Origin of the sequence: Streptomyces sp. NBC_01216 (assembly GCF_035994945.1) — a bacterium.
Classification (GTDB): domain Bacteria; phylum Actinomycetota; class Actinomycetes; order Streptomycetales; family Streptomycetaceae; genus Streptomyces.
Genome location: NZ_CP108677.1, coordinates 6,499,650 through 6,953,879 on the forward strand (window position 1 = coordinate 6,499,650; position 454,230 = coordinate 6,953,879).

The 454,230-nt window shown below is 72.6% G+C and carries 414 protein-coding genes, 1 tRNA gene, 3 rRNA genes, 15 pseudogenes and 1 riboswitch (2 of these 434 running past the window's edge); of the genes and pseudogenes, 264 read left to right on the plus strand and 169 right to left on the minus strand.

Annotated elements, in window-relative coordinates:
- On the minus strand, window positions 1-2,240 hold the 5' portion of the coding sequence (locus OG393_RS29405; protein ID WP_327377714.1) for an FAD-binding and (Fe-S)-binding domain-containing protein. It extends 685 nt beyond the left edge of the window; the window shows 2,240 of its 2,925 coding nt (coding positions 1-2,240); the start codon lies at window positions 2,238-2,240; its stop codon lies beyond the left edge, outside the window.
- Window positions 2,241-2,277: 37 nt separating this feature from the next.
- Window positions 2,278-2,799: a MarR family winged helix-turn-helix transcriptional regulator gene (locus OG393_RS29410; protein WP_327377715.1), complete on the minus strand. Its 522-nt coding sequence runs from the start codon at window positions 2,797-2,799 to the stop codon at window positions 2,278-2,280.
- 95 nt (window positions 2,800-2,894) lie between these two features.
- Between OG393_RS29410 and OG393_RS29415 the strand changes: the two genes are divergently transcribed.
- Window positions 2,895-4,820, plus strand: a complete 1,926-nt coding sequence (locus OG393_RS29415; protein ID WP_327377716.1) for an ABC transporter ATP-binding protein — start codon at window positions 2,895-2,897, stop codon at window positions 4,818-4,820.
- Between the two features lie 288 nt (window positions 4,821-5,108).
- Window positions 5,109-5,960 (plus strand): endolytic transglycosylase MltG, encoded by an 852-nt coding sequence (gene mltG / locus OG393_RS29420; protein WP_327377717.1) that lies wholly within the window; start codon window positions 5,109-5,111, stop codon window positions 5,958-5,960.
- A gap of 121 nt (window positions 5,961-6,081) precedes the next feature.
- On the opposite strand, the gene OG393_RS29425 is transcribed toward mltG, so the two are convergent.
- The gene (locus OG393_RS29425) at window positions 6,082-7,281 is read right to left on the minus strand and encodes an NAD(P)-binding domain-containing protein (protein ID WP_327377718.1); all 1,200 of its coding nucleotides are present in this window, start codon (window positions 7,279-7,281) and stop codon (window positions 6,082-6,084) included.
- A 161-nt stretch (window positions 7,282-7,442) separates the two neighbouring features.
- Between OG393_RS29425 and OG393_RS29430 the strand changes: the two genes are divergently transcribed.
- Both OG393_RS29430 and OG393_RS29435 read left to right on the plus strand, forming a co-directional pair.
- The gene (locus OG393_RS29430) at window positions 7,443-9,278 is read left to right on the plus strand and encodes a hypothetical protein (protein WP_327377719.1); all 1,836 of its coding nucleotides are present in this window, start codon (window positions 7,443-7,445) and stop codon (window positions 9,276-9,278) included.
- Between the two features lie 98 nt (window positions 9,279-9,376).
- Window positions 9,377-9,796, plus strand: coding sequence for a YjbQ family protein (locus OG393_RS29435; RefSeq protein ID WP_327377720.1), 420 nt, complete (start codon window positions 9,377-9,379; stop codon window positions 9,794-9,796).
- 194 nt (window positions 9,797-9,990) lie between these two features.
- Here OG393_RS29435 and OG393_RS29440 read toward each other — a convergent pair whose 3' ends face one another.
- Window positions 9,991-10,509: a LysR family transcriptional regulator gene (locus OG393_RS29440; protein ID WP_327377721.1), complete on the minus strand. Its 519-nt coding sequence runs from the start codon at window positions 10,507-10,509 to the stop codon at window positions 9,991-9,993.
- Between the two features lie 96 nt (window positions 10,510-10,605).
- Between OG393_RS29440 and OG393_RS29445 the strand changes: the two genes are divergently transcribed.
- A complete protein-coding gene (locus tag OG393_RS29445) occupies window positions 10,606-11,478 on the plus strand; it encodes a PhzF family phenazine biosynthesis isomerase (protein WP_327377722.1) in 873 nt (290 codons plus the stop codon).
- A 167-nt stretch (window positions 11,479-11,645) separates the two neighbouring features.
- Here the strand turns inward: OG393_RS29445 and OG393_RS29450 are convergent, their stop codons facing one another.
- A complete protein-coding gene (locus OG393_RS29450; protein ID WP_327378590.1) occupies window positions 11,646-11,798 on the minus strand; it encodes a DUF5958 family protein in 153 nt (50 codons plus the stop codon).
- A gap of 34 nt (window positions 11,799-11,832) precedes the next feature.
- Window positions 11,833-12,033 (minus strand): annotated as a pseudogene (locus OG393_RS35550) (DUF5958 family protein); the annotation flags it as partial.
- Window positions 12,034-12,331: 298 nt separating this feature from the next.
- Between OG393_RS35550 and OG393_RS29455 the strand changes: the two are divergent.
- Entirely contained in the window at window positions 12,332-12,454 is a 123-nt protein-coding gene (locus tag OG393_RS29455) for a hypothetical protein (RefSeq protein WP_327377723.1), read from the plus strand.
- Window positions 12,455-12,499: 45 nt separating this feature from the next.
- Here the strand turns inward: OG393_RS29455 and OG393_RS29460 are convergent, their stop codons facing one another.
- Window positions 12,500-13,189: a hypothetical protein gene (locus OG393_RS29460; RefSeq protein ID WP_327377724.1), complete on the minus strand. Its 690-nt coding sequence runs from the start codon at window positions 13,187-13,189 to the stop codon at window positions 12,500-12,502.
- A 139-nt stretch (window positions 13,190-13,328) separates the two neighbouring features.
- On the opposite strand from OG393_RS29460, the gene OG393_RS29465 reads away from it, so the two are divergent.
- Window positions 13,329-14,435 (plus strand): GlxA family transcriptional regulator, encoded by a 1,107-nt coding sequence (locus OG393_RS29465; RefSeq protein WP_327377725.1) that lies wholly within the window; start codon window positions 13,329-13,331, stop codon window positions 14,433-14,435.
- Window positions 14,436-14,783: 348 nt separating this feature from the next.
- Here OG393_RS29465 and OG393_RS29470 read toward each other — a convergent pair whose 3' ends face one another.
- Both OG393_RS29470 and OG393_RS29475 read right to left on the minus strand, forming a co-directional pair.
- Window positions 14,784-17,975, minus strand: a complete 3,192-nt coding sequence (locus OG393_RS29470; protein WP_327378591.1) for a M28 family peptidase — start codon at window positions 17,973-17,975, stop codon at window positions 14,784-14,786.
- A gap of 151 nt (window positions 17,976-18,126) precedes the next feature.
- The gene (locus tag OG393_RS29475; protein WP_327377726.1) at window positions 18,127-19,593 is read right to left on the minus strand and encodes a helix-turn-helix transcriptional regulator; all 1,467 of its coding nucleotides are present in this window, start codon (window positions 19,591-19,593) and stop codon (window positions 18,127-18,129) included.
- 282 nt (window positions 19,594-19,875) lie between these two features.
- Between OG393_RS29475 and OG393_RS29480 the strand changes: the two genes are divergently transcribed.
- The 9 genes and pseudogenes from OG393_RS29480 (at window position 19,876) to OG393_RS29515 (ending at window position 29,978) form a co-directional block, all read left to right on the plus strand.
- A complete protein-coding gene (locus OG393_RS29480) occupies window positions 19,876-20,490 on the plus strand; it encodes a DUF998 domain-containing protein (protein ID WP_327377727.1) in 615 nt (204 codons plus the stop codon).
- Window positions 20,491-20,672: 182 nt separating this feature from the next.
- On the plus strand, window positions 20,673-22,937 hold the full coding sequence (locus tag OG393_RS29485; RefSeq protein ID WP_327377728.1) for an FUSC family protein: 2,265 nt from the start codon (window positions 20,673-20,675) through the stop codon (window positions 22,935-22,937).
- A 66-nt stretch (window positions 22,938-23,003) separates the two neighbouring features.
- Window positions 23,004-23,345: pseudogene (locus OG393_RS29490) on the plus strand (GNAT family N-acetyltransferase); the annotation flags it as partial.
- A gap of 614 nt (window positions 23,346-23,959) precedes the next feature.
- Entirely contained in the window at window positions 23,960-24,295 is a 336-nt protein-coding gene (locus OG393_RS35555) for a hypothetical protein (protein ID WP_442817439.1), read from the plus strand.
- A 280-nt stretch (window positions 24,296-24,575) separates the two neighbouring features.
- Window positions 24,576-25,538 carry a universal stress protein gene (locus OG393_RS29495; protein WP_327377729.1) on the plus strand — a complete coding sequence of 321 codons (963 nt, stop codon included), beginning with the start codon at window positions 24,576-24,578 and terminating at the stop codon, window positions 25,536-25,538.
- Window positions 25,539-25,813: 275 nt separating this feature from the next.
- Window positions 25,814-25,975, plus strand: coding sequence for a hypothetical protein (locus OG393_RS29500; protein WP_327377730.1), 162 nt, complete (start codon window positions 25,814-25,816; stop codon window positions 25,973-25,975).
- Window positions 25,976-26,054: 79 nt separating this feature from the next.
- Window positions 26,055-26,564 carry a flavodoxin domain-containing protein gene (locus OG393_RS29505; RefSeq protein WP_327377731.1) on the plus strand — a complete coding sequence of 170 codons (510 nt, stop codon included), beginning with the start codon at window positions 26,055-26,057 and terminating at the stop codon, window positions 26,562-26,564.
- 97 nt (window positions 26,565-26,661) lie between these two features.
- Window positions 26,662-27,504, plus strand: a complete 843-nt coding sequence (locus OG393_RS29510) for an HAD family hydrolase (protein ID WP_442817440.1) — start codon at window positions 26,662-26,664, stop codon at window positions 27,502-27,504.
- Window positions 27,501-29,978, plus strand: coding sequence for a glycoside hydrolase family 65 protein (locus tag OG393_RS29515; protein WP_327377733.1), 2,478 nt, complete (start codon window positions 27,501-27,503; stop codon window positions 29,976-29,978). The genes OG393_RS29510 and OG393_RS29515 overlap by 4 nt, the downstream gene beginning before the upstream one ends.
- Here OG393_RS29515 and OG393_RS29520 read toward each other — a convergent pair.
- Complete coding sequence (locus tag OG393_RS29520) at window positions 29,912-30,916, minus strand: Acg family FMN-binding oxidoreductase (RefSeq protein WP_327377734.1); 1,005 nt, start codon at window positions 30,914-30,916, stop codon at window positions 29,912-29,914. The genes OG393_RS29515 and OG393_RS29520 overlap by 67 nt on opposite strands.
- 350 nt (window positions 30,917-31,266) lie before the next feature.
- Between OG393_RS29520 and OG393_RS29525 the strand changes: the two genes are divergently transcribed.
- Window positions 31,267-33,027 (plus strand): sensor histidine kinase, encoded by a 1,761-nt coding sequence (locus OG393_RS29525; protein WP_327377735.1) that lies wholly within the window; start codon window positions 31,267-31,269, stop codon window positions 33,025-33,027.
- Window positions 33,028-33,117: 90 nt separating this feature from the next.
- On the opposite strand, the gene OG393_RS29530 is transcribed toward OG393_RS29525, so the two are convergent.
- Together OG393_RS29530 and OG393_RS29535 are read right to left on the minus strand one after the other, a co-directional pair.
- A complete protein-coding gene (locus OG393_RS29530; RefSeq protein WP_327377736.1) occupies window positions 33,118-33,807 on the minus strand; it encodes a response regulator transcription factor in 690 nt (229 codons plus the stop codon).
- 373 nt (window positions 33,808-34,180) lie between these two features.
- The gene (locus tag OG393_RS29535; RefSeq protein ID WP_327377737.1) at window positions 34,181-34,978 is read right to left on the minus strand and encodes an N-formylglutamate amidohydrolase; all 798 of its coding nucleotides are present in this window, start codon (window positions 34,976-34,978) and stop codon (window positions 34,181-34,183) included.
- 501 nt (window positions 34,979-35,479) lie between these two features.
- Here OG393_RS29535 and OG393_RS29540 point away from each other — a divergent pair.
- Entirely contained in the window at window positions 35,480-37,582 is a 2,103-nt protein-coding gene (locus OG393_RS29540; protein ID WP_327377738.1) for a sigma-70 family RNA polymerase sigma factor, read from the plus strand.
- A 168-nt stretch (window positions 37,583-37,750) separates the two neighbouring features.
- On the plus strand, window positions 37,751-38,701 hold the full coding sequence (locus OG393_RS29545) for an aldo/keto reductase (RefSeq protein WP_327377739.1): 951 nt from the start codon (window positions 37,751-37,753) through the stop codon (window positions 38,699-38,701).
- A gap of 107 nt (window positions 38,702-38,808) precedes the next feature.
- Here OG393_RS29545 and OG393_RS29550 read toward each other — a convergent pair whose 3' ends face one another.
- Together OG393_RS29550 and OG393_RS29555 are read right to left on the minus strand one after the other, a co-directional pair.
- Complete coding sequence (locus tag OG393_RS29550) at window positions 38,809-39,852, minus strand: serine hydrolase domain-containing protein (protein ID WP_327377740.1); 1,044 nt, start codon at window positions 39,850-39,852, stop codon at window positions 38,809-38,811.
- Window positions 39,853-39,945: 93 nt separating this feature from the next.
- Window positions 39,946-40,728 carry a beta-glucanase gene (locus OG393_RS29555; RefSeq protein WP_327377741.1) on the minus strand — a complete coding sequence of 261 codons (783 nt, stop codon included), beginning with the start codon at window positions 40,726-40,728 and terminating at the stop codon, window positions 39,946-39,948.
- Between the two features lie 324 nt (window positions 40,729-41,052).
- Here OG393_RS29555 and OG393_RS29560 point away from each other — a divergent pair.
- Window positions 41,053-41,852 (plus strand): annotated as a pseudogene (locus tag OG393_RS29560) (MBL fold metallo-hydrolase).
- A 74-nt stretch (window positions 41,853-41,926) separates the two neighbouring features.
- On the opposite strand, the gene OG393_RS29565 reads toward OG393_RS29560, so the two are convergent.
- A complete protein-coding gene (locus tag OG393_RS29565) occupies window positions 41,927-42,205 on the minus strand; it encodes a metal-sensitive transcriptional regulator (protein ID WP_327377742.1) in 279 nt (92 codons plus the stop codon).
- Window positions 42,206-42,277: 72 nt separating this feature from the next.
- Here OG393_RS29565 and OG393_RS29570 point away from each other — a divergent pair, with 72 nt between their 5' ends.
- Window positions 42,278-42,859 carry a rhodanese-like domain-containing protein gene (locus OG393_RS29570; protein ID WP_327377743.1) on the plus strand — a complete coding sequence of 194 codons (582 nt, stop codon included), beginning with the start codon at window positions 42,278-42,280 and terminating at the stop codon, window positions 42,857-42,859.
- A 32-nt stretch (window positions 42,860-42,891) separates the two neighbouring features.
- Here OG393_RS29570 and OG393_RS29575 read toward each other — a convergent pair whose 3' ends face one another.
- Complete coding sequence (locus tag OG393_RS29575; protein WP_327377744.1) at window positions 42,892-43,323, minus strand: PPOX class F420-dependent oxidoreductase; 432 nt, start codon at window positions 43,321-43,323, stop codon at window positions 42,892-42,894.
- 118 nt (window positions 43,324-43,441) lie between these two features.
- Here OG393_RS29575 and OG393_RS29580 point away from each other — a divergent pair, with 118 nt between their 5' ends.
- Together OG393_RS29580 and OG393_RS29585 are read left to right on the plus strand one after the other, a co-directional pair.
- The gene (locus tag OG393_RS29580) at window positions 43,442-43,801 is read left to right on the plus strand and encodes an ArsR/SmtB family transcription factor (protein ID WP_327377745.1); all 360 of its coding nucleotides are present in this window, start codon (window positions 43,442-43,444) and stop codon (window positions 43,799-43,801) included.
- Between the two features lie 115 nt (window positions 43,802-43,916).
- Window positions 43,917-45,275 (plus strand): MFS transporter, encoded by a 1,359-nt coding sequence (locus OG393_RS29585; protein WP_327377746.1) that lies wholly within the window; start codon window positions 43,917-43,919, stop codon window positions 45,273-45,275.
- Here OG393_RS29585 and OG393_RS29590 read toward each other — a convergent pair.
- The 5 genes from OG393_RS29590 to OG393_RS29610 all read right to left on the minus strand — a co-directional run bounded on the left by OG393_RS29590 (window position 45,238) and on the right by OG393_RS29610 (window position 52,733).
- Window positions 45,238-48,318 carry an alpha-mannosidase gene (locus OG393_RS29590; protein WP_327377747.1) on the minus strand — a complete coding sequence of 1,027 codons (3,081 nt, stop codon included), beginning with the start codon at window positions 48,316-48,318 and terminating at the stop codon, window positions 45,238-45,240. The two genes, OG393_RS29585 and OG393_RS29590, sit on opposite strands and share 38 nt — an antisense overlap.
- Window positions 48,319-48,348: 30 nt before the next feature.
- Window positions 48,349-49,644, minus strand: a complete 1,296-nt coding sequence (locus OG393_RS29595; RefSeq protein ID WP_327377748.1) for a glycoside hydrolase 5 family protein — start codon at window positions 49,642-49,644, stop codon at window positions 48,349-48,351.
- Window positions 49,645-49,664: 20 nt separating this feature from the next.
- A complete protein-coding gene (locus tag OG393_RS29600) occupies window positions 49,665-50,507 on the minus strand; it encodes a carbohydrate ABC transporter permease (RefSeq protein WP_327377749.1) in 843 nt (280 codons plus the stop codon).
- A 4-nt stretch (window positions 50,508-50,511) separates the two neighbouring features.
- Window positions 50,512-51,384, minus strand: coding sequence for a carbohydrate ABC transporter permease (locus tag OG393_RS29605; RefSeq protein ID WP_327377750.1), 873 nt, complete (start codon window positions 51,382-51,384; stop codon window positions 50,512-50,514).
- A gap of 65 nt (window positions 51,385-51,449) precedes the next feature.
- A complete protein-coding gene (locus OG393_RS29610) occupies window positions 51,450-52,733 on the minus strand; it encodes an ABC transporter substrate-binding protein (RefSeq protein WP_327377751.1) in 1,284 nt (427 codons plus the stop codon).
- A 123-nt stretch (window positions 52,734-52,856) separates the two neighbouring features.
- On the opposite strand from OG393_RS29610, the gene OG393_RS29615 reads away from it, so the two are divergent.
- From OG393_RS29615 to OG393_RS29625, 3 genes are all read left to right on the plus strand, one after another.
- On the plus strand, window positions 52,857-53,897 hold the full coding sequence (locus tag OG393_RS29615; protein WP_327377752.1) for a LacI family DNA-binding transcriptional regulator: 1,041 nt from the start codon (window positions 52,857-52,859) through the stop codon (window positions 53,895-53,897).
- A 193-nt stretch (window positions 53,898-54,090) separates the two neighbouring features.
- Window positions 54,091-56,544: an endo-beta-N-acetylglucosaminidase gene (locus OG393_RS29620; protein WP_327377753.1), complete on the plus strand. Its 2,454-nt coding sequence runs from the start codon at window positions 54,091-54,093 to the stop codon at window positions 56,542-56,544.
- Between the two features lie 320 nt (window positions 56,545-56,864).
- Window positions 56,865-57,650 (plus strand): HAD-IIA family hydrolase, encoded by a 786-nt coding sequence (locus OG393_RS29625; protein WP_327377754.1) that lies wholly within the window; start codon window positions 56,865-56,867, stop codon window positions 57,648-57,650.
- A gap of 61 nt (window positions 57,651-57,711) precedes the next feature.
- On the opposite strand, the gene OG393_RS29630 is transcribed toward OG393_RS29625, so the two are convergent.
- Complete coding sequence (locus tag OG393_RS29630) at window positions 57,712-59,466, minus strand: serine/threonine-protein kinase (protein ID WP_327377755.1); 1,755 nt, start codon at window positions 59,464-59,466, stop codon at window positions 57,712-57,714.
- Window positions 59,467-60,102: 636 nt separating this feature from the next.
- Window positions 60,103-60,609 (minus strand): Lrp/AsnC family transcriptional regulator, encoded by a 507-nt coding sequence (locus OG393_RS29635; RefSeq protein WP_327377756.1) that lies wholly within the window; start codon window positions 60,607-60,609, stop codon window positions 60,103-60,105.
- Window positions 60,610-60,917: 308 nt separating this feature from the next.
- Between OG393_RS29635 and OG393_RS29640 the strand changes: the two genes are divergently transcribed.
- Together OG393_RS29640 and OG393_RS29645 are read left to right on the plus strand one after the other, a co-directional pair.
- Window positions 60,918-62,426: an FUSC family protein gene (locus OG393_RS29640; protein WP_327378592.1), complete on the plus strand. Its 1,509-nt coding sequence runs from the start codon at window positions 60,918-60,920 to the stop codon at window positions 62,424-62,426.
- A 115-nt stretch (window positions 62,427-62,541) separates the two neighbouring features.
- Window positions 62,542-63,588, plus strand: a complete 1,047-nt coding sequence (locus tag OG393_RS29645) for a lactonase family protein (protein WP_327377757.1) — start codon at window positions 62,542-62,544, stop codon at window positions 63,586-63,588.
- Window positions 63,589-63,729: 141 nt separating this feature from the next.
- Here the strand turns inward: OG393_RS29645 and OG393_RS29650 are convergent, their stop codons facing one another.
- Both OG393_RS29650 and OG393_RS29655 read right to left on the minus strand, forming a co-directional pair.
- Window positions 63,730-64,653, minus strand: coding sequence for a sirohydrochlorin chelatase (locus tag OG393_RS29650; RefSeq protein WP_327377758.1), 924 nt, complete (start codon window positions 64,651-64,653; stop codon window positions 63,730-63,732).
- An 87-nt stretch (window positions 64,654-64,740) separates the two neighbouring features.
- On the minus strand, window positions 64,741-65,751 hold the full coding sequence (locus OG393_RS29655; RefSeq protein ID WP_327377759.1) for an N-acetylglucosamine kinase: 1,011 nt from the start codon (window positions 65,749-65,751) through the stop codon (window positions 64,741-64,743).
- Between the two features lie 217 nt (window positions 65,752-65,968).
- Here OG393_RS29655 and OG393_RS29660 point away from each other — a divergent pair, with 217 nt between their 5' ends.
- Window positions 65,969-66,646 carry a uracil-DNA glycosylase gene (locus OG393_RS29660; protein ID WP_327377760.1) on the plus strand — a complete coding sequence of 226 codons (678 nt, stop codon included), beginning with the start codon at window positions 65,969-65,971 and terminating at the stop codon, window positions 66,644-66,646.
- Window positions 66,647-66,828: 182 nt separating this feature from the next.
- Here the strand turns inward: OG393_RS29660 and OG393_RS29665 are convergent, their stop codons facing one another.
- Together OG393_RS29665 and OG393_RS29670 are read right to left on the minus strand one after the other, a co-directional pair.
- Window positions 66,829-67,914: a WD40/YVTN/BNR-like repeat-containing protein gene (locus OG393_RS29665; protein ID WP_327377761.1), complete on the minus strand. Its 1,086-nt coding sequence runs from the start codon at window positions 67,912-67,914 to the stop codon at window positions 66,829-66,831.
- Window positions 67,915-68,045: 131 nt separating this feature from the next.
- On the minus strand, window positions 68,046-69,128 hold the full coding sequence (locus OG393_RS29670) for an NADH:flavin oxidoreductase/NADH oxidase (protein WP_327377762.1): 1,083 nt from the start codon (window positions 69,126-69,128) through the stop codon (window positions 68,046-68,048).
- Window positions 69,129-69,257: 129 nt separating this feature from the next.
- Between OG393_RS29670 and OG393_RS29675 the strand changes: the two genes are divergently transcribed.
- The 3 genes from OG393_RS29675 (at window position 69,258) to OG393_RS29685 (ending at window position 71,512) form a co-directional block, all read left to right on the plus strand.
- Window positions 69,258-69,632, plus strand: coding sequence for an ArsR/SmtB family transcription factor (locus OG393_RS29675; protein WP_327377763.1), 375 nt, complete (start codon window positions 69,258-69,260; stop codon window positions 69,630-69,632).
- A 247-nt stretch (window positions 69,633-69,879) separates the two neighbouring features.
- Window positions 69,880-70,872 carry a helix-turn-helix domain-containing protein gene (locus tag OG393_RS29680; protein ID WP_327377764.1) on the plus strand — a complete coding sequence of 331 codons (993 nt, stop codon included), beginning with the start codon at window positions 69,880-69,882 and terminating at the stop codon, window positions 70,870-70,872.
- A gap of 142 nt (window positions 70,873-71,014) precedes the next feature.
- Entirely contained in the window at window positions 71,015-71,512 is a 498-nt protein-coding gene (locus OG393_RS29685; RefSeq protein ID WP_327377765.1) for an RICIN domain-containing protein, read from the plus strand.
- 90 nt (window positions 71,513-71,602) lie between these two features.
- On the opposite strand, the gene OG393_RS29690 is transcribed toward OG393_RS29685, so the two are convergent.
- From OG393_RS29690 to OG393_RS29710, 5 genes are all read right to left on the minus strand, one after another.
- On the minus strand, window positions 71,603-72,958 hold the full coding sequence (locus OG393_RS29690) for an FAD-dependent oxidoreductase (RefSeq protein WP_327377766.1): 1,356 nt from the start codon (window positions 72,956-72,958) through the stop codon (window positions 71,603-71,605).
- Between the two features lie 339 nt (window positions 72,959-73,297).
- Window positions 73,298-73,930: a TetR/AcrR family transcriptional regulator gene (locus OG393_RS29695; RefSeq protein ID WP_327377767.1), complete on the minus strand. Its 633-nt coding sequence runs from the start codon at window positions 73,928-73,930 to the stop codon at window positions 73,298-73,300.
- 129 nt (window positions 73,931-74,059) lie between these two features.
- Window positions 74,060-74,713 carry a phosphatase PAP2 family protein gene (locus OG393_RS29700; RefSeq protein ID WP_327377768.1) on the minus strand — a complete coding sequence of 218 codons (654 nt, stop codon included), beginning with the start codon at window positions 74,711-74,713 and terminating at the stop codon, window positions 74,060-74,062.
- Window positions 74,714-74,778: 65 nt separating this feature from the next.
- The gene (locus OG393_RS29705; RefSeq protein WP_327377769.1) at window positions 74,779-75,714 is read right to left on the minus strand and encodes a M56 family metallopeptidase; all 936 of its coding nucleotides are present in this window, start codon (window positions 75,712-75,714) and stop codon (window positions 74,779-74,781) included.
- 146 nt (window positions 75,715-75,860) lie between these two features.
- The gene (locus OG393_RS29710; RefSeq protein WP_442817375.1) at window positions 75,861-76,448 is read right to left on the minus strand and encodes a DUF5134 domain-containing protein; all 588 of its coding nucleotides are present in this window, start codon (window positions 76,446-76,448) and stop codon (window positions 75,861-75,863) included.
- Window positions 76,449-76,623: 175 nt separating this feature from the next.
- Here OG393_RS29710 and OG393_RS29715 point away from each other — a divergent pair, with 175 nt between their 5' ends.
- Entirely contained in the window at window positions 76,624-77,175 is a 552-nt protein-coding gene (locus tag OG393_RS29715) for a GNAT family N-acetyltransferase (protein WP_327377770.1), read from the plus strand.
- 36 nt (window positions 77,176-77,211) lie between these two features.
- Here OG393_RS29715 and OG393_RS29720 read toward each other — a convergent pair whose 3' ends face one another.
- Window positions 77,212-77,895, minus strand: a complete 684-nt coding sequence (locus OG393_RS29720) for a glycerophosphodiester phosphodiesterase (protein ID WP_327377771.1) — start codon at window positions 77,893-77,895, stop codon at window positions 77,212-77,214.
- Window positions 77,896-78,277: 382 nt separating this feature from the next.
- On the opposite strand from OG393_RS29720, the gene OG393_RS29725 reads away from it, so the two are divergent.
- The 5 genes and pseudogenes from OG393_RS29725 to OG393_RS29745 all read left to right on the plus strand — a co-directional run bounded on the left by OG393_RS29725 (window position 78,278) and on the right by OG393_RS29745 (window position 82,949).
- Window positions 78,278-79,684: a DUF6421 family protein gene (locus OG393_RS29725; protein ID WP_327377772.1), complete on the plus strand. Its 1,407-nt coding sequence runs from the start codon at window positions 78,278-78,280 to the stop codon at window positions 79,682-79,684.
- Between the two features lie 26 nt (window positions 79,685-79,710).
- Window positions 79,711-80,469 (plus strand): SDR family NAD(P)-dependent oxidoreductase, encoded by a 759-nt coding sequence (locus OG393_RS29730; RefSeq protein WP_327377773.1) that lies wholly within the window; start codon window positions 79,711-79,713, stop codon window positions 80,467-80,469.
- Window positions 80,448-81,545, plus strand: a complete 1,098-nt coding sequence (locus OG393_RS29735) for a threonine aldolase family protein (RefSeq protein WP_327377774.1) — start codon at window positions 80,448-80,450, stop codon at window positions 81,543-81,545. Before OG393_RS29730 ends, OG393_RS29735 begins: the two co-directional genes overlap by 22 nt.
- 85 nt (window positions 81,546-81,630) lie before the next feature.
- Window positions 81,631-82,229 (plus strand): annotated as a pseudogene (locus OG393_RS29740) (transglutaminase-like domain-containing protein).
- 27 nt (window positions 82,230-82,256) lie between these two features.
- Window positions 82,257-82,949 carry a B3/B4 domain-containing protein gene (locus OG393_RS29745; RefSeq protein ID WP_327377775.1) on the plus strand — a complete coding sequence of 231 codons (693 nt, stop codon included), beginning with the start codon at window positions 82,257-82,259 and terminating at the stop codon, window positions 82,947-82,949.
- A 24-nt stretch (window positions 82,950-82,973) separates the two neighbouring features.
- On the opposite strand, the gene OG393_RS29750 is transcribed toward OG393_RS29745, so the two are convergent.
- Complete coding sequence (locus OG393_RS29750) at window positions 82,974-83,696, minus strand: lysophospholipid acyltransferase family protein (protein WP_327377776.1); 723 nt, start codon at window positions 83,694-83,696, stop codon at window positions 82,974-82,976.
- 223 nt (window positions 83,697-83,919) lie between these two features.
- Between OG393_RS29750 and OG393_RS29755 the strand changes: the two genes are divergently transcribed.
- The 6 genes from OG393_RS29755 (at window position 83,920) to OG393_RS29780 (ending at window position 90,340) form a co-directional block, all read left to right on the plus strand.
- Complete coding sequence (locus OG393_RS29755) at window positions 83,920-84,327, plus strand: TlpA family protein disulfide reductase (RefSeq protein WP_327377777.1); 408 nt, start codon at window positions 83,920-83,922, stop codon at window positions 84,325-84,327.
- Between the two features lie 197 nt (window positions 84,328-84,524).
- Window positions 84,525-85,040: a flavin reductase family protein gene (locus OG393_RS29760; RefSeq protein ID WP_327377778.1), complete on the plus strand. Its 516-nt coding sequence runs from the start codon at window positions 84,525-84,527 to the stop codon at window positions 85,038-85,040.
- A 359-nt stretch (window positions 85,041-85,399) separates the two neighbouring features.
- Complete coding sequence (locus OG393_RS29765; protein ID WP_327377779.1) at window positions 85,400-86,185, plus strand: electron transfer flavoprotein subunit beta/FixA family protein; 786 nt, start codon at window positions 85,400-85,402, stop codon at window positions 86,183-86,185.
- A 61-nt stretch (window positions 86,186-86,246) separates the two neighbouring features.
- A complete protein-coding gene (locus OG393_RS29770; protein WP_327377780.1) occupies window positions 86,247-87,209 on the plus strand; it encodes an electron transfer flavoprotein subunit alpha/FixB family protein in 963 nt (320 codons plus the stop codon).
- A 154-nt stretch (window positions 87,210-87,363) separates the two neighbouring features.
- Window positions 87,364-88,680 carry a DUF6986 family protein gene (locus tag OG393_RS29775; protein WP_327377781.1) on the plus strand — a complete coding sequence of 439 codons (1,317 nt, stop codon included), beginning with the start codon at window positions 87,364-87,366 and terminating at the stop codon, window positions 88,678-88,680.
- A 115-nt stretch (window positions 88,681-88,795) separates the two neighbouring features.
- Window positions 88,796-90,340: a protein kinase domain-containing protein gene (locus tag OG393_RS29780; RefSeq protein ID WP_327377782.1), complete on the plus strand. Its 1,545-nt coding sequence runs from the start codon at window positions 88,796-88,798 to the stop codon at window positions 90,338-90,340.
- Between the two features lie 201 nt (window positions 90,341-90,541).
- On the opposite strand, the gene OG393_RS29785 is transcribed toward OG393_RS29780, so the two are convergent.
- Entirely contained in the window at window positions 90,542-91,525 is a 984-nt protein-coding gene (locus OG393_RS29785) for a LacI family DNA-binding transcriptional regulator (protein ID WP_327378594.1), read from the minus strand.
- Window positions 91,526-91,728: 203 nt separating this feature from the next.
- Here OG393_RS29785 and OG393_RS29790 point away from each other — a divergent pair, with 203 nt between their 5' ends.
- Window positions 91,729-92,694, plus strand: coding sequence for an ROK family protein (locus OG393_RS29790; protein ID WP_327377783.1), 966 nt, complete (start codon window positions 91,729-91,731; stop codon window positions 92,692-92,694).
- 278 nt (window positions 92,695-92,972) lie between these two features.
- Here the strand turns inward: OG393_RS29790 and OG393_RS29795 are convergent, their stop codons facing one another.
- Entirely contained in the window at window positions 92,973-93,152 is a 180-nt protein-coding gene (locus OG393_RS29795; protein WP_327377784.1) for a hypothetical protein, read from the minus strand.
- 517 nt (window positions 93,153-93,669) lie between these two features.
- Between OG393_RS29795 and OG393_RS29800 the strand changes: the two genes are divergently transcribed.
- Window positions 93,670-94,713: an NUDIX hydrolase gene (locus OG393_RS29800; protein WP_327378595.1), complete on the plus strand. Its 1,044-nt coding sequence runs from the start codon at window positions 93,670-93,672 to the stop codon at window positions 94,711-94,713.
- A 129-nt stretch (window positions 94,714-94,842) separates the two neighbouring features.
- Here OG393_RS29800 and OG393_RS29805 read toward each other — a convergent pair whose 3' ends face one another.
- On the minus strand, window positions 94,843-96,207 hold the full coding sequence (locus OG393_RS29805) for a dipeptidase (RefSeq protein WP_327377785.1): 1,365 nt from the start codon (window positions 96,205-96,207) through the stop codon (window positions 94,843-94,845).
- 160 nt (window positions 96,208-96,367) lie between these two features.
- Between OG393_RS29805 and OG393_RS29810 the strand changes: the two genes are divergently transcribed.
- Complete coding sequence (locus OG393_RS29810; protein ID WP_442817376.1) at window positions 96,368-97,786, plus strand: geranylgeranyl reductase family protein; 1,419 nt, start codon at window positions 96,368-96,370, stop codon at window positions 97,784-97,786.
- 78 nt (window positions 97,787-97,864) lie between these two features.
- Here OG393_RS29810 and OG393_RS29815 read toward each other — a convergent pair whose 3' ends face one another.
- Entirely contained in the window at window positions 97,865-98,317 is a 453-nt protein-coding gene (locus OG393_RS29815) for a nitroreductase family deazaflavin-dependent oxidoreductase (protein ID WP_327377786.1), read from the minus strand.
- Between the two features lie 151 nt (window positions 98,318-98,468).
- On the opposite strand from OG393_RS29815, the gene OG393_RS29820 reads away from it, so the two are divergent.
- Window positions 98,469-99,164, plus strand: a complete 696-nt coding sequence (locus OG393_RS29820; protein WP_327377787.1) for a TetR/AcrR family transcriptional regulator — start codon at window positions 98,469-98,471, stop codon at window positions 99,162-99,164.
- 52 nt (window positions 99,165-99,216) lie between these two features.
- Here OG393_RS29820 and OG393_RS29825 read toward each other — a convergent pair whose 3' ends face one another.
- The gene (locus OG393_RS29825) at window positions 99,217-99,957 is read right to left on the minus strand and encodes a maleylpyruvate isomerase family mycothiol-dependent enzyme (RefSeq protein ID WP_327378597.1); all 741 of its coding nucleotides are present in this window, start codon (window positions 99,955-99,957) and stop codon (window positions 99,217-99,219) included.
- A gap of 175 nt (window positions 99,958-100,132) precedes the next feature.
- Complete coding sequence (locus OG393_RS29830; protein WP_327377788.1) at window positions 100,133-101,353, minus strand: MFS transporter; 1,221 nt, start codon at window positions 101,351-101,353, stop codon at window positions 100,133-100,135.
- A gap of 280 nt (window positions 101,354-101,633) precedes the next feature.
- On the opposite strand from OG393_RS29830, the gene OG393_RS29835 reads away from it, so the two are divergent.
- Window positions 101,634-102,860, plus strand: a complete 1,227-nt coding sequence (locus OG393_RS29835; RefSeq protein ID WP_327377789.1) for an ROK family protein — start codon at window positions 101,634-101,636, stop codon at window positions 102,858-102,860.
- 366 nt (window positions 102,861-103,226) lie between these two features.
- Window positions 103,227-103,991 carry an SAM-dependent methyltransferase gene (locus tag OG393_RS29840; protein WP_327377790.1) on the plus strand — a complete coding sequence of 255 codons (765 nt, stop codon included), beginning with the start codon at window positions 103,227-103,229 and terminating at the stop codon, window positions 103,989-103,991.
- 194 nt (window positions 103,992-104,185) lie between these two features.
- Here the strand turns inward: OG393_RS29840 and OG393_RS29845 are convergent, their stop codons facing one another.
- The gene (locus OG393_RS29845) at window positions 104,186-104,794 is read right to left on the minus strand and encodes an ATP-binding protein (protein WP_327377791.1); all 609 of its coding nucleotides are present in this window, start codon (window positions 104,792-104,794) and stop codon (window positions 104,186-104,188) included.
- 187 nt (window positions 104,795-104,981) lie between these two features.
- Entirely contained in the window at window positions 104,982-105,302 is a 321-nt protein-coding gene (locus OG393_RS29850; RefSeq protein ID WP_327377792.1) for a hypothetical protein, read from the minus strand.
- A 173-nt stretch (window positions 105,303-105,475) separates the two neighbouring features.
- On the opposite strand from OG393_RS29850, the gene OG393_RS29855 reads away from it, so the two are divergent.
- Window positions 105,476-106,702, plus strand: coding sequence for a PLP-dependent cysteine synthase family protein (locus OG393_RS29855; RefSeq protein ID WP_327377793.1), 1,227 nt, complete (start codon window positions 105,476-105,478; stop codon window positions 106,700-106,702).
- Here OG393_RS29855 and OG393_RS29860 read toward each other — a convergent pair.
- From OG393_RS29860 to OG393_RS29870, 3 genes are read right to left on the minus strand one after another with little or no spacing between them, the layout of a single operon-like run.
- Window positions 106,662-107,162 (minus strand): SRPBCC family protein, encoded by a 501-nt coding sequence (locus OG393_RS29860; RefSeq protein ID WP_327377794.1) that lies wholly within the window; start codon window positions 107,160-107,162, stop codon window positions 106,662-106,664. The genes OG393_RS29855 and OG393_RS29860 overlap by 41 nt on opposite strands.
- 54 nt (window positions 107,163-107,216) lie before the next feature.
- Window positions 107,217-107,723 (minus strand): SRPBCC family protein, encoded by a 507-nt coding sequence (locus tag OG393_RS29865; protein ID WP_327377795.1) that lies wholly within the window; start codon window positions 107,721-107,723, stop codon window positions 107,217-107,219.
- A complete protein-coding gene (locus tag OG393_RS29870) occupies window positions 107,720-108,565 on the minus strand; it encodes a DeoR/GlpR family DNA-binding transcription regulator (protein ID WP_327377796.1) in 846 nt (281 codons plus the stop codon). The genes OG393_RS29865 and OG393_RS29870 overlap by 4 nt, the downstream gene beginning before the upstream one ends.
- Window positions 108,566-108,701: 136 nt before the next feature.
- On the opposite strand from OG393_RS29870, the gene OG393_RS29875 reads away from it, so the two are divergent.
- On the plus strand, window positions 108,702-111,203 hold the full coding sequence (locus OG393_RS29875) for a hypothetical protein (RefSeq protein WP_327377797.1): 2,502 nt from the start codon (window positions 108,702-108,704) through the stop codon (window positions 111,201-111,203).
- Here OG393_RS29875 and OG393_RS29880 read toward each other — a convergent pair.
- The 4 genes from OG393_RS29880 to OG393_RS29895 form a co-directional block, all read right to left on the minus strand.
- Window positions 111,173-113,617, minus strand: a complete 2,445-nt coding sequence (locus OG393_RS29880) for a right-handed parallel beta-helix repeat-containing protein (RefSeq protein WP_327377798.1) — start codon at window positions 113,615-113,617, stop codon at window positions 111,173-111,175. The two genes, OG393_RS29875 and OG393_RS29880, sit on opposite strands and share 31 nt — an antisense overlap.
- 82 nt (window positions 113,618-113,699) lie before the next feature.
- Window positions 113,700-114,317, minus strand: a complete 618-nt coding sequence (locus OG393_RS29885; protein ID WP_327377799.1) for an Rv1733c family protein — start codon at window positions 114,315-114,317, stop codon at window positions 113,700-113,702.
- A gap of 159 nt (window positions 114,318-114,476) precedes the next feature.
- On the minus strand, window positions 114,477-115,301 hold the full coding sequence (locus OG393_RS29890) for an MOSC domain-containing protein (protein ID WP_327377800.1): 825 nt from the start codon (window positions 115,299-115,301) through the stop codon (window positions 114,477-114,479).
- A gap of 33 nt (window positions 115,302-115,334) precedes the next feature.
- Window positions 115,335-115,805: a DUF6643 family protein gene (locus OG393_RS29895; protein WP_327377801.1), complete on the minus strand. Its 471-nt coding sequence runs from the start codon at window positions 115,803-115,805 to the stop codon at window positions 115,335-115,337.
- 237 nt (window positions 115,806-116,042) lie between these two features.
- Between OG393_RS29895 and OG393_RS29900 the strand changes: the two genes are divergently transcribed.
- The gene (locus tag OG393_RS29900; RefSeq protein WP_327377802.1) at window positions 116,043-117,308 is read left to right on the plus strand and encodes a TerD family protein; all 1,266 of its coding nucleotides are present in this window, start codon (window positions 116,043-116,045) and stop codon (window positions 117,306-117,308) included.
- Window positions 117,309-117,360: 52 nt separating this feature from the next.
- Here OG393_RS29900 and OG393_RS29905 read toward each other — a convergent pair whose 3' ends face one another.
- On the minus strand, window positions 117,361-118,590 hold the full coding sequence (locus tag OG393_RS29905) for a glycosyltransferase (protein ID WP_327377803.1): 1,230 nt from the start codon (window positions 118,588-118,590) through the stop codon (window positions 117,361-117,363).
- Between the two features lie 58 nt (window positions 118,591-118,648).
- Here OG393_RS29905 and OG393_RS29910 point away from each other — a divergent pair, with 58 nt between their 5' ends.
- From OG393_RS29910 to OG393_RS29935, 6 genes are all read left to right on the plus strand, one after another.
- The gene (locus OG393_RS29910; RefSeq protein WP_327377804.1) at window positions 118,649-119,434 is read left to right on the plus strand and encodes a glutamate racemase; all 786 of its coding nucleotides are present in this window, start codon (window positions 118,649-118,651) and stop codon (window positions 119,432-119,434) included.
- An 80-nt stretch (window positions 119,435-119,514) separates the two neighbouring features.
- Window positions 119,515-120,081, plus strand: coding sequence for a hypothetical protein (locus OG393_RS29915; protein ID WP_327377805.1), 567 nt, complete (start codon window positions 119,515-119,517; stop codon window positions 120,079-120,081).
- 332 nt (window positions 120,082-120,413) lie between these two features.
- Entirely contained in the window at window positions 120,414-122,006 is a 1,593-nt protein-coding gene (gene lnt / locus OG393_RS29920; RefSeq protein ID WP_327377806.1) for an apolipoprotein N-acyltransferase, read from the plus strand.
- 64 nt (window positions 122,007-122,070) lie between these two features.
- Window positions 122,071-122,598, plus strand: a complete 528-nt coding sequence (locus OG393_RS29925) for an NUDIX hydrolase (RefSeq protein ID WP_327377807.1) — start codon at window positions 122,071-122,073, stop codon at window positions 122,596-122,598.
- 70 nt (window positions 122,599-122,668) lie between these two features.
- The gene (locus OG393_RS29930; protein WP_442817441.1) at window positions 122,669-123,496 is read left to right on the plus strand and encodes a 3-hydroxybutyrate dehydrogenase; all 828 of its coding nucleotides are present in this window, start codon (window positions 122,669-122,671) and stop codon (window positions 123,494-123,496) included.
- Window positions 123,497-123,689: 193 nt separating this feature from the next.
- Window positions 123,690-125,579, plus strand: a complete 1,890-nt coding sequence (locus OG393_RS29935; RefSeq protein WP_327377809.1) for a helix-turn-helix domain-containing protein — start codon at window positions 123,690-123,692, stop codon at window positions 125,577-125,579.
- A 49-nt stretch (window positions 125,580-125,628) separates the two neighbouring features.
- On the opposite strand, the gene OG393_RS29940 is transcribed toward OG393_RS29935, so the two are convergent.
- From OG393_RS29940 to OG393_RS29965, 6 genes are all read right to left on the minus strand, one after another.
- Window positions 125,629-127,002, minus strand: a complete 1,374-nt coding sequence (locus OG393_RS29940; RefSeq protein WP_327377810.1) for an MFS transporter — start codon at window positions 127,000-127,002, stop codon at window positions 125,629-125,631.
- Window positions 127,003-127,590: 588 nt separating this feature from the next.
- On the minus strand, window positions 127,591-127,941 hold the full coding sequence (locus OG393_RS29945) for a transposase (protein ID WP_327377811.1): 351 nt from the start codon (window positions 127,939-127,941) through the stop codon (window positions 127,591-127,593).
- Between the two features lie 217 nt (window positions 127,942-128,158).
- Entirely contained in the window at window positions 128,159-130,816 is a 2,658-nt protein-coding gene (locus tag OG393_RS29950) for a hypothetical protein (RefSeq protein WP_327377812.1), read from the minus strand.
- Window positions 130,813-131,733, minus strand: a complete 921-nt coding sequence (locus OG393_RS29955) for a carbohydrate ABC transporter permease (RefSeq protein ID WP_327377813.1) — start codon at window positions 131,731-131,733, stop codon at window positions 130,813-130,815. Before OG393_RS29955 ends, OG393_RS29950 begins: the two co-directional genes overlap by 4 nt.
- Complete coding sequence (locus tag OG393_RS29960) at window positions 131,730-132,620, minus strand: carbohydrate ABC transporter permease (RefSeq protein ID WP_327377814.1); 891 nt, start codon at window positions 132,618-132,620, stop codon at window positions 131,730-131,732. The genes OG393_RS29955 and OG393_RS29960 overlap by 4 nt, the downstream gene beginning before the upstream one ends.
- A 54-nt stretch (window positions 132,621-132,674) precedes the next feature.
- Window positions 132,675-133,958, minus strand: coding sequence for an ABC transporter substrate-binding protein (locus tag OG393_RS29965; RefSeq protein ID WP_327377815.1), 1,284 nt, complete (start codon window positions 133,956-133,958; stop codon window positions 132,675-132,677).
- 168 nt (window positions 133,959-134,126) lie between these two features.
- Between OG393_RS29965 and OG393_RS29970 the strand changes: the two genes are divergently transcribed.
- Both OG393_RS29970 and OG393_RS29975 read left to right on the plus strand, forming a co-directional pair.
- Window positions 134,127-135,149, plus strand: a complete 1,023-nt coding sequence (locus tag OG393_RS29970; protein ID WP_327377816.1) for a LacI family DNA-binding transcriptional regulator — start codon at window positions 134,127-134,129, stop codon at window positions 135,147-135,149.
- 351 nt (window positions 135,150-135,500) lie between these two features.
- On the plus strand, window positions 135,501-138,353 hold the full coding sequence (locus OG393_RS29975) for a discoidin domain-containing protein (RefSeq protein WP_327377817.1): 2,853 nt from the start codon (window positions 135,501-135,503) through the stop codon (window positions 138,351-138,353).
- Between the two features lie 191 nt (window positions 138,354-138,544).
- Here OG393_RS29975 and OG393_RS29980 read toward each other — a convergent pair whose 3' ends face one another.
- Entirely contained in the window at window positions 138,545-138,895 is a 351-nt protein-coding gene (locus OG393_RS29980) for a hypothetical protein (RefSeq protein ID WP_327377818.1), read from the minus strand.
- A gap of 172 nt (window positions 138,896-139,067) precedes the next feature.
- Here OG393_RS29980 and OG393_RS29985 point away from each other — a divergent pair, with 172 nt between their 5' ends.
- Complete coding sequence (locus OG393_RS29985; protein WP_327377819.1) at window positions 139,068-140,327, plus strand: AGE family epimerase/isomerase; 1,260 nt, start codon at window positions 139,068-139,070, stop codon at window positions 140,325-140,327.
- A 110-nt stretch (window positions 140,328-140,437) separates the two neighbouring features.
- Window positions 140,438-141,388, plus strand: a complete 951-nt coding sequence (locus tag OG393_RS29990; protein WP_327377820.1) for a carbohydrate kinase family protein — start codon at window positions 140,438-140,440, stop codon at window positions 141,386-141,388.
- Between the two features lie 56 nt (window positions 141,389-141,444).
- Here OG393_RS29990 and OG393_RS29995 read toward each other — a convergent pair.
- A pseudogene (locus tag OG393_RS29995) lies at window positions 141,445-141,597 on the minus strand (IS6 family transposase); the annotation flags it as partial.
- A 987-nt stretch (window positions 141,598-142,584) separates the two neighbouring features.
- Between OG393_RS29995 and OG393_RS30000 the strand changes: the two are divergent.
- Genes OG393_RS30000 through OG393_RS30040 form a run of 9 tightly spaced genes read left to right on the plus strand, consistent with a single transcriptional unit; the run spans window position 142,585 to window position 150,562 of the window.
- Window positions 142,585-143,436: a fumarylacetoacetate hydrolase family protein gene (locus OG393_RS30000; protein WP_327377821.1), complete on the plus strand. Its 852-nt coding sequence runs from the start codon at window positions 142,585-142,587 to the stop codon at window positions 143,434-143,436.
- Window positions 143,437-143,447: 11 nt separating this feature from the next.
- Window positions 143,448-144,773, plus strand: a complete 1,326-nt coding sequence (locus tag OG393_RS30005; RefSeq protein ID WP_327377822.1) for an L-fuconate dehydratase — start codon at window positions 143,448-143,450, stop codon at window positions 144,771-144,773.
- On the plus strand, window positions 144,770-145,531 hold the full coding sequence (locus OG393_RS30010) for an SDR family NAD(P)-dependent oxidoreductase (RefSeq protein ID WP_327377823.1): 762 nt from the start codon (window positions 144,770-144,772) through the stop codon (window positions 145,529-145,531). Before OG393_RS30005 ends, OG393_RS30010 begins: the two co-directional genes overlap by 4 nt.
- The gene (locus OG393_RS30015) at window positions 145,531-146,526 is read left to right on the plus strand and encodes an aldo/keto reductase (RefSeq protein ID WP_327377824.1); all 996 of its coding nucleotides are present in this window, start codon (window positions 145,531-145,533) and stop codon (window positions 146,524-146,526) included. Before OG393_RS30010 ends, OG393_RS30015 begins: the two co-directional genes overlap by 1 nt.
- Window positions 146,526-147,263 (plus strand): (Fe-S)-binding protein, encoded by a 738-nt coding sequence (locus tag OG393_RS30020; protein WP_327377825.1) that lies wholly within the window; start codon window positions 146,526-146,528, stop codon window positions 147,261-147,263. Before OG393_RS30015 ends, OG393_RS30020 begins: the two co-directional genes overlap by 1 nt.
- On the plus strand, window positions 147,263-148,723 hold the full coding sequence (locus tag OG393_RS30025) for a LutB/LldF family L-lactate oxidation iron-sulfur protein (RefSeq protein WP_327377826.1): 1,461 nt from the start codon (window positions 147,263-147,265) through the stop codon (window positions 148,721-148,723). Before OG393_RS30020 ends, OG393_RS30025 begins: the two co-directional genes overlap by 1 nt.
- The gene (locus tag OG393_RS30030; protein ID WP_327377827.1) at window positions 148,720-149,355 is read left to right on the plus strand and encodes a LutC/YkgG family protein; all 636 of its coding nucleotides are present in this window, start codon (window positions 148,720-148,722) and stop codon (window positions 149,353-149,355) included. The genes OG393_RS30025 and OG393_RS30030 overlap by 4 nt, the downstream gene beginning before the upstream one ends.
- Window positions 149,352-149,663, plus strand: coding sequence for an L-rhamnose mutarotase (locus OG393_RS30035; RefSeq protein ID WP_327377828.1), 312 nt, complete (start codon window positions 149,352-149,354; stop codon window positions 149,661-149,663). Before OG393_RS30030 ends, OG393_RS30035 begins: the two co-directional genes overlap by 4 nt.
- Window positions 149,660-150,562, plus strand: coding sequence for an amidohydrolase family protein (locus OG393_RS30040; protein WP_327377829.1), 903 nt, complete (start codon window positions 149,660-149,662; stop codon window positions 150,560-150,562). Before OG393_RS30035 ends, OG393_RS30040 begins: the two co-directional genes overlap by 4 nt.
- Before the next feature lie 2 nt (window positions 150,563-150,564).
- Here the strand turns inward: OG393_RS30040 and OG393_RS30045 are convergent, their stop codons facing one another.
- Together OG393_RS30045 and OG393_RS30050 are read right to left on the minus strand one after the other, a co-directional pair.
- On the minus strand, window positions 150,565-151,572 hold the full coding sequence (locus tag OG393_RS30045; protein WP_327377830.1) for a DDE-type integrase/transposase/recombinase: 1,008 nt from the start codon (window positions 151,570-151,572) through the stop codon (window positions 150,565-150,567).
- A 37-nt stretch (window positions 151,573-151,609) separates the two neighbouring features.
- On the minus strand, window positions 151,610-151,885 hold the full coding sequence (locus tag OG393_RS30050; RefSeq protein ID WP_327377831.1) for a hypothetical protein: 276 nt from the start codon (window positions 151,883-151,885) through the stop codon (window positions 151,610-151,612).
- 442 nt (window positions 151,886-152,327) lie between these two features.
- Here OG393_RS30050 and OG393_RS30055 point away from each other — a divergent pair, with 442 nt between their 5' ends.
- Together OG393_RS30055 and OG393_RS30060 are read left to right on the plus strand one after the other, a co-directional pair.
- Complete coding sequence (locus OG393_RS30055) at window positions 152,328-153,023, plus strand: FadR/GntR family transcriptional regulator (RefSeq protein WP_327377832.1); 696 nt, start codon at window positions 152,328-152,330, stop codon at window positions 153,021-153,023.
- Window positions 153,024-153,454: 431 nt separating this feature from the next.
- Window positions 153,455-153,709: a transposase gene (locus OG393_RS30060; protein ID WP_327377833.1), complete on the plus strand. Its 255-nt coding sequence runs from the start codon at window positions 153,455-153,457 to the stop codon at window positions 153,707-153,709.
- Between the two features lie 768 nt (window positions 153,710-154,477).
- Here OG393_RS30060 and OG393_RS30065 read toward each other — a convergent pair.
- A pseudogene (locus OG393_RS30065) lies at window positions 154,478-155,437 on the minus strand (chitinase); the annotation flags it as partial.
- A 216-nt stretch (window positions 155,438-155,653) separates the two neighbouring features.
- Window positions 155,654-156,202: pseudogene (locus OG393_RS30070) on the minus strand (carbohydrate binding domain-containing protein); the annotation flags it as partial.
- 182 nt (window positions 156,203-156,384) lie between these two features.
- On the opposite strand from OG393_RS30070, the gene OG393_RS30075 reads away from it, so the two are divergent.
- From OG393_RS30075 to OG393_RS30095, 5 genes are all read left to right on the plus strand, one after another.
- Complete coding sequence (locus tag OG393_RS30075) at window positions 156,385-156,735, plus strand: hypothetical protein (protein WP_327377834.1); 351 nt, start codon at window positions 156,385-156,387, stop codon at window positions 156,733-156,735.
- A 165-nt stretch (window positions 156,736-156,900) separates the two neighbouring features.
- Window positions 156,901-157,977 carry a zinc-dependent alcohol dehydrogenase family protein gene (locus OG393_RS30080; protein WP_327378598.1) on the plus strand — a complete coding sequence of 359 codons (1,077 nt, stop codon included), beginning with the start codon at window positions 156,901-156,903 and terminating at the stop codon, window positions 157,975-157,977.
- Window positions 157,974-158,660: a helix-turn-helix domain-containing protein gene (locus OG393_RS30085; protein WP_327377835.1), complete on the plus strand. Its 687-nt coding sequence runs from the start codon at window positions 157,974-157,976 to the stop codon at window positions 158,658-158,660. The genes OG393_RS30080 and OG393_RS30085 overlap by 4 nt, the downstream gene beginning before the upstream one ends.
- 278 nt (window positions 158,661-158,938) lie before the next feature.
- Window positions 158,939-159,307: a rhodanese-like domain-containing protein gene (locus OG393_RS30090; protein ID WP_327378599.1), complete on the plus strand. Its 369-nt coding sequence runs from the start codon at window positions 158,939-158,941 to the stop codon at window positions 159,305-159,307.
- Between the two features lie 106 nt (window positions 159,308-159,413).
- On the plus strand, window positions 159,414-160,307 hold the full coding sequence (locus tag OG393_RS30095; RefSeq protein WP_327377836.1) for a potassium channel family protein: 894 nt from the start codon (window positions 159,414-159,416) through the stop codon (window positions 160,305-160,307).
- A gap of 54 nt (window positions 160,308-160,361) precedes the next feature.
- On the opposite strand, the gene OG393_RS30100 is transcribed toward OG393_RS30095, so the two are convergent.
- Window positions 160,362-162,746 carry a phosphoketolase family protein gene (locus tag OG393_RS30100; RefSeq protein ID WP_327378600.1) on the minus strand — a complete coding sequence of 795 codons (2,385 nt, stop codon included), beginning with the start codon at window positions 162,744-162,746 and terminating at the stop codon, window positions 160,362-160,364.
- Between the two features lie 392 nt (window positions 162,747-163,138).
- Between OG393_RS30100 and OG393_RS30105 the strand changes: the two genes are divergently transcribed.
- Entirely contained in the window at window positions 163,139-163,459 is a 321-nt protein-coding gene (locus tag OG393_RS30105; protein ID WP_327377837.1) for an STAS domain-containing protein, read from the plus strand.
- A 175-nt stretch (window positions 163,460-163,634) separates the two neighbouring features.
- Here OG393_RS30105 and OG393_RS30110 read toward each other — a convergent pair whose 3' ends face one another.
- Together OG393_RS30110 and OG393_RS30115 are read right to left on the minus strand one after the other, a co-directional pair.
- On the minus strand, window positions 163,635-166,481 hold the full coding sequence (locus OG393_RS30110; RefSeq protein ID WP_327377838.1) for a DUF6493 family protein: 2,847 nt from the start codon (window positions 166,479-166,481) through the stop codon (window positions 163,635-163,637).
- A gap of 296 nt (window positions 166,482-166,777) precedes the next feature.
- Window positions 166,778-168,286 (minus strand): SulP family inorganic anion transporter, encoded by a 1,509-nt coding sequence (locus OG393_RS30115; protein WP_327377839.1) that lies wholly within the window; start codon window positions 168,284-168,286, stop codon window positions 166,778-166,780.
- Window positions 168,287-168,686: 400 nt separating this feature from the next.
- On the opposite strand from OG393_RS30115, the gene OG393_RS30120 reads away from it, so the two are divergent.
- Window positions 168,687-169,112, plus strand: a complete 426-nt coding sequence (locus OG393_RS30120; protein WP_327377840.1) for a MerR family transcriptional regulator — start codon at window positions 168,687-168,689, stop codon at window positions 169,110-169,112.
- 204 nt (window positions 169,113-169,316) lie between these two features.
- A complete protein-coding gene (locus tag OG393_RS30125; protein WP_327377841.1) occupies window positions 169,317-171,218 on the plus strand; it encodes a choice-of-anchor A family protein in 1,902 nt (633 codons plus the stop codon).
- Window positions 171,219-171,305: 87 nt separating this feature from the next.
- Here the strand turns inward: OG393_RS30125 and OG393_RS30130 are convergent, their stop codons facing one another.
- Both OG393_RS30130 and OG393_RS30135 read right to left on the minus strand, forming a co-directional pair.
- A complete protein-coding gene (locus tag OG393_RS30130) occupies window positions 171,306-171,815 on the minus strand; it encodes a nucleotide triphosphate diphosphatase NUDT15 (RefSeq protein ID WP_327377842.1) in 510 nt (169 codons plus the stop codon).
- Window positions 171,816-172,267: 452 nt separating this feature from the next.
- Window positions 172,268-172,483: a 4-oxalocrotonate tautomerase family protein gene (locus OG393_RS30135; protein ID WP_327377843.1), complete on the minus strand. Its 216-nt coding sequence runs from the start codon at window positions 172,481-172,483 to the stop codon at window positions 172,268-172,270.
- Between the two features lie 196 nt (window positions 172,484-172,679).
- On the opposite strand from OG393_RS30135, the gene OG393_RS30140 reads away from it, so the two are divergent.
- Together OG393_RS30140 and OG393_RS30145 are read left to right on the plus strand one after the other, a co-directional pair.
- On the plus strand, window positions 172,680-173,564 hold the full coding sequence (locus tag OG393_RS30140; protein WP_327377844.1) for a helix-turn-helix transcriptional regulator: 885 nt from the start codon (window positions 172,680-172,682) through the stop codon (window positions 173,562-173,564).
- Window positions 173,565-173,970: 406 nt separating this feature from the next.
- Window positions 173,971-175,389, plus strand: a complete 1,419-nt coding sequence (locus OG393_RS30145) for a DEAD/DEAH box helicase (protein ID WP_442817377.1) — start codon at window positions 173,971-173,973, stop codon at window positions 175,387-175,389.
- A gap of 44 nt (window positions 175,390-175,433) precedes the next feature.
- Here the strand turns inward: OG393_RS30145 and OG393_RS30150 are convergent, their stop codons facing one another.
- Both OG393_RS30150 and OG393_RS30155 read right to left on the minus strand, forming a co-directional pair.
- A complete protein-coding gene (locus tag OG393_RS30150; protein ID WP_327377845.1) occupies window positions 175,434-176,231 on the minus strand; it encodes a hypothetical protein in 798 nt (265 codons plus the stop codon).
- Window positions 176,228-177,886 (minus strand): serine/threonine-protein kinase, encoded by a 1,659-nt coding sequence (locus tag OG393_RS30155; protein ID WP_327377846.1) that lies wholly within the window; start codon window positions 177,884-177,886, stop codon window positions 176,228-176,230. The genes OG393_RS30150 and OG393_RS30155 overlap by 4 nt, the downstream gene beginning before the upstream one ends.
- Window positions 177,887-178,213: 327 nt before the next feature.
- Between OG393_RS30155 and OG393_RS35560 the strand changes: the two genes are divergently transcribed.
- The gene (locus OG393_RS35560; RefSeq protein WP_442817378.1) at window positions 178,214-178,585 is read left to right on the plus strand and encodes a phospholipase domain-containing protein; all 372 of its coding nucleotides are present in this window, start codon (window positions 178,214-178,216) and stop codon (window positions 178,583-178,585) included.
- Here OG393_RS35560 and OG393_RS30165 read toward each other — a convergent pair.
- Window positions 178,551-179,354: a DeoR/GlpR family DNA-binding transcription regulator gene (locus OG393_RS30165; protein ID WP_327377847.1), complete on the minus strand. Its 804-nt coding sequence runs from the start codon at window positions 179,352-179,354 to the stop codon at window positions 178,551-178,553. The genes OG393_RS35560 and OG393_RS30165 overlap by 35 nt on opposite strands.
- 438 nt (window positions 179,355-179,792) lie before the next feature.
- On the opposite strand from OG393_RS30165, the gene OG393_RS30170 reads away from it, so the two are divergent.
- A complete protein-coding gene (locus OG393_RS30170; protein WP_327377848.1) occupies window positions 179,793-180,803 on the plus strand; it encodes an SIS domain-containing protein in 1,011 nt (336 codons plus the stop codon).
- Window positions 180,803-181,657, plus strand: a complete 855-nt coding sequence (locus OG393_RS30175) for a class II fructose-bisphosphate aldolase (RefSeq protein WP_327377849.1) — start codon at window positions 180,803-180,805, stop codon at window positions 181,655-181,657. Before OG393_RS30170 ends, OG393_RS30175 begins: the two co-directional genes overlap by 1 nt.
- On the opposite strand, the gene OG393_RS30180 is transcribed toward OG393_RS30175, so the two are convergent.
- A complete protein-coding gene (locus tag OG393_RS30180) occupies window positions 181,644-183,389 on the minus strand; it encodes a VanW family protein (RefSeq protein ID WP_327377850.1) in 1,746 nt (581 codons plus the stop codon). The genes OG393_RS30175 and OG393_RS30180 overlap by 14 nt on opposite strands.
- Window positions 183,390-183,764: 375 nt before the next feature.
- Between OG393_RS30180 and OG393_RS30185 the strand changes: the two genes are divergently transcribed.
- Complete coding sequence (locus OG393_RS30185) at window positions 183,765-184,793, plus strand: LacI family DNA-binding transcriptional regulator (protein WP_327377851.1); 1,029 nt, start codon at window positions 183,765-183,767, stop codon at window positions 184,791-184,793.
- A gap of 72 nt (window positions 184,794-184,865) precedes the next feature.
- Here the strand turns inward: OG393_RS30185 and xylA are convergent, their stop codons facing one another.
- Window positions 184,866-186,035, minus strand: coding sequence for a xylose isomerase (xylA, locus tag OG393_RS30190; protein WP_327377853.1), 1,170 nt, complete (start codon window positions 186,033-186,035; stop codon window positions 184,866-184,868).
- Window positions 186,036-186,208: 173 nt separating this feature from the next.
- Between xylA and xylB the strand changes: the two genes are divergently transcribed.
- The 5 genes from xylB (at window position 186,209) to OG393_RS30215 (ending at window position 193,250) form a co-directional block, all read left to right on the plus strand.
- Window positions 186,209-187,735: a xylulokinase gene (gene xylB, locus OG393_RS30195; protein WP_327377854.1), complete on the plus strand. Its 1,527-nt coding sequence runs from the start codon at window positions 186,209-186,211 to the stop codon at window positions 187,733-187,735.
- Between the two features lie 186 nt (window positions 187,736-187,921).
- Window positions 187,922-188,941 (plus strand): phosphatase PAP2 family protein, encoded by a 1,020-nt coding sequence (locus OG393_RS30200; RefSeq protein ID WP_327377855.1) that lies wholly within the window; start codon window positions 187,922-187,924, stop codon window positions 188,939-188,941.
- Window positions 188,942-188,986: 45 nt separating this feature from the next.
- A complete protein-coding gene (locus tag OG393_RS30205; RefSeq protein WP_327377856.1) occupies window positions 188,987-191,209 on the plus strand; it encodes an NADP-dependent isocitrate dehydrogenase in 2,223 nt (740 codons plus the stop codon).
- 93 nt (window positions 191,210-191,302) lie between these two features.
- A complete protein-coding gene (locus tag OG393_RS30210) occupies window positions 191,303-191,593 on the plus strand; it encodes a hypothetical protein (protein ID WP_327377857.1) in 291 nt (96 codons plus the stop codon).
- A gap of 97 nt (window positions 191,594-191,690) precedes the next feature.
- Window positions 191,691-193,250, plus strand: a complete 1,560-nt coding sequence (locus OG393_RS30215) for a sigma-70 family RNA polymerase sigma factor (protein WP_327377858.1) — start codon at window positions 191,691-191,693, stop codon at window positions 193,248-193,250.
- A gap of 71 nt (window positions 193,251-193,321) precedes the next feature.
- On the opposite strand, the gene OG393_RS30220 is transcribed toward OG393_RS30215, so the two are convergent.
- The 3 genes from OG393_RS30220 to OG393_RS30230 form a co-directional block, all read right to left on the minus strand.
- A complete protein-coding gene (locus OG393_RS30220) occupies window positions 193,322-194,191 on the minus strand; it encodes a CAP domain-containing protein (protein ID WP_327377859.1) in 870 nt (289 codons plus the stop codon).
- Window positions 194,192-194,355: 164 nt separating this feature from the next.
- Complete coding sequence (locus tag OG393_RS30225; RefSeq protein ID WP_327377861.1) at window positions 194,356-195,225, minus strand: universal stress protein; 870 nt, start codon at window positions 195,223-195,225, stop codon at window positions 194,356-194,358.
- Window positions 195,226-195,498: 273 nt separating this feature from the next.
- Window positions 195,499-196,536 carry an NAD-dependent epimerase/dehydratase family protein gene (locus OG393_RS30230; RefSeq protein ID WP_327377862.1) on the minus strand — a complete coding sequence of 346 codons (1,038 nt, stop codon included), beginning with the start codon at window positions 196,534-196,536 and terminating at the stop codon, window positions 195,499-195,501.
- Window positions 196,537-196,675: 139 nt separating this feature from the next.
- Between OG393_RS30230 and OG393_RS30235 the strand changes: the two genes are divergently transcribed.
- On the plus strand, window positions 196,676-196,918 hold the full coding sequence (locus OG393_RS30235) for a DUF5133 domain-containing protein (protein ID WP_327377863.1): 243 nt from the start codon (window positions 196,676-196,678) through the stop codon (window positions 196,916-196,918).
- A gap of 217 nt (window positions 196,919-197,135) precedes the next feature.
- Window positions 197,136-199,250, plus strand: coding sequence for an NAD-dependent DNA ligase LigA (gene ligA, locus OG393_RS30240; RefSeq protein ID WP_327377864.1), 2,115 nt, complete (start codon window positions 197,136-197,138; stop codon window positions 199,248-199,250).
- A 77-nt stretch (window positions 199,251-199,327) separates the two neighbouring features.
- Here the strand turns inward: ligA and OG393_RS30245 are convergent, their stop codons facing one another.
- A complete protein-coding gene (locus OG393_RS30245; RefSeq protein ID WP_327377865.1) occupies window positions 199,328-200,653 on the minus strand; it encodes a D-alanyl-D-alanine carboxypeptidase family protein in 1,326 nt (441 codons plus the stop codon).
- Window positions 200,654-201,368: 715 nt separating this feature from the next.
- Between OG393_RS30245 and OG393_RS30250 the strand changes: the two are divergent.
- Together OG393_RS30250 and OG393_RS30255 are read left to right on the plus strand one after the other, a co-directional pair.
- Window positions 201,369-201,820: pseudogene (locus tag OG393_RS30250) on the plus strand (CGNR zinc finger domain-containing protein).
- An 89-nt stretch (window positions 201,821-201,909) separates the two neighbouring features.
- On the plus strand, window positions 201,910-203,133 hold the full coding sequence (locus tag OG393_RS30255; protein ID WP_327377866.1) for a cytochrome P450 family protein: 1,224 nt from the start codon (window positions 201,910-201,912) through the stop codon (window positions 203,131-203,133).
- Window positions 203,134-203,137: 4 nt separating this feature from the next.
- Here the strand turns inward: OG393_RS30255 and OG393_RS30260 are convergent, their stop codons facing one another.
- From OG393_RS30260 to OG393_RS30280, 5 genes are all read right to left on the minus strand, one after another.
- Complete coding sequence (locus OG393_RS30260) at window positions 203,138-203,383, minus strand: hypothetical protein (protein WP_327377867.1); 246 nt, start codon at window positions 203,381-203,383, stop codon at window positions 203,138-203,140.
- Between the two features lie 41 nt (window positions 203,384-203,424).
- On the minus strand, window positions 203,425-203,892 hold the full coding sequence (locus OG393_RS30265; protein WP_327378602.1) for an NUDIX domain-containing protein: 468 nt from the start codon (window positions 203,890-203,892) through the stop codon (window positions 203,425-203,427).
- A gap of 507 nt (window positions 203,893-204,399) precedes the next feature.
- A complete protein-coding gene (locus OG393_RS30270) occupies window positions 204,400-205,134 on the minus strand; it encodes a D-Ala-D-Ala carboxypeptidase family metallohydrolase (RefSeq protein WP_327377868.1) in 735 nt (244 codons plus the stop codon).
- A 257-nt stretch (window positions 205,135-205,391) separates the two neighbouring features.
- Window positions 205,392-206,054, minus strand: coding sequence for a response regulator transcription factor (locus tag OG393_RS30275; protein WP_327377869.1), 663 nt, complete (start codon window positions 206,052-206,054; stop codon window positions 205,392-205,394).
- Complete coding sequence (locus OG393_RS30280; protein ID WP_327377870.1) at window positions 206,051-207,229, minus strand: sensor histidine kinase; 1,179 nt, start codon at window positions 207,227-207,229, stop codon at window positions 206,051-206,053. Before OG393_RS30280 ends, OG393_RS30275 begins: the two co-directional genes overlap by 4 nt.
- A gap of 207 nt (window positions 207,230-207,436) precedes the next feature.
- On the opposite strand from OG393_RS30280, the gene OG393_RS30285 reads away from it, so the two are divergent.
- Window positions 207,437-208,357: an ATP-binding cassette domain-containing protein gene (locus OG393_RS30285; RefSeq protein ID WP_327377871.1), complete on the plus strand. Its 921-nt coding sequence runs from the start codon at window positions 207,437-207,439 to the stop codon at window positions 208,355-208,357.
- Entirely contained in the window at window positions 208,354-209,208 is an 855-nt protein-coding gene (locus OG393_RS30290) for an ABC transporter permease (RefSeq protein ID WP_327377872.1), read from the plus strand. Before OG393_RS30285 ends, OG393_RS30290 begins: the two co-directional genes overlap by 4 nt.
- A gap of 226 nt (window positions 209,209-209,434) precedes the next feature.
- Here the strand turns inward: OG393_RS30290 and OG393_RS30295 are convergent, their stop codons facing one another.
- The 3 genes from OG393_RS30295 to OG393_RS30305 form a co-directional block, all read right to left on the minus strand.
- Window positions 209,435-210,667: an NAD(P)/FAD-dependent oxidoreductase gene (locus OG393_RS30295; protein WP_327377873.1), complete on the minus strand. Its 1,233-nt coding sequence runs from the start codon at window positions 210,665-210,667 to the stop codon at window positions 209,435-209,437.
- Window positions 210,667-212,055 carry an FAD-dependent oxidoreductase gene (locus OG393_RS30300; RefSeq protein ID WP_327378603.1) on the minus strand — a complete coding sequence of 463 codons (1,389 nt, stop codon included), beginning with the start codon at window positions 212,053-212,055 and terminating at the stop codon, window positions 210,667-210,669. The genes OG393_RS30295 and OG393_RS30300 overlap by 1 nt, the downstream gene beginning before the upstream one ends.
- A 92-nt stretch (window positions 212,056-212,147) precedes the next feature.
- Entirely contained in the window at window positions 212,148-213,602 is a 1,455-nt protein-coding gene (locus tag OG393_RS30305; RefSeq protein ID WP_327377874.1) for an FGGY family carbohydrate kinase, read from the minus strand.
- 303 nt (window positions 213,603-213,905) lie between these two features.
- On the opposite strand from OG393_RS30305, the gene OG393_RS30310 reads away from it, so the two are divergent.
- Together OG393_RS30310 and OG393_RS30315 are read left to right on the plus strand one after the other, a co-directional pair.
- Window positions 213,906-214,880 (plus strand): hypothetical protein, encoded by a 975-nt coding sequence (locus OG393_RS30310; RefSeq protein WP_327377875.1) that lies wholly within the window; start codon window positions 213,906-213,908, stop codon window positions 214,878-214,880.
- Between the two features lie 63 nt (window positions 214,881-214,943).
- Window positions 214,944-216,473 (plus strand): amino acid permease, encoded by a 1,530-nt coding sequence (locus OG393_RS30315; RefSeq protein WP_327377876.1) that lies wholly within the window; start codon window positions 214,944-214,946, stop codon window positions 216,471-216,473.
- Between the two features lie 76 nt (window positions 216,474-216,549).
- Here OG393_RS30315 and OG393_RS30320 read toward each other — a convergent pair whose 3' ends face one another.
- Window positions 216,550-217,302: a GntR family transcriptional regulator gene (locus tag OG393_RS30320; protein ID WP_327377877.1), complete on the minus strand. Its 753-nt coding sequence runs from the start codon at window positions 217,300-217,302 to the stop codon at window positions 216,550-216,552.
- A gap of 175 nt (window positions 217,303-217,477) precedes the next feature.
- Between OG393_RS30320 and OG393_RS30325 the strand changes: the two genes are divergently transcribed.
- Window positions 217,478-218,815, plus strand: a complete 1,338-nt coding sequence (locus OG393_RS30325) for a DUF2252 domain-containing protein (protein WP_327377878.1) — start codon at window positions 217,478-217,480, stop codon at window positions 218,813-218,815.
- 311 nt (window positions 218,816-219,126) lie between these two features.
- Here OG393_RS30325 and OG393_RS30330 read toward each other — a convergent pair whose 3' ends face one another.
- The 10 genes from OG393_RS30330 to dhaK all read right to left on the minus strand — a co-directional run bounded on the left by OG393_RS30330 (window position 219,127) and on the right by dhaK (window position 228,691).
- Window positions 219,127-220,518 (minus strand): FAD-dependent oxidoreductase, encoded by a 1,392-nt coding sequence (locus OG393_RS30330; protein WP_327377879.1) that lies wholly within the window; start codon window positions 220,516-220,518, stop codon window positions 219,127-219,129.
- Window positions 220,519-220,617: 99 nt separating this feature from the next.
- Window positions 220,618-221,151: a PadR family transcriptional regulator gene (locus OG393_RS30335; RefSeq protein ID WP_327377880.1), complete on the minus strand. Its 534-nt coding sequence runs from the start codon at window positions 221,149-221,151 to the stop codon at window positions 220,618-220,620.
- A 109-nt stretch (window positions 221,152-221,260) separates the two neighbouring features.
- Window positions 221,261-223,285, minus strand: coding sequence for an NADPH-dependent 2,4-dienoyl-CoA reductase (locus OG393_RS30340; protein WP_327377881.1), 2,025 nt, complete (start codon window positions 223,283-223,285; stop codon window positions 221,261-221,263).
- A 309-nt stretch (window positions 223,286-223,594) separates the two neighbouring features.
- Window positions 223,595-224,443: an ATP-binding cassette domain-containing protein gene (locus tag OG393_RS30345; protein ID WP_327377882.1), complete on the minus strand. Its 849-nt coding sequence runs from the start codon at window positions 224,441-224,443 to the stop codon at window positions 223,595-223,597.
- Window positions 224,440-225,189: a cobalt ECF transporter T component CbiQ gene (gene cbiQ, locus OG393_RS30350; RefSeq protein WP_327377883.1), complete on the minus strand. Its 750-nt coding sequence runs from the start codon at window positions 225,187-225,189 to the stop codon at window positions 224,440-224,442. Before cbiQ ends, OG393_RS30345 begins: the two co-directional genes overlap by 4 nt.
- A gap of 6 nt (window positions 225,190-225,195) precedes the next feature.
- On the minus strand, window positions 225,196-225,558 hold the full coding sequence (locus OG393_RS30355) for an energy-coupling factor ABC transporter substrate-binding protein (protein WP_327377884.1): 363 nt from the start codon (window positions 225,556-225,558) through the stop codon (window positions 225,196-225,198).
- A complete protein-coding gene (locus OG393_RS30360) occupies window positions 225,555-226,256 on the minus strand; it encodes an energy-coupling factor ABC transporter permease (RefSeq protein WP_327377885.1) in 702 nt (233 codons plus the stop codon). The genes OG393_RS30355 and OG393_RS30360 overlap by 4 nt, the downstream gene beginning before the upstream one ends.
- A gap of 29 nt (window positions 226,257-226,285) precedes the next feature.
- Window positions 226,286-226,491, minus strand: a riboswitch (cobalamin riboswitch).
- An 87-nt stretch (window positions 226,492-226,578) separates the two neighbouring features.
- Complete coding sequence (locus tag OG393_RS30365) at window positions 226,579-226,983, minus strand: PTS-dependent dihydroxyacetone kinase phosphotransferase subunit DhaM (protein ID WP_327377886.1); 405 nt, start codon at window positions 226,981-226,983, stop codon at window positions 226,579-226,581.
- Entirely contained in the window at window positions 226,980-227,639 is a 660-nt protein-coding gene (gene dhaL / locus OG393_RS30370) for a dihydroxyacetone kinase subunit DhaL (protein ID WP_327377887.1), read from the minus strand. Before dhaL ends, OG393_RS30365 begins: the two co-directional genes overlap by 4 nt.
- Window positions 227,640-227,704: 65 nt before the next feature.
- Complete coding sequence (gene dhaK, locus OG393_RS30375) at window positions 227,705-228,691, minus strand: dihydroxyacetone kinase subunit DhaK (RefSeq protein WP_327378604.1); 987 nt, start codon at window positions 228,689-228,691, stop codon at window positions 227,705-227,707.
- A 481-nt stretch (window positions 228,692-229,172) separates the two neighbouring features.
- Between dhaK and OG393_RS30380 the strand changes: the two genes are divergently transcribed.
- Both OG393_RS30380 and OG393_RS30385 read left to right on the plus strand, forming a co-directional pair.
- Window positions 229,173-229,631: an SsgA family sporulation/cell division regulator gene (locus tag OG393_RS30380; RefSeq protein WP_327377888.1), complete on the plus strand. Its 459-nt coding sequence runs from the start codon at window positions 229,173-229,175 to the stop codon at window positions 229,629-229,631.
- A 173-nt stretch (window positions 229,632-229,804) separates the two neighbouring features.
- Entirely contained in the window at window positions 229,805-230,080 is a 276-nt protein-coding gene (locus tag OG393_RS30385) for an isoamylase early set domain-containing protein (protein WP_327377889.1), read from the plus strand.
- A 421-nt stretch (window positions 230,081-230,501) separates the two neighbouring features.
- On the opposite strand, the gene OG393_RS30390 is transcribed toward OG393_RS30385, so the two are convergent.
- Complete coding sequence (locus OG393_RS30390) at window positions 230,502-231,590, minus strand: mechanosensitive ion channel family protein (protein ID WP_327377890.1); 1,089 nt, start codon at window positions 231,588-231,590, stop codon at window positions 230,502-230,504.
- Window positions 231,591-231,967: 377 nt separating this feature from the next.
- Here OG393_RS30390 and OG393_RS30395 point away from each other — a divergent pair, with 377 nt between their 5' ends.
- The 3 genes from OG393_RS30395 to OG393_RS30405 all read left to right on the plus strand — a co-directional run bounded on the left by OG393_RS30395 (window position 231,968) and on the right by OG393_RS30405 (window position 235,904).
- Window positions 231,968-232,924: an alpha/beta hydrolase gene (locus OG393_RS30395; RefSeq protein ID WP_327377891.1), complete on the plus strand. Its 957-nt coding sequence runs from the start codon at window positions 231,968-231,970 to the stop codon at window positions 232,922-232,924.
- Window positions 232,921-234,225: an MFS transporter gene (locus tag OG393_RS30400; RefSeq protein WP_327377892.1), complete on the plus strand. Its 1,305-nt coding sequence runs from the start codon at window positions 232,921-232,923 to the stop codon at window positions 234,223-234,225. The genes OG393_RS30395 and OG393_RS30400 overlap by 4 nt, the downstream gene beginning before the upstream one ends.
- Before the next feature lie 386 nt (window positions 234,226-234,611).
- Window positions 234,612-235,904, plus strand: a complete 1,293-nt coding sequence (locus OG393_RS30405) for a glycosyl hydrolase family 8 (RefSeq protein ID WP_327377893.1) — start codon at window positions 234,612-234,614, stop codon at window positions 235,902-235,904.
- Window positions 235,905-236,049: 145 nt separating this feature from the next.
- Here the strand turns inward: OG393_RS30405 and OG393_RS30410 are convergent, their stop codons facing one another.
- Window positions 236,050-237,177 (minus strand): PP2C family protein-serine/threonine phosphatase, encoded by a 1,128-nt coding sequence (locus tag OG393_RS30410; protein WP_327377894.1) that lies wholly within the window; start codon window positions 237,175-237,177, stop codon window positions 236,050-236,052.
- An 83-nt stretch (window positions 237,178-237,260) separates the two neighbouring features.
- A complete protein-coding gene (locus tag OG393_RS30415; RefSeq protein WP_327377895.1) occupies window positions 237,261-238,013 on the minus strand; it encodes a GntR family transcriptional regulator in 753 nt (250 codons plus the stop codon).
- A gap of 264 nt (window positions 238,014-238,277) precedes the next feature.
- Between OG393_RS30415 and OG393_RS30420 the strand changes: the two genes are divergently transcribed.
- From OG393_RS30420 to OG393_RS30440, 5 genes are read left to right on the plus strand one after another with little or no spacing between them, the layout of a single operon-like run.
- Window positions 238,278-239,429: an ABC transporter substrate-binding protein gene (locus tag OG393_RS30420; RefSeq protein WP_442817379.1), complete on the plus strand. Its 1,152-nt coding sequence runs from the start codon at window positions 238,278-238,280 to the stop codon at window positions 239,427-239,429.
- Window positions 239,429-240,328, plus strand: a complete 900-nt coding sequence (locus OG393_RS30425) for an ABC transporter permease (RefSeq protein WP_327377896.1) — start codon at window positions 239,429-239,431, stop codon at window positions 240,326-240,328. The genes OG393_RS30420 and OG393_RS30425 overlap by 1 nt, the downstream gene beginning before the upstream one ends.
- Entirely contained in the window at window positions 240,316-241,320 is a 1,005-nt protein-coding gene (locus OG393_RS30430; protein ID WP_327377897.1) for an ABC transporter permease, read from the plus strand. Before OG393_RS30425 ends, OG393_RS30430 begins: the two co-directional genes overlap by 13 nt.
- A 2-nt stretch (window positions 241,321-241,322) precedes the next feature.
- Entirely contained in the window at window positions 241,323-242,408 is a 1,086-nt protein-coding gene (locus OG393_RS30435; RefSeq protein ID WP_327377898.1) for an ABC transporter ATP-binding protein, read from the plus strand.
- On the plus strand, window positions 242,405-243,199 hold the full coding sequence (locus OG393_RS30440; protein WP_327377899.1) for an HAD family hydrolase: 795 nt from the start codon (window positions 242,405-242,407) through the stop codon (window positions 243,197-243,199). The genes OG393_RS30435 and OG393_RS30440 overlap by 4 nt, the downstream gene beginning before the upstream one ends.
- Window positions 243,200-243,293: 94 nt before the next feature.
- Here OG393_RS30440 and OG393_RS30445 read toward each other — a convergent pair whose 3' ends face one another.
- Entirely contained in the window at window positions 243,294-244,631 is a 1,338-nt protein-coding gene (locus tag OG393_RS30445; RefSeq protein ID WP_327377901.1) for a hypothetical protein, read from the minus strand.
- Between the two features lie 240 nt (window positions 244,632-244,871).
- Entirely contained in the window at window positions 244,872-245,417 is a 546-nt protein-coding gene (locus OG393_RS30450; protein WP_327377902.1) for an EF-hand domain-containing protein, read from the minus strand.
- A gap of 294 nt (window positions 245,418-245,711) precedes the next feature.
- On the opposite strand from OG393_RS30450, the gene OG393_RS30455 reads away from it, so the two are divergent.
- On the plus strand, window positions 245,712-246,011 hold the full coding sequence (locus OG393_RS30455) for a DUF1876 domain-containing protein (RefSeq protein ID WP_327377903.1): 300 nt from the start codon (window positions 245,712-245,714) through the stop codon (window positions 246,009-246,011).
- A gap of 86 nt (window positions 246,012-246,097) precedes the next feature.
- Here the strand turns inward: OG393_RS30455 and OG393_RS30460 are convergent, their stop codons facing one another.
- From OG393_RS30460 to OG393_RS30475, 4 genes are all read right to left on the minus strand, one after another.
- Window positions 246,098-246,769, minus strand: coding sequence for a CBS domain-containing protein (locus OG393_RS30460; protein ID WP_327377904.1), 672 nt, complete (start codon window positions 246,767-246,769; stop codon window positions 246,098-246,100).
- A 167-nt stretch (window positions 246,770-246,936) separates the two neighbouring features.
- On the minus strand, window positions 246,937-248,181 hold the full coding sequence (locus OG393_RS30465; protein WP_327377905.1) for a glycoside hydrolase family 64 protein: 1,245 nt from the start codon (window positions 248,179-248,181) through the stop codon (window positions 246,937-246,939).
- A 407-nt stretch (window positions 248,182-248,588) separates the two neighbouring features.
- On the minus strand, window positions 248,589-249,092 hold the full coding sequence (locus OG393_RS30470; protein WP_327377906.1) for an FBP domain-containing protein: 504 nt from the start codon (window positions 249,090-249,092) through the stop codon (window positions 248,589-248,591).
- 242 nt (window positions 249,093-249,334) lie between these two features.
- Window positions 249,335-250,753, minus strand: coding sequence for a DUF6777 domain-containing protein (locus tag OG393_RS30475; protein ID WP_327377907.1), 1,419 nt, complete (start codon window positions 250,751-250,753; stop codon window positions 249,335-249,337).
- 85 nt (window positions 250,754-250,838) lie between these two features.
- Here OG393_RS30475 and OG393_RS30480 point away from each other — a divergent pair, with 85 nt between their 5' ends.
- Complete coding sequence (locus tag OG393_RS30480) at window positions 250,839-252,176, plus strand: streptophobe family protein (RefSeq protein WP_327377908.1); 1,338 nt, start codon at window positions 250,839-250,841, stop codon at window positions 252,174-252,176.
- 22 nt (window positions 252,177-252,198) lie between these two features.
- Here the strand turns inward: OG393_RS30480 and OG393_RS30485 are convergent, their stop codons facing one another.
- The 3 genes from OG393_RS30485 to OG393_RS30495 all read right to left on the minus strand — a co-directional run bounded on the left by OG393_RS30485 (window position 252,199) and on the right by OG393_RS30495 (window position 256,362).
- Window positions 252,199-253,188, minus strand: a complete 990-nt coding sequence (locus tag OG393_RS30485) for a serine/threonine-protein kinase (protein WP_327377909.1) — start codon at window positions 253,186-253,188, stop codon at window positions 252,199-252,201.
- On the minus strand, window positions 253,188-253,874 hold the full coding sequence (locus OG393_RS30490; protein WP_327377910.1) for a hypothetical protein: 687 nt from the start codon (window positions 253,872-253,874) through the stop codon (window positions 253,188-253,190). Before OG393_RS30490 ends, OG393_RS30485 begins: the two co-directional genes overlap by 1 nt.
- 61 nt (window positions 253,875-253,935) lie before the next feature.
- Complete coding sequence (locus OG393_RS30495; protein ID WP_327377911.1) at window positions 253,936-256,362, minus strand: FHA domain-containing protein; 2,427 nt, start codon at window positions 256,360-256,362, stop codon at window positions 253,936-253,938.
- A gap of 88 nt (window positions 256,363-256,450) precedes the next feature.
- Here OG393_RS30495 and OG393_RS30500 point away from each other — a divergent pair, with 88 nt between their 5' ends.
- Complete coding sequence (locus OG393_RS30500; RefSeq protein ID WP_327377912.1) at window positions 256,451-257,179, plus strand: TetR/AcrR family transcriptional regulator; 729 nt, start codon at window positions 256,451-256,453, stop codon at window positions 257,177-257,179.
- Between the two features lie 314 nt (window positions 257,180-257,493).
- Entirely contained in the window at window positions 257,494-258,885 is a 1,392-nt protein-coding gene (locus tag OG393_RS30505) for an NADP-dependent succinic semialdehyde dehydrogenase (RefSeq protein ID WP_327377913.1), read from the plus strand.
- Between the two features lie 75 nt (window positions 258,886-258,960).
- Here OG393_RS30505 and OG393_RS30510 read toward each other — a convergent pair whose 3' ends face one another.
- Window positions 258,961-259,974, minus strand: a complete 1,014-nt coding sequence (locus OG393_RS30510) for a PHP domain-containing protein (RefSeq protein ID WP_327377914.1) — start codon at window positions 259,972-259,974, stop codon at window positions 258,961-258,963.
- A 100-nt stretch (window positions 259,975-260,074) separates the two neighbouring features.
- On the minus strand, window positions 260,075-262,174 hold the full coding sequence (locus tag OG393_RS30515) for a SpoIIE family protein phosphatase (protein ID WP_327377915.1): 2,100 nt from the start codon (window positions 262,172-262,174) through the stop codon (window positions 260,075-260,077).
- Window positions 262,175-262,441: 267 nt separating this feature from the next.
- Between OG393_RS30515 and OG393_RS30520 the strand changes: the two genes are divergently transcribed.
- Window positions 262,442-262,642 (plus strand): hypothetical protein, encoded by a 201-nt coding sequence (locus OG393_RS30520; RefSeq protein ID WP_327377916.1) that lies wholly within the window; start codon window positions 262,442-262,444, stop codon window positions 262,640-262,642.
- Between the two features lie 180 nt (window positions 262,643-262,822).
- On the plus strand, window positions 262,823-264,001 hold the full coding sequence (locus OG393_RS30525; protein ID WP_327377917.1) for an acyl-CoA dehydrogenase family protein: 1,179 nt from the start codon (window positions 262,823-262,825) through the stop codon (window positions 263,999-264,001).
- Between the two features lie 19 nt (window positions 264,002-264,020).
- On the opposite strand, the gene OG393_RS30530 is transcribed toward OG393_RS30525, so the two are convergent.
- Entirely contained in the window at window positions 264,021-264,695 is a 675-nt protein-coding gene (locus OG393_RS30530; RefSeq protein WP_327377918.1) for a DMT family transporter, read from the minus strand.
- Between the two features lie 343 nt (window positions 264,696-265,038).
- Window positions 265,039-266,340, minus strand: coding sequence for an MFS transporter (locus OG393_RS30535; protein ID WP_442817380.1), 1,302 nt, complete (start codon window positions 266,338-266,340; stop codon window positions 265,039-265,041).
- 152 nt (window positions 266,341-266,492) lie between these two features.
- Between OG393_RS30535 and OG393_RS30540 the strand changes: the two genes are divergently transcribed.
- The 9 genes and pseudogenes from OG393_RS30540 (at window position 266,493) to OG393_RS30580 (ending at window position 275,608) form a co-directional block, all read left to right on the plus strand.
- On the plus strand, window positions 266,493-267,527 hold the full coding sequence (locus OG393_RS30540) for an ABC transporter substrate-binding protein (RefSeq protein WP_327377920.1): 1,035 nt from the start codon (window positions 266,493-266,495) through the stop codon (window positions 267,525-267,527).
- Entirely contained in the window at window positions 267,517-268,662 is a 1,146-nt protein-coding gene (locus OG393_RS30545; RefSeq protein ID WP_327377921.1) for a FecCD family ABC transporter permease, read from the plus strand. Before OG393_RS30540 ends, OG393_RS30545 begins: the two co-directional genes overlap by 11 nt.
- Entirely contained in the window at window positions 268,659-269,456 is a 798-nt protein-coding gene (locus tag OG393_RS30550; protein WP_327377922.1) for an ABC transporter ATP-binding protein, read from the plus strand. Before OG393_RS30545 ends, OG393_RS30550 begins: the two co-directional genes overlap by 4 nt.
- A gap of 61 nt (window positions 269,457-269,517) precedes the next feature.
- A complete protein-coding gene (locus OG393_RS30555) occupies window positions 269,518-270,348 on the plus strand; it encodes a Rossmann-like domain-containing protein (protein ID WP_327377923.1) in 831 nt (276 codons plus the stop codon).
- The gene (locus tag OG393_RS30560; RefSeq protein ID WP_327377924.1) at window positions 270,345-271,433 is read left to right on the plus strand and encodes a GHMP family kinase ATP-binding protein; all 1,089 of its coding nucleotides are present in this window, start codon (window positions 270,345-270,347) and stop codon (window positions 271,431-271,433) included. Before OG393_RS30555 ends, OG393_RS30560 begins: the two co-directional genes overlap by 4 nt.
- A complete protein-coding gene (locus OG393_RS30565) occupies window positions 271,354-272,469 on the plus strand; it encodes a pyridoxal-phosphate dependent enzyme (protein WP_327377925.1) in 1,116 nt (371 codons plus the stop codon). Before OG393_RS30560 ends, OG393_RS30565 begins: the two co-directional genes overlap by 80 nt.
- Window positions 272,470-272,551: 82 nt before the next feature.
- A pseudogene (locus OG393_RS30570) lies at window positions 272,552-273,042 on the plus strand (oxygenase MpaB family protein).
- Window positions 273,036-273,374, plus strand: a complete 339-nt coding sequence (locus tag OG393_RS30575; protein ID WP_327377926.1) for a hypothetical protein — start codon at window positions 273,036-273,038, stop codon at window positions 273,372-273,374. The pseudogene OG393_RS30570 and the gene OG393_RS30575 overlap by 7 nt, the downstream one beginning before the upstream one ends.
- Window positions 273,356-275,608 carry a serine/threonine-protein kinase gene (locus OG393_RS30580; RefSeq protein ID WP_327377927.1) on the plus strand — a complete coding sequence of 751 codons (2,253 nt, stop codon included), beginning with the start codon at window positions 273,356-273,358 and terminating at the stop codon, window positions 275,606-275,608. The genes OG393_RS30575 and OG393_RS30580 overlap by 19 nt, the downstream gene beginning before the upstream one ends.
- Before the next feature lie 47 nt (window positions 275,609-275,655).
- Here the strand turns inward: OG393_RS30580 and OG393_RS30585 are convergent, their stop codons facing one another.
- The gene (locus tag OG393_RS30585; RefSeq protein ID WP_327377928.1) at window positions 275,656-276,804 is read right to left on the minus strand and encodes an FAD-dependent monooxygenase; all 1,149 of its coding nucleotides are present in this window, start codon (window positions 276,802-276,804) and stop codon (window positions 275,656-275,658) included.
- Between the two features lie 171 nt (window positions 276,805-276,975).
- Between OG393_RS30585 and OG393_RS30590 the strand changes: the two genes are divergently transcribed.
- From OG393_RS30590 to OG393_RS30615, 6 genes are all read left to right on the plus strand, one after another.
- On the plus strand, window positions 276,976-277,779 hold the full coding sequence (locus OG393_RS30590) for a TetR family transcriptional regulator (RefSeq protein WP_327377929.1): 804 nt from the start codon (window positions 276,976-276,978) through the stop codon (window positions 277,777-277,779).
- A gap of 75 nt (window positions 277,780-277,854) precedes the next feature.
- Window positions 277,855-279,393: a phytoene desaturase family protein gene (locus OG393_RS30595; RefSeq protein ID WP_327377930.1), complete on the plus strand. Its 1,539-nt coding sequence runs from the start codon at window positions 277,855-277,857 to the stop codon at window positions 279,391-279,393.
- A 168-nt stretch (window positions 279,394-279,561) separates the two neighbouring features.
- A complete protein-coding gene (tdh, locus tag OG393_RS30600; protein ID WP_327377931.1) occupies window positions 279,562-280,596 on the plus strand; it encodes an L-threonine 3-dehydrogenase in 1,035 nt (344 codons plus the stop codon).
- A 98-nt stretch (window positions 280,597-280,694) separates the two neighbouring features.
- Complete coding sequence (locus OG393_RS30605) at window positions 280,695-281,894, plus strand: glycine C-acetyltransferase (RefSeq protein ID WP_327377934.1); 1,200 nt, start codon at window positions 280,695-280,697, stop codon at window positions 281,892-281,894.
- 5 nt (window positions 281,895-281,899) lie between these two features.
- Window positions 281,900-282,808, plus strand: a complete 909-nt coding sequence (locus OG393_RS30610; RefSeq protein ID WP_327377935.1) for a LysR family transcriptional regulator — start codon at window positions 281,900-281,902, stop codon at window positions 282,806-282,808.
- 364 nt (window positions 282,809-283,172) lie between these two features.
- Entirely contained in the window at window positions 283,173-283,367 is a 195-nt protein-coding gene (locus OG393_RS30615) for an alpha/beta fold hydrolase (protein ID WP_327377936.1), read from the plus strand.
- A gap of 128 nt (window positions 283,368-283,495) precedes the next feature.
- On the opposite strand, the gene OG393_RS30620 is transcribed toward OG393_RS30615, so the two are convergent.
- Window positions 283,496-285,292, minus strand: coding sequence for a serine hydrolase (locus OG393_RS30620; protein WP_327377937.1), 1,797 nt, complete (start codon window positions 285,290-285,292; stop codon window positions 283,496-283,498).
- Between the two features lie 167 nt (window positions 285,293-285,459).
- Between OG393_RS30620 and OG393_RS30625 the strand changes: the two genes are divergently transcribed.
- The 4 genes from OG393_RS30625 (at window position 285,460) to OG393_RS30640 (ending at window position 290,991) form a co-directional block, all read left to right on the plus strand.
- Complete coding sequence (locus OG393_RS30625; protein WP_327377938.1) at window positions 285,460-286,569, plus strand: NAD(P)H-dependent flavin oxidoreductase; 1,110 nt, start codon at window positions 285,460-285,462, stop codon at window positions 286,567-286,569.
- Window positions 286,566-288,131 carry an acyl-CoA synthetase gene (locus OG393_RS30630; protein ID WP_327377939.1) on the plus strand — a complete coding sequence of 522 codons (1,566 nt, stop codon included), beginning with the start codon at window positions 286,566-286,568 and terminating at the stop codon, window positions 288,129-288,131. The genes OG393_RS30625 and OG393_RS30630 overlap by 4 nt, the downstream gene beginning before the upstream one ends.
- A 165-nt stretch (window positions 288,132-288,296) precedes the next feature.
- Window positions 288,297-289,403 (plus strand): calcium:proton antiporter, encoded by a 1,107-nt coding sequence (locus OG393_RS30635; protein WP_442817381.1) that lies wholly within the window; start codon window positions 288,297-288,299, stop codon window positions 289,401-289,403.
- A gap of 85 nt (window positions 289,404-289,488) precedes the next feature.
- On the plus strand, window positions 289,489-290,991 hold the full coding sequence (locus OG393_RS30640) for a fatty acyl-CoA synthetase (protein WP_327377941.1): 1,503 nt from the start codon (window positions 289,489-289,491) through the stop codon (window positions 290,989-290,991).
- 106 nt (window positions 290,992-291,097) lie between these two features.
- Here OG393_RS30640 and OG393_RS30645 read toward each other — a convergent pair whose 3' ends face one another.
- Entirely contained in the window at window positions 291,098-291,478 is a 381-nt protein-coding gene (locus tag OG393_RS30645; protein ID WP_327377942.1) for a VOC family protein, read from the minus strand.
- 578 nt (window positions 291,479-292,056) lie between these two features.
- Window positions 292,057-292,578: pseudogene (locus OG393_RS30650) on the minus strand (phenylacetate--CoA ligase); the annotation flags it as partial.
- A 36-nt stretch (window positions 292,579-292,614) separates the two neighbouring features.
- On the opposite strand from OG393_RS30650, the gene OG393_RS30655 reads away from it, so the two are divergent.
- Entirely contained in the window at window positions 292,615-294,150 is a 1,536-nt protein-coding gene (locus OG393_RS30655; protein ID WP_327377943.1) for a recombinase family protein, read from the plus strand.
- Between the two features lie 774 nt (window positions 294,151-294,924).
- Here OG393_RS30655 and OG393_RS30660 read toward each other — a convergent pair.
- On the minus strand, window positions 294,925-295,389 hold the full coding sequence (locus tag OG393_RS30660) for a helix-turn-helix domain-containing protein (protein WP_327377944.1): 465 nt from the start codon (window positions 295,387-295,389) through the stop codon (window positions 294,925-294,927).
- Between the two features lie 201 nt (window positions 295,390-295,590).
- Between OG393_RS30660 and OG393_RS30665 the strand changes: the two genes are divergently transcribed.
- From OG393_RS30665 to OG393_RS30855, 39 genes are all read left to right on the plus strand, one after another.
- Window positions 295,591-295,830 (plus strand): helix-turn-helix transcriptional regulator, encoded by a 240-nt coding sequence (locus OG393_RS30665; RefSeq protein WP_327377945.1) that lies wholly within the window; start codon window positions 295,591-295,593, stop codon window positions 295,828-295,830.
- A complete protein-coding gene (locus OG393_RS30670; protein ID WP_327377946.1) occupies window positions 295,830-296,003 on the plus strand; it encodes a hypothetical protein in 174 nt (57 codons plus the stop codon). Before OG393_RS30665 ends, OG393_RS30670 begins: the two co-directional genes overlap by 1 nt.
- Before the next feature lie 258 nt (window positions 296,004-296,261).
- Complete coding sequence (locus OG393_RS30675) at window positions 296,262-296,558, plus strand: hypothetical protein (protein ID WP_327377947.1); 297 nt, start codon at window positions 296,262-296,264, stop codon at window positions 296,556-296,558.
- Window positions 296,555-296,944 carry a LuxR C-terminal-related transcriptional regulator gene (locus OG393_RS30680; protein ID WP_327377948.1) on the plus strand — a complete coding sequence of 130 codons (390 nt, stop codon included), beginning with the start codon at window positions 296,555-296,557 and terminating at the stop codon, window positions 296,942-296,944. The genes OG393_RS30675 and OG393_RS30680 overlap by 4 nt, the downstream gene beginning before the upstream one ends.
- Entirely contained in the window at window positions 296,941-297,474 is a 534-nt protein-coding gene (locus OG393_RS30685; RefSeq protein WP_327377949.1) for a hypothetical protein, read from the plus strand. Before OG393_RS30680 ends, OG393_RS30685 begins: the two co-directional genes overlap by 4 nt.
- Complete coding sequence (locus OG393_RS30690; protein WP_327377950.1) at window positions 297,474-297,677, plus strand: hypothetical protein; 204 nt, start codon at window positions 297,474-297,476, stop codon at window positions 297,675-297,677. Before OG393_RS30685 ends, OG393_RS30690 begins: the two co-directional genes overlap by 1 nt.
- Before the next feature lie 271 nt (window positions 297,678-297,948).
- Window positions 297,949-298,191, plus strand: a complete 243-nt coding sequence (locus OG393_RS30695; protein WP_327377951.1) for a hypothetical protein — start codon at window positions 297,949-297,951, stop codon at window positions 298,189-298,191.
- Complete coding sequence (locus OG393_RS30700) at window positions 298,188-298,670, plus strand: RusA family crossover junction endodeoxyribonuclease (protein WP_327377952.1); 483 nt, start codon at window positions 298,188-298,190, stop codon at window positions 298,668-298,670. Before OG393_RS30695 ends, OG393_RS30700 begins: the two co-directional genes overlap by 4 nt.
- Entirely contained in the window at window positions 298,667-299,176 is a 510-nt protein-coding gene (locus OG393_RS30705) for a hypothetical protein (RefSeq protein WP_327377953.1), read from the plus strand. The genes OG393_RS30700 and OG393_RS30705 overlap by 4 nt, the downstream gene beginning before the upstream one ends.
- A 63-nt stretch (window positions 299,177-299,239) precedes the next feature.
- Entirely contained in the window at window positions 299,240-300,478 is a 1,239-nt protein-coding gene (locus tag OG393_RS30710; RefSeq protein WP_327377954.1) for a hypothetical protein, read from the plus strand.
- A complete protein-coding gene (locus tag OG393_RS30715; RefSeq protein WP_327377955.1) occupies window positions 300,475-300,795 on the plus strand; it encodes a hypothetical protein in 321 nt (106 codons plus the stop codon). Before OG393_RS30710 ends, OG393_RS30715 begins: the two co-directional genes overlap by 4 nt.
- A 14-nt stretch (window positions 300,796-300,809) precedes the next feature.
- Complete coding sequence (locus tag OG393_RS30720) at window positions 300,810-301,235, plus strand: hypothetical protein (protein WP_327377956.1); 426 nt, start codon at window positions 300,810-300,812, stop codon at window positions 301,233-301,235.
- On the plus strand, window positions 301,232-301,567 hold the full coding sequence (locus OG393_RS30725; RefSeq protein ID WP_327377957.1) for a hypothetical protein: 336 nt from the start codon (window positions 301,232-301,234) through the stop codon (window positions 301,565-301,567). Before OG393_RS30720 ends, OG393_RS30725 begins: the two co-directional genes overlap by 4 nt.
- A complete protein-coding gene (locus tag OG393_RS30730; protein ID WP_327377958.1) occupies window positions 301,564-301,824 on the plus strand; it encodes a hypothetical protein in 261 nt (86 codons plus the stop codon). The genes OG393_RS30725 and OG393_RS30730 overlap by 4 nt, the downstream gene beginning before the upstream one ends.
- Window positions 301,821-302,024 carry a hypothetical protein gene (locus OG393_RS30735; RefSeq protein WP_327377959.1) on the plus strand — a complete coding sequence of 68 codons (204 nt, stop codon included), beginning with the start codon at window positions 301,821-301,823 and terminating at the stop codon, window positions 302,022-302,024. Before OG393_RS30730 ends, OG393_RS30735 begins: the two co-directional genes overlap by 4 nt.
- Window positions 302,021-302,278 carry a hypothetical protein gene (locus OG393_RS30740; RefSeq protein WP_327377960.1) on the plus strand — a complete coding sequence of 86 codons (258 nt, stop codon included), beginning with the start codon at window positions 302,021-302,023 and terminating at the stop codon, window positions 302,276-302,278. The genes OG393_RS30735 and OG393_RS30740 overlap by 4 nt, the downstream gene beginning before the upstream one ends.
- Complete coding sequence (locus OG393_RS30745) at window positions 302,275-302,553, plus strand: hypothetical protein (protein ID WP_327377961.1); 279 nt, start codon at window positions 302,275-302,277, stop codon at window positions 302,551-302,553. The genes OG393_RS30740 and OG393_RS30745 overlap by 4 nt, the downstream gene beginning before the upstream one ends.
- Entirely contained in the window at window positions 302,550-302,672 is a 123-nt protein-coding gene (locus OG393_RS30750) for a hypothetical protein (protein WP_327377962.1), read from the plus strand. The genes OG393_RS30745 and OG393_RS30750 overlap by 4 nt, the downstream gene beginning before the upstream one ends.
- Complete coding sequence (locus tag OG393_RS30755; protein WP_327377963.1) at window positions 302,669-303,055, plus strand: hypothetical protein; 387 nt, start codon at window positions 302,669-302,671, stop codon at window positions 303,053-303,055. Before OG393_RS30750 ends, OG393_RS30755 begins: the two co-directional genes overlap by 4 nt.
- 62 nt (window positions 303,056-303,117) lie before the next feature.
- Entirely contained in the window at window positions 303,118-303,897 is a 780-nt protein-coding gene (locus tag OG393_RS30760) for a VWA domain-containing protein (protein WP_327377964.1), read from the plus strand.
- Between the two features lie 126 nt (window positions 303,898-304,023).
- The gene (locus OG393_RS30765; protein ID WP_327377965.1) at window positions 304,024-304,896 is read left to right on the plus strand and encodes a WhiB family transcriptional regulator; all 873 of its coding nucleotides are present in this window, start codon (window positions 304,024-304,026) and stop codon (window positions 304,894-304,896) included.
- Window positions 304,893-305,684 (plus strand): hypothetical protein, encoded by a 792-nt coding sequence (locus OG393_RS30770; protein WP_327377966.1) that lies wholly within the window; start codon window positions 304,893-304,895, stop codon window positions 305,682-305,684. The genes OG393_RS30765 and OG393_RS30770 overlap by 4 nt, the downstream gene beginning before the upstream one ends.
- Window positions 305,681-306,433, plus strand: a complete 753-nt coding sequence (locus tag OG393_RS30775) for a WhiB family transcriptional regulator (RefSeq protein ID WP_327377967.1) — start codon at window positions 305,681-305,683, stop codon at window positions 306,431-306,433. The genes OG393_RS30770 and OG393_RS30775 overlap by 4 nt, the downstream gene beginning before the upstream one ends.
- Before the next feature lie 59 nt (window positions 306,434-306,492).
- Entirely contained in the window at window positions 306,493-306,969 is a 477-nt protein-coding gene (locus OG393_RS30780; RefSeq protein WP_327377968.1) for a hypothetical protein, read from the plus strand.
- Window positions 306,970-307,043: 74 nt separating this feature from the next.
- Window positions 307,044-308,153: a hypothetical protein gene (locus OG393_RS30785; protein ID WP_327377970.1), complete on the plus strand. Its 1,110-nt coding sequence runs from the start codon at window positions 307,044-307,046 to the stop codon at window positions 308,151-308,153.
- Window positions 308,150-308,284: a hypothetical protein gene (locus tag OG393_RS30790; protein WP_327377971.1), complete on the plus strand. Its 135-nt coding sequence runs from the start codon at window positions 308,150-308,152 to the stop codon at window positions 308,282-308,284. Before OG393_RS30785 ends, OG393_RS30790 begins: the two co-directional genes overlap by 4 nt.
- Window positions 308,281-308,736 carry a hypothetical protein gene (locus OG393_RS30795; RefSeq protein ID WP_327377972.1) on the plus strand — a complete coding sequence of 152 codons (456 nt, stop codon included), beginning with the start codon at window positions 308,281-308,283 and terminating at the stop codon, window positions 308,734-308,736. The genes OG393_RS30790 and OG393_RS30795 overlap by 4 nt, the downstream gene beginning before the upstream one ends.
- Complete coding sequence (locus tag OG393_RS30800) at window positions 308,733-308,957, plus strand: hypothetical protein (protein WP_327377973.1); 225 nt, start codon at window positions 308,733-308,735, stop codon at window positions 308,955-308,957. Before OG393_RS30795 ends, OG393_RS30800 begins: the two co-directional genes overlap by 4 nt.
- Complete coding sequence (locus OG393_RS30805; RefSeq protein ID WP_327377974.1) at window positions 308,954-309,091, plus strand: hypothetical protein; 138 nt, start codon at window positions 308,954-308,956, stop codon at window positions 309,089-309,091. The genes OG393_RS30800 and OG393_RS30805 overlap by 4 nt, the downstream gene beginning before the upstream one ends.
- On the plus strand, window positions 309,088-309,534 hold the full coding sequence (locus OG393_RS30810) for a hypothetical protein (RefSeq protein ID WP_327377975.1): 447 nt from the start codon (window positions 309,088-309,090) through the stop codon (window positions 309,532-309,534). The genes OG393_RS30805 and OG393_RS30810 overlap by 4 nt, the downstream gene beginning before the upstream one ends.
- Entirely contained in the window at window positions 309,531-309,866 is a 336-nt protein-coding gene (locus OG393_RS30815) for a hypothetical protein (RefSeq protein WP_327377976.1), read from the plus strand. The genes OG393_RS30810 and OG393_RS30815 overlap by 4 nt, the downstream gene beginning before the upstream one ends.
- Window positions 309,863-310,084, plus strand: coding sequence for a hypothetical protein (locus OG393_RS30820; RefSeq protein WP_327377977.1), 222 nt, complete (start codon window positions 309,863-309,865; stop codon window positions 310,082-310,084). Before OG393_RS30815 ends, OG393_RS30820 begins: the two co-directional genes overlap by 4 nt.
- Window positions 310,081-310,920 carry a hypothetical protein gene (locus tag OG393_RS30825; protein ID WP_327377978.1) on the plus strand — a complete coding sequence of 280 codons (840 nt, stop codon included), beginning with the start codon at window positions 310,081-310,083 and terminating at the stop codon, window positions 310,918-310,920. The genes OG393_RS30820 and OG393_RS30825 overlap by 4 nt, the downstream gene beginning before the upstream one ends.
- 2 nt (window positions 310,921-310,922) lie before the next feature.
- Window positions 310,923-311,141: a hypothetical protein gene (locus OG393_RS30830; protein WP_327377979.1), complete on the plus strand. Its 219-nt coding sequence runs from the start codon at window positions 310,923-310,925 to the stop codon at window positions 311,139-311,141.
- 205 nt (window positions 311,142-311,346) lie between these two features.
- Entirely contained in the window at window positions 311,347-311,604 is a 258-nt protein-coding gene (locus tag OG393_RS30835; protein WP_327377980.1) for a helix-turn-helix transcriptional regulator, read from the plus strand.
- Window positions 311,601-312,161: a hypothetical protein gene (locus OG393_RS30840; RefSeq protein ID WP_327377981.1), complete on the plus strand. Its 561-nt coding sequence runs from the start codon at window positions 311,601-311,603 to the stop codon at window positions 312,159-312,161. Before OG393_RS30835 ends, OG393_RS30840 begins: the two co-directional genes overlap by 4 nt.
- A gap of 3 nt (window positions 312,162-312,164) precedes the next feature.
- Window positions 312,165-312,791, plus strand: a complete 627-nt coding sequence (locus OG393_RS30845; protein ID WP_327377982.1) for a 3'-5' exoribonuclease domain-containing protein — start codon at window positions 312,165-312,167, stop codon at window positions 312,789-312,791.
- Window positions 312,788-313,015 carry a hypothetical protein gene (locus OG393_RS30850; protein ID WP_327377983.1) on the plus strand — a complete coding sequence of 76 codons (228 nt, stop codon included), beginning with the start codon at window positions 312,788-312,790 and terminating at the stop codon, window positions 313,013-313,015. Before OG393_RS30845 ends, OG393_RS30850 begins: the two co-directional genes overlap by 4 nt.
- On the plus strand, window positions 313,008-313,577 hold the full coding sequence (locus OG393_RS30855) for a hypothetical protein (RefSeq protein ID WP_327377984.1): 570 nt from the start codon (window positions 313,008-313,010) through the stop codon (window positions 313,575-313,577). The genes OG393_RS30850 and OG393_RS30855 overlap by 8 nt, the downstream gene beginning before the upstream one ends.
- A gap of 30 nt (window positions 313,578-313,607) precedes the next feature.
- Here the strand turns inward: OG393_RS30855 and OG393_RS30860 are convergent, their stop codons facing one another.
- Window positions 313,608-313,868 carry a hypothetical protein gene (locus OG393_RS30860; RefSeq protein WP_327377985.1) on the minus strand — a complete coding sequence of 87 codons (261 nt, stop codon included), beginning with the start codon at window positions 313,866-313,868 and terminating at the stop codon, window positions 313,608-313,610.
- Between the two features lie 162 nt (window positions 313,869-314,030).
- Between OG393_RS30860 and OG393_RS30865 the strand changes: the two genes are divergently transcribed.
- The 10 genes from OG393_RS30865 (at window position 314,031) to OG393_RS30910 (ending at window position 323,904) form a co-directional block, all read left to right on the plus strand.
- Window positions 314,031-314,300 (plus strand): hypothetical protein, encoded by a 270-nt coding sequence (locus OG393_RS30865; RefSeq protein ID WP_327377986.1) that lies wholly within the window; start codon window positions 314,031-314,033, stop codon window positions 314,298-314,300.
- Window positions 314,301-314,311: 11 nt separating this feature from the next.
- Window positions 314,312-314,578 (plus strand): hypothetical protein, encoded by a 267-nt coding sequence (locus tag OG393_RS30870; protein ID WP_327377987.1) that lies wholly within the window; start codon window positions 314,312-314,314, stop codon window positions 314,576-314,578.
- A 14-nt stretch (window positions 314,579-314,592) separates the two neighbouring features.
- The gene (locus OG393_RS30875) at window positions 314,593-315,705 is read left to right on the plus strand and encodes a DUF932 domain-containing protein (RefSeq protein WP_327377988.1); all 1,113 of its coding nucleotides are present in this window, start codon (window positions 314,593-314,595) and stop codon (window positions 315,703-315,705) included.
- Between the two features lie 89 nt (window positions 315,706-315,794).
- A tRNA-Ile gene (locus tag OG393_RS30880) sits at window positions 315,795-315,866 on the plus strand.
- Window positions 315,867-315,892: 26 nt separating this feature from the next.
- Window positions 315,893-316,375 (plus strand): hypothetical protein, encoded by a 483-nt coding sequence (locus OG393_RS30885; protein ID WP_327377989.1) that lies wholly within the window; start codon window positions 315,893-315,895, stop codon window positions 316,373-316,375.
- The gene (locus OG393_RS30890; RefSeq protein WP_327377990.1) at window positions 316,372-317,778 is read left to right on the plus strand and encodes a hypothetical protein; all 1,407 of its coding nucleotides are present in this window, start codon (window positions 316,372-316,374) and stop codon (window positions 317,776-317,778) included. Before OG393_RS30885 ends, OG393_RS30890 begins: the two co-directional genes overlap by 4 nt.
- A gap of 392 nt (window positions 317,779-318,170) precedes the next feature.
- On the plus strand, window positions 318,171-319,793 hold the full coding sequence (locus tag OG393_RS30895) for a TROVE domain-containing protein (RefSeq protein ID WP_327377991.1): 1,623 nt from the start codon (window positions 318,171-318,173) through the stop codon (window positions 319,791-319,793).
- A gap of 243 nt (window positions 319,794-320,036) precedes the next feature.
- Window positions 320,037-320,252 carry a hypothetical protein gene (locus tag OG393_RS30900; protein WP_327377992.1) on the plus strand — a complete coding sequence of 72 codons (216 nt, stop codon included), beginning with the start codon at window positions 320,037-320,039 and terminating at the stop codon, window positions 320,250-320,252.
- A 195-nt stretch (window positions 320,253-320,447) separates the two neighbouring features.
- On the plus strand, window positions 320,448-321,557 hold the full coding sequence (locus OG393_RS30905) for a hypothetical protein (protein ID WP_327377993.1): 1,110 nt from the start codon (window positions 320,448-320,450) through the stop codon (window positions 321,555-321,557).
- 91 nt (window positions 321,558-321,648) lie between these two features.
- On the plus strand, window positions 321,649-323,904 hold the full coding sequence (locus OG393_RS30910; RefSeq protein WP_327377994.1) for a hypothetical protein: 2,256 nt from the start codon (window positions 321,649-321,651) through the stop codon (window positions 323,902-323,904).
- Here the strand turns inward: OG393_RS30910 and OG393_RS30915 are convergent.
- The gene (locus OG393_RS30915; protein ID WP_327377995.1) at window positions 323,901-324,131 is read right to left on the minus strand and encodes a hypothetical protein; all 231 of its coding nucleotides are present in this window, start codon (window positions 324,129-324,131) and stop codon (window positions 323,901-323,903) included. The genes OG393_RS30910 and OG393_RS30915 overlap by 4 nt on opposite strands.
- Window positions 324,132-324,180: 49 nt before the next feature.
- Here OG393_RS30915 and OG393_RS30920 point away from each other — a divergent pair, with 49 nt between their 5' ends.
- The 27 genes from OG393_RS30920 to OG393_RS31050 all read left to right on the plus strand — a co-directional run bounded on the left by OG393_RS30920 (window position 324,181) and on the right by OG393_RS31050 (window position 345,174).
- Entirely contained in the window at window positions 324,181-324,540 is a 360-nt protein-coding gene (locus OG393_RS30920; RefSeq protein ID WP_327377996.1) for a holin, read from the plus strand.
- A complete protein-coding gene (locus OG393_RS30925; RefSeq protein WP_327377997.1) occupies window positions 324,537-324,734 on the plus strand; it encodes a hypothetical protein in 198 nt (65 codons plus the stop codon). The genes OG393_RS30920 and OG393_RS30925 overlap by 4 nt, the downstream gene beginning before the upstream one ends.
- Window positions 324,731-324,994 carry a hypothetical protein gene (locus OG393_RS30930; RefSeq protein ID WP_327377998.1) on the plus strand — a complete coding sequence of 88 codons (264 nt, stop codon included), beginning with the start codon at window positions 324,731-324,733 and terminating at the stop codon, window positions 324,992-324,994. Before OG393_RS30925 ends, OG393_RS30930 begins: the two co-directional genes overlap by 4 nt.
- A complete protein-coding gene (locus tag OG393_RS30935) occupies window positions 324,991-325,281 on the plus strand; it encodes a hypothetical protein (RefSeq protein WP_327377999.1) in 291 nt (96 codons plus the stop codon). The genes OG393_RS30930 and OG393_RS30935 overlap by 4 nt, the downstream gene beginning before the upstream one ends.
- 456 nt (window positions 325,282-325,737) lie before the next feature.
- Window positions 325,738-326,346, plus strand: a complete 609-nt coding sequence (locus OG393_RS30940) for a hypothetical protein (RefSeq protein ID WP_327378000.1) — start codon at window positions 325,738-325,740, stop codon at window positions 326,344-326,346.
- Window positions 326,347-326,349: 3 nt separating this feature from the next.
- Window positions 326,350-327,987: a terminase gene (locus OG393_RS30945; RefSeq protein ID WP_327378001.1), complete on the plus strand. Its 1,638-nt coding sequence runs from the start codon at window positions 326,350-326,352 to the stop codon at window positions 327,985-327,987.
- Between the two features lie 14 nt (window positions 327,988-328,001).
- Complete coding sequence (locus tag OG393_RS30950) at window positions 328,002-329,450, plus strand: phage portal protein (protein ID WP_327378002.1); 1,449 nt, start codon at window positions 328,002-328,004, stop codon at window positions 329,448-329,450.
- The gene (locus tag OG393_RS30955; RefSeq protein ID WP_327378003.1) at window positions 329,447-330,526 is read left to right on the plus strand and encodes a VG15 protein; all 1,080 of its coding nucleotides are present in this window, start codon (window positions 329,447-329,449) and stop codon (window positions 330,524-330,526) included. The genes OG393_RS30950 and OG393_RS30955 overlap by 4 nt, the downstream gene beginning before the upstream one ends.
- A gap of 70 nt (window positions 330,527-330,596) precedes the next feature.
- Window positions 330,597-331,289 (plus strand): hypothetical protein, encoded by a 693-nt coding sequence (locus OG393_RS30960; RefSeq protein WP_327378004.1) that lies wholly within the window; start codon window positions 330,597-330,599, stop codon window positions 331,287-331,289.
- Window positions 331,286-331,474, plus strand: coding sequence for a ribosomal-processing cysteine protease Prp (locus OG393_RS30965; protein ID WP_327378005.1), 189 nt, complete (start codon window positions 331,286-331,288; stop codon window positions 331,472-331,474). Before OG393_RS30960 ends, OG393_RS30965 begins: the two co-directional genes overlap by 4 nt.
- 2 nt (window positions 331,475-331,476) lie before the next feature.
- A complete protein-coding gene (locus OG393_RS30970) occupies window positions 331,477-332,808 on the plus strand; it encodes a hypothetical protein (RefSeq protein WP_327378006.1) in 1,332 nt (443 codons plus the stop codon).
- Between the two features lie 53 nt (window positions 332,809-332,861).
- On the plus strand, window positions 332,862-333,212 hold the full coding sequence (locus OG393_RS30975; RefSeq protein ID WP_327378007.1) for a hypothetical protein: 351 nt from the start codon (window positions 332,862-332,864) through the stop codon (window positions 333,210-333,212).
- A gap of 12 nt (window positions 333,213-333,224) precedes the next feature.
- Complete coding sequence (locus OG393_RS30980) at window positions 333,225-333,860, plus strand: hypothetical protein (protein WP_327378008.1); 636 nt, start codon at window positions 333,225-333,227, stop codon at window positions 333,858-333,860.
- Window positions 333,857-334,273, plus strand: coding sequence for a DUF6093 family protein (locus OG393_RS30985; RefSeq protein ID WP_327378009.1), 417 nt, complete (start codon window positions 333,857-333,859; stop codon window positions 334,271-334,273). Before OG393_RS30980 ends, OG393_RS30985 begins: the two co-directional genes overlap by 4 nt.
- Window positions 334,270-334,659: a hypothetical protein gene (locus OG393_RS30990; RefSeq protein ID WP_327378010.1), complete on the plus strand. Its 390-nt coding sequence runs from the start codon at window positions 334,270-334,272 to the stop codon at window positions 334,657-334,659. Before OG393_RS30985 ends, OG393_RS30990 begins: the two co-directional genes overlap by 4 nt.
- Window positions 334,656-335,057 carry a hypothetical protein gene (locus OG393_RS30995; protein ID WP_327378011.1) on the plus strand — a complete coding sequence of 134 codons (402 nt, stop codon included), beginning with the start codon at window positions 334,656-334,658 and terminating at the stop codon, window positions 335,055-335,057. Before OG393_RS30990 ends, OG393_RS30995 begins: the two co-directional genes overlap by 4 nt.
- A gap of 11 nt (window positions 335,058-335,068) precedes the next feature.
- A complete protein-coding gene (locus OG393_RS31000) occupies window positions 335,069-335,398 on the plus strand; it encodes a hypothetical protein (protein WP_327378012.1) in 330 nt (109 codons plus the stop codon).
- Window positions 335,399-335,474: 76 nt separating this feature from the next.
- Window positions 335,475-335,957: a phage tail tube protein gene (locus tag OG393_RS31005; protein ID WP_327378013.1), complete on the plus strand. Its 483-nt coding sequence runs from the start codon at window positions 335,475-335,477 to the stop codon at window positions 335,955-335,957.
- Window positions 335,957-336,472, plus strand: coding sequence for a hypothetical protein (locus OG393_RS31010; RefSeq protein ID WP_327378015.1), 516 nt, complete (start codon window positions 335,957-335,959; stop codon window positions 336,470-336,472). The genes OG393_RS31005 and OG393_RS31010 overlap by 1 nt, the downstream gene beginning before the upstream one ends.
- Window positions 336,473-336,924: 452 nt before the next feature.
- A complete protein-coding gene (locus OG393_RS31015; RefSeq protein WP_327378016.1) occupies window positions 336,925-339,753 on the plus strand; it encodes a phage tail tape measure protein in 2,829 nt (942 codons plus the stop codon).
- On the plus strand, window positions 339,750-341,222 hold the full coding sequence (locus OG393_RS31020) for a hypothetical protein (RefSeq protein WP_327378017.1): 1,473 nt from the start codon (window positions 339,750-339,752) through the stop codon (window positions 341,220-341,222). The genes OG393_RS31015 and OG393_RS31020 overlap by 4 nt, the downstream gene beginning before the upstream one ends.
- 3 nt (window positions 341,223-341,225) lie before the next feature.
- Complete coding sequence (locus OG393_RS31025) at window positions 341,226-342,305, plus strand: DUF5047 domain-containing protein (protein WP_327378018.1); 1,080 nt, start codon at window positions 341,226-341,228, stop codon at window positions 342,303-342,305.
- Entirely contained in the window at window positions 342,305-343,111 is an 807-nt protein-coding gene (locus OG393_RS31030; RefSeq protein WP_327378019.1) for a hypothetical protein, read from the plus strand. Before OG393_RS31025 ends, OG393_RS31030 begins: the two co-directional genes overlap by 1 nt.
- A complete protein-coding gene (locus tag OG393_RS31035) occupies window positions 343,108-343,608 on the plus strand; it encodes a hypothetical protein (protein ID WP_327378020.1) in 501 nt (166 codons plus the stop codon). The genes OG393_RS31030 and OG393_RS31035 overlap by 4 nt, the downstream gene beginning before the upstream one ends.
- A gap of 68 nt (window positions 343,609-343,676) precedes the next feature.
- Window positions 343,677-344,645 carry a peptidoglycan recognition protein family protein gene (locus OG393_RS31040; protein ID WP_327378021.1) on the plus strand — a complete coding sequence of 323 codons (969 nt, stop codon included), beginning with the start codon at window positions 343,677-343,679 and terminating at the stop codon, window positions 344,643-344,645.
- Window positions 344,642-344,869 carry a hypothetical protein gene (locus OG393_RS31045; RefSeq protein ID WP_327378022.1) on the plus strand — a complete coding sequence of 76 codons (228 nt, stop codon included), beginning with the start codon at window positions 344,642-344,644 and terminating at the stop codon, window positions 344,867-344,869. Before OG393_RS31040 ends, OG393_RS31045 begins: the two co-directional genes overlap by 4 nt.
- Complete coding sequence (locus OG393_RS31050; RefSeq protein WP_327378023.1) at window positions 344,866-345,174, plus strand: hypothetical protein; 309 nt, start codon at window positions 344,866-344,868, stop codon at window positions 345,172-345,174. The genes OG393_RS31045 and OG393_RS31050 overlap by 4 nt, the downstream gene beginning before the upstream one ends.
- A gap of 49 nt (window positions 345,175-345,223) precedes the next feature.
- Here OG393_RS31050 and OG393_RS31055 read toward each other — a convergent pair whose 3' ends face one another.
- Together OG393_RS31055 and OG393_RS31060 are read right to left on the minus strand one after the other, a co-directional pair.
- Window positions 345,224-345,952 carry a hypothetical protein gene (locus tag OG393_RS31055; protein ID WP_327378024.1) on the minus strand — a complete coding sequence of 243 codons (729 nt, stop codon included), beginning with the start codon at window positions 345,950-345,952 and terminating at the stop codon, window positions 345,224-345,226.
- 32 nt (window positions 345,953-345,984) lie between these two features.
- Window positions 345,985-346,539 carry a helix-turn-helix domain-containing protein gene (locus tag OG393_RS31060; RefSeq protein ID WP_327378025.1) on the minus strand — a complete coding sequence of 185 codons (555 nt, stop codon included), beginning with the start codon at window positions 346,537-346,539 and terminating at the stop codon, window positions 345,985-345,987.
- A 223-nt stretch (window positions 346,540-346,762) separates the two neighbouring features.
- Here OG393_RS31060 and OG393_RS31065 point away from each other — a divergent pair, with 223 nt between their 5' ends.
- From OG393_RS31065 to OG393_RS31080, 4 genes are all read left to right on the plus strand, one after another.
- Entirely contained in the window at window positions 346,763-347,413 is a 651-nt protein-coding gene (locus tag OG393_RS31065; protein ID WP_327378026.1) for an HAD family hydrolase, read from the plus strand.
- Between the two features lie 98 nt (window positions 347,414-347,511).
- Complete coding sequence (locus OG393_RS31070) at window positions 347,512-348,684, plus strand: helix-turn-helix domain-containing protein (RefSeq protein ID WP_327378027.1); 1,173 nt, start codon at window positions 347,512-347,514, stop codon at window positions 348,682-348,684.
- A gap of 380 nt (window positions 348,685-349,064) precedes the next feature.
- Window positions 349,065-349,451 (plus strand): DUF6415 family natural product biosynthesis protein, encoded by a 387-nt coding sequence (locus OG393_RS31075; protein WP_327378028.1) that lies wholly within the window; start codon window positions 349,065-349,067, stop codon window positions 349,449-349,451.
- Between the two features lie 240 nt (window positions 349,452-349,691).
- The gene (locus tag OG393_RS31080; RefSeq protein WP_327378029.1) at window positions 349,692-350,180 is read left to right on the plus strand and encodes a hypothetical protein; all 489 of its coding nucleotides are present in this window, start codon (window positions 349,692-349,694) and stop codon (window positions 350,178-350,180) included.
- 317 nt (window positions 350,181-350,497) lie between these two features.
- Here the strand turns inward: OG393_RS31080 and OG393_RS31085 are convergent, their stop codons facing one another.
- A complete protein-coding gene (locus OG393_RS31085; protein ID WP_327378030.1) occupies window positions 350,498-350,767 on the minus strand; it encodes a GntR family transcriptional regulator in 270 nt (89 codons plus the stop codon).
- A gap of 291 nt (window positions 350,768-351,058) precedes the next feature.
- Window positions 351,059-351,841: pseudogene (locus OG393_RS31090) on the minus strand (AMP-binding protein); the annotation flags it as partial.
- A gap of 222 nt (window positions 351,842-352,063) precedes the next feature.
- On the opposite strand from OG393_RS31090, the pseudogene OG393_RS31095 reads away from it, so the two are divergent.
- Window positions 352,064-352,837 (plus strand): annotated as a pseudogene (locus OG393_RS31095) (GNAT family N-acetyltransferase); the annotation flags it as partial.
- Window positions 352,838-352,909: 72 nt separating this feature from the next.
- Here the strand turns inward: OG393_RS31095 and OG393_RS31100 are convergent.
- On the minus strand, window positions 352,910-353,719 hold the full coding sequence (locus tag OG393_RS31100; protein WP_327378031.1) for a pentapeptide repeat-containing protein: 810 nt from the start codon (window positions 353,717-353,719) through the stop codon (window positions 352,910-352,912).
- Between the two features lie 75 nt (window positions 353,720-353,794).
- Window positions 353,795-355,420, minus strand: a complete 1,626-nt coding sequence (locus tag OG393_RS31105; RefSeq protein ID WP_327378032.1) for an acyl-CoA synthetase — start codon at window positions 355,418-355,420, stop codon at window positions 353,795-353,797.
- Between the two features lie 175 nt (window positions 355,421-355,595).
- Between OG393_RS31105 and OG393_RS31110 the strand changes: the two genes are divergently transcribed.
- From OG393_RS31110 to OG393_RS31140, 7 genes are all read left to right on the plus strand, one after another.
- On the plus strand, window positions 355,596-356,396 hold the full coding sequence (locus OG393_RS31110; protein ID WP_327378033.1) for a crotonase/enoyl-CoA hydratase family protein: 801 nt from the start codon (window positions 355,596-355,598) through the stop codon (window positions 356,394-356,396).
- Between the two features lie 61 nt (window positions 356,397-356,457).
- Window positions 356,458-357,414, plus strand: a complete 957-nt coding sequence (locus OG393_RS31115) for a Zn-ribbon domain-containing OB-fold protein (protein ID WP_327378034.1) — start codon at window positions 356,458-356,460, stop codon at window positions 357,412-357,414.
- Window positions 357,411-358,469: a thiolase domain-containing protein gene (locus OG393_RS31120; RefSeq protein ID WP_327378035.1), complete on the plus strand. Its 1,059-nt coding sequence runs from the start codon at window positions 357,411-357,413 to the stop codon at window positions 358,467-358,469. The genes OG393_RS31115 and OG393_RS31120 overlap by 4 nt, the downstream gene beginning before the upstream one ends.
- 121 nt (window positions 358,470-358,590) lie before the next feature.
- On the plus strand, window positions 358,591-359,757 hold the full coding sequence (locus OG393_RS31125) for a thiolase domain-containing protein (RefSeq protein WP_327378036.1): 1,167 nt from the start codon (window positions 358,591-358,593) through the stop codon (window positions 359,755-359,757).
- 77 nt (window positions 359,758-359,834) lie between these two features.
- On the plus strand, window positions 359,835-360,077 hold the full coding sequence (locus OG393_RS31130) for a DUF397 domain-containing protein (protein ID WP_327378037.1): 243 nt from the start codon (window positions 359,835-359,837) through the stop codon (window positions 360,075-360,077).
- 120 nt (window positions 360,078-360,197) lie between these two features.
- Complete coding sequence (locus OG393_RS31135) at window positions 360,198-360,374, plus strand: hypothetical protein (RefSeq protein WP_327378039.1); 177 nt, start codon at window positions 360,198-360,200, stop codon at window positions 360,372-360,374.
- A 333-nt stretch (window positions 360,375-360,707) separates the two neighbouring features.
- Window positions 360,708-360,866, plus strand: a complete 159-nt coding sequence (locus tag OG393_RS31140; protein WP_327378041.1) for a DUF6126 family protein — start codon at window positions 360,708-360,710, stop codon at window positions 360,864-360,866.
- Between the two features lie 196 nt (window positions 360,867-361,062).
- On the opposite strand, the pseudogene OG393_RS31145 reads toward OG393_RS31140, so the two are convergent.
- Window positions 361,063-361,508, minus strand: a pseudogene (locus OG393_RS31145) (VanW family protein); the annotation flags it as partial.
- Window positions 361,509-361,649: 141 nt separating this feature from the next.
- Here OG393_RS31145 and OG393_RS31150 point away from each other — a divergent pair.
- The 4 genes from OG393_RS31150 to OG393_RS31165 all read left to right on the plus strand — a co-directional run bounded on the left by OG393_RS31150 (window position 361,650) and on the right by OG393_RS31165 (window position 368,333).
- On the plus strand, window positions 361,650-362,480 hold the full coding sequence (locus OG393_RS31150) for an IclR family transcriptional regulator (RefSeq protein WP_327378042.1): 831 nt from the start codon (window positions 361,650-361,652) through the stop codon (window positions 362,478-362,480).
- 45 nt (window positions 362,481-362,525) lie between these two features.
- On the plus strand, window positions 362,526-362,846 hold the full coding sequence (locus OG393_RS31155; RefSeq protein WP_327378043.1) for a putative quinol monooxygenase: 321 nt from the start codon (window positions 362,526-362,528) through the stop codon (window positions 362,844-362,846).
- Window positions 362,847-363,090: 244 nt separating this feature from the next.
- On the plus strand, window positions 363,091-367,581 hold the full coding sequence (locus OG393_RS31160; protein WP_327378044.1) for an aminotransferase class I/II-fold pyridoxal phosphate-dependent enzyme: 4,491 nt from the start codon (window positions 363,091-363,093) through the stop codon (window positions 367,579-367,581).
- Complete coding sequence (locus tag OG393_RS31165) at window positions 367,581-368,333, plus strand: class I SAM-dependent methyltransferase (RefSeq protein WP_327378045.1); 753 nt, start codon at window positions 367,581-367,583, stop codon at window positions 368,331-368,333. The genes OG393_RS31160 and OG393_RS31165 overlap by 1 nt, the downstream gene beginning before the upstream one ends.
- Here OG393_RS31165 and OG393_RS31170 read toward each other — a convergent pair.
- The 10 genes from OG393_RS31170 to OG393_RS31215 all read right to left on the minus strand — a co-directional run bounded on the left by OG393_RS31170 (window position 368,308) and on the right by OG393_RS31215 (window position 381,413).
- Entirely contained in the window at window positions 368,308-369,570 is a 1,263-nt protein-coding gene (locus OG393_RS31170) for a beta-galactosidase (RefSeq protein ID WP_327378046.1), read from the minus strand. The two genes, OG393_RS31165 and OG393_RS31170, sit on opposite strands and share 26 nt — an antisense overlap.
- Window positions 369,567-370,670 (minus strand): glycosyltransferase family 4 protein, encoded by a 1,104-nt coding sequence (locus OG393_RS31175; protein ID WP_327378047.1) that lies wholly within the window; start codon window positions 370,668-370,670, stop codon window positions 369,567-369,569. Before OG393_RS31175 ends, OG393_RS31170 begins: the two co-directional genes overlap by 4 nt.
- On the minus strand, window positions 370,667-372,232 hold the full coding sequence (locus OG393_RS31180; RefSeq protein WP_327378048.1) for an ArnT family glycosyltransferase: 1,566 nt from the start codon (window positions 372,230-372,232) through the stop codon (window positions 370,667-370,669). Before OG393_RS31180 ends, OG393_RS31175 begins: the two co-directional genes overlap by 4 nt.
- The gene (locus tag OG393_RS31185; RefSeq protein ID WP_327378049.1) at window positions 372,229-373,080 is read right to left on the minus strand and encodes a PIG-L deacetylase family protein; all 852 of its coding nucleotides are present in this window, start codon (window positions 373,078-373,080) and stop codon (window positions 372,229-372,231) included. Before OG393_RS31185 ends, OG393_RS31180 begins: the two co-directional genes overlap by 4 nt.
- Entirely contained in the window at window positions 373,062-374,957 is a 1,896-nt protein-coding gene (locus OG393_RS31190; RefSeq protein ID WP_327378050.1) for a glycosyltransferase, read from the minus strand. The genes OG393_RS31185 and OG393_RS31190 overlap by 19 nt, the downstream gene beginning before the upstream one ends.
- A 5-nt stretch (window positions 374,958-374,962) precedes the next feature.
- Complete coding sequence (locus OG393_RS31195; RefSeq protein WP_327378051.1) at window positions 374,963-377,407, minus strand: lipopolysaccharide biosynthesis protein; 2,445 nt, start codon at window positions 377,405-377,407, stop codon at window positions 374,963-374,965.
- Window positions 377,404-379,017 (minus strand): glycosyltransferase family 4 protein, encoded by a 1,614-nt coding sequence (locus tag OG393_RS31200; protein ID WP_327378052.1) that lies wholly within the window; start codon window positions 379,015-379,017, stop codon window positions 377,404-377,406. The genes OG393_RS31195 and OG393_RS31200 overlap by 4 nt, the downstream gene beginning before the upstream one ends.
- Window positions 379,018-379,022: 5 nt before the next feature.
- Window positions 379,023-379,784 (minus strand): glycosyltransferase, encoded by a 762-nt coding sequence (locus OG393_RS31205; RefSeq protein ID WP_327378053.1) that lies wholly within the window; start codon window positions 379,782-379,784, stop codon window positions 379,023-379,025.
- Between the two features lie 172 nt (window positions 379,785-379,956).
- Complete coding sequence (locus tag OG393_RS31210) at window positions 379,957-380,154, minus strand: hypothetical protein (protein ID WP_327378054.1); 198 nt, start codon at window positions 380,152-380,154, stop codon at window positions 379,957-379,959.
- 491 nt (window positions 380,155-380,645) lie between these two features.
- Window positions 380,646-381,413, minus strand: a complete 768-nt coding sequence (locus OG393_RS31215; protein ID WP_327378055.1) for a glycosyltransferase — start codon at window positions 381,411-381,413, stop codon at window positions 380,646-380,648.
- A 228-nt stretch (window positions 381,414-381,641) separates the two neighbouring features.
- On the opposite strand from OG393_RS31215, the gene OG393_RS31220 reads away from it, so the two are divergent.
- Complete coding sequence (locus OG393_RS31220; RefSeq protein ID WP_327378056.1) at window positions 381,642-383,468, plus strand: glycoside hydrolase family 15 protein; 1,827 nt, start codon at window positions 381,642-381,644, stop codon at window positions 383,466-383,468.
- 217 nt (window positions 383,469-383,685) lie between these two features.
- The gene (locus tag OG393_RS31225) at window positions 383,686-384,084 is read left to right on the plus strand and encodes a hypothetical protein (RefSeq protein WP_327378057.1); all 399 of its coding nucleotides are present in this window, start codon (window positions 383,686-383,688) and stop codon (window positions 384,082-384,084) included.
- A 395-nt stretch (window positions 384,085-384,479) separates the two neighbouring features.
- Here OG393_RS31225 and OG393_RS31230 read toward each other — a convergent pair whose 3' ends face one another.
- The 6 genes and pseudogenes from OG393_RS31230 to OG393_RS31255 form a co-directional block, all read right to left on the minus strand.
- Window positions 384,480-384,836 carry an ArsR/SmtB family transcription factor gene (locus OG393_RS31230; RefSeq protein ID WP_327378058.1) on the minus strand — a complete coding sequence of 119 codons (357 nt, stop codon included), beginning with the start codon at window positions 384,834-384,836 and terminating at the stop codon, window positions 384,480-384,482.
- Between the two features lie 172 nt (window positions 384,837-385,008).
- Entirely contained in the window at window positions 385,009-385,230 is a 222-nt protein-coding gene (locus tag OG393_RS31235) for an alkylphosphonate utilization protein (RefSeq protein WP_327378059.1), read from the minus strand.
- A gap of 47 nt (window positions 385,231-385,277) precedes the next feature.
- On the minus strand, window positions 385,278-385,688 hold the full coding sequence (locus tag OG393_RS31240) for an STAS domain-containing protein (protein WP_327378060.1): 411 nt from the start codon (window positions 385,686-385,688) through the stop codon (window positions 385,278-385,280).
- Window positions 385,689-385,704: 16 nt separating this feature from the next.
- A pseudogene (locus OG393_RS31245) lies at window positions 385,705-385,824 on the minus strand (ATP-binding protein); the annotation flags it as partial.
- Window positions 385,825-385,938: 114 nt separating this feature from the next.
- Window positions 385,939-387,594: a SulP family inorganic anion transporter gene (locus tag OG393_RS31250; protein ID WP_327378606.1), complete on the minus strand. Its 1,656-nt coding sequence runs from the start codon at window positions 387,592-387,594 to the stop codon at window positions 385,939-385,941.
- A gap of 104 nt (window positions 387,595-387,698) precedes the next feature.
- A pseudogene (locus OG393_RS31255) lies at window positions 387,699-387,788 on the minus strand (transcriptional regulator); the annotation flags it as partial.
- Window positions 387,789-388,198: 410 nt separating this feature from the next.
- Between OG393_RS31255 and OG393_RS31260 the strand changes: the two are divergent.
- The 4 genes from OG393_RS31260 (at window position 388,199) to OG393_RS31275 (ending at window position 392,909) form a co-directional block, all read left to right on the plus strand.
- On the plus strand, window positions 388,199-388,609 hold the full coding sequence (locus tag OG393_RS31260) for an ACT domain-containing protein (protein ID WP_327378061.1): 411 nt from the start codon (window positions 388,199-388,201) through the stop codon (window positions 388,607-388,609).
- Between the two features lie 108 nt (window positions 388,610-388,717).
- Complete coding sequence (locus tag OG393_RS31265; RefSeq protein ID WP_327378062.1) at window positions 388,718-391,960, plus strand: ATP-binding protein; 3,243 nt, start codon at window positions 388,718-388,720, stop codon at window positions 391,958-391,960.
- Between the two features lie 66 nt (window positions 391,961-392,026).
- Window positions 392,027-392,527, plus strand: coding sequence for a hypothetical protein (locus OG393_RS31270; protein WP_327378063.1), 501 nt, complete (start codon window positions 392,027-392,029; stop codon window positions 392,525-392,527).
- A 16-nt stretch (window positions 392,528-392,543) separates the two neighbouring features.
- A complete protein-coding gene (locus OG393_RS31275) occupies window positions 392,544-392,909 on the plus strand; it encodes an RNA-binding S4 domain-containing protein (protein WP_327378064.1) in 366 nt (121 codons plus the stop codon).
- A 47-nt stretch (window positions 392,910-392,956) separates the two neighbouring features.
- Here the strand turns inward: OG393_RS31275 and OG393_RS31280 are convergent, their stop codons facing one another.
- Together OG393_RS31280 and OG393_RS31285 are read right to left on the minus strand one after the other, a co-directional pair.
- Window positions 392,957-395,155 carry a terpene synthase family protein gene (locus OG393_RS31280; protein WP_327378066.1) on the minus strand — a complete coding sequence of 733 codons (2,199 nt, stop codon included), beginning with the start codon at window positions 395,153-395,155 and terminating at the stop codon, window positions 392,957-392,959.
- Window positions 395,156-395,465: 310 nt separating this feature from the next.
- Entirely contained in the window at window positions 395,466-396,590 is a 1,125-nt protein-coding gene (locus OG393_RS31285) for an aminoglycoside phosphotransferase family protein (protein ID WP_327378067.1), read from the minus strand.
- 234 nt (window positions 396,591-396,824) lie between these two features.
- On the opposite strand from OG393_RS31285, the gene OG393_RS31290 reads away from it, so the two are divergent.
- The gene (locus tag OG393_RS31290) at window positions 396,825-398,318 is read left to right on the plus strand and encodes a DNA-binding protein NsdB (protein WP_327378068.1); all 1,494 of its coding nucleotides are present in this window, start codon (window positions 396,825-396,827) and stop codon (window positions 398,316-398,318) included.
- A gap of 237 nt (window positions 398,319-398,555) precedes the next feature.
- Here OG393_RS31290 and OG393_RS31295 read toward each other — a convergent pair whose 3' ends face one another.
- Window positions 398,556-399,995, minus strand: a complete 1,440-nt coding sequence (locus tag OG393_RS31295) for a PP2C family protein-serine/threonine phosphatase (protein ID WP_327378069.1) — start codon at window positions 399,993-399,995, stop codon at window positions 398,556-398,558.
- Window positions 399,996-400,192: 197 nt separating this feature from the next.
- On the opposite strand from OG393_RS31295, the gene OG393_RS31300 reads away from it, so the two are divergent.
- Complete coding sequence (locus OG393_RS31300; RefSeq protein ID WP_327378070.1) at window positions 400,193-402,070, plus strand: hypothetical protein; 1,878 nt, start codon at window positions 400,193-400,195, stop codon at window positions 402,068-402,070.
- Window positions 402,071-402,140: 70 nt separating this feature from the next.
- Window positions 402,141-402,653 carry a GNAT family N-acetyltransferase gene (locus OG393_RS31305; RefSeq protein ID WP_327378071.1) on the plus strand — a complete coding sequence of 171 codons (513 nt, stop codon included), beginning with the start codon at window positions 402,141-402,143 and terminating at the stop codon, window positions 402,651-402,653.
- A gap of 32 nt (window positions 402,654-402,685) precedes the next feature.
- Here the strand turns inward: OG393_RS31305 and OG393_RS31310 are convergent, their stop codons facing one another.
- From OG393_RS31310 to OG393_RS31325, 4 genes are all read right to left on the minus strand, one after another.
- The gene (locus OG393_RS31310) at window positions 402,686-403,264 is read right to left on the minus strand and encodes a YdeI/OmpD-associated family protein (RefSeq protein ID WP_327378072.1); all 579 of its coding nucleotides are present in this window, start codon (window positions 403,262-403,264) and stop codon (window positions 402,686-402,688) included.
- Between the two features lie 414 nt (window positions 403,265-403,678).
- On the minus strand, window positions 403,679-404,032 hold the full coding sequence (locus tag OG393_RS31315; protein WP_327378073.1) for a DUF805 domain-containing protein: 354 nt from the start codon (window positions 404,030-404,032) through the stop codon (window positions 403,679-403,681).
- 234 nt (window positions 404,033-404,266) lie between these two features.
- Window positions 404,267-404,710, minus strand: coding sequence for an SPW repeat protein (locus OG393_RS31320; protein WP_327378075.1), 444 nt, complete (start codon window positions 404,708-404,710; stop codon window positions 404,267-404,269).
- 246 nt (window positions 404,711-404,956) lie between these two features.
- Window positions 404,957-405,349 carry a VOC family protein gene (locus OG393_RS31325; protein ID WP_327378076.1) on the minus strand — a complete coding sequence of 131 codons (393 nt, stop codon included), beginning with the start codon at window positions 405,347-405,349 and terminating at the stop codon, window positions 404,957-404,959.
- Window positions 405,350-405,737: 388 nt separating this feature from the next.
- On the opposite strand from OG393_RS31325, the gene OG393_RS31330 reads away from it, so the two are divergent.
- Together OG393_RS31330 and OG393_RS31335 are read left to right on the plus strand one after the other, a co-directional pair.
- On the plus strand, window positions 405,738-406,109 hold the full coding sequence (locus tag OG393_RS31330) for a cupin domain-containing protein (RefSeq protein ID WP_327378077.1): 372 nt from the start codon (window positions 405,738-405,740) through the stop codon (window positions 406,107-406,109).
- A 246-nt stretch (window positions 406,110-406,355) separates the two neighbouring features.
- The gene (locus OG393_RS31335) at window positions 406,356-406,886 is read left to right on the plus strand and encodes a GNAT family N-acetyltransferase (RefSeq protein WP_327378078.1); all 531 of its coding nucleotides are present in this window, start codon (window positions 406,356-406,358) and stop codon (window positions 406,884-406,886) included.
- A 65-nt stretch (window positions 406,887-406,951) separates the two neighbouring features.
- Here OG393_RS31335 and OG393_RS31340 read toward each other — a convergent pair whose 3' ends face one another.
- On the minus strand, window positions 406,952-407,566 hold the full coding sequence (locus OG393_RS31340; RefSeq protein WP_327378607.1) for a type 1 glutamine amidotransferase domain-containing protein: 615 nt from the start codon (window positions 407,564-407,566) through the stop codon (window positions 406,952-406,954).
- A gap of 93 nt (window positions 407,567-407,659) precedes the next feature.
- Window positions 407,660-408,100 (minus strand): OsmC family protein, encoded by a 441-nt coding sequence (locus OG393_RS31345; protein ID WP_327378079.1) that lies wholly within the window; start codon window positions 408,098-408,100, stop codon window positions 407,660-407,662.
- 323 nt (window positions 408,101-408,423) lie between these two features.
- Between OG393_RS31345 and OG393_RS31350 the strand changes: the two genes are divergently transcribed.
- From OG393_RS31350 to OG393_RS31360, 3 genes are all read left to right on the plus strand, one after another.
- The gene (locus OG393_RS31350) at window positions 408,424-408,765 is read left to right on the plus strand and encodes a hypothetical protein (protein WP_327378080.1); all 342 of its coding nucleotides are present in this window, start codon (window positions 408,424-408,426) and stop codon (window positions 408,763-408,765) included.
- Between the two features lie 181 nt (window positions 408,766-408,946).
- Window positions 408,947-410,275, plus strand: a complete 1,329-nt coding sequence (locus OG393_RS31355) for a YncE family protein (RefSeq protein ID WP_327378081.1) — start codon at window positions 408,947-408,949, stop codon at window positions 410,273-410,275.
- Between the two features lie 75 nt (window positions 410,276-410,350).
- Entirely contained in the window at window positions 410,351-410,971 is a 621-nt protein-coding gene (locus tag OG393_RS31360; protein ID WP_327378082.1) for a hypothetical protein, read from the plus strand.
- Between the two features lie 94 nt (window positions 410,972-411,065).
- Here the strand turns inward: OG393_RS31360 and OG393_RS31365 are convergent, their stop codons facing one another.
- From OG393_RS31365 to OG393_RS31395, 7 genes are all read right to left on the minus strand, one after another.
- A complete protein-coding gene (locus OG393_RS31365; RefSeq protein WP_327378083.1) occupies window positions 411,066-411,890 on the minus strand; it encodes a hypothetical protein in 825 nt (274 codons plus the stop codon).
- Window positions 411,890-413,164, minus strand: coding sequence for a VWA domain-containing protein (locus tag OG393_RS31370; protein WP_327378085.1), 1,275 nt, complete (start codon window positions 413,162-413,164; stop codon window positions 411,890-411,892). Before OG393_RS31370 ends, OG393_RS31365 begins: the two co-directional genes overlap by 1 nt.
- Before the next feature lie 162 nt (window positions 413,165-413,326).
- Complete coding sequence (locus OG393_RS31375; RefSeq protein ID WP_442817382.1) at window positions 413,327-414,043, minus strand: flavodoxin family protein; 717 nt, start codon at window positions 414,041-414,043, stop codon at window positions 413,327-413,329.
- A 240-nt stretch (window positions 414,044-414,283) separates the two neighbouring features.
- Window positions 414,284-415,147, minus strand: a complete 864-nt coding sequence (locus OG393_RS31380; RefSeq protein WP_327378087.1) for an endonuclease I family protein — start codon at window positions 415,145-415,147, stop codon at window positions 414,284-414,286.
- A gap of 452 nt (window positions 415,148-415,599) precedes the next feature.
- The gene (locus OG393_RS31385; RefSeq protein WP_327378088.1) at window positions 415,600-416,268 is read right to left on the minus strand and encodes an endonuclease/exonuclease/phosphatase family protein; all 669 of its coding nucleotides are present in this window, start codon (window positions 416,266-416,268) and stop codon (window positions 415,600-415,602) included.
- A gap of 18 nt (window positions 416,269-416,286) precedes the next feature.
- Window positions 416,287-416,472 (minus strand): hypothetical protein, encoded by a 186-nt coding sequence (locus OG393_RS31390; RefSeq protein WP_327378090.1) that lies wholly within the window; start codon window positions 416,470-416,472, stop codon window positions 416,287-416,289.
- A 202-nt stretch (window positions 416,473-416,674) separates the two neighbouring features.
- Window positions 416,675-417,217, minus strand: a complete 543-nt coding sequence (locus OG393_RS31395; RefSeq protein ID WP_327378091.1) for a GNAT family N-acetyltransferase — start codon at window positions 417,215-417,217, stop codon at window positions 416,675-416,677.
- A gap of 241 nt (window positions 417,218-417,458) precedes the next feature.
- Between OG393_RS31395 and OG393_RS31400 the strand changes: the two genes are divergently transcribed.
- The 7 genes from OG393_RS31400 (at window position 417,459) to OG393_RS31430 (ending at window position 425,163) form a co-directional block, all read left to right on the plus strand.
- Window positions 417,459-418,679, plus strand: a complete 1,221-nt coding sequence (locus OG393_RS31400; protein ID WP_327378092.1) for an RNA ligase — start codon at window positions 417,459-417,461, stop codon at window positions 418,677-418,679.
- 3 nt (window positions 418,680-418,682) lie between these two features.
- Window positions 418,683-419,600: a phosphatase domain-containing protein gene (locus OG393_RS31405; RefSeq protein ID WP_327378093.1), complete on the plus strand. Its 918-nt coding sequence runs from the start codon at window positions 418,683-418,685 to the stop codon at window positions 419,598-419,600.
- Between the two features lie 279 nt (window positions 419,601-419,879).
- The gene (locus tag OG393_RS31410; protein WP_327378094.1) at window positions 419,880-420,992 is read left to right on the plus strand and encodes a CapA family protein; all 1,113 of its coding nucleotides are present in this window, start codon (window positions 419,880-419,882) and stop codon (window positions 420,990-420,992) included.
- Between the two features lie 53 nt (window positions 420,993-421,045).
- The gene (locus OG393_RS31415) at window positions 421,046-422,407 is read left to right on the plus strand and encodes a phosphoribosyltransferase family protein (RefSeq protein ID WP_327378095.1); all 1,362 of its coding nucleotides are present in this window, start codon (window positions 421,046-421,048) and stop codon (window positions 422,405-422,407) included.
- Window positions 422,408-422,569: 162 nt separating this feature from the next.
- Window positions 422,570-423,331: a hypothetical protein gene (locus OG393_RS31420; RefSeq protein WP_327378096.1), complete on the plus strand. Its 762-nt coding sequence runs from the start codon at window positions 422,570-422,572 to the stop codon at window positions 423,329-423,331.
- Between the two features lie 336 nt (window positions 423,332-423,667).
- A complete protein-coding gene (locus tag OG393_RS31425) occupies window positions 423,668-424,057 on the plus strand; it encodes a hypothetical protein (RefSeq protein WP_327378097.1) in 390 nt (129 codons plus the stop codon).
- Window positions 424,058-424,236: 179 nt separating this feature from the next.
- A complete protein-coding gene (locus OG393_RS31430) occupies window positions 424,237-425,163 on the plus strand; it encodes a glutaminase (protein ID WP_327378098.1) in 927 nt (308 codons plus the stop codon).
- Between the two features lie 50 nt (window positions 425,164-425,213).
- Here OG393_RS31430 and OG393_RS31435 read toward each other — a convergent pair whose 3' ends face one another.
- From OG393_RS31435 to OG393_RS31445, 3 genes are all read right to left on the minus strand, one after another.
- Window positions 425,214-425,885, minus strand: a complete 672-nt coding sequence (locus OG393_RS31435; protein WP_327378099.1) for a maltokinase N-terminal cap-like domain-containing protein — start codon at window positions 425,883-425,885, stop codon at window positions 425,214-425,216.
- Window positions 425,886-425,981: 96 nt separating this feature from the next.
- The gene (locus OG393_RS31440) at window positions 425,982-426,200 is read right to left on the minus strand and encodes a DUF6296 family protein (protein ID WP_327378101.1); all 219 of its coding nucleotides are present in this window, start codon (window positions 426,198-426,200) and stop codon (window positions 425,982-425,984) included.
- 135 nt (window positions 426,201-426,335) lie between these two features.
- Window positions 426,336-426,752 carry a DUF5997 family protein gene (locus OG393_RS31445; protein ID WP_327378102.1) on the minus strand — a complete coding sequence of 139 codons (417 nt, stop codon included), beginning with the start codon at window positions 426,750-426,752 and terminating at the stop codon, window positions 426,336-426,338.
- Between the two features lie 58 nt (window positions 426,753-426,810).
- On the opposite strand from OG393_RS31445, the gene OG393_RS31450 reads away from it, so the two are divergent.
- The 5 genes from OG393_RS31450 (at window position 426,811) to rrf (ending at window position 434,633) form a co-directional block, all read left to right on the plus strand.
- Window positions 426,811-427,626, plus strand: a complete 816-nt coding sequence (locus OG393_RS31450) for a LysR family substrate-binding domain-containing protein (RefSeq protein ID WP_327378103.1) — start codon at window positions 426,811-426,813, stop codon at window positions 427,624-427,626.
- Between the two features lie 174 nt (window positions 427,627-427,800).
- Entirely contained in the window at window positions 427,801-428,856 is a 1,056-nt protein-coding gene (locus OG393_RS31455) for an enoyl-CoA hydratase/isomerase family protein (protein ID WP_327378104.1), read from the plus strand.
- A 645-nt stretch (window positions 428,857-429,501) separates the two neighbouring features.
- Window positions 429,502-431,027, plus strand: a 16S ribosomal RNA gene (locus OG393_RS31460).
- A gap of 288 nt (window positions 431,028-431,315) precedes the next feature.
- A 23S ribosomal RNA gene (locus OG393_RS31465) occupies window positions 431,316-434,436 on the plus strand.
- Window positions 434,437-434,516: 80 nt separating this feature from the next.
- Window positions 434,517-434,633 (plus strand): 5S ribosomal RNA (gene rrf, locus OG393_RS31470).
- Together the 16S, 23S and 5S rRNA genes form the textbook arrangement of a ribosomal RNA operon.
- 234 nt (window positions 434,634-434,867) lie before the next feature.
- Here rrf and OG393_RS31475 read toward each other — a convergent pair.
- Entirely contained in the window at window positions 434,868-435,329 is a 462-nt protein-coding gene (locus tag OG393_RS31475) for an RrF2 family transcriptional regulator (protein ID WP_327378105.1), read from the minus strand.
- Between the two features lie 296 nt (window positions 435,330-435,625).
- On the opposite strand from OG393_RS31475, the gene OG393_RS31480 reads away from it, so the two are divergent.
- From OG393_RS31480 to OG393_RS31490, 3 genes are all read left to right on the plus strand, one after another.
- Window positions 435,626-438,433 carry an FAD/NAD(P)-binding protein gene (locus OG393_RS31480; protein WP_327378106.1) on the plus strand — a complete coding sequence of 936 codons (2,808 nt, stop codon included), beginning with the start codon at window positions 435,626-435,628 and terminating at the stop codon, window positions 438,431-438,433.
- Window positions 438,434-438,502: 69 nt separating this feature from the next.
- Window positions 438,503-438,682 (plus strand): hypothetical protein, encoded by a 180-nt coding sequence (locus OG393_RS31485; RefSeq protein WP_327378107.1) that lies wholly within the window; start codon window positions 438,503-438,505, stop codon window positions 438,680-438,682.
- Window positions 438,683-438,799: 117 nt separating this feature from the next.
- Window positions 438,800-439,420 carry an L-threonylcarbamoyladenylate synthase gene (locus OG393_RS31490; protein WP_327378108.1) on the plus strand — a complete coding sequence of 207 codons (621 nt, stop codon included), beginning with the start codon at window positions 438,800-438,802 and terminating at the stop codon, window positions 439,418-439,420.
- A gap of 649 nt (window positions 439,421-440,069) precedes the next feature.
- Here OG393_RS31490 and OG393_RS31495 read toward each other — a convergent pair.
- On the minus strand, window positions 440,070-440,771 hold the full coding sequence (locus tag OG393_RS31495) for a lysophospholipid acyltransferase family protein (protein ID WP_327378109.1): 702 nt from the start codon (window positions 440,769-440,771) through the stop codon (window positions 440,070-440,072).
- A gap of 167 nt (window positions 440,772-440,938) precedes the next feature.
- The gene (locus OG393_RS31500; protein WP_327378111.1) at window positions 440,939-441,685 is read right to left on the minus strand and encodes a hypothetical protein; all 747 of its coding nucleotides are present in this window, start codon (window positions 441,683-441,685) and stop codon (window positions 440,939-440,941) included.
- A gap of 432 nt (window positions 441,686-442,117) precedes the next feature.
- Here OG393_RS31500 and OG393_RS31505 point away from each other — a divergent pair, with 432 nt between their 5' ends.
- Window positions 442,118-444,118, plus strand: a complete 2,001-nt coding sequence (locus tag OG393_RS31505) for a galactose-binding domain-containing protein (protein ID WP_442817442.1) — start codon at window positions 442,118-442,120, stop codon at window positions 444,116-444,118.
- 186 nt (window positions 444,119-444,304) lie between these two features.
- Entirely contained in the window at window positions 444,305-444,937 is a 633-nt protein-coding gene (locus tag OG393_RS31510; RefSeq protein WP_327378113.1) for a TetR/AcrR family transcriptional regulator, read from the plus strand.
- A gap of 147 nt (window positions 444,938-445,084) precedes the next feature.
- Here the strand turns inward: OG393_RS31510 and OG393_RS31515 are convergent, their stop codons facing one another.
- From OG393_RS31515 to OG393_RS31525, 3 genes are all read right to left on the minus strand, one after another.
- A complete protein-coding gene (locus OG393_RS31515; RefSeq protein WP_327378114.1) occupies window positions 445,085-445,345 on the minus strand; it encodes a LapA family protein in 261 nt (86 codons plus the stop codon).
- A 223-nt stretch (window positions 445,346-445,568) separates the two neighbouring features.
- Complete coding sequence (locus OG393_RS31520; RefSeq protein ID WP_327378115.1) at window positions 445,569-448,661, minus strand: glycoside hydrolase family 3 protein; 3,093 nt, start codon at window positions 448,659-448,661, stop codon at window positions 445,569-445,571.
- Window positions 448,662-448,772: 111 nt separating this feature from the next.
- A complete protein-coding gene (locus OG393_RS31525; RefSeq protein ID WP_327378116.1) occupies window positions 448,773-449,753 on the minus strand; it encodes a LacI family DNA-binding transcriptional regulator in 981 nt (326 codons plus the stop codon).
- Between the two features lie 453 nt (window positions 449,754-450,206).
- On the opposite strand from OG393_RS31525, the gene OG393_RS31530 reads away from it, so the two are divergent.
- Window positions 450,207-450,410 carry a cold-shock protein gene (locus tag OG393_RS31530; RefSeq protein ID WP_147981444.1) on the plus strand — a complete coding sequence of 68 codons (204 nt, stop codon included), beginning with the start codon at window positions 450,207-450,209 and terminating at the stop codon, window positions 450,408-450,410.
- On the opposite strand, the gene OG393_RS31535 is transcribed toward OG393_RS31530, so the two are convergent.
- On the minus strand, window positions 450,397-450,558 hold the full coding sequence (locus tag OG393_RS31535; protein WP_327378117.1) for a hypothetical protein: 162 nt from the start codon (window positions 450,556-450,558) through the stop codon (window positions 450,397-450,399). The two genes, OG393_RS31530 and OG393_RS31535, sit on opposite strands and share 14 nt — an antisense overlap.
- Before the next feature lie 155 nt (window positions 450,559-450,713).
- On the opposite strand from OG393_RS31535, the gene OG393_RS31540 reads away from it, so the two are divergent.
- Entirely contained in the window at window positions 450,714-451,991 is a 1,278-nt protein-coding gene (locus tag OG393_RS31540; RefSeq protein WP_327378118.1) for a ricin-type beta-trefoil lectin domain protein, read from the plus strand.
- 167 nt (window positions 451,992-452,158) lie between these two features.
- Here the strand turns inward: OG393_RS31540 and OG393_RS31545 are convergent, their stop codons facing one another.
- Window positions 452,159-452,827, minus strand: a complete 669-nt coding sequence (locus OG393_RS31545; RefSeq protein ID WP_327378119.1) for a class I SAM-dependent methyltransferase — start codon at window positions 452,825-452,827, stop codon at window positions 452,159-452,161.
- A 236-nt stretch (window positions 452,828-453,063) separates the two neighbouring features.
- On the opposite strand from OG393_RS31545, the gene OG393_RS31550 reads away from it, so the two are divergent.
- The gene (locus tag OG393_RS31550) at window positions 453,064-453,513 is read left to right on the plus strand and encodes an ATP-binding protein (protein ID WP_327378120.1); all 450 of its coding nucleotides are present in this window, start codon (window positions 453,064-453,066) and stop codon (window positions 453,511-453,513) included.
- Between the two features lie 550 nt (window positions 453,514-454,063).
- Here the strand turns inward: OG393_RS31550 and OG393_RS31555 are convergent.
- A protein-coding gene (locus OG393_RS31555; protein ID WP_327378608.1) for an excinuclease ABC subunit UvrA crosses the window boundary here: on the minus strand, window positions 454,064-454,230 show its 3' end. 2,224 nt of this gene lie beyond the right edge of the window; the window shows 167 of its 2,391 coding nt (coding positions 2,225-2,391); the start codon falls outside the window, past its right edge; the stop codon is at window positions 454,064-454,066.

A 454,230-nucleotide genomic window follows, 5' to 3' on the forward strand; every position in this document is an offset into this window, starting at 1 on the left:
GTACCGGCGAAGACGCGGTTCACACACGCCGGGAAGTAGACGGCGCGGGCCGCGGGCCGGTGTGTGCGCGGCAGGCGGCGGGGGGCGGCGCCCGGGATCTCGGGCAGCCATTCCGGTACGAGGTCCGGACGCACGGCCCTGCGCGCGAGACCGGTGACCGATTCCAGGAGACGGTCGTCGATCCGGTCGGCGGCGGCGACCGCGAGCCGCGCGGAAGCCTCCACCACACGGAAGTTCCGGGCGGCCAGCGCGGCGATCCGCTCCTCGCGCGGCGTATGGCGCCGGTGCCGGAACTCCCGCATCAAAGCCCCGGTGTCGATGCCGACCGGGCAGGCCAGCTTGCACGTCGAGTCACCGGCACAGGTGTCCACCGCGTCGTAGCCGTACGCCTCCAGCAGGCTCGCCTCGACCGGGGATCCGTCCCGCTGTCGCATCATCTCCCGGCGCAGCACGATCCGCTGACGGGGTGTCGTCGTCAGATCCTGGCTGGGGCAGACGGGTTCGCAGAAGCCGCACTCGATGCACGGGTCCGCGATCGCCTCGATCTTCGGGATCGTCTTCAGCCCGCGCAGGTGCGCCTGCGGATCGCGGTCGAGGACGATCCGGGGGGCGAGCACCCCGTCCGGGTCGATCAGTTCCTTGGTCCGCCACATCAGCTCGGTCGCCTTCGGGCCCCACTCCAGCTCCAGGAACGGCGCGATGTTGCGGCCGGTGGCGTGTTCCGCCTTGAGCGAGCCGTCGTAGCGCTCCACGGTCAGCGTGCAGAAGTCGTCCATGAAGGCCGCGTACCGCTCGACGTCCGAGGGTTCGCCGGCGTCGAAGGCGAGGAGGAAATGCAGATTGCCGTGCGCCGCGTGCCCCGCCACCGCCGCGTCGAAGCCGTGCCGGGACTGGAGCTCCAGCAAGTCGGCGCAGGCATCGGCGAGCCGGGCCGGCGGCACCGCGAAGTCCTCGGTGATCAGTGTCGTGCCCGACGGGCGGGAGCCGCCCACGGCGGTCACGAACGCCTTGCGGGCCTTCCAGTAGCCGGCGATCTCCCCGGGGTCCCGGGTGAAGGCGTTGCGTACGGAGGCCACGGGCGCCACCAGGTCCAGCCGCTCCAGGAGTCGCGCCGCCACCTCCTCGCGGGCTTCCAGACCCGCGAGGTCCGGGGCCCGGAACTCCACCAGAAGGGCCGCGGTCTCCCGCGGCAGCTCCGCCCAGTCGGCGGGCACCCCGGCGACGCTGACGGACGCCCGCAGCGTGTTGCCGTCCATCAGCTCGACCGCCAGGGCTCCGGAGTCGGTGAAGTGCGGCACGGCGGCGGCAGCGGCGGGCAGCGAGGGGAAGAACAGCAGCGCCGTCGACACCATCCGGTCCAACGGCAGGGTGTCGAAGACGACCTCCGCGATGAAGCCGAGGGTTCCCTCCGATCCGACCATCAGGCCCCGCAGGATCTCCACCGGGGTGGCGCCGTCGAGGAAGGCGTCCAGACGGTAGCCGTTGGTGTTCTTGATGGCGTGCTTGGCGCGGACGCGGGCCGTCAGCTCCGCGTCGGCCTCGAGCTCGGACTTGAGCGCCCGCAGCCCCGCGCACAGGCGCGGCTCGGCGCGGGCCAGCTCCTCGTCGGCGGCCGGGTCCGCGGTGTCGACGACGGTGCCGCCGGGCAACACGAAGGTCAGCGCCGAGACGGTCCGGTAGGAGTTCCGGGTCGTGCCGGCCGTCATGCCCGAGGCGTTGTTGGCCACGACGCCGCCGATGGTGCAGGCCGCCGCACTCGCCGGATCGGGGCCCAGGACACGGCCGTACGGGGCGAGCGCCGCGTTGGCGCGGACGACGGTCGTGCCCGGACGGACACGCGCGCGGGCGCCGTCGTCGAGGACCTCGACCCCCACCCAGTGCCGGCGGACGTCGACCAGGATGTCCTCGCCCTGCGCCTGCCCGTTCAGACTGGTCCCGGCCGCCCGGAACACCACCTCGCGGCCCTTCCCGTGCGCGTACGAGAGGACCGCGGAGATGTCGTCGATGTCCTCCGCGACCACCACCACCTGCGGAACGAACCGGTAGGGACTGGCATCGGAGGCGTACCGCACCAGGTCGGAGACCTTCGAGAGCACCTTCTCGGGTCCGAGGACCGCGGCCAGTTCCTCGCGCAGGTGCCGTGGCGTGCCCCGGGACTGGAGGTCGGGGACCCGGTCGGGGGCCGGTCTGCGCTTCGTACCGGGACGCAGGGCCTGCGGGTTCGGCTCCAGCAGTGGCATGGCACGGCTCCCCTCGGCGCTCCCGGCGCCCGCGAGATCAGCAGCGGCGCTCCGGAAGCGGGTCGACCAGAGCGGACAGCAGACCTCCGAGCGCCTCGCGCTGGTCGACGGTCAATGGAGCAAGGATGTCCTCCGCGGCGGCCCGGCGCGCGCTCCGCAGCGCGCGCAGCGTGGCGCGCCCCTCGTCGGTGAGCTCGATCCGCACCACCCGGCGGTTGGCGGGGTCGGCGGCACGGCGCACCCGGCCGGCCGCTTCCAGCCCGTCGACCAGGCTCGTCACGGCCCGGGGGACGACCTCCAGCCGCGCGGCCAGATCGGCCATCCGGGGCGGCCGGTCGTAGTGCGCGACGGTGCGTAGCAGGCGGGACTGCGCCGGGGTGATGCCGACGGGCTCCAGATGCCGTTTCTGGATACGGTGCAGACGCCGGGTGAGGCGCAGCAGCTGCTCGGCCAGCAGGCCGTCGGCGTCGGAGTCGCGCGAACCCTCCGCGGCGCTCGTGCGGCCGTCCGTGTGGCGCGGGCGGTCCGGGGTGTCCCTGCCGGGAACCGGGGTGTTCATGCCGGGAACAATATCAGGACCCAGTTCATTGTGTACATAGGTAACAGTGAGCTAGGCTCTCATCCGTCATCCTGTCTCATCCCTCGTAGGAGCCCATGCACCCCCACGAACAGTCCACCTGGACACCCCCCGGCCGCGATCCCGCGCAGCCGAACGAGCCGGCGCAGGTGCGCCGCATCCTGAGGCTCTTCCGCCCGTACCGCGGCCGTCTCGCGCTGGTCGGCGTCCTCGTCGGAGCCTCGTCGCTGGTCTCGGTCGCCTCGCCGTTCCTCCTGAGGGAGATCCTGGACACCGCGATCCCGCAAGGGCGCACCGGGCTGCTCAGCCTCCTCGCCCTCGGCATGATCGCCACCGCCGTCGTGACCAGTGTCTTCGGCGTGCTCCAGACCCTGGTCTCCACCACGGTCGGCCAGCGCGTGATGCACGACCTGCGGACCGCCGTCTACACCCAGCTGCAGCGTATGCCGCTGGCCTTCTTCACCCGCACCCGCACCGGCGAGGTCCAGTCCCGCATCGCCAACGACATCGGCGGCATGCAGGCGACGGTCACCTCCACCGCCACCTCCCTCGTCTCCAACCTCACCGCGGTGGTCGCCACCGTCGTCGCCATGCTGGCCCTCGACTGGCGGCTCACGGTCGTCTCGCTGCTGCTCCTGCCGGTCTTCGTCTGGATCAGCCGCCGGGTGGGCCGCGAGCGCAAGACGATCACCACACAGCGGCAGAAGCAGATGGCGGCCATGGCCGCCACCGTCACCGAGTCCCTGTCGGTGAGCGGCATCCTGCTCGGCCGGACCATGGGCCGCGCCGACTCGCTGGCCCGCTCCTTCGCCGAGGAGTCCGAGCGTCTCGTCGACCTCGAGGTGCGTTCCTCGATGGCCGGCCGGTGGCGCATGTCCACGATCGGCATCGTCATGGCCGCCATGCCCGCCTTCATCTACTGGGCCGCCGGCCTCGCCCTCCAGTCGGGTGGACCCGCCATCTCGCTCGGCACCCTGGTCGCCTTCGTCTCGCTCCAGCAGGGCCTGTTCCGGCCCGCCGTGAGCCTGCTTTCCACCGGTGTCCAGATGCAGACGTCCCTCGCCCTCTTCCAGCGGATCTTCGAGTACCTCGACCTGCCCGTGGACATCACCGAGTCCGACGACCCGGTCCGGCTGGACAAGATCAACGGCGAGGTCGTTTTCGAGGACGTCGACTTCCACTACGACCCGGCGAGCCCCGGCGGGGCGACGCTCGCCTCCATCGACCTGACCGTACCGGCCGGCGGCAGCCTCGCCGTCGTCGGAGCCACCGGTTCCGGCAAGTCCACGCTCAGCTACCTCGTGCCCCGGCTGTACGACGTGACGGGCGGCCGGGTCCTGCTCGACGGTGTGGACGTCCGGGACCTTGACTTCGACACCCTCGCCCGAGCCGTGGGTGTCGTGTCCCAGGAGACGTACCTCTTCCACGCCTCCGTCGCCGACAACCTGCGCTTCGCCAAGCCGGAGGCCACCGGGCAGGAGATCGAGGCCGCCGCGCGCGCCGCGCAGATCCACGACCACATCGCCTCGCTGCCGGACGGGTACGACACGCTCGTCGGTGAGCGCGGCTACCGCTTCTCGGGAGGCGAGAAGCAGCGCCTCGCGATCGCCCGGACCATCCTGCGGGACCCGCCCGTGCTGATCCTCGACGAGGCGACCAGCGCACTGGACACCCGCACCGAGCATGCCGTCCAGCGCGCCATCGACGCGCTCTCCGCCGGGCGGACCACGATCACCATCGCGCACCGGCTCTCCACCGTCCGCGACGCCGACCAGATCGTGGTCCTGGAGTCCGGGCGGATCGCCGAACGCGGCACGCACGACCAGCTCCTCGCCGAGGACGGCCGCTACGCGGGCCTGGTGCGGCGCGATGCCGAGTCCGTGTCCGCGAGCTCCGCCGGCGCCGAGCCCGCCGCCGACGCTCCGCGCCCCGGAACCGGCGCCTCCCGCGACTCCGGAGGCGAACAGGCGAACGCGGGAGCGGCTGTTCCCCAGAACGTGTGATCGCACCGCCTGTCGTTGCCCAACTCCCTTACGAAGCAGGATGCTTACGTTGTGCAAGCGGCGGGCTGCAGACCGCGACTGCGCAGTCCCACTGATCCACATGTTCGAGGAGAAGCACCACCATGAACGTCATCACCCACCTGCTCGCCGGCGTCCTCCACTTCCTTGGCTGGCTCGTCTGACGCTGGCAGTGCCACGGCGCCGTCGGCCCCCCGTCCCAGGGGGCCGACGGCGCCGCCGCGTGTGTGGCGCCGGGGATTCGCGTGGCCACCGGGTTAGCGTGCGCCCATGACACCCCGGTCCCGGCAGCCCGAACACGGTCGCCGTCGCCCCCGGCTGACCCGCCGCGGGCGACTGGCCGTGCTGATCGCCACCTCGCTCGCCGCGGCCGCCGCGGTCACGGTCCCCCTGCTGCTCACGCGGGACGAACCGGCCGCCGAGAAGCAGCGGACGCTACTGATCCCGGAAGGCTGGCGGGCCGGCCAGGTGTACACGGCCGTCGACCGCTCCCTCGGCCTCGCCGCGGGCACCACCCGCGCGGCGGCGGACGTCGGCGCGCTCGCGTTGCCGGACGCCGCCGCCGGCAATCCGGAGGGCTACCTCTTCCCGGCCACCTATCCCCTGCCGGCCGGGACGACACCGCGGAGCCTGCTGGGATACATGGTCGCCACGGCGGACAGTCGCTTCGGCTCCGACCCCGTCGTCGCGGGCGCCCGCCGCAACGGGATGAGCGTCTACCAGACGGTGATCGTCGCCAGCATCGTGCAGGCCGAGGCGGACACCGCGGAGGATATGGCCAGGGTCTCCAGAGTCGTCCACAACCGGCTCGCCCGCGGCATGGCGCTCCAGATGGACTCGACCCTGAACTACGCTCTCGGCCGCTCCACCGTGGACACCACCCAGGCGGACACCAGGATCGCCGACCCCTACAACACCTACCAGCGCCCGGGGCTGCCGCCGACCCCGATCGGTAACCCGGGGGAGCAGGCGATGGCCGCGGCGATCGCGCCGGCGAAGGGGGACTGGCTGTACTTCGTGACGGTGAAGCCCGGTGACACGCGCTTCACCGCCGACTACGCCACGCACCAGACGAACGTCGCGGAGTTCAACGCCCGGCGGCGCGAGGCGAAGGCGCGCTGAGGGGCGGTCGGCCCGTCCGCCCGGTCCGCCGTGCCGGCGTCGGAACCGGCACGCGGGGGTGTTCTCGCGCGGCGGGATTCCCACCGGTCTCGGGCCGTCGCCGGACGGTGGCCCGGTGGCGTCAGCGGCCGGCCGTCTCCTCCTTCCGCGTCACGGCTCCTTCCGCGGCCAAGTCCCCCTCGCGGGCCTGTTCCCCGCCGGTGGGCCCCGGCTGCGGCGCACTTCCTGCCCGCAGCAGGCGGCGGATCTCCGTCACGGCGGCCCGGCCCGCCCGGTTGGCTCCGATGGTCGAGGCCGACGATCCGTAGCCGACCAGATGCACCCGCTCGTCGCGCACCACGCGTGTGCCCTCCACACGGATGCCGCCGCCGGGCTCTCGCAGCCTCAGCGGTGCCAGGTGGCCGATCGCCGCGCGGAATCCGGTCGCCCAGAGGATCACGTCGGCCCCGACGGTCCTGCCGTCGTTCCAGGTCACGCCCGTCGGGGTGATGCGGTCGAACATCGGGTCGCGGTCCAGGACGCCGCGCGCACGGGCCCGTCGGACCGCCTCACCGAGCGGGAGACCGGTCACGGAGACGACGCTCCGAGGCGGCAGTCCCCGCCGGACCCGGTCCTCCACCAGCGCGACGGCTGCCCGGCCCTCCGGTTCGCCGAACGGGCCTTCGCGGTACACCGGCTCGCGCCGGGTCACCCACGTGGTCCGCGCCGCTACCTCGGCTATCTCCATCAGGTGCTGGGTGCCGGACGCGCCACCACCGACCACGATCACCCGCAGACCCGCGAACGCCCCGGGGCCCGGGTAGTCGGCGGTGTGCAGCTGACGGCCGCGGAAGGTCTCCTGCCCCGGGTAGCGCGGCCAGAAGGGACGGTCCCAGGTGCCGGTGGCGTTGACGAGGGACCGGGTCCGGTAGACGCCCTCCGAGGTCTCGACGAGCAACCTGCCGCGCACGCCGTGGGTCCCGTCGCCGGCGTCACGGACCGCGGACACCTCCACGGGCCGGTGCACCCGCAGTCCGAAGTGTTCCTCGTACGAGGCGAAGTACGCGCCGATCACCTCCGAGGAGGGCCGGCCGCCCTCGGCGCCGGTCAGCTCCATGCCCGGCAGGGCGTGCATGCCGTGGACCTTTCCGTAGGTGAGGGAGGGCCAGCGGAACTGCCAGGCTCCCCCCGGGCGGGCGGCGTGGTCGAGGACGACGAAGTCCCGGTCGGGCAGCAGCCCGGTGCGCCGCAGATGGTAGGCGGCCGAAAGACCTGCCTGACCGGCTCCGATCACGGCCACGTCGATGTCCCGGCTTGTCGACTTCACTCCGAAAACGCTCACCACTCCATTGATACTGCAACCGCATTCCGAGCGGAGCGTGAGCGTGGCCCAGGCGGGCAGGCGCACACGTAGGGCGGCCGGGAACGCGCGCGGCGCGGCGCGCACGACCGGTCTAAGATCCACTGCGAATCGAACACACTTCCTTCCCTCGGGGGTCTCGCATGTCCGTGCCGGTGTTCTCGCCGAGCCGCAGATCGGCTCTTTCCGCGCTGGCCGGGGTGGCTGCCGGCGTCACCCTGCCGATCGCGTCGGCCACCGCGGCCCCGGCCGTGACCGTCGTGCCGGCGGGGTCGACGGCCGGCGCACCGGGAGAGGCGACCGGCCGACGCCTGCCGATGGCCGCCGACCCGGGCGATCCGTGGCACTTCTCCGCTCACCCGGCCGGCCCGTTGACCACCCGCGCACTCGCCGGGTCCCCCGCGGGCCTGGAGGTGTCGGACGCGCGAGGCGCGCTCGCCACTCTCACCACGGGCGCACGGACGGTCACGGTCCGCGGCCCCAAGCGGTGGTTCACGGAGCAGAAGAAGCCGTTCGCCGACGCCTTCGACCGGACCCTGTCAGGCGCGGGCTGGGGCCGCTCGCCCGGCGGGGGTGCCTGGACCACCGTCAACGGCGCCAAGGAGGACTACTACCTGGACGGCGGCCGTGGTGTCGTACGTCTCACCGAGACCGACAGCAGCCGCCACGTCCTGCTTCCCCAGGGGGAGGCGGTCGGCGACGTCGACGTCGCGGCCCGCTTCTCCTTCGACAAGCGGCCCACCGGGGCGCCCGTCTCACTTGCCCTCACCTTCGCCGCCCAGGCGGGCTCCGGCAGGCAGGGGCCGGTCAACAACCACTACCGTGCCCGCCTGCTGGTCACCCCCGCCGGTGACGTCCGGCTCGTACTCGAGAAGGAACGGGCGGACGTCACGAGCACCCTCAGTCCCGCGGTCACGGTCGGCACCGGTTTCGCGCCCTACGACCACTGGTGGGTGCGGGTGGAGAAGACCGGCTCCCTGCTGCGCGCCCGCGCCTGGCGCCACGGCACCGGCGAGCCGGTCGGCACCTGGCAGCACAGCATGCGCGACCCCGAGACCGACCCGGCCAAGGTCTTCGACGCGGGCACTCTCGGCGTCCGGGCGCTCGCCTCACGCGACGCCACGGTTCCGCTGCGGGCCCTGGTCTACGACTTCGACGTGGCCTCGGCCCGCTGGCCCGACCCGCCGGTGGTGGGCCACGACACGTGGGTGCGCGTGCTGCCCGAGCCCTTCGACGGCGAGTGGACCCCCGCGCTGGCCGAGCGGATCACCGCCTGGGCGGGCGACACCTCGCCGGACGCGCTCGCGTACGCCTCGATGTACCGGCCCTTCGCGCCCGCCGTGACCGACCCCGCGCTCCAGGAGGCGCAGGTGCTCGGCGAGTCGGGATACAGTCCGAGGGACGAGGCCGGGCTGCGATACGTGGGCTTCGACTTCCACGACTACATGCGACGGAGCTGGACCTTCCCCGCGAGCGGCGAGCAGGCGGAACCGGACGCCGTGGACGCGGCGAACGCCGACAACCCGCACAACCTCGACTGTTCGGGCTTCGTCCGGATGGTCTACGGGTACCACCTGGGCATCCCCATGGTCCTGCACCGGAACTTCGACGGCCGGAACCTGCCCCGCACCTCGAAGGACCAGGCCACGTACGGTCCCGGCGTCGTCGTGGCCAAGGGGACGGACGCGGCCCCCTCGCTCACCGGGCTACGCATCGGCGACGTGGTCTTCTTCGACGCCACGGGGGACGGGGACCCCGCCGATCCGGCGAGCAACGACGGCGTGATCGACCACACCGGCATCTACGTCGGGCCGGACCAGCACGGCGGGCTGCGCTTCGTCTCCAGCCGTCAGACGCCGAACGGGCCGACCATGGGGGACCTCGGCGCCAAGTCGATCCTCAACGGCGACCCGTGGGTCTCCGAGAACGACCGGGGCGACGTCTACACCGTCGGTCTGCGAGTCGTCCGGCGGTTCTGACCCGGCACCCGGCGGTTCCGACCCGGCACCCGGTGGTCCGGGCCGAGGAAGCACCGGTCCGGGGCGCGACCCGTGGACACGGACGGCAGGATGATCGTATGTCCACTTTCGCGACCCGTGTCCTCAGCCTGACCACCGGCACCGACGAGACCGTCACCGACCTGACGGCCGCCTGCGCGGACTTCCTGACCGAGGCGGCCCCGGGCCTCGACGGCCTGCTCAACCTGTTCGTCCCGCACGCCACGGCGGGCCTGGCCATCCTGGAGACGGGTGCGGGCAGCGACCGGGACCTCCTGGCGGCCCTCCACCTCCTCCTCCCGGCCGACGACCGCTGGCAACACCGCCACGGCACCCCGGGCCACGGCCGCGACCACGTCCTCCCGGCCCTGGTCCCCCCGCACGCCACGCTGCCGGTCCTGGCCGGCCGGCTGGAACTGGGCACCTGGCAGTCGATCTGCCTGGTCGACACCAACAGGGACAATGCCAACCGGCAGGTCCGCTTGTCGTTCCTCGGGTAGCGGCTACCGCGGACTGGGGCTGTAGGCGGGCGGGTTGGCCGGCCGTACCAGGTGGTAGCGGCCGGCCTCCCGTCTGTGGTGTGTGCCATCGTCGGCCTGCACCGGGTGCGGTTCATCTACCGGTTCACGCGTGAAGGGGGAGGCTCCTTCGAGGAGGTGCCGCCCGCCTACGACGAGACAGTCGGCTAGTCCGCTTACGGTACGCCGATGGCCCGGCGTGTGAGTGGCGGTTGTTCCAGCGGAGGTTGGCGGACACCAAGTTCGGGAGAGCAGACGAGGACCAGGGGTTCCCGGGCCAGCGGCGTGCAGTCGACGTCGCGGAACGTCGCCTCGTCCGCCAGCAGCAGGGCCATGTCCGGCTCGCCGGTGCGCGGCGCGGCGATGGCGGCGGCGGTGCCCATCGTCCTCAGGTCCACCTGGATCCGGGGGTGGCTGCGCCGGAGCGCGGCGATGACGCCCGGCAGGCGCGCGGAGACCAGCGTCTCGCCCGCCGAGAGCACCACGCGTCCGGTCACCTGTTCGCCCGCGCCCCCGGCCGCGGTGAGCACCCCCCCCCGCGGCAACCGGTCGAACAGGCGCAGGTCGAACTCATTCTCCAGCGTCCGCACGTGGGCGGTGACGGTGGACTGGACGCGGCGCAGACGCTCTGCGGCAGCGGTCAGGTTCTCGGTCCGGGCCACAGTGGCGCAAGTGCGCAGCAGCCGGGTGTCCACCCGCCCCCGACGATAGCCATCGGCATCGCTACAAACGATGAGTCCCATCGGTACTCATCGTTTGTAGCGATGCCTGCGGGGTGCGACGGTAGGGGCATGACCTTGAGGACGCGCCCGGAAATCCTGCGTTACACCGCTTTCACCACGGACCCCGCCGGCGGCAATCCGGCCGGCGTCGTGCTCGACGCGGCCGCCCTGGACGACGCCGCCATGCTTGCCACCTCGGCCGAGATCGGCTACTCGGAGACCGCGTTCGTCACCGCCGCGGACCGTGCCGCGCGCCGGTTCCGGCTGCGCTACTTCAGCCCGCTCGCCGAGGTCGCCTTCTGCGGCCACGCGACCGTCGCGACCGCGGTGGCCCTGGCCGAACGGATCGGCCCCGGTCCGCTCGTCTTCGACACGCCGGTGGGCGAGATCGCCCTGGACACCTCGGCAGGGCCCGAAGGCTCCGTGACGGCGACGCTCACCAGCGTCCCCACCCGCTCCCGACCGGCGACCGACAAGGAGATGGACGCCTCCCTCGCGGCCTTGCGCTGGTCCCCCGCAGACCTCGACCCCACACTTCCCCCGCACGTCGCCTTCGGCGGGAACGAGCACCTCGTCCTGGCCGTGGCCACCCGCGAGCGACTCGCGGCCCTCGACTACGACTTCGACTCCCTGGCCGAGGTGATGCATCGTCACGGCTGGACCACGCTCCAGCTGATCTGGCGTGAGGCCCCGGACCTCTTCCACGCCCGCGACCCCTTCCCGATCGGCGGTGTCGTCGAGGATCCGGCCACCGGTGCCGCGGCCGCCGCACTCGGCGGCTACCTGCGCACCCTCGGCGCCCTCCCGTCCTCCGGTGCCCTCACCATCCGTCAGGGGGAGGATCTGGGCCGACCGAGCCTGCTCCGGGTCGAGGCGTCCACCACCGACCCGCGCGCCCGGGTGAGCGGGCAGGCGGTGGCGATCACGGACGCACGGTACTGAGGCGCAGCGCCCGTACCAACGCCGCGGTCACCGGATGCGGGGCCGCGTTCCGTGGGCGAGCCGCCGGGGCGGCGCCTACGCCGCGACTGCGGCGGTCGTGTGTGGGGTGGCGGCGGTGCCCGCTGACGGTTCCCGGCGGGCGGTCAGGCCGGATCCGTGGGCGGCGGTCACGGCTGCTCGACTTCCGTCGGCGTGGAGCGCGGGCGGTGCCACGCGTGCGCGCAGGTGCCCTCGCAGTGCGTCCGTCTCCCGCGGGTGTCCGCCACGGCGAACACCGAGACGAGGACGCGGAACGTGGTCACATGTTCGTCGGTGGGCAGACGTGCGAAGCCGTAACGGCGGGTTCCTGCAGATCATCACCGCGGGATTGGTGGTGGGTTTCGTCCCGGACCTCGTCCCGCCCGCGCGGCCGTCCGGGGCGGTGATGTGCGCCTGCATCGCGTAGCCGCCGACCTGCAGCAACACCTTCCGCCGGTCCTCCGGGGACGGACCGGAGAACCAGGCCGCCCCCGTCGTCCGAGGTCCGGAGCTCCTGGGCGATCTCGTTGACGACATGCCCGGTCCGGGAAGTTCTGTCCACAGTGCCCCTCACGGTCGCGTCTTGATCACATCCGTGCCGGGGTGGAGACCGTATCTCGTGCGTGGAGCCTGCGAGTTCGGCCCACCGGGTCCCCGCACCGCGCGGTGGACTCCCCGGGGCATGAGGTGTCCTGCCCCGACGTGGCCGTACGTCGGGCACAGGGCGCCTGTTCGGACCGGTCGGGGGCGCCGACGTTCGTGGCGAACCGGTACGACAGCCGGAGATCCTGTGACCGTGTCCTGTCATCCTCGTTGACTGGGCATGATGACGGGTGTGACGGCTGAGCAGCTGGCCGGAAGAGACGCGGAGCTGTCCGAGCTGGCCGGTTCGTTGGGGCGGTTGTCCAACCGGCCCGAGCCGCGGGTGGTGTTCACGCAGTATGTCGAGGGGCTGTGATGCACCGCGCCGGCAGGCGCCCCCTTCGGCGCGGGCGTGCGGGCGTCAGGGGGCGCAGGCGGTGCGTTCCTCGACCGTCATCGCGCGGGAGCGGGCGATGAGCGAGTCGTTCTTCCCTGTGGGCGCGCTGAAGGTGCTGTTCTTGATGATGACGTGCCGGTATCTCTTCTTGGTGCCGCTCCTGATCTTGGTGTCCGACGTGAAGTCGAGCCGCAGATCCCCGGTGGCGGTTCCCATCTCCGCGGCCCTGCTGAACCAGCCGACGTTGCAGGCCGGAACCGGCAGGCTGTTCGTCTGCGAGACGGTGCTCGACCGTGTCCACGTCCTGGTGTACTTGGCGGTCACCGCGACCTCGGCCGCGCCCCAGACGGCCGACTTCACCGAGGTGCTCACCTCGAAGCTGTCCGAGCTCGTGACCGTGTCCGACCAGGCCAGTGTGTGAGTGACCGTCGTGGACGCGTAGTTGAGGACGCGGTCACCCACCGGGTGTTCCGGCCCGGGTGCGGCCTGGTACGCGGTCGGGGCGTAGCGCATCTTGCAGTCGATGTCTTCCCAGGGGATCGCCGGTCCGATCTCGTGCGCGTCGTAACATATCTGCAGGGCCTTCGCTGCCAGCGGGTCACCGGCATCCAGCGTCAGGGTACGGTTCTGTGCCGCTGCGGCCGGTGACACGGTCGGCCCGAGCATCCCCACCACGACCCCCGCCAGGATCGATGCTTTTCGAATGGTGTGCATGCGCGCGTAATTCCTTTCCGGATCGAGCAGTTGAAGAGGCAGTCCGGGCGTCGTACGCACCCACGGTGGCGGCGACGCGCCGACTCGACGATCATTCTGGAGCCCCGTCACCCCTGAACGTGAGCGCGAGAACAGGCACATGCCGCAAGAATCCTTCCAAGGTGCCGCGGGGCGCCGCCCGCACCGCGTGGCGGTCCTCGTGGACGAGAACACCAATCCGTTCGAACTGGGCTGCGCCACCGAACTCTTCGGTCTGCCGCGTCCCGAACTCGGTCGTGAACTCTATGAGTTCGCGCTCTGCACGCCAGGCGACCGCACGGTCATGCGCGGCCGCTTCTTCACTCTCACCGAGACGGCCGGCCTGGAAGCGGCCGAGGCCGCCGACACCCTGGTCGTCCCTAGCCGACCGGACGTCGCCCGCCCCCGCCACCCCGCCGTACTGGACGCCATACGCCGCGCCCACGCCCGCGGCGCCCGGCTGGTCTCCTTCTGTACCGGCGCGTTCGCCCTGGCCGAGGCAGGCGTACTCGACGGGCGCCGGGCTACGACGCACTGGCAGTGCGTGGAACTCCTGCGTTCCCACTATCCCGCCGTCCGCGTCGAACCCGACGTCCTCTTCGTCGACGACGGCAGCGTCCTCACCTCCGCGGGCAGCGCCGCCGCGCTCGACCTCGGCCTGCACATCATCCGCCGTGACCACGGCGCGGAGACCGCCAACACCATCAGCCGTCGACTCGTCTTCCCCGCCAACCGCGACGGCGGGCAGAAGCAGTTCATCGAGCGCCCCATGCCCGACCTGCCCGACGAATCCCTGGCCCCCCTGCTGGCCTGGGCGCAGGAGCGGCTGGACGCCCCGCTCACCGTCGCGGACCTCGCGGCCGAGGCGGCCGTCAGCACCACCACCCTGCACCGGCGCTTCCGTACCCAGCTGGGCACCACACCGCTCGCGTGGCTGACCGCGCAGCGCGTCACCCTCGCCCGCCGCCTCCTCGAACGGGGGGACACCCGCATCGACGCCGTCGCCCGTCACAGCGGACTGGGCACCCCCGCCAACCTCCGCACCCTGTTACGTCGAGAGACGGGACTCACCCCCTCTGCCTACCGGCAGCGCTTCGGCCCGGAGACCCACTTCACGACCGGCCCCGCACCCGCCACCTTCCGCGACGGCATCGCCGCCCCCGCCCCGCGGGCCACGGAGTCGCAGCCCGCACCCGCCCGGTCGCGCCCCACCGAATCGCGGGAATGAGGAGCCGTCCTCGCGCTCGCCGCTGCCGCGCCGCGGCTCACAGGTTCCTCCGGTGGCCTACGTCGCCTCTGTGCCGACCGTCCTCGTCCTCGGCGGCGGCGACGCCTACGGGGGCTCACGCCGGTCTGTCGGCCGCGCCGGATGAAGACGTACCAGCCGAACGGCGGCTGAGCGACGACCGGGAGGGCCATATAGGGAAGCGGTCCGCCGGGCCGGCCGCCTGCTTCCGGTGCTGACCGGCGTCGCCCGTGGGCCCGGCCGGCTCCCGTGCGGGGCACGAGCGCCGGCCGGACCGTGGGTGGGGCGTGTCCTCGTCAGGTGGTCAGGTGCCTTCTGTGGGACACCCCGTCACAGACGCTGCCAGAGCGCGGGTACGTTCGGCGGGTCCCAGCCCGGATAGGCCGTGTGGCCCTGGATGCACCGGTAGCGGACGCCCTCGTACGTCACCACGTCCCCGGCCGCGTAGGTGGCGCCGAGCCGCCAGGTGGTCTCACCGCCGCCGCCGGACACGGTCAGCGTGTAGGTGCTGGTGTGGGTGACCTCGCCCGCGCCGGACACCGTCAGGGTGTAGGTGCCGCCGACGGTGCCCGCCGCGACCTGCACGGTGGCCGTCGAGGACTGGCCGGAGGTCACTGAGGAGGGGGCGAACGACACGGTCACGCCGGACGGTGCGCCCGAGGCGGAAAGTCGCACGTTCTGCGGGTCGCCACTGGTGGTGGCGGTGGTCACGCCGACCGTGGCGGAGGAACCGGGCGTCACCGTGCCGGCCGAGGGGGAGACGGCGATCGAGAAGTCGTTCACCGGGGCCGGTGTCCCGCCGACGGCCGTCTTCCAGATGGTGTAGGCGATGCCGTCCGCGCTGCGGTTCAGCGCGGTGGCGTTGATGTTGTTCGTGGTGTCGCACGCGGAGTGGTAGCAGGGGTCGTAGGAACGGCCCGCGGTGCCGCCCCACTTGGCGGCCTCCGAGGAGGACTTCACCGCCGAGGCGCCGGTGGCGTAGCCGGACGTGGGGACGCCGACCCGCTGGAAGGAGTAGTCGTCCGAGCGGCCCCGTCCTTCGACGTTCTCCTGCGGGGCGAGTCCCAGCGAGTCCCAGTACGCCTTCATCGGTGCCGAGGCCGCCGAGTTCAGGTTGTTGATGAAGTAGCCGCCGTTGGTCGAGGCGACCATGTCGAAGTTGTAGTAGGCCCTGATCCGGGCGCGCTCGGTGCCGGAGAGTGTCCTGGCGTAGAAGTCGGATCCGTTCAGGCCCTGTTCCTCGTCGGTCCACCAGGCGAAGCGGACCCGGTTCTTCATGTTGGGGTCGGTCCGGGCCAGTGTCAGGGCTGTCTCGAGGAGCGCGGCGGAGCCGGAGCCGTTGTCGTTGATGCCGGGGCCCGCGGACACTCCGTCCAGGTGGGCGCCGAACATGTAGACGCCCGCGGCGTCGCCCTTCGGCCATTCGGCGATGAGGTTGTTACCGGCCCCCGCGGAGCAGCCCGAGGCGCAGGACTGTTCGGTGACGGTGTACCCGGCCGCCTGGAGTTTGCCCTTGACGTACGCGAGGGAGTCCCGGTAACCGGCCCCGGTGGAGCGGCGGTTACCGCCGTTCCGTGCGGCGATGGAGTACAGCTGGGACAGATGTGACTGCACGGCGGTCACGTCGACGTCCGGCGGAGTGGAAGGGTCGCCGCCCCCGCCGACGCGCAGGGTGTACTGCGCGGTGTGGGTCGTGCCGTCGCCGCGGCCCGTGACGGTGAGCGTGTAGGTGCCGGTGTCCGTACCGGCGGACGTCGAGACGGTCATGGTGGAGCTGCTGCCGGACGTGACCGTGGACGGGCTGAAGGAGACGTCCACGCCCGAGGGCGCGCCGGAGGCGGTGAGCGAGACCTGCTGGGCGCTGCCGGACGAGGTGCTGGTGTCGACGGTGGCGCGAACGGTCGAGCCGGGCCGGGCGTCGCCCGAGCTGGGGTTGAGGGCCAGCGAGAAGTCGTTCTGCTCCGCGGAGCAGGCCGGGTCGCCGGCCTGTGCGGGAACGGTGATCGCGTCCCAGGCGGCCTTCGTCCTGTCGAAGAGACGGCAGCTCGCGTCCAGGTTCTTCGCGGTGGTCAGGGTGGCCGTCCGGTAGCGCTTGTAGGTCATGCCGCTGGTCTTGAGCAGCATCGCGCCGTAGAAGATCCGACCGGCGTCCCGGATGCCGACTCCGGTGACACCGGAGCCGTTGCAGGTGGAGGAGGAGGGCTTCCCGCCCCCGGGGCTGGAGCCCTCCGCCAGCAGGTAGAACCAGTGGTTGAGCGGACCGGCCGCGGCGTGTTCCTCGGTGTTGGGGATCGAGGAGGAGTAGCAGGCGGGGTCGCCGAGCGCGCCGGGGTCGTACATGTTGCGAATCGGGCCGCGCCCCTGCAGGTCGATCTCCTCGCCGACCGTGTAGTCGGGGGTGTCGTAGGGTGCGGGCTGGTCGGCGTACGCCTCGGTGAGAGCGCCCATGATGTCGCCCGTGGCCTCGCCCAGGCCGCTCTCGTGGTTGGCCCCGCCGGGGGTGTTGGAGTCCAGGCCGTGGCCGAACTCGTGGCCGATCACGTCCATGCCCGCGATCCACTTGCCCGCGCTGTTGTGGCCGATGGTGACGGTGGATCCGTCCCAGTAGGCGTTGAGCTGGTTGAGGCCCACGCGCACCGGCCAGCTGCCGCCGTTGCCGTTGTGGCCGTTGCGGCCGAGCCAGTTCCTGAGCATGTCCGACTGTTTCTGGGCCGCGAACATGGCGTCGACGCAGCCGGTCTCCCGGCTGGAGGCGTTGCCCGTGCCCCAGTCGTCCGTGGGCTTGGTGAACAGCCCGCCGCTGTAGTCCGAGCACTGCAGGCCGGGGCGGGTGGTGTCGCGCAGGACGTACTGGCTGCCCGAGCGGGAGGTGTCGATGGTGAGCGGGTCGGGGCCGTTCCACTCGCTGTGGCCGGTGCCCGCGTGGACGTCGTCGTAGCTCCCGGCGACCTTGCCGGTGCGGGCGTCGACGAAGACGTGCAGCCTGCTGGGCACGTCGGCGGCCGTACGCCCTGTCACCACGGTCTCCCAGGCGAGCACGGCGCGGTCGTTCTCGACCCGGACCACGAGGCGCGGGGTGTCGGTGCTCGTCGTCCGGGCCAGTCGGCCGCGGCTTGTCTCGGCGGCCCGGGAGGCCGGAATCCTCGCCCGGGTGGGAACGGAGATCGTGGCCCGGGTGGCGGACTGGACCGAGCGGACTCTGCCGTCGTCGTCGGAGAGGACCACCGCGTCACCGCCCACGACGGGCAGGCCCTTGTAGGTCCGCTCGTAGGCGACCGCGTACAGGCCGTCGGTCCAGGGGATGACCTGGCGTCGGTCGTACTGCTCGTGGGGCCCCTTGGCGAGTGAGTCGACGCCGCTGCGCGCGGCCTGGTCGGCGGCGGCCACCGCCTTCGCGACCGGGCTCGGACTCGGTGCCGTGGGGGGTGCGGTGGCCGGCGCGGCCGTGGCGACGGACGCCGGCACCACGACCCCGAGGGTCACGGCCAGGGATACCCCGGCCACCGCCATCTTTCTCAGCATCATGGCTCCTTGTGAGAGGTGATGAAGCCACCCGGTGATGGTCATGGATATGACAAGTCCACCCAGGGGCGGGCGGGCCGGGTTCGCCCCCCGCCCGTGGGCACGTCGTGTCGCCGGGCTGGCCGAACCCTCACACTCGGCGGCCCTCGGGTCAACGCATCCGCAGGCGCTGTGCCGTGCTGTCAAAATCCGGCAAGCCGACCGCGGCGCCGAGGTCGCCCGTGTCGAGCAACCGCTCCCGGTACTGGCGGACTTCGGGTGTGGTGCCCCAGTCGGAGAGGAGCCTGCCGTGCAGCCCGCCCAGCTCGGCGCTCACCAGCAGCTCACGAGACCGCGTCGCCTCCGCGAGCACCGGGGACGCCAGGGCCACGGCGGCGCCCGGATCGCCCGCGCACGCCCAGCAGTCGGCCAGGCGCAGAGTGAGCAGCAGGTGTGTGTCGCGCATCACGGCCGGCAGTCGCGCGCGGGACCGCGCGATGGCGGTGGCCGCTCGCCGCGCCGTCGCGCGGTCGCCGGTCACCGCGGCGAGGTCCCGCAGCGCGCCGCCGACCGCCGACTCCAGCCGCATCTCGCCCTCGGCGCCGGCCAGCCAGGGTGCCTCCAGGTGGTCCCGCGGGCGCAGGCGGACGAACGCGCGCCGGGCCAGGGTGATGTGGCGACGGCACTCGGCGGCGTCGTGGCCGAGGGCGTGGCCCCGTGCCTGGTAGAGGTGGGACAGGGTCGTGACCCAGTGCCGTCCGGAGTCCACGGCGCCGATCGCCCTGGCGTATCCGAGCGTCGCGGCGGCATCCTCGTCGAGCCGCACCAGCGCGCAGGTGTCGCTCAGGAGTGTGGCGCGCGCCGGAGCGTCGTCGACGGCGTCCGCCCACCGCAGGCCGTGACCGAACCAGGCCATGCCGATGCTGCTCTGGCCGCGCCGCATCCGCAGGCGCCCGGCCACCTGGGCGTACTGGGCGGCGATGCGCAGGTGCCCGTAGGGCGTACGGCCGGTGGCGTCGACCGCCTCGGCCCATCGCATCACGGCCCGCAGCAGCCGCTCCGCGGTGACCACGCCGTCCATGGTGGCACGGTGCAGCGCCCCACGGATCACGCAGGCCAACGCGGCCGTGAGCACGTGCAGCAGATCCGCCTCCATGCCCGTCAGTCCGGCGAACGGGCGGTGCGCGGAAGTCAGTTCATCGAGCAGCGCCGATGCCACCGCCCGGTCGGGTACGGCGCAGCCGGCGGCGCCGTGCAGCGGGCACGCGAGCCCTTCGGTCGGCAGGGCGCACGGCCACGGCACGTGATCCCAGGTGTCCCGGTCGCCGGTGTCGGCACCGGGCGGTGCGGCGAACAGTCCCGGGGTGGTGGGGAGGTGCCGGGGTCCCGGGGGCGCCTCGCGCGGGGCCGCGGTGATCGCCGCCAGTTCGCCCCCGGTCTCCAGGACGGTGTCGAGCCGGCGCACCAGCCCCGCCGGCGGCTCGCGCAGTCCCGCTTCGAGGCGGCTGATCTGGCTGTGGTGGTAGCCCACCGTCCGGCCGAGCTGCTGCTGGGTGACGCCGGCGTTCCTGCGCCAGGATCGCAGCCGGCGCCCGAACTCCGCCCAGGACTCATCGGTTCGTGCTGAGGCGACAGCCATGTTCCCTCCCGGCGGAGGCCCCCGCCTCCGGCAGACGTTCCACCCGGACTTCGCACTGACGAGCTACGAGTTGATGTCCAGCACAGGACAGGCGCCGGGGCACGTCAATCGGATCGGCCAAAGACGAGACAGCTTGGTCTGTACCAAATCGGGTCGGGGTGCGACGAAACCGTCGCGCCCCCACGACAGCCGCACCGGCCGGGCCGACGCGCCGCGGCGCGCGACTTCCCGGCGCCCCTGCGGGGCACGCCGAGCGGGGCTCCTCCCCTTTACCGTGTTTCGATGTGTTCTGTTCCGAGATGGGCTCTGATCTCGTCGGGGTGCGCCCCCGTCCTGCTGGTCACAGGCTGGGTCTTCGCGGCGTTCCTGGAGGGGGCCGCCTACGACCCCGTCAGGCAGACCATCAGCGTCCTCGCGGCCTACGGCGCCGCGGGGTTCTGGGTGATGACGGCGGCACTCTTCGCCCTGGGGGTCTGCCATCTGATCACCGCCTGGGGCCTGCGCCCCGCAGCGAGACCAGGGAGGCTGGCGCTGGCCTGCGGGGGAGTGGCCGCCCTCGCGGTCGCGCTGAACCCGGCACCCAGCAGCGGGGGGTCCCTGCGCCACGGGGCGGTCGCCGCGACCGGCTTCGTCCTGCTGGCCGCGTGGCCGCTCCTCGCCGTGCCATCGGACCGCGGCGGGCCCTGGGCGCTTCGGCCCGCGCCCGCCCTCGCGGCAAGCGCGGTGATGGCTGTCGGCGCGGGCTGGTACCTCCTCGAAACTCAGGGTCACGGTGCCGCCGGCGTCGCCGAACGCTTCACGACCGGTGTCCAGGCCCTCTGGCCCTTCGTGGTCGTCGCCTCCTGCCTCCGCCACGCCGGCACGGCGCGGGCTCCGGAGCGACGCGGCCGGCCGTGACGGATGGGCGGGCATAACGGCAGCCGGGCGCCGAGGCCGGGGGCGAGGGTCCGAGAAGGCGAGAGGGCGGGGGCGCGCAGCGTCCCGCCGCGCGTTCGTGTCGCGGTCCGCGGGACCCGGCCGCTCTCGCGCCGACGGCCCGCACGGGTGCCGGGCCGTCGTCGTTGGCCGATCCTGGTGACATGGGTGCCAAGGCCGCCGGCCGCGACACCGGCGACGGGCGCACGAGACGCCCGCGCCGACCGTCCGCCGCCTTCCTCGCCGCGGGCCGCCGCTCGGCGCGTGTCACGCTCGCCGCCGGTGCCGGCTTCTACCTGTTCCTGTACGGGCTCGGACAGCCGGTCGCGGCCACCTACGCACTGTTCGCCGCGGTCGCGCTCGCCGGTCTGTCGCACATCCCGGGGACCGGACGGCAGCGTGCCGCCGTGCTGCTGCGGCTCGTCCCGGTGGCCTGGCTGCTGGTCGCCGCCGGCACGTTCCTCGCCGTACGGACCTGGAGCGCCGTGGCCGGGATGCTGGTCATCGGCTTCGCGCTGGCGTTCGTCGCCGTGGCCGGCCCCCGTCCGGCCGGCGCGGCTCCGGGACTCCAACTGCTCTACATCCTGCCGTCCTTCCCGCCCTACGCCCCCGACCAGACGGGCGAGCGGCTGATCGGCGCGACCGTCGGCATCCTGCTGCTGATCCTCGCCGAGGCATTCGTCCTCCCCGAACCGGCTCCCGTGCCGTACCGCGAGCTCACCGCCCGCGCGGCCGCCGTGGCGGAGCGGTGCACCGACGAGCTGACCAGCGCCCCCTACGTCCTGTCGCCGTCCACGGCGAGGGCCGCCGGGAACGCGGCCGAGGCACTCCGTCCCTCGCGAGTCCCGGAAGCGGAGCGCCCGGCCGGACCCGGGGTCCGCTCCCGCGGCCTGGCCCATGCCGGCCTCGCGGCACGCACCCTGTTGAACCGGCTGGTCCGGCTGCCCGCCCTCCCGCCGGGCCGCGCCCCCACCGAGCCGGGCCTGGCGCTGCTGCGCGCCGTCGGACGGTCCACCGCGGGCAGCGCCTCGCTGCTGTGGGGGAGCCCCCCGGCCGGGCCGGACGTCACGCCCGCCACGGAACGCGCCGCACTGGCCGCGGCGCCGACGCGAGCGGCCCTCCCGGTGGCACTGCACCGTCGGGCCGATCTCCTCGACCTGGCCGACGCCGCGTCGGCGCTCACTCGCGCCGCCGGACTCGCCGTGCGGGGCCGTGAGCGCGCGTCCGGACTGCCTCTCGGCCGGTTCTGGTACGCGCACATGCGAGCGCCCCGGCTCTGGTGGCGGCGGCTCGTGGGGCATGCCGGCAGCAGGTCGGTCTTCTTCCAGAACGCCGTGCGCATCAGCCTGGCGCTGGCCGCCGCCCGGGCCGTCGCCGGTCTGGACACCCTGCCGCACGGTTTCTGGGCGATGCTGGCGACCCTTTCGCTGACCCGCACCACACTGGTCGCGACCCGGAAGAGCACCCGGCAGGCCGTGACGGGGACGCTGATCGGTGCCCTGTTCACGGCAGGTGTCTTCGCACTCGTGGGGACGGACACCACTGTCTACGCCGTGGTCCTGCTTCCCGTGCTGCTGGTCACCTTCACCGTCGGGCCGGTCAAGGGCGTCGGCTGGGCCCAGGCACTCTTCGCGATCACGGTGGCCCTCGTCTTCGCGCAACTGGCACCGGCCACCTGGCGGCTCGCGGAGGCCCGGGTGCTGGACGTCGTGATCGGCAGCGTGATCGGCGCCGTCTTCGGCCTCCTCGCCTGGCCGCGCGGCGCGCAGGAGGAGGTGCGGCGCTCGGCGGCGGTACTCCTGCGGTCCGCCGCCGAAACCGTGATCATGACGAGTTCGGCGGTCGCCGCCGGCGGGGTGCGGGCCCCCGGTGCGCCGCCACCGGGCGCCCTGCTCCGGCACTCCCTGGTGCTCGCGGAATCGGCCTTCGCCCAGTACCAGAGCGAACCGATGAGCCCCCCATCGGCGACATCCCGTCCCGGAAGCCCGTCCGGAAGCCCGCCGGGACAGCCCGACTGGCAGGCCGTGCTGCTGGCCGGCCACCACACCCTGTGGGGTGCCGAGCGGGTCCTGGAGCCGGAGCCGGAGCCGGAGCCGCGCGGCGCCGCGGCGGCCGTCACCGTACCCCCGCTGGAACCCGCGGCCGCCGTCGCGCTGACCCGCCTCGGGGAACGCGTGGCAGGACGGATGCTGCTGCTGTCCGCCGCCCTTGACGCGCTCGGGTACGCCCCGTGGCCCGAGACTCCGGTCGGCCGCCCCGGACCCGGGACGACGGAAGTCGAGCCGGCCCCGACAGGAACCGGGTACCACACGGCCGACGCCTGGCTCCACTCGCTCCTCGCCGACCTGGAGCGGCTCGCGGGAGCGGCTCCGGCGCCCGCGTGCGAGGGCGCCGGGCCGGAGGCGGCCGGAGGGCCCGCCGACACCTGACCGGGGAACCCGCCGGGAGCCGCGCGCCGCCGTGGGACCGCGCGGCACGACAGGACGGAGACACGCATCCTCACGAGGGACGCCACCGCAGACGACTGGCCCCGGATCTGGCCCATCTGGCGGGAGATCGTCGCCGCCGGCGACACCTATACCTGGGACCGCGACACCGACGAGGAGACCGCGCGAGGGCTGTGGACCGGCGGCGCGGACCGCCGTGTGTTCGTCGTCGAGGACGCGGGCGCGGTGATCGCCTCCGCGTACCTGCGGCCCAACTACGGAGGGCCGGCCGGCCGTGTCGCCAATGCCGGCTTCATGGTCGATCCCGCCGCGGTCGGGCGCGGCGTCGGACGCGCCCTCGCCGAACACGTGCTGCGCGAGGCACGCGACGACGGCTACACGGCGATGGTGGGCGTCCTGACCCCGGGAGGCTTTCCCGACCCGACCCGACCCGACCCGACCCGACCTGACCCGGTCCGACGCGACCGCGTCCTGGTGTCCGGCGCCCCGGTCCGCCCACGGTCGGGGCCCGTAGCGTTCACCGGGTGGGGCGGCCGGCGCACCGTACGGCACCGTCGTCCGGGCCCCGCGTCGTGTGCGGGCCGGACGCCGACGGCGTAGGGGGAGTTCTTGCTGGGCCCGCAGCCCAGGAGGTGCGAAGGGCACGGCACCCCGACGACGCCGTGGCCGCGGCACGGGAGTGTCGGCTCGCGGCCAGGCGCCGCACTCGCGCCGAGCGGGCAGGAGTGCTTCCCTGAAGAGGAGGAAGGGCCCGGTGAAGAGGACGCGGAGGAGCGGCTACGAGCCGTGCACCGTGCGATCAGGATCCGCGAGAAGCGGATGGGTCCTTCCTCACACTGCCCCCACCACTCTCCGCTGTCCGCCCTCTCCTCGATCCCGACGACAGCGGTCGGGGCCCGATCGGGAGCCGTGCGCGGCCTTGGAAGACGGTGGAGGCCGTGGAGTCGGCCCTCGTCGTAGGAGTCGACGGTTCCGAGAGCAGCCTCACGGCGGTGGACTGGGCCGTGGACGAGGCCGTACGGCGCGGTCTGCCGTTACGGCTGGTCCACGCCTCGCCGTGGGAGCGTTACGAGGGGGTCGTCGCCCCTGGCGGGGAGCCTCCCCCGGGACAGGGTCCTCGCCGAGAACATCGTCGCCACCGCACGGGAGAGGGCCCGGCTCCGCTCCCCGGATGTCCGTACGCCGGACCATGGCCGAAGTCCCCGCTCGGCGGCTCCTGGTCGAACGCTCGGCCGAAGCGGACCTTCCGCGTCGTCGGGGCCCGACGACGCGGCGGCCTCATCGGCCTGGAACTCGGGTGCACCGCCCATCGCGTCCTCCACCAGGCGGCCTGCCCGTGATCCTCGTGCCGCGGCACCGCCCCGCCGGGAACGCCGGGAACGCCGGGAACGCCGGGAACGCCGAAGGCGACGCCGATACCCGGCTCCGAGTACAGGACGGAGCGCTCCCGTGCCCGAGCGCTCCGACACCCCGCCCTTACCACCGCGCCCGGGCGGGGCCGGCAGGGCCGTCAGAGCCGCGGAGGGGCCGAACGGCCCATGTCCCCGCCACCCGGTGCGATGGGAACGTGGAGGTGACGCCCCGCGTCCAGGGGGTGGGCCGACATCCGGGAGGTGCGCCATGAACGACGGATCGGGAGAGGTCGTCCTGGGCGTCGACCCGCGCGCGCAGTCCGTCCCCGCCCTGTTGTGGGCGGCCGACGAGGCCCTGCGCCGCGGGCGTCGGCTACGCCTGGTCGTCGCGGTCCCGGCGGCGCACGATCCGCTGGGCTACCCCGAGGCCGCCCACCGGAACGCGCTGCGGACGCGAGCCGAGATGGCGCTCGCGAACGCCGAGGACGTGGTCCACGCACTCCACCGCGCGCCGCGTCACACACCCCACCGGACCCCGGACCACGGCGGTCCGCCCACCACGACGGAACTCGCGGAAGGGACTCCGGCCGCCGTCCTGCTCTCCCGGGCGGCGCGCACGGATCTCCTGGTCGTCGGATCCCGCGCGTTCGGCCGGCCCGCCGAGATGTTCGGCGAGAGCTCTGTGGCCGTACCGGCCGGGGCGCGCGCCGACTGCCCCGTCGTCGTGGTCCGGGCCCCCGAGCGCACCACCGGTCCTCCTCCCTGCGTCGTCGTCGGCGTGGACGGCAGCGAGGCGGGCCGTGCCGCCGTCGGCTTCGCCTTCGCGCAGGCTGCCCTGCGCGGAGCCCGGCTGCGGGCCCTGTGGGTCTGGCCCCGGTCGGGCCTCGTGCACGAGAACGTCGCCCACGCACTCGCCGCGCGGGAGGATCTGCTCGCCGATTCGGTGGCGGAGTGGGCCGGGTTCCACCCGGACGTGGACGTCGTGGAGGAGGTGGCGCGGGGCCATCCCGTCGAGGAACTCACCCTGGCCTCGCGTGACGCGCTCGCGGTCGTCGTGGGGCGTCGTGGACGCGGCGGGTACGACGGCATGCGGCTCGGCTCCACGGCGCACGGGCTCCTGCGGCGCGCCGACTCTCCCGTGATCGTCGTTCCCGCCGGCATCAGTCCCGACCTGTCCGACCTCCCGGCGGCGGTCGGCCACCGCACGCGCCCGCTCGCCCGGTCCGCGTGACCGGCCCGATCCCGGCCCCAGGCGCACCTGGGGCCGTCCGGCCCACCCGCCGCGGCCCACCCGGCCCCGCGCCCGGGCCCCTTCGGCACTCGGGGCCGGAGGCCGCCGGGGGAGAAGGTGAGGGCAGACGGCACCACCAGGAGAGGAGGACCCGTCCTGGCCGGCGGCGCAGCGCGTCGGCGCGGCTTCGTACCCGACTTCGGCACGTGGTTCGGCAGCGAGATACCCGGGCTCCCCGGCCGGCGCCCCGCCACCGCGGCCCACTCCCGATCGAGGTGACCGGAGACGACGGTACTGACGTACTGCGCGCGGAACCGCCGGGAACGGACCCCGGCCATGACATCGGGATCACGGTGGACGGCGGCCTGATCACCGTCACTACCCTCCCGGTGAAGCGGATCGAGGGCACGAGCGGCGCGGACCGGCCGGAGCCGTGAGCCGGACCGGGGCCTGGCACCGGTGGGACGAGCGAGAACGCCCGTGAAAGACCACGCACTCGTACGAAGGAGCATCGCCATGAACCCCAAACGCGTACTGGTCGCCTACGGCAGCAAGCACGGCGCCACGGCCGGCATCGCCGACGAGATCGGCAGGACCCTGCGCGCGGACGGCCTCGACGCGGTCGTCCTGTCGGCCGCCGACGTCACCGATGTGAGCGGCTACGACGGTGTGGTGCTCGGCGGCGCGGTGTACGCCGGCCGATGGAACGGGAAGGCCCGGCGCTGCGCCCGCCGCAACGCGGAGCAGCTCAGGAACGTGCCGTTGTGGATGTTCAGCAGCGGACCGGTGGACCGGTCGGCCGAGGAGCGCGACATCGCGCCGCCGCCCGGCGTCGCACGCCGGATGAAGCGCCTCGGCGCACGCGAGCACGTCACCTTCGGAGGCGCCGTCACCGCCGACACTCCGGGCGTGATCGCGAGGTCCATGGTCCACGGGGGCAAAGGCGGGGACTTCCGCGACCCGGAGCGTATCCGGAGCTGGGCCCACCACATCGGCGCCGAACTCAGCTCACCGACCACGGCCTAGCGTGTCTGCCGCGGCCCGGGGCCGGGTGGCCGGCCCCGGGGCCGGTCCCCGGGTTGCGCCGCCCCGCATGTGCGCCACCCTGGACGGACCGGTGGTGATGCGCATGGAACCGCACAAGCTTCCCGCGGTGCGGGCGGTGCTCTTCGACACGGACGGCGTCCTGCTCGACACGGCCGTGTCGCACGCCGCAGCCTGGAAGAAGGCGTTCGACGCCTGCCTGGCCTCGCCGCTGCCGGGCCCTCCGCAGCCGGCGTTCGACGCCGAGGGCGAGTACCGGGCACTGGTCGACGGGAAGTCCCGTTTCGACGGTGCACGGGCCTTCCTGCGAGCCCGAGGCGTCGACCTGCCGGCCGGAACGCCCGGCGACCCGCCCGGCTGCGCCACCGTCTGGGCGGTCGCGGCGGCCAAGGACCGGGCTCTGGTGACGGCGCTGCGCGACGCCGAGGTCCCCGTCTTCGCCGACACCGTCCCCGCGCTGCGCGCGCTGCGCCGGGCCGGCCTGCGTCTCGCCGCCGTATCGGCATCCCGGCACGCGCGCTCGCTGCTCGCCTCGGCCGGACTCGTGCGGTGGTTCGACACGGTCCTGGACGGCGAGCAGGCCGCCCGTCTCGCGCTCCCCGGCAAGCCCGACCCCGCGCTGTTCCTGGCCGCCGCGCACCGTCTGGGTGTCGTCCCCGGCGACTCGGCGCTCGTGGAGGACGCGGTCGCGGGCGTGAAGGCGGGCCGCCGGGGCGGATTCGCCCTCGTCGTCGGGGTGGACCGCCGGGCGGCGCCGGGCACCGCCGCCGCGTTGCGCCACCACGGGGCAGGGGTCGTCGTCCGTGACCTCACCGACCTGGCCCGGCGGCTGGGAGCGTGCGACGCGGTGGGCTCGGGCCGTCGGGGCGCGAGTGGCGGCCGGAGCGAGGAGCAAGACGGCCGGGGTGGCGGTGCGGCATGAGCGACACCTCGTGGACCTGGGAGTACGCCGCCTACGAACCCGCGAGGGAACGCCTGACCGAGTCGCTCTGCACCCTGGGCAACGGACGTTTCGCCACCCGGGGCTCCGCACCCGAGACCGCGGCCGACGCGGTGCACTATCCGGGTACCTACGCCGCCGGCTGCTACGACCGGCTCACCTCGTCCGTGGCCGGACACCCGGTCGACAACGAGGACCTGGTCAACCTGCCCGACTGGACCCGGCTGCGCTACCGCTGCCTGCCGGACGACGGCCCGCCCGGCGCCTGGCTCACCCCGGACGACCCGGGGCTGTTCCGCCATCGTCTCGTCCTCGACCTGCGCACGGGGGTGCTCACCCGGCGCCTGCTCTACCGGCGACCGGACGGCCGCGGTCTCGGCGTCACCCACACCCGGATCGTGCACATGGGCAGTCCGCGCCTGGCGGCGCAGCAGACCGTGTTCCGGGCCTACGGATGGAGCGGCGCCGTCGAGGTCGAATCCCGCGTCGACGGGGACGTCACCAACGCCGGTGTGGAGCGCTACCGTGACCTCGACGGCCGTCATCTGACGGGACATCAGCCCGGATGCGAGGGCGACGGCATCGCCCGGCTCGGGTTCCGCACACGTTCGTCGGGGATCGCCTTCGGCCTCGCCGTACGGTCCGTCACCCGGCCCGGCGTTCCCGCCCGCGAGGCGGTCACGCCTACCGGCACGGTGCAGACCTTCCGCCTGCCGTTCTCCGGCCGGCGTCCGGTGATCGTCACCAAGACGGCCGCCCTGGCCACGTCACTGGACCGTCCCGCCGCCGCCCCGCTCGCGGCGGCCGTCGAGGAGCTCACCCGTGCGCCGTCCTTCCCCGGCCTGCTGGTCTCCCACCGCACGGCCTGGCGGCGGCTCTGGGCACAGGCGGAGTCCGAGATCCCCGGCGAGGCCGGACGAATCCTGCGCCTGCACCACTTCCACCTCCTCCAGACCCTGTCCCCGCACACCGCCGAGCTCGATGTCGGGGTGCCCGCCCGCGGCTTGCACGGGGAGGCGTACCGAGGCCACGTCTTCTGGGACGAGCTGTTCGTCCTTCCTCATGTCACCCTCCACTTCCCGGAGGTGGCGCGGGCTCTTCTCCTGTACCGGTACCGCAGGCTCCCCGCGGCTCGTGAGGCGGCGGCCCTGGCCGGCGCCGAGGGAGCCATGTACCCCTGGCAGAGCGGCAGTTCGGGGCGTGAGGAGACCCAGTCCCTGCACCTCAACCCGTACTCCGGACGCTGGCTGCCCGACCGTTCGCGGCTCCAGCGGCACGTCGGCTCGGCCGTCGCCCTGAACGTCTGGCGCTACGGCCGCGCGAGCGGCGACACGGGCTTCCTGCACGGCCCGGGTGCCGAGATCCTGCTGGAGGTCGCCCGGTACTGGGCGAGCGTGGCGGCCTTCGACGCGGACCACGAGCGGTATCGCGTCCGCGGTGTCGTCGGGCCGGACGAGTACCACGACGGCTATCCGGACGCGACCGAGCCCGGCATCGACGACAACGCCTACACCAACGTCACGGCGGCCTGGGTGCTGGCCCGGGGACTCGAACTGCTCGGTGAACTGCCCGCCGAGCGTCGTGCCGAACTGGCCGAGCGCCTGCGGCTCGACGACGGTGTCCTGGACCGCTGGCAGGACATCAGCCGCCGCATCTACGTGCCGTTCCATCAGGGCGTGATCAGCCAGTTCGAGGGATACGGGCGGCTCGCCGAACTGGACTGGAAATCCTACCGGCGCCGCTACCCCGACATCCGCAGGCTCGACCGCATCCTGGAGGCGGAGGGCGACACCGTCAACCGCTACCAGGCGTCGAAGCAGGCCGACGTGCTCATGCTGGGTTATCTCTTCCGACCCGCCCGGCTCCGGGAGCTGTTCGCGCGGCTCGGGCACCACCTCGACGACGACGTGTGGCGGGCGACCGTCGACTACTACCTCGACCGGACCTCTCACGGTTCGACGCTGAGCAGCCTGGTCCACGGATGGGTGCTCACCCGGCAACAGGGTCCGGCCGCCTGGCGGTACTGCGAGGAGGCCCTGCGCGCGGACGTCAACGACATCCAGGGCGGCACGACCGGTGAGGGGATCCACCTCGGTGCCATGGCCGGCACGCTCGACCTCGTGGAGCGCGGTCTCACCGGACTCGACCCGGACGGAGAGGGCCTGCGGGTGGACCCCGTCGCGCTGCCCGAGATCCCCTGGTTGTCCTACACGCTGTGCTTCCGCGGGATCGCGGGCATCCGGGTGCGGATGCGGCCCGGCCGCCTCGGGATCTCGGTGCCGGGCTCGCAGCGGGGGCCGCTCGTCGTCATCCTGCCCGGGGAGCGCCGCGTCACCGTGGCGGCCGGCGAGGAACGCTGGTTCCTGCTCTCACCCGGCCGAAGCCGCGGTCACTCCACGAACCGCAGCACTTCGGACACCGGCCTGCGGGGCGTGGCGGGCCCGGCCGGACCGTAGCCGATCCGGACGATCATCTGGACCCTGCCGGTCACCCTGACGGGGTCGCCGGCCTCGTCGCGCAGCTCGGTCCATTCCAGGGGCTGCGAGATCAGGGAGGTGGCGAGTCCGTCGAGCGTGGCCCGGAGCAGTACCCGCTGCATCGCCTGGCCGGCCCGCAGCCAGTCGGCCGGACCGTCCCCCTCCGTCCCGAGCAGGACGATCTGGGGCCGCTTCTCGAACACCGCGGCCTCCCGGTCGGCGACCCGGTGCAGCGCGTCGAAGTCGCGCACCGGCGCGCTCACGCCGAACTGCCGGGGACCGAAGGCGTACGCGGGGATGCCCTCGGTGACCGGCCCCTCGCCCGGCGAGCCGGTACGGGTCCACGCGGCGATCTCGCGCCGGATCGCGGAGTCCGCGGCCTCGAAGAGCGCGGAGTCGCGCACCAGCGAGAGCACCGTGTCGGTGTGCCACGGTCCGGGGACGACCAGCCTGCAGCCCTCCAGGAGCGCCGCGGCACTCAGTCCGTCGAGGACGGGGCCGGGTACCGGCTCGTCGGAGTACGGGAACCGGCTGCTGTGCCGTCGCCGCAGCGCCGTGTGCAACGCGTGCAGATCGGGGTCGGGGTCCGCCTGCGGGCCGGGGCCGCGGTGCAGCCGGATCTCCGCCAGCTCCCAGGGGTCGCCGGGATCGGGGAGCAGCCGGATCGTGGCGTCCCAGTGCCGCCAGGCCGCGGCCACACGAAGGTTGAACAGCGCCGCGCCGCACCCGAGGTGCAGGGCACGGTGGCCGGGATCGGACTCGGGCATCGCCCGCCCGGGGTCGCCGTACAGCCGGATCACGTCACCGCCCGGCCGGTGGACGAAACGCCACGGCTGCGCGTTGTGCATGGAGGGCGCCGTGACGGCGTCCTCGACCAGCGAGGTCACGGTGTCCGGGCCGAGATCGGTGGTGCCCACGGGATCGTCCTGTCTGTGCGGGACCACTCCGCTGCCGGCGGCACCGACGTGGTCAGGTGGCCCGGTGGCCCGGGATCGTCCTGACTCCATCGTCCGCCGGTCCGGGCCGCCGGGCGAGGGCCGAACGGCCCTGCGCCCGAGGAACGACCTGGGCCGCGCCAGGACTCCCCGCCGGACGGCCGCCCGGCCCACGTCGGGTTCGGCGCCGCGGAGTGCCGGCCGGTGCCCCCGGTCCCGGCCGGGAGCTCCCCGTGTGGGCGCGGCTCCGGGGGAAGCCACGGGGGTCCGGCCGTACGGTGGGACCGGGAGGCGGTGCGCGCGCTCCCTTGCCGAACCTGGCGGAGGAGTCCATGGAACAGGAGGCCGAGGACGGCGCGGTGACGGACACACCCCGACTGAGGCTGGACGAGCTCCTCGACGAACTCCAGGACCGGCTCGGGGAGGTGCGGGCCACCCGCGACCGGCTGAACGGGCTGCTGACGGCCGTCATGTCGCTCGGCGGCAAACTCGACCTGCCCGACGTCCTGCACGGAATCGTCGAGGCCGCCGTGACCCTCGTCGACGCGCGGTACGGAGCCTTGGGCGTGATCGGCGACGATCGGAAGCTGGCCGCGTTCCTTCCCGTCGGCATCAGCGACGAACTCCGTGCCCGGATCGGATCACTGCCCTCGGGCCACGGGCTGCTGGGCGAGCTGATCCGGCACCCCGAGCCCCTGCGTCTCGCGGACCTGTCCGACCACCCCGCCTCGTACGGCTTCCCGCCCCACCATCCGCCGATGCGCAGCTTCCTCGGGGTGCCCATCAGGGTCGGGAACGAGGTTTTCGGCAACCTCTATCTCACGGAGAAGCGCGGCGGTGCGCGTTTCGACCAGGAGGACGAGGCGGTCGTCCTCACTCTGGCGGTGGCGGCCGGAGTCGCCGTGGAGAACGCGCGGCTGTTCGCCGAGTCCCGGCTGCGTGAACGGTGGCTCGCCGCGAGCACGTCCTTCACCAGCGCGCTCCTGTCCGGATCGGAACAGGAACCGGTCCTCGAAGGGATGCTGGCGCAGGCTTTGGACATCACCGGCGCCGACACCGGCGTCTTCTACCGTGTCGGCCGCGGAGGGGAACTGCGCGGCTCGCTCGCGTCGGGGCAGGGCGCGGACGCCCATCGCGACATCGTCCTGGAGAGCAGCGGCGCCGCCCTCGCCGCGGCGGCGCTGGCCTCGGACGGTCCGGTCGTCGTACACGACATCGAGCACGACGAGCGGGTCACGAGGGAACCGGGCAGCTGGGAGGGCTTCGGCCCGGCCGTGGCCGTCACCGTCGGCACCCGGGAGCGGCTCAGCGGTGTGCTGATGCTGGCCCGTACGCGGGGCAGGCCGCCCTTCTCGCCGGTCGAGCTCGCGGGCCTCCCCGGTTTCGCCGGGCAGGTCGCGCTCGCGCTCGAACTGGCCGGCCGGCGGCGTGACGCCGAACAGATCGTGCTGCTGGAGGACCGGGACCGCATCGCCCGTGACCTGCACGACCTGGCCATCCAGCGGCTCTTCGCCACGGGAATGACCCTGCAGAGCGCCCAGCGTTTCGTGGACCACCCGGAGGTCGTCGACCGCATCGGACGCGCCGTCGACGACCTCGACACCACCATCAAGATCATTCGATCGGCCATCTTCGGCCTGCGCGGGGACGAGGCGGAGGGGCGGCCCCGCAAGCTGCGGGCACGCGTCGTCCGGGCCGTCGACGCGGCCAACGCCGCCCTGGGATTCGCCCCCGCCCTGCGCATGCAGGGGCTGCTCGACACGGACGTACCGCCCCAGGCGGCGGACGCGGCCCTCGCGGTGATCGGCGAGGGCCTGACGAACATCGCCCGGCACGCCCGTGCCCGCAGGGCGGACGTGGCGGTCGTCGTCTCCGACGGCGCCCTCACCGTGATGTTGAGCGACGACGGGGTCGGCCTTCCGGCGGGCGGCGGGAGACGAAGCGGGCTGCGGAACCTCGCCGAGCGTGCCGAGCGCCTGGGCGGGACCCTGACCCTCTCGCCGAACGAACCGGACGGCCGGGGCACCGTCCTGCGATGGTGCGTCCCACTGGGGGACGACACGACAGAGGAGGCCGGGCCGCGGGCACCCTGACCGAGAGCCGGGGCGTGCGGAGCACCGGCGGTCCGGCGGTCTCGGAGCGCGGGAGGAGAGGAGAGGCCGTCACGTTGGCGCCGCGGGGGCTCAGCCCGCGTCGTCGTGCTCGTGCGCCTGGGCGGCGATGACCGCCGCCTGTACCCGTCGTTCGACCCCGAGTTTGGCGAGCAGCCGCGAGATGTGGTTCTTGACCGTCTTCTCCGACAGGTAGAGGCGGTGGGCGATCTGGCGGTTGGTCATGCCCTCTCCGATGAGGTCCAGCACGTCGTGTTCCCGCTGCGTGAGGGCTGCGAGGAGTGCGTCCTCCGGCGGACTCGCGGGCTCCGGCTCCCGCAGGGAGCTCATCAGCCGGGCCGTGGTGGCGGGGTCGAGCATCGACTGTCCGGTCGCCACCGTACGGACCGCCGCCACCAGGTCCGACCCCTTGATCTGCTTGAGCACGTAACCCGCCGCCCCGGCCATGATCGCGTCGAGAAGGGCCTCCTCGTCGTCGAAGGAGGTGAGCATCAGGCAGGCCAGCCCCGGCATCCGTGACCGCAGTTCCCGGCACACCGAGATGCCGTCGCCATCGGGGAGCCGCACGTCGAGGATCGCCACGTCCGGCTCCAGGGCGGGCCCCCGGGCGAGCGCCTGCTCGGCCGTGGCCGCCTCGCCGACCACCGTCAGGTCCTCCTCGGCGTCGAGAAGGTCGCACAGGCCCCGGCGGACGACCTCGTGATCGTCCAGGAGGAAGACCCGCACGTGTGCGGCGGCGGAGAAGCCCGGTTCGTCGGACATGGAGGCCCCTGTGGTCGCGTTCCGGAGATGACCGGTATCCCCGACCAGTGTCTCAGGACCCGCGCGAACGCACCGTCGGACGGCTTCCTTCGGGGGGTGTGTCCCGCACGCCGCCACTCGGGGCGACGCACGGTGTTCCTTCGCGGCACCGGGTCATCCGCTGGTGACCCAGGGCATCGGCCCACGACGTCCGGTGACGGACGCGCGGACCGTGCTCAGAGCCTGTCGGGTGGCCTTCGGCCGGCAGGCGGACGCGGCCTGGTGCGTGCGATTCCAGGGCGCGGCGAGGTCACCGTAGGGGAGCCACCGGGGCAACACCGGCAGCGTGCGTGCCAGGGCGTGACCGCCCGGTCAGAGGCCACCCGGCAGGCTCTCAGCCGGTCACCCCGTCCACGAGCCGGGCCAGCGCGGTGGCCAGCGTGTCGAGCCCCGGACCCGGGGGGCCGCCCGGCTCCTCCATGTAGAGGTCACGGCGGAGTTCCACCATGAGCGCGGTGACGTTCGTGGCCGTCCCGTAGTACCGCAACGGCACGTACGTTCCCGCGAACGGGCTGTCCAGCCCGATTCCGCCGACGTCCGCGAACGCCCCGCGGGCCGCGCCGAGCAGCGCGGCGGGCGTGTGGAACGGGTCCGTCCCCAGGCAGACCGGCGGGCGCGGCCCGTCGCCGTGGAGCTCGTACGGCAGCGTCCTCGTCGGATACGAGTGCACATCGATGATCACGGCGCGCCCCACGGCGTCGAGCCGCTCCGCCACCGCGACCGCCATCGCCGCCGCGTAGGGATGGAAGTACCGCTCGATCAGCGGCCGCCCGTCGAAACCGGCCGGCCGGAGCGCCGCGCGGTGTGTGGTGCGCGTGTACACCGCCCCCATGCCGCGCGCGAGCATCTCCTCGCGCTCGTCCGGGAAACGCTCGGGGTCGACCACCAGGCGGGACAGCCGGTTGACGAACCGCCACGGCGTGAGACGCGCGGCCCGGGACGCCCGGTCGGCGATCTCCGCCGTGTGGGAGTCGGTGATGTGGTCCAGTTCCGTCGCGAGAGCCGGGTCGTCGAGCACGATCCCGGCCCGCACCTCCTCGGGTACGGCACGCGAGGAGTGCGGAACGTGGAGGATCACGGGCGACTCGGCGGAGCCCGGGTGGAGCCGGAAGGAAGGGGTGGTGTCCGTCATCTGCGTCCCTGCTGTGTGCCCGCGGCGAGGTGGGCTCCGCATCGACGGGTGCGCGCACGGGGAGCGGCGCACCCCACGTGGCGCCCGGGAAGCCTCATGATCTCCCGCGCCGTCGGTCAGGCGGGCGGGGAACCGGCCCGCCTCGCCCCGGGCCCGCCTCCCGTGTACCCGCAGCGGGGAAGGGACCGCGTCGGCGGGGCGGACGGTGTATCCGCACGGAGGATGAGTCAAACACGGGTGGTTCGCGGTGTTTCATGCGCTTCTCGAATGACGCGGATCGCCCCGAAGTCCCGATAACGGACTAACCCGGACCGTTTGCCTGTGGCATAGGCTCCGTGGCTTCGGGCGGGTATCGTCTCGGCCGCTCGGTCGGGATCCTTCGAGCCCGCGCCGGAGAAGTGCCGCGGAATCTTCGGCGTTTCCTGTTATCCGGGAGACGCCCTGCGGTCTCCCAGATGCCGGGCATCGACAACAGGCGGGACAGGCAGAGTGAATCAGGGCATGGGAACACAGCACGGGACGGATCTCGTAAGGGCGGCACAGAGCGGCGACCCGTGGGCTCAGGACCAGCTCATCGCCGCCTATCTGCCCCTCGTCTACAACATCGTCGGACGAGCCCTCAACGGTCACCAGGACGTCGACGACGTCGTGCAGGAGACGATGTTGCGGGCGCTCGACGGCCTGGGGGGCCTGCGCGCACCGGACAGTTTCCGGTCCTGGCTCGTCGCCATCACCATGAACGGGATACGCGGTCACTGGCACAAGCGGCGCACCGGCCTTCCCGCCGGCGCCCTCGACGACGCCCGTGACGTCCCTCACCCCGGGGCCGACTTCGTGGAACTCGCCGTCGTCCGGCTGCACCTGTCCGGGCAGCGGCGGGAGACCGCCGAGGCGACCCGCTGGCTGGAGCCGGACGACAGCGCCCTGCTGTCGCTGTGGTGGCTGGAGTGCGCGGGCGAGCTGACCCGCTACGAGCTGGCGGCAGCCCTCGAACTCTCCACGCAGCACACCGCGGTCCGTGTGCAGCGGATGAAGACACAGCTCGACACCGCCCGGGTCGTCGTGCGGGCCCTCGCGGAGAACCCGCTGTGCCCCGCCCTGGGGTCCGAGCTCGGCACCTGGGACGGCCGGCCCTCGGCCCTCTGGCGCAAGCGAATAGCCCGCCACGCCCGCGGCTGCGCGCACTGCCGGGGCCTGTGGAGCAACCTCGTCCCCGCCGAGGGGCTGCTGGCCGGACTGCTCCTCGTCCCCCCGGCGGCGCTGTTGCTCGCCACCGTCCGGGACGCCGCGGGCTCCGGACTCGCAGCGGCGTCCGCCGCGACCACCGCGTTCCCGGCACAGCACCACGGCACCGGATACGGGACGCCCGGTCCCTACGGGGCCACCGAGCCCTACGGTGCGCCGTACGAGGCATCCGGTACCTACGAGGCATCCGGCTCCTACGGGACGCCGGGCGGGTACGACACCTCCGGCGGGTACGACACCTCCGGCGGGTACGGGACGCCGAGCCCGTACGAGACGAACGGCGCCTACGGGACCACGCTGTCGCACGAGTCCGACCCCCTCCACGGAGCTCCCGCGCAGACGCCGTACGAGGCCGCGCCGTACCAGAGCGGCCCGGCCCACGCGGCGACCGCCCCCTACGACGTGAGCGCGCTCCGCGCCCCGTACGAGACGGCGGAGCCCTACGAGGCCGCGGGCCCCTCCGAGCCGACCGAGCCGTGGACCACGGGCGAGGAGAGCGTCGCCCAGGAGCCCGGAGCGTCGTACGGGCACCGGAGTGCCCCGGCGGGAGCGGGCGGTCGTGGCTCCCGAGGTGCCCGCCGGCGTCGGGAACAGGAGCGGCGACGCGGCCGGCGCAGGGCCGTCGTCGCCGCCGGCATGGCGGTCGTGGCCGTCACCGGCGGGTCGTTCTACCTGAGCGGGGGACCCGACGGGGACGGCGACACGCTGGACGCGAACCGCGCCGCCGCGCCCGGCCCCGACCTGCCCCTCGCACAGCAACCCACCACCATGCTGGAGACTCCTTCCGCCTCGGCGTCCGCGTCCGCGTCCGCGTCCGCGTCGGCGAGCGCCACCGCGAGCCCGTCCGCCACCCCCAGCCGCACGGCGAAAGCCACGCCGAAGAAGACCGCCGCGCCCCGCACCTCGTCGCCCGCGCCGAAGCCGAAGGCGACCACCACGGGGACCGGCACGGGCACCGGAACGAAGCCCGGGTCCGGCTCGGACTCGACCGCCGACCAGGTCATCAGCCTGGTCAACGCCGAGCGAGCCAAGGCCGGCTGCGCTCCCCTGACGGCGAACTCGCAGCTGACCAGGGCGGCTCAGGGGCACTCCGACGACATGGCCGCGCGTGGCTTCTTCGATCACACCAATCCCGACGGCAAGAGTCCGGGCGACCGGGTCACGGCCGCCGGCTATCCCTGGTCGACGTACGGCGAGAACATCGCCAAGGGCCAGCGGACCCCGGAGCAGGTGATGGAGGCGTGGATGAACAGCCCGGGCCACCGCGCCAACATCCTCAACTGCGCCTTCAAGGAGATCGGGGTCGGCATCCACGACGAGGGCGGCCCCTACTGGACGCAGGTCTTCGGCGCTCGCTGACGGAGAACGCGCCGCGGCCGGCCGGACCGGTGCGCCACGGCCCCGTGCCACCGCGCCCCGGCCGCGACGTCCGTGGCGCCGTGGTCCTGGCCGCGTCCGTCGCCCTTTCCCGGCGGCCGGGCGTGACCGGGCACTCCGCCGCCTCCGCCCCTGTGTCAGGGTGGGACCGTGACCACGAGTGAGAACCCCGACCGCCTCGTCCTCGGTTGCATGGGGCTGGGCGGAACCTGGGACCCGAGCCCCTACACGGCCGCCGACGTCGATGCCGCGGAGGGCGCCGTCGAGGCGGCCCTGGACAGTGGCATCACCGCGTTCGACCATGCCGACATCTACCGGCACGGGAAGTCCGAGGCCGTCTTCGGCGAGGTCCTGGCCCGGTCGGCCGGACTCCGGGAACGGATCACCCTCCAGACCAAATGCGGCATCCGGCTCGCCGACGGGGACCGGCCCGGCCGTTACGACCTGCGCGGCGCCACCCTCGTCCGCAAGGTCGAGGAGAGCCTGGCCCGTCTGCGTACCGACGTGCTGGACGTCCTGCTCCTGCACCGGCCCGACCCGCTCGCCGACCCGGCCGAGATCGGCGAGGCCCTGACCTCACTCCACCGTCAGGGCCTGGTACGCCGCTTCGGCGTGTCCAACATGAACGCCGCGCAGATCGCCCGGATCCAGGCCCACCTCGACCTGCCCCTGGTGGTCGACCAGTTGGAGATGAGCCTGCACCGGCGCGCCTGGTTGGAGGACGGCGTTCTCGTCAACACCCCGGAGTCTGCCGCCAACGGCTTTCCCTCCGGAACCGTGGAACACTGCCTGGCGCACGGGATCTCCCTCCAGGCGTGGGGGCCGCTCGCGCAGGGCCGCTACACCGGACGGGAGGAGAGCCCGGACGAGCGCGCCACCGCCGTGCTGGTGCGGAGGCTCGCGGAGGCGAGGGGTACGACGCCGGAAGCGGTGGTGCTGTGGTGGCTGCGCCGTCACCCGGCCCGCATCGTCCCCGTGATCGGCTCGTCGAACCCCGCGCGCATCCGTGCCTGCCGGGACGCGGCGCTCCGCGAACCGGACCTCGGCCACGAGGAGTGGTACCGGCTGTGGGTGACGGCGCGCGGAGCGGCGCTTCCGTAGCGACCGCGTGACGCCTCGGGCAGGGGGAGCGCCCGCCCTCCCTCCTGGGGACCGCGACCCCGCCCGCCCGGGGACCTGATTCGGCGGCCGGGGTGCGCGAGACCCGCTCAGGAGAAGGCGTACGAGCGGAAGCGGTCCCGCAGTGCCGCCACCGGCCGGCTTTCGCGGGTGAAGTAGAGCTTGTTGGTGAGGAGGACGGCCCACCGGCGCCGGGCGGGGGAGACCCACATCGCCGTGCCGGTGAAGCCGAAATGCGCCCAGACGTCCGGCCGGCCACCGCCACCAGGGACGGGATCGGGGTCGGGGTGCCAGAGGAGGCCACGGGCCGGGGCGAGCCGGCCGGTCCGTATCCGAAGCGACTCCGCGACCCACGGGCCGTCGAAAGCGGCCGGTCCGGGGGCGAGCGCGTGGCGGAGGAAGCGGGCGAGATCGCCGGCGGGGGCGAAGACGCCGGCTATGCCGCAGGCGCCGCCGAGCAGCCGGGTCGAGAAGTCGTGCACCGTCCCCTTCAGGTGCGCGCCGGCTCCGTCGTCGAACTCGGTGGGCGCGCAGCGGGCGGCGGCGTCGGCCGTCAGCGGGCCGTACCGGGTCTCGGACATGCCGAGGGGGGTCCAGACCCGGGACGCCGCGAGGTCGGCGAGCGTCCGGCCGGTGAGGTGCTCGGCGAGGTACCCGAGGACGAGCGCGGCCCGGTCCGTGTAGGCGACGGCCCGCCCCGGCGGGTGGCGCAGCGGCTCGGCCAGTACGCCCGCCCGGACGGCGGCCGGGTCGCCGCCGTAGTGGTGGCGGAGATTCGCGCGCAGGGGCAGGCCCGCGGTGTGCGTCATGAGGTGGTGCGCGGTGACCGCGCCGAGCGGTCGGCCCGCCGCCTCGGGCCAGAACGTGCCCAGCGGACGATGGAGTTCCAGACGGCCGGACCGGGCGAGTATCCCGGCGACGGACCAGACGGCGAGGATCTTCGTGAGACTGGCCAGATCGAAGAGGGTGTCGCTCCGCATCGGCTCGTCCGGGCAGGCGGGGTCGAGCACACCGGCCGCGCCGTCCGCCAGGACGCCCTCGGCGTCGCCGACGGACCAGACGGCTCCCGGGCACACCCGTGCCCGCACGGCGTCGCGGACCAGCGACTGGATCCGGTCGGTGTGGTGTCCCATGGCATCCCCCGGGTGCGGTCGGGCGGTCGGTGGCCCCGAAGGTGCCGGGCTCCGTCGGTATGCCCGGACCGAGCCCGAAGGATGCCTCGTCCGTCAGGGTCTGAACACCATCAGGCCGGATACCGTGCAGGACATCTCCGACACGTTCCGGTCCGGCGCCGGGTGGTACCGCCCCGCGCAGACCGAGAGGTTGACGATGAGGTGGGCGCGCCAGTCGCGGCCCACTCCGCGCCGGTCGGCGTGGGCGCGGACGCCGTTGACGCTCCACACCACCGACCGGGCGCCGAACTCGGTGCGCAGGTCCACCCATTCCCCCGGCCGGATCGAGGGGTGGCGGTAGTAGCGGTGTCCTCCCCGTACATGGTTGGACAGCTCCAGGAGGTCGGGGTTGTCCGGGTGGTACTCGAAGACGTCGATCTCCTGGCCGCCGTCCAGCCAGGTCCAGATCGCCGGCCAGGCTCCCATCTCCCTGGGGAGTCTCACCCGCGCCTCCAGCACGTCGCCCGCGCGGACCTGGAAGCCCTCGGCGCTGCCCTCCGTCGTCAGGAGGCCCGCGTCCCACTTCCCGTCGGGCCGCCGGGTCGCCCGGAAGACCCCCGAGCGGCTGTACGCCGGGTCCTCCACCAGGTAGTCCAGCTTGTTGTCGCCGGGGTTGGTGGGCCCGCCGCCGGGATAGGCCCAGGAGCGGCCCGCGACCCACTGGGTGGCGGAGCCGAAGTCCGCGACGAACACCGGCGTCGCGGAGGACGGAGCCGAGGGCGCGCGGGGCGGCGGCGGGGACGGCGACGGGTCCGGTGCCCGCGGCGGGGCGGGAACGGTGTCGCGCCCCTGCCCGCGGTGCCGTCGCCGCAGCCGGTCGATCAGATCCGAGAACATGGGCGAACTCCTCCGTGGGGGGTATGGGTCATCCGGAGGCGTTCTGCCCAGGGACGCGCCACTCATGCTGAATCGTTCACCATGTGTCGAGTTGTCGTCACACAGGAGTAGTCGTCGTACGAGAGGAGCGGCCGTGCGGACCGCGTTCCGTCGCCGCGGGGGTGGTCCGGACGCGGGCGCCGGGCCCGGTCGCCGCAGACGGCCCGAGGGGGGTGGGCCCTGCTCGCGAGGGGAGTCACCCACTCGTGTGGATACCCCCCAAGGGTATTGCTGTCACGGTGGAGTCAGGTGCCCCAAGGGGTCATCCTTTCGAAGGAGAGTGACGTGTTCTTTGTCGACAGCCTGGACACCGAGGGGCTCGGCAACCGGAGTTACCTCGCGGGAGGCGCCCGCGGTGCGGTGGTCGTGGACCCGCCCCGCGACATCGACCGTGTGATCGCTGAGGCGGCCCGGCGCGGCGTGCGGATCACGGCCGTCGCCGAGACCCATGTCCACAACGACTACACGTGACCGGTGGCCTGGAGCTCGCCCGGCTGACCGGGGCGCGCTACCTGGTGCCCGCCGCGGCCGATGTGGCCTACGCCCGGGTGTCGGTGGCCGACGGCGACCTGGAGCCCGTCGACGACGGACTCGCCCTGCGTGCCGTGGCCACCCCCGGTCACACCCCGCACCACACCACGTACGTCCTGGAGGAGGCCGGCCGTCCGGTGGCGGCCTTCACCGGCGGATCGCTCTCATCGGCGGCGTCGGCCGTCCCCGCCTGGTGGAACCGTGGCTGGCCGAGGACCTGGCCCGCGCCCAGTACGCCTCGGCGAACCGGCTGGCGGCCGAGCTGGACGACCAGGTGCGGGTCCTGCCCACGCACGGGTTCGGCAGCTTCTGCTCTCCGCCGTGACGGCGAGCGTGCGGGCGGGTGGATCGAGGGGAGCGTGCACCTTCCCGTCCACCGGATCCACCGGCACCTGGAGGACGTGCCGGAGGGCACCGTATGGGTGCACTGCGCGGGCGGCATGCGTGCCGCCATCGCCGCCTCCGTGCTCGCCGCCGCCGGACGTGACGTGGTGGCCGTCGACGACGGGTTCGGCGCCGCGGCCGAGGTCGGCCTCGTGCTCGTCACCCGGTGATCCGGCGGGTCTTCGGCAGCGTGCTGCTGGCGGTCGCCGTGGCCATGGGCGTCACGGCCCTGCTCCCAGTGCGGTCAGGCCAGCGAGAGGAAGAGCTTCTCCAGCCGGGCCCGCATCTGGGCGGAGTCCCGCATCTCCGGATCGTCGCCGTTCATGCACTGCTGGAGCCCGGTCGCGATGATCGAGAAGCCGGCCCGGTCGAGGGCGCGGGAGACCGCGGCGAGCTGGGTGACCACGTCCTCGCAGTCCCGGCCCTCCTCGACCATCCGGATGACGCCCGCGAGCTGGCCCTGCGCCCGCCTGAGCCTGTTGAGCGCCGACTTCAGCTCGTCGGCCGACATGTCGAGTTGCACGCTTCCTCCTGCTTCCATACCCCTATGGGTATCCTACCGTGGGGGTGAACCATCAATCGAAAGGCCCTGTTCGTGACCAGCCCGACCACCGCGACCACTCTGACGACCTCCCAGGCCACGAACCGGTTCGGCGAGTACGTCGTCATCGACGTCCGCACGCCCGGCGAGTACGCGGCGGGTCACGTGCCCGGCGCCCGCAACATCCCGCTCGACCGGATCGAGGAGGCCGCCGCCGCCCTGCGCGCCGCCGCCGAGCGCCAGCCGCTGCTGATCGTATGCGCCTCCGGTGCCCGTTCGAGTCGGGGCTGCGGCCGGCTGGCGGCCCTCGGTGTCCAGGCGGCGAGCCTCGACGGAGGCACCGCCGCGTGGGTGGCGGCCGGTCACCCGGTCGAGCGGCCGGCCGGGGTGCGGGCGGCCTGGCCCATGGACCGCCAGGTCCGTCTCGCCGCCGGGACGCTCGTCCTCCTCGGCTTCCTCGCCGGACTGGCGTGGCCGCCCGCCCACTGGCTCTCGGGCCTGGTGGCGGCCGGCCTGGTGTTCTCCGCCGTGACCGGCACCTGCGGCATGGCCGCCCTGCTGGGCCGGCTGCCGCACAACCGGGCGCCCCGGGGCGCGGTCACCTTCCGGGAGACCCTGGAGGGGCTGACCGCCTGACCTCTCGCCGATCCGACGTCGGCCCCGGAGGGTCAGCGCAGGCTCGCGCCGTAGACGCGGTCCACGGACAGTGTGAGCAGCACCCGGCGGTCGGAGACCATGACCGCGTGGTACTCGTCCCAGTCCGGGTGCTCCCCGGCCGCCTCGCGGTAGTAGTCCACCAGGGCCTGCACCTCGGGGCCCCGCGGATCGCTCCCCGGTCCGACGAGCGTCACCGTGCCCTCGGCGGTGGCCCATGACCGGCCGTCCGTGTCGGTCACCTCCAGGGCGGCACGCGGGTCGCGGCGGAGATTGGCGATCTTGGCGGTGCCCGCGGTCGTCGACACCCGGATCACCCCGGCGTCACGGTCGTAGGCCGGCAGCACGGGGGAGAGCTGGGGGCGTCCGTCGGACTTGATCGTCGCGAGGACGCCGAGACGGCTCCGGGCGAGCAGTGCGTGCGGGTCGAACCCTGTGTCGGTCATGTCCGCCCCAACCCGGTGCCGCCCACGCCCTATTCCGATTCCGCGCGATCTCCTGCCCGGGGGTGTCCGCGCGCCGCCGTCCGTCCGCCCGCCCGTGCCGGCTGCCTACGATGGCCCCATGGCCGAACGCGAGGGACCCCCAGGAGCGGGTGGTGCGCACCAGAGCACCCCGGGCAGCCGCGAGCTCACCGCGGCGGCGGGGGTGTTCGCGCTCCTCGCCGATCCCACCCGGCTGCATCTGGTCTGGCTGCTCACGCGCGGGGAGTCGGACGTGACGGCGCTCGCCGAGGCGTGCGGTGCCGCCCGGCCGGCCGTCAGCCAGCATCTGGCGAAACTGCGTCTCGCCGGACTCGTCCGGCACCGCAAGGACGGCCGGCGCGTCGTCTACACGCTTCCCGACGGTCATATGCGGCGCCTCGTCGTCGAGGCGATCAGCCACGCCGACCACCAGGTGAGCGGAGAGCCCTGGCACGACTGACGCTCCGTGCGCGGACGTCCGGCCCTGCCCCGACCCCATGGCATCAACATGTGCGCACGCATGCACGCGTCGGCTACGGTGAAGGCCACCGTGTTGCCCGACGAGGGCGGTCTCCATGCTGTCCGTGCTACGCCACCGAACCTACCGGCACCTCTTCGCGGCCCAGGCCGTCGCGCTGACCGGAACCGGCCTCGCCACCGTCGCGCTCGGCCTCCTCGCCTACGACCTGGCCGGAACGCGCGCCTCCGCGGTCCTCGGCACCGCGCTGGCCCTCAAGATGGTCGCGTACGTCACGATCTCGCCGCTCGCCGGCGCGCTCGCCCGGCGGGTGCCGCGCCGCGCCCTGCTGATCTCCATGGACCTGACCCGCGCCGCGATCGCCCTGCTCCTGCCCTTCGTCACCCAGGTCTGGCAGGTCTACGCCCTCATCCTCCTGCTCCAGGCCGCCTCGGCCGTGTTCACGCCGGTCTACCAGGCCACCCTGCCCGAGGTACTTCCCGACGAGGGCGACTACACCCGGGCCCTGTCGCTGTCCCGGCTCGCCTACGACCTGGAGAGCCTGTTCAGCCCGGTACTCGCCGCCGGGCTCCTGGCCTTCGTCCCCTACGAAAGACTCTTCGCCGGCACCGCGGCCGGCTTCCTCGCCTCGGGCGCGCTGGTCGTCTCGGTCCCGCTGCCGGCACCGCCGGCGCCCGGTGGCGCCACACCGGACGGGGCGCGCCCCGGCGGCGGCCCGTGCCGGACGTTCTCCGGCACCCGGCTCTTCCTCGTCACCCCGCGGCTGCGCGCACTCCTCGCCCTCGATCTCGTCGTCGCCGCCGGCGGCGCGGTCGTCCTCGTCGACACCGTCGCACTGGTCCGTGACACCCTCGGCCGCTCCGCCGGAGACGTCCCGATCGCCCTCGGAACCTACGGAGCCGGATCGATGGCCGCCGCCCTCCTCCTGCCGCCCCTGCTGGAACGCTACGGCGAGCGGCCCCTGATGCTGCCCGCGGCCTTCGCGGCCACCGCCGCCCTCGGGCTGTCGGCCGCCGCCGCGTCTTCCTGGCCCGCACTGCTTACCACCTGGTTCCTCATCGGCGCGGCCGGATCGGCGATCCTCACACCCGCCGGACGGCTGGTGCGCCGCTCGGCGGCGGGCCCCGGCCTGCCGGCCGCCTTCGCCGCGCGATTCTCCCTCTCGCACACCTGCTGGCTGCTCACCTACCCGCTCGCGGGCGCCCTCGCCGCCACCGCCGGTCCACGGGTTTCCGCAGCCGTGCTGACCGCCGTCGCCCTCGCCGCGTCCGCCGCCGCGGTGCGCCTGTGGCCGCGCACGGACCCGGACGGACCGCACCACCTCCATCCCGGCCTCGCGCCGGACCACCCGCACCTGGCCGGCGCGCACGGCGGCCACGCGCACGCCTACCGCCGGGACGACCTCCACCCGCGCGGGGTCACCGCGCCCTCCCGGGACCAGCGAAGCGGAGCGTGACCAGCTCGAACGGCCGCAGCCGAAGCCGCAGCCCCCCGTCGGTCACCCGCACCGTGCCGGCCGGGGGGTCCGCCAGAGGCCGTTCCAGGAGATCGCAGAGCTGCGCCCCGACCGGGTCGACTCCGGTGGTCAGCCGCACGTCGGCGCGCGCGCCCCGGGACTCGTACAACCGCACGACCAGGTCGCCGCCGCGGTCGTCGGCCAGTTTCACGGCGCTCACCACGACGCCTTCGTCATCCACCGCCACCAGCGGCTCGACGTCGGCGTCCCCGGGAACCCGGCGCTCCGGCAGGCCGATCCGGTACCCCTCGCGCACGGCGTCGCCCACCGACGCTCCCGGCACCAGCGCGTGCCGGAACCGGTGCACGCCCTGGTCGGTGTGCGGGTCGGGGAAGCGGGGCGCACGCAGCAGCGACATCCGCACCGTCGTCGTGGTGCCGCGGTCGCCGGGCCGTACCGCACGGGTCACGTCGTGGCCGTACGTCGACGCGGTGACCAGCGCCACCCCCCAGCCGGGCTCCTCCAGATGGACGAAGCGGTGGTTGCACGCCTCGAACTTCGCCGCCTCCCAGCTGGTGTTGGTGTGGGTCGGACGGTACAGGTGGCCGAACTGGGTCTCCGCGGCGTAGCGGTCGGTATGGAGGTCGAGCGGGAAGGCCACCTTGAGGAACTTCTCCGTCTCGCGCCAGTCCACCTCGATGTCCAGGTCGAGCCGCTTCGCGCCCGCGTCGAGCGTCAGGGTCTGCGCCACGCGGGAGGCGCCGAAGGAACGGATCACGCGCACCGCGGCCGACCGAGGGGAATCGGCGACGACGACCACCTCCTCGGCCTCCGTGAGGTCGGTGACCGTGTTGCGGTAGAACCGGTCGACGTCCCAGGCGTCCCACATGTTCGGGAAGTCGGGGTGGATCTGGAGCAGGTTGGCCGCCGCGCCCGGGGCGATCGTCTCGCGTCCGGCGGCGAGGTCGACCACCGACACGACCAGCCCCCGTTCGTCCACCGACACGCGAAGCAGCCCGTTGGACAGGACACGCCCCCCGTCGGGCCGCTCCGTCACCGAGCAGCCCCCGGACTCCCCGCTCGTCCTGTGGTCGTCCAGAGCCTCCGACACCGCCAGGGCGCCGCCCGCGGGAACGCCGGCGCGCGCGTGCGGTGCGGCGTTGAAGACCACGTCCCGCCCCGCCGTGGCGTCCCCGGCCAGTGCCCGCTGCGCCCGCTCGACGATCCCGGTGAGCTCCCCGGCGACATCCGCGTAGGTCCGCTCCGCCTCGCGGTGCACCCAGGCGATCGACGACCCGGGCAGGATGTCGTGGAACTGGTGGAGCAGCACCGTCTTCCAGAGGCGGTCCAGTGCCTCGTACGGATAGGGCGAGCCCGTCCGGACGGCCGCGGTGGCCGCCCACAGTTCGGCCTCGCGCAGCAGGTTCTCGCTCGCCCGGTTGCCCTGCTTCGTCCGGGCCTGGCTGGTCAGCGTCGCCCGGTGCAGCTCCAGGTACAGCTCGCCCACCCACACCGGCGCGTCCGGGTACTCGGCCTCGGCTCGGTCGAAGAACGCGGCCGGCCTCTCCCAGACGACCCGCGCCGACCCCTCCAGATCGCGCAGCCGTGCGGCCTTCGCGACCATCTCGCGGGTGGTCCCGCCGCCCCCGTCGCCCCAGCCGGTCGGCGCGAGCGAATGCCGGGCCCGCCCCTTCTCCTTGAAATTGCGCGCCGCGTGGGCGATCTCCCGGCCCTGCATGGAGCAGTTGTAGGTGTCGACCGGTGGGAAGTGGGTGAAGATCCGTGTGCCGTCGATGCCCTCCCACCAGAAGGTGTGGTGAGGGAAGGTGTTGACCTGGCTCCACGAGATCTTCTGCGTCAACAGCCACCGGCAGCCCGCCGCCCGGATGATCTGCGGCAGTCCGGCGGCGAAACCGAAGGTGTCCGGCAGCCAAGCCTCCTCGCTCTCGATCCCGAACTCCTCCAGGAAGAAGCGCTTCCCGTGCACGAACTGACGGGCCATCGCCTCCGAGGACGGCATGTTGGTGTCCGACTCGACCCACATGCCGCCGGCCGGGACGAAACGGCCCTGCGCGACCGCCTTCTTCACCCGCGCGTACACCTCCGGCCGGTGTTCCTTGATCCACGCGTACTGCTGTGCCTGCGACATGGTGTAGACGAACTCCGGATGGTCCTCCAGGAGGGCCGTCATGTTGGCGGTGGTCCGCGCCACCTTGCGGACCGTCTCGCGCAGCGGCCACAGCCAGGCCGAGTCGATGTGCGCGTGGCCGACCGCGCTGATCCGGTGTGCCGAGGGCTCGGCGGGGGAGGCGAGCACCCCGGCGAGCCGCTCTCGTGCCACGGCCGCCGTCCCGTTCACGTCCTGCAGGTCGAGAGCGTCCAGTGCCCCCTCGACCGCCCGCAGCAGATCCCAGCGGCGGGCGCCGTCCGGCGGCAGCTCCGCCATCAGGTCGCCGAGGACCTCCAGATCCATCACGAGCTGCCACACCGTCTCGTCGAAGACCGCCAGATCCGTCCGTTCCAGGCGGTACCGGGGCCTCGTCCCGGCCGTCGACCGGTCGCCGAGGTCCGTCGGCAGGAAGGGGTGGTAGTCCAGGATCACCGGATTGGAGGCGGCCTCGACGTGCAGCAGCACCTCCTCGCCGCCGGCCGCCGGCGAACCGATCCGCACCCACTGGTTGCGCGGGTGGAGGCCCTTCACAGGAGTGCCGTCACCCCGGTAGACCAGCCCCTCGCACTGGAAGCCGGGCATGTTCGCGTCGAATCCGAGGTCGATCAGCGCCTCCACGGTCCGCCCCGCCCATGCGTCGGGGACCCGGCCTGACACGGTGAGCCAGCTCGTGCCCCAGGGAGCCCCCCAGGCATCGCCGACGGCGATCGGGGTCCGCGGCGCGGCGAGGCCCTCGGCCACCGGTACCGGCTCGCCGGGCGCAGTCCAGATGCCGGCTTCCAGGGGCACCGACGCCGGATGGACCGCCGGGCGGATCCGTTCGTCGAGGACCCGCCTCAGCCGGGACTCGATCAGGCCGCGGTCGTCGTGCATGGCAGTCGCTCCCTCGCGTGGGTGTGCGGGTCAGGGCTTTCGTCGGACCGGGCCGAGTTCTGCGGCCGTGACCGTCCGGGTGATGCCGCGTGCGTTCAGATGCTCGCGGTCCGCGGCGCGCGCCGCCAGTACGACCGAGGGTCGTACTCCTGCCGCGGCGAGCCGCATGAACGCCTCGAAGAAGGCTCCGCCGGGAGCGCAGACGGAGCGTCCGGCCGCCCCGTCGGGCAGGTCCAGCACCAGGGCGGTGGTGCGCGGGGCGGCCGGACGGCCGGTCGTGCGGACCTCCGCCACCACCTCGGCGATCGCCCGACCGGCCGGCTTGGCGGCCTGGTCGTTCGTCAACAGGCCCAGGCCGTATTCCAGTTCGGGGAAGTCGGCGAGCGAGCGGTCGACGTCGTGGGAGCACCACCAGGTGATCCCCCACAGATCCGGGCAGTCCAGCGCCGCCGCCACCGTCGTACGGGCGAAGCCGGCGGCCCGCTCCGGCGGGATGTGCGGGGCCGGGGCCCCGACCTCCTGGAGCCACACCTGCCGCGCCGGGTCGTCGGCCCACGCCTTGGACAGCTCGATCAGGTACGCGGCGTGCTGTCCGGTGGCGACGGCGTCGGCGCCGTAGCGCTGGGCGGTGCCGTTGAACACCCAGGAGTGCACGGCGGTCGCCGCGCCCAGCCGCGCCGCGTGCCCGGGGGTGAACGGATGGTCGTCCAGGTACCAGGCCGCGTCGTACTCCGCGTGCAGATGCAGCCGGCCCGGCGCGCCCTCCTCGCAGGCTTCCAGCATCCGGCGTAGCCAGTGCGCGGCCTGAGCGGGTGTGATGCGGTCCGGGTCCGGATGCGGGTCGCCGGAGAACTGGTTGATCTCGTTGCCGAGTGTCATGCCGAGGAAGTTGGGCCGGTCGGCGAGGGCCGAGGCGAGGGTGCGCAGGTACGCGGCCTGGCTGTCGAGGACGTCGGGGTCGGTGAACAGGTTCCGCCGGTGCCAGCTCACCGTCCAGGAGGGCCGGAAGTCGAAGCTGGACAGATGGCCCTGGAGTCCGTCGACGGCGACGTCGAGCCCGCGTTCGCCCGCCGCGTCCGCCAGGAGTACCAGCTGCTCGACCGCGCGCGGCCGAATCAGGGAGCGGTTCGGCTGGAAGACCGGCCAGAGCGGGAAGACCCGGACGTGGTCGAGTCCGAGGGCCGCGACGGAGTCGAGATCGGCCCGGACGGTGTCCGGGTCGAAGTCGAGCCAGTGATGGAACCAGCCTTCGCTCGGTGTGTAGTTGACTCCGAACCGCGGGACCCGCGAGGGGGGCTCGGCCGGTGGCGGCGGGGAGGTGGGCATGCTCGGGTCCTTTCCGGAGGTCATCCCTTGACCGCGCCTTCTTCGACGCCCTTGAAGAAGAACCGCTGGAGCACGGCGAACACGGCGACGACGGGCAGGAAGGCGATCATGGTGCCGGCGGCGATGAGCCGCGGATTGGCGGTGAACGTCCCGTCGAGATAGCGCAGTCCGACGGTGAGGGTGTAGTGCTCGGGGTCGTTGAGGACGATGAGGGGCCACAGGAAGTCGTCCCAGGCGCCGATGAAGGTGAAGATCACGACCACACTGAGCATGCCCCGTACGTTCGGCAGCCCCACATGGATCAGGCGCTGCGGGACGTTGGCTCCGTCGATCAGGGCGGCGGCGTCAAGCTCCGGCGGAACGGCCCGGAAGGCGGTGTACATCAGCAGGACGTTGAGCATGGCGATCGCTCCGGGCAGGGCCACGCCGAGCAGGGTGTCGGACAGCCCCATCCCGCGGACGGTCACGTACTGGGAGACCAGGGTGACCTCGCCGGGCAGGACGAGCGTGGCCAGGAAGAGGCCGAGCAGCCACCGTGCCCCGCGGAAGCGCAGCCGGGACAGGGCGAAGCCGGCGAGGGTGGCGCCCACCACGTTGCCGACGACCGCCACCGAGGCCACCACCAGGGAGTTGGCGGCATACGTCCAGACGGGGACGGTGTCGGCGACGTCGGCGTAGTTGGCGAACGTCGGCTCCCGGGGCAGGAAGTCCGGCGTACGCGCGTACACGTCCTCGCCCGGGCCCTTGAACGAGGTCGACAACTGCCAGAGGAACGGGCCGACGGTGAGCAGCAGGACCAGCGCGAGCAGGAGGTAGCGCACCGTCCGCGCACCGGCCGATGGGGCGCCGAAGGTCCGGGACACGGGATCAGGCCGGCTTCCGGTCGAGCCGGGCGAGCAGCAGCATCGGGCCCAGAGTGATCACGAAGAGGACGAGGCTCAGCGCGGAGGCGTAGCCGAGATGGCCGGTGAAGCCGCGGCTGTACATCTGGATGAGCATGACCACCGACATGTCCCGGCCGCCCGGTCCGCCGGTGCCGTCGGACAGGACGTACAACTCGGAGAAGACCCGCAGCGCGGAGACCGAGACCAGCACGGCGACCAGCGTCATCGCGGGCCGGACGCCCGGCAGGGTGACGTGCAGGAACCGTCGGATCGCGGAGGCCCCGTCGACGGCGGCTGCCTCGTGGAGTTCGCGTCCGACGTTCCCGAGCGCGGACAGGTAGATGACCATGTAGTAGCCGAGTCCCTTCCACACCGTCAGCGCGATCGCGCTGAACAGCAGCAGCCAGCGGTCGGTGAGGAAGGGGACCGGACGGTCCGCGAGGCCGAGCTGTCCGAGGAGTCCGTTGACCAGACCGCGGTCGTCGAGCACCCAGCCCCAGATCAGTCCGACCACGACGGCCGAGGCGACGACCGGGGTGTAGAAGGCCGTGCGGAAGAACGCGATGCCCGGCAGCCTCCGTTCCACCAGGAGGGCCAACAGCAGGGGCAGCACGGTGAGCAGCGGCAGGCAGACCAGCAGGTAGACGATGCTGTTGACCAGGGCGTCGGCCAACTGTTCGTCGTCGAGGGCCCGTTCGTAGTTCTCCAGGCCGGTGAACCGGCCGCCGCCGAGAGGCCGGGCGTCGCTGAACGACAGGACCACGGTGTTGACGGCCGGCCACAGGTTGAAGACGGCGAGCCAGACGACGGCGGGCCCGGCGAGCAGCCACGGGGTGAACCAGCGCCGGTGGGTCATGGAGTGGGTGCCTTCCTGGCGGGGGCCTGCCGAGAGGGCGGCCGGTCGGGGCGGTGGCGGCGCGCTCAGTCCCGGAGCATCCGGTCCGCGCGGGCGACCGCGGTGTCCAGGGCCTCCTGGGACCCTGTCCGTCCGCTGAGGGCCAAAGCGATCTGCTGGTTGATCACCGTCTTGATCGCGTCGTTGGCCTGGACCGGCTCCAGCACCGTGGCCCGCGCGAGCGAGGCGAACGCGGTGACCTTGGCGTCGCCCGCGTTGGTGCCGTCGCTCCGGCTGAAGTAGGGGTCCTGGGCAGAGGCCCTCGTGGAGGGGAAGACGCTGGTGAGGCGGGCGAAGGCCGCCTGGTTCCCGGCGTTCGTCACCCAGCGGGCCAGGGCCAGCGCGGTCGCGCGGTTCCCGGAGTGGCTCGCCACCGACAGCCCCTGGACGTACAGCGGCGGCGTGCCCATCGCGGGGGAGGAGACGACCTTGGGCGCCAGGCTCGGGTTGTCCGTGGCCAGCGAGGTGATGTAGTTGCCGCCGGCGGTGGTCCAGGCGGCGGTGCCCGCGGTGAACAGCTTGGTGTTGCCCGCGTACGTCTCGGTCAGCACGTCCCGGGGGAGCAGCCCCTCGCGGAAGGCGGCCCGGTAGGTGTCGAGCAGCGCTGCGGCCTCGGGGGTGTTGAAGGTGAAGCGGGTGCCGTCCTCGGACATCAGCGGCACACCGGCGCCGGCGAAGTCCATGAGTCCGGGTTTGCGGCTCATCAGGTAGACCGACCCGTTCGACCGCTCCTTCACCGTCCTGGCGGCCGTGATCAACTGTCGCAGGTCGGCCGGCGGCTTCGCCGGGTCGAGTCCGTACCGCCGGAGCTGGTCCGCGTTCCAGTAGTTGACGTCGGTGTTGAGGTACCAGGGGTAGCCGTACACACCCTCCCGGCCGGTGAACCGGTAGGCGTCGGTGCCGCCCTTCACGTAGTCCGCCTCGAGCTTCGGGTCGGCGGCGCCCACGTCGAGCAGCAGGCGGCGCTTCACCAGGGGCAGGGCGAAGTCCGGCGGCAGGTTGACCACGTCGGGCAGGGTGCCGCCGGCCGCCTGGCTGAGGACCTTCTCCGAGTACCCCTCGCCCGGCTGGTCGAGCCACTCGACCTCGACTCCCGGGTGCTCCTTCTCGAAGGCGTCGAGCACGCCTTCCATGTACGCCGTGAACGTGGGCTTCAGCGCCCAGGTCTGCAGGGAGACCCTGCCGCGTATCTCACCGCCCCCGGAGGGGACGCCGCGGTCCGTGCCGTCGACGCCGCCCAGCCCGCAGCCCGCCAGCAGCGCCGCCGTGGCCACGGCGGCGGCCGTCCGCATCCAGTCAGTTCTTCGCATCGCAAGGTCTCCCGGTCTGTTCCGACGGACGAGGCAGCGCTACTAAACCGGTCTAGCGATCGGGGACTATGCTCCCGCTAGACTCCGCTGTCAAGGCACGGAACAGGACGGAAGGGGCCGCGCGTGGCCAGACCGACGATCGCCGACATCGCGCGGCGGGCCGGGGTGTCCAAGGGGGCGGTGTCCTTCGCGCTGAACGGACGGCCCGGCGTCAGCGAGGAGACCCGGGGGCGCATCCTGCGGGTCGCCGAGGAGATGAACTGGCGCCCGCACAGCGCCGCACGCGCCCTCGGCGGAGCGCGGGCCGGTGCCGTCGGGCTCGTCCTCGCCCGCCCCGCCAGGACCATCGGGATCGAGCCGTTCTTCAGTCAGCTGCTCAGCGGGCTCCAGGCCGCCCTCTCCGTCCACGGCACGGCCCTCCAGCTGCTCGTCGTCGAGGACACCGCCGCCGAGATCGAGGTCTACCGCCGCTGGACCTCCGAACACCGCGTGGACGGTTTCGTCCTGGTCGACCTCCAGGTCCGGGACCCGCGCATCGCGGTCCTGGAACACCTCGGTGTACCCGTCACCGTCCTCGGCGGCCCCGGCCGCCACGGCCGCCTCCCGTGCATCTGGGCCGACGACCGCGAGGCGATGGTGTCGATCGTCGAGTACCTCGCCGCGCTCGGACACCGGCGGATCGCCCACCTGGCCGGGCTGCCCGCCTTCCAGCACACCCAGCGCCGCATCCGCGCGGTGCGGGACAGCGCCCGACGGCTCGGCCTCACCGAGGCGCTCTCCCTGCCGACCGACTTCAGCGACGCCGAGGGAGCGGCCGCCACCCGGGCGCTCCTGGCCCGGAGGTCGCGGCCCACCGCGATCGTCTACGACAACGACGTGATGGCGGTGGCCGGTCTCGGCGTGGCCGGCGAGATGGGAGTGGACGTGCCCGGCGAGCTGTCCATCGTCTCCTTCGACGACTCGACGCTCACCCGTATCGTGCACCCCTCGCTCACCGCGCTCACCCGCGACACCTTCGCCCTCGGGGAACAGGTCGCCCGCTCCCTGCTCGCCCTGGTCGACGATCCGGCCACCGCGCGGGACGTCAGGAACCCGACCCCCCGGCTCACGGTCCGTGAGAGCACGGCGCCGCCACCCTTGACCCTGGCGGCTAAAACAGTTTAGCCTCCCCGGGCGAGACGACCGCCGCCGCACACCGCGCCCGCTCCCGGCCCCACCGGGAGCGGGCCGCCGTGTGCCGCTTGAGGCCCGAAGACCGGCACACGCCGTGGACCAGGCGTCGTGCCCCGTGCCATCCGCACCATCAGCACCTCCCGTACACCCAGCACCCTCACCTTCCGCTGGACCGGAGTTCCGGATGAGACGACACCTTCCACTGACACCGGGACGGGCCGCGATCGCCGCCGCGCTCGGCCTCGCCCTCCTCGCCCCCTTGCCGAGCGCCGCGGCGGCGGACCCGCCGCGCGCCCCGGCGCCACCCTCCGCGGCGGCCCCGGCCCGCGGGGACCAGCCCCACGCCTCCTACTGGCACCCCGACACCCTCCTGGACTGGGACCCCGGCACCGACCCCGACGCACCGTTCAACCGCTCCCGGGTCCCCCTGCGGACCCGCGTCTCCGATCCCGCGCTCCGGGCCAACGCCAACGCCCGCGCCGGCGAAGGCGGGATCACCGGCCTGGTCTCCTTCGGCCCCACCTCGGACAACCCCTCACAGGGCTCGGCCGACCCGGACTACTACGCCTTCGGGCACTGGCAGTACCTCGACAAGCTGGTGTTCTGGGGCGGCTCCGCGAGCGAGGGCCTGATCCTCGCCCCGAACGCGACCGTCATCGACGCCGCCCACCGCAACGGCGTCAAGGTCTACGGCACGGTCTTCTTCCCGCCCACCGCCTACGGCGGCCGGATCCAGTGGGTCCGCGACTTCGCCCGGAGGACGGGCTCCACCTTCCCCGTCGCCGACAAACTCGTCGAAGTCGCCCGCTACTACGGCTTCGACGGCTGGTTCGTCAACCAGGAGACCGCCGGTGGCGACGCCGCCCTCGCCACCGACCTGCGCGACGAGATGCGCTACGCGCGCGCCCTCGGCCCCGTCGACTTCATGTGGTACGACGCGATGACCGAGTCCGGCGCGGTGAGCTGGCAGGACGCCCTGACGTCCGCCAACGACTCCTTCCTCCAGGAAGGGACACGGCGCACCTCCGACTCGATGTTCCTCGACTTCGGTTGGAACGCCGCCGGCCTGGACTCCTCGCGGACCCTCGCCAGGAACCTCGGCCGCAGTGAGTACGAACTGTTCGCCGGCATCGACACCGAGGCGAACGGATACCGGACCTCCGTCCCCTGGAACGCGGTCTTCCCTCCGGGACGGCCTCACGTCACCTCGCTCGGCATCTACCGTCCCGAGTGGACGTACACCTCCTCGACGGACCGCGCCGACTCCCATGCCCGCGAGGCGCGCTTCTGGGACGGCCCGCACGGCGATCCGTCGGACACCACGACCGCCTCGGCCTGGAAGGGGCTCGCGCACTACGTCGCCGAGTCGTCCGCCGTCACCGCCAAGCCCTTCGTCACGTCCTTCGGCGCCGGCCAGGGCGACTTCCACCACTCCGCCGGTGTCCGTGTCGCCACCGGGGGCTGGAACAACCTCTCGCTCCAGGACGTGCCCCCCACCTACCGGTGGCTGGTCGAGTCCGACGGGACCGCCCTGCACCCCTCGATCGACTTCACCGACGCCTACGAGGGCGGCTCCTCGCTACGCCTGACCGGCAGACTCGACGCCGTCAACACCGTGCGGCTCTACCAGACGCGGCTCCCCGTGGCCGACGACACCCGGCTGTCCGTGGTCGTGAGGACCCCGGCCGCCGGCCCCACCCGCCTCAGCGCCGCCCTCGCCTTCACCGACGCCCCCACCACCTTCACGACGCTGGACCTCGGCTCCACCACGACGTCCGGCTGGGAACCCAAGACCCTCGACCTCTCGGCGTTCGCCGGACGGACCATCGCCCAGATCGGCCTGCGGGCATCGGGTTCCGACGCCTCCTACGACGTGAGGGTCGGCCAGATCGCCGTGTACGACGGGGCTGTGGACGTCACGGCCGCGCCGACCGCGTTCGGCGTCCTCGGCGCGACCGACGTGAGCCCCACCCGCAAGTCCCTGCGGCTGTCCTGGACGGCGCCCGCGGGGCCCGTGCACCACTACGAGGTGTACCGGCGCGACGCCGGCGGCCGCACCTTCCTGGGCGCCACCCCGAACGACGCGTACTTCGTCCCGGGCCTGGACCGCGTCGGCACCGAGACCAGCACGACCCTCGAGGTCGAGGCCGTCTCCGCCGAGTACGGCCGTTCGCCCGCCGCCACCACCTCGGTCGGCTGGTCCCCGGCCACCGAGACCAACCTGGCGCTGAACCGCCCCGCCACCGCCTCCGGCAGCTGCAACAGCGCCGAGACCCCGGACAAGGCGGTCAACGGCTCCGTCTCGGGCGGCGACGCCGACAAGTGGTGTACGACGACGAGCGCCAAGTGGCTGGAGGTCGATCTCGGTTCCGTCCGGGCCCTGAACCGCTTCGTCGTCCGCCACGCCGCCGCCGGCGGCGAGAACGACACCTGGAACACCCTGGACTTCACGGTGAAGGTACGCGCCTCGGCCGGTGAGCCGTGGGTCACCGCGGCGTCCGTCACCGGCAACACCGCCGCCGTCACGACGCATCCGGTCAGCGTCACCGCGCGCTTCCTGCGTCTGGAGGTGACGAGACCGACCCAGACCACCGACCCGGCCGCCCGGATCTACGAGTGGGAGGCGTGGGGGTCCTGAGAGCCTGTCGGGCGGCCCTCCGTCCGACAGGGCGCGCCCGCGCGCCGCACGCTTGACGCACGGGTACCAGGGAGGAGAATGCCGAGGGCAACGGACATCCCGGTCGAACCGCGTGCGGCGGCGGGGCCACGGCGCGCGTCACCGGTCCCCGGAGGCTCCCTTCGCGGCGTCGCGGGTGCGCGCGACAGGCCCGCGATCCGCTCCTGACGGCAGCTCCGCACGTGCCAGGGCGCAGCGCCGGGGCCGGGCCCCGCGCCCGGTCTTCCCGCGGACCCGCCGGGCCGACCCGCCCGGCTCACACCGGCAGGACCCGGAGGCCCATGAACTCCCCCGAAGCCGCCCTGATCGACATCGACGGTGTCCTCACCGTCTCCTGGAAGCCGATCCCCGGTGCCGTACGGGCCCTGGAGGCCCTGCGGGACCGGGGCGTTCCCTACGCCCTGGTCACCAACAACACGTCACGGACGCGCGCCTCGATCGCCGCGCGGCTGACCCGGGAGGGCTTTCCCGTCGCCGTGCGCGACGTCCTCACCGCGCCCGCCGCCACCGCCGCGTACCTGAGGGAACACCATCCGGAGGCCCGCTGTCTCCTGCTGAACACAGGTGACGTGCGCGAGGACCTCGAAGGCGTGCGCCTCGTCGGAGAGGACGACGCGCCCGATGTCGTCGTCCTCGGCGGCGCGGGAGCCGGCTTCACGTACGCCTCCCTCAACCTGGTCTTCCGCAGGCTCCGGGACGGCGCGCGCCTCGTCGCCATGCACCGCAACCTGTACTGGCGCACGGCCGACGGGCTCGACCTCGACACCGGAGCCTTCCTCCTGGGACTCGAGAGCGCGGCCCGCGTCGAGGCGATCGTCACCGGCAAGCCGGCCGCCGCCTTCTTCGCCGCGGCTCTGACCCATCTGAGGGTCACCGCGGACCGGACGCTCATGGTGGGCGACGACATCGTCTCGGACGTACTCGCCGCCCAGGGCAACGGGATCACCGGCGTCCTCGTCAGGACCGGAAAGTACCTGCCCGAGACCCACCGGGAGGCGGACGGGACCCCGGACCACGTGCTGGACTCCTTCGCCGACGTCCCCGGTCTGTTCGGCCGCCACGGCTGACGCGGCCGGTACCCGCCGGCCGGCCGGAACGGGCCGGGCCCGCGCGCCGCCCCCGGTCGGGTCACCTCTCCTGCGGGTAGCCGGCGATGACCTTGCCCTTGGGGTCCGCCTTCAGGTAGCCGGAGCCGTAGTCGTCGGACAGGTAGACGCTCATCCCCGCGCCGGTCTTGAAGACGGTCGACGGCGGGTTCACGACGAGGTAGCGACTGGTGGGGTTCTCGACGCCCAGCTCCTTTTCCGCCCGCTCCAGCAGTTCGGGCAGGGCGTCCCAGTCGAACTCCGCCAGATCGGCCGGCACCGTGCCGGTCATGACCGTGCCGCCGGAGCCCTCCCGCACGGCGACGTCCCCGCCCCGGTAGCTGAAGGAGTCGTAGCGCTTGGTGCTGCCCTCCACGAGTGCCTCGGCGATCACGTACTCGGGATACACGACGAAACGGGTGACCTTCGTGCCTCCCATGACCGGCTTCAGCTTCGCGACGGCGTCCTTGACGCCCTCGGCGGTGAGCAGATCCGTCTTCGCCGTCCTGTCGTCGGCCGTGTCCGCCGGCGCGTCCGGTGCCGGGGCGAGGGAGGAAGGGGACGAGGCGGCGGCGGACGGGCCGCGTGCGCCGGTGTCCCCGGAGTCCTTCCACCCGTCCCGGTTGAGGTATCCGACCGGAAGCGCCACCGCCAGCAGCACGGCCAGGACGAAGCCGAGGCGCGCGCCGGTCCGGCGCCGGCCACCCGGAACGGCGGTCGTGGTCGCGCCTGCCGCGAAGGGCGGTGGGGTGGTCCCACCCGCGGGGAAGGGTGGGGGAGGCGGCGTCACGGCCGGCCCGGACAGGGCGCCCGGAGCCTGTCCGGGGACGGGCGGTGCCAGAGGGAACGACGTGGCCACCGGGGCGGGCGCGCCGGGAGCCCCCCGGCCGTCCGCCTGGCCCGTCACGCCGCCGGTCCTGGGGTCCGCCGGCGTGGCTGTCGCGTCCTTGCGGATGCCGTGTCCGGTGGGCGCGACGGACTCCGCGACGGCGGACAGCGCGCGGTCGAGTTCCTCGGCCCGCGGGCGCGCGGCGGGGTCACGCACCAGCAGCGCGGCCAGCACGGTGCCGAGCGGTCCGGCCTGTCGGGGCGGCGGTACGTCTTCGGAGAGTACGGCCGCCAGTGTCGCCAGGGTGGTGGCCCGGCGCAGCGGATGCCGGCCCTCCACGGCGACGTACAGGAGCATGCCCAGGGACCACAGGTCACCGGCGGCCCCGCCCACACCGCCCCTGACCCGCTCCGGCGCCATGTAGTCGGGCGAACCGATGACGGAGCCCGTGGCCGTGAGGTTCGTCGACTCGCGGACGGCGGCGATCCCGAAGTCCGTGAGCACGGGGCGGCCGTCGGGGCGCAGCAGCACGTTGGCGGGCTTCACGTCCCGGTGCTCGATGCCCCGCTCGTGCGCGGCCCGCAGCGCCGACAGCAGGTCCCGGCCCAGCCGCGCCGCCTCCGACGGCGTCATGGTGCCGCGCTCCAGCCGGTCGTGCAGCGAGCCGCCGGTCACCAGCTCCATCACCAGCCAGGGGTACGTGCCCTCGCCGCCGTCCACGATGTGGTGGATCGTCACCACGTTCGGGTGGTCGAGCCGGGCCAGGGCCCTGGCCTCGCGCAGCACCCGTTCCCGGAGCGTGCGGGCGGCCTCCGGCTCGTACTCCGCCATGGCCGGGTCGGGCGGGCGGACCTCCTTCAGGGCCACCTCGCGGTGCAGCGCCAGGTCACGAGCCCGCCACACGGTGCCCATTCCGCCCCCGCCGAGCCGTTCCACCAGCTCGAAGCGGCCGTCGATCACTCTGCTCACGTACTCTCCCGCGTCCTGTCCTCGGCGTTCGCGAACGGGCCCGCCGATGCTTCCGGCCGCAGGCTCGTGGCCGTTCGGGCCGGCACGCGGGCGGGGGTGGGGCCACTGGGCCCCGGCCCCGTTCCCCGGGCCGGAGACGCCGAGCCCCCCGGCCCGCGTCCCGCACTGTAGGAGAAGCAGTATGGCGGTCTTCCGCGGCGATGGTGCGCCGGGTCCCGCGGGGTCGGTGCGCCGACCGGTACAGGTCGCGGAACAGCGTCATCTCCGCTCCGTGGCGGAGGAGTTCCCGGTCGACCCACCACACGACGTCCAGGAAGGGGGCCTCCGGACCGCCGCCGTGCGGACCGCCGCCGTGCGGATCGCCGCCGTGCCCCACGGTGTCGGGCGTCGTGCCGTCCGTGCACAGCAGGGCCTCCCGCCGGGACGCGGCCCCCGTGACGAAGGCCGGCAACGGCGGAGTCCGCGACGCCGCTGCCCGCGTAGTCGTCGCGGATCAGGTGACGCGTGCCGTTGGTGTGGTCGGCGCGCAGGAACAGCGGCTCGCTCAGGTGGCTCGGGCGCCGGGCACACCGTTCGGGCTTCGGCGGCCCGATTTCCGCGCGGGCGCCGGGCCCTCGGCCCGCCCGGTCCGGTACGTCAGGGCGTCGCCCCGGAGCGGTCCCGGGCGTTCCGAGCCGACGCGCGGCCCACCGACTCGACCAACGGCAACAGCCGGTACGGCACCCGCTCGCGCAGCGCCATCTCCGTCCGGGTGCGCACCACGCCGGGCAACCGGATCAGGTGCTGGATCACGTCCTCCAGGTGACCGTTGTCCCGCGCCACCACACGCGTCAGAAGATCGCCGCCACCGGTGATCGAGAACGCCTCGACGATCTCCGGTACGGCCGCGAGCGCGTCGCCCACCTCGTCCAGGTGTCCCTGGGTGACCTCGATGTGGACGAAAGCCAGGACGGGGTGGCCGAGCGCGGCCGGGGACAGGAACGGTCCCGTGCCGGCGATCACCCCGTCCCGCTCCAGCCGGTCCACGCGCGCCTGAACGGTGCCTCTGGCCACTCCGAGGATCCGCGCGTACTCGCGCACGCTGGTGCGCGGCCGCTCGAGGAGGAGGCGCAGGATACGGGTGTCGAGCTCGTCCACCGCCATGGTCCGTTGGCTCCCTTTCGGCTGAAATCTACCCGCGATGACTGTACCAATGGCACAGCTCTCAGTGGCCGAGTTGAGCCACTGACCGACGGATGCTTTCCTCGGTGACGAGTACGTAGACGGCGCCGCGCGAGCGCCGGACCGGCGACGAGGCCGGGACCGGACCGCGGCGCCTTTCCCATGTCCGAGGGCGGCCACAAGCAGGCCCGGGGCACGAGATGACGCGAAGAGGGTGTGTGTACGGCAGCGGGGGCGGGTCGACCGTCGTGAAGAAGGTCCGGGAGGCCGTCCGCCGACTGGTCAGGCTGGTGTTCGTGGCCCCGGACCCGGGCCGGGTCCGGCTGCGCGTCTCCTCACGCGCCGTCCTCGGCGTCGGCCTCGCCGTCGCGGCGGCCGAACTCGCGGGGCTTTCGCTGACCGCCTCCCTCACAGGCGGGCTGGCCGCGCTGCTCGCGCTCTTCACCGTGGGAGACCCCACCGTCCGGCGCCAGCTGGCCACCACCGCCCTGCTGCCGGCGGTGGGCTTCCCCGTCCTCGCCCTCGCCACCGCGCTGCACGGTGTGCCTCCGCTGCGGGACGCCTCCTGGCTGCTCGTGGTCTTCGCCGGGGTGTACGCCCGCCGCTGGGGCCCGCGCGGTCACGCGCTCGGGATCTTCGCGTTCATGATGTTCTTCGTCACCCAGTTCCTGCACGCGCTGCCCGCGCAGCTGCCGGAGCTGTACACCGCGGTGACGCTCGCCCTGCTCGCCGTCGGCGCCGTCCGCTTCGTCGTCTGGCGCGTCGAGCGCCACGTCCCGCCGCCCGCCGCACCCGCCCCGCTGTCCGGTAGCGGCCTCGCCCGCCCCACCACCCGACAGGCGTTCCAGGCCACCGTCGCCTGCGCCGTCGCCCTGGCCGCCGGGCAGCTCATCTCCCATGAGCGCTGGTACTGGGCCGTCGGCACCGCCTGGTGGATCTTCGTCAACACCGCCTCGCGCGGCGAGACGCTGGTCCGCGGCTTCCGCCGGGTGGTCGGTACCGTCACCGGTATCGCCGCGGGCTTCCTGATCGCCCTGCCACTGGCGGGGGCACCCGCGCCGACGGCCGCGCTGGTCGCCGTCTGCGTCTTCGGCATCTTCTACACGGCTCCGCTGTCGTACAGCTGGATGATGTTCTTCGTCACCGTGATGGCGGGCCTCCTGTACGGCCTGCTGGGCGTGCTGCACCCCGGGCTGCTGCTGCTCCGTTTCGAGGAGACCGCGGTCGGCGCCCTCGGCGCCGCCGTCGGCGTCGCCCTGCTGCCTGTCACCACGCACGCGGCCACCAACGCCTGGATCGAGCGGGCCGTGACCTGCGTCCACGCGTGCACCACCGTCGCGGCCCGCCGGCTCGCGGGCGACCCGGACGCCGATCCGGCCCCGCTCGCCGCCGAACTGGAGCTGCTGCTCGGCCGGGCGGGGATCTCGCTCGCCCCGCTGCTGCACCCGCTCAGCCCGCTGCGCGCGCGGAAGGCCCGCGCCCGGCACGTCCTCACCCTGCTCGAGGACTGCGCCCGTGAGATCCGGGGCCTCTCGGCGGTCGCCGCCGACCCCGAGGCATCCCACGACGCCCGGCTCGCCGCGGCCTCCTGGCGGGTCGAGGCGGCCGTGCACGCCCTGGTGCCGCCGGGCCGCTCCGGACGCCCGTCCGTCGGCGAGCGCCCCGGCGCTCCCGTCCCGCCGCACCATCCCGGCGCGGAGGCCGCCCTCGGCCACCTCCGCGGCCTGGAGCGCGCCCTCGTCGACCTGGCGGCCCCGCTCCGCACCTCACCCGACGCCCCGCTGGTCCGCGCCGCCTGACGATGCCCCGGGCCCTTCCCCGCCGCCCACCCGCCATTTGGTCTAGACCGCCTGCTACCGTCGGCCGGACTACGGAGCGCTCGACCGTGACCGCTCCGGCGGAAGGGGAGACACCATGGGCGACGCGGACGCGCGGGAACCGGCACGGGCCTTCATCGGCTCGTTCACCTCGGCGGGCGGCCGGGGCATCCTCACCGCCGACGTGGACCCGCGGACGGGCGCCCTGGCGGTGACCGGCGCCACCGCGACGCTCCCCGACCCCTCCTTCCTGGCCGTCGACGGGCCCGCGCTCTACGCCGTCTCCGAGGCCGAGGAAGGCGCCGTGGCCGCCTTCGACATCTCCGGAGCCGCGCCGGTCCCGCGCGGCGCCCCCACACCCGTCCGCGGCTCCGGCCCCACCCACCTCGCCGTCGCGGCCGGGCACGTCCTGACCGCCAACTACGGCTCGGGCAGCGTCACCGCCCTGCCGGTCAACGCCGACGGCACCCTGGCCGCCGCCGCCCACGTGGCCCGCCACCAGGGCTCCGGTCCCGTCGCCGACCGCCAGGGCTCCCCCCACGCCCACCAGGTGCTCCGCGACCCCGCCGACCGCTGGGTCACCGTCGTGGACCTCGGCACCGACTCGGTGCGGATCTACGCCCTCGACCCGGGCACCGGCACCCTCCGGGCCCACGGCGAGACCGCGCTGCGCCCCGGCACCGGGCCGCGCCACCTCGCCTTCCATCCGGCCGGCACGCACGCGTACGTGCTCAACGAGCTGGAGCCGACCCTCACCGTCTGCCGCTGGAACGCCGACGCCGGTGTCCTCGAACCACTCGACGAGATCCCCGTCGTGCCCGCCGGGACGACCGCGCCCAGCCATCCGTCCGCGGTCGTCGTCTCCCCGGACGGCCGCTTCCTCTGGGTGGCCGTGCGCGGCGACGACAGCCTCGCGGTCCTCGCCCTCGACCCGGCCGGCGCGAAGCCCGCGCCGGCCGGCACCGTTTCCTGCGGTGGTCGCTGGCCCCGTGACCTGGCGCTCGACCCGACCGGACGGTGGCTCTACGCGGCGAACGAGCGCTCCGGCGACGTCACGTGGTTCGGCATCGACCCGGACACCGGCCTGCCGCACCGGGCCGGCTCCGTCGACGCGCCGGCGGCCTCCTGCGTGGTCTTCGGCTGAGCCCGCGGGGTCCGGCCCGCGGCCCCCGGGCGGTCGCACGACCCGGCAACCCGCCCCCGGGCACACGGGAGGGCCCGCTCCCGGACACTTCCGGTGCGGACCCTCCCGTCTGCTTCGGCTGCCTGCGCGCCCGGCGCGCGGTCAGTGAGTCGGCGCCCCCTGGGCCTGCTGCGAGGCGAGGCCGAGCGCGGCGGCGTACTGGGAGAGCACCAGCTTGCCGATCGCCGGGTAGGCGCCGAGCGGCTCGGCGGCGGCGCAGCCGGCCTCCTTCGCGGCGGCGTCGAGCAGGCCGTCGGCCAGTTCGGGGCCGATCAGGTACGGCGCGAGCGCCAACTGCTCCGAACCGGAACCGCGCAGCTGCTCGGCGACCGCGGTGATCGAACCCTCCTGGTCGAGCGCGGCGGCGATCACGGGGACGGCCAGCCGCGCGGCCAGCAGCATGCCGGTGATGCCGGCGGCCTGGACCGCCTCCTCGCCGCCGACCGTGGCCAGCACGATGCCGTCGGCGGCGGTGGCGACGGTGAACAGGCGAGCGCGGTCGGCACGGGCCAGACCGGCCTCCGAGAGGCGGACGTGCAGGCCCTCGGCGAGCAGCGGGTGCGGGCCCAGTACATCGGTCAGCTCGGCGAGGTTGCCGCTGTCCATGACGGCCTGGCGGATCCGGCGTGTCAGGACGCTGTCGGGGCCGGCCAGCAGCGGGACCACGACCGCCGCCGGGCCCTCGGGGGCGCTGACCTCGCGCCCGGCGGCCACGGCCAGCTCGTAGCGCTCGGTGCGCACGGCCGCGGTCCTGACGAGCGCGGTCGTCAGCGAGGGGTACTCGGCGTCGTCACCGTCGAGGTAACCGATCACCGCCTCCAGGCCGGGCAGCTCGGAGCGGGCGATGCTCACGACCTCTTCGGCCAGTGAGCGTATGGCGGCGGACGGCTCACCGGGAACGGCGAGGACGAGTGCGGGAGCGCCCTCGGGCGCCGCCGCGGGTTCAGGGCGGCGGTGCCGTCCGGTTTGGCGGGGTCGCGGCATTCGTACAGGCAGGCCGGAAGCAGGCCCAGTGGGGGAGCTCATGGCGCCGCATGCTACTGGTTTTGCCCGCGGCGCAGTTCGGTGAGGTGCGACAGCGCGTTATCTGCACCGCTATGTCCGAACGGTCGTTTAACTGATGAGATGGAGTAGTCCCCGCTCCTGCGGCAGGCGGAGTGCACCGGCGGCGTGCGCCGAGGCGAGCAGGACCGCCCCCGCCAGCGGATCGCCGGCGGCGGGCACCACGCGCGCGCCCGGCCGCCGCTCGGCGAGGTCCTCGCGCAGCGGGGCGAGAAGGGCCTCGCCGATGCCGAACAGGCCACCGGTCAGCGCCACGTCGACGGTGCTCCCGGCCGGGCAGACGGCTTCGGCGGCGTCGGCGATGTGCCTCGCCGCCCGGGCCAGCACCTCGCCGGCGACCGGGTCGCCCTCGGACGCGCAGGCCGCCACTTCGGGGGCGAAGGAGGCCAGCACGGCGGGCCGGTCGGTCCGAGGGTAGAGCGCGCCGGGCAGACCGGCGGCCGGGCCGAACCGGGCCTCGGCGCGGCTGAGGAGCGCGGCCGAGCCGCCGCGGCGGCCGTCGTACGCGCGCATCGCCGCCTCCAGACCGGCCCGGCCGATCCACGCACCGCTGCCGCAGTCGCCGAGCAGATGGCCCCAGCCGTCGGCCCGGCGCCAGGTGGTCAGGTCCGTCCCGAGGGCGATCATGCCGGTGCCGCCCGCCACGACCGCTCCGGACCGCTGCCCGAGCGCCCCCGCGTACGCCGTGACCGCGTCGGCGGCCAGCACCAGCCTCCGGACGCCGAGCGCGCGCTCCAGCGCCCCGGGCAGCTCGGCCCGCAGCTCGGCTCCGAGCGTGGCCATCCCGGCGGCGCCGACCGCCACGGCCGCGACGGCGCCCTCCGCGAGCGCGGCCGGGTGCTCCGGGGACGGGGCCGTTCCGTCACGCAGGCTCGCGACGGCGGACAGCAGCCGACGTAGCAGCGGGGCCGCCTCGATGCCACCGGGTCCGGTCCGCACCGGCTCCCGGGAGCGCACCGTCCCCAGCACCCGTCCGGCGCGCGCCTCGGCCAAGGCGACCCGTATCCCGGAACCGCCCGAGTCGACTCCGACGACCAGCTCGCCGGGGTGCGCGGCGGTCACCGGGTACCGACGGCGGACGGGTGCCTGCGTGACCTCATGAACCGGCTCCGGAGGGTGAGGAGAAGGGCTGGGGAGGGGCGACGGCGTGCAGCCTACTGCGGGGGGCGTTCCCGGGGCGGCACCGCCGGGCCCTTCCCGGCTCCGCGGTCGGGCACGGGTGACTGTGGGGTCACGGCGGGTGCCCGACTGTCCGTGTAGGCCGGTAGGGTGACGGACCGTGGCAGCACGACCGTTGAGAGAACTTGTGGAGCCCGGCTGGGCCGAGGCGTTGGCGCCGGTGGCCGAACGCGTGGCGGCGATGGGCGAATTCCTGCGCGCGGAGATCGCGGCCGGCAGAACCTACCTCCCGGCCGGGCAGCACGTGCTGCGCGCCTTCCAGCAGCCGTTCGACGAGGTGCGGGTGCTGATCGTGGGCCAGGACCCCTACCCGACGCCGGGTATGGCCATCGGGCACAGCTTCGCCGTCGCTCCGGACGTGCGGCAGCTGCCGGGCAGTCTGGAGAACATCTACCGGGAGCTCCACACCGACCTGGGTCTCCCGCGTCCTTCGAACGGCGATCTGACCCCGTGGACCCGGCAGGGCGTCCTCCTGCTCAACCGTGCGCTCACCACGGCGCCGCGGAAGCCCGGGGCGCATCGGGGTGCCGGCTGGGAGGCCGTGACGGAGCAGGCCATCCGGGCGCTCGCCGCCCGGGGCAAGCCGCTCGTGTCCGTCCTCTGGGGGCGCGACGCCCGCAACGCGCGGCCGCTGCTCGGGGACCTGCCGGCCGTGGAGTCGGCGCACCCTTCCCCGATGTCGGCCGACCGGGGCTTCTTCGGCTCCCGCCCGTTCAGTCGCACCAACGAACTCCTGGTCCGGCAGGGTGCCCAGCCCGTCGACTGGCGTCTGCCGTAGCCGCCCGGCATGTAGCCGCCCGGCATCCGGAGGGGCCGGGAGCGTCCGGCATCCGGGTGCGCCACCGGCGCGCCTCCCTTGCTCCCGCCCCCGGGCGTCCCGGCAGGCTCCATGAGGCGGCCCCCGGGCGTCGGTCGCCCCAGGCCCGCCCCTTCGCCGGCGTCCGGGGCCCGCCGCCGGGATCAGGCGATCACGGCGGCCCGCACGCAGAGCACGTCCGGCAGGTGTGCGGCGAGCTGCTGCCAGGTGTCGCCGTCGTCCGCGCTCGCGTACACCTCGCCGTTGCGGTTGCCGAAGTAGATGCCCGCCGGGTCCCCGTCGTCCGCGCACATCGCGTCCCGCAGCACGGTGCCGTAGTGCTCCCCCTCGGGCAGCCCGGTGGAGAGCGGCTCCCAGCCGGCGCCCGCGTCGTTCGTGCGGTAGACACGGCAGCGACGCCCCGCGGGCACCCGGTCGGAGTCGGCGTTGATGGGGAAGACGTAGGCCGTGCCGGCGCGATGGGGGTGGGCCACGACGGCGAAGCCGAAGTCGGAGGGGAGCCCGGCCCCGATGTCGGTCCACCGGCCGCCCGCGTCGTCGCTGCGGAAGACACCCCAGTGGTTCTGGAGATAGAGCCGGTCCGGATCGTCGGCGTCCTGCGCGATCTTGTGCACGCACTGTCCGAACTCCGGGTCGGGGTCGGGCAGGAAGACCGCCGAGACACCGGTGTTGGAAGGCGCCCAGCTCTCTCCGCCGTCCCGCGAGCGGAACACGCCGGCCGTCGAGACCGCGACCGTCACCTGGTCGGGATCACGCCGGTCGGTGACGACCGTGTGCACGGCCTCACCGCCGCCGCCGGGTACCCACCGGTCCCGGGTCGGGTGCTCCCAGAGCGGGCGCACCAGTTCGAAGGACTCCCCGCCGTCCTCGGACCGGAACAACGCGGCCGGCTCCGTGCCCGCGTACACCACGTCGGGGGAGTGGGCCGGCGCCGGATGCAGCTGCCACACCCGCTCCAGCGAAGCCCCGGTGTCCCGGGGGAACTTGACCGCCGGGCGCGGGGGCTCGGTCCAGGTGGCCCCGAAGTCGTCGGAGTGGAACACCGAGGGACCCCAGTGGGCGCTGTCGCCCCCGACGAGCAGCCGCGGAGTGGGGCGCCGGGTGTCGATGCCGATCGAGTAGACCGCCTGCGCGTTGAACCGGGGTTCGCCGAACTCCCATCGGCCGGCGCGCCTGCGGCCGACGAACAGGCCCTTGCGGGTACCTACGGTGAGCAGTACGTCGGGCATGGCCGATCCCTCCAGGACGTCGTTGTCACGGATACGGGCCAGTCTGCCCCCGGCCACTGACAGTGGCGCCCGGAACGGCGTCCCCCCAGGTGGGGCGCGTGTGTCTCGCCCGGCCCGGGGGCGCCGGGGCCTCAGATCGCCCAGGCGTACTGCTCCGGGGTGTGCGTCGCTGAACCCAGCTCGCGCGCGGCCCGGCGCGCCCAGGAGGCGTCGCGCAGCAGCTCGCGGCCGAGCAGTACGGCGTCCGCCCGGCCGTCGGCGATGATCTTCTCGGCCTGCCGGCTGTCCGTGATGAGGCCCACGGCGGCGACGGGCAGCCCGGTCTCCGCCTTCACCCGGGTCGCGAACGGCACCTGGTAGCCGGGGCCGACCGGGATCCGGGCCGGGCCGCCGTTGCCGCCGCTCGACACGTCGAGGAGGTCGACCCCGTGCGCGCGCAGCAGCCGCGCGAAGCGGACGGTCTCGTCCGGGGTCCAGCCCTGTTCCTCCAGCCAGTCCGTGGCCGAGACGCGGAAGAAGAGCGGCAGCTCCGCGGGCCACACGGCGCGCACGGCGTCGACCACCTGGAGGGCGAAGCGGGTCCGGTTCTCGAAGGAGCCGCCGTACTCGTCCGTGCGGTGGTTGCTGTGCGGGGAGAGGAACTCCCCGATGAGATAGCCGTGCGCGCCGTGCACCTCGACGACCTCGAACCCGGCCGCCAGGGCGCGCCGGGCGGCGTCCGCGAAGTGGTCGACGATCTCCCGGATCCCCTCGGCGGTCAGCTCGGTCGGCACGGTGTGGCCCTCGGCGAACTCGAGGGGGCTGGGGCCGACGGGCTGCCAGCCGTGGCCGTCCTCGGGTACCGGGCCGCGGCCCTCCCAGGGTCGGCGGGTGGCCGCCTTCCGGCCCGCGTGACCGAGCTGGATCCCCGGCACGGTGCCGTGTTCCTTGAGGAAGGCCGTGATCCGGCGCAGCGCCGCGGCCTGGGTGTCGTTCCAGATGCCGAGGTCGGCGGGGCTGATCCGGCCTTCGGGGGAGACGGCCGTGGCCTCGACCAGGATCAGCCCGGTGCCGCCGGTGGCGCGGGAGGCGTAGTGGGCGAAGTGCCAGTCGCCGGAGACTCCCGTGTCCGGGCCGGTCGCGGCGGCCGAGTACTGGCACATCGGGGCCATCCACACGCGGTTCGGGATGGTCACTGACCGCAGGGTGTACGGCTCGAACAGGGCGACGCTCATGGAGGACTCCGTCTCAGGGGGCCTGATGGATGCTCGTACGATACTCGTCGTAGTACGGCGACTGTCAAACTACGAGGGATCTCGTACCATGGAGGGTCAGGACGCCCCGGACGAAGTGGAGCCGCCGCTGTGACGACCGCGACCAACCCCCGGGCCCTCGCCCACCCCGAGCGGGACGAGATCCGCCTGGAGGGTGTGCTGCACGCGCTTTCGGACGCGGTGCGACTGCGGATCGTCAGCGAGATGGCGCGCGAGGGAACCGAACTGAGCTGCTCCTTCTTCGACCTCCCGGTGACGAAGTCGACGACCACGCACCACTTCCGGGTGTTGCGTGAGAGCGGCGTCATCCAGCAGATCTACCGGGGCACGGCCAAACTGAACGCGCTGCGTCGCGACGATCTGGACGCGCTCTTCCCGGGCCTCCTGGGCAGCGTGCTGGAGGCCGCGTCCCGCCAGTCCGACCGCCTCGGCGACCCGTGGCCGCCCGCCCCCGGCTCCCGGTGACACGCGCCCGACACCGTCGGCCGGGACCCGACCACCGCCAGGAGGTCTTCCGTGTGCGGTCCGCCCGCCGACCGTGACGGGCACCGCGCGGGGCCGGCGGGCGGAGGGGCAGGGCCGCCCGGCCGATAATCGATCTTGTGGTGGTCGGAAGGGCGCGTCCGCGCACGAGAACCGGCAGGGGCCGGGGCGCGACCGTGATCGAGGTGCGGGGGTTGGTGTGGGTCTGCCGGGGACGTCGAACCATGACGTGGCGCGAGAGGACAGGTTCGACTGGTTCTGCGAGGCCGTGTCCAGCGAGGTCATGCCGGTGACGCTCAGCAGCCGGCACCCGGCCGGTTTCCGGGCCGGGATCACGGACGTGGACCTCGGCGTGCTCCGGCTGTCGTCCGTGGCCTGCTCACCGGTGCTCTCCCGGCGCACCCCGGCGCACATCCGGCGCGGCGACCCCGAGAACCTGCAGCTCGCGCTCATCACCCGAGGCGTGTTCAGGATCTCCCAGCGGGGCAGCGAATCCGTGATCTCCGGCGGGCTCGTCCTCACGGACACCTCCCGCCCGAGCGAGGGCGCCTGTGCCGACGGTCAGGTCGAGACGGTGATGCTGCAGATTCCCCGTGCGTCCCTCGCACTGCGACCGGACCGTGTGGACCGCCTCCTCGCGCGGAACCTGACCGCGGACACCGGCTCCGGCGCGATCCTCGCCGGCTTCCTGACGACCCTGCTCGCGCACGCCTCGCCCTGCGGCCCCCAGGAGCTGCGCGCGATGGGATCCGTAGCCCTCGAACTGGCCACCGCCTGTCTCGCGCAGCAGCTCGGCGACCCCGGGCTGGCGCCGGCCGAGGCACGTGCGCAGGAGGCACGGCAGCGTGTCCACCGCTTCATCGAGAACAACCTCGGCGACCCGGACCTGACACCCCAGGCGATCGCCGACCGGCACGGCATCTCCCTGCGCACCCTCCACACCCTCTTCGGAGACCAGCCGCTCACCGTCGCGGCGCACATCCGCCGGAGCCGCCTGGAGCGCGCCCACGCCGACCTCGCCCGCGCCGAGCTGGGCACTCACCCCGTCCAGGCGATAGCGGCACGCTGGGGCTTCTCCAGCGCCACCGCGTTCAGCCGGGCCTTCCGCGAAGCCTTCGGCCTCACCCCCACCGAACACCGCGCGCTCCACAGGGCCGCCCCCGCACGCGACGCACAGCAACCCCGCACGGCACGCACACCACCGGGCGCCGCCCGAACGTAGATTCACTTGCTGCCGGGGCCGCCGCCTCAGCGTGAGCGCGGCCACGGGGGTGTCAGCGCAGACGGGGGACCGGTTCCCCGGGGCGGCCTCCCGGCGTCAGCTCATGCCGGCCGCCAGGCCGGAGACCACGAAGGAACCGCACATGATTCGCAAGGTATCGTCGGCGCTCGTCGCCCTGATGGCCCTCATCGGCTTCAGCTTCCTCAGCACCGCTCCGGCCCAGGCGGCCGGGGGGACCCGTCTCTACAGCCTGGGTGCCTGCGCCACACCGGAAGGCAACAGCACGGCCAACGGCGCCGTCGTCACTCTGTGGTCCTGCACCGGAAGCCCGCTCCAGAACTGGCACTGGAGAGGAATGTTCCTCGTCCACGACGCGAGCGGCAAGTGTCTGACACCCCGCGGCAACGCCTCGGGTACCAACGGCGCCGTCCTGACCCTGTGGACCTGTGACTTCAACTCGCTTGAGAGCCCTCAGCGTTTCGACACCGGGTTCGACCAGTACAACGACCGCATGCGGACCCTGAACGGGACCAAGTGCATCACCCTCAAGGGCAACTCGCGCGCCAGCGGCACGTGGCTGACCCTGTGGACCTGCAACCCCGAGTGGAACCTGGCGCAGTCCTGGCAGATATCCCTGTAGTCCTGTCCCCAGCGCAGAGCGACGGGGGCGCGCGGCCCAGGACCGCGCGCCCCCGTCCTCGCGCCACCGGTCCGTGCACGGACGCCGCGGCTATCCGCCGCCGGCGCCGCCCGCCGCCGCCCGCAGGCCCGCCCAGTCCGGGATCTTCACCGGTCCCCGGCCCAGCGAACGGCCCAGCTCCGACTCGGCGCGCTCGATGGCCAGCCAGCCCGGCCAGGCGACCGGCTCGTGACCGAGGTCGCGCAAGGCGGCGAGCGGGTCGGCGGCCACCGGCCGGGCGGCGAGGGCGGGGGCGTCGGTCAGCAGCGCGTCCACCGTCTCCTTGGCGCACGAGCGATTGGTGCCGATCACGCCGGTGGGGCCGCGCTTGATCCAGCCCGCCACGTACTCGCCCAGGGACGGGACGCCGTCCCGCAGCACCCGGCCCGCGAGGTGCGGGACCGTGCCCCCGGTCTCGTCGAAGGGCAGCCCGGCAAGAGCGACCCCCCGGTACCCCACGGCCCGCAGGACCAGCTGTGCCTCGATCTCCTCGTACCGCCCCGTGCCCCGGACACTTCCGTCACCGGCCGGCTCGGTCCGCTCGAACCGCACCGCGGCGACCCGGCCGTCCTCGCCGAGCAGTTCCACCGGCCGCAGGAAGAACCGCAGCGTGAGACGGCGCTCACCGGCCGAGGGCGGCTCGGCCTGTGCCCATCCGCGGACGACCTCCAGATTCCTTCGGTTGGCGGCCGGCAGCCCCGAAGGGTCGACGAACGAGGGGTCCAGGGCCAGTTCGGCGGCGTCCACCCCGACCCGCACCCCCGAGAGGGAACCCAGCTCCCGCAGTTCCTTCGTGGTGAACCGGGCCTGGCCCGGACCGCGCCGCCCCACCATGTGCACCGCCCGCACGCGACTGGTGCCGAGTGCCGACAGCGCCCGCTGCGGCACGTCCGTCCCCCACAGCTCGTCCGGGGCGCGGGCGAGGATCCTGGTGACGTCCACCGCCACGTTCCCGGCCCCGATCACGACCGCCGAACGGGCGTCGAGGCCGAAACCGTCGGTCGCGGCGTCGGGGTGCGCGCTGTACCAGGACACGAACTCGGTGGCCGAGTGGCTGCCCGCCAGGTCCTCGCCGGGCACCCCGAGGCGCCGGTCCCGCGCCGCGCCCACGCAGTACACGACGGCGTGGTAGAGCCCGAGGAGCCGCGCGGGCGCCAGCCCGTGGGCACCGGCCTCCACGTTGCCGAGGAACCTGATCCGCTCGTCCTCCAGGACCGACCGGAGGTTCCGCTGGAGCGACTTGATCTTCTCGTGGTCGGGTGCGACACCGTAGCGCACCAGCCCGAACGGGCAGGGCAGCCGGTCCAGGACGTCCACCCGCACGTCGGGCACCCGCGACTGCCGGACCAGCGCCTGGGCGGTGTAGACCCCGCTGGGCCCGGACCCGACGACAGCGACACGAAGCACGCCCGCACCCCTTCCCGCCGCGGTGAGTTCCGCCGAGAGGCTTCCAGCATCGCACTCGGCGGCCTCCCGGGGGAGGGTCCGGACGGCGGCGACCACCCGTCGGGAGGACGGTGCCCGCGCCACCGTCCGGTGCCCCTCGCCCCTGAACGCCTGTCGGGTGGCCTCTGGCCCGGCGGTCACGCCCCGGCGCGCACACTGCCGGCGCTGCCGACAAGTCCCCGTCGCTCCGCTACAGCGGCACTCCATCCCGGCGCCTTGGAATCGCACGCACCGGACCGTGTCCGTCTGTCGACCGAAGACCACCCGACAGGCTCTGAGCGGCACGCGCGTCCGGGCGTCTCACTGCGACGGCGTGAACGGCGGGCCGTCGGGCGGGCCCCCGTCCGGAGGCGTGCCCAGCTCCCAGTCCAGTCCGTACCGCTGGAACAGTTCCGCGCGCAGCCGGCTCGCCGGCATCGGGGCCCCCGGCAACAGCACCCCGACGACGGCGCCCATCAGCAGCGCCCGCAGCAGCGGGTAGTCGGTGTCAGGGTCGGCCGATCCGTATCGCTCCATGGTGTCGCGCAGGAGTGCCGCGAGCCGCTGCTGTTCCGGGCACCGCACGAAACCCTCGGCCTGGAGGATCAGGGCCATGTGCGTGCGCATCAGTACGGGCCGGTCCACCGCCAGGCCGAGCACCGCGTCGATCGCCCGGGCCAGTCGTTCCCGGCCGTCCCGCGCACGCGGCTCGCGCTCCAGCGCCTCCTCCAGCGTCAGATGCATCAGCCGGTGCACCGCCGACTGGAGCAGTTGGCGCTTCCCCGGGAAGTAGTACGAGATCAGCCCGCGCGCCGCACCGGCCCGCTCCGCGATGTCCCCCAGGGTGGTCGCCTCGTAGCCACGCTCCGAGACGAGTTCGACGGTGGCCTGCAGCAGCCGCTCGCGCGAACGCCGTCGAAGCTCTTCATTGACCGATGCGCTACGCGGGGACATGCTGGACTCCTGCGTTGACTGGCTCCCGGCCAATATACTCAGCGCGGTCCGCTGTCGTGCCTTCGTGGCCGGCCGGCGGGGCTGCCGTCTGTTCTGGGCGACGCGGGGGATCGTCCAGAACAGGCGGTTTCACGCCGTTTCCCCCATTCTCCTCCGCGCCCCCTCCGGGGTCGTCCGGCGGTGGAGGAGGATCGCGACGGCGACGCACGTCCAGCCGAGCAGCCAGCCCGCGACCACGTCCGAGGGCCAGTGCACGCCCAGGTAGACCCGGGTCCAGCCGACCCCGAGCACCGACATCACGGCCGTCACCGCCACGGCGCCCCAGCCCCGCCAGGCGTCGCGCCAGTGCAGGGCGAGCACCCACAGCAGCAGCCCGCAGCAGACCGTCGCCGTCATGGCGTGCCCCGAGGGGAACGACGCGTAGTGCGCCGAGTCGACCGGATCCGGCCAGTTCGGCCGGGGACGTCCGACCGCCGCCTTCAGACCCTGCTCCAGCCCCGCCGCGAACACGGTGGTCACCGCCGGCCACAGGGCGAGGCGTCGCTCCCCGCGCCACCACAGCACCACCACCGCCACGGCGATCAGACCGCGCATCGTCCACGGGTCCCACACCCAGTCGGTGAGGATCCGGTTGGCATGGGTGAATCCGGGCATCACCACCGCGCTGCGATGCAGCGCCTCGCCGACCGAACGGTCCAGCGAGACCAGCGGCGACCAGCCCACGGCCACCAGGGCCAGCAGTAGCAGGGCCAGGGCACCGGAGAGCACGGCGGAGAAACGCATGCGCCGATCCTCGCCGATTCTCGCCGACCTGGCCGCCGAACGGGGCGAACCGTCGGCCGAGGCGGCTAACCGAGCGCCCGCAGCGCAGGCACGAAGGCGATGAGGAGCGGCACCACCGGCACCAGCGCCGCCGCCGCAGTCAACCGCAGCCGCCGTCCCGCCGTGAACCGCGGCGCCGCCCTCAGCAGCCGGTCCACCCGGCGGGGCAGATCCGCGTCCGGCGCGGGCCCCGGCCCGAACACCCCGCGGTCCTCGTTGAGTTCCACCAGGGCCAGCGCGATCGTCAGCCGTCCGAACCGCCGTGAGGCGACGTCGTCCGCGGCGAGTTCCACCAGGCGGTGCATCTCGTCCCGGAAGGCCGCGAAGACCGGGATTCCCGGGAAGCCCGCCGCGAGCGCCCCCGAGCAGTGCAGCAGCCAGTCGTGGCGCGCGCGGGCGTGTCCCTGCTCGTGCGCCAGGATGGCGTCCAGTTGGCTGCCCTTCAGCCGACGCAGCGCGGCCGTCGTGACGACCAGCCGCGGCGTGGCACCCGGCAGCCACCAGGCGTCCGAACGTTCGCCCTCCAGCACGACGAGCCGCTCCCCACCGGGCTCCTCGCCGGGCAACAGCGGGGAACGGCGCAGGAGTTCACCGCGGCGTCGGCGTCGGCGGGCCCTGGCCCGGCCGATCTCGCGGCCGAGCATCGCGCCCGTCCACAGGCCACCACAGGCGAGGACGACCGCGAGCGCGGCCGACCAGGGCTGATGCGTGCCCAGTTCGTATGCCTCCAGCACCCCGTGCGGCGCGGGCGCGAAGACACGGCCCCGTACGGCCTGCCAGGCCGCCGCCGCGCTGAACGTCATCGACAGCGCGAAACTCAGCAGCACCGCGGCCACCACGCACTGCCACACCCACAGCGCCACCACCGGCTCGCGCTCCGCCCAGTCCGACCGCGACAGCAGCCGAGGGGCCACGACGGCGGTCAGGACGCCGAGCGCGAGCAACGCGAGGGAGACCAACATGGCGCCAGCCTATGAGGGCCGTACGACGCGGGGGTATGCCCACGCGCGTCAAGTGACGTACGCCACGGCACCACCCGGGCCCGCGGCTACCCGGGCGCCGGGCCGGGCCCTCGGAGCCTGTCGGGTGGCCTTCGGCCGTCAGGCCCTCAGAGCGTCACCAGCATCGCCACCATCGCCAGCGCCATCGACAGGCGGCACACCAGGACGAGTTCGGCCCGCTCACTCCACCGCGGCGGCGTGGTGGCCACCCGTGCCGTCACAGCGGCCGCCGGTGCCGTCACGGGCACCAGGCGGGACCCCGCGCGCAGGACGTACGCGGTGTAGTAGACGAGCAGCGCGGCCGTCAGCGACGGGACCCCGCCGACGGCCCCGGCCGCGTGCCCCCCGTGTCCCGCGTGTCCGCCGCCGGCCATCGCCACGGCCATGTAGACCATCGCACCCGAGCCCACCAGATGGTGCAGATGGTGGCCGCCGCCGCGGGCGGCGGGCAGCCCGCGCAGCGCTGCGGCACCGAACACCGCGGCATACACCGCCCAGCCCCAGGCCGGTGGGGTGAGCACCGCGGCCGGCAGCGCCATCGACGCCATTCCGAAGGCCATCACGGCCTCGCTTCCCGCGGTCCGGCGTTCCCCGCCCGCCCGCCCGCGCCGGCGCAGCAGGCAGTAGGTCCCGCTCGTCGCGCACAGCGCCACCATCGTCCACGCCGGCCACACGGCCCATGCCGCTCCGTGCACCGCACACCTCCCGTTCGACGGCGCCACTCGGCTCCCGGTGCATGCCCGGCCTCGCGGGGGTGCACGCGAGCGCAGAGGCGCGCAGGGGCGTACGAGGGGGAGTGCGGCGCTCACGTTAGGCTCGGGGCGATCGCCTTCACCGATCGATCAGCGCCCCGAGGGGAGACCGAACACCATGGACACCGCCGCGCCCCAGGACACCGGCCGCATCACCTACCGCGACGCGGTCGAGGACGACATCCCTGTGCTCGTGCCGCTCGTCGAGTCGGCCTACCGCGGCGATTCCAGCCGTACCGGCTGGACCACGGAGGCGGACATCCTCCAGGGCCGGCGCACCGACGCGGAGGGCGTGCGTGCCGTCATCGCCACCGAGGGCAGCCGGATGATGGTGGTCGAGCGGGACGGGCAGGTCATCGCCTGCTGCCAGCTCGAGCACCGCGGTGAAGCGGCCTACTTCGGAATGTTCGCGGTCCGGCCGGCGCTCCAGGGCGGCGGGCTCGGCCGGCTCATCATCACGGAGGCGGAGCGACGGGTGCGCGAGGTCTGGGGCGTGCGCGAGATGCACATGACGGTGATCTCGGTGCGCGAGGAGCTGATCGCCTGGTACGAACGGCGCGGCTACCGCCGGACCGGCCGGATGAGCCCTTTCCCTTACGGTGACGAGCGTTTCGGCATCCCGCAGCGGGACGACCTCCGGTTCGAGCTCCTGGTGAAGGAACTGACGTAGGCCCATGGGCGGCGACTGCCGGGAGACGGACCGTCCTCAGGCGGTGAAGCGGCCGGTGCGGCGGATCTCCGGGTAGTCGGTCGTCGCGCCGTCGAGCTCCAGCGCCCGGGCCAGCCTCAGCTGCTCCTGGGTGTTCACCACCCATCCGATCACCCGCAGCCCCTCGGCGTGCGCCCGCTCGACGGTGTCCAGGGTCAGGTGCCGGATGTTGAGGACCAGGGTCCCGGCGCCGACCGCGAGGGCGCGCCGCACGACGTCGTCGCCCCAGCGGTCCGCCACCAGGGCCGTACGGACCCCGGGCACCAGACGGGCGGTCTCGGCGATCGCCTCGTCGTGGAAGGACAGGACCTCCACCCGCGCGGCCAGTCCGCGCCGGTTCAGTACGCCGGCGAGCGCCTGGGCCGCCGCCGCGTCCTTGATCTCCGCCTGGAGGGGTGCCCGCACCGCGTCCAGGACCTCCTCGAAGACCGGGACGCGCTCCCCGTCGCCGGCGTCCAGCTCTCGCAGCTCGGCGAGGGTCCGCGCGGCGATCGGGCCGCTCCCGTCGGTGGTGCGGTCGACGTCCGCGTCGTGCATGACGACGAGGGCGCCGTCCTTGCTCAGGTGGAGGTCCAGTTCGATGGCGTCCATCCCGGCCTGCTCCGCCCGGACGAACGAGCGCAGGGTGTTCTCGGGTTCGACGCCCATGACTCCGCGGTGACCGATGGTGAGGAAAGTCAAGATCCACTCGCTTCCGTCGATGTCCGGGACCTGGGCCCTCCGGGCGCCCGGTGCGGCTCGTGGCGCAGCCTAACGGCTGGACACGAAGAGGTCAGCGCACGTGCGGGTGTCGCGGGCGCGGGTCGCATCGGCGTGGACGCCCCCGCCGCCCGGGGTGGCGGGGGTGGGTGTTCCGGCGTGTTCCGTCGCTGCCCGAGTCGCCCTCGGGTCGCTCCGGCACCGGGCCAGGTCGGGGGATGCGTTGGCTTCGAAGCATCAGGACAGGAAAAACAGCGGTGATCAGGGGGGTGTCGCAGGATATTTTCTCTCGCCCCCTCTTGTGGGAGGGAAGCGTGGATGGTTACGGTGTCTTGACGCGAGGTTCTCCTGTGGAGGAAGAGGCATGACGGAAATTCTTGTGCAGGACGTGACCGGTGGGGAGATATCCGCCGCAGCGCCGGTGATCGACCACCCTGCCTGGCCCGAGCTCAAGGGTGCCGTGGAGGAGATCCGCCCCTGGCAGGACGCCGACGGCTCCATCGACTTCGACGCCGAGGGGGCCCCGCCCCGCGAGGTCGCCGCCCGCGCCGTCGACCGGGTCGCCCACGCGGTCGAGCGGCTCTCCCCGCTGCTCCCGCATGACGCCGCCTACCACCGCGCGCTCGTCGCCGACCTGCGCAAGTGGGCGGAGGACGGCTTCGGCGTGCCGGACTTCCTCGACTCGCTCCTGGCCTTCCAGCCGGCGGCCGGCCGCGCGGACGGGCTCCAGCACCTGGCGCTCTTCCCCATGTACACGCAGAACGGCAACCCGGACCGCAACTTCGAGGCCGTCGTGCTGCGCATGGTGTGGCCGGAGTGGCTCTCCGAGCTGGAGCGCACCCGCTACGACAACCCGCTGTTCTGTGGCATCACCTTCGAGGACTTCACCCCGGGGTACGACACCCACTCCGCGGTCCTCTTCCCCGAGACCATCGCCGTGCGCGAGGCTCCCGAGCGCTTCAGCTGGGGCGGGATCTTCTGCGACCGCGAGGCCGCCCGCTTCCGCAAGGTCACCGAGGCGGCCGTCGACATCCTCGGCATCGAGCTGCCCGAGGACATCGCCGCCATGGTCGACGACCAGAAGCGCTGCGAGCAGGCGTTCGTGCTGTGGGACATGGTCCACGACCGCACCCACAGCCACGGTGACCTGCCCTTCGACCCCTTCATGATCAAGCAGCGCCAGCCGTTCTGGATGTACGGTCTCGAGGAGCTGCGCTGCGACCTCACCGCCTTCAAGGAGGCCGTGAAGCTGGAGGCCGAGGGCAACGCCCACGGCCGCGACGTGCAGTACGCCGTCCTCTTCGACCGGATGTTCCGCTTCCCGGTCTCCGGCGACCGCAACCGCAACTACGACGGCCTGGGCGGCCAGCTCCTCTTCGCGTACCTCCACCGTCACGATGTGGTCCGCTGGACGGACAACACGCTGAAGATCGACTGGCAGCGTGCCCCCGAGGTCACCAACCAGCTCTGTGCCGAGATCGAGAAGCTGTACCGCGACGGCATCGACCGCCCCAAGCTGGTCCACTGGTTCGCCGCGTACGAACTGGTCTCCACCTACCTCGCCCCCCACCCCGGCTCCCGCTGGGCGAAGGGCCCGGACGCCCTGGACCTGAACCTCCCGCCCCGCAAGCTCGTCGACGACGTGCTTCCGGACGAGTTTCCGCTCAGCATGTTCTATGAGGCACTGTCCAAGAAGCTGAAGGGCGTGATCGCCTCCACCAAGGGCATCACCGCCACCGCAGCGTCCCAGGACGGGCAGGCTGCCGCGTGAACTCAGTCACGGAGGAGGCGACGAACATGAACGGCAACGGGAACGGCGGAGTGCTCGACGGGGCCGTCATCGCGGTCGCGGGAGCGGCCGGCCCCGCCGGCCGGGCGACCTTGATGCGCCTCGCCGAGGCCGGAGCGACGGTCGTCGCCGCGGACGCGGACCCCGCCCGTCTGGCCGAGGCGGTCGACGCCGCCCGCTACGCCCACGGCGGCGCCACCGTCATCGGCGACACCGTCGACCTCTTCGACCTGGGCGCGGCCCGCCAGTGGGCCGACAAGACGGAGAAGGAGTTCGGCCGGATCGACGGGCTCGTCCATCTCGTCGGCGGCTGGCGCGGCAGTTCCACCTTCGCGGAGACCGAGCTGGCCGACTGGGCCTTCCTCGAGAAGCTGCTGATCCGTACGGTCCAGTCCACCTCGCTCGCCTTCCACGCGCCGCTGCTCCGCAGCGACCGGGGCCGTTATGTGCTCATCAGCGCTTCGGGAGCCTCCAAGCCCACCGCCGGCAACGCCGCCTACTCGGCGGCCAAGGCGGCGGCCGAGGCATGGACCCTCGCGATGGGCGACGACTTCCGCAAGGCGGGGGGCGAGGGGGACATCAGCACGGCGGCTGCGATCCTGGTGGTCAAGGCACTGGTGCACGACGCGATGCGCGCCGAGCGCCCCCATGCGAAGTTCGCGGGCTTCACCGACGTCAAGGATCTGGCCGATGCCATCGCCGGCGTCTGGGACCGGCCCGCACAGGAAGTGAATGGACAGCGTCTGTGGCTGACCCCCAAGCCGTGACCCCGGTATCGCCCGCCCGCACCGACGCGCGTCGGCACCACGACCCGTCGGTGCGGGGCTTCGCCAGCGACAACTACGCCGGTGCCCATCCCGAGGTGCTCGCCGCCATCGCGCTGGCCAACGAGGGGCACCAGACCGCGTACGGCGAGGACGACTACACCGAGCACCTCCAGCGGATCATGCACAGCCACTTCGGACCGCACGCCGAGGCGTTCCCGGTCTTCAACGGCACCGGCGCGAACGTGACCGCCCTCCAGGCCCTTACCGACCGCTGGGGCGCGGTGATCTGCGCCGAGTCCGCGCACATCAACGTGGACGAGGGCGGCGCGCCCGAGCGGATGGGCGGTCTCAAACTGCTCACCGTGCCCACTCCGGACGGCAAGCTCACCCCCGAGCTCATCGACCGGCAGGCATGGGGCTGGGAGGACGAGCACCGGGCGATGCCCCAGGTGGTCTCCATCACCCAGAACACCGAACTGGGCACCGTCTACACCGTGGACGAGATCCGGGCGATCGTGGAGCACGCCCACGGCAAGGGCATGAAGGTCCATCTCGACGGGGCCCGGATAGCCAACGCCGCCGCCTCGCTGGACGTCCCCATGCGGGCGTTCACCAACGCGGCCGGCGTGGACGTCATCTCCTACGGTGGGACGAAGAACGGCATGCTCTTCGGCGAGGCCGTGGTCGTCCTCGACCCGGACGCCGTCAGCCATATGAAGCACCTGCGCAAGCTGTCCATGCAGCTGGCGTCCAAAATGCGCTTCGTCTCGGTGCAGTTGGAGGCGTTGCTCGCCAAGGACCTGTGGCTGCGCAACGCCCGGCACTCCAACGCGATGGCGCGGCGCCTCGCGGACGGCGTCCGGAGCGTGGACGGCGTGGAGATCCTCCACCCCGTCCAGGCCAACGCCGTCTTCGCCCGGCTGCCCCACGAGGTCAGCACCCGGCTCCAGAGGCGCTTCCGCTTCTACTTCTGGGACGAGGCCGCCGGCGACGTGCGGTGGATGTGCTCCTTCGACACCACGGAGGACGACGTCGACGCCTTCCTCCAGGCCCTCAAGGAGGAGATGGCGCGCTAGCGCCGGACACCTGAGTGGTGCATGAATACGCGTTCGGCCGGAAGTCCACTGACTCCCGGCCGGGCGTGTTCCCATGCTCCGGCTCATGCGACTCCTTCGGGAGAATCCTGACATTCATGCGTACTTGCCGGCATGTGAGGCCGTCGATCACGGGAGCCCGCGCGTGCACGCCATCGCGAAGAGCCTGGCCCTCGGTCATGGTGACGCATGTTCATACGTCAGGGCTGCTTTCGAGCTCATGCGGGACTCCATTCCGCACTCGCAGGACTCGGGAGAATCTCCGCGTCACCCGGCGGGCCTCGGACGTCCTGGACGCCCGCACCGGTGACTGCCACGCCAGGTCGATGGCCTGCGCCGCGCCGCTCCGGCCCGGGGTGTCCCGGCGGCGCTGTGCTGCCGGCGGCTCACGGACGAGGGTGGCTCGAACCGGTCGTCCACGGCCTGGTCGCGGTGAGGACGCCCGGACGGGGCGCGTGGGCGCGCCAGGACGTCCGGGGGAACAAGCCCGGCGCCGACGCCCGTTTCTCGCCCGGCCCGGAGCGGCCGACCTGGAACACCCGGCGGGAGTTCAGTGAACTGAACTATCCGGTGCTTTACACTGAACCGCACCCGGCTGTGCTGCGCGCCCCGCGCGCCGCCCGCGACCTGCCCCAGCTCGCGCGGACGCTCCCCGCCGCGCTCTGACCCGAACCGACCCGAAACGGCGGCCCCATGAGCCTCACACTCAGCGTCTCCGACGAGGTACGTGCCCTCGTCCCCGGCTTCACCCACCTCGCCGTCGAGGCGCGCGGACTGGCCAACGGCCCCAGTGACGGAACCAGCTCGGCCCTGCTCGACGAAGCGGCACGGAGTCTCGCCGCGCGGCTCGACGGGCGGGCCCCGGACCGGGACCCGCACATGGCCGCCTGGCGAGCGGCCTACACGGCTTTCGGCGCCAAACCCTCCCGCACCCGCAACTCCGCGGAAGCGCTGGCCCGGCGCGCCCTCGCGGACGGCGGACTGCCGAGGATCAACCGGCTCGTCGACGCGTACAACGCGATCAGCGTGGCCCGGCTGATCCCCGTCGGCGGCGAGGACCTCGACCGCATCGAGGGAGGCATGCGGCTCGTCCGCGCGACGGGGGACGAGCCGTTCCTGACCGTGGCCGGCGGCGAGGAGGTCGTGGAGCATCCGGAACCCGGAGAAGTCGTCTGGTGCGACGAGGCCGGCGTCACCTGCCGACGGTGGAACTGGCGCCAGGGACCACGCACCCGGATCGACGACACGACGGAGAACGCGCTCTTCCTGCTGGAGTCGCTGGCACCCATGACGCGGGACGAGCTGACGGCCGCCGGAGCGGGTCTCGCGGAGTCGCTGGAGAGACTGAGCCCCGGGGCGCGCATCACCGTCCGCGCCCCGGCGTGACGTTTCAGCCCGTCCGGCCGCCCGTCAGCCCGCTTCCTTGGCCTGGGCGGGGGTGGGAGCCGTCCCCCCGAGGTGCGCCGGTACCCACCAGGTGTCGCCCGCGTCCTTGGGGCGTACGGGGTAGGCGCGCTGCGCGGCCTCCAGGAGCTCCTGGACGCGTTCGCGCAGCCGCCGGGTGATCGCACCGGCGTACTGGTCGGCCGGTGCCTCGACGGGCTCCCCGACTCGGATGGTGACCGGGATGTGCTGGCGCTTGAAGTTCTTGGGGCGGCCCTTCGTCCAGACCCGCTGCGTGCCCCACAGCGCCATCGGGATCAGCGGGACCCCGGCCTCCTGGGCGAGCCGGGCCGCGCCGGACTTGAAGCTCTTGAGTGTGAAGGACTGGGAGATCGTCGCCTCGGGGAAGACACCGATGACCTCGCCGGCCCTCAGGGACTCCAGGGCGTGCTGGTAGGCGTGCTCCCCCTGGGTCCGGTCCACCGGGATGTGCTTCATCCCGCGCATCAGCGGTCCCGACACCTTGTGCCGGAACACCGACTCCTTGGCCATGAAGCGGACGAGGCGCTTCTGCGGCAGCGCGGCCAGACCCGTGAAGATGAAGTCCAGATAGCTGATGTGGTTACTGACGAGCACCGCTCCGCCCGAGCGGGGGATGTTCTCCGAACCCTGAGTGTCGATCTTCAGGTCGAGCGCCTTGAACATGGTCAGAGCGGCGCCGATGACCGGCCGATAGACGAGTTCTGCCATCTGAGAGGAACCCCTTCTTCAGTGCCTGGGGAGGGTTCTCCCGGCGGAAGTTACGCAGCCGTAGGTTTTGGCTTTGGGCCGATCGTGCCCCATACGGGCCCTGCTGACCAGTCCTGACGCTCGCCTACGGGGAGATTCTCGTCACCCCGTGTACCGGTGGCGGGAATCCGGCGGTGCCGTGGGACGCTGCACCCGGGGACGGAGTGCGGCGGGAGGCGGACACATGAACGAAGCGGGCGCGGGCGAGGTCACACGACGGCCGGCCGACAGCCCCGGGGCCGCGGGGCCGGACGGCGGCCGTGCCGCCCTCCCCGGGGCGCGGCCCGACCGGATCGGAGCCGAGCTGCTGGGCGCGCGACTGGGCGAGCGCGCCACCCTGGTGCAGTTCTCCACCGCCTTCTGCCAGCCCTGCCGCGCGACCCGCCGCACACTGGCCGAGGTGGCCGAGATGGTCGCGGGCGTGGGGCACGTGGAGATCGACGCCGAGGACCGACTGGATCTGGTGCGCGCCCTCGGTGTCGTCCGGACCCCCACCGTGCTGGTCCTCGACCGGGCCGGCCGGATCGTCCGCCGGGCCGCGGGCGCGCCCCGCAAGGCCGACGTCATCGCCGCGCTCGGCCGCGCCCTCTGACGCGGTGACACATCTCCCACATCCCGGTCCCCACTTGACTGCACCCGGCAACGATCGTCACCCTGACGGGGTGCCCCATGAACTCCTTCTCCACGGCCGGGTCCATGTGGACCTGGGCCGCAACGCGAGCGCGCGCTGTCCGGGTGTCTGAGAACCCACGGACCCCTCTCACGACGCCCCCGCAGAAGGACATCTCCATGACGGTTTCGCCCGAGCTCCGCACCGTGAGCGCCCCCCGGTCGGCCTCACCCGACCTGCTCCGCTCCGTCTTCCGCCGGCACGCCGCCGGTGTCGCGGTCATCACCGCCCAGGGCGACCGGCCCGTCGGCTTCACCGCGACCTCGCTGAACTCCGTCGCCGCCGACCCGCCGATGATCTCCTTCGGCGTGGGCACCCACTCCTCCAGCTGGCCGGTGGTCGCCGAGGCCGAGCACATCGGCGTCCACATACTCGGCGAGCATCAGCGGGAACTCGCCGCCACCTTCGCCCGCAGCGGCGCGGACCGGTTCGGGGCACCGACGCGCTGGAGCCCGGGGCCGGAGGACGTACCCGTGCTCGACGACGTGCTCGCCTGGCTGGTGTGCCGGGTGGTGGCCAGGGTCCCGGCCGGCGACCACCGCATCGTGATCGCCCAGGTCGTCGCCGGGGACCCCGGCGGAGTAGGGCGTCCGCTCCTCTACCACCAAGGTCGCTTCAACGCGCTGCGCGACTGAGAGCCCGTCGGGTGGCCTCTGACCTCGGGCGGTCACGCCCTGGCACGCACGGTGCCGGTGTTGCCGGGATGCCCGGGGCGGCTCCGTTACGGTTCCCTCCCGGCGCCTTGGAATCGCACGCACCAGGCCGTGTCCGCCTGTCGGTCGAAGGCCGCCCGACAGGTTCTGGGAGTTCCGCCCGCGGGGCGTTGGCAAGGTCACATGCCTGAGCGCTTGCTCAGAGGTCACGAACTGGGTGTACTGGCGAGTAATATTCGGGTCTGGGGCCATGGCCGCCCCGACCGGAAACCCGCCCTTCAGGCGCCTATGCTGCGAGCAACAAGGCAGCCCCGTTAGACCGATGCAGTAGGAGAGCCGGCGTGAGCTTGAGGATCGTTGTCTGTGTGAAGTACGTGCCCGACGCCACCGGCGACCGGCACTTCGCCGATGACCTGACCGTCGACCGCGACGACGTCGACGGCCTGCTGTCGGAGCTCGACGAGTACGCGGTCGAGCAGGCGCTCCAGATCGCCGAAGAGGCCGACGACGCCGAGGTCACCGTGCTCACCGTCGGCCCGGAGGACGCCAAGGACGCCCTGCGCAAGGCGCTGTCCATGGGCGCCGACAAGGCCGTCCACGTCGAGGACGACGATCTGCACGGCACCGACGCCATGGGTACCTCTCTCGTGCTCGCCAAGGCGATCGAGAAGACCGGCTATGACGTGGTCATCGCCGGTATGGCCTCCACGGACGGGACCATGGGTGTCCTGCCCGCGCTCCTCGCCGAGCGGCTCGGGGTCCCGCAGGTCACCCTGCTCTCCGAGGTCAAGGTCGAGGGCGGTGTCGTCACGGGCCGCCGCGACGGTGACACCGCCTCGGAGCAGCTGGAGGCCGCGCTTCCGGCCGTCGTGTCCGTGACGGACCAGTCGGGCGAGGCCCGCTACCCGTCCTTCAAGGGCATCATGGCCGCCAAGAAGAAGCCGGTGGAGTCCCTCGACCTGTCCGACCTCGACATCGAGGCCGGGGACGTGGGTCTGGAGGGTGCCTGGACGGCGGTCGACTCCGCCACCGAGCGCCCCGCGCGCACGGCGGGCACGATCGTCAAGGACGAGGGCGAGGGCGGCAAGCAGCTGGCCGAGTTCCTCGCGAGCCAGAAGTTCATCTGAGGCTCGCGCGAGCCCACCAGACCCTCCCCCCTTTTTTCCGTTCGCAGGAGATTGAAGTCCCATGGCTGAGATTCTCGTCTACGTCGACCACGTCGACGGAGCCGTCCGCAAGCCCACCCTGGAGCTGCTGACGCTGGCCCGCCGCCTGGGCGAGCCGGTCGCGGTCGCGCTCGGTGCCGGTGCCGAGACCACCGCCGCCACCCTCGGCGAGCACGGCGCGACCCGCGTCCTGACCGCCGACGCCCCCGAGTTCGCCGATTACCTGGTCGTCCCGAAGGTCGACGCGCTGCAGGCCGCGTACGACGCCGTGTCCCCGGCCGCCGTACTCGTTCCCTCCTCCGCCGAGGGCAAGGAGGTCGCGGCCCGCCTCGCGGTCCGTATCGGCTCCGGCATCATCACGGACGCCGTGGACCTGGAGGCCGGCGTGGAGGGCCCGGTCGCGACGCAGTCCGCGTTCGCCGCCTCCTTCACCACCAAGTCCCGCGTCTCCAAGGGCACCCCGGTCATCACGGTCAAGCCGAACTCGGCTGCCGTCGAGGCCGCCCCGGCCGCCGGCGCCGTCGAGACGCTCGCCGTCACCTTCTCGGCCCAGGCCACCGGTACCAAGGTGACCGCGCGGACCCCGCGTGAGTCGACCGGCCGCCCGGAGCTGACCGAGGCCGCGATCGTGGTCTCCGGCGGACGCGGTGTCAACGGTGCCGAGAACTTCTCGGTCATCGAGGCGCTCGCCGATTCCCTCGGCGCCGCCGTCGGCGCCTCGCGCGCCGCCGTCGACGCCGGCTGGTACCCGCACTCCAACCAGGTCGGCCAGACCGGCAAGTCGGTCTCGCCGCAGCTGTACATCGCCTCCGGCATCTCCGGCGCGATCCAGCACCGCGCGGGCATGCAGACCTCGAAGACCATCGTGGCCATCAACAAGGACGCCGAGGCCCCGATCTTCGACCTCGTCGACTACGGCGTCGTCGGAGACCTCTTCGACGTCGTCCCGCAGCTGACCGATGAGGTCAAGACCCGCAAGGGCTGACCTGCGCTTCTGACGGGCCCGGGGGCCGCACGGTGATCTCTCGCCGTGCGGCCCCCGGCCGTTTCGGACAACCATTGACGCGGGTCTCACCGGACTATAACTTCGCTATACGGATTGTTGATTCCGTGAAGCGGAAAAGAAGGAGGAGCTGGGAATGGGTCAGCAAGGTCGGCAGGAGAAGGTGGCCACAAGCCTCGCCGGGACGGTCAGTGAGGGCATCAGCGCCTCCCTCGCCCCCGTGGACGCCGAACTGGACCGCCGCTACCCGGGAGACCCCGGCACCCGTCAGCCCGTCCACACCGTCTACGTCCCCGGCAATCTCTTCGACGCCGGAACCATCCGCTCCTGGGGCGACCAGGCACTCACCGCGCTCGACGAGCACGCCCCCGACGCCGACGCCTTCGCGGCCGTCCTCGGCCTCTCCGACGCACTCGCGGCCGACGTCCATGCCCGAGTACGCGCCAAGCTGGAGCGCGAGCCGGTGGAAGACCTCCGGGTCGACTTCGAAGACGGCTACACGGGCCAGGACGAGGACCGCGACGCGGCCCGCGCCGCCCGGCTGATCGCCGAGGCCCACCGCGGCGGGACGACCCGGGACGGCGGCACCGCCGCCCCCTACATGGGCATCCGGATGAAGTGCATGGAGGCCGCCGTGCGCGACCGTGGCATCCGCACCACCGACATCTTCCTCACCGGTCTCGTCGAGAACGGCGGACTGCCCGACGGACTCGTCCTCACCCTCCCCAAGGTGACGTACCCCGAACAGGTCACCGCCTTCGTCCGTCTCCTGGAAGCCTTCGAGAAGGCCCACGGCCTCGACGCCGGCCGGCTCGGCTTCGAGATCCAGATCGAGACCAGCCAGTCCATCCTCGCCGCCGACGGGACCGCCGCCGTCGCCCGCATGATCGGCGCCGCCGAGGGCCGCGCGACCGGACTCCACTACGGCACCTTCGACTACAGCGCCTGTCTCGGCGTCTCCGCCGCCTACCAGGCCAGCGACCACCCCGCCGCCGACCACGCCAAGGCGATCATGCAGGTCGCGGCCGCCGGCACCGGCGTGCGGGTCTCCGACGGCTCCACCAACGTGCTGCCGGTCGGCTCCACCGCCCACGTCCACGAGGCATGGCGCCTCCACTACGGACTCACCCGCCGCGCCCTCGCCCGCGCCTACTACCAGGGCTGGGACATGCACCCGGGCCACATCCCCACCCGCTACGCGGCCGTCTTCGCCTTCTACCGCGAAGGCTTCGAGGCCGCCGCCAAGCGGCTGGCCGCCTACGCCAACCACGCCGGCGGCGACGTCATGGACGAGCCCGCCACCGCCAAGGCGCTCAGCTCCTACCTCCTGCGCGGCATCGACTGCGGGGCGCTCGACACCGCCGAGGTCGACGCCCTCACCGGCCTCACCCGAGCCGACCTCGACCGATTCGCCGCCCCGCGCCGAGGGGACCTCACGGCCACGACGCAGTGAGCGTCGGCCAGGCGCCCCGGACGGAGCGGGGAGCCACCCGTACGGACCCGACCGCCGGGTAACCTCTCGGTGTCCCCGTGCGCGGCGGGGACTCGACCGGGGGAACGGGGCAGGGATGTCGTCGGGGGAGAACGAGCGGCTCGCGGGCCGCTACAGAATCGTGCGCAGACTCGGCCGCGGTGGCATGGGCGTCGTCTGGCTCGCCGTGGACGAGGTCCTCGGCCGCGAGGTCGCGGTCAAGGAACTGCGCACGTTCACGGACGCCGCCGGCCCGGAACTGGACGAGCTGCGCGTCCGGCTGAGCCGCGAGGCCCGCGCCGCCGCCCGGGTCAGCCATCCGGGAGTCGTCGCCGTCCACGACGTGGCCGAGCACGAGGGCCGGCCCTTCGTCGTCATGGAACGCGTCGACGGACCCTCGCTGGACGACGTCCTCGCCGAGCGCGGAGTCCTCGATCCCCCCGAGGCGGCGCGGATCGGCGCGAACGTCCTGGAGGCCCTGGCCGCCGCCCACGCGGTCGGCGTGCTGCACCGGGACGTGAAGCCCGGCAACATCCTCCTCGACCGATCGGGGCGGGTGGCGCTCACCGACTTCGGTATCGCCGCTCTGGAGAACCCCGGCGACGGCTCGGCCACCCGTCTGACCCGCAGCGGCGAGATCATCGGCTCCCTGGACTACCTGGCACCGGAACGCGCCCAGGGCCGGGACGCCGTTCCGGCGTCGGACGTCTGGGCCGTGGGCGTCACCCTGTACGCGGCGGTGGAGGGCTCCACCCCCTTCCGGCGTCCCGCCGCCTGGTCGACCCTCAACGCGATCGTCACCGACCCCGTCCCCGGGCCGCGTCGAGCCGGACCGCTCACCGAGGTCCTGCTCCGGCTTCTGGCCAAGGACCCGGGATCGCGCCCCGACGCCTCGGAGGCCGCCCGCCTGCTGACGGCCGTGGCGCAAGCGCCCGGGCCGGAAGCGGCCCGCCACCCGGAACGTACGGTCGAGGCCACGGCCACGGACGCGCGCGTCACGTCCGTGCCGCCCGCCGGCGCCCCCGAGGCCGGACCGCCGCCCGCATCCCGTTCCGCCGGGCCGAGGGGCGGGCGGACCCGCGCGCGGGCGCTGCTCGCCGCGTCGGCGGCGGTCCTGGCGCTGGCCGGCGCGGGTGTCACCTACGGGATGCTGGACCGCGACTCCTCGGACCGTACGTCCGTCGCGGCGACGGACGGCTCCGAAGGTCCCGCCCGGACACGCGGCCCGAAGAGCGGCCCCGCCTCGCCCTCGGGGGCACCCGAGGGGACGCGGCCACCGTCGCCCGACGCCTCCACCGACCCGCAAGCCCCCTCCGGCGAGGCGCTCCCGCCCGGCGGAGCCTCGCCCTCCGCCCAGGGGTGCGCCACCGACGGCACTACGGCGACCTGCGAGGTCCTGCACACCGCGCCCTCCAGCCGCTACGACGGTACGGAGGCCGGCTCGCTCCACGCCGGCCCGCGTGCCTTCCAGTGCCAGGTGGGCCTGCCCCGCAGCGAGTCCTCCGGCGGAGACACCAGCGCCTGGTGGGCGCGGACCGACGTCGACGGCGGCGTCGTCTACGTCAATGCCGTCCATCTGAGAGGCGGGACCGCAGGCACGCCCGTTCCCGGCCTGCCGATGTGCGGACCGGGCCGGACCTGATCCGCCTCGCTGGGGCGTGCTGCCGAAGGTCCCGCCCGTCCTGCGAGCGGAAGACGCTGTTTTAGGAACAGGCCCCGGGCGCACCGGTCCGCCCGCGCACGACGGGCCGCCGTGCCGGCGACGGATGGAGCGGGCGGTACGGACACCGGGGCCGGAACGCGCTCGTCCGTCGACAGGCATCCCGGCCGGGGTCCTTCGGTCTCAACCGGCCGCGGGCGGGACCTCACCCGAGCCGCGTGCGATCAGCTTCGTCCCCAGCACCACCTGGGTCGTCGCCTCCTCGATGCCGTCCAGGCGGCGGAAGAGCCGCTCGGCCGCCGTGCGGCCGAGCGCCGCGGAGTCCTGGGCGATGACGGTGATGCCGAGCAGATCGGCCAGTTCGATGTCGTCGAACCCGACCAGGGCCACCGGGTGTGCGTGTCCGGCCAGGACGCGGACCGCGGTGACCGTGACCCGGTTGTTCCCGGCGAAGAGCGCGGTGATCGGCTCCGGTCCCCCGAGCATGGCCGTCACCGACTCGCGTATCCGGTCCGGGGCCGTGGGGCCGAGCGAGACCCAGGACTCGTCCACCGGGAGGCCCGCGTCCTCCATGGCCGCCCGGTAGCCCCGCAGCCGCTCCGCCGCGGTGTGGATGCGCGGCCGGTCGCCGACGAAGCCGATCCGGCGGTGGCCGTGGGCGACGAGATGTGCCACACCGGCGCGCGAGCCCCCGAAGCTGTCGGACAGGACGGCGTCCGCGTCGATCCCACCGGCGGGGCGGTCCACGAAGACGGTCGCGACGCCCGCCTTCATCTCCGGTTCCAGGTACCGGTGGTCGCTGCCGGCCGGGATGACGATGAGTCCGTCGACCCGTCGGGCGCACAGCGCGAGCGCCAACTCCTGCTCGCGGTCCGGGTCCTCGGCGCTGGAGCCGTTGATGAGCAGCGCCCCGTGGGCCCGGGCGACCTCCTCGACGGCGCGGCTGAGCGGCCCGTAGAAGGGGTCGGCGAGGTCCTCCAGAACGAGTCCCACGGAGGCGGTTCTGCCCTTGCGTAGCACGCGCGCGCTGTCGTTGCGACGGAAGCCGAGCGCGTCGATGGCCTCCTGCACGCGGCGTTCCGTGTCCACGGTGACCCCGGGCTCGCCGTTGACGACCCGGGAGACCGTCTTCAGTCCGACACCGGCCCGTGCGGCGACATCCTTCATCGTGGGCCGGATGCCGTAGCGGTGCTCGGAGCGGCGGGCGGTGTCGGCCACGGTGCGCAGATCCTCTGTGTCGTCGGGGCGGTCGCGGCGGATGCCGTCGTGATGTTGTCGAGCATAGGCCCTGGACAACGTTGTCAGAGCGCGGGAGACTGGAGGTCGCACCGATCGACCGCGCCAGCAAGCCCTCGGGAGACGCCATCCTCATGCGCCAGGACCTCACCGCCGGCCTCGTCGTCGCGCTGGACATCGGCGGAACCAAGATCGCCGGAGCGCTCGTGGACGACGGCGGCCGGATCAGGGTCCGGGCGTGGCGGTCGACGCCCGCGCGGGAGGACGCGGAGACGGTGATGCGGGCGGTGCGGTGTGTGCTCGACGAGCTGGCGGCCTCTCCGCTGTGGGGGGAGGCGTACGCGGTGGGCATCGGCAGCGCGGGCCCGGTCGACGCCTTCGCCGGGACGGTCAGTCCGGTCAACGTGCCGAGCTGGCGCGGCTTTCCACTGGTCGAGCGGGTCCGCCGGGCCACCGGCGGCCGGCCGGTCACGCTGGTCGGCGACGGCGTCGCCATGACGGCCGCCGAGTTGTGGAAGGGCGCCGCCCGCGGTCACGACAACGCGCTGTGTCTGGTGGTGTCCACCGGTGTCGGAGGTGGGCTGGTCCTGGGGGGCCGGGTTCACCCGGGTCCCACCGGCAACGCCGGACACATCGGCCATATCAGTGTGGATTTCGACGGTGACCTGTGCGCCTGCGGCGGGAGGGGCTGCGTGGAACGGATCGCCAGTGGTCCGCACATCGCGCGCCGGGCCCTGGAGAACGGCTGGCGGCCCGGCCCTGGTGGGGACGCCTCGGCGGTCGCGGTGGCCGAGGCGGCGCGGGGCGGCGACCCGGTGGCGCTCGCCTCCTTCGAGCGGGCGGCGCGGGCCCTGGCGGCTGCCATCGCGGCGACCGCCACACTGGTGGAGATCGACATCGCGGTCGTCGGCGGGGGCGTGTCCGGCGCCGGGGAGGTGCTGTTCGCCCCGCTCCGGCGCAGCCTGGCCGACTACGCGACGCTCTCGTTCCTCCGCGGACCGGAGGTGGTCCCGGCCCTCACGGGCACGGACGCGGGCCTGCTGGGCGCGGCGGCGTCGGTCGTGCGGCGGAGTCGCGCGGGGGAGCCGGTCGGAGGCTGAGGCCGCTGACCGACACCGGCGCCGTGCGTTCCCGGCGGGTGGTGGGGCCGGGGGCGCCCGGAACCCGGTCGTGCTGCGCCGCCGCGCGTCCGCCGGTGCCGCGTGTGGTCCCTCGGAGCCTGTCGGGTGGCCTCCGGCCGGGCGGTCGCGTCCTGGCACGCGCGCTGCCGGTGTTGCCGACATGCCCCGGTAGCTCCGCTGCAGCGGCATCCCGGCGCCTTGGAGTCGCATGCACCGGACCGCGTCCGCCTGTCGGCCGAAGGTCACCCGACAGGCTCTCAGCCGCCCGCCGACTCCGGTCTCCGCTGCCGCACGATCACCAGGAACGCGTCGGTCTCCAGGTCCATCACGACCTCCGCGGGAAGGCCCTCGTTCCGTCGGGCGTCGGCGAACTCCTCCGCCGGCCAGCTGCCGCGCGGGCCTCCCGCGGGAAACCTCTCCAATACCGTACGGTTCATCTCCGCACCCCCTTGCCTCGCCGCAAACAACGACGCTCCGTGCCGAAGTGTTACGCACGAAGACGCACGGACGTTCGCGCGGTGAGGCGGCTCACATCCGGGCGGGCCCGGCCGTGGGTCTCGGCCCTCCTGTACGAGATCCCCGCGTGGCCCGACCCGCCGGCCGGCTCGCTCCGGTTCCGCCGGGGGTCTTCACCTGCTGGTCTTCGAGGTCGGGTGAGTGGACGTGACCGTGTGTGGATGAGCGTCGTCACCAGGGTGATCATCGCGGGCATTGACCGTCCAGGCTCGACCGGAAACCTTTGGGCGTGAGGAAACCCACCCCGCATCACCAGGCCACGGACACGATCCGTGGGGCAGGGCGCGGCGCGAACGCGGGCTGCCAGGACACCCGGAACCGTTCGGGATGTCCGCGGTGACCAGGCATGGTCCAAAACTCACTCCTGCTCACTGATGAGGAACGGTTTCCGTGGCAGGGTGTTGCGGGCAAGCCACTGAGGGCTACCGATGAGGGGGAATCGTGATCGTCTGGGTCAACGGTGCGTTCGGCGCGGGGAAGTCCAGCACCGCGCGCGAGCTGGTCGATCTGATCCCGAACAGCACGCTGTACGACCCTGAGCTCACCGGCGGTGCGATGAGCCGGCTGTTGCCGCCGAAGCGGCTCGCCGAGGTCGACGACTTCCAGGATCTGCCGATATGGCGCCGCTCGGTCGTCGACACCGCCGCCGCCCTGCTCGCGGAGCTGGGCGGCGTCCTCGTGGTGCCGATGACGCTGCTCCGGCAGGAATACCGCGACGAGATCTTCGGCGGCCTCGCCGCCCGCCGCATCGAAGTGCGGCATGTGCTGCTGGCTCCCGAGGAAACGATCCTGCGTGAGCGGATACGGCGCCGGACACCGGACGGTTCGCCGGCGGGGGCCATCGAGGGCGTGCGCCGGTGGTCCTTCGACCGCGTACAGACCTACCGCACCGCCCTGGACGACTGGCTGCGCGCCGACGCCTATCGCGTCGACAACTCCGCGCTCACCCCGGAGGAGACGGCCCGGACCATCGCGCAGGCCGTCCGGGACGGGGCAGCTGCTCCCTGCGGCATCGTCCAGACTCCGGAACCCACGGGAGAGACGCTGGCCGCCGGTGTCCTCCTCTTCGACGAGCGGGACCGTTTTCTGCTCGTCGACCCCACCTACAAGCCGGGGTGGGAGTTCCCGGGCGGGGTCGTCGAACCGGGCGAGGCGCCGGCGCGGGCCGGGATGCGCGAGGTCGCCGAGGAGATAGGGCTCGAACTCGACTCCGTGCCCAGCCTGTTGGTCGTGGACTGGGAACAGCCCGTACCCCCCGGCTACGGCGGCCTTCGGCTTCTCTTCGACGGAGGCCGGCTTCCCGCCGGGGAGGCCGGCCGCCTTCTGCTGCCGGGCGCCGAACTGCGCGGCTGGCGCTTCGTCACCGAGGACGAGGCGGCGCACCTGCTCCCAGCCGTCCGCTACCGCCGCCTGCAATGGGCGCTGCGGGCCCGTGAACGCGGCACCGTGCTCAATCTGGAGGCAGGCGTGCCGGTCGGCTGACGTGGCCCCGCCGCCCCGCCGCCCCGCCGCCCCGCCGCCCCGCCGCCCCGCCGCGGCGGCCGGGCTCCGGGCCGGCCCGCCCGCGGCCCCGGCCCGCGGGCCGCGATTCCGGCGGTCACCGTCGCACGCTCAGCCCTGCCGGGAACGGGCGTAGTTGACCAGGAAATGTGCCTCGGCCACGGACAGCCGCTCGAGTTCCTCCGGAGAGACGGACTCGTTCACCGCGTGGATCTGCGCCTCCGGCTCGCTCAGCCCGATCAGCAGGATCTCCGCCTCCGGGTAGAGCGTCGCGAGCGTGTTGCACAGCGGGATCGATCCGCCCATGCCCGCGCTCTGCATCTCCTCGCCGGGGTATGCGACGCGCATGGCCTCGGCCATCGAGGTGTACGCCGGGCTCGTCACGTCCGCGCGGAACGCCTGGCCCTGGCCGACCTGCTCGAAGGAGACCCGCGCGTTCCACGGCGTGTGCTTCTCGATGTGCGCGTACAGCAGCTTCGTCGCCTCGGTGGCGTCCTGGCCCGGCGGCACCCGCAGGCTGATCTGGGCGCGGGCCGTCGACGGGATCGACGGGGTCGCACCCGCCACGGGGTGACAGTCGATGCCGACGACGGTGACGGCCGGGTGTGCCCAGACCCGGTCGGCGACGGTGCCGTCGCCGGGCAGGGTCACGCCGCTCAGGACCCTGGCGTCCTGACGGAAGTCGTCCTCCGGGTACTGGAGTCCGTCCCAGACGGCGTCCGCGGGGAGTCCGTCGATGACCGTCGAGCCGTCGGCGGCACGCAGGGAGTCCAGCACGCGGATCAGCGCCGCCAGCGCGTCGGGGGCCGCGCCGCCGAACTGGCCCGAGTGCAGGTTGCCTTCCAGGGTGTCGATCCGGACACGGATCATCGTCATACCGCGCAGCGTCGCGGTCACCGTGGGCAGACCCACCCGGAAGTTGCCGGTATCACCGATCACGATCGCGTCGGCGGTCAGCAGCTCGGGGTGGGCCTCGGCGTAGCGTTCCAGGCCGCCGGTGCCCTGTTCCTCCGAACCCTCGGCGATCACCTTGACCGTGACCGGCACCCCGCCGTTCGCCTTGAGCGCACGCAGCGCCAGCAGGTGCATGATGAAACCGCCCTTGCAGTCGGCCGCACCGCGTCCGTACCAGCGGCCGTCTCGCTCCGTCAGCCGGAAGGGCGGAGTGACCCACGCCGATTCGTCCAGCTTGGGCTGTACGTCGTAGTGCGCGTAGAGAAGGACGGTCGGTGCACCGGCGGGGCCGGGCAGCACGCCGTACACCGACTGCGAACCGTCGGGGGTGTCGAGCAGTGCCACGTCCTGGAAGTCCTCGGCCCGCAGCGCCTCGGCCACCCAGTTCGCCGCGGCCTCGCACTCGCTCCTCGGGGCGACCGCCTCGTCCGCGACCGACTCGAAGGCCACCAGCTCGGCGAGCTCCGCCTGGGCGCGGGGCATCAGGCCGGCGACGGTCTCTGCGATCGGATTCGCGGTCATGGGCACGCTCCTGGTGGGTGCGACGTTATGAGTGACGTCGCCGCATGTGTGTGGTGCGGCGAACGTACGGCCGATCCTACGGCGCGGGCCGCCGAAGATCGCGCCGTAGGATGCGGGGTAGAGCAGGGACGACCGGTCGGATCAGGAGCAGAAGCACATCGTGAGCAGCGAGAACGCAGACGCCGAAGAGGTATGCGCGGAAGCCGCGGAGATCGGGGCGGAGGCAGGGACTCCGGAGGGGTCCGGCACCGTCTGGGACGTGGTCGTGGTGGGGGCGGGGCCCGCGGGCGCGTCCGCGGCGTACGCGGCGGCCGTCGCCGGCCGCCGGGTCCTGCTCCTGGAGAAGGCCGAACTGCCCCGGTACAAGACATGCGGCGGAGGCGTCATCGGGCCTTCGCGCGACGCGCTTCCCCCCGGTTTCGAACTGCCGCTCCAGGACCGGGTCCATGCCGTCACCTTCTCCCTGAACGGCCGCTTCGCCCGCACCCGTCGCTCGCGCCGGATGCTCTTCGGGCTCATCAACCGGCCGGAGTTCGACGCCGGTCTGGTCGAGCAGGCGCAGAAGGCCGGCGCGGAGCTGCGTACCGGTGTGACGGTCTCGCGGGTGGAGCAGCACGGTCCGGTCGTCCCGGACCGGCGGACCGTCGCCGTGGTCCTGGCGGGCGGTGAGACGGTGCTCGCGCGGGCGGTCGTCGGCGCGGACGGCAGCGCCGGACGCATAGGGGCCCACGTCGGGGTCAAGCTCGATCAGGTGGATCTCGGACTTGAGGCCGAGATTCCGGTCCCGCCGTCGGTGGCGGAGGACTGGAAGGGGCGGGTCCTGATCGACTGGGGTCCGCTGCCCGGGAGTTACGGCTGGGTGTTCCCCAAGGGCGACACGCTCACCGTCGGCGTCATCTCGGCGCGCGGCGAGGGGGCGGCCACCAAGCGGTACCTGGAGGACTTCATCGCCCGCCTCGGCCTGGCGGGATTCGAACCGGCGGTCTCCTCCGGTCATCTGACGCGCTGCCGTAGTGACGACTCACCGCTGTCGCGCGGGCGGGTGCTGGTGTGCGGCGACGCGGCCGGGCTGCTGGAGCCGTGGACCCGCGAGGGCATCTCCTTCGCGCTGCGGTCGGGACGCCTGGCCGGTGAGTGGGCGGTTCGGATCGCCGAGGCGACCGACGCCGTGGACGCGCGGCGCCAGGCCCTGAACTACGCCTTCGCGATCAAGGCCGGCCTCGGTGTGGAGATGGCGGTGGGGCGTCGGATGCTCGCGCTGTTCGAGCGCAGGCCCGGCCTGCTGCACGCGACGCTCACCGGGCTGCGGCCGGCCTGGAACGCCTTCGCCGACATCACCCGTGGGGTGACCTCCCTGGGCGGCCTGGTGCGGTCGAGCGGCATGGCACGGCGGGCCCTCGACGTCCTGGACCGCCGGATGACCGCGGCCGACGGCCCCGCCTCGCGTGGCGCCTCGCCGGGGCCCGCGACCGAGGTGGCCCCGGAGCCGGCCGGTGCGGTCCCGGCCGCCGGACCCGCGAGGTCCACCGGTACGGCGGGGGCCCCGGCCGGAACGCCCGAGGCGCCCGACGCGCCCTGAGCACGTCCGGTCGTCAGGCGGTCGCCCCGTCCGCCCGGCTCGTCGCCCTCGCGGCGGCGGCCGGCCGGCGGGACGCGCTTATCCCGCGTGCGTGATGCGGAAGACCGGGTGGTCGGGGGCGGCGGCCAGGATCTCCTCGTCGGAGGACTTGGCGGTCACGCCCCGGAAGTACTGGTTGACCTCCCATCCCCAGCGTTCCAGATAGCTGCGGAGTACGGCCGTCTTGTCCTCGTCGGTGATCTCGACCGCCGTGAAGCAGTGGACCGTCCGTCCGACCCGAAGTTCACCGCCGCCGGCGGCGCGCATGTTGCGCACCCACTGCGAGTGGCCGCGGGCCGAGACCAGGTACCGCTCGCCCTGGTGCCGGTGCGGGTTGACGGGGACGCGCTGGATCCGGCCGCTCTTGCGGCCTACGACGGACAGCTCGGCCGTTCCGAGGAGACTGACGCCGTGCCGGGCCAGCACGCCGACGAGTCGGTTGAAGCGGACGGCGAAGGGGCCGGCCCGCAGGTAGTGCGGCTGAGACGACATGGAAGGCTCCTCGGCGGAGAACCGGTGGGCGGCGCTCTGTTTCGTGAGCACCGCTCTCGCTTGACAGCAGTCTGCATGGAGCCGCACCCTCCCGCAAGAGCGGTGCTCTCTTTTTGGTGCGGTGCTCCGAAAGAGTGGCACACTGAACGCCATGACCCGTGTCCAAGGAGCCCGCGCCCGCGCCCGTGTCGAGATCACCGCGGCCATCAAGGAGGAGGCCCGCACCCAGCTGGCGGCCGAGGGCGCCGCCAGGCTCTCGCTGCGAGCCGTCGCCCGCGAACTCGGCATGGTGTCCTCCGCTCTCTACCGGTACTTCCCCAGTCGGGACGACCTCCTCACCGCGCTCATCATCGACGCCTACGACGCCGTCGGGGCGGCCGCGGAACACGCCCTCGCCACCGCGGCCCCCCACGACCACCTCACCCGCTGGACCGCCGTCTGCCGCGCGGTCCGGACCTGGGCTCTCGGTCATCCCCACGAGTACGCCCTGATCTACGGTTCCCCGGTCCCCGGCTACACCGCGCCCGGGGACACCGTCGGACCCGCCTCTCGCGTCGGTCTCGCGCTGGTCGCCGTCGTCCGCGACGCGGTGGCCGCCGAAGCGGTCACCCCGCCCCCGCTGCCCGAGGGGCTGCGAGCCGAAGCCGAACGCCTGTCCGTCGGCGTCGCCCCGGATCTGCCACCCGCGCACGCCCTCGCGCTCGTCGCCGCCTGGTCCCAGCTCTTCGGCCTCGTCTCCTTCGAGCTCTTCGGCCAGTTCCACCGGCTGATCGAGGAACGCGAGACCTTCTTCGCCGAGGCGACGCGCCGGCTCGGCCGCGATGTCGGTCTGTCCTGCGGCGGCTGATCCGCGACGCCCCGCGCCACATGAGCGGGGTCGGGGCGGAGCGGCCCCGGAATCAGCCGATGGCGGAGTTCTCCCGCCACGTCCGCGCGAGGGAGGCGTCGCCCGTCACGGACACGGCCGTCGAGGGCAGGCGGTTCCACAGCGTCAGATAGAGCGGGCCGGCGGGCCCGCTCAGTTCACAGTCCGCCGCGCCCTCGCTGTTCCTCTCCGCGCGTGGCGCCTCCTGGGACAGCCGTACGGTCCAGACGTCGCCGGTGTCCGTCGTCCGCACCCGCAGCGTCCGCGGCTCGGGCGTCCGAACCCGGCTCCGGTCCCGGCCGTGGAAGCCGCGCAGCAGTTCGTCGATCCCGTCCGCGGCGAGCGGCGGGTCCACCGGGCCGAGCCGCCCGCCCGGCAGGGCGGACTCGGCGTCCGCGGCGTGGACCGTCGTCTCGTGGGCCTGGCGACGGGCCCAGAAGGCGAGTGCCGACGGTGTCGGCAGGAACGTCCAGCACTCCAGGGTGTCCGGGGCCTCGCGCAGGGCGGTGACGAGCAGGGCATGGCCCTCACGGAAGTGTGCGAGCAGCTCCGCGCCGTCGAGGTCGGGCTCGGCGCCTTCGGGCCGGTAGGAGGTATGCCCCTGGGTGACGAACCCCGTCGCCCAGCGGTGCACCGTCGTGGTGTGCCGGAGCAGGTCCCGCACCCGCCACCCCGGGCAGGTGCGTACCTCGGCGTCCGTCCCCGCCCGCGTGGCGGCGTCGGCCAGTGAACGGCCCGCGTGGTCCAGGGCTTCGACGTGCTCGTCCGGCTTCATGATCTCCGCGCTGTCCATGGAGCGGATTGTGCCAGCGTCGATCGGGACCGCGGGAGCCTTTCGCGGGACGGGTGTCGTCGCCCGTCCGCCGGCCGGGCGCGGACGGGGGTGCCGCGCGGCCGTGACGGGCGCTCCGTCCTGCCGTGGGGCGGTGTGCGGCGTGGGGCGCTGCCGATCAACTCGCCTCGGGGGAACTCGCGTTACGCGCCAGATACCCGGTCGCCGCGGCACCGGCGGCGAGCGCGGCGACGGTGGTCAGGGCGGCCGGCAGCGAGAACCATTCGGCGAGGAACCCGATGGACGGCGGTCCGAGGAGCATGCCGCCGTAGCCGAGGGTGGACGCGGCGGCCACTCCGCTCGGCCCGGCGAGCGCACCCGCGCGGGCCACCGCGACCGGAAAGATGTTGGCGAGACCGAGACCGGTCACGGCGAAACCGAGCAGAGCGACCCAGACGCTGGGGGCGAGCGCCGCCGCCAGCATGCCGACGGCCGCCGTCGCCCCGCCCGCGACCAGGGTGCGGGTCTGGCCGAGGCGTTCGAGCAGGGCGGTGCCCGAGAGCCGGCCCGCCGTCATCGCGAGGGCGAAGAGCGAGTAGCCGGCGGCGGCCACGCCGGGGTGCGCGTGCAGGTCCTGCGCCAGATGGAGGGCGCCCCAGTCCGCCAGGGCGCCTTCGCCGTACGCGGTGCACAGCGCGATCACGCCGAAGACGGCGACCGCGCCGCGCGCACCGGTCCCGCCCCGGGCGGCACCGGTGGACGGGACGCTCTTCGGGGCGCCGGGGGAGGGCTCACGGAGCAGGAGGGGGCCGGCGTAGGCCGTCAGGAGCAGGCCGAGCACGGTGAGTCCGAGCAGGTGGGCGGTGGGGGAGAGGCCACCGGCGACGAGCCCGCCCACGCCCGCGCCGAGCATACCGCCGAGGCTGAACGCCGCGTGGAAACCGGGCATCACGGGCCGGCGAAGAGCGGTGACGAGATCGACGGCGGCGCTGTTCATCGCGACGTTGATACCGCCGTAGGCCGATCCGAAGACCAGCAGTACGAGGCCGAGGGCGAGGGGGGAGTGGGTGAGGGCCGGCAGCGCGATCGAGAGACAGAGCAGCACGGCGGTGGCGACGGTGACGGCGTGGCTGCCGTAGCGGCGGCAGAGCCGGCCGGTGAGCGTCATGGTGACGACGGCACCGGCCGACACGCCGAGCAGCGCGAGTCCGAGGTCACCCGCGGAGGAGCCGGTCTGCTGCTTGACGGCGGGAATCCGGACCACCCAGCCGGCGAAGAGAAATCCGTCGAGGGCGAAGAAGAGGGTCAGGGCGGAGCGGAGGCGGGACAGGGAGGGGGAAGCGGTGTCTCCGCCGAGGCCCCCCGGTACGACCGTCCCTACTTTGTTTAGTAGCGGCACAAATTCAGGATAGGGGTGAGGAGCTCCGGATTTCAACCGAGGGTCGCCGGAGCTCGTGCCGGAGCCCCTGCCGGACTGTGACGGCCGAACCGCGACGGCCGGAACGAAGGCGGGTGACCTGGAGCGGACCGAAGGGGCGCGTGACGTGGGGCGGCCGGTGCGCCCGTCGAGCGCACCGGCGACGTGGAGCGGCCCCGCTCCGGTGTGTTCGCGCCACCTCGTCCCGCTCCGGCACCCGGCGCGGCCGGGCAGGCCCTCCGATCATGGGAGACTCGCCCCCATGAACGGCAAGGCGACGACGGCCCGGACACGTCTGGACAGGGGGCGCAGCGCGCTCGGACCCGCGCTGGAACTGGTGCACACGGGCCGGGCCCCGACGCGTGCCGTCCTCACCGCCGAACTGGGTGTCACCCGGGCCACCGCCGGCGCGGTCGCCGCCGAACTCGAGGCTCTCGGTCTCATCCGCGTCGACTCCAACCCCGGAGCCGCCGCCGGTTCCCAGGGGCGGCCCTCCCACCGCCTCACGGTCGACGAGAAGGGCCCCGTCGTCCTCGCGGCCCAGGTCCACCCCGACGGATTCCGCGCCGCGCTCGTCGGCCTGGGCGGCACGCTCGTCGCCACCGTGCCCGGCTGCGTGACCGTCTCGGCCGACCCGGCACAGGTCCTGGGAGCGGTGGTCGACGCGGGCGCGGAACTGCTGGCGGCGAGCGGGCGCCGCTGCGTCGGGGCCGGTCTGGCCGCGCCGTCGGCCGTCGCCGAACCCGAGGGGACCGCGCTCAATCCGCTCCACCTCGCGTGGCCGGCCGGCGCGCCGGTACGGGAGATCTTCGCCGAGCGGGTCCGTGCCGCCGGCATCGAAGGCCCCGCCTTCACGGGCAACGATGTCAACCTCGCCGCTCTCGCCGAGCACCGGCACGGCGCCGGACGCGGCGCCCGGGATCTGCTGTGCGTCGCGACCGGCCATCGGGGCGTCGGCGGCGCGCTCGTTCTGGACGGCCGCCTGCACACCGGCAGTTCGGGACTCGCGCTCGAGGTCGGCCATCTCACGGTCCACCCCGAGGGTCGTCCCTGTCACTGCGGCAGCCGCGGCTGCCTCGACGTCGAGACCGATCCGCTCGCCTTCCTGACGGTCGCCGGGCGCGCCCCGGGGCCGGAGGTGTCGCTGCTCCAGCAGGCCCGCGACCTCCTTCGGACCAGCCCCCACGATCCCGGCGTGCGCGCCGCCACCGAGGAGCTGATCGACCGTCTGGGCCTCGGTCTCGCGGGGCTGGTGAACATCCTGAATCCGGACCGGATCATCCTGGGCGGTCTGCACCGCGAACTCCTCGCCGCCGACCCCGAGCGCCTGCGCGCGGTCGTCGCCGACCGCAGCCTGTGGGGCCGCAGCGGCGGCGTCCCGATCCTGCCCTGCACCCTCGACCACAACAGCCTGGTCGGCGCGGCGGAGCTGGCCTGGCAGCCGGTGCTCGACGACCCGCTGGGCGCCCTCGGCAGACCACGCCCTTGAGGGTGTTCCGGTCGTCGCCGCGCGGCAGTTCCTCGATCACCCGCGTGCCCCGGCTTCCGGGGCGAACCGCGTGCGGAGTGCCTGCCGCCACCACGAACAGCTCGCCCGCCCGCACCGACACCGGCGTGCCGTCCCCGTCCGGCTCCGGGCGGCCGTCAAGGACCGGCGGAGCCTCGGCGGCCCCACGACTCTCCTTCTTGACCGGAGACTCGTCCACGCGCGGTACCTTCACGCAGGCCGCCCTCGCCATGCCCGCCCCGCGAGAGCTCGATCCGAGGTCAGCCGACGGCGTCGTGTCGGGCGAGGTGTGCCCGGCGGCGCCTACGTCGTCTGACGCGCCCCCGACGTGAGCTAGCGTTCGCCCCCATGACTGACAATGATCTTCCTCCGCGTCTCGGCAGTCTCACCTTCCACGGTCCGCTCTCCGAGGCTCGCGCCACCCGCATGATCGAGCGGGTCGCCGCCGCCTCGCCCACCTCCGTCCTGGACATCGGCAGCGGCTGGGGGGAGTTGCTGCTGCGCGTGCTGGAGGCCGTGCCGGGCGCCAGTGGCGTCGGCATCGACATCAATGCCGAAGATCTGGCCAGGGGAAGGGTGCTCGCCGAAGAACGCGGGCTCGCCGACCGTGCCGTGTTCGTCGAGGAGTCGGCGCTGGCCACCCCTCACGGGCCCGCCGACGCCGTGTTCTGCCTCGGCTCCGGCCAGGCGCTGTGTGACCCGGACCGGCCGTACGATCCGGCCGTCGTCCTGCGGGAACTGCGGCGTCTCGTCAATCCCGGTGGCCGGGTCGTGCTCGGTGAGGGGTTCTGGGAGCGACTGCCGACCGAAGCGGAGCTGGCCGGGATGTGGCCGGGTGCCCGGACCGACGACCACCTCCTCCTCGGGCCGCTGGTGGACCTGGCGATCGAGGCGGGCTTCCGCCCGCTGTGGATCGAGTCGGCCGACCGGGACGAGTGGGAGGCGTTCGAGTCCGGCTACCGCTACGACACCGAGCTCTGGCTGTCGTCCCACGCCGGCAGTCCGCGTGCCGACGAGACGCGCGAGGGCGTCGACCGTCAGCGTTCCGGCTGGCTCGACGGATACCGGAACGTGCTCGGCATGGTCTACCTGACCCTGGTCCCGGCGCACTGAGGCGGCGGCCCCGTCGGTCGCCGGACGCCGCTGATCTCGCGGTCGTCCCGCGGGGACACTCCGGTGCCGAGGGCGGCCCCGGCGGCCCGTGCGCTCACTCGCCGACGCGGGGCCCGGAGCGTGGGGTGCGGCCTCGCGCCCGCCTCGCTGCGGTCGCTCCGCGGTGAGCCCGCCGCGTCGTTCGCCCCCGGCGCTCAGCTCGCGAGGGCCGAGCGGGCCACGGCCGGCGCGCGGGACGGCGTCGCGGGGGTGCCGAGCGGAATGCCGTCCAGGCTCGGACCGTGGGCACCGCGGTACCGGGTGTGGCCGATGAAGGGGCCCTCGGTGGTCGCACCGTACACGGCGTGCGACCGGGACGGCATCGCGGCCGTGGGGACCAGGGCCGACAGGGTGAACCAGACGACCTTCCCGGTCTCCCCGTGCCGCCGGATGCCCCAGCTCTCGCTGACCGCCTCGATGATCGCCAGCCCGCGCCCCGAGGTGGCGAGGTCGTCGAAGGCATCGGGTGTCGAGCCCGTGGCCTCGGCCCCGCCGCCCACGGACGGCAGACGCGGGTCGTGGTCGTGGACGGAGACCGTGAGGCGGTCGAGCAGCAGCTCGATCTCGACGGTGCACCGCTTGTCCGGCTGGGCGTGTCGGTGGACGTTGGTCAGCAGCTCGGTGACACCGAGCGCCGCTTGGTCTATCAGGGCATCGAGATGCCAGTAGCGCAGATGCGCCGAAACGATTCTGCGGACCTGACCGATCCGCGACGGCAGGGCTTGGAGCTCCACTGTGCAGTGCCTGCTGGGCTCGCTGATCACGGCTGCGACTCCCCGAAGTAGTCCGGAAGAAGACGAAGGATCGGATCTTTCATGCGCTGCGCACGGCGGCTGCGGACTGGGCCACAGCGTCACCGCCGGTCAACCCTCAGTGAGGTGGTTCCAGCGTGAACCAGTCGTGACCGGCCCGCAACTCGCGGCGACCCGTCCCAGGTCACCCGACAGGCTCTCAGGGCCCTCCGGCCCGCCGCCCTCCGGCCGCCTTCTTCAGGGCGTCGAGGAAGCGGCCCGGGGCCGACTCCCGGGCACGCGGCGTGTCCATGGTCAGGCGATAGCGCGTGCCGTTCACCGTCGCCACCGTCGCGTCGGCCCCGGCGAACCACGGCCGGCCGGCCCGGACCGCGTCCACCGGGGCGCTGTCGATCTCGCTTCCGTAGCTGGTCAGCAGTGACAACCGGCCGTCCTCGATGCGGACCTCGCCCGCCCGGGTCAGCGACCGGGGCCAACGCTCGATCCGTACGCCCGTCGCGGTGAAATCGGGCTCCGACATGATCCCCGCCCCTTAGTGCCGTTTCCTCCTACCAGTGTGCCGGGCTCGCGCCGGGTGCACCAGAGGCCCTTCTGCAAGCGACGCCTATGGGCACCCAAAGTGAACGTTTGCGCAGGTGAGCGAGTTATCGTCAGCAGGGAGAACCTTGTGGCCCACGGCCTTGGAGAACGAGCATGAGCACCACCGAGAACAACGCGGCGACCGGTGCGCGGACCACCGCCACCCCGTCCACCGGCGCCACGCCCGCCACCGGCACGGCAGCCACCGCACCCCCCGCCGGTACCGCCCCGTCCGCCCGCGCGTCGGCGACCCTCGACGTCGACCGCAGCGACCCGGCGTACCGGACCTGGCTGAACGAAGCCGTCCGCAAGGTCCAGGCCGACGCCAACCGCTCGGCCGACACCCATCTGCTGCGCTTCCCTCTCCCGGAGAGCTGGGGGATCGACCTCTACCTCAAGGACGAGTCGACCCACCCCACCGGCAGTCTCAAGCACCGGCTTGCCCGTTCGCTCTTCCTCTACGGCCTGTGCAACGGCTGGATCAGGCCGGGCAAACCCGTCATCGAGGCGTCCAGCGGCTCCACGGCCGTCTCCGAGGCGTACTTCGCCAAGCTCATCGGCGTGCCGTTCATCGCCGTGATGCCCCGGACCACCAGCCCCGAGAAGTGCCGGCTGATCGAGTTCCACGGCGGCCGGTGCCACTTCGTCGACGACTCCCGCAAGATGTACGAGGAGTCCGCCGCCCTCGCGGCGCGGACCGGCGGTCACTACATGGACCAGTTCACCTACGCCGAGCGGGCCACCGACTGGCGGGGCAACAACAACATCGCCGAGTCGATGTACCAGCAGCTCCGGCTGGAGCGGTATCCCGAACCGGCGTGGATCGTCGCCACCGCCGGCACCGGCGGTACCTCCGCCACCATCGCGCGGTACGTCCACTACATGCAGCACGACACCCGCATCTGCGTCGCCGACCCCGAGAACTCCTGCTTCTTCGACGGCTGGACCCGGAACGACCCGCACGCCACCTCCGACTGCGGCTCGCGCATCGAGGGCATCGGCAGGCCCCGGATGGAGCCCAGCTTCGTCCCCGGCGCCATCGACCGCATGATGAAGGTCCCGGACGCCGCCAGTGTCGCCGCGGTCCGCGCCCTGGAGGCCGCGATCGGCCGCAAGGCCGGCGGTTCGACCGGCACCGGGCTCTGGAGCGCCCTGAAGATCGTGGGCGAGATGGTCGACCAGGGCCGCACCGGCAGCGTGGTGACCCTGATCTGCGACCCGGGCGACCGCTACCTCGACAAGTACTACTCCGACGCCTGGCTGACCGGACAGGGCCTGGACATCGCTCCGTACACCGCGACTATCGACCGCTTCCTGGCGACGGGTTCCTGGCCGGAATGAGCCTCCGGTCCAGCCGTCGCATCGCGTCGCGGAAGGACCAGCCGACGCCCGGCCGTGCCAGCCGCATCGCGAACAGGTACGCCGCCGGGCCGTCCACCGCCATCGTCCAGCGGACCCGGGTGCCCCGGCCGACGGGGGACAGGACCCACTCCTCCAGCATGGCCCGTACGCCCGGAGCGTTCGTCTCGTCCACCCGGTAGGCGTACCGGGTGTCCGGTTCGGCGGCCATGACCGTCTCCCGGAAGGAGATGCCGCCCCGCAGCCGGACCGTCCGGCCGGTGCCACCGTCGGTCGGACGGGCCGAGGCGACCGCCGTGAACCACGCGGGCCAGCTGCCCACCTCCTCGGCCAGCGAGCGGTAGACGGCGGCCGGCGGGGCCGCCAGTCCGGCCGAGAACACGAGGCGTCCGGGAGCGGACGAGGCGAAACCGAGCTCCACCTGCCTGAGTCGGCGCGTCATGACCGTTCCTCCCGAGCTGGATGCCGAAGTGCGCACACCATAGTCGGCGCTCCGTCAGATGCCCAGCAGTCCGTCCATCACCCGGCCGAACACCCGCCGTCCGACGAAGGAGACGACGGGATCGAGGAGGCCCGGCACCCCGCGCACCCGCAACTCCTCCACCCAGACCGCGTGTGAACCACCGCGCCCCGCCGCGTACACCTCGATCACGGCATGGCCCCGCACCACACGGCCGCGCTTCTCCAGCCGGCACACAGCCGGCCGCGACGGCGACCCCGGCCGCCCCGGCCCACCGGGCTCCGCCGGTTCCGCGAACCGCTCCGGTCCGCCCGGCTCCGCCACCGGCGGCTCCCAGCGCACGACCTCCATCGGATCGTCGAAGGCCAGTCGTCCGAGCCCGGTCCTGGCCACGAAACGGGTGCCCGGCGCCGTCGGCCCCGGGGTCAGCACCCGCGTCCGGGTCAGCGGGACCCGGCCGCCGTGCGACGGCCAGTCGGTGAGCCGCCGCCACGCCTCCCCGGCCGGAAGAGCGGTGACGCGCTCGATCCGGAAGACGCTCACCCGAGGTCTCCCCCGCCGGGCTCCGGGTCGCCGGCCACCACCAGTCCCGGCAGATGCTCCGCCATCTCCGCCCGGGTCCGCGCGGACAGCCCGGCGTCCGTCACGAGCGTGTCCACCTCCTCCAGTCGGGCGAACGAACTCAGCCCCACCGTGCCCCACTTGGTGTGGTCCGCGAGGACCACGACCCGGCGCGCCGAGCGCACCAGCCGCCGGTTGGTCTCCGCCTCCGCGAGGTTCGGCGTGGAGAGCCCCGCCTCCACCGAGATGCCGTGCACTCCGAGGAACAGCACGTCGAAGTGGAGGGCGCGGATCGCCTGGTCGGCCACCGGGCCCACCAGCGCGTCCGACGGGGTCCGCACCCCGCCCGTGAGGACCACCGTCGGCGCCCCCGCGCGGGACTCGCCCGACGCGTCCGGCCGGCGTGCCGCGTGGAAGACGTCGGCCACCCGCACCGAGTTGGTCACCACCGTCAGATCCGGCACGTCCAGGAGGTGCGCCGCCAACGCGAAGGTCGTCGTTCCGCCCGACAGCGCGATCGCCGTGCCCGGCGCGACCATCCGCGCCGCCGTCCGGGCGATCTCCTCCTTGGCGCCCAGCTCCAGCTCCGACTTGGCCTCGAAGCCCGGCTCGTGCGTGCTCGTCTCGACGACCGGCACCGCACCTCCGTGCACCTTCTCGACGACACCCTGACGTGCCAGCGCGTCCAGATCCCGGCGCACGGTCATGTCCGACACGTTCAGCCGACGCGTCAGCTCGTTGACCCGTACACCACCGCGCCGCCGCACCTCGTCCAGAATGAGGGCGCGCCGCTGCTCCGCGAGGAGATTCTGCTGGTCACTCACCACCGATGACGGTCCTTCCGATGGGGACTGTGGGAACGGCGCCGGAATTCCGCCGGAGGTCGTGCGCGGGCGCCCGGCCTTCCGCGATCCTGTTGCCTGCCGGAGAATCCTCCCATCCAGAGAGCGAGACACCGAAGTGTCCCCTGCCACACCTGCCCCGAGGAGCGGGGGTGCGGCGCTCGAGCTCCTCGTCCACGGTGTCGGCGGAGCCACGCCCCAGGACATGCTGGACGACCCCCGGACCGCGCGCGTGACCGGTGACGCCACCGCCGCCGTGTACCGCCGCCGCGACGACCTCGACGCCGAGGACCACCCCGACGGCGAGGACCACCCCGACGGCGACGCCGAACGCCCCGTTCCGGAGGCGTACTGCTGGTCCAACCTCACCTCGGGCAACGGAGCCCGTGCCCTGTGGCTGCTCCTCCTCCCCTTCATGGTCGTCAACCTCGCCCACTGGATGCGCCCGCCGGCGCCCGGACGCCCCGGCCTCCAGCGGCTGTACGGCGTCCTGGTGCGCCTCGTCGCCCTCACCCTGACCGTGCTCCTCACCGCCGCCGCCTGCGAGGTCGCCCTCGACCTGACGGCCTGGCAGTGCGCGGGCAGCACCGCATGCGCGGGGGACCGCTCGTGGCTGGGATTCCTCTCCGCCGAGCGGGGCGGCTGGTGGTCCCAGCCGGGACGCCGCCTCGCTCTCGCCGCCGTGGTGCCGGCCGCGCTCGTCAGCCTGCTCTGGTACCTGTCCAACCGGACCTGGAGCGCGTACGAGGCCCAGCGCCCGCCCACGACGTACGGCACACCCGGCGCCGAAGGCCCCGCCGCCGGGCAGGAGCCGTCCTGCGCCAGGCCCTGCGCCTGCTCCGGCCCCTGCCCCGCTCCCGAGCCCTGCCCCGCTCCCGAGGACGACTCCGCGGAGGCCGATCCGGCCGACGACGGCACCGGGACACCGGCCGGGCTCCGCCCCGCGCTGGGCCGCCCCGGCTTCTGGTACGGCCGCCGACTGGTCGCCCGGCTGCGTGCCGCCCACACCGCCCTCGGGTTCCTGACGGTCACCGCCGCCCTCACCGGCGCCGCCGCCCACCAGGACCGGGCCACGGCGCCCGGTTCCCTGCGCGAATCCCTCGGATGGACGCTCCAGTCGGCCGTCGTCGCCCTCGCTGCCGTCGTCCTGTGGGTCGTGTGCCGGCGAGGCCGCAGCGAGAATCGCCTCGACCTGCGGCTCGAGCGGGCCCTGGTCTCCTGGCTGCCCGGCACCTCCCTGCTGCTCCTCCTCCTCGCCGTCCTGCACGCCGGCTGGTCCCGGCCCGGCTGGCGCTCCGCCGGCACCCTGCCCGGAGACATGACCTTCGGTGTTCTGACGCTGGCCCAGGGCGGTCTCGTCGTCGCCCTCGGAGCGGTAGCCCTCCTGCTGCACCGGCGTCGGCCCGAGCCTCGCACCGCCCTGTACGGACTCGGCGGCCCCGCGGTCGCCATGCTCGCCTGCGCCCTCGGCGGAGTGATGTCCGGGGGTGTCGCCCAGCGCGTCGCCGACTGGCTGGACGGGCCCGCCACGCCGGGCATGGGCGATGGCTCCGCCATCGCCCCGCCCGTCCTGCTGAGCTGGCAGGCGTCCGTCATCCCCGTCCTGCTCGTCCTGTTGCTCGCGCCCGCCGGGTTCCTCGTCGTCCGCACCGCGCGCGCCGCACGGCGCCTCGGCCCCGTCGTCGAGGCCGCGTACGGACCGCGGACCGCGGACCCCGTACGAACCGCCCGCATCGCCGCGATCCGGGCCCGCGCCGCGCTCACCGACTCCGCGCCCCTGCTCGTCGGGCTGGTGTCCGGCGCCACCCTTCTCCTCGGCGCCGGTTCCGTCGCCGGGGCCTGGATCAGCGGAGCCGTGCCGGGACGGGCCTTCGAGGGGGCCCAGCCCGCGATCGCCTCCGCCGCCGACGCCGCCCAGTCCCTGGGCTCCTGGATGATCGGCTTCGGTTTCATACTGTTCGTCACCTGGGGCCGACGGGCGTACAAGGACGCCTCGGCGCGCCGGACCATCGGCATCCTGTGGGACGTCGGTACCTTCTGGCCCCGTGCCGCGCACCCCTTCGCCCCGCCCTGTTACGCCGAGCGGGCCGTTCCCGACCTGACCTGGCGGATGAGTTCCTGGACGGCGCGCACCGGCGGACGGCTCGTCATCTCCGGCCACTCCCAGGGCAGTGTCCTGGCGGCCGCCGCGGTCTGGCAGTTACCGCCCGCGACCCGCAAGAGGGTCGCCCTGCTGACGTACGGCTCACCGCTGGAACGCCTCTACGGACGCTGGTTCCCGGCCTACTTCGGCCCCGGACCACTGCGCGGCCTGCACCGTACGGTCCACTGTTGGAGCAACCTCCACCGGGCCACCGACCCGATCGGCGGCCCCGTCCGCGTGCCCGCCGACGGGGACCGCCCGGTCGTCGACCGGCCCGCCCTGCTCGATCCGGTCGCCTACGGGCGCACGCCCGCCCACCCACTGCCCGAGCCGATCAGGGGCCACTCCGACTACCAGGCCGATCCGGTGTTCGCCGCCGAGCGGTCCGCGCTGCTCGACCGGCTGCCGCCCGGCCTGCCCCGCCAGCGCGCCGGCGCCCCCTCCGATCAGGGGAGCTCGGGCAGGTCGTCCGGGTAGAGCAGGGTCAGGTCGTCGGTGCTCGCCTCGGTGAGCGAGGCGACTCGCCCGGCATGCCGTTCCACCATCGACTCGAACGTCTGCCGTGCGGTGCGGCCGTTGCCGAACGCGGGCCCCTTGGGCAGCTTGGTGAAGTAGGTGAGCAGTGCCTCGTCGGTGTCCGCGGCGAGCCGGTACTCGTGGTCGTCGGCCTGCTGCCGGACGATCCGCAGCAGTTCGTCCGGAACGTAGTCGCTGAAACTGATGGTCCGGGAGAACCGTGACGCGACACCGGGGTTGACGGTGAGGAAGCGCTGCATCTCGGTGGTGTAGCCCGCGACGATCACCACGACGGCGTCCCGGTGGTCCTCCATCAGCTTCACCAGGGTGTCGATCGCCTCACGTCCGAAGTCCCGCCCGGAGTCCTCGGGAGACAGCGCGTACGCCTCGTCGACGAACAGCACGCCGCCGCGCGCCCGGTCGAACGCCTCCTGGGTGCGGATGGCCGTCGAACCGATGTGCTCGCCCACCAGGTCGACCCGGGACACCTCGACGAGGTGTCCCCGCTCCAGCACTCCCAGGGAGGCGAGGATCTCTCCGTAGAGACGGGCCACGGTCGTCTTGCCGGTGCCGGGGTTGCCGGTGAAGACCAGATGGCGGCGCACGGAGGCGGCCTTGAGCCCGGCCTCCTGACGCCGTCGGCCGACCTCGATCATGTTGGTGAGCGTGCGGACCTCGTGCTTGACGCTCTCCAGGCCCACCAGCGCGTCCAGTTCGCCCAGCACGTCGACCGGGGAGCGGGACGGCGCGGGTTCCGGAGCGGCCGGGACCGGCGGGGCGGCCGTGGTGGGACGGGGCGCGGGCACCGTCCCGAGCAGACCGCCGGACCGTGTCGCCGTCACGACGGTGCCGCCGCCGGTGGCCGCCGGAGCCCGGCGCACCCCGCTCTCGTCGCTGGTGCAGTCCTCCACCACCGGTCCGCCGTCGGTGCCCTCGCCCGGGGAGCCGCCGTCGGCGAACTCGTAGCCGCCCCGGGCGCACCGCTCGGTCCGGCAGGCGCGCAGCGTCGTGCGGCAGCCGTCCATCACGTGGAATCCGTACCCGCCGCTTCCGGTGACCCGGCAGCCGACGAAGGAGCCCCGCCCCTCCGCCGAGACGTAGAAACCCGCTTCGGCCGGCGAGGTGACCGTGCACCGCTCGATCGAGGGGTCGGCGCCCTTGGTGACGATGACCCCGGTCTGTACCCCGTCGATGGTGCAGCCGGCGAGTGTGCCGCCGCTGCCGTGGTCCCGGAACCAGGCCCCCGTGGACGCCTCACGGATCCGGCAGTCGTCCAACTGGGCGGTCGCGCCGTCGCTCACCGACACCGCGGTGTTGCGGACCTGCCACAGGTCGCTGTCGACCACGTCGGCACGCGAGCCGCGGTCGAGTACGAACAGCGCGTCCGGCACGTCGTGCACCCGGCAGGAGTCGAGTACGACGGTGGCCCCGTCGCTGACCCAGACCGCGGGATAGTCGCCCGTGCTGTCGTGGATCTCGCACTGGTTGGCGTCCACCCGGGTTCCCGGGTCCCACACCGACAGGCCGTTGCGGCCGAAGCGGCGCACGGCCGAGCGGGTCAGCGTCAGCACCGAACGCGAGCGCAGGTCGATCGCGTTCTCGGGGATGTCGTGGATGTCGCAGTCGGAGAGGGTGAGGACCGCGTCCGTGTCCAACGTGACGCCGTCGGCCGAGGTGCGGTGCACGGTGGAGTCGGAGAGGTGGGCGGTGGCCCGTGCCGCGATCTGGAGCCCGGCGCCCTTGATCTCGTACACCTCGCAGCCGATGCCCTCCAGGCCGCTGCCCTCGCCGTTGACGGTGATTCCCGCGCCGGAGGCGTGGTGCACCCGGCAGCGCTCCAGGCGCGGGTGCGCACCGCCGCGGACCGAGATCCCGGACTGGCCCGCGGAGACCACCTCGCACTCCTCGAACACCCCGCCCGCGCCGTCGAGTACGGCGACGCCGACGCCCGCCGGGTTGTCGACGGTGCAGCGGCGGACGGTGGGGCGGGCGGCGCCACGGACCTCGATGCCGGCCGCCGAGCGGGTCACGATCCGCAGGTCGAGCAGTTCCGGGGTGCCCTCCTCGACGAGGAGGGCGGGCGCCGCCGCGTCCTGGCCCTCGACGTGCAGGTCCTGGACGGTGGCCGAGGCCCGGATGGTCAGCGGCACGCCGTCCACCGGCGCGATCCGGACCGACCCGATCCCTTCCTCGGGACCGCGCAGCGTGACGGCCCGCCGGATGACGAGGTTCTCCCGGTACGTTCCGGGCGCGACGACGAGGACGTCCCCGTCGGCGGCGGCCTCCAGGGCGGCGGCGAGGGAGGCGTACTCGCCCGTGCGGCGTCGCCACCGCGATGTGCCGGTGTGCGTCACCTGGACCGTGCCCTGTGCCATGGGTGTGCTCTGCCCCCGCCTCATGCGTCGTCGCTGATCCGATGCCCCACCGTAGCGCCCCCGGAGGTGCCTGGACGCCGGGTCAGCTGCCCGCGCCCGTACGTCCCCAGTCGGGACCGGCCCCGGCCCAGGCGCGGTCGAGACGCGCGTACCGCCGCTGTACCAGCCGGCGTACGACCAGCCGTCGGGCGGCCTCCACGAAGACGGCCGCCAGGGCCGTCGCGAGCAGACCCACGGAGATCGCGTGGGCACGTGCGGTGCCGGACGTCATGGGCGCCGTCGCGGGGCGCCCCGCGAGGTCGTTCCACAGGGGGAAGGTGTCGCCCGGGTCGGAGCGTTCGCGCGGGGCCGGGACCCTACCGGTCCTGGCGCCGCCGTCGGGAGCCGTCCAGCGGGCCACCACGGCGCGCCGCGACGGCGGCTCGCCCTCGGATCCGCCGTCCCGGACGTCGGACAACGGCGTGTCGGCGAGCCGCACCACCCGGGCCGTCGTCCGCTGCCGCTGTTCGTGCTGCGACCGTACGGCCTGTTGGAGCGAGGCGTCGGTACGGGCCCCGGCGGTCCAGCCGACCGCGGGCACGGCGAGCGCGAGCAGGGCGACGGCCGCGAACGCGACCCACGCCTCGATCAGGTCCGTTCTGCGGCGCAGGGGATTGTGTCTCCAGCGCCAGATACCGGTGACCGCGCGCACACGCTCCACCCCCTCACTTCGTCGGGTGTCCGCACCCGGTGCGTCCGCTTCCCCAACGAGTGTGCCCCGCAGGAGGGTTCCCCGCGCGCCGGGCGGGCCGGAACACGCCGCGACGACAGCCGCCGGAGCGAGAGAGGGCACGTGAGGGGTGGAGGGGTCGGCCCGGTGTCAGTCGAGGATCTTGACCTCGTCGCCTACCCGGACCGTCCCGAGGTGCTCGGGCACCAGGTTCTGGCCGAAGATGAGCCGGCTGCCGTCCTTGCGGTGCCGGGCGAGGGTGCGCAGCGGCTCCTTGCCGCGCGTGGTGGTCTCCTGGTCGGTGGTCGTCACCACGCAGCGCCCGCAGGACCGGGCGACGCGGAAGGAGACCTCCCCGACGGCGAGCCGGGTCCAGCCGTCCTCGGCCCAGGCGGGGGTGCCGTCGACGACGAGGTTCGGCCGGAAACGGTTCATCGGCAGCGGGCCCTCGTCGGCGTGGTCGCCCCGGGCGATGAGCGCGTTGAGCGCGTCGAGGGAGGACGTGGTGGTGATCAGGAGCGGGAAGCCGTCCGCGAAGCTGACCGTCTCGCCCGGCAGCGCGTACTCCGGGTCGACCGGCCGACGGCGTGCGGGTTCGTCCATATGGACCAGGCGCACCTCGGTCTCCAGGTAGGCGCTGAACCACGCGTCCGCCTCGGGACCGGCCGGGACCGCCTCCACCGGAGTCTCGAAGACCTCCACCCGGATCGTGGAAGACGGCCGCGGCACCTCGATCGTCAGCGGCTCGAGCCCGCGTGCGGACACCCTGAGCGCGCCATCCGGCAGCAGCGTGGCCGAAGCCGACGCCATCCGAGGGTGACGGCGTTGGGTCACGACCCTGCCCGACGCGTCCACGGCGGTCCAACGGCGGTCGCCGGCCAGTCCCCATGGCTGGACGTCCGCCTCGGCGGGCGCGAAGCCGCGCATCGCCTTGACCGGATGGATATGGAGGGAGCGCACGACGGGAGTGGACATGCCGTCATCCTGCCAGCCGCTCCGCGTGGCCGGTCAGTACCCCCCGCCCTGGTACGGCCGGTTGTACGGGTCGTCGTAGGGGGACTGCGCCGGGACGGGCCGAGAGGCCGCCGGACGCATCGACTCGTACCCCGTACTCATCGGGCGCTGCGGCTGCTGGCCGCCCGGGTAGCCGCGTGGAGCGGCCTGCTGCTGGGGGATGTAGGGGGCCGGAGCGTGCTGCAGCGGCACCGGGGCCATCTGCTGCATCGGCTGCGGATACCCGTACGAGCCGCCGCCGGTGTAGGCGGGCGAGGGGGGCGATGTCGGAGCCGCCGGGAGGGCGGGCAGGGAGGAGGGCAACGCCGGCAGGTAGCTGTTGCCGGTGTCGTACGCGGAGGGCACTCGGATCGGCGCGATCTGAGGCGTGCCCCGCTCCGCGACCAGGGAGTCGTAGATCGGGGTGTCGGGGAACGACGGCGCGGTGTGGTAACCGCCTCCGTAGGTGAAGCGGGGGGAGGTCATGGCACATAAGTTAAGCCCACGATGTGCTGGTTGGGGAGCCCGATAAGAGGGTTGTTTGACGGGTTCTGAGTGACCGTCGATCCGTAATGCGAGCGAACGTGACAAAAACGGTCGCCCGAAGTGGCGTCGATCTTGAAAACCCGAGCTGAGGAGGGGTTACCGGCGGGTTGACCCGAGCGCGTCCGGCATGACGGGCATTAGGTTGACGTAAAGAAATCCCGAGGCGACGGAGCCGTGATGGGGGCGATCATGTCCATGCTTAAAGGGGCCAATGTTCCGGTGCGGGCGCGCACCGTGCGCGTGGAATTGGTCCGGAGTTCAAGCGGAGGTGTCCCGGACGTCGACGCCTCGGCGCTACTCCTCGTGTCGGGGAAAGTGCGCTCCGACGCCGACTTCGTTTTCTACAACCAGCCGGCACACGCCTCGGGCGCCGTCCGGCACGAGGGTAAACGGACCACCGGAGATGTCGTGACCGACACGCTCCGGGTCGATCTGGACCGGGTCGAGCCGGAGGTCGAGCGGATCGTGCTCGCTGGATCGGCCGACGGCGGGGCCTTCGGACAGGTGCGGGGACTCCACGTCCGGGTGACGGACGAGGACGGCGGTGCCGAGATCGCCCGCTACGACAGCACGGACGCGACCGTGGAGACGGCGTTCGTCCTCGGCGAGCTCTACCGGCGGCAGGGTGCCTGGAAGTTCCGGGCGGTGGGACAGGGGTACGACTCCGGTCTGGAGGGCCTCGCGACCGACTTCGGCATCACGGTCGACGAGCCGCAGCGGCCCACGGCGCCCGAGGTCGCCCCGCCCGCCGCCCCCGCGCCCGTGGCCGCCCCGCCCGTGTCGTCCGCCGCCCCGCCACAGCCGGTACGGCTCACCAAGGTCACCCTCACGAAGGAGGCTCCGACGGTGTCCCTCGCCAAGCAGGGCGGCACCTCGGGCGCCATGCGCGTGCACCTCGACTGGCAGATGCGCAAGCAGTTCACCGGCTGGGGCGGCAAACTAGGCCGGGCCGTCGCCCAGCACGCGGACCTCGACCTCGACCTCTGTGCCCTGTACGAGCTGACGGACGGCCGCAAAGGCGTGGTCCAGGCCCTCGGCAACTCCTTCGGGTCGCTCCACCAGCCCCCCTACATCCATCTCGACGGCGACGACCGCACCGGAGCCTCCACGTCCGGCGAGAACCTCACCATCAACCTCGACCACAAGGACAAGCTCCGCCGGATTCTCGTCTTCGTCACCGTCTACGAAGGCGCCCGCAGCTTCGCCGACCTGCACGCCACCGTCACCCTGCAGCCCCAGCTAGGCGCGGCCGTCGACTTCTCCCTCGACGACTGCACCGTCCCGTCCACCGTCTGCGCGCTCGCCCTGCTCACCCGGGAGGACGGCGACCTCGTGGTGCGCCGGGAGGCCCGCTACCTCGTCCCGGCGCGTGGCGTCAGCCCGCAGCGGACCGTGGACCAGGCGTACGGCTGGGGCATGAACTGGACACCCGGACGGAAGTGAGCCGCACCTGTCCGGGGCCGCCACCCGGCCCCGGACGGCCGACGCGGTACCGCTACCGGTCGGGCGCGGCCTGGGGACGCCCGTAGGTGCGTCCCTTCCAGGCGGCGCCCCGGCCCCGGTAGTGCCGTCCGGCCGAGTCCACCGTCATGAGCAGATAGAGCAGCGCGGTGAGCGGCAGCGTCGGGGCCAGCGCGACCGGCTGCCCGTAGTAGCGGAGCATCGGCACGTACGTCCCCGCCATGACCGCCCAGGCCAGACCGCCCGCCACGGCCGCCGTCGCGTCCCCGCCCGCCAGCCCCGCCACCAGCGTGGCCGGCGGCGCCAGGTACACGAGGGCGAGCGCCACGACCGTGCCGAGCAGGAGAAGCGGATTGTGCCGGAGCTGGGCGTACGCCGACCGCGCCACCATGCCCCACAGATCGGCCAGGCGCGGGTAGGGGCGCACGCTGTCGACGCGTTCCGCCAGCCCCAGCCACACCCGCCCGCCGGCCCGCCGTACCGCCCGGGCCAGCGACACGTCGTCGATCACCGCCTGCCGGACCGCCTCCGGCACCCCGGCCCGGTCGGCGGTCTCCGTCCGCAGCAGCACACAGCCGCCCGCCGCGGCCGTCGCCCGCGGACGGCGGCCGTTGATCCAGCGGAAGGGATACAGCTGCGCGAAGAAGTAGACGAAGGCCGGCACGATCAGACGCTCCCAGACGGTCGCGACCCGCAGCCGCGCCATCTGTGACACCAGGTCGAACCCCTCGGAGGCCGCCGCCGTCACCAGCAGCCGCAGACTGTCCGGCTCGTGCGCGATGTCCGCGTCCGTCAGGAGCAGGAACTCCGGATCGCGCTTCCGCGCCAGGGCCATGCCGTGCCGCAGCGCCCACAGCTTCCCCGTCCAGCCGGGTTCCGGATCGCCCGGCGAGACGACCGTCAGAGGCAGCCCGCTGTAGCGCACGGCCAGCTCACCCGCGAGTTTCCCGGTGCCGTCGGTGCTGCCGTCGTCGACGAGCACGATCTCGGCCTCGCCCGGATAGTCCTGGGTCAGCAGCGACGGCAGGCTCAGCGGAAGCACCTCCGCCTCGTCCCGGGCCGGGACGACGACGGCCACCCGCGGCCAGGAACCGTCCCCGTACCCGTCCGGCGCCGGGCCCGCCGGACGGGTACGGCGTCCCCACCGGCGGTGACGCGTCACGCCGGGCAGCCGCTGGTCGGTACGCCAGAAGAAGCCCTGGCCCAGCAGCAGCCACACCCAGGCGGCCAGCGAACCCAACGCGATCCAGGCAGTGGCGCTCATTCGTCGCAGTCTGCCCCACATTGCCGGGCACGCAAGGGTGGTCGGCTAGGGTGACCGGGTGAAGATCGCGCTCATGGACTCCGGAATCGGCCTGCTCCCGGCGGCGGCGGCCGTGCGCCGCCTGCGGCCCGACGCGGACCTCGTCCTCTCCTCCGACCCCGACGGCATGCCCTGGGGCCCGCGGACTCCCGAGGACCTCACGGCACGCGCGCTCGTCGTCGCCCGTGCCGCCGCCGCCCTCGGACCTGACGCGCTGATCATCGCCTGCAACACCGCGACCGTGCACGCACTGCCCGCGCTCCGCGCCGCCCTCGAACCACGCATCCCGGTCATCGGCACGGTCCCCGCGATCAAGCCCGCCGCCTCCGCCGGCGGCGGACTCGCCATCTGGGCGACCCCGGGCACCACCGGAAGCCCGTACCAGCGTGACCTGATCCGCGACTTCGCGGAGGGCGCGATGGTCACCGAGGTGCCCTGCCCCGGGCTCGCCGACGCGGTGCAGTACGCCGACGCGGAAGGGATCAAGCGCGCCGTCGCCGCCGCGGCGGAACTCACCCCGGACGACGTCCGCACCCTCGTGCTCGGCTGCACTCACTACGAACTGGTCGCCGAGGAGATCCGAGCGGCGGTCCAGCCCCCCGGGCTGCCGCCGGTGGTTTTCCACGGCTCCGCCGGGGCAGTCGCCGCACAGGCCCTGCGCCGCATCGGCGCGGAGCCGGCACCGGACGCCGACGCGACCGGCGGCCTGACCGTGCTGTTGAGCGGCCGGACCGCCACTCTTCCGGAGGCAGCCCTGAGCTACGCCGAGGGCCGTCTGCTCGAGGCCGTGAGCCCCGCCCGCTGACGCCCGTCACGGCTTCCCGCGGGGGCACGGAAGGCCGCCGCGCGGCGCCGCCCCATCGGAACGTGAGTAGGCTGCACGACATGAGGGACGAATCCGCGCACCCCCGTATCCCGGAAGCCGGTGAGCCGGTGCCCGAGGTGTGGAGGGGCCGGGCCACCAACCGTCTGCAATGGGTGCCCGCCGCGGCCGGAGCCGCCTGCATGGCGCTGGGCGTCACCCTTGCCGTGGACGCCCCCTGGACGTCCGGCACCGCACCGCTTCTGATGGCCGTCATCGGCTGCGTCGCGGCGGGCCTGCTGGTGCTTTTCGGGACGCTCGCCTTCGTCCATGTCGAGGTACGGGTCGACGACCGCGCGATGGAGGTCCGCTGCGGCCATATGGGCCTGCCGCGCCGCCGCATCCCGCTCTCCCATGTGATCGGCGCCGACTTCGTACCGAAGGTCACCCCCCGCCAGTGGGGCGGCTGGGGCTACCGCTGGCGGCCCGAGAAGGGGACGGCGGTGGTCGTCCGCCGGGGAGAGGCCCTGTCGCTCCGGCTCGGCGACGGCCGTACCTTCACCGTGACCGTCGACGACGCGATGTCCGGCGTCCGGGTCATCCGCGAGCTGCTGAGCCGTTCGACCCCGACCGGGCCGACGAACGCCTGAGGGCCTGCCGGGTGGCCTTCGGCCGACAGCGCGCACGCCAGGGGCGTGCCCGCCCGGTCAGAGGCCACCCGGCAGGCCCTGAGGGACCTTCCGGTCGTCCTGGACCGGTCGGAGAGACCTCCGACGGGCTCCGAGCCGACGCGGGTCCCGGATGTCCGGGGGCCCGGACCGGTGGAGGCACCGTGCCGGGGCGACGCCCCTCACGGGGAGAACGCCCCCGGGCACTCCCGCCGCGGAGGCCGGGCCGATCACGGCCGGGACCGTACGTCCGGCACCGCGCGGCGCCCGACCGGACTCCTCCGGTCCGTGCCTGGCGCCGTAGACTCCGCCACGTGAGCACCACCATCACCCCTGTCGACGCCCCCGGCCCCGCCGCCTCGCGGGCCGGCCGCTTCGCCCCGCGGCGCCTCGTGCGACCGGGTGCGGCGGTACTCTCCGGGTTCCTGCTCTTCCTGAGCTTCCCGCCCCGGCCGCTGTGGTGGCTGGCGCTGCCGGCCTTCGGCCTGCTCGGCTGGACCTTGCGCGGCCGACGACCACGGGCGGGCTTCGGTCTCGGCTACCTCGCCGGTCTCGGCTTCCTGCTCCCGCTGCTCATCTGGACCGGCGAGGAGGTCGGGCCGGGGCCCTGGCTCGCGCTCTGCGCCGCCGAGGCGCTCTTCGTCGCGGCCTCCTGCCTCGGCATCGCGGCCGTCTCGCGGCTGCCCGGCTGGCCGGTGTTCGCCGCCGCGCTGTGGATCCTCGGCGAGGCGGCCCGCGCCCGTGTCCCCTTCGGCGGCTTCCCCTGGGGCAAGATCGCCTTCGGGCAGGCAGACGGGGTCTTCCTGCCGCTCGCCGCCGTCGGCGGCACCCCGGTACTCGGCTTCGCCGTCGCCCTCTGCGGCTTCGGCCTCTACGAGACCGTCCGGCGGATCCGCGCGTACCGGCGGACCGGCGCCGCGCCGCGCGGCGCGCTGGCCGTCGCCGCCCTCACGGTCCTCGTCCCGGTCACCGGTGCCGTCGCCGCCCTGCCCCTCGTCGACGACACGGCGGAGGACGGCACCGCGACCGTCGCCGCGGTCCAGGGCAACGTGCCCCGTCTGGGACTCGACTTCAACTCCCAGCGGCGGGCCGTGCTCGACAACCACGTCGCTCGCACGAAGGAGCTCGCGGCGGACGTGAAGGCGGGCCGGAAGCCCCAGCCCGACTTCGTCCTCTGGCCGGAGAACTCCTCCGACATCGACCCCTACGCCAATCCCGACGCCCAGGAGGTCATCGACGGGGCGGTCAGGGCGATCGGCGTGCCGACCGTGATCGGCGCCGTCGTCGCGCCCCCGACAGGTAAGCTGCGCAACACCCTCATCGAGTGGGACCCCGGGAAGGGCCCGGTCGCCACCTACGACAAGCGGCACGTCCAGCCCTTCGGCGAGTACATCCCGATGCGCTCCTTCGTCCGCGTCTTCAACAGCAACGTGGACCGTGTCAGCCGTGACTTCGGCCCCGGCACGAAGGTCGGTCTCTTCGGCCTCGCCGGTACCAAGGTCGGCCTCGCCACCTGCTACGAGGCCGCCTTCGACTGGGCCGTGCGGGACACCGTCACCCACGGCGCCCAGCTGATCTCCGTGCCCAGCAACAACGCCACCTTCGGACGCAGCGAGATGACCTACCAGCAGCTCGCCATGTCCCGGGTGCGTGCCGTCGAGCACAGCCGCACCGTGGTCGTGCCCGTCACCAGCGGCGTCAGCGCGATCATCGGTCCGGACGGCGAGATCGTACGGCGATCGGCGATGTTCACCCCTGACGTGCTGGTCGAGAAGGTGCCGCTGCGGTCCTCGCTCACCCCGGCGACGCGTCTCGGCACGCTCCCCGAGGCCCTCCTGGCGGCAGTCGCGGCGGCCGGCCTGGGCTGGTCGGCGCTTCGGGCCTTCCGCGCCCGCCGCGCCTCCTGAACCGTCGGCGAGCCTCGCCACCACCGCCCTGATCGTGTCACGGAACAGCGCTTAGGGTCGGGGCATGGGTACTCCTGACTTCATCCGCGAACTGCGGGCCACCGCGGGCCACCAGCTGCTCTTCCTGCCCGGGGTCAGCGCGGTGGTCTTCGACGACCGGGGGCGGGTCCTGCTCGGACGGCGGACCGACACCGGCATGTGGTCGATCATCGGCGGCATCGTCGAGCCGGGCGAGCAGCCCGCGGCCTGCGCCGTCCGTGAGGTGTACGAGGAGACCGCCGTACGCTGCGAGGTCGAGCGGGTCGTGCTCGTCCAGACCCTGAGGCGACCGGTCGTCTATCCCAACGGCGACCGGTGCCAGTTCATGGACGTGTCCTTCCGCTGCCGGGCGGTCGGCGGCGAAGCCAAGGTCAACGACGAGGAGTCGACAGAGGTCGCCTGGTTCGGACTGGACGCGCTCCCCGAGATGAAGCGCTTCTCGCTCTTCAGGATCGAACGGGCCCTCGCCGACGAACCCACATGGTTCGACACCATGCCCCCGGACCGAAGTGTGGGCTCGACGCACATCGGTGGGGGAGGGGCCGCTTCGTAGGGTGCGGAGCATGAGCGCCCTCACCCCCTCAGGCCCCGTACCCGCTCCGCCGGCGGCACCCTCGTCGACCGTGACGCGCGCGTCCGCGCCGTCCGGGGGGACCCGGCCCGGTCCCTCGCCCGCGGCCCGGACCGTCGCCCTCGACCTCACCGGACGTGTCGCCCTCGTCACCGGCGCCGCCGGCGGGATCGGCCACGCCTGCGCGCTGAGGCTCGCGGAGGCCGGAGCCCGGGTCAGAGCCGTCGACCGGGCGGCGGAGGGTCTGGAGACCCTGGCGGTGAGCGGCGCCGGACTCCCCGGGACGATCGAGCCGCGCCTCCTCGACCTCACCGATCTCGACGCGGCCGAGTCCGCCGCGGCCGGTGCCGACATCCTGGTGAACAACGCCGGCCTCCAACTGGTCCGCCCCATCGAGGAGTTCCCGCCGGAGGTCTTCCACACCGTCCTCACGGTCATGCTGGAAGCCCCGTTCCGGCTGATCCGGGGCGCGCTGCCGCACATGTACGCCCAGGGCTGGGGTCGCATCGTCAACCTCTCCTCCGTGCACGGTCTGCGGGCCTCGGCCTACAAGTCCGCCTATGTGGCCGCCAAACACGGCCTCGAAGGACTCTCCAAGACCGCCGCGCTGGAAGGCGCCTCCCACGGGGTCACCTCCAACTGTGTCAACCCCGGCTATGTGCGCACCCCCCTGGTCGAACGGCAGATCGCCGACCAGGCCGCCGCGCACTCGATCCCTCCGGAACGGGTTCTCACGGACGTCCTGCTCAAGGACTCGGCGCTCAAGCGACTCGTCGAACCCGAGGAGGTCGCCGAGGCCGTGCTCTACCTCTGCACCCCCCACGCCTCCTTCGTCACCGGCACCTCGCTCGTCCTCGACGGTGGCTGGACGGCCCACTGAGCGCCGCCACACCACCCCGGCCACCCCCCCACAGCGCGTCGACGGGCCCCGAGGAACGCCGCCGACGGCGATTCCTCGCCCGGACGGCAGCCGGGACCCGGGCCGGCTGACGTCCCACCGTGGGCCGGACGTCCCACCGCCGGTCGTCCACAGGGCTGGCGCGCTCACTCGTACGGCAGGTATCCCTTTGTCCATGTCCCAAGAACAGGCCGCCTACCTGGAGCTCCTCGCCCGCGGAGCCGCGGCGGAGGCGTACGACCGGCCCGTGCTCCTCGCCCGCGCCGACGGCGCGGGCCCCGAGGCGCTGGCCGAACTCGAACGAGCCAAGCGGCTCGCCCTGCGGGTGAGGGCCGAGCTGGAGGGACGACGGCGCCGCGAGGCCGAACTCTCCGCCCTCTTCGAGACCGCCCACGACCTGGCGGGACTACGGGACCTCGACGCCGTGCTCCGGGCCATCGTCCAGCGCGCCCGCTCCCTCCTCGGCACCGAGGTCGCCTACCTCAGCCTCAACGACCCCACCGCCGGCGACACCTACATGCGGGTCACCGAGGGCTCCGTCTCCGCCCGCTTCCAGCAGCTCCGTCTCGGCATGGGCGAGGGCCTCGGCGGACTCGTGGCACAGACCGCCCGCCCCTACGTCACGGACGACTACTTCCACGACGCCCGCTTCCAGCACACCCGCACCATCGACTCCGCGGTCGGCGACGAGGGACTCGTCGCCATTCTCGGCGTACCGCTGACACTCGGCAGCCAGGTCATCGGCGTGCTCTTCGCCGCCGACCGGCGCGCCCGGGTCTTCGAGCGCGAGCAGGTCGCCCTGCTGGGCTCCTTCGCCGCGCACGCCGCCGTCGCCATCGACACCGCCAACCTGCTCGCCGAGACCCGCTCGGCCCTGGCCGAGCTCGAGCGGGCCAACGACATCATCCGGGAGCACAGCGGGGTCATCGAGCGGGCCTCGGAGGTCCACGACCGGCTCACCGAACTGGTGCTGCGAGGCGGCGGAGTGCACGACGTGGCCGGCGCCGTGTCCGAAGTGCTCGACGGCACGGTCGCCTTCACGGAGGAGTGGACCGGCAGCGCCCGGCTCGCCGACGGGCACGCCCTCCGCGACGGCGACCGCTGGGTGGCGGCCGTCTCGGCCGGCGGTCAGACCCTGGGCGCCCTCGTCCTGTGCGGACAGCCGGACCTCGACCCGGTTGATCAGCGCACCCTGGAGCGAGCCGCCCTCGTGACCTCGCTGCTGCTGCTAGCCCGCCGCTCCGCCGGAGAGGCCGAGCAGCGGGTACGGGGCGAACTCCTCGACGACCTGCTCGACGCCCCCGACCGCGATCCCCACCTGCTGCGCGAACGCGCCGCGCGTCTGCGGACCGACGTCGACGCGCCTCAGGTCGTGCTCGCCGCCCGCATCGACCGGTCCGGAGCCTCGTCCGACGCCGACGCCGGTGGCCGGGAGTCCGCGGACCGCCGACGGCTCTGGTCGGCCGCCTCGCACCTGGCAGCAACCCGGCACGGGCTCGCCTCCGCCCGCGACGGCGGCACCGTCCTGCTGCTGCCGCTCGGCCCCGGGGAGTCCGCCGCCGAACTGGCCCGGCAGACCGCCCGGCACCTCGGCGACGCGGTCCGTGAGCCCGTGACGGTCGGTGCGTCCGCCCCCGTCCCGACACCCGCCGCCCGCCCGGCGCGGGTCTCCCTCGCCTACCAGGAGGCCCGCCGCTGCCTGGAGGCCCTGCGCCTGCTGCACCGCGAGGGCGACGGTGCCGGGGCCGAGGACCTCGGCTTCCTGGGGCTGCTGCTGGCCGACGGCCGGGACATCGTGGGCTTCGTGGAGCGCACGATCGGCGCGGTCGTCGACTACGACCGGCGCCGCGGCACGGAGCTGGTGCGCACGATGGACGCGTACTTCGCGAGCGGGATGAGCCCGGCCCGCACCAAGGACGAGCTTCACGTCCACGTGAACACGGTCGCCCAGCGCATCGAGCGGATCGGCCGGCTGCTCGGCGCGGACTGGCAGGCTCCCGCCCGCGCCCTGGAGATTCAGCTCGCCCTCCGGCTCCACGCCCTGTCGACGGCGACCGCCCGCTGAACGCGACGGGGCGCCGGGTGTCCGAGGACCCGGCGCCCCGTCGCCGGCGTCAGGCGCCTGCCCGTACGCCGGCGTGCTCGGCCCGGCCGGTATCCCCGGCGTCCTCGGACAGGTCGCGGTTGCGGGTCTCCCGGGCGCAGGCGACGGCGACCACCGTCAGCAGCGCGGCGGCGATCACATAGAGGGTGATGGGCGTCGAGGTGCCGTAGTCGGCGAGCAGCGCGGTCGCGATCAGCGGGGCGGGGGCGCCGGCGGCGACGGAGGAGAACTGGGCGCCGATGGAGGCACCGGAGTAGCGCATCCGGGTCGCGAACATCTCGGAGAAGAACGCGGCCTGCGGCGCGTACATCGCCCCGTGCAGGACCAGGCCGACGCTCACCGCGAGCAGCAGCCAGGCGAAGCTCCCCGAATCGATCAGCGCGAAGAACGGGTACATCCAGGCGCCGACGCCGATCGCGCCGATCAGATAGACCGGCCGTCGGCCGATCCGGTCGGACAGCGCGCCCCAGGCCGGGATGACGGCGAAGTGCACGGCGGAGGCGATGAGCACGGCGTTGAGCGCGGTCTGCTTGGAAAGACCCACCGAGGTCGTCGCGTAGACGAGGATGAACGCGGTGATCACGTAGTAGCTGATGTTCTCCGCCATCCGGGCGCCCATCGCGATCAGCACGTCACGCCAGTGGTGGCGCAGCACGGCGACCAGCGGCGTCTTCTCGGCCTGCCCGTGCGCTGCCTTGCGCCGCTCGGCGGCGGCGAGGGCGGCCTTGAACACGGGGGACTCGTCGACGGACAGGCGTATCCACAGGCCCACGACCACGAGCACACCGGAGAGCAGGAACGGCACGCGCCAGCCCCAGGAGAGGAACGCGGCGTCCGAGAGCAGCGCGGTCAGCGCGGAGAGCACGCCGGTCGCCAGGAGTTGGCCCGCCGGCGCCCCGGTCTGCGGCCAGGACGCCCAGAATCCGCGTCGTGCGGCGTCACCGTGTTCCGACACGAGCAGGACGGCCCCGCCCCACTCACCGCCGAGCGCGAACCCCTGCACCAGTCGCAGTGTGGTGAGGAGCAGCGGCGCGGCGGATCCGACGGTCGCGTGCGTCGGCAGCAGCCCGATGGCGAAGGTCGCCCCGCCCATCAGCAGCAGACTGAGTACCAGCAGTTTCTTGCGCCCCACCCGGTCGCCGAAGTGCCCGAACACCAGCGCGCCCAGCGGCCGGGCGGCGAATCCGACGGCATAGGTCAGGAACGACAGCAGGGTTCCGACCAGCGGGTCCGAACCGGGGAAGAACAGCTTGTTGAACACGAGGGCGGCGGCCGAACCGTAGAGGAAGAAGTCGTACCACTCGATGGTCGTGCCGATGAGACTGGCGGCGACGATCCGCTTGAGGGAACCGGGTGGCGTCGGGGAGGTTGTTGCGGCGGCCATGTGCACCACTTCCAGGCGGGGACGGGGACGATTCGATGTCGCCACACCGTAGGAAGTGGCTGGTCAGGGGCGTATGTGGTGAGACACCATAGTTCGGGTGTGCCGTGTGCGCCCAGCCTCCATGGCCTGCTGTTGCGACCCTGCCGAAGGCCCGAGAGGGGTCGGGAGAGGGGCTGTCCGGGTTGCGCTGATCGGGCACGTTTTGGTGGTGCGGTGCTGACTCCCGTGCTGACCACGCAGCGTTGAACGCCGACATCTGCGACAGACCGGTTCCGATGGATGCGCCAAGGTCGGTCGTGGGTTGCGATCCCCCATGTGTGACGCTGCCGGCCCCGCGGGTCGGATTGCCGTTCGCGGAGGCTGGTTCGAGTCGTATGATTTCCCGAATAGTTGCGCACAACTGGGGAGTGTGGCGCGGGGGATGTGCCTGCGCCCACCTGGGGCGCCGGCCCTTCGGTGGGGGTGCCGTGTATCTGGCCACGCTGACGGCTGAGAACTTCCGTGTCTTCGGTGCCCGGAGATCGCCCGAGGAAACGGGAGATCTCCGGTTACCGATGAAGGCGACCACCGCCTCCGGAGCGTTCTCGGTCACTTCACGCAGGGGGGCCTGCATCGCTTGAAGGCATCACGTTCCGTCTCCAGCTCCCGGATCCGCTTGTTCTTCTCCCCGATCTCCCGGCGCAGCCGCTCCAGCTCGGCCCGCTCTGCCTCCCGCACCCGACCGCTACCGCCCCCACCACTGGCGGCTGTCGGTTGTACGGGCCGGTCCGAGGACGTCGTCCCGTTGCGCCGCCACCGCGACACCCAGCTGTGCGGCGTGCCCGGGTTGATCCCGAGCTCCTCGGCGACGTCCCCGGCCGACCTCCCGGTCTCGACCACGATGCGCACCGCGCCCTCACGGAACTCGGCGTCGCACGGCGGCTTCTTCTTGGACCCCATGAATCCCAACTTCCGCTGCAGTCACGGGCTCCACGCTGCGAGGGGAAGGTCAGTCTTTCGATCGTGGACGACGCTGCGGTGAAGAGTGCGGCTGCGGCACGTCGAGCTCACGACGGTGGACAGTGCGCGGGCCGACTGGCGGGTGCTCAACCATCGCTCTCGCCACGACGGTGGGGGCATGTGGGCCGAAGCGGAGCTGCTGCGTCCGATCTGATGGTCAGCCGACGGGACTGCGGAGGCCGGTGAGGGTGCCGATCCCTTCGGCGGTCAACGTGTCCGGCAGTTCGTCCGGGCCGTCAGTGGCGAACGAGGGCGTTACGCCGAACACTGCGGACAGCACTGCTTCCGCACCGGATGCGCCCGCGATGCTGTCCCGGTTCGAGACACCGCGCTCGGCGACCCGAGCGCGCGGCCGCCCGTCGGGTCCGGTGACGATTTCCATGGCTTGGCCCCAGACCCCGCCTGAAGCGGCGGACGTCAGGTCGCGCAGCAGCGCGATCGCCCGGTCGCGGTAGCCCAGGCGGGCCAGGCCGTACGCGGTGACGCCGGGCCAGGCGCAGAACGCGCCGGCCGCGCCGTGGTCGGGACGGTCGGAAGTGGCGGCGGCCGGGTCGTCGGGGCTCAAGGCCCGCATCCAGCCGCCTACCAGGAGGCGTTCGGTAACGAAGTCCGCCATTTCGTGCCGCATTTCGTCGCTCAGATCGCGGTGCAGGGCCGCAGAGGTCAGGCCGAAGTCGAGGCAGTGCCCGATCGTGTCCGTCCCGTCGGGACGGCGTATCCGCCAGCGGCCCGCACCCGCGTACAGTTCCAGCACCGCCGCGGCCAAGACCTCGGCTTCCGCGTCGGCTCGTGCCCCGTCCTCCTGGCGGCCCCGCTGCCGGTACAGGCCCGCCATCGAACGGGTCATCCCGACGTAGGCGCCGTTGAAACCCGCTACGACTCCGGTATACGTGGGCACGCACTCCAGCAGGCTCCACGCGTCGTCGCCGAAGTCGGCGAGCACGCCTCCGGTGTCCGCCCTGCGTTTGTCGCGCCAGCCGAAGCCGAGTCGCTCCAGGTGTTCGAAGACCGTGGCCCCACCGGTCGATTCGTCGAGGAAGGCGACGTCACCGCTGGTGCAGACGTAGTGCTCGATGAGCCGGAACAGGGCGTAGTCGTTGGCGCTGTATGCGTTGCCCAGAGGGCCACCACTGCGCGCTTCGATCCCGAAGGAGTCCCGGTAGGGGCCGGAGAGGACGCGCAGCAGCCACGAGCGCAGTCCGGCAGGCTCCAGGAGGGCATACATCCGGCTCCATTCGCAGTGGTCCCAGAAATACGTCGTCGTCGGCCCCAGACGGGGGCCGCCAGTGAGGAACACCGGTTCGCCGGGCCGGATCCGAATGTTGCGCATGTACAGCACCTGCAGCGCACCGAGGTAGTACGTGTCCGCGAGCCCAGCGTCGTCGGTGGTGAGGACCGGAAGGTGCCCGGAGAAGTCCGGGTTTCCCGGGGTGAACATGTTGGCCCAGTGCCGCCGCCAGCCGTCCTCGCCCGCGAGCATCGTCGCTTCAAAGGACTCGGCCGCGGCCCGGGCATCGGCGGCGACGTCGTGCGCATCGGTTCCGTACGCGCAGGTGATACCGATGGTCACGCTCTGGCCGGGATCGATCCGGCAGGTCCAGGTGGCGCGGCCGCCGGGGCCTTCGGCCCGAAGGGCGGACGGCGCGTCGGTGAAGGCGTAGGCAGCGCGTGCCGCCGACCGGGTGTCCGCGATGGCGACCATGCCGTCTTTTGATGCGGACGTCCAGCGGCGCGACCGGGTCCAGTGTTCGGTTCGCGTGATCTCCTCGTCGTCGAGGCGGAGCACGACGCGGTCGGCTTCGATGTGCGCGCTGACGCGGTGCCACTCGCCGGCCGGGGCGGCTACGTCCGTGAACACGCGTTCCCCGGCGATGCCGAGCCACGGACAACCGTTCTCGACGCCGATCTGCAGCGAGTCCGGGTGGTTGCCGTGGGTCAGGACGGTTCCGGACTGGCTCTTGGTGTCGAGGCGAAGCTCGAAGGCGATCGTCATCCCGGGGCTCAGGGCGAAGGCGTCGAGGTTCGCCTCGTCGTCCGGCGTGAGCCGGATCGCCTCGTCGGCGCGCACGGCCACGCTGCCGTCGGCGCTGTCGACCGTCAGACCGCGAACCGTCGCCGCCACTCCGACCCGCGGTTCCGGTTCCCTGTCGGGGCTGACGTGCGCCGGGAGCGCGTCGTCCAGGAGCATCGGGCCGTGGTCTTCGTCGCGCTGGATCCCCGGGATACGGGGCTTGCCGAGCCGGAGTCGACGCGACGCGGGGGAGAGCAGATAGGACTCGCAGCGTCCGCCGGTGGTGGCGCGGATGCGCTCGAGCGTCATGAAGTCGTGGTGGTTGCCGTGGTTCCACGGCACGTCGTACAGCCAGCCGAAGCCGACCTCGGTATGCGCAACCATCGCGAACAGGTCCTGGGACAGTTCGACGGTCCTGGCCTCAGGGCTCTCATTGGTGACCGTGAGGCGCCACAGCAGCAGGTCCCGCGACAGCGCCATCCGGGTGTCGGTGCTCAGCAGGAGGCCGTCGCCGCGGTGCTCGCGCGTCACGCCCCAGGGCCTCCACAGGAACCGCTGGGCAGCCAAAGTCCGTCCGTCCAGTCGGAGTTCGCCCGTGTGATAGCCGAAGGTGAAGGGGGCGGCGACCAGCCAGGACAGGGAGGACAGGTCGTAGTCGACGTGGCCTTGGCCCTGCTGGTTGCGCAGCGACGGCAGGTGTGCAATCTCGTCGAGGCCGGCCCAGTGCCCGGCGATGTGGTCCAGGTCGGGAATGCCGGCGCGGGAGGCGGTGTCCTGGGGGTCGATGGGGGCGATGGTGGTCACTTGCTGGCTCCCGAGGTGAGTCCGGCGATGAACTGCTTCTGCAGGAAGAGGTATCCGGCGACGGGTATGACCGCGGCCAGGAGCATCACGCCGAACAGCTGTGCGTAGTTGGTGGAGAACTGGCCGAGCGACTGGTAGAGGCCGGTAGTGATGGTCTGTCCGTGCAGCGGACCGAGAATGAACTGCGGATTCATGAAGTCGTTCCAGATCCACAGCGACAGGAAGATCGTGACGGTCGCGGTGGCCGGGCGCAGCAGCGGCATGACGATCTTCCACCAGATCCGCAGCGTTCCGGCGCCGTCCACGGTCGCGGCCTCGATGATCTCGCCCGGGATGGATCGCAGGAATCCGGAGTAGACGAAGACCGCGAACGCCAGGTATCCGCCGCCGATGTTGGACAGGACCAGCCCTGCGTACGTGTGGTCCAGTTGCAGGAAGGTCAGGATCCGGATGGTGGGCAGGAGGATCACCGAGGGCGGGATCATCAGGCCGGCGCCGAACACGGCCAGGACGATCCGTTGGAGGAGTGCCGAGCGGCGGGACAGCCAGAAGCTGGACGCCGCGCCGATCGGGATGATCAGGATCACCGACGCGACGACCGTGACCAAAGAGTTGGCGAGGCCGATCTGGATGATGTGGTCGGGGCGGGACAGCGCGTCCGTCAGGTTCTGGATCGTCGGCGGTGCCGGCAGGGCGGTGGGATCCGAGACGATCTGGTCCTGCGGTTTGAAGGCGTTGACGACGGTGAGGTAGACGGGGCTGACGAAGGCCAAAGTCACCAGTGAGGCCGCGATGAGGTGGCCCTTCGTCGCCCACTTGCGGCGCTTGGCTCGCGGTGTGGAAGCGGCGCGGCCGGTGATTGGGCTCGGCGCGGGGCTCCGCGATGCGGTCGGCCGGTGCGAGGTCGATACGGTCACAGGTTTTCCTCCCGGCGGCGCAGCAGGCCGGTCACGGACAGCGCGATGATCGCGGAGAGGGCCAGGAACAGCATGGCCACCGTCGAGGCGTAGCCGAAGCGGTTGTCGGTGAAGGCGCACTTGATGATGTAGAGGGCTGTGGACTGTGTGGAGTCCGAGGGGCCGCCCGAGGTGAGCACCGCGATGATGTCGTACAGCTTCAGCATCGTGATCATCGAGATAGTGACGCTGATGGTCGTGCCCGGGGCCACCATCGGGAAGGTGATGTGCCGGAACTGCTGCCGGCGGCCGGCGCCGTCCACCCTCGCGGCCTGGTAGAGCTCGACCGGGATCGACTGCAGTGCCGCCAGGTGCACGACGGTGGTGAAGCCGGTCAGAACCCAGGTGGCGACCAGGCCGACCGAGAACATCGCCAGGTGCGGCGTGCCGAGCCAGGTGATCGGCCCGTCGGTGATCCCCGTGGAGGTCAGGACGTCGTTGAGGAGTCCGTCCTGGGCCAGGATGTAGCGCCACAAGAAGGCGACGATGACGCCGGACAGCACCTGCGGCAGGAAGGCGACGGTCCGCATCACCCGGTAGCTCAGCGACGTCTTGTTGAGGAGCATCGCGAACCCGATGCCCGCGGTATTGGCGACGATTGTCACCGCTGCGGTCAGCAGGAGGGTGAAGGTGAGACTGTCCGACAGTGCGCTGTCGTGCATCATTTCGGCGTAGTTGTCGAGGCCCACGAAGTGGGTCTGCGGATTGAGCGGGTTCTCGTCCGTCAGGCTCTTCCAGGCGCTCATGATCACCGGAACGACGATGAACAGGGCGTACAGGCCGAGCGCGAGAACGGCGATGCTACCGAGGGCCAGGTCGCCGCGGCGTGGGCGGGCTCGGGTGGTCATGGCGGGTCCCTTGTCGAAGTTCTACGGACATCCGGCCCGGCGCCGGTTCAGGGGCTACTTGGCGGCCTTGTCCCAGGCGGCGTCGAGCTTGGCGAGCTGTCCGTGGATGTCGTCGGAGGTGAACAGCGCCTGGCTGGCCGAGTAGAAGGCGTCGTTCAGTCCTGAGGGCATGGCGTCGTCGTTGGTCACCCAGCCGAAGGCCGGGACCTTCGTGTTCTGGTCGGTGACGTAGGTGTAAGAGTCCTTGTAGACCTGGCTGACGTTGACCTTGTAGTCGGCCAGGGTCTTGTTCTTGAGCATGGGCAACGCGCCGTCGCCCTCGATGAGGGCCTTGAGGTTCGCCGGGTTCGTCGACCATGCCTGGGCAAAGGCTGTCGCCTTTGCCGGGTCGGCTGTCTTGGCGCTGATCGCCATGGACCCACCCACCGAGAACGGCACGACGAGCGAACCGTCGTCGGTCGGGGTGAGGAAGGCGCCGAAGTCGTCGGTGTGGTCCTTCGGCACCGAGCCGAGGAACCAGCTGCCCATCATGTACATCGCGGCCTTGCCGGACGTGAAGTTCGTGATCGAGTCCGCGTACTTCACGCCCAGCGCGCCGTTCTGGAAGTAGCCTTCCTTGACCATCGTCCGGTACTTGGCCACAGCGGCCTCGACGTTGGCGTCGGTGAACTTGGCCTTGCCCGCGTAGCGGTCCTGCAGCCAGTTCGGGTTCTTGCCCAGCACGTCCGCGGACAGGATGCCGACCAGCGGCATGGACGCCGAGAACGGGTCGCCGCCGCCCAGCTCGATCGGGGTGATGCCGGCCGCCTTGAGCTTGGCGCACACCGCCATGAACTCCGACCACGTCTTGGGCGGCGCGGTGATGCCCGCCTGCGCGAACAGCTTCTTGTTGTAGAAGACCTCGGGGATGATCTGGGAGTTCGTGGGCGGGACGTATACCTCGCCCTTGTAGGCGTTGCCCATCGGCATCAGGAAGTTGGCGTTCACCCAGTTCTTGTCGTAGGGCTTGAGCAGCCCGTTCTGCGCGAACGTCGACGGGGTGATCGACTGCAGCAGGTCCGGGAACTGGCCGGAGGCAAGCAGCTGCTTCGCGTACGCGTCCCGGTCCGTGCCCGCGGCGACGATCTTCTTCACCGACACGCCGGGGACCTGCTTCTCGGCCTCGGTGATCGAGGTGTTCCAAAACCGCGCGTTCAGGTTCGGGGTCTCGAAGGTCAGGTAGGTCAGGTGGGTCAGGTCGCTGCCGCCCTTTCCACCATCATTGGATGCGGCGGAACATCCGGTGAGCAGGGTGAGGCCCGCGGCAACGCAGGCCGCGATCAGATGGGTGGGCCGCATAGAAGTCTCCTGGTGCGGGTGATGTGACCCGAGAGTGGAGCGGATCGGAGGGGATCGACGCCTGCACATCTTCGGGATAACGTTATCGCGAGGATAGTCCCGTGTTGCGGGAATGTGTCAAGAGTCGATCGGATAATGTTCGACCGCTACAGCGAGGAGTCACACCGGATGAGCCGACCAGCGGGTGGGAGCGGAGGCCGATCCAAGCGGCCGACCATGGTGGACGTCGCCCGCGAGGCCGGCGTGGCTCTGCGCACGGTATCCCGGGTGGTCAACAACGACCCGACGGTGGGCGCGGAGTACGCGGCCAAGGTCGAGGCCGCGATCGCAGCGCTCAACTACCGCCCGGACGAGCGGGCCCGGCAGCTGCGCACGGGCGTCACCGGCACGATCGGCGCGGCTGTTCGACGAATCGCCGAGGTCAACCCGGCCCTGGCCGCCATCGAGCACGCGGCCCGCATGTCGGGGCAGACCCTCCTGGCGGCCTCCACGGACTTCAACGAGGCCAGGGAACACGAGATTCTCGTCTCCATGTGTCGGCAGCGCCTCGACGGCATCATCGTCGAGCCGATCGGCGAGAACCACGCCTACCTGCAGCCGGAGCTCGAAGCGGGCATGCCCTTGGTCTCCATGGACCGGCCGATGGCCGGGATCTCAGCGGACTGCGTCATGTCGGACAACGCCGCGGGCATCGGCACGGCCTTCCATCACCTGTACCGGCACGGGCACCGCCGGATCGCCTACATCGGCGACAGCGAGCGCGTTTTCTCCGGCCGGGAGCGCGCCGCGGCCTTCCGGGCCGCGCTGGGCGCCCACGGCCGGCCCGCCGAGGGTCTGGTGCACCCCGGCGAGATCACCCCCGAACGCGTTGCCGCCACGCTGGAGGCCGCGTTGCACGGCCCGGAGCCGGCGACCGCGCTGGTCACCGGCACCATGGACACCACGCTGGCGGTGCTGCGGCACCTCGGCCCACAGGCGGCCTCCCGGCTGGGCATCGTCGCGTTCGACGAGGTGCCGCTCGCCGACCTCATCCAGCCCGCGCTCACCGTGGTCGCCCAGGAGACCTCCACCGTCGGCCGCACGGCCGTGGAACTGCTGCACGCGCGCATCGCCGATCCGGACCGCCCTGCGCAGACCGTGATCGTCCCGGTCACCCTAAAGGTCCGCGGCTCCGGCGAGGTGCCGGCCTGACCCTCGGGCCGGTCAGGATCGGGGACGATGTCTTGACAGACGGCCGAGGCAGCGGCCATCGTTCGCGATAACGTTATTTCAGCGCGGCCGTGATCCTCTCAGACGTCGGCGGTCGGCGGCTCTCGAGCCGCCGACCGCGTCATCACTGCCCGGATGTGCGCCGACGCAGCCACAACGTCCAGGTGCGCGCAGTCGCCTCTTCCGGCAGTCCCGCCCAGACACCTCCCCCTGATTCCCCGCCGAGGCACGATGCCGCGCTTCGCCTGACAGCGCGGCCCGAGCGCGACCTCGACAGCGGCCTCCCGACTGTCATGCTCCGCACCCGGATTCACCCATCTCAAAGGAGAGACGATGACGGACCACAGCGCAGGCTCATTGCCTCCGGACAGAAGAACAGTCCTCGCCGGTGCCGTCGTGGCAGCCGGCACCGCGGTGCTGACGGCGGGTCCCGCCGCGGCGCTGTCCGGGCCCGCGGACGAACGGCACCGCGGTACGACAGTGCTCCCGACCGCAAGGCAGCGCTGGTCGAAGCTTCAGGCGAAGCTGTCCGGCATCACCGGCCAGTGGACGGACCAGACGTACAGCGGCGCAATCACGACCAGGATGCCCAATACGGCGCTCCTCGGCAACGGCGATGTCGGCGTCACCTCCGGCGGCAGCATAGGCGTGAAGACGTTCCACATTTCCAAGGGCGACTTCTGGAACGGAAACGGCAAAATCCAGCCGCTCCCGATCGGCGGCATCACGCTGAAGTCGACGGCAGCGGGCAGCGACAACCTCGCGCTCGGGGCCAAAGCGACCGCGAGCAGCGCCCTCTTCTCGCCCGACCGTGCGGTCAACGGCCAGTGGGCCCCGGGCTACGAAGGCTGGGTCTCCACCGTCGGCAAGCCCCAGTGGATCGCCCTCGACCTGGGCTCCGAGCAGAAGATCGCACGGTACGTCATCCGCAACGACGAAGCCGCCCGCCCCGGCAACCAGGCATTCAACACCCAAGACCTCACCGTGCAGATCAGCCCGGACGGCAACACCTGGACCGACGTCGACATCGTCACCGGCAACACCGCCGCGGTGATCGGCCGGAACGTCGAAGCGTTCACCACGCGCTACCTGCGGCTTTACATCACCGAACCCACCCAGGGCACCACCGACGACTCGATCCGCAACCCCCGTGCACGCATAGGCCAGTTGGAGCTGTACACGCTGCCGAACACCCCACCGGATCCGGGCGCACCGAGCCGGGACGCCTTCCACGAAGTGCAGCGAATCCTCGATGCCCACATCACCACGTCCGTCGTGATGGGCGGCGCCACACTGGCGCTGGACACCTGGCTCGCGGCCGAGGACAACATCCTCGTCGTCACCGTGACCTCGAAGAGCACTTCACCGGTGGAGCTGGTGGCCCAGACATGGGCCCACGCAAACTCCCCCTCGTACCCGGCGACCGCCGGGGTCAGCGGTGACACGGCCTGGGCACAGCGGTCGACCGCCGCCGGTACCAACTGGGTGTCGACAGCCGCCTTGGGCACTCGGGTGTTGGGCGCCCACTCCGCGCAGGCCCCGACGGTGAAGGGTGCGACCGCGAGCACCGTGTTCACCCTGCGGCCCGGCCGGACCGTGACGATCGTGACGACCGTCGGCAGCGGCAAAGACGCCAGCGGGGTGCAGACGGACGCGGTCCGGGCAGCGGGCTCGCAGAACAGACGCACGCTTTCCACACTCGCAAGGAAGCACGCCCGATGGTGGAAGCGGTACTGGCTGGCGTCCGGCATCGACATCGGCAACCCGGTGCTGGAGAAGTACTACTACGCGGCCCAGTACTTCATCGGCTCCGCCAGCCGCCCGGGAAAGGTAGTCCCCGGCATCTTCGGTATCTGGACGACCACGGATCAGGCATCCTGGAACGGCGACATCCATCTGAACTACAACGCCGAGGCCCCGTTCTACGGGGTCTATTCCAGCAACCGCCCCGAACTCGCCCTCCCCTTCCACGACGTAATCCTCGACTACGTACCGGAAGCACAACGCCGGGCACAACACGACTTGGCCCGGGTGAATCGGGACTACGTCGCGCAGCGCTTCCCGAGCGGTGGCGTCCCGACGGGGGTGCTCTTCCCCGTGGGCATCGGACCGTTCGGGTCGACGACGGGCAACACTTACATGCAGCAGGTCGCCAACAGCCTCTTCGCGGCGACCCAGTTCTGCGCCTACTACGAGTACACGCGGGACATCGACTTCCTGCGGGACAAGGCGTATCCGTACCTCAAGCTGGTTGCGGCCTTCTTCGCGCACTGGCTGGAGTGGAACGCGGGCGCGGGGCAGTACGTGCTGTGGAGCGGGCCCCATGAGCTTTCGTGGGGGAAGAACTCCACCGCCGACATCGGCATGCTCAAGCAGACACTGACCACGCTGATCGAGGCGAGCCACGAACTGGGCATCGACTCGGCCGCACGGCGGGACTGGCAGAACATGCTCGACCACCTGCCGGCCCAGCCGACCAGCGTCTACCGGGGCGCCACCGTGTACTCCCTGGTGGAGCCCGGCTCGATGCAGGGCGGGGACACCCGGGACATCCGGCCGGGGGAAAACACGGTGAACCTCGAGTTCATTCACCCGGCCGAGGTGCTGGGGATCACCTCACCCGCCGCGGAGCGGAAGATCGCCATCGACACGGTGGACGTGATGAACTCGTGGCGTCAGTTCAACAGCTTCCCGAAGGTGTTCACGCAGGCCGCCCGCGTGGGATACCCCGCCGCATCGCTCATCGCGCACTTCGAGCAGACCATCCAGCCGCGGCTCGCGGCCAACCTGAGGATCGACGACGGGGGCCACGGCATCGAGAAGTCCGGTGCCACCGAGGCGATCAACAGCATGCTGGTGCAGAGCTTCCAGGGAACCATGATGCTCTTCCCGGTGTGGCCGACCGACCGGGACGCGAGCTTCCACGGGCTGCTCCAGCCGGGCGCCTTCGAGGTGTCGGCCGCGCTGCTGAACAAAACCGTGGCCTACGCCGAGATCACCAGCCGAGTCGGGGGCATTCTGCGCCTGACCAACCCCTGGGCGGACACCCGGCATCCCACCGTGACCGATCACCGCGGCTGCCGTGTCCGCTTCTCCCTGAAGGACGGAATCATCACGGTGAAGACGCGGGCCGGCGGCAGATACCTCTTCCGCGCGGCACACCCCACTTCGACGTCGGGCGGCTGACGCCCCGCCTGCCTCATCCGGCCGGATACCCGATCAGCGTGCAGCGTCGGGGACCGCGCGCCAGACAGGGGGTGGTTCCATACCGGTTCGACGGAACCACCCCCCGCCACAATCGTGGCTGTCGGGCAAGCCTGGGCCGAGATCCGCGCACGATCGCCCCGATCACGGAATCGTCCTGGATTCGGCTCTGTTCAGTGGTCGATGGTGGCGCTGAGTCTGCCCTTGTGATCACGAGGCATGAATAACGTCAACTCTCTTGCAGGTGTGGTGCCTTCCGGGTTGTCGAGGATGCGGCGGATGGCGGCGAGATGGTCCGGGTCACTGCTCGGACGCGGGATGTTCCGTGCCCCCGGTGTACGGGATGCACAAGTGCCGGTTGCCGGTGGCGATCCGGGTCGCGTCACGAATTGTGCAGTGCGCCGAATCCGCTGATCCGGGACACCGAGAAGGTCGGTGAGAACCAGGAACGGCACGGTGTCGGCGACGTCCCGAACGAGTTCCGCGTGCCCCTGCTGAACGACGGTGTCGAGGCGCGTGGGCACGGGTGGCATCCCGCGACCTGGGCAGGCCGATCAGCGCCGGGCGCGAGCCCGTCACCGCCCTCGGCGGGCGTGGCGCTCGCCGTCCACGCGCGACCTCGCGTTCTCGCTCACGAGACGCCGACACCGGAAGACGTCGTTGCCCCACCCCACCGGATCGACCTTGAGGAGCCCGATGACAGACGACGCCAAGTACCCTCCCCCGCAACCGGCCGCACCGAGGCTTGCGGGCCTGGTGGGTGACCCCGCCTGGCTCGCCGCCGAGCGGGCCAGGCTGCTGGACTTCGCCCGCGCCGCGCGTGTGCCCAACGGGTTCGGCTGGCTCGACGATCGCGGTGCCGTGCGGGACGACGGGTGTGTCCACACGTGGATCACCTGCCGCATGACCCACGTCTTCGCCCTCGCCCACCTCTGCGGCGACCCCGATGCGGCGAACCTGGTGGACCACGGGCTCGCCGCCCTGTCGGGACCGCTGTACGACCGCGAACACGGCGGCTGGTACACCGGGGCGGACGGCGACGGCCGGCCGCTCTCCACCGAGAAGTCCGCCTACACACACGCGTTCGTGGTCCTGGCGGCGGCCGGTGCCACGGCCGCCGGCCGACCGGGGGCCCGGGACCTGCTGACCCGATCGCTGAACACGATCGAGTGGCACTTCTGGAGCGAGGAGGAGGGCCGGCTCCTCGAGAGCTGGGACCTGCCCTGGCAACTGTGCGAGAACTACCGCGGAGCGAACGCCAACATGCACGCCGTCGAGGCGTTCCTGGCTGCAGGAGACGTCACCGGCGAACCCGTCTGGCATGCGCGAGCCCTGCGCATCGCCCGGCACGTGGTCCACGAACACGCCCGAGCCGCCCGATGGCGCATCGTCGAACACTTCGACGCCCATTGGACGCCGCAGTACGAGTACAACTGGGACCGGCCCGACGACCCGTTCCGGCCATTCGGATCCACCGTCGGGCACTGGTTCGAATGGGCCCGACTCCTGCTCGGCCTCCACGCCGGCATGCCGACCCCACCCGACTGGCTGCTCCACGACGCCGAGGCGCTCTTCGCCGCAGGCGTCCGCGAGGGCTGGAACGTCGACGGGGAACCGGGGTTCGTCTACACCGTGGACTGGGCCGGCGAGCCGGTCGTCGGAACCCGCATGCACTGGGTCCTCGCCGAGGCGATCGCGGCAGCCGCCGTCCTCCACCGCGTCACCGGCAACGACGAGTATCAGCACTGGTACCACACCTGGTGGGCACACGCGGACCAAGTCTTCGTCGACCGCGCCGACGGCAGTTGGCACCACGAGCTCACGCCCCGAAACACCCCCGCGGCGACCGTGTGGCCCGGCAAACCGGATATCTACCACGCACTCCAGGCCACACTCATTCCCCGACTCCCGCCGGCTCCCGCGATCGCCGAGGCACTGCGCCGGAGACTTTCGTGAACACCCGCAGGTCCCGCTCATGTGCAGGGGCCGGGCCCGCTGAGAAGGGGCAGGCTCACCTCACACGATGTGCACAGCCCACGCAGCAGAGACCCAGGAGTAGGCCGAGCATGTTCCTTGTCGTCGGAGAAGCCGTCGTGGACATCGTGAAGTCCGGCCAAGGAGACACCGCCGCCTACCCGGGCGGCAGCCCTGCCAACGTGGCGGTCGGCCTGGGCCGGCTGGGCAACCCGGTCTCACTGCTCACCCGGTACGGCCGCGACCCCTACGGAGAGATGCTCGCAGCCCACTTCGCCGACAGCTCGGTCACGCTGCTCGGGGACACCACCGCCGACGGCCTTCCCACCAGCACGGCGATCGCGCGGACGGACACCGCGGGTGCCGCCACGTACGAGTTCGTCATCTCCTGGGACCTGGCGCCGATACCGGAACCGGACGAGCTCCCTGACGGGGTCGTGTGCCTGCACACCGGCTCGATCGCGGCGGCCCTGGAACCGGGCGCGACCACCGTACGACGGCTTCTGAAGCAAGCCCGCGGGCGCTGCACCGTCTCGTACGATCCCAACTGTCGTCCGACGCTGATGGGAGAGCCCATGCGGGCACGGACACTGATCGAGCATCGGGCCGCGCTTGCCGACGTGGTCAAGGTCAGCGACGACGACCTCGACTGGCTCTACCCGGGACGGGACATCGAAGACGTCGCCCGGGAATGGCTCGAACGCGGACCAGCCCTGGTCGTGGTCACCCGAGGAGCCGCCGGCTCCTACGGCGTCTGCAGATCGGGGGGCGTCCACTGTCCGGCGCCCACCGTCGAGGTCGCCGACACCGTCGGCGCAGGCGACGCCTTCACAGCGGGGCTGCTCGACGCGCTGCGCCGACTCGACCTCCTCGGCGCGGGCAACGCATCCCGCCTGCGCCGTCTCGGTCCGGAAACCCTCATTGAACTGCTCGGTGAGGCATCCCTGGTCTCCGCACTCACGTGCGTCCGCCCGGGGGCCGACCCACCAACCGCACAGGAACTCGAGAGCCATCGGCACGGTGTTGTCAAGTTGTCGATGTGATGGTCGCTTGAGGGTGTGTCGGGTCGGGGTGGGGGTGGGTTTCGGGACCTGGGGCAGGCCGTGGTGGGTCGGCTGGCCGTGCCGGTGATGTGGTCCCGGAGTGTGAAGCGGAGTGCCATCTCGAAGTGGTAATGGGTGGCGGTCAGGAGATGGCGTCGGGGCCGGAAGTGGGGCGAGATGCCGCTGAGCGCGGACAGGAATCGTTGGGCGGCGCGGCGCGGCGTGAGCGGAAGTACTTCATTGCGCGATGACCTCCGCCGGGTAGCGGTGCCCCTTGTACGACGGCGACACGCTCTCCACGACAGGGCCTCCCAGCCACGACCCAACCCGAAGATCATCTCACCCCCACCGGTCAACGTGCCAGCACCGGTGAGTGAACCGGCCCCCCACCAGCCCTCATTCCGGAGGGAGGCCGGTCTGTGGTGCGGGCAATCCGGGCAGGTGACACCGGGACGCTCCTCCCGTGCAGTCGTCGGATGGCTTGCCGTACTGACCCTGGGCATTCAGCGGAATTGGGTGAACTGACGCCACGGTAGAAGCAAAGGTGCCTTGACCTGCGAGGATGCGAGTGTCTAGTCCGCATCCGATGTAAGAGTCAGGGCACCTTTCCGGTGGGCGAGCGTACAGGGTGGGACCGTCGGCTGCGTGTGCGGGCCGACGGCGAGGGGCTGGTCGGGCATGCCGGGGCGGTGCTGCTGCGCCGGTGCGCGGACCGGGTGGATGCTCGCCGTGAACCTGGCCGCCGACCTCGACGCGTGGGTCAGGCTCCTGGCCTGCCCAACGTCGGCGACCCGGCCGACGCCGCCGTCACCTGACGACCCGGCCCCGTTCCGACGAAGACCAGAACGGAGAAGGACCCGCACCACCCCGGGCCCGTGGAACCTGGCGCAGCCGCGGCGTCACGCGCCGGCCCACCCTGACCAGCAGGGGACCGCATCATGAGTCGGAGATCCGGCTGACAGTATGAGACATCGGATGAATCTGAAGCTGCCATCCGCGTTTCGCGTAGAGATTCGCCGCAGTCCTCCTCTCGAACTCTGCATCTCTGTTCTGAGTTTTCACAGGGTGCCAACAAACATCGGAGGATTTCTTGCGTCAGGCAGTCATGGCTCGTATGGTCGGAGCGGCTGCGGATTCATCCGATGTATTGGTCGATGGGGATCCTCGGCCTCTGGACCAGTGACAGGAGACACGGAATGAGGCTGCTGCGACTCGGGCCGCCGGGAGCGGAGGTGCCCGCAATCCTTGACGAGGACGGTACGGCGTACGCGCTCTCGGTTCTGACGGCGGACATCGACGGAGCGTTCCTCGCTTCCGGTGGAATCGACAGGGCTCGGGCGGCACTCGCCGCGGGGACACTGCCGGTCGTAGAGGCCGCTGGCCTGCGGACCGGCGCACCGGTCGCCCGCCCGGGCAAGGTGGTGTGCGTCGGCCTCAACTACCGCGACCATGCGGAGGAGACCGGGGTAGCCGTCCCCGAACGGCCGGTCGTCTTCATGAAGGACCCGTCCACCGTGGGCGGCCCCTACGACCGGGTGCTGATCCCGCGCGATTCGGTGAAGACCGACTGGGAGGTCGAGCTCGCCGTGGTCATCGGTCGCGAGGCCCGCTACCTGGCGAGCCCGGCCGATGTCATCCAGTACATCGCCGGCTTCGCGATCAGCAACGACGTCTCCGAGCGCGAGTTCCAGCTCGAGTACTCCGCGCAGTGGGACCTCGGCAAGTCCTGCGAGACCTTCAACCCGCTCGGCCCCTGGCTGGTTACCCCCGATGAGGTCGGCGACCCCCAGGCGCTCGGCCTGCGGCTGGCCGTCAATGGCGAGGTCTGCCAGAACGGCGATACCAAGAACATGATCTTCGATGTCGCCTACCTGGTCTGGTACCTCAGCCAGTACATGGTGCTTCGCCCCGGCGACGTCATCAACACCGGTACTCCCGCCGGCGTGGCCCTCGGCCTGCCCGGCACCCCCTACCTGCGCGAAGGGGACGTGGTCGAGCTGTCGATCGACGGCCTCGGCACCCAGCGCCAGACGTTCGCCAACGCGTGAAAGGCACCCCGTTGTCCGCAACCACAGCGCGGATCACCGCCGTCGACACCTACGACATCCGCTTCCCCACCTCGCGGGAGCTGGACGGGTCCGACGCGATGAACCCCGACCCCGACTACTCCGCCGCCTACGTCATCCTGCGCACCTCGGCGGGCGGCCACGAGGGCCACGGCCTCACCTTCACCATCGGCCGCGGCAACGACGTCCAGGTCGCCGCCATCGACGCGCTGCGCGACCACATCATCGGCCGTACGGTCGACGAACTGTGCGCCGACCCGGGCTCGCTCAGCCGTGACCTGATCGGCGACAGCCAACTGCGCTGGCTCGGCCCCGAGAAGGGCGTGATGCACATGGCCATAGGTGCCGTCGTCAACGCCGCCTGGGACCTCGCGGCCAAGCGCGAGGGCAAGCCGCTCTGGCAGCTGCTCGCCGACGCCGACCCCGCGTGGCTCGTCTCCCAGATCGACTTCCGCTACATCACAGACGCCCTGAACCCTGACGAGGCCCTGGCACTGCTGAGCAAGGGCAAGCAGGGTGCGGACGGCCGGGCCGCCGAGCTGCTTCGGCGCGGTTACCCCGCGTACACCACTTCGCCCGGCTGGCTTGGCTACTCCGACGAGAAGCTCACCCGGCTCGCCAAGGCGGCGGTGGCAGACGGGTTCACCCAGATCAAGCTGAAGGTCGGCGCCGACCTCGAGGACGACATCCGGCGCTGCCGTGCCGCCCGCCAGGCCGTCGGCCCGGACATCCGGATGGCGATCGACGCGAACCAGCGCTGGAACGTCGCCGAGGCGATCGAATGGACGAATGCCCTGGGCGAGTTCGATCCGTACTGGATCGAGGAGCCCACCAGCCCCGACGACGTGCTCGGGCACGCCGCCGTCCGGCAGGACGTGCACCCGATCAAGGTCGCCACCGGCGAGCACGTGCAGAACCGGATCGTCTTCAAGCAACTGCTCCAGGCCGGCGCCATCGACATCCTCCAGCTGGACTCCGCGCGCGTGGCGGGCGTCAACGAGAACCTGGCGATCCTGCTGCTGGCCGCCAAGTTCGACGTTCCGGTCTGCCCGCACGCCGGCGGCGTGGGCCTGTGCGAGCTGGTCCAGCATCTGTCGATGTTCGACTACGTCGCTCTCTCCGGCACTACCGAAGACCGGGTGATCGAGTTCGTCGACCACCTCCACCAGCACTTCCTCACCCCTGTGGTCATCAGCAGCGGCCACTACCAGGCACCCACCGAGCCAGGCTTCTCAGCCACCATGCACCAGGCCACCATCGACACCTTCACATACCCCGGCGGCGCCTTCTGGGCGGCCGACCTGGAGGAGCGCTCATGACCACCGACCTCGACGGACTCACTGCCCTGGTCACCGGCGGCGCCTCCGGCATAGGTCTGGCCACTGCCAAACTGCTCAGCGAGCGGGGAGCGGACGTCGCTGTCCTCGACCTCGACCCGAGCGGTGTCCACGTCCCGCTGCGCGGCTTCACCGCTGACGTCGCCGACGACCGCTCGGTGCGCACGGCCGTCGAGGGGGCGGCCGAGGCGCTCGGCGGGATCGACATCCTGGTCAACAACGCCGGAATCGGTGCCGCGGGCACCATCGAGGACAACCCGGACGAGCAATGGCACCACGTCCTGGACGTCAACGTGCTCGGCATCGTCCGCACCACCCGCACGGCGCTGCCCTACCTGCGCCGCTCCGGCCACGCCTCCGTGGTCAACACCTGCTCCATCGCCGCCACCGCGGGACTTCCCCAGCGCGCGTTGTATTCGGCGAGCAAGGGCGCCGTCCTCTCGCTTACCCTGGCCACGGCCGCAGACCACGTCCGTGAGGGTATCCGGGTCAACTGCGTCAACCCCGGCACCGTCGACACCTTGTGGGTCTCCCGACTGCTGGACGCCGCCGAGGACCCGGCCGCCGAACGCGCCGCCCTCAACGGCCGCCAGCCGACCGGACGGCTGGTCAGCGCCGAGGAAGTTGCCGCCGCAATCGCTTACCTCGCCTCCCCGGCTGCCGGCAGCATCACCGGCACCGCCCTCGCGGTCGACGGCGGCATGGCGGGCCTGCGCCTGCGACCGGAGCCGAAGCTGTGATGCTGCGCCACCACCGGCTCGGCCGCAGCACGGTTCAGGTCAGCGAGCTCGCCTTCGGCGCGGCCGGTATCGGCAACCTGTTCACCCCGGTGCCCGACGCACAGGCCGAACAGACCGTCGTCGCCGCCTGGGAGTCCGGTGTCCGGTACTTCGACACCGCCCCGCACTACGGCCTCGGCCTGTCCGAACGACGCCTCGGCCGCGTCTTGGGTGCCATGCCCCGGCACGAGTACGTGCTGTCCACCAAGGTCGGCCGCCTGCTGGAGCCAACCGCCGACGCGGATGGCGACGACCTGACCAACGGCTTCGCCGTCCCCGCGACCCACCACCGACGATGGGACTTCAGCGCCCAGGGTGTGCGTCGGTCTATCGAGGAGAGCCTGGACCGGCTCGACCTGGACCGGCTCGACATCGCCTACCTGCACGACCCGGACGACTACGCCGACCAGGCCCTGGACCAGGCATACCCGGAGCTGGAACGCCTGCGCGCGGAAGGTGTGCTCGGCGCCATCGGCGTGGGGATGAACCAGGCCGAACTGCTCAGCCGCTTCGTCCGCGACACTGACATCGACGCCGTCCTGCTAGCTGGCCGCTACAGCTTGCTCGACCAGAGCGGCCTCACCGAACTGCTACCGCTGGCCCACCGGCGTGGTGTCGGAGTCGTGATCGGCGGTGTCTTCAATTCCGGCCTGCTCGCCGACCCGCGTCCCGGCGCCACCTTCGACTACTCTGCGGCGCCGCCAGACCTGCTCGGCCGGGCCCTCGACCTCAGGGCCATCTGCGAGCAGCACGGCGTACCCCTGCGGGCCGCCGCTCTGCGCTTCCCGTTCGGACACCCGGCCGTCGCCAGCGTCCTGGTGGGCACTCGCAACGCGGCCGAGATGGAGGACGCCGGCGCCATGCTCCACCACCGCATCACGGACGCCCTGTGGGCCGATCTGAAGGACCGCGGGCTGCTGACCGCCGACACACCAACCCCTCTGGAGGCGGGCTGATGCGTATCGCCCTGTTCATCACCTGCTTCAACGACACGATGTTTCCCGGTACCGGCCGAGCCGTGGTGACCGTCCTGGAGCGCCTGGGCCACACGGTCGAGTTCCCGCAGGAGCAGACCTGCTGCGGTCAGATGCACTTCAACACCGGCTACCGCCCCGATGCCGTCCCCTTGGTGGCTCGCTTCGCCAGGACCTTCGCGGACTACGACGCCGTCGTCACGCCGTCCGCCTCCTGCGCCGGAATGGTCCGCGAGAACCACCCGCTGCTCGCGGCGGAGTACGCCCACGTCCAGCTCCAGCGGCAGGTCACCGAACTGGTGCCCCGGGTGTACGAGTTCATCGAATTTCTGACCCACGTCCTCGGGGTCACCGATGTGGGGGCGTTCTTCCCACACCGTGTCACCTACCACCCCACCTGCCACTCCCTGCGAGGACTGCGCCTCGGCGACCGGCCGCTGGAGCTGCTGCGGGCGGTCAAGGGCATCGACCTGGTCGACCTCCCGTCGGCCGACTCGTGCTGCGGCTTCGGCGGTACCTTCGCCATCAAGAACGCACATACCTCCGCCGCGATGCTCTCCGACAAGGCGGTCGGGGTGCAATCCACCGGAGCCGAGGTCCTGTGCGCCGCCGACAACTCCTGCCTGATGCACCTCGGCGGCGGACTGTCCCGGCAGGGCAGCAGCGTGCGCACCATGCACCTGGCCGAGATCCTCGCCGCTACCGAAGGGGCGGCGTGATGAGCAACCGCGGTGGCCGGGGCGTCGTCTGGCTCGACTCCCCGTCCTTTCCCGACGCCGCCCGCAGTGCGCTGAAGGACCAGCGACTGCGCGCCAACCTGAAGTGTGCCACCACCACCATCCGCGACAAGCGGATCGCCGTCGCCTCGGAACTCGACGACTGGGAGGACCTGCGCGAGGCCGCAGCCGCGATCAAGCAGCGGACCTCACGCCATCTCGACCACTACCTGGTGCAGCTGGAGGCATCCGTCACCGCCGCAGGCGGCGCTGTGCACTGGGCCTCCGACGCCGCCGAGGCCAACCGGATCGTCACCACACTCGTCCGGGCCACCGGCGAGCGCGAGGTGGTGAAGATCAAGTCCATGGCGACCCAGGAGATCGGCCTCAACGAAGCCCTCGCAGAGGCCGACATCACCGCGTACGAGACCGATCTCGCCGAACTCATTGTCCAACTCGGCGACGATCGCCCCTCCCACATCCTCGTCCCAGCGATCCACAAGAACCGCACCGAGATCCGCGACCTTTTCGCCGCAGAGATGGGCCGTTGGGGACAGCCAGCGCCTGACCGTCTGGGCGACGACCCGGCGGAGCTCGCCGACGCCGCACGCCGCCACCTGCGGGAGAAGTTCCTCTCCGCCAAGGTCGCCGTCTCCGGTGCCAACTTCGCGTGCGCCGACACCGGCACGGTCGTTGTAGTGGAGTCCGAGGGAAACGGCCGAATGTGCCTCACTCTGCCCGAGACGCTGATCACCGTCATGGGCATCGAGAAGGTGGTCCCCACCTGGTCGGATCTGGAGGTGTTCCTCCAACTGCTGCCCCGTTCCTCCACCGGCGAGCGGATGAACCCCTACACCTCCACCTGGACCGGCACCACCGAGGGTGACGGTCCCCGGGAGTTCCACCTGGTCCTGCTCGACAACGGCCGCAGCGACACTCTCGCCGACGAGGTCGGACGGCAGGTGCTGGCCTGCATCCGCTGCTCGGCCTGCCTCAACGTGTGCCCAGTCTTCGAACGCACCGGCGGCCACGCCTACGGCTCGGTCTACCCCGGGCCGATCGGTGCCGTCCTCACCCCGCAGCTGGTCGGCGTGGAGAACGCAGCCACCCTGCCGTTCGCCTCCACCCTGTGCGGGGCCTGCTACGACGCTTGCCCCGTGAAGATCAATATCCCGGAGGTGCTGGCCCACCTGCGAGCCAAGGTTGTCGAGGCCAAGCGGCTGCCCACCGCGGAGGCGATGGCGATGAAAGCCGCCGCCAGAGTGCTGGACTCCCCGCAGCTACTCGCTGCCGCGCAGACGGCGGCGAGCGTCGCCGGACGCGCCATCGCTCGGCACGGACGCATCGGCCGGCTGCCCGGCCCGCTGCACGGCTGGTCCGACACCCGCGACACCCCCGCGCCACCCGCCGAGTCCTTCCGCACCTGGTGGCGCGAGAACAAGGAGAAGGAGGGGGAGCGATGACCAGCCGAGAGGCCGTCCTCGGCCGCATCCGCGCCGCACTCGCCGACGTCCCGTCCGACGAGACCCCGGACGACGTACTCGTGCCCCGTGACTACCGGCGCAGCCACGTCCGGGCAGACGAGGACACCGTTGCCCTCTTCGCCGAACGCGTTGCCGACTATCGCGCCACTGCCACCCGTACCAACATGGCTGGCTTGCGCGACGCCATCGCCGTCGCGCTGACCATGCGGGGCACCGCAAGCCTGGCGCTACCGGACGCGTTCCCGATCGAGCTGCTGCCGACCGGCAGCTGGGAGTGGCACCCGGAGCCACTCGACATCGAGGCACTGGACGCCCTGGACGGCGCGATCACGCTCGCCGCCGCCGGCATCGCCGTCACCGGGACCATCGTCCTCGACACCGGTGCCGGCCAGGGCCGACGCGCCCTCACGCTCATCCCTGACTACCACCTCTGCGTCGTCCGCGCCGAACAGATCGCCGCCGACGTCCCCGACGCCCTCGCCCGCCTCGACCCGGCCCGGCCGCTGACCTTCATCTCCGGACCCTCAGCCACCAGCGACATCGAACTCGACCGGGTGGAGGGTGTGCACGGCCCCCGCACCCTGGACGTCATCATCGTGGAGACCTCATGAGAATCGCCCTGCATACCCGCGTCCGCCCCGACCGGATCGCCGAGTACGAGGCCGCCCACCACGAGGTACCCGCCGAACTCGCGGCCGCCAGTCGGGCCGCCGGCGTCACCTCCTGGACGATCTGGCGCAGCGGCTGCGAGCTGTTCCACCTGCTGGACTGCGAGGACTACGGCCGGCTGCTCGCCGAACTGGAACACCTGCCGATCAACATCGCCTGGCAAGCGCGGATGGGTGAACTCCTCGACGTGGTCCACGACTACTCGAAGGACGGTACCTCGGCCGGGCTGCCAGTGGTGTGGGAGCTGTGACGGCCCGGCTGATCATCGACGCGCACCACCATGTCTGGGACCTCGCCGTACGGCCGCAGCCCTGGATTGCCGGCGAGGCGCTGGCCCCGCTCGCCCGGTCCTTCATGGCCGCGGACCTAGCTCCCGAGGCCAGTGCGGCCGGGGTGGTCGGCACCGTCGTCGTCCAGACCGTCTGTGTGCCCGAGGAGACACCCGAATTGCTGGCGCTCGCGCACCGCAGCGACCTGATCGCCGGGGTCGTCGGCTGGACCGACCTCACCGCCCCGGACGTCGCCGACCGGATCGCCGAGCTGCGTGAGCTCCCGGGCGGGGAACGACTGGTGGGAATCCGCCACCAGGTGCAGGAGGAGCCGGACCCGAACTGGCTGCTGCGAGCGGACGTCCAGCGTGGGCTGACGGCCGTTGCCGAGGCCGGCCTCGCCTACGATCTCGTCGTCAAGCCGCAGCAGCTGCCCGCCGCCACGATCGCGGCCTCACAGCTCATTCCGCTGATTTTCGTCCTCGACCACTTCGGCAAGCCGCCGATCGCCACCGGCGCTCTCGAACCCTGGGCGGATGGCGTACGCCGTCTGGCCGAGCTGCCCAACACCGTCTGCAAGCTCTCCGGGCTGGTCAACGAGGCCGCCCCTGGCTGGCGGATCGAAGACCTCGTGCCGTACGCCGATACGATCCTGGAGGCATTCGGCTCTCAGCGGCTGCTGTTCGGCTCCGACTGGCCGGTCTGCACCCTGGAGGCCGGCTACGGGGAGGTTGTCCGCGTCGCGGAGCACCTCACGGACGCGCTCGGCCCCGCCGAGCAGGAGGCGATCTTCCACCGCAACGCGATCCGGGTCTACAGCCTGCAGGTACCTGCCTGCTACTCCGCCCGGAAGATTTCAAGTCCAGCGAGACGGTCGTGACGCTATGAGGTTTGTGGTGCGGGTTCGCGGCGCTTGGCCGGGTCGTTGTTCCACGCCTTTTGGGGTATCCGGGGTGGTCGGGGGCGACGGCCGAAGCGTTCGGGGTGGCGGGCGTATGCCCCGGCGAGGGTGACGGCCCGCTGGTCGCGGACCTCCTCGGCGGTTCCGAAGGGCACGCCGGCGGGCGTGTGCCAGCCGATGCCCGAATGCCGGTGCTCGTGGTTGCAGTACGCGATGAACGCCTCGAACCACTCGCGGGCATGGGCGAGCGAATCGAAGCGTTCGGGGTAGTCGGACATGTACTTCGTGCTCTTGAAATGGGCCTCGTTGGCAGGGTTGTCGTTGGAGGTCTTCGGCCGCGAGTGCGACCAGGCGACGCCGAGGTCGGTCGGCAGCTGGGAGACCCTCTTGGAGGTCATCGAGGTGCCGCGGTCGGCCTGCACGGTCTCGGGCACGATGCCGTTGCGGGCGATGGTCTCCCCGATCAAGTCCTCGGCCCGCGCCGCTGATTCGGCCGCCTCGACGGTATGGCCGACGATGTAGCGGCTGAAGATGTCGATGATGACGTAGGCGTGATACCAGACGTCCTTGACCGGTCCGGCTGCCTTGCTGATGTCCCAGGTGAACACCTGCGAGGACCCGGTGGCGACCCGCTCGGGCACTGTCTTCGCGGGGTGGGTGGCCTGGCGGCACCGCTCGCCTACCTGTCCCTTCTCGCGCAGGGTCCGGTACATCGTGGAGACGGAGCAGTGGTAGCGCCCGGCATCCAGCTCGCGGGCCCGGATCTGGGCGGGCGGCAGCTCGGCGTACTCGTCGCTGTTCATCAGCTCCTGTACCGCCGCCCGCTCCTTGGGCGTGAGGGCCGTGGGCTGGACCTGCCGCTTGCGGGGTTCACGCGGCGGCGGCGGACGCGGCCGACAGCAGTGGGTGGCCCTGGAGCGGCCGGTCAGCCGGCAGGCCGTCGTGAGACCGAGTTCGTCCTCGACGCCGGTGAACGCGTCGTCTACCACCGGGTCGGCGGCAGCGTTCAGTCCGCGCCCTCGGAGATCATTTCCAAGAGCGCGGAAGCTTTCCCATGACCTCCAGCGCGGCCTTGTTCCGGGCCAGTTCCCCCTCCAGCCGCTCGATTTGGCGGCGCAGCTTCTCGTTCTCCGCCTCGGCGCGGACTTCTTCGGCCTCGCCGGGCTGGTGCGCTTGTCGACCAGCTTCTCCAGCCCCGGCATCCCGCGCGGCCCGCCACTCCTTGACGTGCGAGTGGTACAGGCGCTCACGACGCAGGACCGCGCCCTTCTCGTTCCTCGGTGCGGCGTCGTACTCGGTCACGATCCGCAGCTTGTACTCGGACTGAAGGAACGACGCTTCGGCCTGGGGGCCGGATCGGACTCGACGGGGTTCGTGCTGGTCACGAGGGGATGGTTCTCCTGACGTGCCCTCTCAGGCTAACCCGACGAAGCGGGAGGTCTCACCCAAGGCTGACAGAGAGGGGCCTGACCGAGGACTTGGGAGATCCGATGTCCTGCCGCGCGGTGCGCGGCCACGTGACAACCAGCCGGTGAAGTGGCCATACCGTCCCAGGCCGTCTGCGGGCGCGGCTAGCACTCCCCGCCGTCCCACCGCTGAACAGCGCAAATACCGAAGTACGGCTGGAGTACTAGGGCCAGAGGTGTGACTTGGGCAGTGGCCGAAGGCGGCCGTGCAGCGGCGGACCGTACCGGGCATGGGTGGGTCTATGCTGTATTGATCGGACCATTGGAGGAACAGCGTTGTGCCAGTCACCGACGAGGCGATCGAGAAGATCAAGTCAATGATCGTCAGTGGTGAACTTCGCCCTGGCTCGCGCCTACCGAAGGAGGCCGACCTTGCCGAGCGGCTCGGTCTCTCCCGCAGCTCGCTGCGGGAGGCGGTGAAGGCCCTCTCGCTCATCCGGGTCCTCGATGTGCGCCAGGGTGACGGCACGTACGTGACAAGCCTGGAGCCCCATCTCCTGCTTGATGCGCTCGGCTTCATCGTCGACTTCCATCAGGACGACACGGTCCTGGAGTTCCTGGAGGTCCGCCGCATCCTGGAGCCCGCCGCCGCCGCGATGGCTGCCAGGATGATGTCCGACGACGACGTCGCCGCCCTGGGGGAGCTGCTGGGCAGCCTGGGTGACGACGCCTCCCTCGAGGAACTGATCGACAACGACCTCGCGTTCCATCGCGCGATCGCGGCCGGCTCGGGCAACACCGTGCTCTGCTCGTTGGCCGACGGCCTGTCCGGCCCGACCGCTCGGGCCCGGATATGGCGTGGACTCACGGAGAAGGACGCAGTCGCCCGGACCCGTCAGCAGCACCGCGCCATCTTCGACGCCATCGCCAACCGGCGGCCCGACCTCGCCCACGCCTGGGCCACCATTCACGTGGCCGGCGTCGAGCAGTGGCTGCGAGACACACTCGGTGCAGTCGGCTCCGCGCTCGGCTGACGCCACCGGGAACCCGACGCCGACCGGCCGCCCCGTTCCCAGGGAGAGCCAGTCCGACTGAGCTTGAGTGCGTTGTGGCAAACCGGATCGTGTTCGAGCGGCAGCAGGCGACTGTCTGGACTGAGGTTCGGGTGCGGCCGCGGGCATGAGAGAACGGGCCCCTTGGTAGTGACGCGGTTACGACACCAGCACGACCAAGGAAGCCCGTTGCCTGATCAGTCGAGCAGCACCACTGTGGCTGCGTCCACCGCGATCACCCCTGGGTGTGACTGCCACGTGCACCGGTTCGGTTCGATCGCTCCAGGGCTGCGGGCAGGCTGCTATCCGAGTGATATGACGGATGCGGAGTGGGCCGAGGTCCGCTCGGCGATGCCGGTGCCGGATTGGCTCCTCAAGCGGGGCGGGCGTCCGGAGTCGTACTGCCCCGCGAGATGCTCGACGCTGTGCGTTACCGGGTCGACAACGGTGTGAAGTGGACGGCTCTGCCGGTCGACTTCCCGTACTGGCGGGCGGTCTACGACTTCTTCCGCCGCTGGCGGGCCTGCGACTACGTGCGTGAACTGCACGAACGCCTGCGCCGCACGGCGAGGGAACGCTCAGGCCGCAGAAGAAGGGTCCGGTGCGGTTCAGCTTCACCGGGGGCGTGCCGTAGTCCTTTCCCGCCTTGCGGAGGGAGGCCGCGCTGACGACGGTCCCGGGGGAGGCGGCCAGCAATTCGTGAAAGAGGATGTCGGCCTCGGTGAGGAACCCTGACGGGGAGAATTCCAGGCGCAACCGTCACACGCACAGTCACCACTCCGACGGACTGCAATTTCCTGACGTTCCTCCGCGGATTCGCGGCCTGAACGAACTCGAACCAGCATCGCCCGCCACCCGTGCTGGTTGGGTGCTGACTTCACCGCCCTCGCACTCTTGATTCCGCAGGTCCTAGCCTCGATCGAATGAGTCGTCGTACCACTCGATGGTGGTGCCGATGAGACGGGCGGCCACGATCCGCGTGAGGGAACCGGGTGGCATCGGGGAGGTTGTTGCGGCGGCCATGTGCACCACTTCCAGGCAGGTACGGGGACGATTCGATGTCGCCACACCGTAGGAAGTGGCTGGTCAGGGGTGCATGTGGTGGGGCACCATGGTTCGTGAGGGTCAAGTGCGCTCAGCCGCCATGAGAGTCGCTCAGTCGCTCGTGGTCTCCGACCGGTCACGGCGAGCCGCGGGGGTCGGCCACGGGCGGGTGAACCGTCCCGGTTTCGAGTCCGGGTGGGCGGTGTCCGTGTCGGTGCCGCCGCTCGAACGGCAGGGGTCCGGGAACGGCCGATGATTCCGGGCCCCTGCCCGCTCGCGGGCCACACCCCGCCGGACGGGCCCGCGCTCCGGGGCCGTGGCTCGGAGCGCGGGGGTGTCGGCGACCCTCGGGTGAGGAGCGGTGCACCGGGACGCGAGGGTTCAGCGAAAGGTCAACGCCCCTGGAGGGACCTGACGTTGTCGCCGAAGGTCCAGCCCTTCGAGCCGTCCCAGTTGATCGACCAGGTCATGAGCCCCTTCAGCGCACCGCTGAAGGCGTTCCACGACTGGCCGACCAGGCTCGGCGTCATGTAGCCACCGCCCGCGCCCGTCTGGGCCGGCAGGCCGGGTACCTGCTTGTCGTAGGGGACCTTGATGGTGGTGCCCTGGATGGTGAGGCCGTTGTTCAGGCAGGTGGTCTGCGCGGTGAAGCCCTGCACGGTGCCGGCCTGGTAGGAGTCGCCGGAGCAGCCGTACATGCTGCCGTTGTAGTACTGCATGTTCAGCCACCACAGTCGGCCGTTGTCGACGTACTTCTTGATGATCGGCAGGTAGGAGCCCCAGATTGACCCGTAGGTGACGCTTCCGCCGGTGACGTAGGCGGTCTCGGGGGCCATGGTCAGTCCGAAGCCCGCGGGCATCTGGGCCAGCACGCCGTCGATGATGCGGATGAGGTTGGACTGCGAGGCGGACAGCGTGTCGATGTTGCCGCTTCCGGAGAGGCCGGTCTCGATGTCGATGTCGATCCCGTCGAAGTTGTACCTCTTGAGGATCGGGACGACGGTCGCCACGAAGCGGTCGGCGACGGCACTGGAGCTCAGGTCGATGCCTGCGGCGGCGCCGCCGATCGACATCAGGATGGTCGCCCCGGCCGCCTTGGCCTGGCACATCTCGGCGGGGGTGGAGACCTTGACGTTGGCGTCCATGCCGTCCTGCCACAGGACGGTGCCGTCCGAAAGGATCACCGGGAAGGCGGCGTTGATGACGTTGTAGCCGTGCGCGGCGATCCGGCTGTCCGTGATGGGGACCCAGCCCATGCCCGGGTGGACACCGTTCGCGGCGCCGTCCCAGTTCTCCCAGTAGCCCTGCAGGACCTTGCCGGACGGCTTGGACTTCGTGGGGCAGGTGTCGCCCGGCGGCGGGGTCGTCGGCGGCGGGCTGGTGGGGGGCTGGGTGGTAGGTGGTGCGGTGGTCGGCGGCGAAGTGGTGGGGGGCCCGGTGGTCGGCGGCGGGGTCGTCGTGGGCGGTGTGGTGGTCGGTGGTGCGGTGGTCGGGGTGGGGTCGCCGCCGGGGCCGGTGAGCTCCACCTCGTCCGCGTGGTACGCGGGCTGCCCGTACCAGCCGTGCAGGTAGACCGTCACCTGGGTGGTGTTCGCCCCCGTGGCGAAGTCGACGCTGAGCCGGCCGTACGAGGCGTTGTCCGGCGTCCAGGTGGACGTGGCGCCGGTGAGGCCGGTGCCGGTGGCACCCAGGTAGGCGTAGCTGCCCTGGACGTAGGCGCTCAGCGTGTACGAGGAGTTGGGGCGGACACTGACGGTCTGGGTGCACCGCGCGTTGTCCATGCCGGTCGGCACGGCCTTGAGCGCGGAGGCGCCGGAGTGGACCGGGCTGACGACGGTCGATCCGGAGCCGCCGGAGCAGCTCCAGCCGGAAAGTCCGTTCTCGAAACCGGAGTTGACCACCAGGTTGGTGGTGGCGGCCCCTGCCGTGGGGGTGCCCACCACGGCGACGCCGGCCCCGATGACGGCGGCGGCGCTGATTCCCGCGAGGGAGCGCGTCAGGACGGTCGACCCGCGCCGGGCGCGACCGGTCCGGTCGTCCACGCGGCGGGCGGGGTCGGGGGGACAGGGGCGGGAACCGCCCGGCGGGCGTGGAGTGCGCGGCCTCCGACGGAACATGTGGTGCTCCCTTTCCGCCGAGTGTCATGGGCATGACTGACTCATGAGGGCGCGACGCCCGGCTCTGGGTGAGGTGGGGACATGGGGAGTGTCGGACCGGATCGTAGGAGGGGCGACTCGGCGCGTCAATAGGTCTGGACCAATAGCGAGGTGTGTGGCCTGGTTCCCGACGACCCGGTGGCGTGGAACTGCAGCACGCGCTCAAGGAGCTGCCCGACGAGGTCCGGGACCCGCCGTATGTCGTTCCGACGTACGGCGTCCCGTTCACCGTGGTCCCCGGGTTCTTCACCGGCTGGGTCAGTCGGTTCACAGGCGACGCGACCGACATGTTCCCCTCGCCGCACGCTGAGCGCGGTGGCGGACATGATCACCGCGTCCCGGAGCGGCCCGCCGACGACCGGGACGCCCTGGTGGAAGCCTCGTCCGATGCCCTGGGCTCGGCGGTGACCGTGGAGGACGGCGCGCGGGTCTGGGAGACCCTCACCGGTCTGCTCGACCTGGAGACCGAGAGCTTCTCCATGCACATGCGGTGACGGCGTACGCGATCGCGCCCGTCTCGCGCCGTCCACCGTCCGGACCCCGGCGGGGGACCGTCCGGACCCCGGCGGGGGACCGTCCGGCCCATGCGCTCTGCCTCGCACGAGGTCAGGCTGAGGGTGTCCGGCAGTCCACGCGACGGGACCGGGAAGGGTGACGTGATGAAGGCACTCGTCTTCCACGGCCCGGGACAGACCTCCTGGGAGGATGTTCCGGACCCGAGCATCAAGGATGCCGCCGACGCCGTCGTGCGCGTCGATGCGGTCACCATCTGCGGCACCGATCTGCACATCGTCCGAGGAGACGTGCCCGAGGTGACCGCGGGGCGGGTGCTGGGCCACGAGGCGGTCGGCACCGTGGTCGAGACGGGAAGCGGCGTCCGCGGCGTCCGGCCCGGTGACCGGGTGCTGATCTCCTGCATATCCTCCTGCGGACGCTGCCGCTACTGCCGTGAGGGCCACTACGGACAGTGCCGCGGAGGCGGCGGCTGGGTCCTCGGGCACACCATCGACGGGACCCAGGCCGAGTACGTCCGGGTGCCCTTCGCGGACCTCTCCGTGTACCCGCTGCCCCAGTCCGTCGACAGCCACGACGCCCTGCTGCTCGCCGACATCTTCCCCACCGCCTACGAGGTGGGTGTGCTGAACGGCGGGGTCCGGCCGGGCGACACGGTCGTGGTGGTCGGCGCCGGACCCATCGGCCTCGCCGCCGTCACGACCGCGCGGCTCTACAGCCCCGGCCGCATCATCGCCGTGGACCTGGTCGACTCCCGGCTCGCGGCGGCCCGAACCCTCGGCGCGGACGCGACGGCGAAGGCGGACGAGGAACCCGAACGGCTCGTCGAGGACCTGACGGAAGGACTCGGCGCCGACGTCGTGATGGAGGCCGTCGGCGTCCCGGAGGCATTCGAGACCTGCACGCGGATGGTCCGCCCCGGCGGGCACGTCGCCAACATCGGAGTGCACGGCAAACCGGCCACGCTCCACCTCGAAGACCTGTGGATCAAGGACGTCACCCTCACCACCGGGCTCGTCGACACCTACTCGACCCCGATGCTCCTGAAGATGACGGCCGCCGGACGCCTCCCGTCCGCCGCGCTGATCACCCACCGCTTCGAGCTGGGGCAGATGGAGCAGGCGTACGACGTCTTCTCCCGAGCCGCGGAGACCGGGGCCCTCAAGGTGGCGCTGGGCGGCCCCCGGCACGACGAGATGACCATGTCGACCTCAGGGAAGTGAGCACCGTGCCCGGCACCACACCCCGGCCCATCGGCACCCACGACAGCGGACGTACGGACCTGGGCCGACGGATCGCGACCCGGCGGGAGGAGCTCGGTCTCTCCCGCGAGGAACTGGGGAGCCGCTCCGGCGTGGCCGCCTCGTACATCGCGTACCTGGAGGAACAGGCCGCCTCGCCGGCCGCCGGCTCGCTCCTGCGCGTGGCCCACGCCCTCGGGACCACCGTCGCCGACCTGAGCGGCGCGACGACCGAGCGACCGCCCGGCCGCGGGACGGCGGGGCGGGAGACGGGGCTCGTCGAGCTCGGCGAGGCGGAGTGCAGACGCCTGCTGTCCACGCACGGCATCGGCCGCGTCGCGCTCCTCACCCCCGAGGGCCCCGCCATCCTTCCGGTCAACTACGTCGTGGCCGGGGCCGACGTCGCCTTCCGGACCGAGGAGGGATCACCGCTCGCCCGCGCCGCCGGCACCGAGGTGGCCTTCGAGGTCGACCGCATCGACGACGCGATGAGCCAGGGCTGGAGCGTCCTGGTCGTGGGCGAGGCCGCCGGCGTCACCGACGGAGAGAGGCTCCGCGGTCTGGACGCCCTGGCCCCCTCCCCGCCCTGGGCGGGTGGCCACCGTACGCACTGGATGACGGTCACCTCCGTCCGGATCACCGGTCGCCGGGTGGTGCGGGGGTGACGGTCCCGACCGGACGGCGAAGGGCGCGCCCGGGTCCGCCCCGCGGGAGCGTCCTGCCGTGAGGGCGCGGGACCGGCCGCTTCCCGTGGGGCGTCCGGCCGGGGCGGACATCCGGCAACCGCATACCCCCCGGGGTAAGATGGTCAGTGGATGACATACCCCCAGGGGTAATGTGTGGGCCTCGTGGAACTTCCTCCCGTGCGCCGCCGCACCATCCTTGCCCGTCCCCCGAGCACCCGTGCGCCGAACACGGGCCGAACCGGAAGGCCAGAAGCATGATGTTCCCGTTCCGACGGAACGCCACCCCCCGCCTGGGCGTCGAAGAGGCCCGGCGCCTTACCGGCGGTGACGGGTCCGGCAGCGTCCTGCTGGACGTGCGCGAGACCTCCGAATGGAAGGCCGGTCACGCCCCGGGGGCCGTGCACGCCCCGCTGTCGGACCTCGCCGCCGGACTTCCGCTGCCCCAGGCGGCGAGGGACCGGAAGCTGATCGTGATCTGCCGCAGTGGAAACCGCTCGCGGCAGGCGGCCGGACTCCTGGTCGAGCGAGGCGTCGACGCCGTCGACGTCAGGGGTGGGATGCACGCGTGGGCGGGCGCCGGCTACCCGGTCGTCGACGAGCGAGGGAGGAACGGCTCGATCGCGTGACCTCGCGCGGTCCAGGCTCCCGTCGCCGGCCTCCGGGCGCCGCCTCCTGACGACGACACGCCTGATGCGAGAGGCTGTGCCCCGGACGCGCGAAGGAGAGTACGCGATGGACTGGCTGGTCACCGGCGTGGGCATGGCCCTCGTGCTGCTGATCCTGCGGGACGTCTTCCACACGCTGTGGCACCCCACCCGGCACGGAGGGCTGAGCAGGCTCGGCATGATGGCGCTGTGGCGGCTCTCCTCCCGGTCGGGCACGCGCCGGAGGGCCTCGGGGTTGGCCGGGCCGCTCGCCATGGTGTCCGTCGTCTCGCTGTGGACCCTGACCGTGGTCGCCGGATGGGCGCTCATCTACTGGCCCCACATGCCCGGGGCGTTCGTGTACGGCAACGGGCTGAGCCCCGCCGACCACGACGGGCTGCTCGACGCCCTGTACGTCTCCCTGGTCACGATCTCCACCCTCGGGCTCGGCGACATCGCGCCGACCGAAGGGTGGCTGCGGATCCTCGCGCCGATGGAGGGTCTCGTCGGCTTCGCCCTGCTCACCGCCACCGTCTCGTGGATCCTCGGCATCTATCCCGCGCTGGCCCGCAGGCGCGCGCTGGCCCTCAGGCTGTCCCATCTCGCGCGCGCCCGGCCCACGCGGGAGCAGCTGGACTCGGAGGCCGGCGCCGGGATTCTCGGCGGTCTCGCCACGGACATCGCCGGCGTGTCGGTGGATCTCCTCCAGTACGCGGAGTCCTACTACTTCCACGACGGTGACGACGCCACCTCCCTGGCCTGCCGGATCGGGTACGCCGCGGACCTCGCCGACCAGGCGGCGGGGGCCCGTCGCCCCGAGGTGAGGCTCAGCGCCTCGGTGCTGCGTGCCGCCCTCGACGACCTCGCGGCCATCCTCGACGAACGATTCCTCCGCACCGACGGGCCGCCCGCGCGGGTGTTCGACGCGTTCGCCCGTGACCACGGACGCGGCCCGGCGGCCGGGCTCCCGGCCGGGGGATAGCCCCCGGCCGGGACAGGGGCCCGCCGCCGGCGGACCCCTGTCGGCGCGGCGTACTCAGGCCGGCCAGGTCCAGTCCGTGATCTCGGGCAGGTCCGTGCCGTGCGCGCGGATCCACGCGTGGTGCCGCAGGCGCTGGTCGGCCATCTCCTGGCGCAGACCCGCGGCCCGGTCGGAGAGCCCCGGGACACGGTCGATCACGTCCATGACGAGCCGGAACCGGTCCAGGTCGTTGCGGACGACCATGTCGAAGGGGGTCGTCGTGGTGCCGGACTCCTTGTAGCCGCGCACATGCAGCTGAGGATGGCCGGCGCGGCGGTACGCGAGGCGGTGGATCAGCCAGGGGTAGCCGTGGTAGGCGAAGATCACCGGCCTGTCCCGGGTGAACAGGGAGTCGTACTCGGTGTCCGTCATCCCGTGCGGATGCTCCTCGCGCGGCATCAGCCGGGTCAGGTCCACCACGTTGACGACCCGCACCCCGAGGTCGGGCAGGCGGTCGCGCAGCAGCGCCGCCGCGGCCAGGATCTCCAGGGTCGGCACGTCCCCCGCGCAGGCCAGGACCACGTCGGGTTCCCGTGTCGCCCCGGCCGTTCCGGCCCACGCCCAGATCCCCGCGCCCCGCTCACAGTGGACGCGGGCCTCCTCGACCGGGAGCCAGTCGAAGGCGGGCTGTTTGCCCGCCACCACGACGTTCACCCGGTCGCGGCTGCGCAGCACGTGGTCGGCGACGGCGAGCAGCGTGTTCGCGTCCGGGGGCAGGTAGACGCGGACGACCTCCGGGCTCTTGTTCAGGATGTGGTCCACGAATCCGGGGTCCTGGTGGGAGAAGCCGTTGTGGTCCTGGCGCCAGACGTGAGACGTGAGGAGGTAGTTGAGGGAGGCGACGGGGGCCCGCCAGGGCAGGGCGCGGGCGGTCCGCAGCCACTTGACGTGCTGCCCGGCCATCGAGTCGACGATGTGTGCGAACGCCTCGTACGTGGAGAACAGTCCGTGGCGGCCCGTGAGAAGGTACCCCTCCAGCCAGCCCTGGCAGGTGTGCTCGGACAGGATCTCCATCACCCGCCCGGTGGGGGAGAGGTGCTCGTCGGTGTCGAGCCGCTCGGCCTGCCACGCCTTGCCGGTGGCCTCGTAGAGGGCGTCGAGCCGGTTCGACGCGGTCTCGTCGGGGCCCACGACGCGAAAGTCCCTGCGGTCCGCGGTGTCGGCCATCACCTGGGCGAGGAAGCCGCCGAGCACCTTCGTGGGTTCGTGGACCCCGCTGCCCGGCCGCGTGACCTCGACGGCGTGCTCGCCGAGATCGGGCAGCGGCAGCGAGCGCAGCAGCAGTCCGCCGTTGGCGTGCGGGGTGGCTCCCAGACGGCGGCGCCCCTCGGGGACGTGGGCCAGCACCTGGCCGGCCGGGCGGCCTTCCCGGTCGAAGAGCTCCTCGGGCCGGTACGAACGCAGCCACTCCTCCAGCAGCTTCAGGTGCTCGGGGTTCTCCCGCACACCCGAGAGAGGCACCTGGTGGGCCCGCCAGGTGCCCTCGACCGGGCGCCCGTCGACGGTGGCCGGTCCGGTCCATCCCTTGGGCGTCCGCAGCACGACGACGGGCCACCGGTGTCCGTCCGCCGCTCCGCGGCCGGCGCGCGCCTTCCGCTGGATCGTGCCGATCGTGTCGAGCGCCTCGTCCAGCGCCGCCGCCATCGCCTCGTGCACGGCGAACGGGTCGTCGCCCGTCACGTGGAGGGGCCGGTAGCCGTATCCGTACAGCAGGGAGTCCAGCTCCGGCTCGGGGATCCGGGACAGCAGGGCAGGGTTCGCGATCTTGTATCCGTTCAGGTGGAGGACGGGGAGGACCGCGCCGTCGTGCACCGGGTCGAGGAACTTGTTCGAGTGCCAGGACGCCGCGAGGGGCCCGGTCTCCGCCTCGCCGTCACCGATGACGCAGGCGACGAGGAGGCCGGGGTTGTCGAAGGCGGCGCCGTAGGCGTGGGACAGGCTGTACCCGAGTTCACCGCCCTCGTGGATCGATCCCGGGGTCTCGGGCGCCACGTGGCTGGGGACACCGCCGGGGAAGGAGAACTGCCGGAACAGGCGGGCCATCCCCTCCCGGTCGCGGCTCACGTCCGGGTAGGTCTCGCTGTAGCTGCCCTCCAGCCAGGAATTGGCCAGCACCGCCGGCCCGCCGTGTCCCGGGCCCCAGACGCACAAGGCGTCCAGCGCGCGGTCCTTCACGATCCGGTTCAGGTGCGTGTGGACGAGGTTGAGCCCCGGAGACGTGCCCCAGTGCCCGAGCAGCCGGGGCTTGATGTGCTCGGGCAGCAGCGGACGGTCCAGGAGGGGATTGTCGAGCAGATAGATCTGGCCGGCGGAGAGGTAGTTCGCCGCACGCCAGTGGGCGTCCAGATCGGCGATCGGGTACGTGGTCATGTGCTTCTCCTTCGTACGGCTGGGTCCCAGGCGCGAGGGGCACTCCCGCGTACCCTTCCGCCGGGCGCGTCCCGCCGGAAGGGGAAGACCGGCCCCGCCCGAGGGCCCATCGGCCCCATCCTCGGTGGCGGTGTGCCGGATTCCCGGGAGGCGCGGAGGGGCCGTAAGGGGCGGCACCCCGTGTCCGGGCGCCGGTCCCGGAGCCGGGCGTGCCGGGGCGTGACCGTCCGGACAGAGGCCGCCCACCGGCTCTCAGGGGATCGTCGGTTCGATCCGGAGTTCCGGGCCGCGGCGGAAAGGGACCTTCGGCCCACCTCTTGAGGGCCTGCGGCCCTTCAGCCGCGGTGCCCGCGTGCGATCTGGTGGGGACGGACAAGGGCGACGCACCTCGGTCCGCGAGGTGTTCACTGGGAGGACCTGCCATGACCACGACCCTGATCGCCCTGGAAGTCACCGGCCGCACGGAGTCCACGGCGGGCGCGGTGCTCAGCGGGGAGCTCGACATACACACGACGGCACATGTCGAGCCCGACCTGGTGGACCTGATCGGAACGGGTGCGCGGGAGATCGTCCTGGATCTGTCGGCACTCACCTTCTGCGACAGCTCGGGGATCGACCTCTTCGTGAAGATGCACCGCCGAGCAGGCGAAGCCGGATCCCGGCTTCGCCTGACCCGGGTGCCCGCACTCATCGGACATTCCTTCCACGTCCTGGGGGCCGACCGTGTCGTCGCCCTGAAGTGACTACCGACCGGGCGGACCGGCCGACTCACCGGGCGCCCACCCCGGCGCCTCCGCGACCGGACTCCGCCGGCGGGAGCCGCTCGCGGACCGCCGGCCGCCACGCGCGGACGCCCCCGGTCTCCCGGTGCCGAGCGGGGCGGCCGTCGTCTGCCGCCCCGAGCCGTCGGGGAACGGGTCAGGCTCCGGCTCCGAGCGCCCGGTGCAGGCGCCGCGCCTCGACCACCGTCCGTGACGAGCCGCGCCGGGCGGCCAGCTCGGCCAGCCCCGGCATCCCGGCCCGGACACCGCCGTGCTCGGCGCACTCCGCCGCCACGGCCAGCAGAGCGGCGAGCCCACGCGACGGCGTCCCGACGGCCAGCAGCGGCGGCAGCGCACTCGACAGCACCGACCAGACCGTGACCGGTGCCCCGGTCGCGGCCGTCTCCAGGGCCGCCGCGACACGGGCCGGTCCGACCTCGCCCCGCGCGATCAGCCCGGCCAGATCGGCCCCCAGCCCGGACGCGTCCAGCCGGCCCCGGGACGCGAGCGTGAGCAGCGCGTCCACCACCGCGAGCCGGTCCGGTGCCCGGCGCACACCGAGGCCATGGGCCAGGGCCAGCCGCGTCGCCGCCCCCGTGGGGCCCGGGGCCTGCGCGAGCAGCGGCAGCAGCCGGGTGACCGGCTGCTCCTCGTCCCCCGAGGCGGCCTCCGCCAGCGCCGGGACGAGATGGGCGGCCACTGCCTCCGGCTGCCCCGGGAGCATCGTCACCCAGTGGGCCGGGACCCTCGAACAGCGGAAGCGGTACGGCTTCGACGGCTCGTACTCCGCTCCCAGCCGGGGGAGTTCGGGCAGGAGGCCGGCGAGGTCCGCGCGTCCCGGCGACACGATCACGGTCAGCTCCGCGGCGGTCCCGCGCCAGCTCGGAACGGCCCGGCGTTCCCGCTCCGCCGTCCATGGGGGCAGCGGTCCCGCCGCCAGCCAGGCCGCCAGCCGCTCGCCCTCCGGCGTGCCGAGCGCCAGGGCCTCCGCCCGCGCGGCCTCCGGCGCCGCGGGATGTCGCAGCCGCAGCAGCGCCAGCCCCAGATCGGCCCGCCCGGCACGCGCACCGTGCTCCCGGAGGGTCCGCAGCCGCTCCAGGAGCTCCTCCGCCTCCAGTTCGCCGGACGCCCGGGTGGGTGTCGCCAGCAGCAGCGGCACCGGATCGCCCGCGAGCCGCTCCGCGACCTCGAACACCCAGTCGTGCCAGGCGGCACACAGCCGGGCGTCGACGCACCGTTCGTCCTCGCGTGCCGCGTGAGCCCGCCGCACCTGCTCCGGCGTCACCCGGCCCATCGCCGCCACCATCGGCACCAGCAGCGTGACCGTGGGGTCCGTCGGCACCGACGCCGGGTGGGGGAAGTCCTCCCGGTACCGGCGCGCCACGTCCTCCAGCGCCTCGGCCAGGGCTTTCCGGTCCCGGTGCGCGAACCGCATGAGTCCGTCCAGTGCCCACGCGAACGACGCGGGGTCGTCCGTACCCGCCGTCTCCCTCGCCGAAATCCGCCCGAACCTCATGGAGCGCCCGGCTCCCCGCACGTCCGCGATCACCGCGGCGGCGAACCCGGCGGCGAACTCGGACAGATCGGCGACGGGTGCCGGAATCGGCGAGGCGTCCGGGACCGGCGGCAGGGCGTCCCGACGTGGGACCCTCCCGCCGGAGCCCTCCTGCCTCGCGCCGGCGCCCGCTCCCGACGGGGGTCCCGAGCTGCCGCCCAGGTCGGAGTCCGGGCCCGCGCCCGCGTCCGGCGGCTCCGGACAGCCCAGCAGCCGTGCCGCGAGCGGCGTCACGCCGGGTCCGAGCGCGGCGGCGGCCGTGCCCAGCGCGGTCCGGGTGGCCTCGTCCGCGTGCTTCAGGTGACGCCCCGCCACCCGCACGGCCCGCTCCTGAAGCGTGGTGTCCGGGAAGGCGAAGGCATCGGCGGCCACCGGCAGCAGCTCGCCGGCGGCTTCCGGCTCGCGGGCCAGCGCCTTGTCGATCCAGGACAGCTGGGCCCGCACCAGCTTCTTCTCGGGGCGCGCCAGTACCCACCCGGACAGCTCCCGCAGGGCGTCGAGTCCCATCCCGCCCTCGTCCCACAGCCCGCGCAGCGTCTCCTGCGCGAGTCCGGCCACGGGAGACGGGCCCTCCGCCGCGACGCGGGTCCAGGCGCCGACGCGGGCCGCGTGCTCCTGCCCGGTGGGGTCCAGCGCCTTCAACAGCGCGAGACGGAAGCGCACATCGGGCGCCGGCGGCCGGGCGTGCGCCAGCCCGTCGACGGCGGCGTCGACGAGCACAGCGCGGTTCAGCACCCCCTCCACGGCGAGGCGGGCGAAGGTGGCGTCCCACTCCACCAGCGGATCCCGCCCGACGACCGACTCCCAGCCGAGCCGGTCCGCCACGCCCGGTCCCTCCAACAGGAGGGGCGCCCACACCGGGGTCATCGGGTCCTGGCGCAGCCAGGAGAGCATCGGCCGGTCGACCGGCCGTTCCCCCACAGCGCCGCCCGCGTGGTAGGTCACCCACCGCGCGCCGTTGGCGTCGGTCATGGCCGACCACACCGCGTCCACCCAGGCCACCGCCATGGCCTGGGTGACCGGGACCGGCCTGCCCGCCGACGCGGCCAGCCCCACGACCAGGCCGTACAGGGCGCCGGGCACCTCCGGGGCGGAGGCGACGCGCTCCGCGAGTCCGCCGCGGAACTCCGGCGTGCGGACCTCGAGGACCTCCCGCAGCAGCCCCAGGTCTCCGCGGAACACGCCGGGTGAGTCCCGCCCCAGCCACGCGGCGCACGCGGCGACGCCGGAGTGGCAGCCGGCACCGGCGAGGCTCAGCGCTCGGGCGACTCCGAAGTCCCAGCTGCCGGAGCCGTCCTTCCACCCCCGCTCGATCTCCCGCAGCGCGGGCAGGCAGGACCGCCGTTCCCCGTCGTCCATGCCGGCCAGCAGCGCCGGGACCGCCGCCGGATCCCCGGCGGCGACCGCCTTCAGCAGAGCCGCCCCCTTCTCGTTCCCCGTGCCGTTCACCGTCCGGTCCCCCTGACGAGGGGCGTCGTGCGTCGTGGCGTGCGGTCTGGGAGGGTGCCGGCGAGCGGGAGGACGGGCGCCACACGGTGGTGGGCCCCGTGTCCCGGGGCGGCGTACGACTCTGTGTTCGAGGACATGTGACCCACCGTAAGGTCTGCCTCGGACAGACCGCCGCGCGCCCCGGAAGCTCCTCGGCGCGGTGCCGCGCCTTGTCCCCGCCCCCGGGGCCGGGCAGGACCGGGCGGGCTACGCGAAGGACCCCGGCCGTGGGCCGGGGTCCTGTCGGGGGGAGGCGCTCAGTGGCTGGTCAGCTCGCCGCTGAGCTTTCCGTGGAGGTCGGCGCTGGGGGTGTTGAGGCCGGTGATCTCGACGGTCTTGCCGCGCTGCGCGTACTTGTTCTCGATCGCGTCGAGTGCGGCGACCGAGGAGGCGTCCCAGATGTGCGCGCCGGACAGGTCGATGACGACCCTGTCCGGATCGGTCGCGTAGTCGAACTGGCCGACGAGGTCGTTGGACGAGGCGAAGAACAGCTCGCCGGTCACCGAGTACACGACGGTGGTGTCGTCGGGGTCGACCACCGAGGTGACCTCGGCGAGGTGTGCGACACGCTTGGCGAACACGACCATCGCCGTGACCGAACCCACGACGACACCGATGGCGAGGTTGTGGGTGGCGACGACACAGGCGACGGTCACGAGCATGACGGTGATCTCGCCGACGGGCATCCGCTTGAGGGTCTTCGGCGCGATGGAGTGCCAGTCGAAGGTCGCGAAGGACACCATGATCATCACGGCGACCAGGGCGGCCATGGGGATGTCGGAGACCACCGGACCGAAGACGATGCACAGCACCATCAGGAACGCACCTGCCAGGAACGTGGACAGCCTCGTCCGGGCACCGGAGACCTTCACGTTGATCATGGTCTGGCCGATCATGGCGCAGCCGCCCATGCCGCCGAAGATGCCGGTGACGATGTTGGCGACACCCTGGCCGACGGACTCACGGGTCTTGTTCGAGTGGGTGTCGGTGATGTCGTCGACCAGCTTCGCGGTCATCAGCGACTCCATCAGTCCGACCAGCGCCATGGCGAGCGCGTACGGAGCGATGGTCGTCAGCGTGTCGAAGGTGAACGGCACGTCCGGCAGGCCGGGGACCGGCAGGGAGGAGGGCAGTTCACCCTTGTCGCCGACGGTCGGGACCGCGATCGCCGCACCCACCGTGATGACGGTGAGGATCACGATGGAGACCAGCGGCGCCGGCACCACCGTGGTGATCTTCGGGAAGAACACCATGAGCGCGAGACCGCCGGCGATCAGCGGATACACGGCCCACGGCACGTTCCGCATCTCGGGGACCTGGGCCATGAAGATCAGGATGGCGAGGGAGTTCACGAAGCCGACCATCACCGAGCGCGGGATGAACCGCATCAGCTTCGCGACCCCGAGAGCGCCCAGGATCACCTGGAACACGCCGGCCAGGATCACCGCGGCGATCAGGTACCCGAGGCCGTGCTCCCGGTTGAGCGGCGCGATCACGAGGGCGACGGCCCCGGTGGCCGCCGAGATCATCGCGCGGCGTCCGCCGACGACGGAGATGACGACGGCCATCGTGAAGGAGGCGAACAGACCGATCGCCGGATCGACGCCGGCGATGATCGAGAAGGAGATCGCCTCGGGGATCAGTGCCAGGGCGACGACCAGGCCCGCCAGGACCTCGGTGCGCCAGACCTTCGGGTCGGCGAGCCAGTCGGGTTTCAGGCCACGCAGCCGCGCGGCCGTGGAGACGGCGGAAGCAGAAGAGGACAAGGACAGGAACCTGTCGTGCTCGGGCACGCCCCTTCGGCAGGCCGGGGCGGGCGGGAAGACGCGGTGGGGCCGGGCCGGCACCCCGCGAGCGGCCCCGTCGGGACGGGACCGGAAGTCGTTGAGGAACGGGATCGAGCGGCTGCGCGGCGGCGCGACCCGCTCACGCCCGGGGGCGAAGCGTCACGGTGGGCAGACGGCGGCGCCGGGCGTCATGGGCTCGCGCACACGCCTCTCCTGCGGGATTCGGATCTTCGCCGGGGGCGGCATCGGCCCCGACACGGCAGTGACGAGTCGACATCGAGCCACCCTCGCCACGGGCAACTGTACCCTAACGTTAGAGTAGAGATCGGCGGGGCACCGGACGCGTCCCGCCGCGCGAGAAGGGCTGGGACCCACAGGCGTGGACGGAAAGCACATGCAGATCGGCGAGGTCGCCGCGCGGACCGAACTGTCCCTGCGCACCATCCGGCACTACGAGGAGACCGGACTCATCGTCCCCTCCGCCCGCTCCCAGGGCGGATTCCGTCTCTACACGGAGAACGACGTCCAGCGCCTGATGGTCATCCGCCGTATGAAGCCGCTCGGCTTCACCCTCGACCAGATGCGCGACCTGCTCGACGCGACCGACCGTCTCGACGACGCCGGCGCCGACATCGGCGCCGAGGAACACGACGCCCTGCTCGACCGGGTCCGCACCTACGAACGCGCCGCGGCGGAACAGGTCGACCGGCTGCACGTCCAGCTGACCCGTGCCGAGGACTTCGCCGCCACACTCCGTGCCCGCCTGGAGCAGGACGCCCCCGCCCCGACCGCCGCACGCGTCTGAACCGCCGCCGGCCCCGAGGTGACGGCGCCGCACCCGGGGGTGACGGACCGCGGGCCCTGCCGGCCGTCCGGGGAGCGGCCGGGTGTGCCACTACGCCGTCCGGAAGATCGTTTCCATGCCTTCCGGTGACTTTGATCACCGGAAGGCCCAACCGTGGATCATCTCGCGTGGTGGGCCGCGGACCGCGGCCCAAGACTCCCGGGCATGAGACATCACACCCCCCGGCACCGTACGCGTCCGCTCGGGCGGTCCGGCACCGCCGGGCTCGCCTGCGCGATGGCCCTCGCCGCCGCCCCCGTGCTCCTCCTCGGCCCGGGTGCGGCCTCCGCGGTCGCGGAACCCCTTCCCGGAGGGCTCGGCCCCTGTGTCCCCGGGGACTGCCCCGACCCCTTCCCGGGAATCAACAACGGCCCCATCGCGGGCCGTGACAACGCGATCAGTATCTTCGTCGGTGACGACTTCAGGGTCCGGGGCTCCGCCGCAGAGGCGGAGGGGCGCGTCGTCGTCCTGGACGCCTTCGACATGGACAAGGACGCGCAGGCGAGCCAGATCTACAACGTGGGCGAAGCCGGCGTCGGTTCCCGGGTGGCGCCGCCGGCCGGGTCGGACTGGCTGACCACCGGTGGCGACATCACCGTCGCGACGGGGCAGCGGCTGCTCGCCGAGGAAGGCGTCGTGCGCTACGCGGGCACCCTGACCGGAACGGTCGAGGCCACGCTCGCCGCCGACCCGGACGCCGCCGGACCTTACACCGCTCTGCGAGACCAGCTCACCGCGGCGAGCCGCTGCTACGCGCGCGTCGACGGCGCGCCGAGAACGCCCACGGGCACGGCTGTCAACCAGGACGGGCAGACCCTGTTCACCGGTGACGGAACCTCGCAACTCCAGGTATTCAACGTCGACTTCGACATGGCCGGATCGACCGGAGGGCAGGTGGGCGTCGCTTTCGCGGGCATCCCCGACGGCGCGACCATCCTCGTCAACGTCCTGGGAGCCGACCGTACGATCAACACCTACAGCGGCGGCATCGACGACTCGACCGACCCCCTCAACGCCTACCGCGAGCGGCTGTTGTGGAACTTCCCCGACGCCACCTCGGTCGAACTGGCCGGAACCGGACAGTTCCAGGGCAGCTTCCTCATCGGCGAACAGACGTCGACCACGACGGTCACCCTCCCCGGCGTCAACGGACGCTTCTTCACCACCGGTTCCCTCGTCCACACCAGCGCGGCGACCGGCGGTGGCGGCCAGGAGTTCCACGCCTACCCCTTCGACGGAGACCTGCCCGACTGCGACGACACCCCCGTACCCACCACGGGTGCGGTGTCGGTGACGAAGAGGGACGCGGACACGGGGGCGGCGCTCCCGGGAGCGACCTTCCGGCTGTGGGAGGAGACGAACGGGACGGCCGGTCTGCAGACGGGCGGGACGGACCCGGACACGCAGGTCGGGGCGGCCTGTACGACGGGTGCCGACGGGGTGTGCACGCGGACGGTGGAGACGGGCGCCTACTACTGGCAGGAGACCCAGGCCCCGGACGGGTACCGGCTTCCTGAACCGGCGGTCTTCGGGCCGCTGGTCCTGACCGACGGGAACGCCACCGAGGGCGTGTCGGTGACGGCGGTCAACAGCCGGTCCCCCATTCCCGAGGGAAACGGCTCCGTCAAGATCCTCAAGAGTGACGCGGACAGCCACCTCCCGCTGCGCGGCGCGACGTTCGAACTGTGGCAGGAGACCAACGGGCGGGACGGTCTGCAGACCGGCGCCGTTGATCCGGACACCCTGATCGGAACGCCATGCACGACGAACGTCGGGGGCCTGTGCTCCTTCGACGGCTTGGACGACGGCACGTACTACCTGAGGGAGACCGGTGTCCCCGACGGCTACGTCCTGCCGGCCGACCCGGTCGCGGGCCCGTACGTCATCGGCGAGAGCCAGCAGGTCGTCATCGTGCGCCTGGACAACAGCCGTGACGACGACCCCTGCGAGGACGAGGGCTACGGCGACGAGGGCTACGGAGATCACGGCTATGGAGATCAGGGCTACGGCGACGAGGGCTACGGCTCCTGCTCCGACGAGACGCGCCGGGAGCGTCACCGCGCCTGAACCGTCCGGCCGGTGACACGCCGCGCTCGCCGTCCGGAGGGACGGCGAGCGCGGTCGTGCGACGGCGGATGAGCCGGGTCGTGGCCGTCAGGCCGCGCCACCGCGCCGGGACAGCGGATAGCGGTGGAAGGGCTCGTCCACGATGGGCAGTTCGGGGTTCCACGCCTTGAGAGCCTGTGCGGAGGGCCGGAACATCGCCTCCGGCAGACGGTCCAGCGCCGTCCACTCCCAGCGCTCGATCTTGCCGGGCTCGGCCACGACCGGGGTGCCGTCGAAGGTCCCTACCACCGCCACCGCCGTCAGGCGGGTCAGGTCCGCCGCGGTGAGGGCGTCCAGGAGGATCGCGACGATCTCCACGTCGCCGACGTCGGCCACCAGCGTGGTCTCCTCCGCCAGTTCACGGACCGCCGCCTCCTCGATGGACTCGCCGGGATCGACCTTTCCTCCGGGCAGCTCCCACACCCCCGACGGGTGCAGCCCGAGCAGCACCCGCCCCGCACCGTCGGCCACGACCACCCCCGCGCCGAGCGAGGCTTGTGCCGTCGGCGGCCGGACGTTGCGGTCGGGTACGGACGGCTGCCGGCCAGGCGGTGTCATGTCATCTCCTCGTAGGGCGGATCATCCGGGGTGTCCGGGACCATTCACCGGAGCGTCCGGGACGCTCCATGCGGTGCCCGCACCCGGTCGCCGCTCCCGGGGTCTCAGCTCTCGTCGCCGCAGCCCTGGCAACGGGTGCCGGGAACCTTCGTCGCGAAGCACTTGCCGCACTTCACCGTTTCAGCCATGTCGGCCACCTCGCATCCTCATATGCCGTGTTCCTCACGAGCGCCGAGCGTAGCGCCGCGGAGACGGAAGTCGGGGGGAATCCGAGGAATCCGCACGGTGCCGGACCGGACCACACCCCGTCTCACCGTCCTCACCGCATCAGCACACCGCCCGTCATGCGGTGAGCCGGGCATCGGCTTGACGCGGCGGCCACGCCGCTCCCGGCCGTCGGCGGGAGCGCGGCGTGCGCCGGACGGTGCCGGGACCGTCGCGGGCGGCGTCGTTCACCCTCCGGCGGGCCGCTGGAGCATGCCGAGGGTCAGGACGTCGCCACCGATGCCCCAGCCCCCGTCCGTGACCTCCTCGACGAGGACCATGGTGGTGGCGCGGGCGCGCTCACCGTAGATCTCCACGTACAGGTCGGTGGTCCGCGCGACGATCTGTTCCTTCTGCTTCGCGTCGAGGGTTCCGGCCGGCACCTTGAAGTTGGCGAATGGCATGGCGGTTCTCTTCCTGTGGAGGTGAGGGTGACTCGTGACCGGGGGCGCCGTCCGGAGTGCGGAGAGTCGCCCGCCGCGCCGAGGGAGCCCCGTGTCCCTCCACGATCGACCGGTGTTCCGTCCCCGGCCAGGGCTGGACCTACCCGGGGGTCACCAACCCCTGGCTCGGACCCGCCACGCGCGTGAGGATGGGGGAGTGAACCTTCCCGAACTCGCCGCGTTCCTCAGATCAAGGCGCGACCGGATCCGGCCGGGGGACGTGGGCCTGCCCACCGGCCCCCGTCGCCGGGTGCCCGGACTGCGGCGTGAGGAGGTCGCGCAGCTGGCCGGCCTGTCGGCGGACTACTACACCGAACTCGAGCGCGGGCGAGGCGCTCAGCCCTCCTCACAGGTCGTGGCCGCACTCGTTCGGGCGCTACGCCTGAACCGAGACGAGCGCGACCACGTGTTCCGCCTCGCCGGCCGGCCGCTTCCCCCGTCGGCACACGGTCCGGCGGGTCTCGTCCAGGTCGCTCTGCTCAGCCTCCTGGACCGGCTCACCACCACTCCCGCCCAGGTCATCACCGACCTGCACGAAACCCTCGTGCAGAACGAGCCGGCCGCGGCTCTCGTCGGCCGTCAGCCGACGGTGCGCGGCCCGGAGGCGAGCTTCGTCCACCGCTGGTTCACCGACCCCGCCGCCCGTGCGCTCTACCCGCCCGATGAACACCCTTACCATTCGCGGGTCTTCGTGGCCGATCTCCAGGCGGTCGCCGGCCGCCGCGGCCACGACGCCGAAGTCGCCGGAATGGTGACCGTGCTGCGCCGTCGGAGCCAGGAGTTCGCCACTCTCTGGGACACGCGGGACATCGCCCTGCGCCGGAACGACCGCAAACGCATCGTCCATCCCGTCCTGGGGGTCATCGAACTCGACTGCCACAGCATGTTCAGCGAAGACGGACGCCAGCGCCTGCTGTGGTTCACCGCACCACCCGGGTCCGAAGGCGCCGCGCAGCTGGAACTGCTCTCCGTCATCGGCACCCAGGACATGACCAGCGGCGAGGACCCTCCGGGCAGGGACACCCGCCTGCACGCCACCTGACGCGTGGGGAGGTCCTTCCCGGGACGCGGCTCACCGGACGTCCCGCGCCGTCCGACGGCCCGGAGCGGGCGCGATCCGGGCCGTGCCGCACTTCGCGGGCCGGCGACGTGGTGACGCGCGCCGTCGTGCGTCGGCTGCCCCGCCCGCGCGACGAAGACCGGTGTCAGGGACCGGCTGCTACAGTCGATGTCTGTCGCAGTCGTGGTTCCCACAGGCTTCACGTGCCCAAGTGGTGACACCACCGGGCACTTCCGTCTCCCGGGTCCCACCCGGAGGACTCCGGACGGGCGGCCACCGCGACGACACCGGATCCACACCGCGTGAGGTCCCGTCGCGCCCCCGGGGGAAAGCGGCGCAGACGCGTCCGCCGCACCTCGCGGCACGCGGCCCGTCGAGGAAGGCACCCATGAACCGCTCGGACCGTACCGACGACGCCCCGGCGCCCGTTCCGTCGAGCGGCGCGTCCGGGGCGGCCACCGCCACCCCCGGCCTCCCTCCCGCCGAGCGCTTCGAGGCCATGGACCTGCCCGGCGCGGTCCGGACGACGCTGACCGGCCTCGGGGTGACCACTCCGTTTCCGATCCAGGCCGCCACCCTGCCGAACGCCCTCGCGGGCCGCGACGTCCTCGGCCGCGGGCGGACCGGATCGGGAAAGACGCTCGCCTTCGGCCTGGCCCTCCTCACCCGCACCGCCGGCCGGCGTGCCGACGCCAAGAAGCCACTGGCCCTGGTCCTCGTCCCGACCCGCGAGCTGGCCCAGCAGGTCACCGACGCGCTCACGCCCTACGCCGAGGCGCTGAGGCTGCGCATGGTCACCGTCGTCGGCGGGATGTCGATCGGCCGCCAGGCCGCCGCGCTGCGTACCGGGGCGGAGGTCCTGGTCGCCACCCCCGGCCGGCTCCTGGACCTCGTCGAGCGCCGGGACTGCCGCCTGGACCAGGTGGGCGTCGTCGTCCTCGACGAAGCCGACCGGATGGCCGACCTGGGCTTCCTGCCCCAGGTCACCACGTTGCTCGACCAGGTACGCCCCGACGGCCAGCGCCTGCTCTTCTCGGCGACCCTGGACCACGACGTCGACGACCTGGTCCGCAGCTACCTCCACGACCCGGTGGTCCACTCCGTGGATTCCACGGCCGGGGCGGTCGGCACGATGGAACACCACGTTCTGCACGTCCACGGACCCGACAAGTTCGCGACCGCCACCGAGATCGCCGCACGCGACGGGCGCGTGATCATGTTCCTGGACACCAAGCAGGCCGTCGACCGCTTCACCCGACACCTGCTGGGCTGTGGAGTGCGGGCGGCGGCGTTGCACGGCGGCAAGTCCCAGCCACAGCGCACCCACACCCTGGACCGGTTCAGGCGGGGCGAGACCACCGTGCTGGTCGCCACCAACGTCGCCGCGCGCGGCCTGCACATCGACGACCTCGACCTCGTCGTCAACGTCGACCCGCCCGCCGATCACAAGGACTATCTCCACCGTGGCGGCCGGACGGCCCGCGCGGGGGAGTCCGGGCGGGTCGTCACCCTGGCGCTGCCCGACCAGCGCCGGGACGTCGCCCGTGTACTGGCGGACGCCGGCGTCCGCCCACGGATCACGCAGGTCCGCTCCGGTGAGGCGGAACTGACCCGCATCACCGGAGCGCAGGCCCCGGCGAACGCCGCGGCCGGCAAGGACCGCCCCCAGCGCGGTGGCGCCGCCTTCCGCGGCATCGGCACCGTCCCCGGACGGCCCGGCCGCGCCAAGAACGAGTCGCGCCGGACGGCCGAGGCACGCCGGACGGCCGAGGCACGCAAGGCGGCACGCGTGCGGCGCGGCGGCTGAGCGGCGGTCCGGTGGACGAGGCGTCCGGCGTGGCACCGCACCGTTCAGGCGCACCGGTACACGAAGCGGCCGGTGGCCGTGGCCCCCGCGGGTGAGGTGATCACCAGGGTGGCCGCGGCCTGATGGGTGCCCCGGCCGTGGAAGGTCCACAGCAGGTGCAGTGTGGCCTCCCGCTGCCCCCGGGCGACCCGCTCCCGCAGCAGGCCGGACGTCGAGCCGTCGCTGCGGTCCCAGCGGTAGGTGATCGTGCCCGGCCGGCCGTTCGTCCGCACCACTCCCACGACGTCCGCCGTGGCGTCACAGGCCAGCGGCTCCCGCGGGGCCGTGACGGCCGTCTCACGCAGGGACAGGGGCGGGCCGAAACGCTGCCAGCCGAGGTAGCCCAGGACCGCCAGCAGCACGACGAGTGCCAGGGCGTAGCGGCGCAGCACCCGCAGTACCCCGGGGCGGCGGGGTGGCGGCGGGGCCGTGCCGGGGTCGGCACCGGGCAGGGTGCCGTGCCAGATCATGCGGGTCGTGAGGGACGGAGCGCCGCCGCTCCCGAGCGCGGCCGCCGTCACCCCCGGTCCGAACCGGAGGACTTCGCCCTCGACCCGGTCCGGGACGACCTCGCCGCCGGGTCCGCCCGGAGCGGCGTCCGCGTCCCGGTCCGGAACGGTCTCGTCCACGGGCCTTTCGAACCAGTGGCTGCCCAGCACCGTGGCGCTGTACTCGTCGGCGGGGGAACCCGGACCGGGCTCGGGCCCACCGGGTGCCGGGACCGGCACCGGGACCGGCGCCGCGCCGGGACCGCTGTGCCGTACCGTCTCGTCGGGGTCGTAGGGGACCCGGGGATCGTTCATGTCAGCGTGCACCGCCGGGTCAGGACCTGCTGCGAGGAACCGCCGTTCGCCGCGGCCGGGTCGGTCGTGGCGCGGACCCCCCAGTAACAGCCGCCGCGGAAGGCGTGGGTGAGGGTGAGCGTGTACCGGGTCGCTCCGCTGCGCCGGTAGGCAGCGGAGCCGTCGGCGGTGCCGAGGTCGCCCTTGACGTTCCCGGAGTACCAGGCGACGACCAGGGTGACCGGTCCGGGGCCGTCGGTGGTGACCGTGAACGTCGCCTCCGCGCTCCCGTCGCCGGTGTCACGCAGGCTGGTCACCGAGACCGACCGCACACCGACGGGCGCCGGCGACGACGGCGAGGCGGACGCGGTGCGATCCGTAGGCGGAACGGACGGTGACACCGTCGTGGGTGGCGCGCTCGTGGGCGGGGCGGTGGAGCCGGGCGGAGCCGTCGGCGTCGGGGTGTCCGGTGCGGGGACCGGGTCCGCCGTGCCGGACGCGGAGGCCGAGGTGTCCGGGGTCGTCGCGGTCGCCGTGGGCGTCGCGGATCCCGGGACCTCCGAGGACGGGACCGGGTCCGTCGGCGACGGCGGCTCGACGGGCCCGGCCGTGGTGACGGCGAACGCCCGGTCCGTCGTCCGGACCTCGGGCCCCGCACCGCCCGCGCGGGCCCCGAGCGTGATCAGCACGGCCAGTACGAGCGCCGCCGCACCCGCGAGGACCCCCTGCCGGCCCCGTCGGCCGAAGCGCCGGGGCGCCTCCGGCAGACGGGTCGTGGCGAGCGCCGTGGTGCCTTCGGCCGCGCTGCCCCCGGAGGGCAGCAGCAGCGGCAGCAGGGCGACCAGCGCGGCCAGCCTCCGCTTCCCGCGTTCCTCCCAGTCCGGTCCGTACCCGGCCGCGGCGGCCGTCTCCAGCTCGGTGACGAACTCCGCCGCGTCCCCCGGCCGTTCCTCCGGATGCTTCGCGAGACCACGCCGGATCAGCGGACGCAACGGCTCTGGGGCCGCCGCGTCGGGAACGGGCGCGTCGAGGTGCTGGAGTGCCAGTTCGGCGAAGTTCTCGCCGGAGTACGGCTTGCGTCCGGTCAGGCACTCGAAGAACGTCGCGGTCGCCGCGTACACGTCGGCCGCGGGGGAGGCGGGCTCGCCGTTCCACTGTTCCGGAGCCATGTAGGCGGGGGTGCCCGCGACGCCCGGCCGGCTGCCGTCGTCGACCGCGATGCCGAAGTCCACCAGCTTGGAGTGGCCGTCGGGCGAGACCAGGACGTTCTCGGGCTTGTAGTCGCGGTGCACGACTCCCGCCCGGTGCGCCGCGGCCAGACCGAGCAGAGACCCCTTCAGGACGACGAGCGCGGCCTCGGGTCCGGTCGATCCCTCCCGCGCCAGCAGCGCGCGCAGCGCGACGCCGTCGACGAGTTCCATGACGATCGCCGCGCCGCCCGGCGCCTCCACGTACTCGTACAGGCCGACGACGTACGGCGAGCGCAGGGCGCCCAGGAGCCGCGCCTCCGCGCGGAAGTCCCGCACGAAGGAGGCGTCCGTCCGCATCCGCTCACTGAGGTACTTGACCGCCACCGGGATGCCGGTCCCGTCGTGCACGGCGAGCACGACCCGTCCACTGCCGCCGGATCCGAGCTCCCGGGCCTCGGTGTAGCCCGGTACCGTCCATGCGCTCATCCCGCCCCCTCGGTGTCGTGGTCCGACCGCTCCCCTCTGGGGACAGTTTCCGGTCATCCGCGGTTCCCGTCCACGGCCCCGGCCCCGGTGACGCGGGCCGCGGAGCGCGCGGGAATCCTCGCACGGGCCCGTGGCCCGCCCGCCGACCGGCCCCCGGGCCGCGGCGCCGCCCTACGGCGGATCGGGGCGTGCGGGGCGCGAACGGCTCCGTTCACGTCCCGCACCACGCCCCCACGCGTCCAGGCCACGCGCCCGTCCCCTCCCTCACTGTTCTTTGGCCTGCCCGGACCACCGTTCCCCGGATATCCCCCAGAGGTGCACGGGCACATGACCGAAGCCAAGCGGCGCCGCTTCCCGCAGATCGCCGGCGCCACCGCCGCTCTCGCGGCCCTGAACACCGGCATCGCCCGGGCCGCCGCCATCCCGGCCGCCCGTACCTCCGGCACGCTCGCGTATTCCCGGGGGACGTACGAGCTGACGGTCACCGGACCCAACGGCTTCCTGCGCGGCTTCCGGGGACCCGGCACGACCGCGGGCCCCGAGGTGACGGCACGTCATGACGCGTTCTCCGGAGACCTGGTGCTCACGCTGACCAACCAGAGCGCCACGGACGTCCGCCTCACGGTCTCCCAGGCCGCCGCCTACGGCGGCCGATCGCCGGCCCTCAGACGGCGACGACCTCCACTCCGGCGTCCGTGAGCCGCCGCACCGCCTCCGCCGGGATCGTCGTGTCCGTCACCAGGACGTCCACCCGATCCGTCCCGCAGATGCGGGCGAAGGCCCGCCGCCCCATCTTCGATGCGTCGGCGGCCACGACGACCCGGCTCGCCCGCTCGGCGAAGAGCCGGCTGATGCCCGCCTCGTCCTCGTGGTGCGCCATGATGCCGAGTTCCGGGTCGATGCCGTCGACACCCAGCACCACGACGTCGAGCACCACCTCGCCGAGCACCCCGGCGGCGAGCGGGCCGACCAGTTCGTAGGTCTGCGCGCGGGCGACACCGCCGGACACCACGAGTTTGATCCGGGGGCGTACGGCGAGTTCGGCGGCGATGTTCAGGGCGTTGGTGACCACGGTCAGGGCCGGCGGGACGGGGGAGCCGGGGGGCCCCGCCGGACTCCCGCCTCCGAAGCCCAGGGCCAGGGCGCGCGCGACCTCGGTGGTCGTCGTACCGCCGTTGAGGCCCACCACCTCGCCCTCGTGGACGAGACCGGCCACCGCGGCGGCGATCCGCTGCTTCTCGGAGGCGTGCCGGGAGGACTTGTAGCGCAGCGGCAGTTCGTACGAGACGCCGTGCGGGACCGCGCCGCCACGGGTGCGCACCAGCAGTCGCTGCTCCGCGAGTTCATCGAGATCGCGGCGGATCGTGGCCGGCGAGACGTCGAGGGTCACCGCCGCCTCCTCGACCTCCAGCCGGCCGGTGGCCGCCAGCAGTTCGAGGAGCGTGTTCCAGCGCTCGTGTTTCGCCATCGGGATTCCTTCCGGGCGGCGCTTCGCGCGCCGTGCGTGATCGCGAGTCTAAGGGCTGGTCCGTCATTCCCGTCGGGATCGGGGCGAGGCGCCGGACGCGGTGCGCCACAAGGCGACGGGTCGCCGCAGTAGGGGTCGTATCCGGGCGATTCCGTACCCGGCGTGGGGGCGCGGCACCCGCGCCGTGACCCCATGCCGTCGTGCGTCCGCCGAGGGCGCAGGGGCAGCTCTGAGTGCCGCGTTCCCGTGGCCCGGACCGGCCCGGCCCGGCCCGGACCGGACCGGCCCGGCCCGGCCCGGACCGGACCGGACCGGCCCGGCCTCTGGACCGGGCGTGTCCCCTCATGCATACTGCACCTCATTGGATGCTCGAAGATGCTCGAAACCTTATCAATTCACGCATGAGAGAGCAGGTTGCTCTCTGTGAAGGAGTCTGACGTGTCCACCACGGGTCACTCCCGCACCGCGGCCGAGATCGCCTCCCAGCCCGCCTCCTGGCGCGAGGCCGCCGCCACCCTCGCCCTGCACCGCGCCGTCCTTCCCGCGCGCGGCGAGCGCGTCGCCGTCGTCGGCTGCGGGACCTCCTGGTTCATCGCCCAGGCATACGCCCGGTTGCGCGAGGGCGGCGGCCACGGCGAGACCGACGCCTTCGCCGCCTCGGAGTTCCCTCTCGGGCGCCGGTACGACCGGATCCTCGCCCTCACCCGCTCGGGCACCACGACCGAGGTGCTCGACCTGCTCCGCGCGGTCGCGGGCGGCGTGCCGACCGGCGCCCTCACCGCCGACCCCGCGACCCCGGTCATGACGGCGGCCGACACGGTGGCGGTGCTGGACTTCGCCGACGAGGAGTCGGTGGTGCAGACCCGGTTCGCCACGACCGCCCTCGCTCTGCTCCGCGCGCACCTGGAGTCCGAGGGCGCTCTGCCGGCCGGGACCCGCACGATGGAGCAGGCGGCCCGGGACGCCGAACGGGCCCTGGCCGAGCCGCTGCGCGACGCCGTCGTCGATGCCGAGCAGTTCACCTTCCTCGGGACCGGCTGGACCTACGGCCTGGCCCTGGAGGCCGGACTGAAGATGCGCGAGGCGGCCGGTGCCTGGACCGAGGCGTACCCGGCCATGGAGTACCGGCACGGACCGATCAGCATCACCGGGCCCGGCCGCGTCGCCTGGGTGCTCGGCCCTGTCCCCACCGGGCTCGCGGACGACGTCGCCCGGGTCGGAGGCACGCTCGTCGCGGACTCAGCCCCCTCGGACTCCGCCTTCCCGCCGGGCTCCGGCTCCGCGCCCGGCGGAGGGACGATCCGGACCGGTGGGCTCGACCCGCTCGCCGACCTCGTCCGCGCGCAGCGTCTCGCCGTCCTGCTCGCCGAAGCCCAGGGCCAGGACCCGGACCGGCCCCGCAACCTCACCCGTTCCGTCGTCCTTCCGGCCGCGGGGGAGAGCGACTGATGCCGCTCGTACCCACCGGCGAGATCGTCCTCGGCGCCCGCGCAGCCGGCACCGGCGCCGGTGCCTTCAATGTCGTCCAGATCGAGCACGCGCAGGCGATCGTCGCCGGCGCGGAGGCGGCCGGCCGGCCGGTGATCCTCCAGATCAGCGAGAACACCGCCCGCTACCACGGCTCTCTGGAGCCGATCGCCCTCGCGACCCTCGCTTCCGCTCGCCGCGCGGCGGTTCCGGTCGCCGTCCACCTCGACCACGCGGAATCTCCCGCGCTGGTCCATGAGGCCGTGCGGCTCGGCTTCGGATCGGTGATGTTCGACGCGTCGAGGCTCCCCTACCGGGAGAATCTGGCCGCCACCCGCGAGACGGTCGGCCACTGCCACGGCCACGGCGTCTGGGTGGAGGCCGAACTCGGTGAGGTCGGCGGCAAGGACGGTGCGCACGCCCCCGGCGTGCGCACCGATCCCGACGAGGCGCGGCATTTCGTCGCCGCCACCGGGGTGGACGCCCTCGCCGTCGCCGTCGGCAGCTCCCACGCCATGCTCACCCGGGACGCCGTCCTGGACCTCACGCTCGTCGCGGCGCTGCGCGACGCCGTGCCCGTCCCGCTCGTGCTGCACGGTTCGTCGGGCGTGGGTGACGCGGACCTGGTGCGGGCGGTCGGCGCGGGCATGACGAAGGTGAACGTCGCCACCCATCTGAACAAGGCGTTCACCCGGGCCGTGCGGGACCACCTGAGGGAGCACGCCGGTACCGTCGATCCGCGCCGTTACCTCGGCCCGGCCCGCACGGCCGTCGCGGAGGCGGTGACCCACCTGCTCGGGGTGCTGGGGTCGGACGCGCCGCTCATGCGCAGGTGACGCGGTCGCGCGGAGTGTAGTGCGTGCGGAAGGTCTCCCGCCCGACCTCGGCTCCGCCGTCGTGGAACACCCGGTCCACATCGATGTCGAAGCCCTCCAGCGGTGTCTGCGGCTCGCACGCGGCTCCGGTGCCCTTGCGCTCCGCGGGCTCGGTGAGCCTGGTGCGCGGGCCCGCCACCGCCTCCACCCGGTCGTACTTCTTCGTGCCCAGAAAACTCACGGTCACCGAGTGGTCGGTGGCGCTCGCCGCGATGTAGATCGAGTGCCCGGAATCGTTGCGGAACCTCAGGTCGAGCGTGCCCCAGGCGACCGTGGCCTCCCGTCCCGCCGGGTACCGCTCGATGTAGAAGGAATGCGCTCCGTACTCGACCGGCTTGACCCCGGCGAAGAAGATCGCGTTGAAGACCGTGGTCGCGACGGCGGAGACGCCGCCACCGGGGGCTGAGTGGTACTGCCCGTCAAGGATCATCGTGCCGTCCACGAAACCGTTGGCCTTGGTCCGTTCGCCGACGGTCCGGTTGTAGCTCCAGACCTCCCCGGGGCGGACCAGCGAGCCGTTGATCAGCTCCGCCGCCCTGCCGATGTTGGTCGTCCGGTACGGCGCAGTCGGGAACTCGACCGTGAAGGTGGACATCTGTTCCTCGATACCCATCCTCGCCGCGGACGCGCGGGTCAGCTCCGGCTCGACCCGCGCGGTGGTGACCGGTCCGGTGCGGGCCGCGTCCCCGGTCCTCGGAAGCAGCGGGCGGACGGCGTCGCCCAGGGACCGGGCTGTCACCCGGTGCCCCGTCCTGCCGTCCGACGTCACCACCACCCGGCCGTCGCGCACACCGAGCGTGGCGTCGACCGGCCCCGTGGCGAGCGCGTCGAGCGGGCGCGCCACGGCCGGATCGCGCCGCAGCCCCTCGGCGTCGAGCGACGGGACCAGCCGCCCCGTGTCGTCCGCCTTCGCCGTCAGATGGGTGGACAGTGTCGCCGCGGAGATCCGCAAGGGTTGGCCGTCGACGGTGAGCGTCACCGGTCCCGACATCGCGGGCTTGCCGAAGTCGTCCATGAAACGGGCTACTTCGGTCTCGCCCACCTCGGGAGACGACACCTCGGCCGGCAGCGTCACCCGGCCCCGGCCGGCCCAGGGGTAGACCTCCCTGATCGTGGCGACGGCCCGGGTGGTGTCCAGTCGCTGCCCCGCGCGCGCCTCGGCCGGCACCGCCTTGCCGGACGCGAAGGTGACGGCACCCTCGGTCATCTCCCGGTCGTACGTCCGGGAGGCCACCGTCAGTGCCGCCGCCGCCCTGGCCTCGTCGAAGGCGACGACGGGTTCGACGTCGCGCTCCCCCGAGGAGAAGAGACGGCCGATCACCGTCAGCGGGTCGCGCGCGGCGTCCGCGGCCCGCTCGACGGTCTTCGCGGTGTCGACACCGAGGCCGGCGGACCGGGGATCGAGGGTGCCGGTGCTCTCACCGACCCGCACCGGTATGGCGCGGGTCCAGGACGACGGTGCCGAGGTGTCCAGCTTCGACTTCGCCTCGGCACGGCTCATCCCTCCGATGTCCACCCCGTCGACCCGGGTGCCCTGGGATATCTCGTCCCCCGCGGCGACGAGTCCGGCGCCGTACAGGCCGCCGCCGACGGCGACGGCCGCTCCGGCCACCAGGACCGCGATACGTGTGCGACTGCCGCGTCCCGACAGGGGCGAGGGGGGTGTGTCGACGTCGGCGAAGGGGCGGCGCACACGGTCTCCGGTTGCGATCGAGGGTCAGGACATACTCGGACGAGAGTACGCCAAACGGGTGGGAATCTCCTGAGACGCCGCCCCGCCTGGGGAGTGCGGTCGTGCGGAACGGCGGCACCGCGCCCGCGCCCCGGCCGGCCCCGGGCCGCCTCCTCCGCGCCGTCCTCCGTCGGGCCGGGCGCCGTGTCCGGGGAGCGCCGCCGCCCGCGGAGGCTCCGCCCTTCGAGCCGCGCCGCCCGGATCGTGGGTGAGCGTCCGGGCGCGTCCGGTCACGGGCCTGGGGCGTCCGTCGTCCAGTGGGGCCGCCGAGGGGTATGGGAGCGCTCCCGTCGGGATAGGGTCGGCGACACACCGGCAGGCGAGGGGAGACAGCGGATGGCGGCGAGCGGGCGTCGGACCGGCAGACCCACCCTGGAGGAGGTCGCGGCCAGGGCCGGGGTCGGGCGCGGCACGGTCTCGCGGGTGATCAACGGCTCGCCCCGGGTGAGCGAGCAGGCGAGGACGGCGGTCCAACGGGCGGTCGCCGAACTCGGCTACGTGCCCAACCGTGCGGCCCGTGCCCTGGCCGGCAGTCGTACCGACGCGGTCGCCCTGGTCATCCCCGAGACCGAGGCCCGGCTCTTCACCGAGCCCTACTTCCTCGACATCGTCCGCGGGGTGAGCGGCGAACTCGCCGAGGCCGACAAGCAGTTGCTACTCACGCTGATCCGTGACGACAAGGAGCGGCAGCGCTTCGAACAGTACCTCGCCGCGCAGCGGGTGGACGGGGTGCTCCTCGTCTCCGTGCACCGGGACGATCCGCTGCCCGACCGGGTTCGGATGCTGGGCCTGCCCGCCGTGCTCAACGGACGCCGGTCCGAGGCTGAGCCGGTGGCCTTCGTCGACTCCGACAACGTCGGCGCGGGCCGTTCCGCCGTCGCGCATCTCGCCGGGCGGGGTCGCCGTCGCATCGCCACCGTCACCGGCCCGCTCGACATGTACGTCGCCCGGTGCCGGCTCGACGGCTACCGGGCGGGTCTGGCGGAGGTCGGTCTCGTGCCCGACGCGTCGCTGGTGGCGACGGGGGACTTCACCGAGGAGGGCGGGCGTCGGGCGATGCGGGAACTCCTGGAGCGCGCGCCCGAGCTGGACGCGGTCTTCGCGGCCTCCGACGTGATGGCGGCGGGCGCGCGCTCGGTGCTGCGCGCGGCGGGCCGCCGCGTGCCAAAGGACGTCGCACTCGTCGGCGTCGACGACTCGGCCGTGGCCCGGCACATGGACCCGCCGCTGACCAGCGTGCGCCAGCCCATCGAGGAGATGGGACGCACCATGGCGCGCCTGTTGCTCCAGGAGATCACGGAGGAGTCCGTCGAACAGCCGCGCCGCGTGCTGCCGACGGAGCTGGTCATCCGCGCCTCGTCCTGAGCCCGGCGCGCCCGCCCGCGCGGGGCGTCGACCGCGTCGTGGTGCCCGAAGCCGCGGGAGTCCCGGGCGTCGTCACCGCGCCGCGAGGAGGTGCTCCAGTGCCAGCTGGTCCAGTCGCTCGAAGGCCGACGACCGCGCGGCCACCGCGACCGCGTCGAAGTCCTCGTAGGCCGACCGGTCCGCGAGGAGCCCGCCGAGACCGTCGGCGGCCGTCGGGACGGACAGCTCGGGAACGCGTGCGGCGGCCAGCGCCTCCAGGACGTCGGGATCCGCGCGGAACGAGGCGGCTCGCTCCTTCAGGATCAGGTAGTTGCGCATGCAGTTCCGCGCGGATTCCCACACGCCGTCGGAGCCGTCGGTGCGCGCGGGCTTGAAGTCGAAGTGCCGGGGGCCCTCGTAGCCGGCCGACTCGAGCAGATCCACGAGCCAGAATGCCTGACGCAGGTCCCCGGCCCCGAACCGGAGGTCCTGGTCGTACTTGGCGCCCGACTGGCCGTTGAGATCGATGTGGAAGAGCTTGCCCGCCCACAGCGCCTGCGCGACGCCGTGCGGGAAGTTCAGCCCCGCCATCTGCTCGTGGCCGGTCTCCGGGTTGACGCCGACCAGTTCCGGCCGTTCCAGGCGTTCGATGAAGGCGAGGGCGTGCCCGATCGTGGGAAGCAGGATGTCGCCGCGCGGCTCGTTCGGCTTGGGCTCGATCGCGAAGCGCAGGTCGTAGCCCTGCGTGGTGACGTGGTCGCCCAGGAGGTCGAATGCCTCCTTCATGCGGTCGAGTGCCACCCTGACGTCCTTCGCCGCGCCCGACTCCGCGCCCTCCCGGCCGCCCCAGGCGACATAGGTGGCCGCACCGAGCTCGACGGCCAGGTCGATGTTCCGGATCGTCTTGCGCAGGGCGAAGCGCCGTACCTCGCGGTCGTTGGCGGTGAAGCCGCCGTCCTTGAAGACCGGGTGTGAGAAGAGGTTCGTGGTCGCCATCGGCACCTTCAGGCCGGTGCCGTCGAGTGCGGCACGGAAACGTGCGACCGCCCTCGCGCGGTCCGCGTCTGACGCGCCGAAGGGGATGAGGTCGTCGTCGTGGAACGTCACGCCGTACGCGCCGAGCTCCGCGAGACGCCCGACCGACTCGACGGGGTCGAGGGCCGCCCGGGTGGCGTCGCCGAAGGGGTCTCGGCCCTGCCAGCCGACGGTCCACAGGCCGAAGGTGAAACGGTCGGCGGGGGTGGGGGCGCATCGGGTGGGCATGGGGCGTCCTCTCGGTCGGCGGCCTGGATCTCCGATTTGTTTTCTGAAATAACTAATACGGTACCGACAGGCGCCACGCCAGTGGGCCCGGCCCCTGGCCTCGAACCCGACCTTGAAACGCGAACCTGACCTTGGACGCGAACCCGGCAGGACACCGACCCCGAGGAGGCGCCATGCCCGAGCGGAATCCCGTGGTGATCGGCGTGGACAGTTCCACGCAGTCGACGAAGGCGGCCGTGGTGGACTCCGCCACCGGCGCACTGCTGGCCGTCGGGCGCGCCCCGCACACGGTCACCGGCACGGACGGCGCGCGCGAGAGCGACCCCGGGCAGTGGTGGTCCGCCCTGCGCGACGCGGTCGGCCGGGGCCTGCGGGACGCGGGCGTCCCGGCACGCGCCGTCGTCGCGATCGCCGTGGCCGGACAGCAACACGGCCTGGTCGTGCTCGACGGCGACGGGACACCGCTGCGGCCCGCGCTGTTGTGGAACGACGTCCGTTCGGCGCCCCAGGCCGTCGCCCTCACCGATGCGCTCGGCGGCCCCCGGCCCTGGCTGGCGAGGACCGGTTCCGTACCCGTCGCCGCCATGACCGCCGCCAAATGGGCGTGGCTGCGCGCCCACGAGCCCGCCACCGCCGCCGCGGCGGCCCGCATCCGGCTTCCGCACGACTTCCTCACCGAGCGGCTGACCGGCGAGGCCGTGACCGATCCCGGAGACGCCTCCGGCACCTGCTGGTACTCCACCGCCGCTCACGCCTACGACGCCGGACTGCTCGACCTCCTCGGGATCGACCCGGGCCTGCTGCCCGCGGTCGCTCCCACCGGCGCTACCCGTGTGGGCACCCTCGCGCCTTCCGCCGCCCGCGCCCTCGGCCTCCCCGGACACGTCGCCGTCGCGGCCGGCACCGGTGACAACATGGCCGCTGCCGTCGGGCTCGGTCTCGGCGCGCACGGACTGCTCGACCACCCCGTCGTCAGCCTCGGCACCTCCGGGACGGTCTACGCGGCCACCCGCACCCGTCCCGCCGCCCCCGGCCTCGCCGGGTTCGCCGCCACCGACGCCACGTACCTCCCGCTGGGCTGCACACTCAACTGCACCCTGGCCGTGGATCGGTTCGCCCGGCTCCTCGGTCTCGACCGCGAACAGGCCGTGCCCGGCGGCGGCGTGGTGGTCCTGCCGTATCTCGACGGCGAACGCACACCCGACCTGCCCCACGCGGGCGGCCTCCTCACCGGCCTGCGGCACGACACCGCGTCCGGCGCCGTGCTCGGCGCGGCCTACGAGGGCGCCGCCTTCAGCGTGCTGCGCGTCCTCGACGGCCTCCTCGACGTCTGTACCCCCGATCCCGCGGCGGTGGCTGACCGCCCCCTGCGCCTCATCGGCGGAGGAGCCCGGGGGCGCTTCTGGCGGGACACCGTCCGCAGGCTCTCCGGACGTCCGCTCCTCGTGCCCGCCGTCACCGAACCGGTCGCCTACGGGGCCGCCGCGCTCGCGGCGGGCGCGCTCACGGGCGCCGACCCGGTCGCACCGGCCGTCGCCTGGGGTGCGGGGGGCGGCGCCGTCCTGCCTCCGGTGCGGCGGGACACGGAGACCTGGGAGCGGATCGCGGCGGTTCTGGAGGGTGCGGAGCCTCTCCTGGCCCGTGGGCCGGGCACTCCGGGCCACGCCCATGGTCCGTGCCGCCGGTCCCCGAGACCGTGACCGCGTTCGCGGCGTCTGCCCGAGCGCGGCCCGCGCGGCCGTCATCGGCCCGGCGGTCCGTCCCCGCCCGTGTCCGCTCGGGCCTGTCCCCGTGGCCCACTCCGGGCCGCCCGGCGTGCGCTCTTCGGCGTGTCGTTCGGGTGCCTCCAGCGGGCGCGCGGCGGCACGCCGGGTTCGAATCGGGACATGGCTCCCTACGACAGGCCGCGCACGGACGGCTTCCCCTCGACACCGGCGACCGGCACCTGGTGGTACGCGGCCGTGGCCGGGGAAGCGGCCGGTTCCTTCAGCGCCCGTGTCCGCAACCGGATGCGGGCCGCCTGCCTCGGCTCGGTCGCCCTGCTGGCCGTCCTCTACGCCTGGCTGGTCCTCACGGCGACGGGCCAGCGCTGGGAGAACGCGGCGCTGGCCGGACGGCTGGCCGACGGGCCACTGGCCGCCGCGCGGTCGGCCCACCCCGGGCTCCGGCGGCTCACCCTCGCCTCCCTCGCCGTCGGCGTCCTGGTGGTGGCCCTCATCGGCGTGCTGCGGCAGCGGTACGCCCTCACGCTCGTCGCGCTCGGCACCGTCACCGGATCACTGCTGCTGACCGAGGTGCTCCAGCTGTACGTCCTGGGCCGGCCCGACCTGATCGAGGCACTGCCGCACCTCCTGGGCAACACCTTCCCCAGCGGACACACCACCATCGCGGTGAGCGTGCTGTTCGGCCTGCTGGTGGTCGTCCCCCACCGGATGCGCCTCCCGGCCGCAGGCATCGGCGCCCTGTGGGTCACGGCCGTCGGCGCCTACACCCTCGCCGCGGGATGGCACCGGCCCGGCGACGTCCTCGGCGCCGACCTGCTGGTCCTGGCCGTCGGCTGCGGACTGGCCGGGATGCTCGCCCGACGCGGCAGGGTCGCCCCCACGCCCCGGGCCCGCCACCCCCTGCGCACCCTGCTCGTGACCGGCCCGACGGCGCTCCTGGCCATCGCGGGCCTCGGTGTCGGGCTCGCCCTCCTGCTCGGCACGATGTTCGGCACGGCCCCCGGCGACCCGTCCCTGCCGCGGCTCGCCTACCTGGCCGGCCAGGGCATCGCCGCCGGCGCGGGCGCGGCGGTGACGCTGTCGGTCCTCGCGCTGCTGCGCCACGTCGACCTGGACGGGCGGCCCGTTCCGTACCGATGGACAGGGCCCTTTACCGAGGAGCCCGATCAGGAGATATCTTGATGTCGAGCAATCTCGCAGACGCAGACGTGGAGCGGAGCACACCCGGTGACTGACTCGACCATCATCTACACGCACACTGACGAGGCGCCCGCCCTGGCGACGTACTCGTTCCTGCCCGTTGTCCAGGCGTATGCCTCGACCGCCGGGATCAATGTCGAGACCCGTGACATCTCCCTGGCCGGCCGCATCATCGCCAGCTTCCCCGAGCGTCTCGAAGAGGGACAGCGCATCGACGACGCCCTCGCCGAGCTGGGTGAGCTGGCCAAGACGCCGGCCGCCAACATCATCAAGCTTCCGAACGTCTCGGCGTCCATCCCGCAGCTGAAGGCCGCGGTCGCCGAGCTCCAGGAGCAGGGCTACGCCCTCCCGGACTACCCGGACGACCCGCAGACCGACGAGGACAAGGACGTCCGCGCCCGGTACGACAAGATCAAGGGCAGTGCCGTCAACCCGGTCCTGCGCGAGGGTAACTCGGACCGCCGCGCCCCCGGCTCGGTCAAGAACTACGCCAAGACCCACCCGCACCGCATGGGTGCCTGGACCGCGGACTCGAAGACGAACGTCGCCACCATGGGCGAGAACGACTTCCGCTCCACCGAGAAGTCCACGGTCATCGCCGAGGACGGCACCCTGCGCATCGAGCACGTGACCGCCGACGGCACCACCACCGTGCTGCGCGAGTCGGTACCGGTCCTGGCAGGCGAGGTCGTCGACGCGTCCGTCATGCGCGCCGCCGCTCTGCGCACCTTCCTCGGCGAGCAGGTCGCCCGCGCCAAGTCCGAGGGCGTCCTCTTCTCCGTGCACCTCAAGGCCACGATGATGAAGGTCTCCGACCCGATCGTCTTCGGCCACGTCGTGCGCGCCTTCTTCCCGCAGACCTTCGCGAAGTACGGCGACGCCCTCGTCGCGGCCGGTCTGTCCCCCAACGACGGTCTCGGCGCCGTCCTGAAGGGCCTCGACTCCGTCCCGCAGATCGGTGAGGAGATCAAGGCGTCCTTCGCGGCCGAGATCGCCGAGGGCCCCGCCCTCGCGATGGTCGACTCGGACAAGGGCATCACCAACCTGCACGTCCCGTCCGACGTCATCGTCGACGCGTCGATGCCGGCCATGATCCGCACCTCCGGCCACATGTGGGGCCCGGACGGTCAGGAGGCCGACACCCTCGCCGTCCTTCCGGACAGCAGCTACGCCGGTGTCTACCAGGCCGTCATCGAGGACTGCCGCGCCCACGGCGCCTTCGACCCGTCGACCATGGGCTCCGTCCCCAACGTCGGTCTGATGGCGCAGAAGGCGGAGGAGTACGGCTCCCACGACAAGACCTTCGAGATCGCCGCGGCCGGCACCGTCCGCCTCGTCGACGCCGCCGGGAACGCCGTCCTGGAGCAGGAGGTCGCCGAGGGCGACATCTTCCGCGCCTGCCAGACCAAGGACCTGCCCGTCCAGGACTGGGTCAAGCTGGCCGTCACCCGTGCGCGTGCCACCGGCGACCCGGCCGTCTTCTGGCTCGACGAGACCCGCGCGCACGACGCCCAGCTGATCGCCAAGACCGACGCGTACCTCGCGCAGCACGATACCGAGGGCCTGGACATCAGGATCCTCGCCCCCGTCGAGGCCACGAAGTTCTCCCTGGAGCGCCTTCGTCGCGGCGAGAACACCATCTCGGTCACCGGCAACGTGCTCCGCGACTACCTGACCGACCTCTTCCCCATCCTGGAGCTGGGCACCAGCGCCAAGATGCTGTCCGTCGTCCCGCTGATGGCCGGCGGCGGCCTCTTCGAGACGGGCGCCGGCGGCTCCGCCCCGAAGCACGTCCAGCAGCTCGTCAAGGAGAACTACCTCCGCTGGGACAGCCTGGGCGAGTTCTTCGCCCTCGCGGCCAGCTTCGAGCACCTGTCCGCCACCACGGGCAACGCCCGCGCCCAGGTCCTCGCCGACACCCTCGACCGCGCCACCGGCACCTTCCTCAACGAGGACAAGTCGCCGACCCGTCGCCTCGGTGGCATCGACAACCGCGGCAGCCACTTCTACCTGGCCCTGTACTGGGCCCAGGAGCTGGCCGCGCAGACCGAGGACGCGCAGCTCGCGGCCGCCTTCGACGGCCTGGCGAAGACCCTCGCCGAGCAGGAGGAGACCATCGTCTCCGAACTGGCCGCGGTACAGGGCTCCCCGGCCGAGATCGGCGGCTACTACCAGCCCGACCCGGCCAAGGCCGCGGCCGTCATGCGGCCGTCCGCCACGCTCAACGAGGCGATCGCGTCCCTCGCCTGATCCGACGGACCCGTTCCGCCCCGGCCGGACCCGTGTCCGGCCGGGGCGGTCGCGTCGGTGGCGCATGTGGCATCCGGGTGTGAACCTGGATGGATGAGCTGGGCATCATGGACGACCGCCGGGGTCTACACCGGGCGTGGTGGGGTGCTCACCGACGAGGTCGGTGCCCTGACCGGCGACCTGACCGTGCACACGACCTGGGCGGATGACGAAGCACGTGTGGCCGTGCAGTACAGCGGCGCGTCCGACTGGTTCACCATGTCGGGCAGTCCGGTGCCGTGCGCTTCCGAAGCGGAGAGCCGCGACATCCACGAAGCGGTCATCGAGGCCGTACGGGCGGGGCACGCGGCCGTCGTACCGCGCCTGCCACATCCATCGGCGTGACGCCGGACGGAATCACGCCGAAAACCGTTATCGCGCCCGCGCCCACGGGTCTCCTCGGTACGGGGACAGAAAGGCCCAGGGACGAGGGAGCAGCGACATGTACAGCGACGAGCACGGCACCGGGCTGGTGGAAGCCGCCGCGGCCGGAGACGCGCACGCCCGGGAGCGCCTGGTCCGCGCCTATCTCCCCCTCGTCTACAACATCGTCGGACGGGCGCTCGACGGTCACGCGGACGTCGACGACCTCGTTCAGGAGACGATGTTCCGCGCCCTCGACGGCCTGCCGGGGCTCCGCGATCCCGCCCGCTTCCGCTCCTGGCTCGTCGCGATAGCCATGAACCAGATCCGCCGTCGCTGGCACGACCGCCGGAACAGCCCGCAGCCGGGCCTCGACCTTGCCGTGGAGATCGCCGATCCCGAAGGCGACTTCGTCGACCTCGCCATCCTGCGCCTGGGCCTGTCCGGACAGCGTCGCGAGCTGGCCGAGGCGACCCGCTGGCTCGACGAGACCGACCGCGAACTCCTCGCCCTGTGGTGGCTGGAGGCCGCGGGCGAACTGACCCGGGCCGAACTGGCCGAGTCGCTCGACCTCACCGTCCAGCACGCCGCGGTCCGGGTGCAGCGGATGAAGGGCCAGCTGGAGACCGGGAGGGCGATCGTCCGGGCCCTGGCCGCCAGGCCGCCCTGCCCGGAAATGGCCGGGACGACGGCCGGCTGGGACGGCCGGCCCGCCCCGCTGTGGCGCAAACGGATCGCCCGCCACCTGCGCACCTGCGCCGTCTGCGCTCCCACGAGCGCCGGACTCGCCCCCGCCGAGGGCCTCCTCGTGGGACTCGGCCTGGTGGTGCCACCGGCCCTCGGGCAGGCGGGGCCGGTCGTCCCGGACGCGATGGCCGCCGCCGGCCGTCCCGCACCCGTCTCCCCGGACCACGCCGCCGCGGGACAGCCGGGCTCCCCGCAACCCGCCCCGGACCCCGGCGCGGTGGCCGATCCGACGGCGGGCTCTCCCTTTCCCGGGGCCGGCGGCGGCGTGAGCTCGGCGGGCCGGGCGTGGATGGCCGGCGCGGCCGCGCTCGCGGTCCTCGGCGGCGTCATCCTCCTCGTTCCACCGGAACGGACTGAGCGCCGGTCCGTACCGGCCCCTCCCACAGCGGCGCCCCCGGTCCTGGCGAGCGCCCCGGCGCCCCCAGCGCCGCGGCCCACCGCCGAGCCCCGGCCGAGCCGCACGGCCACGCCCACACCGACGCCCACGCCGACCGCGACTCCGGCACCTTCGGCCGCCGAACGGCTGACCCGGCTGGTCAACCAGCGCCGTGCGAGGGAGGGGTGCGCGCCGCTGCGGACGGACGCGCGGCTCACGGAGGCGTCCCGCGCCTACGCCCGTGACATGGCGCGGCGCGGCTACTACGGGCACACCAGCCCCGAGGGCGAGTCCGCGGACACCCGGATCTCGGACACGGGGTACGTCTGGAGCCGCTGGGGCGAGAACCTCGCCCGCGGCACGGGTGACCCGGCGGCGGTCTTCACGGGCTGGATGGACGGCGCGATGCACCAGGAGAACATGCTGGACTGCCGGTACCGGGACACCGGCGTCGCCGCGGTACCGGGCCCCGACGGCACCGTGTGGGTGCAGACAGTCGCCCGGCCGCGGTCCTGAGAACCAGCCGCCGTCACGGTGCCGCGGTCCGGCCGTGCCCCGACGGCCCACGGGCCGGGGCCGTTCCCCGGTCAGCGCCGGACGCCGAAGTTCTGCACCCACCACGGGCCGTTGGGGCTCAGCGTGACCCCGACCCCGACGTCCTTGAAGGCACAGTTGAGGATGTTGCGGCGATGACCGTCGCTGTTCATCCAGTCCTCCATCGCCCGGACAGCCGTTTTCGGTCCCCGGTGGATGTTCTCGCCCCACGCGGACCAGGCGTATCCCGCCCGGGTGATCCGGTCGCCCGCGTCCCGTCCCTCCGGGGAACCGTGGGCGTAGTAGCCGCGCGCCGCCATGTCGTCCGCGTGGGCCTGCGCCGAGACGCCCAGCCGTCGCTCCGGGCGTACCGGAGCGCACCCCGCCCGCTCGCGCTCCTCGTTGACCAGGGCGATCACCTGCTGGACGAAGTCGGCGGGCCCCCTTCCGGCGGTGACCGCCCGGTCCGCCCGCCGCCGGTCGCCGGCCGGCGGGACCGCCGCGCCGGCCGCCGCCGGGGCTCCGGCGAGCGGCGACGCGGGTGTCTCTGCGACCGTGGCGCGGACCGGGGACGAGGCCCGCGGGTCCGTCGTCCCCGCCGGCCGCGCGGCGCCGTCGGCACCGACGACGGGGGACGGACGCGTGGGCGGTACGGCCGAGGGGTCGGCTCCCGCGGCGAGTGGCCGCATCAGGGGAGCCTCCGCCGCTCGCGCGTCCCGCCCGGCCCGCGCCTCCAGGGACGCCACGTAGACGCCGGTCACCACGGTGAGAACGGCCGCCGCCGCACCCGTGAGCGACACCGCCGCCCGGAACGACGGTGCCTTCGGGGAGTGACGTCCGGTGCGCGTCCGTCCGCGGTGTCGACCGCCGCCCGCCCGCCGGGCGCGCGGGACGGGCTCGTCGTCCTGGATGTGCTGCCGCATGGTGCTCCGCTCTCTGTCCGAGGCCGCCGGATGGTCCGGCGAGGGGGAGAGCAGCCGGGGCGACGGCCTGACCCTGTCCGTCTTCCGCCGTCGCGACACCCCCGGTCAACACCGTGCGTCCATACTGGTTGACCATGTCCTCCGACCGGAGGGGAGTGGGCGCGTCAGGGGTGGGGAACCACCGCGACCGGGCAGGGCGCGAGATGCAGCGCCGCGTGCGCCACGGACCCGATCCGCGACCCGAGGGCGCCACGCCTCGCCCGGCGTCCGACCACCAGAAGCTGGGCGGCGCCCGAGGAGGACAACAGCACCTGGCCCGCGCTCCCGATCTCCACGTGCTCGATCACCTCGACCTCGGGGAAACGCTCGCGCCAGGGCGCGAGGGCCTCGTGCAGCGCCTTCTCCTCGTAGGGGACGAGCCCGCCGAGCTCGTCGGCCAGGGCCAGGGAGGCCGGGCTGTAGGCGTACAGGGGCGGCAGGTTCCAGGCCCGTACCGCGCGGACCGAGGCGCCACGGGCGGCGGCCGTCTCGAAGGCGAAGCCGAGCGCGGGCGCGCTGTCCTCCGCCCCTCCCTGCTGGCCCACGACGATCTCGGCGCCGCTGTCGGGGGTCTTTCCGTCCCGCGAGCGGACCGACACGACGGGCCGGGTGGCCTCGGCGATGATCTGCCGGCCGTACGAACCGAGCAGGAAGCCGGTCAGGGCACCGTGCCCGCGTGAGCCGAGCACCAGCATCTCCGCCCGCTCCTCGGTGCTCAGCAGAGCGGCGACCGGTGTGTCGGGCACGACCCCGGCGGTCAGCCTCAGGCCGGGATGGCGCGCGGCGAGCGTCGCCCGTGCCGATTCGAGTACCTCGTCGGCGATCCGCTGCTGCGTCGCCCGGTCCTGCTGGAGCGGAATGTCCAGCGGCTCCCATCGCCAGGCGTGCACCAGCCGCAGCGGCAGCTGCCGGTGACCCGCCTCGCGCGCCGCCCACTCGGCCGCTGCGAGGCTCTCCGGCGATCCGTCCACTCCCGCGACGATCTCACGACTCATCAGGCTGTCTCCGTGACCTCGGTGGTGGGCCGGTCCGCCGGTCGGGCCGGCCCCTTGTCCCCAGCGTGGGGCCGTCGGCCCGGCGGGGGGAGGGCCGGACGTCCCGACATGCCGGTCCGTCCGTCCCGAAACGCTGTTCCTCCCTCCCACTCTCGCTCCGCTCCTTCTTCCCCGCTCCCCGCCTGTGAGCCCGGCTCCCGTCCGGTCGCGTCGCCCCGTCGCCTCGACTCTCGCGCCCGCCTGTCGCCGAAGGCCACCCGACAGGCTCTCAGCTCAGCCGAAGCGGCCCCCGGCGAGCGGCGCGGTGGCGTCCCCGCCGCCCGCACGCACCCCTCGCAGAAACGCGCCCAGGGCCTCCAGGGAGGTCGTCGACGGCTCCCAGCCCAGCTCTCGGCGCGCCCGCTCCGTGGACAGCACGGGAAGACGCGTCAGGGCGTCGAACAGGCCGGGGGGTGTGGCCGCCAGGCGCAGTCTCCAGGCCCCGGCGAGGGCGCCCCGGAGCGCCCCCGCGGGCAGCCTCACGGCGCGGGAACCGAGGAGCCCGGCGAGGGCCGTGGCGTCGATCACCGGATCGGCGGCCAGGTTGAACGCTCCCCGCACCTCGCGCAGCAGCGCCCGCCGGCAGGCGTCGGCGGCGTCGTCGGTGTGCAGCACCTGGAACCGCAGTTCCGGGAACGCCGGTATCAGAGGGAGCAGTTCGGGACGCAGCAGGGCGCCGGGGAAGAACCGGCCCGCGAAGATCCGGCGCTGCTCGCTCGCCGCCTCCGCCTTGAAGAGGAAGCCTGGCCGCATCCGGACCACCCGGGTCTGCGGGTGGTCGCGTTCGAAGGTGTCCAGAACCCGTTCCAGGTATGCCTTCTCGCGGGTGTAGGCGGCGCCGGGCCAGCCGTGGGTCGGCCAGGACTCGGAGACCCCCGGCCCGTTCTTCGGGCCGGGGGAGTACGCCCCCACCGACGAGGCGTGCACCAGCACCGGTACCCGCGCCGCCGCGACCGCGTCGAACAGGCGCAGCGAACCGAGGACGTTGGTCCGCCAGGTCTCCGCCGGATCGCGGGTCGGCCGGAAGGCCCAGGCCAGGTGCACCACCGCGTCCGCGTCCTCGACGTACCGCGCGAGACGGGGCGCGTCGCGTTCCATCGAGAGATCCGCCTCCGCCCACTCGGTCTTCTCGAGGACCAGCCCGGGGCGGCGGCGGGCGAGCCCGAGGACGGAGGCGATCCGGGGCTCCCGCTCCAGTGCCCGGACCAGACTCGTCCCGACGTTTCCGGTGGCGCCCGTGACGACCACCTTCAGTCGCTCGCTCGGGTTCATGACATCGACCTTCCGCCATCGGCCCGGCCCCCGCACCCCGACGGCACGGTCTCACGCAACGTGAACGTGCGAGTCGCGCGGCTGAACGCCTGCCCCGAACATGGAGCGAGGAGGGACAGGGGCGTGCCAGGAGGACGAGATGTTGCTGCCCGACAGAAACGCGATCGACCGGCTGCTGCGGCACTACCGGACACAGGAGAGGGGGGTCCTGGCCCGGCCGTGTGACCTGTCGATCCGCCGGCGCCTCGAGGACACGGCGTACACCCTGTGCGTCCTGATGGGCGAACGCACCGCCCGGGAGGCCGTCCGCGCGGCCGAGCGGTACCTCCGCCAGGGCCGTCCCGCTCCCCGCCAGGCCCTGGAGGGCGTTCCGGGCTCCTGAGAGCCTGTCGGGTGGCCTCTGACCGCGCGGTCACGCCCTGCCACGCACGCTGCCGGCGTTGCCGACATACCCTGGTAGCTCCGCTACAGCAACATCCCGGCGCCTTGGAATCGCACGCGCCAGACCGCGTCCGCCTGTCGATCGAAGCTCACCCGACAGGCTCTGAGCCCGTCGCCCGCCGGTCGCGGCCGGTCCGTTGTCAGTGGTCAACGGCAGGATGGACGGCATGACGACGACTCCGGTCCTTGCCGATGCCGCCGCGTACGCGCGGGCGGCCGTGGACGCCCAACAGGCTGCCGCCGCCTACTACGCGGGCGGCACGTCCCCGCTCGACGACGACGCCTATGACCGCCTGAGCCGGTCCATAGCGGCATGGGAGGCCGCTCATCCGGACCAGGTCCACGCCGACTCGCCGACCGGCAAGGTCGCCGGCGGGGCCGCCGGCGGAGACGTCCCGCACACCCGGCCGATGCTCTCCCTGGACAACGTCTTCTCCGGAGACCAGTTCACCGCCTGGGCGTCCTCCCTCGAGCGCCGGATCGGCCGGAGCGTCGAGCGGTGGAGCGTCGAGCCCAAGCTGGACGGGCTGGCCGTCGCGGCCCGGTACGAGCGCGGTCGCCTGGCCCGGATCGTCACCCGGGGCGACGGAACCGCGGGTGAGGACGTGTCGCACGCGATCGGCACCGTCGTGGGCCTTCCGGAGCGGCTGGCCGAGGAGGCCACGCTGGAGGTCCGCGGCGAAGTGCTCATGACCACTGATCAGTTCGAGGCGGCCAACCCCGTGCGGGTGGCCCACGGTGGCGAGCCCTTCGCCAATCCGCGCAACGCCGCGGCGGGCACGCTGCGGGCCAGGGACCGGGCGTACACCGTCGAGATGACCTTCTTCGCCTACGACGTGCTGCCGTCGGGTGAGGCCGGGGGGCCCGCCGGGGCCACGGCCGTCGAGCCTGCCGCCGGGGGCCTGGAGCACTGGCCCCACAGCGAACTCCTCGCGTACGCGGCGGCCCTGGGGCTGCACACCTCCGCGGCCACCGCCGTTCCGGGCCGCGTGGTCACCGGGGCGGGGGTAGTGCTGGACCGGGTCGCTGAGATAGCCGCCCTCCGAGCCGAACTGCCCTTCGGCATCGACGGCATCGTGATCAAGGCCGACCTCGCGGCCGACCGGAGGGACGCCGGTTCCGGTTCGCGCGCGCCACGCTGGGCCGTCGCCTACAAGCTGCCCGCCGTGGAGAAGATCACCCGGCTGCTCGGCGTCGAGTGGAACGTCGGGCGCACGGGCATCATCGCGCCCCGCGCCGTCCTGGAGCCGGTGGAGATCGACGGCAGCACCGTCACCTACGCCACGCTGCACAACCCCTCGGACATCACCCGTCGCGATCTGCGCCTGGGCGACCACGTGATGGTCTACAAGGCGGGGGACATCATTCCCAGGGTGGAGGCGCCGGTCGCCCGGCTGCGCACCGGCGAGGAGGAGCCGATCGGCTTCCCCGAGGCGTGTCCGCAGTGCGGGTCCGAGATCGACCGCAGCGAGCAGCGGTGGCGCTGTGTCCGTGGCCGCGACTGCCATCTCGTGGCGTCCCTCTCCTATGCGGTGGGCCGCGACCAGCTCGACATCGAGGGGCTGGGCGTGAGCCGGATCGTCCAGCTCGTGGACGCCGCTCTCGTCGCCGACCTGGCCGACCTGTTCACCCTCACCCGGGAGCGGCTCCTCGGCCTCGACCGGATGGGCGAGACCAGCGCGGACAACCTCCTCGCGGCGATCGCCACGGCGCGCACCCGACCGCTCAGCCGTGTGCTGTGCGCCCTCGGCGTCCGGGGAACCGGGCGCTCCATGTCCCGTCGCATCGCACGCCACTTCGCCACCATGGACCACATCCGGGCGGCCGACGCGGAGGCGATGCGGCAGGTCGAGGGCATCGGCGCAGAGAAGGCACCGGTCATCGTCGCCGAACTCGCCGAACTGGCCTCCGTCGTCGACAAGCTGGTCGCCGTCGGGGTGAACATGACCGAACCCGGAGTCACTCCGCCGCCTCCGCCCGGCAGCGAGACGCAGCCCCCGGAAGGGGCCCGCGAAGCCGGACCCCTCGCCGGCCTGGCCGTGGTCGTCACCGGCGCGATGACCGGACCGCTGCAAGCGCTGAGCCGCAACCAGATGAACGAACTGATCGAACGGGCCGGAGGCAAGTCCTCCTCCAGCGTCTCCCGGCGCACCGGACTGGTGGTGGCCGGTGAGAAGGCCGGCTCCAAGCGGGACAAGGCCGAGGACCTGGGCATCCGCCTCATGGACCCGGACGAGTTCGCGGCAATGCTGGGGGACTTCCTCCCGCGCTGACCGCCGCTCGGCCCCCTCCACGCACGGGGGCGGACGTGGTCCGCCGGTCCGAGGCCACCCCACATAGAGAGCGAAGCTCAGGCGCCGGTCTCGTCCCGCCGCCCGGTCCGGCGCCGCCACACCCACAGGGTCAGCGCCGCGGCGAGCGCCGAGCCCACCAGAGCCGGCGGGAGTCCCGCCCACGGACCGGCGGGGGCGGCCGCGGACCACGGCGCCTCGCTCGGCGCTTCCGCGCCCGGCGCGTCGAGCGCCGCGACCCGGGCCGGCGGGGCCTCGACGCTTCCGGCCGCCGATGCCGTCGCCCCGCCGGTCGGAGACGTCGATGCCTCGGGACCGGCCGCCGCCGGAGTCGCCCCGGCCGCGGCCTTCGCCGGACGGGGCGGCAGCGGCGCGGCCTTCTTCTCCGCCTCCTTCGCCGGCGCGGGACCGAGCGAGCCCACGGGGCGTACGTGGCCGGCCGCCTCGAAGCCCCAGTCGAGCAGGGAGCGCGCCTCCTCGTACACGGAGAGACCGCCGCCCCGCTGCGGGTTCATCACGGAGACGACCAGCGTCCGGGCACCACGCCGGGCCGCGGCGATCAGGGTGTTTCCCGCTCCGCTGGTGTAGCCGTTCTTGACGCCGATGATCCCCGGATAGCGCTCCACCCCGTCCTCACCGGTCACCAGGCGGTTGGTGTTGCGAATGCCGTACGACCACGAGCCGGAAGGGAACTGCGCGTACCGGGTGGAGCAGTACCGGACGAACGCGGGGTCCTGGAGTCCGGCGCGGCCGAAGACCGCCAGGTCGTACGCGGAGGACACCTGTCCCGGCGCGTCGTAGCCGTCGGGGGACACGACACGGGTGTCGCGCGCGCCGAGGGCCTTCGCCTTCGCCTGCATCTGACGGGACACGGACTCCCAGCCGCCGTTCATCGCCGCGAGGACGTGGACCGCGTCGTTGCCGGAACTGAGGAAGACACCGTTCCACAGGTCGGAGACCTTGTAGGTGTAGCCGGCCTGGACCCCGACCAGGCTGCTGCCCGCGCCGATGCCCTCCAGTTCCCGCTCGATGACGGTGTGCCGCTGTTCGTGGGGAAGGCGGGGAAGCGCGGTGACCGCGAAGAGCGTCTTGAGCGTACTGGCCGGCGGCAGCCGCCGGTGCGCGTCGTGCGCCGCCAGCACCTCGCCCGAACCGGCGTCGGCCACCACCCACGAGAGGGCCGAGACCGAGGACGGCACGTCGGGCGCGTCCGACAGTGGCTGCACCTGCGTTCCGCTCCGGTACAGGCGCGTGGGATCGACGAAGCGTTTCGCGGGGGGCGTGGGCTCGGCAACGGACGAAGCCGAGGCCACCGGGGCGGGCAGGGCGAGCAGCAGCGCCGTGGCGCCGACGACGGCGTGACGGACAGCGGACGTGACGATCATTCAGCTACCGTAGAGAGCGGTCGTACAATCCGCCGATCAGACTGCGCCGGGCGGCGTACGGAAAAGGGCCCCTACGGGGGACGTCCCCCCGCCGAACGGCCCTCTCCGCCCCCTTGTCTCCCGGCCCTCCCGGCCCTCCCGGCCCTCCCGTCGCTCCGCACGGCCCGTGCGACCGGACGCGGGTGACGGCGCGTCGGGAGAAGAGGTGAGGCGGTCTCGTCCCCCCTATCCCGGGTTCGTACCTCCCTCGCGCTCGCACCCCAGGCCGCGCGCCTGCGGGCACGGGTCGGCGGCGACGTGTCGCGCACCGCGGAAAGGGCGCCGGAGTCCTTCCGCGCCTGCCGCCTGCCCGCCCGCGGAGACGGGAGGTCCGGGCGCACCGGGTGGCGCGGGAGCCCCGCGCCGTGTACGCCCCCCGGGAGCCCCCCCGGCGGAACCGCCTTCACGCTCCGTCGTCCGGGGGGCGGAGGTCCGTTCGCGCCGCCGAGGACCGCGGGCGGGGCGGCGTGCCGGTCCGGACGCGGGGAGGGGGCCGGGGCACGGGTGAGCAGCCGGAGCAGTGCGGCCGCCGCGAGCCGCAGGATGGCGACGGCCGCCAGAAGGACCGGGGCCGGTGCCCCTGCCGCCGGCCCCGTCAGCCCGGCGCCGACGGACGCCGCCGAGCTCTTGCGGCCCGCCCCGAGCGTGAACACCTGGGTGCGCGGTCCGGGCCGGTATGGCGGCGCTGCTCGCCCGCCATGGTGAGGACCCCCGAGACCTCACCGAGGCGGCCGTTCTCCGAACGGGACGCCGACGCCTTGCGCACGGCCGTCGCGCGGATCACCGAGGTGCTCACCACGGACGACACCGACCGCGTCGCGGCGTCGCTCAACGCGCTCCTCGCCGCGCACGCCGCCGCACCCCGGCTCTCCCGTCACGACGGCCACCCCTGGTACCTGCACGTCGACCGCGGCGAGGACGCGGGCTGGGCCGACTGGTTCCTCGCCGCGAGCGCCCTCGCGCAGATCCTCACCGCATACGGCCGCGTCACCTGGGGTGCCTGCGCCGCCGACGGCTGTTCCACGCTCTACCTGGGCACCGGGCCCGGCAGCGCCCGGCGCTACCGCTCCGCGGCCTGCGCCTCCCGCGCCCGCCGTCGCCGCCCACCGGCGACGACGGCGGGCATGAGCAACCCACTGCCCGGACAGGTTCGTTGACCGTAGGATCTGACCGTTCCCGCGATCAGTCCGGCCCGCTTCCGCCGTCAGGAGTGCCCGTTGAACGCAACGCCCCACCGCCTCGACCCCGCCGGCGGCTGCCCGCACGCGGCCAACGCCCGGCTGCTGGCGCAGGGGGCCGTGGCCCCGGTGGTGCTGCCCGGTGAGGTCGAGGGCATGGCCGTCCTCGGACACGACGCGCTGCGCGACTTCCTCGCCCATCCCGACGTCGCCAAGGGGGCCCACCACTTCACCGCGCTCGCCGAGGGGCGCATCCCCGACGGCTGGCCCCTTCGGACCTTCGCCACCGTCCAGAGCATGACCACCGCCGACGACGGCGACCACCGCAGACTGCGCTCGCTGGTGAGCCGGGCCTTCACACCCCGTCGCGTCGAGGAACTCCGGCCGCGGGTCGAGACGGTGACCGCCACCCTCCTGGACGGCCTCGCCGAGACGGCCCGCGCCGGCGGTGGCGTGGTGGACCTGAGGCACCACTACGCCCTGCCGCTGCCGCTGGGGGTCATCTGCGAACTCCTCGGCGTGGACGCCGCGTACCAGGAACGTCTGCACCGCCTGAGCAGCCAGGTCGTCGCCACCGACATCGGTCCCGAAGAGGCCGTAGCCGCCAACCGGGAACTGGTCGAGGTCCTCGCCGCCATCGCCGCCGAGCGCGGCCGCAGCCCGGGTGGCGACCTCACCAGCGCGCTGATCGCCGTACGTGACGAGGGCGGCGACAGGCTCAGTCAGGCCGAGCTGATCGGCACCCTGGTCCTGATGATCATCGCCGGGCACGAGACCACGCTCAACCTCATCACCAACGCCGTCCGTGCCCTGTGCGCCCACCGCGATCAACTGGCCCTGCTCACCGAGGGCGCGGCCGACTGGTCCGCCGTGGTCGAGGAGACCCTGCGCTGGGACAGTCCGGTCAGCTACTTCCCCTTCCGCTATCCCACCCGAGACCTCACAGTGGGCGGCACGCTGGTGCCCCGGGGCACCCCGGTGCTCGCCGGATACTCGGCAGCCGGACGGGACACCCGGGCGCACGGCCCGGATGCCGACCGCTTCGACATCACCCGTGCCCCCGTCTCCAAGCACCTCTCCCTCGGCCACGGCGCCCACTACTGCCTGGGTGCCCCGCTCGCCCGTATGGAGGCGGCCCTCGCCCTGGAAGGACTCTTCACCCGCTTCCCGGACCTGCGCCTCGCCGTTCCCGAGGAAGAGCTGGTCCGCCACGCCGGTTTCGTCGGAAACAGCGTCCGTGCCCTCCCGGTGGTCCTCGGCTGACCGCTCACCCCGCCCTGCCGCGTTCCCCCGTGGGCGCGGCACGCAGGGTGGAGACCAGATGAAGGAGGTGGGCCTCGTTGCCCTCCAGCCCGGCGGCACGCAGCGCCGCGTCGGCCTCGGCCATGGGGTTCGTGAGCATCGCTCCGGCGTAGGGGGCCAGGTGTGGATCGGTCAGGACCGCCTGCGTGGACTCCAGCAGACGAAGGTACGCCTGGGCGGCGGCGCGCTCATGGTCGGTGATCGTGGTCATGTCGGGCTCCCTCTCGACGGGTTGGCGCCTCCCACCCTCTCCTACGGGTCTGACAAGGACGGTCCGCCCCGCTCGGCCTGGTGTCTGACCAGGCGTTCGAGGAAGACCCGCTGGCCCGCCACGAGACGGGAAGCGGCCTCCTCCGGGGTGAACCAGCCGATCCGGTCGATCTCCGGGAACTCCCGCAGGACGCCCGAGCCGCGCGGCCACTCCAGGGTGAACGTCCCCGGCACGATCCGGGCCGGATCGAGATCGCCCTCCACGGCCCAGACCGTGACGGTCTTTCCGTTCGCCTGCCGCGCCTCCCCGAGCGGGATCCGCTCGCCCTCCGGCGCCGGCAGGCCGAGCTCCTCCTCGAACTCCCGGCGGGCCGCGGCCTCCGCGGTCTCCCCGGAGTCGTACTCGCCCTTCGGGACGGACCAGCCGGCGGCGTCCCGGGCCGCCCAGAAGGGGCCGCCCATCCTGTCTTCGCAGGGAATCCCGGCCTTTAGGCCGGGCGGGAATGCGATCCTCTTCCTTCCGGTACCGGCCGGCAGCACCCCGGTCAGAGCGGCTGTCAGCCCCGTACGGTCTGCCAGCCGTCGCAGCAGCACCGCCCCCGCGTGCCCGACCAGTCCTCTGCCATCGGCCCGGACCACCAGGCCACGGCCCCACCCTGTAGTGTCACTCACCAGAAAGGTGCCTTGCTCTCTGCTCCGGATACGACCTCAACACTCGCATCCTTGCAGGTCAAGGCGCCTTTTCTGCTAGCAGTCCGTCAGATGGACCAAATCCGTCGAAACCCCGGGGTTGGCTGCGGCCACCAGGCGCACGCGGAACGGTGGGCGCTCTGAACGTACTACGGGCCGGGCCGGCCCGTCGCGACGCCAACCAGGCATAGCGAGAAGCCACCCCGCTTACGGTGTGGAGGAGTCACGTGGCCGATGAGTACCTCGACGCCACCGTCCGCCGTCCCGCGGAAGAGAAGGAGCCCGGCGCTGCGTGAATGCCGCATGCGGTCAGTGTGGCTGACGGGGTCAGATCCCGCAGCTGCTCGCCGACCAGTACCGGGACGACCGGGTGTCGACGTGCGCGTGGTCGCCGTGCCCCGGGTAGCCGGGGCCCAGGATGCCGTTGAAGCCGTGGTTGCGGGCCTGCCTGGCGAGGGTACACAGGGACGGCGAGCCGGTCAGGTCGACGCCGTCCCCGTACAGGTGCCGGCTGTTCGAGGCGCCCCCGACGGCGGAGTTGCAGGCGTAGGAGCGGAAGCCGCTGCTGACCCTGATCGGCACGTCGCCGAGGGCGTGGCGCAGTGCCTCCAGCTTCCACATCGCGCGCAGCGCGTGCGATTTCGCGGTGGCCGCGCTGACCGCGCCGCCGGAGAAGTCGCCGTTGCAGCGGTTCAGCTCGGCGTAGGTGAAGTGCGCGGGAGTGCAGTCGGCGTCCTGGAGGGCGTAGAGCTTGGAGAAGGTGGCCGGTCCCGCGACCCCGTCGGCGGCGAGCCCGTAGGCCCGCTGGAAGCGGGTCACCGCCGCCTTGGTGGCCGGGCCGTAGTCGCCGTCGAGGGCGAGCACCGCGCCGTAGCCGGGGTATCCGGCCACCCGGACCTGCAGCTGGGTGACGTCCGAGCCGGACATCCCGGAGGACAGGGTCCGGCCCCAGGTGTAGCACCCGTCGGCGTGCGCGGTACCGGCGGTGGCGGCTGTTCCCGCGAGGGCGGTGACGGTCAACAGGACGAGGCCGAGCAGGGTTCTGACCGTACGCCGGATCATGACACCTCCGTGGAGTGGACGAGTGATCTGTCATGAGCATGACGCCGCGGCGAGGTGTCGGTCAACAGCCGGGTAACCCGCCACCGGACCGGGCCACTGGCGGCCCCGGCGGCTCCGCGCGCCCGCCCCGGCGCTCCGGCCCTGTTCTCGTAGGGCTGCGGCGAACAGGCATGTAGCGATCCGTGAACCACGCGCACCCCGCGGGGGGAGGCGGCGAGCACCACGGCTCCGGGCCTGGCCGGAGCAGTGGTGTTTGCTCAGGCGGGCAGGGTGACGAGCCCTGTCTCATAGGCGGTGATTACGAGCTGGACCCGGTCCCGGGCGTCCAGTTTGGTGAGCAGGCGTGACACGTGCGACTTGGCGGTGGCCACCGTGATGAAGAGGTCCTCCGCGATCTCGGTGTTCGTCCGGCCGTGCCCGATGAGGGTCAGGACTTCCCGTTCCCGCTCGGTGATGCCCGCGACCGGCCGCGGGGAGCGCCGCAGGGGGTGCCCGACGAAGTCGGCGATCAGCCGGCGCGTGACCCCCGGCGCGATCAGTGCGTCGCCGGCGGCGACCACGCGGATGGCCGCGAGGATGTCGTGCAACGCCATGTCCTTGACCGCGAAGCCGCTCGCTCCGGCCCGCAGCGTGCCGTAGACGTAGTCGTCCTCGTCGAACGTGGTCAGGACGAGGACGCGCGTTGCGGTCGGGCCGGTGGTGATCTGGCGAGTGGCCTCGATCCCGTCCATGCCGGGCATCCGGATGTCCATCACCACGACGTCGGGACGGGTTTCGCTGACCAGTTGGACCGCCTCGGCGCCGGTGGAGGCTTCGCCGACGACCTCCAGGTCGGGGTGATCGGCCATGACCAGGCGCAGGCCGGACCGCACCAGTGGCTGGTCGTCGGCGAGTACGACGCGTACAGGACCGGCGGTCATCGGGCCTCCACCGGGACCTTGACGGGGTCGGGCAGCGGCAGCCGGGCCGTCACCCGGAAACCGCCCTCGGGGCGCGGCCCGGCGCTGAGCTCGCCGGACAGCAGGGCGACCCGCTCCCGCATGCCCAGGAGGCCGAAGCCGTGGGCCGAGCTGTTCTCGGTGGCACCGCGCCCCTCGTCGACGACCTCCACGGTCAGCTCCTCGTCCCCGTAGCCGATGAGCACCCGGCAGTGTCCGGTGCCCGCGTGGCGGACCACGTTGGTCAGCGCCTCCTGAACGATACGGAAGGCGGACAGGTCGATGTCGGCCGGCAGGGAACGCTCTTCCCCACTGCGGCGCACATCGACATGTACCCCCGCGTCGGCCGTGGCCGCCGCCAGCCGGTCGATGTCCGCCAGACCCGGCGAGGGCGCGAGGGCTGCCTGGTTCCCCGAGGCCGCCGTGCCCGGGTCTGCCTGACGGAGTGCCACCAATGTGCGCCGAAGGCCCGACAGGGTCTCCCTGCTGGTGACCTCGATGGCCCGCAGTGCCTCACCGGCCTCCGTGGGCCGGGTCCGGATGACCTGGCTCGCCGCCCCGGCCTGGATGGCGATGATGCCGATGCTGTGCGCGACCATGTCGTGCAACTCCCTTGCGATCCTTAGCCGTTCGGCGATCACGGCCTCGGCCGCCTCCTGTGAACGCAGCGCCACCGTGTGTTCGCGGCGCTCGCGGTGCAGCAGTCCACCCGTGCAGGCCGCGGCCATCGCCAGGAGGGCGATCACGAGGTTGACGGTCAGGTTGTCCCCGTGCGAGAAGCCGCCGATGACCAGGAGCCGGACGGTGAGGGATCCAGCCAGGGCGACGATCGAGGCTCGTCGCTCGCGGGTGGCGACGATGAGGCCCAGGACGAGGTCCACCGCCAGAAACGACAGGAACTGGCCTTGATACGAAACAGACAGGCCCGCACGCGCGGAGCCCGGGGGGCCCACCACCACGGCGGTGGACCCGAACAGCGCCAGGGACAGAGCCAGGAGCGGCATGCGTCGCAGCACACCGACGAGCAGACTCGCCGCGAGCAGTGCCCCAAAACCGTGCACCGCGCCCGAAGCCCGCGGCGCACCTCCCACGAGCAGACCCACCGCGAGGAGATACAGGGCACCTCCGGCCCAGGCGGTGGTCTTCGTTCTCGTCATCGCTGGTGTGGCCTCTCAGGAGGGAGACCGCGCTGCGCGACGCGCACGGGCAACGAGGTGGTCGATCGGGCATCCATGGCGCGAGACTATCCAGCCGCCACCCCGGCGGGATCGGCCCGCGGACGTACGCCCACGGGCGAACCCAGCCGCGCGACTGCCGCCCACGGCCCCATGACCGGACGGAGCCCTCCCGGCAGGGTTGTCCCTGTGATCGAAGTCAACGAACTCACCAAACGCTACGGCGACAAGACCGCCGTCGACCAGCTGTCCTTCACTGTCCGACCGGGCCAGGTCACCGGATTCCTCGGTCCCAACGGAGCAGGCAAGACCACCACCCTGCGGATGATCCTCGGCCTGGACGCGCCCACCAGCGGCGGGGCCACCGTCAGCGGCGTCCCCTTCCGCAGCCACCCGCGCGGACTGCGGCACGTCGGCGCCCTCCTCGACGCCGACCAGGTCCACGGCGGCCGCAGCGCCGCGGCCCACCTGTCCGCCCTGGCCCACAGCAACGGGATCTCCCCGCGCCGGGTGGACGAAGTGCTGCACGAGGTGGGCCTCGCCGAGGCCGCGCCCCGCCGCGTCGGCGGCTTCTCGCTCGGCATGAGGCAGCGGCTCGGGATCGCCACCGCGCTGCTCGGCGACCCGCCGGTGCTGATGTTCGACGAACCGGTCAACGGCATGGACCCGGAAGGCGTGCTCTGGATGCGCCGCCTCTTCCGGCGCCTCGCGGCCGAGGGCCGTACGGTCTTCCTCTCCAGCCACCTCATGTCGGAGATGGAGAACACCGCCGACCAGCTCGTCGTCATCGGCCGGGGCCGGCTCATCGCCGCCGAGCCGGTCAGGGACTTCGCGGCACGCAGCACCCGCCTCGGTGTCGTGGTGGGCACGCGGCAGGTCACCGAGCTGACGGCGGCGCTGACCGCCGCGGGGGCGTCGGTCGAGCCGGAAGGATCGGCGGACGCCGAAAAGCTCGCCGTGACCGGGCTGTCGGCGGACCGGATCGCAGCGCTCGCCTTCGAGAACCGGATCCTGCTGAACGAGCTGACCACCCGAACCGCCTCACTGGAGGAGGCATTCATGGAACTCACCGTCGGCAGCGTCGAATACCAGGCAGGACAACCCCGATGACCACACTCTCCCCGGCTTCCCCGGCCACCTCAGCCGTGGCTGTCGCCGAGCCCCCCGCCCGTTTCCGCAACCTGCTCTTCTCGGAATGGATCAAGGTTCGGTCCCTGCGCTCCACCCCATGGACCCTCGCACTCACCACCCTGTTCGTCATCGGGTCCGCCGCTGTCGCGGCACTGGCGGAAATCGACGATCTCCGGACGATGAGCCCGGCCGCGAGGCCCGAACAGGGATTCCTTGTGTTCGTCGCGTTCCCCGCGGCCGGCTACTGGACACTGATACTCGTCGCCGGCAGCGTCGGCGCCCTCACCGTCGTCAGCGAGTACAGCAGCGGCCTGATCCGCACCACCACCATGGCCGTCCCCGCCCGTGCTGCGGTGGTGCTGGCCAAGGCGGTCGTCACCGCCGCGCTCTGGACCGCAGTCGGTACGGTCATCTCAAGCGGTTGCTTCCTGGTATCCCAAGGCATCCTGAACGCACGACAGGCCGGGGTTCCTCTCACCCATCCCGGAGTGCTCCGGGCGCTGGTGGCGTCCGCCCTGCTGGCACCGGTCTGCGCACTGATCGGCCTCGGCCTCGGGGCTCTGATCAGGCACAGCGCCACCACCATGGTCACCACCGCCTTCACCCTGGTGATGCTGCCGCCGATCTTCTCGCAGAGCGCACGCTGGTCCGCCGCCGTGAGCCACGCGATGCCGGTCACGGCATGGAAGCGCCTGGTCCAGAACTGGGCACCAGACCCCCATGCGCTCGCCTACAGCGCCACCGTCCCCGGCTCATGGGCCGTGTACGCGCTCTGGCCGCTGATCGCGGTCGTACTCGCTGCGGTCGTCGTGCGGCGGCGCGACGTGTGAAGCACAAGGGACAGAACCCGTCCGTCGCCGGCGTCTACCGGGCCCTCGCCGAGCACGAGAGGACCCAGGAGTACCCGGAGGCTGTCGAGACGGCACACGCCGACATCGCCGCCCTTCAGCAGCGCGACCGCGGCCCCGTGCAGTCACTCGGCGCCACACGGCCGTTCGTCGTAGCCTCCCTCGCGGCCCGCGGGCTCGGAGCCTGTCGTGGCGGCCCGGCCGGAGTTCATCCGACAGGCTCTCCGTCCCCGGCCCGCACCACCACCGGCCCGCCCGCCGGATCGACCGCCCGCGCCCAGTCCGGGGCCAGCCGGACGGAACGCCACGGCTGGGCCACGCCCCGCACCGTCCGGCGGCACAGCACCCTGCCTTCCTGTTCCACCGTCACCACCGGGTGGCTCAGTGGCCGTGCCGCCCGGAGCAGGAACGGGCGGCCGTGCCCGCCGCGGGAGATCCGGTTCGGCGACACCCACCGCAACGGGTCCTCGACCACCACCGGCGCCGCCGTGACATCGCCCTCCCCGCCGGCGAGGAGCCGGAGGACGGACTCCGCGGCGGCGTGCCCCTCGGCCGCGGCCCAGACCGCCGGCTCGACACCGCGCAGCACGTTGCCGACGGCGAAGACACCGGGCGAGGCCGTACGGAACGCGCCGTCGACCGCGGGCCCCCGGGTCCCGCCGTCCAGGAGCACCCCACCGGAGCGGGCCAGTTCGTGATCGGGCATCCAGTCCCCGGTGAAGACCACCGTGTCGCAACGGAGCAGCCCCGGGCGACCGTCGCCGTGCCGCACCCGGACGCCGGTCAGCCGCCCGCGGCCCACCAGTTCCGTCACCGCGGCATCCGTGAGCAGCGGCGGCCGGTGCACGGTCCCCGGCCGCTCCGCCCCGCGCGGCAGGTCCGTCACGAGCGCGGCGACGTGGAGCCCCGCGTGCCGCAGCGTCGCGACCGCGTGCCGGGCCACCGGCTCCGCGCCGACCACGACCGCCCGTCTTCCAAGCCGCTCCCGCCGCATCCCGTGGAGATGGACGGACTGCAGGAGTTCGCCGGTCGTCAGCACTCCGGACGGCCGGGAGCCGGGCACCAGGCGTGCGCTGCGCGGGCGTTCCCGGGCGCCGGTCGCCAGGATCACCGCGCGCGCGGTGATCCGTTCACGTCCGGCCGGGCCGGTGATCTCCAGCGTCAGCGGCCCGGCCCAGTCGGTCGCCGAGACCCCGGTGCGGAGGGTGGCACCGGCCCGCACCGCCCAGGCGACCGCGCGTCGCGCGTAGGCGGGTCCGTCCGCCGCCCCGCCGAAGCCGCCGTGGGCACTGTACCGGGGCGCCCCACCCGCGGTCCGTTCCCGTTCGAGTACCTCGACGCGCCCCGCTCCCGCCGTGGCGAGCCGGGCGGCGGCGGACAGCCCCGCCGGTCCGGCCCCCACCACCAGGACGTCCACCGCGCGGTACCGCACCCGGACCATCAGGGACCCGCCTCCTCGAACATCGCCCGGACCGCGGCCCCGCAGGAGAATCCCTGGCAGCGCCCGCCGCGGGCCCGGGTGCGGCGACGTAGTCCGTCCAGGGACGACGGCGCGATCGTCGAAGCGAGCGCGTCGCGGATCTCGCCGCGGGTCACCCGCTCGCAGTGGCACACGACACTCCCGTAGGCGGGATCGCCCGCGATCCGCTCGGCGTCCCGGTACGGACGCGGCCCGGCCTCGCCCAGGTTCGGCATGCGCACGGGCGCCCGTGGACGCGGCGGGCCCGTGCCGAGTCCGATGTCCCTGAGCAGGTCCAGCACGTGCGCGGCGATCGCGAGCGAGGCGGTCAGCCCGGTGGACCGGATGCCGCCCACCGTGACGTAGCGCAGGGCGGGGTGGGCCGTCACCCGGTAGTCGTCCGTCCCGGTGGCGGCCCGCAGCCCGGCGTAGACCGCCGTGACCTCCTCGTCGAGCAGCGCGGGCAGGATGCGACGGCCCCGCTCCCGCAGCGCCGCAAGCCCCGCCGCGGTCGACCCGGTGTCGGTCTTGTCGTCCAGGTCCTCGGCGGTCGGCCCGAGCATCACGTTGCCGTACACCGTCGGGGTGACCAGGACCCCCTTGCCGAGAGTGCCGGGTACCGGCAGCAGGATGTGCCGCACCAGACCGCGCGCGAACGCGTCGAACACGATCAGTTGTCCGCGTCGCGGGGTCACCGTGAAGTCATGTCGGCCGAAGAGCGCGTCGAAGGCGTCGGCGTGGAGCCCGCAGGCGTTGACCACGAACCGGGCGCGCAGCACCCCCCGCCGGGTGACCAGCCGGTGCGGTACGCCCGGATCGGCCCGCTCCACCCGGCAGTTCAGATGCAGGTCGACCCCGGAACGCACGGCCTGGGTGGCGTACGCGAGCGTCGTCGTCCAGGGGCAGACGACCGACTCGCCGGGTACCTCCAGCGCGCCGAGCGCCCCGGGCCCCAACCGAGGCTCCCGCGCGCGCAGCTCGGCGGCGCCCACCGGCCGGGTGGCGCGGTAGCCGTTGCGTGCCGCCTTGTCGGCGAGCCGGGGGAGCGCGGCCGACTGCTCCCGGTCCCAGGCGACGAGGAGCGCGCCGAGAGGTTCCACCGGGATACCGGCCTCCTCCGCGTACGCCGCGAGCCGCCGGCCGCCTTCCCGGACCAGCGCGGACTCCAGCGAGCCGGGCACGGCGTCGAATCCGGTGTGCAGGATCGCGGTGTTGGCCTTCGACGTGCCGTCCCCGACGTCCCCCGAAGCCTCCACGAGCGCGACGCGCAGCGTGTGGCCGGCGAGTTCGCGGGCCACGGCGCAGCCGACCACCCCGGCGCCGACGACCACGACGTCGTACGCGCCGCCGGGCGCGGAGGTGTCCGGCAGCGGACCCGTCCTGCTGACGAGCCCGCAGTCCGTGCCCGGCTCCTTCGTGCGCCGGGTCCCTTCCGTGCGCCGTGCGGTGGCGCGCCGCGCCCTCACGCGGGCGGGACTTCCGTGCCGCCGCGGTCGAGGAGGGCGGCCACGGCCGTGCGGAAGAGGTCCATTCGCTCGCCCGCCTGCGCCGCCGTGCCCCGCGGTTCGTATACGGCCGAGGGTTTCCACCGGGGCACGGCCTCGTGGACCGGGAGATCGGGTTCGAGACCGAGCCGGGCGACCGCCGCCGCGCCCAGCGCGGTCGCGTCCGGCAGGGCCGAGACCTCGACGGGAAGCCGGAGGAGGTCCGCCTGGGTCTGCATCAGCAGCGCCGACCGGGTCAGACCGCCGTCCACCCGCAGCGAGGTGAGCGATGCGCCGAGGTCCCTGCCCGCCGCCTCCGCCAGTTCCACCACCTGGGCGGCGACGCCCTCGCAGAGGGCTCGGACCAGATGGCCGCCGGTGGTGTCGAGGCCGAGGCCGGTCAGCGAGCCGCGGACGTCGCCGCGCCACCAGGGCGCGGCGAGGCCGGCCAGCGCGGGGACGAAGGTGACGCCCCCGCTGTCCGGTACGGAGGCGCCCACCGCGTCGAGGGCGTCGGCCCCGGGGATCACGCCGAGGTCGGTGAGCCACCGCACGGCCGAGGCGGCCGTGTAGACCTGACCGTCCAGGCAGTAGCTCGTCCGTCCGCCGAGGCGCCAGGCGACACAGCTCACCAGCCCCGTGTCGCTACGGCGGGGGACCGGTCCGGTCTGGGCGAGGAGGAAGGCACCGGTGCCGTAGGTGCACTTGGCCGACCCCGGCTCGGTCACGCTCTGCGCGAGCAGCGCGGCCTGCTGGTCCACGAGCAGCCCGGTGAGCGGCAGCGGAGGGCCGAACGCGGTCGTGACGCCGACGCGGGTGTCCGCGTCCACGACCCGCGGCAGCCGTTCTCCGCCCAGTCCGTAGACGTCGAGCGCCTCGGCGGACCAGGACACGGTGTCGAGGTCGAGCAGCCCGGTGCGGCCGGCGGTCGCCGCGTCGGTGACGAAGGCCCCGGTGAGGCGGTGGACCAGCCAGGCGTCGCTCGTGGTCACCACACCCGCGCCGGTGAGGTGACGGCGGATCCAGGCCATCTTGGGAGCGGCGAAGTACGGATCCAGCGGTAACCCGGTCCGCCGCCGCAGCGCGTCGGCGTGCTCGACGAGTCCGGCGCACACCGCGGCGGCGCGGCGGTCCTGCCAGACGAGCGCGTCGGTGAGCGGATCGCCCGTCGACGGGTCCCAGGCCAGCACGGTCTCGCCCTGGTTCGCCAGGCCCACGGCCACCACCGGCGTGCCGGCCTCGGCGAGCGCGGCGCGTCCGGCGGCCACCACGGACTCGTGGAGCCGACGCGGATCGACCTCGACCAGCCCGCCGGGAAGGTAGCGGGGGCGCACGGGCGCCGATCCGCTGCCGAGTACCCCGCGCGAGGGGCAGACCACGAACGCCTTGGTCCCCGAAGTGCCCTGGTCCACGGCGAGTACCGGGCCCGTCATCCTCGTGTCTCCCGTCCTGGAACGCCGCCTGCCGTGATCATCGAAGCGGAAAGCTTCCTGGAACCGGCCCCGCTCGTCAAGCCGGGCGGCAAGGACTCGTCAAGTCGCCACACGTGACTGATGGACAGTCAAAAACAGTCTCTGGCCGGATACTTGTCATCAGCGATGAAACCCCGCGGCGGGCGCCCGGAGCCCTCTATAGTGATCGCCGATCAACGGCCGGGACGCCCCACCCGGGGGGACTGACCACCCCCTCCACCCCACCGAGGACCTCATGTCTCCCATCGCACGCCCGACGACCTGATGGCCGGGAACGGCTTCCGGCCCGTCTACCACCCGGCGGGCCACGACCACGCCCTGCGCAACGCCGTACAGGACGTGCGGACCGGACGCTGGGTGTCGATGGCCCGATTACTGGACGAGACGGGCGACTGGGCCTGCTGGACCCAGCGCACCCAGGTACTCGCGGCGGTGGCCGCCGGCACCGACGTCGTCCAGGCGTGGCGGGCCGAGGAACCGGACAGTGTCGCCGCCACCGTCATGCACACCCGGGTCGTGGTGGAGCGCGCCGTCCGCGCACACCGGGCCGGACACCCCCGCACCCGCGAGCTGTGGCAGGAGGCGTGGACCGCTTGCCGGTACGCCGCCGAGGTGACGCCCGCCGACCCCGTGCCGTGGGTCTGCCGGCTCGCCCTCGCCGTACTCGACGAGCGGCAGCGGATGGAGGAACACCGTCTGCGTCCGCCCGCGCCGATGCTCCCACCCGGACCCTGGGGGCTCCTCACCGAGGTGGAGAAGCGCGACCCGCACAACCGCGAGGCGCACCACCGGATGCTCCAGTTCCTGTACGCCCGGCGCTCCGGACCGCTGGCCGAGGCCGTCAACTACGTGCAGTGGGCCGCGGCGTCGGCTCCTCCGGGCTCCGCCCTGCACGCCCTTCCGCTCTACGTCCGGGTCGAACGCTACCGGCGCGAGCGCGGTCACGAGCGGGCCCTGGACCTGCACTGGGTCGCCGAGGACGCCGTGCGCGACGCCCAGCGGGCGCTGGACGCCTGGTTCCTCTTCTGCGCCACCGACGAGGCGTCCCTCCTCGATCTCAACCACCTGGCGCACGCCCTCTTCGGCGCCCTGCGTTTCGCCGACGCGGCCCGGGTCTTCGAGGCGCTCGGTCCCTACTACACCGTGCTGCCCTGGGCGTACCGGACGCCCCGCCCCGACGACCGGGAGCTCGCCGAGGAAGTCTTCCTGAGAGCCCGCGGCCGCTGCCTCGACGACTGAACCGCCCCCGCTCCGCCCTCGATTTCCGCCCCCTTCCCCGCTCCCGCCCCCGGAGGTATTGGCATGTCCCGCACCGTCCCCGTCGACGCGATACCAGGGGCCGCCGCGGTCCAGGACGAGGAGGCTCGGCTCAGAGAGCTCGGCTACCAGCCCGTCCTCGCCCGCCGGATGGGCGGCTTCGGCAACTTCGCCATCAGCTTCTCCGTCATCTCGGTCCTCTCCGGCTGCATGACGCTCTACGGCTTCGGCCTCGGCACCGGCGGCCCCGCCGTCATGATGTGGGGCTGGGCCGGCGTCGGCCTCTTCGTCCTCTGCGTCGGCCTCGCCCTCGCCGAGGTCACCAGCGCCTACCCCACGTCCGGCGCGCTCTACTACATGGCCGACCGGCTCGGAGGCCGACGCTGGGGCTGGTACACCGGCTGGCTCAATCTGCTCGGCCTGCTCGGTGCCATCGCGGGAATCGACTACGGCGCCGCGCTCTTCACCGGAGCCTTCCTCAACCTCCAGTGGGGCATCGTGCCCACAGCGGGTTCCACCTTCGTGATCTTCCTGGTGATCCTGCTGCTGCACGCCGTGCTCAACCTCTTCGGCGTCCGCCTGGTCAGCGTGCTCAACTCGGTCAGCGTCTGGTGGCACCTCGGCGGCGTCACCGTCATCGTCGGAGCCCTCGCCTTCATCCCCGACCGTCACCAGTCGGTCGAGTTCGTCTTCACCGAGTTCGTCAACGACACAGGCTGGCACAACCCGTTCTACGTCGCGGCCGTCGGTCTGCTGCTCGCCCAGTACACCTTCTCCGGCTACGACGCCTCAGCCCACCTCTCCGAGGAGACCTCCAACGCCTCGGTCAGCGCGGCCAAGGGCATCGTCCGCGCCATCTGGGTCTCCTGGATCGCCGGCTTCGCGCTCCTCGCCGGGCTGACCTTCGCCATCCAGGACTACGCGGGCACGCAGAACAGCGCCACCGGTGTCCCGCCCGCCCAGATCCTGCTGGATGCGCTCGGCTCCGGCGGCGCCACGGCCCTGCTGCTCGTGGTGATCGTGGCGCAGCTGTTCTGCGGCAACGCCGAGGTCGCAGCGGCCAGCCGGATGGTGTTCGCCTTCAGCCGGGACAACGCCCTGCCCGGCTCCACCCTCTGGCGCAAGGTCAGCAGTCGGACCCAGACACCGGTGCCCGCCGTGTGGCTCTCGGTCGGCGTCGCCGCTCTGCTCGCCGTCCCCTCCCTGTACTCCGCCACCGCCTACGGCGCCGTGACGGCGATCAACGTCATCGGCATCACCCCGGCCTACGCCATCCCGATCTACCTGCGCCTGCGGGCGGGTGAGCGGTTCACCCCCGGACCGTGGAGTCTGGGCCGCTGGAGCAGGCCGATCGGCTGGACCGCGGTGGGCTGGGTGGCCGTCGTCACCGTGCTCTTCTGCCTCCCGCAGGCGTACCCGGTGACCATCGACTCGATGAACTACGCGGTGATCGCCCTCGCCGTGGTGCTGATCCTCTCCAGTGTCTGGTGGTACGTCGCCCGCCGCTCGTACGGCACGCCGTCGGCGTACGGCAGCGCGCGCGAGGAGGCGGAGATCGCCGAGGGGATCGTCTGACGACCGGGGCCCGGGCCCACGGAGGGGCCGGGCGCCCGGCCGAGAGCCTGTCGGGTGGCCTTCGGCCGACAGGCTCTCAGGCCGAGAACTCGTAGGTCCAGGCCGCGGCGTGCGCCGCGAAGTCGATGTCCGTGATCTCCAGGGCATGCCCGTGCTGGTCGCTCACCACCCGGTGGACGACCAGTCGAACAGCGCCGGGACCCACGCCGGTGGAGGGTCCCGGGGGTACCGCGATCGACTCCCGCCGGGTCAGCCGGAGACCCGCCTCGTGCATCCAGTGGTAGAGGAGCCGCAGGTCGGGCTGTTGCGTGGCGCCGGTGACCCGCCGGTACCGGCCGAGCTGGGGGATCTCCTTGAGGGCCGCACGGGAGAACCACGAGACCGAGCGCTGCAGTGGTGCCCCGTTCCGGCCGAGCACCACATGGCGGTGGACGAGGGTGGCTTCGCCCGGGGCCAGCCCCAGCCGGCTCGCGGGCGCGCCCGGCGGGACCTCCCAGGCGAGCGTGGCCCGCACCAGGGCGTGGGCCGCCTCCGTCCCGCCCGGAAAGCTCTGTCGACGCGCCGTCAGAACCGGTGTGGAAGAGGGGCTTTCCGCCCCCGCCGCGAAGGTGCCCCGGCGGTCGGTCACCACGAGCCCCTCCTCGCGCAGCAGCTGCAGGGCGCTGCGCACGGTCTGCCGGTTCACGCGGTAGCGATGGGCGAGGGAACGCTCGGACGGCAGACGGCCGCCGGGGGGAACGTGCCGCCCCGCGAGGTCGTCGCGCAAGGCGGCGGCGACCCGGAGGTAGAGCGGAACCGTCGCCATCGGGGCGGGATCGGGTTCGGCCATGATCAGACCCTCTCTGTTTGCTCAGCGTGATCACATGAGTCGCGGGGGTGATCAATTCCTATCATTGGTCTAAACCACTCGGGAAGGGGGGTCGGCCGAGAGTGGCCGAAACCCGCGACCGAGCTTCTAATGAGTGGCGAATGGTGGCGGCGACGACGGAGGCGGGTGATACCGGATGACCACACCGTCGGAGCGGGCCGCGATCGGCCGGGAGGCCCGCAAGAGCGTGCCCCGCTCCTCACACGGCCGCTGGATACCGTCCTCGCAGCGCCCCGACCCGCTGACCGTCCTGGAGCGGCAGTACGTCGACCGTCTGGCCGAACTCGCACCCGTCCGCTACGGCAGGTTGGCCGCGTCACCCTTCGCCTTCCTCCGCGGCGCCGCCGCCGTCATGGCCGCGGACCTCGCCGCGCAGCCCCACACCGCCCTGACCGTGCAACTCTGCGGAGACGCGCACCTGCTCAACTTCGGCATTCACGCCTCACCCGAACGGACCCTCCTCTTCGATGTGGAGGACTTCGACGAGACGCTCCCCGGGCCCTTCGAATGGGACGTCAAACGACTCGCCGCGAGCGCCGCCGTCGCCACCCTCCACAGCGGCGGCACGAAGGCCAAGGCACACCTCGCCGCGCTGGCCGCCGCCTCCTCGTACCGCACCGCCATGCGCCGGCTGGCCGGACTCGGCGAACTCGCCGCCTGGTACGAGCGCATCGACGCCGGGAACCTCGCACCGTTCACCCACGACGGCGGCGCCCACGCCCGGCGCCGCCACGTCCACGCCCGCCGCCGCACCGGCCTCCGGACTCTCGCCGAACTCACCACGACGGACGAGTCCGGTGCCCGGCACCTCGTCGACGATCCGCCGCTCCTCGAACGGACCGGTGACCTCGACCGGGTCACCCTCGGCAAGGTCTTCAGCGACTACCGCAGCTCCCTCGCCGAGGAACGCCGGGTGCTGCTCGACCGCTACCGCTTCCTCGACGCGGCCCGCGAGGCCGTGGGCGTGGGCCACGTCGGCACCCGCCGTTATGTCCTGCTGCTCCAGGGTCGTGACCGGGACGATCCGCTGATCCTCCAGGTCAGGGAGGCCGGCCGGTCCGTCCTGGAGGCGTACCTGCCGCCGAGCGCCCACGCGCACCACGGACGCCGCGTCGTCGCGGGACAGCGGCTCGTCCAGGCAGCCGGTGACATCTTCCTGGGCTGGATGACCGGTCCGGAACAGCGCCACTTCTACTGGCGCCGACTGCGTGACACGAAGAACCCAGTGGACGTCGAGGCCCTGTCCCCGTCCCGACTGCGCGCCTACGCGCGGCTGTGCGGCCACGCTCTGGCGCGTGCCCACGCGCGCTCCGGCGACCGGATAGCCATCGCCGGCTACCTCGGCTCCTCGGACGTCTTCGACCGGGCGGTCGCCGAGTTCGCGATCCGGTACGCCGGCCAGAACGCCGACGACCACGCCGAGTTGAGCGCCGCGATCGCGGCCGGGGTGATCGTGGCGGCGCCGGGTGTCTGACGAGCCTGTCGGGTGGCCTCTGACCGGGCGGTCACGCCCTGGCACGCACGCTGCCGGTGTTGCCGGGATGCCCCGGCAGCTCCGCTACGGTGACCTCCCGGCGCCTTGGAGTCGCACGCACCAGGCCGCGTCCGCCTGTCGGTCGAAGGCCACCCGACAGGCCCGCAGCGCCTGTCGGGTGGCCGGCGGGGCGAGGCGGGATCTCGCGGCAGGGCGGGTGCGGAGCGGGGATCGGCTCGGGTACGTGGCGGGGCGGCCGGGTACGTGGCGGGGCGGCCGGGTACGCGCGGACCCGGTCCCGGTCAGCGCGCCTACGGCTCCTCGCGCCGCAGCGGCGGCTCCGCCGGTGTCCGCCCCACCGGGCCGAACAGCACGGCCCGCGCCACGGCGGGGGCGAACAGCGACGACATCGGTGCCGTGAGGGTGAGGACGGAACGGAAGGCCGATCCGACCACCGGGTCTCCCGGGTACCGCTGCTGAAGGCGGCGCAGATACCAGCCCACGGGCCTGTCCACCGCGCGCGAGCCGGCGGCGTTGCCGGTCGCCCCCGGCATCTTCCGGTCCGCGCCCGCGGAGATGTCCCAAGCCTGTCGCGACGCGGCGAGCAGTGCCTTCTGGACGGTCCGGGTGGTCGCCGTGCGGCGCCGGTCGCCGAGCGCGCGGCGCAGCGCGACGGCGCACAGCGCGGCCACCGTCATGCCCTGACCGTAGATCGGATTGAAGGCGCAGAGCGCGTCACCGGTGGCGAGGAATCCCGCTGGGCGCCGGCCGGGCAGGTCGTACCGGCGGCGTACGTTGGAGGTCCGGCGGAAGCCGAAGACGGCGGAGTCCGGCTGGGCCTTCGCCATCCACTCGCTGACCAGCGGATGCGGAAGCCGCTTCGCGAACTCCTCGAAACCGGCCTCGTCCGAGGGCGGCACGTCCTCGCGTAGCCCGGACAGGGTCACCAGATGGCGACCTTCGCCGACGGGAGTGACGACGGCGCCGTAGATCTGCCGGGGATGGGGCACGATGTTGACGCCGAGCGCGTCCGTCGTGCCGTCCGCCGCGCCTCGGTAGACGCGGGTCGCGTAGCCGAGACCGGTGTCGATGGTCTCCTCGTGCGGTGCCTCCGCGCCGATCGCGGCGAGCCAGTCCGGGGCACGGGTGCCGCGCCCGGCGGCGTCGACCACCAGGTCGGCCTCCAGGCGCCGGGGCTCCCGGGCGGCGTCGGCACCCCGCTCGCGCCAGAGCACTCCGCGCACGCGCGCGGAGTCGCCGATCAGACCGACCGTCTCGGCGCCCTCGACCATCTCGATGCGCGGATCGGCGAGCACCCGGCGGCGCACCAGCCATTCGAGCTGTGCGCGGGGGCCGGTGTACAGCGAGGTCGAGGACGCGGTGCGGCGGAACCACCGGCCGTCCTGGAGCTGAAGCATGTCCTCGGGCATGCCCACCTGAGGGCTGCCGAGGCCGGCCAGTTCGGTGGTGAATCCCGGCAGCAGCTCGTCCAGTGCCCGCTGTCCGCCCGCCAGCAGGACGTGGGTGTGACGGCCCTGCGGAACGCCCGGCCGCGGGTCCGGGCCCTCCGGGAGGCGGTCGCGCTCGACGACCGTGACCCTCTCCGCGTGTTCGCTCAGCACCCGCGCGGCCAGCAGGCCCGCGAGACTTCCCCCGATCACCACCGCGTGACGCGTCGCACGATGCCCCAAGTCGTCGGCCATGCCCGCCCTTTCCTGTCGTGGATCTCCTCGTCGTCCAGTATCCACACCCGGCCCCGCGCGGGCCTCGGGATCGCGCCGGGCGGCGGGTCCGCGCGCGCCCTACGCGGGCAGCTCGTCCAGGGCGTGTGTCAGCCATTCGACCCAGAACCGCTCCAGGTCGATCCCGCCCCGCAGCACGAGGTGTCGCAGCCGGTCCGGCGCGCTCTCCCGGCGCGACGCCGGGAAGTCCCGCTCCTCGATGTCCCGGTACTCCGCCAACTGGCGGCGGTGCAGTTCGAGATGGCGCTCCAGCTCGGCCCGCATGCCGGTCGCGCCCACCACGCCCGCCGCCCGCATACGCAGCAGCAGCGCCGACCGCAGCGGTTTCGGGTCCTCGGTCCGGGCCACCCAGGCCGTCAGTTCGTCCCGCCCGGCGGGCAGGACCTCGTACTCCTTCTTCTGCCCCCGCGCCGGCACCGGGGACGGCAGGGCGCGGATGTGGCCCGCCTGTTCCAGCCGGCCCAGCTCGCGGTAGATCTGCTGGTGCGTGGCCGACCAGAAGTAGCCGATCGACTTGTCGAAACGGCGCGTCAGTTCGAGTCCCGAGGAGGGCTTCTCGAGCAGCGCGGTCAGGATCGCGTGCGGGAGGGACATGGGCGCATCCTAGGTTCGCGGGCCGGCCGCGGTGGTGCGGGGGCGGGGCGGCCGGCCGCCCGGTGGGCGAGGGGCCGGACCGCCCAGCGCGGGCGGCCCGGTCCGCGCGTCAGAGAGAGGCCGCGAGGCGGGTGCCCTGGTCGATGGCCCGCTTGGCGTCGAGCTCCGCCGCCACGTCGGCGCCTCCGATGAGGTGCGCGGTGCGGCCGGCGGCGACCAGCGTGTCGTACAGCTCGCGGCGCGGCTCCTGGCCCGTGCAGAGCACGACGGTGTCGACCGGGACGACCCGGGGTTCGCCGTCGAGGCTGATGTGCAGGCCCTCGTCGTCGATCCGCTCGTAGGAGACGCCGGCGACCATGGTGACACCGCGGTGCTTCATCTCGGCGCGGTGGATCCAACCGGTGGTCTTGCCGAGTCCGGCGCCGACCTTGGAGGTCTTGCGCTGGAGGAGATGGACCTGCCGGGGAGGCCGGGGCCGCTCGGGGGTGCGCAGGCCGCCGCGCGTCTCGTACGCGGTGTCCACCCCCCACTGGCGGAAGTAGGTCTCCGGGTCCTGGCTCGCGCCCTGGCCGCCGTCCGTGAGGAACTCGGCGACGTCGAAGCCGATGCCGCCCGCGCCGACGACGGCCACCCGCTCGCCGACCGGGGCGTCGTCGCGCAGGACGTCGAGGTAGCTCACGACGCTCGGGTGGTCGACACCCTCGATGGCGGGGGTGCGCGGGGTGACCCCGGTCGCGACGACGATCTCGTCGAAGCCGTCGAGGTCGTCGGCCGAGACGAAGGTGTTCAGGCGGACGTCGACCCCTCGGGTGTCGAGCTGGGTGCGGAAGTACCGCAGGGTCTCGTCGAACTCCTCCTTGCCCGGCACCCGCTTGGCGACGTTCAGCTGGCCGCCGATCTCGTCGGCCGCGTCGAACAGGGTGACCTGGTGGCCGCGTTCGGCGGCGGACACGGAGAAGGCCAGACCTGCGGGGCCCGCGCCGACGACGGCGATCCGTTTCGCGAGGCGGGTGGGGGAGAGGATCAGCTCGGTCTCGTGGCAGGCGCGCGGATTGACCAGGCAGGAGGTGATCTTGAGGCTGAAGGTGTGGTCCAGGCACGCCTGGTTGCAGCCGATGCAGGTGTTGATGGTGTCGGCACGGCCGGCGGCGGCCTTGCCGACGAAGTCCGGGTCGGCGAGGAACGGACGGGCCATCGAGACCATGTCGGCGCGTCCCTCGGCGAGGATCTGCTCGGCGACCTCGGGCGTGTTGATGCGGTTGCTGGTGACCAGCGGGACGGAGACCGCGCCCATCAGCTTCTTCGTGACCCAGGTGTAGGCGCCGCGGGGCACCGAGGTCGCGATGGTGGGGATCCGGGCCTCGTGCCAGCCGATGCCGGTGTTGATGAGGGTGGCGCCGGCGGCCTCGATCTCCTTGGCGAGAGCGACCACCTCCTCCAGGGTCGAGCCACCGGGGACCAGGTCCAGCATGGAGAGCCGGTACACGAGGATGAACTCCTCGCCGACCCGTTCGCGGATGCGCCGGACGATCTCCAGCGGGAAGCGGACCCGGTTCTCGTAGCTGCCGCCCCAGCGGTCGGTGCGCCGGTTCGTGGCGGCGGCGATGAACTCGTTGACGAGGTAGCCCTCGGACCCCATGACCTCCACGCCGTCGTACCCGGCGGACTTGGCCAGCTCGGCACAGCGGGCGTAGTCCTCGATGGTCCGCTCGATGTCGGCGTCGGACAGCTCGTTCGGTACGAAGGGGCTGATCGGAGCCTGGAGGGCGCTGGGGGCGACCAGGCCGGGGTGGTACGCGTAGCGGCCGAAGTGCAGGATCTGCAGGGCGATCCGGCCGCCGGCCTCGTGCACGGCGTCGGTGATCAGCCGGTGCTCCGCGACCTCCTCTTCGGTGCTGAGCTTGGCGCCGCCGTCCCAGGGACGGCCCTCCTCGTTGGGGGCGATGCCTCCGGTCACGATGAGGCCGACACCGCCGCGGGCGCGCTCGGCGTAGAAGGCGGCCATCCGCTCGAAACCGTTCTCGGCCTCTTCGAGTCCGACGTGCATGGAACCCATGAGCACCCGGTTGGGCAGGGTGGTGAACCCGAGGTCGAGCGGGCTCAGCAGGTGCGGGTACGGAGTGGTCGGGGCCATCGGGGCGCCTCCTCGCGCAGTGTCGTCACGGTCTGTTGTAGACGACCCGAAGGGCTTTGTGCAACAAGTTGCATAAAGGGCTGGAGGTGATGTGCGCAACGCACGCGGTGGCGCGCGGGGCGAGGGGACGGAGCCGGCGGTCCACCCGACAGGCTCTGACCCGGCACACGGCCTCGGCGCCAGGGCGCGCGCGCCCGCCCCGCCCGCCTCTGCCGGTCCGTCCGGCGCGAGCCCGACCATGCCGCGCGCCCTCGCCGCCCCCGCACCAGGACGCCGCCGTCCGCCTCCGCACGACATCCGGTTCCGTGTCTACGCCCGCCCCGGCACCTCCGACCAGATGTCCAGCTCCTCAGCCGTCCGGGGGCCTTCCACGCCCGGTGGGAGCAGGCCGTGGCCGCGCAGCAGCCGGGTCACCGCCATTCCCCAGGGCCGGCGCAGCCGGGCCGCGGCGAGCAGGGCGTCGTCCGCGAGCAGCTCGGCGATCGGCCCGGTGCGCAGGCCCTGGGGCGCGAGTACCGCGGCGTCGTCCGCCCAGCGCAGGGCCAGGTCCACGTCGTGCGTCGCCATCACCACCGTCGTGCCGGAGTCCCGCAGCCTGGCCAGCACCTCCAGCAGACGCTCCTGGCCGTGCGGATCGAGCCCGGCCGTCGGCTCGTCCATGATCAGTACGCGCGGTCGCATCGCGACGGCTCCCGCGATGGCCGCCCGCTTGCGCTGGCCGTAGGACAGCAGGTGGGTCGGCCGGTCCTCCAGGGAGACGATGTCCAGGGCCTCCAGCGCCTCGCGGGTGCGGAGCCGTACCTCCTCCTCCGGCAGGCCCAGGTTCATCGGCCCGAAGGACACGTCCTGCCCGACCGAGGCCGCGAAGAGCTGGTCGTCCGGGTCCTGGACGACCAGCTGTACGGTCGTCCGCAGCCGGGTGAGGCCCTTGCGGTCGTACGTCACCTCCGTCCCGTCCAGCAGCAGCCTGCCGCTGCCGGGCCGCAGCCCGCCGCTCAGCAGCCTCATCAGGGTGGTCTTGCCGCTTCCGTTGCGGCCCAGAAGCGCGGTGGCCCGGCCCTCGGGCACCGCGAAGCGGATACCGTCGAGCACGGCGGGCCCGTCCTGGTAGGCGAAACCCGCCTCCACCAGCTCGACGACAGTGGACCGAGTACTCACGGCAGGTACCTTTCGAGGACGAGGGTGAGCGCGACGAGTCCGGCGAGCACGCCCGCCGTCGCCGCGAGGAAACGGCGGGAGACCGCGGCCTCGGGCACCAGCACCCGCAGCGTGCCGTCGTAGCCCCGCCCGGCGAGTCCGCTCTGGAGGCGCTGCGCCCGGTCGAAGGCGCGGACGAACGCCGTGGCGCCGAGACCGGCCAGCGAGCGCCAGGTCGCCGCCCGTGTGGTCAGCCCGAGCCGGGACGCCTGCGCCTGCCGGATCTTCGACATCGCGTCCAGGAGCAGGAAGCTGATCCGGTACATGACCAGCGCGACATCCACCACGGGCGCCGGCACCCCCGCCCGCACCAGCCGGGGCAGCACGTCCGAGACGGGTGTGGTGAACGCGAACAGCAGCACCCCCAGGGAGGCGGCCGAGGTCCGCAGCAGCAGCTGGCCGGCCTGTGCCGGTCCGTCCGGCGCGAGCGCGACCAGGCCGCGGGACCCGCCGACCTCGAACAGCAGCGGGACCGCGCCCGTCACGCAGAACCCCAGAGGGATGCGGAACGCCCGCCACAGCTGACGCCGCGGCACTCCGGCCGGTCCGAGCAGCACGCCCAGCGTGGCGGCGGCGACCAGCACCGCCCCCGGCCACGGCGGCAGGGACACCGCGCACAGGGTCAGACCGAAACCGAGCAGGGCCTTCTCGCCCGGATGCCGGCGGCGCCAGCGACTGCTGTGTGCCGCCGCGTCGATGGGCAGCATCCCCGGCTACTCTTCACCGGCGGTCGTCGGCCCTGGCACCGGGGCCGACGACGCGGTACCCGCCACCGCGCGGGCCGCGCCCTGCCTGCGGCCCTTGCGCAGGCCGAAGTAGTACGCGAGGACACCCGCTCCGAGCGCCGCCTGGAGCGAGAACAGGGCCGACTCGACCTCTCCGGACGGCGGCTCGTACAGCGGGCTGAACCACGGCTCGTAGTCCGGCCGGATCTCGGTGATCGCCGACTCCGCCTCACCGTCGGCCCCCGTGAACGGCTCCTCCTTGTGGTCCCCGAGCCCCAGCAGCAGGGGCAGCACGGCCAGCGCCGCGACCACCAGGAGCAGCAGAGTGTTGATCTTCGCGTTCCGGCTCATCGGGCGACCGCCTCCGTGGTCTCGCTCTTGCGGGCGGCGGGCAGCAGCACGCCGAGGCGGCTCAGCTCCCCCTTGCTGGACTGCGCGAGCAGCCGCATCACGAGGACCGTCAGCAGCCCCTCGCTGACCGCGAGCGGCAGCTGGGTGACGGCGAAGATGCCGCCGAACTTCGCGAGCGAACCCAGGACACCGCTGACCGGGTCCGGGAAGGCCAGTGACAGCTGCACGCTGGTGACGCAGTACGTCGAGAGGTCGGCGACGAAGGCTCCGAAGAAGACGCTCACCATCAGCGGGGCGTCGAACCGCCGCAGCAGCCGGTACGTCCCGTACCCGGCCCAGGGGCCGACGATCGCCATCGAGAAGACGTTGGCGCCGAGGGTGGTGAGTCCGCCGTGTGCCAGGAGTAGCGCCTGGAACAGCAGGGTGATGGTGCCCAGGACCGCCATCACGGGCGGCCGGAACAGGATCGCCCCCAGTCCCGTACCGGTGGGATGCGAGCAACTGCCCGTCACCGAGGGGATCTTGAGGGCGGACAAGACGAAGGTGAAGGCGCCCGAGGCGCCGAGCAGCAGGGTGGACTCGGGATGAGCCTTTACTTCACGGGACAGCGCGCGGACACCGTGGACGACGAACGGGGCGGACGCGACGCCCCAGGCGGCCGCGTGCACAGGGGGCAGATACCCCTCGGCGATATGCATGGTTGGGAGACCCTCTCCAGCACCTCGTGGATGGACAACGCACCTTGGCCGGTCTCCTGGCTGACGGTCATGCCGCCCGGACTCCGCCTTCCCACACCGGCCGCGGTCACCCGCGGTGGTGCAGTGGCTTCCCTGGGGTCCTCCCAGGGCGTGGAGCCGGACCTCCCGATCACAGTGGCGAGGGCCGCACCGGTACTGCACCGGTTTCCCGTACACCAAGGCCCTGTGACATTAGTGGGTTGACCAGGCACATCACAACACGGTGGGGTGCCGGGACTCCCCGTGACGGGGCGGCCGGGCCGACCGGCCGCCCCGCCGGCCCTCACGCCTTCCGGTAGGCGTACGCCTCGGCGGCCGCCGCTTCCACGGCGTCCAGGTCCCCACCGGCACTCGCCGTCACGAGAGCGGCGACCGCTCCCTCGACGAACGGCGCGTCGATCAGCCGCGCCCCCTCGGGCAGCTCGTCCCCCTCGGCGAGCAGGGCCTTGACGGTCAGCACGGCACTGCCCAGATCGACGAGCAGGGCCACCCCGGCTCCCTCGTCGGCCGCGTCGGCGGCCTTCGCGATCAGCTCGGCGCTGGTACCCAGCCCCCCGTCGGGGGTTCCGCCCGCAGGGAGGATCGGGGCGGAGGGGCCGCCCCCCGAGAGACCCCGGGCGAGCTCCGCCACGGCTCCGGCCACGGAAGCGCTGTGCGACACCAGCACGATGCCGACCCGCCCGCTCATCGGGACACCTCCGCCAGCGCGGCGACCAGCAGCGCCGACGAGGTGGCGCCCGGATCCTGGTGCCCGACGGAACGCTCTCCCAGGTAGCTGGCCCGCCCCTTGCGCGCCCGCAGGGGTACGGTCGCCAGCGCGCCCCGCTCGGCCGCCTCCCGGGCCGCGTCGAAGGACTCGCCCAGCGCCTCGGCCGCCGGTACCAGCGCGTCCAGCATGGTCTTGTCGCCCGGCCGCGCCCCGCCGAGCCCGGAGACGGCCGCGACCCCGGCGGCCAGCGCCTCGGCGAGCCGCTCGCGGCTCACGGCCGCTTCGTCGCCCAGAGCCTTGCCGGTGCGCCGCAGCAGCGTTCCGTACAGCGGCCCGGAGGCACCTCCGACCGTGGAGATCAGCTGCCGCCCGGCCGCGCGGAGCACGGCCCCCGGTGTCGGCGGCGGCTCCTTCTCCAGTACGGCCGTGACGGCGGCGAAACCCCGTCGCATGTTGGCGCCGTGATCGGCGTCCCCGATCGCGGAGTCCAGCTCCGTGAGGCGGTCCGCCTCGCGGTCGACGGCCGCGGCGGCGGCGCTGAGCCAGCGGACGAAGAACGCCGTGTCGAGCGCGCCGGGAACCGGCCCCGGCGCGGGGGGCCCCTCGGGCGTGCCGGGGGTGGTCGGCTCGGTCACTTCTGTCACCTCGGTCGTGTCGGGGCGTGCGGGGACTGCGGGGCCGCGCGTGCGTGCGGGTTCTCTCACCGGCCCCACCGCAGGGCGGGCGTCCGCACCGGTGCGTCCCACAGGCGCAGCAGCTCCTCGTCGGCCGCGCACAGGGTCACCGAACAGCCGGCCATGTCGAGCGAGGTCACGTAGTTCCCGACCAGCGTGCGCGCGACCGGGACCCGCCGCTCGGACAGGACCCGCTGGACCTCGGCGTTGAACCCGTACAGTTCGAGCAGCGGCGTCGCGCCCATGCCGTTCACCAGGGCCAGTACCGGTCCCGTCGGCCTCAGATCCTCCAGGACGGCGTCCACCGCGAAGTCTGCGATCTCCCGGGAGGTCATCATCGGGCGCCGTTCCCGGCCCGGCTCCCCGTGGATACCGACACCCAACTCCAGTTCCCCGTCCGGCAGGTCGAAGGTGGGACCGCCCTTCGCGGGCGTGCTGCAGGCGCTCAGCGCCACCCCGAACGACCGCGACCTCTCGTTCACCCGCCGGGCGATCGCCTCGACCCGCTCCAACGGCGCGCCCTCCTCCGCGGCGGCCCCCGCGATCTTCTCCACGAACAGGGTGCCGCCGGTTCCCCGCCGGCCGGCGGTGTAGAGGCTGTCGGTCACCGCCACGTCGTCGTCGACGAGCACCTGGGCGACCTGCACGCCCTCGTCCTCGGCCAGCTCGGCGGCCATCTCGAAGTTGAGGACGTCCCCGGTGTAGTTCTTGACGACGAACAGCACCCCCGCCCCGCTGTCGACCGCGGCGGCGGCCCGCACCATCTGGTCCGGAACGGGCGAGGTGAACACCTCGCCGGCGCAGGCCGCCGCCAGCATCCCGGGCCCGACGAACCCGGCGTGCAGCGGCTCGTGCCCCGAGCCGCCGCCGGATATCAGGCCCACCTTCCCCGCCATGGGCGCGTCCCGCCGCAGGACGACCCGGTTCTCGACGTCGACGGTCAACTCGGGATGTGCCGCGGCCATGCCCCGTAGCGCGTCGGCGACGACGGTCTCCGGAACGTTGATCAGCATCCGCACGATGTCCTCCTGATGAGTGGAACGGGCGAGTCGTTCGGCACGGCCCTCACGGCCCGGTGAGCGGGCCGTGGAAGGACCGTGATGCTTCCCGGCGCCCGCGGCGACCTCACACGCGGTCCCGGCACCGGTCGGCCGCCGGCGGTGCTGAGGGGACATCACCACGGGGAGGGCGGGCGGGCTGTGCTTCGCCGGTGCGCATCACCCGGCAATTATCGGCGGAGGACCGCCGGCCCGCACGGGTACGGCCGAATGACACCGGCCGCGGGCGGGGACCAGGCATCCCCACCGGCTGCCCCGGCGGCCACCGGCACGCGCCGACGGCTGCGCCCCGGGGCGACGCTTCCCCGGCTGCCGCGACGCCAGGTTTCACCCGCCGTTCACCCCCACGGCGCGTGAAACCCGCGGACGTGGAAACACGGGCCGTCAGAGGTGCGCCGCGAGGGGCACCGCGATCCTCGCGAGGGAGGTGGCGACGATGTCCGGCACAGAGGGACGGGAGAACCCGCACGAGAGGACCAGCCCCCGGGTCAGGCCGTGGCGGACCACGGCCCGCCAGGTCCAGGAGGGAGGCGACCTCACCCTGGAGGCGACCTTCGGGTACGACCCCGACGACCCCTGGGCGATCCGGGCGCACTTCAGGGACGCACGGGGCGGGTCGGTCGTGTGGGAGCTCTCCCGTGAGCTGCTGCGCTCCGGCACCCACATGCCGAGCGGCCGGGGGGACGTCCGGCTGTGGCCGCTGTACCAGGGTCGGCGCGGAGGGCGGGTACGGATGCTGCTCGGCCCGCCCGGTGCCCGTGCCCTGGTCGACGTCGACCGGGCCGCGCTGCGGAGGTGGCTGGGCGAGACCTACGCCGCCGTCCCGGACGGCGGCGAGGCGGGCCGGATCGACTGGAAGGCGGAGACGACACTGCTCCTCGGCCAGGGAGGCTGACCAGGCCCTCCGGTACGGCTCCCGGGCCTCCCGCGCTCCGCCGTGCCGCGGTGTCGGGCACCGTCGGCGTGCGTCGGCCGGGTGGTCTCCCGCGGTCGCGCGCCGCGCCGCGCCGCCCCGCGCCCGACCGCGGACCAGGATGACCCGACACCCCTTCACAGGCGGGAGCCCCCATGCTCGAACGCAAGACGCGCAAGAACCGAGCCGAGATCACCTTCGTCCTGCCGGCCGACCAGCCGCCCGGCCCCGTGAGCGTGGTCGGCGACTTCAACGACTGGCGGCCCGGTGTCCACACGCTCCGGCCGCGCAAGGACGGCCGCCGCGCCGTCACCGTGGGCCTGCCGCTCAAGAGCGTCCAGTCCTTCCGCTATCTCGCCGCCGGCGACTACTGGTTCGACGACGAGGCGGCGGACGCCCACGACGGAGCCAACGGCCGGATCCACACCTGACGCGCACCGCACCCGAGCCGGTACGAAGCGACCCGGCTTCGGGGCGGCACCGGGCAGGAAGCACGGGACGCGACGGCATCCGGCCCTCCGGAAGCCCGGGGGGCCGGTGCCGGCCGATGCGGTCGCCTGAGAGCCGCGGAGGTCGTTGCCCCATACGATACGCAGGTGGTGACCACGGCACGGCCGAGCATCTGGTGCCGCGTCAGGCGACCCTCGCCCCGTGCGCGACGCCCGGCACGGCGACTCGCGGCGTTGCCGGGATACCGCCGCTAGCTCCGCTGCAGCGGCATCCCGGCGCCTTGGAACCGCACGCACCAGACCGCGTCCGCCTGTCGGCCGAAGGCCACCCGGCAGGCTCTCGGAGTCAGGGCAACCGCATGGGCCGGTGGCGGCCCCCGCCGGACCGTCCGTCGCCCCCGGGTCAGTGCGCGGGACTGCGCACCCCGTTGCCGAGGGTCTCGGCCGGCAGGGCGGTCCGCTCCGCCGGTGCGGTGGCGACGCGCGGCAGGGCGTACGGATGCTGACGCGCGAGCCAGGCGACGAGCTGCTCGCGTACGAAGCACCGGGTGGTCCACAGATCGCCCGAGTCCTTGGCGGTGACGACCGCGCGGACCGTGATGCCGGTGGGGCTGGTGTCCGTGACGGCCAGATCCCAGCCCCGTCCGTCCCAGGTCGGGCAGGTGTCGAGCGTCTCGCGCAGGTGCGCGCGCATCAGCGGCACGGGCGTGGAGTGGTCGCAGTGGATCAGGACGGTGCCGGTGATCTCCACGCCACCCCGGGACCAGTTCTCGAAGGGCCGGGACGTGAAGTAGGACACCGGCATGGTGACGCGCCGCTCGTCCCAGGTCCGGACGGTGAGGAAGGTCAGCGTGATCTCCTCGATCGTTCCCCAGGCGCCGTCGACGACCACGGTGTCCCCCATGCGGACCATGTCGCCGAAGGCGATCTGGAAACCGGCGAAGAGGTTGCCGAGGGTCGACTGCGCGGCCACGCCCGCCACCACGCCGATGATGCCCGCCGACGCCAGCAGGGAAGTGCCCAGTGTCCGGAAACTCGGGAAGGTGAGGAGCATGATCGCTCCGGCCACGACACCCACGGCGACGGTCACGACGCGCATGATCAGCGTGATCTGGGTGCGGACGCGGCGCACTCTGGCCGCCTCCCGGCTCCCCGAGGCATAACTCTCGTACGTGGATTCGACCACGGCGGCCACGATGCGGACCGACAGCCAGGCACCCGCGCCGATCAGGACCAGCAGCAGCGCGTGACCTATCGGTCCCTGCCGGTCGCGCACCGCCGGCCAGGTGATCGCGTGGTACGACCCGCGCAGCAGCGCCGCGAGCAGCACGATCTGGAAGGCCGTCCGGCAGCGGCGCAGCAGGCCCCACAAAGGGGTCTCCGGATGCCGGAGATCCGCGCGGCGCAGCAGGAAGTCGGCGAGCAGGCCGCTGGAGACGGTCAGGAGGACCGATCCCCCCACGACGATCGTCAAACGAAGAACGCTGTCCATGTCTCCTCAGTAAGGCTGTGGGCCGGTGTGCACCATCCTCGCCTGCCCCACTTCGCTGAGCGAAACCGGACGTTCCGCGGCCACCGGGCACCTTCCGGCCGTCGGCGGCCCCCGCTCCGGGCCCGGACGGCCACGGCACGGCCCCGCCCGACGGGAGCCCGCCGCGGAGATCGCACACCGGAGCGTCCCGGGCCATACTGGCGACGTTCCGGGCGCACCGGGACGGAACGGGTGCGAACCCGCCGCCCGTCCACCGCGGCGCCCACCGCTCCCGGAGGCGCCCAGGCCCGCCGCGGAACACGGAACCCGCCGCCCGGAACGCCGGGACGCGCGCCGCGGCCGGGCGCCCCGCGACCCGCGAGTGAGGACGGTCACGCATGACGGAGACGACGCCCCCCGCCCCCACGGCCCTCGCAACCGCCGGTGACCCGGACGTACCACGGGTCCGCCGGATCACTCTCGACGCGGCCGGAATCCCCCTGTCCGCGCTGCTCAGCGAGCCCGTGGACGGCGAACCGCCCCGTGCCACCGTCGTGGCGCTGCACGGCGGCGGCATGAGCGCCGGGTACTTCCACGGCCGGGCCCATCCCGACGTCTCCCTGCTGACGCTCGGCGCCCGCCTCGGCTGCGCCGTCCTCGCCCCGGACCGGCCCGGCTACGGAGCCTCCGCGCCCTACCTGCCCGACGGGCAGCCGCTCTCCGGCCAGATCGCCATGGTCCGGGCCGCCCTCGACGACGCCGGGGCCCGCTTCACCACCGGCCCCCTCTTCCTCCTCGCTCACTCCTTCGGGGGAAAACTCGCCCTCGGTCTCGCCGCCGGCGCGCCGGACGGCCTGTTCCTCGGCCTGGACGTGTCCGGATGCGGACACCGCCCGGCCGTCGACGCGGTCCGCCTGCTGCGCGAGCCCGACGGCGCCGCCCTGCGCCGGCTGAACTGGGGCCCGCTCCCTCTGTACCCCCCGGGCACCTTCCGGTCCGGTCTCGGCCTGGTCGCCCCGATGCCCCCGCGTGAGCGTGACACGCTGGCCACGTGGACCGCGCTCGCCCCCCGGCTGCTTCCCCGGGTGCGCGTTCCCGTCCGGTTCACCTTCGCCGAGCACGAGGGTTGGTGGCGCCACACCGACGCAGACCTCGCCGCACTCACCGCGCTGCTCCCCGGTGCGCCCCGGGTGCTCGTCGACCGCCTCGCCGGCGCGGGCCACAACATCAGCCTGGGATACGCCGCCCGCGCGTACCATCTGCGCGCCCTCGCCTTCCTCGACGAGTGCCTCGCGGCCGGGCACGGTCCGGCCGCGGCCGGACGGGGCGTCGGCCGGGCCGCCGTCGCGCCGTGACCCGGGCCGGCGCGCACCCCTTCCGCGCCCTGCGCGTCCGGAACTTCCGCCTCTTCGCCGCCGGGCAGACCGTCTCCGTCGCCGGCACCTGGATGTCGGTCGTCGCGCAGGACTGGCTGGTCCTGGAACTGACCGACGACTCGGCCGCAGCCCTCGGCGCCGTCACGGCCCTGCAGTTCACCCCGCTGCTGCTGTTCACGCTGTACGGCGGACGGCTGGCCGACCGCCACGACAAGCGGACCCTGCTCGTCGTCACGAACGTCGTGTCAGGGCTGCTCGCCCTGCTGCTCGCCGCCCTCGTCCTCACCGGCGTCGTGACCCTCGTTCGGCTCGGTGTGCTCGCGTTCGCCCTCGGACTGGTCAACTCCGTCGAGGTACCCACCCGGATGGCCTTCGTCGGAGAGCTGGTGGGCAACGAACTGCTGCCCAACGCCTCGGCCTTGAGCGCCGCCTACTTCAGCGTGGCGCGGGTTGCGGGGCCCGCGGTCGCCGGCCTGGTCATCTCCCTCGCCGGCGCGGGGTGGGTCCTGCTGGTCAACGGTGCGAGCTACGCCGCGACCGTGCTCACCCTGCGCCGGGTACGCCCGGACGAACTGCACCGTGCCACCGGCGCGCCGGGCCGGGCGCGGGTCACCGACGGCCTGCGTCACGTGTTCGGCCGCCCCGATCTGCTGCTGCCGCTCGCGCTGGTCGCGGGGGTGGGGCTGTGCGGCCTGAACTTCCAGCTGACGCTTCCGCTCCTCGCCAAGACCGTCTTCCACGCCGACGCCGCCTCGTTCGGGCTGCTCACCACGGCGTTCGCGGCGGGTTCGCTCAGCGCCGCGTTCCTCACCACCGCGCGCAGGGCCAGGCCCTCGGCGCGCCTGGTCACCACCGCGGCCCTCGTCTTCGCCGTGCTGGAGACGGCGACCGGAGGGGCGCCCGGCTACGCCGGCGCCGCCGTCCTGCTCTTCCTCACCGGCGGTGCCTCGATCTACTTCGCGCAGGCCGTCAACCACCGTGTCCAGCTCGGCAGTGCCCCGCGCTTCCGCGGCCGTGTCCTCGCCCTCTACACGCTGATCCTCCAGGGATCCACCCCGGTCGGCGCGCTCCTGATGGCGTGGGTCGGAGCGGAGTGGGGGGCGCGCGCCTGCTTTGTCGCGGGTGGCCTCGGCTCGCTCGCGGCCGGTCTCGCCGCCCTCTGCGCCCGCGCCGGCCGCACGGGCCCCGAGCCGCACGGGCCCGCCGTCCCGGCGGACCGTCCCGCCGCGGAGGCGGGGGCGGCCGCCTGGAACACGCGTCCGTGGACGCCCCCGCCGTGAGCGGCGCGACGGCGCGTGCGGGGGCTGAGAGCCTGCCGGGTGGCCTCTGACCGGGCGGTCACGCCCTGGCACGCACGCTGCCGGCGTTGCCGGGATACCCCGGTAGCTCCGCTACAGCGGCATCCCGGCGCCTTGGAATCGCACGCACCAGACCGCGCCCGCCTGTCGATCGAAGGTCACCCGGCAGGCTCCGAGAGCGCACCACCCGCCGGTTCCGGGCGGGCGCGCCGCCTGCCCGGACCGCGTCCGCCGGAGGTCCATGAGGTCCCGCACCGGGAGGAGACCTCTCCCCGGTCCCGCTCGACGGCCGTGAACATCGCCCGGCCGTCGAGCTCGGCTCGGCGGCCAGTCCCGGATGACGCGTCACGAAAGGAACCATCACCGTCATGGGTCGACGAGGCATCACCCTTCTGGTACTCGCCGGGTTGCTGATCCCGCCGCTCGCCGGTCCGCCCGCGGCGACCGCGGCCGACACCCTCGTGCCGGGCGGCCGCCCGGACGTCGGCGCCGCGGTCGCTCGCGGGGCGGCCCCCGCGGTGCCCTTCGGAAGCCGGCCCAGGCCGTACGCGGAAGGCGTGATCACGCCGTCCGGCTCCCCGGCGGCCCTCGATCGCCGGGTCGTCGCCCACTACGAGGACTGGAAGTCCGCCTTCGTCCGGCGCGACTGCGGCAACGGCTGGTACCAGATCCTCTCGCCCGACGCCGACCATCCGTACGTCGCGGAGGCTCAGGGGTACGGCATGGTCATCGCCGCGACCATGGCCGGTGCCGACCCCGACGCGAGGAGGATCTTCGACGGCCTGGTGAAGTGGACGATCGACCACCCCTCCTCCGTCGACCCGGACCTGCTCGCGGCGGAACAGGACGCCGACTGCCGCAGCGTCGACGGGGGAGACAGCGCCACAGACGGGGACATGGACGTGGCGTACGGTCTTCTCCTCGCCGACCGGCAGTGGGGCAGCGAGGGTACCTACGACTACCGGGACCTCGCCGTCAGGCACATCGCGGCGATCAAGCGGGGCGAGGTCGACCCGGATACGCACCTGCTCAGGCTCGGGGACTGGAGCGGCTCCGGCGACCGCTACCGGCAGGTCTCACGGACATCGGACTGGATGGCCGGCCACTTCCGTGCCTTCCGTGGGGCGACCGGCGACCCCGCCTGGGACATCGTTCGCGACGCGCACCAGACGCTGATCGCCGTCCTCCAGTCCACGTACGCCCCCGGCACCGGCCTGCTGCCCGACTTCGTCGTCGACACCCACACCACCCCCAGGCCGGCGCCCGGGGAGATCCTGGAGGGCCCCGACGACGGTGCCTACGGGTGGAACGCCTGCCGCACGCCGTGGCGCATCGGTGACGACGCCGTGACCGGCGGCGACGTCCGATCGCTCGCGGCGGCCCGGAAGCTCGATGCCTGGATCAGGGAGAAGACGGGCGGGGACCCGGCGATGATCGGCACCGGCTACCGGCTCGACGGAACGCGGATCTCCGCGGGCGAGTCGGCCGCGTACGTCGCCCCGTTCGCCGTGGCGGCGATGACGAACCCGGGGAGCCAGGGCTGGCTGGACGCCCTGTGGAGGAGGATGTCGGCCACCCCGGTCGACCCGAGCGGCTACTTCTCGGCGAGCATCCAGCTCCAGGTCATGATCACGGTGTCCGGAAACCGCTGGGTCCCGTGAGGTTCAGGACCGCCCCGGAGCGCTGAGGAGCCGTACGCGGACACGAGGGCGCCCGGCCGGCGCCCGGCACACCGCCCTCCCGCCTTGGCCGCGGAGTCTGTCGGTCGAAGGCCACCCGACATGCTCGCAGGCGGGGCGCGCGGGTTCAGCCCGCGGGGGCGCGGCGCTCCACCACGACGATCGCGGCGTCGTCGCCCAGGTGCCCGCCGACGTACGCCCGGAGATCGTCGCGCAGGCGGTCGAGGAGGGTCTCCGCGTCCTCGCCGGCCCAGGTCGCGAGCCGTTCCGCCAGCGGATAGAACGCCCGGGAGCCGTCGCGGGCCTCGACCACGCCGTCCGTGCACAGCAGCAGGACGTCGCCCTCGCCGAAGGGGAAGGTCTCGACCGTGGCCTCCCGGGACAGCAGGTCCGTCATGCCCAGGGGCGGGCTGGGGTCACGTGCGTCGAGGGTGACCACCCGGCCGTCGCGCAGCAACAGCGGCGACGTGTGACCGCAGTTGACGAGATGGAGGACCGGGGTGTCGTCGGGGATGTCCATGACCATTGCCGTGACGAACGCCTCCCGGGCGGAGTCCTCCCGAGGCGTGTCCTCCGGTGCCTCGGCCGCTCCGACGCCCGCCTCCAGCAGGCCGACCAGCTCGGGCAGTCCGCGCTCCCGGCCGGCGGCGACGCGGAAGGCGCCCAGCACCAGCGAGGCCTCGTTGATCGCGTCGAAGCCCTTGCCGCGGGCGTCCCCGATGAGCAGCCGGGTGCCCTCGGCCGTACGGGTGGCCGCGTAGAGATCGCCGCCCATCTGGGCCTCCTCCTCGGCCGCCAGGTACGCGGAGGCGATGCGCAGCGGACCGGCGCGCCGGGGGAGGGGGCGCTGGACCACGTTCTGTGCGGCCTCGGCGATCGTGCGGAGCCGCGTGACCTTGTTCTCCTCGCGCTCGCGCAAGCGGGCGAAGAAGGTGACGATCACGGAGATCAGGACCAGCGTCGCGATCTGGTACATGTGGTTCAGGTCGATGACGCTGGTGCGCACCCCGGCCACGAGCACCTGCGCGAGGACCGCGACGGCTCCGACGAAGGCCGTCATGCGGGGGCCGGCGAACGACGCGGTGACCGCCGGCGCGGCCACCAGGAAGGGCCCCAGGTGCACTTCCGGCGGCACCGAGACGTCGACCGCCGTGACGGCGGCGATGATCGCGAACGGCACGGCCATCAGCAGTCGCCTGCCGTGTTGTGACGGGCGCGGTGTGCCCTGTACGCCATCCCGGCCCTGTGCGTCCATGCGCCATGCATACAGCAGTTGTGACGATATGTCCCTTTTGGTCGTATCGTGGTGCGCCCCTTGGTGTCGGAGGGTCGGGGCGGTCAGCTCAACAGGGCTCCGGCGTGCCGTTCCAGGGGGGCGGTCCCCACCGAGTTGCTGACGTTGAAGGTGATGCTGCCCGCCCGGTAGCGGTCGTCGGTCCACTCGATGGGGCGCCCGGAGGAGTTGCTGGTCAGGTGGCGCTGGCGCAGGAGCGGGCTGCCGCGCCGAACCCCGAGCAGACGCGCGTCCTCGGTGCCCGCGGGCAGGGCGTCGATCAGGTGTTCGCCGTAGTGGGCGACGATGTCCGCGTCCCTCGCCATCGCGTTCATGATCGACACGCAGTCGTCGGGGAGGGCCTCGACGGCGGCGGCGACCCAGTCGGCGTAGGCCGTGCGTTCCACCATCACCGGTTCGTCGTCGAGGAGGCGCAGCCGCAGCACGTCCAGGATCTCGGCACCCGGGGGAAGGGTGAGTCGTCCCGCCTCCTCCACGGTGGCCGGGCGCCGGACCCGGTGCAGGAAGCGGCTGGTGACCCGGTACCCCATGGTCCTGGCCCACTGGGCGAAGCTGTGCAGGTCGGCGAAACTGTGCGGGCGCGCCTGTCGGAGCACGATGCGGCGCGCTCCCTGCCGCGAGCCGATCAGGCCCTCCGACGCCAGCAGGGTGACGGCCTGGCGCACGGTCCCCCGGGAGGCGGACCAGCGGGCCGCGAGGTCGCTCTCCGAAGGCAGTTGGGCGCCGACGGGATATTCGCCGCCGAGAATCGACTGGCGGAGCCCCGCCGCGATCTCCAGGTAGCGTGCCGCTCCCATGTGATCCCCCTTCGGCGCATGTCCTGTGTGCGATCGGTCGTGGACGGTGGTCGTCCCCGCGTTCACCCTAACCCGCCCGCCGGCCTGCGTCCGCAGCATGGTCGGACGTCAAGTGCAGCCCGTTCACCTGCAGTTCACCACCTCCGGCTCTTCCCGGAGCTGTGTCCTCCCTGTCATTCCCCGTTCATGTCGCGGACAGGGGCCGCAGGCGAACTGAGGGCGTCTTGTTCAGACAAGTTCCACCACTCGCCTCTGGGAGAACCCGTGCACAGAACCTCCGGACGCCGTGCGGCCGTCCTGCTGGGCGCCGCCGTCCTCAGCACCGTCACCGCCTGCGGTGCCGCCCCCGACGACGCGGCCGGTCCGGCCGGCGGCGGCGCCAAGTCCGCCACCGCCACCTCGGCCGCGGACTTCGGGGGGATGGACGCCCTGGTCGAGGCGGCGCAGAAGGAAGGCGCGCTCCACGTGATCGCGCTGCCCCCGGACTGGGCCAACTACGGCGAGCTGATCAAGGCGTTCGAGACGAAGTACAAGATCAAGGTCGAGAGCGAGAACCCGGACGCGTCCAGCGCCGACGAGATCGCCGCCGTCAAGTCCCGCAAGGGCCAGAAGCGCGCCCCGGACGTCCTGGACCTGGGCATCGCCTTTGCGCGCAGCGGAGCCGCGGAGGGCCTGTTCGCCCCTTACCGGGTCGAGGTCTGGGACAAGATCCCCGCCGCCCAGAAGGACGAAGCGGGCCGCTGGTACAACGACTACGGCGGCTACGTCTCCATCGGCTGCGACGCCCGCCGCATCGCCCACTGCCCGCAGACCTTCGCCGACCTCCTCAAGCCCGAGTACAAGGGCAAGGTCGCGCTCAACGGCAACCCGACCAAGTCCGGTTCGGCGTTCGCCGGCGTCTACGCCGCCGCCCTCGCCAACCAGGGTTCCTTCGCGGACATCCAGCCCGGCATCGACTTCTTCGGCAAGCTGAAGCAGAGCGGGAACTTCATCCCCGTCGAGTCGACCCCGGCCACCGTCGAGAAGGGCGAGACGCCCATCAGCATCGACTGGGACTACCTCAACGCCGGCTACGCCGACCAGTTCAAGGACAAGGGCGTCGACTGGAAGGTCGCCGTCCCCACCGACGGCGTCTACGCCCAGTACTACTCCCAGGCCGTCAACAAGGAGGCCCCGCACCCGGCGGCGGCCCGCCTGTGGATGGAGTTCCTCTACAGCCCCGAGGGGCAGAACCTCTGGCTCAAGGGCTACGCACGCCCCGTCCTGCTGCCGGCCATGACCGCCGACGGCACCGTGGACAAGACCTTCACGGCCAAGCTGCCGCAGGTCCCCGGCACCCCCTCCTTCCCCGCCTCCGCCGAACTCGACAAGGCCAAGGCCACCCTCGCCGAGAAGTGGGACAAGGCCGTCTCCTGATGTCCTCCGCATCCCCCACCCCCACGACGGGAACCGCCGGCGGCACCCGCCGCCGGCGGCGCGGCCCCCGCACCTGGCTCGCCGCCCTCCCCCTGCTCGGCTTCACCGGACTGTGCTTCGGACTGCCGCTCGGCGCGCTGCTGTTCGGCGCCGTGACCCGTACCGACCCGGACACCGGCGCCACCGCCCTCACCGGAGAACACCTCAGCCGCTCACTCCAGGGCCCCTACCTGGGGTCCCTGGTCGGCAGCGTCCAGCTCTCCACGCTCACCGCGCTCCTCGCCACGATCCTCGGGGTCTTCTTCGCCCAGGCCGTCGCGACCTCGCGGTCCCGGGCGCTGCGCGATGCCGTCCTCACCGCCTCCGGGGTCCTCGCCAACTTCGGCGGTGTCCCCCTGGCGTTCGCTTTCATCGCCACCCTCGGCATCTCCGGCGTGGTCACCCAGCTCGCCGACCTCACCGACCTCGGCTGGAACCTGTACTCGTTCGGCGGCCTCACCGTCGTCTACCTGTACTTCCTCGTGCCGCTCATGGTCCTGGTGATCCTCCCGGCGATCGACGGCCTGCGGCCCCAGTGGCGCGAGGCGGCGGAGAACGCCGGAGCCGGCGGATGGCAGTACTGGCGCCACGTCGGCATACCCGTCCTCGCCCCCTCGCTGCTGGGCGGCTTCGTCCTCCTCTTCGGCAGCGCCTTCGCCGCCCATGCCACCGCCGCCGCGCTCGTCGGCGGGTCCGTCCCCCTGGTGACCCTCAAGATCGCCGACGCGCTCTCCGGCAACGTCCTCGTCGGCCAGGAGAACGTGGCCCTCGCCCTCGGCCTCGACATGATCCTGATCGCCGGCCTGGTGATGGCGGTCTACCTCCCCCTCCAGCGCAGGAGCGCCCGATGGCTGCGATGACCCCGACCGCACCGGGCTCCGAGGCGGGCGCCACGGCGGGACCCGCCGCACAGGACCCGCCCGACGGCCACCTGCCCGGCCCCCGCCGGACCAGGTCCCGCCGGCCCCGCGCCGCGCTCCGCGTCCGTCGCGGACTCGTCCTGGGGCTCGGGGCCGCCTACTTCCTCGTCCCGCTCGTCGCGTCCTTCGTCTTCACGGTGCACACCCCCGGACAGGGCGTCTCCTTCGACGCGTACACCGCGCTGCTGTCCGCGGACGGATTCGCCGAGAGCCTGCTGCTCTCTCTCGGGCTTGCCGCCGCCACCATCACCCTGGCCCTGCTGCTCGCCGTGCCCGCGCTCGTCGCCGTACGGCTCGGCCCGCCACGCCTGCGCCCCGTCGTCGAGGTGATGTGCACGCTGCCGCTGGTGGTTCCGCCGATCGCGCTGGTCACCGGGATCAGCACCGTGCTGCGATGGGGCCCCGACCATCTGTCGCGCACCCCGCTCTACCAGACCTTCCTGGCGGTCCAGAACGAGGACTTCCCCTTCGTCCTGGTCCTCGCCTACACGGTCATGGCCCTCCCGTTCGTGTACCGCTCCCTGGACGCGGGACTGCGCGCCATCGACGTGCCGACGCTCGTGGAGGCCGCCCGCGGCTGCGGTGCGAGCGTGACGTACGCGCTCCTCCGCGTCATACTGCCGAATCTCCGGTCCTCGCTGGCCGGCGCCGGCTTCCTCACCCTCGCCCTCGTCCTGGGCGAGTTCACCATCGCCTCGATCCTCGGATTCCGGCCGTTCGCGGTGTGGATCGTCTCCATCTCCGGGGCTCATGCCCGGATGTCGGTCGCGGTCTCCCTGCTCAGCCTGGTCATCACCTGGCTCCTCCTGCTCGTGCTGTCCCGGGCGGGCACCGCACCGGCCGGGGCACCCGTCGCAGCCCGCGCGGACCGTCCCGCCCGCCTCCTCCGAGGGTCCTCCCTCGCCTCCCGCACCACCCGCAAGGAGCCCTGACCATGTCCTCCTCAGCCACGGCGGAACGGACGACCGCCACCACCGCCGGCGCCCGCGTCGAATTCCGCGGCCTGCGCCGCGCGTTCGGCGACGCCGTCGCCCTCGACGGGCTCGACCTCACCGTCGAGCCGGGCGAACTCCTGGCCCTGCTGGGCCCGTCCGGCTGTGGCAAGACCACGGCCCTCCGGGTGCTCGCCGGATTCGAACGACCCGACGCGGGCGACGTCCTCGTCGACGGCGCGGACATCACGCACGTGCCCGCCAACCGACGCGACGCGGGCATGGTGTTCCAGTCGTACAGCCTCTTCCCGAACCTCACCGTGCGCGACAACGTCGCCTTCGGCCTGCGGGTCCGCAAGGTCCCGGCCGCCGAGCGTCGCGCACGCGCCGCGGAGCTCCTCGACCTCGTCGGCCTGCCCGAGCACGGCGACCGCTACCCCCACCAGATGTCCGGCGGTCAGCAGCAGCGTGTCGCACTGGCCCGGGCGCTCGCCCTGCGTCCCCGTGTCCTGCTGCTCGACGAGCCGCTGTCCGCGCTCGACGCCAAGGTGCGGCTCAGCCTGCGGGAGGAGATCAGGCGGCTCCAGCTCTCCCTCGGCATCACCACCGTCTTCGTCACCCACGACCAAGAGGAGGCGCTCTCCATGGCGGACCGGGTGGCCGTCCTCAACGCGGGACGGCTGGAGCAGTGCGCCGCCCCGGCCGACCTCTACCGGCGTCCGGCCACGGCCTTCGTCGCCGAATTCGTCGGCACCATGAACCGGCTGCCCGGCAGCGCCGACGGCCCCGCCCACGTGAACGTCCTCGGCGCCCGGCTGCCGGTCGACGGCACCCTGCCGGACACCCCCGACATCGACGTCCTCGTCCGGCCGGAGAACCTCACCGTGACCGAGGACCCGGACGGCGAGGCCGTGGTCGTCTCCCTCTCCTTCTTCGGCGCCGTCAGCCGGGTCCACCTCGACCTGCGCGGCACCGACGTCAAGGCCGACCTCCCCTCCCTGGACGCGGCCGCCCTGCGCCCCGGCGCGCGCGCCGCCGTCACTCCGGCAGCGCAAGCCGTCCTCGCCGTGCCCCGGACGCGGGCGTGACGGCCCCGGCCGCCGTCCTCTTCGACATGGACGGCACACTCGTGGACACCGAGGTCCTGTGGTGGCAGGCCACCGAGGAGATCGCCGCCGCACTCGGCCACCGCCTCACCGACGCCGACGCACCCGAGGTCGTGGGCAGGGCGGTAGAGGACACCGCCGCCCACCTGGTCCGCGTCCGTACCCGTGCCGCCGGACCCGGCGGGGCCACCCCGCCGGACACCGGGCGCGCCCCGGGGCCGTCGACCGCGCCCGCCACGGAGCCCGAGACCGCGCGCGTCGCCGCCGCACTGACCTCGGCCTTCCACGAGCGGGTCGCCCAAGGCGCCCCGCTGCGCCCCGGTGCCGCCCGCCTGCTGGCCGAACTGCGACGGGAGAACATACCGTTCGCGTTGGTGAGCGCCTCGCCCCGGCTGGTCGTGGACACGGTCGTCGACGGCGCGCTCGGCCGGGCCGGGTTCGCCTTCACCCTCTCGGCCGACGACACCGTCCGTACCAAGCCGCACCCCGACCCCTACCTCGCCGCCGCCGCCCGGCTCGGGGTCCCCGCGGCGGCGTGCGTCGCGGTCGAGGACTCCCCGGACGGAGCCGCCTCGGCCGCCTCGGCCGGCTGCGCCGTACTGGTCGTCCCGTCACTGCTGCCCGTGCCCGAGGGGCCGGGACGGCTCTTCGCGGAGAGCCTGACGGACGTCACCCTCGCCGTGCTGCGCCGCCACTCCGAGAGGCCCGCGACGGCGCGTCCGGACGACGGCGCACCGCCCTGTCCGGACGCGCCGCCGCCGGCGGGCGGCTGAACGCAGCGGCGCCCCGCCCTGCGGGCCCGTGATCCGGGTGCGCCCCGCCCGGTGGGCCGGGCAGGGAAGGACGGCCGTCGGAGCGCCCGTCCGGTCAGCCCGTCGGGCGCGACGACGCCTCCCGCTCCTGAGCGGGCGGGGCCTCGGCCGCCTCGTCGGCCTCGTCCAGGAACTCGACGACGGCGAGGAGCCCGAGCGCCCCCAGGGCCAGCCAGAACGTGACCATGCCCGTCGGGTACGTCCACAAGGCGAACGCCACGGCGGCGAGGAGGACGACGCCCCCGTTCAGCCCGTTCTTGTGACGGTGTACCCAGCCGCCGACGGGTCCTGTGGACAGGCCCGCCGCGCCGCGGACGGCGCCGATCCCGGACCGCCACATCTCCCGCGCCCTGACGGCCCACTTCGACGGTCCGCTCAGCCAGGCGCCGAGGGCGACGATCGCGCCCAGCGTGACGACGGTACGCACACCGGCCCGGAGGAAGCGGATCAGCGCGTCGTACACCGATTCCGCGGCGGCCGGGTCGACCGAGGCGGGCAGGGCGTCCAGATAGAAGGTGCGCCCCACGGTGAGCGCGATGCCGAGCATGCCCACGGCGACCGCGACGGCGAGTGCGGTGGTGACGACCGCGCGGCGCCGGCGGGCCGCGAGCCAGACGCCACCGGCGGCGAGCAGGACGGTGGCGACGGGCAGCCAGACTCCCAGGACGTCCAGCAGCCGGGCAGCGGTCTTGATCGTCCCGACCTGGTCGGACGTCATCACCGTGAACTCCGTGTGCACTTCGGGGATCTTGGACGCCACCGTCAGGCCGCTGTCGACGAGCCGTTGCTTGACCTGGTCCACGACCGGGCCGAGGTCGATGACGACCTTGTCGCCCTGCAGCTGCACCGCGCCGTCCCCGCTGCCTGTGAGGGCCTTGTCGATCGCCTGATGGGCGCGGCGGTTCACATCGGTCCACACCGTGGCGAAGGCGTCGCTGGAGACGAACCTGGACGTGACGGACTCCACCAGGCCCCGCAGCGCACTGGTCAGGGGTCCTTGGAGCGTGCCCAGCAGGGCGTCCAGCCGGGGCCGGTCCGCCGGGGCCACCTCTTCGAGCAGGAGGGACACGTCCACGTGCTCCATGACGACGTCGGTGACACGGTTCGTGAGGGCCGCCTGCACGTCGGGGTCCGAGGCGAGCGGCGCCACCGTGGCGACGTAACGGTCGGTGTCACCCACGATGCTGTTGGTCCACACGGCGACGACGCTCAGCGGGGCCAGGATCACCGCCAGCGTGATGAGGACGGCCGACAAGGCCGAGCGCACCCGGTGTCGCCGCCTCGGAGCGGCGGAATCCACCTCGAGCGCCGCGATCCGGTCCCGCAGCTCCGTCAGTTCCGCTCTCTCGGAGGGAGACAGCGGACCGTTCCCCGTCCCGTCGGCTTGGCTCATGTGGTGTCCCTACGTGTCCCGGGAGCGCCCGGATGCAGTGGAACCAGCTAAAGCCCGCCGTCCCGCCCCCGCCATTCGGCATGGTGCGTCTCGGGGACGGCCGTACGGGGGCCGCGGTCCGCCGGGGTGCGCGCCCCCGGGTTCCCGCTCGTGGGGAGGGCGCGCGGGGGCGACGTGGACCAGGCCGCGGGCTGCGGCGGCCCGCCAGGCTCTGAGGCTGAGCCGAGAGCCTGCCGGGCCTCAGCGGACGCCGAGGAAGATGCCGCCGGGGGTGTCCAGGTTGTCGTTGTTGATGTGGAACGCCCGCAGCGAGCGGGCGATCTCGCGCTGCGAGAGGAAGGTGTCGCGGTCCAGGTCGAGCCGGCGGAAGGCGGGCGGTCCGAGCTCGTCGGAGACGTCCCACAGCGCGAGGTACGCGGCGAACTCGGCCTCGTCGACGCGTTGGTCGCCGTCGGTGTCCAGGATGCGGAAGATCGCTTTCGCGAGACGGTCCAGGACGTTCGGCCCGTCCTCCGCGTAGCCGGCCGACCGGTGCGCCGCGACGAACTCCCCCTCCGAGAGACGGTCGCCGCCGGGCCGGCCCCGGGCCAGCAGCCCGAGCCACAGCTCCCAGTACGCCCGCTCCAGTGCCTCGATCCGGGCGTCCGTGGCCGCCAGCCCGTAGCCCGCCGCGTAACGGGCCACGATCGTCAGATGGTCGGACCAGGTGACGAAACCGTCCCGGTCACCGTCCAGAGCGTCGAAGAGCCGTCGGAGCCTACGGGAGATCGGATCGGGTCCTGCCATGCTGCCCTGGTCCTTCCGCGGAGACGGCCGTGTGCGTGGCGCGGCCCCGCCCCCCGGCATCGGGGCCGTGGCCGCTTCGGCCTGTGAGACGCGAGGCCGCTCCCCGGGGTTCACTCGCCCCGCCGATCAGGTCCGCACGGCACCCGGCCCGTGCGCCCCTGGCCGTGCCGGCGGGGCGTGACCCTGCTCCTTCGAGCATCCGTCGCCGCGCGCCCACGGGCCCGGAGACGGATGCTTGAAGGAGCAGGGTCACGTCGCGGTTCTGCGTGGCCCGACGGTGCGAGGAGGCAGACCATGACACGGAACCTCGAGTGGAAGGTCGGCCTGGAACTGACCGAGGACAACGGCAGGACGAAGGCCGAGGCCCACCTGGACACCGGCACGGCCCACCTGACCGGCCGCGGCAGCGCCCGTTGCAACCCCTCGGACGTGGACGTCCCGGCGATCGGCGACGAACTCGCCGCGGGCCGCGCCATGAAGGACCTGGCCGGCAAGCTCATGCGCGAGGCCGACCGCGAGATGGAGGCCGCGGGCGCCGGGACGGTCCCGCAGCACACGGGGCCCGGATACGGCTGGCCCGAGGCTGTCTCGTAGATCCGATGGCTCCCTCCTTTCCGGCGCTGCCCGCGCGGCACCGCCCGGGAGCCCCCGTGACGCGGCGGGCCGGGACGCGGGAACCGTCAGGACGGGGCCGGGTGCACCGGGCCGGAACCGGCGAGCGGCCCTGTTCCCGGCCGCTCCCCGGACCCGCTCGCGGGCGCCGCCGCGTCCTCGTACGTCAGGCGGTCGACGACCTCCACCACCCCGTCCACGCTCTCGCAGAGCCGCACGAAGACCGGAGCCGCGCCGGCCCGTTCCAGGGTCCCGCTCAGTGTGACCCGTCCCTCGTCGACGTCGACGTGGAGCGACGCGGGGGACAGCCCGAGGATGCGGGTGACCACATCCTCCAGGATCTCCTCCTGGATCGCGCGGTCACGCCGAAGGAACAGCTGGAGCAGGTCGCTCCGGCTGAGCACCCCGATCAGCTGTCCGCCGGAGTCCACCACCGGCAGTCGCTTGACGCGGTGCCGCTCCATGAGCCGCACGGCCTCGACCGCAGTCCACGAGGGCCTGGCCACCACCACGGGGCTACTCATCATCGCCTCCGCCGTACTGGGGCCCTCCTTCGCGGTGTGCCGGCGCAGCAGATCGGCCTCGGAGACCACCCCCACGGGCCGATTGGCCTCGTCCACCACCGGTACGGCGGTGATCCCGTACTCGTCGAGCAGCCGCGCGATCTCCTTGAAGGACGTCCCGGGCTGCACGGCCACCGCGGTGGGAGTCATCAGATCGGCCACACTGCGGTTCCTCATGCGCTGTCACGTCCCTTCTCGGCTCTTTTGCCCATGATCCCTCACGTGGAGCTCGGCACCCGCGCGACGGGCGGGTGCCGGACCGGGGCGTCTCCGGGACCGGTGGCGGCGCGGGGGAGCACGGCGCGCCCGGACGCGGTCGCGGGTCGCCGCGTCCGGGCGGCCCGTCAGTCGAACGGGTCGAGCGTGAGGTACGCGCGCTGCGGAGCCCCGTCGTGGACCAGCGACTCGTGTGCGCCGACGTCGTCGAAGGCGAAGCCGTACGCCTTGCCGTCGGCCATCCGCGCGTGGATCTCCTTCGCGTACTGGTTGGTCACGGCGTCCTGGTAGAAGCCGGCCGCAGAAGAGTCCGGCTGCCGGGGGTTGGTCAGCAGCGTGGAACGGTTGAAGCCCGCGCACAGCGTGCGCGAGAGCGGGCCGCGCACCTGGTCGTTGGGTGCGTCGAGCAGCTTGTAGCAGCCGAAGACACTGTCCGAGTCCGGCTTCCGGAAGGAGGTGACGACGGCGCCCGAGCCGTCGGTGAAGTTCATGACGCCGCCGGAGACCCGGCCGTAGTACTTCACGGCCGGCCGGTCCTTGAAGGGGGTCACGGTCAGCGTCGTGCCCGCGTACCGGGCCCAGACGCGGTCGATGTAGTCGTCCATCACGTTCGGCGGGAGCGCTCCGGCCTCGATGCCGTGGCCCGGCGCCAGGGCCCGCAGGACCGTGCCGTCGGCGCGGGTCTGGACGAGGCCGGCCCAGCCGCCGGGCCGGGCGCGCAGCGCGTCGAAGAACCCGCGGTAGCCGCCGGGCCGGAGCCGTCCGGTGGTGGCCACGCTGCCGTCGGGGCGTCGGACGCCCACGGCGTACGGGGCGGAGAACATGTCGACCTGGGTGCTGTTGATCCACAGGCCGGCGTCGTTGAGGGTGTACTCCGACCAGTTGAAGAGGATGGAGCGGTTGGGGTCGCTCGGGTTCTGTATCGCCGGCTGCACCAGGCCGCCGGTCGCGACCTTGAGGGCGAGCTTCTGTCCGTAACTGAAGTAGATCCGGCCGGAGAACTTCGGCATGCGGATCGTCACGGACCGGCCTCGGGCGGGCCCGGGGAGGGCGGCGTCGGGTGCGGGTACGGGTACGGAGCCGCCGGCGGGCCAGGGGTGGAAGGTGCCGTCCGCGTCCGCCCAGCCCTGTCGGCCGGTCGAGAGCTCGGTACCCAGGTTGTACACGTAGACCTGGTCGTCGCGGCCGGAGTCGTTCGTGATGGTGAGCGGGATCGAGGCGGGAACCGCGGTGGCGGCGTCGGCGGCCCCGGGCTCCACGGTGCCTGCCTGGACGGTGGGGGACGGCCCGGCGACGGTCAGCGTGACACCGGTGACCGCGGCCAGGGCGAGCGGGACGACGAGCGTGAGCCTGCGGCGGTGGGGGGAGGGCATGAGGGCTCCTCGGAGTGGGGAATCCGTGCGGGAGGGTCGTGTTTCGGGCAGGGCGGCCCAGAAACCCTCTGAGAGCGCTCTCAGGATGGGGAGAGGGGAATGCGCCTGTCAATGGTTCGGGAGCCTTCCGCGTTCCTGCGGCGCTCGGCCGTGACGGCGCAACAGCCGTCACGGCGCGGCGACTCGGACGAGGCACGGCGACGTCGGACAGCGCGCGGGAGCGGCCGCCCGTTTCCGCCCTGCCCGTTCCCGTGCCGCCCGTCCGGTGGCCGGCCCGGCCGGTCCGTCGCCTCGGCCTTCCACGATCCCTGGCGGGCCCGGTGGCCCCCCCGTGATCCGGTCCCGTCGGCGGGGCGGAGTGACCGGCCCGGGTGCGGTATCCGGAAGGTCCGGGCGATGCCGGGACCTCAGCCCGCCGCCACCTTGTCCACGAAGGCGTTGAGGTGGGTCGTCGTGCGGGCGATCCGCTCGTCGACGGTGAGGGACTCCTCCTGGCGCCCCGCGCGCAGTCTGGGCTGCCGCTTGCCCCGGATGTAGAGGGAACAGGCCAGATCGGCGCAGATATACGTGCCGACGGTGTTCCCCTCGCGGCCCCGCGCGCCCGCCAGCGGCGCCGCCAGGAGGGTCACTCCCGAGGAAGCGTGGCCTGTCAGGCATATCTGGCAGAGGCTGGACTTCACCGCGCTGGTGCGCCCGGCGGCCGGTACCCGCAGGCTGATCCCGAGGGGGCCGTCCTCACGCGGCAGCACCAGGTGGGCGCGCAGAGGCGCCCCCGGATCGACCCAGCCGAGGAAGTCCAGGTCCTGCCAGGGAAGCGTGGCGAAGTCCAGAGGGAGTCGGAGTCTGCTCGCCTCGCCCTTCGTGCAGTTCACGAACGACGAGCGGATCTGTTGGTCGGAGAGAGGTTCCACTCGCTGCACCGTACACACGGCCCCCGGCGACGGCACCCGGATATTCCCGGCGTCGTCCTGCGCCTGTGGGAGCACCGGCCGACGGCGCGTCGCGGCGGCCGGACCGCGCACGGCCACCCGCGCCCGTGTGTGCGTCCGCCGTCGCACGCGTGTCCGCTCCGTCGCGGCGCCCGGGGGCCGGGCGTCGGCCGCACCGGCTGCCGGGCCGCGACGCCCCGGTGCGGCACACCGTCAGGGCGCGCTCACAGCACCGGCCGGGGGCCCGGCGGGAACCCGGCCTCCGTCGGCGCTTCCGCGCCGAGGGTGCCCGGGGAACTGCCGCCCTGCCGCGTGCCGCCGCCCGAGGCGGACCCGCCCGTCGTGCCGTCCGTGACGGTTCCCTCGGTCCCCGGCAGCGACTGCGGCGCGGGCGACGCGGGGGAATCCGAGTCCGGTGGCGGCTGCGGCGGTTCCGGTGAGACCGGCGAGGCGGGTGAGACGGGAGAGCGCGGAGTGCTGGGCGAGGAGGTGGATTTCGACGGGCAGGGGGTCGGGGTGACCGTGCCCCGGGGCTTCGGGGTCTCCGTGCCGGTGATCGTCACGCACGGCACCGGAGAGGACGGGGAGGTCGAACCGGAGTCCGACACGGAGGGCGACGGCGGTGCCGTCGGGGGAGTGGTGTGCTTGTCCTTGCCGCCCGTGTCACCCGGCTCGCGGGTGAACCAGTCGCCGTCGGAGGGGTCGAACACGACGAACACGTTCACCACCGTCACCGACGGTGCCACCACGACGACCTGCGCGGGCTGGTATCCGGGCCAGGCCGCTCCGGTGGTCTTCGGCGACTTCTGGGCGACGGGCGGGGTCAGCGGGTTCCCGCAGGCGCAGCGGACCCGGGGCACCCCGCGGTCGTCGACGAGCACCGCCGTACCGGCCTGGAGCACGGACTGGTACGCGGTGGCGGTGCCGTCCCGGAAGCCGTGGTTCGTCACCCGGGTGTCGACCCGGAGCTGGAGCGGCGTCAAGGAACGCAGATATCCCGGCACCTCGTTCGCGGAGATGCCGAGGACCGAGGCGAAGGACGCGTTCTGCGCGGGCGCGGCGGTCAGGAAGCGCACCTGCTGTTCCACGTCACAGCTCGCGGCGTTCCTGGTACCGCCGTACAGTCCCGGCGCCGCACCGGAGACGCTGCGCGTCGCGTTGGCGTCCGCCGACCCGGTGGGGCTGGGCAGCGTGGCCGCCGAGGGGGAGGCGTCGGGCGCGCGGGCCGTCGAGGGGGTGAACGGGTCGGGGCCGGTGGCGGAGGCGTTCTGGAGGAACACCTCGCCGCCGCCGGAGGCACTGCCGCCGCCCCCGTTGCCGTCCGGACGGGTCAGTACGACGACCAAGGCGACGGCGGCGACCAGCGCGGCCGCGATCGAGGCGACCTTCGGGACGGAGCGCCACCAGGGCCGCCCGCCTCCTCCGTCCCCGGAACCACCCGCGCCCGCACCGGGGCCACTCGCCCCGCCGGACGAGCCGTCCCCGCCGCCGGGCCCTCCTCCCCCGCCGGACCCGCCGCCCGGCCGGTCCGGCGGGGGAGGAGGGCCGGCCGAGCCCGGCGACGTGCTCGGGCCCGAGAGGGGGCCGGAGGGAGGGCCTGCGGGGGGAACCGAGGGGCGGCCGGACGGCGGGTGGGAAGTCACGTTTTTTCCCTTTCTTCCGTACCCGGCCCATTGTGTGCGCGGGACGGGTGCCGCCCGCAAGCGGACCGCGGCCGTCGGCATTAGCGTGAGCCGGGTGAACCGTCAGGTCCCCACCCCGCCCCGCCCGCCGGGCGGCGCGCACCTGGCCCGCCCGGCGGCCCAGGTGCTGGCCGCGGTCCTCGCGGGCTTCCTCGCCATGGCCGTCGTCGCCGCGCTCGGTCTGTGGGCCGCCGGAGCCGCCGATCTGCCCGGCGGCTTCGTCAACGTGGTCGCCGCCGTCGTCGTCATGGCGGTCGGCGGCCAGGTCGAACTCTCCGGGGACGCCGGCGCGCTCGCCGGCACCGACGTGGAGATCACCGCGATGCCGCTCACCGTCACCCTGGTGGGCGCACTCGTCACGGGATACTGCTTCCTGCGCCCCCTGCGGCACCACGCCGTCGCCCGCCCCGGCGAACTCCTCGGCCGTGCCGCCGCCGTGGTGGTGCTCTGGCTGGCCGCGCTCGCCGGACTGTCCGCCCTGGCCGGTCACGACTTCCCCCTCACCTTCTCCGGCGGTGACCGGATCGAGGGGCTGCCCGACATCTTCGGCCTTCTTCTCGACGCGGCGAACCCGACCGTGGGCTTCCGTACCGCACTCGGCCCGACCCTCCTCTTCGGCCTCCTGTGGATCCTCGGCGTCCTGCTCATCGCGCTGCTGGTCTCCCGCCGGACGCCTCTGCCACCGCGGTTCCTGCGGTACCGGGAACCGGTGCGCCCGGCGGCCTCGGCCATGCTGCTGCTGGTCCTCGGCTACGTCGTCATCGGCCTCGGTACCGGCGTGGTCGTCGCGGCCACCCAGGGGCACGCGGCGGAGACCCTCGCCGTGTTGCTGCTCGGGCTGCCCAACGTCGTCTGGCTCGCCCTCGGCGTCGGCATCGGGGGCGCCTGGGACGGCCGGGTGGACGGCCCGTTCGGACTGCCCATGCCCCCGATCCTCGACGCTGTGCTGCGAGGCCCGGACACCTCCGAACTGTCCACCGTGGACCTCTCCTCGCTCACCTCGTACGACGCCCGGGCCTGGTGGCTCCTCCCCGTCGCCGCGGTGCTCGTCCTCGTCGCGGCCTTCGTCGCGGCCGTACGTTCCCCGGCACGCTTCCGGCCCTGGCAGCACGCCGTGCACTTCGCGATCGCCTTCGCCCTCACCATGCTGGTCGTCACGCCGATCACGCTCGTGGAGGCGAAGGTCGGCCTCTCCGTCCTCGGGATCGGGGACCTCGGCGGCCTCGGAGGTGAGGTCGTACTCCGCCCGCGGGTGTGGCGCACCGCCGGTCTGGCCCTGCTCTGGGGCGCTGTCGCCGGATTCCTCGGCGGCCTGCTCGCCACCGGCGTCGACCGCCACGGCGAGGTCGGGGCGGGGCCCCCTCCGCCCGGCCGGCGACGCTGAGCGCGCCGCCTGCCGGTCCGGCTCAGGGCACCTGCCGGAACACCGGCAGGGCCCACCGCGGCGGCGCCGGCGGCGGACCCGGCGGCCGGGGCCCGGCGCCCTCCGGCGGCACCGGACCCGGGGCGGCCCCCTCCAGTGCGGCCCGCAGATCGGCCACGAACTCCAGGCACGTGTCGTAACGCTCCTCCGGCGCCTTCGCCAGTGCCTTCGCGAGCACCGCGTCGGCCGCCTCGGGCAGCCCTGGGCACTCCGCCGACAGCCGGGGCGCGGGATCGTACTGATGGGCCCAGAGCAGCGCCATGTCGTCGTCGCGGCGGAACGGCGGCACACCGGTCAACGTCTCGAACACCACGCACCCGAAGCCGTAGACGTCGCACCGGCCGTCCACCGGCTTCCCCGAGATCTGTTCCGGGGCGACGTAGTCCAGGGTGCCCACGAACTGACCCACCGTCGTCAGGCCCGTCAGCGACAGCGACTTCTTCGTGAGACCGAAGTCCGTGAGGTACACGTGCTCCGGATGGTCGCGGTCCGTACCCTCCGCGACCAGGATGTTGCCCGGTTTGACGTCCCGGTGCACGAGGTCGTGCGCGTGCGCCGCGTCCAGCGCCGAGGCGACCTGGACGGCGATCCGGCCGGCCTTCGCCGCCGGCAGCCGCCCCTCCCGGTCCAGCAGCGCGCGCAGGTCCTGCCCGGCGACGTACCGCATCGCGATGTACAGCACGCCCTCCGTCTCCCCCGCCTCGAACACGGGCACGATGTGCGGATGGTCGATCGCCGCGGCCACCCGTGACTCGTGCGCGAAGCGTTTGCGGAAGGTGTCGTTGCGGGCCAGTTCGGGGGCCAGCAGCTTCAGTGCGACCGTGCGGTCCAGCCGCAGGTCGTGGGCGCGGTACACGACGGCCATCCCGCCGCGTCCGATCTCGGCCTCCACGACGTAGCCCGCGATCTGCTTGCCGACGAGCCCCGAGGGCCGGCCGGCCGGGAGGTCCGCGCCCCGGGTGGCCCCGGCCATCAGTCCTCACCCGTCGGGTGCGGACCGTTCACGACCTGGGTGGGCGGCGGCCCGGCGGGCGCGGCCGGTGGCCCCCCGGCCTCATCGAGCCCCTCCACGATCCGCGTCGGTTCGTGGCCCGGGACTTCCCTCCTGTCCGTACCGTCTGTCTCATTCGCCCTGTCCGTCTTGTCCGGCGCGGCCGAGACCGCGTACGTACCGAGCACCGTCCCGTCGCAGAACACCCAGCGTTCGTGCTCGGCGTCGTACAGCCACAGAGCCTCGCCGTCGACGACCATCCCCACCCGCAGCCCCCGGGTACGCCGGTGGAAGGCGTCGGCGTCGGCGCGTCCGGCCGCCAGCTCCTCCGCCGCGCGACGGTAACGGCCCAGCGACTCCTCGGCGCGCGCGATCAGCTGCCGCGGATCGGCCGTCCGGGCGAGCGGCTTGCGGGCCGCGGGCGGGTCCACCGGGACGGAGACGAGGAGTCGGGCGTCGACCCAGGCCGACCAGCCGTTGGAGCACAGGACCCGTCCCCAGTCGCCGACCCGCTCCATCAGTTCCACCGGCAGGAACGCGTCGAGCGGCTCGGCCGGAAGGCCCGGGTCGGGAGCCTCCCATGTCGACAGACCGTCCCGGGGCACGACGTGCGTCGGCCGGAACTCGGGCATCTCGTCCGGGACGGGGGGAGTGACGGGGATGGCCATGGGCCTCCTGTCTTCGCTGCGCGCGGCACGTCGGACGACGCCGGACGGGCGGGGAGCCGGGCTACTTCCGCATGATCGCGGGCTCGTGGCGCCGCAACAGCCGGGCGACCGCATAGCCCAGCACCAGGCAGAGCACGACCAGCATCCCCATGTCGAACAACCAGGCCTCCAGCGTGTGGTGCATCAGCGGATCCGCGGTCTTGTCGCTCGGCGCGACAGCGCCGATGTCGATCGTCGCGCCCATCGCGGCGAACGCCCACCGCGACGGCACGAGCCAGGCCAGCTGCTCCAGGACCGGCGCGCCGCGCACGGTCAGCAGCGCCCCGCAGAACACCACCTGCACGATGGCGAGGAGGACCAGCAGCGGCATGGTCACCTCCTCCTTGCGCACCAGGGCGGAGACGAACAAGCCCAGCATCATCGCCGTGAAGGCGAGCAGGGCGACGGCGAGCGTGAGTTCCACCAGCGGCGGGAAGAGCACACCCTTGCCGCCCGGCACGTTGAGCGGTACCCCGATGAGCGCGACCAGGGTCAGCACCACCGCCTGCACCACGGTGATCGTGCCGAGCACGACGATCTTCGACATCAGGTAGGCGGAACGCGAGAGCCCGACGGCTCTCTCCCGTCGGTAGATCGTCCGTTCCTTGACCAGCTCGCGCACCGCGTTTGCGGCTCCCGTCAGCACCCCGCCCACACACAGGATGAGCAGGACGTTCAGCGTCGACTCGGGGTTCAGACTGCCCTCGGAGAGCGCCCGCGCCATCGCCCCCATCACGAACGGCAACGCGACCATGATGACCAGGAACGTCCGGTCGGCGGCCAGGGCGGTGGTGTAGCGCCGGACGAGGGTGCGCAGCTGGGAACCCCAGCTCTGCGCCTTCGGCGGCGGTCCGGGCTCCGGGGCCGACACCGGTCCGGCGGCGGCCGGTCCGGGCCGCCGCATGGCGTCGGCGATGTACTGCCGGTGGAACCGGGAGGCACGGTACTGCCCCGCCCAGTCCCGGTCCCGGTCGTTCTCGAACGCCTCGAACGCCTCCGGCCACTGGCCGAACCGGAAGAAGCCCAGGGTGTCGTCGGGCGGACCGTAGTACGCGATCCGTCCGCCCGGCGCGAGCACCAGGAGACGGTCGCAGACGTCCAGGCTGAGCACGCTGTGCGTGACCACGATGACGGTACGGCCGTCGTCGGCGAGTCCCCGCAGCATGTGCATCACCGAACGGTCCATCCCGGGGTCGAGTCCGGAGGTCGGTTCGTCGAGAAAGAGCAACGACGGTTTGGTGAGCAGTTCCAGGGCCACGCTGACCCGCTTGCGCTGCCCGCCGGACAGGCTGTGGATGGGTTGGTCGACCCGCTCGCCCAGACCCAGTTCGCGGATCACCTCGTCGACCCGCGCCCGGCGCTCGGACGCCTCGGTGTCCTCGGGGAAACGGAGTTCGGCCGCGTAGCCGAGCGCCCGCCGCACGGTCAGCTGGAGGTGCAGGATGTCGTCCTGCGGGACGAGCCCGATGCGCTGGCGCAGCTCCGCGTAGTCGCGGTAGAGGTCCCGGCCGTCGTACAGCACCGAGCCCCGCTCCGCCGGCCGTTGTCCGGTGAGCGCGCCGAGCAGGGTCGACTTGCCGGCACCGGACGGGCCGACCACGGCGAGCAGGCACTTCTGCCCTACGGGGAAGGACACGTCCTCCAGCAGCGTCTTCCTCCCGTGGTCCACGGTCACGGCGAGATCCTGCACGTCCAGTGACACCTCTCCGGTGTCGGTGAACTCGACGAGATTGTCGCCCAGCAGGCAGAAGGCCGCGTGCCCGATGCCGACGATGTCGTCCGCCGTGACCCGGGATCGCTCGACGCGACGGCCGTTGAGATAGGTGCCGTTGTGACTGCCGAGGTCGTGGATCCAGTACGTCCCGTCGGGGTGGGCCAGGAGTTCGGCGTGGCGTCGCGAGACCACCAGATCGTCGACGACCAGGTCGTTGTCGGGGGCGCGCCCGATGCGCACGGTCCTGGTGGGCAGCGGCCGCACGGACGTCGGCTGCCGGAAGGTGCCGGTCGCCGCCGGATGCGCGACGGACGAGGGGCGGGGCGGTGTGCGGGGCGGGGCGGGGGCGGGCGGACGCGGCTCCGGATTCGGCGGCGGTACGGGCGTCGGTGGCTCCGGCTCACGCGGAGGCGCCGTGCGGGAGAGGACGGCGAGCGGTCCGTCCCAGGGGTGCCCGAAGCGGATGACCGAGCCCGGTCCCACCTCCTGGTCCGCCTGGACGCGATGACTGTCCGCGTAGGTGCCGTTCGTGCTGTGCTCGTCCTCCAGTGCCCAGTGGTCGCCCTCGACGTGCAGCACCGCGTGGTGCCACGACGTCCGGGCGTCGGCGAGCACGATGTCACTGGTGGGGTCGCGCCCGATGCGATAGACGCGGCCCGGACTCATCAGGGTCGCGTCCCCGTCGATCTCGAGGACCAGTTCGGGCGCGGCGGGCGCGCCGGGCCGCTCTCCCATGCGTGAATTTTATCTTCCGGTGCCCATCCGTGCCTGCGAGAGCCGCGGGTATCGTGAGGCGCCCGGAACCGGACCAAGGAGCCCACCCGTGCCGAGAGGTGTCACCAAGGGCCGGCCCCGCACCCGGGCGGCCTTGCTCAAGGCGGCTCTGGAGACCTTCGCCGAGCACGGTTTCCACGCCGCCACCATCGAGCAGGTCTGCGAACGGGCCGGCTACACCAGGGGTGCCTACTACTCGAACTTCGCGGGCAAGGAAGAGCTCTTCCTCGCCCTCTTCGACGAGCACAGCGAGCGCACCGTGGTCCGCCTCGCCGAAGCGATCGACGGGCTGCCGGCCGAGGAGTACACCCTCGGCCGGCTCGCGGAACTGGCCTCCCGCGTCGAGCCGGACGAACGGGACTGGTACCTCGTCACCACCGAGTTCACCCTGCACGCCATCCGCGACCCGCAGGCGGCCTGGGTCCTCGCCCGCCACGACGCCCGGCTGCGCGCCGAGATAGCCCGCGGCCTGACGGCCGTGTTGCGCCGGGCGGGGCGTGAGCTGACCGTGGACGCGGACCGGTTCGCGCGGCTGATGATCGCCCTGCGGGAGGGCGGCCTGGCGCAGAGCTACGTCGAACCGGAGGAACTCCCCCCGGGCGCGCTCGAGCGGGATTTCCTGGCCGGACTGGTCGGGGCGTTCACCCGCCCCGCCGAAGGGCCCTCGCCGGCCGGAGCGGGTGAGGCGGCCCGGCCGGGGGAGACGTCCGGCGCGGGCGGGCCGGGGGTGCCGCGGGCGGACCAGTCGAGGAGACCGGGGTCGGAGACCGCGATCTGACCGCGGAGCGGACGGGCCTGGAACCATCCGGCCAGGTGGGTACCGACCTGACCGCGGGTGATCAGCGACGTCTCGCGGTCGATGAGCCGCGGTATGCCGACGGCCAGCCGGTCCGTGGCGGACCGGGGCTCGGGGACGGCGGGTCGCGCGGCGGGGCAGGGCGCGGGAAGGAGGCGGGGGAGGCGCCCGGCTCCACGCCGCCCGGCGCGCACGGCCGTCCGGGTGCTCCCGTCACCCGCGCGCCTCCTCCGATTGCGTGTGCGCCCGGGGCGCGGGAGGGTTCCGTTGGAGTGGACGTCAGGAGGAGACGAGACATGGGCATCGCCACCGTGAATCCAGCGACCGGCGAGACGCTGCGCACCTACGACGCCCACGGGCCCGAGGAGATCGAACGCCGCGTCGCCGCCGCGCACGACACCTTCCGGGTCTACCGCACCACCACGTTCGCCGAGCGGGCCCGGCTCATGCGCCGCGCCGCCGACCTCCTCGACGAGGACACCGACGACATCGCCCGCACCATGACCACCGAGATGGGCAAGCCCATCGTGGCCGCCCGCGCGGAGGCCGCCAAGTGCGCCAAGACGATGCGCTGGTACGCCGACAACGCCGTGACGCTCCTCGCCGACGAGCACCCCGCCGAGTCCGACGTACGCGACTCCGGCGCCGCCTCCGCCCGCGTCCACTACCGCCCGCTCGGTACCGTCCTCGCGGTCATGCCCTGGAACTTTCCCCTCTGGCAGGTCATCCGCTTCGCGGCGCCCGCGCTGATGGCCGGCAACACCGGACTTCTCAAGCACGCCTCCAACGTCCCCCGGACCGCGCTGTACCTCGGTGACCTCTTCCGTCGCGCCGGTTTTCCCGAGGGGTGCTTCCAGACCCTCCTCATCGGGTCCGGCGCCGTCGAAGGCGTCCTGCGTGACCGCCGGGTCGCCGCCGCGACGCTGACCGGCAGCGAGCCCGCGGGGCGCTCGGTCGCCTCGATCGCGGGCGACGAGGTGAAGAAGACCGTGCTGGAACTCGGCGGCAGCGACCCGTACATCGTGATGCCCTCCGCCGACCTGACCCGGGCCGTCAAGACCGCCGTCACCGCCCGCGTGCAGAACAACGGTCAGTCGTGCATCGCCGCCAAGCGGTTCATCGTGCACCAGGACGTCTTCGACCACTTCGCCGAGCGGTTCACCGCCGCCATGAGCGCCCTCACCGTCGGCGACCCGCTGGAGGAGTCCACCGACATCGGTCCGATCGCCACCGAGCAGGGCCGCGCCGACCTGGAGGAACTCGTCGACGACGCCGTGGCCAAGGGCGCCACGGTCCTGTGCGGCGGAGGTCGCCCCGCCGATCGCCCGCGCGGCTGGTTCTACGAGCCCACGGTCCTCACCGGCATCACGCCCGAGATGCGCATCCACCTGGAGGAGACCTTCGGACCGGTCGCCACGCTCTACTCCGTGATGGACATCGAGGAAGCGGTGACCGTCGCCAACAACACCCCGTTCGGACTCAGTTCGAACGTCTGGACGCGAGACGACGGGGATATCGCGTTCTTCGTGCGCGACCTCGAGGCCGGCGGCGTCTTCGTCAACGGCATGACCGCTTCCCACCCCGCGCTCCCGTTCGGCGGAGTGAAACGCTCGGGCTACGGACGCGAACTGTCCGGCCACGGCATCCGTGAGTTCTGCAACGTGACGACGGTCTGGCAGCAGGCGTGACGCCCGCCGCCCCACCCCGCCCGCCGCGACGGCGGCGACCCGCCACGGGTCACTCCACCCCCTGTCCGGCCACGGTCACTCCCCCCGCGTCCAGGCCAGCAGCCGTTCCGCCGGCCAGGTATTGATCACTCGCTCCGGTGGCACCCCGCACTCCTCCGCCCGTGCACAGCCGAAGATCTGCCACTCCAGCTGGCCCGGTGCGTGCGCGTCGGTGTCCACGGCGAAGTGGGCACCCGCCGCAACCGCCCGCCGCAGCAGCCGACGAGGTGGGTCCAGCCGCTCCGGACGGCTGTTGATCTCCACCGCCGTCCCTGACTCCGCGCACGCGGCGAACACCCGGTCCGCGTCGAACACGGACTCGGGCCGCAGCCGGCCGCCACTCACCAGACGGCCCGTGCAGTGCCCCAGGACGTCCACCCGCGGATCACGCACCGCCCGCACCAGACGCCTGGTCATCGCGGGAGCGGCCATCCGGAGTGTGGAGTGGACGGAAGCGACGACCACGTCAAGCCGCTCCAGCAGCTCCGGCTCCTGATCGAGCGAACCGTCGTCGAGGATGTCGCACTCGATGCCCGTCAGCATCCGGAACGGCGCCCACTCCTCGTTCAGCCGCTCCACCAGGTCGAGTTGCTCGCGCAGTCGCTCCGGCGACAGCCCGCGGGCCACCCTCAGACGCGGGGAGTGGTCGGTCAGGACCGCCCACTCGTGGCCGATGCCCGCCGCCGTGCGCCCCATGTCCTCGATCGTGCTGCCGCCGTCCGACCAGTCGGAGTGCAGATGGCAGTCGCCGCGCAGCAGCGCCCGCAGCGCCTCGCCTCCGCGGGCCTCCGGCACCGGGACCTCCCGCTCCAGCCGTGCCAGGTACTCGGGCACCCGCCCGGCCAGTGCCTCCCGCACGACCGTCGCCGTCTTCGGCCCGAGCCCCTTGACCGACTCCAGGGTCCCCGCGGCGGCACGGCTCGCCGCCTCGCCTTCCGCCATGGCCGCCACGACGGCGGACGCGTGACGGAAGGCCCGGACCCGGTAGGTGGGGGCCTGGGAGCGTTCCAGCAGGAACGCGATCCGGTCCAGCGCGGCCACGGGATCCATCAGACGCCCCTTTCTTCCGCTGGTCGCCCCCTTCGTTCCGACGACGGCCGCTGCGCCGCCGGCCCGGCGCACGGCACCGGCACGCGGAGCGGCCCGTCGCTCAGGTGGGAGCCCGGCCCGACGGCGCCGCGCCCGCGCCCGCCCGCGCGTGGACCGGGCCGATCTCGCACCACACCGCCTTGCCTTCGCCCCGGGGCTCGACGCCCCACCGTGAGGCCAGCGCGTCGAGCAGCAGCAGCCCGCGTCCCGAGGTCGCCGCCTCACCCGGCGTGCGCCGCCGGGGCCACGCGCTGGAACGGTCCTGAACCGACAGCCTCACCCGCCGCACCGGCTCCGGCAGCACCTCCAGGGTCAGCACGGCGCCGCCCTCGGTGTGCAGCAGCACGTTCACCAACAGCTCACCGGTGAGCAGTTCGGCGTCGTCCGCCAGTTCCTCCATGCCCCAGTCCCGCAGTGCCTGTCCCACGGCGGTCCGGGCGTCCGAGAGGCCCTGCGGGTCGGCCTGGTGGATGTACTGGTGGATGCGCGGCGCCCGCGGTGTGCCCGGGTCCGGGCTCCGCCGCAGCACGAGCAGCGCCACGTCGTCACCCGAGCCCCACCGCTCCCAGAGCTGCTCCGAGAGGTGGTCCGCGAGCGCCTCCGCCTGCGGCGGTCCGCTGCTCATCGCACCGACCAGCGCCGCCAGACCCGACTCGATGTCCGAACCCGGCTGCTCGACCAGACCGTCCGTGTACAGCACGAGCGTCTCGCCCGGGACCAGGTCGAGCCGGGTCTCGGGGAACTCCTCGTCCCCGAAGACCGTCGCCAGGCCCAGCGGCAGCCCGCCGCGCAGTTTCGGCCGTCCGACCCGGCCGTCCGTGTGCCGGATCAGCGGCCCCAGGTGACCGGCGCGTACCGCGCGGACGGTGCCTCCGGCCAGGTCGACCTGGGCGTACGTACAGGTGGCGAAACGATTCGTGTCAAGTTCGGCCAGGAAACGGGACGCGCGGGCGAGCACCGTGGAGGGGGAGTGGCCTTCGCCCGCGTAGGCCCGGAGCGCGATGCGCAGCTGGCCCATGATGGCGGCGGCGTGGGTGTCGTGGCCCTGGACGTCGCCCACCACGATCCCGACCCGGCCGCGCGGCAGCGGGATCACGTCGTACCAGTCGCCGCCGACCTGCCGCCCGCTCCACGCCGCGTGGTAGCGGACCGCGATCTCGCCGCCGGTGATCACCGGGATGCGCCGGGGGAGCATCGTCTCCTGGAGGCCGGTGGCCAGATCCCGCTCCTCGTCGAAGAGGATCGCGCGCTGGAGGGACTGGGCGACGATCGCGGCCAGTCCGAGGGCGAGGTTGCGTTCGTCGGCGCTGAAGGAGGTGCGGCTCCGGTAGTACAGCGCCATGCCGCCGAGCGAGCGCGCCTGGGCGATGAGCGGCAGGTAGCAGGCGGACGTGAACTTCAGCCGGCCGAGATACGGTCCGAGCTCGGGGAAGTCCCGGCCCAGGCTCTGGAACGAGGGGGAGAAGCGGGGGCGCCCGCTCAGCACCGCCTCGGCCAGTGGCAGCCCGCCCTCGAGGCGCCGGGTACGGAAGTCGTCGAGTGCGTCCAGGGACTCGCCGCTCAGGGCGATGATGTTCAGCGACCCGTTCTCCACGAGTCCCAGCACGAGTCCGTCCGCGCCGAGCCGGGCGAGTCCGCCCGGGCCGGTCAGGGCGGCCGTGACGTCGTCGACGGTCACGGCACGCGACAGCGCGTGGGTGGTGCGCTCGACGATGTTCGTCTGCACCTCCCGGCGCTTCTCCAGGTCCAGCACGAAGGCGGAGTGGGCCACCTCGGCCGACGCGTCCCGCACGATGCCGACGATCCGGTGGGCCATCCCGTCCGACGCGCGCAGAATTCGTGCCTGCACATGCGTCCACTGGGGTGTTCCGTCGTCCCGCTCCACCCGGAACTGCGCGGTGTAGGACGTCTGGCCGCTCGTGACCGCGTGCCGGATGACGGCTTCCAGCCGCAGGCGCTCCTCCGGCTCGAGCCCCCGGACGAGCGTGGCGGGCAGGCCGTCGAACCCGTCGGGGCTCAGCCCGAAGACCAGCAGCCCGGCCTCGTCGACGTCGATGGTGCCCGTGTCGAGATCCCAGTCGAAGCTGCCGGTGCGATTCATGGCGAGTCGCTCGGTGGGCGCGATCTCGCCACTGCGCGCGCGCCCGTCGTCATCGGTCATCCCGTCCATTGTCGAACCCGCACCCCTCCGACGCCATGGCGGCGACACGGCGCGCCGGGGATTTCACCGGCCGGACGCCGCGGGGGCCGGAGCCGCCCCCGCCCCCGCGGCGCCATCCGGCCCCGGTCCGGGCGAGGTGACGGTGGACGCGCCGGTTCGGCGGGTCCCCGTGTCCGAGCCGTTCTCTTCGGCCTCTCCCGGCCCGGATGGCGGGACCGGGAGAGGCCGATGAGAATGGAGAGCCGGAAGAAGCCAGTAGGAGGCGGCATGAACGCTGAGTCCGACAAGACATCCCCGGGGGAGAGCCCGACGCCCGACCGCCTCTTGCATGCCGGGTCGGAGGGCGACTACACGGCGGAGGACATCGTCCTCGCCTCCGGACGTGACGTGAATCCGAAGAGCCTCGCGTGGGCGGAGCGACGCATGGCGGAGAGAGGCCGCGCCTCCCTCGACGAACTGCTGCCCTGAGCTGTCCCGCCGGAGGGCGTCCCGACGACGCGCCTGTCCGCGGCCTCGAACAGGGCCGCGGACAGGCACGTTCCCGGCCGGGCCCTGCCATCCTCCGCACGGGGCTTCCCCCTTGACGGAACGCGTTCTACCGTGGCCGCCGTCGCGCGCATGTTCCGGGACGCCGCCACGGGAGGCTCCATGCACCTCGAGTACACGCACGCCCAGCGCCGCCTGCGGGCCGACCTGCGCGCGTACTTCGCCGCGCTCGTCCCGGAGGACGTCCACGCCCGCTACGCGGAGCCCGCCGCACAGAAGCGGTTCTACCGCGAGACCATCCGGAGGCTGGGTGCCGACGGCTGGCTCGGTGTCGGCTGGCCCACCGAATACGGGGGGCGCGGGCTGAGTCCGATGGAACAGTTCATCTTCTTCGACGAGGCCGCGCAGGCAGGAGTCCCGCTGCCGCTGATGGCGCTGAACACCGTGGGCCCGACGATCATGAGGTACGGCACCGAGGAGCAGAAGGCCCGCTTCCTTCCGAAGATCCTCTCCGGCGAGACCGACTTCGCCATCGGCTACAGCGAGCCCGACGCGGGCACCGACCTCGCCGCCCTGAAGACCCGTGCGGTCCGGGACGGCGACACGTACGTCGTCACCGGGCAGAAGATCTGGACCACCAACGGCGACACGGCCGACTGGGTGTGGCTCGCCGTCCGCACCGACCCGGACGCCCCGCCGCACAAGGGCATCACCATACTCCTCGTCCCGACGACCGCCCCGGGCTACTCCTGCACACTCATCAACACCCTCGCCTCGCACGACACCACCGCCGGCCACTACGACGACGTGCGCGTCCCGGTCTCGCACCGCGTCGGCGAGGAGAACCAGGGCTGGCGACTGATCACCAACCAGCTCAACCACGAGCGGGTCACACTCGCCGCACACGGCACGATGGCGATCCGCGCTCTCCACGACGTCCGGCGCTGGGCAGCCGTCACCAGGCTGGCCGACGGGCGCCGCGTCATCGACCTGGGCTGGGTGCGCCGCCTGCTCGCCCGGACGCACACCCGGCTGGACGCGATGAAGCTCCTCAACTGGCAGATGGTGAGCGCCGTCCAGGACGGCACGCTCACCCCGCAGGACGCCTCCGCGGTCAAGGTCTACGGCTCCGAGGCCCGCCGAGACGCCTACGCCTGGCTCATGGAGGTCGTCGGCGCGCCCGGAGCCCTCAAAGAGGGTTCGGCCGGAGCGGTCCTGCACGGCGAACTCGAGCGGGGATACCGCTCGGCCGTCATCTTCACCTTCGGCGGGGGCAACAACGAGATCCAGCGCGAGATCATCTCCTGGATCGGCCTCGGCATGCCCCGGGTCCGCCGCTAGGGCGTTTCGAAAGTGCCGGTCACAGCCACTCGTTGATGGCTGTAGTGCCGTTGGCAGGCGATGTTCGCCCGCCAACGGCCGTCGCCCGCCCTGCGCGTGGTGCTCGTCCGTCGGCCTTGGTCGGCGTGACCGGGCGTGACACGCGCTGAGCGTGGTCGGCACCTGGGCCGGACGCCCGCCGGGACGCCGCTCGGCCTATCCCCTCGTCGGCGGAGAGGAAGAGAACGGCGGACAGCAGCAGGGCCGCACCCGTGAGGACGATCGCGTTGAGCCGCTCACCGAACACCAGGATGCCCACGACGGCCGCCGTGAGCGGTTCCACCAGGGCGACGACGCAGGCCGTGGTCGCCCGTACGACGCCGAGGCCGGCGAAGAACAACGTGTACGCCAGCGCCGTCGGCACGGCCCCCAGGTAGAGCATCAGGCCCAGGGTCCATGCCGGACGCTCCATGCCGGGGAGCAAGCCCTCCAGCAGGGCCGACGGCAGAAGGCAGACAGTGCCCACCGCGAAGCCGGTCACCGTGGCCTCGGACGCGCCACCGGCGTTCTTTCGGCCGGAGGAACGGCCCAGCAGAGTCACGCCCGCGTAGCCGGCGGCGGACAGCAGCGGGTATCCGATGCCGAGGAGGGGAGCCGGGCCGGTGCTCCCGTCCGCACCCCCCAGCAGCACCAGACCGGCCACTCCGCTCGCCACCACGGCGGTTCCGGCGGCGCCGGTGCGCTCGCCCAGCGCGAGGAAGAGGACCGCACCTGAGATCTCCTCGGTTGATTGCCATCACGATGTCACCGTGGGCGACCCGCGTAGCCACCCCGGTATCCCCGGGACGGCTCTGCATGACCGCCCGCCTTAGGCGGCGGGCGGCGGAGGCGTCAGACACAGTTGCATGTGATCCCCCTACCCGGCAGAGGACAGTCGTCCCGGCCTGGTCGGGGACCTGTCCACCGCTCTGGGACAGGTCCTGACATCGTGACCGGCGCGATCGTGCCGACCCCGGTCCCGTGGTTCGCGGTCGCGGAGCTCGCGGACCGGATGGGGATCACGTCCGCCGGCCCGGTCGGTGCGGGGCGGGCGGGGCCGTTCGCGCGAAGTGGCGGGTGGTGGGGACCAGCGCCGCCAGCGCCGGTACCAGGAGGCACGTGGCGGCGCAGAAGCCGAGGACGGCCGTGACCCCGAAGACGCCGACGGCCGGGGCGATCAGGGCGAGGCCGAGCGGGGCCAGGCCGTAGGAGACGAGGAAGTCCAGCGAGGAGACCCGGGCCAGTTTGTCGGGGGCCACTTCGCGCTGGGTCGCCGTGAACCAGGGTACGTTGAACCACTCGATACCGACCCCGGCGACGGCGTACGCGGCGACGACCACGGCCGGCGGCACCGGCAGCACCAGGCTCAACGGGGCGACGCCGTACGCGGCCAGGCCCGCGAGGGCGGCCCAGCCGGGGGACCGCGGACGTCGGCGGGCGATGAGCAGGGCGCCGCCGAGCGCGCCGAGGGTGTACGCGGTCATGGCCGCGGCCAGCACCCACTGCGTGCCGTAGCGGTCCCGGCTGATCAGGGGCAGTACCACGCTGGTGCTCGAGTAGCCGAGGGTGATGACGGCGGCCAGCGCGGCGAGTCCGGCGAGGAACCAGGGGTGGCGGCGTGCCTCGCGTATCCCCTCCAGGAACTCGGTCCGGAGGCCGGGACGCGCGGTGCTTTCGTCGGTGGCCGACGTCGGCGGGGAGTCGTCCGCCCTCGGAGAGGCGCCGTTGCCCGGAACGAACGCGGCGACCAGCCAGAGCAGACCGATGCCGAGCAGCAGGGTCCGGACGTCGAGGAAGGCGGCCAGCAGGGCGGTCAGCGCGGGGCCGCCGAGGGTGGAGGCACGCACCGCCAGAGTGGTGGCGGCGTTGGCCTCCTGACGGTGCTCGGGGGCGACGGTCTCGGCGGTGAGCGCCTGGAACGCCGGGCGGCAGGCTCCCTGTCCGGCGCCCGCGAGGGCCGCGGCGGCCGTCATCAGCGCGAGCGAGCGGCCCAGTCCGCCGGCCAGTACAGGGGCGGCGGTCGCGGCGGCGAGGGCGGACCAGAGGACCACGGCGCGGCGGGAGTGACGGTCGGCCAGCACCCCTCCGACGGCCACGGACAGCAGGAATCCGGCGGTGCGGGCCGCGAGGACCAGGCCGAGGCCGGCGGCGCCGAGGTCGCGGTGGAGGACGGCGAGGCCGAGGACGAAGGGCAGTGCCCAGGTCGCCAGCCCGGAGGCGGTGGTGCCCGCCCACAGGCGGAGGAACGCCACGTCCCGGAGTACCGAACGGGGCGGCGGCGCAGGGGATGTGCTCGTTGCGGGCGCGGGGGGTGTCGTCACGGTCTGGGGGCTCCTCGGAGGGGCGGAGGCCGGCCCGGTGGGCCGCCCCGACGTCGTTATTGAAAATGATTACCATTACAGTACCCTCTGCGTGGGGCACTTCCGCCCCGTGCACGACAACACCCCCGCCTGCCCTACCGACCGGAGGACCCGTGCGTCACCCCGCCCGACTCGGCATCGCCCTCACCCTCGCCCTCGCCACCGCGGGCTGCTCCACACCCTCCGGCCAGGACCCCGGGACCGATGCCCGGTCCGCCACGCGGGCCGCCGCCCCGGAGACCAGCGTCACCAGCTGCGGTCGGCGGCTGTCCTTCGCCGAACCCCCACGACGCGCCGTCGCGCTGGACCAGACGTCGACCGAGACCCTCCTCGAACTCGGCCTCCAGGAACGGATGACGGGCACGGCCAACCTCAAGACGAAGATCCCCGACACCTACCGGTCCGCCTACGACACGATCCCCGTCATCGCCGAGAAGATCGCCACCGGAGAACAACTCCGCGCAGCCAACCCCGACTTCGTCGTCGCCGCGTCCGCGGACCTCTACACCGGGGACCGGGCGGGCACCCGAGAGGAACTGGCCGCGCTCGACGTCCCCACCTTCGTCAGCGCCGTGGACTGCCCGCCCCGGAACCGGTCCGGCACGAGCCCCTTCGCGCTCCTCTTCGCCGACTACGAGAACCTGGGCAGGATCTTCGGCACCGAGGAGCGGGCCCACCGGCTCGCCGCGGATCAGCGCGCGGCGGTCGACGAGGCCCGGCGGAGCGCGGTCGCGCGCCCCCCGGGCGCCGATGTCCCCACCGTCGTCTTCCTCTACTCCGTCTTCGACGGCATGCCCTACGTCGCCGGCGGCAGCGGGCTGCCCAGCGAGATGAGCCGGATCGTCGGCGCGCGGAACGTCTTCGACGACGTCGACGAGGACTGGCCGGAGGTCTCCTGGGAGGAAGTCGCCGAACGCGACCCCGACATCATCGTGATCGGCGATCTCTCCGAGCGCGGCCGTCCCGGGGACAGCGCAGCCGAGAAGCGCGCCACCCTGGCCCGGCACCCGGTCATCTCGCGGCTGGCCGCCGTGCGCAACGACCGGATCATCGAAGTACCCGGCATCGAACTCGACCCCTCGGTGCGCTCCGTACACGCCCTCCGGCTGCTCGCCGACGGCATGCGGGAATCCGGCCATGGCCGCTGACACCACCGCCCGGAAGGAGCGGGCCGCCGACCTCCTGCTCCCCGCGGCCCGGGGACGGCGGACACCGGTCACCGCCACGCGCCGGCCGGACCTTCCCGGCGGACCGGCACCACACGGCCCGGCCCGGTCCGCCGCCGCCCGCGCGGGTCTGCTCCTCCTCGCCGTCTTCGCCCTGGCCGCCTCGGTCGCCGCCGCGCTGCGCCTCGGTACCACCGACGTGGGATGGACCGGCCTCGCCCGCGTCTTCGGCGGCCGGCTCGGCCTGGACGTCGCACCGTTGCCACCGCTGCGCGACTCCCTCGTCTGGGACCTGCGACTGCCCCGCGTGCTCATGGCGGCCCTCGTCGGCGCCACACTCGCCGTGTGCGGCACGGTGCTCCAGGCGCTCACCCGCAACGCGCTCGCCGACCCCTACCTGCTCGGCGTCTCCTCGGGCGCGTCCACGGGTGCCGTCACCGTGGTCGTCCTCGGGGTGGGCGCCGGCACCCTCGGAGTCACCGGCGGCGCGTTCGCCGGCGCGCTGCTCGCCTTCGGCCTGCTCCTCCTCCTGCTGCGCACCGGACTCGACTCCGGCCGCATCGTCCTCACCGGCGTGGTCGTCGGCCAGCTCTTCGCCGCGCTCACCTCACTCGTCCTGATGGCCTCCGCGGACGCCGACACCACCCGGGCCGTCACCCACTGGCTGCTGGGCTCGATGGCTCCGTCCCGCTGGGACACGGTCGCCGTCTGCGCCGTCGTCACCCCGCTGGGCCTGGTCACCGCGTGGTTGTGCTCCGACGACCTCGACGGACTCGCCTTCGGTACCGACACCGCCGCGTCCCTCGGCATCGCCGTCCGGCGCACCCGGCTCCTGCTGCTCGTGGTCACGGCCGTGCTGACCGCGGTCGCGGTCGCCACCGTCGGAGCCATCGGCTTCGTCGGGCTCATCGTCCCGCACGGGGTGCGGTTCCTCGCCGGGCCGCTGCACCGGGCGCTGCTGCCCTGGGCCGCGCTCGCGGGCGCCGTGTTCCTGGTGTGGACGGACACACTGGCCCGCGTCGCCTTCGCCCCCCGCGAGGTCCCCGTCGGCGTGATCACCGCCCTCCTCGGGGTGCCGCTCTTCCTGCTCGTCCTGCGCCGCCGGGGGCACCTGTGAGGATCACCGCCGAAGCACTCGGCTGGTCCGTGGCCGGCGTCCCGGTCCTCCGCGCGGTCGACGCCGACATCGCGTCCGGCGAGACGGTCGGCCTGCTCGGCCCCAACGGCTCGGGCAAGTCCTCCCTGCTGCGCTGCCTGGCCGGACTGCGCGCCCCGGCCGTCGGCACGGTCCGCTACGACGGCGTGTCCGTCCGGGACTGGAGCGCGCGCCGGATCGCCCGTCAGGTCGCCTTCGTGGCCCAGGACCCGGGCGCGGAGAGCGACCTCGCGGTGGTCGACGTCGTGGGCCTCGGGCGAACTCCCTTCCGGAGCCGACGGCACGGAGTCGGCGCCGACGACCGGGCCGTCATCGCCGCCGCCCTGGAGCGCGTCGGGCTCACCGCGCTGGCCGGCCGTCCGTGGCAGGCGCTGTCGGGCGGCGAACGGCAACGCGCCCACCTCGCCCGCGCCCTGGCGCAGCAGCCGTACGCCCTCCTGCTCGACGAACCGACCAACCACCTCGACGTCCGGCACCGGCTGGAGCTGATGGAACTGCTCACCGACTCCGGCCGTACAGCCGTGGTCGCACTCCACGACCTCTCCCTCGCCGCCCGCTACTGCGACCGGCTCTTGCTCCTGCACCACGGCCGCCTGATCGCCGCCGGCCCGCCGCGCGAGGTCCTCACCCCCGAACGGCTCGCCGAGGTCTTCGAGGTGGACGCCCACGTCACCGTCGACACCCTCGGACACCCCGCGATCGCCTACCGAGGGCCGCTCCGCGCCCCCGCCGCGGCGGCCCTCCCCAGCTCGTGAAGAGGGACCAGGAATCCCCATGACCACCACCCCACCTCGTGAAGCGAGACCAGGAATCCCCATGACCACCACCGTCCCCTCCGTCGACGCCCTCACCGAGGCCGTACGGGCGGGCCACCACGGCCCCCTCCCGTCCGGGACCGTCGCCACCAGCGTCTTCTGGATCCACCACGGCACCCGCCTCGCCGGCGGCCACACCACCTACCTCAACCAGTACGTGCTGGTCCGCCTCGGCGGCTCCTTCGGCGGCTGCGCCTTCGAGGACGGCGAGCTCAACCCGTCGGTCTGCCGGGAGTTCTCCGGAGCCCCGCTCGACGCCCTGCTCGGCGAAGCACCCCGCCCCCTGCGGATCGCCGCCCTCGACGCCTGCCTCTCCGAGGCGCGTCCGCACCGCCTGGCCGCCGAGACCGGCGAGGCCGAGCCGGTCGTCCTGCCCGCCGGCACCCCGGAGGTCCGCGCGCAGGCCCGAGACGCCGCCGTCGCAGGTCTCCTCGACATCGCGCCGGGAGCCCGGGTCGGCCTCATCGGCGTCGTCAACCCGCTGGTCGCGGCGATCCGCGCGCGCGGCGGCGAACCGCTGCCCTGCGACCTCAACCTCCGGGTCACGCGGTGGGGCGAACCGGTCACCGACGACATGCACCAGGTGCTCGACCGGTCCGACGCCGTCGTGGCCACCGGGATGACCCTCGGCAACGGCTCCTTCGACACCATCCTGGACCGCTGCCGGGCCCGCGGCGTCCCGCTGATCGTCTACGCGCAGAGCGGCAGCGCCGTCGCCCGCGCCTTCCTCGGCTCGGGGGTGACCGCCCTGTCCGCCGAGCCCTTCCCCTTCTCCCAGTTCAGCGCCGACCGGACGGTCCTGTACCGCTACCGCGCGGCGGACGGCTCGTGACCCCCGCCGCCCGCCCCGCCGCGACCGCCGCCGATGGCCTTCCCACCGGCACCGGCCACGCCCCGGGCCACCACGGCGAGATCCTCCAGGGCGTCTTCCTCGACGGCGCCGGGCGCCGGTGCGCGGGACTGGTCACCCTCCCGCTCCCCGGCCCCGGCACCACCGCGCGGTTCGTCCGCCGCCCCGGCACCCCGGCCGAGGCCCTCGACGTCCTCCCCGCCGACCGTGCGAAGGCGGCCCGCGCCGCGGCCCTCGCGGTGGCGGCCTGCGCGCGGCGGACCGGAGTGGAGCCCTGCGGCGGGGAACTGCGGCTCACCGGCGACCTTCCGGTGGGCCTGGGCCTGGGCAGCTCCACCAGCGACGTGATCGCCGCCGTGCGCGCGGTCGCGGACTCCTACGGCCTCCGCCTCGCCCCCGGCACCGTCGCCCGACTGGCGGTACGCGCGGAGACGGCCTGCGATCCCCTGATGCTCGACGGCCGCCCGTGCCTCTTCGCCCAGCGGGAGGGCCGCGTCCTGGAGGTGCTCGGCCCGGCCCTGCCACCCCTGGTCGTGGTCGGCTGCGTCCTGGGCGGCGGCACCCCCGTGGACACCCTCTCGCTCCCCGCACGCCCACCCGCCCAGGCGTCCGACACCGAGGTCCGGGACTGCGCACGGCTGCGCGCCCGGCTGCGCCACGCCGTGGCCACCGGCGACGCGCGGCTGCTCGGCGAGGTCGCCACCGCCAGCGCCCGGCGCGGCCAGGAGGTGCTCGGCCACCCGGAGTTCGACGTCCTCACCGACCTCGCGCGGGCATTCGGGGCGGTCGGCGTCCAGCTCGCGCACAGCGGCGCGGTCGCGGGCGTCCTCTTCGCGCCGGCCCCGGGGATGCGCCCGCGCCTGCGGGCCTGCCTGCGAGCCCTGGACGCCCACGGCATCCCCGCCGGACCGACCTTCACCACCATTACCAAGGAGACCGCGCATGGAGCGGCACGCCCCGGCTCATCAGTCCACGGAACATCTGCCCATGGACCGGCACAACGCGGAGTCGGTCGGCCGACCGGACCTGATACGCCTCGACGAACGACTCCTCTGCCTGCGCTTTGAGACGATGAAGGTGGTATCCGCCCTCGCGGCCGTACGCCACCTGCTCGACACCGGTGCCGTACGCCGAGGGGACACCCTGCTCGACAGCTCCAGCGGCATCTACGCCTACGCCCTCGCCCTGGCCTGCCACCGGTACGGCATGCGCTGTCACATCGTGGGCTCGACGACGGTGGACCGCGCCCTGGGCATCCAGCTCGCCGTCCTCGGCGCGACGCTGGAGCGGATGGAGCCCTGCGATGACCTCAAACTGGACCAGAAGCGGCGCGTCGAGCGGGTCCGGGAGATCCTCGCCGCGCACCCCGAGTACCACTGGATGCGGCAATACCACGACGACATCCACTACCTCGGCTACCGCGCCGTCGCCGACCGGATCCGCGAGGCCGTCGGCGTGGACGCGCTCACCGTCGTCGGCGGGGTCGGTTCGGGCGCCTCCACGGGCGCGCTCGCCCGCTACCTGCGCCGGGGCCCGGCGAACCCGGCGCGCTCCCAGTGCGGACCGCGGCCCTCCGGCCCCCGCGCCCACGAGCGTGTCAGGGGTTCCAGCGGACCGGCCGACATCCAACTCGTCGGGGTCCAGCCCTACGGCAGCGTCACCTTCGGCGCCGGACACGTCGCCGACCCCGAGATCATCATCGCCGGCATCGGCAGCTCCATCCCCTTCGGGAACGTCTCCCACGAGCTGTACGACACCCTGCACTGGATCTCCTTCGACGCCGCCCTGGCCGGGAGCGTCGACCTGCTGCGGCGGCACGCCGTGTTCGCCGGGCTGTCGACCGGCGCCGGCTACCTGGCCGCACGTCACGAACGCGAGCGCGCGCCCGAACGGACGGTCCTCTTCATCGCCGCCGACACCGGACACCGCTACGTCGACACCGTCTTCGCCCGGTACCGCGAGGCCGTACCGGTCACGGAACTCGCCCCGCGCGAGGTCCGGGACCCGGGCGAGCTGGCGTTGCCCTGGTCCCGGATGCGCTGGAACCGGACCCCGGCGGGGGAGTGGGGTCTTCCGCACCCTCGGCGGCACGGCCCGGCGTAGCCGGACGTCCATGACGCGGGACGCCGACCCCGGCCTCTTCGGTCCCGGCTCCGTCACCTGGCAGCTGCACGGCGACCCGGTGATGTGGATCGCCGGGGTCCGCGCCCCGTACCTCCAGGCGCAGCACCCCGCGGTCGTCCGCGGGGTGCTGATCAACAGCGGCTTCCGGAGGGACCCCTGGGGGCGGCTCCTGCGCACCGCCGACTTCGTCGGCACCCTCGGCTACGGCACGACCGAGGCCGCCGAGGCGGCCGGCGCACGCGGGTCCGCAGGATCCACCGGCTGCTCGGTGTCGACGACCCCGGCCTGCTCCTGCGGGTGCGCTGCGCGGAGGTCGACTCCGATCTCTCCGTCGTCCGCCGCTCCGGCATCGTGCTCGCCGACGCCCAGGCCGACCGCTCCGTCGACGAGCACCGCCGCTCGGCCCGGCTCGTCGGCCTCGATCCCGGGCGGGTCGCCGCCGACCGCGACGGACTCGCCGCCTACTTCGAAGCGGTGCGGCCGGAACTCGCCGCCGGAGAGGGCGCGCGCCGTCGACGCCTTCCTCCGCCGCCCGCCCGTCGACCGTGCTGATCCCGGCGCGCGCCGCGCTCTGGGGGCGCGTCGCGGCGCTCGCCTACGACACTCCGCCCGACTACGCCCACGCGCTGTACGGCCGGCCCGCGCCCGCTCCGGAGACCGTCACGCACCGCCTCACCGCCACGGCGCGTCTGCTGCGCTCCGTGCCCGCGCGGTTGCGCCGGCGGCTCCCGCCCGGCCGCATCCCGAAGGCGATGGCCCGCCTCGGCCGGGAGGCACGACCCGCCCCGTACAAACTGCGCAGCCAGGCAGCCATACTGGACGGGCTGGGGAGGGCGCAGAGAACCGACGGGGGCGATAGCACGCGATGGCGGAATCCAGGCTGATCCAGGGCCGGTACCGGCTGCACGACGTGATCGGGCGCGGGGGCATGGGCGAGGTGTGGAGCGCCACCGACGAGGCGCTCGGGCGCCGGGTCGCCGTCAAGTGCCTCAAGCCCCTGGGGCCGCAGCGGGGCGCCGACCTCGTGACCGTGCTGCGCGAGCGCTTCCGCCGCGAGGCGCGCGTCGCCGCCTCCCTGCAGCACCGCGGCGTCACCGTCGTGCACGACTTCGGGGAGTCCGAGGGAGTCCTGTTCCTGGTCATGGAGCTGCTGGAAGGCCGCAACCTCAGCCAGCTCCTGGAGGAGAACAAACAGAGTCCACTGCCGGTCCAGGACGTCGAGGACATCGCGGAGCAGGTCGCCGACGCCCTGGCCTACACGCATCGCCAGGGGATCGTGCACCGCGACCTCAAGCCCGCCAACATCATGCGGCTGGGCGACGGCGGTGTGAAGATCTGCGACTTCGGGATAGCGCGGCTGGGCGCCGACATCGGCTTCAGCTCGCGCCTGACCGGCACGGGCATCGCCATGGGCACCCCGCACTACATGTCGCCCGAGCAGATCAGCGGCGGCGAGGTCGACCACCGCAGCGACCTGTACTCGCTCGGCTGCGTGCTCTACGAGATCGCCACCGGCGCCCCGCCCTTCGACCTCCAGGACCCCTGGGCCATCCTCATCGGCCACCGCGACACGGTGCCCGAGCCGCCGCGCAGCCGCCGCGCCGAACTCCCCCACTACCTCGACCGGATCGTCCTCGACCTGCTCGCCAAGGAACCCGAGCGGCGGCCCACCGACGCCAACGACTTGCGCCGCCGGATACTCTCCGCCCGCGGCGGCCCGTCCCCGGTCCACACGCCCGCGCGCCCCCTGTCCCGGGACACGTCCGCCGTGTGGCCGGCACCGTCACGCCCGCCCGGTCTGCCGTCGTGGACCCGCGGGATGACCCCGGGGCATCGCGCCGCAGCGTCCTTCGCGACGGCGCCGGGCACCGCGTCCGATCCCGCCGCGGGGCTCACCGGCCGGTGGACCACCGTGACCGGCTCGTCGTCCGGGACGGCGTCCTGGCCCCGGGCCGACGCGGTCCCGGCCGAACTGCCGGCCGTTCTCGCCGGCCGGCACAAGGAAGGGCTCGGCCTCGGCCGGAACGGCCGCTGGGACGAGGCGGAGGGGCTGCACCGCGCGGTGGCCGTGGACCGCGAGCGGGTACTCGGACCCGACCATCCCGACACCCTCAGCAGCCGCTACGAACTCGCCTCCACACTGGGACGGCTCGGGCGCCGGGCCGACGCCCTGCGCGAGTTCGGACGCGTCGTCGAGGGCCGGGACCGCACGCTCGGCGCCGACCACCCGGACACCGTCGCGGCCCGTCAGGAGACCGCGTACCTCCTCGGGCGTCTGGGCCGCTACTTCGAGGCGCACCAGGTGTACGAGGCGGTCCTCGCCTCCCGGATGCGCACCTTCGGACCGGACCACCCCGACACCCTGCGCTGCCGCCACAACCTCGCCTTCAACCTGGGGCGGCTGGGACGCCTGGAGGAGTCGTACCGTACGGCCCTGGAGGTCGGCGAGGCACGGAGCCTGCTGCTCGGCCCCGGCCATCCGGACACCCTGGTGACCCGGTACGAGGTGGCCTACACCCTGGGGCGGCTGGGCCGCTGGGCGGACGCGCTCCCCGTGTACCGCGAGGTCGCGTCGGCGCGCGCCGACGTCCTGGGCGCGGACCATCCCGACACGCTGGCCGCACACTACGAGACCGGTATCTGTCTGGGCCGGCTGGGCCACGGTGCCGAGGCTCTGGAGGTGTACCGCGACCTCGTCGACGCCCGCACCCGGGTGCACGGCCCCGACCATCCCGAGACCCTGCGCGCCCGCCACGGCGTCGGGGTCAACCTCGGTCGGCTGGCCCGCTGGGAGGAGGCCCTGACGGAGTCCCGGGCCGTGTGCGTCGTGCGCGAGCGGGTGTTGGGCGCCGATCATCCCGACACGCTCGTGAGCCGCCGCGAGATCGCGGTCGGTCTCGGCTGGCTCGCCCGCTGGGAAGAGGCGCTCACCCTCTACCGGCAGGTCGCCGAGAGCAGGGAGCGCGTCCTGGGCCCGGAGCACCCGGACACCCTGGCGGCCCGTGACGACGAGGCCCACTGCCTGGAACGCCTGGGGCGCCCCCGGGAGGCCCTCGCCCTGCACCGCCGGGTGGCCTCGCTGCGCCGCGGCCACGGTGACCGCAGCACCCTGCACTGACCCCCGGACCCGCCGGCCCGGGCTTCGGGGCGCGCCGTCCCCGCGCGCTACCCGCGCCCTCCGAACGGCCGTGAGCCCAGGGTCCACAGCCGGGCCGTCAGATCGCGCGCGGCCAGGCCGGGTCGGGTGGCGGGGACCAGCAGGGACGCGACCCGGCCCACGGCACGCTGCCGGGGGGCCACCCGCGTGCGGTGCCGGGCCTCGTAGCGGTGGAACGCGGCGGCCGGGTCCTCCGGGGTGGCCGACAGCTCCGCCGCGAGGGTGTGCGCGCCGGTCGTCGCCAGCGAACTGCCCTCGCCGAACAGCGACACGGACGACGCGGCGTCGCCCACCAACGCCACCCGCCCGCGGGACCACGCCGGGACACGCACCCGGCTGACGGCGTCGAAGTACAGATCCTCGCCCGCCTCGCGGACCCGGTCCAGCAGTTCCGGCACCCGCCAGCCCGCGTCCGCGTAAGCGGCGGTCAGGAGCCGGCGGTGCTGTGCCGTGTCGCGGTGGTCGAACCCGGTGACCTCGGGACCGCGGTAGGCGAAGAACGCCAGCGAACGTCCGCGCACCGGATGGACCGCGGCGGCCCGGCCGGGCGTGTTGTGCATGACCACGGTCCGGGGGTCGCCGGCCGGTCCGTCGAGCGGGAGCGTCGCCACGTACATGCCGAAGTGGTGGACGAAGTTCCGCTCGGGGCCGAACGCCAGGCGCCGCACGGCAGAGTGCTGCCCGTCCGCGCCGACCACCAGGTCGAAGCGCCGCGGCGGCCCCTTCCGGAAGGTGACGTCCACGCCGCGGGCGTCGGGCCCGAGGGCCGCCACCGAGTCGTCGAAGACGAACTCGGCCTCGTCGCGGGCGGCTTCGTACAGGACGGTGGCCAGATCGGCGCGGGGTACCTCGACGGCGCCGTCGGCTCCGCCGAGGTCGCTCCGGGTCGGCAGCGTCGCGATCGGGCGGCCCCCGGCGTCGACGAGCCGCAGCCGCGTCACGGCGGTCGCCGCCTCGCGAAGCCGGGGGAGCACGCCCATCCGCCGCACCACGTCCAGCGCCTCGCCCGCGACGTCCACCGGGCTGCCGCTGGACCGCGGGCCACGCGCGTGCTCGACCACGGTGGGCCGCCATCCGCCGCGCGCCAGCCAGTAGGCGAGTACGGGACCGGCGATCCCCGCCCCCGAGATCAGGACCGTGCCCCGGTCGTCGTCCATCGTGCCCACCTCTCGCCCACGGCGTCTCGCGGCGACCCGGTCCACCGGCCACCTCCCCCGGCCGACGGCTCACCGACCACCGGTCCGCTGACCCACGGGTTCACTGACCGCCGGTCAGCGCCGACCGTACGTCCTGTCCGTCGGTCAGGCAAGGGGGGATAACCTCGCCGCATGACCGAGGAGGAGACCGGCACCCGGGCCCGCATCCTGAGGGCGGCGGACGAGGAGTTCGCCGCCCGCGGCTACCACGCGACCTCGGTCGGCCGGATCGCCGCCCGCGTGGGCGTCACCAAGGCGGCGGTGCTGTACCACTTCCCCGGCAAGGCCGACATCCTGGCGGCCCTGGCCGAGCCCCTGCTCCGCGACCTGGAGGCGGCGATGGCACGCGCCGCGGCAGCGGACCCCGGCGCCGCCCGCCGGTCGGCCGTCGAGGGGATGCTGGACGTCTGGCTGACCCATCGCGCGCTGCTCGGCGTCAATCTCCAGGACCTGGCGCTGGCCGCGCACGGCCGGGTCTTCGCGCGGTTCAAGGCCGCCATGCTGGAAGCGAACGTCCTGGTCGCGGGGCCCTCCCCGGACTTCGCCGGGCGGGTCCGCGCGGCCCAGGCGATCGCCATGCTGAGCGACCCGGTCGTGCTCTTCGCCGACGCCCCGGCCGAGCTGCTGCGTGCCGAGATCCTGAGCGGCGTGCGCCGGCTCCTCGGCGTCCCGGAGGGGCCGGGCGCGTGGAGGTGCCCGGAAGCGGCGCCCGGTCCCGGCACGGCCGGCCCCTCCGCTCCGGGCGGCACCGCCTCCGCACCCGCCCGCTCGGCCGGGCACCGCCGTCGTGGCCGCCCCGCCGTGATGGACGACGAGGCGGTCGCCCGGGCCCGACGGTGGTACGCCGCCGGTGCCACGGCCGCCGAGATCGCCGCCGAACTGGGAGTGTCCCGGGCCACGGTCTACCGTCACCTCTCTCCGGCCCCCGATAAGTGAGACATTAATGAGACTCTTTGTGGGACGCTCGGAGCGCGGGGTTCCATGCGCGATCCCCCCGTGCTAGCAAGAGGCATGCCCGCACAGCGCTCGTACGACGCCGTCATCGTCGGGGGCGGCCACAACGGACTCGTGGCCGCCGCCTATCTGGCCCGCGCCGGACGCTCCGTCCTCGTCCTGGAGCGCCTCGGCACCACGGGCGGCGCCGCCGTCTCCACCCGCCCCTTCACCGGGGTCGACGCCCGCCTCTCGCGGTACTCGTACCTCGTCTCCCTCCTGCCGCCCAAGATCGTGCACGAGCTCGGCCTGCGCTTCGCGGTGCGGAAGCGGTCCGTGTCCTCGTACACCCCCCAAGGCGACGGCGGGCTCCTCGTCGGCGGCGGCCCGGCCCGTACCCGCGCCTCCTTCGCCGCGCTGACCGGCTCCGACCGCGAGTACCAGGCATGGGAGAGCTTCTACGGACGTACGGGACGGCTCGCCCGGCGCGTCTTCCCCACGCTCACCGAACCGCTGCCCACCCGCGCGGAACTACGTGCCCGGGTCGACGACGAGGACACCTGGCGCATGCTCTTCGAGCAGCCGCTCGGCGTCGCCGTCGAGGAGACCTTCGCCGACGACCTCGTCCGGGGCGTCGTCCTCACCGACGCGCTCATCGGGACCTTCGCCGGCGCCCACGACGCCTCGCTGCTCCAGAACCGCTGCTTCCTCTACCACGTGATCGGGGGCGGCACCGGAGACTGGGACGTCCCCGTCGGAGGCATGGGCGCGCTCACCGACGCCCTCGCCGGTGCCGCCCGCGCGGCCGGCGCCGAGATCCGCACCGGACACGAGGTCACCCGGATCGAGAGCGACGGCGGCCACGCCGCCCTCACCTTCCGCACCGACGACACCGAAGGCGTCGTCGAGGCGCGCCACGTCCTCGTGAACGCCTCGCCACAGGCCCTCGCGGCCCTGCTCGGCGATCCGCCCCCGCCTCCGGCCGAGGGGGCCCAACTCAAGGTCAACATGCTGCTCACCCGGCTGCCGCGGCTGCGCGACCGGTCCGTCGACCCCCGCGAGGCATTCGCCGGCACCGTCCACATCGCCGAGGGCTACGGCCGGCTGGCGACCGCCTACGCCGAAGCGGCCGCGGGGCGTCTGCCGAGCGCCCCGCCCTCCGAGATCTACTGCCACTCCCTGACCGATCCGAGCATCCTGGGCCCCGAGCTCGCCCGGCGCGGCTACCAGACCCTCACGCTCTTCGGCCTGCACACCCCCGCACGCCTGTTCGCCGCCGACAACGACGCCACCCGGGTGGCGGCCCTCGACGCCACGCTCGCCGAACTCGACGCCCACCTCGACGAGCCGCTCGCCGACTGCCTCGCGCTCGACGCCGACGGCCGCCCGTGCGTCGAGGCGCGGACCCCGCTCGACCTCGAACGCGACCTGCGGCTGCCCGGCGGCCACATCTTCCACGGAGACCTCTCCTTCCCCTACGCGGACGAGGCCGGCGGCCGGTGGGGTGTCGAGACCGCGCGCTCCAACGTCCTGGTGTGCGGCGCGGGCGCCGTCCGGGGCGGCGGAGTGAGCGGCGTTCCCGGTCACAACGCGGCGATGGCGGTGCTCGGAAGCTGACGAGGTGCGCCGGCCGGCCAGGGGCGTGAAGCTGATCTGCGCACGCGCTTAAGAAAACCTCGATGGACCGCGGGCCCGGCATAAGGAAGATTTCCCTCCGGGGATCTTGGCGCGAAGCCGTGCCCGGACCCCCTCGGTCACAGGACACGCACGTCGGGAGCCACGGCATTGAAGGCACTGGTCAAGCAGAACGCGGAGCCGGGACTCTGGCTCACGGACGTGCCGGAGCCGGAGACCGGCTCCGGCGACGTACTGATCAAGGTGAAGCGGACCGGCATCTGCGGCACCGACCTGCACATCCGGTCCTGGGACGGCTGGGCGCGGAAGACCATCTCCACGCCGCTCACCCTCGGCCATGAGTTCGTCGGCGAGGTCGCCGAGACCGGACGTGACGTCGTGGACGTCAAGGTCGGGGACCTGGTCAGCGGAGAGGGCCACCTCGTCTGCGGCAAGTGCCGCAACTGCCTCGCCGGCCGCCGCCACCTGTGCCGCGCCACGGTCGGCCTCGGCGTCGGGCGCGACGGCGCCTTCGCCGAATACGTCGTCCTGCCCGCGTCGAACGTCTGGGTGCACCGCACCCCCGTCGACCTCGACGTCGCGGCGATCTTCGACCCCTTCGGCAACGCCGTGCACACCGCCCTGTCCTTCCCGCTCGTCGGCGAGGACGTCCTGGTCACCGGCGCCGGCCCGATCGGCATCATGGCCGCCGCCGTCGCCAAGCACGCCGGCGCCCGCAGCGTCGTCATCACCGACGTGAGCGAGGAGCGGCTGGACCTCGCCCGCAAGGCCGGCGTCACGCTGGCCCTGAACGTCGCCCGGGAGACGATCGCCGACGGCCAGCGCGCGCTCGGGCTCAAGGAGGGCTTCGACGTCGGCCTCGAGATGTCCGGCAACCCCCGCGCGATGCGCGACATGGTCGCCAACATGACCAACGGCGGCAAGATCGCGATGCTCGGCCTGCCCGCCGAGGACTTCTCCGTCGACTGGGCGAAGATCGTCACCTCCATGATCACCATCAAGGGGATCTACGGCCGGGAGATGTTCGAGACCTGGTACGCGATGTCGGTCCTCCTGGAGGGCGGTCTCGACCTCGCCCCCGTGATCACCGGCCGTTACGACTACACCGACTTCGAGGCCGCCTTCGACGACGCCGCGTCCGGCAAGGGCGGCAAGATCATCCTTGACTGGAGCACCGCGTCCTAGGACGGTCCCGTCCGATGCCCGCACGGCGTGTCCGCACGACACCCGCCTGGCCCGGCCCGGCCCGTCCCTCCAGCCCGCCCGACCCGTGAAGGAACCCCATGTTCGCGTCCGTACGTGAAGACCTCCGTGCCACCCTCGACGAGATCCGCGCCGCCGGTCTGCACAAACCCGAGCGCGTGATCGGCACCCCGCAGTCCGCCACCGTCGCCGTCACGGCCGGCGGCCGGCCCGGTGAGGTGCTCAACTTCTGCGCCAACAACTACCTGGGCCTCGCCGACCACCCCGAGGTCGTCGCCGCCGCCCACGAGGCGCTGGACCGCTGGGGCTACGGCATGGCCTCCGTGCGCTTCATCTGCGGCACGCAGGAGGTGCACAAGGAACTGGAGGCACGGCTGTCCTCTTTCCTGGGCCAGGAGGACACGATTCTCTACTCCTCCTGCTTCGACGCCAACGGAGGCGTCTTCGAGACGCTGCTCGGCCCGGAGGACGCCGTCATCTCCGACGCCCTCAACCACGCCAGCATCATCGACGGCATCCGGCTCTCCAAGGCCCGCCGCTTCCGCTACGCCAACCGCGACATGGCCGACCTCGAGCAGCGGCTCAAGGAGGCCGTCGACGGCGGGGCCCGGCGCAAGCTGATCGTGACCGACGGCGTGTTCTCCATGGACGGCTACGTCGCCCCGCTCGACGAGATATGCGATCTGGCCGAACGCTACGACGCCATGGTGATGGTCGACGACTCGCACGCCGTCGGCTTCGTCGGTCCCGGCGGGCGCGGAACCCCCGAACTGCACGGCGTCATGGACCGTGTCGACATCATCACCGGCACCCTCGGCAAGGCCCTCGGCGGCGCCTCCGGCGGCTACGTCGCCGCCCGCGCGGAGATCGTCGCGCTGCTGCGCCAGCGCTCGCGTCCGTACCTCTTCTCCAACACCCTCGCCCCGGTGATCGCCGCCGCCTCGCTCAAGGTCCTCGACCTGTTGGAGTCGGCCGACGACCTCCGCGAGGGGCTCCGCGCGAACACGGCGCTGTTCCGCTCCCGGATGACCGAGGAGGGCTTCGACATCCTCCCCGGCGACCACGCCATCGCCCCCGTCATGATCGGCGACGCGTCGGAGGCGGGACGGATGGCGGAGCTGCTGCTGGAGCGCGGCGTCTACGTGATCGGCTTCTCGTACCCGGTCGTCCCGCAGGGGCAGGCCCGTATCCGCGTCCAGCTGTCGGCGGCCCACTCGACCGAGGACGTCAACCGCGCGGTCGACGCGTTCGTCGACGCCCGCGCCGCCCTGCGAGACTAGGGGGCATGATCGAAGCGCGGCGGCTGCACATCCTCCGGGCGGTGGCCGACCACCGTACGGTCACGGCGGCTGCCGCCGCGCTCTTCCTCACCCCCTCCGCGGTCTCCCAGCAGCTCGCCGCGCTGGAACAGGAGACCGGCCACCGGCTGGTCGAACGCGGTGCCCGCGGCGCGCGGCTCACACCGGCCGGGGAGATCCTGCTCGGCCACGCCAACGCCGTCCTCGCCCAGCTGGAACGCGCGGAGTCGGAACTCGCCGCCTACGGTTCCGGCGAGGCGGGCACGGTCACGGTGGCGGCGTTCGCCACCGGCATCGGGCTGGTCGTCGCCCCGGCCATCGCGGGACTGGCCCGCACCGCGCCCGGCATCCGGGTCCGGGTCCGGGACGCCGAGGGCGACGCGTCCCTGATGATGGTTCTCGACCGGCAGGTCGACACGGCGGTGGCGGTCGAGTACCGGGGTGCCCCCGGGGAGGACGACGCCCGTCTCACCCGGGTGCCGCTGTACGCCGAACCGTTCGACGTCGTCCTTCCGTCCGGCCATCCCCTCGCGGAGCGCGAGCGGGTCGCGCTCGCCGTGCTCGCCAAGGACGCGTGGATCGGTCAGTCCGCGGGCAACCCCTGCCACGACGTGACGGTCCTGGCCTGCGAGTACGCGGGCTTCGCGCCCCGTCTGGAACACTCGTCGGACGACTTCCGGGCCGTCGTCGCGCTCGCCTCGGCGGGGGCGGGGGTGGCGCTCGTCCCGCGTTCGGCGCTGCGAGGGATGGAGCTCACCCGGGTCGAGGTCCGTGCGGTGGACGGCGTCGCGCCCACCCGCCGAGTCTTCGCCGCCGTGCGGCGCGGAGCCGAGGAGCACCCGCTGATCAGGCCCGTCCTGTCGGCCCTGCGTGCGGCGGCCGAACCGGCAGGCTGATCCGACGGCGCCGGGCCTGCCCACCGAGCCGGCTCGGCCGTCCTGGCGGGGCCCATCGCCGATACCCCCGCGTACGCGGCCGGGGCCGCGCGGCTCAAGGATTCCTTTCCGGCGGCGACCCGGGCGAGCCTCGACCGGTACGAGGCCGAGGGCAGGACCGGCGACGACGCCTGTCTCGAAGCCGCCATGGCCTTCCACGGGCTCTGGCTGTGCCGCGCGGACCCCTTGCCCGAACACCTCGTCCGCTCCGCCCTCGCCCTGCGGGAGGACGTGAACGCGGCCTTGTGCGGTCCGGAGCGGACGGTCGGCGGCAGCCTCAGGGACTGGAGCGTCATGGACCCGGCTGGGGGAGCGCGACCTGCCCGTGCAGGTGACCTCCGGCCGCTACGACCTGGTGACCTCCGAGGTGGTCCGCCCCCTCGTGGACGCCATTCCGGGCGCCGAATGGGTCCTCTTCGAGGAGAGTACGCACATGCCGTCCGTCGAGGAGCCCGAGCACCTCCGTCAGGTCGTCGAAGGCTTCGTCTCCGCCGTGGAGTCTGAGCCGCCGCGGCGGTAGGGACCGGCGGGGTCCCGTCGAGGGGTGCGGAGCGACGGGGCGCGGCGCAGGGGACGGGAAGGGCGGGGCGCGGTGGATCGTCTTCGCGGCGGGCGGGGCGCGGGTGGGGGAGTCCGCGCGGCGGCCGGTCAGTCCGCCGACCTGGTCCAGCCCGCGGCCTCGACGCGGGACGCGTCCGCGGGCCGGGAGTCGTCGAAGAGCGGGGAGCCCGTGGCGTCGAGGACGCGCAGTCCGTCCACGTACACCCCTCGTCCGACGAGGCGCCGGTCCGTCGTGTAGCGCCAGCGCAGCCGGACGCCGCCCGTGCCGTGGGCCGAGAGGTCGGCTGTGGCCTCGTGCCAGACCCGCCCCGACCAGCCGCTCACCGAACCGGCCGGACGCGTCCGCGGCTGTTGCCCGGGGCGCACGGTGGTGAACGGCAGTGGTTCCCAGGTGGTCCCGCCGTCCCTCGACACTTCCAGGAAGGCGGCGTCCGCCGTCGGCTCGGTGTCCCACCACAGCGCGCAGCGCAGCCGGACGGGGCCCGGGGCCGGGCCCGCGTGCGCGGTCAGCGGCGGCAGGGTGAGGGTGGCGGACACGTCGCTCTCCATCCCGGCGAACCAGGCGGTCCGCCCGCGCGCCGGACGGACGGCGACGGCGCGGGCGAGGTGGTTCGCCGCGGCGACCCGGGGCGCCGAGCCGGCACGCCAGCGGCGCACGGGGTGGACCGAGTTGCCGAGCAGGACGAGGAAGGTGTCGGTGCCCGGGTCGAGGACCAGGCTGGTGCCGGTGAAGCCGGTGTGCCCGGCCGTCCGCGGAGTGGCCATCGCGCCCATGTACCAGCGCTGTCCGAGTTCGAGGCCGAGGCCGTGCGCGTCATCGGGGAAGCCGGGGTTGAAGTCGGTGAACATCAGCTCCACGGACTCGGGCGACAGGATCCGGGCGGAGCCGTACGCCCCGCCGTTGAGCAGGGTGCGGGCGAGCACGGCCAGGTCCCAGGCGCGGGAGAACACCCCGGCGTGGCCCGCTACCCCGCCGAGGGCGTACGCGTTCTCGTCGTGGACCTCGCCCCACACCATGCCCCGGTCCAGGCCGGACCACGGACGTCGGCAGTCTTCGGTCGCGGCGATCCCCGGCCGCCAGGAGGGAGGGGGGTTGTAGCGCGTGCGGTCCATCCCGAGGGGGACGGTGACCTCCTCGTGGAGCAGCGCGTCCAGCCGGCGGCCGGTGACCGCCTCCAGGACCGACTGGAGGGAGATCAGATTCAGATCGGAATACAGGTACGCCGTGCCGGGCGGTCGCGTGAGGGGCTCGTCGGCCACCCGCCGCAGCATCGCCTCCGGCGTCGGTTCCTCGTACAGCGGGAGCCACGCCGGCAAGCCCGAGGTGTGGGTCAGCAGATGACGGACCGTGACGTCCCGCTTCCCGCCGACGCCGAACCCGGGGAGGTACGCGGTCACCCTCTCCTCCGGTTCCAGCGATCCGCGTTCGATCTGCTGGACCGCGAGGACCGAGGTGAACAGCTTGGAGACGGACGCCAGGTCGAAGACGGTGTCCTCGGACATGGCGATCCGCCGGTCCGCGGGCAGCTCGACGCCGGTGTCCGTCCGCTCGTCGTACGCCGCGTACCGCACCGCGGTCCCGATCGCGCGGTGCAGCGCCACCGTCCCGCCCCGTCCGGCGAGGAGCACCGCGCCCGCGTACCAGGGGTGGGCGGGGGAGGGGGCGAGGAACTCCTCCGCGTCCGTGACCAGACGATCCAGGTGCTCGGCCAGCAGTCCGGCACGCCTGGCGGACCCGCGACGCAGGGTCGGCCGCCCGCCTCGGTGGCCGGAGGCGGCGCCGGCCACCGGAGTCGAGCCGGCCATCAGCGCACCTCCCAGAACGAGGAGCCCGGCGCCGAACGCGCGACGGCCGATGCCCCGGTCCACCGATTCCTCCGCCATGCCCGGCCTCTCCCACGGCGCCGGAGGAACGCTCCGGGCACACGCGCACCACGGAGACTCTCTTCCCGGGCGGGCCGGCGTCAAGGAAGCGACGCCGTCCCAAAGAATCTGACCCTGCATCAGAAAATGTCTTCCCTCGGCCGACGGGCTGCGGCATCCTGCCGCCCATGAAGACGGAGCTGAGCCAGAGCCTGGGGATCGAGCACGCCATCTTCGGCTTCACGCCCTTCCCCGCGGTCGCCGCCGCGATCACCAGAGCAGGCGGATTCGGTGTCCTCGGCGCGGTCCGCTACACCGACCCCGACGAACTCGCCCGCGACCTCGACTGGATGCAGGACCACACCGGGGGGCTGCCCTACGGCCTCGACGTCGTCATGCCCGCCAGGAAGGTCGAGGGCGTGAGCGAGCCGGACGTGGAGGCGATGATCCCCGAGGGGCATCGAGCCTTCGTCCGTGACACCCTCGCCCGGCATGGCGTCCCCGAACTCGCCGACGGCGAGGTCTCCGGATGGCGCATCACCGGATGGATGGAGCGGGTCGCCCGCAGCCAGCTCGACGTCGCCTTCGACTACCCCATCAGACTCCTCGCCAACGCGCTGGGCTCGCCTCCCGCCGACGTCGTCGCCCGCGCGCACGCGCACGGCGTCCACGTCGCGGCCCTGGCGGGCAGCGCCCGGCACGCCCGCCACCACGCCGACGCGGGCATCGACGTCGTCGTCGCCCAGGGCTACGAGGCCGGCGGCCATACCGGCGAGATCGCCTCCATGGTCCTCACCCCGGAAGTCGTCGAAGCCGTCTCGCCGCTGCCCGTCCTCGCCGCGGGCGGGATCGGCAGCGGCGAGCAGATCGCCGCCGGCCTCGCGCTCGGCGCCCAGGGAGCCTGGCTGGGCTCGCTCTGGCTCACGACGACCGAGGCCGAGCTGCACTCCCGCGCACTCACCGCCAAGCTCCTCGCCGCCGGCTCAGGCGACACCGTCCGATCCCGCGCGCTCACCGGCAAGCCCGCCCGCCAGCTGCGCACCGAGTGGACCGACGCGTGGGACGACCCGGACGGCCCCGGAGCCCTCCCGATGCCCTTGCAGGGCCTGCTCGTCGCCGAAGCGGTCTCCCGCATACAGAAGTACGAGGTGGGGCCGTTGCTCGGGACGCCGGTAGGGCAGATCGTCGGCCGGATGACATCCGAACGCGGTGTCCAGCAGGTCTTCGACGACCTCACCCGCGGCTTCGAGAAGGCCGTCGACCGTATCGACCGCATCGCCGGACGGAGCACCCCGTGAGCGAACAGCCCAACGGATTCTGGTCCCAGGCCACCGCGAACCCGGAACGAACGGTCCTGGTCACGCCCGAGGGAGAGGAATGGTCCGCCGGGCGCCTGCACGCCGACGTCAACCGGCTCGTCCACGGACTGCGGGCGGCCGGAATGGGGCGAGGCGACGCCTTCGCCGTCGTCCTGCCCAACGGGGTCGAGTTCCTGGCCGCCCATCTCGCCGCGGCCCAGGCCGGCTTCTACCTCGTCCCCGTCAACCATCACCTGATCGGCCCCGAGATCGCCTGGATCGTGGCGGACTCCGGCGCGAAGGTCCTCGTCTCCCACGCGCGTTTCGCGGACGTGGCGACGGCGGCGGCCGACGAGGCGGGACTCCCCGCCACCCACCGCTACCTGGTCGGCGGCGGACCGGAACACCACGGCGACGGCTTCCGGCCCTTCACCGAACTCCTCGCCGGCATGCCGGAGTCGGTCCCCGAGGGCCGCACCCTCGGCTGGGTCATGAACTACACCTCCGGCACCACCGGACGGCCCCGAGGCATCCGTCGGCCCCTGCCCGGCAGACCGCCCGAGGACACCCCTCTCGGCGGGTTCCTCGGCATCTTCGGCATCCGGCCCTTCGACGGCAACGTTCACCTCGTCTGCTCGCCGCTCTACCACACCGCGGTGCTCCAGTTCGCGAGCGCGGCCCTGCACATCGGCCACCCCCTGGTGCTCATGGACGGATGGGACCCAGAGGAGATGCTGCGGCTCATCGACGCCCGTGCCTGTACCCACACCCACATGGTCCCGACCCAGTTCCACCGGCTGCTGTCCCTCCCGCAAGACGTGCGCGGCCGGTACGACGTCTCCTCGATGCGCCACGCCATCCACGGCGCCGCCCCCTGCCCGGATCACGTGAAGCGGGCGATGATCGACTGGTGGGGAAGCTGCGTCGAGGAGTACTACGCGGCGAGTGAGGGGGGTGGTGCCTTCGCCACGGCCGAGGACTGGCTGAAGAAGCCGGGCACCGTCGGCAAGGCATGGCCGATCAGCGAGCTCGCCGTCTTCGACGACGAGGGCAACCGGCTCCCACCCGGCGAACTCGGCACCGTCTACATGAAGATGAGCACCGGCGGGTTCGCCTACCACAAGGATCGGGCGAAGACCGCGAAGAACCGCATCGGCGACTTCTTCACCGTCGGCGACCTGGGAGTCCTGGACGAGGACGGTTACCTCTTCCTCCGCGACCGCAAGATCGACATGATCATCTCGGGTGGGGTGAACATCTACCCCGCCGAGATCGAGGCGGCCCTCCTCACCCACCCGGCCGTCGCGGACGCGGCGGCGTTCGGCATCCCGCACGCCGACCGGGGCGAGGAGGTCAAGGCCGTCGTCGAACCGGCCGACGGCCACGCCCCGGACGACACGCTGGCCGCCGAGATCCTCGCCCACTGCGCGCGGCGCCTGGCCGGATACAAGCGCCCCCGCTCGGTCGACTTCATCCCGGCGATGCCCCGCGACCCGAACGGCAAGCTCTACAAGCGACGCCTGCGGGAGCCGTACTGGGAGGGGCGCGAACGCCCGCTCTGAGCGACCAGCCCCGGCCGCCCCCCCGTCCGGCCGGTCGGCCTTCGCGCGCCCGGCCGCACCACGCTGGTGCGGGAGTCGCGCCGGGCCGCTTCGGCCGCCCCGCGCGAACGGGCCGCCACAGTCCGCCGTTCGGGCGTTTCATCCGCATATGGCAGGATGACGATCATGAGTGCGAGTGCGACGGGCATGACGCGGGAGTGGACGACCTGGGGACCGGTCGTGGCGGGGCTGGCCCTCGGTGTCGCCTGGGGACGCGGGCTGCCCGGGTTCGCCGTGGCGCTCATCGCGCTCTGCCTGATGGCCGCCGTCCTCGCCGCCGTCCATCACGCCGAAGTCATCGCCCACCGCGTCGGTGAACCCTTCGGCTCACTCGTCCTCGCCGTCGCCGTCACGGTCATCGAGGTCGGACTGATCGTCACCCTGATGGCCGGAGGCGGGGAGAAGACCGCCACCTACGCGCGCGACACCGTCTTCGCGGCCGTCATGATCACCTGCAACGGCATCGTCGGCCTCTCCCTGCTCGTCGGCGCGCTCCGCAACCGGGTGGCCGTCTTCAACGCCGAGGGTTCCGGCGGCGCGCTCGCCACCGTCTGCACCCTCGCCGCGATGACCCTGGTGCTCCCCACCTTCACCACGAGCCACCCCGGCCCCGAGTTCTCCACCGCCCAGCTGGCGTTCGCCGCCGTCGCCTCCCTCTGTCTGTACGGCATCTTCGTCGCCGTCCAGACGGTGCGGCACCGCGACTACTTCCTGCCGGTCCCCCGGCCCGACGCTTCCGGACACGAGTCCCATAACGATCACGCCGCCCCGCCGACGGACCGTCAGGCATGGATCAGCCTTGGCCTCTTGGCCCTCGCCCTGGTCGCGGTGGTCGGTAACGCCAAGCTCGTCTCACCGACGATCGAGGACGGAGTCGAGTCGGCCGGCCTGCCCAAGGCGGTCGTCGGTGTCGTCATCGCCCTGATGGTCCTGCTGCCCGAGACGCTCGCCGCCGTCCGGGCCGCCCGCCGGGACCGCATGCAGACGAGCCTCAACCTCGCCTACGGCTCCGCGATCGCCAGTATCGGCCTGACGATCCCGGCGCTCGCCCTCGCCTCGATCTGGCTGTCGGGCCCTCTGGCCCTGGGCCTGGGCGCCGTACACATGGTCCTGCTCGTCCTCACCGCCGTGGTGAGCGCCCTGACCGTGGTGCCCGGACGCGCCACCCTCCTCCAGGGGGGCGTTCATCTCGCGATCTTCGCCGCCTTCGTGTTCCTGTCGTTCAGTCCCTGACGCCGGGGCGGGGCCGTCCGGGACCACGGCATCCCGCGCCCTCCACGCACTTGACCCGTCCTCCGCGCGGTCCCAGGATCACGCCATGGAACGACGACTCCTCACCAGCACCGTCGACGGCGTCCTGCGCATGAGCGCCGAGCGCGTTCCGCGACGGAACGCCCTCAGGTACGCGGACCGCACCTGGACCTACGCCGAGCTGGACGCCGCGGTGACCACGGGCGCCGCCGTGCTCCGCGAGCGGTACGGGCTCGCGGAGGGAGACCGCGTCGCCACCTACGGGCACAACTCCGACGCCCTGCTGCTCGCGTTCCTCGCCTGCTCCCGTGCCGGTCTGATCCATGTCCCCGTCAACCACCACCTCACGGGCGATGACCTCGCCTACCTGCTGACCCAGTCCGGCAGCGCGCTGGTCCTCGCCGACCCGGGGCTCGCCGACCGCGTCCCCGACGGGATCGCCGTCCGGCCGCTGCGCGACGCCGGCGACTCCTTCCTCGCGGCGCTCGCCGATCCGGCCGCGTTCGACACCGGCCGCGACGCCCGCGCCCGCGTGCAGCTGCTCTACACCTCGGGCACGACGGCACTGCCCAAGGGCGCCGTGATGACGCACCGGGCGCTGGTCCACGAATACGCCAGTGCCATCGAGGCCCTGGACCTCCATGAGGACGACCGGCCGGCGCACGCGCTGCCGCTCTACCACTCCGCGCAGATGCACGTCTTCCTGCTGCCCTACCTCGCCGTCGGTGCCGAGAACACCCTGCTCGACGGGCCCGACCCGGCCCTCCTCCTGGATCTGGTCGAGACCGGCGGCGCCGACAGCCTGTTCGCCCCGCCCACCGTCTGGATCGGCCTGGCGAACCACCCCGGCTTCGCGTCCCGTGACCTGTCCGCGCTCCGCAAGGCGTACTACGGAGCCTCGGTCATGCCGGTGCCCGTGTTGGAACGACTGCGCGGACGCCTGCCGGGCCTGCGGTTCTACAACTGCTTCGGCCAGAGCGAGATCGGCCCGCTCGCCACCGTCCTCGGCCCCGACGAGCACGAGGGGCGGATGGACTCCTGCGGCCGGCCCGTGCGCTTCGTCGAGGCCCGGATCGCCGACGAGAACGGGAAGGACGTCCCCGACGGCACACCGGGCGAAGTCGTCTACCGTTCACCGCAGTTGTGCGACGGCTACTGGGAAAAGCCGGAGGAGACCAGAGCGGCCTTCCGCGACGGCTGGTTCCGCTCCGGCGACCTGGCCGTGCGCGACGCCGAGGGCTACTTCACGGTCGTGGACCGAGTGAAGGACGTCATCAACTCCGGGGGCGTCCTCGTCGCCTCGCGTCAGGTCGAGGACGCCCTGTACACGCACCCCGGCGTCGCCGAGGCGGCCGTCGTGGGTCTGCCGGACCCGCACTGGATCGAGGCGGTCACCGCCGTCGTCGTCCCCCGTGACGGGGTGACCGAGGACGAACTCCTCGCTCACGCCCGGGAGAAGCTCGCCCACTTCAAAGCCCCGAAGCGGGTCCTCTTCGTGGACGCGTTGCCCCGCAACGCAAGCGGCAAGATCCTCAAGCGTGAGCTGCGGGACCGCTTCGCGCACCACTGACACGGGCACCGAGGCTCCCGCCGCCGCACGAGCCCGTCCTCCCGTATCGGCGTACGCCACCCCCCGCGCGGGGACCGCACCCCCGGTCGCGGCCCCCGCCGGCAGGTCAGCCGCCGATCTCCTCGGTCACACAGAGGACGTTCCCCTCGGAGTCCTTGAACCAGGCGCCCCGCATCGTGTCCGACGCGACGACGCCGTCGACCGTCTTGAGGCCGGGCAGATCGTAGTCCTCGAACGTCACTCCCTTGGAACGCAGTTCCTTCATCTCCGCGTCGAGGTCGGCGACCTTCCAGCTCGCCAGCGTGTGACCGGCCTGGCCGCCGTAGGGCGTCTGGTAGAGACCGATCGTCGTACCGCCGGTCTCGAACCTGGTGTCCTCCTGCGACTCCCTCGTCAGCGGAAGGCCGAGAGTCTCGGCGTAGAAGCGCTTCGCCCGCGCCAGATCGTTGACCGGAATGATCACGGCTATGGGTGACTCCGCCAGCATCGCAACCACCTCCTTCCTCCAGGCTACGCACCCTGGAGCCCGGCCACAGGGCGAGCGGGGGCGCAACCCTGACACCGGGGGACACCGCTACCGGACGTGCCCGGACGGCTCCCCCGGGTGAGAGAGGGGAGCCGTCGCCCGTCGGGAAGCGCCGATGCCGTCCTCGCGGGTCCAGGGTCCTCCCCTGCTCCGGACCAATTCCGCGTGCGGCCCGGACGTCCCGGGCCGACGCTGTTGGCATGTCGCATCAGGAACCGCGGTCCGGGTGGGGCCGGTCGCCCTCCCCCAAAGGCGAGGGGGTGTCCCCGCCCCGTGGGCGCGATACGGGCAAGATCATCGGATTCTCCTGCCTGGGAGTGCTCGCCGTCGGGAGCAGCGGCCCGATCACCGACCACAGCTCGTCGTCGACTTCCCACGGCTTCGGCCGCGCCGTCCCACACCCCGGCTCCTCGGCCCCGGAGCGATCCGACCACATCGAAGATCATTCCGTGTGGAGTCCCCCGTGGTGCCCGAAACCGTCGACAGACGTTGCCCACCCTCGGCTGCAGAACCAGGGAGCCCTCGCCCGTCGGGAAGGCTCAGCCGTCGTCCCGGAGGTCGACAAGGCGCCTGATCTTGCCCACCGACCGTTCCAGTGTCTCCGGGTCGACCACCTCGACGGAGACGGAGACGCCGATGCCGTCCTTGCAGGCCACCGCGATCGCCCGAGCCGCCTCGGCGCGCTGATCCGCCGTGGCCTCGGGCCGGGCCTCCGCCCGCACCGTCAGCGTGTCGAGGCGGCTTGCGCGGGTCAGCCGCAACTGGAAGTGCGGAGCCACCCCCGGAGTCCGCAGCACGATCTCCTCGATCTGGGTGGGGAAGAGGTTCACCCCACGCAGGATGATCATGTCGTCGCTGCGGCCGGTCACCTTCTCCATCCGCCGGAAGACCCGCGTGGTACCCGGCAGCAGCCGGGTCAGGTCCCGCGTGCGGTAGCGGATCACCGGCATGGCCTCCTTGGTGAGGGAGGTGAACACCAGCTCACCCTCCTCGCCTTCGGGCAGGACCTCACCGGTGATCGGGTCCACCACCTCCGGAAGGAAATGGTCCTCCGAAAAGTGTGCGCAGGGCCGTACATGAAGCGCTAACGTGCTGCCATGCCTGTAGACCCCCAGTACCTGCACCTCGTCTACCAGGGGCCCTTCCCCGCCTTCCTCTACGGCCGCAACTCGGTCGACCCCCGCAAGAAGGGCCGCTCCGTCAAGGACCAGATCGACACCGGCCGGCGGCTCTGCGACGAGCACGACTGGCCGATCGTCGACGAGTTCAAGGACACCGGCCTCTCCGCCAGCCGCCACGCGCGCAAGAAGCGCAAGGACTTCGAGGAAATGCTGGAACGCATCAAGGAGAGAGAGGCCCGGATCGTCGTGGCCTTCGAGGCATCCCGGTACTACCGCGACCTCGAGGTCTACGTCCAGCTGCGCAACGCCTGCCAGGAGGCCGGCGTCCTGCTCTGCTACAACGGCACCGTCTTCGACCTGTCCAAGCGGGCCGACCGCAAGGCCACCGCAATGGACGCTGTCGCCTCAGAGGACGAGCTCGAGGGCATTCGGGACCGCAACCTGCGCACGACCCAGATCTGGGCCGACAAGGGCGCCCCTCACGGCCCGGCGCCGTTCGGCTACCGCCGGAACTACGACCCCGACACCGGTGACCTCGTGGAACAGGTCCCGCACTCGGAGGAAGCCGAGCTCGTGGTCGGCCTCTTCGAGGCGCGCAAGGCCGGCAAGTCGAAGCGGGCGATGGCCGCGGGGCTCAACGCTATGGGACGGCTCAGCCGCGGCGGCAAGCCGTGGTCGTCCCGGGCGATCACCATGGTGCTCCGGAACAAGGCGTACATCGGGATCCGGTCTCATCGCGGCACGGAGCACAAGGCGACCTGGCAGGGGATCGTTACGAAGGAGCTGTTCTACGCGGTGCAGGCACTCGAGGACGCGGAGCGGCGTAGGGGTGTCTCCACGGCCGTCAAGTACAAGTACTCCGGGCTGCCGGTCTGCGGGCACCACGAGGGCTGCGCCGATCGAAGCCTGTATTCGGTGAAGCGCACGTCCACGAACCGCGGCCGCATGGTCTACCGGTGCAACTCCCTCGACACGTCGGTCGACGCCGGACGGTTCGAGGCTTACGTGGACGAGGCCATCTTCACCTGGCTCGGCTCGCCCGAGGCGGTCGCCGCCTTCCAGAAGGAGGACAACAGCAGCCAGGACGTGGCCCGGGCCCGGGCTCGCCTGTCGGCCTATCAGGAGCAGCTGCGGGAGGCCCGCGAGCTGTCGCGGACGTTCGCGCCCGACAACAAGCCGCTCCTGTCGTCGCTTTCGCTGTCGGAGCTGGAGCGGGGGCTGGCGCCCCAGATCGAAGAAGCCAGACAGACGATCAAGGACGCGCAGGCGCAGGTGCCGGCGGTGCTCCAGAAGCTCCTCGGCAACCCGCAGGCCGAGGAGGCGTTCAACGCCCTGGACATCGAGCAGCAGCGGTTCGTCCTCGTCCAGATCGTGACGATCCGCCTGTTCAAGGCGCGCGCCCCCGGCGTCAAGCGGATCGAGCCGGGGCGCGTCGTCCTCTCGTTCTACGGCCAGCCGGGCTTCAAGGCCGAGCAGACGGACCGGCGGCGGCAGCTGTACGCGGACCAGTGAGCACGGGCCGCTGGGCAGCGGCCGGTAAGGCATCAGTGTCGACTGTCGAGGCGGCGTTCCGGACGGCGTTCCGGAGCGCCGCTTCGATCCGCTTTCGAGCGGCTGACGAAGCGCCGTACGGCCGGTCAGGCTTCTGCACCTGAAGCGTGGCCGCAGCGCGGGCGTCCGCGCGGGTGGATGAGCCAGCAGGCGTGGGGGAGACCTGAGGCTGCCGCGATGTGGCCGGACCCGGCGGTGAGACCTCCTGAGGGGAGTGAGCCGGGTCCCCGGCCGCCGCTGTAACCGCCGCTGCGGCGATTGCCAGTGCTGCGACGGCGCCCGCCGGTGCGGGATGGGCTTGGACCATCCGGGCCAGGGGCCGCAGATCGGATGTCCGTCTGTGGCCGGTGAGGCGTCGCTTCGTGCGTTCCGGGAGTTGCGGAGCGGGTCGTTGGTGGATGCCGGCCGGCGTGTAGCCGATGGCTTGCAGGATCTGTTCGCTGTCGTGTTCTACGCGGAGCTGAGTGAGCTGCCAGCTGAGTCTTCTGAGCTGCCGGAAGAGCAGTGTCACACCCAGTGCGACCGCCAAGACCACGCCCGCGAGGAGTATTTCGAGCAACTCAACCCCCACGAGATGACCGGTTGGTGTCTCATGCACTGTGCATGGACGTTGAATATGCACCGATCTCACTGTGACGGGAGCCACACATGCAGTAGCTGTTACCTAACCGTGACATGTTGTTCGAGTTGGCGTTGTTGACACTGCGTCACCCGATGTCATGTCAAGAGCCCGGATCACTCCTGACCGGATTCGTCCTGCTGCTCGATGTGCTCGGCCAGGGTGCGCAGGAGGAGGGCCTTCTCCCGCTTGGAGCGCGGCCGGTTGTCGAGAGCCTTGAGGATGATCTGCTGCTGCCACTCCTCCAGCTCGGCGAGGGCGGCCTGTGTGGCGGTCGGCGCCGGGGCCGGGCTGCCGGCGGATTCGATCTCCCGGAGGATCTCCGCGGCGTCGGCACGGCCGGCCGCCTCGAGTCGGTCGGCCTTCACTCCGAGCGTGCTCGCCATCTGGGCGAGGGTCGGCGCCGGGGCGATGACGGGATTCTCGGAGTCTCTGCGGTAGCCGGCCTCGATCTGGCGCCAGCGTGATCCCGAGAACCGCCCGGCCATGCGCGCCGCCGCGGACTCGGGGCTGAGGTTCGCGGCCTCGCGTGCGAGGCGGAGGAGGGTGGCCTCGGGCGGAGGGGTCGGCTTCGCCGGCATGGCCTTCCTTCCTGTGGGTCTCGAAGTATTGAACTTTCTTGAACTGTAGCGAACGGGGCGGCCCTTCCGCCTAGGGGACCGCACGCAATCTCCACATGTGGACACATCCCTCCGCGGCCCAAGCGGCAATGTCAGAGAAAGTCAAACTTACCGAGTGGTACATACTTGAACAGTGCGCTGATGTCTCGTACTGTCTAAGACATGAAAGCCCGTATAGACCCCAAGCGCATGGCGCGTCGGCGGATCGAGGCAGGGCTCAGCCAGACCGACCTCGCTGAGAAAGCCGACGTCAGCAAGCAGCTGGTGTGCACGGTCGAGGGCGGCAAGGCGAACTTCTCGCCCGGCAACCTCGCCAAGATCGCGAACGCGCTGGACTGCACGATCGCCGACCTGCTCCTGGACGACGACGAACTGTCCAACAGCCCCGGGAGCGCGGCCTGATGACCCGGGAGGAACGCCACCGCATCCTCTCGCCCGCCGAGATAGCCGACGCCCGCAAGCAGGCCACCGACGCCATCGCCGAGGTCGGCATCCCCGACGAGCTCATCGAGCGCATCCGCCCGGTCCTCTCGTCGGTGACGACCAACCTGCCGTCGATACCCGCGGCGGCCTGACATGCGGACCGTCTTAGCGGTGGCCTGCGCCTGGGTCTGCGACGCGTGCCACCACCGGAACCCCGTCTGGCGCATGGCCTGCCGCCGCTGCCGGACGGAACGCCCCCTCGGGGCCTGAAAACCGAAAGGGCCCGCCGGACGCACCCGACGAGCCCGGCCCACTGAGCACCAGCAAGGAAGTGGACCCGATGGAGTCCAGCATCCCACAACCCGCTGTCGAGCAAGTCTCGCGCCCCGCAACCCGGGTGGAGGCCGGCCATGCCTGAGCCGCTCAGCCCCGAGTACCTGCGCCAGGTGCAGGACCGCATCATGGCGACGCGCCCTGGCCCCTGGCCCATCGCGCCCGACGACGCCGGTCTCCCCGCCGGCTTCGGCCCCTTCTCGTTCGTCGAGGCGTGGCAGGACGACGAGCGGACCCCCGCCATCGACTTCTGCTCCCAGGCCCGCACCGACATCCCGCGTCTCCTGGGCGAGATCGCCCGGCTGAAGACGGAGCTCGCCCTGATCCAGGGCGCGCGAGTGCCGAGGCAGACGCGGGGCGGTGAGCACCTGTGACCAACAAGCCCCCCGGAATCAGCGCCGCCCGCCTGAAGGCCATCCGGGCCCGTGCCGAGCGCTGCCCCGGAGCGCCCGAGGGGCGGGCGCTGCGCGACCTCCTCGACGAGAACGCCCGACTCCTGAACGACCTGGTCGAGCTGACGGCCGCGCTGCCGCCGAACCCCCTGACGGTCGCCGAGCGGGCATCGCTCATTGGCGCCGCACGCGGTGAGACCCGCGCGCAGACCGGCGAGCGGCGCGGCGTGTCCTACGACACCGTCCGCACCCAGCTCGCCATGGTCCGGCGCCGCCTGCGGGCCACCAGCACCGCACAGGCCGTCGCTATCGCCTGCATCAACGGCTGGATCACCCGCCGCGACATCACCCCGGAGGACCCCCGATGACCAGCATCCGCGACTGGCCCACGACGAAGACGACGTACGCCGTCGTCGACGCCACCTTCAGCGGACTCGCCTTCCGCGATGACGAACCCGACTGGGAGTCCCTCCTCGGCCCCGAGGGCCGCGCGCAGGTCCGGCTCCACCCGAGCCTCGACACGACCGCCTGGGTCAACGACTGCGGCCTGCTCCTTCCCGAGACGTACGCCCGCAACGTCGTCGGCTCCTGCCTCCTCCTGGCCATGGGCGCCCGCCCGCAGCCGTACGCCGGGCCCGTCGTGCTCACCGGCTGGGACCACGCCGCCGAGGGCCTCGGCCCCGAGGTCCGCTCGCTCGCCATGCCCGCGATGAGCCTGCTCAGCCTGCACCGCCGGGTGCGCGCCGCCGTCGACGGCACCGCCCGGCCGAACTCCCTCGCCGAGCGCGACTGGGCGCGGTCCATGCGGGACTTCGCCGACTACGTCCGGGGCGCACCCGCCCCCCACCTCACCCTCACCCCCGTGCCCGTCACCTCCATGGGAAGGACCGACCGCTGATGGACGCCATCGTCTTCGACCTCCGCCCCCGCAAGCTGTCGCCCGCGCTCGACGCCGAGCGCGTCCTCGGCCAGATCGAACGCGGCGAGGTCCGCGCCGACCCCGACGCCGCCCGCGAGATCGCCGCCCGCCACGAGGCCGCCTACGGCAACGTGTGGCCCCGCGGCGAGCAGGACGACGCCGACACCCCGGCGAGCCACTGATGACCACCCGCCCGACGTCAACGCCGCCCGGCGCCGGCCCGCACGTGCCGCCCCCGGGACCCAAGGCCGGAGAGGGGAGCCGCTCCGACGCCCCGCTGACCCGGCCTGCGTCGGGCGGGTCCCACGCCACTCGCTCGGCGTCAACCTCAACAAGCAGGACGCCATCGAGATCCGCGACCTCTACTCCAAGGCGTACGCCAACGCCGAGCGGAACGGGAAGCGGGACTCCGCCTGGCACACCAACTTCGAGCAGCAGTGGGCCAAGAGCAGCGTGCGGCGCCTCGCCAAGCTGGTTCCCACCTCCCCGGAGGTCATCCAGCTCATCGACGCCGACAACGACGCGGACGCCGGCCGCGAGCACATCATCCGCGCCGTCCCCGTCGTCTCCTACACCGAGACCTCCACCCCCGACGGCGACAGCACCACGTGGCCCGAGACGACGCAGCCCGGCAGCGGCACCGTCCCCGCCGCCGACGACCTCGACGAACAGGCGAAGGCCGGTGAGCAGCAGTGAGCGCCGCCCTCACCCTCACCGTGTACGGCACCCCGGCCCCGCAGGGCTCGAAGACCCGCAATGCCTACGGCGCCATGTATGAGTCATCGGCGAAGGTCAAGCCGTGGCGCGAGGCCGTGAAGACAGCCGCGCTCGACGCGATCCACCACGACGAGGCATGGACGGCGCTGGACGGCCCGGTGTGGCTGGACATGCAGTTCACCCTGCGGCGGCCGAAGAGCCACTACCGCACCGGTCGGAATACGGGACTGCTGAAGGCGACCGCGCCGCCATACCCGACCGGCAAGCCGGATTTGGACAAGCTGATCCGCTCCACACAGGACGCCCTGAAGGACGCCGGGGTGCTCTCCGACGACAGCATCGTCGCCTCCCTCGGTGCCAGCAAGGTCTACGTGCTCTGGGGCGACGCCCTCCGCACTCCCGGCGCCGTCATCAAGGTCTGGCGCCTCACCGACTTCCTGAAGGAGCCCTCGGTATGACCCAGTTGAAGTTCGACGCCAAGGTCAGCGCGTCAGCAGCGGAGGCGCTGGAACCGCACACCCGGCCCGTGTACGAGAACCCGGGTGCCCGCCGCCTGTTCATCGGCGAGTTCGCGCACACCGAGCGCACGCAACCCGCGCCCGGCTCCGAGAAGGAACCCACCGCGAAGGTCCGCATCACCCACCTGGAGATCCCCAACCAGGACCAGGAGGGCTACGTACGCGAGGCCCTGCGTTTCCTGCACCTCCAGCGCACCGCCCGCGGAACCCTCGACGACGACGGCCAGCTCGAGCTCGACGAGCACACGCTCCGGCTCACCGGCGGTCAGCTCGCCTACATCGAGACCGCCCGCCTGAAGGCCGGCCTGTCGCAGTGGGCCTCCTACGCCCGCCGCGCGCTGCACGCCTCCGACCTCACCGTGTCCGAGATCCACCACGAGCTGAAGACCATCGCCGACGGTCTCACCGCCACCCTCAGCGGCGTCCGCGAAGACGGCGGCGAGTAGCAGCCCACCTCATCCCCAGCTCCACAACCGTCCAGCTCCACAACCCGCGAGGAGGTGACCACCATGACCAGCATCCGGCGCCAGCGCGTGCGCGTGCCCTGGCGGGTGATCGCCTCCTCGCACTACTCCGACGCCGCCCTCGCCGTCTACATCAAGATCGCCGCCCTCGGGCTGCGCCCGGAAGGCTGCACCGCCTCCGTCGCCTACCTCGCCGGCCTGCTCGGCCTGTCCATCTCCACCGTCGAGCGTGCCCTCACGCAGCTGATGCGGCCCGCGCCGGACGACGACGTCGTCGAGCTGACCAGCTACCGCCGGACGCAGAAGGGCGGACGCGGCACCACCGCCGTCCGCCGCGTCAGGAAGCCCGCCGCCGTCGAGGCCTACGTGTGGCTGCCCAGCGACCTTCCTGAAGCCCTCAGCCCCCGCCTGACGCGCCTGTACGCGGGCATCGCCTACGGGGCCGCCACCGGGCAGAAGACGACGCTCGCTGAGCTCGGCGACGTGCTGCGCCACCGCGACGGCAAGCGGGCCGGTCAGCCGCTCGACCCCCGCTCCGTGCGCCGCCTCAACAGCAAGCTCGCCAGCCTCGGCTGGATCAGCCTCGACCCGCGCGGCGGCGAACGCGGCCGCCACCTGTACCACGTCCACGACGCACCGCAGCAGCCCCCGCTCACTGCGGACATCCATGACGGATCGGGTGCGGATCTTGATGCTGGATCCCTCGCGACAGAGGAAGAACCTAGGACTGACTCACCCGATGACGAGCCCGCACTGGGGATCCGCCGTAGGCGAGAACAGGTAGTAGCGCGAGGCCCTGTGGAAAACCCGGGACCGTCGCTGCCCGCCGCGCTGAGGCGCCCGTACGCCGGGCCGCAGCTGAGTCTCGCTCCGCGGATCTGGCGAGTCCTCAAACCGGTCAAGCCTCTGCTGCCCGGCCTGTCGCCGTACGTCGTCCGCCAGCTGGCCCGCGAAGTCGGCCGCCAACTCGACCAGGGCGCCGAGCCCGAACGCCTCCGCTGGCGCCTGGAACACCGCTTCGCGTCCACCGACACCATCCGCGACCCCGGCCGCTGGCTCCTCGGCGCCGCGATCGTCCGCCACGGCTGCGGCATCACCGAGTGCGAGAGCGGCTTCATCTGGCGCACCGGCGCCGACTGCCACTGCTCCCAACTGCCCCCGACACGCCCCGCCGGCCCCGCACGACCCGACACACCCCGGCCGGCCCCCGGCCCCCGCAGAAGCACGCCCTGGTCGTGCCCCTGCCCCGACTGCCAGTCAGCACCCACCGGGAGCGTCCGATGACCCACCCACCCACCGACCTGCCGTGCCCAGCCTCCGCGGAACTCCTCGCCCTCGCCGCGAAAGCTCGGCCCGACTGGGACCCTCACGCCCTGCGCGACACCCTCGCCCAGGCCCGCCACCACGGCATGACGTGGAGCCAGGTCCTCGCCGTCACCGGCCGGCTCCTCGCCGACCCCCGCGCCACCCCCGCAGACCTCATCAGCGAGGCCCCGGAGCCATGGCGCCAGCGACGTACCGCCCCGATACCCGAAACCGCACACCGCGGAGCAGCGGCAGTACGAGCCGCGCTCCATCCCGACACCAACCCCACTTCCTGAGGGAGATGATGGCGATGGCCACAGCACACCGCGTCGCCGCACGCCGCTCCACCCCGCACCACCACGGACACAGCCCGCTCGCCGTCCTCATCCGCTGGACGCTGAGGCACTCCCGCTACGCGGCCCACTGGTACTTCGAGCACCTGCGGACCAGCCTGCCCGTCACCGACCCCGACCGGCACGCCCTGGAGAGCCCGGCCCTCGAGGACGCCTTCGCCCACCTCGCGATCGAACACCCCGACCTCGTCACCCCGGCCGACGGCGGCCCCGCCGCCCGCCAGGCCGACCGCGAAACCGTGCTCCTCGCCGCCTGCGACGCCTGGTTCCGCGCCTGCCACGGCCCCGAACAGTCCTGGACCCCGCAGACCACGTGCAGCTACCGGCGCCTCCTCGACGACGTCCACGCCTGCTTCACCAACCCGGCCGGAGGCGAGTCATGACCGTCTACGCCCGCCGCGCCGCGCAGGCCCCCCCGGACCTGCACGCCCTGATCACCGCCCGCGTTACGGCCCTCGCCGGCACCGGCATCGGCGAGCTGCGCCTCACCCCGTACCAGCGCGGCACCACCCGCTTCTGGTGCGTGATGGCCCTCGGCGTCGACCGGCGCGAGGTGCCCCTCCCGCAGGGCGCCCCCCGGCGCTTGAGCGACGCCCTGCGGGAGGCGTTCCCCGCCGCCCGCTGGGACCGCGCCCAGGACTACGACGTGCGCAGCGGCATCCTCACGGAGCACGTCATCGTGCTGCCGGAGATCCTGAAGGGCAGCGTCCTGTGAGCCCGTGGAAGACGACGCGGCCCCGCGTCGACCACCAGGCCACCGCCGCCCGGGCCGTTGCCGCGGCCGGACGGTGGGTGTTCGCCGGGACGTACGGGAGCTCGTACACCGCCGACTCCATGGCCCGCCTCGTCCGCACCGGCTCCGGCCGCCGGATGACCGCCTACGACCCGGCCGGCGCCTACGACGCCTACACCGAGCGCGTCGACGACGGCCACGCCCTGTACGTGCGCCACGTGCGCGGTGAGCACCGGTGACCGGCCGACGCATCGACGACCTCGACGTCCCGCTGTCCCGGCTCCAGGCCGACATCCGCGCGCTCGTCACCCGCCAGCGCGCGCACGCGGCGGCGGCCGACGCCGACTTCGCCCGGTCCATCGCGTCCGGGCTCACCGAGTCCTACGCCGACTTCTGCGCCCGCACCGGCGGGCCCTACACCCCCGGGAGCAGCCGATGAACGGCCCCGATCACTACCGCCAGGCCGAGCGTCTCGCCGACCAGGCGAACCACTTCACCTACGGCGACGGCGCGGACCCGGCAGTCGGCGCCGCCCTCGCGGCCGAGGCCCAGGTCCACGCGACGCTCGCGCTCGCCGCCGCGACCGTCGTGGCCGCCTCGGTCGACGGCCTCGAGCCCGGCATGTCCATCGAGGAGTGGAAGGCATGGAGCCGCGCCGTCGCGGTTGACCCCGAGGGGAGCGAGCCGCGATGACCAGCATCGAACGGGCCGTCGAGGAACTGGCCTACCCCTGCCGGCGGGTGGAGCTGCCGCCGGAGAACCGGCGGCAGAGCGAACAGGCCCTCGCCCTCGAGGCCCGGCTCGCCGACCTCCAGGCCGTGAACGAGGCCGCCTACGCCCGCGACTACGACGCCACCGGCGGCCCCCGCTTCGACACCGAGCAGCCGTTCGGGCACGAGGTGGAGCCGCAGCCCGGGCCCAGCCCGCGGGTCCACTACCGGTTCCTCGGCGGAAGGGGCGGGCTGTGACCGGCTACCTGATCGTCTCCGCGCTGATCGGCGCCGTGATCGGCGCCATGGCCGTCTGGCCGTCCGTCCGGCCCCGCATCACCACCAACGACACCCCCGAGGAAGGCGACGAGCAGTGAACCTGACCATCTGGCGCGGCACCGGCGCGCACCGCGCGGCCACGAAGGCCGACCTCCAGGCCGAGAACGCCGAGCTCCACGCCTTCCGCACGGCGGCCGACGACTTCTTCCTCCGCCTCATCGAGGACCGCGACGGCGTCTACAACGCCTGGCAGGCGGCGGAGGGGAAGGCCTCGGACGCCGAGATCGTCGTGGTGTGCCAGCAGGCCCAGCTCGAGGACGCCCAGGCCGAGATCGTCGCGCTGCGCGCCGCCCTCGCGAACGCCGGGGCCGTGAACGTCCCGCCCGCCCACCGCGACGTCGACGACGGCGACCACCCCACCGAGCCCACCGGCATCAACGTCAGACCGATCTGGGACGCCCTCGGCGCCTCCGCCCGCTGAACACCCGTCCCCGCCCGGGGCGCCACCCGGCGCCCCGGCCCTCACCCCAGGAGAACACCACCGTGCTCAACCGCCTCATCAACCGCCTGCGCCAGCAGCCCGACACCACTCCGCCCCAGCAGCAGGACACCCCCGCGGACCGCCCCGCCACCACCGCCGTTCCGCCCGGCCTCGTGTCTCTCGTGAAAAGCGCCGGCATCAGCCTCGAGAAGAAGGGCCTGACCGGCACGCGTGCCGCGGTCTACCTGGTCCTGGACCGCTCCTACTCCATGCACCCCTACTACGACAACGGCGCCGTGCAGCACCTCGCCGACCAGGCCCTCGGCCTGGCCGTGAACCTCGACGACGACGGCCGCGTGCCCCTCGTCTTCTTCGACACCAAGGCATACCCGCTCACCGAGGTCACCCTCCGCCGCCACGACGGCGTCGTCGCCGAACAGCACCGCACCCACGGCGGTGTCATCACCATGGGCGGCACCCGCTACGCCGTCGCCATGGAGGCGGTCATCAGCCACTACACGGCCTACCGGGCGGCCGGCGGCGGTGACCCGGCCCTCGTCATCTTCCAGACCGACGGCGCGCCCCAGGACCTCGCCGACACCCGTCTCCTTCTGGCCGAGGCATCCGAAGAGCCCCTGTACTGGTCGTTCGTCGGCTTCGGGCCCCGCCGCGTCCCGTTCCTCGAGCAGCTCGACCACCTGGGCGGCCGGCTCGTCGACAACGCCACCTACTTCCACGCCGGCGACACCCCGCGGCGCATCTCCGACACCGACCTGTACGACAGCCTCCTCGCCGGCTTCGCCTCGTGGCAGGCCGAAGCCCGCAGGAAGGGCCTGCTGTGAGTGCCGGCCCGAACTCCTGCCCGCTGTGCAACGGGACGATCCCCTGCCTCAAGCACGGCACCAGTCACACCCCCTGACCCCCTGCACAGGCGCAGCCCCCGCGGACTGCGCCCCCGGAGGACCATCATGAGCAGCACCGCCCACGACCTCACCGTGCTGACCGGCCTGCGCAAACACGGCGACGCCTGGCAGGACATGGGCCTGTGCCGGACGCAGGGCGAAGACCTTGAGACGTTCTTCAGCAGCGACCTCGTCGGCCGGGCCAAGAGCATCTGCATCCGCTGCCCCGTCATCGACGACTGCCGGGCGTGGATCATGTCCGTGGAGGACGGCCTGTCTGCGACGAGCCGGGACGGCGTCTTCGCGGCGCTCACCTCCGACGAGCGCGCCGCGCTCGACCCGGAGGTCCGACGGCGGGAAGCGGAGGCCGCCAAGCGGCGCAGCGAGAACAAGCCCGCACCGCGCCCCGACCGGCCCCAGCCCGCCGCTGCGCCCGTGCGCCCGCTGGACGAGCTGAAGGCCCTGCCCCTCGATGACCTCGACCTCACCGCCCGCGTCCACAACGCCCTGCGCCGCATGGACATTCACACCGTCGGCGACCTCATCGCGCTGACCGAGGCCGAAGTCCGCAGCATCCGGCTCTGCGGAGCCGGGGCCTTCGCACAGATCACGGACCGGCTGGCCGCCCTGGGCCTCGCCCTGCGCGAGCCGCAACCACGCGTCCGCGACGACCTGAAGCCGTGCGGCACGACCGCCGCCGCGAAACGCCACGAGCGCGCCGGTGAGCCGCTGTGCGCCCCGTGCCTCGCGGCCCGCGCCTCCCGCGCCCAGCGCCGCCGCGAGGAGCAGCAGGACGCCCTCGTGTACGCCGCCTGGATGCGCGGGCTGACCGACCAGGACATCGCGCACGCCACCGGCTTCGCGTCCGTCGTCGTCCGCCGCGCCCGCGCCCGCCAGGGCCTCCAGGCCCACGAGCGGCAAGGAGCACACGCGGCATGAGCGAACGCGAGCACGGCACCTACGCCAAGTACAAGCTGGACCACTGCCGCTGCTACCCGTGCTGCGCCGCGGTGAGCAGGTACGGGCGCAACCGCCGGCAGGCCATCGCCTACGGCCGCTGGCAGCCCTACGTCGACGCAGAAGCCGTCCGCCAGCACGTCCGCGCCCTCGGCGAGTTCGGCATCGGCTGGAAGCGCGCAGCCCACCTCGCCGGTCTCAGCGTCTCGGTCGTCGGGAAGCTGTTGTACGGCGCCCGGAGGGGAATGGCCCCGTCGAAGGTGGTACGCAGCCGCACGGCCATGCTGCTCCTGGCCGTCGAACCCACCCTCGACAACCTCGGGTCCGTCGTCCCGGTGGACGCCACCGGCACCCGTCGCCGACTTCAAGCCCTCGTCGCGGCCGGATGGCCCCAGGCGCGGCTCGCCACCCGGCTCGGCATGGGCCCCAGCAACTTCGCCAGGACCTTCCAAAGAGACCAAGTCACTGTCAGAACCGTACGGCTCACCCGCAGCGTGTACGAGGAGCTGTGGAACGCCGACCCTCGAGCGCACGGCGTCGACAACCAGGCATACGCGCGGGCCAAGAACCACGCGGCGGCCAACGGCTGGGCGCCGGCTGGCGCCTGGGACGACGACCGGATCGACGACCCCGCCGCTTTCCCGGACTGGACCGGGATGTGCGGGACCCCAGAGGGTCACCGGGAGCACCGCCGCGTCGGCATACGGTCCTGCCAGCCGTGCCGAGACGCCGTGGCAGCCGAGCGCCGCACCAGCCGGGCAGCCTCATGACCACGACCGCCCGTCCCAGCGCCGAGTGGCACACCCGGGCGGCGTGCGCGGGCGCGGACATGAACCTCTGGTTCCGCCCGCCCCGCGATGCGCAGGCGGCCCTCGACACGTGCTGCCGGTGCCCCGTGCGGGCCGAGTGCCTCCACGACGCTCTCACCCACGAGACACCAGGCGTACGGCGGTACGGAATCCGCGGCGGCCTGACCGGCCCCGAACGCAGCCAGCTACCGGACCTGCCCCATTCCGCCACCGAAGCGATCACCGCCCTCCACGAACTCCTCGCCACCCTCGACGAAAGGACACCCGAACCCATGACCACCACGCCTGTCCCAGACCCGGCGCCTGCCGCTGACCTTCAGGTCGCAGCCGGCACCGGCGACGGCAAGTCTCTGCCTGTCGGCAAGCTCCTGGCCTGGGGCGAGCAGCACGCCGACCCTGAAGTACAAGAGCAAGCCGCATGCGCCCGCGTGGCCCTCGCCACCCTCCGCGAGCGCCACACCGCAGACCAGGAACTGGCCGCGCTCACCGCCGAGCGCGAGCGCCTGGAGCAGCGCCTCGCCGACCTCGCCGCCCGCGAAGCCGAGCTGGCGCCGGCGAAGACGAAGAAGAAGCGCCGCCCGCACGTCCGCGACTACGACGCCCGCACGGTCCGCACCTGGGCCGCCGCCAACGGAGTCGAGTGCGCGTCGAGCGGCCAGATCCCCAAGCGCGTGCTGGACGCCTGGCGCGCCGCCACCACACCGGCTTGACCACGGCACCCGCCACCGCGCCACCACTGTCTGACCGCCGCCCACGAAGGAGCAGCACCGTGTACCCGACCCTCTTTACCACCCCCGGCGTCAAGGACTTCGCCGAAGCCATCGACGCCGAGCGGCAGGCCCAGCTCGCCAAGTTCGGCGACCAGAAGCACCCCGACGGCACCGGCCTCCCCTTCCAGAAGCACGCCGCCCGCCGCTACCGCCAGGCCGCCGACGACAACGCCGCGGCCGGCGTCCTGCGCTGGCGGGACGTCCTCCTCGAGGAGGTCCACGAGGCCCTCGCCGAGGCGGACCCGGCCCGGCTGCTCGCCGAGCTGGTCCAGGTTGCCGCCGTCTGCGCCGCCTGGGTCCGCGACATCGACACCCGGCCGCACTCCATGGTGTGCGGGCACTGCGGCCAGCCGATCCCGGTCATCGAGGGTCAGCACACGTGGCACGGCCCGGTGCCGCTGCCCGGCCAGCCCGAGTGCACGGTGCCGCGCTTCCACCTCGGCCGGGAGTACCCCGAGTGCCGGAATGCCAGCTGAGTACGCAGTAGCCCCCGCTCGCGGACATCGAGCGGGGGCCCACGCCGACCCTACCCACCACCAGGAGCCACACCATGACCTTCGAGTACCGCGACACCGCTGGCGACACCCTCATCGTCGAGAAGGACTTCGCCGGCCCGTTCGTCGTCTTCCACGCCCCGCCCAACGGTGTCGCTGTCGACCTGGCCCGCGTCGAGGAGGTGGTGGCCGGCATCCGGGATGCCGCCCGCCAGGCCGTGTGCTGCCACCTCCACAAGCCGGAGTGCTGCGACCCCGAGGACTGCGGCCCCTGCTGCGAGGACTGCCCGGCGTGTGAGGTCGGCATCGAGCACACCGAGCACTGCCCGACCCCAGAGACCCACAACTGGGGCTGCGGCTGCCCGACAGACGAGATGGCCCGCCAGACCACCGAACCGCCGGCCGCCGAGGATGACCTGTGCGCGCACTGCGGCGTCCCCCGCAGCAGCCACCACCACGCGTTCACCAGCACCGCTCAGTTCGACGCCGCCAACCCGTGCCGCCTCACCACCGACGGTCCCGCTGTCGGGCGGCAGGACGCCGAGGACTGCCCGGCGTGTGAGGTCGGCATCGAGCACACCGAGCACTGCCCGACCCCAGAGACCCACAACTGGGGCTGCGGCTGCCCGACAGACGAGATGGCCCGCCAGACCACCGAACCGCCGGCCGCCGAGGTGGAGGCCCCGCCCCTGCTCCGGCCCTGCTCCTGTGGTCTCCAGGCCCCGCACACGTTCTGCCCGCCGTTGTGGGGCCCGGCAGCCGAGGACACGCGCCCCGAGCCGCAGGACCACCCCGACGCCGAGCTGTACGTGCTGCTCCGCAAGGCCGGCGCGGACCACGAGACCGCGCAACAGCTCATCCACGGCCACGCCCGCATGGTCATCCGCCAGCACCAGGCGCTCAACGACGACGGGCCCGCCGTCGGGCGGCAGGACGCCGAGCAAGCCGCGCGCGACGACCTGTACGACGCCCTCGACCAGTCCTGGTACCGCTGGGACCCGCCGACCACGGCCAAGGGCACCGGCATCATCCGCCTCATCGACGCGTACCGGGCCGCGATCCTCAACAACGCCGCCGACACCTTCGACCTCGGGGGCGACACCCACGCTGGGGCGCGCCTCCACGACATGGCCGACCAGTACACCGAGCCGGGGGCCGAGTCGTGACCGCCGAGCCCGGCTCCCAGCCCACCAACCCGGCCGACCTCGACGCCGACGAGCAGGCCCACCTCGACCTCCACGAACCCCACACCGACCACCGGCCCATCACCACCATCAACCCCGGGGAGTACCTGTGACCCAGCAGACCATCAGCGACCTCCGCCGCGAGCTGGAGAAAGCCCGCCTCGCCCTCACCGACGCCCAGTCCCACCTCGCCGCCCACGCCCAGGCGAACGCCTCTCTCCACTGCGCCGCCGAGGTCTTCTACTCGCCGCTCCACGCGAAGGTCACCGCCGCCATCACGGGCGTCGAGCACGCGCTAGCACGCACCGACCAGCCGGCCAAGCCCGATCACGACGACACCAACTGCCCCTGGGTGTGGCTGATCAGCGACCTCGACCGGTGCGAGCACGGCCGCCACGAGGGCGACGCCTGCGGCGGAAGCTGCGGCAGCACCTCGAAGGGCAACCCGCACATGCAGCCGGGCGCCGTCATCGGCTACACCCTCCGCCGCGGCCCGCTCGTCATGCCGCATCGCGAGGACAAGCGCACCTTGTCGGCCTGGTACCAGAACGGGAGCGCCCGATGACCCAGCCCGACACCGACGACACCGCCCGCACCACCAAGCGGGTCACCGGCACCTTCACCCTCACCTTCCACGGCGACTACATCGACGCCGACGACATCCCCCGCTACTTCGAGCAGTGGGTGGACGGCGGCCTGGAGGACCGCGACGACCTCCGCGGCTGGTCCTTCGACATCACGGAGATCGACGAGGTCACCGGCGACCCGGAGGGATACGACTCATGACCCTCCTCGACCGCCTCCGCATCCTCGCCTCCCACACCCGCCGCGGCCTCCGCGCCGAATGCCCCCGCCAGTGCGCCGAAGGCCACACCTACCGCCGGCCCTGCGCCCTCGCCCCGACCCGGAGTACCCGATGAACCCCACCGTTCCCCGCCGCTTCTACCTCCACCGCACCACCGACAACACCGGCGTCTCCGGCACCGGCCGCGTCGCCGACGGCATCCTCTGGACCGACGGCACCGTCTCCATCCGCTGGCTCGGAGAGCGGCCCTCCACCGTCTTCTGGAACTCGATCCACAACGCCCTCCACGTCCACGGCCACGGAGGCGCCACCCGCGTCGTCTGGCTCGACTTCGAGGAGACCGAGATCGAGAACGACCTGCCGTGCCTGCACTGCATCGACGGCCACGGTGCGCCCGACCGTTGCACCTGGGGCGTCCGAGTCGGCCCCCAGCGCGACGGCGACGGCCAACCGGTACACCTCATCGTCGGGCCCACCGACGGCCAGCACGTCGCCCCCGAGGACGCTGCGTGGCTCCGGACCGTCATTCACCACGCGCAGACCGGAGACGCCCGATGACCCAGCCCAGCCCGGACGAGGCCAAGGCCATCGACGAAGCCCTCCGAGGCCAGCGGCCCGCGATCGTCTGCTACGCCCAGTGCGAGTCCTGCCAGTGGGGCATGTGCTACGACGACCCGACCCCGCACCCGTGGGCCGGCCCCGACGACATCGAGCACGCCCGCGAGACCGGCCAGCCCGAGCCCACCGAAGTCTGTGCCTGCCCGTGCGCCCACCCCGCCGCCGACACCCCGCCGCCCGCCCCGGCCCGTCACCCCTACACCCACGCCGACACCAGCACCCCCGACGACCCGCCCGTGACCGACATCCACCCCGAAGGGAAGTACCTGTGACCATCCAGCCCGAGATCACCATCAGGGTCGACCGCGGCCCCCAGCTCATCTACACCAGCTACGACCAGGCGGACGACAACAAGCTGACCCGCGTCCCCGTCGACCGCGTCCCCGTCGACGACCCCCGCGAGCGTGCCCTGTGCCGCGCCCTCCTCCTCCACGCCCTCACACTCCTCGACGCCAGCGAGCCGACCCGCACGACCGGGAGCGCCCGATGACCCAGCCCAGCCCCGCCGCCGAGCCCCGGCACACCGCCGACACCACCACCTCGAACGCACTCAACCAGCTCCACGCCCGCGCCGAGAAGGCCGAGGCCGAGCGGGACGCCTACCGAGACGCCTGGCACTCCGCCAAGGACCGCGCCCGCAAAGCACACACCGCCCTGGCCGCGCTCCACGAAGGCGAGCAGCCCCGCGACGACGAACGCATCGTCCCCACACCCGGACAGTGGATCTGGCAGTGGAACCGCGCCACCCCAGAACAGCGCCTGGAGTTCGCCGCACGGCTCATCAGCGGCAGCGAACGGGCCGACCGCTGCGTACTGGAGCACCACCCGGCACAGATCGAACAGCTCAAGGACCGCGCCGCCCAGGCCGAGGCCGCTATCGATCGTGTCCGCACCTATGCCGCCGACCTCGACCGCGCCGGTTGGACCCAGGCCGCGATCGCCCGCCGCATCCGCGCCGCCCTCGACGAGCCCCACAACCAACCGGCCACCACCGGCCACGACTACCTGTCCACTGGCTGTCTTCACGGCCGCCACGACTACTGCAACAACACCCGCGGCATCGCAGGACCCAAGACGCCCGCGCAGTGCAAGTTCTGCGCGGCGCAGTGCGTCTGCCACTGCCACAGCGAAAGGCCGCACCCCGATGGGGAGCAGCCGGCGGCCAGCGCCCGCCCGGTCCACCCCGATGGCACGCCCTACCGGTATTCCGAGATCGCCGCCGAGGGCTGGGAGCACTGCGACGGCTGCGGACAGTGGGGCCGCGGCTGGACATCAGCCTCTCCCCACGACTGCCCGAACCCCCCGAAGGCCGCAACCGAGGAGTAACCGTGAACCAGCCCCAAACGCCATACGCCTACACCCTCCACGCCATCAACGAGACCGCCCAGCGACTCAACCTGATCACCGGCGGCAGGTCCGTCCCTGGTGACGTCGCTACCCGCGCGCTCATCGCCCAGTCCAACCTCGCCATCGCGGGCGGGCTCCTCGCCATCGCTGATGCCCTCCGCACGAGCCAGAGCACGGAAGCGACCGAGCCCCGGACATGAGCAAGGGGCGCGCCTCCACGACCTCCCCCCACCGGGCCACCCACACACGGTGCGCCCCTGCCACGCCAGGAGAACCGATGATCCGCCGCCTACGTATCCTCGCCAGCCACCTCCGCCGGGGCCTCCGCGCCGAATGCCCCCGCCAGTGCGCCGAAGGCCACACCTACTGCCGGCCCTGCGCCCTCACCCCGACCAGGAGCGCCCGATGACCCAGCCCAGCCCCGCCGCCGAGACCCTCCGCGGCCTCGTCCGTACCGCCCTCCACGACGCGGGCATCAGCCAGGCCGAAGCCGCCCGGCGACTCGGTCTCTCGACCAAGCACATGAGCCACATGCTCACCGGCCGGGCCGTGCTGACCCTCGACTGGGCCGAGCAGATTCTCGGCCTGTGCGGGCGCCGACTGACCGTGCGCTCCGTGTCCGCCCGCCGAGACCGCCGCATGACCGAGGAGACCGACCAGTGACCCAGCCCAGCCCCGCCGCCGAGCAGCTCCGCGAGCAGATCGCCGCCGCGATCTACGAGCAGGCTGCCCAGCCGCACAAGTGGCCGGACGCCCACCCCGACGACGTCCTCGCATACGGCGGCGACGCCCAGGCCGTCATGGCCGTCGTCCAGCCCCTCCTGGATCGCGCCGAACGGGCCGAAGCCGAGATCGAGCGGATGAAGCTCCTCGTCGCAGCCAGCAACGAAGACGGACAAGCCATCCGCATGGCCGCCCGGTGCGCCGAGAAGGCCAACGAACAGCGCACCCGCGCCGAGAAGGCCGAGCGCCGCGTGGCCGAGTACCGCGACTCCCGCCGCCGCTGGATGGAAGCCGCCTACGCCGACCGCCGCACCGCCAACGAGCAGCACGCCCGCGCCCAGGCCGCCGAGGCCGCCAACGAACGCGTCCGCGCCGAGTGCACGGCCACCCTAGAAAGCCGGCACTCCCACCAGTTCCGACGCGACCAGTGCGAGCGGATCCTCGCCGCCCTCGACCCCCGGGAGCCCCAGCCCGGGGCCGACACGAAGGAGAACTGACTCATGGCCCGCGTGTTCTACGACTGCGAGTTCATCGAGGACGGCCGAACCATCGACCTCATCAGCATCGGCATGGTCCGCGAGTCCGACGGCGCCGAGCTGTACCTCATCAACTGCGAGGCGCCGTACGAGAGGATCGTTCACCACACGTGGCTCCGGCAGAACGTCCTGCCCACCCTGCCGATGCGCTGGCCGCTCGGCCGCGAGGACAACCCGGGTGTGTGGGCCTGGGACGACAACCACCCGGACGCCTCGTCGCTGGCAACCCGCATCTACATCACTGACCGCGTACACGACTTCATTCTCGACACCGACGACCCGCAACTGTGGGCCTGGTACGGCGCCTACGACCACGTAGCTCTCGCCCAACTGGCCGGGCCCATGGCGCACCTCCCCGACGGGATCCCCATGTGGACCAACGACCTGAGGCAGGAGGCCCAGCGCTTGGGGAACCCGCAGCTCCCGGAGCAGCCGGCCGGCGTTCACAACGCGCTCGCCGACGCCCGTCACAACCTCGTCCGCGCCCAGGCCCTCGACAAACTCGCCGCCCCCGCGTCGGCTCGGCGCTGCGTCGCGTCGCACTGCGTAGAGAACGACCACATCTACATGGCCGGAGACACCGAGCGATGAGCCGAACCCTCATCATCCAGACCGAGCCCGTGGAGGAGATCGCGGTCGCGCCGGAGACCCTTGACCAGCTCACGGCGACCCTGCGCGCCGCGCTGGCCGACCGGCTCGGCGAGCCCGTCACCACGGCGGAGATCGGCAACTACCGGGGCCTGCCGCTCATGCCCGACGCCACGATCCGCCCCGGTGTCGTTCACCTGCGCCCGAAGGAGAGCACCCGTGGCTGAGCTCGACGGCCTGGTCGCCGATCTCACCGACCGGTGGACCGGCGACGCCACAACACCCGGCGACGGAGGACCGGGCCTGATAGCGAGGCTGGACTCCCTCGGCCTGCGCACCCGGCAGCCGCGGCAGGCCGGCGGGCACACCCCGCCCGGGTCCCGGCCGCCGACGTCCCTGGAGGCGGTCAGCTGGTCGGAGCGGATCAAGGCCGAGGCCGTCGCCCTGGACCGGGAGCTCCGCGGTTCGCAGCACGAGCAGCTGTGGTACCGGGCGCTGCGCGCGCTGGCGCCGGGCGCGGAGAACGCGGGCCGGGTGGGGGAGGTAACGCGTACCGTCGGACGCTGGCACGGCACTGTCCTCACCGTCCTGGGCCTGCGCGGGCCGTCCGTGCACTTCCGGCACGCCCTGTGCCTGGCGTGTGGGCAGCGGACCGTGTACGGCCGCGCGGATGATGATCGGCCGCGGGCCTGGTGCGTGAACGATGCGTGCGACGACGAGGAGACCGGGCAGCCCGCGCGCTACGAGGGACGCCGGCTGTACCTGCTGACGGAGCACCGGACGGTGTGAGCGGGGGAGGCCCGGAGAGTCCGCCGGGCCTCAGTCGTCGTCGGCGAGCCGGCGGACGGTGGGCTCGCGCCGGCGCTCGATGCCCCCGGCGCGGGCGATCCGGCGGAAGTATTCGGTGCTGAGCCCGGTCAGCCTGGCGAGGTCTCCGACGGTGGCGCCCGCGTCCCGCATCTCGCGCACGGCCATCTCCCGCAGCGGCTCTTTGATCTCGGCCTGGTCGTCGACGAGGCGCTTCTGCTTCCGGAAGAGCTTCGCTGCTTCGTCGGAGGGTTCGTAGTTGCTGCGGGCCATGTCGCCCATCGTCGCACGGGAAGTGATCTGTGTGGGCCGCACTGTTGGCCACCTCCTTGGTAAAGAATCATGGACCACGCCCCCTTAGGCCATTCCATAGGCCAACATGTTGTCCTATACTGAAGGGGAAGGCAAGAGAGACCACCTCTCGAAGGGGGCGTCATGAAGCCGCAGCTGAGCCGCCGTATCACCGTCGCGGAGTACCTCGTCCGGCAGGGTCTCCCGGCCGACTGGCGCTACGCATCCGCCTACGGAAGGGCCGCCGCCCGGGTCTACCGGCAGACGTACCGGCGCGAGCCCGGCAAGGCATTCCGCATGATCGGCCTCCGCTTCTACCGCGTCATGGCCTACCGCCCCGCCGAGGCCCACGTCCTGGTCGCCGCCTGGGACCAGTACCCGCGCACCGCATCCCTGCCCGTCCCGGTCCGCTGAGGAGGCCCGCCATGCCCACTGTCGACCCCGCCGCCCAGGCCCGCTTCGACGCCCTCATCGACGAGTACGAAGAGGTCAGCCGGACCGTCGCCGGAGCGACCGCCGTGCGAGGCCCCAACGAGTACCGCGCGCGCACCCAGCTGTCCTACGCCCGCCGCGCCTTCCGGCTCGCCAGGCTCATGGCCCCGGCCGAGGGCGAGCCCCGCGCCGACTTCGACCGCCAGCTCGACACCGTCCGCACGTCCATCGACGCCGCACGGCGCCTGATCACCGCCTGAAGGGGGCACCCATCATGAGCACCGACGTGAACCAGAAGTTCAACGACCAGCGCCGCGCCCTCGTCTCCGCCGCCCGCGCCCGCCGCCGCCCGGACGGCGCCTACGTCTCCACCGTCGGCTACGACGACGGCGAGGTCATCGGCCGCGACGGCCTCGACACCACACGCGGCGAAGCCGCCCTCTACACCAGCACCCCCGCGTGGCACGGCCTCGGCACCGTCATCCCCGGCGGCACCAGCAGCGTGGACACCGTACTGCGCGCGGGCCGCATCGACTTCGACGTCGACAAGCGGCCCGCCGAGTTCCTGTTCAACGGCACCCGCCGCATCGTCCCGGACCAGTTCGTCAACGTCCGCACCGACACCGGCGACCCCCTCGGCATCGTCGGCGCCCGCTACACCCCCTTCCAGCAGCGGCAGGTGTTCGGCTTCCTTCAGGACCTTGCCGACAACCACAACATCCTGTGGGAGTCCGCCGGAGCCACGCGCGGCGGTCGCCGGGTCTTCATCACCATGCAGATCCCCTCCAGCATCGTCATCGACCGTGGCGGCCTGGACGACGAGATCCGCCTGTTCATCGTCGCCGTCAACTCCCACGACGGCTCCTCACAGATGGAGGTCCTGGCCACCCCCTGGCGGGTCGTGTGCGGCAACACCGAACGCTTCGCCCTCCGCGACGCCGTCTACCGGTGGTCCATCCGCCACACTGCCGGAGCCCTCGACCGCCTCGAGGAAGCCCGCCGCACCCTCGGCCTGACCCTCCGCTACGCCGGACGCTTCGAGGCCGAACAGAACGCCCTGGTGCGCACCGACCTCGCCATCGACGACTTCCACGCTGTCATCGCCGCCCTGTGGCCACTCGACGACGATGCCACCGACCGGGCCCGCCGCTCCGCGCAGCGCCGCACCGACCGCCTCGACGCCATGTTCCGCACCGAGAGCACTCGAGTCGGCCGCAACGCCTACGCGGGGGAACGGGCCATCACCGACTACCTCGACCACATCGCCCCCCGCCGCCCCGGCCAGACGATGAGCGAGGAGATCGCCCGCGCCACCGCCCTCATCGAGGACACCGACGGCGCCCGCAAGACCCAGGCACACCAGCGGCTCATGCTCCTGCGCCGCTGACCCCGAACCGGCGGCCCGGCACCCCCCGGCCGGGCCGCCGCCCCCGGGGCCGCGCCCACGACCGGCCCCTCCCCGGGCGCGGCCCACCAGCCTCCGTAGCTCAGTGGCAGAGCAGCGGTCTTATACCCCGCAGCGCGCCGGTTCGAGTCCGGCCGGAGGTACGCCAGCACCAGGAACGGACGTGCCCATGAACCACTCACCCGCCACCCCGCCCGACGTCGCCGCCGCCGTCCTCGACGCCATCCTCGCCCGGCCCGACACCTTCAACATGGCCACCTGGATCGACGCCGACGGCCCCCTCGCCCCCGACGACGAACCCGACTGCGGCACCACCCTGTGCGTCGCCGCATGGGCCGCACACCTCACCGGCTGGACCGTCCACAACGACACCGCCACCCGCAACGGCGAAGCCCGCCGCATCGAGGACGTCGGCCGCGAAGCCCTCGGCCTCACCCACGAGGACGCCAACGCCCTCTTCCTCGCCGGCCCCTTCACCGCCACCACCACCCTCAAGTTCCTCGCCAAGCGCAGCTCCTACGCCCCGCCGACGGCCCCCCGCACCCGACGCCGCCGCACCCCGGAGTTCGCCCCCCACTTCCACGGCCTGGCGCCGACGCCACCTCACCCCAGGCCGGCCGACACCGACCACCCCACGGAGGCCCCCGCATGACCCCGGCCACCCTCACCCGGTGGGCCAGCGAGCACCCGGCCGCAGCCACCACCGGCGCAGCCCTCGCCCTCACCACCACAGTCCTGCTGCTCTGGCTCACCGCACGTACCCTGCGCCGCCGCACCTGGCCGCCCACCCCCGTCCTCGTCGCGGCCGCCGGCGCCGCCGTGTGCACCGCCTACAGCGCCGACACCAGCTGGCGGTTCGCCGCGCACCAGCTCGGCATGCGCGACATCACCGAACGGCTCGTCATGTTCGCCGCGGCCGAGCTCGCCCTGTTCGGCTGGGCCGTGATCGCCCGCGCGAACAAGCGGGCCACCGCCACCGCCGAAACGGCCGGATCGCCGGGCGCCGCCGGGGCCCTGATGTGGGTCATCACCGGCGTCCAGGTCATCCCCGCCTACTCCGAGTCCGGGATCGTCGGCGGCACCGTCCGCGCCGTCATCGGCCCGCTGATGGCCGCGCTGCTGTGGCACCAGGCCATGGGCCTCGAGATTCGCATGGCCCGCCCGGCGACGCTCTCCACGGGCCTGCTCGCCGTCCTTGGCCGGGAGGCCCGCACACGGCTGCTGTCCTACCTGGGTGTCGCGGCGCGGAACCGTACCGCGGAGCAGATCACCCGCGACCGGGCTACCGCTCGCGCCGTACGCCTCGCCTCCCGGCCCACGCTCCGCGCCTGGGGCCGCCGCCGCCTCGAGGCCGCCGTCGCCCGAGCCGGCGTCGGCGCCGACGAGGAGCAGCGCACACGACTCCTCGAGGACCTCGCCGCCCGCCGCCACGCCATCGAGCTGGCGACCGTACCTCTCACCTCCCCTTGGACAGGTACGCCCGCACCCGCCCCGGAACCCGGACCGGAGTACGCCCGCACCCCTCTCGGCGTGACCGGCGCGGAGCTACGCACCGTGCACCCGCTCGATGCGGTCCGCACCGCGCCCGCCGAGCTCGCCTCGCTGTGCACGGAGTACGGCGTGCCCGTCTCCGAGGCGCAGGTCCGGGTGGCGACGGTCGCCGGACCAACGCCGCCCGCCCGCGCCGCGGCCCCGCGCCGCACCGGCCCGGCGACCGCCCCCGCGCTGCACCTCGACCTCGTCACCGGCGAGGAGGTACACCCCGAGGCGCGGTGCCGTGTGCCCGTCCTCGAACTGGCCCGGCCGCCGCGAGGCCGCACGGTCCACGCCCGCGTGGACGCACCGGCCACCGCCCCGGACGACCTCATGTCCCGGGCCCGCGTCATCGACGACGAGTACAGGGAGAAGTACGGGCGGGTCGCGTCAATTCGCGCGCTGAAGACCGGCCTCGGCGTCGCACAGGACACGGCCCGTCAGGTTCAGGACCGCCTCCGCGACAACTCGGCGGAGGCCCGGCCGTCGCCGGTCTCCCCGGCGGCCTCCGCTGGCTCGTAGCCCGGCGTCCCGGGGCGCCCGTCCGGAGCAGTCCGGATGCGTCCGGCGCTGTCCGGGCGCACGCCGAACGTACGAACTCTCTGGAAAACACGTTGGCCTTCAGCCGGCGTGTAGCTACGGTGAAGCCCACAAGCACCTCCCGGTGCGCAGGACACGGTTACTTCTTCAGGTGAAACACCGTGCCCCACCTTGATCTCGGGAGGCATAAGCATTGGGGTGCCCGGTGCGCAGGCAACGGTTACTTCTCCTGCTAAGAGAGTGACCCGGGTTCGAATCCCGGCCACCGGTCCTTCCGGAGGTAGCTCAGCGGCCCAGAGCGCTTCGTCACCGTCGCCGACTTTGATCTCGGGCACCCCACGCTTCGTCTCCCCCTCCACGTGAGGGGTTTTCTCATGGCTCGCTTCAACCTCCGCGGCACCCGCCCGGCCGCCAGCTCGCCTGTGACCACGACCGGGGAGCAGGGCCGCACTCACGAGGGCGGCACCGGCTACCTCCGCGACGAGAAGAGTGAGCTGTTCCTCCTGGCCGTCGCCAACACCGTCGGCACCGACACCTTCTACGAGAAGGCGGGCGCCCGCGACGACCGGTATGCCGCCCTCGTGCGGAAGCTCGCCGTCGACGACCCCGCATGGACCGCCGGCCTGCTGCGGTGGCTCCGCGGCGACGGCAACATGCGCACCGCGTCGCTCGTCGGCGCCGCCGAGTTCGTCCACGCCCGCCTCCAGGCCGACGGCGCCGCCGCCCGCGTGCCGGGCCCGATCGCCGTCGACGGTGCAGCAGCCTGGTCGAACCGTGCCGTCATCAACTCCGTCCTTCAGCGCCCGGACGAGCCCGGCGAGCTCCTCGCGTACTGGACCGGACGCTACGGCCGGCGCCTCCCGAAGCCGGTGAAGCGCGGCGTGGCCGACGCCGTCCAGCGCCTCTACACCGAGCGGGCACTCCTCAAGTACGACACCGAGGCCAAGGGCTACCGCTTCGGCGACGTCCTCGAGCTCGTCCACGCCGCCCCGCACCCGGACCGGCCCTGGCAGGGGGCTCTGTTCAAGCACGCCATCGACCGACGCCACGGCCGCGGCAACGACATCCCGCCCGGCCTGCACATGCTCACCAACCGGGCGTGGCTCCACGCCCTCCCGCTCGACGACCGGCGCGCCGCGCTCCGGGACCGGCAGAAGCTGGACGTCCTCGAGCAGGCCGGGATGACGTGGGAGGCCCTTGCTGGCTGGCTCCAGGGCCCCATGGACGCCGAGGCGTGGACGGCCGCCATCCCCGCCATGGGCTACATGGCGCTCCTGCGGAACCTGCGGAACTTTGACGAGGCCGGCGTCCCCGACCAGGTCGCAGCCAGCGTGATCGCCCGCTTGGCCGACCCGGAGCAGGTCGCGCGGTCGCGGCAGTTCCCGTTCCGGTTCCTCGCCGCGTACCAGCACGTCCCCTCGCTGCGCTGGGCCTACGCGCTGGAGACGGCGCTCGGGCATTCCCTCGCGAACGTCCCCCGTCTGCCGGGCCGGACGCTCGCCCTCGTCGACCGGTCCGGGTCGATGTTCGGCGGGATCTCCGAGCGGACGAAGCTGAACCGGGCGGACTCTGCCGCGGTCTTCGGCGTCGCCCTCGCCGCCCGCGCCGAGCAGGCAGACCTGGTGGAGTTCGGCTCCAGCAGCCGGCCGGTGCCGTTCGCGAAGGGCGAGTCGCTGCTCCGTGTCCTCGAGCGCTTCCACGACCTCGGCGGCACCAACACCACCGCAGCAGTGCGCGCGCACTACGCCGGGCACGACCGCGTCGTGATCGTCACCGACGAGCAGGCCTCCTACAACTGGGCCGGGAACCCGACGGACCAGGTGCCGGCCAACGTGCCCGTATACACCTGGAACCTCGCCGGGCATCAGGCCGGGCACGGCCCGTCCGGCCGGAGCAACCGCCACACCTTCGGCGGTCTCACGGACGCCGCGTTCGGCATGATCCCGCTCCTCGAGGCCAGCCGCGACGCCCACTGGCCCTGGGAGCAGCGGCCGTAGCGCGCGTCGGGGCGCCGGCGCGGATGGGCAAGCGCCCTCTGATCCCGGTGTTCGGGATCAGAGGGCGCAGCCGCGTAGGCCGTCGCTACGGGCGAAATCCCCATCCTGAGTCGTTCGTCATCGCTCGCTCCTTGCTACCTGCCGCACGGGCCGGGCTGGCCGGTGTGCCGTGACCGCACCCGCAGCACCGAGCCGAGGACAGGGGCGCCGCGTTCTTCGTCAGCGTGGGCGACCATGGGACTCATGATCAGCGCCGCCGACTCGGGTCACCGTCCGCTCGTCACGACCGCCATGGCCGCCTACTCGCTCGGCATGACACCCGCCTCGTTCCGCTCCTGGGCGCGCCGCCACGGGATCACCGCGGCCGACTACCGGCGCGCGCCCGGCAGCACCGGGCAGGCCACCGCGCTCTGGGATCTCGCCGACCTGCGGAAAGTTGTCCTCAAGGACGCCGCTTGACCGATCACGCAGTGCCACGCATCATCAGCCATGGTGCAGGTAGTGCGTCATGGGGCCCAGCCATTCAGCGGGGCCCCATTGCGTTCCGCTTCAACTCGCCAACGTCCAGGCGGCGTTGACTGGGCGGGTCACCGCATCCCGTAGCTGTCCGGACCGCGCGCCGTGTGCCCCCTGACCGAGAGGAGGGGGCGCCTCGTGCGAGTTCGCCGTGCCCTCGCCGCGTTACTGCTCGCCGTGACCACGCTCCTCACCGGCGCCGCCCCGGCCGAGGGGACACCCGGCCCCGCGCCGGCCGCGTTCACCATCAGCGGTGTGGACCTGCACGACACCGTGATGCGCGAGTACGACGGGACCTACTACCTGTACGGCACGATGTACGGCTGCGGATTCCGCTGGGGCACCAGCGGCACGCCCTGGTGCGGCTTTGGAGTGTCCACCGCGCCCGCATCCACCGGCCCCTGGACGCAGCCACAGGTGCTGTTCGACCCCGCCAGCCTCGACCCGTGGGCGCAACGGTCCTGGCAGACCACCTGCGGCGGCACCGGCCAAGGCTGCTTCAACCCCCGCATGATCCGCCGCACCGGCTGGGGCGCCGACGACGGCGTGTACATCCTGTGGTTCAACGCACCGAGGCACTGGTCCGACTCCTACGCCAACGCCTACAACGTCATGGGCTGCGCAGGCCCGTCCGGACCCTGCGGGCAGGGTGCCGTCCCGAACGGCTCCTACAACAAACCCGCCCTGTCGATCTGCGGCGGGAACGGGGACTTCGGCCTCATCGACTCCGGCACCCCCGGCGGCCGTCCCGCGATCGTCTGCACCCAGCCCGGCGCCACCGAGCTCCGCATTGAGCAGCTGAACCACTGGGGCAGTGGGGGCACCGGCGTCGGCGTCCGCCGAGTCGCCGGACTCGGCGGACACGTCGAAGGGCCCGGCGGCTGGTGGGACCCCGAGCAGCAGCAGTACGTGCTCACCTACTCCGATCAGGGCTGCGGCTACTGCGCCGGCACCCCGATCGGCTACGCCACATCCCCCAGCCTCTACAGCGGCTGGACCGCCCCCGGCAACGTCGGCTGGGGCGCACCCGCCTACGCCCGGCGTACGTTCAGCACCGCGTCCTGCGGCGGCCAGCCGCGCACCGTCACCGTCCTCGACGGACAGCCCTGGCAGATCATCGACCTGTGGCTCGGCACCGAGAACGAGACCGCGGCCCCGACCCACCTCGTGCCCCTGCACTACACCCCGACCCCCGGCACCCCCGGCGACGGCCAGGTATGGCGGCCCCCGCTCACCCTCGACTGCTGACCAGCGACTCCGCCGTCCGGCGAAGGGGCACACGCCCCGGCCCCTCGAAGGCCCGCGACCCGGACGGCGGCCACACCCCCAGGAGGTGCCCATGCCGTTCCCCTCCGGCACCCCCACCGTCACGCTCGAGGGCACCCTGCCGTCCGCCGTCGCCGGGACCGCCTACACCGGCCGGATCGTCCTCACCCCGTCCGCCACCCTCGTCGACGCCGACAACAACGCGATCTACCCCGGCGGCGGCCCCGTCGCCCTCGACACCAACGGCCAGTTCAGCGTCGAGATCCTGCCCTGCGACGCCGCAGGCATCGAACCGGCCGGATGGCTGTGGCGCGTCGACCTCCAGCCCACCGGCGGGCGCCGCCAGACATACTGGGCCAACATCATCGGAACCGGCACAGTGCAGCTCGCCGACTTCACGCCCGTGGACGCCCCCGACGGCACCCCGGGCGGCGGCACAGATGCGGCACTTGCCGCGCACATCGCCGCCACGACCAGCGTCCACGGCATCGCAGACACCAGCGCCCTCGAGACCCAGACCGGGGCACAGACCAAGGCCGACGGAGCCCAGACCGCAGCGACTACGGCGGCGTCCACAGACACCACGAACAAGATCACCGCACACGCAGGGGCGACCGACCCGCACGGCGACCGGGCATGGGCCACCGGCCAGTTCCTCGCACAGGCCAGCAACCTGACCGACCTGGACGACGCTGCCACGGCGCGCACCGCACTCGGCCTCGGCGGCTACGCCACGGCCACCCCGCCAGACCACGTCTTCGACATCACCGACCACGGCGCCGTCGGCGACGGCCAGGCCGCCGCCGACGGCGCCATGAGCAGCGCCTCCACCACCCTCACCTGCGCCAGCGGACCGTTCCAGCCCGCAGACGTCGGCAAGGCCATCCTCGTCAAAGGCGCGGCCGTCACCGGCGTCACCTCGCTCATCACCACCATCACCGCCTACACCTCGGCCACCGAGGTCACCCTGGCCGACGCCGCAGCACTCACGGTGTCCGGCGCCTCGGTCATCTGGGGCACCGACGACACCGCCGCCATCCAGGCCGCCGTCGACGCCGCCGAGAACTACCTGACCGCCGGTGCCACACACGCCCAGGTGTACTTCCCGCCCCGGCCCTACATCGTCGCCGGGCCCCTCGACAACACGCGGTCCGGGAACGGCCAGCTCGTGTTCGGGTCCATCGCCACCTCCGGTGTGAAGAAAATCCTCGAGTTCCGAGGCGCCACCGACGGCGCCGCAGCCGTCCGGCACTGGCAGCAGACCGTGCCCCAGTTCGCCGGATCGTGCCTGATCAGCCTCGGCGTATTCGCCTCCACCAGCGCCCAGACCACGAACCTGAACTCCGACGGCAACCCCGGCGTCATCAGCGGCCCCCAGGAAGGCTCCGGCTACGGCCAGGCCGCGAACTTCGCCAACATCATGGCCGTCATCCGCAACCTGGCCATCCTCACCACCCACAGCGCCTACGGCCTCACCTACGGCGCCTTCAACCTCTACGGCTGCGCCAACGCCCACATCGAGAACGTCGGAATCGGCACCGCAGGCACCGTCGCCGCCCCGAGCAGCGACTACACCAGCCCCAACGTCTTCGGCACCGGACTGTCCGTCGGCGCGCTGCTCCCCGCCCCGGGCAACAACGACCACGTCATGGTCAACAACCTGTCCGTCGGCGGCGGCTACACCTACGCCCTGTTCCTCACCGAGCACGCCCTCGTCACCCGCTACATGGCCCTGTACTGCTGGGCCGGGCTCGTCGCCGTCGGCACCTACGCCGGCAGCGTCGGCTCCGTACACGCCATGAAGGTTCTCTCGGCGAGCATCGAGGCGTGCACCAACCAGATCTACGTCATGGGCGCGGGCTCCGGCGGCGTCGGCCCCACCCTCGACATCGACCAGCTGTCCACCGAGTCCGGAACACCCACCTTCTCCGGCAACTCGTCAGCGGCCATGGCCGCGGCGAAGGGCATCATCCGCCTCACCGGCCTGTTCACCGAGTCCGGCGTGACCGTGTCCAACCCGACCGGCCTCAGGCTCGTCAACGGCCAGGTCGCCTACCCGGTGCGCACCGTGACCGGCGACACCACCGTCCGCGTCATCGACGAAGTCCTACTCGTCGACGCGTCCGGCGGGCCCGTCACCATCACGCTGATCAGCGCCGTCGCGACCCCGAACCGGTACCTCGTCAAGAAGACCGACAGCTCGGGCAACGCGGTCACCGTCGCCACCACCGGCGGCGAGACCATCGACGGCGCCGCCACCAAGGTGCTGTCCGCTCAGTGGGAGACCACGACCGTCATCCCGTCAGGGAGCAGCTGGTACGCCGTCTAGTCGTCCTCGCTACGCCACGGCCGGTTCTCGCCGCCCGGGCGCAGCGTTACATCGGGCGCCGGGCCCGTCCGCCGCTGACGGGCAGTCGCCGCGACCGCCCCGATCATCAGCAGACCGGCCACCACGAAAACCCAAACCGTATAGCCCGTCAGAATCCCGACGAACACCAGCGCCACACCCACCGCGACCACGCCCACCGCCGCGTCAGGCCCTGCCTTCTCCGCCATCGCACACCCCCAGGTTCGAGGGCCACACCATAGCGACAGGGGGTTGCAGATGCCCAGACGTGCAGGCTGGCGGGTGTGCTCCACCCCCGGCTGCCCCGAGTACACCGACCAGGGCGGCCGCTGCGTCGACCACCGGGCCGAGGCAGAGCAGCGCCGCGGCAGCGCCCGGCAACGTGGCTACGGCCGCGGGCACGAGAGCCGCTTCCGCCCCAGCGTCCTGGCCCGCCACCCCGTCTGCGTCATCTGCCGCACCGCCCGCAGCGTCCACGCCGACCACCACCCCCTCAGCCGGCGCGAGCTCGTCGCCAAGGGCCTCGACCCAGATGACCCCCAGTACGGGCGCGGGCTCTGCGGCCCCTGCCACTCCAGCGAGACCGCGCACCACCAGCCCGGAGGATGGAACCGATGAGCGACACACGCGTCGTCCTGCTCAAGCCCGGCGACCTCCTGCTCATCGGTAACGTCGGCAGCCTCGGCGATGACGACGCCATCCTCGAGGCCGCGAAGATATCCCAGGCGCTCAAGGAGAAGCTGGGGCTCGGCGGCCTGGTCATGTTCGAAGGCGACATCAACCTCGACGCCGCCAAGGGCCCGCGAGCATGAGCGGCTGGGACGAGAACGCTGACACCCCGCTGCGGAAGATCGGCGACGTCATCGACGGCCTCGGCATCGAAGCCACCGTCCGAGACGGCGAACTCGTCTCCGCCGCCCTCGTACTCCTCAAGGTCATCGACACCGACGGCGACACCCGCCTCAGCCTCGCCTACAGCGACGGCCTCGGCTGGATCGAGCGAGCCGGCATGCTCCGCATCGCCGAGACCATCGAGAACGCATCGAACTACCAGCCCCCGGAGGACCAGTGACCCAGCCGCTCACCATCCCTCCGGAGGTCGTCGAGGCCCACCGGGCAGAGCTCGCCGCCTGGGTCCAGGCCAACGGCATCGCCCCCTGCGACATCGCAATGGGCCACCCCCTCCACCTCTACCCCGGGGATGGGCACGGCGTCATCGTCTACCAGGCGTTCACACGCGACGCCCACGGACACAAGCAGCTCAGCCCCGACCGCACGGACGTCCTCACCGACACCCGCACCGCCCCCTGCCTGGTCCCGCTCCCGCCCCTCGCCCTCCTGCCCCACCCCAAGGGGTAGCAGGCAGCACACCCCACCCCACCCGCCGCCTCGGCCGCGCACCGACCGCACGCCGCCCCACACCACCACCCGCAACCAGCCACCCCAGAACAGCCACACACCACACCACAGTCGGCACCCACACCCCACGCTGCGCCACACCACAACAGCAGCAGCAGCGCAGCCGACCGCCGAGCTTGCCGACGAAGCACTCAACGCGCCGCTTCAGCGCGCCCTCAGCAGCGTCACGAGCCGGCCTCGACGCCGACGAGATCCACACGGCCGTCACCCTGAGTGACCTGGGCCTGGGGGGAGGCCCCCGACCATGATCGTCTGGCGGACCGCCGGGGAGGGCGATTCCTCCGTGTACGGGTCTGGGAGACCTGGGAAACCGGCGACCGGTGACCCTCCGCAACACCTGGCACCGCCGCGATGGCGGGGCCGAGACGTGCCGCGACGGCACAAGGAAGGTGAACCATGGCTGGAATGGGTCCGCCGCCGAAGAAGAACGCGCAGCGGCGCAACGCAGGTGTGGCCATGACCCGCTTGCCGGCCGAGGGACGGAAGGGCAAGGCTCCGGCGTGGCCGCTGACCGCGGACATCGTGACCGAGGCCAGATTCGAGGCGGCGGAGGCCGCGGTCGCCCGGCTGACTGACGAGCTAGCCGACGGACGGCTGACCGGAGCCCGTAAGGGCGCCGCGCAGCGCAAGTTGGAGGGCGCCCAGCTCGAGGCCGCCGTCCTGGCGAAGCGAATCGAGGGTCAGCGGGCCCTGGAGCTGAAGCTGTGGCGCGAGCTGTGGAGGACGCCCCAGTCCGTGGCGTGGGAGCGAATGAGCTGGACCCGGGACGTCGCCCAGTACGTGCGGTGGAAGGTTCTGGCCGAGATGGGCGATCTGGACGCGGCCAAGGAAGCTCGACAGCTGTCCGACCGTCTCGGCCTGACTCCGCTCGCGCTGCTCCGGCTCCGCTGGGAGATCGCCGACAGCGAAGCGGACGACCGGACGACGACCGGGCGCCGGAAGTTCACCCCGTCCACGGCGGCCGGTGACCTGGAGGACCCGCGGTCCCTGTTCCGCGTGGTGTAGGCGATGGGCGTACTCATCGTCCCCGGGGCAGATGAGGAGCCGTGGCCCACCCTCGGGAAGCAGGTGTGCGACCTCCTCGAGGTGCACTGCGTGCACGGCCCCGGTGACCTGCGGGGCCAGCCGTACCGCCTCGACGCGGAGAAGCGGGCGCTGATCTACGCCTGGTACGAGGTCTACCCGCAGGATCACCCGCGGGCCGGGCGGCGCCGCTACAAGCGGGTCGGCCTGTCCGTGCGGAAGGGCACCGCGAAGACCGAGCTGGCCGCCGCGGTCGCGTTCGCCGAGCTGCACCCCGAGGGTCCGGTGCGCTGCGACGGATACGACGCGCACGGGCAGCCCGTCGGCAGGCCGGTGACCGACCCCTACATTCCGATGGTCGCCTACACCGAGGAGCAGACCGAGGAACTGGCCTACGGCGCGCTGCGGGTGATGTGCAGTGAGGGCCCGGACGCCGATCTTTTCGACGCCGGCCTGGAGCGCATCACCCGGATCATCGGTGACGGGAAGGCGGTCGCCCTGGCGGCGGCGCCCGACTCCCGTGACGGGGCGCGCACGACGTTCCAGCATTTCGACGAGACGCACCGCTTCGTTCTGCCGCGGTTGAAGGCGGCGCATCAGACGATGCTGGCGAACATCCCGAAGCGCATGCTGGCTGACCCGTGGTCGCTGGAGACGACGACCACGTACACCCCTGGTGAGGGGTCGGTGGCCGAGGGGACGCACGAGTACGCCGAGCTCGTCGCCCAGGAGAAGACCAACGACCGGACCCTGTTCTTCTTCCACCGCGAGGCCACGCCGCGCGACGACGAGGACCTCACCGACGACGAGCAGCTGCGCGCCGCGATCCGCGAGGCGTCCGGGCCGGCGATCGCGATGTGGCCGGACTTCGAGGGCCAGGTCGACTACGTCGCCTCGCTGTACAACCAGCCGGACACGGACCGGTCGTACTACGAGCGGGTGTGGCTGAACCGCCGGGTGCAGGCCGGGCGGCAGGCGTTCGACGTCCTGCGGTGGCGCGAGGGCCTCGCGGCGCCGGACCTGGTCGTCCCGGACGGCGACGCCATCGCGGTCGGTTTCGACGGCGCCCAGTTCCACGACGCCACCGCGTTGGTCGCCACCCACCTTGAGACCGGGCACCAGTGGCCGCTCGGGATCTGGGAGTGCCCTGCGGACGCCAAGGAGTGGGAGTGCCCGGAGGACGAGGTCGACAGCACCCTGGTCGCCGCCTTCGACCGGTGGCGTGTGGTGCGCGTGTACGCCGACCCGCCGTACTGGGACGGCATGATCGTCCGCTGGAAGGGCCGGTGGGGCGAGAAGGTCGTCACGGAGTGGTGGACGAACCGGCTGAAGGCCATGGCGTACAGCCTGCGGGCCTACCAGCGGGCGATGAAGGCCGGGGACGTCTCGCACGACGGCAGCGCGGACCTGGCCCGGCACATCGCGAACGCCCGCAAGAAGAAGCTGAAGATGCTCGACGAGGACGGGCAGCCGCTGTGGGTCATCGAGAAGGAACGCCACGACTCCCCGTTCAAAATCGACGGCGCGATGGCCGGATGCCTGTCCTGGGAAGCGCGCTCCGACGCCCTGAAGGCCGGTCAGGGCCGCCCGAAGAAGAAGTCCAAGATGATCGTCCTGCGGTGAGAGCGAGGTGAGCCATGGAGCGCACCGAGCAGCAGTGGCTGACGCACCTGATGCAGTGCCACGACCGGGAGAAGCCCCAGCTGAGGCTGATGGACTCCTACTACGAGGGCGAGCAGCCGCTGTCGTACCTGGCGCCGGAGCTCCAGGCAGAGATGGACGACCGGGTCCGCCAGGTCGTCGTGAACTGGCCGATGCTCGTCGTCGACGCCATCGAGGAGCGCCTGGACGTCGAGGGTTTCCGCTTCCCCGATGAGGCGGAGGCCGACACGGAGCTGTGGCGGATCTGGCAGGCCAACCGGCTCGACGCCCAGTCCCACCAGGGGCACCTGGACGCTTTCATCCAGCGCCGCTCCTACGTGATCGTCGGCGCCCGGGAGGACGACCCGGCGACGCCGCTGATCACGGTGGAGTCCGCAATGGACGTGTACGCGGAGCACGACCCGCGGACCGGCGCTGTGGTGGCCGGGGTGAAGCGCTGGTGCGAGGAGCCGGAGGGGGCTTCGCCGGTTGATCACGCCACGCTGTACCTTCCGGGCGTCACGTCGTGGTGGCTGAAGGGCGAGGACGGGGTGTGGCGGGAGGACCCCGGCTTCGAGCGGGACGAGCATGAGCTCGGTGAGGTGCCGATCGTGCCGTTGGCGAACCGGGCCCGTCTGAAGAAGCCCGGCGGCGTGTCCGAGCTGAAGTCGGTGATTTCGCTGTCGGACGCCGCCTGCAAGATCGCCACCGACATGATGGTGTCCGCCGAGTACCACGCCACCCCGCGCCGGGTGGCGTTCGGGTTTGGCGAGGAGGACTTCCAGGACCAGAGCGGCCGGCCCGTCTCGGCGTTCTCGCGGATCATCGGGCGGGTCTGGGCGACCGAACGGCGCCGCGGCTCCGGCGAAGACGGCGGCGCCGACGTCTTGCAGTTCCCCGAGGCGCAGCTGAAGAACTTCCACGACACGATCAACCAGCTGGCCCGGCTGGTCGCCTCGCTCGCCGGCCTGCCGCCGCACTTCCTGGGCTATTCCACGGAGAACCCTGCCTCCGCCGACGCGATCCGCTCCTCGGAGTCCCGCCTCGTCAAGCGGGCCGAGCGTCGGCAGCGGGAGTGGGGCGAGGCGTGGGAGCAGGTGATGCGCCTGGCGCTGCGGATCCGGGACGGCCAGTGGGACCCGCGGGTGCTGTCGCTGGAGACGATCTGGCGGGACGCCTCCACGCCGACGGTCGCGCAGAAGGCCGACGCCGCGGTGAAGAAGTTCTCGGCGAAGATCGTGCCGCTGCGGCAGACCCGCGAGGACCTGGGCTACACGCAGGCGCAGATCGAGCGGATGGAGGAGGCCGACGAGCAGGCCGCCGCGAGCGCCATGCAGCGCATCCTCGCCGGGGACATGGCCGCCCTGGAGGCCGGGACGAAGCCGGCCGACGACGACCCGGCCGACGACCCGCTGCCTGAGCCCGAGCCGGCTGGTGCGGCATGAGCGTGAGCTCGCCCGAGTCGCTGACCACGACGCAGCTGGCCGAGGCGTACTACGCGGCGCTCGCCGGGGTATCGCGGCGGGCCGCGGACCGGGTCCAGGCCCTGTGGCGCGAGCTCGACCGCCGGAACCTGACCGGCTCCTGGGACCAGCTCGTCGGACCGCGCGTGCTCGAGACCGTGACGGCCGGGCAGGCCGCAGCCGCCGCACTCGCCGACCCCTACCTGGACGCGGCCGTCGCCGCCGGCGGCGGCCCGGCGGCGGAGGCCGCCCCCCGGGTCCGCCCGGGCGGGTACGCCGGATACGCGGCGGACGGCCGGGCGCTCGACTCCCTCCTATACCTGCCGGTCATCACCACCAAGCAGGCGGTGGCAGCCGGGGCCGACGACGTCGAGGCGATGATGCGCGGCCTCAACCAGCTGCTCCGCATCGCCGCCTCGGAGGTGACGAACGCCGGCCGGACGGCGGCCGGCGCCGGGATCGCCGGGCGGCGCACCATCTCCGGCTACATCCGCGTCGCGACCGCCCCGTGCTGCGCCCGCTGCGCGATCCTGTCTGGGAAGGAGTTCGGCTGGAACGCCGGATTCCAGCGGCATCCGCGGTGCGACTGCATCCACGTGCCCGCAACGCTGATCGCCCGCTCCAGCCTGCGCCGGGGCTCCCTCGACCGCTCCGAGTTCGCGCCGACCGTCGGCCGGGGCGGGCCGCGCGGCTTCGTCGACCCCGACGTCTACTTCCGGTCGCTGTCCCGCCGGGAGCAGGACCGGATCTTCACCGCCGCCGGCGCCCGGGCGATCCGGGACGGCGCCGCCATCACCTCGGTCGTCAACGCCCGACGCGGCATGACCACCGCTACGGCGTACCGGCGACAACTGCGCGCCACCCGCGAGGGCGTCACCCGCCGCGGCGCCTACTACCGGTCGGAGCGCGCCCGGGCCATCGCCCGCGGCCAGGTCCCCGCCAGCGGCCGGGGCTTCCAACTCCGCTCCCCCCGTCTCCTGCCTGAGGAGATCTACAAGCTCGCCGAGTCCCGCGATGAGGCCATCGCGATGCTCCGGCGATTCGGCTACCTCGACTGAGGCAGCCGCCGTTCACCGGCCGTGCGCGACGCCCGGCCGTTCCCTGATCCCGCGACGGGAGACACACCGCATGAAGCTCCACAACCGCTGGCTGTCCGCTGCCCGGGGCACGGACTGGTTCAGCCTGTCCCGCCACGACGACCCCGATCCGGCCGCCCCGCCTGGCGGCGGAGACCCCGACCCGGCGCCGGATCCGTCCGGCGGCGGAGACCCGGACCCGGACCCTTCCGGAGACGACCCGCTCGGCGACGCCGGGAAGCGCGCGCTCCAGAAGGAGCGTGAGGCGAAGGCCGCAGCGAAGAAGCTGGCCCAGGCCGAGAAGAAGCGCGCGGACGACCTCGCCCGCAAGGTGGCCGAGTTCGAGGACCGCGACAAGTCCGAGCTGGAGAAGGCGACGACCGCCGCCGAAGCCGCCGCGAAGCGCGCCGAGGCCGCCACGAAGCGCGCCGTGCGCGCCGAGGTGAAGGCCGCCGCGGCCGAGTTCGCCGACCCGGACGACGCCGTCGCCTTCCTCGACCTGTCCGCCTACACCGACACGGACGGCGAGATCGACACCGAGCAGATCACCGCCGACCTGGCCGACCTCCTCGAGCGCAAGCCCCACCTGAAGAGGCAGGCCCCGGCACCGCAGCAGCCGAAGCAGCCGAAGCCCGACCCGTCGCAGGGGCCGCGCACCGACCCGCCGCCGGTCGACTACCGCACGGCGTCCCGCGAGGACTTCACGAAGGAGCTCGCGAAGTACGGGGTCAGGCTCCGCTCGTGATCCGAGTCCGCGCCCGCCTGGGCGACGGCCGCACCTCGATCGAGGTGCACGGCCACGAGGAGCACGCCGAGCAGGGGCGGGTCTGCGCGGCGGTGACCGCCATCACCCACACCGCGCTGCTGGGCCTGGAGCAGATCGCCCTTCAGCACCCGGACCTCGTGTCCGTCGAGATCACACAGGAGTAGAAATGATCACCAAGACCGTCGCCCGCGCCCGCGCGCGGGCTTGGTTCCAGCTCGGCCGTCACGACGTCCGGTCGACCCTCCCCGCCGCCATCCAGGCGATCATGCAGGACGGCATGCTGGAGCGGATGTTCCACGAGTCGCTGCTGCCCGAGCTGCTCTTCCCGCAGATCGCGGAGGTCGAGGCGTGGCAGGCCGGCCTGGGCGACACGCGCATCATGACCCGCAACGGGCTCATGACCCCCGACCCGACGCCGACGACCGGCTCGGACCCGTCCACCGGCTCCTACGACGTCGAGCAGTGGACCGTGACGATGGACCAGTACGGCAAGTCCGTCGACACGAACATGCTCCAGTCGCGCATGACGCTGGCGTCGAAGTACCTCAACGACATCTCGCGCCTGGGCATCCAGGCCGGTCAGACGCTGAACCGGCTGGCCCGCAACAAGCTCTACGCCGGGTACGCCGGCGGGCGGACGTGGTGCACCACCACCGCCACTTCCGACTCCACGATCATCGTCGCGTCCACGGACGGGTTCACCCACGTCCTCGTCGACGGCGTGCCGACCGCGGTCTCCGCGTCGAACCCGCTGACCGTCACCATCGACGGCGTCGCCAACACCGTGACCGGCGTCGACACGGGCACCAACACCCTCACCCTGGGCACCGGCCGCGCCGACACCGCCGGTGACGCGGTCGTCTCCGCGCAGGCCCCGTATTCGGTGCGCGCCGGCACCTCCAACGACACGGCGTTCGACCTCGCGGGGGGCGACATCATCACCTTCGCCGACTTCCGGGCCGCGGTCACACGCCTGCGCCGCATGAACGTGCCGGCGGCCGAGGGCGGCAACTTCATCGCCCACATCGACCCGGTCACCGAGTCGCAGCTGTTCGACGACACCGAGTTCCAGGCCCTCTACCGCGGCCGCGCCGACTCGCCCACCTACCAGGACCTGGCGCTCGGCACGTTCGGCGGCCTGACCTGGGTCCGCAACAACGAGGTCCCGGAGCTCGCCTCCGGGGTCGACGGCCTGAGCACGACCGTGCACCGGCCGGTCGTCGTCGGCGCCGGTGCGCTCGTCGCGGCGCCTTTCGCGGACATCGGCGGATTCCTGCGGGAGACCGGCGTGGCCGACGTCCCGGACATCTCCATGGTCAACGTCGCCCCGGGTGCGGACGTCGCGCTCATCGTCCGCCCGCCGCAGGACCGGCTGCAGCAGGTCGTCTCCACGACCTGGTCGTGGGTCGGCGACTACGGCGTGCCGTCCGACAGCCTGGCGAACGGCGACCCGGCCATGTTCAAGCGCGCGGTCGTGCTGGAGCACTCCGCCAGCTGACCGCACGCCCCGCCCGGGCCCGACCCGGGCGGGGCCACAGGAAGGAGGGTCTCGTGCGCGTCCGCGTCAGCGAGAACATCAAGATCTTTCATGGCCACCGGTCCGTGCGGCTCGCCGCCGGCCAGGAGGTCACCGGCGAACTTGCCGCGCTGCTCCTCGAGCGCGCCCCCGGCAAGGTCACCGACCTCACCCCCGCTCACGGCCCGGCGGAGGGGACCGGACCGGACGGCGGCGGCCCGGAAGGGCCGGAGGGCCTGGACATCGAGGCGTCCGTGGCCGCGGTCGTCGGCTGGGTCGGCGACGACCCGGAGCGCGCCGCCGAGGCCCTGGCGGCCGAGCAGGCCAAGGACTCGCCGCGCTCCACGCTCGTCAAGCAGCTCACGGCCGTCGTGGGCGAGGCGTGAGGGGAGGCCGCCGTGGCTGATCTTCCCCCGCTGGCGACGGCGGCCGACCTTGAGACCGCCATGCAGCGTGAGTCGGGCAGCATCTCCACTGCGGCCCTGGACCTCGCGCTGCGGCGGGCCTCGGCCCGCGTCCGCTCCTTCACCCGCCAGGACCTCACCCTCGTCGAGCACGAGACCGTGGTCCTCGGCGGTGGCGGCCGGGTGCTGGCCCTGCCGCAGCGGCCCCTGGTCGTCGACGACGACCACCCACTGACCGTCGTCGAGCTCGCCGACCCGGGCGGCGTCGAGGTCACCGCGGTGGAGGACGTCGACTACACGCGGCTCGGCAGCGAACTGACCCGCGCCTACCCCTACTACGCGCCCACTCGGACGATGGGCTGGCCCTGGACGCGGCGAGGGGTGTGGGCGCCGCGCGTGCGGGTCACCTACTCGCACGGCGAGGCGGACGTCCCGGACGACATCGTCGACATCGTCCTGGAGCTGGCGTCCATGAACCTGGCCAACCCGGAGAACCTGCGCTCCGTCAGCATCGACGACTATGCGCGGACGTTCGCATCGGAGACCATCGGCAACGCCCGCCTCACCCCCGGGCACCGGGCCGACCTGCGCCCCTACCGGCGCACCGCGTTCTCGGTGGTCCTGTCGTGACCGCGCTGGACGAGGCGCTCGCGGCGGGCCGCCGGGAGGCAGAGGCCCTGATGCGGGAGACGATCACGATCTTCCGGCCGGGCCCCGACATCTTCGACCGGACGACGGGACTGAGCGTCCCCGGCCCGCCGGTCGTCGTCTTCTACACCGGCGCGGCCCGGGTGAAGCCGGCGCAGCTCGCCGACAGCGAGGTCCAGGCCGGGGAGCGGGAGGTCGTGCTCCGCCAGTACCGGGTCACCCTGCCTTTCGCGACCGAGCTGCCCGCGTCGGGGGAGCGGCCGAGGGCAGGCGATGTCGTCGACGTGGCCGCTTCGCCGGACCCGCGGCTTGCCGGGCTGCGGCTGTGGGTGACCGGCGTCCACTACGGCAGCACCGCCACGGCGTGGCGGATCATCACGGAGGAACGCTCGTGATCAACGCGAACACGCGTCAGCTCGACGCCCTCGCGGGGGTGCTCCGCGGCAACGCCGTCCGGGCGCAGGCGCAGGTGCAGGCGGTGGTCGAGCGGGGCGCGCTGAACGTCAAGAACGGCTGGCGCGGGAACGCGTGGGCCTCGGCCGGACGGCATGCGCGGCTGTACCCGTCGAGCATCAGCTACGACATGCGTCCGCACCCGGGCGGCGCGGCGGCGGAGATCGGGCCGGACAAGTCCCGCCCTCAGGGCCCGCTGGGCAACCTGCTGGAATTCGGGTCGTCGAAGAATCCGCCGCACAACGATGGCGGCCGGGCTTTGGCGGCGGAGGCCGCAGCTTTCACGGCCCATGTGGCGGCCATCGCGGCGCAGATGGGCCGCGGATGAGTGCCCCGAGCGTGCTGGACCACCGGGACGCGATCGTGGCGGCGCTGGAGGCCGTGGACTTGACGGTCGGTACCGGCGGCGCGCCCGATCCTCTGCCCGCTACCGGGATGTACGCGGTGGTGTACATGTCGCCGGGCCGGTCGGTGTCGGAGTCTCTCGCCGACCAGCGCACGTCCTTCGACGGGCTGTTTCAGGTGACGGCGGTCGGCCCGAGGGAGGAGCAGTGCCTGTGGGTGGCCGACAAGGTCCGCTCGGCGCTGCACGGCGGCGTGACGGTCGCCGGACGCAGCGCGTGGCGGCCCGAGGAGATCGGCGGGCCGCCCGTCATCCGCGACGACGACGTCACCCCGCCCGTCTTCTTCGCCCCCATCCAGTACATGATCCGCTCCCTCGCGTAGGAGGTCCCACTGTGGCCACCCTGACTGTCCAGACCATCCCCGCCGGCGGGCTCAGCCCCGTCTACAGTGCCGCGGCCGGCGGCGGCGACCAGCTCAAGCCCGGCAAGACCACGTTCCTGCACGTCGTCAACGGTGACGCGTCGCCGATCACAGTGACGGTCGCGACGCCCGGCACCGTCGGTGGTCTCGCCATCGCCGACCGGGCGGTGCCCGTCGGTGCGTCCGACGAGCAGATGATCCCGATCCCCGCCGACCTGTACGGCGACCCTGCGGACTCGGGTCTCGCGTCGGTGTCGTACTCGGCTGTCACCAGCGTGACCGTCGCCGCCCTGCGTATCTGACCCAGCCCGCTCCACCCCTTGTTGCCCGGCCCCGCCCTTGACGGGGCTTTTTTCATGCCCCGAAGGAGGCACTGCCGTGTCTGATGTGATCAACGACGGCAAGACCCGGGTCGCCTGGGTCACCAGCATCGCCGACATCTCCGCGCCGACCGTTGCCGAGCTGAACGCGGGCGACGATTTCACCGAGCGCATCACCCCCGACGGCCTGAACATCCCCGCCGAGACCGCCAATGTCGACAACTCCAGCCTGGCGTCGACGTTCACGACCAACCGCGTCGGCCGACGCGGTTTCTCCCCCGAGGTGACGTTCAAGCGGGGCGACAACCCGACCGACGACCTGCCGTGGACGACGCTCACCTACCAGACCGTCGGCTACCTCGTCGTGCGCCGCATCCTGCCCTACACCACCGCCTGGGCCGCGGACCAGGACGTCGAGGTCTACCCGGTGGAGGCCGGCGAGCGGAACACGATCCCCCCGGCGCCGAACGAAGTCGCGAAGTTCACATCGATGCTGATGCTGCGTGAGGAGCCGGACACCTCCGCGGTGGTGGCCGCCTGATGCCCGACATCGAGGACATCCTCAAGCGGGCACGGCCGCGCGAGCACACGGTGCGCGTCTGCATCGCCGGGGACGTGGCGGCCGAGGTCGACCGCCTGGAGGCCGAGCTCGCCTCGCTGTCCGACTGGAAGCCGGGCAGCATGGCCGATCAGCACCCGGGGATCGAGCTGGCCGAGCGGATCTCGGCGGCCCGGGAGCAGATGCGGGCCGCCGAGGTTTCGTTCACTTTCCGCGCCCTGGGGCGCCTGGAATGGTCCGATCTGGTCGCCCAGCACCCGGGGCAGACGGCTGATGAGGCGTGGGACTCGAAGACGCTGCCGCTGGCCCTCGTCTCAGCCTGCGCCATCGACCCCGTCATGACACCGGAGCAGGTCGACGACCTGTTCGAGACGCTCAACGAGGCGCAGCGTCAGCAGCTCATCGAGGCCGCGTGGCAGGTCAACGGGGAGGGCACCTCTATCCCTTTCTCGCTGCACGCCTCCGCGATCCTCGCCTCCCGCACCGACGGGAAGTAGAGACCGCGCGGGCGTGGGGAGTCCCGCGTTCGATTTTCCTGGGTCGCCCGTGGCCGCAGCCGGGTGAGCCGCTATGGCTCGACGACGACCGGGGCTGGGCCCTCGCGCTCCAGCAGGTCGAGACAGAGCGGTGCCCGGACTGCGGCCAGGACTGGGCCGCGGCCACCGACCCACAGAGCGAGGGCGCCTGGCGCGGCCAGGTGATCAGGTGCCACGCCTGTGCAGCCGCGTCCACGGCCATCGGCAGCTTCGAGAAAGCGGGCGGCGACACCCGCGGTCTCCACGTCCACGTCACCAGGGGGTGAGTCATGGCCGTCCGTACCGTCTCTGTGGCACTGACCGCAAATGTTGCGGCATTCCAGGCTCGGATGCGCGATGCCGCGCGTGTGGCCGGGCAGACGTCGAACCGCATCCGGGCCAGCATGCGTGATGCGGGCCGGTCGATGACGGCGATGGGTACCAACCAGCGCAGGTCGCTGGAGGCCGCCCGCACCGGGTCGCTCGCCCTCGTCGCCGCTTTCGGATTCGCCGTCTTCACCGCGGCAAAGTTCGAGAAGGCCATGAGTAACGTCGCTGCTGTCACGCAGGCGTCGGCCGGGGAGATGGCCCGGCTGCGGTCCGCAGCGCTGGAGGCTGGGCGCACGACCGCGTACAGCGCCAGCCAGGCCGCTGAGGCGGAATTCGAGCTGGCCAAGGCCGGTATCTCGGTCGCGGACATCGCGGGCGGCGCCCTGAAGGGCTCCCTGTCGCTGGCCGCTGCCGCGCAGATTGACCTGTCCGAGGCGGCGGAGATCAGCGCGACGACGATGACGGTGTTCGGTCTGAAGGGCAAGGACGTCGGCCACGTCGCCGACGTCCTGGCCGCCGCGGCCAACAAGAGCGCCACGGACGTCCACCAGCTCGGCCTGTCGTTCAAGATGGCCGGTCTCGTCGCCGCTCAGACCGGCCTGTCGCTGGAGGACACGACCGGCACTCTCGCGCTCTTCGCCGCGCAGGGCATGAAGGGGTCCGATGCCGGTACCAGCCTGAAGGTGATGCTCCAGCGCCTCACCCCGAACTCCAAGGAGGCCCAGGCGACGATGGACCAGCTGGGTCTGTCGGCCTACGACGCGACCGGCCAGTTCGTCGGCCTGCACGAGCTCGCCGGCCGGATGAAGGAAGCGTTCGCCGGCCTGACCCCCGAGGCCCGCAACTCGGCGATGGGCGTGATCTTCGGCAGTGACGCGGTGCGCGCCGCATCCATCCTCTACAAGTATGGCGAGGAGGGTGTGCGCCAGTACACGGACGCCGTCAACGACCAGGGCTACGCCGCGGCCGTCGCTGCTGTGAAGATGGACAACTTGATCGGTGACCTCCAGCTGCTGAAATCGGCGCTGGAGTCCGCGCTGATCGAGTCCGGGTCGGCTGCGAACGCGGCGCTGCGCGACATGGTGCAGTGGGTCACCCGCCTGGTCAACATCTACAACGGCCTGCCGCCCGGCGTGCAGCGGGTCATCGGCGGTCTGACAGGTGTCGTCGGTGTCGTCGGTCTCGTCGGCGCATCCATGCTCCTGCTCCTGCCCCGGATCATGCTCGTGCGCCGCGAGATGACCGCCCTCGGGGTGACGGCCGCCTCCACCCGAGCCGCCCTGATGACGCTGGGCCGCCTCGGTCTGGTCGTCGGCTCGATCATGGCCGTCGGCTGGGCCATCGACACAGTCGCCGACCGGTTCCGGGCCGCGCCGGCGGACGTCACGAAGATGACCAACGCCGTCGTCGACTTCGCGCAGAAAGGCAAGGTGGCGGGGGAGCTGACCCGGAACTTCGGCCAGGATCTCGACGGATTCGGCGACGCTGTCGCGCGCATTGCGCATCCCGGAGTCCTGGACCGTATCGAGGATTTCTTCGGCACATTCGACCCCGGCACGGATGTCGGCGGCCCCGGCCTGGACAAGGCCGTCGAGAAAGTGAAGGCGGTCGACGAGGCGCTTGCGCGGCTCGTGCAGTCCGGCAACGGAGAGCTGGCCGCCAACAGTTTCAAGAAGTTCGCGGCGGAGGCGGAGCGCGGCGGGACCTCGGCTGACAAGCTGCGCACGCTGATGCCCCAGTACACCGAGGCTCTCGTCGGTGTCGACACCGAGGCGAAGTTGGCGGCCGGTTCCCAGGGCGACCTGGCCGATGCTGCTGCTGTGACCGCTGATGAGATGGCCGATCAGCGCACGATGGCGGAGAAGCTGTCCGACGCCCTCGACTCGCTCAACGGTTCCTCGATCTCTGCGACGGAGGGTCAGATCGCTTTTGAGGCGAGCCTTGATGACCTGACGAAGACCGTGAAGGAGAACGGCCGGTCGCTGGACGTGTCCAAAGAGAAGGGGCGCGACGTTATGAGCGCGTTCCTCGACGCCGCGAAGGCCGCCCAGAAGCACGCCGCGGCGGTCGCGGAGCAGAAGGGCTCCGTAGAGGCCGGCAGCAAGGCCCTCGGGGAGCACATCGCCGCGCTTCGCAAGACGATGAAGGCGGCGGGCTTCACCGACAAGCAGATCGACGAGCTGATCGGTACCTACGCCCGGCTCCCGGAGTCGAAAGCAACGGGCGTGGATGCCCCGGGGGCGGTGGAGGCGCGTCGGCAGATCGACCACCTGCACAAGGCCGTGGCGGGTCTCCAGCCGGGCAAAACAATCACGATCAAGGCGCCGACCGGCGAGGCGATCCGGGCGTTGAAGGCCGCCGGTTACGCGGTGAAGACCATCCCGGGCAGCAAGGACGTGCGCATCACCGCCCCGACCGGGTCCGCTGTGGCGAACGCGCAGGCGCTGAAGCGGGAATTGGACCGCTTGAAGAGCAAAACGGTAACCGTCCACACCAGGTTCATCAGCAGTACGGGCGAGGTCCGGCAGCTCGGCAAGATGGGTCATTTGGCCGGGGGCGGCCAGGTGCGCCGGTACGCGGCGGGCGGCGGTGTCCGCGGATTCCCGTCCGGGGGCATGGTCCAGGGGCCGGGCTCCTCGACGAGTGACAGCATCCCGGCGATGCTCTCCAACGGCGAGTACGTGATCCGTGCCGCCGCTGTCCGAAAGTACGGCCTGGGGCTCCTCGACGGCCTCAACGCCATGAGCGCACCGTTGTCCGGCACCCGCTACACCCGGCCCACTCCGGCCCCTGCCGCACAGACGGGTCCGACGGAGGTGCGGGTGTTCGTCGGCGACCGGGAGATCCGCGACATCGTCCGCGTCGAGACCCGACCCCTGATCCGCGAGTCCGAGCAGCGGCAGGCGTACCGGGCGAAAGCGGGGCGACGGTGACAATCTCCTACAGCGGCATCGGCGCAGTCGCGGAGGCGACGTCGTCGATCACGCCCGCACTGCCCGGCAGCGCGGCGGCCGGTGAGCTCGCCGTACTCCAGGTCGTCTCCGCGCACACGGACGCCTCCATTCCGTCCGCACCGTCGGGGTGGACGCTGGCCGGGACGCTCTCGGGCGGCGGCGGTACCTACGGCGCGGGGACCGGGCCGCGCCGGCTGACCTGGTACACCCGCGTACTGCTGGGCGGGGAGGCCGACCCCACTACCGCGCTGCCCGCCGGGGACGGTGACAGTGTGCTTGCGGGCCGGGTCGTCACGCTGGCCCGCAGTGCGGGCACGGGCTGGCGATGGGCGGTCACGTCCGGCGAGGACACGTCCTCGGGCACTGGATTCTCCGCCACGGCAGCAACGGCGCTGACCTGGGCGCCCGGCGACTACGCGGTGGTGGGCTACGCCCTGCCGGTGTCGACCGCGGCCCTGTCCGCGGAGGCGGTGACAGCAGCGGGCGTCACGTTCGGCACGATCACCGAGCGGGCGGACGACGCTGTCACCACCGGCCACGATGCCCGCCTGGGCATCGCGACCGGCAGCGTGTCCTCGGGCACCGCGACCACCGCGCCGACCGTGGCCGCGACACTCAGCACCGCCGCGACCGGCACGGCGGGCGTGCTGCGTGTCCGCGAGGCATCCGCCGACCTCCAGGCCGCCGCACAGAGTGTTTTCCCGCCCCGGAATCTGGTGTCTGCTACCGGACTGGCGGCAGAGGACATCACCACCGTCACCATGTACCGGCAGGTCGGCTCCGCCCGCGACGCGGTACGCGCCACCTCAGACATCGACGTGACCGGCAGCGACGTCCTCCTGCGTGTCGACGGCGAGCAGCCGTTCGGAGTGCCCGTCACCTACGTGGCCGTCCTGACCGACGTCACCGGCGCCCGCTGGGAGGTGACATCGGACCCGCTGACGTCGACAGTGTCCAGCGACGTCCTCAGCGACGCCATCACCGGCACCGGCGCGGCCGTGCGGATCCTCGCCGGCCTCGCCAGGAAACGTGACCGCGCCGCGGCCGTCCTCAACGCCGGCGGGCGGCTCGTCGTCGTCTCCAAGGCCCGGTCGACGGCCACCTCCACCATCACCGTGGAGACCGCCACCGACGGGGCTGGTGACGACCTCGACGCCGTCCTCCAGGGCGCTACCGAGGGTGTGCTGCTCCTGCGTCACCGCACCCAGCTCACCCGCCTGGACGGCCACTACGCCATTCCGGCCGACGAGGAAGACCCCGACTGGTACGGCCCACACCGCCGCTGGACGCTCGACGCCATCGAAACCGAGCCCTGGCCTGACGTCCTGGAGGCCGCGGGCTACACGCTTCAGGACATCGCCGACAACTTCACCTCGCTTCAGGATGTGGCCGACGCATTCAGCCCCGGCACGCTCCTCGACATCGCCCTCCACGATTTCGGGGAGTGACCCATGCTCGACATGTCCGACCGCGCCCAGGCGGTCGTCCAGCGCTCCCACACGATGCACATCCGCGCGGAGGCGTGGCTCGGCGGCCGGCTCCTGGCCGACTCCATCCCCATCGCCGACGGCACCGAGACCCGCGACCGGTCCCTCGCCGTGCCCGAGCGGATCACGCTCACCGTGCCGCGCACCGACCGCGGCACCCGCTGGGACCCCATCGAGCCAGACGCGCCGCTCGCCGCCTACGGGCAGCAGCTGCGCATCGACTACGGCGTCGACACCGGCGGCCACACCGAGTGGATCAATCGCGGCTGGTTCCTGGTCAGCGAGGCAGAGACCGACGAGGAGACCGTCACCGTCACCGCCCTCGGCCTCCTCGCCCTCATCGACGAGGCGAAATTCACCGCCCCGTTCCAGCCCGCCTCCGGCGACACCCTCGCCAGCACGGTCCGCGCGCTCGTCGAACCCGCGCTGACCGTCCTCGTCGACAGCTCCCTCACCGACCGCGCCGTCCCCCTGGGCATGCAGTGGGACGACGACCGCATCGCCGCCCTCCACGAAGTCCTCGGCGCTTGGCCCGCCGACGCCCGCGTCACCGAGGACGGCTACCTCCAGATCGAGCCCCTCACCGACACCGGCACACCGCTCCTCGACCTCACCGACGGCGTCGGCGGCACCGTCGTCCACTGGCAGGGCACCGCCTCACGCGACGGCGCCTACAACGCCGTGGTCGCCGCCGGCGAGGACGCGGCCGGCAACCAAGTCCAAGGCGTCGCCTACGACCAGACAACCGGCAGCCCCCTGCGCTACGGCGGGCCTTTCAGCCCGCTGCCCGTCCCGTACCACATGTACTCGCCGCTGCTGCGCACCATCTCCCAATGCCGCACGGCCGCGGCCACCACCCTCACCCGCCTGCGCCGCACCGCGTCCCGCAGGCTCACCATCACGTGCGTCCCCCACCCCGGGCTCATGACCGGCGACGTCGTCACCGTCACCGGCGCGGGCCTCGTCAGCCAGCCGTGCGTCATCGAGTCCCTGTCCCTGCCGTACTCGCCCGGCGCGATGACCCTGACCGTGAGAGTGATCTGATGGCCGACCTCGCCGACACCCGCGTCTCCCTTGCCGGCCTCGGAGCCCTCCAGGGCGTCGCCCTCACCGCCTCCGCGTCCGGCGCCTGCATCGCCCGCGTCGGCGGCATCGAAATCACCGCCCGCGTCGTCACCGGCCTGACCGTCGCGGCATCCGACCAGCTGCTCCTGCTGCGTCGTGGCCCCACCTACTGGGCCATCGCCAAGGCCCCGGCAGCACCGTCCAGCGCGCCGACACCACCTGCGGCCGGGTCCGGCCCGGACGGCGGCGATACCTCACCCGACCCCAAGCCGACCATCACGACCGGCAAACTTGTCTGTGCGCCGGTTGCGACCGCCACCTACCGAGACGGCGTCTGGCGCACCGACATCGGGCCCGTCAACAGCGCGGACACCTACCAGGGCCGCTACAGCGGCTCCAGTTACGGCCGGATGACGGGGTGCGCGTTCTACGGCTCCGCGCCGCGCACCCTGGCCGGCGCGACCGTCACCGGCGCCACCCTCCAGGTCCGCCGCCTGACAGCCGGCGACTACGCGGCCCGCACCGCCACCCTCCGCCTGGTCTCCCAGTCCACCCGCCCCTCCGGCGCCCCCACCCTCAACGAGACCACCAGCGGCCCCTCGCTCGCCGTCGGCGCCACGAACAACAGCTTCGCGATCCCCACCTCCTGGGCGCAGGCAATGGTCGACAGCACCCGCGGGGGACTGGCCATCAGCATCTCCACCGACTCCCCGTACATCCGTCTCGCCGGCCGCGCCTCCTGGTCCGCCGCATGGACGCTCACGATCGCCTGGAGGCGAGGATGACTCAGCAGACCGCCAAGGGGATCACCTATCCCGAGTCCACCGACCACGTGCGGACCTGGGAGCACTGGCAGCAGATGGCCGAGGACATCGACGGCCTCATCACCGTTGCCACGGGCGAGGCCGAGGACGCCACGACGACCACCGTGACGAGCACCAGCTTCACCGACTCCTCCGGAGGCCCGTTCGCGGCGACGATCGTGGTACCCCCGTCAGGCACGGTGATCGTCAACATTCGCTCCACACAGCGCAACAGCACCACCAACAACACCATCACGCACTTCTCCGCGTCCGGGTCCGTGTCCGGTTCGGTGTACGGCGCGTCCACCGTGGCCGCGCTCATCGTGCGAGGCACCGACAACCTGTCCTTCAGCCTCTGCAAACGGCTCACCGGCCTGTCACCAGGCGAGACGCTGACCGTGACGATGCTCCACCGCGTCAACACCACGTCCACCGGCACGATGGACTACCGCCACATCCTCCTCGAAGGCACCCTCTGACTGCTGCCACCCCACCCGTTCGCCCCGTGCCGCTCCGGTCCGGGGCTGTCTCATGTCTGGAGCACCGCATGGCCATACCTCTCACTGCGGATCGGCTCCTGGCCGCGCTGCGCGCCGAGGGCGTCACCGTCGTCGAGCATTTCGGCTGGCGTACCCACAGCCGGAACCACGTCGGCGGCTGGGGCCCGGTCAACGGCGTGATGATCCACCACACCGTCTCCAGCGGCACCGCGTCGTCCGTCGAGCTCTGCTACGACGGCTATGCGGGGCTCCCCGGCCCGCTGTGCCACGGCGTCATCGCCAAGGACGGCACCGTGCACCTCGTCGGCAACGGGCGTGCCAACCACGCGGGCGGCGGCGACCCGTCCGTCCTTGCCGCAGTCGTCGACGAGCGGTACGGGACCCGCCCGCCGACCCCGCATCAGCATCAGGGCAGCGCGGGCGCTGTCGACGGCAACGCCCACTTCTACGGCTTCGAGTGCATCAACCTCGGCGACGGGAAGGACCCCTGGCCCCCGGAACAGCTCGACGCGATCGAGCGCGTCTCGGCCGCTATCTGCCGGGCGCACGGCTGGGGCGCCAAGTCGGTCATCGGGCACCTGGAATGGTCGGACTGGAAGAGCGACCCGCGTGGCTTCGGCATGCCGGGCCTGCGCGACCGGGTCCAGGCCCGCCTCGCCGCCGCCCCCACCAAGACCACGCCCGTACCTGCCCCTGAGGAGGACCCCATGGCCCTGACCGATGCCGACGCACGGAAGGTCGCCGACGCCGTGTGGGCGACACCGCTCGTCTCACCGACCGCGCCGCCAGGCACGTCCCCGCTGCGCACGGCCGGGACTTTCCTTCGCTGGGGTGACCAGCACACCGTCGACATCCTCGCCCGGATCGGCGCACTGTCGGCCGCCGTGACCGCGCTCGCCGAGGTCGGCGGGCTCGACGCATCCGAGATCCAGGCCGCCGCCGAGGCCGGGGCCCGCGCGGCACTCGCCGAGCTCGGCGACCGCCTCACCACCGACCGAACGGATCCTCTCTCATGACCGATGCCACCAAGCGCACCGTACGCACCGTCGTGCAGACCGCCGTCGGCATCGCCGTGGTGCTGCCTGCGATCGTCGACGCCTCGGGCATCCCCGCGTCCCTGCCATGGGTCGCCGGAGCGCTCGCCGTCGCTGGCGCCCTGACACGGGTCATGGCTGTGCCCGCCGTGCAGCGGCTCCTGCCCGGCTGGCTGCTCACTGAGGGTGCGCAGGACCGCGAGTGAGTACGCCGCCGTCGGACCCGGGCGTCTATATCAGCCCGGCGCAGACCTACCAGGAGGTGAGGGGCCTGTCGCAGGCCGTCGGTCGTATCGAGGGCAAGTTGGACCAGGCCCTCAGGGAGAACGCCGACCTGCGCGGCGATGTCCAGGACCACGAGGACAGACTCCGCACGCTCGAGGCCGCTCCCAAGACGACGGATCTCGCGCCCCGGGTCCAGGAAGTGGAGAGACTGGTCTGGCGGGCTGCCGGTGCTGCCGGGGTGGTAGGCGCCGCGGCTGGCATCTTCGTGCCGCTCCTGTTCCGCTGAGCTGCTGCGCCCCCTCTCGCCTGCGGGCGGAGGGGGCGGTTTCGTTGTGTCAGGTGTTGGGCAGGATGCGGTTGATCGTGCTGCGAGACGCACCCGTCGTCTGTTGCACCTCGGTGCGGGTCAGCTCGGCCTCCCCGACCGCCCACGTGATCAGCGGGTCCCGCAGGTCCCGAACCGATGCCCACCCGGCCAGCAGATCCCGAGCCACCGCCCGCGCCAGGCTCTCACCCGGCATCCCGCCCAGGCCCGGCAGCTCCCACGCGGGATGGATCGGCCGCGCGGCCGGGGCCGGAGCGAACGCAAGGGACTTCCGCAGGCCCTCACCGATCTGCCGCTCATGCCGGGCGACGACGAGCCGGGCGAGGGGCGCCATGCCGTAGTCGCTGCCTGGGTCAGCCTGGTCGCACTCCTGCGAGGTAGCCATGGCGCGCAGGGTCGGCGCGTCGACCTCCCCCAGCGGGGCGCCATGGCGCTCGGCGTCGTCCGCCTCGGCGAGCAGGCGCCCGGCGGTGTCGAGGTGGCCGCGCAGCCGCCGCACCACGGCGAGGTACCGCAGCGTCCTCGTCCACGGCTCGATCGCCTCGGCCTCCGCAGCGCCCCGCTCCTCGGCCGCCAGCGTCCCGCCGACTTCGAGCGTGCACACGGCGACCGGCTGGAGACCGTCCATCAGGTCCAGGCGGACGCCGTGCGCCTGCCAGGAGTCCTCCGGCCAGGTCTGGGTGCCGACGGTGCGGATGACGTACACGCCCGTGTCGCGCGCTTCGGTCGTGATCTCCACGGTGGGGTCTCCTTGCTGGGTGTGGGCGGCGGTCAGGCGGCGAGCTGGGTGCGGATCTGGGCGGCGAGGTCGAGGACGTCGTCGACCGAGACGAGCGGGTGCCCGCCGTGGTAGCTGGTGCGCAGCCGGCCGCCCTCGCGGGCCTGCGGGTCGCCGTCCCAGTCGGCGTCATACTGGTCGCAGATGACGATGGTGGTGGTGAGGAAGACGTTGACGGCGTGCGCGCGGTCCCCTGCGTCGGGGATGGTCGCGAGCTTGTTCGCGAGGAGCGCGACCCAGTAGTCGATGCTGATGATGCGGGCGCCGGTGCGGCGGTCGGTGCGGGTCTTGATCCTCGGTGTGATGGTCCGCGGCTCGCCGTAGCCGGGGGTGGTGATGGTGGCGGTGAGGTCGAGGCCCTGGCCGGCCAGTGCCTTCCGGGACGTGGCGGTCCGCATGGCGCCGATGGCGATGCGGCGGGCGAGGGAGGCGGTGTCGATGATCCACCGGCCGGCGGTCTTGGTGGCGGAGATGACGCCGCGTCGACACCAGGCGCGGATGGTGTCGACGGTGACGCGGGCCTGGGTGGCTGCGGTAGCGGTGTTCATCAGATCCCCCTCGCTGTATCGAGTGATACGACTCTAATGTATCGATCGATACATTCGCAAGGGTGGAGTTCAGCCCTACCCAGGGCCTTGCCCGCCGAACGCCATATGTCTACGGCTCATTCGCACACCCCTGGCGCCACACCGCACGACAGGTGCACGCTGTTGGGAGGGCCAAGGCGCGCCCGCGACTCGCGCACCCTGCATAGGCCCTTAGGCTCAACGGATGATCGAGACCATCGCTTTCGACATCGGCGAGACCCTCGTCCGCGACGACCGCTACTGGGCATCGTGGGCCGACTGGCTTGATACACCCCGCCACACCGTGTCCGCGCTCGTCGGCGCAGTCGTTGCCCAGGGCCGCGACAACGCCGACGCCCTCCGCCTTATCCGCCCCGGCCTCGACGTCCGCGCCGAGTACGCAGCCCGCGAGGCCGCCGGACGCGGCGAGCACCTCGACGAGACCGACCTGTACGACGACGTACGCCCAGCGCTCGCCGAACTGCGCAGCCTCGGCGTCCGTGTCGTCATCGCCGGCAACCAGACCGTGAAGGCCGCGCAACTGCTGCGGGCCCTCGACCTCCCGGCCGACCTCATTGCCACGTCGGGGGAGTGGGGCTGCGCGAAACCGTCCTACGAGTTCTTCGCCCGGGTCCTGGCAGCGAGCAGCAGCGCCCCGTACGCCACGCTCTACGTCGGTGACCACCCGATCAACGATGTCTACCCGGCGCGCGCGGCGGGGCTGCTGACGGCGCATCTGCGGCGCGGCCCGTGGGGCTGCCTGTGGGCGGACGACCCCGAGGTCGTGGCGGCGGCCGACTGGAGAGCTGGCTCCCTCGGCGACCTGATCGCGATCGTCCGTGAGCAGAACGGATAGTCGGCTGGGCCCTGTTCGGCATATGCCGGGCAGGGCCGATTTCGTTTGCTGAGGGTCGGCAGGCGGTACCGTTCGCGTGACGCCCGAATGGAGCCGGTATGCCCACCGACACCCCTGACGAGGTAGGCAAGCGGATCGCCGCCACCCGCCAGTCCCGCCGCATGACCCAGAGTGCCCTCGCGCGCGCCTCGTACCTGTCGCTCGCCATGGTCAAATCGATCGAGGGGGGACGGCGGTCGCCATCCGACGCCACCCTCGAATCGATCGCCGCGGCGCTCGGTGTCGACGCCTCCAGGCTGGTCATCGGCCACAGCGGTACGGAACGCCGTGTGCACGCCGCTCTTCCCGAGCTGTCCGCAGTGCTCGCCGCGTACGACATCCCTCTCGGTCCTCCCCGCCGGACCGGCCTCGAGCTCGAGGCCGCCGTCGAGGAAGCCGCCGGCTGGCGCCTGGCCGCGCAGTACGGACGGATCGCCAGCGGGATCCCTGCGCTCCTCCAGGACACCCTCAGTCAGCTGCACGCGACGGGCCGGCCCGAAGCCGCGCGGCTTGTCGTCTCTGCCGCCCGGACAGCGGACGCTGTCGCCTACAAGCACGGTGCGCACGATCTGTCGGCCCGCCTGATCGACCTCATGCGCTGGGCGGCAGCGCGAGCGGACGACCCGCTGCTCACAGCGACCTGCGCCTATGTGCGCACCGAGACGTTCTTCGCGGCCAGCGCCTATCAGGCCGGGCTGCACGCCCTGGAGATGGCCGTCGACGCGGCGCCGCCGCCGGACTCTTCCCGTACGGCCGCGGCGTCCGGCGCCCTGCACATGCGTGCCGCCGTCATCGCGGGACGTGCTGGAGACGCGTCCACGGCCGGTGCTCACCTGGCCACCGCCCGACAGCTCGGGCAACGGGCGCCGGAGGGCGTGTATCAGGGGACGGCGTTCGGCCCGGACTCCGTGCGTATCCACGAGGTCTCCGTGGCCGTGAGCCTCGGAGGAGACCACGTGGGCCGGGCGTTGGACGTCGCAGAGGAATGGAAGCCGCCGGAGAACCTGCCTGATGAGCGCCGCAGCGGGTTCTACATCGAGCTCGCGCGCGCTCAGCTGTGGTCAGGGCTGCCTGGTGACGCCTTCGAGTCGCTGAAGGTCGCGCGGGCCATTGCGCCACAGCACACCCGGGAGCACCCGTGGGCGCGTGCCGACGCGACGACGCTGCGCCGCCTGAAGCGCGCGGACGCTGAGAGTCTCACCAGCTTCGCCGAGTGGATCGGAGCGGTCTGACCTGCTCGGTCAAGGGATACAGGGGTGACACCTTGTACACCTTGTGACCCTTGTCTGCACGCATCATCGGTTCGTCGCAAGAGGAACGGACCGATGGGAGCGTTGCCATGTCGGAAGCCGCACCGCCCCGTCAGGTCACCGGGCGTGTGAGTATCGCGCGTCTGCACGGCAAGGCGTGTTTCTGCTGCGGGGCTGTAACCCGCGAGCTCGCGCCGGCGGGCGCCGTCGTCCTGCCTGGACGCAAGCGCGCATGGCCGATCGTCACCTGCGGGTGTTGTGACCGTCCCCTGATCTGCGACTCCCGTACGGCCCCTCACGAGACCCCGGCGACCGCGCACACGGCCCCGGGGCATGGCCAACGCTGACAAGGAGCGTTCGACGTGAAGCAAAGTACCGCCACTGAGGCCGAGTTCGCAGGCGAGTGCGACGTGCGCCCCCTCGACATCACCATCATGCGGAGCACGGCGCAGCGGACTCTCGCGCTGGGCGAGGCCCCGCCCCTGGCCGAAGACCTTGAGACGCTGACCAGCAGGCTGCGAGGCCACATCCAGCTGCTCCTGCCTGAGGTCCGCGGACTCATCAGCGCCCAGCCCGCGACCGACCAGCCCGCCATGGCCGCGCGGGTCGGCGTTGAGGAGGCGCACCGGCGGCTGACGACGACGAAGGGGTTCGGCCCGGACGCTGCGTACCGGCACGCTGCTCGCCTGGCCCGCTCGGTACACGCCCTGTGTGACCACTACGAGACGCTGAACCCGCCGATTCGCTGACCGGCACGACACCCAGGCGACCGCATTCGGGTCAAAGGTCGCACCCCATGAACGCTCGCCCCGGCCGGTGGACCGGAAGCCCCAGTCGGGGCGAGCTCGAACGCCCCCGCCCCGGTACGCCGTGGCGGGGGCGTGCCGTCCGCAGTGCGCCACGGCACGTAGGACACCGCCCGGCCGAGCACCTCGCCAGGAATCCGGCCGGGCGGCCACCACCCATCGGACAGCAACAGGAGGCAGCGCTTGAGTACCACAACGACAGCTACCGCCAGGGACCCCCGGACACTCATCACCGCGGACGAGTTCTCCGGCGTCGCGGCCACGGTCTTGGACAACAACCCGGGGATGGATCCCGGCGACGCCGACCGCATCGTCGAAGAGGCCCTGAAGTTCGTGGCCGCCGCCGTCATGTTCCCCGGCGGCATGCGCCCGTCCCGCACTGTGGACGAGGGATGGCACGCGCTGATCCTCCACACCCTCGTCTACGCGCGGCTGTGCAAGGACCTTGGCCTGTTCGTGCACCACGTGCCCGAGCGCCCCGACAGGAGCAGGCACAACCCCGGCGCCCTGGAGGAGACACAGTCGCGGATCGTGGCCGCCGGATTCGCGGTGGACCGCACGCTGTGGCTGGGCCCGTCGAACGGCAGTGTCCCGGTCGCTGCCGAGTGCGAGCACACGAGCTGCGGTGACGCCAACTGCGAGCTGAACTGCTCGACCAGCCACCCCAACTGACCACAGCTGACTACGCTGACAGCCGTGAGCACCCAGTGGCAGAGCCCCGAATACGGCAACCTGATCGGTCACCTGGCCGGCCTCCGGCGTCAGCGCCGGTTCCTGTCCACTCGCAGAGGGCCGGGCCGGTGCCGTAGCTGTCACGGCACGCAGCGGGTCGTGATCGTGGACGGAGGGCGCAACGTGACCTACAGCGAGCCGTGCCTCGCCTGCCGCGGTGAGGGGCGTCCGGAGACTGCGCGCCGCACAACGTGACCGCACCCTTGTGTGGCGGCCCTGCCGGGTTCTGACTCAGGCAGGGCCGCTCCTCGTTTCGGTCAGCTCTCCGCAGCCTCCGTAGGCTCCGGCTCGGGTGGCCGCAGGACGAACGTGCCCTTGCTCGGCAGTGTGACCACCAGGCCGCGTTCGCGGAGGGCCTGGACCGCCCGGCGCGCCGTGCCCGGGGCGACACCGTAGGCCGTGGCCATAGCCCGCTCGTTCGGCAGGCGTGCCCCGTAGGGAAGCTGGCCCGACCGGATCTCTGCCTCGACCTGGTCGGCCACGCGCATGTAGACGTACTGGAACTCGGCGCCCGGAAGATCGCTCATGGGCGGAACCTATGGCTCTCCTATACCCCCGGCGTCGGTAGGTGGCGACCTGGGGCGGCATGGAGCGGCCTGTAGCGGATGTTAGGGTTCCGCCGTGCGACGGCGCAGGTCGCACCCACAATCGCCCGTCCCGGGGCAGCTCCGGAAGACTCCCCGGGACGGGCTTCCATGTTCCCCCGGCCGGGTGCCCGCCGGGGAAGCGAAGAGCCCCGCTCGGCCGGATGTCTCCGGCCGGCGGGGCTCTTCGCGGTTCCGCACCCGATCCCGCGATGTACGTACCCTCTTACATTTCTCATCCCAGACGTGCAGACCTTCCTTGGTCTCCACGCACTCCTGGGCGACGCCTGGTCCCATCACCTCGGACAGTCCGTAGATGTCGACCGCGTCGATGGCGAACCGCTCCTCGATCTCGTGCCGCATCCGTTCCGTCCAGGGCTCGGCTCCGAAGATGCCGGTCCGCAAGGAGGTCGACCGAGGATCGACACCCTGGCGTTCGAATTCGTCGAGCAGCGTGAGCATGTACGAGGGCGTGACCATGATGATCTCGGGCCGGAAGTCCTGGATCAGCCGGACCTGGCGGGAGGTCATGCCGCCGGAGGCCGGGACGACGGTGCAGCCGAGCCGCTCCGCGCCGTAGTGCGCGCCGAGACCGCCCGTGAAGAGGCCGTAGCCGTAGGCCACGTGGACCATCTGGCCGGGCCGGCCGCCCGCCGCGCGGAGGGACCGTGCCACCACGTCGGCCCAGACGTCCAGATCGTGGGCGGTGTAGCCGACGACGGTCGGCCGTCCGGTGGTACCGCTGGACGCGTGGACGCGCCGGACCCGCGACCGGTCGACGGCGAACATGCCGAACGGGTACTGCTCGCGCAGGTCCGCCTTGGTGGTGAAGGGGAAACGTGCGAGGTCGGCCAGGGAGCGGCAGTCGGAGGGGTGGAGTCCCGCCTTGTCGAAGGACCTCCGGTAGAAGTCCACGTTCTCGTACGCGTGGTGCAGCGTCGCTCGCAGCCGTTCCAGCTGGAGGGCCTCCAGCTCCGCGCGTCCGAGCCGCTCGCCACTGTCCAGCAGGTCCGTCATGGGCCGTGTGCTCCCGTCCTGTCGCCCCGGAACAGGCGACCGATCATTCGGTGGAGGTCTTCGGGGCCAGTACATCCACTCCGACCCGGTTCCTGGCAAGAGGCGGGCCCGGAATTTCCCGTCCACCCGGTACGGCCGTCACGTCCCGCCCGCCGGCCCGGTGTCCGCCGCGCCCGCGGAAAGTCGCTTGCGCGAGCCTGAACCCGGTGCTGCGGTCCTCGCATGGATCTCCGCGCGACGCTCGCCGCACACGACCGCCGGCTACGTCGGGGGGCGCGCCCCGACGGGCCCGGCAGCCGCATCGAGCGCGACGGGTCCGTCGTGCGTCAGACCGGGCCCGCACACGCCTGGAACGGCGTTCTCTGGTCCCGCGTCGACGAGACCGACGCGGACCGGGTCATCGCCGAACAGATCCGCCACTACGACGCCCTCGGACTCGCCTTCGAGTGGAAGGCGTACGGGCACGACGGCCCCGCCGATCTCGCCCGGCGCCTGCTCGCGGCCGGCTTCACCGCCGGGGAGGAGGAGACCCTGATGGTCGCCGAGACCGCTCGGCTGACCCGGTCCGCCGTACTGCCCGAAGGCGTCGCACTGGTCCCGGTCACCGACGCGGCCGGCGTCGACCTGGTCGCCGAGGTCCACGAACGCGCCTTCGGCACGGACCGTTCGCACCTCGGCCGCCGCCTCCGCGAGCAGCTCGCGAGCGCGCCCGGCGAGGTCGCGGCGGTGCTCGCCACGGCCTACGGCGAGCCGGTCGCCGCCGCCCGCCTGGAGCTGTACCCCGGCACGGACTTCGCCGGTCTGTGGGGCGGCGGCACCGTGGACTCCTGGCGGAGCCGGGGGGTGTTCCGTGCCCTGGTCGCCTATCGCGCCCGCATCGCCGCCGCGCGCGGCCACCGCTACGTCCACGTCGACGCGGTGGACACCAGCCGGCCGATCCTCCTGCGCCTCGGCTTCGTCCCGCTCACGACCACGACGCCCTACGCGCACGCCCCCGTCCGTCCCGAGGGCCCCGGGCATCCGCCGGCATGCCGGAGGAGTTCGCCGGACCTCCTCGGCCGGTCCGGTTCAGGCGTGCGCGTTCCAGTGCGCGGGACGCTCGAGCCCCTGGGGCAGCCGGGTCGCCCGGTCGCCGCGCGCCGCGTTCAGCTGGGGCTGGGTGAGGAAGAGCGCGCCGGTCAGGTCCGCCCCCGACAGGTCGGCGTCCCTCAGGTCCGCGCCGATCAGGTCGGCCAGGGAGAGGTCCGCGCCGGAGAGGTCGGCCGCGATCAGCAGCGCGCCGCGCAGGTCGGCGCCGCGGAGCTTCGCCCCGCGCAGCCGGGCGCCCATCAGATCGGCGTTCCGGCGGTCCTTGGGCCTGCCGCCCGCCGCCGCCCGTGCCAGCGCGCTCGACCGGGCCAGCAGCGGATGGACCTCGGCCCGGACGTCCGTCAGGTCGAGTTTCTCGAGCAGGTCGGCGGAGCCCTGCGTGAGCCGCTCGACCCGGCTCAGGGCCCGGCGCAGCTCGTCGTGTACCGGACGGGCCGCGGGCAGGGCGAGCGCCTCGCCGAGATGGCGTGCGGTCTCCTGGAGGCGGAGCATCACCAGGAACACGCCGAACATCTGTTCCGAGGTCTCGGGCGCCTCGCGCCAGGAGACGCCGCCGAAGGTGACCTGCGAGACCTTCTGCCCCGCGCCGAAGCAGTCGAACACGGTGCACCCGGAGAAGCCACTCGGGCGCAGTTTCGTGTGGATGCCGCAGCGGAAGTCCGTCCGGAGGTTGCCGCACGGCTCGCCGGGGGACTTGTCCCTCGCGAAGTCCGCGGACCTGGCGAAGGGGAGCGCCACACAGCAGAGCCCGAAGCAGTTCGCGCAGTCTCCGCGCAGGGGGTCGGACATGGCGGTGGGGTTCCTTCGCGGGTCGGGGATGGATCTCCACCGTATCGCGCCGGTAGCCGCCGGTCCCGGGACCGTCTACGCCCCGGCGCCCTTCTCGGCCGCCACCGAGCGGGCCCAGCGGTAGTCGGCCTTGCCGCTGGGGGAGCGCTGGATCCGGTCCGCGAGCACCAGTCTGCGCGGGACCTTGTAGCCGGCGAGGCGGGCCCGGCAGTGCTCCTGCACTGACTCCAGGTCCAGGGCCGGCGCTCCCTCGCGCAACTGGACCACGGCCGCTACGCGGTTGCCCCACCTCAGGTCCGGGACTCCGGCGACCAGCGCGTCGTACACGTCCGGATGGGATTTGAGCGCCTGCTCGACCTCCTCCGGATAGACCTTCTCGCCACCGGTGTTGATGCACTGCGAACCGCGGCCGAGCACGGTGACGATGCCCTCCTCGTCGACCGTCGCCATGTCGCCGAGCAGGACCCAGCGCTCGCCGTCCTTGCGGAAGAAGGTCTCCGCGGTCTTCGCCGGGTCGTTGTAGTAGCCGAGCGGGACGTGGCCGCACTGGGCCAGACGGCCCGGTTCGCCCACGCGCACGGGTTCGCGGGTGGTCGGATCGACCACCCGTGTACGGGCGTTGACCTCCAGCCGGAATCCCCGCTCGGGGCCGGAGTCGTCCGTCGCCCTGCCGTTGGAACCGGACTCGGACGAACCGAAGTTGTTCAGCAGGAGCACGTTCGGCGCGAGTGCCTGGAACTGGGCGCGGACCGTCTCCGACATGATCGCGCCGGAGGAGGAGAGGCTGAACAGTGAGGAGAGGTCGGTCCCCCGCAGTGGACCGCGCAGCGCGTCCACCAGCGGCCGGAGCATGGCGTCGCCCACCAGGGACACGCTGGAGACCTTCTCCCTCTCGATGGTACGGAGCACCTCCTCGGGCACGTACTTGCGGTGGACGACCACGCGTTGCCCGTAGTGGAAGGCGATGAACGACGTGAGGGTGGACGTGCCGTGCATCAGTGGGGGAGTCGGGAAGAAGGTGATGCCCGCGCCGCCCGCGGCGACGCGCTCGGCCAGTTCCTCGGGCCGCGCCACCGGGTCGCCCGCCGGGTCGCCGCCGAAGAGACCCGCGAAGAACAGGTCCTCCTGGCGCCACATGACGCCCTTCGGCATGCCGGTGGTGCCGCCGGTGTAGATGACGAAGAGGTCGTCCGGGCTCCGCCCCGGGAAACCGCGCGCCGCGGAGCCCGCTGTCTCGGCGTCCGTGAACGCGACGCAGCCGAGGTCCGGCGCGTCCTCGGGCGGGGTCCCCACCCGCACGAGGTGCCGCAGCTTCTCCGTCCGCGGCAGCGCGGCCGCGACCCTCTCGGTGAACTCGGCGTCGAAGACGAGTGCCGTCAGGTCGGCGTCCCGATAGAGGTAGACCAACTCCTCCGCCACGTAGCGGTAGTTCACGTTCACCGGCACGATGCGGGCCTTGAGGCAGGCGAGGACGGTCTGGAGGTACTCGATGCCGTTGTACAGGTGGAGCCCCAGGTGTTCGCCGGGACGGACGCCGGAGTCGAGCAGGTGGTGGGCGAGCCGGTTGGCGGCGGCGTCGAGCTGCGCGTAGGTCAGCCGTCGTTCGGCTCCCGTGCCAGGGTGGTCGACGTACACGAGGGCCTCGCGGTCCGGGACCACGTCGACGACCGACTCGAACAGGTCGGCAAGGTTGTACTCCACCGTTCCTCCTGACCTCGTGATCGACGTGGCCCGAACGGGCCCGGCGGTCATTAGAGCGCCGACCGGCGGAGGGCGGAAGGGGAGACGCGAAAGAATCTGACTAAGTGTCAGAAAACTATTGAACTGGGCCCGCGCCTCCTGCAACCTGTTCCCGTCCGGAGACGGGAGGACGTCCATGGGTGACACCGAACACCTGACCGTGCGGCGCGAGGGCGCCACGCTGGTGCTCACACTCGACCGGCCGGAGGCCAGGAACGCGCTCTCCCTGCCCATGCTGGTGGGGCTGTACGACGGCTGGCTGGAGGCCGATGCCGACGACGCGATCCGCTCCGTCGTCCTGACCGGCGCGGGCGGGGCCTTCTGCGCCGGCATGGACCTCAAGGCGCTGGCGGGCAAGGGGATGGAGGGCGAGCGGTACCGCGACCGGATGAAGGCCGACCCCGACCTGCACTGGAAGGCGATGCTGCGCCACCATCGCCCCCGAAAGCCCGTCATCGCCGCCGTCGAGGGACCCTGCGTCGCGGGCGGCACCGAGATCCTCCAGGGCACCGACATCCGTGTCGCGGGAGCCTCCGCCACCTTCGGGCTCTTCGAGGTCGCACGGGGACTCTTCCCGATCGGCGGCTCGACGGTCAGGCTGCCCCGCCAGATCGCCCGCACCCACGCCCTGGAGATGCTGCTCACCGGCCGCCCCTACGACGCGGACGAGGCGGCCCGGATCGGGCTCGTCGGACGGGTCGTCCCCGACGGCGCCGCGCTGGACACCGCCCTCGCGATCGCCGAGCGGATCAACGCCTGCGGACCCCTCGCCGTCGAAGCGGTGAAGGCGTCCGTCTACGAGACCGCCGACCTGGCCGAGACCGACGGACTCGAGGCCGAACTCCGGCGCGGATGGCCGGTCTTCGAGACCGCCGACGCGAAGGAGGGCGCCCGTGCCTTCACCGAGAAGCGCCCACCGGTGTACCGCCGGGAATGACCGGCCCCGCCGACGGGGCCGCCACCCGACCGCACACCGACCTCCGAGGAGGAGCCCGCCCATGACAGCCCACCCCGAGACCCTGCGCGCCCCGCTCGTCGTCGAGTTCCCGTTCACCCGGTCCCTCGGCCCCGTCCAGTCCGCCTTCCTGACCGGTCTGCGCGAGCGGACGGTCCTCGGCGTGCGGACCGGTGACGGCCGCGTGCTCGTCCCACCCGTCGAGTACGACCCCCGGACCGCCGAGGAACTGGGAGATCTCGTCGAGGTCGCCGCCACCGGAACCGTCACCACCTGGGCCTGGACGCCCGAACCCCGTGCCGGCCAACCCCTGACGACGCCCTTCGCCTGGGTCCTCGTCCGGCTCGACGGTGCCGACACCGCACTCCTGCACGCGCTCGACGCCCCCGGTCCCGAGGCCGTGCGCACCGGCATGCGGGTCCGGATCCGCTGGGCGGCCGAACGCACTGGCGCCATCACCGACATCGCCTGCTTCGAACCGGCGGGGAGCGAGCCCGCGGCGCCGGCGGCGCGCGACCACGACGGAGTGTTCGCCGACCCCGTCACCCGCATCGTCGCGCCCGCCCGCCTCGACTACGTCCACAGCACCGGCCGCGCCCAGTCCGCCTACCTGCGCGCGCTCGCCGAGCGCCGGACCGTCGGCGAGCGCTGCCCCCTCTGCGCCAAGGTGTACGTCCCGCCCCGCGGCGCCTGTCCCACCTGCGGCGTCGCCACCACCGACCGGGTCGAGGTCGGCCCGCGCGGCACCGTCACCACCTTCTGCATCGTCAACATCAAGGCACGGCAACTCGACATCGAGGTGCCGTACGTCTACGCCCACATCGCCCTCGACGGCGCCGGGCTCGCGCTCCACGGCCGGATCGCCGGCATCCCCTACGACCAGGTCCGGATGGGCCTGCGGGTCGAACCCGTGTGGACCCGGAACGCCCGCTACCCCGACCACTACCGGCCCTGCGGCGAACCCGACGCCGCCTACGACACGTACCGGGAGCTGCTGTGACGCCGGACCGAGAGGTGGCGGTCGTCGCCTTCGCCCAGACCGTCCACCGGCGTCGCGCGGACGACATCTCCGAGGTCGAGATGGTCATGCCGGTGCTCCACGACGTGCTGCGGCGGACCGGCCTCAAGACCTCCGACATCGGCTTCACCTGCTCCGGGTCCTCCGACTACCTGGCCGGGCGGGCCTTCTCGTTCACCATGACCCTCGACGGGGTGGGGGCCTGGCCGCCGATCTCCGAGTCCCACGTCGAGACGGACGGCGCCTGGGCCCTGTACGAGGCATGGGTCAAGCTGCTGACCGGCGAGACCGACACCGCACTCGTCTACGCCTACGGCTCGTCCTCGCCCGGCTCCATCCGTGACGTGCTCACCCGGCAGCTCGACCCCTACTACCTGGCGCCGCTGTGGCCCGACCCCGTCGCCCTCGCCGCACTCCAGGCGCAGGCCCTCGTCGACGCGGGCGACACCGACGAACCGGCCCTCGCGGACATCGCCGCCCGCAGCCGCCGGGACGCCGCCGCGAACCCGCACGCCCAGGTGGCCGGTGCCCGTCCGCAGGGTGAGTACCTGGTCCGGCCGCTGCGCACCGGCGACTGCCCACCGGTCGGGGACGGCGCCGCGGCCGTGATCCTGGCCGCCGGGGACAAGGCCCGCGAACTGTGCGCGCGCCCCGCCTGGATCCGCGGCATGGACCATCGCGTCGAGGCCCACTCCCTTGGGGTGCGCGACCTCACCGACTCGCCCTCCACCCGCCTCGCCGCCGAGCGCGCGGGCGCCTTCGAACGGCCGGTCGACACCGCCGAACTCCACGCGCCGTACACCGCGCAGGAGGTCGTGCTCCGCAAGGCACTCGGCCTCGACGCCAGAGTGCGGGTCAATCCCTCCGGCGGCGCACTCGCCGCCAATCCGATCATGGCCGCCGGGCTGATCCGGATCGGCGAGGCCGCCGCCCGCATCCACCGGGGTGTCTCGCGCCGCACCCTCGCCCACGCCACCTCCGGGCCCTGTCTGCAGCAGAACCTGGTCGCCGTCCTGGAAGGAGACCCCGTCCCGTGAGCGGGGGGCCCGAGGCCCCGGGTCACGGCCGCCACCGAAACCGGCACCGTCGTGCCGCGCGCCCATGGACGGCGGAACCACCGGGGCGCCGGTTCGGGGGAAGCAACGAGAAGGAGGCAAGGTGTCCAAGGAACCCGTGGCCGTCGTCGGGATCGGCCAGACCAAGCACGTCGCCGCCCGGCAGGACGTCTCGATCGCCGGTCTCGTCCGCGAGGCCGCCTCGCGCGCTCTCGCCGACGCCGAGCTGACCTGGGCGGACGTGGACTCCGTCGTCATCGGCAAGGCCCCCGACTTCTTCGAGGGCGTGATGATGCCGGAGCTCTACCTCGCCGACGCCCTCGGCGCGGTCGGCAAACCGATGCTCCGCGTCCACACCGCCGGCTCCGTCGGCGGGTCGACCGCGCTGGTCGCCGCCCAACTGGTGGCTGCCCGCGTCCACCGCACCGTCCTCACCCTCGCCTTCGAGAAACAGTCCGAATCCAACGCCATGTGGGGCCTCTCGCTGCCCGTCCCGTTCCAGCAGCCGCTGCTCGCCGGTGCCGGAGGGTTCTTCGCCCCGCACGTCCGGGCCTACATGCGCCGCACCGGCGCCCCCGGCACGGTCGGCTCCCTCGTCGCCTACAAGGACCGCCGCAACGCGCTCAGGAACCCCTACGCCCATCTCCACGAGCACGACATCACGCTGGAGAAGGTCCAGGCGTCCCCGATGCTCTGGGACCCGATCCGCTACTCCGAGACCTGCCCTTCCTCCGACGGGGCGTGCGCCATGGTCCTCACCGACCGGGCGGGCGCCGCGCGCGCGCCGAGCCCGGCCGCCTGGCTGCACGGCGGCGCCATGCGCAGCGAGCCCACCCTCTTCGCGGGCAAGGACTTCGTCTCGCCACAGGCCGGCAAGGACTGCGCGGCCGACGTGTACCGGCAGGCCGGCATCACCGAGCCGCGGCGGCAGATCGACGCCGTGGAGATGTACGTGCCCTTCTCCTGGTACGAACCGATGTGGCTGGAGAACCTCGGGTTCGCCGAGGAGGGCGAGGGCTGGAAGCTCACCGAGGCCGGGGTGACCGCACTCGACGGCGACCTGCCGGTGAACCCTTCGGGCGGTGTGCTCTCCACCAACCCCATCGGCGCCTCCGGCATGCTCCGCTTCGCCGAGGCGGCGCTCCAGGTCAGGGGGCGGGCGGGGGAACACCAGGTGGACGGCGCACGAAAGGCACTCGGGCACGCGTACGGAGGGGGCGCGCAGTTCTTCTCCATGTGGCTCGTGGGCGACCGTCCGCCCGGCGCGTGAGGTCTGTCGGCGCCCGGAACCGCTCGCTACGCTGAGGTCCGGACGACGACCATGCGTGATGCGGGAGGAGCACGGACGTGGCGGAGAGCACCACCACCCAGCGGGCGTTCTCGGGCTGGGAGAAGCCGGAACTCGACCTCAGCGGGGCCGACTGGCGGTCGGGCACCCAGGGCGCGGGGGACGTCCAGATCGCCTTCGTGGAAGGCTTCGTCGCGATGCGCAACGGAGGCCGTCCCGAGACGCCTTCGTTGATCTTCGCCCCGGCCGAGTGGCGGGCGTTCGTCGTCGGCGCCCGCGAGGGCGAGTTCGACCCGACCTGAGTCTGACCGAGACGCCCCGAGCAGCCAGGCGACGGCGAAGCTCCCGGACGATCCGTACCAGCTAGACTTGCAGAGTTATGCAATTTACGAGTTCTGGATACGGTGGACGGGGGTCGCGGTGTGGCCGGGTTCGAGGAAGCGGCACTGGAACGGGTCCGCGAGGCGCGGGCTCGTCTCCAGGCTGCACGGGAAGCCGATGACGTCTTCGAGGAGGCACAGGCCGCGGAGGAGCTGGACGACGCCGTGCGCGTGGCCCACGACCACGGCGTGGTCACCGACGCCGACGAGAGCCGGTGAACCGGAAGGTGTCACCAGCCGGTCCGAGACTCAGTGGCGGCCCAACGGGCAGCGGGCCGTCGAGGCGCGCAAGCACGCCTCCGGACACGTGCTGGGCACGGTGGCTGACCTGGCGCGTGCGTTCGGCGGCGACCTCCGCCCTTCTCCCGTCGGGCCCGGCGACAGGTTGTCGTCCGCCTCGTCCCGCCGGAAGGTACCCCGCCGACCAGCAGGGACCACAGGGCCGTCCGGCCGTACGAGATCACCCGCCGCGGAAGCGGCTGGGCCGAGAGCCTGTCGGGTGGTCCGGCCGGCGTCCGGTCGAGGAGCCGGCACGAGGAAGGAAGACGCGTCATGACGGACGACCTGCCCGAGAAGGACACCGCTGCGGACCGTGAGAGGTGGAAGGAGAAGGGCGTCGCGATGCGGGCCTTCTTCTACATCTTCGGCACGCACGTGTTCGCCGGGTTCGTCTGGCTGTTGTTCTACGTGGGCCAGCACGCCCAGAAGTGAGACCCGCACGATCCCACAGATCACCGGTGTCGCGAGGACCGTGGGAACCCAAGCAGGAGACGGTACTGCCACGTCCGGGGGCTGAGAGCCTGTCGGGTGGCCTTCGACCGGCAGGCTCCGAGGCGGCCTGCCTCGCCGTGCCGCAGCCGTTCGGGGCGGGCTGCTCCGGTTTCACGCACGTCACCTGTCCCGGGGCGCCGAGGAAGCTGACCGTCACCGAGGAGTCGGTGGAGGATGCCCTGATGTAGATCGGGTGGCCCGCAGTCGTTGCGCAAGCGCAGGTCGAGGCTCCCCCAGGCCAGGGTCGCCTCCCGGCCGGCCGGGTAGCGCTCGATGCAGGAGGAGTGGGCCCCGTGCTCGACCGGCTCGACGCCGGCGAAGACGAGCGCGTTGCAGACGGTGGTGGCGACCGCCGAGACACCGCCGCCCGAGGTCCTTCAGGTACTGGCCATCCATGATCATCGTGCCGTCGACGAAGCCGTTGTCCGGCGTGCGTTCGCCGACCGTGCGGTTGAAGCTCCACACCTCGCCCGGCTGGACCACCGATCCGTCGATCAGCTCGACGGCCCGCCCGATGTTGGTCGTACGGTACGGGGCGGCCGGGAAGTTCACGGTGAACGTCGGCATCTGCTCGGTGATGCCTGCTGGCACGCACGCTGCCTGCGTTGCCGACATGCCCCGGTAGCTCCGCTACAGCAGCCTCCCGGGCGCCTTGGAATCGCACGCACCAGGCCGCGCCCGCCTGTCGATCGAAGGCCGCCCGACAGGCTCTAAGGTGGCCGGGTGTCCTCGTCCTCGCCGGCCCCCCGGCCCTCCGGCCCCCGGTCCGTCGACCGTGCCCTCGCCGTCCTCGACGCCGTCGCCGACGCCGACCGGCCGGTCAGCGCCAAGGCCCTGGCCCGGACGCTCGGCTGCGCCCTGTCGACCGTCTACCACCTGACCGGTCCGCTGATCGCCCGCGGGCACCTGGTACGCACCCCCGACGGGTACGTCCCCGGCCCACGGGTCCCCGCCCTGCACCGCGCGTTCCTGCGGCACCACGGCCTCGGCTCCCCGGTCGCCGGACTGCTCGCCCGGCTGCGCCGCGCCTCCGGCGCCGAGGCGTACTTCACCGCGTACCGCGACGGCCGGATCGTCGTCGTCGACACCACGGCGCCGGTGACCGACACCACCCACCCCTTCAGCCCCGGCCCCGAGGTCCGTGCCCACGCCACCGCACACGGCAAGGCCCTGCTCGCCGGGCTGCCGCGGGCGCTGAGCCGGAGCTATCTCGACGCCCACGGGATGGCACGCTTCACCGACCGTACGATCACCGGCCCCGAGCGCTTCGAGGCGGAGCTGGCCCGGGTCCGGGAACAGGGATGCGCCGTCTCCGTGGGAGAGGCGGACCCCGCGTACACCTGCTTCGCGGAGGCGCTTCCGAGGCCCGGTGACGGCAGTGCGTACGCCCTGTCCGTCTCGCTGCCCACCGCCGACTTCCGGCGTCGGCACGGAGAGGTCCGGGCGGCCCTGGCCCGGGCGGTTCCCCTGCTCGCCGAGGTCCTGCGGGGAGGTCCTTCCGAGGCCGCCCAGACATCCGTGGAAGCGCGTTTTCCGGCCCTGCCGGAATTCTGACCCGCCCGAATGGCCCGGGTGCCGCCCGTGCCGCACGCTCGTCCCATGATCTTCATCGCCGTTCGTTTCACCGCACGTCCCGAGTACGCCGACAGCTGGCTCGACCGCGTCGCCGACTTCACCCGCGCCACCCGCGAGGAGCCCGGCAACCTGTTCTTCGACTGGTCGCGCAGCGTGGACGACCCGAACCAGTTCGTTCTCCTGGAGGCATTCGCCGACGCCGAGGCCGGCGCGGCGCACGTCGCCTCCGCGCATTTCGAGGAGGGTCTCCGGACGATGGGCGAGGCGATCGCCGTCACTCCCGAGATCATCAACGCCGAGGTGCCCCAGCAGGGCTGGGGTCCGATGGGTGAACTCGCCCGCTGACCGCTGACCGCTGACCGCTGGTCGCCCGGCGTCCGCCCCCGCGCCTTCGTCCGGCGCCGCGCGGGCCCCTCCGGCGCGGGCCCCTCCGGCGCGGGCGCCCGCGCCGTCCCCCGTCGCGTTCGCCGTTCGTGTGCGGGCTCTCACCGCCGGTGCGCGCGGGTGCGGCCCCCCGTCGCACCCGACAGACTGGACGGACACGAGACTGGACGAAACACGCCGCACGCGGGTTTGGGGGTGGTCGACGATGCCGCTACGAGAGATGTCCGGCTCGCTGCGCCGCTGGACCCTCCTCTACGTACTGTTCGTGGCCGTCGTCACCATCGCGTATCTGACCGTCCCCGCCCGGCACACCGCGTTCTGGGCGCTCATCGGCCTCAGCGGCGTCGCCGCCATCCTCGCCGGCGTCCATCTGCACCGGCCCGCCCGCCGCTGGCCCTGGCTGGTGCTCGCGGCCGCCAACGTCACCTTCGTCGCCGGTGACACCACGTACAACGCACTGGAGGCGTTCTTCCACCAGAACCGCCCTTTCCCGTCGCTCGCCGATGCCTTCTACCTCGCCACCTACCCCCTCTTCGCGATCGGCCTCTACGGCTTCATCCACCGCCGGGCCGCCGGCCGCGACCTGGCGGTGGCGCTCGACGCCCTGATCCTCACCTCGGGCGTGGCACTGCTGTCCTGGGTGAACCTGATCAACCCGCTGGCCACCTCCCCGGACATGACCTGGGTCGAGCGCGCCATCTCCGCCGCGTACCCCCTGGGCGACGTCCTGATGCTCGCGATGCTCGCCCGGCTGCTCGTCCCCGGCGGACTGCGTTCGCGGGCCGTGCAGCTGCTCACCCTCGGCACCTGCGGCATCCTCTTCTCCGACGTCGTCTACAGCGTGAAGCAGCTGGACGGGACCTGGCAGGTCGGCACCCCCTGGGACCTGGGCTGGGTGGTCTTCTTCACCGCCTGGGGCCTCGCCGCCCTCCACCCCTCGATGACCGGGCTCACCGCGCTCGCGCCGGAACCGACACCCGAGATCGCCGAGCGCCGGCTCTTCCTGCTCGCCCTCGCCTCCCTCATCGCTCCCGCCCTGCTGCTCTTCCAGTCGCTGCGCCAAGAAGCCGACCAGGACATCGGAGTCATCGCGATCTTCTCCGCGGTCATGTTCCTGCTGGTCCTGATCCGGCTGTGGGGCATGATGACCGACCACCGCAAGGCCGAGTCGCGTGAGCGGAGCCTGCGGGTCGCCGCCGCGTCGCTGGTGGCGGCGCTGAGCCCGCGCGAGGTCGCCGCCGCCGTCGAGACCGCCGCGGCCACGCTCTTCGGCGCCGGAACCCCGCACCACACCGTGCTGCTCACCCGGGACCGCCGTGGCGGGCTGACCGCCGTGTCGACCGGCCGTCGGCCGGAGAACCTGCGGGTCATGGAGATAGGAGGACCGGGCGGCGGCCCGTGGCGCGAACAGCTCGGCGACGGCAGCCTCCTCGTCCCCGTCGACGCGCTCGCCCCGGCCGTCGCCGCCGCGCTCGCCCCCGAGACCCACGCCCTGCTCTGCCCGCTCGCCCTCCAGACCCCCGCCGCCGGTGAGTCGTTGCTCGGCGCCGTGCTCCTCGCCGGGTCGGAGAAGAAGCTGTCCGAGATCGCCGGCTCCGCCCAGTCGCTCGCCTCCCAGGCCGCGCTCGCCCTGGAGCGCTTCGGGCTGAGCGAGGAGGTCAGCCGCCGTACGAGCGAGGCGTACTTCCGCACCCTGGTGCACAACACGTCCGACGTCATCCTCATCGTGGACGACGACGACACCATCCGGTACGCGAGCCCGTCCGCGGAGAGCATGTTCGGGCACTCCCTGCTGCCCGGCACCCCGCTGACCGGACTCCTCGCCCCCGGCGACTCCGGCAGTGCCCTGCGGATCCTCGCCGGCGTCCGTTCCCGGGGGAACGTGGACGCCCGTGACGACTGGAAACTGCTGCACGGCGGCTCCGCCGACCTGGAGGTCGAGGTCCGGTGCAGCAACCTGCGGGACGACCAGACCGTGCACGGTCTGGTGCTTACCCTCCGGGACGTCACCGAACAGCGGAAGCTGGAACGCGAGCTCACCCACCGTGCCTTCCACGACTCGCTGACCGGTCTGCCCAACCGGGTCCTGCTCCTGGAGCGCATCGAGCGGGCCCTGCTGCGCGGCCGACGCGAATCCACCCTGACCTGCATGCTCTTCGTCGACCTGGACGACTTCAAGGTCGTCAACGACACCATGGGGCACTCGGTCGGGGACGAACTCCTCGTCGCCGTGGCCCGCCGGCTCACCTCCGTGCTCCGGCTCACCGACACCGCCGCCCGGCTGGGCGGCGACGAGTTCGCCGTGCTGATCGAGGGCGCCCGCGAACCCGGCGACGCCGAGGTCCTCGCCGCCGAGATCGTCAGCACCCTCAGCCAGCCCTTCCACCTCACCGACGGGGCCGTGTCCGTCTCGACCAGCGTCGGCGTCGCCACCGTCCTCGACAGCGCCCACGCCGAGGAACTCCTCGGCCACGCCGACCTCGCCCTGTACGCCGCCAAGGCCGCCGGGAAGAAGCGGTGGCGGCGGTTCCGGCCCGAGCTGCACTCCCGGCTCGTCGCCCGCCACGAGCTGCAGGCAGGGATGGACAACGCGATCGCCCAGCACGCCTTCGCCCTGCGCTACCAGCCCATCGTCACGGTCGACGACGCGGACCTGGCGGGATTCGAGGCCCTCATCCGCTGGCCGCACGCACGACGCGGCATGGTCCCGCCCGAGCAGTTCATCACCCTCGCCGAGGAGAGCGGCCACATCATGCCGCTCGGCGCCTGGGTGCTCGACCACGCGGCCCACGACATCGCCCGCTGGCAGCGCGCGCACCGCCGGATGCCGGCGCTGTGCGCCAACGTGAACGTCTCCGCCCGCCAGTTCCGCGACCCCGGCCTGCTCGACGTGGTCCGGCGCACCCTGCGCTCCTCGGGGCTCGCCCCCGGCTCGCTGGTCCTGGAGCTCACCGAGTCCGTCCTCATGCACCACGACGAACAGATCGGCACCACCATGCGGGCCCTGAAGGACCTCGGGGTGTCCATCGCCATCGACGACTTCGGTACCGGTTTCTCCTCGCTCAGCTACCTGCGCGAGTTCCCCATCGACGTGCTGAAGGTCGACAAGTCGTTCATCGACGACATCACCACCGACGGCCAGCAGGTCGCCCTCGTCGAGGGCATCGTGCGGATCGCCGACGTCCTCGGGCTCCAGGTCGTCGCCGAGGGGATCGAGAACGAGGACCAGCGCTCCCTGCTCGCCGACATGGGCTGCCGCTTCGGCCAGGGCTACCTCTTCGCCCGTCCGATGACCGCCCATCAGGCCGAGACCTTCCTGCACCGGCCGCCGACGGCGGGAGCGCCCGCCCGCCCGGCCCGCACCGCCCCGGCCGTACGGACCGCCCCCGCCGACGCGCCCGCCGACGGCGCCCCGGGCCCGGGCTCCCGAGCGGCCCGTCTCGACGCGCGCTGGCGGGACCTGGAGCGGCTCAAGCACACCAGCAAGATGTGCGACGCCGTCATCGACGAGATCGACGGGCGCAGGCTCCGCGTCGGCGACCACTGGCTGATCGACTTCGCCTCCTGCAACTATCTCGGCTTCGACCTCGACCCCGAGATCATGGCCGCCATCGACCCCCAGGTGCGCACCTGGGGCACCCACCCCAGCTGGTCCCGGCTCATCGGCAGTCCCCGGCTCTACCCGCGCATCGAGGAACGCCTCACCGACCTCCTCGGGGCACCCGACACCCTGCTCCTGCCGACCATCACCCTCATCCACCAGTCGGTCATCCCACTGCTCGCGGCCGGCGGCCAGGTGTTCGTCGAGGCCCAGGCCCACCGCACCATCTACGACGGCTGCGTCGTCGCCCGCGGGCAGGGCGCCGATCTGCACCGCTTCCGGATCGACGAGCCGTGGGAGCTCGACGCGATGCTGCGCGACGCCCCCGGCGGCGCCCGCCTCGTCTGCATGGACGGCGTCAACAGCATGACCGGCAACTACCCCGACCTGCGGACCACCGCCCGGATCTGCCGTGAGCACGGCGCCCTGCTCTACGTGGACGACGCCCACGGATTCGGCGTCATCGGCGAACGCGGCCCGCAGGAGACCAGCCCCTACGGGGACCGTGGCAACAGCATCGTGCGCCACCTCGGCGAGACCTACGACGGCATCGTCCTCGTCGGCGGATTCTCCAAGGCGTACTCCTCGCTGCTCGCCTTCCTCGCTCTGCCCCGCCGCCTGAAGGACCACCTCAAGGTGGCCGCCGCCCCGTACCTCTACTCCGGCCCCTCGCCGACCGCGTCGCTCGCCACCGCCCTCGCCGGACTCGACGTCAACGAGGAGCGCGGCGACGCCATCCGGGCCGATCTGCACCGCAGGACCGCACGGGTCCTCGACCACGTACGCGGCCTCGGCATCGCCACGCCCAACACCGACGGCCTGCCGATCATCGAGATCCCGCTCGGAGACCCCGCCGAACTGGAGTCCGTCGCCGCGTTCCTGTGGGACCGGGGCATCTACGTCACCCTCGCCAGCTACCCCCTCGTCCCGCGCGACCAGGTGGGTTTCCGGGTCCAGATCACCGCCGCCAACACCGACGAGGAGATCGAGGAGCTCAACGACGCCGTCACCGAGTTGTCAGCCCGCTTCGCCCTGCGACGCCTCCCTGGCGTCCGGCCCGGCACGATCCCGGCCGGACGGGCCGATGAGACGTGATGGCGACGGCCGGGCGAGAGGTGCGCAGGAACCGCGACGCGGACTGGAACGCCTGGCCCGTCGCGGAGTACCTGGCCGAGAACTACCGCCGGCTGCACCCCTGCGACCGGGACGTCATCCGCCACCACTCCGCCTTCTACCGCCAGTTCCCCCCCGACTCCCTCGCCCGTACCCTCGAACTCGGCGCGGGCCCCAACCTCTACCCGCTGATGCCGGCCACCGCGGCCGGCCGCCGCGTCGAGGCCGTCGAACCGAGCGCCGCCGGCCGCGCCTACCTCCGGCGCCAGCTGACCCACGGCCCCGAGGACAGCTGGGAGCCGTTCTACGCGCTGGCCCGGGCGCTCGACCCCGCGCTGCCCCGCACCCTGGCCGAGGCCCTCACCCGTGTCCACGTGGTCCGCGGCGACGCCGGCACGCTGACCGAGGGCCGCTACGACACCGCGTCGATGAACTTCGTCGCCGAGAGCGTCACCGAGGACTTCGGCGAGTTCACAGCGCTGTGTGAGGCATTCGTCCGCGCCGTGCGGCCCGGCGGCGGGCTCGTCGCCGCCTTCATGGCCGGCATGCCGAGCTACCGCATCGGCCAGGGGCCGCTCTGGCCGGCCTGCCCGGTGGACGAGCCCGCGCTGCGCGCCGTCTTCGGCCCCCACACCACCGCCCTGCGCGTCACCCGGCTCGCGAAGGACCGCACCCTGCCCGAGTACGGGGACGACGGGGTGCTGCTGCTCACCGCCCGACGGACCACCCCTTGATCAGCTCGGAGTACGTGTCGAGCGAGGAGCCGAGTGTGCCGTCGTACAGCTGCTGGTCGAACGCCCACATCAGGCCCTCGAGACCGCACGTGCCGAGCTGCCGGAAGGCCGCCGCCATCACCCCCGGCCGGTACGCCGCCACCTGCGGCCCCGCACTCTCCCCGGACAGGTGCCGGAACCCCTCCGCCCGCGCCACCGCCACCACCCAGCGGGCCGAGGACCAGGTCCGCACGGTCGCGTCGGGAGCCGACCCCACCGCACCGGAGTCGCCCGGCGCGCAGCCATTGTCGGTGGGCCGGCCGGTGCCGTCCACCAGGGCGGTGGTGGTGATCTGCACCTGGTCGCGGTGCTCCACCAGGCCGAGTGTGGCGAAGAATCCCACGCCCTGGCCGATCAGACGCGCCCCGTCGCCGCGGCCGTCCAGGTAGGTGGCAACGGCGGCGTCCCGGTCGGCCGGGTAGAAACCCGCCCCTGGCACCAGCAGCTTCAGCGGCCCCCGGTGCCCGAGCCCGGTGTAGAGCTCGATCTGCCAGTTGACCGCGTCGGCGAGCGACCCCAGGTACCAGTCGTACCAGCGCCGCACCTGGCGTTCGGTGAACGACGCCCCCCGGTAGCTGTGCTCCCCGGGACGCCAGCCGGGGTACGGGCTCGCCGCCTGGGCCTGCTGGTCGTACGCCCAGAAGGCGCCACCGTCCCGCCCGTCCGGGAGCGGCCGTGGATAGCCGAACTCACCGTTCTCGTCGGTCCCGAGCCGGAGCGCCCACACGTCGTCCAGACCGATCCGCTCGTCCACCTGCCGTACGTACGCGGCGACCTCCGCCCGCACCGGCGCGCTGAACACGAGGTTCGGGGTGTTCGTGGAACGCTCGCCGTACTGGTTCCGCCACACCGACTCCGGGTGGGCGTCCGCGAGCCAGGCCGGCGGGTGGTTGAGCCCCAGCCCCGCCTCCACCCGCAGGCCGGCGTCCCGGAACGACGCCAGCCGTTCCCGCACCTGCCGTGCGTACGCCTCGTCGTACACGCCCCGCTCCGGTTCGAACCGGTCCCAGGCCACCTGGAGATGGGCGACCCGCAGCCCGTGCGCGTACTCCTCCGCCGCCCGCTCCGGATCGGTTTGCAGGGTCCCGAACAGCGGCACCGGCGGCTGCTCGTCCGGGCGCAACGGCCCGAACGCGGCCGCCGCCAGCACCAGTACGGTGAGCAGCGCCGCCCTCACAGGCGGACGCGCCGGGTTCATGGCAGCAGCTCCCGGTACAGCGAGGCGTACTGCGCGGCGAACCGCTCCGGACCGAAGTGCTCCTCCACCGCGAGCCGGCCGCGCTCGGCGAGGACCTCCCAGGACCGCGGCTGGTCCAGCAGCCACACCAACTGGTGACCCGTACGGCGGGCCTCGCCACCGGGTGCCCGCAGCACCGCGTTGCCGAAGTCGGCGAACTGCGGCAGATCACTGAGGATCACCGGTCGCCCGGTGGCCAGCGCCTGGAGCACCGTCAACGGGATGTCGGCCTTGCCGCCGATCACCGGCGGCGGGAACAGGAAGACGTGCGCCGAGGTGATCAGCGCCCGCATGTCGTCGACGTACCCCCGGACCTCGGTGTCGACCAGGCCCCGGGCCCCGGCCCGCTCCCGCAACGCCTCCTCCAGGGAGTGCAGATCCTGCCCGGGCCGCCCCCGCATCGCCAGCACCAGCCGGAAGCGGGCACCGGCCCGGACCGCCTCCGCCGCCGCGTCGATCGCCGTCTCCGCCCCGCCCTGCGGGTCGTGGTGCCCGGCGTACAGCACCAGGGGCAGGCCGGGCGGCCGGGGCCGGAACGGCCAGTCCTCGAGCGGGATCATCGGCGGGATCACCCGTACGTCGCCGAAGTGCGCGGCGCGCAGCCGTCTCGCCATCGACTCGGACAGGGCGACCGTCGTCCCCAGCGGCCGGGTCCGGGGCAGCAGCCGCGCGTCCATCACCCCGGGCACCGTGTGCACCACCGGGCGGGCCCCGAGGAGCAGCGGACGCAGCCAGGAGAACGCCGGGAAGATGCGCCCGATCGTCAGGAACGCGTGCACCAGGTCACAACGGCGCGCCTGCACCGTCGCCGCGACCGCCGACTGCGCCCGCTCCGACAGGTGCGGCACCCCGTCCCGGGACAGAATCCGCACCGCGTGCCCGCCAAGCGCCACCCGAGGTGGGTGGCCGCGCCGGTGCGGCCACTGCGAGAACCAGGTGAACTCCACGTCCGGCAGGGTCCCGAGCACGTCGGAGGCGAGCCGGACGTCGGCCCCGTCGGCCCCGTCCAGCGGACTGCTGGTCAGCAGCAGGACGCGGGGCCGGCGCGGGGTGGTGCTCATCGCGGACCTGCCGCGGCCGGGGCGGGCGGCAGTTCGTACAGCGCGAGCGTCCCGTAGGTGGGCCCGCGGAAGGCGTACAGCAGCCGGGCATCGCGGGTGAGCCCGCGCACCTCGGCGGGAGTGAAGCGGCCGTAGCCCTCGTCGATGACCTTCCACGGCACGATGACGTACCGGGCCCGGTGGGCCGCCTGTTCGCCGGGCGTGATCCAGGGGCCGATCCGGTACGTGTCGCCGAAGGTCCAGAAGGTGACGCCGTCCGTGCGCAGTCCGTCGACGGACACGACGCCGCTGCCGGGCGGCACGTGCTGCCGCAGGTACGCCTGCATCCTGACGAGCCCGTCGTCCGGGGTTCCGCGATCGGCGGCGTAGACGACCGCGGGTGTCGCCAGGAGCGCCACGAGCCCGGCCACCGCCACCGCCCGCAGCGCGGGGCGGCGACGGGGCATCGGCACTGTCACGGCCAGCGCCACCAGGTTCGGCACGAAGAGCAGGTACAGCGCCTGCTCCTCCAGCGTGCCGATGCCCAGCGCGTAGGCCAGTGTGACGATCGCACAGGCGTGGAAGAGGGCGAGCAGCCGGTACACCGGATCCCGGCGGCGCAGCAGCAGGAACAGTGCCACCGGTGTCAGCGCGAGCAGCAGGTAGGTGACGGTGAACGCGGGCAGCTCACCGGCGAGCCGGCCGGCGAGCGACGGCGTGCCCGGGGCGTTGAACCCGGTCTCCTGCGTGAGGCCGAGCAGCCGGTCCAGACCCTGCGTCTTCTGCTCCCAGAACGGCGCCCAGTGGCCGAAGCGCACGACGAGCGACACGTACACCGTGTACGGGACCAGTGCGACGGCCAGGGCGAGACCGGTCAGCCGGCGCGGCGGCCCCCAGTTCAGCGCGAGTGCCAGGAGCAGGGGAAGTACCGTGATCAGTACCGAGTGGTCCTTCGTGAGCACCGCCAGGCCGAGGAGCAGTCCGCCGGCCGTCGCCCGCGCCCGGGGGCGCCGCGGCGGCTCCGCCCGGCACAGCGGCAGCAGCACCAGGAAGCCCGCGAGCACCCACGTCATGGTGGCGGTCTCCAGGAGCACCCAGTTGTTCTGCCGGATGCAGAACTGGTCGAGAGCGAAGAGCAGTCCGGCCACCAGACCGGCCGGCCGGGACCGTACCCGGGCGACGAGGAGGACGAGCAGCGCCGCGGACACACCGGCCAGCAGGGCGTTCAGCACGCGGAGCGAGTGGACCTGGGCGATGACGTCCTGGTGCTCGCCGAACAGGCGCATCCACCCGGCCTCCAGATAGAAGAACCCGGGCGGATGGAGGAAGAACAGCCCGCCCGAGGTGTGCGGGAATCCGCCCTGCGCGGCGCTGCGGCCCAGGTCCTGGTAGATGAGCTCGTCCACGAACAGGTCGCTCGCCCGGTCCACCCGGATCAGCCGCACGACCACCGTCAGGACGGCCGCGAGCAGCGCGTACCCCGCCGTCGGCACCGAGCGGGCGGCCGTCATGCGGGGCGGTGGGCCCGGGCGCCGCCCCGGCCGCTCGGCGGGTGGCGCGACGGAGGACCGGGGGAGGGTCATGACACCCCTCCCGCCGGGTGGACAGGGGGAACAGCGGGAGCGGCAGGAGAGGCGGGGACGGCCTGAACGCCGCCGGGCAGCAGGTACACCTCGGGGACCCGCGGGATCGTGCCGTCGGGGAACAGGGCGTTCACCTGGGTGCGGTAGCCCCGGATCAGCTCGGCCTTCGCGCCGAGTCCCCGGTCCCAGGACGCCTCGGTGGCCGCGAGCCCGGAGACGAAGTCCGGGTCGGGCGCGGCGCGCAGATTGTAGGGGAAGTCGCTGTAGTAGACGACCGGCAGACCGCTCCGCTCGGCGGCCGTCCGCACCAGCAGGTGATCGGCGTGCCCGCCGACACCGAGCGGCGCGAGCACCAGCCCGCGGCCTCCGGGCAGCAGTTCCCGCACGGTGTCGGTCACCTGCCGCACGGTCTTCGCGTCACTGGGCGCGAGATACCCGCGCGACAGGTGCAGCCGGTGCGTCGGATACACGTGGCCGAGCTCGGGCAGCAGCCGGGCGGCCAGGCGGCGGCCCCGGTTCTGCGCGGCGACACGGCGGAAGAGACCGTCCACGAAACCACCGTGGAACCGGTCGACGCCGAGCTTCGCCAGTACCGCCCGGTCCTCGGCACGCCGCTCCATGTACAGCTCCTCGGCGTTCGCCGCCCCGGTCTGCCGCAGGAACTGGCGGGCCGACAGCGTGTACGGCGGAGGGGCTCCCTCCGTGAAGACCGTCATCACCGTCACGGAGGAGCGGTCCCGCAGCTCCCCGAGGAGCGCGCCGCAGGACAGCACGGCGTCGTCCGGGTGGGGCGAGAGCACCAGCAGGACTCCGCAACGGGACAGCGCGGTCAGCGCGTCGACTGCCATGACGTTCTCCGGTCCTTCCGCGGCCGCCGCCGCAGGGCGGGGCCGTCGACGAGCCGACGGGTGAGCGCGAGATAGGCGCTCGTCATCTCGTCCCATGTGTAGTGCTGTGCGGCCAGACCCGCCTGCCGTCCCAGGCGTCCCCGCAGTACGGGGTCGGAGGCCAGCGCCGCCATCCGTTCGCCGAACGCCGCCGTGTCGAAGGGGGGCACGGCCACGTCGCCGCCGCCTCGCATCCAGCGCAGCGCCGGCAGGTCGAAGTGGAGCACCGGTTTGCCGTACGCCATGCCCTCCAGCGCGACCAGGCCGAAGGACTCGTGGCGCGAGGGCATGACCAGGAAGGCACTGTCCCGCAGCAGCCGCCGCTTCAGTTCCTCGTCCGCGTACCCCACCCAGCGCACCCCGGGCCCCCGCGCCTGCAGGAGCTGCGAGAGCCGGCGTTCCTCGGCGGCGGTGCCCCGGCCGGCCAGCACGAGCTCCATCTGCGGCCGGCCGCTTCCGTAGGCGTCCAGCAGAAGGTCGAGCCCCTTGGTCCAGGTGTCGATCCGCCCCAGGAAGAGAATGGAGTCCCCGCTGCCGACCCCCGTGTCGTCCGGCCCGCGCTGCTCGACCCCGTTGGCGATCACATGCACGGAGGCGCGTGGGCTGAGCCGGCGCACCGCCGAGGCGTCGGCCTCGTTCAGTGCCACGATGTTCCGGTAGCAGCGCAGCCCGACCCGCTCCACCAGGAAGAACGGCAGATGGTAGCGGCGCCACAGGGCCTCGGCGCTGCGCCCCTGGTCGATGCCGACGACGGGCGACCGGGACACCAGCGGCAGGAAACTCGTCGAGAACGGCGGCGTGAAGCTCTCCAGCCACACGTCGTGCCGGATCCGCCGGGCCACCAGTGGCAGCAGGGCCAGGAACAGCAGCTGTCCGGCCCGCGGCCCGGCCCGGCACACGGGCAGCATCACGTAGCGGACGCCGTGGCGTTGTTCGGACCCGGCGTTGCGGCCCGCCGTCACCACGGTCACCTGGTAGTGCTCGGCGAGCCGCCGCGCCACCTTCTCCACCACGAGGGCGCCGCCACCGCGGTACGCGGAGTTCCCCGCGTCGTCGTAGACCGAGACGACGACCCGCTTGCGGCGTTCGGTGCCGGTGCCGGAGGGGAGACCGGACGCCCGTGCCGGGTGGCGCCCGGCACCGCGTGCCGCCGGGTCCGAGGATGGCGGCACGATGTCGAGGACGCTTTCCAGGGCGGCGGCCGCGACCGCGTCCGGCGGCCGCTCGCCGTCGAGCCCGGCCACCCGCGGCAGCCGGGCCGCCCACGTGCGATGTCGCGCCCACCAGGAGGCCGGTGAGCCCGCCGCCGCCTCCCAACCGCGGTGGGCCAGCGTGTCCGGCAGGGTCTCCGGGACAAGGGTCAGGTCGTAGCGGTCGGAGATCCGGAGGAAGCGCCCGCTCGCGGCGCCGCCGGCCGGCAGGTCGAACTTCACCAGTCCGTCCAGTGGCCCCCGGTCGGTCACCACCACGGCGGGCCGGCCCCGGGCCACGACGGCGGCACCCAGCCGGGCCACGCGGATGCGCAGCGCGAGCTCGCCCGCGTCGACGAAGGCGTGGGCACGGCGGAGCCACGGTCCCCGGTGCGCGGGCCGCGGTGCCCACTCACCCACCCCCGTCCTGCCCGGCTCCCCCGCCACCCTCACCCGTGGGGGAACCGGGAACCAGCGGCAGAGCACACAGCCGTAGCAGTGCGCGGTCACCACCGCGTACCCGCGGCGGCGCAGCCCTCCGGCGAGGGCGCGCACCAGCGACGACTTCCCGGTGTGGTCCGGCCCGGACACCGCCACGAGCAGCGGCGCCCGTCGTACGTCCTCGCTGCCGCTCCGTCGATCCGTCATGGCGCTCACGACTCCCTCCTCCGGACCCGCTTGGCCACCACCAGCGGAACCCGGAGCGACGCCTCACGCGCCGCGACGCGCAGCCGGCCCTGGCCGAGGAGATGACCTGAATGTTCCGCCCCCACCCGCAGGGAGGTACCCACGGACAGCGGCAGCGGCAGCCGCACCGCCTCCCCGCGGTCCAGCCGCGCCATCGCGTCCCGTGCCGCGCCCAGCGCCAGTCCGCCACCGGCCGACCAACCCTCACGAGCCGCCTCCCGGAGCGCCTCGGCGACCACGTCGGGGCGCAGCAGCGGCCGGAGGGCGAGCAGTTCGGACAGGTCCAGGGTGAGGTTCTGGAACAGCGCGTGTGCCAGCCAGATGCGCAGGCGGTCGGCCGGGCAGGGGATCAGCCAGTCGGGGCGGGGGTCCCGCGCACGCCCGGCGGCCACGTCGGGATCGCCGCTCCCGGCGGGCAGCGCCCGGGCGAACAGGCGGTCGGTCGGTACCACCGGAACCCCGAACCAGGAGACAGCGGTGTGCAGGTGCGCCGCGGGCCCGCTCGCCGGATCGAGCAGAACCTTGGAGGAACGCTCCAGCCAGTACCGCTCACGGCGCACGTACCAGCCCGCGAGGACCTCCTGCGCGTGCTGCCAGCGTCCGTACGGGACGACGAGGTCGAAGTTGCCGTACACGTAGTCGCCCGACAGGTCGGCCTTGATGAGGACCGTGGGGATGCCGGCGCTCCGCAGGCGGCCGGTCGACTCGAACAGATTGCGCCGGAACAGGCCGGTGGCGGCGGCCACCTCGGCCCGCGTGGTGGCCAGCCGTTCCGGGTAGGCGCGGGCGAGCACGCCTTCGACCTGGTTGCGCCGGGCCAGCGCGAGCGCGCCCAGCAGCTCGGCCTCCGTGGCGGGCCTGGGCCGGCCGTGCCAGACCGCGTCCACGAGCACCCGTACGGACCGTTCCCCGTCCGGCGGTTCGGGGGTGTGATGCCCGGCCGGGTGCGGTGCCGCCGGCGGGCCGGGCGAGGTGTCGCCCGGGGCGATCGGCGGCAGGTCGCCGGTGGGCTCACTGTGCCGTCCGAAGAACCACCGCAGGGCGAGTGCCGTGACGACGGCTGCGACGCCGAACCACGCCACCGGGAAAGGCCGCAGCAGGACAAGTCCTCCCGCCAGGGCGAGCAGCCACAGCGGCCGGGGGCCCAGGAGGGCGCGCCGTGCCCGGAAACCGTGGACGCGCGCATGGCGGACCCCGAGTACGAGCAGCGCCAGCAGCGTGCCGGCCAGACCGCCCACCGCCATGCCGACGACACCGTGCGCCGACCAGCCGTACCCGAGCCCCGTCACGTACACGGCGAGCCCGGCGAGCAGTGGCTTCAGGCAGGCGTAGTCGTTGACGGCCTGGCAGAACGTCACGAGCAGCGCGAGGGCGCCGAGTGCGAGGCCGGTCACGGCCGTGAGCGAGAGCAGGACGCCGACCTCCGTGTAGCCGGCGGGGAAGACGCGGGACAGGAGGGATCCGGGCGTGGTGGCGACGACCGCCGTCATCGGCACCGCCACCTTGAGATACATCCGCAGGGCGTCGCCGGTGAGCGGCGCGCCCGCCCGGCGTCGCGAGAGCGCCGGCAGGAAGGCGATCGAGACGGCGCTCGCGAGAAAGAGCGGCACCCGGCCCAGCATCACCGCGGCCTGGTAACTCGCCGCCTCGGAACGGTCGGTGGGGAGCGTCGCCACCAGGATCACGTCCACCGCGGCCATCAGGGCCACCACACCCTGCAGCGAGGCCACCCCGACCGCTCGGCGCCACAGCGCGCGGTTGGCCGTGGCCGCCAGCCACGGCCGTCCGTGGCCGCCGCGGAACCCGCGCGGCCGGACGAGCAGGAACGGCAGCACACCGACCCCGAACGCCGCGAGCGCCCCCGCCTCGCCGAGGCCCAGGGCGGCGACGAACACCAGCCCCACGGCCGTCTTCAGCACCGCCTCGGCGGTCGTGACCACGCCGAGGGTGCGCAGGCGCTCGGTGCCCTGCAGCCAGCCCGCGCTGACCCGGGTGACGTAGATGAGGAAGGTGGCGCCCGCGATGACCAGTGTGGTGGAGGTGCCGGCGAACTGCGCGGCCACGAGGGCGACCACGAGCGCCGCGAGGACGCCGCCGATCACGCCGGTGACCACCGCGAACCGGACCGCCTCGGACCGCGCCGCCTCCGACTGGGCCCGTGCGAGCGCCTGGGCGAGCATCCACGGCACGGTCACCACGGCGATCGCCGCCGTGCACACGACCAGGCCCTGCCCGGCCGCGAACACCGCGTAGTCCCCGACGTCCAGCAGACGGGTCAGCACCAGCGCGTACGCGTAGTTGAGCACGCCGACCGCCACGGCGGCGGTCGCGATCCACCGCGCACCGTGCACGGCCGTCACCGCGTCCGAGCGGGCGGGCGCACGCCGGGCCGTTGACTGGGCGGACTTCACGGCCCGGCCCCGGTCCTGGGGGCGGAGCGGGGCAGCGGGCCCCGCAGGGGACGGGCCGGGGGCGCCGGCGTCGGCCGCCCGGCGCCGGTTCCGGGCGTCCGCACGGGCGGCGTGGTGCCCTCACCGGGCCCGGACGGGGCCTCAGCGGTTCCGGGGGAGGGGGGCGGGGTCCCGAGGCGCCGGGAGGGCCCTCCCACCAGGACGTCCCGGACGCCGGCCAGGGTGACGGTCGCGTCGTCGATCCCGAGCCGGGCCAGCGCGCCGAGTGCCTGGACCTCGTCGCAGCCGTGCAGCAGCACCTGGAAGGTGTCGTCGTCCCGGCGCCAGACATCGGTCCGCCGCAGGGCCTCGCGGACGGCCCGCTCGGTCGCGGCGGTGTCGCCCGTGGTGAACCGGGTGACCACGGCGAGGTCGTTGGCACCGCGCCGGGACCTCCGGTGCCGGCGGACGCGGTGCATCTCCTCCAGCAGGACCTGGGCGAGCCGCTCTGCGCTCGCGTCCCAGGAGAACGCGGCCGCCCAGGCCCGGCAGCGGGCCGCGGTCCGCTCGCGGGCGGCCGGGTCGGCCAGTTCCTCCAGGGCCGCCGCGACGCCTTCGCCGAGATCGGCGGCGGGGTCGAGCAGGCGCCCGTTGACACCGGGCTGGACGGCGTCGCGCAGCCCGGGTACGTCGTAGGCGAGCGCCGGGGTGCCGACCGCGTTGGCCTCGATCACGGTGAGGCCCCAGCCTTCGGCGACCGACGGCACCACTGTCAGCCACGCGTGATGGAACAGTTCCTCCCTGCGCGCGTCGCTGACGTGCCCGTGGAAGGTGACGGCGGACGTCACTCCGAGGGTCTGCGCGAGGGTGCGCAGCGCGGGCCGTTCGGGGCCGTCGCCGCAGATGTCGAGGTGCAGCGCGGGCGTGCGGCGCAGCAGCGCGGGCATGGCCTGTACCAGCAGGTCCACGCGCTTCTGCGGGACGAGCCGGCTGACCACGGTGAGCGCGGGGGTGGCACTGCGGGTGCCGCCGGGCGGGTCGGGCAGGTCGACGGGGCGCCCGTTGGGGACGATGTGCAAGGGGTTGCCGAAGCCGAGTTCGCGGCGGGCGCCCTCCCGGGTGGAGGGGGAGACCACGACGAGCGGCCGTCCCCGGTAGACCCGTCGGCTGACCTGCTTCTCCAGGAGCCGGCCGAGCGCGTTCAGCGGCCAGCGGAAGCGGACGTCGAACTGCTGCTGGTGGATGTGGTGGATGACGCACAGGTCGGCCGTCCAGTGCGGGGTGAGGAGGGGGGAGAAGAACGGGATGCCGTTCTGGAAGTCGATCACGGCGTCGTAGGCGTGCCGGTTGCGCAACAGGTGTGCGGCGGCCGCCGCGTAGACGCCGAAGGTTCCGCCGCCGCGCACGATCCGCATCCCGTCGCGGTGCTCGCGCGCCCGCGAGCCGGGATAGCGCGAGGAGACGAAGGTGACGTGCGCGCCGACGGCCGAGAAGCGGCGGGCGATCTCGTGCGCGTACGCCTCCGCACCACCGGCGTCGGGGTGCCAGGGGTCACGCCAGTTCAGGAAGGCGAGATCGAGGCGGTCCAGCCGGTCGAGGGCGGCTGCGGGGGTGGGGCTCGGTGCGGTCATCGTGGTCACCTGGTCAGGGAGATGCGCAGCAGGTCCGTCATGGACCGCAGTCCGTCGCGCCGTGCGGAGAACGTCGACCCCTCCTGGTCGGTCCAGTCGACCGGCACCTCCACGACGTCGTGTCCGGCCTTGACGACACGGGCGAGCAGTTCGACGTCGAAGGCGAAGCCGTCGACGTGGCAGTCGTGGACGATCTCCCGGCCGAGCGGGCCGGGGAAGAACTTGAAGCCGCACTGGGTGTCGGCGACGTCCGGCAGCGTCAGCCGGGCGAGGGCGCGGAAGACCGCGCCGCCACCGCGGCGCAGCCTCGGCTGCTCGACGGTGAGGTGCGCGCCGGGCGCGTGCCGGGAGGCGATCACGGCTCCGTGGCCCGCGCGCAGCAGGGCCATGACGGGGTCGAGGGTCTCGATGGGGGTGGCGTTGTCGGCGTCTGCGTAGCCGACGTAGCGGGCGGCGGAGGTCTCGATGCCTCGCCGCACGGCGGCGCCCTTCCCCCGGTCTCCGCAGCCGATGACGTGGAGACCCACGGAGCGTCCCATGGCGGAGGCGGCGAACCGGTCGAGGCAGTCGGGGGTGCCGTCCACACTGTTGTTGTCGACCACGACCACGGCGGAGGACCAGGGGCGGCGGGCGAGGAACCGCAGGGCACCGGCGACGGTGGCGGGCAGCCGTTCGCGCTCGTTGAAGGCCGGGATGACCAGCTCGAGTTCGACCGGGGGCCGGGTGAGCGAGCGGGGGAGTGTGGCATGCGCGTCGACGTGCGTCATCGCGCCTCGCCTCCTCGGGGGCGGGCGCGGCACACGGCTCGCGCGGGGGTACGGGGGATGCGGGGAAGCACGGCGGGCTCAGGTGTCCGCACCCGTGGTCCGGCCAGGACCGGGAGCCGGGTGGTGGCGGCGCTCGTCAGGTCCCTCCGGGGGCCGCGTGCGGTGGGGGTCCTCAGGGGCTCCGGGCAGCCGGGCGGCCGTCCGCCCCGACGGCACGGGCGGCCATGGCCGGGGTGGCCACGGTACGCGCGGGCACCGTCGGGGTGGCCACGGCCGAGGTCGGCACGTCCCGGGTGGTCGTGGCCGGGTGCGACAGGGCTCGGGTGGCCGGGGAGCGGGCGAGCCGCGCCGACGGGACACCGGACGGCATGCGACGGACCCCATGCGCGTGATCGGTCTCCCCACCCACCGGGGGAGTGCTCACCCTGGCCCGCCCCTGGCCGGTCTCCGCCGCCCCGCCCGGCGCTCGGACCTGGGCCCGACGGGCCCGCCGAACGCCGTCGGCCGCCCGCGGTCCGGGTCCGTACGGGACGGGAGCGCCTGCGGCGGGCGGCGCCCCGGGGCCGACGGGACTCGGCCCGTCGGCGGCAGCGCCGGTCGGCCTCCCGCAGCCGGTCGGAGGCGCGCCGGGCCGGATGGGATGAGGTGCGGCGGGGACTCCCGCCCGGGGAACGGCGGCGCTCGGCGGCCGGCCAGTCGGTCACCCGTCGCAGCGGATGCGGTGCGGGTGGCACCGGCGCTCGGTCGATGGGGAGGAAGGTCATGACGCGCCATTTCCGACAACCGACCCTGCCGAGGGTCTGGGACGCACTGCCGTGTGCAATGCCTGACTTCCAGCCCTATCACCCGTTTTCGACCCCGTCAACCGCTGCCTGCGGCAAAACGGTGCAGCGTGTTGCGCGGGCGCTCGGTGACCAGGGTCCGCAGCACCCGGCTGCCGTCACGGATCGTGCGGGAGTGCGACGGCCCGTGGCGGCGCGGGAGTTCCAGGCTCGGGACCTCCGCGATGCGCAGGCCGTAGTGCAGGGCGTGCGTGACGAGTTCGGCGCCGAGTTCCACGCCGTCCTCGCGCAGGCCGAGCAGGTCGAGGAACTCCCGGCGGAAGGCGCAGAACCCGTACCAGAGATCGGTCAGCCGCTGCCCGTACAGCTGTCGGGCGAGCCGCAGCAGCGCCTGGTGCCCGAGTCGCCGGACCAGCGGGTAGGACGCCGTGTCCCCGCCGGCGATGAAGCGCGACCCCTTGACGAAGTCGAATCCGCTGTCGAGGTAGTGCAGATAGTGCGGGATCTCGGCGGGCGACATGCTGCCGTCGCCGCCGATGAGGACGACGTGGTCGCCGGTCGCGGCCAGCAGCCCGCGGTGCGGGACCTCGCCGGCCGCGCAGTCCCAGGGACCCAGCCGACGTACCGGGACCCCGCGCGGGGTGCGCTCGAGGCCGTCCGCACCGGCCCCGACCAGCACGACCTCGCCCACGGCGGGCGGCAGCCGGGCGAGCAGCCACTCCGCGTCGGGGTCGTCCGGCCGCACCGCCACCACCAGGCTCGCCGTTCGAGCGTTGCCCGGCGGGTCGTGGTCCGTGGCGCGGCGCATCGGGTGCGGTTCGCCGCTCGTGGGACTCGTGCCGCTCATCGCTCGTCCTCCGGGGTTCCGCGGACGCTTTTCATGATCGGCCGGGTTCGCCGGCCGGTCAAGGGACGCCCGGAGGCCCGCGGCCGCGGGATCATACGGAGCGCCGTGAATCCATCGTCCCGCCACCCGGCCGTGCCAGCCAGGTGGCGGACCCCGCGCCGCGTGTGCCGCGCGGCGGTCTGCCCGCCCGCTTCTGCGGGCCCCGGCGTGCGGGAATACAATCCGTTCATGGCAGGGCGAATTGAGGACTACGCCCTCATCGGCGACCTGGAGACTGCCGCCCTTGTCGGGCGGAACGGCTCGATCGACTGGTGGTGCGTACCGCGTTTCGACTCGCCCGCATGCTTCGCGTCCCTTCTCGGCGACGGCGGTCACGGCCACTGGGCACTCGCCCCGGACGGCAACCGGCGATGCAGCCGCCGCAGTTACTGCGGCGACACCCTCGTCCTCGACACCGTCTGGGAGTCCGTGACCGGTACGGTCCGGGTGACCGACTTCATGCCGCCGCGTCAGGGCGGCCCGCTGATCGTCCGGGTCGTCGAGGGAATCGCCGGACGCGTCGACATGCGGGGCGAGTTGACCGTGCGCTTCGACCACGGGCATGTCGTGCCCTGGACCCACCGGATCGACCGGCGCACCGTGGCCTCGGTGGCCGGCCCGGACGCGACCCGCCTGCACTGCGGTCCCGGTGCGGGCGAGCCCGTCGTCACCGCCGACCGTACCGCCTTCGCCTTCCCCGTCACGGCGGGCGAGCGTGTCACCTTCGCCCTTGGCTGGCACCCCTCCCATCTGCCCGCGCCGCCCGCGCCCGACGCCCCCGCCGCTCTCGACCGGACACTCGCCCACTGGAACGACTGGGCCGCGGGCCTGCGCTACGAGGGTCCCGCCCGCGAGGCCGTCATCCGCTCGCTCGTCGTGCTCAAGGCCCTCACCTACGAGCCGACCGGCGGTGTCATCGCCGCCGCCACCACCTCGCTGCCCGAGTGCCTCGGTGGCCGGCGCAACTGGGACTACCGCTTCTGCTGGCTGCGCGACTCCACGTTCACCCTGTCCTGCCTGCTGCGCAGCGGATACCGTCGGGAGGCCCTCGCCTGGCACGACTGGCTGGTGCGTACCGTGGCCGGGGATCCGGCCGACCTCCAGCCCCTCTACGGTGTCGCCGGACAGCGCCGGCTGCCGGAGACCCACGCCGACTGGCTCCCGGGGTACGAGAACTCACAGCCCGTCAGGTTCGGAAACGCGGCCGTGGGTCAGTTCCAGCTCGACATCTACGGCGAGGTCGTGAACACCCTCTACTCCGCCGTCCGGGCCGGCGTCGCCATCGACGGACAGGTCTGGAGTCTGATGGCCGCGCTTCTGGAGTACGTCGACAAACACTGGCGCGAACCCGACGAGGGCATCTGGGAAGTCCGGGGTCCGCGACGTCAGTTCGTCCACTCCAAGATCATGGCCTGGGTCGCCGCCGACCGTGCCCTGCGGCTCGCCAGGGTCGCGGGACTGCGCGGATCGGTCCGCCGTTGGCAGGCACTGCGCGCCGAACTCCGCGCGGAAATATGCCAGTTCGGATGGAGCGAGGAGCGCGGATCCTTCACACAGTACTACGGCAGCCGTCGCGTCGACGCCACCGCCCTGCTGATTCCGCGCCTCGGCTTCCTGCCCCCTTCCGACCCCCGGGTGCTCGGCACGGTCCACGCCATGGCGGGACTGCGGGACCGCGGTTTCCTGCGGCGCTACGACGAGGTGTCCAACGGCGAGGTGCACGAGATCGACGGCCTGGGCGGAGCCGAAGGCGCCTTCCTCGCGTGCACCTTCTGGTACGCCGACGCCCTCGCCGTCACCGGCCGGCCGGGCGAGGCCCGGACCGTCTTCGAGCGGGTCCTGGACGTACGCAACGACGTCGGCCTCCTCGCCGAGGAATGGGACCCGGCCGCCGGCCGCCAGCTGGGCAACATGCCGCAGGCGCTGAGCCACGTCGCCCTCGTCGACGCCGCCTTCGTCCTGGACGGGACACGGCGCCGCGAACGCACCCCCGCCCGCCGTGCCGCCCTCGCCTGATCACCTCCCACCCCGGCGCGAGTGCCGCGTCAGGGAATGGCCGCCCTCGGCGTGGGCTACGGCATCGTGATCGCCCGCCGCTTCGGCGCAGCCCCCGTCGTCGAAGGGGACAAACGCCCGCCGGCGGTCGCGGCCGTCGTGGCGGTGCTGTTCGCCGTCGCCCTCGGGGCGGGCGCCGCGCTCGGGGTCGCCGCTCGACTGGACCGAGCCCTACCGGGTGCCGGAGCCGATCCTCATCCTGGTCCTGTACATCGTCATGGGAAAGCGCGACCGCATCAGAGGCAAGGCGATCGGTACCGCGGTCGGCATCGCAGCGGCCCTGCCGGTCGCGGTCCTCGCCCCCTCCGCCTGGGTCACCTCGGTCATCGCCACCGCCGCGTTCGTGGCGGCGCTCACCCAGGCTGACCGGTACTGGCTGATGTACGGCCTCCACACCTTCGCCCTCGTCCTCGCCGCCCCCGGCCAAGTCGCCACCGAGGCCGAGCACCGCGGCTTCGAGATCCTCGCCGACGGCGCCATCTTGGTCATCGGCCTCGCCGTCGTCCACGCGATCGGTGACCGCCTCCTCCAGCGGGCTCCCCAATCTGAACCCGCATCTGACGGGCACAGCGGCTGACGGCCGCTCGAAGCTGGTTCACCCCTCGTCCGTGGCCCGCGGCCCACGCTGGGGCCGCAGGCCCCTGGCAGCTCCGGCAGCTGGAAGGAGTAGCGGCCCACCATGTTGAACCACCCGTCTCTCCGGTCTGGTACCAAGCCGGAGATCTTGTGACGGTGTCCTGTCATCCTCGTCGACCGGGCGGGGACGACGGATGTGACGGCTGAGCAGAGAGCCGGCTGGGACGGGGAACTGTCCGAGCCGACCGATGCGTGGGGGCGGTTGTTCCAGCGGGCCGGGCATGTGACGCCGGATCGGACGCAGTGGCTGTTGAACGGCTCGGTCTGGGACGACCCGCTGCCCCGCCACCTCAAACCCTGGGCTGCCCACCGGCCGACCCCGCCGATCACCGACCCTCAAGATCTCCGGCTGTAAGACGAGGTGTGGCTGGTGGCGCGGAGGTCGGCCAGCAGCTCGGCCTGCCCTTCCAGGACGCCGGAGAGAATGCCGCGGGCGACCCGCAGGAGCTCGGCGATCTGGGGGTGGGTCACGCTGTAGTACACGTTCGACCCCTCCCGGCGGGTGACCACCAGGTTCGCCTTGCGTAGGACGGCCAGCTGCTGGGAAAGGCTGGCGGCCTCCACCCCCACCTCGGGCAGCATCTCGGCGACCGCGTGCTCGCGTACGGACAGGAGTTCCAGGACCCGGATGCGGACCGGGTGCCCCAGCGTCCTGAAGAATTCCGCCTTCAGCTGGTACAGCGGTGTGCTCACCTGGGTACCTCCGTCGTGACTGCCCATCTCATCCACCCGAAACCGTTCCTTCGGAGAGGCATCCGTTCGCCCCTGCTCACGCCTTGCGACCTCCACAATTGCAGATCCCTGCAACTCGCGGGACCCGGCGGGCGGCCTTGGTGACGTTCCCCCGGAGCGGTTCCTTCGCCGGTCAGGCCCTTTTGAGGAACTCGGTCCGCAGGACCAGGCCCTTGACCTTCTTGGTGTTGCACTCGACCTCGCCCGGGCGGGCGGTGAGGCGGATGTTCTTGACCAGGGTGCCGCGCTTGAGGGTCTCGGAGGTGCCCTTGACCTTCAGATCCTTGATCAGGGTGACCGAGTCCCCGTCCTCCAGGACGGTGCCGTTGGTGTCCTTGACGATGATGTCGCTCATGGTGCCGGTGTCCTTCGTCGGTGTTCTCGTGGGTGGTGGTGCTGGTCTCAGGGCCTGACGGGTGCCTCGGGGGACCGCGGGGTGGGCCAGTCGTCGGTGGTCCACTGCTTGACGGTGCCCTGGGCGCCGTGGGCGGCCAGGGCAGCGGCGAGGTCGCAGTGGACGGGGACGTGCGGGCAGGTGGCGTCCGGTACAAGGGAGCCGTCCGCGGGTATCGCGGCGAGCTCGAGCCGGCGTCCGCTCTCGGCGAGGCGGCGGGTGGCCTGGGTGACGGCGATCTGTCCGTCGGCCGACCAGCCCAGCAGGCCGGTCAGGTCGAGGATGACCGGGCCGGTGCCCCGCGCGAGCGCCCAGCCGACGGCGCCGGTGAACCGGCCGGCGGCGTCCGCGCCGAGATATCCGGCCAGGGACAGTACTCCCAGGTCGCGGCGGGTGGTGTAACGCCATTCGATTGTCATCGTCAGCTCCTTTGCTTCACAGGGGAAGGGTGATCCAGACGGCCTTGCCTCGCCCGTCCGCGTCCGGCCGCAAGACGGCGGTGCCGCCGAGCTCCATCGTCATCTCCACCACCGTGGCCAGGCCGCTCCCCGGGGCGGACGACGGCCGGTTCCCGCTGGATGTGGACGAGGCGGTCTCGGGCGGAGCCTTCGAGGAGTCACAGGGCCTCGGTGTCGGAGACCTCGATCATGCGGCGGTCGGCGGGGGCGGTCATCGTGCGGCCCTCCGGATGCGGTGCGGGCGGTGGTGCGTACGGGCCAGCAGGCCGGCCTGCTCCAGGTGTTCACGGGCGCCGGCGATCGCCTCGGGGGTGGTGGCGTACTCCCGGCCTCGCAGGCGCAGCGGCTCCAGGGCGCCGACCGCGTCGAGGGCTTGGCGCTGGCCGGGCCGGATACCGGAGGCCATCACGACGATGCCGCGCCGGTTCAGCTTCTCCACGGCGTCCTTGAGGACGAGGGCGCCGGTGGCGTCCAGGGTGGTCACCCTCGACATGCGCAGGATGACCACTCTCACGTCGGCGACCTCGGAGAGTTCGAGGAGGAACCGGTGGGCGCCGGCGAAGAAGAGGGGGCCGTCGATGCGGTAGGCAACGATGTACTCGGCGAGCAGGGCGTGTTCCTCGTCGCCGTGTTCGCCGGGCAGGTCCGGGCGGAAGTCGACCTGTTCCATCCGGGCCTGCCCCGCCACTGCCTTCAAGGCGAGCGCTCCGGCGACGACGAGGCCGATGACGACCGCGTAGACGAGGTCGAGGATCAGGGTGCCGGCGGCGGTCAGGACGAGGACGACGGCATCCGAGCGGGTGGCCTTCGCCATGGCTCTGAGCGAGCCGACCTCGACCATGCGGATCGCCGTCGCCAGCAGAACGCCGGCCAGGGCGGCGAGGGGGATCTTCGAGACCAGGGGGGCGGCGGCGAACACGATCACCGCGAGTACCGCCGCGTGGGTGAGCGCGGCGAGTCGTGAGGAGGCGCCACTGCGAACGTTGACCGCGGTCCGCGCGATGGCGGCGGTGGCGGGGACGCCGCCGAACAGCGGGGCCGCGAGATTGGCGAGTCCCTGCCCGAACAGTTCCTTGTCCGGGTCGTGCTTCTGGCCCACCGTCATCCCGTCCGCCACGGTCGCCGACAGCAGCGACTCCAGCGCGGCGAGCGCCGCGACCGCGACCGCCGGGGCCAGCAGCGAGCCGAGCGCGGAAGCGTCGAGGAAGTCGAGGGAGGGGGCGGGGAGCCCGGAGGGAAGGTCGCCGATCGGGGCCGCCGCGTCGAGGTGGAAGAGCTGCGTGGTCACGGTGGCGGCGATGACCGCGACGATCGAGAACGGGATCGTCGGCTTCCAACGCGCTCCGGCCAGCATCACCGCCGCGACACCCAGCGAGAGGCCGATCGCCGTCCAGTTCGGGAAGGCCACGAAGTCCACGAGTGCCCGCCACGCCACCAGCAGGACTTTCTCGCCCTCGGGCTTCTCGACCCCGAGCGCGTTCGGTACCTGCTGGAGTCCGATCACGCACGCGATCCCGAGGGTGAAGCCCTCCACCACCGGCGCCGGCACGTACCGCATGTACTGCCCGGCCTTCAGCAGGGCCAGGCAGATCAGGAGCACGCCGGCCGTCAGGCCCACGGTGAGGACGCCGCCGGGCCCGTACTGGGCGACGATCGGCACCAGGACCACGGTCATCGCACCGGTCGGGCCGGACACCTGGAGGTTCGACCCGCCGAACAAGGCGGCGAGCGCGCCCGCGACCACGGCGGTGGCCAGTCCCGCCTCCGCGCCCAGACCGGAGGAGACTCCGAATCCGAGGGCGAGGGGAAGGGCGACGATCGCCACGGTGAGCCCGGCGAGGAGATCCCGGCGAGGGCTGCGGGCCATGACCGCGTAGTCGGCCCGGGCCGGCAGCACGGAGCGGACCCGGCCGAGCACGGCCGTCAGCGCGGAGTTCACGCTCACGAGGCGGGTACCTCGGATTCGCGCAGTTCCTCCAGCAGCTCCAGAACGCCTGTCCGCACCGGGTGCCCGAGCATCCGGAAGAACTCGGCCTTGGCCTGGTACAGCGGAACCGGCACCGTCTCGCACCCTTCTCGCCACCCCGAGCGGGGCGCATGCCTGGTGCTGTGCCCGCGGCTACCTACGGACACAGCAATCACAGCATCTATGAAATTGCAGACTTATGCAATTCAAGGATTTCGCTATCCGTCATCGGTGCGTGAGCGCCCTGACCTGGCCCTCGCGCGGCGCGGTCGGCGCGCGGGGGAGGGGCCGCCGGTTCGCTTCCCCGCGCGCCCGGGGTCCCACGGTCCGGCCCCGCACCGGTCGGCCGTCCGTGCGGGGCGCGCGACATCCGACGTGCGCCCCCTTGGTGGTCCCCGGCGCGCGGCACCCCCGCACCCTCACCGGCGACCCCGCGCGACGCGCTCCGGTGCGGCGGCGGCACCGGACCCCGCCGGGCGGAGCCCGAGCCCCTACATTGGTGATCATGAGCGCAGAACGTGACCTGACCCGGCTGCTTGCCGGGATGAGCCCGGAACTCGACCCCGGGCGTTATGTCTTCACCACGGTGACCGGGCCGGTCCCGCCGGACGTCACCCCGCTCGTCACCGTGCGGGAGCCCGAGGGGCTCACCCTGGTCGTCGCCCAGCAGGATGCCGACAGGGCCGCCCTGCCCTACGACTACGTGGCCGGCTGGATCACCCTGCGGGTTCATTCCGCACTCGACGCGGTGGGTCTGACGGCGGCCGTCTCCCGCGCGCTCGCGGACGCCGGTCTGAGCTGCAACGTCGTGGCGGGATTCCACCACGACCACCTCTTCGTCGAGCACGGACGCGCCCAGGAGGCGCTGACCGCGCTGGAGGCTCTTTCGAGGGGTTCCACCCGGTCTGTCGATTGATGGTCACACAGAGCGCATCCGGGCGTACGCTGAGCTTTTCGCGGGGCCACGAGGCCCGGCCGCATTCGTCCGCGCGCCGGGCGTGCGCCCCCGGTGTGGGGGTGGAGCATGGAGCGATACGGCGGCAGGATCAGCCGCGGGAATCCGGGTCTCTTCGAGCGCGAGGCGGAACTCGCGGCTGCCGAGGAGGCGTTGAACCAACTGACCGGTCTGAGGGACGACGCCCCCGGGCCGCCGGGGCCCGAGCCCGATCCCGACGAACGGGAGCCGGACGAACAGGTCCCGGTCGAGCGGGTCTCGACCGAGCAGGACCCGGACGACGGCCACGCCGATCCACCCGTACCGCGGCCACGGGACACGGCGGCGCGTGGCCGGCGGCCGGCACGCCCGCAACACGGCCGAGCCCTGCACATCGTCACCGGCCCGGAAGAGCCCCCCGCCGTCACCGGCCCGGGAGAGCCCCCCGCCGTCACCCTGTCCGACCGGGCGGCCCGCCGGGAGCGGGCGACCGGGCCGGCGGATCGCCCGGCATCGCGGGGTCGCCCCTGGGCCCGGGGCTTCTCCGGCCCGCGAAGCCCCCGCGGGGGAGTGCTCGCCTACGCGGCCCCCGGCGGACTCGGCAAGACGACCCTGCTCGCCGAGATCCGCCGCCGCGCCGTCGCCAAGGGGTGCACCGTGCTCTCCGCGCGCGGCGGAGACCAGGAACAGCGGGTCGCCTTCCACGTGGCCCGGCAGCTTCTCCAGCCCCAGCTCGCCGCCGCGTCCGACACCGAACTCCGCCGTCGGCTGGGAGGTTGGTACGACATCGTCGGCCCCGCCCTCGGCCTGTGCACGGCCGCTGCCGGCGCCCCGCCGGACCCCCAGGGCCTGCGCGACGGTCTGGACTGGGTCCTCACCCACCTCGCCGTCCGGCGCGCACCGGTCGTCGTCGTGCTGGACGACGCCCACTGGGCCGACCAGGAATCCCTCGGCTGGCTCTCCGCCTTCGCGCCACGTGCCGAGACCCTTCCCCTGCTTCTGGTGGTCGCCTACCGGCCCGACGAACTTCCGGAAGCTGGGGAGGAGTTCACCGGAAGGCGCTCGGGGCAACGCCCCCTCGGACTCGAACCGCTGACCTCCGGAGCGGTCGCCGAGCTCGTCCGCGACGCCGTCGGCGTCCACGCGGACGACGCCTTCTGCCGCGAATGCTGGGCCGTCACCTCCGGCAACCCCTTCGAGGCCGTCGAGCTCGCGGCCAAGATCCGGGACCTCGGACTCACGCCCACCGCCGAAGGCGCGCCCCGACTGCGCGACCTGGCCGCCGCGGTCAAGGGCAGCGGCCTCATCTTCCGGCTCGAACGGCTCGGCACCGCCACCGTCCGCCTCGCCTGGGCCTGCGCCGTCCTCGGCACGGAGATCTCCCCGCAACTCGCCGGCGCGGTCGCCGGACTCGGCGGCGAAGCCGTCGCCGACAGCGCCGAACGCCTCCGCGACGCCCGCATCCTCGCGGGCTCCGAGACCCTCGAGTTCGTCCACCCGCTGATCGCCACCGCCGTCTACCGGGCCATCCCCGCCGCCACCCGCGTCGCCCTGCACGGGCAAGCCGCCTGGTGTGTCGTCGACGCGGGGCTGGGCCCCACGGCGGCCGCCCGCCACCTCCTGGAGACCCACCCCGAGGGCGACCCCTGGGTCGTCGGGAAACTCCGGGCCGCCGCCCGCGAGACCCTCCGCGCCGGCGCACCCGACACGGCTCGCCGGTACCTCGCCCGCGCGCTGCGCGAACCGCCCTCCCACGAGGAACGCGCCGCGGTCCTCTTCGAGCTCGGCAGCGCCTCCCTGCTCACCGAACCCGCCACCACCGTCAACCACCTCCGGGCCGCCCTGGAGGAGTCCGTCTCCGATCCGGCGCTGCGCCACGGCATCGTCTACCGGCTCTCCCAGGTCCTCGCCCACAGCGACCGGCTGGTCGAGGCGTCCGAACTCCTCGCCCGGGAGTCCCGGCTCACCACCGACGCCCGCAGCCGGCTGCGCATGCAGTCCGAGAAGTTCATGTGGGACGCCTTCCGCGCCGACGAACCCGACTCGCCTGCCCGCTCCCGCCGGCTGGCCCGGCTCGCCGACCGTCTCACCGGCCGCGACCTCACCGAGCGCTACGTCATCGGCCTGCGCGCCTGGGACGCCACCCTGCGAGCCGAACCCTGCGCGGTCGGCGTCGCTCATGCCGAGCGGGCCCTGGAAGGCGGCCTGAGCTGGGCCGACGACAGCCGAGGCTTCGAGGTCCCGGTCCTTGTCGCGCTGACCTTCCTCTACGCCGACAGGCCCGGCCGCGCCGAGGACCTCTTCGCGGCCGGCACCGCCGAGTTCGAACGCCAGGGCTGGCGCGGCGCCCACCTCTCCTTCGCCTACACCCTCCTCGCGTACATCCGCTACCGGCGCGGCCGTCTCGTCGAGGCAGAGGACTTCGTGCGCGCCGGGCTCCGCCTCGCCGAACGCGTAGGCCCCCGCACGCCCGCCCACTGGTACGCGGTCGGCGTCATGATCGAGGTACTGCTCGCCCGGGGCCGGGTGGGCGAGGCCGAGCAGGTCGCCCTGACCCACGACTTCGGCGAGCCCTTCCCCGCCGCCGTCACCTTCCCCGACTCGCAGACCGTCCACGCCGAACTGCTGCTGGCCGTGGGCCGCACCGACGAGGCCGCCGCCGAGCTGGCCTCGGTCGGCCGCCGGCTCGACCCGCGCGGCATGCGTAACCCGGCCTGGTGCCCCTGGCAGCTCCACCTCGCCCTCGCCGAGGTCCGGGACACCCCCGACCGGGCGAGGGAAACCGCCCTCGACGCCGTGGAACGCGCCCGCCAGTACGGTGCGCCCTCCGCGATCGGCCAGGCGCTCCGCGTCACCGCCGAGGTCGTCGGGGGCAGCGAGCGTCTGAAGCTGCTGGAGGAGTCGGTCGACTGGCTGGAGCGGTCACCCGCCGCGTACGAGCTGGCCCGGTCCCTGGTCGGCCTGGGTGCCGCCCTGCGCCGTACCGGACGCACCCAGGAGGCCGCCGAGTACCTCTACCGCGGCCTGGAGGAGGCCCAGAGCTGCGGCGCGGACGGCCTCGGCGAGGAGGCGAGGGCCGAGCTGGCCGCCGCCGGGCTCCGGCCCCGCACCCTGCGCCCGGCGGGCACCGACGCGCTCACCGCGCGTGAGCGCGACGCCGCCGACCTCACCGTCCGTGGCGAGGACGCGGCAGCGGCTCTGGACACCGACCACGCCGCCGTCACCCTGTTGTTGTCCGCCGTCTACCGCAAGCTCGGCACGGACCGGGCGGGCCTCGACCAGGCGCTGCGGCATACCGGGCGCGAGCCCCTGGAAGGCGTCCCGCACGGCTGACGACGGACCCGTCACCGACTCGCCCCGGCGCGCCGCACGCCGCGCCGGGGCACGTACCATGGCCGTATGTCCTTCCTCCGCCGCCGTAGCGCCGCCACACCCGCGGGCCCGGACTTCGACGTCCTGGCCATGGACCCGGGCGACTGGCCCGGCAATCTCGGCGCCGGTCTGCTGCCCGCCCCCGACGGGACCTGTCAGGGCGTGTTCCTCCGCTACGACCTGTTCGGCGGCCGGGGCCCCGCGATGATCATCGGCAACCTCCCGGAGGGCTCCCCGGCGCGCGAGCTCGACGACGGGCAGATCCCCTTCGAGGTCGCCCAGCTCCTCGCCGCCCTGGAGAACGACGAGCCGGTCGAGGTCCTCGACGCCGAGGACATGCCGGTCATGCAGGGGGACAACCTGCTGATCGTGCGTCGGCTCAAGCTCTCCGAAAGCCGGATCGCCTGTGTCCAGTTCGACCGCAGCGACAACGTCCTGGTGACGATCGCGAGTTGGGACCGCCCGATCACGGACGACCTGTACGCGCTGTTGAAGCCGCTGCCCGCCGAGCTGTTCCAGCAGGGCTGACGGGAGGCGGGGGCCGATGAGCGCACGCGTCGACAGCTGGATCTGGGCCGTCCGCCTCACCAAGACCCGGTCCCAGGCCGCCGCGGCCTGCCGCGCCGGCCACGTGAAGGTCAACGGTGAACGCGCCAAGCCCGCGCAGGCCGTCAAACCCGGCGACGAGGTCCGGATCCTCCACGGCGGGCGTGAACGGATCGTCGAGGTCAAGGAACTCCACACCAAGAGGGTCGGCCCCCCGGTGGCGGCGGAGGCGTACGCCGACAACAGCCCCCCGCCGCCCCCGCGCGAGCACGTAGCGCTCGCCGCGGTCCGCGACCGTGGTGCCGGCCGGCCCACCAAACGGGAGCGCCGGGAGCTCGACCAGCTGCGCGGACTCCGCCCGTAGCGGACCGTGGGTCGCCCCCGGCTCGCCGGAGGCGACCCCTCCCAGGGTCAGCGCGCGGCGGAGCCGAGGAGTGACGCCAGCCGTGCCGCCGAGGTGCCGAGCCCGGTGGGCCCCCGGCGCAGCAGCGCCGAACCGCTCCCCCCGTGCAGATCCTCCTCGGCGTAACGGCGCACCTTCCGGTGCCAGTTGAGAATCCCGGCCAGCCAGTCCTCCAACTCCCGCAGATAGGCGCCGAAGGCCGCCCTGCCCTCCGCGTCCAGAGCGAAGTCCTCGAACAGCCTGGGTACTTCGTGCTCCTTCACATGCTCGAACTGGCGCAGTCGGCCCCGCATCAGATCGTCGACCATCGCCACGGCGGTGGGGTAGTCGCAGTCGAAGAACTTCTGGAGCACCAGTACCCCGTTGTGCACCTCGCCCTCGACCTCGATCTCCTTCTGGTACGAGAAGAGGTCGTTGAGGAGTGTCGCGTAGTCCGCGGCCGCGTTCTCCAGACTCCGGACCGTGCCCGTGCGGTAGACCGCGGGATCCAGTGTGCTGCCGTGCCGCAGCCGGCACAGCAGCATCGTCAGGTCCGAACCGAAGGTCCGGCGGCGCATCTCGATGTAGTCCACCGGATCCGGCACCCGGTGCTGGGCCTGGTTGTGCAGCTCCCACATCCAGCTGTCCAGCATCCGGTCCATCGCCTCGCGCAGCTGGCCGCGTGCCGCCGGGCCCATCGGTCCGGCCGTCCGCGCCCACAGGTCGGCCAGTGCCCGCTCCATCGGACCGACGGCGAGTGCCGGCCCGGTCGCCGGTTCGTCCACCGGCATACAGGACTTGAGCCGCTCGGTGCACGTCTTGGCGCCGACGAGGTCGCGGGGTCGTCCGAACACGAGCGGGTAGTAGTCGTCGCCGTAGGTCCCCCAGGTCAGCCACTCGGCGCTGAGCTCCAGCTCCTCCGGCGTGGCATCCGGGTCGAGCCCCGCCGAGCAGAGCGCGAAGTCGAAGCCCTCCAGCATCGGCCGGTCCCAGATGTCCTCCAGCAGCCCCATCCGTTCCGCCCAGTCCACCGAGCGTCGCAGTGCCTCCCGGTGGTGCGGGCTGAGCGACAGGGCGTACGGCAGGTCGAACGCGGGCAGCAGGGAGGCCCCCACCCGCTGGTGCGGCTGATGGGTGAAGGCGCGGGTGCGTGAGGCCGCGGGGCGTCCGAACAGCGTCCGGACGTCGAGGGCCGAGGTGCCGATCACGCCGTCCCGTCGCGAAGGCCCGGCCGCGAGGCCCTCGTTCATGTAGCGGCTGGAGCGCAGATGCCACTCGTGACCGCCGGACTGCCAGTCCTGGAGACCCTTGGCGTAGGCCGCCACCGCCGCGCACTCCTCGGGGCTCAGACCCTTCTCCAGGCAGAGGCCGGGCACTTCGGTGAGCGCGGTGTTCTCGAACTGCTGTAGACGCGAGGTCAGCAGGTCGTTGACGGCCTCGGCCGCCTCCTGGGTCGTGCAGCCGAGGAACCTCTCCAGGACGAGGACGCCGTTGCTGTTCTCCCCCTCGTCCTCGACCTCGCGCTGGTACGAGAACAGGTCGTTGCGCAGGTGCACGGCGTCCGAGAACGCGTCCCGCAGCACGAGCAGCGGACGGCTGGCGGCCACCCGCTCGGGGACCTCGGCACCCGCCGCGTACTCCACGAGCCCCGCCGACCAGGGGGCACCGCCCACCTTGCGACGCATCTCGATGTACTCGACGGGATTGGCGACGCGCCCCTCGTTGATGTTGTCGAGTTCCCAGAGGGACTCGTACAGCAGCGCCTCCGTGGACTCGGCGAACCGTTCCCGCCAGGCCGGGGACATGGCCGGCACCGTGCGCCGCCAGAGGTCCGCGAGCCCGGCTTCCACCGGATTGGCGGGCTCGGGTGTCGCCGCGGCCGGGTCCATCGGCATGAACATCGGCAACCGGTCCAGGTAGACCTTGCCGCCCGGCCGGTCCTGGGTGCGCTTGAACACCTCCAGGAAGTGGTCGTCGAAGAAGAAGACCCAGGTGTACCAGTCCGTCACGAGCGACAGAGCCGCGGCGTCGCAGTCCGGGTGGGTGTAGGAACACAGCAGCGCGTAGTCGTGGGATTCGAGATCGTGCTCCTCCCAGACGCCGGATCCCTCCAGCATCCCCATCTTCCGTGCCCACGCCCGGGTGTGCGAACGAGCCTCCTCCACATGGGGGTTGAGCCGTGCCGGATACGGAACATAGAAATCCGGCAGAACGAAGGGCTGAGCCATGCGTGTGGGGCCTTCCGGTGAGTGCGGGGGATGTCCGGCCCAGCATTACCCGTCGCCCGGACGACCCACGCCGTCCCGAAATTAGTCATATCAACGCCGACGGGTGTCGGTGGATCAGTCCTTCGTCGACACCCCTCCCGGGCGCGGGTGTCTCCGCCTGAGCCCGGGGAAACCCGCACGTCAGCGGCGTATGCCGAGGTGACCGGCGGCCGGACCGGATCTCGCGGCGGTCCGGCCGGCGCCGCGCCGCCCGGTGCCCGCCAGTGTCGAACACCGGTGCGACGTGGCACTCGCCCGGGGGACGGACCGCTCAGCGGGTGCCGACGGCGGCACGCACCGCACGCCGAGCCAGGGCGCAGTCGTCGTGCAGCCGTCGCAACAGCCGCCGCTGCTCCTCACCGGGCGAGACCGCGCCGGACGGCACCGGTACCGAACCGGCCGGCGGCGCCTCCCTGATGGTGCGCTGCACCGCCGTCTCGTAGGTACGGATCTCCCGGGTCAGCACGATCATCAGGTTCACCAGGAACGCGTCCCGAGACGCCGGTCCGGCCTGCTGCGCGAGCTGGCTGATCTGACGGCGCGCCGCCGGGGCGTCGCCGAGCACGGCCCACACAGTCGCCAGGTCGTACCCCGGCAGGTACCAGCCGGCGTGCTCCCAGTCGACCAGGACCGGTCCCGTGGGAGAGAGGAGGACGTTGGACAGCAGCGCGTCGCCGTGGCAGAACTGTCCCATGCCCTGGCGGCCGCCGGCGTGCGCCAGGCCGTGCAGCAGCTTTTGCAGGTCGTCACGGTCCCGGTCGGTGAACAGTCCCAGTTCGTGATGGCGCGCGATCCGCGCGGCATAGTCGAGCGGCGCGTCGAAGGTACCGGCCGGGGGACGCCAGGCGTTGAGCCGCGCCACCGCGCCGAGCGCCGCGCGGACGTCGGACCGGGGCGGTGCCTCCACCGGGTGGCGGGCCAGCGCCGCCGCCCGTCCGGGCATCCGCTCGATCACCAGGGTGCAGTTCTCCGGGTCCGCGGCGATCAGCCGCGGTGTCCGTACCGGCGGGCGGTGCCGGACGAAGGAACGGTAGGCGGCTATCTCGTGCCGGAACCGCTCGACCCACGCGGGGGAGTGGTCAAGTAAGCACTTGGCGACCGCCGTCGTCCGGCCGGTCGTCCCCACGATGAGGACGGAGCGACCACTGCGCCGCAGTACCTGAACGGGGTTGAACTCCGGACAGATCCGGTGGACGGACGCGATCGCCATCCTCAACTGCGTGCCCTGCGGGCCCGAGAAGTCGATCCGCCCGCTGAGCGGCTGGGCGGCACTCCCCGCCCAGCGCCGGACCCGGCCGGGCTGTGTGACGGGGGCGAGATATGGTCCGCTGCCGACCGGCACGCTGCGGTGCTGCGGCCGGGGCGGTGCGGACACGGAGGACGATGCTGTGTACATGGAGGAGACAGATCCCTTCGTGTGCCGACGAGTTGCGTGCGTCGCCCCGCCCGGCCTCCGGGCCGCACCCTGGGGAATGTGGGCCGGTTGCCGGGGCGGGGTGGCGCGTTCCTACCCGACACCCGGGCGCGGGTGGCGGAACATCGGGCGCACCCTGGCGAACCCTGGCGAATAGTCGCCAGCCCTATGACACCGGGCTACTGTCAACTCAGCCGAGAACCTGGGGGCTTAGACGTGACCGGACAGACCAACACCCGCCTGGCAGACCTCTTCGGTCTCGCCGGCTGGTCAAAGGGCGAACTCGCGAGGCTGGTGAACCGGCAGGCGGCGGCCATGGGCCACCCACAGCTGGCGACCGACACCTCCCGGGTGCGGCGGTGGATCGACCTGGGGGAAACCCCTCGCGATCCGGTTCCCCGGGTGCTGGCAGCGCTGTTCACCGAGCGACTCGGCCGTGTCGTGACCATCGAGGACCTCGGGTTCGTACGACGCGGTGGTGCCGGGAGACGGCAGAACGTCAGGAAGACCGACAACCCTGACGGGCTGCCCTGGGCGCCCGAGCGTACGGCAGCGGTCCTCACCGAATTCACGGGAATGGACCTCATGCTCAACCGACGCGGCATGGTGGGCGCGGGAGCCGCGCTCGCCGCCGGCTCCGTACTCACCAGCGCCATGCACGACTGGCTGCACACCGACCCCGCACGTCCGTCCGCCGCCCCCCGCCGGGCCGATCCCCCGCACGCCGACCCCGCCGGGTTCGACCGCTACGAGGCAGCGCCCATCGGCTCCCAGGAGATCGAGGCGCTGGAGCGCTCGGTCGAGGTCTTCCGGGCCTGGGACGCGGCGCGCGGGGGCGGACTCCAGCGCAAGGCCGTCGTGGGCCAGCTCAACGAGGTGGGCGGCATGCTCGCCTACCACCACCCCGACCACCTCCAGCGTCGTCTCTGGGGCGTCGCCGCCAACCTGGCGGTGCTCGCCGGCTGGATGTCCCACGACGTCGGCCTCGAACCGACCGCCCAGAAGTACTTCGTGATCGCGGCTCACGCGGCACGCGAGGGCGGCGACCGGCCGCGGGCCGGGGAAGCGCTGTCCCGGGCCGCCCGGCAGATGCTCCACCTCGGCCGGCCCGACGACGCGCTCGACCTGATGAAACTGGCCAAGTCCGGTTCGGGCGACGAGGTGCTGCCGCGTACCCAGGCGATGCTCCACACCATCGAGGCATGGGCCCAGGCGTCCATGGGCAAGGGCCAGGCCATGCGCCGCACCCTCGGTGAGGCCGAGGACCTCTTCGTCTCGGACAAGGCGAGCGTGCCGCCGCCGAGCTGGATGCAGAACTTCGACGACGCCGACATGCACGGCATGCAGGCCCTGGCCTACCGCACCCTCGCGGAACACGACCCCGCCGCCGCCGTACCGGCGCAGCGCCACGCCAAGCTGGCGCTCGAACTCCGGCGCAACGGCCACAACCGCTCGAAGCTCTTCGACTACATCTCGCTCGCCTCGGCCTGCTTCATCGCCGACGACCCGGAGCAGGCCGACCGTTACGCCCGGCTCGCCCTGGTGTCGATGGGGGACACCTCCTCACACCGCACCTGGGACCGGCTGCGCGAGATGTACCGGCTGACCGGCCAGTACGCCGGCTACTCGAAGATCGAGGACCTGCGAGAGGAGATCGCCCTCGCCCTGCCCACACCCACCGACGGAAAGCCGGGGGCCCGCACGATCTGACGACGGCCATGGCACGCACGGCGGGCACAGGCCCACCGCACGGCCGGCCTCGATGGACGCGCACGCTCCGGCCGAGGGTCCAAGGCGGATTGCCGCCCCTGCCGACCGCGGCTTCGCCGCCCGTGCCCGACGTGGCCCCGACGGTGTCGTGTCCACGGTCGCCGACAGCGAGACGCCCGATGCCCGTGCGACCAGGTGTCGACTCCACCGCAGGGCACGCTCGCCCGCCGTCGGCCCCTACCCGCCGACCCTGACCGCCATCACACAGGCGTCGTCCTCGCGCGGCGTCTCGCCGAACGACTCGACCACCGACCGTACGCAGTCCTGCGCGTCCCGGGCTTCCGCCAGCCGGGGCGCCAGCTCCAGCAGACGCCGCGTACCCGAATCGTCCGGATGACTGCCGCGGGTCAACCCGTCGGTGTGCAGCAGGAGAAGGTCTCCCGGGAGCAGCCGGATGTCGGCCTCCCCGTAGGAGGCTCCGGTCGTCGCGCCGAGCAGCACGCCGTCCGGCCGGGGCAGTACCCGCCCCGTCCCGTCGCGGAAGAGCAGCGGGGCGGGGTGCCCCGCCTGCGCCCAGGAGAGCACTTGGCGCGACGGGTCATAGCGGCAGCACATCGCGCTGCCCAGCGCCGGCTGCCCGGAGGTCTCGAGCAGGCGGTTGAGGTGTTCCATCAGCGCCCCCGGACGAATCCCGGCGACGGCCATGCCACGCAGCGCGCCGAGGAGCATCGCCATGGCGGACGTGGCCGACACGCCGTGCCCCGTGAGGTCACCGACCGTCAGCAGCGCGTCCCCGTCGGGAAGCGCCAGCGCGTCGTACCAGTCGCCGCCGATCAGACCGGTGCTCGCCGCCGGCAGGTAGTGTCCGGACACGTCGAGCGGCGCCCCGGGACCGTCATGGGCGAAGCTCAGCGAACCGCGCCACGGCGGGAGTACGGCCTCCTGCAGCTCGACGGCGACACGCCGCTCGGTGTGCTCCAGATGGCGTCGGTGCCGGAGGGAGTCGCGGGATTCGCGGACCGCGCGCTCGCTGCGGCGCAACTCGCTGACGTCGCGTAACACGGCCCACATGGAGGCGGTGCACCCGTCGGCGTCGAGGACGGGCTCCCCCGTCATGTGCAGTGTGCGTACCCGGCCGTCGGTGCGAACGATCCGGAACTCGCCGTCGATCGGTTTTCCGTCGATGAGACAGTCGGTCACCATCGCCTGGAGGACGGATTCGTCCTCGGCGAAGACCAGGGACGGAAGTTCGTCGAGCGACATCGGGCCGCTCTCCTGCGTGCGGCCGAAGATCTGGTACAGCTCCGGCGACCAGCTGACCTCGTCGGTCAGCAGGTTCCACTCGGCGCTGCCGACCCGGCTGAGCAGCGAACCGGCACGGGCCCGCGCGACGCGGGGAGCGCCACCGCCGTACGCGGCCCCGGGCGTGGCCGGAGGGTCGTCGGGCAGACCGGCCCGGAGCTGGTCGAGATGGGCGCCGAGGTCGTCGAGTTGATGCACGGCCAGATCGCACAGCGCGCGCTGCCAGCGGTTCTGCGGGTCGTCCTCGTCCAGGACGGAGTCCCGGCGTACGGCGTCCACGTCTCCGCGCAGACGGCGCGTCTGTGAGATCAACGCGTCCACGGTGCCGGGCTCCGGCGGGTGGGCGGGACGATCCGCGAAGAGAGGGGACGGCATGTCGTACTCCGATACAGGCGCGGCGCGACCGAATGTGGAACAAGGCCCGGTAAAGACTGTTGCACAGGCGACGAGAGGCCGTAAGCGATTTGGCGACACTCGATACGGTGGTGCTGAGGGCATATGCCGGAGGCCCGCCGGGTATCGGCCGTCGCCGGAGTAACGGTACGTGCCCGTAGGAAGGTTACGGTGCTGCTGTGGCGAGCAACGAGGTGCACGAGGTGGGAACGGCGCTGCTGCTGGCGGCGGCGCCGGCGGGACGCGGACGGGCGGTGGACGCGGCGTCGGTGCTGCCCGCGCTGGCGGCGGTACCGCCCGGCGCGCTGACCGGCACAAAGACGGCGACGGTCGTGGAACTGGCCGACCCGCTGGACCCGCAGACCGTGCTGACCCGGCTTCGCACCGCGGCGATGTCGCCGGGGCCGCTGGCGGTCTACCTGGCGGGCCAGCTCCACCTCGACCGCCGCCAGCATCTGCCCCACCTGGCACTGGCCCGGACCACCGCCACCACCCTGCGCTACACCGGGCTGCCGTGGCACTGGCTCGCCGGCGAACTCGCCGCACGGCGGCCGGGCACGACGACCGTGGTGGTGGACCTGGTCGCGGAGGCGGACCTGTGGCGGCGGCTCCGCGACACGCCCGGCCTCCTCGGGATCGGCTCCGGCCCGCTGCTCTACGGGCGTGTCGTCCCGGCACCGCGGCGCGGCGGGCCGGTCACGCCGGAATACCTCCGCGCCTTCGCGACGATCTGGCGCACGGGCGCCCGGCCCTCGCTCGCCACGCTCCACGAGGAGGCGGCGGCCCGGACGGCCGAGCCGGACGTGCTGCTGCTCACGCCCGGCGGACCACCGGCGCGACCGCCCGCGTCGGCTCCGGGTCCGCTCCCTGCCGCCGCGCCGGGCCGGGTGGCCGGAGTGCCGGACCCGGGACGGCCCCCCCTGACGGCCGGCGTGACGTCCCCGGCGGGGAACGGGCCGGCGGACGGCGGCACCGGGCGCCCCCGGGCCGCCTCGGCCTCGCCGCACGGGTCCTTCACACTCCTGGAGGCACCGCCCACCGCGATCCTCCGGAGCGCTCCCCGGACACCCCGTCACGGCACCGGTCCCGCCTGCCCGCCGGACACCGGCCGGCCCGCCCCCGGGGAACCGGCCGGCACGGCTGCCGCGCCGGGGTCGGCCCAGGGCGCGGCTCCGCTGACCGCCCTGCGCGTGCCGCGCTCCGGACGCCCGTCGGGCGCCGCGCCGGAGGCCGGACCCATGGAGTCGGACGGTGCCCCGGGGCCGGTGGAGGCCGCGGACGGCTCGGCCGGAGACGGGTCCGGTGCCCGCGGCCCCGGGACGCCGGTCGCGGCGGCGGAGCCCACGCCCGTGCCGCGGCCGCCGACGCCACCCGTCCCGTCCGGACCGGTGACCTCCGCACCCGGGGGTTCCACGGCCCGGCCGCCGTCCCCGCCGGTGTCCGTACCCGTTCCGCCCGCGCCGTCGGCACCCCCGCGCCCGCCCTACCCCGTGTCCGCGTCCCCGGGAACGGATTCGCCTGCCGTCCCGATGTCCCCGGCCGGTCCGGCGGGGCGTCGGGCCGACATCAGCGGGCGCCCCGCCGGGCCGCCGGGGCCCCCCACCACCGGAGCGCGTCCGGCGGTCGCCCGGCAGCCGGCCGCCCCCGCCGCGTACGACCCGCACCCCGCGATCCTCGCCGCGGCGCAGGCGGGCCGGCACGGGGAGGCGGTGGCGGTGGCGGCGGCATGGGAGCAGGAGGCGCTGCGCCGCTGCGGGGCGCGCTCACAGGAAGCGGTGCACTGGATGGAGGTGCGGGCCGATCTCGCGCGGCTCGCCGGCGATCCCGCCCGCAGCTGCGAGCTGTGGATCACCGCTGCCCGGGCCCGCCTGGAGCTGCGCCAGGGGCCGGAGGACCCCGACGTGGAGGGCGCCGTCGACCGTGCGCATCACCAGTGGGAGCAGATCGAGGACATGCTCCGGGCACGGGAGGCGGCGCCCGCGCTCGTCGAACTGCGCGAACTCGTCCCCGGCCGGAAGGCCGGCGCGCTGGCGGCGATCCGGCGCAGGCTGCGCTGACGCCCCCTCGCGAGGGTTCGAAAGGTCCCGCACCGCCCCGGTGTTCCGGTGCGGCTGCCATGATCGGGGTATGGCTACCTCCTCCGCGTCGGCCGCGGAACACCGCGCCACGGCGACCGTCGTCACCGAGCGGTTGCTGCTGCGGCCGGTCCGTTCCGGCGACGTGCCGGCCGTCACGCGGCTGTGGACCGACCCCGAGGTGCGGCGGCACCTGGGCGGACCCGTCGCCGCGCAGGTCGTACGGATCCGGCAGCGGCGCGTCGTCGGCGCGCCGGGTGTCCACGCGGTCGTGCGGGCCGCGGACGGAGCGTTGCTCGGGCTGGTGACCGTGGAGCCGGAAGCGCGGAACGGGGAGACCGAGGTCTCCTACCAGTTCCTACCCGAGCACTGGGGGCAGGGGTACGCCCGGGAGGCGGTCGCCGCCGCCGTGGCCCGGGCGCTGGAGGACACGCCCGGGGTCGTGGCGGTGACACAGGAGGCGAACCACCGGTCGCGACGGCTCCTGGAAGCCGTCGGTCTGACCCATGCCAAGTCCTTCGTGGAGTTCGACGCCCACCAGGTGCTCTACCGCAGGCGAGTCTGACGACCGGTGGGTCCCGCTCCCTCGCGGCTCTTTCAGCGCACCTTCTCGCCCGCCGCGAGACGTGCCACCATCCGCTCCAGGCGGTCCGCCCGGCCCTTCGGCGTGCGTGCCTGCCACAGGCGCAGGATCACCATGTACTGGTCCGTCCTGCCGAGCGTCTCGTAGAAGGTCCGCGCCCGCTCGTCCGCCGCCAGCGCGGCCGCCAGGTCGTCCGGCACGGTCGCCTCGGCCTGGGAGGGGTAGGCCGAGGACCAGCGCCCGTCGTCCTTCGCCGCCTGGACCTCCCTGAGCCCCGGTCCGCGCATCCGGCCCGCCGCCTCGAGCGCCTCGACCTTGCGGACGTTCACCATCGACCACAGGCTCCGTGCCCGGCGCGGAGTGTACTTCTGGAAGTAGTAGACCCCGTCACCGCCCTTGCGGGTCGCGTCGATCCAGCCATAGCAGAGCATGCAGTCGAGCACTTCCGGAATCGTCAGCGACTCGCCCCCCTTGCCCTTCTTGGCGATCCGCAGCCAGACGCCGGGCGTGTCGGCATGGTGGCTTTCCAGCCACGCCTCCAGCTCTTCGGCCTTCGTGGCGGTGATGAGTTCGAGCCCCTCGTACTGCTCCACGGGACGAGTCCCCCTCTGTTCGTCGTGCATCGTCGGAACGGCTGATCACCAATCTATTCACACGGGTCCGCGCCCGGTCGTGACTTCTCGTCAACGGGCCGCTCCAGACGCTCCGGTAGGCCGCGAACGGGGCTCGGGCGGAGATGCGGTGGCCGGCGGAGGAGGCGGGCCGATCCCGGGGAGCGAGGCCGTGCGGTGGGCTGGAGTTCGGCGCACCACCCTCGTCGGCGGCCTCGTCGCCTACCGGGGCCCGGCCGTCCTGGTCGGCACATGGGGGCGAATTCCGGCCGCCGGTGCGCAGGGCGGGGGAAAGGCGGGACCGGGCCCGTCGCCGCACGGACCCGCCGAAGGCGTCGGCCGGGAACGCGGGAAGCCCCCGGAAGGATTCCTTCCGGGGGCTTCGCGCGAGTGACGTCAGTACGCCGGGGCCAACTTCGGGTTCGGTCCGTGGGCGTTCTCCTGCTGGTCACCTTCGCTCGCGCAGAACACCACGAGGACGATGAAGCCGACGAGCGGGATCAGACCGATGAGCATCCACCAGCCCGAGCGGCCCGTGTCGTGCAGGCGACGGGCGGTGACCGCCAGGCTCGGGATGAGGATCGCCAGGAAGTAGATGGTGCCCAGCAGCTGCATGCCGATCGCGCTGTCGACGATCGACAGGACGACCGAGGCGATGAAGCTGAACAGCACGAACATCCAGAATTCCTTGCGGCGCGCACGGCCGCTGAATACCGCGTACTTCTTGAGAACGTCGAGGTACCAGTTCACTTTGTCCCCCCAAGGACTGGGAATGCGAGCGGGAGCCTGTCCCTGTGGAGCAAGCTTACGCAGAACTTATGTGGCCGAAACTGCGTGGGTCAATTCGTTACCTAGTGGTGGCCGTTGAGGCATGGTGTGCGCCGTTTTGCGTAGAGCGTCGAGGGTGGGGCGAATCCGCGCGGAGAGGGGCGCCGCCTCCTCGCGGAGAGGATGCGGCGCCGCGGGGGGAGAGGTTTCCGGTCGTCAGCCCGACTTGCCCGACTTGCTCATGAGGAGGCCGCCCGCCGTGAGGGCGAAGAGACAGACGCACGCGCCGGTGATGACGTTGCTCAGGATCGCGCCGGTGCCGGCGTCCCGGGAGACCACCCAGGGCGAGACGATGAGCCACGCGCCGAGCAGCAGGACGACGAAGTTCAGGTCCTGGGAGCGGGCGGGGGCCATCGACATGCACAGGCCCAGGCCGGCGAGGGCGATGCCGACGATGAGGTTGCTGATCGCGAGTTCGGGTTTGGCGGCTGCGAAGTGAACCGTCCATGCGGAGACCGCGGCGTAGATGCCGGCGAGGATCACCAGCTCTTCGACCGCCGCGACACCTCGGGTCTGGAGTACACGTGAGTAGCGCTCGCGCATTTCCGATGCGTCGGGGTGTCCCGAGATATCACCAGGACGGTGAGAGACGTCGGCCATGCGACTCGCCTCCTTCTGGCGTCGTGCGCGTCAGTCCGCGCTTGCGGTAAGTGCACCGCGGTTTCATTGTGCGCTTATTTGGTCTTTATGTGTAGGTCTGTCCGGTATGGGATCCGTACAGAATGTGGCCGCCGAATATGAGGGGAACCGCCAAAGCGGGGGACGGTTCACGGCGCTCCGGCCCCGTCCCCGCCGGGCGCCGGCCGTTCCGTACGCCGACCGACGCCCGCCTTCTCCCGGGAACTCTCAGCCCGCGGCGGGGCGCGTGTACCGGTGAGTGATGATCTCCATGTTGTGTCCGTCCGGGTCGGCGAAGTAGGCGCCCCGGCCGCCGAAGAGGTGGTTCACCCGGCCCGCCTCGGTGTGGTGCGGATCCGCGAAGTACGTCACCCCGGCCGCCTCCAGCCGGGCGATCATGGTGTCGAAATCCCCCTCCGGCACCAGGAAGGCGAAGTGCTGGGGGACGAGGGTGAGTTCCGGATCCTCGTAGAAGTCGAGGGTCACCCGGTTGGCGAGGTCCAGGGGTACGAACGGGCCGAAGGGGGCGCCGACCTCCACGCCCAGGATCGTGGCGAGGAACAGCGCTGACCGGTGCTTGTCACGGGCGTGCACGACGGTGTGGTCGAGCGTGACGGACATCAGGGAGGGCCTTTCGAACGGCATGCGCCGGGCCGGCCCGGAGGCCCACCTCCGGCGCACACGGGATGTCTTCAGGATCGGGAAGCCCACCGGACCTGTTTCCCGGGCCGGGGCCCTCGCGTGCGGACACGGCACGCACGGAGGGCGGACGGGGGGCCTCGGGCCCGCCCCGCGGCGGTCACGACACGGCCGGGTGCCCTGTTCGATCACGGCTCACGGCCGACCCGGCAGTCATGACGATCATGCTATCCGCCGATTGTCGCGCCGTGCAATCGTGCGGGACGGGCCTGGCGCGCTGCCGACGGGACGGGCCCGGCATCCCGGCGTAGCCTGGGAAGTGGCCTCGGGGATGCTCATGTCCCACCCACCGCCGGGAGGTGGATGCCCTATGAGCGGAATCGTGTCCAGGAGCTTCGACTCCGCGGATGAGACCCGCCCGTTCGAGGACGGGAAGGGGCGGCTGGACCTCCTGACCACCCAACTCGGCGCCGTCGGCCGTGCCGTGTTCGAACCGGGCTGGAAGTGGTCCGAGCACGTCAAGCCGATCGCCGGCACCGAAAGCTGCCAGGCGTCCCACGTCGGATACGTCGTCAGCGGACGGATGAAGGTCGTCATGGACGACGGCGAGTCGGCCGAACTCGGTCCGGGCGACTTCATGGCCGTGACGCCGGGTCACGACGCGTGGGTCCTCGGGGACGAACCCTGCGTGGCCCTGGACTGGGCGGGCTTCGGCGACTACGCCGTACGCCCGGACGCCTGACCCGGAGTACCACCCGACCCGGGGGTGCCGCCTGCCCGGGGCTCGCCTCGCAGGCGGCGCACGGAGCGGCTCCCGCCGAAGCCGAGGTGGCGCCTGCGCCACCACAATGAGTCCGGTGCCGGTTCCCCGAGGGGCGGGGGGCCGCCTCACGGGTCGCGGAACACGCCGCGGGGCCCCTGTCCGGAGGGCCGGCCCGCGCGGAAAGACGCCGCTCATCAGGGGCGTTGGCCTGTTATCGTCGCCGGCATGCCCGAACTCGTCGCTCCCACGGCACGTCTCCACGCCTCGTGGCTCGAAGCCCACGCCGAGTGGCTCCCCGGAGCCCACCAGGACGGTGCGGGGATGCGGCTGGCCCAGGAGGACGCCTTCGCCGCCCCGGAGGTCTTCGCCTCCTGGGTGGGCCGCCTGCGGGAACAGTCCGACCCCGCCCGGCCGCTCGCGGAGGGCTGGGTGCGCGCCACGCACTGGTGGATCGTCGAGGACGGTGCGTACATGGGCGCCGTCGACCTGCGTCACTGGCTCAACGACTTCCTGCTGCGGGCCGGCGGGCACGTCGGCTACAGCGTCCGCCCCTCCGCCCGCCGGCGCGGCCTCGCGACGTGGGCGCTGGGCGCGGTGCTGCCCGAGGCCCGCGCCTTGGGGCTCGAACGGATCCTGGTGACCTGCGACGACGACAACATCGCCTCCGCGCGCACCATCGAGCGCAACGGCGGCGTCCTGGAGGACACGCGCCGGACGGAGATCGGCCTGAAGCGTCGTTACTGGATCGCGCTGTGACGCCCGCGGCGGCCGAGGGCTTCGCACACTCCGGATGCGGCACGGCGCGTCCACCGCGCCGGTGCTCACGTCCCTACGCGCGGTGTCGCCTCGCCGGGTGACCCGCCGAGGGACCGGATGATCGCGTCGCTGAAGGGCTCGAGGTCGGCCGGCCGCCGCGAGGTGATCAACGGGAATCCGCCCGCGTCGTCGACGACGACACTGCGGTCCTGCCAGGTGCCGCCCGCGTTCGTCAGGTCCGCGCGGAGAGACGGGTACGAGGTCAGCCGCCGCCCCCGGACCAGACCGCTGTCGACGAGCAGCCAGGGCCCGTGGCAGATGGCGGCGACCGTCCGGCCGGCGTCGGCGAACTCCGTGACCAGCCGCTGGGCCACCACGTCGGTGCGCAGTCGGTCCGCGTTGAGGGTGCCGCCCGGCACGACGACCGCGTCGAACAAGTCCGCGGACAGCTCCGTATAGGCGCCGTCGGGGATCACCGTGTCGCCCGGCCGCCGGTCCGACACCAGGGTCCGGACCGGCTCGTCCTTCTGGGCGGCGACAGTGACCCGGGCACCGGCCGCGTGCAGCGTGGCGACCGGCTGCTCCAGTTCGTCCTGCTCGGTGCCGTAGTTCGTCGTGATCACGAGGACCCGTCTGCCGTCGAAGGACACGGCCGTCTCCTCTCGTCGCCGGACTTCCATCATCCCGCGAGTCACCCCGTGGCGCGGTTCCAGACCGGGACGCCGCGGACCATGCCGGGCGGAGGCCGCACGGAGCCAGGTCGGCCGCCGGGCTCAGCCCGCGCGGAAGCCGACCGTCCCGTCCGGAAGCACCGCCTCCACCTCGGTGCCGTGCTCGACGGTGCGGCTGACGGTGCAGAACTTCTCATGGGTGAGCCGCACCGCGCGGGCGAAGACCTCCGCCGCCCGGGGGTTGCTCTCGGGCAGTACGAACTCGTAACTGACCCTGATCCGGCCCAGCCTGCCCGGGTCCTCCGACTCGGTGGCCGACTCCACGACGATGCGCAGCTCCTCGTGGTCCACTGCCCGTGCCGTGCGGTCCACCACCATGCCGCCGCAGCCGCCCATCGCCGCCAGCAGGAGTTCGACGGGGCTGAACGAGGGCTGCACGTCCGGATCGTCGGCCGCCCCGATCCGCACCTCCGCGCCGCGGTCGTTCCGTGCGGTCCAGCTCCGGTAGCCCTCGCGGACTGTCTCGATGCGGTACTCGGCCATGGCGGCGGTTCTCCTTCGCGTGCGGGGACGGTGCGGTCGACCGTGCCACGCCACCCGGCCGGCTCCGCACCGCCGAGCGGGCGAGCCGGTCCGGCGCGTACGACGGCTCGGGTACATGATCGCCCGCCGGTACGGCGGTGGACGGGTGAACGGCCGGACGAGAAGAACCGAAGCGCCGAGCTGCCGAGGGAGAGGGAGCGCGCGGCGCCACCGGGACGGTGGGCGTGCCGGGGAGGACGCGTCGGATATCCGAGTAGCGGGCACGGGTGGTCTGAGTACCCCGGCGCATGCCGAGCCGTGGCTCCCGCCGGTCGAATAGGGCCATGATCTCGCGCGACCGGCACCAGCACCGCATACGGCACATCACCGCCACCGGCACGGCACTGGCCGCGGCCCTCGGCCCGCTGCTCGTGGGCGTGCTGCTCGCCAGGTTGGTCGGCGCCGACCCCACGACCCCGGTGAACGCGCTGATCGCCGGCGGCGGGCAGCGAGCCCGGATCTCCCGCGAGCAGATCCGCGGCTGCGGCGACCGGGTGCTGCGCCGGACGGCGGGTGCCGGCGCCCGGACCACGCGGTCGCCGCGCTCCGCGGGGACCCGCCCCACCGTGCCGTCGCGCCGGTGTGGTGCCGACCGCGGCTTCTCCGGACGGTCGGGGTCCGCGTGACCCCGCGCCGTATCGGCAGGCCGGCCGGCGGCCTCTTCGACGGCCGGCGCCGCCCCCACACGCGTGGCGCACGGACTCCTTCCGCACTGCCTCTTGTGGTGTTCGGGACGACTGCCTACTTTCGAGTAACTCGCCTTCTCCGTCGAGGTGGAGGGGCCGTCAGTCCGCGAAAGGACCTCGGATGTCCGCTGCCCGGAACCGCGGCGCGCGCCGCCTCCTGCTCGGAGCGCTCGTCACCGTGGCCGCGCTCGCCCTGGGCGTCGTCGGCGGGGGAGCGACCCTGGCCGCCGCACCCTTCGGCGCCCCGCCGTCCGGCCGGGCCGCCCCGCTCCGCACGGTGTCCGTGTCCCCCGCCACCACCGGCCTGCGCCAGGTGATGTTCGTCGGGAACAACTGGGACGGTACCGCCGACGTCATCGAGGCGACCGGCGCCTTCCGGAGGATCGGCCGCGTCGACGTCGTGCCCGACCGGGTCAGCCGGCTGTGGGAGATATCCCTCAACCCCGTCAAGCTCGCCTACTTCCTCGGCGTCCGCCACGGGCCCGGCGAAGGACACGATCAGTTCGTCGACGACATGTACTCCACGCCGGACGGCACGGCCATGGTCGTATCCCGCCCCAGCTTCGCCGACGTCGTCTCGATCGACCTGCGCACCGGAGCAATCAACTGGCGTTTCCCCGTGGCTGGTTACCGTTCCGACCACATGGCCGTCTCGCCCGACGGCACCCGTGTCGCCGTCTCGGCCTCCACCGCCGGCAAGGTCCATGTCCTCGACATCACCACCGGCCGGGAGCTCGGCTCCTTCGGCACCGGCGACACACCGCACGAGAACGTCTTCAGCGCCGACGGCCGGTACCTGTGGAACATGTCCATCGGCGAGGTCACCACCGCCCTCGACACGCCGTTCTGGGACTGGACCAAGGGTGACCGGCGCATCACCGTCGTCGACGCACGCACCTTCGAGCGGGTACGCGTCATCGACATGCGCGACCGGCTCGACGCCTTCGGCCGCAAGGACCTCTCCGACGCCGTCCGGCCCGTGGCCTTCACACCCGACGAGTCCACCCTCTACTTCCAGGTTTCCTTCTTCAACGGCTTCCTCGAGTACGACGTCACCACCGACCGCATCACCCGCCTCAAGAGCCTCCCGCGGAACCCGGCCACCGACCCGGACCGCACCACCTGGGTCAACGACTCCCGCCACCACGGCCTGTCGATGAGTCCCGACGGCAAGCGGCTCTGCGTCGCGGCCACCATGGACGACTACGCCACCGTCGTCGACCGGGCCACCCTCACCGAGGGCCCGCTCGTGGACGCCGACAAGCCCTATTGGGCGACCGTCAGCGGCGACGGCCGCGCCTGCGTCATCTCGGAGAGCGGCGCCGACCGGGTCACCGCCATCGACTTCGCCACCGGCAGGCCCGTCGCGTCCGTCGCCGTAGGGGACCACCCGCAGCGCGTCCGCCTCGCGCACGTCCCCGACGGCTGGACCGGGCCCGCCGGGGGATGAGACCGCCCCGCCACCGGCGGCGTCGGACGACGTGCCGCACGTGTACCGGGCGCCGTGGCGGGCAGCCTCCCTGCCGTGAACCACGACGAACCGGTGTCCGGACCGGCGCCCGAGCCACAGATCCGCTGGACGCCGTTCACCGCCGAGGACGAGGCGCGGCACCGCCAGGACTTCCTGGCGGGAACGGTCCACGTGACCGCCGCCGGGCTCATGACGCCGGACAACGGCACGGGCCCCGGACCCCCGTGCCCCGTGCTCGTCCTCCACGTCCACGAGGACGAGCGCACGTTCGCCGTCGTCCCACAGCTGCGCGAGGCATTCGACCTCCTCGACACGTACGGCGCCGTGGACCTTCACACCCGGACCGACATCGCCACCGGCTGGTCCGGTATGGGAGGTCAGGACCCTCTGGTCAAGCTCCAGTTGCGCTTCCTCGGCCCGCGACCGGTACCGGGCACCGGCCAACTGGTCGTCCCCGCCCGGCGCCACGCCGCCCTGTGGCAGCACGTCGTGGACGGCGGACTGATCGGCATCAGCTCCTCCCGGCGGATGGAGCGCGCCGCCGCCGGCGGCCACGCGACCTTCGCCGACGGCATCGGCGCCTGCGTCCTGCTGGCCACCGGCGCCTCGCCGGTCCTCGAACGGTTCATCGAGGGCTACGACTGGCCCCGCGGTCCCCGCCCCACGCCTCCCTGACCCGTGTGATCACGGAGTCCGCGTCGGAGCCGGCCCGGATGGTGCCGTCCGCCGGGGTGCGCGGCCCGTTCGCCCGCGCACCCCGGTCGGGTCGTCAGGCCGCCGGCGGAACCCGCGACGGCCGGCCGGAACCACGCGTCAGGGAGTAGCCGCCGATGCCGGCGAGCGCACCGAGCAGGCCGCCGACCGCTGTCCAGACCCAGCGGTCGGACCACCAGCCCGAGGACCAGCCGTCCTCGGGCGCCCGCGCCTCGACCGCCGACGGCCGCGCGTCGGCGGCCTCGGCCGCCTCCGCGGTGGTCGCACCCGGCACCAGGGGCGCCGCGAGCGAGCCGCCGCCCGCGTACGCGCCGCCCTTCTCCGCGGACACCGCGCCGACCTGCGCGGTGAACGGCTGGCCGAGGTCCTCCTCGGGAAGGCCGGTGACCGTCAGCCGGACGTAGTAGCTGCCGGGCAGCGGGTCGTCGTCCCAGGTCTCGGCCCAGGGCCGCACCGTACGCAGGGTGCAGGACAGCTCCACGGACGCCGCCTCGCGGGCCGCCGTCCGCGCCTGCGCCCCGTACACGCAGGGCTGCCGGCGGCGCAGCCCGTCGTAGACGTCGACCCGCCAGGTCGACGCGCCGTGGCGCAGCGACGCCTCGGGCAGGGTGACCGTGGCCCGTACCGTCGGCCGCTGCCCGGTGTCGGCCGGGAACACCCAGTACAGGTAGTCACCCGTGGAGGCGCTCGCCGTGGCCTGACTCCCCTGCCGGAACGCGGCCGCGTCACGGAAACCGGTGCCCGCCCGGGTGGGGCCCGCGGCTGCCTCCGCGCTCGCGCTGCCGGACGGTGTGGGAGAGTCGGCCGGGGCCGGCCCGGCGGCACCGAGCAGGGCGGAGCCCGCCAGCAGTGCGGTGGTCAGGGCGCGTACGGTACGCATCAGTTGCTCCTCCAGACGGCGACGCGCCAGCGGGACAGCCAGCCCCACAGGAGCCCGCCCACGAAACCGGCCAGTACGAGTACGCCCAGCAGCCACCAGCCGCGGCCGAGCCCGAAGGCGGCCACGTCGGAGGCACCGTCGGCCGCGTCGACGAGGCCCACGGTCAGCTCGACCGGCATGCCCGGTGTCGTCTTCACCGACGCGGGAGCGGAGAAGGAGTTGCTGACCTGCAGGCAGACCGTCTCGGCCGCGGGCTTCGCGTCCCCGTCGACGTCGTCCGCCGGAGGCTTCGGGTAGCGCAGGCCGGTCGAGATCACGTCCGTCCGGCCGTCACCGGCTTCCGAGCCCCGGACGATCTCCCTGCCGTGCACGGTCACCGCGCGGAGCAGGACGCCGTAGTCGTTGTCGACCGCGCGGTCCGCGGACACGCTCACGGAGGCCCGCAGCTCCTGTCCCGGCAGCACGTCCACCCGGTACCAGCGGTGCTGGCCGAAGGTCTCGCGGTCGGTGTACAGGCCGGGCTCCAGCCGGGGCGCGTCCGCGCACCGGCCGGCGCCTTCGGTGGCGACCGGCGTGACGACCGGCTCGGCCGCGCGGTCGACCAGCTCCCGGACCCGTCCGGAGAGCTCCTCGGTGTGCTGGACCGAGGTGTACGTGCCGCCGGTCGCTTCGGCGATGCAGGTGAGCTGCTGCCGGGTCTTGGCGTCCGGCACCAGCCCGAGGGTGTCGATCGTCAGATGGATGCCCTTGGCGGCGATCTCCCGCGCCACCTCACAGGGGTCGAGCGGGGCGCAGGTGTCCTCGCCGTCGGTGATGAGCACGATCCGGCGGGTGGCCTCACCGCCTTCGAGGTCCTTCGCGGCCCCGAGCAGAGCGGGACCGATCGGTGTCCAGCCGGTGGGAGTCAGGGTGGCGACGGCCGTCTTCGCCTCGGTCCGGTCGAGCGGGCCGACCGGATAGAGCTGCCGGGTGTCCTTGCAGCCCTGTTGGCGGTCCTGCCCGGGATAGTCGGCTCCGAGGGTCCGTATGCCGAGCCGTACCTCTTCGGGCACGGCGTCCAGTACCTCGTTGAACGCCTGCTTGGCGGCGGCCATCCGGGACTGGCCGTCGATGTCGCGGGCCCGCATCGAGCCGCTCACGTCGAGTACCAGCTCGACCTTGGGGGATTCCTTGGCCACCGGTTCGTCGGCGGCGGCGTGGGTCGGGACGAGCCCGACGGCCAGTGCGGCGAGCAGGGCACCGGCCCGGGTCGCCAGCCGTTTTCTCGTGATCATTGGCGGATCGTATGGAGGATCTACCGACAATCCAAAACGGCCTCGTGACCGCCCTGCTGGGGGACCGTCAGCAGCGGTCGCCGGAGACCACTGCGGGAGTCGCGCCCACCTCGCCGCCCCGGCTCAGGGCCCCGTCGACGCGCCCGGCCCGCGGCGAATTGCTCAGCGATGCTCGGGGTTGGGGAAGTCGGGCTTGCAGCCCGCGTCCCAGGCGGAGCGCTGGTTGCCGTGCGCCGGGATACCCCCCGCGCTCCTGATCAACGCCGCCAGATGCATCAGGTTCCACGCCATGAAGGCCGTGTTGCGGTTGGTGAAGTCGTTCTCCGGACCTCCGGAGCCGGCGTCGAGATACGACGGCCCGGGACCCGCCTCGCCGATCCAGCCGGCGTCCGCCTGCGGCGGGATCACGTATCCGAGATGCTGCAGGCTGTAGAGCACGTTCATCGCGCAGTGCTTGACGCCGTCCTCGTTCCCCGTGATCAGACAACCGCCGACCCGCCCGTAGTAGGCGTACTGGCCCTCGTGGTTGAGGATGCTGGAGCAGGCGTACAGGCGCTCGATCACCCGCTTCATCACCGAGCTGTTGTCGCCGAGCCAGATGGGACCGCACAACACCAGGATGTCCGCGGCCATGACCTGTTCGTACAGTTCCGGCCAGGCGTCCGTCGCCCAGCCGTGTTCGGTCATGTCCGGCCAGACGCCGGTCGCGATGTCGTGGTCGACGGCCCGCACCGTCGTGGTCGTCACGCCCTGCTGCTCCATCACGGCGCGACTGCGCTCGATCAGGCCCTCGGTGTTGCTGGTCTCCGGCGACCGCTTGAGCGTGCAGTTCACGTACAGGGCGCGCAGGTCGTCGTAGCGGTACGGAGTCGCGGGCATCGGCCGTCTCCTCATGGGGGTCGGATTCCCCCACAGCGTGCTGACACCGGGCGCGGCGGGCCACCCGGGACGGCCGAACGCGTGACACGGCGTGCCCGGGGCCGTCCCTCGGTGTCACCGTCGTTCCCGGTGCGTGTCCGGTGTCCCCGGTGTCCCCGGTGTCCACACCGGGACCGGCCTTCCGGCGGTGCGCCGGACCTCCCGGTGGGAGCGGGAGGCCCGGCGCGCGGCGCGGTGGGTCTACCAGATCGCCTCGACCCATTCCGGGTGGTCGATGAAGGGGTTGCGGTTGCCCTGGTAGGTGCCGTAGATGACGTCGTTGCGCCGTTCCTCGAAGGCGCTCGGAGGGTCCTGCTCGTTCCACTGTTTCAGGACCGAGAGGCGGCCGTGGTAGGGGGCGCTGCCGTTGGACGTCGAGTTGTTGGGCTCCAGGTCGGCCCAGGCGTCGTCGCCCTCGTAGCGCACGGCCATGTAGAGGATCATGCGGGCGACGTCGCCCTTGTCGGCGTCGCGTGGCTCGAAGGAGTCGGCGTCCGTGCAGCTGCCGGGGGCACCGCTGACGGGACTTCCGCCGTTGTCGAAGTCCTTGTTCCCGCGGATGCTGTTGACCTGTACGTCCGCCGGGCGCAGGTGGTGCAGATCGGTGCCCGGTCCGGTGGCGGTGCCGAAGTCCCCGTGGGACTTGGCCCACACGTGCTCGCGGTTCCAGTCACCCACGTTGCCGCCGTTGAGCGACTTGCTCCGCGAGGTACCGCTGTACAGCAGTACCACGTTGGCGCTGTTGTACGGGTCCTGGTCGGTGACCTTCAGGGCGTTCCATACCGCGCTGTACGAGATCTTGTTCTGGTTCTTGATGATGGTGTGCAGCGAGGACTTCAGGCTGGTGCCCGTCTTGCCTATCGCGGTCCGGTAGTACGTGCTGTCGTAGTCCGTGGTCGTGGCGGTGAGAGCCGCGCCTCCCGCGGGCAGGGCGCGGCCGACGGCGGGAGGGGCGACCGGCGTCGGTGAGGCGGTGGCCGTCGCGGGGGTGAGGCCGGCCGCGAGAAGGGCGGTGAACGCGGCGACAGCGGCGAGGGGGCGGGGGAGTCTGTCGAGTCCGGGCATCCGTCGTTCCTCCATGGGGGTGAGGGGCGGGCGGTACGTCTGAACGGGCGTGCGGGAACCCACTCTGCGCGCGTAGAAAGGCGTCGCACGGACGTGCGAACAGCGCGCCATTGAACGGTGCATGACCAAAAGGCGTCCAAGGAATGCCTCGCTCCACACCTGGCGGGCCCGACGCGCCCGCTCGCTACGGCCGCGAGCCGGTCGATCGCCTGTCTCCCGCGAGTCGCGGGGTGTCGAGCGGAACCGGTCGCCAGGCCGCGCCCCCCCCGGCCGGTGCCGAGCGGGTACGGGGCCGGCACCGCGGCCGTCCCGGTCCGAATCGAGGCGGCGCCGACGGGACGCCGCGTTCTCGGTGAGGAGAACCCGGCGGGGCCGCCGACGGGACGTCCGGCGAGCGGTTCGGCGAGACGTCCGCCGGGGCGCCGTCCCGACGGCCGGGGACCTACTCCCCGTCAGAAACGCAGCCGCGCCGCGACCGGCCGGTGATCGCTCCCGGTCTCGGGGAGCGTCCAGGTCTTCGTGACCACCGCGCCCCGGGCCAGGACATGGTCGATGCGGGCCAGCGGCAGACGGGCCGGCCAGCTGAAGGCGAACCGGCTCCGCTCGCCGTGGACCAGGGAAGTGACGGGTCGCCGCCCCCGGTCGTCCACGGTGCCGTTGAGGTCGCCGACGATCAGCAGCCTGCTGTGCGCCGGTTCCGCGGCGACCGCCCGCCCGAGCCGCCGCGCGCTCTCGTCGCGCCACCCTGTGGCGTATCCCTCGGCCGCCCGGATCCGTACCGAGGGAAGATGCGCCACATACGTGACCACCTCACCGTGTGGGCTGCGCACCAGCGTTCGCAGCCCACGCTCCCAGCCCTCGTCGGCATCGCGGGGTCTGATGTCCACCGCGCCGGAATCCGCCAGCGGATACCGCGACCACAATCCCACCGTCGTGTGATGGGGATGGGTCGCGGCGAGCGCCGAGCGGAACGCCGGCAGGCGCGACGGGGTCAGTTCCTCCAGGGCGATCAGGTCGGGCTCGGCGCCGAGGACGACCCGGTACGGAGCGGGGTTCTCGTCGCTCACGTTGTGCTGGACCACGGTGAACTCGTGCGGACCCGGGTCCGCGGACGGCAGCACCGACCGGAAGGTCCAGCCTCAGGCGACGAGGACCAACGCACCCGCCAGCGCCGTGGCGAGCGAACGACGCACGACGGCCAGGACGAGACCGCACACGCCCACCAGGCCGAGCCACGGCAGGAAGGTCTCCAGCAGGCTCATGGCGTTGCCCGGCAGCCGGGGCACGAAGGCGTGCCCCGGCTCAAGGGCGGCGGTCGGCACCATGACGGTCCCACCGACGACTCCGCGAGGCCATCGCCTCCGCGCCCCGGACTTTCCTGCGCCCACGGCACTCCCCTTCCCGCTTCCCGGGCTTCCGGCGCACACCCGAGACCGCCGTGCCCCACCCGTCCCGTGATCGGGAACGCCCGACCACGAGAAGCCAGTTCCGCGCCCGGCGTTGCCCCGCCGGGACGAAGAGCGCGTGTCAGGCGCGGTCCAGGCCCCAGGTCTGCAGGGAGTACGGCCGGCCCTTGTCCTCCCCTTCGATGAGCGGCACATCGAGCAGGCCGAAGCCCGCCCTGGAGGCCACGGCCACGCTGGACGTGTTCTCGGCCTCCAGCTCCAGGATCACCCGGTCCGCGCCCAGCTCCTCGAAGGCGTACGCGGCCATCACCCGCACCGCACGGGCGGCCAGCCCCTGCCCCCGGTGCGCCGGGCCGACCGCGTAGCCGAGTTCCGTCCCCTCGGGGGCCCGTCGCAGCATCACCTCGCCCAGTGGCGCGCCGCCGTCCACGGTGATCGCGAGCAGGATCGCCGTGCCCTCCGCCCGCAGCCTCCGGTCCGTGTCCAGCCGCCTGCGGGCCGCCGTCTCGTCGAAGGGGGAGACGATCGGCGTCCAGTACGCGATGTCGGGGTGATCGAAGAGATCCGGCATCGCGGCCACGTCCTCCTCCGTCCAGTCGCGCAGGACGAGCCCCTCTCCCGTGAGCTCGATCCGAGCGGGAAAGGGCGACGGGGCGCTGCTCATGGTGGGGGACCTCCCAGGTCTGTTCGGGACGGGGCAGGATATCCGGGCGGTCTTCACCGACTCACCGGAATTCGCCCGGGACGCGTTCTGCCGGTTGTGCCGCCGCCCCCGCCTCGGACGGGCACACACTCCGCCGCGAGCCAACCCGGCCGTGTCTCGCCACCCGCCGCACCCGAGAAAACCCGGTGCCGGTGGGACCGGCCGCACATGACAATGGGGCACCACGAACCAGGAGGAACCCATGAGCCAGGGACACCTGACTCTGCACGACGTGCTGCCCTCGAACGAGCTGGTGGCCGCCCTCGACGCGGGACACGTCACGCGTAAGTCACACCCCGAACTCCCGCTGTCGATCTACACCTACACGAGGGTCTGTCAGTACGAACGGGTCTGGAACCGGGTCACCACCCGCTGCCGGGGGCTGGTCGCCGACGACGTCACCGGCGAGATCGTCGCGCTGCCGTTGCCGAAGTTCTTCAACCTGGGCGAGCACGCGAGCGGTCAGCCCTACGCACCCGCGCTGCCCGACGAGCCGTTCGAGGTCTACGAGAAGGTCGACGGAAGCCTCGCCGTGGTCTTCCACTACGCGGGCCGCTGGCGTGTGGCGTCCAAGGGCTCCTTCATCAGTGCGCAGGCCACCTGGGCGCAGCGTCACCTCGATGGCGCGGACACCGCCGCACTGACCCCGGGCGTCACCTACCTGGCTGAGATCATCTACCCGCGGAATCGTATCGTCGTGGACTACGGCGAGCGCCGTGACCTCGTGCTCCTCGCCGCGTTCGGCAAGGACGGGACGGAGGTCCCGCTCGCCGAGGCCACCCCCGGCTGGAGTGGTGTCGGCTCGGCCGTGACCGTCTGGCCGGCCATGACGATCGAGGAACTGGTCGAGCTGACCGAGTCGAACACCCTGCCCGGTGGCGGGAAGGCGACCGGCGTCGACGCCGAGGGCTTCGTGCTCCGCTTCGCCTCGGGGTTCCGGGCGAAGGCCAAGCTGTCCGAGTACGTCCGCCTGCACGGACTGCTGACCGGCGTCACCGAACGCGATATCTGGCGCGGCCACGGCATCCAGCGCTTCGCCGACACCGCGGCCAAGCGGCTCGCCCAGGGCCTGGGCCTCTCGCTCCACGAACTCGGTGAGGTGAGGGCGGCGGGCGGACGCCCGCTGGACGACCTGCTGGCACGGGTGCCGGACGAGTTCGACGTCTGGGTGCGCGAGGTGATCGACCGCCTGGAGGACGAGGCAGCGGCCCGCGCACGCGCCATCGACGAGGCGTTCCGAAGCATCGCGCACCTCGCGGACGACCGCAGGGCGTTCGCCCAGGCCGTCAAGACCCTGCCCGTCGACGAGGGCGTCCGGTCGGCGATGTTCCCGCGTCTGGACGGACGGCCGGTCGACCTGCTCGTCTGGCGGGCCGTCCGGCCGCGTCCTGCGGACACCTTCACCGACGACGAGGAGAACTGACCCGTGCCCGACGTACACGTCATGACGGGACTGCCCGCCTCGGGCAAGACCACCGCGGCCCGAGAGCTCCAGGCGGAGTCGGAGGGCCGGATGCGCCGGGTCAACCTCGACGACCTGCGCCGCATGCTCGATGTCCCCACCCCCGAGCACGGCCGTTCACGTGCCCACGAGCGGACCGTGCTGGACATCCAGGACGCGGCGGTCCGCTCCGCCGTCGAGGGCGGTTTCGACGTGGTCGTCGACAACACCCACCTCACCCCGCACATCCCGCGACGGCTCATGGCCGCGGTCACCGGCCTCGACGCCGGGTTCGTCGTCCACGACTTCACCGACGTGGCGGTCGAGGAATGCGTGCGGCGCGACGCCCTGCGGGAACGTCCCGTCGGTGAGGAGATCATCCGCATCCTCGCCGACGCGCACGAGAAGGCCACCCGCGGGGGCTGGCGGCTCACCGCCGAATGGCTCGGAGCCCGCCCCGCGGTCCGGCCCTACGTCGCCGACCCGACGCTGCCCTCCGCCGTGATGTGCGACATCGACGGCACCCTCGCCCTGCGCGGCGACCGGGGGCCGTACGACTTCACCCGCTGCGACCTCGACCTGCTCAACGTCTCGGTCGGCGACGCCCTGCGCGCCTTCCGCCGGGCCGACGGCGACAGGATCGTGCTGCTGTCCGGCCGCGGCGAGGAGCACCGGGCGCTCACCGAGGCATGGCTGACACGACACCAGGTGCCGTACGACGAACTGTGGATGCGTGCGGCGGGCGACGGCCGTAGCGACGACATCGTGAAGGCCGAACTCTTCGACGCCCATGTACGGCACCGCTACGCGGTGCGTGTCTCCCTGGACGACCGCGACCGGGTGGTCGCGGTGTGGCGACGTATGGGTCTGCCGACCTGGCAGGTCAACTACGGCAGCTTCTGACCCGTCCGCCCCCGCCCGGGAGAGACGGGCGGGGGACGGTCGGGTGGGCGCGCCAGGGAGACCGAGACCGTCACCCCTCCCCGCTCGAACTCGTGGACCGGGGCGGGAAACCACCGAGAGGGTCAGACGACCGTGGGAGGAATCCCCCGGCCACGGTCAGCCCGGGGAGCGGAAGACAACGGGGTACGAATCGCTCACGGTCCACCTCCCTGAACCCCGGGCCACTCCGGCCCCGGCCTCGGCACCGCATCGCCGGGCCCCGCCGTCTACCCTGGACGCATGGGCACTGACCTGGTCAGGCTGTTCCTCAGCGGAGACGTGATGCTCGGCAGGGGAATCGACCAGATCCTTCCCCATCCCGGCGATCCGAGCCTTCCCGAGCGGTACGTGAGCGATGCCCGCGCCTACGTGTCCCTCGCCGAGACGGCACACGGCCCCGTCCCTCGCCCCGCCGGCTTCGGATACCCCTGGGGAGCCGCACGGGCCGCCCTCGACCGCGCGGCGCCCGACGCCCGGATCGTCAACCTGGAGACCGCCGTGACCCACGACGGGGCTCCCGTCCCGGGGAAGGCCATCCACTACCGGATGCACCCGGCGAATCTGCCGTGCCTCGCGACCGTCCGTCCCGACGTCTGCGTACTGGCGAACAACCACGTCCTGGACTACGGCCACCGCGGACTCGACGAGACCCTCGACTCCCTCGCCGCCGCGGGCCTGCGCACGGCGGGTGCCGGCCGCGACAGCGACCGCGCACGCCGACCCGCCGTCGTCCCCCTGCGCGACGGGGGGCGGATCATCGTCGTCGCCCTGGGCCTGGCGTCCAGCGGCGTACCCTCCGACTGGGCGGCCACGGCGCACCGGGGCGGCATCGATTTCGCCGCACGAGCGGACGACCGCACCGCGGCCCGCGTCACCACCCTCCTGCGGCGCCTGAAGAGCCCCGGGGACATCGCCGTCGTCTCGCTGCACTGGGGCTCCAACTGGGGGTACACCCTCCCCGCCACCCACATCGCCTTCGCGCACACCCTGATCGACGGCGGCGCCGACATCGTCCACGGACACTCCTCGCACCACCCACGCCCCCTGGAGACGTACCGGGGCAAACTCATCCTGCACGGCTGCGGAGACCTCATCGACGACTACGAGGGCATCTCCGGCCACGAGGAATACCGCGACGACCTGCGGCTGCTCCACGTCGCCTCCGTAGCCCGCGAGGACGGCCGCGTCAGGGAGGTGCGCCTCATCCCCCTGCAGGCCAGGCGCCTGCGGCTGGAACACGCCTCAGGACCCGACACGCGCCTGCTCCACGACCTACTGGGCCGGATCAGCCGGCCCCACGGCACAGGGATCACCGTGGCCCCGGACGGGAACCTCATCGCCCGCCCCGCCTAGCGGTCCCGCGTCCGCTCTCCGGAACCCCTCGGGAGCAGGAGGACGAGCAGACCATGTATTTCACCGACCGCGTCGACGCGGGCCGACAGCTCGCCGCCCGCCTGGATCACCTCACCGGCCGCGACCTCGTGGTCCTCGGACTCCCCCGAGGGGGCGTACCGGTCGCCGCACAGGTCGCCGAGGCCCTCGACGCGCCCCTGGACATCTGTCTCGTACGCAAACTGGGCGTGCCGCAGCAGCCGGAGCTGGCCATGGGTGCGATCGGCGAGAACGGCGTCCGGGTCGTCAACGACGGCGTGGTGCGCGAGACGGGGGTCATCGACCGGGAGATGGCGGCCGTCGAGGAGCGCGAACGCGCGCTCCTCGCGCAGCGGACACGCCGCTATCGCGGGACACGCGCACCCACGCCGCTCCGCGGCAGGACCGTCCTGATCGTGGACGACGGCCTGGCGACGGGCGCCACCGCGCTGGCCGCCTGCCGGGTCGTCCGCGCCCAGGGAGCCGCCCGGGTCGTACTCGCCGTTCCCGTCGCGCCCCGCGGTTGGCCGGACCGCGTGGGCGACGCGGCGGACGAGACGTTCTGCGTGCACGAGCCCGCGTTCTTCTACGCGATCGGCCAGTTCTACGAGGACTTCTCCCAGACCACCGACGAGGAGGTCCTCGACTGGCTGGCACGCGACCGCGCCGCGCACCGCGGGCCCGCCGCCCGCCCGGACACCGAAGGGGCCCCAGGCCCGGAGGCCACGGACACCGCTGTCCTCATTCCGCTGGGCGGCGACCGGGTCGACGGCCGTCTGACGGTGCCGACGGGCGCCGCCGGGACCGTCCTGTTCGCGCACGGGAGCGGCAGTAGCCGCCTCAGCCCCCGCAACCGCTCCGTGGCCGGGGCACTCCACCGCGCCGGCCTCGGCACTCTCCTCTTCGACCTCCTCACGGAAGAGGAGGCGGCGGACCGTTCCCTCGTGTTCGACACCCCCCTGCTGGCCGACCGCCTCACCGGCGCCACCCGCTGGCTGCTCGGCCGGCCGGAGACCACGAGCCGTCCGATCTGCTACTTCGGCGCCAGCACCGGCGCGGCGGCCGCCCTCTGGGCCGCGGCGGAACCCACCTCCACCGTCGCCGCAGTCGTCTCCCGCGGCGGCCGGCCCGACCTCGCGGCCCCCCGCCTCGACCGGGTGCGCGCCCCCACCCTGCTCATCGTGGGCAGCCGTGACGAACCCGTCGTCCGGCTGAACGAGGAAGCGCTGCGCGCCTTGCGCTGCGAGAACAGACTCGTCGTCGTCCCCGGCGCCGGCCACCTCTTCGAGGAACCTGGCACCCTCGAGCAGGTCGGCACCCTCGCGGGGGACTGGTTCCGCGAGCACGTCCGAACGGCCGACGGCCACGGCGAGACCGACGACCCTCCACCGACGTAGCGAGAGCGCACACCACGCGGTCCCGCCCCGCCGACTCCTGCCCGCTCCGGTCGACCGATGCCCTGGACGGGTGAGTGTGCCGCCGGACGAGCGGGGGAAGCCGGGCGCCGGGTACGGATGCCTACGTTGCCTTCCCCCTTTGGCGTCGGAGGATGCTGCCCCATGTCCGTCCGCAAAGGCGCGGCGTACGCGCTCATCGGTACCGTCTGTGTGCTGTCGCTGCTCCCCGGCTGCACGAAGGAGCCGGCCGCGCCCACCGGCCGTTCCGACGCCGCCAACCGCGGGGCCCCCGCTCCCGGCCCTCGGGAGACCCCGGCCGACCCCACCCCCGTCGACGTCATCCCGGGAGTCGGAGCGCTGACACGCGCACACGTTCCGGACGGGACCGGCCAGGCACTGGTGGTGTCCGGCGCGTCGCTCGACGCCAACGAGGCCACTGTGGTCCTCTACGAGCGCGACGCGACCGACCGCTGGCGTCCGACGGCGGGACCATGGCCCGCGCACAACGCGCTCAGGGGATGGACCGACTCCCACATGGTGGGCGATCTGCGCTCCCCGATCGGCGTGTTCCGGATCGGGGACGCGGGGGGAAGGCTCCCCGACCCCGGCGCTCGGCTCCCCTACGACCACGACGAGGCGTACGTCGTCCAGGGCACCGGATTCGTCGGGGAGCCCCTGGAGGGCTCCTTCGACTACGTGGTCGCGATCGACTACAACCGCGTGCCCGGCACGACGCCGCTCGACAGGTCACGGCCCCTCGGGGCGGAGAAGGGCGGTGGCGTCTGGATCCACGTCGACCACGGTGGTCCCACGCAAGCGTGCATCTCGCTGGACCGCGAGGTGATGCCCCGCCTGCTGCGCGCCCTGGACCCCGCGAAGGACCCGGTCGTCGTCATGGGACCCCGGGACGTACTCGCACGCTGACCCCGGGCCCACCCCGACCGGCCCGAGCCACCACGCGGCGGACCCCCGCCTGGCGGCGTGCCCGCGACGCCGCGGGCACCGTCCCACCCCCGTCTCGCGTCGGCCGTCCGTTCACCGCGACACACCGCCCACCACGACTCCGCGGCCCACCACGCCTTCGTCTTCCGCCGAGGAACGCCGGAGCCCCGTCCGTCGACCCGACCGGGGCCACGCGATGATGGGGAGGGTGCGCGCCCGCCCCGCTTCGGTACGACGGCCGCACCACCCGGCACCAGTGACCACGCACGACGCCGACGGCCCGCGCACGGCCCGTCGGCATGAGAGGGAGACACCCTGATGGACGTCCGGCACTTCGAACGCATCCACGCGTTCATCGAGGCACGCCTCCGACCGCTCTTCGACGCCGAGACGGGAAGCGAGCACGGCTTCGGCATGGACGACACCTCACGCGCCCTGCGGGCGCTCCTCGGGACCGTCAAGGCCGCGGGCGCCGTCAAGGGAATGGCCGAGCAGCGGGCCGCGGCCGACACGACGCTGCGCCACATCATCGACCAGGCCCTGGAACACAACTGGGACGTCCTGCGCGGCATCGCCCGCAACTGGGAGGACCACCCGGACTTCGCGAGGGACTTCAAGCGTCACGCCTGGGAGCTCGCCGAGTCCCCGGACACCCCCGCCCCTACCACGACCGCGCCTTCCACGACCGCCCCCGCCACGGCCGTCTGAGTCCACCGCTCCGGGCTGCCCCGCTCGGAACACCCGACCTCCCCGGCGGCGCGCCCGGCCTTGCTCGTCGGCCGAGCCCGTCGCCGGGGAGGCCCGTGCCCCCGGTACCGGCGACATCACCGCCTCCGCTCCCTGACGGGCCCGCCCCGCCGCGTCGCCCCGCCGCCCCGCGCGGCACAATGGCGATCATGCTGCTGTCCTTCCTGCCCGTCCTCGAGCGCATCGCCGAGGAGATCGAGGGCCTCTCCGACCGAGGCCGGGCCGCCGACTACATTCCGGCACTGGCCGCCGCCGACACGAGCCGCTTCGGGATGGCCGTCGCCGAACTCGACGGGACGGTGTACGGCGTGGGGGACTGGCAGGAGCCGTTCTCCACCCAGTCGGTCACCAAGGTCTTCACGCTCGCTCTGGCCCTTGCCCGCGAGAAAGACGTCCTCTGGGAACACGTCGGCAGGGAGCCGTCCGGCAACCCGTTCAACTCGCTCGTCCAGCTCGAGTACGAGAACGGCATCCCCCGCAATCCGTTCATCAACGCCGGCGCCCTCGCCGTCACCGACCGGCTCCACCGCCTCACCGCCGACGCCTCGGGCACCCTCCTCGACTTCCTGCGGGAGGAGAGCGGCAACCCCGATCTCGACTTCGACCGCGACGTCGCCGCCTCCGAGACCGACCGCGGCGACCGGAACGCCGCACTCGCCTACTTCATGGCCTCCTACGGGAACATCGTCAACCCCGTGCCGACGCTGCTCCGCCAGTACTTCCGGCAGTGCTCGATCGCTGCCTCGTGCGGTGACCTCGCGCTCGCCACCGGCTTTCTCGCCCGCCATGGCATCCGCGCCGACGGCTCACGGCTGCTGACCCGGAGCCAGGCCAAGCAGGTCAACGCCGTCATGCTCACCTGCGGAACGTACGACGCGGCCGGGGACTTCGCCTACCGGGTCGGGCTGCCCGCCAAGAGCGGCGTCGGCGGCGGCATCATCGCCGTGGTCCCCGGCCGGTGCACCCTGTGCGTCTGGAGCCCCGGCCTCGACGAACGCGGCAACTCCGTCGCGGGTGCCGCGGCCCTGGACCGCTTCACCACCATCACCGGCCTGTCCGTCTTCTGACCGCGCTCCACAGCGGGGCGTGGCGCGGCCCCGCCCCGCTGTCCGACGGTTCAGGCCCCAGTGGACCGCAGCACGACGAACGGGCCCCGGCTCCGGCCACCCCCGGGCGCCCGCCACCCCGCCGTCACCGTCCCACGGACGGCCTCGCCGGTCCTGTCCCCCGCGCGCAGCACCCGGGTCACCTCGACGACGAGCCCTGGTACGCCGGGCACACCGAGCACCGTCGCCTCCGCCGTCTGTCCGACGACGCTCGGGGTGCCCTCCGCCGCGGCGAACGCCCCGCCCTCCGGGCCGGACCCCAAGGCCCACGTCACCGAGTGATCGGGGACGCCGGACTCACCCTGCGCCTGCGGCTCGGCGCGTCCCTGGAGCAGCGCCAGCAGCTGCGCCGCGACCACCGGATCGTGGGCTCCGTCGTAGATCCACCGTGTGCCCAGCACGCCGTGCTCGGACGTACCGACGAGCGCGGGCCCGCCTCCGTCCAACGGAGCACCGCGGTATCCGAGCGGCACGTGGTACGTGACGGGACGGACGCCGGACGTGTCCGTGACGACCATGAACTCGATGCCCACCTCGCCCTGCGGATCGTCGAGGCGGAACCCGCCGACCCGGTGCAATTCCGGGGCGCTCCCGCTACCGGCGTACCACGGCTGGGTGGGAAGCCAGCCGGCGAGCAGCGCCGTCTTGCCGGGATTCATCGTGGTGTGGTGAATGACTGCCATGCCGGGTGAACTCCCGTCGGCCGGGCGGGATTCCCTTGATCCGGACGAGGCGGGGAAGGAAGCGGGCCGGGAGCGAGCCCTGGGGGAGCGGGACGGCTAAGGCAGAGGGACCGCGCGACCGGGCAGGTCAGGGCGTTGGTGCCCACCGCTGGCAACCATGCGCACGTGGCCGTGTTCGTCGATCTCGGCCTGGACGATGCCGGACTCGTCGGCGTAGACCGGGTGCCCGCCGGCTCCCTTGCGCTCGGTGCGGGAGACCACGATGGAGTCACCTGACACGGGGAAGGTCAGCTCGTAACGCTCTCTGCGTCCCATACACCCTTTATACCGATGTACGACCCCGTGGGCCTTTTCCGCGGCCCGGCCGATCGAGGAGCCGGGACCGGCCGGCCGGGCTCCGGGGGAGGCGAGCGAAGGCCCGGGAACACGGAACCCGGGGCCGTCACCTGGTCAGGAACGCGACCCGTGCTCCTGCGTGTCCCGCTTCTCGGCCTTCTCGGCGTTCTTCTCCTTGATCCGCACCGTCTCCTTGCGGACCTCGGCCTGCGTCGCGCGCTCCTTCCGGAGCCACTCGGGGTCCTCCGTCTTCAGCGCGTCGATCTGCTCGGTGGTGAGAGGTTCTGTGACCCCGCCCCGCGCGAGACCCGCGATGGACACTCCGAGCTTCGACGCCACGACGGGCCGGGGGTGCGGGCCGTTGCGCCGCAGCTCCACCAGCCATGCGGGCGGATCGGCCTGGAGCCGGTTCAGTTCGGTGCGCGAAACGACACCCTCCCGGAACTCGGCGGGGGTGGCTTCGAGGTACACACCCAACTTCTTCGCCGCGGTCGCGGGCTTCATCGTCTGGGCGCTCTGGTGCGACGTCATGCCGCCAAGGGTATCGAGCATGTGCGCTGTCTCTGACCACGGCCAGTAAGCTGGCGACGTGACCAGCTCGGAAGAATCCCCGTCGTTCCGGCTCGCCTACGTACCGGGAGTGACGCCCACGAAGTGGGTGCGGATCTGGAACGAGCGGCTGCCCGAGGTACCTCTGACTCTCGTCGGTGTCCCCGCCGCCGACGCGTCCGGCGTGCTCCGCGCCCGTGAAGCCGACGCCGGCTTCCTGCGCCTGCCCGTCGACCGGACGGAACTCAGCGCCATCCCGCTCTACAGCGAGACAACCGTCGTCGTGATCCCCAAAGACCACGCCGTGACCGCGGTCGAGGAGGTCTCCCTGGCGGACCTCGCCGACGAGATCGTGCTGCACCCCCTCGACGACACCCTGGACTGGGAGCGTCCGCCGGGACGCCCGGCGCTCGAACGCCCCGCCACGACCGCGGACGCCGTCGAGCTGGTGGCCGCGGGGGTCGGCGTGCTCGTGGCGCCCCAGTCGCTCGCCCGCCTCCACCACCGCAAGGACCTGACCTACCGGCCGGTCCTGGACGCTCCGGAGTCCCGGGTCGCCCTGTCGTGGCCGGAGGACGAGACGACCGACCTGGTAGAGGAGTTCATCGGGATCGTCCGCGGCCGTACGGTCAACAGCACGCGGGGCCGGAAGCAGGCCACGACCCAGCCCTCAGGCAAGGGCACCGAGGCGGGAGGTGTCCCGCGCAAGCCATCGGCCGCCAAGTCCGGCGGCAAGGCGGCGGGGGGACGGGCGGGCGGGGGAAAGCCGGCCTCGGGGCGAGGCGGACGCGGGGCCGTGGGAGGTTCCGGCGGAGCCAGGGGAAGCAAGCGGGGCAAGCCACGCCGTCGCGGATGACGCGTCCGGCCGCGCCGAGTGCCGAGTGCCGGGCGCTCCCGTGCACCCCGTGTCCCCGGCGCCCCCTGTGCCCCGGCCTTCCCGACGGCTACGGTGGCCGGGAAGATCCTTTCCGGAGGGGAGCGGCACGACCATGCGACTGAGTGAGGGCCTCGACCACGCGGAGTCCGTACGGTGACCGCCACCGGGGAACCGCACGTCCTGCTCGACACACGAGGCCGGGCGGGCTTCATCACCCTGAACCGTCCGAAAGCCATCAACGCCCTCACCCACGCGATGGTGCGCCGGATCGACGAGGCCCTGACGGTGTGGGAGGACGACCCAGCCGTCGAGACGATCGTCATCACGGGCGCCGGGGAACGCGGACTGTGCGCGGGCGGCGACATCCGGGCCATCCACGACGACGCCCGTGGCGGCGGCTCGGCGTCGGTCGGCTTCTGGCGTGACGAGTACCGCCTCAACGCCCGCATCGCCCGGTACGGCAAGCCGTACGTGGCCTTCATGGACGGGATCGTGATGGGCGGCGGCGTGGGCGTCTCCGCCCACGGTTCCGTGCGCGTCGTCACGGAACGCTCCCGCGTCGCCATGCCCGAGACGGGCATCGGCTTCGTCCCCGACGTCGGGGGGACCTACCTGCTCAGCCGCGCTCCGGGCGAGCTGGGTACCCACCTCGCCCTGACCGGCACGCCCGTCGGTGCCGCCGACGCCCTGCTCGCCGGCCTCGCCGACCACTACGTCCCCTCCGCTGGACTGTCCGGGCTGGCGAGCGAGCTGACGCTTTCTCCGGCACACGAGGCACTGCCCCGCTACGCCCGGCCCGCGCCCGCCGGAGCCCTCGCGGATCACCGGGACTGGATCGACGCCTGCTACGCGGCGGACACGGTCGAGTCGATCATCGACCGGCTGCAGGACTCCGGGCGTACGGAGGCGAAGGCAGCCGCCGACACTTTGCAGTCCCGGTCCCCGCTCGCCCTGAAGGTCACCCTCGCCGCCCTCCGTCACGCCCGGACACTCGACTCGCTGGAAAGCGTCCTGGACATGGAGCTCCGGCTCTCGTGTTCCGCACTCCGCTCCCGGGACCTGGTGGAGGGCATCCGCGCACAGGTCATCGACAAGGACCGCAGCCCCCGGTGGTTCCCGCCCACACTCACGGAGGTCACGGACGAGGTCGTCGCGCGCTACCTCGCCGGCCCGCGGGACCAGGCCCGGCGCCCGGAGCGGGCGACTTGACCCGGGCATTCCGGGTCGGGTAGTGTTCTCCGGGTTGCCACGGGACGGAACGGTTCCGTGTCAGCCACTCCCGCCGCAGCAGCGGCACCTCAACTCCGTACGGTCTCCCTCACGGGATGAATTTCGGCATGCCGGAATTCATGTCGAACGACTCGATTATGAGTCACGGGGGGAAAGCGTTAGAGTTCGAGCGTCGGAACTGCCCAACAGCAGTGATGACAAACCCCTCTGACTGGGAATCAGGCCCGAAAGGATCTGATAGAGTCGGAAACGCCGGAAGGGCCCGGAGCGAAAGCGAACGGGACCGGAAAGCACCGAAGAAATCGGACCGGAAAGGTCTGGTAGAGTCGGAAACACGAAATACCGAAGGGAAAATGCCCGGAGGAAAGCCCGAGAGGGTGAGTACGAAGGAAGCGTCCGTTCCTTGAGAACTCAACAGCGTGCCAAAAATCAACGCCAGATTAGTTGATACCCCGTCCATCTTCGGATGGTCGTGGTTCCTTTGAAAGTCCTGTCGGCCCTTGTGGTGGGCAGGCGACATACACAGCGAGGACGCTGTGAACGACCGGTCTTATTCCGACTGGTCGTTCCGCTCTCGTGATGTGTGCACCCGCGGCCCTTCATCGGGCATTGGTCGGGTAAACATTCACGGAGAGTTTGATCCTGGCTCAGGACGAACGCTGGCGGCGTGCTTAACACATGCAAGTCGAACGATGAAGCCCTTCGGGGTGGATTAGTGGCGAACGGGTGAGTAACACGTGGGCAATCTGCCCTTCACTCTGGGACAAGCCCTGGAAACGGGGTCTAATACCGGATAATACCGGCTTCCGCATGGGGGTTGGTTGAAAGCTCCGGCGGTGAAGGATGAGCCCGCGGCCTATCAGCTTGTTGGTGGGGTAATGGCCTACCAAGGCGACGACGGGTAGCCGGCCTGAGAGGGCGACCGGCCACACTGGGACTGAGACACGGCCCAGACTCCTACGGGAGGCAGCAGTGGGGAATATTGCACAATGGGCGAAAGCCTGATGCAGCGACGCCGCGTGAGGGATGACGGCCTTCGGGTTGTAAACCTCTTTCAGCAGGGAAGAAGCGAAAGTGACGGTACCTGCAGAAGAAGCGCCGGCTAACTACGTGCCAGCAGCCGCGGTAATACGTAGGGCGCAAGCGTTGTCCGGAATTATTGGGCGTAAAGAGCTCGTAGGCGGCTTGTCACGTCGGGTGTGAAAGCCCGGGGCTTAACCCCGGGTCTGCATTCGATACGGGCAGGCTAGAGTGTGGTAGGGGAGATCGGAATTCCTGGTGTAGCGGTGAAATGCGCAGATATCAGGAGGAACACCGGTGGCGAAGGCGGATCTCTGGGCCATTACTGACGCTGAGGAGCGAAAGCGTGGGGAGCGAACAGGATTAGATACCCTGGTAGTCCACGCCGTAAACGTTGGGAACTAGGTGTTGGCGACATTCCACGTCGTCGGTGCCGCAGCTAACGCATTAAGTTCCCCGCCTGGGGAGTACGGCCGCAAGGCTAAAACTCAAAGGAATTGACGGGGGCCCGCACAAGCAGCGGAGCATGTGGCTTAATTCGACGCAACGCGAAGAACCTTACCAAGGCTTGACATATACCGGAAAGCATTAGAGATAGTGCCCCCCTTGTGGTCGGTATACAGGTGGTGCATGGCTGTCGTCAGCTCGTGTCGTGAGATGTTGGGTTAAGTCCCGCAACGAGCGCAACCCTTGTCCTGTGTTGCCAGCATGCCCTTCGGGGTGATGGGGACTCACAGGAGACCGCCGGGGTCAACTCGGAGGAAGGTGGGGACGACGTCAAGTCATCATGCCCCTTATGTCTTGGGCTGCACACGTGCTACAATGGCCGGTACAAAGAGCTGCGATGCCGTGAGGCGGAGCGAATCTCAAAAAGCCGGTCTCAGTTCGGATTGGGGTCTGCAACTCGACCCCATGAAGTCGGAGTTGCTAGTAATCGCAGATCAGCATTGCTGCGGTGAATACGTTCCCGGGCCTTGTACACACCGCCCGTCACGTCACGAAAGTCGGTAACACCCGAAGCCGGTGGCCCAACCCCTTGTGGGAGGGAGCTGTCGAAGGTGGGACTGGCGATTGGGACGAAGTCGTAACAAGGTAGCCGTACCGGAAGGTGCGGCTGGATCACCTCCTTTCTAAGGAGCACAGTACCGATTGCAGGCAAATGTTCTGCACGGTCAGCTCATGGGTGGAACGTTGATTAGTTGGCACAGTGGGTTTGGGCGAGTTCGTTAGTACTGCTTCGGCGTGGAACGCGGTGATCGTCTGGACTGGCTGTGTTTGGCACGTTGTTGGGTGTCTGAGGGTGCGGCCGTGAGGTCGTTGCCTTCGTGATGCCGGCCCCAGTGAACCTGTTGCTTGTCGACGGGGTGATGGGTGGCTGGTCGTTGCTTGAGAACTACACAGTGGACGCGAGCATCTGTGGCCAAGTTTTTAAGGGCGCACGGTGGATGCCTTGGTACCAGGAACCGATGAAGGACGTGGGAGGCCACGATAGTCCCCGGGGAGCCGTCAACCAAGCTTTGATCCGGGGGTTTCCGAATGGGGAAACCCGGCAGTCGTCATGGGCTGTCACCCATGCCTGAACACATAGGGCATGTGGAGGGAACGAGGGGAAGTGAAACATCTCAGTACCCTCAGGAAGAGAAAACAACCGTGATTCCGGGAGTAGTGGCGAGCGAAACCGGATGAGGCCAAACCGTATGCGTGTGATACCCGGCAGGGGTTGCGCATGCGGGGTTGTGGGATCTCTTTTTCACAGTCTGCCGGCTGTGAGGCGAGTCAGAAACCGTTGATGTAGGCGAAGGACATGCGAAAGGTCCGGCGTAGAGGGTAAGACCCCCGTAGCTGAAACATTGACGGCTCGTTTGAGAGACACCCAAGTAGCACGGGGCCCGAGAAATCCCGTGTGAATCTGGCGGGACCACCCGCTAAGCCTAAATATTCCCTGGTGACCGATAGCGGATAGTACCGTGAGGGAATGGTGAAAAGTACCGCGGGAGCGGAGTGAAATAGTACCTGAAACCGTGTGCCTACAAGCCGTGGGAGCGTCGCATGCAAGCTTGCTTGTATGTCGTGACTGCGTGCCTTTTGAAGAATGAGCCTGCGAGTTTGCGGTGTGTTGCGAGGTTAACCCGTGTGGGGAAGCCGTAGCGAAAGCGAGTCCGAATAGGGCGTTTGAGTAGCACGCTCAAGACCCGAAGCGGAGTGATCTAGCCATGGGCAGGTTGAAGCGGAGGTAAGACTTCGTGGAGGACCGAACCCACCAGGGTTGAAAACCTGGGGGATGACCTGTGGTTAGGGGTGAAAGGCCAATCAAACTCCGTGATAGCTGGTTCTCCCCGAAATGCATTTAGGTGCAGCGTCGTGTGTTTCTTGCCGGAGGTAGAGCACTGGATAGGCGATGGGCCCTACCGGGTTACTGACCTTAGCCAAACTCCGAATGCCGGTAAGTGAGAGCGCGGCAGTGAGACTGTGGGGGATAAGCTCCATGGTCGAGAGGGAAACAGCCCAGAGCATCGACTAAGGCCCCTAAGCGTACGCTAAGTGGGAAAGGATGTGGAGTCGCAGAGACAACCAGGAGGTTGGCTTAGAAGCAGCCACCCTTGAAAGAGTGCGTAATAGCTCACTGGTCAAGTGATTCCGCGCCGACAATGTAGCGGGGCTCAAGCGTACCGCCGAAGTCGTGTCATTGCAGTATGTACCCCCAACGGGGACTGTGATGGGTAGGGGAGCGTCGTGTGCCGGGTGAAGCAGCCGCGGAAGCGAGTTGTGGACGGTTCACGAGTGAGAATGCAGGCATGAGTAGCGATACACACGTGAGAAACGTGTGCGCCGATTGACTAAGGGTTCCTGGGTCAAGCTGATCTGCCCAGGGTAAGTCGGGACCTAAGGCGAGGCCGACAGGCGTAGTCGATGGACAACCGGTTGATATTCCGGTACCCGCTTTGAAACGCCCAGTATCGAGCCCATTGATGCTAAGGCCGTGAAGCCGTCCTGGATCCTTCGGGTGAAGGGAAGTGGTGGAGCCGCTGATCCAAGGTGGTAGTAGGTAAGCGATGGGGTGACGCAGGAAGGTAGTCCAGCCCGGGCGGTGGTTGTCCCGGGGTAAGGGTGTAGGCCGTGTGATAGGTAAATCCGTCGCACGTTAAGGCTGAGACCTGATGCCGAGCCGATTGTGGTGAAGTGGATGATCCTATGCTGTCGAGAAAAGCCTCTAGCGAGTTTCATGGCGGCCCGTACCCTAAACCGACTCAGGTGGTCAGGTAGAGAATACCGAGGCGTTCGGGTGAACTATGGTTAAGGAACTCGGCAAAATGCCCCCGTAACTTCGGGAGAAGGGGGCCATGTCTGGTGATGAGTCTTGCACTCTGAGCTGGGTGTGGCCGCAGAGACCAGCGAGAAGCGACTGTTTACTAAAAACACAGGTCCGTGCGAAGCCGTAAGGCGATGTATACGGACTGACGCCTGCCCGGTGCTGGAACGTTAAGGGGACCGGTTAGTGATCTTTCGGGGTTGCGAAGCTGAGAACTTAAGCGCCAGTAAACGGCGGTGGTAACTATAACCATCCTAAGGTAGCGAAATTCCTTGTCGGGTAAGTTCCGACCTGCACGAATGGCGTAACGACTTCTCGACTGTCTCAACCATAGGCCCGGTGAAATTGCACTACGAGTAAAGATGCTCGTTTCGCGCAGCAGGACGGAAAGACCCCGGGACCTTTACTACAGTTTGATATTGGTGTTCGGTTCGGCTTGTGTAGGATAGGTGGGAGACTTTGAAGCTGTGACGCCAGTCATGGTGGAGTCGCCGTTGAAATACCACTCTGGTCGTGCTGGATGTCTAACCTCGGTCCGTGATCCGGATCAGGGACAGTGTCTGATGGGTAGTTTAACTGGGGCGGTTGCCTCCCAAAGAGTAACGGAGGCGCCCAAAGGTTCCCTCAGCCTGGTTGGCAATCAGGTGTTGAGTGTAAGTGCACAAGGGAGCTTGACTGTGAGACCGACGGGTCGAGCAGGGACGAAAGTCGGGACTAGTGATCCGGCGGTGGCTTGTGGAAGCGCCGTCGCTCAACGGATAAAAGGTACCCCGGGGATAACAGGCTGATCTTCCCCAAGAGTCCATATCGACGGGATGGTTTGGCACCTCGATGTCGGCTCGTCGCATCCTGGGGCTGGAGTCGGTCCCAAGGGTTGGGCTGTTCGCCCATTAAAGCGGTACGCGAGCTGGGTTTAGAACGTCGTGAGACAGTTCGGTCCCTATCCGCTGTGCGCGTAGGAATATTGAGAAGGGCTGTCCCTAGTACGAGAGGACCGGGACGGACGAACCTCTGGTGTGCCAGTTGTCCTGCCAAGGGCATGGCTGGTTGGCTACGTTCGGGAGGGATAACCGCTGAAAGCATCTAAGCGGGAAGCCTGCTTCGAGATGAGTATTCCCACCTCCTTGAGAGGGTAAGGCTCCCAGTAGACGACTGGGTTGATAGGCCGGATGTGGAAGCCCAGTAATGGGTGGAGCTGACCGGTACTAATAGGCCGAGGGCTTGTCCTCAGTTGCTCGCGTCCACTGTGTTAGTTCTGAAGTAACGAACTCGCCTTTTTGCTGGCTGGAGTTTGTTTTCTTCATAGTGTTTCGGTGGTCATAGCGTTAGGGAAACGCCCGGTTACATTCCGAACCCGGAAGCTAAGCCTTTCAGCGCCGATGGTACTGCAGGGGGGACCCTGTGGGAGAGTAGGACGCCGCCGAACAATTTTTAGCCTCAGTCCCCGGACCTCGTGTCCCGGGGACTGAGGCATTTTCGCGTTCAGGGCCCGTTACGACACAACCGCGGCCGGACAGCGGACACCTGTTCCCGGGTCCTCGGCCGTCCCACGGACATGAGGTGCACGGCGACGGGTGCGACGTGCACGGAACGCGCCTTGACAGCGCCGGCACCCCGCCCGCCGCCGAAGCCGGCCGTCACGGGGGACACGAGACAGCCCTCAGGGGTACGTCCGTACGTCGTCGTTGTACTCCTGAGCCCGGTCCCGTACCAGGGCGGGCAGCGTCCCGGCCGCCAGATCGGCGAGCGTCGTGCCCTCCAGGATTTGGCGGAGACTCGCGCGTACGGCACGCCACACGTCCGGCATGGGCGCCGCCGCACCCTGGTACTCCAGCCCCGTCAGTTTCAGGTCGCGCACGCTCACGAGCGGTCCGTCCATCGCGCGGATGACGTCCGCGAGGGTGATCTCGCCGGGGGGTCTCGACAGGCTGTACCCGCCCTCCGGACCGCGCACACTCCGGACCAGCCGCGCCTGGCGCAACTCGCTGAGGACGACGAAGAGAAACCGGACGGGTATGTCCTGGCGACTCGCGATGTCCTCGGCCTTGAGGGGGCGGTCGGGGGAACAGGCCAATTCCGCCATGGCCCGGACCGCGTAGTCCGTTCTTGCTGAGATCCTCACCGGCTCAATGTCTCATGGTCGGCGGGATAGCGTCCTTCCCCCGTCCCCCGACCACACCTCCGACGCCCCGCCGATGCGTCATTTCACGCCAACGACACGCCGTCCAAGGAGGGTTGTCCGGTGGGGAGGGGTTGTCACTTCATATTGTTCATCGACATAGTGAACTTCACTCGGTGGCCGAACAGCCGGCGGTCGGGCACGCGCACCCGCCCGACCCGCCCACGGACTCGCACGTCCGTGGCGCACCCGCCCCTAGTACGTCCCACCCCAGACCCGCCTTGGCTCGGAGGTATCAAGTGGTGACCGCTCATCCGCGATCGACCGTGGCAGTCGTCGGCGCAGGCGCGGCCGGAGCGCTCGTCGCCGTCCAGCTGTGCGAGGCGGCGGCCCGCCGTCGCACCCCCCTGGAACTGCTCCTGATCGACCCCGCCGCGGAGGCGGGCCGCGGCACGGCCTACGCCACCGAGGTACCCGAGCACCGGCTCAACGTCCCCGTAGGCGGCATGAGCTGCTACCCGGACGACCCCGGCCACTTCCGGCGCTGGCTCTGCCGGCACGGTGAATCCACCGTCGACGCAGGCGACTTCGCCTCCCGGCACCGCTTCGGCTCCTACCTCGCCGACACCCTCGGACGCGCCATCATCACGGCCCACGGCACCGTCACCGTGCGCAGGCTCCGCACGAAGGCGACACGGTGCACCGAGACGGCCGACGGACGGCTCGCGCTCGCGCTCGCCGACGGGGACACGGTCACGGCCGACAGCGTGGTCCTGGCGACCGGACCCGCCGCGGGTCAGGCGGGCTGGGCACCGGCCGGGCTGACCCGCTCCCAGCGGTTCATCGGACGTCCCTGGGCACCGGGGGCGCTCGACCCGGTGGGCGATGGCGACGATGTCCTCCTCGTCGGCACCGGGCTCACCGCCGTCGACCTCTCCCTCGTCCTGGACCGACCCGGCCGCACGGTGCACGCGGTCTCGCGCACCGGTCTCCTGCCCCGGCCGCACGCCGTCGCGCCGCTGCCCCCCGTGCCTCCGCCACCGGGGCTGAGCGGCCTTCCGCTCAACCGGCTCCGGTCCGCACTGCGGCGTCACTTCGCCGCTTCCCTGCGCGACCACGGCGACTGGCGGCCCGCCCTCGACGGACTGCGCCCCCACATCGTCCGGCTGTGGCAGGGACTCGGGGACGAGGAGCGGGCCGAGTTCCTCGGACGCGACGCCACCCGCTGGAACGTCCACCGGCACAGGATGGCACCGGCCACCGCGGAGACCGTCGCCCGGCTGCGGTCCACGCGTCGGCTGCGCGTGCACGCCGGCCGGATCGCCGGTGCCGAACCGCTGGACGACGGCGGGCTGGCCGTCCGCCTCGCCGACGGCCGGGAGCTGCGCGTGGCCTGGGTCGTGGACTGCACCGGTCCGGGGCTTCGCGCCGAGGGCGACTCCGACCCCCTGTGGTCCGGACTGCTCGCCGACGGTCTCGCCACACCGGGACCGCTGGGCATCGGAGTCGCCACGCACGCCGGACGGCTACTCGACGCCCGGGGACGCGACCCGCGCCCCCTGTTCACCCTCGGCTCGCCGCGACGTGGCGAACTGTGGGAGACCACCGCCATCCCCGAGATCCGTGCCCAGGCCAAGGAGGTCGCGGAGGCCGTCCTGGCCCCGCTCGCGCCGACGCGGCGGCCCACCCGCCGTCGGCCCACCGACCAGTTCGGACTCTCCCTCTCCACCCACGCCTCTGCGGCCTCCTCCTTCCGCAGTGGCCTCGCCCGCGTCGTCACCGTACGGGCCAAGGCCGCCGAGGCGTTCGCCCGCGCGACCGAACTGGACCCCGGCTTCGCCCTGGGACACGCGGCGCTCGCGCTGCTCGGCCACGAGTGCGGCGCGGACGTCGACGTGGCCCGCGAACTCGCCGATGCCCGGCGCAGTGTGCGGGAACGCGGCGACGACCGGGAACGCTCCTTCGTGGACGTCGTCTCACGCCGGATCGCCGCGCACGGGGCGCCGGGCGGCGGGTGCGCGGGAGGCGGGTGCGCGGGAGGCGGTGCGGGCGGCGACGGCGACCTGGCCCTCATCGACCACCTCGACCGCTACCCCGGCGACGCCTTCGCCCTCAGTATCGCGGTCCCCACCATCGCCTTCTCCGGCGTCGGAGACCTCGACGGCACCCTCGCTCAGCGGCTCGTGGAGCAGACCGCGCCCGCCTACGACGGTCACTGGTTCCACACCTCGCTCCTCGCCTTCCTCCGTCAGGAACAGGGACGGATCGACGAGGCGGGTGCCCTGGCACGGGTCGCGCTCGCCGCCGAGCCCGCCTCCGGCCACGCCGTGCACGCCCTCGCGCACGTCCACTACGAATCGGGCGACCACCGCGCCGGCCGCGACTGGCTGGACGGCTGGATCGGTGGTCACGGGCGCGGCGCCGTGCACCGGGCGCACTTCTCCTGGCACGTGGCGCTGCACGAACTCGCCCTCGACGACTCCGCCGCGGTGCGCCGACGCTGGTTCGCCCAGCTCGCCCCGCGCCAGGTGAACGGCGTGCGCGCGCTGGTCGACTCCGGATCGCTGTTGTGGCGGGCGCGGATGGCCCGGAACTGGACGGGCCGCGTGCCGGTCGACGCGGTACTCGACGCCGTCGCCCGCGACCTGGTCGAACGGCCCGCCACCGCGTTCACGGCACTGCACGGCGCCGTCGCCCTCACCGCGGCCGGCGACCTTCCCGCGCTCCGCCGGCTGCGCACGCACGCGGCAGGCGCCGACGCGGTACAGCGAGAGGTCGTCGTACCTCTGTGCGGTGCGCTGGAGGCGGTCCTCGAGGAGCGGTGGACCACGGCGGTACGGGAGTTGCGGGCCGTGCTGCCCTCGCTGCGGCGGGTCGGCGGGAGCGCGGCGCAGCGCGAGGTGGTCGAGGAGACCCTGCTGTACGCGATGGTGGAGGCGGGCCACAGCGACACCGCACGTGTTCTGCTGGAGGAGCGCCTGGACCGACGGGAGTCGCCGTTGGACCGGCGGCGGCTGCTCGACCTGGGCACGGCGGCCGGTACCCGGGGCGGGCCGGCTGGACCGCGTGGGGCGGACCGCGCGGAACTGGCCGACGCGCGCGGGTGACCGCAGGCGTCCGAGGACCATCAGGCCCGAGCCCGGCGCGGGGGCCGCTTTCCGGGGGTGGTCCTCCCGTTGGCGTCCGACCACCCCGCCCGTGCGCGCCGGGGTGCCGAAGCCGTCCCGCACGGCGGGACGGCTTCGGCCCTGCACAAGGCGACGGCCGGCACGCTCCGGATCACGAACGTCGCTCCGTACACGATCCGCCTCAACGCGATCGTGCTCCGTCAGCGTCAGGCGGCCGCGGCCGCCTGACCGCGCCGGCCGCGAAGCGGTGCGCGCGACGCCGCTGTGGCGGTCCCGCCCCACGGTCCCGGGTGGTCCCAGGGCGACACGCCCGCCCCGCGGCAACCGGGAAACTAGACTGGGCCGATGGCGAAATACTTCGACGTGCACCCCGAGAATCCTCAGCGGCGCGTCATCAGCGGCGTGGCCGACAGCATCCGCTCCGGCGCGCTGGTCGCGTACCCCACGGACTCCTGCTACGCGCTGGGATGCCGGCTGGGCAGCCGCGACGGGATCGACCGCATCCGCGCGATCCGCAAGCTCGACGATCGTCACCACTTCACCCTGGTGTGCCAGAACTTCGCGCAACTGGGCCAGTTCGTACACATCGACAACGACGTGTTCCGCGCGGTCAAGGCGGCCACACCCGGCAGTTACACCTTCATCATGCCCGCGACGAAGGAGGTCCCGCGGCGCCTGCTCCACCCGAAGAAGAAGACGGTCGGCGTCCGGATTCCCGATCACGCCGTCGTCCAGGCCCTGCTGGCGGAGCTCGGCGAGCCGCTGCTGTCCAGCACCCTGCTCCTGCCCGACGAGGAGGAGCCGCTGACGCAGGGCTGGGAGATCAAGGAACGGCTCGACCACGTCGTCGACGCCGTCCTGGACTCGGGCGACTGCGGTACCGAGCCGACCACGGTCGTCGACTTCTCCGGCGGGGACGTCGAGATCGTCCGGCGGGGTGCGGGCGACACCAGCCGCTTCGAGTAGCCTCCGCCGCCGCGCTGCCCCGGGGCCCGAGCAGGGGCTGCCGCCCGGCGGGAGTGGCGCGGCACACGGTCACGCCCTCCTCCCCGCGCGCCAGTGTGGCGTTCCACCGGGTCCGGGCCGGAAGAGGCCGGGGGCGGACGATACGCGGACCCGAAGCGGCCTGGCGACCCAGGTATGACCCCCGAAGCGGTCTCCCACACCTTCCGCAGAGGCGTTTCCGAGCGGTGCTCGGGCCGCTCGCGCCCCGGCCGGACGGCCGCCTGCCGGACGAGATCGTCCGGCCTATGCGGTCCGGCCTGCCACGGGCCTTCACGTAGCCGCGGCATGGCGGATGGTCAGCGGATCCAGCCGCACGGTGCGCCCGGCAAGGACAACAGGTACTGGCACGGATACCTCGGGTCTTTCACGCAGGGGAATCCCGGGCCGATTCCCGGCACGGGACAGGTGAGGTGGCCGCCGGGTGCCGGGAGCGCCGCCAGACCTGCGAACAGGCAGGCGGGGCCGGCCGGGAACCCGGTCGTTCTTCCCCGTGACGGGTGAACCGCCCCGAAACCACCGGCGTGAGACCCTCGGCCCCGGAACACCGACTCCGGATCCGCTGGCCGAGACACGGCGGCCGAGCACCGGGCGACGGCCGCGAGGGCCCGGCTCACGCGGTGGGGTCGGCGGACGGTCCCGGAAGCTTGGGCCCCGGACCGGTGGACTTCTCGCCCAGGCGCGCCGCCGCCGTGCGCCACGCCGCCGTGACCGCGTGGTGGGCGTGCGCCGTACGGCGGGAACAGTCGACCTCGGACAAGTCGACCGGCGCGCCCACGTGGACGTGCAGCCGGGGCCGGCGCAGCGGGGCGCTGAACAAGCCGGCGAGCTGCTTCGTGCGGCTGCCCGAGGTGATGCGACGGGCGCCGGCCTGCCCGAGCGGCACGACCGGCGCGCCCGTCCGTTCCACCAGGCGCGCGAGACCGCTGCGGAAGGCCTCGGGCGCCGCCTCCGCGGCGTCCCTGCGCCGCGGGAGGCCGCCCTCGCCGTAGATCAGGACGACACGTCCGCGTTCCAGCGCCCGCGCGGCTCCGGTCAGGGAGTCGGCTGCCCGGCGGTCCCTCCGGTGTACGGGAACGTGCCCTTCGCGGGTCAGGGCGCGGCCGAGCAGCGGGACGCTCCACAACCCCGCGGTGGCCAGCACGACGGGCTCGACGTCGAGGCGGCGCAGCGCGGCGAGGACGATCGCGGGATCGGCCAGTGAACTGTGGTTCGCGACGACGACGCTGCCGGGGGCGAGCGCGGCGCCGGGGTCCGCGGTGACGGTCAGACGTCCGAAGGCGGGCACCAGTACGTCGGCGAGGCGGCTCAGCATCTGCGCGGGTCTCCTGAGGTCGGCGGGACTGATCCCATCCTCGGTCCGGGGGTGGCCACGCGCGTGAGTAGTGGTACTCAACCGTTCCGTTCGTCCTACGCAGACCCCGCGCGTCGCGCTATCCGGTTTCGGCACGCGCGCGGTCCGGCGCCGGCGGCCGGTCCGGCTCACTTCACCGCGTCGTCCCAGGCTTTCGCCAGGCCCTCCAGCCAGGCCGGGGGCAGTTCCGCGGAGTCCCAGGCGGCACGCAGGTCCTCCGGCACGGTGCTGAGTCGTTCGAGGACGGCGATGCCGCTGGGGGAGTGGGCCAGGGAGTAGCGGCTGTGGATCCCGACCGCGCTGCCCGGCCCGAAGTCCGCGTACAGGCGCGTCAGCCGATCCCCGTGGGCGTGGGTGAACTCGTCGAGGCGCCCCGCGTACGCCGCCCGTCCCAGGGCGCTCATGGTGCCGAGCACCGCGGTGAGCACACGGTCGGACTCCTCGGGGTCGAAGTCGGAGGCGTGGGTGAAGGCGAGGTAGAGCGGTGTCACCGCGACCTTCGCCCGCTCCACGTCCACGAACCCGACGGGCGGACGGCTCCTCCCGCCGGCCGCCGCGGAGTCGTCGTGCGGTGCCGGGGCGGTGGCCTGTCGCAGGAGACGGTCGGCGACGCGGCCGAGCTCGGCGCCCACGGCCTGGGCGCCGTCGGACCAGCCCTCCGCGTAGTCCCCGTCCCTGCCGCCCGGGACCTCCCCCGCGACCTTGCCGAGTTCGCTGTGCGCGTCTGTGAGCGCGCCCGCCTCCACCAGTGCGATCAGCATCTCGGCCTCGTCTTCGAACACACCGGCGCGCCCGAGGAGTTCGAGGACGGTCTGCTTGGTGTTCAGGACGCTGGCGGAGTTCAGCGGGTGCCGTGCCTCCTCGGCCGGGTTCACGGTGTGCTCCTTGTCGTCGTGACGGACTCGTTGCGCTCACTGCGTCGTCCCGGACCCTCACCCGGGCGCCGCCGGCGCCGGGCGACGGCCCTCGGTCACCGCGTGACCCGCGGTGGCCTCCCTGTGCGGACCGACATCACCCCATCATCCACGACGTCACGCCCACGACGGGGTGTGGGCACGTGTCATCCGGAGTGCGCCCGCTGTCGGTCCGGGGAGGACGCGGACAGAACGTGCTGACGCTGTATCAGGTCATCTGTCCCGGACTCTTGACTCCGTTCGCGGTACTCGGGATTCTCAACCCAACCTTGCGCGGAACATGACAAGCTTCAGGACCGCGCCGTCCGCCGACCGAAGACGTGAGTGATGTCCATGACGCGACCCGCGCACAACAGGCGCAAGCCCCTGGCGGTGCTGTCAGTCCTCTTCGCCATGCTGGCCGTACTGCTCGCTCCCACACCCGGTTCCGCCGCGGACGGAGCCTGGTGGGATCCCGTCGCCCGGCCCGCGCCCGACTCGCGGATCAACGTCCAGGGTGAACCCTTCACAGGCACCGACGCGCAGGGCGAGGTGCGCGGATTCGTCGACGCGCACAACCACATCATGTCCAACGAGGCGTTCGGTGGCCGCCTCATCTGCGGGAAGGCGTTCTCCGAGGGAGGTGTCGCCGACGCGCTGAAGGACTGTCCCGAGCACTACCCCGACGGCTCGCTGGCGGTCTTCGACTTCATCACCAAGGGGGGCGACGGCAAGCACGACCCGAACGGCTGGCCCACGTTCAAGGACTGGCCCGCCCACGATTCGCTGACCCACCAGCAGAACTACTACGCCTGGGTCGAGCGCGCCTGGCGCGGAGGCCAGCGGGTGCTCGTGAACGACCTCGTCACCAACGGTGTCATCTGCTCGGTGTACTTCTTCAAGGACCGCGGCTGCGACGAGATGACCTCGCTCCGCCTCCAGGCCCGCAAGATGTACGAGATGCAGGACTATGTCGACACGATGTACGGCGGCAAGGGGAAGGGCTGGTTCCGGATCGTCCTCGACTCGGCACAGGCCCGTGACGTGATCGAGCAGGGGAAGCTGGCGGTCGTCCTCGGCGTGGAGACCTCCGAGCCGTTCGGCTGTAAACAGATCCTGGACATCGCGCAGTGCGACCGTGCCGACATCGACCGGGGCCTCGACGAGCTGCACCGGCTCGGCGTCCGGAGCATGTTCCTGTGTCACAAGTTCGACAACGCCCTGTGCGGGGTGCGCTTCGACCAGGGCGCGCTCGGCACCGCCATCAACGTGGGCCAGTTCCTCTCCACCGGCACCTTCTGGCGGACCGAGACGTGCAAGGGCCCGCAGCACGACAACCCGATCGGACTCACCGCCGCGCCCGCGGCCGAGGCCGAACTGCCCGCGGGCGTGTCGGTGCCCTCGTACGCCTCCGGAGCCCAGTGCAACATCCGGGGTCTGACGGACCTGGGGGAGTACGCCGTCCGCGGCCTGATGAAGCGCAAGATGATGCTCGAGATCGACCACATGAGTGTCAAGGGCGTGGGCCGCGCCCTGGACATCCTGGAGTCGGAGTCGTATCCCGGCGTCCTCTCCTCGCACAGCTGGATGGACGCCGACTGGACCGAACGGGTCTACGCCCTCGGCGGCTTCATCGCCCAGTACATGCACGGATCCCAGGGCTTCAGCGCGGAGGCGAAGCGGACCGAGGCCCTGCGTGACAAGTACGACGTGGGCTACGGCTACGGAACCGACATGAACGGTGTCGGCGGCTGGCCGGGTCCACGGGGCGCGGACGCCCCGAACCCGGTGCGCTACCCGTTCCGCAGCACCGACGGCGGTTCCGTCATCGACCGGCAGACCACCGGCCTGCGGACGTGGGACCTCAACACGGACGGCGCCTCGCACTACGGTCTGGTGCCCGACTGGATCGAGGACATCCGGCTGGTCGGCGGCCAGGACGTGGTCGACGACATGTTCCGTGGCGCCGAGTCCTACCTCCGCACCTGGGGCGCGTCCGAGCAGCACCGGGCCGGTGTGAACCTGGCCGCCCGCGCGCCGGCCTCGGCCTCCAGTTCCGAGTGGTGGAACCCCTTCGTCTCCTTCGTGCCCGGCCGGGCCGTGGACGGTGACCGGCGCACCCGGTGGGCGAGCGAGTGGAGCGACGCCCAGTGGCTGCGGATCGACCTCGGTACCTCGCAACTCGTCAAGCGCGTGACGCTCGACTGGGAGGCCGCGTACGGCAAGTCGTACCGCGTCGATCTCTCCGACGACGGCAGCACATGGCGGACCGCCTGGTCGACCACGGCCGGAGACGGCGGACTCGACACGGCCCGGTTCACGGCCACCACGGCCAGATACGTCCGGATCAGCGGAGTGCGGCGCGGTACCGGGTGGGGCTACTCGCTCCACGAGGTCGGGGTCTACAGCAGCTGACGGCACCGCGCCCCGCTTCCGGACCGCCCGATTCCGGACTTCCCAGGCCCGGACCTGCGGGCCCGTCCCGACGGGAGCGCGGGCGCCGGGGGAACGGGCGGGGAGGGAACGGACAAGCCCATACCGGGGTGGGATCGGCCGGCCGATCCCACCCCGCCACGGGCGTACCACCGAGAGGAACGGCACATGACCCGCATGCCGCTCGCCGCACGGCGCCGGCAGCTGACCGAGGCTGCGATCCGTGCCATGGCCCGCGACGGCGTCTCCCGGACGACCACCCGGTCCATCGCCGCCGAGGCGGGCGTGTCGCTCAGCGTCTTCCACTACTGCTTCGACTCCAAGCAGGCGCTGCTGGAGTCGGTGATCACAGCGATCACCGACCACTACGTGGGCGTGGTGAAGCGGGCACTGCGGCCCCGCGACACCCTGAGGGAGACCGTCCGGGCCGGCTTCACCGCCTACTGGGACCATGTGCGCGCCCACCCCGATGAGCACATGCTGACCTACGAACTCACCCAGTACGCGCTGCGCACCCCCGGATGCGAATCCCTGGCCCGCCGCCAGCACGAGCGCTACGGCGAGATCTACCTCGACCTCATCGAACGGCTCAGCGGTGCGGTGGCTTTCGAACCGCGTGTTCCCGGCCCGGTACTGGCCCGCTATCTCGCCGCGGTCACCGACGGGCTCACGCTGGACTTCCTGGTGGTGGGCGAGGACGAGACCGCCTTCGCGACGATGCTGGACATGATCAGCGACCAGGTCGCCGCGCTGACGCAGGGACCCGACCCCGGCGGGAGGGGGCCGGCCGTGCGGCCGTGACCGGCGGCCACCCGGACGGGCCCGCACCATGAGCCTCGAACGCGCCTCGTATGCGCACGCCCCGTACATGACCTACGGCGTGCCCGCGCGCGGGCGCCGTGCCGCCCGTCCGTGCACCTGTCCGCCCCCGGGCCTGGGCGGCGCCGCTCAGCGTGACCGCAGGGCGCGCCGGTGGGCGATGAGGAGTCCGAACAGGATGCCCACCAGGAGAGTGACCGTGAGGACCGCCCAGAGTGGCAGCGTCACCGTGGGAACCCAGAGTTTGATGGTCACGGAACCCGTATTGGCCGCGATGAACCAGATGGCGAGCGCGACGAGGACCACGAATCCGATGGTGCGCAACCGCATGTCGCGGCCCTTGACGGTCAGGGTCGGCGGGGAGTGCGGCGCGGATGCCTTCTGTGCCATAAGGCTCATTATCGGACTAATCTGCGTTTTCTTCGAACGCGTGGCGTGAACGCGACGGAGAGCCGTGGACCGGCCCCGTCCTCAGGCCCCACCGACCGCCCCGGACCCCACCTCCTGGCGTGCGGACCCACGAAGGCGGCTCCCGCCCCCCCCTGGCGCCGTCGATGGGCGACGGACAGGGGACGGGAGCCGCCCGGACGCAGTGGTCACGCCCCCGGAGGGCTCAGCCGGCCGCCCGGTACGCCGCGGTCAGCTGCGCGACGGCGCCCTTCGGGTTCCCGGACAGCAGGAGATGGTCGGCCTCGGCGAAGGGCTTCGCCACCTCCTCGGTGATGTTCCCGCCGATCTTCTGCTGCACGATGATCCGCGCCCTGTCGACCAGCCGCGCTGCCTCGGGTGACGATCCGCGACCGGCGGCCTGGAGCACCCTGGCCGCGAGCCCGACCGCCTTGAGGACGTGCTCCCCGCCGACGGCCGGCGGAGGCGGGCTCAGCGTGGTCAGACCCCAGCCGTAGGGGAACTGCGGATCGTAGGAGGCGTCACCGACGTTGATCGGCAGCTGCGCCTCGGACTTGGGCCAGGTGACCGGGAGCCGGCCGGTGAACGGGCGCTTCCCGTAGAGGACGTCGGCGACACCGTCGCCCTCGGTGCCCGGCAGCCACGAGGCGACGAGCGCGTCGAGGGAGCCGAGCCGGTCTCCGATCAGCTGCGGCCGGCCGGAGACGACCAGGACGGCGCACGGCATCGCCGCGCAGACCTTGTCGACGGCCGCCTTGTCGGCGGCGGTCAGTTCGAGGTCGTTGCCGTTGCCGACGTCCCCGAAACCCTCGGCGTAGGGCGTCTCGCCGACGACGACCACGCCCACGTCGTATCCGTCGGTGGTGGCGGAGGCGTCCGCGGAGTAGGCGACGTCCGCGGACGGCGCGGCCTTGCGCATCCCCTCCAGGATCGTGGTGCCGGTGGTGGTCCTGCCCGAACCGCCCTGCCAGCTGATGGTCCATCCGCCGGCCTGGCGGCCGAGGTCGTCGGCGTTGGAACCGGCCACGTACACCTTCTGCGACGCCTTCAACGGGAGGACGCCGCCCTCGTTCTTGAGCAGCACCTGGGATCTGGCGGCCGCTTCCCGCGCGACCGCGCGGTGCTCGGCGGAGCCGACCGAGGCCAGGTGGGTGGTGTCGGCATAGGGACGCTCGAACAGACCCAGCCGGAACTTCTGCGTCAGGATCCGGGACACCGCGTCGTCGACGCGCGATACGGGAACGCGTCCGGCCGCCATCTCGTCCCCGAGGGTCCTGGTGAAGCCCTGGTAGTCGGTCGGCACCATGATCATGTCCAGGCCGGCGTTGACCGAGGTACGGACGTCGCTCGGGTAGTCACCGGGAATCTGGTCGATGGCCTGCCAGTCGCTGATGACGAAGCCCTCGAAACCCATCCGGTCCTTCAGCACACCGTTGATCATCTCGGCGTCGGCGTGCATCTTCACCGGGCCCCGGCCGTCGCCCAGGATGTCCAGTGAGGAGTACGAAGGCATGACCGTGCCCGTCCCGCGCTTCACGGCCTCGGCGAACGGCGCCAGGTGCACCGCTTCCAGTTCCTCCCGGGTGACCCGGGTGACGCCCTGGTCGATCGTGTACGAGCCGGTCGTCGAGGAGCCGAAGGCGGTGCCGCCATCGCCGACGAAGTGCTTCGCGGTCGTGAGTACCTTGTCGTTGCGCGCCAGGTCCTTGCCGTCGCGGGCCCCCTGCATGCCGTTGATGACCGTCTCCATCGCGGTCACCAGGGCGGGGTCCTCGCCGAACGCCTCGTAGGAGCGGCCCCAGCGCTCGTCGCGCGTGACGCACAGGCAGGGGGCGAAGTCCCACGGGATGCCGGTCGCCCGCACCTCCTTCGCGGTGACGGCGCCGGTCCGCTGAGCGAGCTTCGGGTCACGCCCGGCGCCGATGCCGATGTTGTGCGGCATGATCGTCGACCCGATCACGTTGTTGTGACCGTGCACGGCGTCCACGCCGTAGATCAACGGGATCTGGAAGCGTGTCGCCCGCGTGCGCAGCTGGTAGGCGTCGATCATCTTCGCCCATGCCTCGGGTGTGTTCGGGCTGGGCACCGACCCGCCTCCGGAGAGCAGCGAACCGAGGCCGTACGCGGCGATGTCGCCCTGGGAGCGCAGCGCGTTCCGCTCGGCCTGGGTCATCTGCCCGGCCTTCTCCTCGGGGGACATCCGCCCGAGGAGGTCGGCGACGCGCTTCCGTACCGGCAGCCGTTCGTCAAGGTACGGCAGACCATGGGCGTTCACCACGACCACCGGGTTCTCGGGCGGTGCCTTCGCGCCGGCGACGGTCAGGGCGAGCGGGATGGTCTCGGCGGGCTCGGCGGAGCCGTCCTTCAGGGTGGGCACGGCGATCGAGCGGGTCTCGCCCGAGGGGCTGCCGGCCGGGAAGGTGACGCTGCCCGAGACCGGCGTGTAGTCCCGGCCGGACTGGGCACTGCCGCCCCCCGTCGCGTAGGTGACGGTGACAGGCTCGGCGATCGGGCCGGAGCCGGTGGTGGCGACGGAGACCTCCACCTCCGCGGTGCCGCCCTCGGACACGGGATACACGGCGGCGGCGGTGACGACCTTGGTGGTCAGGGCCGGTTCGGCCGCGCCGTACAGTTCCACGCCGTCGAGCGCGAAGGAGCCGGGCGCGCCGGGCGGCAGGGTAAGGGCGTACCCCCACATCTCGTCGAGGCCGAGGACCTGGTCGATGCCACCGACGGGCTGGTAGTCGGTCCGGTACTCGAAGTCGGCGAACGGGATCTCGACGAGGTGCCAGCCCTCCCAGTCGTCGGTGAACGAGGTCGTCCACAGCTCGGACGCCTCTCCGTTCGCGCCGCCGTCCTTGAGCTCGAAGTGGATGCGCTTGCCCGAACCAGGTGGCAGCGGAGCGGTGTTCCGGCCGAACCACCAGAAGCGGATGCCCTTGGAGGCCGTCCAGTTCCTGGGCGGTGCGTCGAACGCGAAGTCGTGGCTGAAGCCGCCCCAGCCGCTGATGTCGTACGTGCCTTCCAGGACTCGGCCACCCTCGGGGGCGTCGGGCCGCTCGACGATCCGCAGCTGTGGCGGATCGTCGGCGTCGCTGCCCCAGGTGAAGATGCCCTCCGCGGGCGGACTCGCGAAGGGGACCTCGCCCTCGAAACGGTCGACGGCCACCGGCGCGGGTTCCTCGGCGGCGGAACTCGGCAGGGCGCCGGCGAGCAGTCCGGCGAGGACGGCGGTGGCGGTGACGACGGCCGTTCTCGTCCTCTTCCGCAAGCGGCTCCTGCGGCGATCTCGTGGCATTACGGCTCCTTCTGCGGGACACGGAGGTGCGGGTCACGGAGGTGCGGGTCACGCGGTCGACGGCCCCGTGTCGCCTGAGGACCTGTCGGGTGGCCTTCGGCCGACAGGCTCTCAGGCGGTGGGTGCGGAGCGGCGGACGACGAGTTCGGTGGGCAGGACGACCGGTTCGGACGGGATCACCTCGCCGGCCAGCGCGGCGAGCAGGAGGCCGGCGGCCGTCTCGCCCATGCGGCGCATGGGCTGGCGGACGGTCGTCAGTGGCGGTTCGGTGTGGCGGGCCATGGGGATGTCGTCGAAACCGACGACGGCGACGTCGTCCGGCACGGTGCGGCCCGCCGCGCGCAGGGCGGCCAGCGCCCCCGCGGCGATCAGGTCGTTGTGCGCGAAGACGCAGTCGAAGGCCCGCCCTTCGGCGAGCGCCCGTTCGACTCCGGTCCGGCCCGTGTCCTCGGTGAACTCGCCGGCGACGACGCACTCGGGGCGAAGCACCTCGCCAAAGCCCTCCAGCCGCTCGCGCACGCAGCCGAACTCCCGGCGTCCCGCGATGACGAGAGGGCGTGAGCGGCCCAGGGCGCGCAGATGCCGTGCGGCGGACGCACGACCGGCCCGGTTGGTGATGGCGACCGAGGGGAACCCCGGGCGGTGGCCGCGGTCGTCGATCAGGACGACGGGCAGACCGCGCCGGTGCAGCGCCGAAAGAGTGACGAGGGTGCCCTCCGGTGCGACGACGAGCAGCCCGTCGAAGGCGCGGGCCGAGACCTGGGCGGTGAAACGGCCGATGGAGTCCGCGCTCCGGTCGCAGGTGAACAGCAGCAGGCCGTAGCCGGCGCGCTCGACCGTGTCGGCGACGCCCTGGAGCACCTCGCCCATCCACGGCCAGGTGAGCGAGGGGGTGAGCATACCGATGACGCGGCTGCTGCCACGGGCCAGGCCGACCGCGCCCGAGCTGGGCACATAGCCCAGACCGGCGATCACTTCGTGAACCCGGGCGGCGGTACCGGCCTCGACCTCGGCTCCTGAGTTCAGGACCCGCGAGACGGTGGTCTTGCTGACACCCGCCTGACGTGCGACGTCGGCGATGGTGACACGCATCGAGGGGCCTCCGCGTCGGTGACGGACAGCGGCCCGGGTGCCGGACGCCGTCGGCTGACATCGCTGTCGGAACCGCTTCCGGTGCGGTGCGGCCTGGTGCGGCGAGTCAACAGGCAGGCCCTCGTGTCGTCAAGAGTTCACGCTGACAACGGGCTCTTCGCAAGTTTACGAGCCGCGAGGGGAGTTGTGCGTTCAAGCCCTGAACGGACGACGTCTGTACGGGTGTCCCGGGGCGCGCTGTGTTCACGGGGGACCATCGTCCGGGGCCCGGCGGCCTCGCGGGGGACACGTCCGGCTCCCGGGAGCCGTGGACCATAGCCGTCTCGCGTCGTCCGACAAGATCGGGCCAATGGGTGTAGGTGCGGGACCAGACGGGGAAGACTGGGGCAGGCGCTCACAGAGCGCGCCGCAGCGGCCGTCCGGGCCGCTGCTGAATTGACCAGAGGGACAGGCATGGCCAGCGGCACCGTGAAGTGGTTCAACTCCGAGAAGGGCTTCGGCTTCATCGCCCAGGACGGAGGCGGACCGGACGTCTTCGCTCACTACTCCAACATCTCCGGCAACGGCTACCGTGAACTGACGGAGGGCGAGACCGTGACGTTCGACATCACGCAGGGCCAGAAGGGCCCGCAGGCGGAGAACATCATTCGCGGCTGATCGCTCGGCCCCGCTTCTCGTCTTCGACGGCGCCCGTACCCCGTACGGGCGCCGTCGTCGTGTCCGCGGCGCCGGGCCGAGTCGGCGACGCGGGGCCGCGGTCGGCGGGCGGTACGCGGCGGAGGTTCTCCCGGCTCTTGACGGTCACTTAACTTACTTCTTAAATCATGGGGGCGATAAAGAAGCGGTTCTCTTCCGGAGAGGATGTCATGTCATGAGCATGGCATTCGACTCTCCGTGGGCCCGGCGTCCCCGGCCCCGGCGGTTCCGCGCGTCCCCCCACATCCGACGGAAGTGAGAGCCATGCACTCCTCCCGCTCCCCGCGCCGCTCCCTGCGGTCGGCGCTGTCCGCCCTCGCCGGCGCCGCCCTGCTGCTCGGCCTCGCGGCAACCGCCCCCGGGCCCGGCGCCGCGGGCCACGACGCGCCACCGGTACCGGCGGCCCGGGCCGCCGCCGTCACCTTCTCCGACGACTTCGACGGGCCCGCGGGCGCCGCCGTCGACGGCAGCCGATGGCGGCTCGAGACGGGCGACAACGTCAACAACCACGAACGGCAGTACTACACGTCCGGCACGACCAACGCCGTCCTCGACGGCCAGGGACATCTCGTCATCACCGCGCGCCGGGAGAACCCCGCCGACTACGCCTGCTGGTACGGCCGGTGCGAGTACACCTCGGCCCGCCTGAACACCGCCGGACGCTTCACCGCCCAGTACGGTCGGGTCGAGGCGCGGATGAAGGTCCCCCGCGGGCAGGGCATGTGGCCGGCGTTCTGGATGCTCGGCAACGACCTCGGCCAGGTCGGATGGCCCGACTCCGGTGAGATCGACATCATGGAGAACGTCGGCTTCGAGCCCTCCACCGTCCACGGCACCCTGCACGGCCCCGGCTATTCCGGCGCGGGCGGCATCGGCGCGGGCTTCACACTGCCGGGTGGCCAGACGTTCGCCGACGCCTTCCACACCTTCGCCGTCGACTGGGCGCCCGGCCGGATCACCTGGTCGGTCGACGGCACCGTCTACCAGACCCGTACCCCCGCCGACCTCGGCGGCCGGACCTGGGTCTTCGACAAGCCGTTCTTCCTGATCCTCAACCTGGCCGTCGGCGGCTACTGGCCCGGCGACCCGGACGGTTCCACCCCCTTCCCGGGCCGACTCGTCGTGGACCACGTCCGTGTCACCACCGGGGACGGCCCGGCCACCGGAAGCCGGATCACCGGGCTCGGCGGCAAGTGCGTCGACGTCGCCGCCGCGAACACGGCCGACGGCACCCCGGTGCAGCTCTACGACTGCAACGGCACGGCGGCACAGAGGTGGACGATCGGACCGGACGGCACGATCCGCGCGCTGGGCAAGTGCCTCGACGCCGCGTCCGGCGGAACGGCGGACGGAACCCTCGTCCAGCTGTGGGCATGCAACGGCACGGCGGCGCAGCGATGGGTCGTCGCCGCGGCCCGTGACATCGTCAACCCACAGGCGGCCAAGTGCCTGGACGCCACCGGCAACAGCTCCGCCAACGGCACCCGGCTCCAGCTCTGGACCTGCTCCGGCGGAGCCAACCAGAAGTGGACGGTCGGCTGAGAATCTGTCGGCCGAAGGCCATCCGACAGGCACTGAGGAGCGACCACCCCGGCGGCGCAGACCGCGACGTCCCGTGCCGTCGGGGCTGACACGGAACCTCGTACCGGCCGCAGGGCCCGCCCTTCGGCCGGTACCGGCGGGACGGACCTGAGACCTGCCGCCGGTTCTCAGGCGGGGCGCTCGGCCATGACGACCACTCCCGGCCCGCTCACCTCGTCCGCGGGGAGCCGGAGTTCGGCGACCGGGCGCAGGCCCGCCCGCTCGATCAGGTCCACGAGCTCATCCGGCCGCCACTTGTGGGTGGTCCAGCGCACGGACACGCCTCCGTACGCCTCCGTGCGCAGCACGTCCTCGTCGCCGACGTGCGTGGCGGTGATGAAGTGGCCGCCCGGCTTCAGGGCGCGGGCGAACAGGGCGAGGACCCGGGGGAGGACGTCCCGGGGGAGGTTGAACAGCGACCACCATCCGAGCACGCCGCCGAGGGACGCCTCCCCGAGATCGAGGTCGGTGGCGGAGGCGACACCGAAGCGGCACTGCGGATGAAGACGGCGCGCGTTCTCGATCATGCGGGGGGAGAGGTCGACCCCGGACACGTCGAGCCCGCGCTCGGCGAGGTAGGCGGTGACCGTGCCGGGGCCGCAACCGACATCGAGGACGGGCCCGAGCCCGCTCACGGTGTCGGCGAAGACGTCGATCGACGCCTTGAGCCAGGGATGCGCACGGATGTCGCCGATACCGGTCGTGGTCACCATGTGGGTGTAGTTGTCGGCCACCCGGTCGTACGAGGAACGGACCTCGTCGAGATCGGCTGGGCGGTCGATTCGGTCGGCGGGCATCGGCCGATGATAGGACAGGTGCCGGCGCCCCGTCTGCCCAGGACCGTCTGCCGAAGGTGAGCGCCGTGCAGCGACGGCGACACTCCGCGGTCCACCGGCTCCACCGATCCGGTCCGCGGCGGCACGGCCGGGTGCCGCGCCGCCGAGTGGCTCCGGCGCGTTCTCCGGGACGCGCGAGCCATCCGGAGCGGGGGTGGGCGACGAATACCATCCAAAGAGGTTTGGGGTGTCGTTCCATGACTGTCGTCGAGGCGTGTACGTACGCACCGGAAAGCATGTGCGTGGTACGGGGACGGGTCCGTGCCGGGCTCCTGACCGGCGGGTTCTCCGCCGTGGTCGACGACGTGGTACTCGTCGTCGCCGAGCTGGTCGCGAACGCGGCCTTCCACGGAGGACCTCCGGTCACCCTCCGTGTCATCGCCGACGAGGCCGGGCGAGCCGTGCGCGTCGAGGTCGGTGACGCCGGGCGCGGCATGGACGTGTCGCTGGTACGTGCGCGGTGGCGCCATCCGTCGTTCACCCTCGCGGAGCGGGGCCGGGGCCTGTTCCTCATCGACGCGCTCTGCTCCGGCTGGGGTTCGGACCTCACCGACGGCCGGCACACGACCTGGGCCGAGATCACGCTGCCCTCCGATGCCCTGCTCGGCGGCGGCGGAGGCGTGCGGACCCTGGTCCGGGGGCCCTGATACGGAGCCGGCCGCCCGGCCGCGAGCCTGGCGGACCCTGCTTCTCCCGCGGCCCGTCGGCGGCCGGACCGGTGTCCCCGGTCGGCGGTATCCGTGGCCCCGGCCGCGTCGGCGGCCGGAGGTCGTCCTCGGGACCCGGGCGCGCCGCAGCCCTCCCGTGGGGAGCCGGGAGGGGCGACGCGGTCCCGCCTGCTCGGGGCGGGCGGGACCGATGCGTGACGCCTCTCCGGGAGTGGACGGAGAGGACCGCGCAGGGACACCTTGCCATCCGGATCCGCGGGTGCGACAGACTCGTGCGCGGAGGAACTTCGGCATATGCCGGGCCTGTCGTTCCGCCCCGCCCCGCCCCGCCTCGCACCCTCGCCTCCGGCCACCGTCGCAGAGGCCCGGACCTCCGCGGGGGCGCCGCCGGGCCCGGGCGCTCCGGCGGCTCCCGGTGCGGCGGGGCCGTTCAGCAGTCCTCGTCCGAGAGCACCACCCCGAACGTCACGGACCGGTCCCCGGAGACGACCCCGGGCCACCGAACCGAAGGAGCCCGGTCGACGCGCCGTCAGGCGCCGACGTAGGCCGCGAGATGCCGGCCCGTGAGTGTGGACGCGTCGGCGACGAGTTCGGCCGGCGTGCCCTCGAACACGATCCGGCCGCCTTCGTGACCCGCGCCGGGACCGAGGTCGATGATCCAGTCCGCGTGTGCCATCACCGCCTGGTGGTGCTCGA

Excerpts from the sequence above, each read along its gene's own strand:
- OG393_RS29410 (WP_327377715.1), bottom strand. The coding sequence starts at position 2,799 with ATGAACACCCCGGTTCCCGGCAGGGACACCCCGGACCGCCCGCGCCAC.
- OG393_RS29415 (WP_327377716.1), top strand. The coding sequence starts at position 2,895 with ATGCACCCCCACGAACAGTCCACCTGGACACCCCCCGGCCGCGATCCC.
- mltG (WP_327377717.1), top strand. The coding sequence starts at position 5,109 with ATGACACCCCGGTCCCGGCAGCCCGAACACGGTCGCCGTCGCCCCCGG.
- OG393_RS29430 (WP_327377719.1), top strand. The coding sequence starts at position 7,443 with ATGTCCGTGCCGGTGTTCTCGCCGAGCCGCAGATCGGCTCTTTCCGCG.
- OG393_RS29435 (WP_327377720.1), top strand. The coding sequence starts at position 9,377 with ATGTCCACTTTCGCGACCCGTGTCCTCAGCCTGACCACCGGCACCGAC.
- OG393_RS29445 (WP_327377722.1), top strand. The coding sequence starts at position 10,606 with ATGACCTTGAGGACGCGCCCGGAAATCCTGCGTTACACCGCTTTCACC.
- OG393_RS29460 (WP_327377724.1), bottom strand. The coding sequence starts at position 13,189 with ATGCACACCATTCGAAAAGCATCGATCCTGGCGGGGGTCGTGGTGGGG.
- OG393_RS29465 (WP_327377725.1), top strand. The coding sequence starts at position 13,329 with ATGCCGCAAGAATCCTTCCAAGGTGCCGCGGGGCGCCGCCCGCACCGC.
- OG393_RS29470 (WP_327378591.1), bottom strand. The coding sequence starts at position 17,975 with ATGCTGAGAAAGATGGCGGTGGCCGGGGTATCCCTGGCCGTGACCCTC.
- OG393_RS29475 (WP_327377726.1), bottom strand. The coding sequence starts at position 19,593 with ATGGCTGTCGCCTCAGCACGAACCGATGAGTCCTGGGCGGAGTTCGGG.
- OG393_RS29480 (WP_327377727.1), top strand. The coding sequence starts at position 19,876 with ATGTGTTCTGTTCCGAGATGGGCTCTGATCTCGTCGGGGTGCGCCCCC.
- OG393_RS29485 (WP_327377728.1), top strand. The coding sequence starts at position 20,673 with ATGGGTGCCAAGGCCGCCGGCCGCGACACCGGCGACGGGCGCACGAGA.
- OG393_RS29495 (WP_327377729.1), top strand. The coding sequence starts at position 24,576 with ATGAACGACGGATCGGGAGAGGTCGTCCTGGGCGTCGACCCGCGCGCG.
- OG393_RS29505 (WP_327377731.1), top strand. The coding sequence starts at position 26,055 with ATGAACCCCAAACGCGTACTGGTCGCCTACGGCAGCAAGCACGGCGCC.
- OG393_RS29510 (WP_442817440.1), top strand. The coding sequence starts at position 26,662 with ATGCGCATGGAACCGCACAAGCTTCCCGCGGTGCGGGCGGTGCTCTTC.
- OG393_RS29515 (WP_327377733.1), top strand. The coding sequence starts at position 27,501 with ATGAGCGACACCTCGTGGACCTGGGAGTACGCCGCCTACGAACCCGCG.
- OG393_RS29525 (WP_327377735.1), top strand. The coding sequence starts at position 31,267 with ATGGAACAGGAGGCCGAGGACGGCGCGGTGACGGACACACCCCGACTG.
- OG393_RS29530 (WP_327377736.1), bottom strand. The coding sequence starts at position 33,807 with ATGTCCGACGAACCGGGCTTCTCCGCCGCCGCACACGTGCGGGTCTTC.
- OG393_RS29535 (WP_327377737.1), bottom strand. The coding sequence starts at position 34,978 with ATGACGGACACCACCCCTTCCTTCCGGCTCCACCCGGGCTCCGCCGAG.
- OG393_RS29540 (WP_327377738.1), top strand. The coding sequence starts at position 35,480 with ATGGGAACACAGCACGGGACGGATCTCGTAAGGGCGGCACAGAGCGGC.
- OG393_RS29550 (WP_327377740.1), bottom strand. The coding sequence starts at position 39,852 with ATGGGACACCACACCGACCGGATCCAGTCGCTGGTCCGCGACGCCGTG.
- OG393_RS29555 (WP_327377741.1), bottom strand. The coding sequence starts at position 40,728 with ATGTTCTCGGATCTGATCGACCGGCTGCGGCGACGGCACCGCGGGCAG.
- OG393_RS29575 (WP_327377744.1), bottom strand. The coding sequence starts at position 43,323 with ATGACCGACACAGGGTTCGACCCGCACGCACTGCTCGCCCGGAGCCGT.
- OG393_RS29580 (WP_327377745.1), top strand. The coding sequence starts at position 43,442 with ATGGCCGAACGCGAGGGACCCCCAGGAGCGGGTGGTGCGCACCAGAGC.
- OG393_RS29585 (WP_327377746.1), top strand. The coding sequence starts at position 43,917 with ATGCTGTCCGTGCTACGCCACCGAACCTACCGGCACCTCTTCGCGGCC.
- OG393_RS29590 (WP_327377747.1), bottom strand. The coding sequence starts at position 48,318 with ATGCACGACGACCGCGGCCTGATCGAGTCCCGGCTGAGGCGGGTCCTC.
- OG393_RS29595 (WP_327377748.1), bottom strand. The coding sequence starts at position 49,644 with ATGCCCACCTCCCCGCCGCCACCGGCCGAGCCCCCCTCGCGGGTCCCG.
- OG393_RS29605 (WP_327377750.1), bottom strand. The coding sequence starts at position 51,384 with ATGACCCACCGGCGCTGGTTCACCCCGTGGCTGCTCGCCGGGCCCGCC.
- OG393_RS29610 (WP_327377751.1), bottom strand. The coding sequence starts at position 52,733 with ATGCGAAGAACTGACTGGATGCGGACGGCCGCCGCCGTGGCCACGGCG.
- OG393_RS29620 (WP_327377753.1), top strand. The coding sequence starts at position 54,091 with ATGAGACGACACCTTCCACTGACACCGGGACGGGCCGCGATCGCCGCC.
- OG393_RS29625 (WP_327377754.1), top strand. The coding sequence starts at position 56,865 with ATGAACTCCCCCGAAGCCGCCCTGATCGACATCGACGGTGTCCTCACC.
- OG393_RS29635 (WP_327377756.1), bottom strand. The coding sequence starts at position 60,609 with ATGGCGGTGGACGAGCTCGACACCCGTATCCTGCGCCTCCTCCTCGAG.
- OG393_RS29645 (WP_327377757.1), top strand. The coding sequence starts at position 62,542 with ATGGGCGACGCGGACGCGCGGGAACCGGCACGGGCCTTCATCGGCTCG.
- OG393_RS29650 (WP_327377758.1), bottom strand. The coding sequence starts at position 64,653 with ATGAGCTCCCCCACTGGGCCTGCTTCCGGCCTGCCTGTACGAATGCCG.
- OG393_RS29665 (WP_327377761.1), bottom strand. The coding sequence starts at position 67,914 with ATGCCCGACGTACTGCTCACCGTAGGTACCCGCAAGGGCCTGTTCGTC.
- OG393_RS29670 (WP_327377762.1), bottom strand. The coding sequence starts at position 69,128 with ATGAGCGTCGCCCTGTTCGAGCCGTACACCCTGCGGTCAGTGACCATC.
- OG393_RS29685 (WP_327377765.1), top strand. The coding sequence starts at position 71,015 with ATGATTCGCAAGGTATCGTCGGCGCTCGTCGCCCTGATGGCCCTCATC.
- OG393_RS29695 (WP_327377767.1), bottom strand. The coding sequence starts at position 73,930 with ATGTCCCCGCGTAGCGCATCGGTCAATGAAGAGCTTCGACGGCGTTCG.
- OG393_RS29700 (WP_327377768.1), bottom strand. The coding sequence starts at position 74,713 with ATGCGTTTCTCCGCCGTGCTCTCCGGTGCCCTGGCCCTGCTACTGCTG.
- OG393_RS29705 (WP_327377769.1), bottom strand. The coding sequence starts at position 75,714 with ATGTTGGTCTCCCTCGCGTTGCTCGCGCTCGGCGTCCTGACCGCCGTC.
- OG393_RS29715 (WP_327377770.1), top strand. The coding sequence starts at position 76,624 with ATGGACACCGCCGCGCCCCAGGACACCGGCCGCATCACCTACCGCGAC.
- OG393_RS29725 (WP_327377772.1), top strand. The coding sequence starts at position 78,278 with ATGACGGAAATTCTTGTGCAGGACGTGACCGGTGGGGAGATATCCGCC.
- OG393_RS29730 (WP_327377773.1), top strand. The coding sequence starts at position 79,711 with ATGAACGGCAACGGGAACGGCGGAGTGCTCGACGGGGCCGTCATCGCG.
- OG393_RS29745 (WP_327377775.1), top strand. The coding sequence starts at position 82,257 with ATGAGCCTCACACTCAGCGTCTCCGACGAGGTACGTGCCCTCGTCCCC.
- OG393_RS29750 (WP_327377776.1), bottom strand. The coding sequence starts at position 83,696 with ATGGCAGAACTCGTCTATCGGCCGGTCATCGGCGCCGCTCTGACCATG.
- OG393_RS29755 (WP_327377777.1), top strand. The coding sequence starts at position 83,920 with ATGAACGAAGCGGGCGCGGGCGAGGTCACACGACGGCCGGCCGACAGC.
- OG393_RS29760 (WP_327377778.1), top strand. The coding sequence starts at position 84,525 with ATGACGGTTTCGCCCGAGCTCCGCACCGTGAGCGCCCCCCGGTCGGCC.
- OG393_RS29770 (WP_327377780.1), top strand. The coding sequence starts at position 86,247 with ATGGCTGAGATTCTCGTCTACGTCGACCACGTCGACGGAGCCGTCCGC.
- OG393_RS29775 (WP_327377781.1), top strand. The coding sequence starts at position 87,364 with ATGGGTCAGCAAGGTCGGCAGGAGAAGGTGGCCACAAGCCTCGCCGGG.
- OG393_RS29780 (WP_327377782.1), top strand. The coding sequence starts at position 88,796 with ATGTCGTCGGGGGAGAACGAGCGGCTCGCGGGCCGCTACAGAATCGTG.
- OG393_RS29785 (WP_327378594.1), bottom strand. The coding sequence starts at position 91,525 with ATGAAGGATGTCGCCGCACGGGCCGGTGTCGGACTGAAGACGGTCTCC.
- OG393_RS29790 (WP_327377783.1), top strand. The coding sequence starts at position 91,729 with ATGCGCCAGGACCTCACCGCCGGCCTCGTCGTCGCGCTGGACATCGGC.
- OG393_RS29795 (WP_327377784.1), bottom strand. The coding sequence starts at position 93,152 with ATGAACCGTACGGTATTGGAGAGGTTTCCCGCGGGAGGCCCGCGCGGC.
- OG393_RS29805 (WP_327377785.1), bottom strand. The coding sequence starts at position 96,207 with ATGACCGCGAATCCGATCGCAGAGACCGTCGCCGGCCTGATGCCCCGC.
- OG393_RS29815 (WP_327377786.1), bottom strand. The coding sequence starts at position 98,317 with ATGTCGTCTCAGCCGCACTACCTGCGGGCCGGCCCCTTCGCCGTCCGC.
- OG393_RS29820 (WP_327377787.1), top strand. The coding sequence starts at position 98,469 with ATGACCCGTGTCCAAGGAGCCCGCGCCCGCGCCCGTGTCGAGATCACC.
- OG393_RS29825 (WP_327378597.1), bottom strand. The coding sequence starts at position 99,957 with ATGAAGCCGGACGAGCACGTCGAAGCCCTGGACCACGCGGGCCGTTCA.
- OG393_RS29835 (WP_327377789.1), top strand. The coding sequence starts at position 101,634 with ATGAACGGCAAGGCGACGACGGCCCGGACACGTCTGGACAGGGGGCGC.
- OG393_RS29840 (WP_327377790.1), top strand. The coding sequence starts at position 103,227 with ATGACTGACAATGATCTTCCTCCGCGTCTCGGCAGTCTCACCTTCCAC.
- OG393_RS29850 (WP_327377792.1), bottom strand. The coding sequence starts at position 105,302 with ATGTCGGAGCCCGATTTCACCGCGACGGGCGTACGGATCGAGCGTTGG.
- OG393_RS29855 (WP_327377793.1), top strand. The coding sequence starts at position 105,476 with ATGAGCACCACCGAGAACAACGCGGCGACCGGTGCGCGGACCACCGCC.
- OG393_RS29860 (WP_327377794.1), bottom strand. The coding sequence starts at position 107,162 with ATGACGCGCCGACTCAGGCAGGTGGAGCTCGGTTTCGCCTCGTCCGCT.
- OG393_RS29880 (WP_327377798.1), bottom strand. The coding sequence starts at position 113,617 with ATGGCACAGGGCACGGTCCAGGTGACGCACACCGGCACATCGCGGTGG.
- OG393_RS29890 (WP_327377800.1), bottom strand. The coding sequence starts at position 115,301 with ATGTCCACTCCCGTCGTGCGCTCCCTCCATATCCATCCGGTCAAGGCG.
- OG393_RS29895 (WP_327377801.1), bottom strand. The coding sequence starts at position 115,805 with ATGACCTCCCCCCGCTTCACCTACGGAGGCGGTTACCACACCGCGCCG.
- OG393_RS29900 (WP_327377802.1), top strand. The coding sequence starts at position 116,043 with ATGGGGGCGATCATGTCCATGCTTAAAGGGGCCAATGTTCCGGTGCGG.
- OG393_RS29905 (WP_327377803.1), bottom strand. The coding sequence starts at position 118,590 with ATGAGCGCCACTGCCTGGATCGCGTTGGGTTCGCTGGCCGCCTGGGTG.
- OG393_RS29915 (WP_327377805.1), top strand. The coding sequence starts at position 119,515 with ATGAGGGACGAATCCGCGCACCCCCGTATCCCGGAAGCCGGTGAGCCG.
- OG393_RS29925 (WP_327377807.1), top strand. The coding sequence starts at position 122,071 with ATGGGTACTCCTGACTTCATCCGCGAACTGCGGGCCACCGCGGGCCAC.
- OG393_RS29935 (WP_327377809.1), top strand. The coding sequence starts at position 123,690 with ATGTCCCAAGAACAGGCCGCCTACCTGGAGCTCCTCGCCCGCGGAGCC.
- OG393_RS29940 (WP_327377810.1), bottom strand. The coding sequence starts at position 127,002 with ATGGCCGCCGCAACAACCTCCCCGACGCCACCCGGTTCCCTCAAGCGG.
- OG393_RS29945 (WP_327377811.1), bottom strand. The coding sequence starts at position 127,941 with ATGGGGTCCAAGAAGAAGCCGCCGTGCGACGCCGAGTTCCGTGAGGGC.
- OG393_RS29960 (WP_327377814.1), bottom strand. The coding sequence starts at position 132,620 with ATGACCACCCGAGCCCGCCCACGCCGCGGCGACCTGGCCCTCGGTAGC.
- OG393_RS29965 (WP_327377815.1), bottom strand. The coding sequence starts at position 133,958 with ATGCGGCCCACCCATCTGATCGCGGCCTGCGTTGCCGCGGGCCTCACC.
- OG393_RS29970 (WP_327377816.1), top strand. The coding sequence starts at position 134,127 with ATGAGCCGACCAGCGGGTGGGAGCGGAGGCCGATCCAAGCGGCCGACC.
- OG393_RS29975 (WP_327377817.1), top strand. The coding sequence starts at position 135,501 with ATGACGGACCACAGCGCAGGCTCATTGCCTCCGGACAGAAGAACAGTC.
- OG393_RS29985 (WP_327377819.1), top strand. The coding sequence starts at position 139,068 with ATGACAGACGACGCCAAGTACCCTCCCCCGCAACCGGCCGCACCGAGG.
- OG393_RS29990 (WP_327377820.1), top strand. The coding sequence starts at position 140,438 with ATGTTCCTTGTCGTCGGAGAAGCCGTCGTGGACATCGTGAAGTCCGGC.
- OG393_RS30000 (WP_327377821.1), top strand. The coding sequence starts at position 142,585 with ATGAGGCTGCTGCGACTCGGGCCGCCGGGAGCGGAGGTGCCCGCAATC.
- OG393_RS30010 (WP_327377823.1), top strand. The coding sequence starts at position 144,770 with ATGACCACCGACCTCGACGGACTCACTGCCCTGGTCACCGGCGGCGCC.
- OG393_RS30015 (WP_327377824.1), top strand. The coding sequence starts at position 145,531 with ATGCTGCGCCACCACCGGCTCGGCCGCAGCACGGTTCAGGTCAGCGAG.
- OG393_RS30020 (WP_327377825.1), top strand. The coding sequence starts at position 146,526 with ATGCGTATCGCCCTGTTCATCACCTGCTTCAACGACACGATGTTTCCC.
- OG393_RS30025 (WP_327377826.1), top strand. The coding sequence starts at position 147,263 with ATGAGCAACCGCGGTGGCCGGGGCGTCGTCTGGCTCGACTCCCCGTCC.
- OG393_RS30030 (WP_327377827.1), top strand. The coding sequence starts at position 148,720 with ATGACCAGCCGAGAGGCCGTCCTCGGCCGCATCCGCGCCGCACTCGCC.
- OG393_RS30035 (WP_327377828.1), top strand. The coding sequence starts at position 149,352 with ATGAGAATCGCCCTGCATACCCGCGTCCGCCCCGACCGGATCGCCGAG.
- OG393_RS30060 (WP_327377833.1), top strand. The coding sequence starts at position 153,455 with ATGCTCGACGCTGTGCGTTACCGGGTCGACAACGGTGTGAAGTGGACG.
- OG393_RS30080 (WP_327378598.1), top strand. The coding sequence starts at position 156,901 with ATGAAGGCACTCGTCTTCCACGGCCCGGGACAGACCTCCTGGGAGGAT.
- OG393_RS30090 (WP_327378599.1), top strand. The coding sequence starts at position 158,939 with ATGTTCCCGTTCCGACGGAACGCCACCCCCCGCCTGGGCGTCGAAGAG.
- OG393_RS30095 (WP_327377836.1), top strand. The coding sequence starts at position 159,414 with ATGGACTGGCTGGTCACCGGCGTGGGCATGGCCCTCGTGCTGCTGATC.
- OG393_RS30105 (WP_327377837.1), top strand. The coding sequence starts at position 163,139 with ATGACCACGACCCTGATCGCCCTGGAAGTCACCGGCCGCACGGAGTCC.
- OG393_RS30125 (WP_327377841.1), top strand. The coding sequence starts at position 169,317 with ATGAGACATCACACCCCCCGGCACCGTACGCGTCCGCTCGGGCGGTCC.
- OG393_RS30130 (WP_327377842.1), bottom strand. The coding sequence starts at position 171,815 with ATGACACCGCCTGGCCGGCAGCCGTCCGTACCCGACCGCAACGTCCGG.
- OG393_RS30135 (WP_327377843.1), bottom strand. The coding sequence starts at position 172,483 with ATGCCATTCGCCAACTTCAAGGTGCCGGCCGGAACCCTCGACGCGAAG.
- OG393_RS30145 (WP_442817377.1), top strand. The coding sequence starts at position 173,971 with ATGAACCGCTCGGACCGTACCGACGACGCCCCGGCGCCCGTTCCGTCG.
- OG393_RS30150 (WP_327377845.1), bottom strand. The coding sequence starts at position 176,231 with ATGAACGATCCCCGGGTCCCCTACGACCCCGACGAGACGGTACGGCAC.
- OG393_RS30155 (WP_327377846.1), bottom strand. The coding sequence starts at position 177,886 with ATGAGCGCATGGACGGTACCGGGCTACACCGAGGCCCGGGAGCTCGGA.
- OG393_RS35560 (WP_442817378.1), top strand. The coding sequence starts at position 178,214 with ATGACCGAAGCCAAGCGGCGCCGCTTCCCGCAGATCGCCGGCGCCACC.
- OG393_RS30165 (WP_327377847.1), bottom strand. The coding sequence starts at position 179,354 with ATGGCGAAACACGAGCGCTGGAACACGCTCCTCGAACTGCTGGCGGCC.
- OG393_RS30175 (WP_327377849.1), top strand. The coding sequence starts at position 180,803 with ATGCCGCTCGTACCCACCGGCGAGATCGTCCTCGGCGCCCGCGCAGCC.
- OG393_RS30185 (WP_327377851.1), top strand. The coding sequence starts at position 183,765 with ATGGCGGCGAGCGGGCGTCGGACCGGCAGACCCACCCTGGAGGAGGTC.
- xylA (WP_327377853.1), bottom strand. The coding sequence starts at position 186,035 with ATGCCCACCCGATGCGCCCCCACCCCCGCCGACCGTTTCACCTTCGGC.
- xylB (WP_327377854.1), top strand. The coding sequence starts at position 186,209 with ATGCCCGAGCGGAATCCCGTGGTGATCGGCGTGGACAGTTCCACGCAG.
- OG393_RS30200 (WP_327377855.1), top strand. The coding sequence starts at position 187,922 with ATGGCTCCCTACGACAGGCCGCGCACGGACGGCTTCCCCTCGACACCG.
- OG393_RS30210 (WP_327377857.1), top strand. The coding sequence starts at position 191,303 with ATGAGCTGGGCATCATGGACGACCGCCGGGGTCTACACCGGGCGTGGT.
- OG393_RS30215 (WP_327377858.1), top strand. The coding sequence starts at position 191,691 with ATGTACAGCGACGAGCACGGCACCGGGCTGGTGGAAGCCGCCGCGGCC.
- OG393_RS30220 (WP_327377859.1), bottom strand. The coding sequence starts at position 194,191 with ATGCGGCAGCACATCCAGGACGACGAGCCCGTCCCGCGCGCCCGGCGG.
- OG393_RS30225 (WP_327377861.1), bottom strand. The coding sequence starts at position 195,225 with ATGAGTCGTGAGATCGTCGCGGGAGTGGACGGATCGCCGGAGAGCCTC.
- OG393_RS30230 (WP_327377862.1), bottom strand. The coding sequence starts at position 196,536 with ATGAACCCGAGCGAGCGACTGAAGGTGGTCGTCACGGGCGCCACCGGA.
- OG393_RS30235 (WP_327377863.1), top strand. The coding sequence starts at position 196,676 with ATGTTGCTGCCCGACAGAAACGCGATCGACCGGCTGCTGCGGCACTAC.
- ligA (WP_327377864.1), top strand. The coding sequence starts at position 197,136 with ATGGACGGCATGACGACGACTCCGGTCCTTGCCGATGCCGCCGCGTAC.
- OG393_RS30245 (WP_327377865.1), bottom strand. The coding sequence starts at position 200,653 with ATGATCGTCACGTCCGCTGTCCGTCACGCCGTCGTCGGCGCCACGGCG.
- OG393_RS30260 (WP_327377867.1), bottom strand. The coding sequence starts at position 203,383 with ATGACCACGATCACCGACCATGAGCGCGCCGCCGCCCAGGCGTACCTT.
- OG393_RS30270 (WP_327377868.1), bottom strand. The coding sequence starts at position 205,134 with ATGATCCGGCGTACGGTCAGAACCCTGCTCGGCCTCGTCCTGTTGACC.
- OG393_RS30275 (WP_327377869.1), bottom strand. The coding sequence starts at position 206,054 with ATGACCGCCGGTCCTGTACGCGTCGTACTCGCCGACGACCAGCCACTG.
- OG393_RS30280 (WP_327377870.1), bottom strand. The coding sequence starts at position 207,229 with ATGACGAGAACGAAGACCACCGCCTGGGCCGGAGGTGCCCTGTATCTC.
- OG393_RS30290 (WP_327377872.1), top strand. The coding sequence starts at position 208,354 with ATGACCACACTCTCCCCGGCTTCCCCGGCCACCTCAGCCGTGGCTGTC.
- OG393_RS30295 (WP_327377873.1), bottom strand. The coding sequence starts at position 210,667 with ATGGTCCGGGTGCGGTACCGCGCGGTGGACGTCCTGGTGGTGGGGGCC.
- OG393_RS30305 (WP_327377874.1), bottom strand. The coding sequence starts at position 213,602 with ATGACGGGCCCGGTACTCGCCGTGGACCAGGGCACTTCGGGGACCAAG.
- OG393_RS30310 (WP_327377875.1), top strand. The coding sequence starts at position 213,906 with ATGGCCGGGAACGGCTTCCGGCCCGTCTACCACCCGGCGGGCCACGAC.
- OG393_RS30315 (WP_327377876.1), top strand. The coding sequence starts at position 214,944 with ATGTCCCGCACCGTCCCCGTCGACGCGATACCAGGGGCCGCCGCGGTC.
- OG393_RS30320 (WP_327377877.1), bottom strand. The coding sequence starts at position 217,302 with ATGGCCGAACCCGATCCCGCCCCGATGGCGACGGTTCCGCTCTACCTC.
- OG393_RS30325 (WP_327377878.1), top strand. The coding sequence starts at position 217,478 with ATGACCACACCGTCGGAGCGGGCCGCGATCGGCCGGGAGGCCCGCAAG.
- OG393_RS30330 (WP_327377879.1), bottom strand. The coding sequence starts at position 220,518 with ATGGCCGACGACTTGGGGCATCGTGCGACGCGTCACGCGGTGGTGATC.
- OG393_RS30335 (WP_327377880.1), bottom strand. The coding sequence starts at position 221,151 with ATGTCCCTCCCGCACGCGATCCTGACCGCGCTGCTCGAGAAGCCCTCC.
- OG393_RS30340 (WP_327377881.1), bottom strand. The coding sequence starts at position 223,285 with ATGGCCCCGACCACTCCGTACCCGCACCTGCTGAGCCCGCTCGACCTC.
- cbiQ (WP_327377883.1), bottom strand. The coding sequence starts at position 225,189 with ATGCTGCCCATCGACGCGGCGGCACACAGCAGTCGCTGGCGCCGCCGG.
- OG393_RS30355 (WP_327377884.1), bottom strand. The coding sequence starts at position 225,558 with ATGAGCCGGAACGCGAAGATCAACACTCTGCTGCTCCTGGTGGTCGCG.
- OG393_RS30360 (WP_327377885.1), bottom strand. The coding sequence starts at position 226,256 with ATGCATATCGCCGAGGGGTATCTGCCCCCTGTGCACGCGGCCGCCTGG.
- OG393_RS30365 (WP_327377886.1), bottom strand. The coding sequence starts at position 226,983 with ATGAGCGGGCGGGTCGGCATCGTGCTGGTGTCGCACAGCGCTTCCGTG.
- dhaK (WP_327378604.1), bottom strand. The coding sequence starts at position 228,691 with ATGCTGATCAACGTTCCGGAGACCGTCGTCGCCGACGCGCTACGGGGC.
- OG393_RS30380 (WP_327377888.1), top strand. The coding sequence starts at position 229,173 with ATGTCCGGCACAGAGGGACGGGAGAACCCGCACGAGAGGACCAGCCCC.
- OG393_RS30385 (WP_327377889.1), top strand. The coding sequence starts at position 229,805 with ATGCTCGAACGCAAGACGCGCAAGAACCGAGCCGAGATCACCTTCGTC.
- OG393_RS30390 (WP_327377890.1), bottom strand. The coding sequence starts at position 231,590 with ATGGACAGCGTTCTTCGTTTGACGATCGTCGTGGGGGGATCGGTCCTC.
- OG393_RS30395 (WP_327377891.1), top strand. The coding sequence starts at position 231,968 with ATGACGGAGACGACGCCCCCCGCCCCCACGGCCCTCGCAACCGCCGGT.
- OG393_RS30405 (WP_327377893.1), top strand. The coding sequence starts at position 234,612 with ATGGGTCGACGAGGCATCACCCTTCTGGTACTCGCCGGGTTGCTGATC.
- OG393_RS30410 (WP_327377894.1), bottom strand. The coding sequence starts at position 237,177 with ATGGACGCACAGGGCCGGGATGGCGTACAGGGCACACCGCGCCCGTCA.
- OG393_RS30415 (WP_327377895.1), bottom strand. The coding sequence starts at position 238,013 with ATGGGAGCGGCACGCTACCTGGAGATCGCGGCGGGGCTCCGCCAGTCG.
- OG393_RS30425 (WP_327377896.1), top strand. The coding sequence starts at position 239,429 with ATGTCCTCCGCATCCCCCACCCCCACGACGGGAACCGCCGGCGGCACC.
- OG393_RS30430 (WP_327377897.1), top strand. The coding sequence starts at position 240,316 with ATGGCTGCGATGACCCCGACCGCACCGGGCTCCGAGGCGGGCGCCACG.
- OG393_RS30435 (WP_327377898.1), top strand. The coding sequence starts at position 241,323 with ATGTCCTCCTCAGCCACGGCGGAACGGACGACCGCCACCACCGCCGGC.
- OG393_RS30445 (WP_327377901.1), bottom strand. The coding sequence starts at position 244,631 with ATGAGCCAAGCCGACGGGACGGGGAACGGTCCGCTGTCTCCCTCCGAG.
- OG393_RS30450 (WP_327377902.1), bottom strand. The coding sequence starts at position 245,417 with ATGGCAGGACCCGATCCGATCTCCCGTAGGCTCCGACGGCTCTTCGAC.
- OG393_RS30455 (WP_327377903.1), top strand. The coding sequence starts at position 245,712 with ATGACACGGAACCTCGAGTGGAAGGTCGGCCTGGAACTGACCGAGGAC.
- OG393_RS30460 (WP_327377904.1), bottom strand. The coding sequence starts at position 246,769 with ATGAGGAACCGCAGTGTGGCCGATCTGATGACTCCCACCGCGGTGGCC.
- OG393_RS30465 (WP_327377905.1), bottom strand. The coding sequence starts at position 248,181 with ATGCCCTCCCCCCACCGCCGCAGGCTCACGCTCGTCGTCCCGCTCGCC.
- OG393_RS30485 (WP_327377909.1), bottom strand. The coding sequence starts at position 253,188 with ATGGCCGGGGCCACCCGGGGCGCGGACCTCCCGGCCGGCCGGCCCTCG.
- OG393_RS30490 (WP_327377910.1), bottom strand. The coding sequence starts at position 253,874 with ATGGCCATCCCCGTCACTCCCCCCGTCCCGGACGAGATGCCCGAGTTC.
- OG393_RS30495 (WP_327377911.1), bottom strand. The coding sequence starts at position 256,362 with ATGGGAGAGCGGCCCGGCGCGCCCGCCGCGCCCGAACTGGTCCTCGAG.
- OG393_RS30505 (WP_327377913.1), top strand. The coding sequence starts at position 257,494 with ATGGGCATCGCCACCGTGAATCCAGCGACCGGCGAGACGCTGCGCACC.
- OG393_RS30510 (WP_327377914.1), bottom strand. The coding sequence starts at position 259,974 with ATGGATCCCGTGGCCGCGCTGGACCGGATCGCGTTCCTGCTGGAACGC.
- OG393_RS30515 (WP_327377915.1), bottom strand. The coding sequence starts at position 262,174 with ATGACCGATGACGACGGGCGCGCGCGCAGTGGCGAGATCGCGCCCACC.
- OG393_RS30520 (WP_327377916.1), top strand. The coding sequence starts at position 262,442 with ATGAACGCTGAGTCCGACAAGACATCCCCGGGGGAGAGCCCGACGCCC.
- OG393_RS30525 (WP_327377917.1), top strand. The coding sequence starts at position 262,823 with ATGCACCTCGAGTACACGCACGCCCAGCGCCGCCTGCGGGCCGACCTG.
- OG393_RS30545 (WP_327377921.1), top strand. The coding sequence starts at position 267,517 with ATGGCCGCTGACACCACCGCCCGGAAGGAGCGGGCCGCCGACCTCCTG.
- OG393_RS30555 (WP_327377923.1), top strand. The coding sequence starts at position 269,518 with ATGACCACCACCGTCCCCTCCGTCGACGCCCTCACCGAGGCCGTACGG.
- OG393_RS30565 (WP_327377925.1), top strand. The coding sequence starts at position 271,354 with ATGGACCGGCACAACGCGGAGTCGGTCGGCCGACCGGACCTGATACGC.
- OG393_RS30580 (WP_327377927.1), top strand. The coding sequence starts at position 273,356 with ATGGCGGAATCCAGGCTGATCCAGGGCCGGTACCGGCTGCACGACGTG.
- OG393_RS30585 (WP_327377928.1), bottom strand. The coding sequence starts at position 276,804 with ATGGACGACGACCGGGGCACGGTCCTGATCTCGGGGGCGGGGATCGCC.
- OG393_RS30590 (WP_327377929.1), top strand. The coding sequence starts at position 276,976 with ATGACCGAGGAGGAGACCGGCACCCGGGCCCGCATCCTGAGGGCGGCG.
- OG393_RS30595 (WP_327377930.1), top strand. The coding sequence starts at position 277,855 with ATGCCCGCACAGCGCTCGTACGACGCCGTCATCGTCGGGGGCGGCCAC.
- OG393_RS30605 (WP_327377934.1), top strand. The coding sequence starts at position 280,695 with ATGTTCGCGTCCGTACGTGAAGACCTCCGTGCCACCCTCGACGAGATC.
- OG393_RS30610 (WP_327377935.1), top strand. The coding sequence starts at position 281,900 with ATGATCGAAGCGCGGCGGCTGCACATCCTCCGGGCGGTGGCCGACCAC.
- OG393_RS30620 (WP_327377937.1), bottom strand. The coding sequence starts at position 285,292 with ATGGCGGAGGAATCGGTGGACCGGGGCATCGGCCGTCGCGCGTTCGGC.
- OG393_RS30625 (WP_327377938.1), top strand. The coding sequence starts at position 285,460 with ATGAAGACGGAGCTGAGCCAGAGCCTGGGGATCGAGCACGCCATCTTC.
- OG393_RS30635 (WP_442817381.1), top strand. The coding sequence starts at position 288,297 with ATGAGTGCGAGTGCGACGGGCATGACGCGGGAGTGGACGACCTGGGGA.
- OG393_RS30640 (WP_327377941.1), top strand. The coding sequence starts at position 289,489 with ATGGAACGACGACTCCTCACCAGCACCGTCGACGGCGTCCTGCGCATG.
- OG393_RS30645 (WP_327377942.1), bottom strand. The coding sequence starts at position 291,478 with ATGCTGGCGGAGTCACCCATAGCCGTGATCATTCCGGTCAACGATCTG.
- OG393_RS30655 (WP_327377943.1), top strand. The coding sequence starts at position 292,615 with ATGCCTGTAGACCCCCAGTACCTGCACCTCGTCTACCAGGGGCCCTTC.
- OG393_RS30660 (WP_327377944.1), bottom strand. The coding sequence starts at position 295,389 with ATGCCGGCGAAGCCGACCCCTCCGCCCGAGGCCACCCTCCTCCGCCTC.
- OG393_RS30665 (WP_327377945.1), top strand. The coding sequence starts at position 295,591 with ATGAAAGCCCGTATAGACCCCAAGCGCATGGCGCGTCGGCGGATCGAG.
- OG393_RS30670 (WP_327377946.1), top strand. The coding sequence starts at position 295,830 with ATGACCCGGGAGGAACGCCACCGCATCCTCTCGCCCGCCGAGATAGCC.
- OG393_RS30675 (WP_327377947.1), top strand. The coding sequence starts at position 296,262 with ATGCCTGAGCCGCTCAGCCCCGAGTACCTGCGCCAGGTGCAGGACCGC.
- OG393_RS30685 (WP_327377949.1), top strand. The coding sequence starts at position 296,941 with ATGACCAGCATCCGCGACTGGCCCACGACGAAGACGACGTACGCCGTC.
- OG393_RS30690 (WP_327377950.1), top strand. The coding sequence starts at position 297,474 with ATGGACGCCATCGTCTTCGACCTCCGCCCCCGCAAGCTGTCGCCCGCG.
- OG393_RS30705 (WP_327377953.1), top strand. The coding sequence starts at position 298,667 with ATGACCCAGTTGAAGTTCGACGCCAAGGTCAGCGCGTCAGCAGCGGAG.
- OG393_RS30710 (WP_327377954.1), top strand. The coding sequence starts at position 299,240 with ATGACCAGCATCCGGCGCCAGCGCGTGCGCGTGCCCTGGCGGGTGATC.
- OG393_RS30715 (WP_327377955.1), top strand. The coding sequence starts at position 300,475 with ATGACCCACCCACCCACCGACCTGCCGTGCCCAGCCTCCGCGGAACTC.
- OG393_RS30720 (WP_327377956.1), top strand. The coding sequence starts at position 300,810 with ATGGCCACAGCACACCGCGTCGCCGCACGCCGCTCCACCCCGCACCAC.
- OG393_RS30725 (WP_327377957.1), top strand. The coding sequence starts at position 301,232 with ATGACCGTCTACGCCCGCCGCGCCGCGCAGGCCCCCCCGGACCTGCAC.
- OG393_RS30740 (WP_327377960.1), top strand. The coding sequence starts at position 302,021 with ATGAACGGCCCCGATCACTACCGCCAGGCCGAGCGTCTCGCCGACCAG.
- OG393_RS30745 (WP_327377961.1), top strand. The coding sequence starts at position 302,275 with ATGACCAGCATCGAACGGGCCGTCGAGGAACTGGCCTACCCCTGCCGG.
- OG393_RS30765 (WP_327377965.1), top strand. The coding sequence starts at position 304,024 with ATGAGCAGCACCGCCCACGACCTCACCGTGCTGACCGGCCTGCGCAAA.
- OG393_RS30770 (WP_327377966.1), top strand. The coding sequence starts at position 304,893 with ATGAGCGAACGCGAGCACGGCACCTACGCCAAGTACAAGCTGGACCAC.
- OG393_RS30775 (WP_327377967.1), top strand. The coding sequence starts at position 305,681 with ATGACCACGACCGCCCGTCCCAGCGCCGAGTGGCACACCCGGGCGGCG.
- OG393_RS30785 (WP_327377970.1), top strand. The coding sequence starts at position 307,044 with ATGACCTTCGAGTACCGCGACACCGCTGGCGACACCCTCATCGTCGAG.
- OG393_RS30800 (WP_327377973.1), top strand. The coding sequence starts at position 308,733 with ATGACCCAGCCCGACACCGACGACACCGCCCGCACCACCAAGCGGGTC.
- OG393_RS30805 (WP_327377974.1), top strand. The coding sequence starts at position 308,954 with ATGACCCTCCTCGACCGCCTCCGCATCCTCGCCTCCCACACCCGCCGC.
- OG393_RS30810 (WP_327377975.1), top strand. The coding sequence starts at position 309,088 with ATGAACCCCACCGTTCCCCGCCGCTTCTACCTCCACCGCACCACCGAC.
- OG393_RS30815 (WP_327377976.1), top strand. The coding sequence starts at position 309,531 with ATGACCCAGCCCAGCCCGGACGAGGCCAAGGCCATCGACGAAGCCCTC.
- OG393_RS30825 (WP_327377978.1), top strand. The coding sequence starts at position 310,081 with ATGACCCAGCCCAGCCCCGCCGCCGAGCCCCGGCACACCGCCGACACC.
- OG393_RS30835 (WP_327377980.1), top strand. The coding sequence starts at position 311,347 with ATGACCCAGCCCAGCCCCGCCGCCGAGACCCTCCGCGGCCTCGTCCGT.
- OG393_RS30845 (WP_327377982.1), top strand. The coding sequence starts at position 312,165 with ATGGCCCGCGTGTTCTACGACTGCGAGTTCATCGAGGACGGCCGAACC.
- OG393_RS30850 (WP_327377983.1), top strand. The coding sequence starts at position 312,788 with ATGAGCCGAACCCTCATCATCCAGACCGAGCCCGTGGAGGAGATCGCG.
- OG393_RS30860 (WP_327377985.1), bottom strand. The coding sequence starts at position 313,868 with ATGGCCCGCAGCAACTACGAACCCTCCGACGAAGCAGCGAAGCTCTTC.
- OG393_RS30865 (WP_327377986.1), top strand. The coding sequence starts at position 314,031 with ATGAAGCCGCAGCTGAGCCGCCGTATCACCGTCGCGGAGTACCTCGTC.
- OG393_RS30870 (WP_327377987.1), top strand. The coding sequence starts at position 314,312 with ATGCCCACTGTCGACCCCGCCGCCCAGGCCCGCTTCGACGCCCTCATC.
- OG393_RS30875 (WP_327377988.1), top strand. The coding sequence starts at position 314,593 with ATGAGCACCGACGTGAACCAGAAGTTCAACGACCAGCGCCGCGCCCTC.
- OG393_RS30885 (WP_327377989.1), top strand. The coding sequence starts at position 315,893 with ATGAACCACTCACCCGCCACCCCGCCCGACGTCGCCGCCGCCGTCCTC.
- OG393_RS30890 (WP_327377990.1), top strand. The coding sequence starts at position 316,372 with ATGACCCCGGCCACCCTCACCCGGTGGGCCAGCGAGCACCCGGCCGCA.
- OG393_RS30895 (WP_327377991.1), top strand. The coding sequence starts at position 318,171 with ATGGCTCGCTTCAACCTCCGCGGCACCCGCCCGGCCGCCAGCTCGCCT.
- OG393_RS30900 (WP_327377992.1), top strand. The coding sequence starts at position 320,037 with ATGATCAGCGCCGCCGACTCGGGTCACCGTCCGCTCGTCACGACCGCC.
- OG393_RS30910 (WP_327377994.1), top strand. The coding sequence starts at position 321,649 with ATGCCGTTCCCCTCCGGCACCCCCACCGTCACGCTCGAGGGCACCCTG.
- OG393_RS30915 (WP_327377995.1), bottom strand. The coding sequence starts at position 324,131 with ATGGCGGAGAAGGCAGGGCCTGACGCGGCGGTGGGCGTGGTCGCGGTG.
- OG393_RS30920 (WP_327377996.1), top strand. The coding sequence starts at position 324,181 with ATGCCCAGACGTGCAGGCTGGCGGGTGTGCTCCACCCCCGGCTGCCCC.
- OG393_RS30925 (WP_327377997.1), top strand. The coding sequence starts at position 324,537 with ATGAGCGACACACGCGTCGTCCTGCTCAAGCCCGGCGACCTCCTGCTC.
- OG393_RS30930 (WP_327377998.1), top strand. The coding sequence starts at position 324,731 with ATGAGCGGCTGGGACGAGAACGCTGACACCCCGCTGCGGAAGATCGGC.
- OG393_RS30940 (WP_327378000.1), top strand. The coding sequence starts at position 325,738 with ATGGCTGGAATGGGTCCGCCGCCGAAGAAGAACGCGCAGCGGCGCAAC.
- OG393_RS30945 (WP_327378001.1), top strand. The coding sequence starts at position 326,350 with ATGGGCGTACTCATCGTCCCCGGGGCAGATGAGGAGCCGTGGCCCACC.
- OG393_RS30950 (WP_327378002.1), top strand. The coding sequence starts at position 328,002 with ATGGAGCGCACCGAGCAGCAGTGGCTGACGCACCTGATGCAGTGCCAC.
- OG393_RS30955 (WP_327378003.1), top strand. The coding sequence starts at position 329,447 with ATGAGCGTGAGCTCGCCCGAGTCGCTGACCACGACGCAGCTGGCCGAG.
- OG393_RS30960 (WP_327378004.1), top strand. The coding sequence starts at position 330,597 with ATGAAGCTCCACAACCGCTGGCTGTCCGCTGCCCGGGGCACGGACTGG.
- OG393_RS30970 (WP_327378006.1), top strand. The coding sequence starts at position 331,477 with ATGATCACCAAGACCGTCGCCCGCGCCCGCGCGCGGGCTTGGTTCCAG.
- OG393_RS30995 (WP_327378011.1), top strand. The coding sequence starts at position 334,656 with ATGAGTGCCCCGAGCGTGCTGGACCACCGGGACGCGATCGTGGCGGCG.
- OG393_RS31010 (WP_327378015.1), top strand. The coding sequence starts at position 335,957 with ATGCCCGACATCGAGGACATCCTCAAGCGGGCACGGCCGCGCGAGCAC.
- OG393_RS31015 (WP_327378016.1), top strand. The coding sequence starts at position 336,925 with ATGGGTACCAACCAGCGCAGGTCGCTGGAGGCCGCCCGCACCGGGTCG.
- OG393_RS31025 (WP_327378018.1), top strand. The coding sequence starts at position 341,226 with ATGCTCGACATGTCCGACCGCGCCCAGGCGGTCGTCCAGCGCTCCCAC.
- OG393_RS31030 (WP_327378019.1), top strand. The coding sequence starts at position 342,305 with ATGGCCGACCTCGCCGACACCCGCGTCTCCCTTGCCGGCCTCGGAGCC.
- OG393_RS31035 (WP_327378020.1), top strand. The coding sequence starts at position 343,108 with ATGACTCAGCAGACCGCCAAGGGGATCACCTATCCCGAGTCCACCGAC.
- OG393_RS31040 (WP_327378021.1), top strand. The coding sequence starts at position 343,677 with ATGGCCATACCTCTCACTGCGGATCGGCTCCTGGCCGCGCTGCGCGCC.
- OG393_RS31045 (WP_327378022.1), top strand. The coding sequence starts at position 344,642 with ATGACCGATGCCACCAAGCGCACCGTACGCACCGTCGTGCAGACCGCC.
- OG393_RS31060 (WP_327378025.1), bottom strand. The coding sequence starts at position 346,539 with ATGAACACCGCTACCGCAGCCACCCAGGCCCGCGTCACCGTCGACACC.
- OG393_RS31065 (WP_327378026.1), top strand. The coding sequence starts at position 346,763 with ATGATCGAGACCATCGCTTTCGACATCGGCGAGACCCTCGTCCGCGAC.
- OG393_RS31070 (WP_327378027.1), top strand. The coding sequence starts at position 347,512 with ATGCCCACCGACACCCCTGACGAGGTAGGCAAGCGGATCGCCGCCACC.
- OG393_RS31085 (WP_327378030.1), bottom strand. The coding sequence starts at position 350,767 with ATGAGCGATCTTCCGGGCGCCGAGTTCCAGTACGTCTACATGCGCGTG.
- OG393_RS31100 (WP_327378031.1), bottom strand. The coding sequence starts at position 353,719 with ATGTCCGACCCCCTGCGCGGAGACTGCGCGAACTGCTTCGGGCTCTGC.
- OG393_RS31110 (WP_327378033.1), top strand. The coding sequence starts at position 355,596 with ATGGGTGACACCGAACACCTGACCGTGCGGCGCGAGGGCGCCACGCTG.
- OG393_RS31115 (WP_327378034.1), top strand. The coding sequence starts at position 356,458 with ATGACAGCCCACCCCGAGACCCTGCGCGCCCCGCTCGTCGTCGAGTTC.
- OG393_RS31140 (WP_327378041.1), top strand. The coding sequence starts at position 360,708 with ATGACGGACGACCTGCCCGAGAAGGACACCGCTGCGGACCGTGAGAGG.
- OG393_RS31155 (WP_327378043.1), top strand. The coding sequence starts at position 362,526 with ATGATCTTCATCGCCGTTCGTTTCACCGCACGTCCCGAGTACGCCGAC.
- OG393_RS31160 (WP_327378044.1), top strand. The coding sequence starts at position 363,091 with ATGCCGCTACGAGAGATGTCCGGCTCGCTGCGCCGCTGGACCCTCCTC.
- OG393_RS31165 (WP_327378045.1), top strand. The coding sequence starts at position 367,581 with ATGGCGACGGCCGGGCGAGAGGTGCGCAGGAACCGCGACGCGGACTGG.
- OG393_RS31170 (WP_327378046.1), bottom strand. The coding sequence starts at position 369,570 with ATGAACCCGGCGCGTCCGCCTGTGAGGGCGGCGCTGCTCACCGTACTG.
- OG393_RS31175 (WP_327378047.1), bottom strand. The coding sequence starts at position 370,670 with ATGAGCACCACCCCGCGCCGGCCCCGCGTCCTGCTGCTGACCAGCAGT.
- OG393_RS31180 (WP_327378048.1), bottom strand. The coding sequence starts at position 372,232 with ATGACCCTCCCCCGGTCCTCCGTCGCGCCACCCGCCGAGCGGCCGGGG.
- OG393_RS31185 (WP_327378049.1), bottom strand. The coding sequence starts at position 373,080 with ATGGCAGTCGACGCGCTGACCGCGCTGTCCCGTTGCGGAGTCCTGCTG.
- OG393_RS31190 (WP_327378050.1), bottom strand. The coding sequence starts at position 374,957 with ATGACGGATCGACGGAGCGGCAGCGAGGACGTACGACGGGCGCCGCTG.
- OG393_RS31200 (WP_327378052.1), bottom strand. The coding sequence starts at position 379,017 with ATGACCGCACCGAGCCCCACCCCCGCAGCCGCCCTCGACCGGCTGGAC.
- OG393_RS31205 (WP_327378053.1), bottom strand. The coding sequence starts at position 379,784 with ATGACGCACGTCGACGCGCATGCCACACTCCCCCGCTCGCTCACCCGG.
- OG393_RS31210 (WP_327378054.1), bottom strand. The coding sequence starts at position 380,154 with ATGCCGTCCGGTGTCCCGTCGGCGCGGCTCGCCCGCTCCCCGGCCACC.
- OG393_RS31215 (WP_327378055.1), bottom strand. The coding sequence starts at position 381,413 with ATGAGCGGCACGAGTCCCACGAGCGGCGAACCGCACCCGATGCGCCGC.
- OG393_RS31220 (WP_327378056.1), top strand. The coding sequence starts at position 381,642 with ATGGCAGGGCGAATTGAGGACTACGCCCTCATCGGCGACCTGGAGACT.
- OG393_RS31235 (WP_327378059.1), bottom strand. The coding sequence starts at position 385,230 with ATGAGCGACATCATCGTCAAGGACACCAACGGCACCGTCCTGGAGGAC.
- OG393_RS31240 (WP_327378060.1), bottom strand. The coding sequence starts at position 385,688 with ATGACAATCGAATGGCGTTACACCACCCGCCGCGACCTGGGAGTACTG.
- OG393_RS31250 (WP_327378606.1), bottom strand. The coding sequence starts at position 387,594 with ATGGCCCGCAGCCCTCGCCGGGATCTCCTCGCCGGGCTCACCGTGGCG.
- OG393_RS31260 (WP_327378061.1), top strand. The coding sequence starts at position 388,199 with ATGAGCGCAGAACGTGACCTGACCCGGCTGCTTGCCGGGATGAGCCCG.
- OG393_RS31265 (WP_327378062.1), top strand. The coding sequence starts at position 388,718 with ATGGAGCGATACGGCGGCAGGATCAGCCGCGGGAATCCGGGTCTCTTC.
- OG393_RS31270 (WP_327378063.1), top strand. The coding sequence starts at position 392,027 with ATGTCCTTCCTCCGCCGCCGTAGCGCCGCCACACCCGCGGGCCCGGAC.
- OG393_RS31275 (WP_327378064.1), top strand. The coding sequence starts at position 392,544 with ATGAGCGCACGCGTCGACAGCTGGATCTGGGCCGTCCGCCTCACCAAG.
- OG393_RS31280 (WP_327378066.1), bottom strand. The coding sequence starts at position 395,155 with ATGGCTCAGCCCTTCGTTCTGCCGGATTTCTATGTTCCGTATCCGGCA.
- OG393_RS31285 (WP_327378067.1), bottom strand. The coding sequence starts at position 396,590 with ATGTACACAGCATCGTCCTCCGTGTCCGCACCGCCCCGGCCGCAGCAC.
- OG393_RS31295 (WP_327378069.1), bottom strand. The coding sequence starts at position 399,995 with ATGCCGTCCCCTCTCTTCGCGGATCGTCCCGCCCACCCGCCGGAGCCC.
- OG393_RS31305 (WP_327378071.1), top strand. The coding sequence starts at position 402,141 with ATGGCTACCTCCTCCGCGTCGGCCGCGGAACACCGCGCCACGGCGACC.
- OG393_RS31320 (WP_327378075.1), bottom strand. The coding sequence starts at position 404,710 with ATGGCCGACGTCTCTCACCGTCCTGGTGATATCTCGGGACACCCCGAC.
- OG393_RS31325 (WP_327378076.1), bottom strand. The coding sequence starts at position 405,349 with ATGTCCGTCACGCTCGACCACACCGTCGTGCACGCCCGTGACAAGCAC.
- OG393_RS31330 (WP_327378077.1), top strand. The coding sequence starts at position 405,738 with ATGAGCGGAATCGTGTCCAGGAGCTTCGACTCCGCGGATGAGACCCGC.
- OG393_RS31335 (WP_327378078.1), top strand. The coding sequence starts at position 406,356 with ATGCCCGAACTCGTCGCTCCCACGGCACGTCTCCACGCCTCGTGGCTC.
- OG393_RS31340 (WP_327378607.1), bottom strand. The coding sequence starts at position 407,566 with ATGGAAGTCCGGCGACGAGAGGAGACGGCCGTGTCCTTCGACGGCAGA.
- OG393_RS31345 (WP_327378079.1), bottom strand. The coding sequence starts at position 408,100 with ATGGCCGAGTACCGCATCGAGACAGTCCGCGAGGGCTACCGGAGCTGG.
- OG393_RS31350 (WP_327378080.1), top strand. The coding sequence starts at position 408,424 with ATGATCTCGCGCGACCGGCACCAGCACCGCATACGGCACATCACCGCC.
- OG393_RS31355 (WP_327378081.1), top strand. The coding sequence starts at position 408,947 with ATGTCCGCTGCCCGGAACCGCGGCGCGCGCCGCCTCCTGCTCGGAGCG.
- OG393_RS31365 (WP_327378083.1), bottom strand. The coding sequence starts at position 411,890 with ATGCGTACCGTACGCGCCCTGACCACCGCACTGCTGGCGGGCTCCGCC.
- OG393_RS31370 (WP_327378085.1), bottom strand. The coding sequence starts at position 413,164 with ATGATCACGAGAAAACGGCTGGCGACCCGGGCCGGTGCCCTGCTCGCC.
- OG393_RS31375 (WP_442817382.1), bottom strand. The coding sequence starts at position 414,043 with ATGCCCGCGACTCCGTACCGCTACGACGACCTGCGCGCCCTGTACGTG.
- OG393_RS31380 (WP_327378087.1), bottom strand. The coding sequence starts at position 415,147 with ATGCCCGGACTCGACAGACTCCCCCGCCCCCTCGCCGCTGTCGCCGCG.
- OG393_RS31390 (WP_327378090.1), bottom strand. The coding sequence starts at position 416,472 with ATGGTGCCGACCGCCGCCCTTGAGCCGGGGCACGCCTTCGTGCCCCGG.
- OG393_RS31395 (WP_327378091.1), bottom strand. The coding sequence starts at position 417,217 with ATGAGCAGCGCCCCGTCGCCCTTTCCCGCTCGGATCGAGCTCACGGGA.
- OG393_RS31400 (WP_327378092.1), top strand. The coding sequence starts at position 417,459 with ATGAGCCAGGGACACCTGACTCTGCACGACGTGCTGCCCTCGAACGAG.
- OG393_RS31410 (WP_327378094.1), top strand. The coding sequence starts at position 419,880 with ATGGGCACTGACCTGGTCAGGCTGTTCCTCAGCGGAGACGTGATGCTC.
- OG393_RS31415 (WP_327378095.1), top strand. The coding sequence starts at position 421,046 with ATGTATTTCACCGACCGCGTCGACGCGGGCCGACAGCTCGCCGCCCGC.
- OG393_RS31420 (WP_327378096.1), top strand. The coding sequence starts at position 422,570 with ATGTCCGTCCGCAAAGGCGCGGCGTACGCGCTCATCGGTACCGTCTGT.
- OG393_RS31425 (WP_327378097.1), top strand. The coding sequence starts at position 423,668 with ATGGACGTCCGGCACTTCGAACGCATCCACGCGTTCATCGAGGCACGC.
- OG393_RS31430 (WP_327378098.1), top strand. The coding sequence starts at position 424,237 with ATGGCGATCATGCTGCTGTCCTTCCTGCCCGTCCTCGAGCGCATCGCC.
- OG393_RS31435 (WP_327378099.1), bottom strand. The coding sequence starts at position 425,885 with ATGGCAGTCATTCACCACACCACGATGAATCCCGGCAAGACGGCGCTG.
- OG393_RS31440 (WP_327378101.1), bottom strand. The coding sequence starts at position 426,200 with ATGGGACGCAGAGAGCGTTACGAGCTGACCTTCCCCGTGTCAGGTGAC.
- OG393_RS31445 (WP_327378102.1), bottom strand. The coding sequence starts at position 426,752 with ATGACGTCGCACCAGAGCGCCCAGACGATGAAGCCCGCGACCGCGGCG.
- OG393_RS31490 (WP_327378108.1), top strand. The coding sequence starts at position 438,800 with ATGGCGAAATACTTCGACGTGCACCCCGAGAATCCTCAGCGGCGCGTC.
- OG393_RS31495 (WP_327378109.1), bottom strand. The coding sequence starts at position 440,771 with ATGCTGAGCCGCCTCGCCGACGTACTGGTGCCCGCCTTCGGACGTCTG.
- OG393_RS31505 (WP_442817442.1), top strand. The coding sequence starts at position 442,118 with ATGCTGGCCGTACTGCTCGCTCCCACACCCGGTTCCGCCGCGGACGGA.
- OG393_RS31510 (WP_327378113.1), top strand. The coding sequence starts at position 444,305 with ATGACCCGCATGCCGCTCGCCGCACGGCGCCGGCAGCTGACCGAGGCT.
- OG393_RS31515 (WP_327378114.1), bottom strand. The coding sequence starts at position 445,345 with ATGGCACAGAAGGCATCCGCGCCGCACTCCCCGCCGACCCTGACCGTC.
- OG393_RS31520 (WP_327378115.1), bottom strand. The coding sequence starts at position 448,661 with ATGCCACGAGATCGCCGCAGGAGCCGCTTGCGGAAGAGGACGAGAACG.
- OG393_RS31525 (WP_327378116.1), bottom strand. The coding sequence starts at position 449,753 with ATGCGTGTCACCATCGCCGACGTCGCACGTCAGGCGGGTGTCAGCAAG.
- OG393_RS31530 (WP_147981444.1), top strand. The coding sequence starts at position 450,207 with ATGGCCAGCGGCACCGTGAAGTGGTTCAACTCCGAGAAGGGCTTCGGC.
- OG393_RS31540 (WP_327378118.1), top strand. The coding sequence starts at position 450,714 with ATGCACTCCTCCCGCTCCCCGCGCCGCTCCCTGCGGTCGGCGCTGTCC.
- OG393_RS31545 (WP_327378119.1), bottom strand. The coding sequence starts at position 452,827 with ATGCCCGCCGACCGAATCGACCGCCCAGCCGATCTCGACGAGGTCCGT.
- OG393_RS31550 (WP_327378120.1), top strand. The coding sequence starts at position 453,064 with ATGACTGTCGTCGAGGCGTGTACGTACGCACCGGAAAGCATGTGCGTG.